This window comes from Pseudomonas sp. SJZ077, from assembly GCF_007993905.1.
Classification (GTDB): domain Bacteria; phylum Pseudomonadota; class Gammaproteobacteria; order Pseudomonadales; family Pseudomonadaceae; genus Aquipseudomonas; species Aquipseudomonas mandelii.
The window spans coordinates 128235-585002 of sequence record NZ_VIUJ01000001.1; the positions used below are offsets into that span (position 1 = coordinate 128235).

Below are 456768 nucleotides of genomic sequence, written 5' to 3' on the forward strand. Positions count from 1 at the left end.
ACGCCAAGGTGATCAGTGAGCTTCACGCGAAGATCCGAAGCCTTACGGGCGTTGCCCCCTTCACGCAATATCCGAAAAGCTGATTGCAAAGCCAGGGACTCAGACCATGTGCTGACGACTCACCCAGTACCAGGGCATTCATGACTTCGTTGCTGCGCTGAGCATGCCGAACTCGCTGATCAATAACGCGGGCGACCAACCGTTCGAGCGGTACAACGCCGCGCCCACCACTCAGCTGGCGATCTTCCATCAGGAAGGTGAATACCTGCACGCCGATATGGTTCGCTGGGGATGGCGGCCGCACTGGGCCAAGGACCGCGCGGCGCCGATCAACGCTCGAGTTGAGAAAGTCGCCCACGGTCCGTTCTTCCGCGCAATCTGGCCGCACCGGGCAATCATCGCGATTAACAACTGGTTTGAGTGGGTGGACGAAGGCGAACCGAAGAAGCAGCCTTACCTGATCCGCCGGCGGGACCGCTCGCCGATCCTGTGCCCCGCGATCGGTCAATACCCGAACGCAGAGCATGAGCCTAGCGAGCACGACGGCTTCGTCATTATCACCGCCGACAGCGCCGGCGGCATGGTGGATATCCATGACCGCCGCCCGGTAACGCTATCGCCCGAGCTGGCCCGCGAATGGCTGGACCCGGCCACGCCGAAGGAGCGCGCCGAACAAATGGTGCTGCATCAGGGCGAGCCCACCGAGGCGTTCGAGTGGTTCAAAGTCGACCGGGCGATCGGTAACGTGCGCAACCAAGGCCCGGACCTGATCAAGCCGATTGAGGAAGACGGCCTATTTTAAGTCGACGCCAGTGCTCGCAGACGTTCTTCGGTCGCCGCATCGAAGATCACATAAAGCCGATCAATCGTAGCTTCGGTCAATGCGCGCGCCGACTCTAAGCCGAGAACAAATCCCTCAGCCTTAGCGCCCGCCTTCGCCGCAATGATCATCGAGTCTGCCCGTGAGATTTGGGCGAGCAGCTTGTCGGCCGCACGCTCGATGTTCGGACTCAGTTCTACAACTTCCATGCCGCCTCCTGTTTATTCGAGATCAGCAACAGGATAGCGGCATCGACGCCTCAATGTGTGTTGGCGTTCAGCTGCCAAGCGGAGCAAGGATAGGATGGTGATGGGTTCAATTTACAAAGCTCGCCGCGACGCTAACAGCCACCTGCCCCGTGCTTCTATTCATGGTTACATCTTGCCATTAAGCCCCGAACCTAGTATTAGAGCATTCTAGCGTCTATTCAATGGACGATTGTACAAAACAATTGGAGAACGTTGTGAGTAAAAACATACGCTTGGACGGTCGTTGTCTGATCTCTACTTATGACTTAATGATACCCATTGGCGCGTCGTGCGAAGTAGATATTGTAATCAGCCAGGATTATACTGCTAAAGAGATAGTGCTCCCCTTGTCCATAGCGCATGAAAGCGGTAGCGGCGGACAATCTGTGTCATTCATACAAAGTAACGGCCGCTCTATTATGACATTAATTAATTGGTCCAACCCGTTAGGGACCGCGCTAAACGCGCCATACGAGCTGGCCGTTATAAAAGACGAGGGGTTTGTCGACTTATTGATGTGTAATTACACGGTGGGAAACATTAACCACTTAACTATGCAGCTATGGTGGCGGAAGCTGAAATAATATGTCAACTTCATACAGCTCTGACAAAATAATATTTGCCGCCCAGCCTGGTGAAGAACGAATTAAAATCAACCCTATTGGGATTTCACAAAATACAGACACGCATATCATAGGCATCACTGAAGACAAACTGCACCGGATATTGAAAGAACATCACCAGAGCATTCTTAAAAGCAGAGATTGGATTGTACCTTTAGGGATCTTGCTAACAACTTCAACTACTTTGTATACAAGTACATTTAAAGACTTTTTAATCAGCGGCGCTTCTTGGAATAATCTTTTTGTCGGAGGCACAGCTATCAGTGCTTACCTCACTGTGACTTCTGTTATACAACGCTGGAGAAACAGCCCCATGTCTGTAAAAGAACTAGTGGACACGATAGCGGGACGAAAGCCATTAAATATAGATTAGAAAATTTTGAGCTTTGTGCTGCAGGTCGCTTTTCGAGCTATGAGGCTTGCACGTGCGCCGCACTACAATGAAAAACACGACCGCATCTGATAATGCCGCGAGGCAAGAGTCAGGGCACATCCTTGAAAAACACGTGATGCCCGAGCTTGAGCGTCTGCTTTGCGCCTTTCGCCCACGTCGGTGGTCGCGGCATGGTCGTAGCGTAATAGTGCGTGGCACCGTTGGTTGGATCCGGCGCCTTGTTGTCGATCACGTGATCGGCGGCCATCCGCGCCCGGGCGAGCTCTCGCGCAGGGATCGGTTTGGCGCCGCTCAGGTAGGGATAGTTCAGATCGTTCTTGTTCCAGCAGCTGAACTGCCAGGGCTTCAAGCACACACCGGCATAGCCCTCGCCCCACCAGTCCGGCTTGCCGTCGTTGTGCAGGTCCATCTCCACCCGGTTGCGGATCGTCCAGGCCACAGCTATCTGGCCGATGAAGTCTTCGCCGCGCGCCTCGCCCCACAGCGTTCGCGCGAGGATGTCTCGGTCTTTTTCGGTGACGGTCATACTTTTCTCCGGGCAAAAAAAATCCCGCTCGATGGCGGGGTTTTTCATTCTTCGGTAACTGTTTCCGTGGGCACGGGAACGGGAACGGGCGGCTCTTCAAGCTTCGGCATCTCGAGCCGGACATCAATCCAACTATTTACGGGCACGTCAATTGGGTTGCCTTTGCCCAAAACCATTTCACCATCATCGGTCAACGACCAACGTTGCTTAAAAAGGAGAATGGTGATGACTCCATTTTCATCCTGGCTCGCTTCGGTCAAACCCAGTGTTCTACCGCCGTCAGGCGAGCATGGGTCTTGAATACGCCATCCTTGCAGAGCAAGGCCTAAGCTGCCGGTAACTCTGTATGTTCCGACTGCAAGCCGCTCAACTTGAACTCCCTTAGCTTCGAGGTTTACAGCCCCCCACAGGCCGGCAATTTCAAAACCTTCCTCTACAAGATCTTGTCGCTCGGTGTTGTCGATACTCGCAACCCTGAGGATGGGTGATGCTTGCGATAACACGCCCCCGGAACCGACGGTAGTATTACCGCTATGCCAAACTTTTCGCATAGGGGCCGAGGTATAATCGCCAGCCCTGAAAAAGAGGTTACCTGAAAACGAGGCCAGTATTTGCGCGCCGTAGTTGCCATCAGGCCAAGCCATGTTAAGCATGGTGCCTGACTGCACTTCAGGAGCGCCAACGGTCGAAATGTTATTCCAGAAGGCAAATGAGTTACCCCACATGTTGATGGATGTAGCAATGGCGGCAGGCCTGTCGCCAACAAGCTGAACCTGCCCATATGCACTTCCCGCGTTTCTATTAGCGGCGGTCCCTAAACTGTTGGTTCGAAGGTACAACTCATCGACGTTAGATTGCATCTTATTGAAGGCACTTCTGGTTGTATCGCCGCCAGCGCCCGTAGGCGTGGCGCCCAGATTGATTGTCTGCTTGGCCATGGTCATTCCTATTTGATTATTTAAACATCGCTCACTAGCGGGGAGAGTGTTGCAAAAACAGTCAAGTACCCAGCTTTGCAAATACCGCAGGAAGAAAGAACGAAAATGGATTGCCTAGTCCGACTGTTAAAGCGAACAAATTGCCACCTGAAAAATCCCACCAACAATACAACTGCCGACTTTGCACACCATCGTTCAGCATACTCATGCCGAAGGTGTTGATGAGCATGTGCTCGCCTGCCGGAAAATTAAATGGAACTCGATAGTAATTCCTTGGAACGGACTGTGTTGTGTAATCGGTTTTGATATATGTCCAATTTTGAAAGGACCGCGTAAAAATTGCATATGGGGTGTCTGAATCGAAAAGCAGCTTAGTGTCGCCGCCCCATAGTCGCATGCCGAATTTTGCTACAGGACTCGCGGCAAAGCCGCAAGCGAAGTAGGTCCCATTCGGCTGTAACGTGTTCACGTCATAGGCCCTCACGTAGAATCCGGTCCATGCCCCGGGCGAGCCGAACACCGTCATCAGGCATAAGCCGGCAATACCGACATTACCTGACGGTCGCACAAATACCAGAGGAGGCTCTTGGCTCGTGATCACCGATGGGAAATAGGTGACTGACCCAAGCCCCGACTCTTGAGTAGGCTGGTAAATACCTTTTGCAAGAACTACCAATCGGGTGAACTCGGAATCAATCGTTACGACGTTGTTGTTGTTTGTGTATTCAAGTCCGAAGCCCATTATGAAAACCTTATAACGATGAGTCGCATGGTGACGCCGGTTTTGTTGCTGTACTGCTCTCGCCCGCGAATGTAGCTGTAAACTCGCACAGCTCCGGCAATCACCTCTGTCTCCAGTTGCTTATCTTGCACCTGGTTGTAAGAGCCGATCGGAACAACAAATGCAGCACCGTTTTCAGGAGTCAGACCCGGGACGGGAACGGTTTGGTACGCGACTGTGTTGCTACCCGTGACCAAACCGCTGTAAACGACGCGCATGGTGAAAGAGTTTTCATCAAGTTGGAGCGCCCCCTCGGCGCTCCAAATCCTCACACCATGGCTCATGCGTCGAGATCTCCCAATTGCACGCGCTTAACGCCGTTCGCGTCATAGACCTTAATGGCTCTATTAGTCATCGTCAGTCGTCCACCACCTGGAGCGGGACCGTTGAATTCGAGATTGCCCGCCTTATCCAGCTGCCAACCTTGAACGCCGGCGACGTAATTATCCGAGCGCAGGTATTGTCCAATTTTCAGCATCCCGATTGAGCCATTACGAATAAAGGCGTCATCTAGAAATGCCTGGCCGTTCTGCACTGCAAAGGGCACAAAGATCGCTCCCCCTGCAAGGCTATTAACAATCGCAAACCGATCGGCGCTTACGAGGAATTGGCTCTGCAGACCCGCGCCGGTGTTCTCAATGCCAAGCCCGATGCCGGCCGCGACGTACTGTCCGTTTGCGGTCACCTGCATTTTCACGGACCACATAGCCGAGGCTTTGCCGTCAAGCGCTGCCACGGCCTGACTTGTGGTCTGGACGACTGCGGCTGTTTTCTGGATGGCGTCGCCAAGACCGCCCACGTCAGCCTGGACGGTGTCAATCCGCTTCCCTGTTGCAACGCCGTCCTCAATGCGCGCCGATTGCTCTGACCAAACCCCAACAAACAACTGGTCATTACCAGCGGAGCTTTGCTCGTCTCCGGCAAGTGAAGGATTCACCTGGGCGAAAACACCGTCGATCTTGGTCGACTGAGCGCTGACCTTTCCATCGATCGTGGTGACCTTAGTGTCAAGGCTGGTGATGGCCTGCGCCTGCGCTGCTATCCCCGTTTCTGCAGTGCCCAGCCGCGACGTAAGACCGGTTATTGCAGTGCCTTGCGCACTGATGGTGCCGCCCTGCTGCGTCACTGTTCCGCTTAAACTGTTCAGCGCGTCGACACTCGCCTTGCCGGTCAACGCGGTTTGCAAGCCCGCGATCTGCTGGGCATTGGCCGTCGTCTTACCGTCAACCGTTGTGATAGCGGCGGTGTTCTGCGTGACCTGGGCAGCAAGGCCGTTGGCAGTCCTGATTGACTGGCCGCTATTCACCCAGTAATTGGCATTCGGCGGTCCATTCGATCCGTCTGCCTTCGCTGGAACATCGACAATTGCAGTCCACAGGTTGTCGCCAACCCTGACAGTGTTGTCTCGCACGTAGGCGTCGGTCGGGACGTACACCAGAGCATCAACCAGATCACCGATCTCATCTTGCAGATCCTGCAGCCGCTCGTTTACCGAGCCAGGGCCACTGCCATCAATCAAGTCAATCCTGTCCAGAAGGTCCTGGCCAAGCTCTGTCTCTCCGATCTGGCCGGCGATCATTTCCAGAATTGCTGCGGCGTCCGAGCTCGACTGGCCCATTACGCCCAGCCCGACTGGATAGAAAGGACCGATGTTGCCGGTGCGATCCACCAGGCGCGCCCAGAAGAAGAACGTCACTCCCGCGCGTAACCCCAGCAGCGAGAAATCGCTTTGTGGGTACGACAAGTCCGTGAGCTTGGTGGCAGCCTCCAGACTGGTCGTCGGGCCGTACCAGATTTCCGTGCGCTGGGTGTCCTCGGCGCCAGCCGGGAAGCCCCACTTCAGATAGATGCCGAACAGCAAAGGTGTGGCCGTCAGGAATGACACCGCCGGCGGCAATCCCTCCTTGCCCTTGAGGTTGGTGAGCATCGAGCTGCGCCAGATCGACGAGATGTCGAAAGAGCTGACCGCGCGGACGCGGGCCAAGTAGTCGCCTGCATAGATGCCGACGACATCCACGCCGGTGGAACCTGTACGCGGCAGCTTGATCCAGTTGCCGCTGTCCTTACGCCACTCAACGTCATACGCAACTGCGCCGCTCACCGCCGGCCAGGTGATGGACATGGTGGCCACGGCGATGCCTTGGGATACTACCGAATTCGAGGTGACGGTGACGCTCGCGGGTGCCGGAACGACAGTGATCGGAATCACGCTGATTGGCCGTTCCTCCAGACGGGCGCCAGTGTCGATGTGAGCGAACTTGCTCGGGTCGTACTGGACGGCCGAGATCTCAAATACACCAGGCTCCGGCCGCGAAACTGCCGTAACCCGATAAAGCGGTACGGCCAAGTCATCGGCATCCAGCGCCCAGACAAGTTCGGGCTCCGGTACCGCAGAGAAGGCAACGGTCACGGTAACCACGCGTCCCGCCACGGATTGCACGGTACGGCCCTCACACTTACCGTTCGGCAGGTTCAGGATCAACCGGTCCCCGGCCTTGGCCTGGGTGTCCCGGTCCAGCGTGATAGCGCGGCCAGCAACCGCCGAGATGCGCCCGCCGATCGCGCGGCCGGCCAACAGTTCGTCAGCCACGGGAATGACGTAGCCAGGCAGCGGGATGCGACCATCAAGGCCAACACGGAAGTTGATCCCGCGATCTTTCGAGTTAGTTAGTAGCGCCCACTTCCCACGCCGCTGCGCTTCCGATTCGCGGGTGCAGCCGATTGCGCTGATCTCCAGCGGATTATCGCCGTAGCGCCGCTGAAGCTTGGCATCGGTCACCGCGGTGACGTCGGTGTCGTAGTTGTTGGCCGGGTTGTCGTAGCTGATCAGGGCTCGGCTGTAGCGAGTCCGCTCCGATGCGCTTGAGTAAGTGAACTTGCCGTCAATGACATTCGCCCGGGTGTAGGCAAAGTCGAAGTCGGTGGCGCGCGGCATGTCGGACAAGGTGAAGACTTGGCCTTGAGCCCAGTAAGTCATGCCGCGATAGATCGCCGAGATATCGCGCAGCAGTGCCCAGGCATCGGCTTTTCCCTGCAGGTTCAGGTTGCAGATGAAGCGCGGCTCTTGGCCGCCTTTACCATCCGGCACCAGTTGATCGCAGTACTGGGCGATCCGGTATAGCTCCCACTTGTCGACCTGCCACGGCTTGATGCGGCGCCCCAAGCCGAAACGGTCATTCACCGTGACGCCGTAGGTGACCCACGCCGGGTTATCAGTCCAGGCCTCCTTGAGAGTGCCGTCCCAAATCCCGGTGTAGCTTCGAGTTTCTGGGTTGTAGTTGCTCGGCACCAGCCACTTGCGGGCTTGGCATTCGATGGTCACCGCCGGGATGTTGCGAAACTGCTCGGCCGAGAATTCGATGTAGAGCAGCGCTGTGTTCGGATAGCGCAGCTTGGCGTCGATGACTTCGGTGAAGCCAGCAATCTGCATGGTGTCGGCGATTTTGTTGTTGTTCTGGTTCGGCGTAATGCGGGTGACGCGGATCAGCCAGCCACTGGTAGCGGCGGGCAAATCAATGCGGCGGGTTCGCTCATAGGTGCTGGTGGTTTTTCCGTCGACGGCTTCGCTCAGCACCTGCTGATAGGCACCGCCGTCAGTGGCCAGCTCAACCTTGTATTCAATCCGGTAACCATTCACGTTGCCGCTGGCATCAACCGATTGCAGCGCTGGCCAAGCGAAGCGCAGGCGCACTGCTGACAGCTCGGTATTGCTGATCGCTCGAACCCACGGCGTGCCGCTGCGCAATTCGATACCCAGAGAGGTTTCGTTCTCGATCGACGGGATACCCTGAATGTAACTCTGCTCGACCGAACCGCTGCGGAACTCCCACTTAACGTTCGGGAAATTCATGTTGCCTTGGGGATCTTGCAAGGGCGTGTTGTCGAGGAAGATGTCTTGCGCGGTCGGGTTGCCGGCGAATTCGCCCTCCCCGATCGCGATCAGAATCTTGGCCACGGCCACCGAGCGCAAGCTGTTCGGCGCCTCGGTCGGCGTCTTCGGTTTGTCCGATCCGCCCTTGGCGCCAAAGACGTCAATTTTCTCTGCTGCGCCCATGCTTTTCTCCAGGCAATAAAAAACCGCCTCATGGGCGGCTGTGTTGTCCAGCGATTTGGTTACATCTGGTCTTCTGCGTAGATCGCGGCACTGATGATCGCCCCGCCCCACCGACGCTTGCCGATGCAGAGTGGTACCGGATTTCCTGATGCCGTGGTGTTCTTCGCGCTGCCGAAGGCATAGCCCGGGGTGTTCTCGGGGGCTGCGCTCGTCTTCAAGCCGCTGGGCTGCGGGCTCAACATTTGGATAACACCACCGGCAACCAGCGCGATGCCCACGGGAAGCAGGGCCTGAAAGCCAGGGATAAATGAAGCGACGATCAGAATTGCACCAACAATAGTTTGGAGGATCCCCGCTCGTTTGCTGCCAGTGATCACAGGCGCAATGCGGATCTCGCCCGATCCACAGTATCCAAGCTCTTTTTCATCGATATTTTTTTTCCCGCGGAACACGGCAAATTCGATACCTCGAGATTTTGCGTTTGAAATGAAACGCTCAAAGCCGGGGATCTGAATGCACAGTGCCTTTATGGCTTCCGCCGGAGACCGCACCGAAAGCCTGAACGAACGACCGAATTGCCGGAGTTGCCCGTAAAGCAAGACAGTGGTCATGGGCTGATATTCGATCGCTTGCGCTGACATAGCTCTTTTCTCCAGACATAAAAAAACCGCCCGAAGGCGGCGTTCCGTAAGTGTTTAAAGACAGCTGTTAAAGGAGTTCTTCAAATCTGATCGCCCCAATTGCTGCCACGCAGCGCGCTGGTAAAGCTTCACGCTGCTACCTGTCGATACCTTTTTGATATCCAACACATCATCCGTCTGACCGTTCATTTCACTGCCGGCGACAATGCGATAGCCAGTGCTGGTTTCGCTCATGACGGAGCTTGATCGATAGTCCTGCCAAGATGGGTACACGCACAAAGCGTAAGCTTTCGGGTCCTTCTTCGATGTGCCGGAAAGCTCGGGAGAACCTTTCAACAAATCCGAAGGTGTAGTGCACCCCGCCAAAAGCATCACCGCCACAGCGCCTATCAAGATCCGCATGATTCTTCCTCGTCCTGAAAGGTGGTGACTGTAGCACCTGGTGTATTGAGATTAGAAAGCCCTGCGTGCTGCTACGCATCCTCTCGATCATTTAACCTATTTCGTAGGCAAAGCAGGCTGCCTTGACTGAATCCACTTATTTATGTCGTCAGGAAGTATCTTCACCGGGGTTGTTGGTCGAGTGCCAGCGCTCGACGGTTGCTCCGGTGCTCTTGGCGCGCTACCAGGCTTCAGAACATCTGGCTTAGGTGCAGCGGAGGCCTCCGGCTGTAGTCCAATTTGCGCACCGACCACCGCGTAACCGACGGAATCTTTTGGAAGTGTGAGCAGGTTTTTGAATTTCACTGTCACGGTATTTGATCTCCCAGAAGTCCGTTCAGCGGAAAGCTCTCCACCGACTCCGACGCCATCGCTGACGGCAGGTGCCGCCAAATCAACTTTCAGTTTTCCTCCATTCTTAGCGTCCGCCGAAATTTTGAAAGTGACTTCCGCAGATTCAGCGATTAGCCCAGTTCTGACGTCTCCCTGGGCTTCGCGCATAGCAGCCAATCCTTCACCAACCTCTCTCATTGCTTCGACGAGGGTTATTTCACTTGGCTTTGTAACCTGCTGCAGGCATCCCGATAGCGGAATCAAAAAAAACATCCAGATGAGGTTTCGCATTGCTAACGCTCCTTGTGGCGTGAGTGGCATAAAGCCACCGACAAGCCTAGCAGCGGCCTACAAAGTAACCACTCGGTGTACCTCGATGTACATATGTACGAATCCCCAGTAACACCACAGCAGGCGCTGTAGTAGCGTGATGCCTCACTCGCTGGAGACGGCTATGACTCAAAACGCAACCCTATCAGAGCTGGTCTCTGAATCGCTTAGAACGACCCCGATCGGCAAATCATTGATCATGAATTTCCGCGGGGAGCCTACTCCAGTAGAAGTGAAGTACACCTTTACTGGCGGATGGGTAGTCACACAGGTACTCCACCCTGGAGTTCCGCTAGAGCTGGTGAAAGGAGAAGACGGCCACCTTCTACAGGTTGATATCACGCTGCTCCCTTATGACGGCCTGAAGGTGACCGAGTAAACGGATTTCCCGGTCCTTTGCCTGCAAGCCCAAGGACTGGGGTTGCGCCAATTTCGGCGCGGATAGGACCGGGAGGTCAATGTGAGCGAAGACGGCGAAAATTGGGGATACGAGGCAGGGCCTAGCAATGCTATGAAGCAGGAAATCGGACAGATCGTTATCAATCATGCGCTCTGTGACGACCCGCTTCTTGAGTTATTTATGACTCTCTCCGGAACATCCCGGTCAACCGCGTACATACTTGTGCAATCGCTGAATTTAAAGGCTGGAGGAATGACGAAAGCCATTTTGGATCTCGCCAATACAAGATCCCCAGCGATCAACCCCGACCTCAATTCTCGCCTGACTTTGGCGATCAGTGATTATCGGAAGCTATCTCAATTACGCAACGAGGTAGCGCATTGGCAGTGGTACCCATCCGAACAAGGTGCAGAAACAGCCAATGCTTCCAACGTAATGAGGCGAAACAGCGACGATTCCCAAGTTATAAAAGAATTCACCCTTCACAATCTGAAGCAGTTGTCAGTGAGCCTTATCATCACCTACTCAGCCCTTAAACTGGTCTCAGGATTAATCCCTCTCACGTCGCCGTCTGCCGATCTAAAGCAAGTGCTCGCTAACCTCGATAGCATATCTCAGAAGGTAAAAGACGCGATGCTCACCCTTCCAGAGCCCGCGGCTGAAGAGCTGTCATGATTCGAAATACCTCTTCCAGGAGATTGGTAGAAATTGAGGGATCGTAGAGGCTGTAAACGTAATCCATTGCTGCCTCTGTCATCGCCCGGGTAACGATCACTTGTTCCAAGTCCTGAGGGGGTCTATTCGCGAAGCGAGCAAGGTTGGCAATGTTTTGCGTTTCCAGCCAATCAGACATCTCTCTCATGGCTGTCTCCAGCGGCCGTACCGCATCAGGTGGTTGACGGTGTATCTCTGTGCCTGAGAATCAGGCGTGTTCGGTCGAGCCAGGGGCCACCAAAGACGATGATCTCGCTCGGACGGCCGTACAGGTGGTGCAACAGGAAAGGGCCAGGGCCGAAGGTGTCAGCTTCTTCATCGGATAATTGTGGGTCAGCGCCAAGGTATATCCCGGCGTGGTTCGGATGAGCTGCGCGACCCACTGTCATGACGATCATGTCGCCGCGTTGCGGCCGGTCGACCCTCACGAAGCCGGCGGCCTCGTAATTTCTCTCATACAGGCTCTCGGATTCAGCATTCTCCCACCACCCGTCTGTGCGCTTGAAGGCCTCAAACTCAAGGCCCCACTCGCGCTTGTACCAGTCAGCACAGACCTGCCAGCAGTCCCAGGCGCCATGCACGAAGGGACGCTTGAGCAGCGGCACTTCACCGGAGGGCATCACCGTGCGCAGGTCACCTTCCGGCCAGCTCAGGATGTGCCAGGGCAAGGCTGTCGCCTCGCACATGGCCAGGTCATGCGGTGATGGCCGGCTGGTTGCGTCTGGGTGGGTGTGGAAGATGCCGATCACCTCCCCCACGTCTTCCGCCGCAGCGTAGTCCTCGGGATCAATTCGAAACTCTTCGGTCGGCTCAGTGGCGATGTTCCGACATGGGAAGTACTTCTGCTTCCTACCGATCGCCAGCAACAACCCGCAAGCCTCTTTCGGATACTGGGCTGTCGCGTGCGCTGCCATAGCGCTCAAGATGTGCTTGCGCATGGTCAACTCCGAGCGATCAGGGACACCGCGGGGAATCCGCCGTGAGGTAGTTGGTTGTTCTCGCCGAAACGCAATTTGCAGGACTTGAGCCCGCCCTTGCACTCGTCCTTGCTCGGGTCGTCCGTGGGGTTGTCGTCGTCATCAAACATCGCGCCGCCGGTGTAGCCGCAGTTCGGCCCGCGGTAGCCGCCGGTCATTGCCCAGTGACAGAAAGTCGTCATCTGGCGCCCGGGTAATCCGTGGTTGTCGATCTCACCAGGTGAGGACAACTCCCATTGCACTACCTCACCGTCTTCACTGGTCTTCTGATCGATGAACCAGATTTCCAGCGCTTCTTGGGTCGGGTCGGCGGTCGGGTTACCTTCGGGGAAGTTCGACGCATCCAGGTACTTGACCATCGTCTCGCACACGGTCAGCTGAAACTTCAACAGGTCATCGAACGCCAAGCACAGCGCCGTGATGCGTCCGTTGACGTTGGCCACCATGAACGTGGGCCGAGTGGCACTGCCATTGCTGTCGGCGCCGATGCCTTCGATCTGCACGGGCCAGGCCGCGTATTCGTTGCCCTGCCAAATGATCGACTTCGCCGGAAGCTCTTCAGCTGAACTCTCGTACGCCAGCAGTTCATCGGGCGTGTGCGGGATGGCGTGAGCGTGAAAGCGCAGAACGTCTGCGCCGTACTCCGTGCCATCAATTTCAAACAGCCGCACTTCCCCGCCGGGCTCCAGCTTCTGGATGTCCGTAATCAAAGCCATGCGGCGCTACCTCAGGGGTGAAAGGTTTGTTCGAAGGTGGCGGTCAGCGTGTAAACCGATCCGCCTTTGTGCGACGGCTGAAAGCCGTTGCATTTGTAGAGCCCGAGCTCGCCCAGGGGCGGCGTCCACAGGAAAGCCTTTGCCCCTTTGTGGCGGCGCAGGAACGTGATGATTTCCTTGATCCGGTCCGAGCTGCCCGTGTGAGTGACTGGCCAAGACTGCTGCTCGTTGTTGATGCCGTCCGAAACAGACTGGCTGTAGCCGTCACCGAAGCCCTTGGTGCGAACGCGCTGCTTGATGTCGCCCGTCGCACCCTTTTCCGTCTGCCAGGTGAATCGCTCAATTGCCATGGATCACCCCTTGATGGCCCTGTTGATTTTCCCGCCCTGCCTCAGGTCCTGGCTCACGAGCTTCTGATAACGCTGATCGACGAAGTCGGCCAAGTCTTTGCCGAACTGCTCGTAAGCAGGATCATCAGTTGTTGAGCTGGTCGATCCGTCGCCGGCCACCATGACCTGCACACTGATTGTGGTTCCGCCACCAGATCCGCCGCCAAGCGCCCGAACTCCCAGCGCGCCACCGGCCGTCCTGGTCAGCGGCATAATCGCCTCTGGTCCTGCCTCACCCATTACGCCAGTTTGTCCTCCGGCCATCCCGAAGGCGGTCGGTTTGGTCACGACGTTATTGGTGAAGGCGCCGCCATTTGCGAATAGCTGCACACCGGAGCCCCACGCCCCACCGTCCGCTTGTGGAAAGTAGGTGTTGGAATATCCTGCGGCGGTGGACCCTGCTGACGTAGGTGCCGCACCGGCCGCGCTCCCCGCGAAGTAGCTCGTGGCAGCACCCACCAAACTGCCGAGCAATGCTGAACTGGCCTGCCGTGTAGCAATGCGCGCCATGTCTGCGAGGATCGACTTGGCGAAGTCCGCGAACGACAGCTTCCCAGTCATGGCGAAGTTGACGATGGCGTCTTCCATCGAGCTGAAGGCGTTGCTGAACAGGCTTTTCGTCTGCCCGGCCACATCGCGAGCCGACTCCAGATAGTTCTGCCACGCCGACGATGCGCCGGCGCTCCAGTCACCCTGAGCAGCGGTCATTTCCTCGTAGTTGGATTGCACCGTGTCGTGCAGGTCTTGCTGTGTGGCTTTCAGCGCGGCCAGCTTCTGGGTGTACTCGTCGAGGCTCATGCCGCGCGAGCCATCGCCGTATTGGTTGGCCAGTTCCAGGCGTTGCTGATTGAAGCGATCATCAATGCCGTTTTGCTGATCCGTCAGCCCGCGCTGCCGATCACCTTGGCCCAGCCCAGAAGCCGCACGCAGGCCTTGCTGCTGAAGCGTATCGACCTGCTGCTTAAGCGCGCTTGTGTAGGTCTGGACGGCCAAGGTCTGCTTGTTTAAGCGGCCTTGCTCGTTGGTAGCGATGATCGACAACTCGCTTTCGCTGTCCTGCTGCGCCTTGACCATCGCTGAGCGTGCATCGGCGATCTTCTGATCGATCTGGATGACTTGTGCGGCAGTCGTGCCCTTTTTGGCCTTGGCCGCTTCGAGCGCGTCGATTTCTGACTGGTAGCTGTGAGCAACTTCTTCCGACTGCTGCTTCAGCAGACTGATGCGTTGCTCGGTGTAGCTGGCCTGGGATATCACCCCCGCCCGCTGAGACGCTTCCAATTCCTTGTCAGCGTTTTTGTAGTAGGCCAGGGTTTCAGCCAAGGCGTTCTTCGCGTTGTTGAATCCCGTAGTGTCGACGCTGCCGGCGGGAGCCTTAGAGTCTTTGAACTGATCGTTGATGTTCGCAATGTTCTTATCGATGGCCGCCTGGTTCAGCCGGGGATCCGTCGGAGCGACCTTGCGAATGTCGTCGAGCTCTTTCTTGTAATCCTTCAGTGCCTCGGTGCGCTTCTGCTCATTGCTCAGAGCGGATTTAGTCCGCGCATCGACTTTGCCCATGGCAATAACTGCATCGCCCTGGACTTTCGCTTGCTCCCCTTGCCACTTCGCAATATCGGCTTGGGCTGCTTTTTCATCTTCCAACATATTTAAGCGGTTGCGCCTGAACTCGATCAACGCATCCTTGGACTTCTGGCTCTGGAACAAGCCATCCATATTTTCTGCTTCACTGAGATCGTTTTGTGCGGTCTCAATTTCCGAGTTGATATCGCGGCGGCCAATGTTCTTCAGATTGTCAGCCGCGCGCGCAACAGCGTTGTAACCCTTCTCCCAAAAACTCAGGTTTTCGAGGATCTTCGGCGTGCGCTCGTTGATTGCGTCAGCGTATTGCTCGGTCGCCAGCTTGACTGCGCCGGCATGATCACCCTGCTTCTCCAGCGCGGCGATCTGCGAATAAACCGAGGCCGTCAGGTAGTGATACTGCTCATTCAGTGCAGCCGACGCCTTGACCGGGTCGTCGGCCAGCTTGGAGAACTCGGCTACCGTCTCGCTCACTGCCTTGCCGGTGGTTTCCTGCATCGACACGGCGGCTTGAGTGATCCCGGCGAAGCTCTCGCCGGCGATCTTCCCGTTGCCAGCCAGCAGAGCCAGGACCTCGGCAGCCTGCCCGGTGGTGCCGACAGTGGCGCTCACCTGGCGCGCCATATCGCCCAGTTGCCCGGCACTCACACCGGCGTAGCTGCCGGTGAGAATCAATGATTTGTTGTAGCTGTCCTGCTCCTCGCTTCCCTTATAGAAAGCGTATGCCAACCCGCCCACAGCAGCAGTGGCCAGCGCGAGCGGTGCGAGGATGGCGAGTAATCCCGCGGCACCCGCACCTGCGCCGGCCCCAAGCTGAGCCACGGCACGCACACCGCTCCCCCAATCGCCGGACGACAGCGCGTTACCGAGCTGCACGACGTTTTCCTGTGCCTGCCGGGTTCCGAGCTTCAGTCTGTCGAAACCAGTGGCGGTTTTCTCCAGCGCAGCATAGTTACCGTTGATTTTACCCAGGGCAGAGTTGTACTGGTCCTGACTGATGCGACCCGCATCGAGGTGCTTGCCCAGCTGCTCGACCTGAGTATCCAGCTTGACCATGGCGGCCCGGGCCGGATCAATTGCACCGAGCAGGCTGTTTAAAGCCTTCTGCTCATCCAGGGTCGATTTGGCCAGCGCCACTTGCTGCTTATCGAGCTGCGCGGTGATCTTGGTGAACTCAGCCTCACCATAGGCGCCGGTCTTGGTGAGTTTCGCCAGGCTTTCACGCTGTTTAGCCAGTTCTTGCGTGGTGGTCGCGCCTTTCGATAGTGACTTCTCCAGCGCTTCCATCTCTTTCATCAGGCCGACGGCGGATTGCTCGGCGCGATCGCCAGCCTTTGTCAGCTTGTCGAGATCGGTCGCAGCGTTGGCGGCATCAGCCGAATCGACCTTGATGCCGAGTTCTGCAATGTTCATCGACTCACCTTGAATAAGTGCCCGTTCTCACGGGCTGTTGTCGCGGGCTTCAGCCATCACCGCGATGGCTTCCGATTCCATTACGCGGATGTCCTGAAACACGCTGGGGCGATCCTTCGCCGGAATGCCGACGAGCTTCATCACCTCCGGCAGAACGCCGTAGTCGAGGCCGGTTGCGCCGCATGCGCCGGTGCGCCACTGAGTCCACATCGAATCCATGACGAGGAACGACTTCCAATTGTCCGGCCAGACTTCGAAGGTTTCGTCGTAGTCCTCCGGCGAGAAGCCGAACAAGGCCATCTGTTCGGCTGATCCTTCGGATTCGTACAGGGCGCGGGCAGCGGCGGTCAGTTTCCCAGGCGGGCTTTGCCGAAGGCTTCGCTGTACGCCCTCACAACGGCATCCGATACACCGATGCAGCTCTTCACCAGGGCCGTGATCGACTCATCATTGAGCTTTTCGCCGAACCCCCACGACACGACCAGGTCCTTGATTTGATCGACTCCCTGCTCCACCTCAGCTGCGGTGATTTCCGTAAGGGTTGGTTCGGCCCCCTTGAAACGCTCACCGATCGCTTCCGCTTTTGCCTTCCAGGTATCGAAAAGCTCGGCCAGTGCGGTGCGATCGCGATACTTGAATGTAAACGGCACCATGGCCGGCTTATCACCGACCTGCGGGATAGCCACATCGATGGTGAACGTCGGCTTGGGCGCAATCGAAAACTTTGCCATGGAAACCCCTTAGGCGTTGTAGCGAGTTGGGCGGGAGGCGAACGACAGAGTGATGGTCCGCGTCATGATGTTGTTGCGGCTCAGTGTCGGAGTCGCGGTGATCGACACGTACGCGTAGTAATAGATAGTCGCGCCGCCCGGAAGGTTTGCGCGCACCAGCCGCGGCTCTTTGTCTTCGTCCGCTGCTTCAACGAGTGCCACATACGCTTGGGCCGGATCATCGGCGACTGGCAACGTCATGCTGCTTGCCGATTTGTTGGTGGGCAGTTGACGATCATCGTCGTCCTCGAGGAAGCCGTAGGTGAGGAATTGCTGCTCGCCGCCGTTGGCCGCCGGCTCAGTGATCTGTGCGATCTGTGTCCAACCAGAGGCAGAGCGGACCTTGCCCGCACCTGAGCCCGCGGGGTAGTTCTTCACGCTGGTGGTGTCCAGCCCTTCAGCGGCGAACTCGCCGGCTTCAGAGTCGATGACACGAGCCGGCCGGCCGTTCAGCTTCGCCCAGGCGGAATCGATGACAATCACGTCACCGTCGGCCAGGCCGTGCGCAGCCGCAGTGAGCACCGCCGGTTTGGCGTTACTGATAGCGGTGAAAGGCTTCGCGAGGCTCAGCGTGGCCGCGATCTCAAACGTGGTGCCGTTGGGAATCTTGACGCCCATGTGTGTTTCCTCTGTACAGAAATGACAAAACCCGCTCATTGGCGGGTTCGGTTTAGAACATCAAGTGGTTGTCTTCAGGTTTTAACGAGGGTGTGATCCCGAAGATTGAATGTGAGCCTGTATCTACTCGTTTGTTTACAATGCGCGCCCCCCAATGAATCAAGGAAGAGCAATGTTTAAATTATTGTGTACCGCCATAGCCGTCTGCGCGGTTACTGCTTGTACGAGTGTCCCGCCCGCCCCTACGCGACTGGCCTCCCAGAATCCAGACATAGTCGTGAGTACCGCCCAAAATGGATGGCCGACATTGCAGGAAATGCGGTTTCGAGATACCAACAAAGCGTCTCTTGAGCAGATCCAATTCTGCATGGTTCAGCAAATAACAAATGACTCGATAGCGCCTGTTACCGATGCGTCCAAGCAACGGGTGGTCATGCCCGGCACGGGGAGCTATTACATAACAGTGATGGGAACCAGCTTGAGATCACTTACGAAATTCACCGTTGTCGCCAACAGGAAAGACTATGGAGTCGAGTATGTATTCCGCAATATTTTGGTTAACTCGGGTTACGGGTTCAACGAGCTGAACGCCTCTGAGGAGGCAACGATGCACGTTGAGGCGCTACATAGCTCCCTTAAATTAGTGGCCCAAAGAATCACTAATTGCTTGGCCGATTAAGTCCAGTTTTAGCTAACATCGGCTCGGTACATAAACGACACAGGCACGGTGAACGTGGTGTCGTCGGGCATGCCTGGGCCAGGGTCGACCGGGCTCATTGTCACCACCGTCAGCGCGCCCTTCGTGTTTCGTTCGTACAGCGGGAACAAGCTGGCGATCTGGTCTGCCAGCGCACCGGCTGCGCCTCGGTACTTGCCGGATGGCGTCACGATGCTGACCTGAAACACGCCGGTGTACAGCTTGTGGTCGCCGCCGAGCGTATCGCTCGCGGTGTCGGCCGGCAGTGTGAAGGCCTTCAGGTAGGTTGCACCGCTAACTGGCGCGTACGCCTCGTTCTCGACGACGACCTTCAGCGGTACCGGCAACGCTTTAGCCCAGTTGATCAGTTTGGCCTCGTAGATCGAGGCGATGATGTTGTGGCTCATATCTGGTTGTTCCTGATGGCCTCCTGCACGATCTGCTGGAAGCGGGCCACAGTGATGCGGACCATGCCGCCAGGCGCCTGGGTCGAATGCCCGAACTCGAGCGGAATTGCGTACGGCAGGTTGTTGATGAGGTACGCAGTCTGGCCGGCGGTGAAGTCGCTGACTGCGGAGACAAGTGCAGCAATCGTCTCCTGGCCGCTTGGGTCAACCTCGTCAAAGGTCACGTTCTCGACGACATCAATCGAAAGATGCCAGTTGGCTCGGAACCGCCCACCGACATAGCCTTCCGGTGCAACGATATCCATTCCATCGTTCAGCTTACGGCCTGGCTTGAGTCGGCCAGCCTTCGTCAGGTTGGCGGGATCACTGCGAAGCTCGGAGTTGTGATCGTCGACGGCTTTGTTGTACTGGCGAGCTACCACGTTCTGCGCCCAAATCTCGGGATTGCCTACGGGTGACATGCGAATGACGCTGCTGCCGACCTCGATGATGATCTCGCGCAGGTTGGCATCGATGGCTTTTGTGGCTTGGGCCGCGAACTCGGCGAGGCTCAGGGCGAAGCTGCCGGATTGATTTGAGTATTTTGAAGACACAACTCCCCCCGCACCATCCATATGAAAAAACCCGCTGAATGGCGGGTCTTTACTACGACGAGTAATTGATTGCGCGCATGGAAACCTATCAGGATCTCACGCTATTTCAGCTCAATACTCCTTGAGAGCCTTGTCAGCTTCAATATCCTGATCAGCGCAGGCTTTGACCATAGAAAATCCGTACTGGCGCATCTGTTTCATGCATCGCGCAACAGTTTTTTTGTACTCGTCAGGGATCTGGTTGATTTCAGCGACTGCACTTAGATCCTGATCAACGCAAGCTTTTACCATTGCTGACCCGTAACTCCCCATCTGAACCTTGCACCGATCAATGATCTCTTTTTTTACGTCGGTGTCCGCATGGGCTGCAGCTGAAAAAAAAGTTGCTATGCCGACCACGGTAAAGATGCCGCGAATATCCATATATTTTGCTCAATGCTGGAAAGTTAAGGCATAACGCTATTACGCCCTGAAATCTTTGTCCAGATCATGATCGGAGTTGCAGTTCGTAGAGGACTACCGTCCCGGCTGGGTTGATCTCCTTTAAGGGAGGGACGATTGACCAAGTGCGACCTTGGGAAATCACCTTGTTCAACAGATCAGGTGCCCATGCCAGCCCCTGCGCGGCAATCTTGAGCTTCTTGTCGCCCTGTTTGATGAGGCTGTTGTTTTGGAACTCCTGACCGGTGAAGTCGAGCAGAATACCCTGAGCAGTCTGGTCAGTGATGGTGTCAGGTCCAGCCGATCCCGTCTCAGGATCGTATTCGCCTGGCTCAAGCTTTCTGATGGTCACGGGCTGGCCGAACTCTGTGATCATCTCCAGAGCCATCACGGCCATTTCTTCGTAAATGGCCATGATGGACTCCGAAATCTTTATTAACTGAATGGGGGCGGAGAGCCTGTTAGCTCCTCATACTTCGCCTTGTAATGCTCAAGCAGTTCGTCCGCATTTTCTGCCGCTCTTGAAGCGGCGTAGCTCGTGGATACCGATCCGTCTTTACCAGCAATAACCCCTGCCAGTGCCTGTCCTGCAAAGTGCGCCCATGCTTCCATCTGAGTCATAGCGTTACTCCCGTTGTAAGAGCGAGTAACGCTAGCACTAAGCCCTAACGGCGAACAGACCCCGTTTCTGTAGGTAGTCAGCGAACTGCGCAGCGCTCGGCCGATCCGGTGCCGCTGGCAACAGTCGGCCGCTGGTGTTGGAAATCGTCGCGTACTCGCGAGTTACCGCCCCTTCAACACGCTCCAGGGTGATTGCGCCTTTGCGCTTTTCCACCGGGTCGATGTCGTCGGTATGGATCTCAGCGGCCAAGGCCATCTGGCCGTACTGGATGCGAGCCGGCAGGTAGTTATCGGGCTTGATCTGGCAGTCCAGTTCAACACCGCGGCGCGGCCAGGCCAAAGCCTGATCACTGTCCGTCTTACGTCCCTTCCAGGTCTTGCCATCCATCGCCAAGGCGGACCGGCGAAGCAGTGCTTCTCGCGCTGGCTCGTCCGCAGGGATGGTGACGCCGAACTTCACGGCGTACATGACCAGGTCCGCAGCGCTCGCGTAGCTTTCGGCGTCTGACTTGCCGGTGCCGTCCTCGATGATGAGTGTCATGGATCAACTCGCTGGATTGAGCTTTGAATGATTGGCCGTCGGCTTACCGTCAGCCAGCAGTATCACGCCTTGGACAGATCAGCGACGAGCTTTTCCAAGGATTCTTTGGAGGCGTTGGCCCGGTAGGGAACGCCAGCAGCTTCGAGCTTAGCCTTCATGGCCTCGACTTCCACGCCTTCGTCCGCCCTCAGTTCGGCGAGCTGGTTGCGCAGCGTCTCGTTTTCCGTTGCGAGATCGTCGCGCGCCCTGGACAAGTCAGCCATCTGCACGCGAATACCGTCGAGCGCCTGAAACAGGCGGATTGCGAGCTCGCCGGCTTCCGGCCTTTCAATCACGCCAGAGTCAAGCCCATCAATGACAGCGCGGACCATATCGCTTTCGATGCGCAGCTTGCCGATCAGCTCTTGGAGTTCAGCCTTGTTATCACCAGCCCCAACAACAAGCACCTGGCGCGACTCCGCTTCTATCGCGGTCACTTCGACGCCAATATTCTCGTAGGCTTCGACCACTTTCGGCCATTCACCAACCACAACAATACCGGTCACACCCGCTTCCGGACGGTCGAAGTGCTCCGGGTTACGGTAGCGCTTGTCTGGATCAAATCCAGAGCTTTGAGTGGAATAGATGAGGTCCATGGAAATCTCCGAAGCGGCCATCTCTGGCCGCTTTAAGGGGTGAGCGTTAAGGAGTGGTCGTCAGGGTGATCATCACGCCGGCGGTGACCTTGTCGCTGTCGGAGTGTTTGACCCAGTTGGCTGCCGAACCAACGGCCGCCAAAGTTGGGTTCGCGCCGCCGGCGGAGTCCTTCCAGCTGTAACCCAGCACGTCGATGTTGACGGTGCCCTCGGCGCGGTAGCCGATACCGAGGTTTTCCTCGTCGTCCACGTTGTACGAACGGAAACCCGGGGCCTGGGATTCGGTGATCACCACGGCATTCGGCAGCAGGCCGAAGATCACATCTGCCGGAGCGGTGTCGGTCACCAGTACCGGCTTGCCGAGGGTGCCCGGCAGGCCACCGTAGATCACGACGCCAGCTTCTTCGTAGACCTTGTTGGCAATGGCCTCATCGACGATGTCGAAGTAAGCGCTCGAGTGCATGACCCACAGGGCAATTCGACCAAACTTGTCGCCGAACTTGCGCATGCCGCGAGTCAGGGTCTTCTTGCCGTCGGTTTCGATGTTGGCGGTGACCACCATGCCGGCGTTGGAGCTGATAGCAGCCCGCAGCGCAGCAGTGGCATACTGGATGAAGCCTTCCAGGGTGGCGTCGGCCACATCGGCGCCAATGATCTGGGAGAACTCATCGACCGGACGACCGCGACGCTTGAACGCCTCTTCGGTGGTCTGGTACGGGCCGTACTTCCACGGCGCTTTGACGCCAACAGCTTCGCCGGCGCCGATCTTCTTGGCGGTTACCTTGCCTACGGAGTTGACGTCGCGGTGTTCCAGCGAGCCTCCGATCTTGTAGAAGGAGCGCTTGCGGAAGTCGCCTTCAATCAACTCGTTGTCGAGAACGATCGCGCCGTTGGACGATGCATTGAACACGTCGAGGTTGTCCTGGACGCGCTCCAGGTATGCGGTTTGCGCCTCATCGTTGTAGATAATCAGGTCGCTGTTAACAGTTGTAGCCATGGGTGAATCCCCTTACTTGGGCAATTGCAGATATGCGGTTTGGCCGTGCTTGCGCTGGTAATCGCGCTTTTGCTCGGAGGTCATTTCGGAGCGTTTGAATGCAGCCTGGCCGCCACCCCCGCCCGGGGCTTGTGTTCCTGAGGCCCTTGGCCACAGGTGAGACGCGCTTTCGCGCAGTGATTCCGCCCATTCGAGCGGAGTCAGTGGGGTTTTGCCGTCTTTGCCGAGGATGGTCTGGCCAGACTCATCGACGGCGACCGCTTCACCCTCGTCATTCAGTGAGAACACGCCCTTGGCGCGCAGGATGATGTCGTCGGTTGCTTCCGGGAGTGCGCCGGCTTTCAGCGCTGCGCCGCGCACCGAGTCGCCCAGGACTTTGCCCTGGAACTTGGCGGCGAAGGCTTCAGCCTTCTCGGCACGGCCGGTTACGGTCTTCAGTTGTTTGTCGTAATCGCCGCGCAGGCGTTCAGTGCGCCGGTTGAAAACTTCGTCTACCTTACCCTCGGTCAGCAGCTTGGTTTCTTCATCCTGCCCCGCCCGACTGAGCAGCCCTTTGACGGCGTCGATATCGATGCCTTCAAACTGAGTTTCGAACAGGGTCAGCTTGCCAGTAGTGTCTTTCAGCTTGCCCAGCAGCTCCGTGTTCTTGGTTTTCAAGCCAGAAACGGATGCTTCAACTGCAGTCGCGATAGCAGCCTTGATTGCCGGGTTATCCAGGTCGATTTCGTTTTCTTCTGCCACGTTGATGCACCCCTTGGGTATGTGTTGCCCGCTTTTCAGGCATAAAAAAACCCGCCGAAGCGGGTTAGATTCATGATCGTCAAATGTATAAGTCGAATCGGTTCAGAAGGATGTTATCCATCTCTCTCAAGCTTAATGGCCGCTCCAGGTAGTCCTCGTAAAGCTGGCGGGCTCGAAGGAAGTGATCCACGTAAACTCTGTAGTTTTTAGATTGTCCTGCCGTTGTATGTGCGAAAACCCAGTCTTGCTCGTCTGCCACCCATTTCAAAGCCGTACGAGCTCTCGAGTCCATCATCGGAAATAGCTTTGGGCGATGAAAATGGAGATATTTCGAAGAGAAGCTACTGCAATCTTTCTCGGTTATTTTGGTGACTGCATCGCATAGAAAAGCGTGGACCTTTACAACGTCGCCCACCAACATGGACGTGAGTTCCTGGTGCTCATCCAGCATATCGAGCAACTCAGCCACCATCGAGTCGGCAATAGTCTGTCCCAGCAGGTCATAGAAGTTTGCTGTACCAGTGACAGGGTCCACTTCGCTCGGTGTTCGCCGTTCTGCAGATGCAGAGAGACTTCGTCCAATGATCAATGCCTTAGACGCGATCTGCGCCTTGTCAGTATTGCTCGGGTTATCTCTCACAAACTGATAAAGCATTCGGTTAGCAGGGATGAAAATCCCACAACCTTCATCAGTGCCGATGATCTCGCTGGTCAAATATGGAATGTCTGGCTTGGTAAGGTGCATTTGTAACTCCCTGTCTATGTCGAAGACACCTTAACGAAGCCAATCACTATTTCAAGCCAAACCCGCCCTTTCAAATGCCAAGGGCTCCAAGCCTTTCATCTGCACCAACGTCAGCGGCGCGAAGTTCCGATCGAGTTGCAACTCCGTAAAACGCTCGACGCTCAGCCCGCCCTCGCGAAAAAGCTTTGCCCGCACCGGCCCGATTGCCACGTCCTGAAACGACGCCGGCTGCTGTTGGAGCCAGTGGTAATAGTCGAGGCTCGCACTGACCTGGCCCGCACCATCCACACCGACCGAAGCCCGCGTTGCACCCTTGGCGAACATCTCGCTGAGCTTTGTAAGCAGAATGAACGTTGTGCGGCAGTTTGGGTGGAACGGCGGCCTTGGCCCAGATGTGACCGGGAAGCGCCGCTTGTCCATCGAGCGACATTGCTGGCTGGTCTTGCTGTCGAGCGTGGCGACCATTTCAATCTCAGCCACGATATCCGTGTTCGCCTTGGCCACCTCCATGCGCGCCTGCGACGACACATGCTGAATCGCGGTGTGCACGACCGTGCTGGCATTGCGATTGGTCGTTGCCAGGATGCCGTCCTTGTACCCCGCCACCTTGGTGCCGCGAATGTTACGGATGACTTGGAAGTTCGTCTGCCCTTCGAAGAAGCCCTGCCGGATCGTGCCGGTGACACGCTCACGCTCGGCCGTACTCCAGCCCTTGATGAAAGACTTCAGCAGCTTGCCGCCACCGGTGCCCCGCACACTGAGTGGATTCGTCAGCACCGCCGCCCTGATGGCCGCCGCCGTAGGCGCTGCAACGTCGAGCGATACGCCGACCGGCGCAGACCTGGCCAGGCTTGTGGCTTCGAACTCAGCTTCATAGTTGGCAATGTCGATCAGGTCGATGTTCAGCTGCAAGCTGTATCGGTCGAAAATGCCCAGCAGCAGGCTGTCGACTTCCTTCAGCAGCGCTTCAAGCCGTTTGACGTTGTACTCGGTCAGGTCCGACTGGGTGAGCCGATCACGGATCGAGCGGTCGATCTCCTTGAGGAAAGGCGCGAACTTGCCGACCTCTCCCGCCTTGAGCTTTTCGAGAAAGACCGCGTGCCTGATCGTGGCGTCAAGGATTGCTTGGTTTGCCGCCATTTGGTGTTACCTCATCATCCAGGCCTAGGCCGTCGCCCTGCTCTTGAAGCTCGCCATCAATCTGCAAGTCCGTGCGCTCCGGGGCAATCAAGCCCAGTTTGCGTAGGTAAGTCCGCAGATCCGCTTTCGCGAAGCCACCGTTCTGCCACAGGCCAACCAAGGCCGTGATCATCTGCGGATCAGCCGTCAGCTCAACGAATTCCTGATTGACCTGGTATGCGACCTTGTCGGAAACACCCATGTACTGACCGCACCACATGATTGCCCGGGTATAGGCTTCGCTGACGTTAGCCACGCAGCCAGCCAGCACCGAAGTCGATGCAGACTGATCACCGCGGGACTCGGTAGCGGTTTTTGCCGCAAGTGAGGCGACAACCATTCGGGCGCCCAGCTCGATCATCATCTGGTTTTTGTCGTTCATTGCCTCCCTGACCAGAGTGTTCGGCAATGGCTGTGCATATCCGAACGCGCCACCACTAGGTAGCATCATCGGGGCGCGGGAGCCGACGTAAACACCGTTCTTCTCCATCCAGTCACGCCATTGCTCATCCAAGCCAGAAATCCACGGCTGAGCCTGGCCACACCAGAAGACGCTGTCTTCGTAGTCAGCACTGTTGCGGTAATGCCCCAGATTGATCATCGCAATGTCGTACAGCGGCGACTCGTCGATTGACGGATCGTTGTTTTGCGCGCCGACGAAGGTGAACGGGATTTCCTTGAGCCGCCCGGTGATTCCTTCAGGAGTGAATGTATCCGTGACCTCAAGCGGCCCACCACCTCTCGGACCGGACCGACGCCAAACTCGGCAAACAAAGCCATCAGTCTCAAGCGCAAGCTCACGGAACTGCTCGATCACCTTGAAGCCGAAACCGTCCTCAACCTCCAGCATCTCCCGTAGTACGACCAGCGTCAGAACGTTGTGACCATTCACCATGCCGGTGCGCCAGTTGATGATGTCTTCGGCGCAATACGACAGGATCACCGATCGACCACCAGCAGCATTGTCTTGGTGGTAATCGACGTACAAGCCGTGCCGACCAGCCTCCAGCACCTTTTCAAGCGTGCCTTGCGAGTGCTGGTAGATGCTCACTCCCGAGCCGTTGGCATTGTCCTGCAAATACTCCAGCTTCTTCGGTACATCGAGCGTCGGGTCTTTATGGAAGGCTAAGCCCAGCAAGCCGTTGCGTGTGTGCCCAGTAGCGTTCTTGAATACGGCGCGCTCGCGATATGCCTTATTCCGGTCAGCGTTCTCAGACGACTTGTCGTGAGCGTTGATGTACGGCAGCCGAGAAACCACCCGGTGCTGACCGGCACAGATATCGCGGACGGTAGCCCAACGCTCCAGCACTTCGATGTAATCCGCCCGCTTGAAGGAGACGTCGTTGCTCATCGGGCGAATCCCATTTTGATAGCGGTGACCGGCTTGATAATCGGGTACTCGCGGTGAATGAAGTAACCACCGCCGTCGTTGGCGTGGTCGTTGCCTTGGCTCTTGTCCGGCTCGCCGTTGGGCGCCCAGATCTGTTGCTCAAGGCCATCGGCATACGTCGGGCAGGTGAACGGGTTGACCAGGTAACGCCGCTCGCCCTGCGCGTTGCAGAACATGGCGTTCATAGCGTTGATCCGATCCTTGACCGGAGGGTTGGCCGCCGGCGCGATGACCGTGAAACCTGCCTGCTTGAGCATGGCGATATCGGTGACGCTGGCGTTGACCGACTTGCGCGAATCACCGGAGGCGTCCGGGTAGATCCGAATCTCGCAGGTCTTCTTGTAGTCGTTGCCGGTGTGCTCCCAGTAGCGTTCCTTGATGCGACGGATCATGTCCGGCGTGTCATAGCCATCCATCAGCTCATCCACTGCACGGGGCAGGCCCTGGTCGCGCTTGACGTGAGTCACAGCCGCCATCTTGCCGACGTTGAAGTCCATGCCGATGAACAGCGGCTCGCCCGGCTGCACAGTGTCGAAGCACTGGTTCAGCTTGCGGTCATAGGTGTGGTAGATCGATCCAGACGTCAGGTTGACGAACTGGCCGTTCAGGTACGCAAGGATCAACTGCGGCGGATACGACTCCATCAGCGACTCGATGTAGTCGCCTGGAAGGTTCAGCTCGTTATCGAACGTGCTCGCCTGCACGAGGCCGTACATCTCGTTCAGCTTCGGCTTGTCGCGGAGCTGCTTCACGAACTGCAAGAAGACGAACTTGAAGCCTTCCGGCGTCGTGGTGACGTCCACCCCGTTCTTCAGCCCGGGCAGGTTGTAACGCATCCGGGCAATGATCTTGCGCCAGGCTTGCTGCGCCTTGATCGACGTCAGCACGTCCAGCTCATCCACCAGCGCATGGCCAATCTTGAAGCCGACGATGGTCTGAGGCTTCTCCATCGACCGGCAAATCACAGTGCCGCGATACTGCCGACCGCTGTAAATGTGAACTTCATGGTTCGCCTGGTTGATCTTGGTCTTCAGCCCCCAGTCGTAGGCCACCTCTTCCACGGTCGGATAAAAGATGTCCCGGATCTGCGGGTATGTCGGTGCGAAGTAGCCAGCGTTGACACCCGGCCACTCCATGAAGTGCTTGCACAGCGCCGAGCATCCCACCCAAGTCTTGCCTGAGCCGAACCCTGCAACGAATGCGCGGAATTTGTGGGGCAGCGTGAGAAAGTGAGCCTGCGGAACGTTAAGGCTCGGCATTCGGCTTCCTCGCATCCACCACGTCTACTTGAATGCGGGTGGGGATTGCCGGCTCATCGCCAGGTTCATCCTTCCGGTTGCGGTTGACGTACATGTCGCCGGTTTCTTTCGCGGCCTGCTCCAAGATCTGCATGGCCAGGCCGATGTTCTTCATCGTCTCGGCTCTTTCCACGAATCGGTTCATGGCGCGGAGTCGGAATGCACGGTTCGCGATCGGGATCTCTGCCGTTTCTTCACGGAACCGCTTACGGGTGTCGTGAAACAGCGTCACCCACTTCTTCGCCAAGTCACGGCCTGCACGCTTAGTCGGGTCTTGGGCCTCGCACTGCTGGCGGGTGACCTCAATGCCGAATTCCTCTCGGACAGCAGCTGCAACCTGTGAAGGAGTGTCGAAGCACGCCAAGGCCTGAACCATGAAGCCTTTCACCTCATTGTTCAGGGCTGCCATAGGGTAATTTCCGTCTTAGGTCTGTCAGGGGTCAGGCCGATCTGAGCAGACAGGTTCCGCAGGCCCTCGATATGTTCAATTTCCCCACCTCAGCAGGACTGTTTGCAGCATCCACCAACGCTTGAACGTCAGGGCTTGCACCATAGCGGCGGACCACACCGACGAACTCTTCGACGTCATGGCCGCGCAGCTTCAGCTTTGGAGCGCCCTCTTCGGTGAAGGCTGGTTGGCCGTACTTATCAGTCGCCTGGGCAATGTGGTAGAGCTCGTGCTCGATGAGTGCGCAGAAGTCAGCGTCTGAGCACTGGGCGCAGTAATCGGCAGCCAAGGTGATGATGAAGCCCGGCACATCGCCGAACCAATCACGCATCTGTTGCTCCATTCGAGCCTTCTGCCATCTACCGGCGCGGAACGCTACCTGTTCGGCTTGGCCCAGGACTGTGCGGCCTTGCTTCTCGAAACTCGACGAGGCCCACATCACCCGGATGTCTGCATCCAGTAGATGGGCATGGTCTTCGTTGTGAATGCTGCCTTCTTCGGCAAGGATCTCGGTTTGGAGCCACTCCCACACATCGGGGGCTGGCGCAAGGCGGATGGCTAAGTCGGATAGTTCGGAGAACTCACTCAGTGAAGCTGGAGGATATGGCCGGCCCATGAGTCACCCTGAGCTTGTAATAATGGCGTGTTGCCGGTATTTGTGAGGATCAACTCATCGCAAGGAGGTAGATATGTCCAGCACTATTCACCAGTCGGTCAAAGACGCAGCGGATACCGACTACACCGCAGAGCGGCGACGCGGGCATGCAGTGGCAGTAGCCTTGGAGCTGATTGCCAGCAAAGCTTCGAGTGCGGAAGGAATGAGTCTCGTGAGAGAGCTTGATCACTTGTCCAGCTATGCAGATAAAATTCAGGAAGCGCTGAAGGTTAAGTGATCCATCCGTGCCGCACTTACCTGCGGCACACTGACCCAGCAAAGGACTCGCGATCTTGATGGACATACTGGTTGAAACGGTATTTCGCGCAATCTGTTTCCCTATCGGATGGCCCGTAATGCGGGTAGTCACGCTCGGGAAGTATCCGGCGAAAGGCTCATGGTTTTCCCAATCACCAGAATCCGAATGGACATCTGCGGTAGGGCTTGCTGTATTGGTGATCACCATGATGGCAATACTGGGCCAGTTCGTTCTTACCTGATCCGCTCAAGCCGTCAGTCATCAGCATCCAACAGCACCTCAATCAGCTTCTGCTCACCCAGGCGCATGGCACCCAGGCACTGTAGGTCGTCACACTTAGGCCCAAGCCCGAACACAGTGACCTCGCCTTTGGGGCCGATCAGAGTCAGGGCGCCTACAGAGCAATCAGGATGCACACCGGCATCGAGATCATCGGCAATCTTGCGCAGGGTTTTGGCGGCGTCGCGCCAGTCTTCCCGCTTGAACTCAACGACCTTCACGCTCATGTGGTCACTCGCTCTATCCACTCTGCAATGATTCGGCGAACCACAGGCTCGGTCAGGATGCTTGATGGCTTGCCACCCGAGACAACTTCGCGCACCAGGGCCAGAGGGATCACATGTACGCCGTCTTCGGCCGCAACCGTCAGGTGCGGTCTGTGATCGGCCAGGTCGTGAATCTCTGCGGCCATTCAGCTCACCATGATGTTCGTCTGCACCTGGGCGTGCCCGTGCAAGATTGATACGAGCAAGCCTTGAGGCAGGCCCGCAGCCTTGGCAGCGTCTACCGCTTTGGCGATGGCGCTATCCAGATCGTTGACGGCCTTGTTGATGTCCGGGCTCATCGATAGAGCGTGGCGCAGGCGGGTGACGTTGTTCATGCTCTCTCCAATGTCGCGACACAATTTGCTGATTGGCGAAACGTGTCGCGGCTTACCTGTTCTTCTGTGCGGCGCTGTATGCAGCCTCACACGCAAAGCCGGCTATTCGGCTTCGATCAAGCGCTGCTGCCAGGCTTCCCGCTGTTTCGTCAGCGCTTCTACGCAAGTCGGCGAGCAGAACGGTAAGGTCGGCTCTTGCCTTGCCTCCGCTGGCAACCTCGGCAGCACAGGACTTTCGGGTGGCAATGAGGTTGGTAATTTGCTGCTGCAAGCTGCGAGCGCGGCCGTCAGCAATAACAACGGCAGCCGTAACATGTTCAGCCTTGTCTTTCGCATCATCGGAGACTCGGTTGATGTCATCAGTGATTTGGCGTTGCAGGCGCAGCGTGTTGCCGAGTGACGTCACCCGGGCTTTGGCAGTGTCGAGCTCGGTCGCGATGAGTGCTCGGTCAGCCTTCACGGTATCCAGTCGCCATGAGAGGTAGCCGACGGATATCAGTGCAACAAGGACGACCCACAACCACGCCGGAACCAACCGAAGTAGCGTCATGGGCTTTTTCTCTCAGCTGCTTTGCCGATTTTGTCGCAGGCCATGCAGTGCTCGCAGTTCAGCGTGCGGCAGAGCCAGGCTTTCACTGGCTGCCAGAACGTGACCATGAAGATGTGGCGGGCGCCGGCCAGTGCCAGGGACACATGCAGCGTAAGTCCGGCGGTGGTTGGTCCGAAGAAGATGTTCTGACTTCGCACCATCACCACAAAACCGCTAATGGCGATCGTCGAGTAGATCAGCTTCCCAAGAATGCCGTCCCTCACCTTCCCGCTCAGTACGCACCAGGTGGCCCACAGCGAAATCAGGCCAACCGCGATGGAGTTGATCAGTTCGTAATTCATGGTGGATTGCCTCCCCCGAACCGCTGGCGGATGAATGCCCAGAGGTCAGCGGCTTTAATGGCGCGGGTAATTGCAGCAATCAGCGATCCGCCGAAGGTGCCAAGCAGGAAGCCGATACCGGCAACGCTGCGAGGCTCGACCACGCCGAGGTAGGTGCTGACCAACCCCGTCAGGTAGTGAGCGCAGGCAGCGCCCGAGAAGATGAAGATCACCCAGGCCTTCCGGTCGACCAGGTCGTCCCGGTGCCACCAGCTAGCGGCGATAGCCCCGAGCAGTCCAGCTGTGAACCATGTATCCAACCTGTCGAGCAGGCGGTAGAGAAGCTCCATGCGCTCGACTCCGTGGGCATGATTTAAGAAATAACACATATTTGTTGTATTACAACAAATGTGTTGTAGAATCGACTCATCCAAACAACGAGGCGAGGTGATGAAGTTCAGCGAGTTCAGACGATGGTTGAAGGCCCAAGGGGTGACCTTCGAAGCAGGCAAAGGAAGCCACTTCAAAGTCACCGCCCCAAACGGCAACAAGACCACCTTCGCGGATCACGGCAGCAAGGAAATGCCGGAACCGACCCGCAAGGCGATCATTAAACAACTGGGGCTCTGAGAGCCCCCACATCTGAATTGAACTCATCACCTCCAGAAGGAGTGACCATGTACGACTATGCAATCCGTTTTGAGCGGGATGACACACCTGGGCTCGCCGTGTTCTGCCGTGACTTGCCGCAATTTCACAGCTACGGCGATGACGAGCAGCACGCTGTGAGCGAAGCTGTAGACGGCATCGAGACAACTCTGTCGATCTATGTCGATGAACGTCGTGCAATTCCTGCGGCATCTGCGCCCGATGCTGACGAGCTCGTTGTTCACTTGCCGGCGGTTACCGTAGCAAAGATTGTTCTGTGGAATGCCATGATGGAGCGGGACATGCGCAAAGCTGATCTGTGCCGGTTGCTCGGCGTGCACCAGGCCCAAGGAGATCGCCTTGTGGACTTCCTGCACACATCGAAGATGGAGCAACTTGAAGCTGCTCTGCATACGCTGAACGTCAAGCTGCGATTGACTCAAGAGACGATCGTTGACCCGCTAGATATCTGGATAAACCTCCCAGAGTCGCGAACTTCTGCCCGGTTTGCGGTGCGACAGCTTGTCGAAGCCTTTGGAGAAAATCGTGAACTGGTGGTCGGTAAATCCAATGCCAACAGAGATGAAATCAAGGATTACAGCGTCGACTTCATCTTGCGTGACTTTGCGCACGCCGCCAGTCGCAACACTCGACAAGCTACCGTTCCAGTCATAGATGCCCTTGTCGCAACCGGTGTATTTCGTCGCTCCCGCATGGTCGACCCAGCAACAGCGCGAGAGGTCGATAGCCTGGCTCTCATCTAAGCGCGTGCCGATGGGCTGTGCCTATGCCCGCCAGCCCGTGCAATTGATTCCGCTCCAACAGCACTCCCAGCTCAGAGCGATGGGTGTGGTGGAGCCGAAAACGAAAAAGCCCCAGCAAATGCTGAGGCCATAAATAGGTGCAAGGTCTTTTTCGCCACCACTTAGCAACTCTCCTCGCCGACCTACTAGCTCGGCGTTTTAGCCTTCCCCATACCGATTCCGAGTGCTGGGCGAATGAATACGATGGCATTGAAAAAATAAAACGCTCCGACTAGCAGTGGCTTTTTGATACTATCCAGCCCCACCATAAAAGCTCGAAGATGAATCATGCATAGCGACGAACAAAGCAAAAAAAACTTCTTGGACGATGTCAAAACTTTTTTTGACGGAATTAAGCATCTCGGGATATGCGCAACGCTAGCGTTGGGTCTCCAGTATCTTCAGCAACCCATGATAGGTGCCAACTTTAATTCTGGATTCATAGTTTTTGTAAACTGGGTCGGGCTAGTAATGACTATTTTTCTGACCATAATCGCATTGATATGGATCCTGCAAAGTTTTAAAACAGAGCCTACATCACAGAAATTTCACATCTTTAGCTCGATTATCCTAGGCCTACTCACTGTTTTCATAATGTTCACAGTGATTTTCTACTCGTTAAATACCGTTCCACTCGGATTTTGATAAAAAATAAACCACAGTTAATTGCCCGTCACTGCAATGGGTTGGATGGACATATCCAACCCGTACCGTGCTTGGTATTACCGAGTAGCGGGCACCTCAGAGGCTAACTACCGGTGCGCTCTCCATGCGCACTCCTTCAACGTTAGGCTGCTCGGTCACTATCCCAAAAATGCAAAAAGCCCGACGCTTGGCCGGGCTTTCTCTATCAAAGTTTTTTGGATAACAGGAGTGAAGAACAGCAGTTAACCCCTAGCCCAGCTAAAACAAACAAACCAGACGAGATCAGACTTTTCATTATCATAATTGCTCCTGTGGCTACGGTCAGTACCGCCGTAATCGGCATTGCTATTAAGGTTGCTGAGAAATACAAGCCAACGGTTAAAAGGAATGCTAGGAGTAATTTTCCTGCTGCAGCGGATAGATTGCTCGTCCCCTGGTCCATAACGCGAGTTATCCAAAAATCTCTACACCCTGTCGGACCGCATCACACGCAAAAACGACAGGATGTATAAATACTCTCTCACTTTCTCACTCAATGCAATGGCTATTTGCTACGCCGCGAAACTTTCGATCAGGCCCTCTGAGTCCAGCAACTCCTGCGCCGCAGTCAGCGCCTCGTTCACTTGGTCGTCGAGCGCTTTGCGGATGTTGGCTCGCCACCGGTACCGGGTTGATTCCGGCTTGCCGTCGTTGTCCCAGTTGGTGATGTCGTACCAGGCAGCAGGCAGGACCGCGGCGGACCGCTTGCCCTCTGTACCGGCAACTTGCGGGATTGCCCAAGTCAGCACTGCGCATTCCCGGAAGCGTTGCGGTGCCGGTGACTGTGCAGTTTTGATCAGTTCTAGGATCGCCCCATGCTTGCGTTCGTCGTGGGTAGAGTACTTCGCCACCAAGGCCCGCCAGTGCGCAGCCGACAATGACTTGTGTAACCTGCCGAACACCCAGCAGTCAGTGAGGAATGCCGCCTCCTTGCCGAGGATCTCCCCCTTCTGCTTTGCGCACTGCACCTTTGGCTCGAAATCGCAGCCGCCGGCGGAGTTGATGGTTTCGGCGGCGAGCGCCCGGACTACTGCGGATACCACGTTGCGATAGGTCATGCTGCTCTCCCCTTCAGATCTTTTGTTTTTGCCCGGTAGTCGGCGGTCATTGCCTTCAGTTCTTCGACGGTGTACTTCTTCGGCTCATGCGGGCCTTCCAACCACTCGACCTGCTCGGCGCCGATTCTCTTAACCAACGCGATGCGATAATTCACGATGTTCCCGGACAGCTGGGTGTTGCACGGGGAACACTGGCGGTGGCAGTTCAGGGGCTCGAAGCGCAGTGCAGGGTTGCTGCCGACGGTTCGGTAATGCCCCGCGTCGTACTTGCCCTGGTGGTGCCGGCCGCAGCTGATGCATGGCAGCTCGGCATCCCGCTCACGCACCCAGGCGTTGAAGGCGATCTGCGTGTCCTTGAGATGTTCCGGCCTGCTCTTCAGCTTCTCCCTGCGGACCTTGATCTCGCGGCGCTCGACATCCGCCAGGGCTTTACGCGTGGTTGCCCGGCCCTTCTCTGACTGCCCGTGAGCGATGGCGCACTCGATCTCTCCGCACACAGCTTGGGAGTCGCGCGCAGGCGTGAACATCACGCGGCATGACGGGCAGCGCTTTCTGCGGTTGCCGCCCGAAGTGAGCGGAGTTTTGCGCTGAAGTGGAGTGCGCTTCATGCGGCTTCCTTGCTCAGCAAATCGGTGAAGACAACGCCCTGGCCGGTGAAGAACGCGGCGATGCGGTCGGTGTACTGGATGCCCTGGGCGCGATTGAACAGGCTGGTCACGGGGAAACCGTCAGGGCCGAACAAATGACATTCCCCCATCATGGCCAGTTTCGTTTCGTACGGGAGGTGGCGCATCACCCGGTACCACTCAAACTGAAAACCGGCGTCCTCGTTCAGCAGGATCTGCACGCCGAAGTGCAGCTTGCAGTAGCGCCGGGCGTCCGACGCATCGCCGATCTGGGTCATCTCGGCGATTCGCTTGTACATCCCAAACCACAACGAGTTCTGATCGAGCGTGCGGTCCTTGCCCGGGCGAAGGGAGACCACGACGAACTTCTTGTCCTTGTACATGGTGGTCAGGCTGGTGATGGCCTCGGTGAGCTTGGCCTGGCAGTTGACGGAGATTTTATCGGTCATGGCCGAGTTTCCCGTTTAATGGCGCAATCGATCTCTTGATCAAGCGCTTCGCGCATAAAAACTCGGACCATTCGATCTTGAGCGCTTCCGGATTCGCCCTCGCGCAACCATCGATACCGCTCGGCATCCTTGCGCAGCGCCTCGTTCTCGGCCAGCAGCTCCAGCGCCACTTCCTCGACGGTCTTCTCGCCGAGGAAGTCTTGCAGCGCTTCGGTGTTGCGCTTCCAGTCAGCGCAGTCGGCTCGATATGAGGCGGCTTCAGCCCAAAGCAGCGCCTTCAATTTCTCTTTGTCGATAGTCATCAAAAGCCCTCTTTGCCGCGCTGAGATTCCCACTCGAACGGAATGACGATCACGCCGCCCTCCCGCAGACGATCCGCACAGCGCTCACCGATGGCGGCAGGCAACGCCTTGGCATCCAGGTTCGAAACGATGACCGTCGGGCGCTGCTCCTCGTACCTGCCGTTGATGATTGCGAACAGCGTGGTCAGCTCGAAGTCGCTGGACTTTTCCTTGCTGACGCCGATCTCGTCGAGGATCAATAGCGACGGGCTGATGAGGCTCGCCAGAATCTGGCTTTCGCTCTGCTCGCTGGTCCGGTCGTAGGTGGCGCGAATGGCTTGCAGGACCGAGCCGACGGTGCGGTACGCGGCGGTAGCGCTCGACCGGGCCATGATGTCGTTCGCGATCGCCACGGACAGGTGCGTTTTGCCGGTGCCAGGCTTGCCCAGCAGCAACAGGCAGCGACCCGACTCGGCGATCTGCGAGAACTCAGCGGCGTACCGGCGGCAGGTGTTCAGCGCCTTTTGCTGCTCGGCGGTGGTGGCCACGTAGCTTTCGAAGGTTTTGCTAGCGAAGCGCTTCGGGATCAGCGCCGAGCCAAGCTTGCGCTCCATGGCCATGCGGAGCATCAGCGCCTTGCTCTGGCGCTCGGACTCATCCGTCGCTTCCTGGGCAATGCGGGAACACTCGGGGCAACCGGTCTTCAGCTCACGGCCGATGACCGAGAAGATCTTCTGCTCAAACTCGCCGTGGGTGTCACAGTCGGCAGGCTGGATGCGAGTTCCTGGTGGAAACTCAGGGGTCGTTTGTACTGACTCAGAACGCATAGCTACCGTCCTCCCGCTGGATTAGTCCGTCGGTGTAGTTGCGATCAGCGAAGCCAGTGTGACGGGACTGGGCGACCGGTGCCGGTGCCGACTCGGCCATGCGTTTGATCACCCAGGACGCCTTGAAGCCCTGCCACCCTGAAGTCAGCGCTTCGGTGATCGCATCGGATGCCGAGATTCCGGCTTCGACGCATTTGGCCAGCTCAGCGTTGACGGTTGACCAAACAGTGGCGGTGACAGCGGCGCGCTTGGCCTTGCGCTGGGTTAGCCAGTCGGCCAGCAGTTGCTCAGGGACGTTGTGCGGGTTGTCGGTCAGCAGCTGGGTCATGCCGAACGGAGCCTTGCGTTCAGGCTTCGGCAGTTCGGGCTGCTCTCGGGGCGGATTAATCTCTTTCGAAGAAAGAGTTAATAGGGGTTCTTTCTTTGTATAAAGAAGGCAAGTTGCCGTTTTGGTCTCACTCGCATCAGGTCTCAGTGAGACGATTTGGGCTGAGTGAGACGATTTGGTCTCAGTGAGATTGGCTGGTTTTTCTTCATAGAAGGACCACTCACGAATAGGGGAAATCCCGATATCGCCCCGGCTTCCCCCTACCCGAAAAATGATTCGACGCTCAAGGAGATGACTGATCGCTTTCGACGTGACGTCTCGGCGCATGTTGGTCTGCTTGCCGATATCGTCGGCAGTCAGGCGCTTGGTTTCGAGTTGATAGCCGATGGTCTGCCGTGCAATGGCCATGAGAACGCGCAGTTCGCGCGCTGGCAGGTCAACCGTAGCCAAAGCCTCCATCAGGCTGTTGTCCATACGGGTGAATCCCCTGCTGCTGTTCAGCTGGATGATGTTGTCGGGGGTCATTGCTTGACTCCCTGAGAACGAGACTTGAGGCGCGACACGTTTTCGGAATTAACAAAACGTGTCGCGACATGGTTCGGGGTATTGCTTGAAATGGGCTGGCTCTGCATAATCGACCTTATCAAGTGGTAATGAATTAGCCGGGGCGCAATCCCGGCTTTTTTGTGCCTGGGACTCAGGCGATGGATTTCAAATTCGGGCGATGCTTCACAAGCAGGGCTTCAGCCTTCCGCCCCAGTTCCCCTGCCCGCGCTTCAACTTGGCGGCATTGCGCGACGAACGCCGGTAGGTGCGGTAAATCGACTTCGCACATCACTTGGTCGTCGAATACTTCACTGCCGGTATCGATCACATCGCCAAGCGCACGGATCAGCGCGCCGAAGCTTTTATTCGCGCACTGGTCACTTGTCATCTGGCGAGCGCCGATCAGACCGTGCCTTCCGGCCAGCTCGTTGATGCAGTGATCGCGGAATTCAGGCTCAAGCGCGTTGACCCACGACTCCTCCAGCCAGGAAGGCATCTCCTGATCACCGGACAGCCAGCGCTGAACACGCTTGAGCCAGCGGCCGGTCGCCTTCACGAAATCGGCCACGTCGTTCTGCAAGGTCAGCGCGGCGAAGTCCGGGATCTCTTTAGCAATGGCCTTCTCCGGGCACGACAGATGCAGCTCGCGGCTCAGCGCCTGGGCGAAGTCGTCCTGGCTCAGGCTGGTGCGTGCGATCTGGTTTGCCGCGTGCGCCACCAGCACCTGGTCACGGGTTTGGGCGCTGTGTCTTTGACTGGACGTTTCCATGGGTGCTGCTCTCTTCTAATCTGGCTTTAATGGATCGGCGGACAGGGATGTCGCTTAGGCGGCCATCTCGGCCCAAGGAAACGACGGACATAGGGATTCTTTTTTGAAAGCACCTTCGGTCAACGTCTCCGCTCGCTTGGCAATCACCGGAGACATGCCGTGCTTTCCCCGAACCCAACCGGAAACGGTGCTTTGATCAACCTTGAGCTTTTCGGCGGTGGCCTCCTGAGTGCCGAAGTAGGCAACGAGGCCCTTATAAATAGCGTTCATGACGCCCCTCCATACGGGAATGCCCATATAGTAGGTTATGGGAATACCGATTTGCAAGGGTATGGGAGCGCCCGTAATACTCCACGGATGGAATTTAAAGAAAGACTCAAAGCCGCCCGCCGCCACGCTGGTTTAAATCAGACCGAGCTTGCCGAGCGCGCTGGCCTCACGCAGACCTCAATCTCCGACCTCGAGCGCGGAAAATCGAAGGCGACAGCTTTTGCTGCACAGATCGCGTCGGTATGCGGCGTTTCGCCTATGTGGCTTGCTGAAGGCGTTGGCGACATGCTTAAGGGTTCCGCAACACCCGATGAGCGCGTTCAGCCAAGCGTGGCTATGTCAGACATTCAGACATGGGATGACGAAACCCCGCTCGATGACGATGAGGTCTACGTGCCATTCCTTCAGGAAGTGGAATTGGCAGCAGGCTCGGGCCGATTTGCGATCGCAGAGAGCGACAGCGCCAGGCTGCGCTTCTTCAAGAAAGACCTTCGCCACAACAACGTGCAGTTCAGCAACGCGAAGTGCGTGGTCGTCAGCGGCAACAGTATGCTGCCGGTGCTGCGTGACGGCGCCACGGTAGGCGTGAACGTCGGGAAGAACTCGCTGGGCGATATCGTCGACGGCGACATGTATGCCATTAACCACAACGGCCAGCTCCGCGTGAAGCAGGTCTACCGCTTGCCCACTGGCATTCGCCTGCGCAGCTTCAACCGTGACGAGCACCCGGACGAGGACTACACCTTCCAGGAAATTCAGGACCAGCACATCGCGATTCTGGGTCACGTTTTCTGGTGGGCAATGTACTCCCGGTAACAAACGCACGGCTTCGCACCAAACACCAAAAGGAACGGACTCCATGAAAAAGCTGGTGATTGCTGGAATCGTCGCCCTAGTCGCGATAGTCATCTACACCCAGATAACTATTTTTGCCGTGCCACCGATCGGCGCAGTGCCTGAGGGTCGAACGGTGATCATGCTGAGACTTAACAAGACCAACTTTATCGACAGTGCCGACGCCATGTGCGAGCGACTGCAGGGCAGCGTTAGCCTGCTTTGCCGAGGGGTGACCATGGGGGCAGTGGTGAACAACACGAAAATTATCGCCCGCCTACCCTACTCAGAGTCGCTTTATCTCATCTCCACGGGTGGCAAGCGGTACGACCGATGATGCAGACGCACCTCTAGGAAGAACCATGTCTCTCACCAAGCCAAATCAAGACCTCAAGCGCGACCTGCAGGGCATCGCCTCCGACTTGAAGTGGTCGGCCGTCGAGCTGATGCGGGTCGCCGAGCGGCTGAGCCTGGCTGGTAACGAGGCGGACGCCCAGGCGCTGCTGAAGATGTGCACCGTGTTCCATGCGGACGAGGATCGGTTGACTGCTTACGTCGAAGAGATCAAAGCCGGAGCAATAACTAGGACGGTTGAATAGATGGCAGATCTAATACAAGGGCTCGACGGCCCCAGAACAGCCCAGCAGGAGCTGTTCTACGATCTTGAGGATTTAGCTTCGGTCATCCGCTGGTCAGTGATAGAGCTGACAGATCTGGCGAGTCGCGCCAAGACTCCGCCTGACGCGCTTGCATTGGCGAAGGTAAGCGCAATGCTGACTCTGGAGCAGGTAAAGCTCGGTCGCCACGCAGATGAGGTGAAGGCGGGAAGGATTGTGCGGGGTAAGGCTGAGTAATTAGCGCTTCTATGCATGGCTACCTGCTGGAACGCATTCGCGGAAGACGAGATATTTGGATCAAATAACACCCAGCCACTGGCGAAGCCAGCCTTGATGGATTATACCTAGGTCGATATAGTGTACGAACTGATTCCTCACGATGACGTGGAGCAAGACCTAGAACGATTGATGGGAGTTGACCCGGAAATCGTTTACCAGGTTTCAACCATCATCCAGCAGCTTATGGCGGATCCTCAATTACTAGATGATCTGCTTCGAGACGGTTACGGAGGGTCGCCTTGGCAGCCAGCACCTGGCGCAATTTTTAACGTAAGAGCCTGGGGTGCAGCTCAAAGAAAGAACATGAATCTTTGGGCAATCCGCGATTTCGAGCTGTCTCGAAAAGGTTTTGAATTCAGAATTGTGTACGCCGTATTCCCAAAAAATGAGCTGATTTACATCCTCGCAGTTATTGAAAGAGCATGGAACTATGATCTCGCCAGCCCTATTTCTAGAAGGGTCATCGCCACCTACACAGCCATCCAAGATGGCCTATGGTAATTCTGCACCTTCTGCTTCTGGGTATGCGCCGAAGGTCTACAGAATCAATACAGCGGCGGCGACGTCCCAGGCAGCGGCGAAGCAGACGAAATTTTCGGCTTTTATGGAGCGTCTTGAGCGTGACCCTGCTCATGCAAAAGGCCTCTCCGAAGCGAGGTCTTCCGTTGCCGATGCGCTCTACCCTGACGACGGCATAACCCTGAAAATCTTACGACTCAAAGCAGGTCTTACGCAGACTCAGTTAGCCGCAGCACTTGAAACCAGTCAGCCTCACATAGCTCGAATGGAGGCCGGACGCCAAGAGCCGGTTATGTCCACATGTCGCAAGCTGAGCAAGACCCTCGGGGTGTCCCTAGACATAATTAGTTCGGCTCTTGAGCGACAAGCTGAGATCAACGAAAGCAAGGCAAAAAAATGACTCGATATGCACACGCCACCTATTGCGATGACATTCGCCAAGAAGTTGGGGGCAAAATCACACTGGTAGGTATTTACTCTGGGCAGTGCTTGGTTCCAATGATCCCCTGCACCCTGCCAAAGTTATGTCTCGCCCTTTATGTATCCGCAAGTCGATCGAAGCCTGTTAGCTCGCTGAGCGTATCAGGAGTGTTCGCTGGTACTGAAGTTGTAAATATGGTGCTGGATAGCAATCATATCAACGAGATAATGGCTCCAAGCAATGCTCAGAATCCAGATGCTAAGCAGATGATGCTGGTGCTCATGGCAACGATGGCGCCGTTCAATGTAATTGTTCCCGGAAAGCTCACGCTGACGGTTACAGCTGATGGCGAGGATATCTTTTGCGAAGGGCTGAATATATCGACTGCCCCTGAAGGCACGATTTTCGGCATGTAACTATCGCTCAACCAGGCCCAGCGCGGGCTTTTCGTATCAACCTGTACCTTCGTCACACCTACCAAGCATACTGCAGTCAGCCAAAGGGATTTGGCCACGTGCATAAAGAGCCCGGCCTAGCGCCGGGCTTTTTCATATCTGCCCTACCCTGGCCCGCCCATGCACTCTGCTGTGCTGGCAAGCAATGCTCCAGCCTGCTGGACAAGCTTGCGCCACTCGTCGCTGGTGATTAGATCGGCCCGCTCCATTGCGTCAGCCCGCCTCAACAATCCGAAGTACTTTTCCTCTGCGCCTATTTGGTTTTCAGTCAGGACGTATAGCTCACGCCAGGCGGTCATGGCTAGTCTTCGCTGTGCCTCTCTCATTTGAGCCCCTAACGGTGATCTATGGGAGTAGATGTCAGGGTACAGGCAGTGCTCTGCATGATGTCCATCCGCGCGACCAATGGTGGCCTTGCGCCATAAAAGAATAAAAGAATAAAAGAATCTGAATAGAGGCCGCCAAGTGCGGGACTTTGTTGCGCCTATGAATATAGGCAACGATCTTTTTATGGGAATACCCGTTGACACAAAATATGGGATTGCCTATATTCACATCCAAGCCAAAGCAACAACGGCCCAGCAGCGAAAGCCGCGCCGCTCTTTAGCGATACAACCTCACCTTGCCGGATCACCACCGGCCCAGATTCAAAGGCAGCGATGAACCGGCCTCAACGGTTCAGAGGGTTGGCAACTGACCCGGGCGTGCAGCGTAAAACGCCAAGAACAGTTATCCAGCGGGAGAACAAGCCGAAAGGCCCGCGGCTGGAAGAACAATTAGGGATAGGCCAGTGACCGACGCCAGAAGCGGGTCACTGGAAAGCATCACCACTGCCCATTCAATGAGTGGGCACTGGGATGTAAGGCCTTCATCAAACGAAAGGCTCAACTGAGCAAAGGCGATATCAATGGAATGAGGAACAAACCATGACCGTAGACATCAGCAACTTCACCATCGCTACCCCGCTCCCAATTTCTGACACAAACCCAATCTCCCTTGACTTGATCGGCTGGCGAGCGCTGCTCGAATGCCCTGACGTCGTCTCGATGCTTCCTGACGGATCGCTGCAGATGACCGCACCAACCCTCGGCGCTTCCAGCAAAAGCGTCCATCGGACTCGTTGCGAATGGAAAGAGCCTGGCTACTGGCTGTTTTCGAGTGCCGCGGACCATTGGAGCCGCCAAGAAATGCGGCTGACAAAGGTCAACTCTCTGCAGAAGGTAGTGATCGGCCAGATTCATGTGCAGGGCTCAGAGCGGCCCCCGGTGAAGGTGTTCTGGAACAAGGGCAAGATCACCATGGGCTTCAGGTCGAGCTATCTACAGGACGACCCGGTCAACACGACCGTCTTGGAAAATGTGCCAATCGGCGCACTTTTCAAGATCAATATTCACGCCAACTCCAGCGGTGCTGTTTCGGTTTCAGCCAGCTGCAACGGCGCTAAATCTACCTCCGCAATCATGCGGCTCGACAACACCTGGGACACGAAAACTCTCGCCTTCCATGGTGGCGTGTACAACCAGATTGATTACTCCGAAACCACCGACCCGGAAGACGGTTCGGTCTGCATCATCGGCGACCTGTCGATTACTCATACCTGACATCGACACTCCGCTTTTGCAAACCCAGGCCGGCGTCAATAGCGGGCCTGGGCTACTCGCTCACACAGGTATTCCCGACACCACCCGCATGCACTCCCCTCCGCGCCCAACGGCAACCAGCGGAACGGATGAGTGCAGCCGAGTTTTGTTGGATCTACACCGCCGTTCTTGGAGGCGACCATGTCAACCAGCTATGCAGACAGTGCGCAGGCCCGAGAGTGGGACAGGCGTTACGACGCTTGGGGCCGTGAGAAGAAAGCGAAACCCGAGGAGTTTCACGATTACGAAGCGGAAGCACTCAAGCGCACTCAGGCACTGGCTGACCGTAAAGCTCGGCTGGTGGAGGAGCGCAAAAGCCTGAAGCGGCGCATTGGCGCAACCATGGTGCAAATGGAAATGGTGTGTCCGCCAAAAGGAGGCGCAACGTGAGCACTCAACAGCGCGACCACGATACGGCGGTCACCTGGATCGAGGGCGAGATCAGCAACATGATCCGCGACTTGGGCAAGCCAAACGCCAGTTCGGCGGCAACGTCGTGCATCACCCTCGCTTACATGCTGCGCGTCATCAACGACGGCGAACATCGTCACTACAGGGCACGCATCGACCAGATCTACGCCTCCTTCAACGCATCAAACAAGCAGGGAGCTGCAGCATGACCACACCACCAGTTAAATCACTGATCGACGAGCAACTCGACGAGATCGAATCGAAGCTGGTCCTGCTGGGTTTCGGTCTGCCATTCAACGAGGTGATTGGCAAATCTCGTGAAGCTCTTGTCGCCAGCTTACCGCGCCGTCTGGCGGCAACCATGAAAGGCGGCCGGATCGCGGTAAGGGTTCGGTCATGACCTCTTACCAGCGCGCCAAGCGCTTCTGGTTCTGGCGCGGCTCAGCCATCGCCTTGCTCTTCTTCACTGCCTGGATGCTGGCAAGCGCCTACTCCGGCCAGATCACTCAATAACCCCTCACACCTTTAAAGGCTGCGCACCGCGCGGCAAGGAACTGTCATGTCCGCAAATACCAAACAAGCAATCGCGCAAGACTCACTCGAAATCGGCGAAACCGAAGACGCACAAAACGTCGTTGTCCCTTCAGTTGCTGTCACCGACATCGCCGAATACCGGCCGCACGAAGAGCAGATCGTCCGTTTGGAAACCACCTACGCCAAGCTGGTCGTTGACTGCTCGAACAGCGAAGGATTGGCCAATGCGAAGGAAGTACGCATCGATATCCGCGACGTGCGCTATGCCCTGGCGAACACCACCAAAACGGCGCTCGTGCCTTATCAGCAGAAAGTCAAAGAAGCCCAGGCTCGCGTCAACCAGGTTAAGGAGTTCGGCGAGGCGCTGAAGGATCGCGTGTTGGCGATTGAGGCGCCTGTCGACGAAGCAATTAAGGCCGAGGAAAAACGCGTAGCTGACGCCAAAGCCGAACGCGAGCGTGTCGAGGCTGAACGCGTCGAAACCATCCGGGCAAAGATTACCCGCTTCAGCTCTGTCGCTGCCGCATATGCAAGCCGTAGCGCTGCCGATATCGCCGACATCCTGCAAGGCGTCAAGGTGTCGGTGATCCTGCCCGAAGAATATGCCGAGTTCGAAGCTGAGGGCACCATCGCTCGCGACAACGCTATTGAGCAGTTGGAAACACTGCACAAGTCTGCCGTTGAGCGAGAAGAAGCTGCCGCTAGGCTGCTGGCCCAGCAGAAAGAACTCGACGAGCTGCGCGAGAAGCAACGCATTGCCGACGCTGAAGCTGAGGAGCTGCGCAAGCAGCGCGCCGAGGAAGACCGCCTGCGTTTGAAGAAGCAGCAGGACGATCTGGACCAGCAGCGCCGCGACATGGAAGCTCAGCAACGCCAACAGCGTGCGCAGCAGGAAGAGCAACAGCGCCAGCAGCGCGAACGTGACGCACAGTATCAAAGTGACCAGGAAGAGCTAGCCCGCCTGCGCGCACAGGCTGCAGCACCGGCTCCAGTCACCCCAGTGGCTACCCCAGTGGTCGCAGAGAAAGTCGAAGTTACGCCTATCAGCACACATGCGGCGGCGGCTGAGTCCGACGACGTAACTACAACCGCCCCACCGGTCGACGACATTGTCGAGGTTGTAGCGCTGGGCTTCGACGTGGACCTCGCCACTGCTCGCGCCTGGCTTCAAGCCATCCGCTTCTAACCACCCTTTCCATCTAACGGCCGACCCACTCCTTGTCGGCCACGGAGAGCGCAATGACTGACTCAGACACTCAAGCACCAACTGGCCTCGCCACGTACCACGATCCATCGCACAACGCTGCAGCGCTCATTCTTGATCCAGGCACCATGAAGTCGATGAGCGACCTGGCGCTGATGATGTCGAAGGGCGTGACAACAGTCCCCAAGCATCTGAAAGGCAATCAGGCTGACTGCATGGCGGTTGTGCTGCAAGCAATGCAGTGGCAGATGAACCCTTTCGCTGTTGCGCAGAAGACGTTCATCGTCAACGGCGGTGCATTGAGCTATGAGGCGCAGCTCATCAACGCAGTGATCACCGCCAAGGCGCCCGTCAAAGGTCGCTTGAACTTCGAATGGTTCGGTACCTGGGAAAACGTTATCGGGAAGATGCGCGAAGTCACCAGCCGGACCAAGAAGGACGAGGACACTGGCGAGTTCAAGAAGTACCGCGTTCCCGGATGGAGCTTTGACGATGAGAAGGGCCTCGGCATCAAAGTTTGGGCAACCTTCAAGGGCGAAGACGAGCCGCGCGTTCTGGATCTTCTGCTTACCCAGGTCCGCACGCGAAACTCTACGCTTTGGGCGGAAGACCCCAAGCAACAGATTGCCTACCTGGTGACCAAAAAATGGGCGCGACTCTTCTGCCCCGACGTCATCCTCGGCGTGTATACGCCCGATGAGTTCGAGGACTCTTACGGCGGCGAAATTGACATCACCCCTGCAAAGCAGGCTTCAAACACCGCTGCCGCTGCTGGTGTGTCGTTCGGGCCGAAATCCCCCTCGCCGGAAATCGACGGAGTATTCGCAGACCTTTTGGTCGTCGCGAAGCGGCAGGACATCGAAGCCTATGCGGCAGCCTGGGCAGGTCTCAAGCCCAAGCAGCGTGCGGCTATCGGCCTTGAATGCCACGAAGCGCTCAAGGCCATGGCGGCAACCGTTGATGGCGACTTCACCGAAATCACTGGCAATCACGACGGCCTGTCTCAGTCAGAGGAAGCGGCGTAGTGAGAACGGAACTTCAGGGCAATGAAAAATGGCATGCGGACCGATCTGGCCGAGTGACAGCCAGTCGATTTAAAGACGTGTTGGCATGGGGGAAACCTGACAAAAACGGGAAGCGTGAGCCAACGGGGGCGCGCACATCGTATATGCGCGAACTGTGCTTTGAACGACTGGCAAAGAAGTCGAAGCACAACGTCAGCAGCGCTTCCTTGAAGTGGGGTCACACCGAAGAACAGAAGGCTCAGGACGCCTACGAGATGCTGACCGGCAACATCGTCGTGCCGTCAGGGTTCATCGTTCACCCGAAGTATGACTGGCTCGGTTGCTCGCCAGACGGATTGATCGGCGATAACGGCGGCACCGAGTCGAAGTGCCCCTTCAATGAGGCGATACACGTCAGAACATGGCTCGAAGGCATGCCCGAGGAACACATGCCTCAGGTCCAGGGCTGCATGTTCGTTACCGGGCGCAAGTGGTGGGATTTTCTGTCGTTCGATTCTCGCCAAGATGCAGAGTGCCAGCTCTACATCGAGACAATTCACCGCGACGAAGACTACATCGCCAACCTGCACAAAGAGCTGGTCCAGTTCAACCTGGAGCTGAATCGCATGGTTGATGAGGTCGCGGACAAAGCCAGGGCGCAAGCACATCGTTTAGGAGCCTGATCATGATCAGCAACCTGAAGTACGACATCGCGTTCCGGCGTGAGAAGGCGCTGGAGCTTTCCAGCCAGGTCGAACAACACCTGGCTGCGGGCGGGCGCTTTTCCAGATCCGAGCCCGCCAATATCAATCCGACGCCGGTTGAGCGCTCCAAAAATATCGACCCCGGAACCATCCTCAAGCGCCGCCGGCCCGCCATCAGTGCTGCTGAGCGCAAGGCACTGCGGAAACTCGCGGAGGCATTATGAGCAAGCGCAAACCGCACAACCTCAAGGCTCGCATCGACCGATCGTGTCGTTCGCTGTTGGCCACCAACCACGTCGCCGTGGTGAACATCGACCCCAGCGGTCACCAGGGCATGATCAATTACAAGTCGTTGAAGAACATCGCGCCCGGCAAGATTGGCCAGGCCGTGTGTGGCATTGCCCACCGTTGGACGATCTACCTCAGCGCTCTCTGTATTGATGCCCGCGGCGATCGCTACAGCAAGTCGATTGAGGTGGCGCCGGACGGCGTCTACCTCTCCGACCATCTGGAAGAGGTAATCGAGCATTGCTACAAGAAGCTGCGCGACTCAGCCAATCAAAGTCAGATGGTGGCGTCTGGTTGGATTGCTATTCCCGACTCTCTATCGCTCGACGAGGCTCAGGCAGCGCGGATTTTTGAAGCGGTCGGAGCTTGGAATCAGCAAAAGGTCGCTGCGTGAGGCGACTCACCAACCAGGTGCGCCAGCGCCGACGACAAACATGGCTGGATCTACCGGCCCACGGAATTAAAGAGGCAGGCCATGGCCGAGGAACAGCAGGAGCCGACGGCGGAAGCCATCAAGCAGCGCAGAAAGCGCGAGAAGAAAGCGGTGGCCGATGCGGCGAAGGGAATCGGGCGCTTCAACGTTGAGATCGCAGGCGTGTTCATACCCGACCTCAAACGCCTGATGAAAGAACACGGCTTCAACAACCAGCAGGAGGTGTATCAGAACCTGCTGCGCAATGTGATCGCCGCCGACTTCGATAACGCCGCCCAGATGCTCAAGTGTGTCACGACACCTTTTGTTGTTAGCGAAGAGGTGTCACGCGAATTCCGCAACGAAAGCCTGCGTGAGCTGCGCAAGACGCCGGGCGAGCCTGAAGACGAAATCGTCGAACCCGATAACACCAACACTCTGTCGCATTCGGTCACGGAAGACGGGCCTTAATAAGGAAACCAGAATCCCACTCAGCTCGCAGCCAGCTCTGCGTTAATCAGGTTCGAATAATAAGGGTGGATAGTCCCCAACCTTTCCGAAACTCTATTTCGAAGTTGCTCAACAGACTCAAAATCACCTAGCGAAATCTCAATGGACAAGCGGACCAAATCTGAAGCCGCCTTATCTGTCTCCTGCAAAGAGCTATTCAACCCACGAAGATGAGCCGCGTTCATATTCAAGAAATCTTGTGTCAGCTTTATCTGCTCAACCTCTTTGCTATACCGGTCATGCATACGCTCAAACATTGTAATTTGCTGGTCGAGTAACTGCAGCTGGTGAGATTTATAGTCTGAAAGCTTTGAAATCCCCGTCTGCTCTACTTGCGCATCATTCGAGTCACGCTGCAGCTTGCTTAAATCGTCAAATTCTTTCCGTTGAGTACTGAGCAACTGCTTCTGAAGATCAATGGTTTTTAATATGGCAAACAGTGTAACCAAAGAAATAACGGGACCAAAAACACCACCGAAAAAAGAACCGAAAGCCGACCAGTTATCTGGGGCCTTTGATAAACCATTATTAAATATACTCAAATAAACAACTACCGCTATAACCAGCAAACTGAATATAAGTATCAGGCCAATTTTTAAAGATCGATCTAGCAGGCGTGTGCCTGACTGGTCCTGTTTCATTTAGAGCGCCTCGATAAATTCACATTGGCTTTTCGCCACTATTTAGCAGGTTCCCCTATGTCCGCACAACAGGCTCAGTCATAGCCTCCCTTGATATTTCGGATGATCGGATGTGCGTCGCTTCGCCGATAAACTCGAAGTTTCAAGCCACTAGAACACGTTATCACTGAGTACTTTGCTGTAGGTGGTTGCTGTTCAGAAATCACGTCCGAACAGTCCCAACCGTAGGTATTCAGCGCATGCCATGCCAGATCTGCTTTTGAGAGATCGCGACTGCTATGAGCATGTGACAGATCATGGTTGAAATCCGAATCTTCAGCCTTGGTCAGCTCCTTCGCGGGTGATGCTTGAGCTGGCGCAGCCTGAATTTGAGCAATGCTGTAACTGGAAGAGTCTTTGGCGGATGGATTGTTGTGACTATCAATCATCCCTTTGCTGACAAGACCGGCGAGCCCAACGGCCAAAACAATCCCGATAGTCCTTCTCTCCACGACTGCCACTCCCTCTGCAAAGACTTTGATGATGTCAGCTTGTGCTGGCTTCAGTCCATCAACTCAAAAATTACCGCCCGGGCATGACCCGGCATAGGACGCCCCATGCCCACAGCAATCGATTTGTTCGCCGGTCTCGGCGGATGGTCAACCGGTGCCCGCAACGCCGGGATCAATGTTATCTGGGCCGCCAACCACTGGCCCGTGGCTGTTGAGTGGCACAGCGCCAACCACCCGGACGCGATTCACATTTGCCAAGACCTGCACCAGGCGGATTGGTCGAAGGTTCCAGCGCACGACATCATGCTGGCCTCGCCCTGCTGCCAAGGACATTCGAAAGCCCGAGGTAAGCAGTCCGGCAACGCCCAGCACGATGCATCGAGGTCTACAGCCTGGGCAGTTGTTTCGGCAGCCGAATTCCACCGGCCAGAAGTGGTGCTGGTCGAGAATGTCGAAGAGTTCACGGCATGGGCTTTGTACCCGGCGTGGTCACAGGCAATGGCGGCGCTCGGCTACATGATCGCGCCACATGTCGTCGATTGCGCCGATCTCGGCGTGCCTCAACACCGGGTGCGCCTATTTCTGGTGTGCACCCGAAGCAAGGCGCCTCTCAATCTGGAGCTGCACCAGCGCCGACATGTTCCAGCCTCATCCTTCATCGACTTCGACGCCGGCAAATGGAGCAAGGTCGTAAAGCCTGGTCGCGCCGAGTCGACGCTGCTCCGAGTGAAGAACGGCCGAGAACGCTTCGGTGACCGATTCATCATGCCCTATTACGGATCCGGCTCTGGCCTCACCGGCCGAAGCTTGGAACGACCGATCGGGACCATCACAACGCTCGACCGATGGGCTCTGGTGCGCGGCGATGAGATGCGGATGCTCTCAGCGAATGAAGCCCTTGCCGCCATGTCATTCCCGGCGGACACGAAGCGTCCGGACAATCACAGGCTGACCATGCACATGGCCGGTAACGCGGTACCGCCGTTGGCTGGACAACGAATCATCGAAGCATTGAAGGCGGCCGCGTAGCTCATAGCCACGGCACTGCCGACAGCCACTCCGCCAGGCGAATCAGCATCTGACTCAGCAGCTCGACAAGGATTTGGTACATCAGATCTGCGACGACTTGTTTCATACGATAGAGCTCCGGTCTGCTTGAAAGCCCAAGGATGTGGTTAGTCACTTCTTTGGACATGGCCATCAGCACTATCCGGACAGTAGGAAAAGGACTGTGGGTCTGCCGCCACAGATATTCCTACTGAAGCTGCTGTTCTTCCTCTTGGGTTTTTTCCACTCCCTCCACTCTCCACCGCCCGGGCATGACCCGGCATAGGACGCCCCATGCCCACAGAAAACAAAATCACTGAGCCGGCGCCGAGCTTGGCGACCGGCCACTACCTTGACGCCGCGACTTGGGCCGACTTCGTCCAGCGCCTGCGCTACGACTGCATCGGCCCGCGCACCAATGACCATTGCACCAGTGCCGCGCTGTTCAAGGTCGAGAACCACAAGATCATCTACGGCCTGGACATGGACTACACCGACAAGCTGGTCGTCTATTGCGATGACTGGAAGTGGTTCAGCCCACAGGAATACTGGAAGGACTGCGATCGCGGTACCAAAGCCAAGTTGAACAAGCTGATGCAGGAATGGGCCAGCTGTCAGTTCATGAAGGCAGAGCGCAGTGATCAATGGCACGTGCTCGGCGAGTTGCCTCAACACACCGTCACCGGATGGGAGGAGGAATGGGAGTACGTCAATTGCCATTTCACCTATGCCGCGGCCGAGGCGTTCATTAAGCGCAAGAAGCACGACTACCGCGAACTTCGGATTTACGTCGACTCGCAGTACTGGTGCTGGGAGTTCGAAACCATCAAGGCGGCGATCCTCGACGGCACGCTGACTTACACGCCGAAGGTGGCCGCATGAAGCGCATCTACCTCAGTGGGCCAATGACTGGCCTGCCCGGCCTCAACTTCCCCGCCTTCGCCGCAATGACCGCTCACCAGCGCCTCGCAGCCTGACCCTTCTTTCAAGATTTCGCTGAGCTGCGTTGAAACAGTTTGGAGTAAGCGAAATAGCCAATATTGATCTCTGCGACTGCCATCACTCCAATTACGGCGCCAAACATAAAAGATAAAAGGATAAAACCTGTCGCAATCACCCCTACAAACCATTGAAGGATTAGCAACGCCTTGGGATCAATCGACCGCATTCCATTCAGGACCACCGCTGAGGCAACTCCTATTAACAAACCGACAATAATGCCTAAAAACATGGGTCAACTCCCTTTGGTTAAAGCCCGGAAGTGTACTCCAAGCCACCCCCAAATCTCACCACCTTCAACCGCCCGGGCATGACCCGGCATAGGACGCCCCATGCCCACAGAAAACCGAAACTCCAAAAAAACGAAGGCCCAGCAGTTCGTCGAGGGAATGATCCGGAATCGCGGCATTGAGTTCGCCAAGCTGGGGATGATGGTCGAGGTGGACGGCGATCTCGGAACGATCGTAGGCATGAACGGTTCAGCCAATCTCGACGTCCAATTCGCCAACCAATTGCAGTTTGGGAAGCACACGCACAACTGCCACCCGACCTGGAACGTGAAGTACTTCGATGCTGCCGGTAAGGTCATTGCCCACTTTGACGAGTGCAAATGCGTGTTCCGGCCAGTCAAGGTGGCAGCATGAAGCGCATCTACCTCAGCGGGCCAATGACCGGCCTGCCCGAACTCAACTTTCCCGCCTTCGCCGCAATGACCGCCAACCTGCGCGACGCCGGCCATGCCGTAACCAATCCTGCCGAGCTGAACCCTGACGGCGGATCCTGGAACGACTGCATGCGCCGCGACATCGCCGCCCTGATGGACTGCGACACCGTGGCCACGCTCCCAGGTTGGGAGCATTCGAAAGGCGCCCGCCTCGAAGTGCTGATCGCCGAACGCCTCGGCATGACGGTCGTGAACGCCCATGATCTGGTATCGATGGAGATTGCGTGATGAGCGAAGTGATGCGTTGGAAATTGAAGGGATTCATCCCTGGCGTCGAGGGAGAGAGCAAAGCGGTATTTCAGCCGGTTGTGGTTCTTGCTGAGGATTACGACAGCGCGGTACGCCTCTTTCTGGATGCTGCCGAACGGTGCCTCGCTGCCGAACGCCGCGAGCAAGTCCTGCAGCTGCGCCTGAACGCGGCGGATCAGCGGATTGATGACATCGAGCGAGCGCTCGGAGGGATGCTGTTTGCATTTGATGACGGTGTCGGGCGCGACTGGTCAGCGAATCTGCTCGATTACGCCCGCAAGCTGACGAGCGCCGCGGAGTTCAACCCCGCCGAATCAGGAGCGGGCGAACGCAATCACGGAATCCCCGGCACATCGGGCATGCGCCTGAACATGCTGGCCAACCAGGGCGAATAGCTCGACAGGAGTACATCTGTACCCCTCCCGCAAAAACCTTACTCCCTCCCCCTTCAAAGTCAGCCGCTATAGCGGCAAAGGATTCCCATGTCTGAGATTAAGGAACGGTCGATCTTGTTCTCGGCCCCGATGGTGCGCGCCATCCTGGAAGGCCGGAAGACGGTCACGCGGCGGGCACTGAATGAGCAGGCGCTGAAGAACATCGGCTACGGCGTTCAGCTCGGCGAGTGCCACGAACTACCAACCGAGGGGCCGCTGCACCCGAACAGCGTCGGGTACTACAACGACTTCTGCCCATTCGGACAACCCGGCGACCAGCTGTGGGTGCGCGAGACATTCGCGCTGCTCGGCAACGAAGACGGTGTATGTGTCGACTGGAACGACAGATTGGTCAAGGGCATTGAGCGCGATGCCGCTCGGATCTTCAGGGCAAGCTGCACCGTCGGTGACTATGGTCTCTGGCAAGTTCCAGACAAAGCCGCGTGGAAACCTGACACCGACGAACTGCAGTACGAAGGCGCCTGGCGGCCAAGTATCCACATGCCTCGCTGGGCCAGCCGCATTGTGCTGGAGATCACCGAGGTGCGTGTCGAACGGTTGCAGGACATCACCTACGAGCAGGTCGCAGCCGAAGGTGTTCACCGAAGTCCGCTACGCGAGTGGTGCGCGAGCGACGAAGGTGGCGCATGCCACAAATACCCGGTGCCAGCATTCCGCGACTTGTGGCAATCCGTCGCGGGCAACTGGGAAGCCAACCCGTGGGTCTGGGTCGTCGAGTTCAAGCGCGTAAGTTGAAGGCTAAGAAATCAGATCGAGACCCGCTACGTAAGGGGCGAGCCCTCCTCGGTGGCGCTTCATAAAGTTTTTATAGTGGGTGTCAAATGGCTGCGTACCACGAACGCTCTCTAGCCATTCCCTAACCCCAGTAGAAATATCGTTAATAAACGAGGGTATATCAACGGCCAGAGCATCCATCAAAATCGAGTTGTGCACGGTGAGAGGACCTGGAGTTAGAAAAAGCACCCGGGAGTAACCCAAGTCTTTATGCATAGCCTTACCTTGGTGAAGCAACCCGCAACGATATGCGTAACAGACAGATCCGCTAATGGCGACGTTTCCATCACGGATCTGCGGATATTTGCTCGCTACCCACTTATCGAACCACGCTTTGTACTTAGCCCCCGTCGCTTTTCCATCTTCAGACTCAAGAGCTGCACAGATGTCCGGAATCGCAAGCGATGTAAAAAGTGCCACAGAGTAAAACCCCGCTCCAGCAACTGCCCTGAGTTCATTCAAAAGATCTTCCATGCCCAACCCCATTCAATAAAGCACTGATGCTAGCTGCAATCTTCAACGTCGCAGGAATTTCTGACCCCAATCCACCTACCAGCCTGCCGGTGAACGGCGGGCGAGGAACCGTTATGCCTGAAATCAAGTGCGAGTACGGGCACACCCTGCGAATCAGCACCGACGAATGGGTCAGCCAGCTTTCCCTGGAACAGCTTCGTTACGCTCGCCAGCAGATGGCCGAGAAGATCGATAAGGCCGAGCAAGGCCCGCGCCGGACAGTCTGGTTGGTCGATGACGGAATCAGTGTCGCTGGCTTTTATCGTGAAGACGCTTTCGCAGAAGCGGCCGACCACCTGCTCAGGATCTACAAAGACGTGTTTTTAAGAGAGGCGAAGGACTTCGGCGGCAGCCCCGGATCTGTACACGAGTTCAAGCAGTCGATCCCCCACATCGAGCCGCGGCGCGTGACTCAATTCGAATACGACACCGAGTGGTTCCCCACTAAATCCGAATAACCACCTTCTGCCGCCACGCGCGGCATGGAGCACTTATGTCTGCAGAACTGGCGCAGGCGCCCTCCCGGCCCCGGCGCGAAAGCATCCTCCCTCGCTTCATCCGTGCCGGCGCGGCACCCATCTACCTGGGTATGTGCCGCGCCGAATTCGACAAAACAGTCCGCCCCTATGTCAGCGAGTTTCCTATCGGCGAGCGCGGCGTCGGCTTCGACCGGCAGGAGCTGGATGACTGGGCAACGGCGTACGTCGAGGCCAAAGCAATTGATAAAAAACGCGCCCCGGAGCAACAATTGCCCCGCAGCGAGCGCCAGAAAGGAGATAAATCATGGCGCGAAAATCGATCACAGGCCTCTCTGAGAGGAAAGGTATCTGGCATATCGACAAGAAAATCAACGGAGAACGACTTTACGAAAGCACTGGAACTGGTGACCGGGAAGAAGCGGAGCGCTACCTGATCTACCGGCTGGAGCAGATCCGGCAACAGAAAGTGTACGGCGTAAAGAAGGTCAGGATCTGGCGGGAGGCGGCGACTCGCTTCCTGCTGGAGTTCAAGGATCAACCTTCAATCAAACTTTCGGCGCACCACCTTTCCCAGCTGGACCCGTTCATAGGCGACATGCCGCTGACCCACATCGATGATCAGGCCTTAGTGCCGTTCATCAAGGACAGGTTGGCGACCAAGAAGCTTGAGGGCGGCAAGGTGAAGAAAGGCGTCAGCAACAGGACGGTGAATATCTCGATCGAGCGTGTGGTTCGGGTTTTGTCGTTGTGTGCCAGGAAGTGGCGAGATGATGAGCGAAGGCCGTGGCTGGATAGCGTGCCGATGCTCACGAAGCTGGAAGAGAAGAAGTCGAGCCGCAAACCGTACCCGATGTCGTGGCCGGAGCAGTCGATTCTTTTCGGGCAATTGCCGGCTCACCTGCAAACGATGGCGCTGTTCAAGGTGAACACCGGCACGCGGGAGCAGGAAGTCTGCAAGTTGAGATGGGATTGGGAAATTTCGGTGCCGGAGCTAGGGACGAGCGTGTTCCTGATTCCGGCGGACTTTGGCGGCAGACACGAACGGTCTGGAGTGAAGAACGGTGATGAGCGACTGGTTGTGCTCAACAGCGTGGCCAAGTCGATCATCGAGCAGCAACGCGGCGTGAGTAAGGAATGGGTTTTCCCTTACAACGGCAATGCGATGCACCGGATGAACGACTCGGCTTGGAAGAAGGCTCGGGTGAGAGCGGCGAAACTCTGGCAGGAGGAAAACCTTCGCCCCGCTCACCCTGGCTATGCATCCATAAGGATCCATGACCTCAAGCACACATTTGGCCGCCGGCTGCGCGCAGCAGGCGTAACTGAGGAAGACCGCAAGGCTCTTCTTGGCCACAAGAACGGCAGCATCACCAGTCACTACTCGGGCGCTGAGCTCGGGCATCTGATTGAAGCTGCGAACATGGTATCAGCAACCGATTCGCGTGGACCGGTCCTGACAATTTTGAAGAGGAAGCAAGCGTGAAAAATCGAGGAGTCACGCAAATCTCACGCACATGAAAAAGGCCAGTGCTGTGAACACTGGCCAAAGTCATTGAATTATATGGTCGGGACGGAGTGATTCGAACACTCGACCCCTAGCACCCCATGCTAGTGCGCTACCGGACTGCGCTACGCCCCGACTAGGCGTGAAACTCGTTCCTCTTCTCGAAGAACGCTCAAGAATATATCGCAAGCTTTTGAAAACTGGAAGTATTCAAATGCAGGAAATTATTTCTTGAGGACAACCAACACATCTTCCAACTCAGCAATCATCTGCCGAATCATCTGTTTGTATTGGGTGGTGTCGTCTTTGGCTTCATCGCCGGACAAACGCAAGCGCGCGCCGCCGATGGTGAACCCTTGATCATAAAGAAGCGCGCGGATCTGCCGGATCATCAGCACGTCTTGTCGCTGATAATACCGGCGGTTTCCGCGGCGTTTGACGGGGTTGAGTTGAGGAAACTCCTGCTCCCAATAGCGCAGCACGTGCGGTTTTACGGCACACAGCTCGCTGACTTCACCAATGGTGAAGTAGCGTTTGCCTGGGATGACGGGTAGCTCGTCGTTATGACTTGGTTCCAGCATAAGCCTCAACTCGGGCCTTCAACTTCTGCCCTGGACGAAAGGTGACCACACGGCGAGCCGTGATCGGGATTTCTTCACCCGTTTTCGGATTGCGGCCAGGCCGCTGGCGTTTGTCCCGAAGGTCGAAATTGCCGAAACCGGACAATTTGACTTGTTCGTTGTCTTCAAGAGCGTGCCTGATTTCTTCAAAAAACAGTTCGACCAATTCCTTGGCCTCCCGTTTATTCAGGCCCAGCTCTTCATACAGACGTTCCGCCATCTCAGCTTTCGTCAGAGCCCCCATACGTCACTTCCTTAACGTGGCGTTCAACCTTTGTTCGAGCGAGGTGAGGATGTTTTGCGTAGTGGTATTCACCTCATCGTCATTAAGAGTGCGCGATGGATGCTGCCAGGTCAAGCCGACTGCAAGGCTTTTTCTATCAGGATCAATGCCTTTACCCTGATACACGTCAAATAGCCTGAGGTCTGTGAGCCATTCGCCTGCATTTTCACGGATTACATCCAGTACGGCACTGGCCGCAACGTCTGTGGACGCAATCAGTGCCAGGTCACGACGCACTTCAGGAAAGCGTGATAACTCCTGGAATTTTGGCATTTTTCCCAATGCCACTTCGGCCAGAACCAGCTCGAAGACGAAAACCGGACGGTCGAGACCGAGGGTTTTTGACAATTCAGGGTGGATAGCGCCGACGAACCCAACCAGGCGACCTTCTCGTTCGATGCGCGCGGTTTGACCCGGGTGCAACGCAGGGTGTTTGCCCGGCACGAAAGTGAACGAATCCAGCGCACCGGCAAAGCCCAGCACCGCTTCCACATCAGCTTTGACGTCGAAGAAATCCACGACATCGCGACCTTGCGCCCAGCCTTCCGGCAGGCGGCTACCGCAAACAACACCCGCAATCATCGGCTCTTGCTTCAGGCCTTCCAGCTGACCGACAAAACGCAGGCCGCTTTCGAACAGACGGACGCGATCCTGTTGACGGTTCAGGTTGTGCTGAAGTGCCTTGACCAGACCGGGCCACAAGGACGAGCGCATGGCCGCCATGTCGTTCGAGATCGGGTTGGCCAGCAGCAGCGGCTCGACACCCGGATTAAACAACTCGAATTGTTTCGGATCGATGAAACTGTAGGTGATCGCTTCCTGATAACCACGCGCCACCAGCAGGCGACGCAGTTCAGGCAGATCGCTACGCGCTTCGGCTTTGGCTTGCGGTGCCAGGCGAGCTTGCGGGTAGCGAACCGGCAGACGGTTGTAGCCGTACAGACGGGCCAGCTCTTCGATCAGATCGACTTCCAGGCTGATGTCGAAGCGGTGGCTTGGCACTTCAACGCGCCACTGCCCTGCTCCATCTGCAGCAATCTTCAGGCCCAGGCCGCTGAGCAGACGCTCGACTTCGGCCGACTCCATTTCCATGCCCAGCATCTGAGTGATGCGCTGCGCACGCAGGGTGACCGGAGCAATCTTCGGCAGGTGCTGTTCGCTGACGGTTTCGATGATCGGGCCAGCTTCGCCGCCAGTGATTTCCAACAGCAGGCCAGTGGCGCGCTCCATGGCTTCACGGGCCAATTGCCAATCCACGCCACGCTCGTAGCGGTGCGAAGCATCAGTGTGCAGGCCGTAAGAACGAGCCTTGCCAGCGACGGCAATCTGATCGAAGAACGCACTTTCCAGGAATACATCACGCGTGGTCGCGGTGTTGACGCCACTGTGCTCGCCCCCCATGACGCCGGCGATGGCCAAGGCGCGGGTATGGTCGGCAATCACCAGCGTATCGCTACGCAGGCTGACTTCCTGACCGTCGAGCAGTACCAGCTTCTCGCCTTCTTCGGCCATACGCACGCGGATGCCGCCATTGATTTCAGCGAGATCGAACGCGTGCAGCGGCTGACCCAGCTCAAGCATCACGTAGTTGGTGATGTCCACGGCAGCGTCGATGCTGCGCACGTCGCCACGACGCAAGCGCTCAACCATCCACAGCGGCGTAGGCTTGGACAGATCGACGTTACGGATCACACGACCCAGGTAACGCGGGCAAGCGACTGGCGCCAGTACTTCGATCGAGCGCACTTCGTCATGCACGGCGGGCACAACAGCCACCACCGGACGGGTGACTTCAGCGTCATACAGCGCGCCGACTTCACGGGCCAGACCGGCCAGGGACAGGCAATCGCCGCGGTTCGGAGTCAGGTCAACCTCGATGCTGGCATCGTCCAGGCTCAGGTACTCGCGAATATCCAGACCGACCGGCGCATCCGCCGGCAATTCCATCAGGCCATCGTTGCCTTCGCCGACTTGCAGCTCGGCTTGCGAGCACAGCATGCCGTTGGACTCAACGCCACGCAGCTTGGCTTTCTTGATTTTGAAGTCGCCTGGCAGTTCGGCACCGATCATGGCGAACGGGATCTTCAGGCCAGGGCGCACGTTTGGCGCTCCGCACACAACCTGGAAGGTTTCCGAGCCATTGCTGACCTGGCAAACGCGCAACTTGTCGGCGTCCGGGTGCTGCTCGGTGCTCAGCACCTCACCCACGACCACGCCACTGAATTCACCGGCGGCCAGCGTAACGCTATCGACCTCAAGACCGGCCATCGACAGACGGGCAACCAGCTCGTCGCGACTTACCTGCGGGCTTACCCAGCCACGCAGCCATTGTTCACTGAATTTCATCCTGCTCTCCCAAGAATTCGTTACGACTAGCGAAATTGCGCGAGGAACCGCAAGTCGTTGTCGAAGAACAGACGCAAGTCATTCACGCCGTAACGCAGCATGGCCAGACGCTCAACGCCCATGCCGAAGGCAAAGCCCGAAAACTCTTCCGGGTCGATTCCGGACATGCGCAGCACGTTCGGGTGAACCATCCCGCAGCCCATGACTTCCAGCCAGCCCGTCTGTTTGCAGACGCGGCAGCCTTTGCCGCTGCACATCACGCATTCCATGTCGACTTCAGCGGACGGCTCGGTGAACGGGAAGTACGAAGGACGGAAACGCACGGCCAGCTCTTTTTCGAAGAACACGCGCAGGAACTCTTCGATGGTCCCTTTGAGGTCGGCGAAGTTGATGTCGCGGTCGACCAGCAAGCCTTCGACCTGGTGGAACATCGGCGAGTGGGTGATATCGGAGTCGCTACGGTACACACGGCCTGGGCAGACGATGCGGATCGGTGGTTGTTTCGATTCCATGGTGCGGACCTGTACCGGCGAGGTATGGGTGCGCAGCAACATGTTGGCATTGAAATAGAAAGTGTCATGCATCGACCGGGCCGGGTGATGGCCTGGGATGTTGAGCGCTTCGAAGTTGTGGTAGTCGTCTTCGACCTCAGGACCTTCGGCGATGCCGTAGCCGATGTGGGTGAAGAACTGTTCGATACGTTCCAGAGTACGAGTAACCGGATGCAGACCACCCGAGGTCTGGCCGCGGCCAGGCAGGGTCACGTCAATGGACTCGGCAGACAGTTTGGCGGCCAGATCGGCCTCTTCAAACAGCGCCTTGCGGGCATTGAGAACCTCTGTGACACGCTCCTTGGCAACGTTGATCAGGGCGCCGACTTGCGGACGCTCTTCTGCCGGCAAATTCCCCAGGGTCTTCATCACCTGAGTCAATTCACCCTTCTTGCCAAGGTAGTGAACCCGGATTTGCTCCAGGGCATTGATATCTTCAGCGCTTTGCACAGCCTCTAGTGCTTGAGAGACGAGCGCGTCCAGGTTTTCCATGTACAGACTCCAGATACAAAATAGGGGAAGAGCTTGAAGGCTCTTCCCCTATTTATGACGTTTAACACCTGGCCCCACAGAGGTGAGACCGGGTGACTGTCGGGGGTACTTAAGCCAAGGTGGCTTTAGCTTTCTCGACAATCGCAGCAAACGCCGCTTTTTCGTTCACTGCCAGATCAGCCAGAACCTTACGGTCGATCTCGATGGACGCTTTTTTCAGGCCGGCGATGAAACGGCTGTAGGACAGACCGTTGATACGTGCACCAGCGTTGATACGAGCGATCCACAGAGCGCGGAACTGACGTTTTTTCTGACGACGGTCACGGTAGGCGTATTGGCCTGCCTTGATTACCGCTTGCTTGGCAACACGGAATACGCGCGAGCGAGCGCCGTAGTAGCCTTTAGCAAGTTTCAGAATTTTTTTGTGACGTTTACGGGCAATGACGCCACGCTTTACACGAGCCATGAGTTACTTCCTCTATTCTTGACTAAAATTAACGAAGGCGCAGCATGCGCTCGACTTTTGCCACGTCAGACGGATGCAGCAAGCTGCTACCGCGCAGTTGACGCTTACGCTTGGTCGACATTTTAGTCAGGATGTGGCTCTTGAAAGCGTGCTTGTGCTTGATACCGTTAGCAGTTTTCAGAAACCGCTTAGCAGCACCACTTTTCGTTTTCATTTTTGGCATGTTCGGATACTCCGCATTCAGTTGATAAACATAATCAGAAGGCCTGCCGTGCCCTGATGATTACTTCTTCTTTTTCGGGGCGATGACCATGATCAGCTGGCGTCCTTCCATCTTAGGATGCTGTTCGACCGAACCGTACTCGAGCAAGTCACCTTCAACTCGCTTGAGGAGTTCCATCCCCAGCTCCTGGTGGGCCATCTCACGGCCGCGGAATCGCAAGGATACCTTGGCCCTGTCCCCATCACTCAGGAAACGTACCAGGTTGCGCAGTTTTACCTGGTAATCCCCTTCCTCCGTCCCTGGACGAAACTTGATTTCTTTAACCTGAATCTGCTTCTGGTTTTTCTTGGCCGCGGCAATCTGCTTCTTCTTCTCGAAGATCGATTTGCCGTAGTCCATCAGTTTGCAAACAGGGGGTACTGCATCGGCGGAAATTTCCACCAAATCCAGTTTGGCCTCTTCAGCCTTAAGAAGCGCGTCTTCAATTGACACAATCCCAAGCTGTTCACCTTCAGCCCCAATTAACCGAACCTCGCGTGCCGAGATATTCTCGTTGATCGGGGCTTTCGGTGCAGCTCGTTTATCTTGTCTCATTTCACGCTTAATAGTAATTACTCCGAATCTGGGCGACCACGCCGGGAAACCGCTTGCGCGAGAAACTCAGCGAACTGGGCGACGGGCATCGAGCCCAGGTCAGCACCTTCACGAGTACGCACAGCGACAGTCTGCATCTCGACTTCCCGATCTCCGATAACCAAGAGATAAGGAACCTTGAGCAAAGTATGCTCGCGGATTTTAAAGCCGATCTTTTCATTTCTCAAGTCAGACTTGGCACGAAATCCGCTTTCGTTGAGGGTTTTTTCGACCTCGGCGGCAAAATCGGCCTGTTTGTCAGTGATATTCATGATCACTGCCTGGGTCGGAGCCAGCCACGCAGGGAATGCACCCTCGTAGTGCTCGATCAGGATTCCGACGAAACGTTCGAAGGATCCGAGGATCGCCCGGTGCAACATCACCGGGTGCTTTCGACTGTTGTCTTCGGAGACGTATTCGGCTCCCAGACGGACAGGCAGGTTAAAATCGAGCTGAAGGGTACCACACTGCCAGACACGGCCGAGGCAATCTTTCAGCGAGAACTCGATTTTCGGACCGTAGAACGCACCCTCGCCCGGCTGCAGATCGTACGGCAAGCCAGCGCTATCAAGGGCTGCAGCCAATGCGGCTTCGGCGCGATCCCACAGTTCGTCGGAACCAACACGTTTTTCCGGACGAGTGGACAGCTTCATTTCGACGTCTTTAAAGCCGAAGTCGGCATAAACGTCCATGGTCAGCTTGATGAAAGCGGCGGATTCGGCCTGCATCTGCTCTTCAGTGCAGAAGATATGGGCGTCGTCCTGAGTGAACGCACGCACACGCATGATGCCGTGCAGCGCACCCGATGGCTCGTTACGGTGGCAAGCACCGAATTCGGCCAGACGCATCGGCAACTCGCGGTAGCTCTTCAGGCCTTGATTGAACACCTGCACGTGGCACGGGCAGTTCATCGGCTTGATCGCGTAGTCGCGGTTTTCCGACTGCGTGGTGAACATGTTGTCGGCGTAGTTGGCCCAGTGCCCGGATTTCTCCCACAGGCTGCGGTCAACGACTTGTGGAGTTTTGATCTCCAGATAGCCGTTGTCGCGCTGAACCTTGCGCATGTACTGCTCGAGCACCTGGTACAGAGTCCAGCCGTTCGGGTGCCAGAACACCATGCCCGGCGACTCTTCCTGGGTATGAAACAGGCCCAGGCGCTTGCCGATCTTGCGGTGATCGCGCTTTTCAGCTTCTTCGATGCGCTGGATGTAAGCCGCCAGCTGCTTCTTGTCCGCCCAAGCGGTGCCGTAAACGCGCTGCAACTGCTCGTTCTTGGCATCGCCACGCCAGTAGGCGCCGGACAACTTGGTCAACTTGAAGGATTTCAGGAAGCGCGTATTCGGCACGTGCGGACCACGGCACATGTCGACGTATTCTTCGTGATAGTACAGGCCCATGGCCTGTTCGTTCGGCATGTCCTCGACCAGGCGCAGCTTGTAGTCTTCGCCGCGGGCCTTGAACACTTCGATCACTTCGGCGCGCGGAGTGACTTTCTTGATCACGTCGTAATCTTTCTCGATCAGCTGCTGCATGCGCTGTTCGATGGCTGCCAGGTCGTCCGGAGTGAAAGGACGTTCGAAGGCGATATCGTAATAGAAGCCTTCGTCGATGACCGGACCGATGACCATCTTGGCGGTCGGGTACAGCTGCTTGACCGCGTGGCCAACCAGGTGGGCGCAAGAGTGGCGAATGATCTCCAGCCCCTCTTCATCCTTTGGCGTAATGATTTGCAGCGTGGAATCGCTGTCGATGATGTCGCTGGCGTCGACCAGCTTGCCATTGACCTTGCCGGCCACGGTGGCCTTGGCCAGACCTGCACCAATGGATGCGGCGACCTCGGCTACGGAAACCGGGTGATCGAATGAACGTTGACTGCCGTCGGGAAGAGTAATAGTTGGCATGGCGCCTCCTCTCCTAGTGGTGACCCCTACCAAAGGTCACGTGGGTTGGGATGAGCCAGTACAAGATCCGATCCAGGCCATTCAATGACGAACGCCTGCCTTACAGCGGCAGGAGCCTTGCGGCCAACCGGAAAACCGAACCAGAGTGACTGGGATTCAAATCAGGGTTATTCGCGCCGTTGCCGCCACCGGGACTGAAGGTCATCCGGAGCCCGCAAAAGCCCGAGCGAGGCATGCTAGCACAGATGAACGGTCATCGATGCAACGAGGCTTATGCCGGGGCAAATCTCGCAATTTATGCCAGAGTGCTGAACTTGGACCCCACTTTACCCCTCAGATAACAAGACATTGACCCACAAGGAGCATCCCAGCATGCGTCTGAATCGTTTGTTCGCAGTCGTCGCCCCCATCGTTCTGTTGCTGCCATTGGCCGCCCATGCCGATTGGCCAAAGGGCGAGCGCGAAAAATACATGGCTCAGTGCACAGATGCGGCCACTCCGCAGATTGGTGCGGCCGCAGCGAAGGCCCACTGCGCTTGCGGTGCTGATGCGATCAAATCGTATCCGGCTGGCGATATCCAGGCATTGATGGACAATAAGGCCAGCCCGGAATTGCAGCAGAAAGCTCTGGGTCAGATAGCCAAATGCAAGGCCAATACACCGGCGAAGAAGTGACAAAAAAGTCCTTTTGACTCGGCTTATCGCTGATAAAAACCGCTGCATTTGAGCTTTTTCGTACAATTTATGCAGGTTTTACAGGTTTTTTTATCGTCTTTACTTTCGGCTGAAAGCCTTGTAAAACGGGGCTTTCAGCTACATCAAGCAGCAAACGGAACGCGACTGCACGGCAAACAGCACGTCCGGGGGGCTCCCAAAGCGAACATTTCGACTATGATACCCCGGTGTGCCCAGTTGGCCTGAGCAGCACAGCACTACTGAAAATATATGTTTCTTGGAGATACACCATGTCTAATCGCCAAACCGGCACCGTTAAATGGTTCAACGATGAAAAAGGCTTCGGCTTCATCACTCCTCAAGGTGGCGGTGACGACCTGTTCGTACACTTCAAAGCTATCGAAAGCGACGGTTTCAAAAGCCTGAAAGAAGGCCAAACCGTTTCCTTCGTGGCTGAGAAAGGCCAAAAGGGTATGCAAGCTGCACAAGTCCGCGCTGAGTAATTTTCAGCCGCACTAAAAAAACCCCGTCCATGTGACGGGGTTTTTTATGGGTGAAGCAAAAGCTGAAGCGATCAGCCGCAGTTGACGCGGGTGACCACCCGGCTGGCATCGGTGTTGAGGTTCAGACGATCGGAGCGGTATTCCAGCGTCACCATATCGCTAGGCGACAGGAACCGTGCGTTCTGTGCGCCTGCGCGGGTACGTGCCTGCTCCAACAGTGCGGGCGAAGCCGGTTTGCCGATGGCGAATTCGGCTGCCTTTGCCTCACAACGGCTGTGACCTGTGTCAGACGTCGCTACAGGGTCTGCCGCCGACTCGGAGGACGTGCTACTGCAACCAGCCAGCAAAGTGACGGCGAACAAAGTACCCAATGACGCGAGCTTCCAAGGCATGAAGCCTCCTTTTTTCCAATAGTTAAGCTGAGATCTTGCGACCGCCAATCCGGCATTTGGTTTCAAGGTGAGTGCCATCACTCTGCCCTGGAACCGCACGAGCGGCGAGTTTGCCTGAGCATCGCCGCGCCGTTCATCACTCAATCGTGACTGAATATGAACAGCCCTCAATAGACGTCGATGTAATCATACGGCGGGTTCGGCCAGTTCTCTTTCAGCGCATTGAAGATCTGCATGACCCAGACCTCATCGCTTGCTGCGACCAAGCCTACGTAACCGGAGCCCTTGGCCCACGTCTCCAGCCGAAACAATAGTCCGTTGATATCGGTGCCGCCCACAACACCCGATGAAATATAGGCAACGCCAGCCTTGGTCACCCGCAGTTGCGTATGCTCGTCATCACTGGCAGAAGCCAGTAACTGGTGCACCGCCTTGAGGGTCAAGCCGTCGGGCGTGTTCAAATCGATCTGCACAGCACGGTCCTTGAAAATTCGTCAAAGACCAAGTGTCGCATAGCCCTCCTCTCATGCCTAAGTCGGAGTGCCAAACGCCGCGCAAAATGGTTAACTCGACACTCAGACTTTCCCGACTTCACGAGCGCCATCATGTCCACCATAAGCATCGACGCCAACATCACCGTCAAGTGGCCGCAGGGTCACAGCTCTTACAGCCCGGGCAGCCCGGAAGAGTTCGCAATCATTGGCATCGATCTATTGGTCAAGGAACTGGGAACTGAAGCGGCCAGGAAATTCATCGCGCAAATATTCGAAAAATACCCCGCCGGCTATATGGGCTTGACAGAGAACGAGCGGGCGTAAAACCCGCAGGCTGGCACCTGCGGGTGTGAAAGTTACTTCAGACGAGCCAGACGCTGGGTCAGCAAGTCGAAGAATCCCTGGGCGTCGCCGCTTTCTACCCAGAATGCATTCTTCGGCGCTTTCAGGCCGTCATACCAGTCGACGATGGTTTGGCCGAAGGTCGGGCCTTCGCGGCTATCAACGACCACATTGACCGAGCGACCGGTGAACAATTCAGGCTTGAGCAGGTAGGCGATGACGGTGGCGTCATGCACCGGGCCACCTGGAATGCCGTAGTGTTCCATGTCACCTTTGACGTACTCATTGAGAATGTCGCCCACCAGCTTGCTGGCGTTGTTGTTGATCGCTGCGATCTGCTTCAGGCGCGCCTCACTGGTGAGGATCTTGTGGGTCACGTCCAGCGGCAGATAGGTCAGCTTCACGCCGCTCTTGAGCACCACTTCCGCAGCCTGCGGGTCGGCGAACAGGTTGAACTCGGCCACCGGGGTGATGTTGCCGCCGTTGAAATGCGCCCCCCCCATGATCACCACTTCCTTGATGCCCTGAACGATTTCAGGTTCCTGGATCAGCGCCAGGGCCAGGTTGGTCTGTGGACCGAGCATGGCGATGGTGATGCTGTGAGGCTTGGCGGCCTTCAAAGTGTCGATCAGGTACTCGACCGCATTGCCTTCGGCCAGGCCTTTCTTCGGCTCGTGCACGGTGACGCCCGACAAGCCCTCCTTGCCATGGATGTTCTCGGCATAAATCGGTGTGCGCATCAACGGTTTCGGTGCGCCTGCGTAGACCGGCACCTCCTCGCGCCCCGCCCACTCACGGGCCAGTCGCGCATTTCGCGAAGTCTTGTCCAGTCGCACGTTGCCCGCGACGGTGGTCAGCGCACGGATATTCAATTCTTCCGGCGACGCCAACGCAAACAGCAAAGCGACGACGTCGTCGGCACCCGGGTCGGTGTCGATGATCAAATCGATCTTTTCCGCAGCCTGGGCGCTTGTTGCAGTAATCAGGGACAAAAGCAGCAAACTCCGGAGCAGGTGGTGCAGTTTCTGAGCATAGCGGTGCATATCGCACTCCTTGTGCGTGGGGAAACAGATTGTGTACAGCGGGTCAGAAGGTCACCCCCGAGACCAGCACGATGTTGCAGTACGGCGCACATTCGCCGGTACGAACAATCGCTCGCGCCTGTCGACTGAGGACTTTGAATTGTTCATGGCTGAGCAGCTCACGCTGGCCCAGCGCGCCTTTGGCATTCAGCTCATCCAGAGAGCGCAAGGCGGGTGGTTGTTTGTCCAGAATTTCCTGGGCCAGCACATGGCGCTCAACCTGCATTTCGCTGAGCACGACGTTCAAGGTGCTGACGAAATCCGGAATACCTTGGGTCAGGGCCAGGTCGATCAGTTCGACGCCCGGCGGTACGGGCAGGCCGGCATCGCCGATCACGACCATGTCGCCGTGCCCCAAGGAAGCGATCAGCCGAGACAGCGCGACGTTGAGCAAAGGTGTCTTTTTCATGGTGCTTTGTACGCCTGGACTTCGGACAAGGTGGGAATCGAGGGTTGTGCGCCGGCACGGGTGACTGAAAGCGCCGCGGCTACCTGGCCGAAACGGATCGCTTCAGCTTCGGTTTTGCCGGACGCCAGCGCGGCAGCAAAACCGCCGACGAAGGTATCGCCGGCCGCCGTGGTATCGACAGCCTTCACCGTCGGTGCCGGGAAATGTTCGAAGCCTGTACCGTTGGCGAACATTGACCCTTGAGCACCCAGGGTGATGATGACCTTACCGGCACCCAGTGCGATCAATCGGGTTGCGGCGGTTTCGGCGGACGCAAGGGAGTCAACCGGTAAACCGCTCAGCGCCGAGGCCTCGCTTTCATTGGGAATCAGGTAATCGATGGACGCATACCAATCTGCTGGCAGCGGACGACTGGCCGGCGCCGGGTTGAGGATCACGATTTTGCCCAGCTCACGGCCGCGCTTGAGGGCGTGACCCACCGTGGCATCCGGCACTTCCAGCTGACAAATAATCACGTCCGCCGCCTGCAACACGGCATCGAACCGGTCGATCACCTGTGGCGTCAGCGCACCATTGGCACCGGCGACGATCACGATTGCGTTCTGGCTGTTGTCATCGACCACAATCAATGCCACGCCGCTGGAACCCTCGACAGTGCTGACGGCCTGGCAGTCGATCTGCTCGACCATCAGAGCCCCGCGCAGTTCTTCACCGTAAGCATCGCTGCCGACACAACCGACCATCGACACCTGCGCCCCCAGCCGCGCCGCGGCGACCGCCTGGTTAGCGCCCTTGCCGCCTGAAACCGTGGCAAACGACTGCCCGATCAGCGTCTCACCGCCACGGGGCAGCCGTGGAGCCCGGGTCACCAGGTCCATGTTCAGGCTGCCTATCACCACTACTTTTGCTGGCATACATCACTACTCGTCAATTCGGTTTCAGCGGTATTCGTCGAACACACCGGCAAGCGGCGCAGTCGATTCTCGCAGGACAATACTGGGCGTCACGATCCGCTGATCAGTGGCCATGTCGGGTGTTGCGATTCGTCGTAACAGAACCTCGGCCGCCATCTCACCGAGTTGCAGGATCGACTGGCCCACGGTGGTCAGCGCCGGGTAGACATAACGGCTCATCTGGATATCGTCGAAGCCGATCACCGACAGTTCTGTCGGCACACGCACATTGCGCTCGGCAGCCGCTCGCAACACGCCAATGCCAATCATGTCGTTGCCGGCGAAGATCGCGCTGGGCGGGTTCTTTTCCAGCAGAATCGCGGCGGCGTTGTAACCGCCAGTGCTGGTGAAGTCACTTTCCAGCATGCGCTCGCGATGTACTTCCACCCCCGCCTCTTTCAAGGCTCGGCAATAACCGGCCAGACGCATCTGCGCCACGCTGGTACCTGCCGGGCCACCGATGGTGGCGATGTCCCGGTGGCCCAGCTCCAGCAGATGCCGGGTAGCCAGGTAGGCACCGTATTCGTGATCGATACGCACCAGGTCGGCATTTACACCTTCCAGCCCGCGGTCGACGATGACCATCGGTGTGCGCACGCCGGCGAGACCTTCTGCCAGTCCCGCGTCGCCACCGGCCGAGGCCACGATCAACCCGTCGATGCGTTTTTCCAGCAGCACGCGCAGGTAGCTGCGCTGTTTGTCCGGGTTGTCGTCGGAGTTGCAGAGGATCACGCAATAGCCGTTACGCTCGCAGTAATCCTCAATGCCACGCGCCAGTTCAGCGAAGTACGGGTTGAGGCTGTTAGGCACCAGCAAACCGATGGTCGCCGTGGTCTTGGCTTTCAATGATCGGGCCACGGCGCTCGGCACGTAGTCCAGGGTCTTGATCGCCGCCTCGACTTTGATCCGTACCTCTTCGCTGACCGGCCGGGTCTTGTTCACCACATGGGACACCGTGGTGTAGGAAATCCCCGCGAGTGCCGCTACATCCTTGATCGTTGCCATGACTCAGGTCCGCCGGCTTGCGCGCTGACTGCGATAAGTATCAAGCACCACCGCCACCACGATCACTGCGCCGGTGATGATGCGTTTGGTCGGCTCGGTCGCGCCGATCTGCGCCAGGCCCGCCGCCAGTACGGAAATGATCAGAACCCCGAAGAAGGTGCTGATTACCGAACCACGCCCGCCCATCAGACTGGTGCCGCCGATCACCACCGCGGCGATCACTTGCAGCTCCAATCCGGAGCCGGCATTCGGGTCCGCCGCTTCCAGACGGGAAATCTGAAACAGCGCGGCAATACCGGCCAACAGCCCCATCAGACTGAATACCAGGATCTTGTAGGGTTTTGGATTGATCCCGGCCAGACGCACCGCTTCTTCGTTGGTGCCGATGCCGATCAGGTAGCGGCCGAACACGGTACGGGTCAGCACGGCCTGGGCGATGATGATGATCAGCAAGGCAATGATGAACGACGGCGAGATGCCAAAGGCAATCGGGTTGGATAGCCAGGCGAAGGCATCACCGATATAAGCCGTGCGCGAGCCGGTCATCTGATACGCCACGCCACGGGCCATTTCCAGCACGCCAAGGGACACGATGAACGACGGAATTCGCCACGCCACGGTGATCGATCCGGTGATGGTCCCGGCCAATGCCGCGATCGCCATGCCGAGCAGCGCTGCAGGCAGGACGCTCCAGCCCCAGCCAAGAATCGCCACGCTGACGGCCGACGCTGCGAGCGCCAACACCGAGCCGACCGACAGGTCGATACCGCCAATGATCAGCACGAACGTCATGCCGACCGCCAGCACCATCAAATCGGGAATCTGGTTGGCCAGGGTGCTGAAAGTGTCGTAGGACAGGAAGTGGCTGCTCAATACCGAGAACAGCGCGACCATCGCCAGCAAGGCACCGGCCAGGCCCAGATAGGTGCCCAGGCCGTAGAAATTGCCACTACGTTTGCCGGCAGAAGATGCAGTTTTCATGGAAGATCCCTAGGCGCTGCTTCGTTGAGCAACGCATCACGTTTTTGGTAGCCGGCGAACGCGGCAGCAAGCAAATCATCCTGGGTCCAGCTGTCGCGCTCGAAAGTGTCGATCAGGCGCCCCGCCGACAACACGCCGATCCGGTCGCAGATCAGCATCAGTTCACGCAGGTCGCTGGACACCACCACCAGCGCCTTGCCCTGCCGGGTCAGTTCACCGAGCAGCGCATAGATGTCGAACTTGGCGCCCACATCGATGCCACGGGTCGGTTCATCGAACAGCATTACCGAACAGTCACGCTCCAGCCAACGGCCGATCACGACCTTCTGCTGGTTGCCACCCGACAGCTCGGAAACCAGTTGCGTCGGACTCGAACTGCGGATGCGCATGGCGTCGACCTGACGTTGGGCCAGGGACATTTCGTCAGCGTTGTTGACGATGCCGCCACTGGAAATCACCGGCATGTTGCCCAGCGCGATGTTGGCGCTGATCGACTGGGTCAGCAGCAGGCCTTCGCCTTTGCGGTCCTCGGTGATCAGGGCGATACCGTGGCCGACCGCATCAGCCGGCGAACGGATGCTCACCACCCGAGCCGGCGAACCCAGCGCAACGGTGCCACTGTCCGCGGTGTCGGCACCGAAGATCAGACGCAGCAACTCGGTGCGCCCTGCCCCGATCAATCCGGAAATCCCGTAGATCTCACCGGCGCGGACTTCGAAGGACACGTCGCGAACTTTGTCCGAGCGAGTCAGCCCTCTGACCGTCAAGGCGGGAGCGCCAATGTTGCGCGGCCCCAGGTCGATGTGTTCGCCGAGTTCACGGCCGACCATCAACGTGACCAGTTGCTCGCTGTTGTAATTGGCCATCGGCTCGACGCAGACCAGGTTGCCGTCACGCAACACCGCAATGCGCTGGGCGACCCGCGCCAGTTCTTCGAGGCGATGGGAGATGTAGATGATCGACACGCCCCGAGCTTGCAGGCGGGTGATCTGCTCGAACAGCATCTCGACTTCACGGGCGGTCAACATGGCCGTCGGTTCGTCGAGGATCAGCACATGGCAATCGCCGATCAGATTGCGCGCGATCTCGACCATTTGTTGGTGGCCGATGCCGAGTTCGCCGACCAGGGTGTCCGGATCGATCGCGTCGAGCCCTACCTGGGCCATGGCCTCGATCGCGGCTTTGCGCAGTTGTTTGCGGCTGATCCAGCCGCCATTGCTGGGAAGGTTGTCGAGAAACAGATTTTCCGCCACTGACAGGGTCGGCAACAGATTGAGTTCTTGCATGACCATGCGGATGCCCAGGTCTTCGGCCTGGGTGCGGCTGCCAGGGCGGTATTCCTGCCCCTGAAATTGCATGTGGCCGGTGGTCGGCGTGACCAGCCCGCCAATGATTTTCGACAGCGTGCTCTTGCCGGCACCGTTCTCGCCGGTCAGCGCCAGCACTTCACCGCGCATCAGCGTCAGGTCGATGCCGGTCAGGACAGGTTGGGCGTAGGTCTTGCCGATGCCGCTGACCGAGAGGACAGCGTTCGGGGCGGAAACTGACATAAAACTCTCCATGCGCTCGCCCGATCGGGCGAGCACCGTTGTGCCGCCAGAAGGGTTACTTGGTGACCAGCTCTACCGGCGTTTCGATCACGCCGTTGGCGCCGCTGTCGACCTTCTCGCCCTTGATGATTTTCAGCGCAGTCTCGATACCGAACACGGCTTGCCTGGCGGCAAACTGGTCAGCGGTCGCCAGGACGCGGCCGTCTTTCAACATTGGCTTGATGGCGTTGATGTTGTCGTAACCAACCACTTGCACCTTGCCGGCCTTGCCTGCCGCACGCACGGCGGAAACGGCACCGACGGCCATGCTGTCGTTACCGGCCAGCAGCGCTTTGACGTCCGGGTATTCGCTGAGGATCGAGGCGGCAACCTTGTTGCCCTTGTCGATCTCCCAGTCACCGGATTGCAACGAGACGACCTTGATCTGCGCCGCTTCCATCGCGTCCTTGAAGCCTGCGGTGCGGGCCTGGGCGTTGGTGGTGGTGGACACGCCTTCGATGATGCCGACTTCGTCACCGGCCTTCAGCTGCTTGGCCAGATACTCGCCGACCAGACGAGCGCCTTTGCGGTTATCCGGGCCTACGAACGGGACGGTGATGTTCTTGCTTTTGACCACGGCCGGGTCGAGCTGGTTATCGATGTTGATCACGGTGATACCGGCATCGATGGCTTTCTTGATCACGGGAACCATGGCCTTGGAGTCAGCCGGCGCGATGACCAGCGCATTGACCTTGGCCAGAATCATTTGCTCGACGATGCGCGTCTGGCCCGCAGTATCCGTTTCGTCCTTGATGCCGTTGGAGATCAGCTCGAAATCGCCGGAATGGTCTTTCTGATAAGCCTTGGCACCGTCTTCCATGGTCAGGAAGAACTCGTTGGCCAGGGACTTCATGACCAGTGCGACTTTGGGTTTTTCAGGAGTCTCGGCGAAAGCCGAAGAGACAGGCAGCGCGGCAGATGCGGCGGCCAGCATAGCGACAGCAAGAAGACGTCCAGCGAATGGCAGCTTCATGGGTTCACTCCGATCTTATGATTATTGTGAGCAACGCTTGCGCTGGCGTAAGCTTCATGGCGTCCGCCAATGGACCGAGCCATCAAGAACAACGCGCAAACGTTTGCGTAGACCGAACTATGCGAACCCTGCTGTGATTTGTCAACGACCTGTTTTGTGTCTCGGTTGGCACCAGATCACGCCGTCGTGCTGACCAGACCACCCGCGCTGGAGTCTTTGGCCAGTTCTTTCACCAGATTCCCGGTGACTTGCGCCAGCGCACCATTGGTCTCGGCGATCTGCCCCTGGATCGACATGACGGCTGTGGCTTTGGCCTCCTCGGTTGGATAGGACGCTGCCTGAGCGGCCGCCAATTGCTGCTGTTGTTCGCGCAACTGCTGTTGCAGTTCCTGCATACGCTTGAGCAACACCTGAACCGCAATACTCTGGCTGCTTTTGCTCTCGGATTTGCTTTCGTCCTGAGCAGCCCCTCCGGTTCTGACCTGGTTTTCTTCTTTTCCAGTCAGCTGTGTCGACGCCTCTTCCGTCGCTTCGCTCAAGGCATTGATCGTCGACGGTGTCTTGCCACCAATGGTGATTGCGCCCGCATTTGGAAAACCGACAGAAAAAGACATGTGCACTCCCGAAAAAAAATCCCTTGAAGGGACATCGACCTGTGCGCGGGTTTCTTTAGCACTGATTTTCTATCTGGCAAGGCGAAGAGTTCACCAGAGGTCGTAGGCCTTTTCGGAGAGCCGAACGCGAAACCTCAACTAATTCGGAAACCCGGACACGAAGCTGTTTAAGGCCGGTAACCCACTGGGTAAATATTGATATAAATCATCCAGTTAAAAGTTTTTCTCATTCAACGTAGGGCTGGTACAGATCCTGCTCTTCACCTAGACCCCAAGCGTTCAGATCTGCCTGGGGCGTATCTAGATGAACTTGCATCAGCACCGTCTCACTACTAGAGAGAAAATAATGAAATCTGCCTTCAACACCTTTATTCCGGGCGCTTTGGCCCTCCTGCTGCTCCTGCCTACCGCTCTTCAGGCAAAAGAAGTCGAAACCCAACAGAAACTGGCCAACGTGGTGATCCTCGCCACCGGCGGCACCATTGCCGGTGCCGGCGCCAGCGCTGCTAACAGCGCCACCTACCAGGCAGCGAAAGTCGGCATCGAGCAACTGATCGCCGGGGTTCCGGAGCTCAGCCAGCTGGCCAACGTTCGCGGCGAACAGGTCATGCAGATCGCCTCGGAAAGCATCACCAACGACAACCTGCTGCAACTGGGTCGCCGCGTCGCCGAACTGGCCGACAGCAAAGACGTCGACGGGATCGTGATCACCCACGGCACCGACACCCTGGAAGAAACCGCGTACTTCCTGAACCTGGTGGAAAAAACCGACAAGCCAATCATCGTCGTCGGCTCCATGCGCCCAGGCACCGCAATGTCGGCTGACGGCATGCTGAACCTGTACAACGCCGTCGCCGTCGCCAGCAGCAAAGACGCCCGCGGCAAAGGCGTGCTGGTGACCATGAATGATGAGATCCAGTCGGGGCGCGACGTCAGCAAAATGATCAACATCAAAACCGAGGCATTCAAAAGTGCCTGGGGGCCGCTCGGCATGGTAGTTGAGGGCAAATCCTACTGGTTCCGTCTGCCGGCCAAGCGTCACACCATGGATTCGGAATTCGACATCAAAACCATCAAGAGCCTGCCTGACGTCGAAATCGCCTATTCCTACGGCAACGTCAGCGACACGGCCTACAAGGCACTGGCTCAATCCGGTGCCAAAGCGATCATCCATGCCGGCACCGGCAACGGTTCGGTCTCCTCGCGTGTGGTCCCAGCCCTGCAAGCCCTACGTAAGGACGGCGTGCAAATCATTCGTTCGTCCCACGTCAACGCCGGCGGTTTCGTCCTGCGTAATGCCGAACAGCCTGACGACAAGTACGACTGGGTCGTGGCGCATGACCTGAACCCGCAAAAAGCCCGCATCCTGGCCATGGTCGCGCTGACCAAGACCAACGACAGCAAAGAGCTGCAACGGATGTTCTGGGAATACTGATTCGCCCTCGCCCGACCGACTCCGGTCGGGCACTGCATTCACCACTCGCCAGCCTGGGCGAGTGGTTCATACCCCGCCTGATACTCCGATAAAAATTTTCCCTTCTTCCTACACCAAATGGAAAAAACTGCTGTCAGAGGATTTTCTTGAATTTTAAGCAGTTGCGAAAATGCCTACAGTTAAATACTGTATGCACGTACAGCTTAATAAGGATAATTCCGTGGCCTCCACCTCTGCTTCTCCTGATACCTATCAACGCATGGGCATACGCGTTCAGAAAATCATCAACTCCCCCACCGCTCAGAAAGCCAAAGCCGCACTGATCTTCCGTTTACCGGACGAGCCTGTGGATGAGTGGGAGCAATTGCTCGAAGAAATTGATGAGAACGACAACGTCACCCTCGCCTATCGCGACGATGGCGGTGTGCAGATTTTCTGGGTTGTGCCGAAGGAAGATTGAGTCAATGAGTGTCCGCTGGTTTGCTTTGCTGTTTCTGTTCATCACCCTTGGCGCCCAGGCTGGCGCCCCCCGCACCTTCAACGAAGCCAAGAAAGTCGCCTGGAAGCTTTACGCGCCGCAATCCACCGAGTTCTATTGCGGCTGTAAATACACCGGCAACAAGGTCAACCTCGCAGCCTGTGGGTATGTGCCGCGCAAGAACGCCAAGCGCGCCGCCCGCATTGAGTGGGAGCACATTGTTCCCGCTTGGCAAATCGGCCATCAGCGTCAGTGCTGGCAAGAGGGCGGACGCAAGAACTGCACGCGGTACGATCCGGTCTATCAAAAGGCCGAGGCTGATCTGCACAACCTGGTGCCGAGCATCGGCGAAGTGAATGGCGATCGCAGTAACTTCAGTTTCGGTTGGCTGCCGGTGCAATCGGGTCAGTACGGTTCGTGCCTGACCCAGGTCGATTTCAAGGCGAAGAAAGTCATGCCCCGCCCCTCCATTCGCGGCATGATCGCCCGGACGTATTTCTACATGAGCAAACAGTACGGTTTGCGCCTGTCGAAACAGGACCGGCAACTGTACGACGCGTGGAACAAGACCTATCCGGTTGAAGCCTGGGAACGTCAGCGCAACCAGAGCGTGGCGTGCGTGATGGGTCGCGGCAATGAGTTTGTCGGGCCCGTGGACATGAAAGCCTGCGGCTGATCGACCGCATAAAACCAAAAAGGCCTCGGGTATTCATGCCCGAGGCCTTTTTACGTTTCTATCCGCCGCTTTTGTTGTAGCGCCAGTAACCCATCAGATTGAGTGACTCCCGAGCGATGCCGCGCTCCTTGATCAAGTACTTGCGCAGGCTCATCACGGCCATCGTTTCCCCGGCGATCCAACCGTAGAAACCCTGACCGGTCGAGTCGGATGTTTCCCAGAGAATCTCTTGGTCGACATCGACCTCGGCCAGCTCCACTGTTGCGTGAGTCTGCGAGGAAGTAACCGGCAGCTCCGCCCCACGGACCGCTTCAACCATCAGCGAACCTGCTGCCCTACCGGCGGAATGATCCCGGACCAGCCACCGCACTGACAACCCAGGCCATTCAGGAACCGGCAATGCGTCTTCTGCGCTGGCCACCTCGAAAAATGCCTGAGTCGTCGGCGGCTCGGCCAAGGCAGCCATCTCGTCCAGAATGCCGAGAGCGGCGGGCAATGCCGTGGCATCAGCCACCAGCAACAGATGCTTGAGCGTGTGAGGCGGCTTCCATTCGAAACCTCCCGCGTCTTGCGCTGAAAACTGACGATCAGGCGCAACAATCTGGATTGGCTCGCCCACTCCCGACCGGATTGCCCAACGGGAGGCCGGACCGGTTTCACCGTGCAATACGAAGTCGATGTCCACTTCGCCTTGCTCGGCCCGCAGATGCCGGATGGTGTAAGTGCGCATTGCCGGACGCTGGTTGGCCGGCATTGAACGGTAGCGCGCATACCAATGCTGGTCATGAGCCAGTCTGGCAGGCGACCCGTCTTCGGCTGGAAAGAATAGTTTGACGCGCTGATCCGGTGCCCAGGTGGCCATTTCGGTGACCATCGGACCGGCCAGGGTCACGCGCATTAAATGTGGGCTGAGGGTCTTTTTGTGCGCCAGGACCGCGTCGAATATTTTGTAAGGGGTGGCGGAGGCCATGGAGAGCTCCTTCTGGGAATCGACAGTGACTACGCTTAGAGACGAGTCAATGTGGATCCCCTTTAAGGGGCTTCGACGGAAGGCCTGCGTGAAAAGGGCTGTTACTGGGCTACGGGACGCTCAAGCACCAGCACTTCGATGTTCTGTTTCTTGGCCCGGGTAAGCGCCGCAGCCACCTCGGCCTGCTTGGCTTCGGCCTCGGCTTTCGAATTGAATGGTCCGAGCAGAATGCGAGTCTTGCCGTTTTCCTTGACGATGCTGGACACAAAGCTGTGCTCGATCAGCCAACCGCTCAGGTCGCTGACAGCCTGGGGCGTTTCGCCTCTCACTTCGACATCCCATTGCGGCCCGGTGACTGCCGCGGGCGCGGAAACGACTGCCGGCTTCGGCTTTTGAGCGTCAACGCCCATACCTTGATCGCACCCAACCAGCGCCAGTACTGCGATTACCAAGACCATTTTGCGCACAACGTGTCCCTCTGAATGCTGAAAGCGGCGATTTTAGCATTCATGAATACTTCCCGAGTGCCGCAAAATGGGCGCAAAACAACGAGAATGATGGTTGCGGCCTCTGTATAGTTACGCCTTGGGAATTAATGCAGCATCTGCGCGTCAGAAAGAGGCACCCAAACTGTGAGACTTCGCACTAATCTATACATACCACCGACCTCTGCACTGTTCGAATCAGGTGCCCTACAAAGCAATCAAGGAGAAGACCATGCTGATACTCACCCGCAAAGTCGGTGAAAGCATAAATATCGGTGACGACATTACGATCACCATACTGGGCGTGAGCGGCCAGCAAGTCCGGATCGGGATCAACGCGCCGAAAGACGTCGCAGTGCATCGCGAAGAAATCTATCAACGCATTCAGGCTGGCCTGACCGCTCCAGACAAGCCGCAAACTCCCTGAATCCTGTTGCAGTCAGTAGCCAGCCCGTTCAGTCCCGGACAACGGCTGGCTAAAGATTCAAGCGTAGTATTGCCATCCGTTCGCCCCTGCCCGCCAAAACGTGAAGCCGATATTAACGACACGTCCCCTGCCCTGACTGTCAGACGTTTCTGATTATCCCCCAGGAAGAACGTGATCCGACTCGGCTAACCAAACGTTACGCCGCGCGCCATGCCCGTGGCCGCCACCACCATCAGCAACACCAGCAGCCCTTCGAGATGACTGATCCGCGCAAACAGCTTCGCGCGCCCGGTACCGATCGCCGCGCCACGACTCAGTGCTACCCGCCATTTGATCAGCGTGATCATCGGCGCCACTTCGAGCAGCAAGATCAGCACGAACAGCGTCATCTTGAGATGGAACAATGGCTGGTGAAGGTAGTAATCCGTACCTTTTTCGTACCCACCGAAGGCCCGCATCCCACCGGAGATCAAGAGGATCACGGCAGAGATCCCCCACAGATTATCGGCCATCAACACTCGGCGAGCCTCCCCCGACCCGGCCGCCAGACGGCTGAATGCGGTTCCCCGCGTCAGTACAGCCCAGAACCCCAAGGCGAAAGCCAGCAAGTGAATTGCCGCAAGCGACCAATGAACCAGCATCGATTGACTCCTATCAGACTGAGTTTGAGTTTGGCCAGTCAGTAGTAGTCCAAAAAACCGCGATTCGCCCGGGTTTGCACAGGAGGCGTTTCGCGCTTCTCCATAGAAGCGGCACGGCATACAGGCAACTTGTTCAGAGCGAAGGCAGGCGGTGGAGGTGTCCTTGCGATGTTCGAGCGAACCAAGACAAACCTCAGGCAAAAAAAAAATCCCAAGCAGCTGATGGACGCTTGGGACTTAAAAATGCATAAACCGTGGTGGTGAACGCGAAGCAATCTTACCTAAAACCGACACTTGTAACAATATATTTTGAGGACCGTTCGGTTAATTAATTTTATAAGTGCTTAAATATCCACACTATTTTTGTGGAGCTTGAACAATCCTATAACGGCCAGTGTCGTAACTGAGCATCTATTAGAGCGCCAAACAGAGAGCCCAGCACGATGGCTGGGCCCTGGTTATTTTCTGTTTTCCATCATCTTATCGGCGAGCGCTTTGGCCCTTTCAATCAACAGATTCTGCCTGTCTTCGTGAGTAGCCCCTCCGACAACGGGTGCCGTCAGATTGCTTTCCGCAATCAACGCAGCGCAGAAGTATTGATCCCAAACAGCCTTGCCCTCAGACGCCTGTTTGTTCATTTGGTCGGCGATCATATGCGGCTCCTTTTGGTGGGATAGCACCGCTATCTTACGCCTGAACCGCAAACAACCTCAGCCGCTGAAGACCAACGCAAACGCGCCGCCACACAAACTTTCCGACGCAAGACAGTTTCATTTCCAAGAACTCGTTAACCTTTTGCAAATTCTTGCCGATGTCTCAAGCTTAGGGCATAGGAGCAACACAGATGAGAAACAATCAACCCGTGACACAACGTGAGGTTGCCCTTGGACCTCAACAGAAACTCATCTCGACAACGGACTCACGAGGGGTCATCACTTACTGCAACGACGCCTTCGTAGACATCAGCGGTTTCAACAAGTCAGATCTGATAGGCGCGCCTCAAAACATCGTTCGTCATCCTGACGTGCCATCCGCCATATTCGCCCATATGTGGAGCGCCCTCAAACAAGGCAACCCGTGGATGGGCATCGTCAAGAACCGCTCCAGGAACGGCGACCACTACTGGGTCAATGCCTACGTCACGCCCATATTTGAAGGGAGCCAAGTCGTTGGTTATGAGTCGGTCCGGGTAAAGCCGAGCATCGAACAAATCCGCCGGGCCGAAGCCCTCTATAAACGAATCAACCGGGGCAAGTCTGCCGTGCCCGGCAGCGACAAATGGCAACCCGTCTTGATGGACTGGCTGCCGTTCCTGGCCATGGGCTTAGCGGGGACTTTGGGCGGTGTTTTCCTCAGTCCTCCCTTGGCCGCATTGGTAGCCGTAGGTGTATCGGCTCCGATGGGCCTGATTGCTTCGCGCCGGCAGAAGCGCGGTGCGCTGCATCTGCTGGAAATGGCAGAGGCTTCCACTTCCGACCAACTGATCGCGCAAATGTATAGCGACGAGCGAGGTCATCAGGCGCGTCTTGAAACGGCCTTCGTGAGCCAGGCATCACGCCTCAAGACTTGCCTGACACGCTTACAAGACACCGCAGAGCAACTCACCGGGCTGGCCGGGAGATCTGATGCTCTCGCCTCCGACAGTTCACGTGGACTTGATCGCCAACGAATCGAAACCGAGCAGGTATCGGCCGCCGTCAATCAGATGGCAGCGACCACGCAAGAGGTCGCAAGCCACGTCCAGCGCACTGCCGACGCCACCCAGGCAGCCAACGTGCTGACAGGCCGCGGACGTGACGTAGCCCGGGACACCCGCGACGCCATTCAGCGGCTCTCCAATGTGGTCGGCGAGACAGGCCAGACCGTCGCGCAACTGGCCAAAGACAGTAACGAAATAGGGACGGTCGTCGATGTGATCAAAGGCATTGCCGATCAAACCAACTTATTGGCGCTCAATGCCGCAATCGAAGCTGCACGCGCGGGAGAAATGGGCCGAGGTTTCGCGGTCGTCGCGGACGAAGTGCGCCAATTGGCACAGCGAACAACCGAGTCGACAACCCAGATTCACGGCCTGATTTCCAAGCTACAGGTCTCTTCAAACAACGCCGTGAAGACTATGGAAAGCGGCCAGCGCCAGGCCGAAGAAGGAGTTGCGTGGGTGCTGGAAGCCGATAAAGCCCTGATCGGCATCAGTGAAGCCGTCGCCAACATCACCGATATGACCACCCAGATCGCGGCCGCGACTGAAGAGCAGTCGGCCGTCGCAGAGGAAATCAGCCGCAACATCACCACCATCGCAACCCTCGCCGATCAGACGTCTGAGCAAGCCAGGCATTCCGCCGAGGTAACCAAGGAACTAACACAGACGGCTAAAACTCAGTATTCGCTGGTTGAGCGCTTTAACCGATAGCCCCTGCTCTTACTGATCAGGGATCTAAATAGAAAAAGCAGGATGATCAATCCTGCTGTTTAAGTCAGTTATCTGCTCGACGCTCAAGATTAGCTATGGCGTAAACGGCCGACGCTCACTTGTTCCTCTGCATCCAGCCGATCAACATAAAGGCGAGCCCTGGAATGAGCAGCCCGGGCGCCATGCCACTGAACGTTGCTTCGTTCAACAAGCCGGTCAAGCCAAAGCTGGATCCGCAAATGGCCAGCGGGATGCCGGTTAGAAACACGGGATTTCGAAATGCCTTATCCATAGCAGTATCTCCTTATAGAACTTCCGGACTGAACTATACCGTCTGTCGGTGAGCGGCTGGAATTGCTAAACGACAACAAAAAAGGGCCCACCTTTCGGTGAGCCCGCCCTAGTCGCCCAGGCCGGCATCTTCTTCATGGCGGTCGCGTAGTAGTGTGTCGCGCCACCGGTCGGATCCTGCACCTTGCCTTCAATCACATGGTCAGCGGCGATCCATGCTTGGGCCAGTTCGCGGAACGGGATCTGCTTCGCGCCGCTCAAATAGGCGAAGTTCGGGTCGTTCTTGTTCCAGCAACTGAACTGATACGGCTTCTGGCACACGCCGGCATACCCCCCCCACCATGACTTGGCCTTGCCGTCGTTCACACGGTTGCGGATTGTCCAGGCCACTGCGATCTGCCCAGCCAAGGTTTCGCCACGAGCCTCACCCCACAGTGTCCGTGCGAGGAGGTCACAGTCTTTTTCGTTTGCAGTCATTCATTTTTCTCCAGGCAAAAAAATACCCGCTCAATGGCGGGCGCCGTCTGACTTTTGGTGTAAAAATGCAAATCTCAGCCACTAATTTAGGAATACTCGCGGCATGACCTCGACACGCGCACCATTTCCCGCCGACTCCTTCAGGCTTCTCGCTGCCGAGGAAGCCAAACACTGGTGGTTCCGCGCTAGAAATCGAGTTCTTCTATGGGCTTTAAAAAACAAGATAGGCAACTTCAACAATTTTCTTGAAATAGGCTGTGGTACGGCTTTCGTTCTTGAGGGTGTTAGAAACAGCTATCCAAATGCAGACCTGTATGGATCTGAGTATTTTGAAGAAGGTTTGATCCATGCTAAAGAGCGAATTCCATCGGCGACTTTCGTTAAACTTGATGCAACTGCAATGTCAGATGAAGCTCGCTATGACGTCATTGGGGCATTCGATGTTATCGAGCATATTGAGCAAGACCAATTAGTTTTAGACAACTTGGCACGAGCCTTAAAGCAAGGTGGTTCTCTTATTATTTCAGTGCCTCAACATCGTTGGCTGTGGTCACATGTTGACGAATTCGCTTGTCACGTCCGTCGTTACACGCGAACAGAACTTATACAAAAAGTGAAAGCAGCAGGCCTTGAAGTGAAATACACCACTTCGTTCGTGAGCCTGCTTGTTCCTCTAATGTGGCTCTCTCGGGCGAAACCACAGGACGGCGAATATGATCCCATGACGGAATACAAAATCCCGCGCTTGCTCAATAAAATACTTGAACTGGTTATGAGTCTGGAATTGATCCTATTGAAGACAGGTATAAGGCTTCCTGTTGGCGGCTCTCTTCTCATGGTTGCTACGAAAAACTAACGCAGCAGCGAAGACTTCCAAGCGGTTTAGTTGTGACTTCCAATTGTTAGTAGGTCCATTCAGATTTAAGCGACTCTTGAAATTTCAAATACCTAGAGTCGCTATCCTCTACCTCACAGTGATTAGCCCATACTGCCTGATCTTGAGGTGATCCAAACACGGCTATCACGTTCACTTTTTCGGCGCTATCGAATTGCGACGCTTTCGCCGCATTCAACGCTGAGAACGATCCACACGGGATAAAGGTTGCGGGCCACATATTTGGATGTGAGGACGACCAAGCTGTCATTCAGGAGGCAGACCTAATCAGCCAAGCAAACTTGATCGCCTGCATCGCAATGTATGGCGGAGCATAGGGACGGTAACCGTGCCCAGCGCCGCAGTGATTTCGGACATCACTTCCACTTACATGCCAGCTGCAAGGGGGCAATGGCTTGCCGCAGGCCAGAAACAGGGAAGGTCACCATTACCGGTGATTCGTTGTAGGGCGTGATACGGACAACTACCTGCTGAGCGTCGAATAGGTGCTTAACAACGGGAATAGCGTATTGACCGCTCCATTGACCAAGAGCCTTGTTGTCCGTGGAGGACGAAAAACTGTACGTCCGGGCTTTTTGATTATCGACTCGGTAGGTCACTTGTCCGTACTCCTCTGAATCAGCTAGAAAATTCCCGGCCAAGACGAAATACAACGACGTTGCCCCTTCGGCACAGCGAATATAAAGGTCAGCGTGTAGTCTCGCTGACTACGCCTTTTTGCTTATTCCATTAGGTCCTCCTGAAAAAAAAAGATCAGAAGGTGTAAACCTTATTCAGGACGGGACACCCTGCAATTGCGCAAAGCCCGTGAAGACATCTTCGGCCTTGTGCAGATGCACGCAGGGGTATCGAGGGAGCGGGATCAGTTGCGGGCCGAACTGAACCGTGCGCTCGCCACTGCTTCAGATGCCAATAGAAGGGTCACGGACATCGAGACGAAGACAAATGGGGAGTTTATGGCAAACGCCAAGTTGATCAGCGAGCTTCACGCAAGACTGCGTGAGCTGACCGGTGTAGATCCCTTCACGCAAATCCTGCCACATTAAGTTGAATGCACAACAAACGGATTCACAGGTGATGCTGCCCTGTTTTTCAACCCGCCCAGAAGGCCGAACAGGAAGAATGCCAGGGCGCCAGCGCTCGGCACGATCAGGATATCCCAAGCCATTGCCATTGGGCCGAATGCCATTAAAACAGCAGTCCAAGCAAAGAATCGCTCCGCTGAATGCTCTGTAGCCTTTGTGCCGATGATGGCTGCCTTCAGATTGAGCAGGATCATGACCACGAACGGGACGAAAAAGATCAGCCCACCTTTCCATAGAAGCGTAAGGTAATAAACGTGAGTCGAACTGTTGGCTAGTAGAGCAGTAGATAGCCCTTCATTAGAATATCGTCCGTACCCAGAGAACCCGTTCCCAATGAGGGGACTAGCCATAAACTCTTTGGCGCCGGCAATAGCTAACTCAACGCGACCGGTTGCAAACTGGTCTGCCTGTTTCTCCCACTTTTCCTCCATCAACTCTTCTGGAGTAATCGGGTGCTCCTTTTCCTGTATCAGTTTTTCTAGAGCGATCGAGTGCTCCTTTTCCTCTATTAGTTTTTCTTGAGCGATCGGTTGCTCTAATGGCGCAGGTACGGACTCAGTCGGTACTGAATTGATAGCTTCAATAGAAGCGACCATGCGATTACTGCTCATTCCCCTTGCGTGATTTATAGCGAAGGAAATCAGGATAGATAGCAATGCCACTGCACACATCCGCCGAGCGTTCGCTTTACGTATGGCATACACAACAATGGAGCCTACGATCCACATCAACAGGATCTGCGCACTGCGCGAGTCGCTGCCGACGATTAGGAATGAGGCGCAGAACAGTGCTATCGCAAACAAGGTGAGTACGGGTTTGGTCGCTTTGCCGCCTATGAGCGAACCACACAGGACCATCGCCTGCAAGCACACCAAATGCGCAAGACTCAACACCCCGAATGTTGCAAAAACAGGCATGCCGAGGAATTCAGCATTCATCGCGGCCAAACCGTAAGGGCCAATGTAGATTCGCACTTCCTGTTCCAGGTAGAAAATACGGGCAGCAACAACAATTAAAAACACAGATGAAAATAAAGACAACCAGTAAAAAACCTTGCTGATATCGTTACTCTTTGAAACGTACTTCCCGAGAAACAAGAAAGACGGAGAAAACATGATTAACACTAACGAGAAAATATGTTTAACCAGTGCACCATCCGCTGATATTTTATTGGCCGCCAATATAGAAGCGAGCCCGCACACTGCGGCAACAATATAAGCAAGCCCGGTGCGACCGAAGCTCATTAGGAACGCTATCCCAATTAGCGGAGCCAGTAAAAATGCGGGGTTAATGTCATACCCCAAGAGTGAAAACATCACTATAGGTAAAGACATGGCTGCGCCAATAGCGGGAACAAGTATTCCACCGCCAGCATTTAAATAGTGCATCTTCTGCGCAACAAACATTCTAACCCTTCCTGGATAGATAAATTACTTGGTACAGAGCCATGAGGAGGAAGCCGGGCAGCCCTCCATCAGTTCTAAAAACCACTCTCAAAGTGCTACGTTAGGACGTAATTCTTGGCGGCATACTGCCAGCATTTCGCGGAGAATACACCCCACAATCGAATGTTTCACTAGGTTGCAATTCCCTGTCAGAGCTCTAAAGCGCCCTTCTACGGCGTCCTGCCGACCGAAAACAGTCTCTAATTTTGCAGCTCACGCACATAGGCCTGGCACGCCGCCAATGCAATCAGTCCTTGGTCGCCGTCGTCGGTGATTCCGATAACTCGTTGAGCATGCGCTGGGTCAAGTCTGACGCGCGCGCCTCCATGAACACGCCGACGGCTGCGGTACCGGCAAGCACTGGGTCGCCACTGCCTGGATCCTCGGCAAGGAGGACTGACAGCCGCAAATCAGAAGTGGCAAGGCGATCGCGCAGGCGAGCCTGATTGGTCTGTGCATCTTTCAGTTCCTTGTGGTGGGTTTCGTCGCTGGCCGACAGCCGCTGCTCGATCGCGAGTCGCTTGTCCTGGTTGGCGCGCATCTGGTCGGCGGCCGCGTTGCTGATGGCGGTCAGGTCGTCCTGATGCAGCCCGGCCTGTTCTGCGAGCTGCTTGCCGTAGCGCCAGTCCTGAACCTTCCAGGTGACGCCAGCGGTTGGCAGCACCAGCAATAGGATACCGACCAGTTTCCATGCCGCGGGACTCACGACACATCCTTGAAGAAAACGTGACCACCAAGCCTCCGCGTTTCTTTGGCTTTCACCGCCCAGTCCGGAGCCTTCTTCATGGTGATGGCGTAATAGTGCGTGGCACCGCCGGTTGGATCTGGCACCTTGCCATCGATCACCTGATCAGCAGCGATCCGCGCTTGGGCAAGCTCCCGGAACGGAATCGCTTTGGCCCCGATCAAGGACGGATAGTTCGGGTCGCTCTTATTCCAGCAGCTGAACTGATACGGCGCCTGGCAGACACCGGCATAGCCCTCGCCCCACCACGACTTGGTCTTGCCATCGTTCACACGGTTGCGAATCGTCCAGGCCACGGCAATCTGCCCAGCCAGGCTTTCACCACGAGCCTCGCCCCACAGCGTGCGGGCGAGGACATCGCGGTCTTTCTCGGTAACTGACATCGCTTTTCTCCAGGCGAAAAAAAACCGCTCAATGCGGCCCTGTCGATTCAATGCTGGGTGAAAGCCGGAATCTGGTTATGCAACCTTGACCCGGATGTTTGCGCGGCCGTCAGGCAGCACGTTCTGCACGATACCCACGGCTCGTCGGTATTGCTCAAACGTAAGTACAGAAGCAGGGACTGCGATCCCAATGATGGAATCACCATCCGCCTCAGGAACGATAAAGTCACCCGGATGCGCACCCAGCACATTGACCGGAACCTGTCCGGCGAATGCCATTCGATCCACCTTCATGCGCTCCAGCTCAAGACGCACTTGAAACGCCTCCATCTCGGCTTGGAACACTAGGTAAGGCGAGCCCTCATCACTGAGAGCTCCCCCTGCTTAACGAGCATGGCCAGTCGTGTGGCCATCAGAGCAAAGGCGAAAGGAATCTGCTTACTACCAAGCGTGCGAAGAGCTTTCGAAAGCTCCTCCACATTGGTACGGGCGTCGATCTTAAGCATTTGCCATCACCTATGCTTGCGGCGATCAACCTGCTCGGCTGGGGCTTTATCGCAACCCATGCAGTGTTCGCAGTTGAGGGTTCGGCAGAGCCAGCCTTTAACCGTCAGCCACCACGTAACCATGAAGATATGGCGAACACCGGCCAATGCCAGCGACACATGCAGTGTCAAACCCGCTGTAGTCGGGCTGAAGAAGATGTTCTGGGTTCGAGTCATCACAACGAAGCCACTGATGGCGATCGTTGAATAGATGATCTTCCCGACAATGCCGTCTCTCACCTTCCCGCTCAGCACGCACCAGGTAGCCCATAAGGCAATCAGGCCGCATGCAATCAATAGAGTTGATTAGTTCGAAGTTCATGGTGGATTACCCCCGCCGAACCGCTGACGGATGATCGCCCAGAGGTCCGCGGCTTTGATGGCGCGATTGATCGCCGCCAGAAGTGAGCCGCTGAAGGTGCCAAGTAAAAAGCCGATGCCGGCGACGATGCTCGGCTCTGTGACACCGAGATAAGCACTGACCATGCCTGTCAGGTACAGAGAACAAGCCACTCCAGTGACCAAGAAAATTGCCAAAGCTCGCCAATCAGTAAGGTCGTCCTTGTGCCACCAACTGGCAACAATTGCTCCAATCAAGCCCGCGATAAGCCATTCAGCTTTGTCGATCAGGCGATGCAGTAGATCCATGCGCTCGACTCCGACTCTGCATGACTTGATTTGAATCAGCTCCAGCAGCACTCCCAGCTCGGAGCAATGGGTGTGGTGGAGCTGAAAACGAAAAAGCCCCGGCGAATGCCGAGGCTCTGTGGACAGTAGAAAGCAAAAAGCCCAACTTCAGAGTCGGGCTTTGCTCGCGGAAAAACCGCAAAGTACCTGAAATCTATATTTAGCCCCCGGTCCTGTCAACTCCCTCGCGATGTAATATCATGTTGCCTGCATCCTGCGCCAACGACCGCGCCAACGGAGCCACACGCCATGTTCAAAAAAAGGAGTTTTAATTGAAAAGACTATTTATCTTCGCTCTCACATCTGCACTGTCCCTTTCCGCTCAAGCTACCCAATGGCGACAATTCACATCCACTATGTACGTTCTCGATCCAGCGGAGAACCAACAAGTAGTTGCTATGGCAAGCCTGTTCGAAGGAGAACAGATCGTCATGAACCTGGTGGATATGACGGGTTCGTTTTGTAGAGAAGGCCAAAACAGTGCCGTTATGCCAGCTGGCCCTTACAAGGTGAATGGCACGAACGTGAAGTTCGTTCAGGCCTGCATTAACGGAAAAAGAATCCTGTCACCGGAAACCGTTAAAGGAAAAGCATTCTTGGCTAAGGCAATCACTGCTGGCCCAGCAACCGTAGAGCTCGAGGGAAGCATTCTCCTTCATTTCTCTAGCGAAGATTTTCAGTCAGCCAAGAAGGCAATGGTTGATACAAATTCGGCACTCTGACCACCCGAAATACTTGGATGGCGCACAGCGGACTTATGCTGCGGCGCCTTCTCCCTAGCACATTTTTAAGCAGCCACTCGACGAATATCTAAAGCACCATCAATCCAAGCAATTCCTGCCTTCCAAAGCTGCCTGGTCTTCTCTTCACCGAAGCCCAGTTTCTTGCCTACATCCATCAGTGCCTTATCGCGAGAGGTGTAGTACCGCATGAGCACCTGACCACATTCCGGGTAGCGCTTCAGCAGACGGCCCATCAGACCGTCAATCATCAGTGCATCATCATCGGTGATCATCGGCGACAGGACCGTCTTCTCGCGAGAGGCGCAGCAGGATACACCCGAACCCAGCACGACCCAGCGGCCCCAATGCTCCAGCAGATCCTCGGCGGTACGCTCTTTAAATGTTGGTGTGAAAGCCATGACTCAATCCCCTGTGAAGTTCGAAGCGCCGGCACCGCGGCGGTTGTTCTGTTCGTATTGTTCCTGGGCACCGCCGATGACATGGCGAGCCTTGGCGATCTCGGTGAGCGCGTCCTTCAAGCGCGCATTGAGTACCGGCACAACGTAGCTCAACGGAAGAGTCTGGAGCGTATGGCAGCAAACCCATCCCGACCCCAGGCAGTGCTCGCACTCGAGAAGTGAAAGATCCCGAGCCGCATACCCTTGCCCAGGTAGATGTTGCATTCGACGATGAACTTCAGTTCGCGCTTCTGGAGTGATCCGTGGAGCTTCTTCATAGCTGACCAGCCATTGCCACAGAATCTTCCATGGCCAATCCGGCAGGCTCAGCCCCTTCCATGCCCTGATCAAATGCAAAGGCAACATATTTGATCGCACCACGGACAGCTTCCGAGAGCGAATCAACCACTGACTTGAGTTGGTCGCGCTCAGATCGAACCTGATCCAGCAGGCAGCCGGAAGTGTCGGTAAATGCATTCAGCCCATCGCAGACCTTTGCCAGCAGCTGGTCTGCCGTAAGTTCTGTAGCGTTGTAGCCTCCAGCACCTAACTGGCATGCAATTGCGCGCATACCTTCGTCGTATCGCTCCTTCTCGGCGATCAGGGCCACGATCAGTTCTGGTTTGCAGGCCGCCTCAAATTGCGCCCAGCGATTGAGCATCTCGACTGTCGTGCCTTTGCCATGGATCGCGTCGGCCAGGCGCTTCAGGTCGGCCAGGTCGGCTAAATCAGCTTGAATTCCCATTTTTAAACCTCGCCTATGGTTGATTCTTGAAGTGCCTCGCAGGCCTTATGTTCCGTGGCTTATGGGGCATTACCGGAATATCCCAATCTACTGCCGGGCAATCCGTGAATCAGGTCAAAACCACGCTGATCTAAATGCGCATGCCACTTCTCCAGGGCATCGCGCTTGCGACTCATCACGTCTGATTGGACGTACACCTTCACGTTGTGGCCCATGGAACGGTTGATCAGTAGTTCACTGATCAGATAGTCAATGCCGATGTCTGCCCAGCCGGTACGCGCCACCTTGCGAAGGTCGTGACTGGTCCACTCACCTTTGCCCAGCCGGGTGAACACGGCACTGGCCTGGCCTTCACTCAATGGCTTTACGAGCAGCAGAAATTCCCGACGGAATACATCCAGGCGCTACTGGGCCATGCGGACGAGAAGATGACGAAGCACTATCAGGAGGGGCACGACGAAAAGAAGATCGAGTACTTGGAGGTGAGCGCCGAGTTGGCGTTCTGAGGTGGGAGTTTTGCAAAAGTTTTGCAAATCGCAGAAAGCAAAAAGGGGTCACCGTTTCCGGTGACCCCTCTAGACCGCCCAGCAGAGCGGATTTTGTTTGGTAGGCGCGATTGGACTCGAACCAACGACCCCCACCATGTCAAGGTCTGCTAGGAGCAAGCTCCAAGCCCTGCTGCTCTTGGATTTCACAGAACGCCCATTCACATCATGAGGCGTCAAAAATGGCCAATATTCGCTTACTTCCATCCGGAAACTGGAACGCTCAGGTACGCGTAAAAGGTAAACCTCCCCACTCAAAAACCTTCAACACCAAAGCTGAAGCAGAGTCATGGGCAAACCAGCTTGAAGCCGTGACGATGGATCGCAAACATCACACTATCTATACGTTAGGTATGACGTACTGCGAAACCATGCTCAAGGGCAAAGGCAGCTACGACCATGCACTGCAAATCGTGGAGCATCTGGGCAGACACTTCACCCAGCCCATTCACGAAATCACGCCTCAGATGATTAACGACTTCAAGATCATGCGACTGAAGAAAGTGAAGCCGTCCACGTGCAGAACGCAGCTCGCATTTATGTCCCGCTTCTATAGGTTCGCCAAACGCGGATTACTGATCGACATTCACAACCCTGTGAGTGATATCGCCCTACCGAAGCCAGACCGATCTTCTGACAAGGTGATCCGTGCGAGCGAGCTTGAGCGACTATTGGGGAAGCTCTCACCCACCATGAAGCTCATCGTTGAACTGGCTTATGAGACTGCCATGAGACGATCCGAAATTCTGAAGCTGACAAAAGACTGCCTCCACCTCAAGGACCGTATCGCTGATGTTATCGACGGGAAGAATGGTACACGGTCAGTTCCCCTCACCCACCGTGCGGTTGAGATTCTTGAACTCGCCCAACTTTGGGCCATTGTGGCACGCCACCCAAACGGTCAAGTATTCACGGTTACACCGCACGCCGTAACTCAAGCCGTGCGCTTGGCACGTGTGAAGGCTGGCTTAGACAGCAGTGTCAGGCTACATCAACTCAGGCACACCAGAATCACCAACGTCGCGAAGAAAGGCTTCAACAATGCTCAGATCATGATTGTGTCAGGGCATAGAGATACACGATCCGTGGCGCGATACTCCCACCTCAATGTAAGGGACGTGCTGCACTTAATCGACTGATCAAAAACGGATAGGCAGCCATGATGAATTAGGAGTTGGCTGCCTCGCCCCATCCAAAGGATTCAGCAGGGACAAGACGAAATGCAGGAGTAAAAGATGCCCTAATCAAGCGTATCGCTGGTCACGAAAACTCTGCCGTCACCTTCGGCGTATACGGAAGCCGCATCCCTATTAAAGCAATGGCCGAAACAATCCGACACCTAAACTTTTAATTTGAAAATTAGTTAATAAAAAGTTGTTGACAAATGCTCAACGGTATTGACTTATTCTCTGTTTAAAGTGTATAATGGCACATATAGGAGAAGAAGTAACAATGCCTTCCGCAGCTCCCTCCCTGCCTATTACTGATACTCAGCCCTTCCTTCTGTTTTGTCAGTAATGTGTTATTTCTTCTCCGCAAAACTCTAGAGTCGTAATCCTTACAGGTTACGGCTTTTTTATTGTCGCAAAACAACACATTAAACAACTCTTTATCACCAACTCTAAATGGAGCGATTCCTTATGCATGTAGAAAAACAATGCGCAAGCTGTAACAAATCATTAGTCGGTAAACGCAGTCACGCCGTTACTTGCGGGTCAACCTGTAGAGGCGTTCAGTGGCGAGCAAGCAAAACACCAATGGTTCCTGTGAAGATTGCATTTAGTTCCACCAATTTCGCTGCGATCAAGAATGCTGCTGAATCTCAGGGCATGTCAATCAACAACTATATTCAGGATCGTCTGATCCGAACCATGGAGTGTGTATAAATGCGAGTGCAACTGAACGACCGTGCAGTGTTCCAACTTGAAGAACTCATGCGTCGTGCTGGCCACACAAGTTACCAGCACTGTCTTCAAGTTTTAATTACCACTGCAAGCAACAATGTTCGTCGTAATGATGCGAATAAAGCTTTAATCATCTAATACCCTATCAATCCTAAAATACTTTAACCAAGTCAGAGGATAAAACATAATCAAATAAGGAAAACCAATGCCTAACTACTTAGCCATCTACAAATCATCCCAGTTGATTCTGAACGTAATCACAACATCTCATACACCAACACCAGATGAACATCACGAGTTTCATCCTGTTTCAACCACAGTGTTGAATCGTTACTACAGGCTGGCAACCAAAGCACATCGCAATGGTGTACAGGTGACAGTCGGTGAGTTGATGACCGCTTGCCCTAGCTTCATGGAACAAATCAGTAAAGGTAAGCAGGGCAAGGTAAAACTTATTACTACTCGAATTCGTAAAGAGCTAACACCGGTGCCAGATGATCGTTTGTTCAGCATTCAACATTGGATCGCCAACAACCCAGATGTTAACCATCATGACCTTTCAGATGTATTCAACACGGGTGCTGTCGCTGCCAAAGCGTACCTAGACAAATACCGCTGAGAGCTTCTGCAAGGCGTTTACACCCTCAATAAACGCCACTTGATACCCTAGCCTAACTTGGCGTTTTTGCACCCCTTACACGCCTTGATTCATATGGATTCAAATGCAGTTTTTAACCATATGTCTGGTGCCTTTCTACACAACAAACCCCAAAGGATAAACAATGACTATCGACAATGATATTGATCTTAGTAAATACCTTGCAATCAAACAAATGGTTCACTTCATTCACTTGAAAAAATCAGCGATCGCAGTTGGTGACAAGGTTGGAGTTCGACGCGCTACTGACGTGATTGATCGTTTGACCACAGAATACGGATTGTCAGCTTTACATGAAGCTCAGGAGCAATACAAATGAGGAGTTCTGACCACATCAGTCGTGGACTCACAAGGGCTTTTGAGCGGCGACGTGCAATGCAACAACAAGCAAAGGAATGCACACAAACTACACAGCAGATTGATACCAGTGTTGTAAGTGCTACAGCTACCAAGCAGCCAGCCAAAAAACTTGATGAAGCATACAAAGAATCTCTGCTGAGCAAGATGAGAGTACGACTTGCACAAATGAAAGCAAATGATAACAGCCAATAAACCAACCATAAGGAATATACAATGACAAATACAGCTACCAATTCACAGGCCCGAATTTCAATCAAGGGTGTACCGCGCAAGTATGATGCTAACGAATTGCTAAAACGCCAGCAGGGCTTTCACGCTATGTATCGTTCAACTGACCAAAATTGTGAGATGGTAAGGGGAGAACTTCCATATCTCTTTCTTGCCAAGGTGATCGAGAAAAATACGCAAGGGTTCACCTTGACTGATCGATATCCGATGTCTATGAGTAACATGAACTATCATGCCCATATGGTTAAGCCTGAGCAACTACAGCAAGCTGATTTGGCAATCATTGATGAGCGTGTAAAAGCAGAGTACATCAGTGAACTTGAAGCTGAGCGAGAACATTACCGTCAACAGCTTACCCAGCAATTATTGCAGGCAGCCGAAACGAAAGAAGCCAAGAAGGTTGCAGACCAAAAGGCGAAACTTCTTGCTAGCATTCAGGCTGAAGTTGACAGCGTGTTCACTGATCTCGTAGTGCCTGAGTAACACAGCAACAGACGCTTCAAGAGACACCAGACAGAACCTCGTGTAACGCGATGCAGGCCGTTTCCCAATGCAACCCTACCCATCATCGCCCCGACAGCTTACCAAGGCTGTGCGGGGCTTTTTGTTTGTTGAGATTTACCACTACGGCTCCACCGTAAGCCCATTTTCCGCTCATCCATGACGCGACGAAGGCAAATCTTTAGATAAGTCGGCTTGTCAAGCTTTTCTTGACGATCGGTGCGAATTCCTGTATAAGTCTCCACTCAATCAGACACACTCAAAACCTCGATGTGATCATTAGTCGATCCCGGCTTAATGCATCATGCGAAGTTTTTACGCCTGTAATTTACCCAAATCCACTGGCAGCCACCCGAGAGGAAATTGCCTATGAATTGAACAAAGGAGACCAATCCATGCATCATGCCGTCCCGTGCCTGCACCACAACACTACTTCGCCACTTACGTTGGCAGAGCTTCGTCAAGTCCGCGATGAAAACCAATCTATTCGCTGCGGCGATTCGATAATTGATAAGAGAACCGGCGAGATTGTTGGTTGCTACACCCGCAAAAAGCTCCTACACGAGCCACACATTCACCTTACTAAAATAGGGAAGAAGGTTGCTCACAGGTCACGCTATACGATCAGTGATGACGGCTCGCCAGTTAGGGTTGGCTCGACGCCAGAGACTGCACCACAGGGCTCAGCAGAAATTATCGAGTTTCCGTCGCAATCGACCTCAAATAAATCCAATGCTGGGGTGAAGCCAAGTGTACTTACAAACCCAATTTCGGGATTCTTGCAGTTTTTCAGATTTGACGGCAATGCCACCCAGTGGATTGATGATTACATCACAGGGGCGTGCGGCTTACAGGTAGAGCATGAAGGTAGTGACTCGCTGACTACTGGTCGATTCAACGTGGCTCCTAGTGATGTCCGAAGGATTCTATACCTACCAAAAATTTCCACCGAAGCGGCTGCCGAGGTTCTTTGCAATCACAACTTAATGCCTATGAATGTTCGCCAGGTTGAACGTGTCGTACAGGCGGCAAGAATTGCACTTGGAGGTTTAATGTTTCACCTCGAAAGACATCCGAGCCTGCTAGAGCAGTTTGACTGCAAGATCGATTTTGACCAGTTCTGGTTTGAGCGCAAGGCGCAACTCTCAGGTATATCCCTTGAACAGATGGAGGGAATGAGCCTGTTCAAGCAAGACAAAACCATCTCGGTCCAAGATGTGGCTAGCCGGTTTGGAGTGCATAGAAATACGGCAAGCAAATGGAAGCAGGTTGCGATGCACAATTAACGACAGATATAATAAGAGTTCGAAGCGAACGACTGTTAAAGCGTAAGCTTTGAATAGAATATTCTCCGGTAGTTACCGGAGGCAAAGTGTTAGTGAGACAAGAAACAAGAGAGGGGATAAAACCCCTCAAAACAAAAAGCATGATCTTGAAGGAGAACTATCCTGTCGTAACGACAGAGAATATATTCTGAGTAAACTCAAAAGAAGATCAACAGCGGGTGGACTTCGTTATCCACCTCTTTAAAAGCATTCGCCTATCGGCTCACTTGCGCACACTGATTGTATTGGAGATTCACGCATCTCTAGAGTTTACTTCTGATTGACAATCAGAACATGTCAGCAGCTCCTGTGTGAGAGCACACAGAAAAAAGTTTGAACAATCATCAGGGAAACAGGATAGTTATCAGAACCAGTATCAGGAGTGACAAGCAGTCACAACAGCCTGATATGTATGCGGTAATGTCCCGCAACCCTGATTATACCTGAGTCTTCAACCATTCTCTGTCAAGCACACGTTTCACTTTCTCTCCAATATCCACACAGGGTGAAAGTAATACAGTTGAAAGCCAAACAAAACCCCTCCAGTCACGACGTCGAAGCCAGCTCTAGATGATCACCCATCACAAACCGCCGTACAAACCTACTGTGCTTACCGCTACAGGGTGTTGGCGTTAACCATGACCGGTATGTCGATCTCACCACAGATGCCACCACACCATCATTCAGTTGCATGTCAGCAACAGTTGAAAATTCACAACAGACGCCGACGGCGTCAGCAAGTCATGTCGAAGCCAAACCACTGTGTCATTACGGGTGTACATCAGGTGCTACAGAATAGCTGTACAAAAAGCAACCAGAACACCCCCTAAAAGATGGTGAACAAGTTAGTTGACACACCCTACGTGCCACAGCATTATGTGATACATCCTAAGTGATACACAGGGGCTCCACCATGTTTATTCGTGCTTACCTCCGTGCTTCAACTTCTGAGCAAGATGCATCGCGTGCAAAGGCAGCCCTTGTAGCGTTCGCTGCTGACAATGGTCATAAAATCGCAGCCTTCTACATAGAGAACGAATCCGGCACCCGCCTTGACCGTCCTGAGTTGTTCCGCCTGCTAGAAGACAGTCATGAAGGCGACGTGCTGCTGATTGAACAAGTCGACAGACTCTCCCGCTTGTCTCCTGATGATTGGGCGAGCCTGAAAGCTACTATCGCGACAAAGAAAGTCACGGTCGTGTCCATCGACTTGGCTACCAGTCACGCAGCCTTGAAGCCTACCCAAGGTATGGACGACTTCACGAAAGGAATGATTGCAGCCGTCAATGGTATGTTGCTCGATATGCTGGCTGTGGTGGCCCGCAAGGACTATGAAGACCGTCGCCGTCGTCAGGCTGAGGGTATTGAGAAAGCGAAGGTCGAGGGCGTGTACAAAGGTCGTCAGGTGGATACAGAGCTTCGCGAACGCATCACCACACTGCTGAATGACGGCAAGAGCATTCGCGGAGTAGCCGACCTACTGAAGTGCAGCACAACCACAGTCCAACGAGTTAAGGCTTCCCTTAATTCAGAGCTCTAACACCCAGCGTCGCGCAACGCTCATAGACCAACGATAAAGGCTGAGTGCTTATGCACTAGTATTCAGCTAAAACCTCGCATACGCGATCCTACGCACGCTCACAGCCATTCACGGATTCGACGATTCTTTAGGTCGGCCACGTTGTATATATCGGGTTCCAGTTAACCACACGTGACAAATATCCATACAGGATCATACGTACCGGATTCTCGCTACCATCGGCACGTGGTTGAACGCCAAAAGCCCGCTCGATTTTTAGGGGTTTTGAGAATCCACTGGAAAAGCACTTGGGACGTGACTTAACCACGAGAAGTCGGTACTTTTGATTTGTGGTCAGCTAAAGATTGGCTTTTTTTATAAAAAACTTGAGAAGAATACAAATGAAAGCTACGGACTTCGAGAGTGAATTTAATAATTTAATTCAAACAGAAAACGATTATCTATCTCTAATAATTAAGTGTCACTACCATATCGATAAAATGCTCGATATGGCGCTGTCTGAATCCCTCCCTCAATCCAATTCGATTGAATTCAAACGTGTCTCCCTTCTTCTAAAGGTTGATTTCTTAACTGCTATGGGTGACATCAAACCACAGACACGAATAATATTTGAGATGGCAAACACGATAAGAAATAAATTCGCTCACGATCCATATTCAGAGTTTGAAATAAAAGACTCTAAAAAATCTAAAAATTTACTATGCTCTCATAGTCCTTCGTTAGTTCCGGAGTCTTTCAAGCAGGAAAATATTGATCAGAACATATTGAAGACTCTTTTCACTGTATGTTTTTTGCAAGCGTTAATCGCATATGAAAATACATGCCGACAAAAGGTTTCGAACTCAATAGCTTATCAACTTGCACAAGAAGCTATTAGTCCTAACAGGAGAGCATCATGGGAAACAATATCCGTAAAAGATGACTTCAATTCTAGGTGTGAGCGTATGTTACATGAGCTCTATCCTGGAATTTCACCAATTTAACTCTGTTAAATAACTCAAGACTGTAGCAATGAATATTATTTAAAATTAGGAGTTTGCCTTAAAATGGATTTAGGACGCAACGACCCGTGCTGGTGTGGATCAAAACTTAAATTTAAGAAGTGCCATCTTGATCGGGATAAGCAACCCGCAGCAAGTCTTGCTGACGCTCACCAAATCTTGAAAAAGTTTAACACCTCAAAAACTTGCAGCGTGCCACCAGCATTACAATCAGAGTGCACCAACAAAATAATCAGAGCGCATACAGTATCCAAAAGTTCCTCTCTAAAAGAGATATCAGTCGACGGCCATGTTTTATCATTTTATTCTAATGCAAAGGAAAATATAAAAGCGGGAAAGCTTAGTCCAACAAAAATAGGGATAAATAAAGCTTCAACATTTTCTGGTTTTTGCTCTCATCACGACAAAACATTATTCGCTCCTATTGAAGACAATCCTTTTGGCGTTAATTCCGAGCATTGTTTTCTTGTGGCTTATCGTGCAACTTCAAGTGAGGTATATATTAAAAGTGCCGCTTCGAAGGTTTTCCATGATGTTAAAGGCTTTGATAAAGGGCTCCCACTAAATCAGCAAATAGCCTTCCAGCAATTTGCGGGAAGCGCCTACAACGGAAATGATCTGACAAAAAACGACCTTGCTTATATAAAAGGCAAGCTAGACATGATGTTTACAGAAGAGAATACTTCTCAACTAAAACATGTGGTGTTCGAACTGGAACGACCACCAGCCATAATGGGAAGCGCTATTGTAGCCCCAAAATTTGGCTTTGATGGAAAGTCGATACAGCGTTTCTCTCAAAATGTTAAGAATATACCAGATTATATAGTCATCAATTCTTTCTCGAATACAGAGAAAGGCTATATAGTTCTTTCGTGGTTACAAGAGCACGCCACTACCGCACATAAACTTATAAAACAATTTGCAGAAAAAAACCTTACATCAGATCACCTCGCGATCTTTATGATCAGCTTGATCGAAAATATATATATACATCCCGTCTGGTGGGAAAGTTTGGAAAGCGCGCTGCAAAAGTATGTTTGCGATGTGTTTTCTGAGGGGATTACTAGCGAACATACCGGTCGCTCATTAGCCAACGTACCCACCCTAAAAATTGCCAGAATCACGCATGTGGATAAATCGTTGATGCTCTGACCTGATTATCAACCTAACCTCGTGGACATCCCGTAAAATACGAGCACCTGGAATCGCTGCTGGAATTGAGGCTTGTGGCTCTATGGTACGCACGACATCAGCACGCGGTTGAACACCGATTGCCAACTCAGATTTTGGGGAAGTGACGTCGTTATCCAACATAATGATTTCTAATTAACTTATCTAAGGTGTACCTTTAGCTCCATTAATCTGACCTAAAATATTGATAAAACACCTGTTCACGAAGCCGGGTAAATCTACCTAACATCTCCGGAAAATAAATTTCCAGCGTAGTACAACGCATCGTAAGGGGCCGAGCTCTTATTCAACTTGGCAAACGCGAAACCTTCAACGGCCTTACACTCCCCGCCAATGGAAGCAAGCGTGTTTAAGGCCAATTGTTGCCGGAGTGGATAGGCAATATCCCGATCCATATAAATACCGCATATTGTAAAATCACCTAGCAACCCACGTATTGTCGAGAATACGACAGGCGTATCGCACTCGTTAGGCTTACCTATGAAGCGTCGTTTTATCTCACGTTCAAAAGTCAACTGCTCTTCGTACGGCATATCCAATATCAAGAGCCCTACCTCTAATAAAGCCGAGGACTTTCTTGTTCGCATCAAAGACAGAAGCGACTCGAAATATGATGAATTTCGCAACGCGCTATCCTTGGGGATTTTCAACTTACCATCTTGCCGCTTATATTCAGATAGCTGGTAGGACTCACCGAGAATCATCATAAAATCTTCGGATGCAAGTAGCCCGGCAAAGCCTGTTCGTAGGTAAATGGAAAACACATCCATTTCGTCCCCGAAAATTTGATTTCTATTGCAAACTGCGAAGCGGCGAGTCAAATAGTGCAACCGATGCAATTCATCCCTTAGCACTTCAAGAAGATTCGCCAGCTCGGAAAGTATAATGCATGGTGCTGGCTGCATATCCTCATCAATAATGTTTAGATCACGTAACATTTTTGGTGAGTTCATTAGCGGACCAACTTGCTCCAGTGAAACGCTAAACCGTGAAACCGTACGTATTTCATTTGGATCAAGAACTAATTGCAAGACCCCTTTGCCATCCACAATATTCACGGACTGCTTAGCGTATTTAAGATGATCGGATAAAGCAGCGCCCTGCTGAGTCGACTTCCCCCATGTTTTTTTAAGAAACTGCTGTGCGGCACCAGCCGCGCCCGACCTCATACGATCAGTTATAAGTGCACCTTTTGCTTCAAATATCAACAAATGTCGCGAGACCAACACTACAAGATCGGACTCAATTCGTTCTTCTTTGTTTCTAAACCAATACCCGGAGGATACGTGTTTAGCTGAGGGAAAAGCCTCATTAAGAATTCGTGCCGTTTCTCGCTCGGCGAACATACCTCGGATTTTTTCCATTTTAGTTTTCGCATCTGGATTGTTGTCCAGAATCGTCAACAATGAAGAAAATGGAAGACTCATCAAGGTCAAAAGGCAGTAGATTGAATAACCGTCGTCAGACTTGATAAAGGGACGATCAGCTATAGGGTTGAACCTACATAACCCGTTAAACCCCTCAAGTCCTTCTAGCCTAGACAGGCTCAGCTTGTCCAAGACAGCTATTGATAAATCGCAATCAAAATTTGAACTCTTAATCCAATCATGATCAAGCTTAAACATATTCTTTACTGCATGATCCTCAACAAGATTTCTAAGGTGGTTTCTAAGCGAAGTATTACTGACCGACTTCCAATCACTTATCGGCTCTTCGCATTCGATTAGCTGGGTATATCGTAAAATCTCACTTATTAGTCGCTTTCGACTATAGCCAAACATCTCAACCCAAAGACCGTAGAAGGATTGAAATCTTTCCCATATAGTTTTTCTAATGAAAACCAGTAGTTTGCCAGCAGTCGCAAAATGCCCAGTTCTCAAATAGCGACTATCATACTCGGAAGTTATTTCAACAAGCATCCTGTCAAAAAAATCGTCACCGTATGGGTTTCGATAATACGCAATATGGCTATCTGCAAGCACCTCAATAGGGGATTGATCTTTTCTCTTATTATTGTGCGACGCAGCATAGTTCTGCTTCATTAACTCCAACCAAAACTCGCTTATTTCATTACGAGGAAGCGGTTTCTTAGAAAGAACTCCTTCATAGCCAAGCAGTAGTGCCTGCAAGACCTCAAGATCAGCATGTTCAGGATAGCTGGACTTATGCCCGTCCTTTATGACAGCCTTTATAAAGGTATAGAGCGCAGTAAGACCTAGCGCATCGTGCAGCTCATAGCTTTTTATTTTTTCGAGAAACTCATTTGTTGTAGCTATTATTTCCGAATGCCTACCCTCCTTGAGAACTTCTTTTTGCCAGTCTGCAATCATATGCTCAGGAATGGAATCGGTGGTGAGGAATGTCAAATTTCCTGGCATGTGAAAAGCAATTTTTTCAGGCATCCCGCACCTCTGTTTATGTGATGAAATTTGATTTTCACTAACGCTAGCACCAAACACAACAGAGGCGCGATCAGGATCGGAATTTTTCGCACTTAACATGCTTGCAACGCGCGTGCTCATTTGGTCGAGCGGTGTAGCTATCCCTATAGAGTTTCCCAGCATCATCAGCACGCGGTTGAACACCGATTGCCAACTTGGTTTTTGGCGGGGTTGCGGGAATAGTTTCTTCCCCAAACGATCAGTCACCCACCGAAGCAGGGGCTTTTTCCATCAGAGTAATGCTGTATTCGCCATGAGTAAGCGTTTCATGCAGGTCGATTTCTGCCGTCGCAAGCCATTCATTCCAAATTTTATCGATGTCGTCGGAACATTGCCGCATGAAGTCGGTGGTAAGAAAAGCTTCCCACGCGCCTTTAAGATCAAAGTCGTCGTAGTCGGCGCCCGGCTGGAAATCTACCGCTTCATTTACCTCAACCTTGCTTGGCTTACCGTGTGCAATGATGTTGCGGAAGTCCTGCAATTGCTTGACGGAAGAGTACGGGCGTACCGAGTAGTTGGGCGCAAGATTCAGTGCCTTTTGTATATTTTTCAACTTCTCGGGGAAGCGATCTCTTTCAATCCAACCATCCACCTTTTTCTCACCAATGAAGTTGAGCCGCGATTCAAATGTGAATGCCAGCATCACGAGACAAGCAGTGATGTCTAACGCTATACCTTCGCGATTCCCGGCCCTTTCCATCTCCTCGATTCGTTTCTTGAGGTGGTTAGCTGTGTTGGAAATGTCGTTGTGAATGTGAATGTTTTTCTTGGCAGTCTTCTGCACCAGACGCTTTGTCATGTCGCCTCCTCTGCGGTAGTTCTTGGCTTCTGTGGAAAGCGATCTTGGTTATTCGTCCTCATCATCATCAGACACAGAGGCAGCGTTCTCTTCGACGTAGGACTCACACCCTTGGTTGAATGAGGGTGATGGCGTGCTGCATGACGATTCGTCGTCGACATCGTTTTGCTCAGCCCAGTCATACCCAGCCTGATGACCCGAGCAGTCGCCAAGGCATGTATTGCCGTCAAACGTAGCAGCGTTGACAGTTGTGATGCCCAGTGCCAATGCTAAAGGTATGATTGCAAACATGGTGTTCATAGTGCCTCCGTGCCTGTTTGGGATGTACCGACAGTAGGCCAACTTCTCACATTAAGCCCAGGTTTCGCCATCGTCACGGTTTAGACCTGCAATCAACGCTCTCTCTCATCGTGATCGCCGTAGGCATACAACATTTGCGATGTCTCCCGCTCCACCTCCCTTCGGTACAAGTCGCTCAGCGTCCATCGCTACCGCTAGTGTTGAACCTTCAACCAACACGCGATCGCTGCCGGGATTGAGGAGATTGCTTTATGGATTGAGGCACGCCGGCCTCTGGATATCCACAACAACATCGCCGACGGCAAGATGTGAACGCAAACGCCATCACCACCGCTATAGAAAAGCTTCGCAAAGCCCTTGGTTATGCAGCACAAAGGGAAAACTTCTCTACAAAAAATAGACCTAGGTTAGCTCTGGCAATGCTTCCGGCATTTGTGGCTATATGACATCTCTCAAACGATATCAACAAGGCAACGACGAGCATGCGGATACCACAGGAAATTCTGGATCAGGTGATGGACGATCCGCTAGCCGGAACCATCGAAGCATTGACTTTTGCACTTTCGTCGCTCGGCGAAGGCGGCGAATGGGAGGCCAGCGATGAGGAGATAATGCTTGAGGCTTTTGCCCTTGTATCCAGCCTGTCAGAGACAGGACGCATAAGCGTCACCGCACTCCCTCCCACCATAAACTCAGTTCTGAAAACAACGTGCTCCCAACTACAAAGATTCCTTATTGAAGTTAGGAGTCAGGTTGAGGCTAAGCTACGGATTGACACGAACCAGCGAAAGCTCGATCAGATGAAAAATCACTTCTCCGTCACCCTCAATAACGCGTTCGGCTATGAATTCACGGATGGCGACCTTAAGCGGATTCAACAGCTACTGAATGAGTTACGAGAAATGGTTTCAGCCAACACGGAGCTCGATGCAGATCATAAGCAGCGCCTTCTGAAGCGACTGGAAGAAATGCAGAGGGAAATGCACAAAAAGGTTTCCGACCTCAGCAGACTCTATGGCTTGATTGGTGACGCCGGAGTGATGCTCGGGAAGCTGGGAACAAACGCCAAACCGCTTGTTGATCGAATCAAAGAGCTGGCTGGAATTGCTTGGACTGCTCAGGCTCGGGCAGAAGAGCTACCAAGTGGCAGCGATCATCCAATGCTTGGCAATGATTCGGAGCCCCCTGCAATAGAGTGATACCACGCGCGTCAAGTAAGCCTCACGCCTCAGCTACCCCCTCCCCGAGAGTTGCCGCAGGCACAAGCAATCTTGCTTGCAGCACACCAAAAGCCCGCCCCAATCGTCGTTCACATTGCCCAGTGTGAACGAACCCGATATTTTGTGAACGTTCTGCATGAAATCCAAGACAACAAAAAAGGGCCCACCTTTCGGTGAGCCCTTCTAGACCGCCCAGCAGAGCGGATTTTGTTTGGTAGGCGCGATTGGACTCGAACCAACGACCCCCACCATGTCAAGGTGGTGCTCTAACCAACTGAGCTACGTGCCTGCTGTGAGGCGGCATTCTACGGAATTCCGGAGGGGTGTCAACACCTTTTTTCGAGCTAACCCTATGAATATGCAAAATATTTAATTTAGCGGCGGTTAAGAAGATTTTCCGGTGGCTGGCGGTCGATTTTTAACTCGGGTAGGATCGAGGCACTCGTAAAATATATTAAACAGAGGCAGCCGGATGGCGAACACCCCCTACCCCGAATCCTATTACGCCGCGTCGGCCAATTCGGTTCCGCCGCGCCCGGCCTTGCAGGATGACGTAGAGACTGATGTCTGTGTGATCGGTGCCGGTTACACCGGTCTGTCCTCTGCCCTGTTTTTGCTGGAGAACGGTTTCAAGGTCACGGTGCTGGAAGCCGCCAAGGTGGGTTTTGGTGCGTCGGGCCGTAACGGTGGACAGATCGTTAACAGTTATAGCCGTGACATTGATGTGATCGAACGCAGCGTCGGTCCCAAGCAGGCTCAGTTGCTGGGGCAAATGGCGTTTGAAGGCGGGCGGATCATTCGTGAGCGGGTCGCCAAATATAATATCCAGTGCGACTTGAAGGACGGTGGCGTGTTCGCTGCCATCACTGCCAAGCAGATGGGCCATCTGGAATCGCAGAAACGCCTGTGGGAACGTTTTGGTCATACGCAGCTTGAGTTGCTGGATCAAAAGCGCATACGTGAGGTGGTGGCCTGCGAGCAATACGTCGGCGGCATGCTCGACATGAGCGGCGGGCACATTCACCCACTCAACCTGGCATTGGGCGAAGCGGCGGCGGTCGAGTCGCTGGGCGGTACTATTTATGAGCAGTCGCCAGCGGTCCGCATTGAGCGCGGCGCAAATCCGGTGGTGCATACGCCGCAGGGCAAGGTCAGGGCCAAGTTCATTATCGTGGCCGGCAATGCCTATCTCGGCAATCTGGTGCCGGAACTCGCGGCCAAGTCGATGCCTTGCGGCACTCAGGTCATCACCACCGAGCCTTTGGGCGATGAATTGGCCAAGCGTCTGCTGCCGCAGGATTACTGCGTCGAGGACTGCAATTACCTGCTCGATTACTACCGCCTGACCGGCGACAAGCGCCTGGTCTTCGGGGGCGGTGTTGTCTATGGCGCGCGGGATCCGGCGAACATCGAAGCGATCATCCGGCCGAAGATGCTCAAGGCGTTCCCGCAACTCAAGGACGTGAAGATTGATTACGCCTGGACCGGCAATTTCCTGCTGACCCTCTCGCGCCTTCCCCAGGTCGGGCGGATCGGCGACAACATCTACTATTCCCAGGGCTGCAGCGGCCACGGCGTCACGTACACGCACCTGGCGGGCAAGGTGCTGGCCGAAGCGCTGCGTGGCCAGGCTGAGCGTTTCGACGCGTTCGCCGACCTGCCCCACTACCCGTTCCCCGGCGGGCAATTGCTGCGCACACCGTTTGCCGCGCTGGGTGCTTGGTACTACGGGCTGCGGGACAAGTTCGGGTACTAAGAATACTGAAATCCTTTGTAGGAGCGAGCCTGCTCGCGAAGGCGGCGAAACAGTCAACATGGATGTTGGATGTGCCGGGCTCTTCGCGAGCAGGCTCGCTCCCACAAGGGGAATGGTATTTAAAGTCGATCCCGTGCGATGCCGCTGCGGATTCGCAGGATGTCGGCGAGTACGGCGAGGGCAATTTCCGCAGGGGTTTTACTGCCCAGATTCAGGCCGATGGGCGCATGAATCCGCGCCAGCTCTGCGTCTCCCAACCCACCGATCCTGCGCAACCGCTCGAAGCGCTTCTGCGAGGTCTGCAGGGAGCCCATCACACCGATGTAAAACGCCTCGGTGCGCACGGCTTCCATCATCGCCAAATCGTCGATGCGCGGATCGTGAGTCAAGGCCACCACCGCAGTGTCGCTGTGGCAGCCGCCGTCAGCAATGAACACGGACGGCAATTGACGACAAATCTCAACGTTTTCCAGCACGACACCTTCCAGCACCTCGTCGCGTGGATCACAGAGAATCACCTCGAACCCGAGGCCAACCGCAAACTCCGCGCACGCCTGGGCGACGCTGGAATACCCCGCCAACAGCAAACGCTGAGCCGCACCGATCCGCACGCGCACCCGATCAATCTCCCGTTCGATGCGCACGCCCTGCTCACGATCAGTGAATAGGCTGCGTGCACCGCTGGCCAGATCGATCTCGCGGATCAGCCGCCGCTGGCCGAGCAACGCTGACTCCAGTTCCCGCAAATGAGCCTGAACCTCGCACCTGGATTCGAGCTTCTCCACCAGTACATCGAGCACACCACCGCAGGGCAGACTCACACGAGCATGCGGATCGTCGCCTTCGCCATAACGGACCACGCTGACCGCATCAACAAACGCGCCCTCGGCGACGCGTTCGAGAAAGTCTTCCTCGACGCAGCCGCCGGACAGCGAGCCGATCCATTGTCCGTCGGTGTTCACCGCCAGCAACGAGCCCGGCGCGCGCGGCGCCGAGCCATAGGTGGCGAGCACCGTGCACAGCCAGATGCGCTGGCCGGCCATCGACCATTCCAGCGCCCGGCGCACGACTTGCAGATCGAGATGCTGCATGTCAGTGCGCCTTGTGCTCGAGTGGCGGTGCATCGGCGCGCAACGTCTGCACGTCGCTCACGGCCAGATCACCTGTCTGACCACCCCACCCTTGACGCAGGTAGTTGAGCAGATCGGTGAGTTGCTCGTGACTGAGCTTCTCAGCGAACCCCGGCATCGGTTGCATGTGTTCGAACCCGGTGAATTTCTGCTCACCAATGCCGTCGTCGATCACCCGCACCAGGTTGCGCGGGTCTTCCAGGCGCAGCGTGGTGTTGCCGCGCATGGCCACGGCGATGTGCGGCTTGCCCTCGCCGCCGACCGCGTGGCAACCGGCGCAGACGTTCAGGTAATCCTGACGACCGCGCTGGGCGCTGGCGCCGAGCTTGTCCAGCGGCACGTCGGTCAGAACCTTCGCGGTCGGCGGTTGATCGCCGAGCAGGAAGGTCGCCATCGCTGCCAGGTCCGGGTCATTGAGGCCTTGGGTGCTGTTGTGAAACACCGGGAACATCTCGTTGAACATCGTGCCCTGGGCGCTCATGCCGTGTTTGAGGAACGTGCTCAGGTCCTGATGATTCCAGCCGCGAGCGGCCAGGTCGTTGGCCAGCAGGCTAGGCGCCAGATAGCCGTTGAGCACGCCGCCGGTCATGCGTTTGTCCTGCTGCATCGCGCCCGGCAAGCCGCGCGGGGTGTGGCATTCGCCGCAGTGACCGAGCACATCGACCATGTACTGGCCGCGCTTCCAGGCTTCGCTTTTGCCGTCGGCCGGTTCCAGCTTCACGTCCTTGCCGTAGAGCATGTTCCAGCCCGTCAAGCCCAGGCGCACGTTGAACGGAAAGCTCAGGCTCGTGACCGGCGCTGCCCGTTCGATCGGCTCGACGGTTTTCAGGTACGCGTGAATCGCATCGGAATCTGCGCGCGGCATCAAGTGATAGGAGGTGTACGGCATCGCCGGGTACAGGTTCGCGCCGTCGCGACGCTTGCCCTCGGTGAGCGCGGCGAAGAATTCGTCATCGTTGTACAAACCGATGCCGTGCTCTTTGCTCGGGGTGATGTTGGTGCCGTAGATCGTGCCGAACGGCGAGACGATCGGCAGCCCACCGGCATACGGCGCGCCACCCGGCGCGGTGTGGCAGGCCATGCAATCGGCGGCGCGGGCGAGATAGGCACCACGAACGACTTGATCATCCGCATGAGCCAGCAACACAGACGCAGCCAGACTCACCGCCAACGCCAGACGGGACAGTAAATGCTTCATGCTCAACCCTCCTTGACCAGGCCGAGATCGGTCAGCACGTTGCGCGTCGCGCTGTAATACCGCACGTAGCCGGTGCAGCGGCAGATATGGTGACCGAGGCTGTCCTCGATGACTTTTTCCAGCTGGCTTTTGACGATGGGCTGACGTTGCAGCTTCTCCACCAACACCGTCGCGGCATTTACAAAACCCGGTGCGCAGTAGCTGCACTGGAAGGCAAATTCATCGACGAAGCGCTGCTGGATCGGATTGAGTTCGGTGACCTGGCCCTGTTCATCGCGGGTCGCGTGGCCTTCAATGGTCCGCACTTTTTTGCCTTCGAAATAGTGCGCACCGGTGATGCAGGTGCGTACTTCTTCGCTGGTGCCGTCCGGGTTGTCGACGATCACTACGCAGGCGTGGCAGATGCCCTGGCCGCAGCCCAGGCGCGAGCCGGTGAGGTTTTTGTATTCGTGCAGGTAATCGATCATCGGCAGGTCATCAGGGATGTCCACCGGGCCGACGGATTGACCGTTGAGGGTCAGTTGAAGCGGACGGTTAGCCATTGAGGGCCTCCTTGATGCGGGCAGAAGTGATAGGCAGGTCGCGGACCCGTTTGCCGATGGCATGCGCCACAGCGTTACCGATGGCGCCGACCACCGGGATCATCACCACTTCGGCGATGCCCTTGGATGGATCGCTCGGCGACAGCGGCGGCAGGATCTCGGCCGTCTGCTTCCACACCGCTACGTGGCGCGCCATCGGCAAGCGGTAACGGTTGAAGTTCCAGTCACCCTCCCCCGGCCCGCCTTCATACAGCGGCATCTCCTCCATCAACGCATGGCCGATGCCCATGGCGATCCCGCCTTCGAGCTGGCCCTTGACCAGTTCTTCCACCAGCACCCGACCGCACTCGACCCACGAGTGGTGGTTGAGCACCTGCACTTCGGCGGAGCCCTTGTTCACTTTCAGTTCCACCAGCGTCGCCACCGGGCTGTAATACGTCACCGCCGCGTTGTTCAACTGCGTGTCCGGGTAATGCACGTTCTGGCGATCCAGCAAGTGAAAACCGGCGCTGTTCATCTGCGCCTTTTTCACGCTCGGCGCGCCATCACCGTACTTGACCGCCAAGCCGTCCAGCGGCAGACGTTCACGCACGCCTTCGATGCTGAACTCGGCCTCGGCCCAGCTCCAGCGGTTGAAACCGTGCACGGTCGCGCCGGTCACCAGGCCTTTTTCGTGGGCGTGCCTGGCCAGTTGCTCAAAGCTCAGCGGCTGCATGCCGTTGGCGGTGAGTCGGCCGTCGACCCAATGCGCATCTTCACGGCGCACCACATACGGGTTGGCCTGGCCGCCGTAAGGGCCCTGGCCCCAGATCTGCAACGCCGCCGGCCACAAACCGTGGTTGAACAACACGCGCGCCGCTTCACGGGTGGCGTGGCTGAAGTAATAGGCGGAATTGGTCGCCGATGAGGCCGAGGCGAGTTTGCCGACCCAGCGCGGATTGCGCAGCACAGTGTCCTGCTCGGCCTGGCTCATGAGGTACGGGTTGCCGCCGGTGATCAGCTGCAACTCTTTCCATTCGGTCTCGCCGGTCTTCACTTCAGTCGCCGGGACGCCAAGGAAATCCGCCACGACCAAGGCTTGCGAGGTGGACATGCCGGTGCCGATTTCGATACCGATGTGGCGCAGGGTGATGTGCCCATCAGCGGTGAATTCGATGCTGGCCATCGGCGCTTCGGAACCGGTGCCGAAGTCTTTCTGGCAGATGGCAAAACCGACGCCGTACCAGTTGTCCGGGTCCCGGGCTTCACGCTGCTTTTTGATCGCGTCGCGGTTTTTCCAGACTTCGTGGACAGCGGCTTTATCGAGAATTTCGTGCAGGCGCAACGCGCCTGCCGGCACCGCGCCCTGGGTGTTTTTCATGCCCGAGACCATGGCGTTTTTCTTGCGCAGATCAATGGCGTCAATGCCGAGGCGATCGGCAATCTCATCGACCATCATCTCGGTCGAGGCCATGCTTTGCAGGGTGCCGTATCCACGCATCGACCCCGCTTCAACGGCGCGGGAATGGTAGGCGGTGACCTGCAAATCGTTCTGCGGCATGTAGTAGATCGACTGCGCCGCCGTGGCGCCAACCGCCGCGACAGAGGGGCTGTAGTTGATCCGTCCACCGCCGTCGACGTTCATCTCGGCGCGGAAAATCTTGAAGCTGTGATCGGTCTTGTCCACCGCCAGTTGGTAGCGGATGTCGAACGGGTGACGCTTGATGCCGCTCTGGAACTGCTCGTAGCGATCGTTGGCCAGACGCACCGGCACACCGGCGCCGTACAACGCCGCAAGCGCCGCGTAGTACACGAAAATGTTGTGATCTTTGGAGCCATAACCGACGGTGTAGCCCGGGTGCATGTTCAGGTTGGCCAGGCCGAAACGCGACGGTGCGATCATCTTCGCGGTTTCGGTCGCGGTCTCCAGCGGGCACTGAGTGGCGACGACAAAATGCAGGGTTTTGGTCGCTGGGTCGTACCAGCCGTTGCCGTTGTCTGGCTCCATCGCGGCCGGTTCGATTGACGGGGTTTTGTAGCGCTCGTCGAACACCAGCCAGTTGTCTGGCGGCGTGTCGATTTGCTGCTTCATGCGCTCGGCGTAGAACAAGCCGCGCTCGGTCAGGTTGCCGTGCAGGTTCGGTTGGGAATTCCACACCGGACGACGGTTGCGCAGCATCGGGAACAGGATCGAATCCTTCAGGCTGGCGAATTCGTCTTCATCCGCCGAGGTCGCCCCACCGACGCGCACGTAGCGGAAACTGCCGTAGGGATCGCCTTCGTAGAACGGCACTTTGTCGCCGTAACGAATCGCTTTGTCATTGAATTTGAGTTTGGCCTTGGCCTGGCGGAAGCGTTCGAAGTCGTTCCAGATCAGGATCGCCACGGGATGGCCGATGAACATCGGCACCTTGCCCTCCGGCAGCAGCGGATCCGGCGCGTGCTCTTCCGGGAAGGCGATGCCGTCCTTGTCCAGGTCGGAGGCGGTGACGATGCGGTCCGGCTGCAAGTCAGCGCCGAGCCACGTCAGGTCGTAACCGGCATAAATGCGGTCGGCCTTGGTGGTCTTCAGCAGCATGGCGTGGCCTTGTTGCTGCGGCCAGCCCGGCATGTCCTTGGCGCGGATGTCGCGGGCAAACACTTTGCTGCCGCAGACCTTGGACAAGGCATCGTTACGCGAGCGCGCCTTGCCGTTGTTGCCGAGCCATTGCTCGGAAGGCACGGTCACGCTGTTTTCCATCAAGGCCGCCAGCGCCTGACTGCTGAGCGGCGTGAGCGTCACGCTCACACCCGCCACCAGCCCGCCCTGAAGGAACGAGCGCCGGGATATTTCACGGTTGGACATGGATCATCCTCTGGGCGGTTATGGGTCCGCCCTTCTGGTTATGTTCTGGGGATCTCGAGTCTTGCAGAAGCCCTTTTTGACGAGGCAAAGGGCTGTGTTGACAGTGCAAAGCTGACCGAAAGGTTAACTTTATAGATATATCGGCTTGTAGAAAACAACTGGCAACAAAAATCTGACCAAATAATCAGAAAACCGCCGCTTTCCGGCGAAGCAAATCGATGAACAAACCCAACTCCCGGCTGATGTGTTCGCCCCTGCGCAGCAGCAATCCGAATGGCGCCAGTTGCACATCCAGCTCCACCGGCAGCGCCACCACCAGACCCATTTTCAGGTAGTCGCGCAACGCGGTTTCCGAGAGCACCATGATGGCGTCGGTCAGTTGAATCAGTTGCTGCATCGAGTACACCGAGCTGCATTCGATGATGTCGGCGGGTGTCGGCAAGGCCAGGCGCTGCAAGGCCTGATCCAGCCCGATGCGCGCCGGGCTGGTTTCCGGCTGCAGGATCCACGGCCAGCCGCTGACCAGTTCCGAGAGTTCGAGCGTTTCCCGTTGCACCAGGGGATGACCGGCGTGAACGACAACCAGCAACCGTTCGTTGCCCAGCTGTTCGAACTCGTAATGTTCGCTGTCGGTGGCAGCGTTTCGACGGGCAATGGCGAGGTCGATGCGGCCCTGCTCCAGCAACTGGATCACCTGATCGCTGGTGTCGCCCATGATGCGAATGCGCAACTGCGGATTGAGCGCCTTGATCTCGGCAATCGAATCCATCACCAGGTCGGGCGCGGCGCCCATGATGGTGCCGATGGACAGATAACCGTAACCGCCCTGCTGCCGCGCGATCAGGTCTTCGGCGCAGCGGTCGAGGCCGCTGAGGGCGGATTCGGCGAAACGAATCAACTCGCTGCCCAGCGCTGTTGGCCGCATTCCGCGTGGCAGGCGCTCGAACAGGTCGCAGCCGAACATGTCTTCAATCTCATGGAGCATGCGGGTCGCCGCCGGTTGCGACATGTTCAGGCTTTGCGAGGCGCGGTGCAGGTTCTGACTGCTGCTGAGCGTCACCAGCATGTGCAAATGCTTGTAGCGCAGGCGGTTGAGCAGGCTGCGGGAGATGATCGGCGTGGTCATGGCGGGCCTTTGTTATCGATACCTTGAAGGTATCAGTTGTGAGCTAGATTCGATTTGTAACGTATCGATCCGCGGCCGTACAGTCTTTCCCATAAGAACAAATGCCCTACCAAAGGAAAACTGCGATGAAGACTCTACCTGCGCCTCTGCTCGCCAAAATTTCCTGGCGGCTGCTCCCTTTCCTGCTACTGATGTACATCATGGCCTTCCTCGACCGCGCCAACGTCGGGTTCGCCAAGCAAGCCTTTCAAGCCGACACCAACATCAGCGACGCTGCCTTCGCCTTCGGCGCCGGGGTGTTTTTCGTGGGTTACGCGCTGCTTGAAGTGCCGAGCAATCTGATCCTGCACCGTGTCGGCGCCCGCCTGTGGATGTGCCGGATCATGGTGACCTGGGGCCTGGTCTCCGCCGCCATGGTCTTTGCTCACACCGAAACCAGTTTCTACGTCCTGCGCTTCTTGCTGGGCGTGGCCGAGGCCGGCTTCTTCCCCGGCGTGATCCTTTACCTCACCTACTGGTTCCCCAGCGCCGCGCGCGGCAAAGCCATGGGCTTTTTCTACTTCGGTGCACCGCTGGCGTTCATCTTTGGCAGTCCGTTGTCTGGCTTGCTGCTGGAGCTGGACGGATTTGCCGGCGTCCACGGCTGGCAATGGCTGTTCGCGGTTGAAGGCTTGATGGCCACGGCGGTGGGCGTCTGGGCTTATTGGTATCTGGACAATCGCCCGGCCGACGCGAAGTGGCTGACGGTTGAAGAACGCCAGCAAGTGCAAGGCATCCTCGATCAAGAAGACAGCCACAAACAGAATCATGGCCGCAGCCTGCTCAATGTTCTGTGCCAACCCTCAGTCCTGTACTTGTGCCTGATTTATCTGCTGATTCAGGCCAGCGTCTACGGCGTGGTGTTCTATCTGCCGACCCAGGTCGGCGGGCTGCTGGGCACCAAGGTCGGGCTGATGGTCGGACTGGTCACGGCGATCCCATGGATCTGCGCGATAGTCGCGGCGTACCTGATCCCCGGCTACAGCGACCGCACCGGCGAACGTCGCCGCACCGCCTGCCTGACGTTGCTGATGTCCGCGGCTGGAATCGCCTGCTCGGTGACCTTCGCCAGCCCGTTCCTCGGCATCGTCGCCCTGTGTTTCGCCGCTTCCGGTTTCATCGCGGTGCAACCGGTGTTCTGGACCTTTCCTTCCAGCTATCTCGCCGGCAGCGCCGCTGCAGCCGGGATTGCCCTGATCAACTCGTTCGGCGCCCTCGGCGACTTCATCGCCCCGGTCCTGAAGAACTGGGCCGAAGGCGCCTTCCATTCACCGGCCGCAGGCTTGTACGTGCTGGCCGGCACCACCGTCATCGCCGCGTTGCTGGTCCTGGGCATCCGCTCACCCGTCCACAAGCCTTCCAACACACCGGCCACCGTTTAACCTGAGGAGTCACACCATGGGCATTCCAACCATCAAACACGTCCGCGCCTTCACGTTGAGAGGCGGCGGCGCGGATTATCACGATCAGGCGGACGGTCACTGGATCGACGATCACATTGCCACGCCGATGAGCAAATACCCCGAGTATCGCCAGAGCCGCCGCACCTTCGGCATCAACGTGCTCGGCACGCTGGTGGTCGAGATCGAAGCCAGCGACGGCACGGTCGGTTTCGCCGTCACCACCGGTGGCGAGCCTGCCGCGTACATTGTCGAAAAACACTTGGCGCGTTTCCTCGAAGGCGCACGGGTCACCGACATCGAAAAAATCTGGGACCAGATGTACCAATCGACCCTGTATTACGGTCGCAAAGGCATCGTCATCAACACGATCTCCGGGGTTGATCTGGCGTTGTGGGACTTGCTCGGCAAGATCCGCAAAGAGCCGGTGCATCAGTTGCTCGGCGGTGCGGTGCGCGACGAATTGCAGTTCTACGCCACCGGCGCCCGTCCGGACCTGGCGCAGAAAATGGGCTTCATTGGCGGCAAGATGCCGTTGCATCACGGCCCGGCCGAAGGCGAGGAAGGCCTGCGCAAGAACCTCGAAGAACTGGCGACCATGCGCGAGCGGGTGGGCCCGGACTTCTGGCTGATGCTCGATTGCTGGATGAGCCTGGACCTCAACTACGCCACCAAGCTGGCGGTCGGCGCCCACGAGTACGGTTTGAAGTGGATCGAAGAGGCTCTGCCGCCGGACGATTACTGGGGCTACGCGGCCCTGCGCAACAACGTGCCCAAAGGCATGTTGGTGACCACCGGCGAACACGAAGCCACCCGCTGGGGTTTCCGCATGCTTCTGGAAATGGGCTGCTGCGACATCATCCAGCCGGACGTCGGCTGGTGCGGCGGGATCACCGAACTGGTGAAGATTTCCGCCCTGGCCGATGCCCACAACGCGCTGGTGATTCCTCACGGCTCTTCGGTTTACAGCTACCACTTCGTCGCCACCCGGCATAACAGCCCGTTCGCCGAGTTTCTGATGATGGCGCCGAAGGCTGACGAAGTGGTGCCGATGTTCCACCCGCAATTGCTCGGCGAACCGGTGCCGGTGAACGGCCGCATGCGCCTCTCGGCACTCGACCAGCCAGGTTTCGGCGTGACCCTGAACCCGGAATGCCAACTGCATCGGCCGTACAACCGCTGAGAAAGGACCCCGCTATGAACATGCCTCACAACGCTTTCAAGGCCGCGCTGAAAAACCCGGCGACCCAGTACGGAATCTGGGCCGGTTTCGCCACCGGCTACGCCGCCGAAATCGTCGCCACCACCGGTTACGACTGGATGCTGATCGACGGTGAACACGCGCCAAACACCGTGCCCGGCGTACTCGCGCAATTGCAGGCGGTGGCGCCCTACTCCACTGCGCCCGTGGTGCGTGCGGTGACGGGCGATGCCAACCTGATCAAGCAACTGCTGGATATCGGTGCGCAGACGCTGATGATTCCGATGGTGGAAACCGCCGAGCAAGCGGCCGCCCTGGTGCGCGCCATGCGCTATCCGCCGCATGGCATTCGTGGCGTCGGCGGCGGCCTGACTCGCGCCACGCGCTGGGACGGCGTGCCGGATTACCTCAACACCGCCCATGAGCAGTTGTGCCTGATCGTTCAGGTGGAATCGCGGATTGGCGTGGAAAACGTCGAAGCGATCGCCGCCGTCGAAGGCGTCGACGCGGTGTTTATCGGCCCGGCGGATTTGTCCATCGGCCTCGGTCATGCCGGCAACCCTGGCCATCCTGACGTTCAGGAACGCATCCAGCACGCAGTGAAAGCAACGCTCGCAGCCGGCAAGGCTTGCGGCATCCTCGCGCCGAACGAAGAAGACGCGCGCCGCTATCAAAGCTGGGGGTGTCAGTTCATTGCCGTGGCCATCGACATCAGCCTGCTGCGCCAAAGCGCCACGGCCACCCTCGCCCGTTACCGCGCACCGGCCACCGAACACGCGCCGTCGCGCACTTACTGATCAGCCAAGGAGTCGCCCTAATGTCGTCCGTGCCCGTGTACGAAAACTTCATCAACGGCCAGTTCGTGGCCAGCACTGCCCATCTCGATGTGATCAACCCGGCCACGGGTGTCGTGCTGTCGAAAGTCCCGGCCTCGACGGCCGAAGACGTCGACCACGCCCTTGCCGCCGCGCGCGCCGCGCAAAAAGACTGGTCGCGCAAACCGGCGATTGAACGCGCCGGGCATCTACGCCGGATCGCCGCCAAGCTGCGGGAGAACGTCCAGCACTTGGCCCGCACCATCACCCTCGAACAAGGCAAGGTCAGCGGCCTGGCGGAAGTGGAAGTCAATTTCACCGCCGACTACCTCGACTACATGGCCGAGTGGGCCCGGCGCATCGAAGGCGAAATCATCACCAGCGACCGGCAGAACGAAAACATCTTTCTGTTTCGCAAACCACTGGGCGTGGTCGCCGGGATTCTGCCGTGGAATTTCCCGTTTTTCCTGATCGCCCGCAAGATGGCGCCGGCCCTGCTGACCGGCAATACCATCGTGATCAAACCCAGTGAAGAAACCCCGAACAACTGCTTCGAATTCGCCCGGCTGGTGGCCGAAACCGATCTGCCGGCGGGCGTGTTCAACGTGGTTTGCGGCGATGGTCGAGTGGGCGCGGCGCTCAGTGCGCACAAGGGCGTGGACATGATCAGCTTCACCGGCAGCGTCGACACCGGTTCGCGAATCATGCCCGCCGCCGCACCGAACATCACCAAACTCAACCTGGAACTGGGCGGCAAGGCGCCGGCCATTGTGCTGGCGGATGCCGACCTTGATCTGGCAGTAAAAGCCATTCGCGATTCGCGGATCATCAACAGCGGTCAGGTGTGCAATTGCGCCGAGCGGGTGTACGTCGAACGCAAGGTCGCCGACTCGTTTATCGAACGCATCGCAGCGGCGATGAGCGCCACCCGTTATGGCGATCCGATTGCCCGGCCAGAGGTGGAAATGGGCCCGCTGATCAACCGTCAGGGCCTGGACAGCGTCAACCGCAAAGTGCGCACGGCCTTGAGCCAGGGCGCGAGTCTGATCAGCGGTGGGCAGATTGCCGATTTGCCGAACGGCTTTCACTTCCAGCCCACGGTATTGGCCGGGTGCAGCGCCGACATGGAGATCATGCGCGAAGAGATTTTCGGCCCGGTGCTGCCGATCCAGATTATCGACGACCTCGACGAAGCCATCGCCCTGGCCAACGACTGCGACTATGGCCTGACTTCGTCGATCTACACCCGCGACCTCAGTAAAACCATGCACGCAATGCGCGAGCTGGATTTTGGTGAGACTTACGTCAACCGCGAGAACTTCGAGGCCATGCAGGGCTTCCATGCCGGGGTGCGTAAATCCGGGATTGGCGGCGCGGATGGCAAGCATGGGCTTTACGAGTACACCCATACCCATGCGGTTTACTTGCAAGGCTGAGTCTTGCGGCGTTGCTGATGCCGCTATCGCGAGCAGGCTCGCTCCCACAGGGGATTGGTGTTGTTGATTAAATCTATGCAACAACACAAAACCAGTGTGGGAGCGAGCCTGCTCGCGATGGCGTCGGGTCAGTCAACGCGATGCCGTCAGAAGTCGACGGTCGCCGAAAGCAGATAGGTCCGCGGTGTCGACAGCGTCAACCCTGGCTCACTGTCATCCGACGCCCCGGCCGAACTCCAGTAGCGCTTGTCGGCCACGTTCTCGATGTTGGCGCGCAATGTGATGTTCTTTTCCTCGACCTTGAACGCGTAGCGTGCGCCCACGTCGAAACGCTCCCACGAGTCGATCTCCTTGTTGTTGGACTGGTCCAGATACTGCGAACTGGAATAGATGCCCCGGCTGGTGAGGGTCAGGCCCTGCACGGTGGGCACGTCCCACTCGGCGCCCAGGTTGACGTTGTATTTCGGAGTGGCCGGCGCCCGGTTGCCGTCGAAGGTGCCATTGGCGGTGTTGGTCAACTCGCTGTCGATATACATGACGCCGCCGAGCAGGCGGAAACCCTCGAGCGGCTCACCGAACACACTCAGTTCCACACCCGTGTTTTCACGCTTGCCGTTCGGGCCGAAAACCCGCGTGGTGGCGTTGGTCTCATAGGCCGGCTGCTTGATCCGGAACACCGCAGCGGTCATGGCAAACGCGCCAGCGTCATACTTGGCGCCGACCTCGACCTGGCGGCTGATGAATGGCGGGAAAATCTCGTCTTCGTTGATCGAGGTCGATGGCGCGATCTTGCCTTGGCTCAGGCCTTCCATGTAGTTCGCGTACAGCGACAGCTTATCGGTGGCCTTGAACAGGATGCCGCCCGACGGCGAAACCTTTTCCTCGTCGTAGGCGGTGTCGCCTTTTACGTTATCCGACCAGTCCTCGACCTTCACCCGCTGCCAGCGGGCGCCCAGGGTCAGCAGCAGCCGGTCATCGAAGAATCCCAGGGTGTCGGACAAGGCCACGCCGCTGAAGCGGTTCTCGGTATAGACCTTCGGATCCTGGCGCGTCGGCCTGACCGGCGTCGGTGTTTCCACAGGGTTGTAGAGGTTGCTGGGGGCCGCCGCGTAACGTGTGCCGCCATTTTCGAAGTCCATGTAGAAATAACTGGCCGCCAGATTGACCTCGTGGCTCACCGGGCCGGTATGAAACCAGTTGCGCACCCCAGCCGTGGCCGTCCGGACATTTTCGTCGCGGGTGAAATCACGGGGTTGAACGCTGAAATCGCCCTTGTCGTTGGTGACCGCGACGGCATGCCGGAGAAAATCATGATTGCTTTTGCGCGCACCCACGCCGCCGTAGAGCATCACGGAATCGTTGACGTCGAATTCGGCGTTCACCGTGCCGAAAGTGTCGTTGGTACTCGCCTTGCTCCAGGGTTGCGCATAGTTGTGACGCACATCGCTGGCATGTGGAACCCGCGCGTTGGCGTTGACCTGCACCCGCTCCTGCGGCGCGTCGGTATCACGCTCGGTACGGCCGACGTCCGTCGAGAGACGCAGGCGTTCACCGCGAAAATCCAGGCCCAGCACGGCCATCTCGCGGTCGACATTCTGCTGATCCCATTCGGTGTCGCCGGACTGCTTGACGCCATTGAAACGAATGCCGAACTTGTTGTCTTCACCAAAGCGCCGGCCAACATCCACTGCGCCGCCGACCTGGCTGTCGGAAGCGTACATACCGGTAAACGAAGTAATGGGCTTGTCGGTGGCGCGCTTGGCCACCACGTTGATTCCGCCACCCACGCTGCCCCGCGGCGAGATGCCGTTGATCAGTTGGCTCGGACCTTTGATCACATCGACACGATCGGCCATCTCCATATCAATCGTATAAGTCGGCAACACGCCGTAGAGACCGTTGTAGGCAACATCACTGTTGAACAGGCTCAACCCTCTAATGGTGAACTGCTCATAGCGCCCACCCGCCGGGTTCGTGGCACGAACCGATGGATCGTTGGCGATCAGGTCGCCCAAGGTCCGCGCCTGCTGGTTCTTGACCACCTCGCTGGTGTAGGTGGTCATGCTGAACGGCGTTTCCATGAAATCTTTGGAGCCCAGCAAGCCTTGCGAACCGCGACGCGCAACCTGGCCGCCGGCATACGGATCACCGTCCACCGGGTCGATGGAACCGAGAATCGAGGTGGCGCCGAGTTGCAGACCGCTGCCTTCGGGCGCCGGGGTCAGGATGTAGGCCTGCTCGCCCACCGGTTGCAGTTGCAGACCGGAACCCTGCAACAGCCGCGCAAAACCCTCCTCCACGGCGAACTCGCCGGACAGACCGGGGCTGTTGCGACCGCTCACCAGCGCCGGGTCCACAGACAGATTGACCCCGGCCAGACCCGCGAAACGGGTCAGCGCTGCACCAAGGCTGCCTGCCGGCACCTGATAACTGCGTCGAGGCGCGTCTTCGGCCCAACCGGCGGTGATAAACAACGGACAGGCACTGAGGCTCAGCAACAGGCTCAAGTGCATTAACGGGCGCAGGCGGGATGAAGCCAAACGCGGACTCGACGGGAACACTGCGGGCATTGAAGAAGCTCTCTTGATTCGTTCACTTGCCTTGAATGACAAGCGACGCGAAAAAAGGGGACACCCTTCAAACACTATTTTTGCGCGGCAGCAGCGTGACCCAATAACGCGTACGCGAATGCACCTCCAGCGGCAAGCTGGCCGCTAACAGCGTGAGGATACGATCAGTGTCTTCCAGGCGAAAACTGCCGGTGACACGCAGGGATTCCAGTTCCGGCTCCCAGCGCAGCACACCCGGGCGATAGGTGCTGAGTTCACGCAGGAAATCCCCCAGAGGCTGGTTCTGTGCCATCAACACACCGTCTCGCCAGCCTGGAGCAAGCACGTCGAAGGGCTCCACAGCGCCGGCACCTGCCGCCTGAAGGCTGACTTGCTGGCCTGCGCGCAATGAAAAGACCGGTCCGCGCAAAGGCTCCAACTGCACCGCGCCGTTGAGCACCGACACCCGGCAACCCGTCGGCCACTGGCGAACACACACTTCGCTCTGACTGACGACTACCTGGCCGAAGTGAGTCTGGATCGTCAGCGGCGACGAACCGGGGACTTTCAGGGCTATTTCGCCCTCCACGAGCTTCAGTAGCCGAGTGTTCAGATCGATATCGACGGCGCTCGCGGTGTTCAATTGCAGCGAGCTGCCATCGGTCAACCGGACTTTCTTGCCCTCGCCGGTCGCCGTGCGCAGGTCGGCACCCCAGACATCCAAAGGCAACTGCCGACTGATCAGCCAGGCAGTCGGCACCAACGCCACCGCTCCCACGGCGCGCTTGAGCACCGCACGCCGGCTCGGCTGCGGCCTATCCAGACTGGCCATCGCCAATGCTGAAGGCAGGTCGCTAAAACGTTGACGCAAGCGTTGCGCTTTCTGCCAGGCCTGTTCGTGACTGGAATGGCTGTCACGCCAGGTCTGCAACTCCGCACGGTCCTGCTCATCGGCAGTGCCCGATTCCATCAGCGCCAGCCACTGCGCGGCAGCCCGCATGACGTGGCGGGCGTCGGCCGAAGGGGCTGAACCGATCACAGGTCCACCAGCAGGCAGTGTTCGTAGGCTTGGGCCATGTAGCGCTTGATCGTGCGTTCGGAGACTTGCAGGCGCTCGGCGATTTGCTGGTAACCCAGACCTTCCAGTTGGCTCCAGAGAAATGCCCGTCGTACCGGGGTCGGCAATCCATCGAGCAATTCGTCGAGGGCTTGCAGGGTTTCCAGCAGAATCCAGCGCTGCTCAGGGGATGGCACGCAGTCTTCGGGCAGCAGCGCCAGGGCGTTGAGGTAAGCCTGTTCGAGGCTGCGGCGCTTGTAGAAGTTGGTCAGCAGCCGTTTGCCCACGGTCGCCAGGTAGGCGCGGGGCTCTTGCAGGTCAGCAATGTGCTGGGAGCTGGCGAGCACACGCACGAACGTATCCTGGCTCAGGTCCGCCGCATCATGACCATTGCTCATGCGCCGCCTCAACCAGTTTTCGAGCCAGCCGCGATGGTCGCGGTACAAGTCATGGAAGGTTTGCTCCTCCGGCATCGCTGCATCGCTCATTTCAAGAAGCCCTGTGCCAAGGAGTTATCGTAAATGAGAGTGATTCTAATTAATGTCAGGCGTGCGAAGGAAGCCCTTTATGCATCGACTGAGCAGAAAGGTTCATTGGGGAGGGTATGGATGAGAGAAAAGCCAAATCGCAGACACAAAAAACCCCGGTCTTTCGACCAGGGTCTTTGCTATCGACTCGAAGATTGCCAGCGGCTTTCTTCGTAGCTCCAAGGCGTTCAGCGGGCCTTGAGGCAGATATGGCGCAGCGGACGGGACTCGAACCCGCGACCCCCGGCGTGACAGGCCGGTATTCTAACCGACTGAACTACCGCTGCGTATCGCTTTGAGCTGACGCTCAATTAACTCGTCTGACTGAAAGCTCCGAGACTTTTCAATCTCTCTTTCAATCTCGAATCAGGTCAAGCCTGACTCGGAAAATATGGCGCAGCGGACGGGACTCGAACCCGCGACCCCCGGCGTGACAGGCCGGTATTCTAACCGACTGAACTACCGCTGCGCGTCGGTGGAGGCTTTTAACAGCTTCCATCTTGCTCTCGCAAGACTCTCGGATTTGGTGGGTGATGACGGGATCGAACCGCCGACATTCTGCTTGTAAGGCAGACGCTCTCCCAGCTGAGCTAATCACCCGTTTGCATCTCCGAGGCCGCGAAATTTACGCAGGTAGCGAACCTAAGTCAATAGCAGGATTGAAGTTTTTTCAAAACAGCTCCAAGTACAAGCTTCAAGCGGCAAGTAAAAGCAGGATCGCGTATTCAGGGCTTGCACGGGCTCGCATTTACTTGCCGCTTGTAGCTTGAGACTTGCAGCTTCTACTTGTAGACCATCTTCTTGGTCATGCCGCCATCGACCACAAATTCCTGGCCGGTGACGAACCCGGCATTCTTCGACAACAGCCACGCCACCATCGCCGCGACGTCTTCGACAGTCCCGACCCTGCCCGCCGGATGCTGGGCATGGTCGGCATCGGTCAGGGGGGCGGCACGTCGTGCCGCCGGGTCTCGCGCGTCGATCCAGCCAGGGCTGACCGCGTTGACGCGTATTTCCGGCCCAAGGCTGATGGCCAACGCGTGAGTCAGGGCCAGCAGGCCGCCCTTGCTCGCCGCGTAAGCCTCTGTATCAGGCTCTGATTGCCCGGCACGGGTCGAGGCCAGGTTGACGATCGCACCGCTGTGAGCGCGCAGATACGGCGCACAGTGTTTGGCCAACAGCATTGGCCCACTGAGATTGACCGCCAGCACCCGGTTCCAGTAAGCCAGGTCGAGGCTTTCCAGGGTGATGTTGTGCGGGTCGGCCACCGCCGCGTTGCACACCAGCGCATCCAGACGCCCGAATTGACCCAGCACCTCGGCAACGCCCAGCGCCACTTGCCCCTCGTTCGAGACGTCCATGGCGACGAACCAGGCGTTTGCGCCCAGCACTTTTGTCACTTTCGAACCACGCTCTCGATCAAGATCGGTCAGCACCACCTGCCAGCCTTCGCTGATCAGCCAGGCCGCGATCCCCAACCCGATGCCGCGTGCAGCACCGGTGACCAGTGCAACGCGGCCATGGGTGCCGGTACCCGGCGTCGCCAACTCGATCACAAGGCCGCCAACCCGCGCGCCAGATCGGCTTGCAGGTCTGCCACGTCTTCCAGACCGACCGCGATGCGGATCAGGCTGTCACGAATGCCCGCCGCTTCACGCTCTTGCGGCGCCAGACGGCCGTGGGAGGTGGTGCTCGGGTGCGTGATCGTGGTTTTGCTGTCGCCCAGGTTGGCGGTGATCGAAATCAGACGGGTCGCATCGATAAAGCGCCAGGCGCCCTCTTTGCCGCCCTTGACCTCGAAACTCACCACGGCGCCGAAACCTTTCTGCTGGCGCAGCGCCAGTTCGTGCTGCGGATGGCTCTTGAGGCCGGCGTAATGGACTTTCTCGATGCCGTCCTGCTGCTCCAGCCACTCGGCCAGTTGCTGGGCGTTGGCGCAATGCGCCTTCATGCGCAGGCTCAGGGTTTCCAGACCCTTGAGGAAGATCCAGGCGTTAAACGGGCTCAGGGTCGGCCCGGCGGTGCGCAGGAAACCCACCACTTCTTTCATCTGCTCGCTGCGACCGGCGACAACGCCGCCCATGCAACGGCCCTGGCCATCGATGAACTTGGTCGCCGAGTGCACGACGATGTCCGCGCCCATCTTCAGCGGTTGTTGCAACGCAGGGGTGCAGAAGCAGTTGTCGACCACCAGCATCGCGCCTTTGGCATGAGCGATTTTCGCCAGCTCGGCAATGTCTACCAGCTCTGCCAATGGATTGGACGGCGACTCGACGAACAGCAATTTGGTGTTGGCCTTGATGGCTGCGTCCCAACCGGACAGGTCCGCCAAAGGCACGTAGTCGACTTCGATGCCGAAGCGCTTGAAGTACTTTTCGAAGAGACTGATGGTCGAGCCGAACACGCTGCGCGACACCAGCACGTGATCACCAGCGCTGCACAGGCTCATGACCACCGCCATGATCGCTGCCATGCCGGTGGCCGTGGCGACCGCTTGCTCGGCGCTTTCCAGCGCGGCAATGCGCTCTTCGAACGCGCGAACGGTCGGGTTGGTATAACGCGAGTAAACGTTGCCCGGCACTTCACCGGCAAAGCGCGCCGCCGCATCGGCAGCGGTACGGAATACGTAGCTTGAAGTGAAGAACATCGGATCACCGTGTTCGCCTTCCGGCGTGCGGTGCTGACCGGCGCGTACGGCCAGGGTATCGAACGCTACGCCTTCGAGGTCGCTGTCCAGCCGACCGGCATCCCAATCCTGACTCATGCTGTCACTCCTTGCCTTGTTCTTTATCAGTAGATACAAAACCGGCCCCTCAGGGCCGGTAGTTACTCAGTTGTTGTACAGATCAATGATCGCGCTGACGGCCTGTGTCTTGACCTTGGAGGCATCGTTACGTGCCTGCTCGATCTTGTTCAGGTAAGCCTCGTCGACGTCACCGGTGACGTACTGGCCGTCGAACACCGCACAATCGAACTTCTCGATCTTGATCTTGCCGCCACCGACCGCTTCGATCAAGTCAGGCAAGTCCTGATAGATCAGCCAGTCGGCGCCGATCAGGTCGGCAACGTCCTGGGTCGAACGATTGTGGGCGATCAGCTCGTGAGCGCTCGGCATGTCGATACCGTAGACGTTCGGGTAGCGAACGGCCGGTGCTGCGGAGCAGAAGTAGACGTTTTTCGCGCCGGCTTCACGGGCCATCTGGATGATCTGCTTGCACGTGGTGCCACGAACGATCGAGTCGTCCACCAGCATCACGTTCTTGCCGCGGAATTCCAGTTCGATGGCGTTGAGCTTCTGGCGTACGGATTTTTTCCGTGCGGCCTGGCCCGGCATGATGAAGGTACGGCCGATGTAGCGGTTTTTCACGAAGCCTTCGCGGAACTTGACGCCCAGGTGGTTCGCCAGCTCCAGGGCCGCAGTGCGGCTGGTGTCCGGGATCGGGATGACCACGTCGATGTCGTGTTCAGGACGTTCGCGCAGGATCTTCTCGGCGAGCTTCTCGCCCATGCGCAGACGGGCCTTGTACACCGACACGCCGTCGATGATCGAGTCCGGACGCGCCAGGTAGACGTGTTCGAAGATGCACGGGGTCAGGGACGGGTTGGTCGCGCACTGACGGGTGTGCAGCTTGCCATCTTCAGTGATGTAGACCGCTTCGCCTGGTGCCAGGTCGCGAATAAGGGTGAAGCCGAGCACGTCCAGGGAGACGCTTTCGGAGGCGATCATGTACTCGACGCCTTCGTCGGTGTGACGCTGACCGAAGACGATCGGGCGGATGCCGTGCGGGTCGCGGAAACCGACGATGCCGTAACCGGTCACCATTGCCACGACCGCATAACCACCGACGCAACGGTTATGCACGTCGGTTACAGCGGCGAATACGTCTTCTTCGGTAGGCTGCAACTTGCCGCGCTGGGCCAGTTCGTGCGCGAACACGTTGAGCAGCACTTCCGAATCGGAGTTGGTGTTGACGTGGCGCAGGTCAGATTCGTAAATCTCCTTGGCCAGCTGTTCAACGTTGGTCAGGTTACCGTTGTGCGCCAGGGTGATGCCGTAAGGCGAGTTGACGTAAAACGGTTGAGCTTCGGCCGAGGTCGAGCTGCCCGCGGTCGGGTAACGCACATGGCCAATGCCCATGTGACCGACCAGGCGCTGCATGTGACGCTGATGGAACACGTCACGCACCAGGCCATTGTCCTTGCGCAGGAATAACCGGCCGTCATGGCTGGTCACGATACCGGCAGCGTCCTGGCCGCGGTGCTGGAGGACGGTTAGCGCGTCATACAGCGCCTGATTGACGTTCGACTTACCGACGATACCGACGATGCCACACATGCGACGCAACCCCTACTTAATGGATCTGAACTGAACACAACTCACTGAGGCGTTTTGGCCGTCGGCAAGAGGTGCTCCTTGAACGGTATCTCAGCGGGTACGCTGATACCGCTGGCAAGCCACTGACTGCTCCACCCGAGGATCAGGTTTTTGGACCAGTCTGCGACCAATAGAAATTTTGGCACGAGCTGTGACTGTTGCCACCACCCGTCCTGCTGTACCGGCCCCAGGCTCAACAGCCCGACCGCCACGACCACCAGCAACACGCCACGCGCGGCGCCGAAGGCCATGCCGAGGAATCGATCGGTCCCGGATAGCCCGGTGACGCGTACCAACTCGCCGATAAGATAATTGATCATTGCGCCTACGATTAACGTGGCGATAAACATGATGGCGCAGCCCGTGATCACACGAGCTGATGGCGTTTCGATGTATCCGGCGAGGTGCTCGGACAATGCACCACCGAACATCCAGGCGACGACTCCTGCGATGATCCAGGTCACCAGCGATAATGCTTCTTTGACGAAGCCGCGGCTCAGACTGATCAATGCGGAGATGGCGACGATTGCAACGATCGCCCAGTCAACCCAGGTAAATGGCACAGTGCAGCCTACAGACGGATAAGGCGGCGCATTTTAGCAGAGCGCATGGCTATCGGTAAGCTGCGATTGTCAGTGCATTTCAAATCGGGGCGATAGTTTTAGTTGCGCTCAGGCTGGAAACGCACCACAAACCCCTTGAGGTTCTTCTGGCGGCCCAACAAGTCGCGCAGGCGATCCGCTTCGGCGCGCTCGATCAGCGGCCCGACAAACACCCGATTCTTGCCATCGGCCGTGCGGATATAGGCGTTATAGCCCTGACTGCGCAGGTCTTTTTGCAAACTTTCTGCGCTTGCACGGCTCGACAGACTGGCCAGTTGCACCGACCAGCTGACCGACAGGCCATTGGCATCGACGCGGCTTTGAGTCGTGTCTGGCTTGCCCGGCGCGGCCGTAATCGGCTGGGCAGGCGGCGTGGTCGGCGCAGCAGGCTTGACCACAGGCGCGGGAGCGACCGGTTTGGTAGCAGGCGCAGCCGCGGCTGGCGCACTCGGGGTGATCGGCGCCACGGGGGCTTCTTGCTGAGCGATCTCGTCATCGCTTGGCACAGGCTCCTGAGGCAGCGCTTGTGGCTCGGGCACCACCACTGGCTCGACCTGCACTGGCGGCACCGAGGGTGCTTGCGGCGCAGCCGGGGCTTCGACCGTCACTTGACGCTGCTCATCCTGGCGGGAAAACAGCATCGGCAGAAAAATAACCGCCAGCGCCACCAGAACCAGGGCGCCAACCATGCGCTGTTTGTATGCCTTATCCAGCAATGCCATTTGCCGCTTCCTCCGTGGAGCGCCGGGCCAGCCATTCGAGGGCCTCGGCGACACAATAAAATGATCCGAACAACAGAATCTCGTCGTCGCTCGTTGCCAGTGCGCACTGCCCTTCCAGGGCGGCGGCCACACTGTCATAAGACGTTACCGCAGCGCCAAGGTTCTGCAACGCCGCCTGCAAATCGGCCACCGGGCGCGCACGCGGCGAATCCAGCGGCGCGACAGCCCATTGCTGGACACTAGCATTCAATTCACTGACAACACCATCCAGATCCTTGTCCGCCAACAAGCCAAACACCGCCAGACGCTTGCCGACCGGCGGACGAACGGCCAGACGGCGCGCCAGATACTCGGCCGCATGCGGGTTATGCCCCACATCCAGCAACAGGTTCAGACGCTTGCCCTGCCAGTCGATTTGACGGCGGTCAAGACGACCTGCCACCCGCGTCGCTGTCAGCGCATTGATTACTTGCGAATCTACCCACGGCAAACCGAGCAACAGGTAAGCCTGCAAGGCCAGTGCGGCGTTTTCCATCGGCAGATCGAGCAACGGCAGATCATGCAACTCGACCACTCGCCCTTGAGCGTCAAGACCGCGCCATTGCCAATTGTGATCGGTCACACCGAGGTCGAAATCGCGCCCACGCAGGAAAAACGGGCAATTGAGCTCGCGGGCTTTATCCAGCAGAGGTTGCGGAGGATTCAGGTCACCACAGAGCGCAGGCGCGCCCTGGCGGAAGATGCCGGCTTTCTCAAAAGCCACGGATTCGCGGGTATCGCCCAGGTAATCGGCGTGGTCGACGCCAATACTGGTGACCAGCGCCATGTCGGCATCGACCACGTTGACCGTGTCCAGACGCCCGCCCAAGCCGACTTCCAGCACCACGGCATCAAGCCCTGCCTGTTGAAACAGCCAGAACGCCGCCAGGGTGCCCATCTCGAAGTACGTCAGGGAAGTGTCGCCACGGCCCGCCTCGACCGCAGCAAAGGCTTCGCACAACTCGGCGTCCGTCGCTTCGACGCCGTTGACCTGCACCCGCTCGTTGTAACGCAGCAGGTGCGGAGAATTGTAGACACCAACGCTCAGGCCTTGAGCCCGCAGCAACGAGGCCACGAATGCACAGGTGGACCCCTTGCCATTGGTGCCGGTGACCGTGATCACCCGAGGCGCCGGCTTGCCCAGTCCCATGCGGGACGCTACCTGTTGCGAGCGCTCCAGACCCATGTCGATGGCCGAAGGGTGCAACTGCTCTAGGTAGGCGAGCCACTCGCCAAGGGTACGTTCGGTCATAGGTTGGCAGGTACCGGTGGAACCACGATCGGCTCAATGGGTGCGGCAACGAATTTTGGCGTCGGCAGGCCCATCATTTGTGCCAGCAGGTTGCCCAGGCGCGGACGCAGTTCCTGACGGTGAATGATCATGTCGATTGCACCGTGCTCCAGCAGGAACTCGCTGCGCTGGAAACCTTCCGGCAGTTTTTCACGCACGGTCTGTTCGATCACGCGTGGACCGGCGAAGCCGATCAGGGCTTTCGGCTCACCGACAATCACGTCGCCCAGCATCGCCAGACTGGCCGAAACGCCGCCGTAGACCGGATCGGTCAGCACGGAGATGAACGGAATGCCTTCTTCACGCAGACGCGCCAGGACCGCAGAGGTCTTGGCCATTTGCATCAGGGAGATCAGGGCTTCCTGCATCCGCGCACCACCGGAAGCGGCGAAACAGATCATCGGGCAACGGTTTTCCAGCGCGTAGTTGGCAGCGCGGACAAAACGCTCACCCACGATGGCGCCCATCGACCCCCCCATGAAGGAGAACTCGAAGGCCGAAACCACCACCGGCATGCCCAGCAGGGTGCCGCTCATGGAGATCAGTGCGTCTTTCTCGCCGGTCTGCTTTTGCGCAGCGGTCAGGCGGTCCTTGTACTTCTTGCCATCGCGGAATTTCAGACGGTCAACCGGCTCCAGGTCCGCGCCCAATTCTGCACGGCCTTCGGCGTCGAGGAAGATGTCGATGCGCGCGCGGGCGCCGATACGCATGTGGTGGTTGCACTTGGGGCAAACGTCCAGGGTCTTTTCCAGCTCCGGACGATACAGCACAGCCTCGCAAGACGGGCATTTGTGCCACAGACCTTCAGGCACCGAGCTCTTCTTGACCTCGGAACGCATGATCGAAGGGATCAGTTTGTCTACTAACCAGTTGCTCATGCTTTCTTTCTCCAGTACCGGCGGCCCGAACGCTCTGGTTCGCAGCCCCGCGTATGCCCTTGAGCTAAATTCATGTGTGTGGCGATGATCGGTGGATGGCCGGGTCAGCGAAACGTGACCTGCGTACAATCCAAAAATCCTCAGCCGTGCCTGCTTTGTGCAGCGCAGTGCATTTTGGGACGGCGGCAGTCTGCCAGCCGTCACATCAACTACGTGCTACTACGTACCGCCTTGATGAATGCCTGAATCTTTGCGTGATCCTTGATGCCCTTGCTCGCTTCTACCCCGCCGCTGACGTCCACCGCATAAGGCCGGACCCGGGCGATTGCCTCAGCCACGTTATCCGGCGTCAGGCCACCAGCGAGGATGATCGGCTTGCTCAAGCCCTGCGGTATCAGAGACCAGTCGAACGCCTCACCGGTTCCACCGGGAACACCTTCGACATAGGCATCAAGCAGGATACCGCTGGCACTTGGAAACGCATCGCAGGCCGCCGCGATGTCGTCGCCGGCCTTGACCCGCAACGCCTTAATGTACGGGCGGTGCCAGCCTTCACATTCGGCTGCGGTTTCGTCGCCATGGAACTGCAACAGGTCCAGCGGTACGGCGTCGAGCAGCTCGCCCAACTCGCAGCGGCTGCTGTTGACGAACAACCCCACGGTGGTCACGAACGGCGGCAGCAACTTGATAATGTCGCGCGCCTGCTGGAACGTGACGGCCCGCGGACTCTTGGCGTAAAACACAAACCCGATGGCATCCGCCCCGGCCTCGACCGCCGCCAACGCATCTTCTATGCGGGTAATCCCACAAATCTTGCTGCGAACGGCTGACATGTCGATAAAACCTCAGGGCAAATCCGAGAAAGTCCCGGATGGTAACAAATGCGTTCGAGGGCGTCAGCCGTCAAGTTCAGAGAAGCCGGTGAGGAAGTGTGGGCCGATGTAACGCTCAGGCAATTGGAACTCGTCGCGATACTCGACCTGTACCAGATACAGGCCAAACGGATGCGCCGTCACCCCGCCAGAACGACGGATCCGGCTCTCCAGCACTTCCTTCATCCACTCCACCGGCCGCTCGCCGGCACCGATGGTCATCAAGACACCGGCGATGTTGCGCACCATGTGGTGCAGGAAGGCGCTGGCGCGGATATCCAGGACGATCATCTTGCCGTGGCGCGTGACACGCAGGTGATGCAGTTCCTTGATCGGCGATTTGGCCTGGCACTGACCGGCGCGGAATGCGCTGAAATCATGGGTACCGACCAGGTACTGGGCGGCCTCGGCCATGCGCTCGACATCGAGCGGACGGTGGTTCCAGGTGATTTCTTCGTTGAGGTGCGCCGGGCGGATCTGATCGTTGTAGATCACATACCGATAACGGCGGGCGATGGCCTTGAAGCGCGCATGAAAATGCGCCGGCATGACCTTGGCCCAGCTGACACTGACGTCGTGGGGCAAGTTGATGTTGGCGCCCATGACCCAGGCCTTCATCGAACGCTCGACCTGCGTATCGAAATGCACCACTTGGCCGCACGCATGCACGCCCGCGTCAGTGCGCCCGGCGCAGAGCAGCGACACCGGTGAGTCGGCGACTTTGGACAAGGCCTTTTCGAGGGTTTCCTGCACAGTGAGCACACCGGAGGCCTGGCGCTGCCAGCCGCGATAACGCGAGCCTTTGTATTCAACGCCCAACGCGATCCGGAAAAAGCCGTCGGCCGCCATTTCGGCAGCCGGGTTATCTATATTTGCCAAGGAGTCACAGCCTGCTGATGTGCGCAAAGGCGGGCATTATAAAGCTGTCCGGCGGGGATACCAGCACAACAGAAAGTACGATATTGAATGTTGCAGCCCTTTCGCGGGCAAGCCCGCCCCCACAGTGTTTCGGGGGTGTTCTCAGGTTATGTGACCGCCACAAAACCTTGTGGGAGCGAACCTGCTCGCGATGCCGGCCTGACAGACGCCGTCGGACCACCACTGAAACAAAAACGGCAGCCTCAATGGGCTGCCGTTCTGTTTATTGCCTACCGATCACTCAAGCCAGATGCGAAAGCATCTCCTTGGCCTCGCTCTTCTGGCCAGCATTCCCCTCGGCCACAACCTCATTGAGGATGTCCCGAGCGCCGTCGTTGTCACCCATGTCGATGTAGGCCTGGGCCAGATCGAGTTTGGTGGCGACTTCATCGGTGCCGGAGAGGAAGTCGAAGTCCGGCTCGTCCGCCGCAGAAGCCATAGCGTCTTCTGCAGTAAAGGTCGGCTCACTCATGCTCTGGGACAAACGATCCAGCTCGGCGTTGACGTCATCCAGCTCAGCGGCAAAGGCGTCCTTGACCTCAGGCTCGGCCGGGGCGGTATCCATTTCATCAGCCAGCGACAGGTCGAAATCGGCCGGCAGCTCCAGATCGTCCTGAGGCACTTCAGGTTTTACAGGCTCCGCAGGCAGGTCCTTCACGCCTTCGTCCAGATCCAGCAGGAAGTCATCTTCAGCGAGCATGGCCGGCGATGTATCACCGCCCAGATCCATGTCCAGATCGAAGTCCGACAGGTCGTCGAGGTTTTCCTTGATTTCGGTCTGTTCCTTCAATACCGATTCAAAGCTCAGGTCATCGTCAAGCGGAAACTCGTCAAGGTCAGCCGCAGCTTCCGGCTCTGGCGTGACCACTGCGGGTGACGCGGCTTCCAGGTCATCCAGGCTCAGGTCGAAGGCACTGTCCAGGTCATCGGCCGGTGCTTGCGGCTCGTCCAGCAACAGGTCCTTGACGTACTGCGCGTCCAGCTCGGCAGCGAGGGCGGCGGCAGCAAGACCACCGGCAGCCGCGATAGCCATTGCCGGGAAGCGGCTTTTAAGCTGCTCGACCTGGGCGAAGTTGTCACCGTTGGCGACCAACTGACGCTCCTGGGCAACAAATGCATCGCGATCGCCCTGCTGACCGTAGACTTCCATCAGTTTCAGACGCAGGTCGCTGCGCTGTGGCTCTTGCTTGATGCCGTCTTCGAGCAACGCAGCGGCCTGGTTCAGACGACCGGCGGCAATGTGCGACTGAGCCTTGGTCAGTACGTCGTCATTGCGCTCGGCCGCTGGCGACACCAGCGGCGCGGCGATCGGCGTCGTCATTACATCTGGGGCTGGAGCTGGAGCTGGAGCTGGAGCAGGCGCTGGCGCAGGTGGTGGCGTTGGAATCGGCGCGGTAGCGAGTTTCACGCTCGGCGGCGGAACTTCCAAACCTTCGAAGCTGCTTTCTGGCAGGTCCTGCTCGGCAGAGAACTCCCTCTCTTCTTCCAGGGCACGCGCCATGCGCAGGTGTTTCTCGGCTTCTTGCTGCGCCTTGCGGCGACGCGCCAGCAACAGCAGCAGAAGCAGCAGAACCACCGCCCCACCGCCTACCAGACCCAGCAGGACCGGATTGGTCAGCAGTTCGTTGAATTTCTGCTCGTCGGAAGCTTCCGGTGTCGGCTCGATTGGCAGCTCGGCAGACACGGGTGCAGGAGCAGTCTCAGGCGCAGACGTTTCCGGAGCAGGAACCACTTCAGTCGGTGCTGCCGCAGGGTTCGCGGCCAGTTCAGCAGACATTGCCGGTGGGGTCGTCGCTGGAGTTGAAGCCGACGCTCCCGCTGCGCCTTCAGCCTGCAACTTGGCCAGTTGATTGTTCTTCAACTCGATCAGGCGCTGCAGCTTATCCAGCTGACTTTGCAGATCGGTCATGCGGCTTTTCAGTTCAGCGTTGTCACGACGGGTCGTGTCGAGGCTTTCCTGGGTCACCGCCAGTTTGTTGTTCAAGGCTTTGGCATCACCTGCAGCGCCTTTGCCCTTGCCGGTTTCGGCAGAAACCAGGCTCAGGTTGTCTTTCGCCGTTTGCGATGGAGCTGCGTCAGCGCGGCCACGCTTGGTGGCATCGAGTTGCTGCTGCCCGGTGCCGGGCTTCGCCACATAACGACGACCCTGGCGCCATGCAGTGTTCTGGGCAGCGACTTCAGCGATTGCCTTGGGTTGCGGCAGGCTGGTGCTCTGCGCCTGATCCGGCAAGCGCAGCACCTGACCGGTTTTCAGCCGGTTGATGTTGCCGTCGATGAAGGCATCCGGGTTCAGCGCCTGGATGGCCAGCATGGTTTGCTGGACCGAACCGCCATTACGCGCCTTCGCGGCGATTTCCCACAGGGTATCGCGCGGCGTGGTGGTGTATTGGGACGGCTGGGTGGCACCGGTCACCGGCGCAGTGACCGTTTCGGTCGGCGCAGGCTGCGCAGCCGCTTCAGCGGTCTGCGGGGAGAATTTGGAAGGATCGAGCAGCACGCTGTAATCGCGCAGCAAACGACCGTTGGGCCACATCACCTGAACCAGGAATTTCACCATGGGTTCGGACAGTGGTTTGCTGGACGTTACACGCAGGATACTTTTGCCGCTGGCATTGAGCACGGGCGTGAAGGTCAGGTCGTTGAGAAACGCCTGGCGATCGACACCGGCCTTGGCGAAATCTTCGGGTGACGCCAGGCTCGGCACCACTTCTGCGGCGGTGAGGTCCTTGACGTCGAGCAGCTCGATTTCCGCCACCAGAGGTTGGTTCAGCGTCGACTTCAGGGTCAATTCCCCGAGCCCGAGGGCATGCGCCATACCGGAGGACAGCGCCGAGGCGGCCGCTATTGCTAACACCAGTTTGCGAACTTGAACCATAGCCTCATCCTTTGTTTGAACATTCCTCGGCCAGCGAGAAGGTGTTGATAGCCGCTGCCGTAAGGCATTGCGCGCGGCGACGAAGGGTCGTCACGCGCGATCATTTCATAAATGCCCCGGAAAGCCCCGAAGAGTGGCTCGCCATCAGCAATCCGGCCAAGCATAGCGCTCGACTGGACTCATTCGAAAAATTGTTGCCAAGTATCTTTTACAGCAGGTCTTTTATCAACAATTCAGCCACCTGCACAGCATTGAGCGCAGCGCCTTTACGCACGTTATCTGACGTCAGCCACAAATTAAGTTCCGACGGGTCGTCGATTCCGGCGCGAACCCGACCAACGTAGACCACGTCCTGCCCTACTGCATCGCCTACTGCCGTCGGGTAATCGCCGGCTTCCACCAGTTCGATACCCGGTGCGTCTTCCAGCGCCGCGTTGACTTTCGCCAGGTCCACAGCGCTCGCTGACTGCAAGGTCACGCTAAAGCTATCGCCAAAAAACACCGGGGCTTGAATGCAAGTGACAGAAATCTTTAATAAAGGCAGCGCCATGACCTGACGCAGCTCACGCACCAGGCGTTTTTCCAGCAGCGTATGACCCTGCTCATCAGGCTTGCCGACCTGAGCCAACAGGTTGAAAGCCATCTGCCGATCAAAGAAAGTCGGCTCCAGCGGACGCACATTGAGAAGCTCGGCGGTCTGCCGGGCCAGCTCGGTCACGGCTTCGCGCCCCTGGGCGGAAACGGCCAGGCAGGCGGTCAGGTTGATGCGCTGCAGGTCGAGCAAACCGAGCAACGGCGCCAAAACCACAGCCAGCGTGGTGGCCGACGGGCTTGGACTGCTGACCTGGAACGGCTTTTTCAAACCGGCCAAGACGTCGGCGTTGGCTTCCGGCACCACTTGCGGCGCCTGATTGGTCGGCAGAGCGCCGGACAGGTCGATCAGCGAACAACCGGCAGCGGTCGCGCGCGAGGCAAAACTCAGGGTCACTGCCGGACCGGCAGCGAAAAACACCAGCTGAACCTTGCTGAAATCGAATTCGTCGACTTCACGCACCCGCACGTTCTTGCCGCGAAACGGCACCGAATGCCCGGCGGATTCGCTGCTGGCCAGCAAATGGAGGTTGCCGACCGGGAAGTCGCGTTCTTCGAGAATCTGCACGAGCGTTTCGCCGACAGTACCGGTGGCGCCGATCACGGCAATATCAAAGGACTGGCTCATGGTTCTACCTCTGGCGAAACGGGGGGAGCGGCACTTTACCGGGTGGGTGGCGCGCAGGCAATTCGGCTGGGGTTTTGTGGTGTATGCGCCGGCTTCTTCGCGAGCAAGCCTCGCTTCTACGGGTTGTGTCTCGGTCGCGAAATCTTGAAACAACCGCGATACCTGTAGGAGCGAGGCTTGCCCGCGAAGAGGCCCTTCCTGACGACATACCGTCCCAAAAAAAACCCGCACCTCTTTCAAGGCGCGGGTTCTTTGATTACTTCAATCGATCAACGCTCAAGCAGGATCCGCAGCATGCGACGCAGCGGTTCGGCCGCGCCCCACAGCAGTTGGTCGCCGACGGTAAACGCGCCGACGTACTGCGTGCCCATGTTCAGCTTGCGCAGACGGCCAACCGGCACGTTCAGGGTGCCGGTGACTTTCGTCGGGCTCAGTTCCTGAATGCTGGCTTCGCGATTGTTCGGCACCAGTTTGACCCAAGGGTTGTGCTGGCTGATCAGCCCTTCGATGTCGGCGATCGGCACGTCTTTGTTCAGCTTGATGGTCAGCGCCTGGCTGTGGCAGCGCATGGCGCCGATGCGCACGCAGATGCCATCCACCGGGATCGGGCTCTTGAAGCGACCGAGGATCTTGTTGGTCTCGGCCTGGGCCTTCCATTCTTCGCGGCTCTGACCGTTCGGCAGCTCCTTGTCGATCCACGGGATCAGGCTGCCGGCCAGCGGAACGCCGAAGTTTTCGGTCGGGTACGCGTCGCTGCGCATGGCTTCGGCCACACGGCGGTCGATGTCGAGGATGGCGCTGGCCGGGTCGGCCAGTTGATCGGCGACAGCGGCGTGGGTCGCGCCCATTTGCTTGATCAGTTCACGCATGTTCTGCGCGCCGGCACCGGAGGCCGCCTGATAAGTCATGGCGCTCATCCACTCGACCAGACCGGCTTCGAACAGGCCGCCCAGGCCCATCAGCATCAGGCTGACGGTGCAGTTGCCGCCGATGTAGTTCTTGGTGCCCGCGTCGAGCTGCTGGTCGATGACCTTGCGGTTCACCGGGTCCAGCACGATCACCGCGTCATCCTGCATGCGCAGGCTGGAAGCAGCGTCGATCCAGTAACCCTGCCAGCCGGCTTCGCGCAGCTTCGGGAATACTTCGCTGGTGTAGTCGCCACCCTGGCAGGTCAGAATCACGTCGAGGGTTTTCAGCTCTTCAATGCTGTAAGCGTCCTTGAGCGGAGCAATGTCCTTGCCCACGGACGGGCCTTGGCCACCGACATTGGAAGTGGTGAAAAACACCGGCTCAATAAGATCGAAATCCTGCTCTTCCAGCATCCGCTGCATGAGCACGGAACCGACCATACCGCGCCAACCGATCAGACCTACACGTTTCATCGCAACTACACCTTCTTTAAAAAGTGGGCCGCTGCTTTCAAGAGTGAAAGTGGCAGCGGGCCCGAGAGATTACAGATTCCGCAGCGCGGCGACTACTGCGTCGCCCATTTCCTGCGTACCGACTTTAGTGCAACCGGCCGACCAGATGTCGCCCGTGCGCAGCCCCTGATCCAATACCAGACTGACGGCTTTCTCGATGGCATCGGCCGCGTCCTGCAGATTGAAGCTGTAACGCAGCATCATCGACACCGACAGAATGGTCGCCAACGGGTTGGCAATGCCTTTGCCAGCGATGTCTGGCGCCGAACCGTGGCAAGGCTCGTACATGCCCTTGTTGTTGGTATCCAGGGATGCCGACGGCAGCATGCCGATGGAACCGGTGAGCATCGATGCCTGGTCAGACAGAATGTCGCCGAACATATTCTCGGTAACGATCACGTCGAATTGCTTCGGCGCACGCACCAGCTGCATGGCGGCGTTGTCGACGTACATGTGGCTCAGTTCGACTTCCGGGTAATCCTTGGCCACTTGCTCGACGATTTCGCGCCACAGTTGGCTCGAAGCCAGCACGTTGGCCTTGTCCACCGAGCACAGCTTCTTGCCGCGCACCATGGCCATGTCGAAACCGACACGGGCGATGCGGCGGATTTCGCTTTCGCTGTACGGCAGCGTGTCGTAAGCCTGACGCTCGCCGTTGTCCAGGGTGCGGGTGCCGCGTGGCGCGCCGAAATAGATGCCGCCGGTCAGTTCACGGACGATCAGGATGTCCAGGCCCGAAACGATTTCAGGCTTCAGGCTCGATGCCTCGGCCAGTTGCGGGTAGAGGATCGCCGGGCGCAGGTTGCCAAACAGGCCCAGTTGCGCACGAATCTTCAGCAGGCCGCGCTCAGGGCGGATGTCACGCTCGATGGTGTCCCATTTCGGGCCGCCCACGGCGCCCAGCAGCACAGCGTCGGCTGCGCGTGCACGGTCGAGGGTTTCGTCGGCCAATGGCACGCCGTGCTTGTCGATGGCGGCGCCGCCGATCAGGTCGTGGCTCAGCTCGAAGCCCAGGCTGTACTTGTCGTTGGCCAGCTCCAGCACCTTGACCGCTTCGGCCATGATTTCCGGGCCAATACCATCACCTGGGAGAATCAGAATCTGCTTGCTCATGCTTTCCTCATGTCATCAGTCGGTGCGCCCTTGAGCACACCCGGAAAAATTCTATCGTTCGGCCATCAGCACCAGCACATCGGTACTGAACGAACCATCGGCCTCAATCTCAAAATATTCGCGCACTTCATTGCCCATCGACTGCTGCAACTCGCGGATCGCCGCGCGCATCACTTCTGGCGTGCGCATGCGTTCGACCCAGGAGTTGTACTCCAGCCGCAACCGTTGACGCGCAGTGCTACGGGTATGCAACCCCGCTTCGCTGACCTGACGCAACCACTCGCCGGCGGAATAATCGCGCACATGGCTGGTGTCGCGCAGCACTTCGACGCTTTGCAGGTAAGTGTCAAACAACGGACTGCCCGGTGACAACACGTCGATGAACGCCGCCACCCCACCCGGCTTCAGCACCCGCCGGACTTCGCGCAGGGCCAGGCCGAGGTCGCTCCAATGGTGCGCCGAGTAACGACTGAAGACGAAGTCGAACTCACCATCGGCAAACGGCAGGCGCTCGGCGGCACCGTTGACCGTGGTCACATTGCTCAAACCACGGTCCACAGCGGCGACGGTAACCACGTCGAGCATCTGCTGGGACAAATCGTAGGCCACCACTTCCTTGACCAGCGACGCCACGTGAAAACTGACGTGACCAGCGCCACACCCCAGGTCCAGCACCCGAGCATCGCCCTGCCCGGCCAGTTCGGCCTGTAGCAGCGCAAATTCGGTGCCTTGAGCGTGTACGGCGCTGCTCAGATAGGCCGAGGCCTGTTCACCGAATTGCTTTTGGACTACCTGGTTGTGCTGGGCGGTGCGGGTCATGGGGGACTTCCTTTTGGGGTTTAGCCTTGTGTTGTCTGGGCGGGCCTCTTCGCGGGCGAGCCTCGCTCCTACAGGGAGACGTATTTCAGCCGTAAGAGCGAGGCTTGCCCGCGAAGGCGTCATCACGCCTTACGCAAACTTACGCGTCGCGAAACAACCAAGGCTGGCTCGCCCGGTGCTTGGCTTCAAACGTCGCAATCGCTTCATGGTCCATCAACGTCAGACCGATATCGTCCAGACCGTTGAGCAGGCAATGCTTACGGAAGGCGTCAATTTCAAAGCTCAACACCTTGCCATCCGGACGGGTAACGGTCTGGGCCTGCAAATCGACCTGCAACTGATAACCCGGGGTCACTTCCACCTGCTGGAACAGCTCATCCACTTCAGCGTCGCTCAAGATGATCGGCAGCAAGCCGTTCTTGAAGCTGTTGTTGAAGAAGATGTCGGCGTAGCTCGGCGCGATGATGCTGCGGAAACCGTATTCCTCCAGCGCCCACGGCGCATGTTCACGACTGGAACCGCAACCGAAGTTTTCGCGGGCCAGCAACACGCTGGCGCCTTGATAACGCTCGGCGTTGAGGACGAAGTCCTTGTTCAACGGGCGCTTGGAGTTGTCCTGATAAGGCTGCCCGACATCCAGGTAGCGCCACTCATCGAACAGGTTTGGGCCGAAACCCGTGCGCTTGATCGACTTCAAGAATTGCTTCGGGATGATCTGGTCGGTGTCGACGTTGGCACGATCCAGAGGCGCGACAAGACCAGTGTGCTGGGTAAAAGCTTTCATGCTGCGCTCCTTTAGATCAATTCACGGACGTCGACGAAACGACCGTTCACCGCGGCGGCGGCGGCCATGGCCGGGCTCACGAGGTGGGTACGGCCACCGGCGCCCTGACGGCCTTCGAAATTGCGGTTGGAGGTCGAGGCGCAATGCTCGCCCGACTCCAAACGGTCCGGGTTCATCGCCAGGCACATCGAGCAACCCGGCTCACGCCATTCGAAACCGGCGTCGAGGAAAATCTTGTCCAGGCCTTCCGATTCAGCCTGGGCCTTCACCAGACCCGAGCCCGGCACCACGATGGCCTGCTTGATGGTCGAAGCGACTTTGCGACCTTTGGCGATAACGGCGGCAGCACGCAAATCTTCGATCCGCGAGTTGGTGCAGGAACCGATGAACACGCGGTCCAGCTGAATGTCGGTAATTGCCTGATTGGCAGTCAAACCCATGTATTTCAAGGCGCGTTCGATGGAGCCGCGCTTGACCAGGTCCATTTCCTTCGCAGGGTCCGGCACGTTCTGATCCACGGCCAACACCATCTCAGGCGAAGTGCCCCAGCTGACTTGTGGCTTGATCTGGGTGGCGTCGAGCTCGACGACGGTGTCGAACGTGGCGTCTTCATCAGTCACCAGGTCTTTCCACGCTTCGACGGCCAAGTCCCATTCCGCGCCTTTCGGAGCGAATGGACGGCCCTTCACGTAGGCGACGGTTTTTTCGTCAGCGGCGACCAGTCCTACGCGAGCGCCAGCCTCGATGGACATGTTGCAAATGGTCATGCGGCCTTCGACCGACAGATCACGAATCGCACTACCGGCGAACTCGATGGCATGGCCGTTACCGCCGGCAGTGCCGATCTTGCCAATGACCGCGAGAACGATGTCCTTGGCGGTCACGCCGAACGGCAATTTCCCTTCGACCGACACCCGCATATTCTTCATTTTCTTGGCGACCAGGCACTGGGTGGCGAGCACGTGCTCGACCTCGGACGTGCCGATACCGTGAGCCAACGCGCCAAACGCGCCGTGGGTCGAGGTGTGGGAGTCGCCGCAAACAACGGTCATGCCCGGCAAGGTTGCGCCCTGTTCCGGGCCGATGACGTGGACGATGCCTTGGCGCACGTCGTTCATCTTGAACTCGACGATGCCGTATTCGTCACAGTTGTCATCGAGGGTCTGGACCTGCAAACGCGAGACCTGGTCGGCAATGGCTTCGATGCCGCCCTTGCGTTCCGGGGTGGTCGGTACGTTGTGGTCCGGGGTCGCGATGTTGGCATCGATGCGCCAAGGCTTGCGCCCGGCCAGACGCAGGCCTTCAAAGGCTTGCGGCGAGGTCACTTCGTGAATGATGTGACGATCAATGTAGATCAAGGCAGAGCCATCGTCGCGCTGCTTGACCAAATGCGAATCCCAGAGCTTGTCGTAGAGCGTTTTGCCGGCCATCAGACGGTTTCCTCATCAGCTTGTTTCTATGCCCCGGGCCGTTTGTATAACCCTTTGGCTTGTGAGGTCGATCCTAGGGGGTTACATTAAATAACTCAAATTCATATTTTTCATGCTTTGGATAACCAACTGGAATACCGCAATGGACCTGGCTAATCTCAATGCTTTCATCGCCATTGCCGAGACCGGAAGCTTCTCCGGCGCGGGAGAACGGCTGCACCTGACGCAACCGGCGATCAGCAAGCGCATCGCCGGGCTGGAGCAGCAATTGAAGGTGCGGCTTTTCGATCGACTGGGTCGTGAAGTCGGCCTGACCGAGGCCGGTCGCGCCCTGTTGCCGCGGGCCTATCAGATTCTCAATGTGCTGGACGACACCCGCCGCGCCCTGACCAACCTGACCGGCGAAGTGACCGGGCGCCTGACGCTGGCCACCAGTCACCACATTGGCTTGCACCGCTTACCGCCCTTATTAAGGGAGTTCACCCGACGCTACCCACAAGTGGCGCTGGATATTCAGTTTCTCGATTCGGAAGTGGCCTACGAGGAAATCCTCCATGGCCGCGCGGAACTGGCGGTGATCACCCTCGCCCCGGAACCTCATACCTTGGTCAAAGCCACGCCGGTGTGGGACGACCCCCTGGATTTCGTGGTCGCCCCGGAGCATTCGCTGATCAGCAACGGCCCAGTCAGCCTGGCGGACATTGCCCTGCATCCGGCGGTGTTTCCCGGCGGCAACACGTTCACCCATCACATTGTCCAGCGCCTTTTCGAGGCTCAGGGACTGACGCCGAACATCGCCATGAGCACCAATTATCTGGAAACCATCAAGATGATGGTCTCGATCGGCCTGGCCTGGAGCGTTTTGCCGCGAACAATGCTCGACGATCAAGTTGCGCGAATACCTTTGCCGGGCATACAACTGACTCGCCAGCTAGGCTATATCCTGCACACCGAACGGACGCTGTCGAATGCGGCAAGGGCCTTCATGGCCTTGCTGGATGCACAAATCGATCTGCCAGGGATTCAAGGCTAACGTGTGCTACTGCCATAGAGCCGCGAACCCCTGCGCCTAACGCCCAATTCAGCCCAAGGCCTGCCAATGCCGAAATCTGTTGACCGTATTCCGCCGATGCCACGTATACAGGCGCTTGACCCGAAACGGTCCGAGCAGAGCTGGGAAAGCGCACCACAGTTGCTGGCCGCCCTCAACGGCGCGCGCCTGGGCGCCTGGTATTGGGACATCGAGCGCGGACAGATCAGCTGGTCACGGGGCACCCAGGCGTTGTTCGGCTTCGATCCCCGACAGCCGTTGCCGACCGATCTGGAATACCTCGACTTGCTGCCTCCGGAGGATCGGGCAAAAACCATTCGCGCCTTTCATGCCGTGATCGCCGGCGCCCCGCTGGAGCAGGCGATGCACCACCGCATCCGCTGGCCCGACGGCAGCCTGCACTGGCTGGAGATCAACGGCAGCTTGCTGCCGGACAAAGACGGTCGGCCACGGATGATTGGGGTCATTCGCGAAATCACCCATCAGCGCCAGCGCGAACAGGCCCTGAGCAGCTCGGAAAAACGCTTTGCCACGCTGTTTCACCTGTGCCCGAACATGGTGCTGCTGACCCGCCAGGAAGATGGCCTGATTACCGAAGCCAATCAGTATTTCGAAAGCCTCTTCGGCTGGCCGGTGCAGGACGCCATTGGCCGAACCACCGTCGAACTGGGCCTCTGGGTGCACCCGGAACAACGGGACGTGCTGGTCAAGGCGACCAAGGCCAAGGGCGAACTGACCAGCATGGAGGTGCAGTTTCGCGCCAGCAATGGCCAGATCCACGACGGCATCCTCAGCGCACAGAAAGTCGAACTCGAAGGCCAGCCCTACCTGCTGAGCACTTTCCTCGATACCACGGAACGCAAGGCCGCCGAACTCGCGCTGAAAGACAGCCAGGAACGCCTCGACCTGGCCCTGGATTCGGCGCAACTCGGCACCTGGGACTGGCACATTCCCAGCGGCATGTTGTACGGCTCGGCGCGGGCCGCGCAGTTGCACGGGCTGGAGGCCATACCCTTCCATGAGTCCTTCGACGCGTTTTTCGAAGGTGTGCCCGACGAAGAACGCGGCAGCATGCGCGACGCTTATCGCAGCCTGCGCGAGGGACCGGCCGGCAATTATCAGCTGACTTATCGCGTGCAGTTGCCGGACGGCAGTTCACGCTACCTGGAAAGTCGTGCCCGCCTCTACCGCGATGAAAACGGCGCACCGCTGCGCATGGCCGGCACCTTGCTGGACATCACCGATCAAGTGGAGCGCGAACAACGGCTGGTGGCCTCCGAAGAGAAATTCGCCACGCTGTTTCAAGTCAGCCCGGACCCGATCTGCGTCACGCGCCAGGACACTGGCCAGTTCATCGAGATCAACTCCAGCTTTACCCAGACCTTCGGCTGGAGCGCCGCCGAAGTGATTGACCGCAGGGCCGACGAAATCGGCCTGTGGGACGCGTCAGCGAAAAGCCTGCAACGAATTGAACAAGTCATCCGCGAACAGGGGCTGAACAATGTCGCGATCATCGCCCAACACAAAGACGGGCAAGCCCTGACCTGCGTGATTTCCAGCCGGCAGATCAGCGTGGGCGACCAGCCGTGCATCGTCACGACCCTGCGCGACATTACCCAGCAACAGCGTTCCGAAGCGGCACTCAAGGCGAGCGAAGAGAAGTTTGCCAAGGCGTTTCACTCAAGCCCGGACGCGATCACCATCACCGAACGCGATACCGGGCGCTACCTGGAGGTCAACGATGGTTTTTGTCGCCTGACCGGTTACCGCGCCGACGAAGTGGTCGGCCGCACGGTGTATCAAGTCGGCATCTGGGCAGAAGAGAAACAGCGCTCGGCGCTGCTGGCCGAGTTGCAGCTTAAGGGCCGTGTGCATCACCAGGAAATGCTGGGCCGCAATAAGCGCGGCGAACTGCTGACCGTCGAAGTCTCGGTGGAGCCAATCACCCTCAACGAAACCGCATGCCTGTTGCTGACTGGCCGAGACGTCAGCCTGTTGAAAAATGCCGAAGCGCAGATTCGCCATCTGGCCTACCACGACCCGCTGACCAACCTTCCGAACCGCGCCCTGTTGATGGATCGCCTGAGCCAGCAGATCGCCCTGCTCAAGCGCCACAACCTGCGCGGTGCGCTGCTGTTCCTGGACCTCGATCATTTCAAGCACATCAACGATTCCCTGGGTCACCCGGTGGGCGACACGGTGCTGAAAATCATCACGGCTCGGCTTGAAGCCAGCGTGCGCATGGAAGACACCGTGGCACGCCTGGGTGGCGATGAATTTGTGGTGCTGCTCAGCGGCCTTGAGGGCTCGCGCAATGAAGTCAGCGCCCAGGTTCGGGAGTTGGCGGACACGTTGCGTGAACTGTTGTCGGAGCCGATGTTCCTCGACGGCCAGCGCCTGCAAGTGACACCGAGCATCGGCATCGCGTTGATCCCCGACCACGGCTCGACCCCGACCGACCTGCTCAAACGTGCCGACATTGCGCTTTACCGCGCCAAAGACTCGGGCCGCAACATGGCGCAGATGTATCACAACACCATGCAGAAGGCGGCCAGTGAACGCCTGCGCATGGAAACCGACTTGCGCCTGGCCCTTTCCCGGGGCGAGTTTCATGTGCATTACCAACCCCAGGTCGACGCTCGGGGCAACCGTATTGTCGGCGCCGAAGCGCTGGTGCGCTGGGACCACCCGGAACTCGGCCCGCAATCGCCCACCGAATTCATCAAGGTGCTGGAGGACAGCGGGCTGATTCTGGAAGTGGGCACGTGGATCATCGACGAAGCCTGTGGGGCCTTCAAAAAGCTGGTTGCCAAAGGCCTGGTGAACCCGCTCAGCTTCAGCCTGTGCGTGAACATCAGCCCGAGGCAATTTCGTCAAAACGACTTCGTCGAACGCATCGAATACAGCCTCAGCAGCCACGGCCTGCCCTGCTCGTTGCTGAAACTGGAAATCACCGAAGGGATCGTCATCCAGAACCTGGAAGACACCATCAACAAAATGCGCCGCCTGAAAAAACTCGGCGTGAGCTTTGCAATGGACGACTTCGGCACCGGCTACTCCTCGCTGACCTACCTCAAGCGCCTGCCGGTCGACACGCTGAAAATCGATCAGTCGTTCATCCGCGATGCCACCACCGACCCCAACGACGCCGAAATCATCCGCGCCATCGTGGCCATGGCCCGCAGCCTGGAATTGAAAGTGATCGCCGAAGGGGTGGAAACGGCGGAGCAGCTGGAATTTTTGCAGGGGCTGGGGTGCCATTTTTATCAGGGGTATTTGCACAGTCGGCCGCTGCCGGTGGAGGAGTTCCAGAAACTCCTTAAATAACGGGCACAAAAAAGGGCGCCGAATGGCGCCCTTCTCATTGCTCTGACTCGTTACTGCAGAGCGGGTTTTTGCGTCCCGTTGATCGGGATGCGTTTGGCTTTTGCCTCTTCCGGTATCACCCGCAACAGGTCGATGCTCAACAAACCGTTGCTCAGGCCGGCAGCCTTGATTTCGATATGGTCCGCCAGACGGAAGGACAGTTTGAAGGCGCGCTGAGCGATGCCTTGGTACAGATAGGTGACGTCTTCATTCGCGTCACGCTTGCCACCACTGATGGTCAGCACCCCTTTTTCCACTTGCAGATCCAGGTCTTCTTCCTGGAACCCGGCGGCCGCCACGACGATGCGGTATTGGTCATCACCGTGCTTTTCAACGTTGTAAGGTGGGTAGGTGCTGCCTGGCTCGTTGCGCAGGGCGGTTTCGAACAAGTCATTGAAGCGGTCGAAGCCCACCGAGGAACGGAACAGGGGTGCCATCGAAAATGCAGTACTCATGATTCAAATCTCCTGAAAACAGATCAGCAAGTTTTTTTGTCTCCGCGACCCGAATTCGGCATCGCGTAATCCCTACATAGGGATCTCCGATTGCTTTTCAAGAGATTATTTTCAGATTTTTTTTGCGTTTTTTCAGGCCGCTTCCGACACCTGTAGCCCCAACAAACGCGAGACTTGATCCAGTTCGGTCTCTCGACGCAACACGGTAAACAGCTCCACCGCCTCAGGATAATTGCGGGTCAACATCGCCAGCCATTGCTTCAAGCGACCCGGCGACTGGCGGGCAGTCATCTGCGCCTTGGCTTGCAGCCAGAAGTCCTGGATCAGAGGCAGCAACTCGGCCCACGTCATCTCGACCACGGCTTCACCGGCCCGCGCCGCTGCGATTTGCCGGGCCAGGTCCGGGCGCGACACCAGGCCGCGACCGAGCATGATGTCTTCCACGCCGCTGATTTCGCGGCAACGGCGCCAATCTTCAACGCTCCAGATGTCGCCATTGGCGAACACTGGAACCTTGACCACGTCCTGCACGCGGGGGATCCATTCCCAATGCGCAGGCGGCTTGTAACCGTCAGTTTTGGTCCGCGCGTGCACCACGATGTGCGCCGCGCCGCCTTCGGCCAGCGCTGTTGCGCAGACCAGCGAACCGTCCGGGCTGTCGAAGCCCAGGCGCATTTTCGCGGTAACCGGAATGTGCGCCGGCACAGCGCGGCGGACGTGTTCAACGATTTGGTTGAGCAGTTCAGGTTCTTTCAGCAGGACGGCGCCGCCACGGGACTTGTTGACAGTCTTGGCCGGGCAGCCGAAGTTCAGGTCGATCACCTCGGAACCCAGCTCGCAGGCCAGCGCGGCGTTTTCAGCCAGACACACCGGATCGGAACCGAGCAACTGCACCCGTAGCGGCACGCCGGACGCGGTGCGGGCGCCGGTCAATAATTCCGGGCCGAACTTGTGGTAATAGGCGGGCGTGAGCAGTTGATCGTTGATCCGAATAAACTCGGTCACGCACCAATCGATACCGCCCACACGGGTCAGCACGTCCCGCAGGATGTTGTCGACCAACCCCTCCATGGGCGCCAAAGCAATTTGCATGAAAAACACACTCAACGAAAAACGTGCGGCAGTTTACTGGATTCTCTGTCGAAAGACTTGCATCTGCCTCTGTGGCGAGGGAGCTTGCTCCCGTTAGAGTGCGTAGCACTCTCCATTGCAAGGGACCGCTTCGCGCTCCAGCGGGAGCAAGCGCCCTCGCCACAGGATCGCGTCAACCTGGAACTTGCAACGCCGGGCCGTAGCCTTCGATGAACTCGGCCGGCATCCGCTTGGGCTTGCCGGTGGACAGTTCGATGCAGACGAAAGTGGTTTGCGCGCGCAGCAACGTGGTGTTATCGCTGGGGCGCTTCAACTGGAAGTGGCGGGTCATTTTCAGGCGCTGATCCCAATCGACAATCCAGGTCGCCAATTGCAACTCATCGCCCTCATAGGCGGCGGCCAGGTAATCGATCTCGTGCCGCACCACCGCCATCGCCCGATCCAGCCGACGATACTCGACCAGGTCCAGCCCCAGCCGCTGCGAGTGACGCCAGGCGCAGCGTTCGAGCCAGGTCACGTACACCGCGTTGTTCGCGTGCCCCAGCCCGTCGATGTCCTCGGCGCCGACTTCCAGATCAATGATAAATGGCGTTGCCCGATCCCAGCCCATGCCCCACTCCCGGTCAGATGATGTCGACCGGGGCAGTGTAACGGATGCTCAGGCCGATTGGCGCGATTGCAGGCTGCGGCCAGCCAGCAGTGATAACACGCCATCAATCACCCGAGGATCGGCCAGCACGCGTTGATGCCCGCCCTCCTCCAGGCGTAACAGCCGGCTGTCGAACCACGCCTCATTGATCAACTGGGACTCCTTGACCGGAACAAAGCAATCATCTTCGGCGTGGACGATCAGCCCCGGCATATCGAGCTGATAGTGCGCAACATCCAGCGTTGCAGCGCGCATGCCGACGTCTTTCTCGACCTGGCGAATAAACGCCGAACGCGCTTTGGGCGGCAGCCGCACGTAACGGGCAAAACCGCGCAACACCCCGAGAATCCGCGCCGGTGCGGCGATGGTGACCAGGGTTTCGGTGCGCAAACCCAACTGCACGGCGAGCATCGCACTGGCGCCGCCCATGGAGTGGCCAATGACGGCTCGCAGCGGCGGCAACTCGGCGGCCGCTTCGAGCATGGCCCGGGCAAACAGCACCACGTTGGCTTCACTGCCCGGTGAGCGACCATGAGCAGGACCGTCGAGCGCTACGACGGTGTAGCCAGCATCGACCAGCGCCGTGATGAGACTCGCAAACTGTGTCGGCCGCCCTTCCCAACCGTGCATCAGCAACACGGCCGGACCTTGCCCCCAGCGCAGCGCCGAGAGGCCGAAGCGCAAGGTGATCCGTTCGGATTTCGCCAGCAGCGGCAATTCCCAGTCACGCGGTGGCAACTCTCGCGGCGTCATGAACGCCAGTCGCATTTTGCTCGCGACCAGTTTCGGTGCAAACCAGCCCAAGGTGCCATTAACGCCACGAACCCACTTCAACGTGCTCATCGCTCTCACTCCTCAGGCCAATGCCTTCAGGTCATAGCACCGCCGACTTGGCGGCGCGCAGCAATCGATCGGACAACTCTCCTGGCCCCAGCGCCCTAGCCAGAGCCAGACCCCCGACCATCAAGGCCATGTCGGCCAGGGCTTTGTCGGTGTCTTCCGGGCTGGCCGCCAACTGCGCGACCATCATTTCCACATGCTCATTCAGCGCCACGCGAAACGCGTCCGGCAGGCGACCCAACTCACCGACAGACGCCGGGATCGGGCACGCGGAATCCGAGGAATCACGGTGTTTGCGCGACAGGTAAAACGCAGCCACCAACGCGCGACGCTCTTCGCCGGTCAATTCGGCGTCCATGTCAGCGATCAAGCCACGGCGGTGACCGAGCAGTTGCTTGAATGCTTCCAGCATCATGGCGTCCTTGCTTTCGAAGTGCGCATAGAAGCCGCCAACCGTCAGGCCGGCTGCGCCCATCACTTCGCCCACGCTCGGTTCGGCCGGGCCGCGCTGAATCAGCGCTGCGCTGGCGGCCTTGAGAATGCGTTCGCGGGTTTGAGCTTTTTTATCGTTCATCGTTGCCTCCGAATATTACGACTAGAATATTATTCTCATAATAATTTTCCGCAAGTCGTGGATGTGACCGCTGGTCTGAAGAACAGTTTGAAAGAAATGGGGGATTTGGCCAAACGCCAGACAAACAAAAGGGCCATTCAATAATTGAATGACCCTTATAAAATCCCGCAGAGCGGGTAATCGTGGCGTCCCCTAGGGGACTCGAACCCCTGTTACCGCCGTGAAAGGGCGGTGTCCTAGGCCACTAGACGAAGGGGACGCAAAACCTTCTATACAACTGATCAGTGCTTAGAGCTGATCGATTCAAGGCCGGTGTGGCCAGACCTTGAACTGTAAAATTGGTGGAGCTAAGCGGGATCGAACCGCTGACCTCCTGCATGCCATGCAGGCGCTCTCCCAGCTGAGCTATAGCCCCGGATTTTTCGCCTCGCGGCGGAGCGACATCTTGCAACATCGCTTCTGTAAAACTGGCGTCCCCTAGGGGACTCGAACCCCTGTTACCGCCGTGAAAGGGCGGTGTCCTAGGCCACTAGACGAAGGGGACGCAAACCCTTCTATACAACAGATCAACGCTGAGTGTTGATCGCTTCAAGGCCGGTGTGGCCAGACCTTGAAGTGTAAATTGGTGGAGCTAGACGGGATCGAACCGTCGACCTCTTGCATGCCATGCAAGCGCTCTCCCAGCTGAGCTATAGCCCCTCATCGCTGAGGACGGGGCGAATCTTAATGGCGCTTCGGAAAGCTGTCAAACTTATTTTTAACAATTTTCAAAATTTTTTGTCGCCATAACAATCACTTACCGCCCTCCCCCCGGAAAAACGGGGGCGGCGCCGAAGATCACGATCAAATGATCGCCACCTCCGGCAGCCCCTACGAGGTCAAACGTCCTCAGGCGATGTTGCCCAGGAGTTTTTCCCACTCCTTGTTTTCCTTCTTCGACACGCCGCCCAGCAGGTCGATGGCCTGGCGCAGACGGAAACGGGTCAGGTCCGGGCCAAGGATTTCCATCGCATCAAGCACCGACACCGAACTGGCCTGGCCAGTGATCGCGGCGAACATCAGCGGCATGGCGTCACGCAGCTTCAGCTCCAGGGATTCGACCACCGCCTGAATCGTCGCGGTGATGCTGTCCTTCTCCCACTGACGCAGGCTTTCCAGCTTCCACAGAATCAGCTGCATCAACTGACGAACCTGGTCGCCCGAGAGCTTCTTCGATTCGAACAGCTTGGCATCCGGGTTCACACCACCGGCGAAGAAGAAACCGGCCAGCGGTGCAACCTGACTGAAGGTCTCGACGCGCCCCTGCACGTGCGGCGCGATCTTCATCATGTATTCCGGGTTCAGCGCCCAGGTTTGCAGGCGCGAAGCGAACTCTTCCACCGGCAAGTCACGCAGCCATTGGCCGTTGAGCCACGACAGCTTCTCGATGTCGAAAATCGGCCCGCCGAGGGACACGCGGCTCAGGTCGAAATTGTCGACCATTTCCTGCAGCGAGAATTTTTCGCGCTCGTCCGGCATCGACCAGCCCATGCGGCCGAGGTAGTTGAGCATCGCTTCCGGCATGAAGCCCATGCGCTCGTAGAACGTCACCGAGGTCGGGTTCTTGCGCTTGGACAGCTTGCTCTTGTCCGGGTTACGCAGCAGCGGCATGTAGCACAGCTCCGGTTGTTCCCAGCCGAAGTATTCATAAAGCAGGATCAGCTTCGGCGCCGATGGCAGCCACTCTTCACCGCGCAGAACGTGGGTAATGCCCATCAAGTGGTCGTCGACCACATTGGCCAGGAAGTACGTCGGCAGGCCGTCAGTCTTCATCAGCACTTGCATGTCCATGCGATCCCACGGGATCTCGACGTCGCCACGCAGCATGTCCGGTACCACGCAAACGCCTTCGCTCGGCACTTTCATGCGGATCACATGAGGCTCGCCCGCGGCCAGGCGCCGGGCGACTTCTTCTTTCGAGAGCAACAGCGCACGGCCGTCGTAACGCGGGGTTTCGCCACGGGCCATTTGTTCGGCGCGCATCTGGTCCAGCTCTTCGGCGGTGCAGAAGCACGGGAAGGCGTGGCCCATCTCGACCAACTGCTGGCAGTACTTCTGATAGATGTCGCCGCGTTCGCTTTGACGATACGGACCGTGCGGGCCGCCAACGTCCGGACCTTCGCTCCAGTCGATGCCCAACCAGCGCAAGGCGTCGAAAATCTGCTGTTCGGACTCCCGGGTCGAGCGCAACTGGTCGGTGTCTTCGATCCGCAGGATGAACTCACCGCCATGCTGCTTGGCAAAGCAGTAGTTGAACAAAGCGATGTAAGCGGTACCTACGTGGGGGTCCCCGGTAGGCGATGGCGCGATGCGCGTGCGGACGGTGGTCATGGCAAGTCTCGAAATGAAGATAAAACAAAGGGCGAATGGTAACAGGCGATACCCGCCCGGCTCCAGTCAGCAGGGCATTTAAGCCAAGGTTGCGTCTACAACGGGCCTGAGCCGCGATGAATGACAGATTATCAGCCGATGGCATTTACCCACTATCGACTGTATGCAAGATTCACCTGCTGATAACTTTCCTTACAATTTCTCGACTACAGTCTGCCCCATGCCTGCCCAACTCAAGCGACGCCTGTTTATTTTCCTGCTGATCGTCCTGCTGATTGCCGGGGGCTTCTTCGCCCAATGGTTCTTCAAGGGGCGGTTTTATGAAAGCACCGACAACGCCTATGTCCAGGGCGAGATCACCCGTGTCTCAAGCCAATTGGGCGCGCGCATCGATCAGGTGCTGGTGCAGGACAATCAGCACGTTGAGAAAGGCCAGTTGCTGATCAAGCTCGAAGGCGATGACTTCCACCTCGCCGTCGACCGCGCCAATGCCACCCTCGCTACCCGACAAGCCGAACGTTTGCAGGCGCAAAGCAAACTGACCCAGCAAGCCAGCCTGATCGCCGCCAGCGAGGCGCAAGTCGCCTCCAGCCAGGCCAGCCTTGGTCGTTCGCAAATCGACTTGTCCCGCGCGCAAACCCTGCGCAAACCCGGTTATGTGTCGGAAGAACGAGTGACCACCCTCTCCGCCGACAACCACATCGCCCGTTCGCAAGTGACCAAGGCCCAGGCCGACGCACAAAGCCAACGCCAGCAAGTCAATTCTCTGAGCGCCGAGATCAAGCGCCTCGACGCGATGATCGCCAACGCCAAAACCGACCTCGCCCAGGCCGAACTGAACCTGACCCGCAGCGAAATCCACGCGCCGATCAGCGGCCTGATCGGCCAACGCGCGGCTCGACAAGGCCAATACGTGCAAGCCGGCGCCTATCTTTTGTCGATCGTCCCGGACCAGGACATCTGGATTCAGGCCAACTTCAAGGAAACCCAGATCGGCCACATGCAGCCCGGCCAGAAAGCCACGCTGACCTTCGACGCCTACAGCGACACACCGATAGACGCACGGGTCGACAGCCTGTTCGCCGCCTCGGGCGCACAGTTCAGCCTGTTGCCGCCGGACAATGCCACGGGCAATTTCACCAAAGTCGTACAACGGATCCCGGTAAAACTGACGTTCGCTTCGGACAATCCGCTGCACGGCAAGATTCGCCCGGGGATGTCGGTCACCGCCAAAGTGAACATCAAAGACGCCCCTGACGATGGCCGGTGATCAACTGATCCGCCCGGCCGGCGAACCGACCCGGCGGGACTGGATTGCGGTGATGAGCGTGATGCTCGGCGCCTTCATGGCCGTGCTGGATATCCAGATCACCAACTCGTCGCTCAAGGACATTCAGGGCGCGCTGTCGGCCACCCTGGAAGAAGGCTCGTGGATTTCCACGTCCTATCTGGTGGCGGAAATCATCATGATCCCGCTGACCGCGTGGCTGGTGCAGCTGCTGTCGGCGCGACGCCTGGCAGTCTGGGTTTCATTGGGATTTCTCGCCGCCTCGCTGCTTTGCTCCATGGCCTGGAGCCTGGAGAGCATGATCATCTTTCGGGCGTTACAGGGCTTCACCGGCGGCGCCCTGATTCCGCTGGCATTCACCCTCACGCTGATCAAACTCCCGGAACACCACCGCGCCAAAGGTATGGCCATGTTCGCCATGACCGCGACGTTCGCGCCCTCCATTGGCCCAACCCTTGGCGGCTGGCTGACGGAAAACTGGGGCTGGGAGTACATTTTCTACATCAACATACCGCCCGGCCTGATCATGATCGCCGGCCTGATGTACGGCCTGGAGAAGAAAGAGGCGCACTGGGAACTGCTCAAAAGCACCGACTACATGGGCATCCTCACGCTTGGCGTCGGCCTCGGCTGTTTGCAGGTGTTTCTGGAAGAAGGCCATCGCAAGGACTGGCTCGAGTCGAACCTGATCGTGACCCTGGGCAGCATCGCGCTGGTGAGCCTGATCACTTTTGTAATCGTGCAGTTTTCCAAGCCCAATCCGCTGATCAACCTCGGCATCCTGGGTAATCGAAACTTCGGTTTGTCGAGTATTTCCAGCCTAGGAATGGGCGTCGGCTTGTACGGCTCGATCTTCCTGTTACCGCTGTACCTGGCGCAGATCCAGAACTACAACGCCCTGCAGATCGGCGAAGTGATCATGTGGATGGGGGTGCCGCAGCTGTTTCTGATTCCGCTGGTGCCCAAGCTGATGAAATACGTGTCGCCCAAATGGCTGTGCGCAATAGGCTTCGGGCTGTTCGGGTTGGCGAGCTTTTCGTCGGGGGTGCTGAACCCGGACTTTGCCGGGCCGCAGTTCAATCAGATCCAGATCATCCGGGCGCTGGGCCAGCCGCTGATCATGGTGACCATCTCGCTGATCGCCACCGCTTACATCCTGCCGCAGGACGCGGGATCGGCGTCGAGCCTGTTCAATATCCTGCGCAACCTCGGCGGCGCGATTGGCATCGCCCTCCTCGCGACCTTGCTGGACGCGCGAACCAAGACCTACTTTGATTACTTGCGTGAATCCATCGTGCCGAGCAATCCGCAAGTGGCGGAGCGAATGGCGTCGATGACGGACCGGTTTGGCAGTGAGACGGCAGCGCTGGGCAAGCTGAGCGAGATTGCGCATCAGCAGGCGTCGATCATGGCGTACAACGATGCGTTTCACTTTGTCGGGATTGCGCTGGGGATCAGCATGATTGCGGTGTTGTTGACCAAAGCGTTGCCGGTGGGGCTCAAGGCTGGCGAGGCGCACTAACCCCGATTGCGGTGGTGACCTTTCGGACGCCTTCGCGGGCGAGCCTCGCTCCTACAAGGTTTGTGGCGCGCCAGCGAGATGTGAACGGCACAAAATCAGAAGGCGCGAGGCTCGTCCGCGAAGGCGCCCGCCCATTCACCGCAAATCTCAGACAGTAATCAATCGATCCCGCAACTTGCCAATCTCATCGCGCATCTGCGCCGCCGCTTCAAACTCCAGATCCCGCGCCAACGCGTACATCTTCTCTTCCAAGGCTTTGATGCGCTTGGCGATCTCGCCCGGCGAGCGCAATTCGGCCTCGTACTTGGCGCTTTCCTCGGCAGCCTTGGCCATGCCTTTGCGCTTCTTGCTGCGCGAACCGGGCACGGTGGCGCCTTCCATGATGTCGGCCACGTCCTTGAACACACCCTTCGGCGTGATGCCATTGGCGAGGTTGAAGGCGATCTGCTTATCGCGACGCCGTTCGGTCTCGCCGATCGCCCGCTCCATGGAACCGGTGATGCGATCCGCATACAGAATCGCCCGGCCATTGAGGTTACGCGCGGCCCGGCCAATGGTCTGGATCAACGAACGCTCGGAACGCAGGAAACCTTCCTTGTCTGCATCGAGAATCGCCACCAGCGACACTTCCGGCATGTCCAGGCCTTCACGCAGCAGGTTGATCCCCACCAGCACATCGAACGTGCCCAGACGCAGATCGCGGATGATTTCGACCCGCTCCACGGTGTCGATGTCCGAGTGCAGGTAACGCACCCGCACGCCATGGTCGGCCAGGTAATCGGTCAAGTCTTCAGACATGCGTTTGGTCAGCGTAGTCACCAGCACCCGCTCCTCCAGCGCCACACGTTTACCGATTTCCGAGAGCAGATCGTCAACCTGGGTCAACGCCGGGCGGATTTCGATTTGCGGGTCCACCAGGCCGGTTGGGCGAACCAGTTGTTCGACCACGCGACCGGCGTGTTCCGCTTCGTAATTGCCCGGCGTGGCCGAGACGAAAATCGTCTGCGGGCTGATGCTTTCAAATTCGTCGAAACGCATCGGCCGGTTATCCAGCGCTGACGGCAAGCGGAAGCCGTATTCCACCAGCGTCTCTTTACGGGAACGGTCGCCCTTATACATGGCACCGACCTGCGGCACGCTGACGTGGGATTCGTCGATCACCAGCAAGGCGTCGGCCGGCAGGTAGTCGAAGAGAGTCGGTGGCGCCTGGCCGGATTCACGGCCCGACAGGTAGCGCGAGTAGTTTTCGATACCGTTGCAGTAACCCAGTTCGAGGATCATCTCCAGGTCGAAACGGGTGCGCTGCTCCAGGCGCTGGGCTTCCACCAGTTTGTTGTTGGTTCGCAGGTAATCCAGGCGCTCCTGCAATTCGACCTTGATCCCTTCGACGGCACCCAGCAGGGTTTCCCGTGGCGTCACGTAGTGGCTTTTCGGGTAGAAAGTGAATCGCGGCAACTTGCGGATTACTTCGCCGGTCAGCGGATCGAAAGCCGACAGGCTCTCGACTTCGTCATCGAACAGCTCGATGCGGATCGCTTCGAAGTCGGATTCCGCCGGGTGGATATCAATCACATCACCGCGCACCCGGAACGTCGCCCGGGCGAACTCCATGTCATTGCGGGTGTATTGCAAGTCTGCCAGGCGACGCAGCAACGCACGTTGATCGAGCTTGTCGCCGCGATCCACGTGCAGCACCATTTTCAAATAGGTTTCCGGACTGCCCAAACCATAGATGCACGACACCGTGGTGACGATGATCGCGTCCTTGCGTTCCAGCAGCGCCTTGGTCGCGGACAGCCGCATCTGCTCGATGTGGTCGTTGATCGAGGCGTCTTTCTCGATGAAGGTGTCCGATGACGGCACATAGGCTTCTGGCTGGTAGTAGTCGTAGTAGGAAACGAAGTACTCGACGGCATTGTTCGGGAAGAACGCCTTGAACTCACCATACAACTGCGCGGCCAGGGTCTTGTTCGGCGCCAGCACCAAGGTCGGACGCTGTACCTGGGCGATCACGTTGGCGATGCTGAAGGTCTTGCCCGAGCCGGTCACACCAAGCAACGTCTGGTGCGCCAGCCCGGCTTCGATGCCCTCGACCATCAGGCGGATGGCTTCCGGCTGATCGCCGGCGGGCTCGAAGCGGGTGACTAGCTGGAATTCAGACATGTATACCTCTGATATCGCGCCAGCGCGGTCAAACCGGCAGCAACGAGAAAGACCGCAAACGACTCACGCCGCCCGAAAAAAAACAGGATTGTGCTCAATGTGGAGCCGATTGCCTGCGCTTTCAAGGCAAACGTCCTACATCCCTTGAAGTCTTTGATGCCGGCATTCGACTAACGGTCGAAAAATAATCGAAAAAACTTACCTGAAAAGCTGATTCGTCTGTCGCCATCAATCGCAGATGGCCTCTATACTAGCTCCCCGTTTGTGCACCGCTCTAGTGCATTCGGCTGGAGCGCGACACGTCCCTCCACACTCCATTCAGAGCCGCCGCAAAAATGAGCCTGTTCTCCGCTGTCGAAATGGCACCACGCGATCCAATCCTGGGCCTCAACGAAGCATTCAACGCCGATACCCGTACCAACAAGGTCAACCTGGGAGTCGGTGTTTACTGCAACGAGGAGGGGAAAATTCCACTCCTGCGCGCCGTTGTCGAAGCCGAGACGATTCGCGTCGCTCAACACGCGTCCCGTGGCTATTTGCCAATCGACGGCATCGCCGCCTACGACCAGGCGGTGCAGAAACTGCTGTTCGGCAATGACTCGCCACTGATCGCCGCTGGCCGCGTCATCACCACCCAGGCCGTTGGCGGCACGGGCGCCCTGAAAATCGGCGCCGACTTCCTCAAGCAACTGCTGCCGAACGCCGTCGTGGCGATCAGCGACCCGAGCTGGGAAAACCACCGAGCCCTGTTCGAAACCGCCGGTTTCCCGGTGCAGAACTACCGTTACTACGACGCCGCGACCCATGACGTTAATCGTACCGGTCTGCTTGAAGACCTGAACGCCTTGCCTTCCGGCTCGATCGTTGTGCTGCACGCCTGCTGCCACAACCCGACCGGCGTGGACCTGAGCCCGGCGGACTGGAAAAACGTTCTGGACGTGGTGAAAGCCAAAGGTCACGTGCCGTTCCTCGACATGGCCTACCAGGGTTTTGGCGATGGCATCGACGAAGACGCCGCTGCCGTGCGCCTGTTTGCTGAATCGGGCCTGACCTTCTTCGTCTCCAGCTCGTTCTCCAAATCCTTCTCGCTGTACGGCGAGCGCGTTGGCGCCCTGTCGATCGTCAGCGAATCGAAAGAAGAAAGCGCGCGCGTGCTGTCGCAAGTCAAACGCGTGATCCGCACCAACTACTCCAACCCGCCGACCCACGGTGCCAGCATCGTCGCCGCGGTCCTGAACAGCCCGAAACTGCGCGCCCAGTGGGAAGAAGAACTGGCCGAAATGCGCCTGCGGATTCGTGGCATGCGCACCCAGATGGTCGACCTGCTGGCGAAAAACGCGCCACAGCGTGATTTCAGCTTCGTCGGTCGTCAGCGCGGCATGTTCTCCTACTCCGGCCTGACGGTTGAGCAAGTCACCCGCCTGCGCAGCGAGTTCGGCATCTACGCCCTGGACACCGGCCGCATCTGTGTGGCGGCGTTGAATCAGAGCAACATTGATGCAGTGACCAAGGCCATCGTTGCGGTGATCTGAGTCTCGCGCAGTACGGAAAACGGGAAGCCTTGGGGCTTCCCGTTTTTTATTCGTCGCAGATAAGTGTCAAAGCGCTATCGGCGCCCTCTAAACTCCACACAACGATGCACCTGCAGGATCGCCGCACCGCTCGCTCCTACAGGTTTTGTGTACACCTGAGAATTCTTACGAGAACCCACATGAAAAACGATGACCTACGCGCCGACCGTGACGAACTGGACCATTTTGTCCCTCGCACACCGGCCAAACGCGGTAACAACCTGGTGCTGCAAGTGGCCGCTGGCGTATTTCTCGGCGGCCTGGCCTTGTGGCTGGTGCAACTGGCCGCCACGATGCTGTACGCCAAGCTGATGCTCGCCACGGTCACCTTCGGCGGTTAAGCCAGTTCGGTCGCACGCTGACTGGCGGCATCGTCATAGGCGACGTAGAGCGATTCGGCGACCTGACTCTTGATCGCTTTGGCGCTTTCCAGACCGAGGACGAAGCCCTCAGCCTTGCCGCCCGCGCGGTTCAGATCGTCAGCGGTGCTGGCTTGGGTGATCGCGTCAAACAGCTTCTCGGCATGCGGGCCGACACCTTTGGGCAGGCTGATCTGAGCGATGCTCATGCGAACACCCCGTTGTCTTGAGGGGTGAGGATTGGGTGATTCATGGCACGTACCTTTTCGGCGAATGGCCGGCAGCGCGTGTAACCACTTCCGGGCGGCCATGGTAGACCTCTGAGGCGATTCTGGTAACCGCCCACTGCCGATAAACCACCGTCCGTCTCCATGAATCCATCAAGTTGCTAACAGATGCTTGACTTCTCTTTCTGAATCAGTAACATACGCGCCATTCCGCGATAGCTCAGTTGGTAGAGCAAGTGACTGTTAATCACTGGGTCCCTGGTTCGAGTCCAGGTCGTGGAGCCAGACAGCAATATCGAAAAGCCCCTGAATCGAAAGGTTCAGGGGCTTTTTTGTGGCCGCTGGAAAAGCAAAAGGCCGATCTGTCTATTCAACAGATCGGCCTGTTTAGCAGGTGCCGCCGTCAGACATGCTCACTGCTTTTAGCATGAGACGCTCGATGCTCGCTCGATTCATGGGCCGCTTCCACCACCGGAATCTCGTTCCCGTCGCAGTCACGCAGTTTACCGTCGCTGAAGTAATCCCCTTCACGCAACGCCGCCAGATCCTGATATCGAAGAACCCGCTCGGTACCGGCCGCGAACACCGATTGCTGATCCGAGTTACCGGCAGTGAGGTGGTTGAAGGCCAGGTTGAGCACGATGGCCATGATCGCCGAGGAGCTGATGCCCGAGTGGAAGATGGTCGCGAACCAACTTGGGAAGTGGTCGTAGAAATTCGGCGCGGCGATCGGGATCATGCCGAAGCCGATGGAGGTGGCGACGATGATCAGGTTGACGTTGTTGCGGTAATCAACCTTGGACAGCGTGCGAATGCCACTGGCCGCCACGGTGCCGAACAGCACGATGCCAGCGCCACCCAGTACCGAGGTCGGTACTGCGGCGATGACCCGGCCCATGAACGGCAGCAGACCGAGTATCACCAGGAACAAGCCGCCGGTGGCGACCACGAAACGACTCTTGATGCCGGTCACGGCCACCAGCCCGACGTTCTGGGCGAAGGCGCTTTGGGTGAAGGAGCCGAAGATCGGCGCGATCATGCTCGACAGCATGTCGGCGCGCAGGCCGTTCCCCAGGCGTTTGGAGTCGACCTTGGTGTCGATGATTTCACCGACAGCAAGGATGTCCGCCGAGGTTTCCACCAGGGTCACCATGACCACGATGCACATCGACAGGATCGCGGCAAAATGGAAGGTTGGCATGCCGAAGTGGAACGGGGTCGGGAAGCCGAACATCGGGCCTTGAGTGACCGACGAAAAGTCCGCCATGCCAAGGAACACCGCGAGGATCGTGCCGATGACCATCGCCAGCAGGATCGACAAACGGGAGATGGTCGCGCTGCCAATCTTGCTCAGCAGCAGCACCAACACCAGCGTCACCGCCGCCAGACCGATGTTGGCCATGCTGCCGAAGTCCGGGGCATGGCTATTGCCGCCCATGGCCCAGCGTGCAGCCACCGGCATGAGCGTCAAGCCGATGGTGGTGATCACGATGCCCGTCACCAGCGGCGGGAAGAACTTGGTGATTCGCGAGAACACCGGCGTGATCAGTAATCCGATCAACGACGCGGCAATTACCGCCCCGAGAATTGACTGAAAGCCGCCCTCCCCGCCGCTGCTGACAATCGCCACCATCGTCGCGACACCGGAGAAGGACACGCCCTGTACCAGCGGCAACTGACACCCGAAAAACGGTAAACCGAGGGTCTGCAGCAATGTCGCCAAGCCCCCCGCAAACAATGAAGCAGCAATCAACAAACCGATGTCCGCCGGCGAAAGCCCGGCCGCCTGGCCGATGATCAAAGGCACCGCGACGATGCCGCCGTACATGGTCAGAACATGTTGCAGGCCGTAAGCCATATTCGCGCCGACCCCGAGGTTTTCGTCCTCAGGCCGTTGGTGTGAAACATGGGGCGTTTTCATGGTTGGGGGGTTCCCTGGTTTTTTGTTATGCGCACACTGTATGCAAGAGTCAGGACAAATGTCTATAGAGTTGTATACAACTCACCAGTCAGATAATGGACACATGTCCATGTCGCCCTTTAGCTGCGCGCCTTTCCCCTCCAAAAATCTTGAAATACATCCTTCATCTGCCTGCTCCCCTGCCCGCTAGTCTTTTGCATTCCAAGCGACCTCCGGCACGGACGCCCCCTCGCTTATACATATAAAGTATGCATAATGAAGTCATTCGAAATTCAGTATCACAAGGCAAAAAACGCAGCCAACAAATTAAAGCATCGCGGCATCAGCCTCGCCGAAACAGAACCGGTGTTTTACGACGAACGAGCACTGACGATTCGGGACAACCATCACGATGAACAACGGTGGATCGTCATGGGCATGGATGCCAAAGCTCGCTTGCTGGTCGTTGCGTACACCTATCGCGATCCGAATTTCGTACGAATCATTTCCGCGCGCCTCGCCAGCAAAAACGAGCGCCGTCGTTATTTGGAGAATTGAACGATGAAAGACGAATACGACTTCAGCAACGCCAAGCGTGGAGCAGTTGCCTCCAGCAAAGGCAAAACCCGAATTACCATCATGCTCGATGATGTCGTCATCGAAGCAGCACGCGCCATGGCGGAGAGCGAGGGGTATGGCTACCAAACAGTGATCAACAACACGCTGCGCCAGGCGCTGCTCAACACCAAGGAAAAAACCACCGCGCACGATCAGTACGCCACGGTGGCGAATGGCGGGCATTTCAGGGAAGGCGTTACTGCATCTGAACTGAAGAGCCTGGAGAAAAAACTCTCAGAGGTCTTGAGCGAGATCCATCGTGTGATTGAGCCTTGAGGGTGTGCCGTTTCAAGACCCAAGGGGGGAACGGAGCCTGCCCCACGCAAAGAAAAAGGGCAGATGTTTTGAATCTGCCCTCTCGGGACGATGGCTATGTCACCTGAATCAACCGCCCAAGCACCTGCCGCAACCCCGCATGCTCCGGCACGCGAATCCCGAACTCCCCCTCCAGCAACCCGATCAACTCCTCCACATCTGCAACCTGCCGCCGTTCGCTCTCGGCGCCCACCCGATGAATCGCAAAACTGCCGTTGTTCAACGTGCGCCTCCAGCCATCCCCGGTGCGCGCGACCAACAGTTGCTTGGTAAACGACGATTCCGGATGGGTCGAGACGTACCAGTTACCGAGGACGTAGTCGATGTCTTCCTGGCGTTGCAGATCGAAAATGTACATCGGCCGCCACTCGCCGCCGACGTTGGCGCGCAGGGTGTAGCCGTCTGCATGGCGCTCGATGCGATACGGATCGTGGGGCGTGAGTTGTGCCGCATCGTTGTCGAGCAGGAGCGGTGCGGTCGGCACCATGCCGCCGAAGCCGACGTCGGCGATGTAGCGCACGCCGTCCAGCGTGACCAGGCTCAAGCGGTGCGTGCGGGCAGTCCAGACACCTTCGGGCTGACCCATGACGACTCGGCCGGTAATGCCGCATGCGTCAAAACCCAACTCCTGAAGCAAGGCTAGAAACGCGTAGTTGAGCTCGTAGCAGTAACCGCCGCGCCCCTCATGCAGGATTTTCCGCTCGATGGATGGCAGGTCGATGCATACCGGCTCGCCGGACAGCGTGGTGAGGTTTTCAAACGGGAAGGCCCCGGTGTGGCGCAACTGGAGTTGGCGCAAGGTGTCCAGGGTCGGCGCCGGGGGCGCGTCGTAACCCAGGCGCTGCAGGTATGCCGCACGGTTCGTCAGGCGTGGTTCGCTCATTGCTCGGTCCTTATGCAGGGGCCGCGGATCTCTCCGCCGATGGGCGCCATGTATAAGGGAAAAAGCGGTTCGACTGACAATTGATTTAGCCAATCGCCCACCCTCTGAACATCAACGTTGTTTGCGCGAACTCAAGCGAATCCACGTCGGCGCATGGTCGCTGGCGTGCGGTTCGTTGCGCACCCAGGCATCGACCCCGGCCTCGTGCAGATAGGGGCTCAGCGCCGGGTTGAGTAGCAAGTGATCGATGCGCAACCCCGAGTTCTTCTGCCAGTGCTGGCGGAAATAATCCCAGAAGGTGTAGAGCCGATCCTCCGGGTACAGATGACGCAGGGAATCGGTCCAGCCCTGATCCAGCAAACGCTGGTAACACTCGCGACTTTCCGGTTGCAGCAACGCGTCCTTGAGCCACGAGCGCGGGTTGTAGATGTCCAGGTCGGTGGGCACCACGTTGTAGTCGCCGGCCAGCACCACCGGATGCTCGCTGCTTTGCAGGTCCTTGGCATAGGCGATCAGCCGTTCGAACCACGCCAGTTTGTAGTCGAACTTCGGCCCGGGTTGCGGATTGCCGTTGGGCAAATACAGGCAGCCCACCAGAATCCCGTGCACCGCAGCTTCCAGGTAGCGACTGTGCGTATCGGTGTCATCTCCCGGCAGACCGCGCCGACTCTCCAAAGGCTGCGCATCACGGGCCAGAATCGCCACCCCGTTCCACGACGACTGGCCTTGCCAGATAGCGCCGTAGCCAATGGCCTCAAGCTCGGCGGCCGGGAATGCGCTGTCGACCGACTTGAGCTCCTGCAAACAGGCAATGTCCGGTTTTTCTCGCTCAAGCCAGGCCAGCAAATTCGGCAGCCGGGCACGCATGCCGTTGACGTTGAAAGTGGCAATTTTCAGGTTTTTCATAGGCCGGGGCTCGCAACGGATGGACGATATCCAGTTGTGACCGGAGTGCGCCATGGCAGTTGCGACGACAACTGAAGCAGGCGACTAAAGGTCCCCCTCACAAAGGATGCTCATCACGCGATGCCTTGAGCAATGGCAGCAGCGCCTGGTTTTCCATCGGCCGGCTGAGGTAGAAACCCTGCACCTCATGGCACTCGTCCGAGATAAGGAAGTCCAGTTGTTCCAGGGTCTCGACGCCCTCTGCGGTCACCGTCAGCCCCATGGCCTTGCCCAGGTTGATGATCGCCTGCACCACCGCACGGTCGTTACCGGTGCCGCTCATGGACGAGATGAAGCGCTTGTCGATCTTGATCCCGTCGAACGGATACGTGCGCAGATAACCCAGCGACGAATAACCGGTGCCGAAGTCGTCCATGTTCAGTCGCACACCCAGCTCCTTCAGCGAGTTCATGGTCGCGAGCGCGCCGTCGACATCGTTGAGCATCACGTTTTCGGTGATCTCCAGCTCCAGTCGACTGGCCGGCAAACGACTCTGGATCAACGCCTCCCTGACATCCTCCACCACGTCACTGCGAACAAACTGCACGGGCGACAGGTTGACCGATACCATCAGCTCACCCGGCCAGGTCAGTGCCGTCTCGCACGCCTCACGTAAAACCCAGCGCCCCAAGGGCACGATCAGATCGGTCTGTTCGGCCAATGGAATAAACGAGTCGGGCCCCAGCAACCCCTGCACAGGATGCTGCCAGCGCAGCAACGCTTCGACCGAGACGATCTGCTTGCCATCGACGTGATAACGAGGCTGATAGTGCATCACGAACTCATTGTTCTTGATCGCCTGACGCAGGTCGTTTTCGAGTTTGCGGCGATGCTGGATCTGGTCGTTCATGTGCGGCGCAAAGTAGCACCAGGTTTTCTTGCCGTCGGATTTGGCCTGATACAGCGCGATGTCGGCACATCGAATCAACTCCTCCGGCATGTGCCCCTGACGCCGGCTCAAGGCGATACCGATGCTCGCACCGATGTGCAGCGTGTGATGGTCATAGTGGATCGGCTGGTGCAGGCTTTGGAGGATACGTTCGCATATGCGGTCGATTTCCGTGTGGATGTCCATTCCATTGAGTACCAGCACAAACTCGTCGCCGCCCAGTCGGGCGACCAGGTCAATGTCCCGCGTGCACTCACGCAAACGGGTAGCCACCTCCAGCAACACCGCATCGCCGGCCGGGTGGCCGAGGGAATCATTGATCGGCTTGAAGTTGTCCAGGTCGATCATCAACAACGTCAGCGGCGCCGAATGCTCCTTCAGCACCAAAGCGTCTTCGAGGTAGCGCGCCAGCTTGTTGCGATTGGGCAGGCCAGTCAGCGCGTCGTGCAACGACAGATGCTGGATCTGCGCATGGGCGGCGACTTCATCGGTGATGTCACTGGCCGTGCCGCGGTAACCCACCACCGCGCCTTTGCTGAGGATCGGTCGCGCCGATACCCGACTGATCCGTTGCTGCCCCGACTGTTCGCGATAGGAGCAACGCAGGTGACTGACGCTGTGCTCTTCGTCGAGCTTGTTCAGCCACAGCGACAAGGGCGTAGTGTCGCAATACAACAACTGCTCGATGCCCTGCCCCAGCCATTGCTGATCGGAAAACCCGGTGACGGCGCCAAAACGCCCCGACAGATACGTGATGCGATGCTGGTCATCGATTTCCCATATCCAGTCAGACGCGGCCTCGGCCACTGCACGAAAACGTTCTTCACTGGCCTCCAGCGCCTGGTTCGACAAATCGAGTTTGATGTAACTGGCATCCACGTGCCCGGACGTGCGCAACACGTAACGAAAGAAGTAAGCCGTCAACAACGCGAGAATCAACAGCGCGCCGCCCAGTGGCGGCAGCAGTGACCAAAGCAGCTGATGGCCTGGCTGCTCGAGCTGCGAGACCAAACTATAACCGGTGCCCGTGAGTCCGACCGCAGGCTGACCGGGAGCAAGGGTGTTGTCAGGTGCGAGGCTCAAGTCATGCAAACCATAGTCGGCACTCAAGGCGCTGAGCTTCTGCGAACTCAATTGATCGACGAACACCAGCACCGACGTGCTTTGGGGATCGACCGCCGGCCTTTCGTCATTGGGCACGATCGCCGCCGCCGTCAATAGCGCGGGCTGCCCCTCGAAGAGCGTGAACCGGCTGATGGGGGCAAGCAGGCTTTCCTGGCCCTGCACCTCCTCGATCAGTGCTGCCATCGCTATCGACAGCCAGGCCGCCGCGTCGTCCTGGACCTGAAGGCCGCGCACCACGGCGTATTTGGTTCGCTGAGGGTCGACCACAAAAACGCCGTCGTAATGATCCAGGGTGAACAGGGTTTTGCCCATGTTCTGCTCAACGTAAGCCCACTGCGCGTCAACTTCGCCATTCAAATGATCGTAGGCCGTGGTCCAGTTTGCATAACTGGCAACGTAGTTTTTCGAGGCTGAGATGCGGTTTTCCAGCGCGCGCTGGGTGTAGAACGTGGTCTTGGCCAAGTCCTGGGCATCGAGCCGGCCGGCAATGTTGAACAACGCAACCAGAGCAATCAGCACCCCCAATACAAATACCAGCCCGACAGACCAGACCAGGTTCCGTGTGATCGGTGTATGGCGCGCTGGTGCGGCGGCGGTCGTGGCGGTCAATTCCATGCATGGGATCCTGTCAATCGATTGCCTGCGTCCATTGACCATAGCAGCCAGGGTCCAACATCGCGCCACGACTATTGCCAATCGGCAGCCGCTACCCTGTGATGGCGCGCGTCGTCAACCTGCAACAGGAGGGCACCGTGCGCCACGAACGGATCATGCCGGATGGACGAACACGCACTCGCTACGGTCCAGCATCATTGATGAGAAATGGCCGTTGGTGCGGGAGAGTCTTGAGAAGAAGCTGAACGGATACAGCCCTCTCTGACACCTGCAAAACGACTGTGGGTACGAGCCAGTTCGCGAAGACGGTGATCACGCTCGTCGATCGGCCCCACCACTCGTCATCCAACCGGCACCAACCGCCCCACCCTTCACACCAACATCAGGTAACGACTCATCTTTGGAGACGTACCCTGATGAACCTCAAAATGACTTCGATTTTTCTGGCCGGATTGCTGAGCGTCGCTTCGGCGGCCACCTTTGCGGCCTCCGGCGATGGTGTTGATGCGACCGGTACGAAATCCGGCGCTACCAGCGGTTCGACCATGCCGCCCGATAACACCCCCGGCTCGCCCTCCTCCGGAAACAGTACGGATTCGGGTGGTGGTTCCGGTACCGGCACCAGCGGTGGGGCCAGCGGTTCAGGTTCCGGCGCGGGCGGCGGCACCGGTGCTGCCGGCGGTGGTACCGGTGGGGCTGGAGGTGGAACAGGCAGCTGAACGCATAAAAGCAGGCCGTGATGAACATCGCGGCCTGCTTTCATACGACACCTTCATAGCCGCTTGACGGGGGGTGGCTCCCACTTACCGTTAAGCGCCTCGGGCTTGGGTCCGTACAAGCGCATCGTCAAGTTGAACGGACCTTTTGGCGCGGGCAGCCAATTGGCTTCAAGTTCCTTTCCGGGACTTTCGTTCTGGAAGTAAATATCCAACGATTGATCCGCATTGGTCTTGAACGGCATCCAACTGCTGACCGCAAAACGGTTGAGTTCGTTGCCGACCTGGAACCCTTCAGAGTCGTACAGGGTGATCGACCAGAAAGCACTCACGGGCGGCACCTCTCCCTTGTCGAAATGCAGCACGTACTTGTTAGAACCGTCGAGCGGCCTGCCTTTGTCATCGCCGATATTTAACGGATAAATCGCATCCTCGGGCAGGTTGGCGCCGAGCCCGACTTGCGCAACGATGGCGCGTTTAAGGTAGTAGTTACCATAGACGCCCATGGTGTCGGTATTCATCGACCAACCGTTGACCACGCGCGCGAGGGTTGCAACCTTCCACTTCATCAGCGCCTGAGCTTCCTGGGGCACGGTTTGAAGTGCCGCCTGGACATCGGGATCGATTGCATCGAAATCAAACGGCTTGCCGGCCTCGATACCAATGCGCTGCATTTGCGCCAGTATCGGCTGATCGGTGATGTGGGGCGGATGCACTTTGAGCAGCGCGGCGGCGTAGACGAAGTAATCGGCCGCTGACATCGTATCGATCTGAATTTTTGGCGGCGTCTTCATGTCCACCGCCGGGTCGATGTGCACCTTGATCGGTTCAACCTTTTCGCCTAGCCGCGACAACGGCGTCACGGTATAGCCCGCCTGAATCTTATGCACCGCAGCGTAGTCCGCAACTCCGTCGGTCTTGGTGCGACCAATGACCCAGACAAAAGGTGTGGGGGCGGGTAAATGATTCAATCCGGGCGGCACCGTTCCGGTCCATCCCGGCGGCGTCACCAGAAACTGACTGGCCTCTGTACCTGTCGTGCGCCAACCTGGCGAGGCAAAGACATCGCTCCACATATCAAGCATCGGCAACAAGTAAAATCGCCCGGCGGTGTCCGGTGCACTAATCACCAGCGGCTCCTGGGTCAAGTCGAGCCAGGCGATGGAGTACAGGGTGTCGAAGTTCGACCGCACCACTCCCTTGAAATCTGCGGGCGGGTACTGCGGCACACTCACAAACATGTTCATCGGGCCCTTGCCAAACTCTTTGCCGGGTTCGATGTTGGTGAACTGCTTGCGGGTAAGATCCATGGTCAACAGCGGGTAAAAATACAGGTAGGCATCCACGCCGATGGCGTGAGCTTCTTGCTGCGTGATTTTCGATTGAGCCTGGCTGGCCAGCGGAAAGACAGCACAGGCTGCCAGGGTTAGAGCAACGGCTGTCAATGCTTGAGGTATCAACATTTCGGCGATCGTCCGTGCAATGGGGAGGTCTGCCGGGCTCGGCAGAGCTACGGACACTCTAGACGATCAAAACAATTGGATCTGACAGGGAGACCGACGGACGAGCGACTGTTGCACAGCTGAAACAACTGCAACCAATTCTTAACGATCGGAGCGCATCAACGCCTCCACGCCGCCCTCCAGCGACAACACGGATGCACGGTTTCGACCCGAATGCTTGGCCTGATAAAGCGCAGCATCCGCTCGTTCGATGAACAGTTCGATGCTGTCTCGCCCGGTCGGCACGAACGCGTAACAGCCAAGACTGACCGTCACATATCCCGTGGGTGAACCGTTGTGGGTGATGTTCTTGTCCATGACGCTGCGGCGGATCTGTTCGGCAATCACCAACGCACCGTGAATGTCGGTGTCAGGCAGCAGCACCGCAAACTCCTCGCCGCCATAACGCACCGCCAGGTCTGCTTTGCGGTGGCAGCAACCCTTGACCGCACGCGCCACTTCCGCCAGGCAGTGGTCCCCTGCGACGTGGCCGTAAGCATCGTTGTAGCGTTTGAAGTAATCGATATCGAGCATGATCAGGCTCAGCGAACTCGACTGCCGGGCGCCTCGGCCAAACTCGATGTCCAGCGCCTGCTCGAACAGTCGGCGATTGGCCAGGCCCGTCAGGCTGTCATGAGTCGCGATCAGCTTCAGTGCTTCCTTGGCCTTGCGCAAATCGGCCTCGACCCGCACACCGACGCGCACCTGGCGAACGAACACCCAACCGAACAGACCGACACCCAGCACCACCAAGGCAACGATGACGCAGGATTGAAATGCGGTGTCGTACCAATCCTTGAGAATCGAATCCCTGGACGATGCCGCCGAGACCACCAGCGGATAGGCGTCGAGTTGACGGTAGCCATACAAACGTACAACGCCATCGACCACCGAGCTGATCATCGCGTTGCCGGCGGGCGCGTTGGGCAAGAGTTTATGAAAGATTTCTCCCTTGGCCAGGGATGTGCCGATCTGTGATTCCACAAATGGCCTTCGCGCCAGCAACGTGCCGTCGGTCAGCGCCAAAAACATCGAGCCGTTGTCATCGATGCTGAAGCTTTTGAAGAACTGATCGAAATAGGCCATTTTGATTCCGGCCAACACCACGCCCTGGAAGTTGCCGTTCTTGTCGTTCACCCGCTTGGAGAGCGGAATGATCCACTCTCCATTTTCCCGACTGCGAACCGCCGGCCCTATGTGCGCGAGGGTGGATGCGTTCTGCTGGTGGAACGTGAAGTACTCTCGATCCGACACGCCCGGACCGCGGGTCAAATCATCGAACGACGTCACGACCCACTGCCCTTGCTTGTCGAACAGAAATATCCCGTGCAATTGGTCGAGCGCCTGCGCCCGCCGGGCAAAGGTTTTCTGCAACCGTGGCTTTTGTGCCGCGCCGTAGCCATCGACCTGAATCCAGTCCACCAGACTGGTCAACACCAGGTCGGCTTTCATGAAGGTGTCTTCGGCCTGCTGCGCCATGGCGCGAGCCAGGTTCGAAGACGCGACTTGCGCCACGTCCAGCGCGTGGCGCCGCGATTGCTCCAGTTGCAGATAAAGCAGACCACAGAGACACAGGCACACCGTCGCGATAAACAGCACCGCTGCCTTGAGCAGAGATAACCGTTTCAAAGCGCCGCCAGGAGTTTGCTGCGGGTCTTGAGTGAGGATAGGCAAAAGCTCGTCCTGTAAGGGCAAGGCATGGGCAAAGGCCCAAAGCCCTTAATTTTTGTGAGCTTAGTCTACCCGCTAGTGTGGGGCAATTGTCCTTTGGCCAGCCGCCGCATCGCACTGTGCAAATGCGCCCGAGCACTTTCGGCATCGCCCAGGCGCATTTGCTCGTAGGCCCGCCGGGCAATGTCGTGGGGTACCGGTTTGAGTTCGCGCTGGGTCGCCATGGCTATCAGTTGCACTTGCGCGGCACGCTCCAGGTAGTACAAATCATCCCAGGCTTCGGCGATGGTCGGCCCGGCGACAATCACCCCGTGGTTCTTGAGGAACAGGATGTCAGCGTTGCCCATGACACTGGCGATCCGGTCGCCTTCGGATTCATCGAGGGCCAGGCCGTTGTAGTTTTCGTCCACCGCCGTGCGGCCGTAAAATTTCAGCGCCGTCTGGCCCAGCCACAAAAGCGGCGGACCTTGCAGCAAGCACAACGCCGTGGCGTGAGGCATGTGAGTGTGGAACGACACTTTCACCCTCGGCAGCTGTTTGTGCAGTCGGGCATGGATGTAAAACGCGGTCGCCTCGGGCTGTCCTTCGCCGTCCACGACATTGCCGTGGAAGTCGCACACCAGCAGATTCTGCGCCGTCACCTCGGCGAATGCGTACCCGTAGGAATTCACAAAAAACAGATCATCCCGGCCCGGCACCATCGCCGAAAAATGGTTACAGATGCCCTCCTCCAGGCCATGCAGCGCGGCCAGTTGAAAACACGCAGCCAACTCGGTGCGGGCGGTGATGACGGCATGTGAATCGAGGTTGAGATCGGCATAACGCGCGGAACGCGAACCGCCTGCAAGGGTGTGTGCCATGACGAGGTCTCCGTGTTTTGTTACCAGCCGAGGGATGTGAATAAAGGCACGACCTGATCCAGCGTGCTCAATATCTCATCGGGTCGGTAATCCGGCAGCAATTGCCGACCGGTGCCACGGTCAATCCATACACAACGAAAGTGCATGTCTCGGGCGGCGGTGTGATCCAGTGTCGGGCTGGCGCAGATGTGCACTACTTGAGCTCGACTGACACCGAGCTGCTCATGAGCGTAGTCAAACAGGCGCGGATTCGGCTTGTACGCCCCGGCCTGTTGCGCAGTGATGACTCTATCGATATGCCCCCCGAGTTGCGCGACGTTGCCGGCGATGATGTCGTCGTCGGTGTTGGAGACGATGCACAGTTTGAAACCCATTGCCTTGAGTTTCGCGAGGGTCTCGATCACCTCAGGGAACGGCGGCATCCGCGGAATCGCGCCGGCCAACCGCTGACTGTCTTCGGGCCGACTCGTCAGCCCCAACTCCTCCAGGGCGAGCTGCAACCCGAGCGTGCTCAGTTGGCGAAACGAGCGATGCGGTGGAGTCTGCTCCAGCCGATGTTCATGCCGGTCGTAGACCTCGATGAGGCGATCGGCTTCAACGCTGTGGTCGCCCTTGTCGTGCAGGATGTCGGCGACCACGGCCTTGAGGCCTTCATCCCACTGGATCAACGTGCCGTAACAATCGAAGGTTAGCCATTCGGGACGCGGGGTATTTTCGAGTGTCATGTTTGTATCCTCTGAAGGGTGATCTTCAGATTACGAGCCGCTAGTGATAGTGTGAAATTAAATTAATGTCGATTAGTCAGTAGAAAATCAAATATCAAGGAGATCGCCATGCTTGATCTTGAATTGCTCAAGACCTTCGTCTGCGTGGTCGATGAAGGCAGCTTCACCCGCGCTGCCGAACGCGTGCACCGAACCCAATCCACGGTGAGCCAACAGGTTCGCAAGCTGGAAGTTTTGGTCGGTCATTCCCTGCTCCTGCGTGACCGAACTGGCCAGAACGTCACCGTCACCGAGCATGGCGAACTGCTGATTCACTATGCCCGACGCTTGTTGGCCCTGTCCTCTGAAGCCGTTGAAGCCTTGGCCAGCGACCTGGATCTGGAGATCCTGCGCATCGGCGTACCGGAGGACTTTGATGCGCGGCGTATGGCGCTGATCCTTGCCGGTTTCAATCGCGCCCGCCCGCACGCCCGGCTGGAAACCGTCAGCGGCATGAGCACGGATCTGAAGCAGAAACTCGCATCGGGTGAGATCGACATCGCCTTGGTCAAACGCGAACCGGACAGCGGACCGTGCTGGGCGGCGTGGCCGGAAGTGCTGGTGTGGGTCAAAGGCGCGGGGGTCGACTCGGCCAACGGCGTGTTGCCATTGGCGTTGTTTCCGCAAGGGTGCATTTATCGGCAGCGGGCAATCCGCTTGCTGGACGTGGCACAGCGCCCCTGGCGCGTGGCGTTTGGCAGCCATAGCTTGACCGGTATCCAGGCGGCAGTCGCTTCGGGGCTGGGGGTGTCCGTGCTGCCGGCTTCGGCGGTGTTGCCGGAGCACAGCGTGTGCACCGATTTGCCGGAGTTGCCACCGACGGAGCTGGCGTTGATCAGCCGCGAGGGCGCGTTGACCGGGTTGCAGCGGGATTTGGTGGAGTTTTTGCGGGAGGAGTTGGCGGTCTTGGGCAATTGAGTGTGAATAGAAATGATTTGTCACGCTTGTGTCGCTGACATGACGCAGGGCAAAGCGCGGATAGCAGTGAAGGAGCTACGATTACTCTTACATCACGACAGGGAATCGAAATGAGTAAGGCAGACGAACTCGCGGCGAAGTTGAAACAGACCCGGTCTACCAGCGCAGATCAGATGATCGACAGTTGGCCCGGCCAAGTCTACGAGTTGTATGAGCAGATAGAGGCGTGGCTGAAGCCGCTGACTGAGGTAGGCCTGATTCTGCGACGCAATCCGACACATGTCTTCGAGTGCGATTCAGAGGGTGCGACTTTCGATTACGCGATCGACCAGCTTCTGATCGAAGGCAATGAGCACGGCATCACCTTCGACCCTGTTGCGCGCTTCACTGAAGATGGCGCTGGGCGTGTCGAGATTCACTCGACGGGCAAAGAACTCGCGCTGTTACGCACAGCGGACGCGGATGGCGAGACACATTGGTGGTTGCAGGTGATTGAGCAGGCCGGACAGCAACTGGATGCGGTTGCGTTGACGGAGAACAATTTACTTTCGGTGGTGCAGGAAGGTCTGCAGCTTTAACACCCAGACGAACAACGAAGACAGATCACCCACACCGGAAAGGGGACGGACTTACTATCAAGTCCAATCCCCTACTGCCGCGCCGGTCCCGCCGCCACCACCGATCCCACCGCCGAATGCAAATCCAGCACTGGCATCGGCGACGGCCGATTCAGCGCCCGCAACACCGGCGCATCGTAGCCATACACATCAGGCTTGAACGCCACTCGCCCGTCGCTGCCCAAATCCACGGTCCAGTACGCCAGCAACACCGGCACTTTCACCGGAAGCCGAATGTTCTCGGTCTTGCCGCTGGCCAACTGCTTTTGAATACCTTCGCTGTTCCACCGGACCGGGTCGTTGAACAACAATTCCACAAGCTGCAGCGGATTCTCTACCCGAATGCAGCCCGAGCTGGTCGCGCGGATGGTTTTGGCAAACAACTCGCGGTGCGGTGTGTCGTGGAGGTAAATCGCATAGTCGTTGGGAAAGCGGATCACCACCCGGCCCAGCGAACTGTCAGGCCCGGCGTCCTGGCGCAACGTGAGGCCGCGTGGATTGGTCCAGTCCACACTCGATGGATCGAGCACATTGCCTTCGCGATCAAGCACTCGAATGCGATTGGCGGCGAGGTAGCCGGGGTTGCTCTGGATCTTCGGCAACACGTCCTCCTTGAGGATCGTCGGTGGCACTGTCCAGGTCGGGTTAAACGTGATGTAGGTAATCTGCGCCTGGAAGACTGGCGTATTGCGCGCCGCTTTACCGACCTGCACCCGGGATCGCCAGATCGGCACGCCATCGCGGTACATCGCCACCTTGTAGCCGGCGATATCGACGATGACGAATGTGCCCTGGAGTTTGTAGAGCAGCCAACGTGCACGCTCCATGTTCACGCGGACCTGGTCGATGCGCGCATCAACGGGCACGTTCAGCGCTGCCAGTGTTGTCGCCCCTGCCATGCCGTCCGCACTCAGGTATTGCTCGTTCTGATACTTTTTCACCGCGGCGGTGACGGCGCCGTCGTACTGGGTGCCGTGGATCAATCGCGGATCGAGAAAACCGGCCGCGACCATCCTCGCGCGCAATTGCGCGACCGCCGGTTCGTCCATGCCGGGTTTGAGCGAATGGTCGACAATCACCTTCGGCCAGCCGCCCCGGTCCCGAATGCCGCGCAATTGCGCCAGGGCCTGACGCAAACCGACGTACACCGCTTCTTGCGGCGGTGCCTGGGCAAAAGCCTTGGCCACGTCGTGATTGTCGAGTGCGGCGAAGAAAGCATTGAAGTCGTCACGTGGATCGACGCCATTCGAATCAAAATTCCAGTGAATGTCGAGCCGCGAAGGGTCGACCTTGCCCCGCCGCAACTGCAGCAGCGCGGTGATAAACGTATGCGTGGTCGCCAAATCGAAAGCCGCCCGCTGCTCGGGCGTCACCGGTGTCGTCCGCATCGTGGTTTGCGACCGGACCAATTCATCGATATGAAAGTCCGCCGGGGTCAAGCCGTCGGACTCAGTCGCGTTCAGGCTGGCGATCAATTGCGCGACATCGCTGTCATTGGTCCACGCCGCGCGATAGGCACGATGGGTATAAAAATCCATGACCAGACGGCTGACATCCACGCGACGATTGCGTGGTGCGGTCAGCAGCGGAGGAAAAGCGCTTTTCAGCGGTTCAAGCGCGGCCTGAATCGCTTGACCGACGTTATCATCCGCTCCAGCCTCGATAATGGAGGTAGGCGCATTTAGTGGCTCAATCGACGACGTTTGCCCAAGTGCTGTGCCGCTTATCAGAAAGCCCATAAAAAATACGCGGCTTATGACGAATAACCTTGTTAAAAGCACCATGAATAATCCTTAATCCCCCGCATTCAACGCCCGGCTGGCAACGCACTGCTAGACTCGAACTTAACATGATGAGACATCTGTATGGCGCCACTACGTTTTGGCTATCTATTCTCGGCCCTGCTACTGACTGCAATGTCCGTACCGTCAGCCTACGCCGATTCGCTCGCGGCCGCCCTCATCAAAGCGGCCCCGAAAGCTAACGCCAACGTCATCAACCTCGCCGTTCGCGCCTCGCAATGCAGCATCGCTCAAGGCAAAGCGCCTGTCCAAAGACTTGCGGTTATTGATTATTCGCTGCCTTCGACCGAGCAACGTCTATGGGTGTTCGATTTAAAGAAGCGCAAGTTGCTGTTTCATGAACTGGTCGCCCATGGACGCAATAGCGGCGAAAACATGGCCGTCAACTTCTCCAACCAGAATGAAAGCTTCGCCACCAGCCTCGGGTTGTATCGCACCCAGCAGAGCTATGTCGGACAGAACGGTTACTCGCTACGCATGGAAGGCCTGGAGCCGGGTTTCAACGACAACGCGTTTGACCGGGCCATCGTGATTCATGGCGCGCCTTATGTGAGTCCGGTCCTGGCCCGTGCGAATGGACGTATTGGCAGAAGCCTCGGCTGCCCGGCGGTCAGACCCGCGGTTGCTCGTCGGCTGATTGATTCGATGAAGGGAGGCCAACTGTTGTTTTCCTACTATCCGGATCAGCGTTGGTTGAAGTCTTCTTCGTATATCAATTGTGGCAGCGGCACGGTGGCTGATACATCCGCGCCAAAAAAACACCTTTAAGAATAGGCGCCCGTCCAGTGGCGCCTCCCTCCTGCTTCACCGCGCCTACATCGGTGAAACTGTCAAAACTGTAATCTCAGCCTCAGCCTTCTGAAAGGCACCGCTCGTTAGCCTCATCGTCAAGCTAGCTCCAAGCTGACGGACAGGGAACACAACGGCATGCATTCCAACACTACAAGACGCACCTTCGTGAAAGGGCTGGCCGCAGGCGGACTGCTGGGCGGCCTCGGCTTATGGCGCACGCCGGTCTGGGCAATCACCAGCCCTGGCGAACCTCAGGTGTTGACGGGCACCGACTTCGATCTGTCGATCGGCGAAACCCCGGTCAACATCACCGGCAACCCGCGCACCGCCATGGCCATCAACGGCGGCATTCCCGGCCCGCTGCTGCGCTGGCGCGAAGGCGACACGGTGACGTTGCGGGTGAGGAACAAGCTCAAAGTTGACACGTCCATTCACTGGCACGGCATCCTGCTGCCGGCCAACATGGACGGCGTACCGGGCCTGAGTTTTCACGGCATCGAACCGGGCGGCCTGTACGTCTACCAATTCACAGTCCGGCAGAACGGCACCTACTGGTATCACAGCCATTCGGGCTTTCAGGAACAGTCCGGCGTTTACGGCCCGCTGGTCATCGATGCCAAGGAGCCAGAGCCATTCCAGTACGACCGCGATTACGTGGTGATGCTGACCGACTGGACCGACGAAACCGCCGTCAGCCTGATGAAGACGCTGAAAAAGCAGTCGGATTACTACAACTACAACAAGCGCACCGTGGGTGATTTCATCCATGACGTCAGCGAAAAAGGTTGGGGAGCCACCGTCGCGGATCGAACGATGTGGGCCGAGATGAAGATGAACCCCACGGACATCGCCGACGTCAGCGGCGCCACTTACACCTACCTGATGAACGGCCAGGCGCCGGACATGAACTGGACCGGTGTATTCCGCACCGGCGAAAAGCTGCGGCTGCGGTTTATCAATGGCTCCGCCATGAGCTACTTCGACGTGCGCATCCCCGGGTTGAAAATGACGGTAGTCGCAGCCGACGGTTTGCACATCAAACCGGTGAGCGTCGACGAGTTTCGCATCGCAGTGGCAGAGACGTTTGACGTGATTGTCGAGCCGACCGAAGCGGCTTACACGCTGTTCGCGCAATCGATGGATCGCACGGGTTTTGCACGGGGTACGCTGGCAACGAAGCCAGGTTTGTTGGCGCCGATCCCGGCCCTGGACCCTCGACCGTTAGTGACCATGGATGACATGGGCATGGGCGGCATGGACCACAGCAGCATGGGCGATATGGCAGGCATGGATCACAGCAGCATGGCCGGCATGCAGTCTCATCCAGAGACGGAAAAGGACAACCCGCTGGTGGACATGCAAGCCATGTCCACCTCGCCCAAGCTCGACGATCCCGGACTGGGCCTGCGCAACAACGGACGCCGAGTCCTGACCTATTCCGACCTGCGCAGCACCTTCGAAGACCCGGACGGCCGCGAACCCGGCCGCACCATTGAGCTGCACCTCACCGGCCACATGGAGAAATTCGCCTGGTCGTTCAACGGCGTGAAATTCGCGGACGCCGAGCCGCTGCGCCTCAAGTACGGCGAGCGCGTCCGGATTGTACTGGTCAACGACACGATGATGACCCACCCCATTCACCTGCACGGCATGTGGAGCGACCTCGAAGACGAGAATGGCGAGTTCATGGTGCGCAAACACACCATCGACATGCCGCCCGGCTCCCGGCGCAGCTATCGGGTCACCGCCGATGCGCTCGGCCGGTGGGCCTATCACTGCCATCTCCTGTACCACATGGAAATGGGCATGTTCCGTGAAGTTCGCGTGGAAGAATGAGGCGCATCCCATGACCCGATTGACTCCAATATCTTTAGTACTCGTGACCGCGGGCCTGACGCTCTCTTCGGCAATGGCCGCCACTGACGACATGCAGGGCATGGACCATAGCCAGATGACCGGCATGGACCACAGCCAGATGCAAAGCATGGATGACGGCCAGATGCAGCCCGCCGCGCCGACTGAAAGCCGCACGCCGATCCCGACGCTGACCGACGCCGACCGCGCCGCCGTGTATGCCAGCCCGACCGGCCACGGCGTGCATGACACCGCACTCAACTATTATTTCCTTGCCGACAAACTCGAATGGCAGGACGCGGACAACGGCAGCGTCCTGGCCTGGGATCTGTCAGGCTGGATCGGCGGCGACATCGACCGTCTGTGGCTGCGCTCCGAAGGCGAACGCACCAACGGCAAGACCGAAGACGCCGAAATCCAGGCCCTGTGGGGCCATGCGATCTCCCCATGGTGGGACGTGGTGAGTGGCGTGCGCCAGGATTTCAAACCCGGTGCCCCACAAACCTGGGCCGCCTTCGGTGTGCAAGGCATGGCGCTTTACAACTTTGAAACCGAAGCCACGGCCTTCATCGGTGAGGGCGGCCAAACCGCTGCACGACTGGAAGGCGACTACGACATCCTGTTGACCAATCGGCTGATTCTGCAGCCGACCGCCGAACTCAACTTCTACGGCAAAAACGATCCACAACGGGGTATCGGCTCCGGTTTATCCAACACCGAGGCCGGCCTGCGGCTGCGCTACGAAATCCGCCGGGAGTTCGCGCCCTATATTGGCGTGACCTGGAACCGCACTTACGGCAAAACCGCCGATTACGCCAACGATGAAGGTGAGGATCGCAGCGAAGCGCGCCTGGTCCTCGGCGTTCGGCTGTGGTTTTAAACGCTTCAACTCAAAAAACCAAAAACCAACCGTTGAAAACGGTAAGAGGCCTCGCATGCGCATGATCAAAACCACCGTTGTTGCCTTGGGACTGCTGCTGAGCACATTCGCTCAAGCCCATCCGAAATTACTGTCCTCCACCCCCGCTGAAGGTGCAGTAGGCGCAGCACCCGCCAAAATCGAACTGCACTTTTCCGAAAATCTCATGACCCAGTTTTCCGGCGCGAAACTGGTCATGACCGAAATGCCCGGCATGGCCCACGCCCCCATGCCGATGAAAGCCAAAGTCTCCGGCGGCGGCGACCCGAAAACCATGGTCATCACCCCGCTTTCGCCACTGCCCATCGGCACCTACAAAGTCGAATGGCGCGCGGTGTCTTCGGACACTCACCCGATTACCGGCAATGTTACGTTCAAAGTGAAGTGATGAATGAGCGACTCGATCGGCATTGCCCTGCGATTTGGCTTGTATGTGGATTTGATGCTGCTGTCGGGCTTGCCGCTGTTTGGGTTGTACAGCCTTAAAGGGCGGGAACGCGTGTCAGGCGCGGTGTTACCGTTTCGGTTGATGCTGGCGGGGACGGCGGCGCTTGGGTTGCTGTTGTCTATCGCGAGCATGGTAGTGATGGCGAGCGCCATGAGCGGTGAAACGGCCTTTGCCGAGTTACGTCCACACGTCGAGATGATGGTGTTGGAAACGGACATGGGCCTGGCCTGGGTCGTGCGTATCGTCGCACTGGTTGTTGGTGGATTGGCGGTGATGCTCAATCATCGTGCCCCTGGCGTTGGCTTGCTGGTTGCGACGATTGCTGGCGGTATCGCCCTCGCCTCTCTCGCCTGGAACGGACATGGCGCGATGGATGAAGGCATCCGCCGTGTCTGGCATTTCACCACCGACATCCTGCACTTGCTGGCCGCAGGAGTGTGGCTGGGAGCGCTAGTGGCGCTTGCGTTGATTGCGAAAGCCAATGTTCTGCAAACCGAAGAGCGCATCCGGCTGCTGGCCCGCGCAGTGACAAGGTTTGAACTGGTGGGCGCGTTGATTGTGGTCGTCATCACCGTCACGGGTGTTGTGAACTACCTCTTCATCGTTGGGCTGGAGCTTGATGACTTATTTCTAAGCACCTACGGGATTTTGCTGTTTATCAAAGTCACCTTGTTTGCAGGGATGCTGGTGCTCGCCGCGTTGAACCGGTTTCACCTTGGACCGTTTTTGCAGAGGTCGTTGCGCAACGGGCAGTATTGGGTAGCGGCGAATGCACTGCGGCGCAGTGTGGTGATGGAGTTGGCTGCGGCCGTTCTGATTGTTGGGCTGGTGGCCTGGCTGGGGACGTTGAGTCCAGAGATGGAAATGGCCGCGGAGTAACGTAAAGGGCGCCACTTGATATAGATCAACGACAGCCCCCTACACAGGGCTACGCTCAAAATAACCCTCAGATCGGATACCAGACATGCACGGGCTCCGCACCCATCTACCGCTGCTGATCCGCCAAGTGCTCGCACTGTGGCTGTTAGCCTTTGCGGTAGCGGCGAGCCAGGGTTGTCTTAGCCTGCCCCCCCATGATCTGAACGCCGCCCATGAAATCACCAGCAGCGCTGGCCATGACAATAGTCATGAGCAGCATGCCAGCGGCTGCCTGCAATACTGCGAACACAGCGCCACAGCACTGCCCCCCGCACAGACCTTGCCCACCTTCGAACACGCCCTTTGGGCCGTCCTGTTTCTGCTGCCTGCGCTGATTCTGAGTGTCCGCTCCCAGACTCCGTTCGCGTTTCTCACCTTACACCGACCGGCGCCACCCCGGCCGCCAGCGCGCCTGCGCTTCGTTCGCTTCAACGATTAAAACCACTCTCCGAGCGTCCGGAGTTCCGGCCGCCCCTCCTTTGGCTTCGCCTCTTTAGCGCGGCTCAATAGTTCCTGTACGTCCCTGACTCACTGGAGATTGCCATGCATACGCACTTCAAAGCACTCGTCGCCGCACTGCTCATCAGTAGCCCACTGGTTGCCATGGCCGTCGAGGAGCATCAACCCGACACACCGCCAACCACACCGGCCACCGCCACCGCCGCCACCACCACGCAAAACAAGGCCATGAGCGAACAGATGGAAAAAATGCAGGCGGCCCACGAAAAAATGATCGCCGCCAAAACCCCGGCCGAACGCCAGGCCGCCATGCAAGAAGGCATGGCCACGATGAAGGACAGCATGGGCATGATGCACAACCATTGCCAAGGCATGGGCATGGGCATGGGTATGGGTATGGGCAAAGGCATGTCCGGCGACAAGAACCACGCAGAACAGATGATGGACATGATGATGAAAATGATGGAACAGCAGTCGAGCATGATGAAGATGCCGATGGCGCAGTAACCGCCTGAAAGAAGCACTTGACCTTGCCATCGTGGCAAGGTCAACCATCGAACCCTGTCATCACACCACCGCCACTCATGGCGAAAGAGGTTTACGCAATGAACGGTACAGAATTGCAAGTCGAAGGCATGAGCTGCGGCAGTTGCATCAAACACGTCAACGCGGCGTTGCTGCCACTGGCCGGGGTTGGTGAAGTGACTGTCGACCTGGCGTCTGGCCGGGTCAAAGTGACCGGGGACATCGACAGCGATGTCCTGTTATCGGCACTGAATGAGGCAGGGTATCCAGCAAGCGTGTTGAAGGGTGAACGCCCCCAAAGCGTCGAGAAAAAGTCGGGGTGCGGCGGCTCCAGTTGCTGTTGTCACTGAGTCCGAACGGCCAGGATGACATCGAGGCCAGACCGCATTTTGCAAACACAACAATGGGCGCTCCCACAATGAGCGCCCTTTTTCGTCGTGGATAGCAGACGGGAAACTGTTTCACTACACTCCACTTTTTCTAACCCACCCGGATAAAAGCCCGCCAAAAATGAAAACCATAAAATGCACAATGATGCTCGGTGGCCTGCTCGCTCTATCCTTCGGCGCTCAGGCACAGGACGGCCCTTCGCATCTGGACAGCATCATCCAGCAAAACCAACTGCGCGTGTGTACGACGGGCGACTACAAACCCTATACCTCCAAAGCCGAGAACGGCGAGTACTCGGGGATCGACATCGCCATGGCCCGCACATTGGCCGACAGCCTCGGCGTCAAGGTTGAGTGGGTGCAGACCACGTGGAAAACGCTGATGCCCGACATGCTGGCCGGCAAGTGCGACATCGGCGTCGGTGGCATCTCGGTCACCCTGGAACGCCAGAAAAAAGCCTTCTTCAGCACCACACTGGATGTCGACGGCAAAATCCCGTTAGTGCGCTGCGAAGATCAGGCCCTGTACCAGACCGTCGAACAAATCAACCAGCCTTCGGTTCGCTTGGTTGAACCGGCCGGTGGCACCAACGAAGCGTTTGTCCACGCGTTTCTGCCCAAGGCGCAATTGAGCCTTCACGACAACGTGACGATCTTCCAGGAGCTGCTGGATAAGAGGGCTGACGTGATGATTACCGATGCGTCGGAAGCGTTGTATCAGCAGAAACTTAAACCCGGGTTGTGCGCGGTTAACCCGAGCCAGTTCATGCAGTACGGCGAGAAGGCTTACTTGCTGCCCCGCGATGACATGACCTGGAAGTTATACGTCGACCAATGGCTGCACCTGGCCAAGGTGACCGGTAACTATCAGAAAGTCCTGAGCGAGTGGATAGCAACGCCCGCCCCCAAATAACCGCCACCCATCGTCCCACGCAAGCGCTGGCGAAGCCGCGTCCAGCTGAGAAACAGTCCCTCATTCAGCACTCGCGGTACATCAGGTAACAACGCGCCCCGACGGAAACATCTTCCGTCGGGGGCATTACGCCTTAGTCGTCGCGGAGCAACCCTGAGCTGTACTCGCTGAAATTGCTACCGATAGCGCTTCCGCCAAGGTTCAACTTGTTGGCGCCATGGCCATCGAACGATCGGCAGCCATCTGAAAAACAGGTGCTGGTGCTGACGCCTGAGCAGGCGCTTAACAGCAAGGCACTCGTGATCATCAGGACTTTGAAGAGATTTGAGATCATTTTTCAGGTTCCTGGGGGGACTGGAAGCGTGGCAGTTCGACTACGCCTCATCCTAGGACGCCAATTCGTCAGACATTATGAAACTTGGCTGGGCGACAGGATTGGTTCAGCCAAGGCGGTTTCCTGAGGCAAAAAAGGCGCTCTGTTCTGCTGCAACGCCAACCCGGTAAGACTCGTCTCCACCTCAAAAGCCCATTCCTGATAAACTCCCCCACCTCCCAGCCCCATCGATTCCAGACCCCCAATGCCCCCAATCACCGCCACACCCGCCCCGCTCTCCCGCCGATTCTCCGTGGCGCCGATGATGGATTGGACTGACCGCCACTGCCGTTTTTTCCTACGTTTACTATCGAAAAACGCCCTCCTCTACACCGAAATGGTCACCACCGGCGCGCTCCTCAATGGCGATCACGAACGCTTCCTCCGTCACAACGAAGCCGAACACCCGTTGGCCCTGCAACTCGGCGGCAGCGTCCCTCTCGACTTGGCCGCCTGCGCCCGTATGGCTCAGGACCACGGTTACGACGAGGTGAATCTGAATGTCGGCTGCCCGAGTGATCGGGTGCAGAACAATATGATCGGCGCGTGCCTGATGGGGCATCCGCAGCTGGTGGCGGATTGTGTGAAGGCGATGCGCGATGCGGTGTCGATTCCGGTGACGGTGAAACATCGGATCGGGATTAATGGGCGGGACAGTTACGAGGAATTGGTTGATTTTGTTGGCACGGTTCGGGATGCAGGGTGCACGAGTTTTACGGTACATGCGCGGATTGCGATTCTGGAGGGCTTATCGCCGAAAGAGAACCGTGACATTCCGCCCCTGCGTTATGACGTGGCGGCGCGGTTGAAGGCGGACTTTCCGGAGTTGGAGATTGTTCTTAACGGCGGGATCAAGACGCTGGAAGCCTGTCACGCGCATTTGCAAACGTTTGACGGTGTGATGTTGGGCCGCGAGGCGTATCACAACCCTTATGTGATGTCTGAGGTGGATCAGCAGTTGTTCGGCAGTACGGCACCGGTGATTAGCCGGGCGGAGGCGCTGGCGAAGTTGCGGCCTTATATAGCGGCGCATATTGATGCGGGCGGTTCGATGCACCATATCACCCGGCACGTGCTGGGGCTGGGCACCGGGTTCCCGGGGGCACGCAAGTTTCGGCAGTTGTTGTCGGTGGATATCCACAAGGCTAAAGAGCCTTTGGCGTTGCTGGATCAGGCAGCTGAGTTGCTTGAAGGGCGTTAATCCGTTTTATCTTTTAAATACCAGGCTGGTGGGTCCGCAGCCTGGTTCACGTGTCAGAGCGCTGCTGCTTCAGTCCAGTTAACCCAACCGAATGCCCATGTGGCCAGGATCACCAGACCGAATGCAATTCGGTAACAGGCGAACGCGGCGTAGCTGTGGCTGGCGATAAACTTGAGCAAGCCGCGCACGGCGATCATGGCGAAAAAGAACGCGGTGACGAAGCCCAAGGTGAAGACTGGCAGGTCGCCAGCCTGGAACAGATCCCGATATTTGTAGCCTGAGTAGACGGCGGCACCGACCATGGTTGGCATGGCCAGGAAGAACGAGAACTCGGTGGCTGCCTTGCGCGACAGTCCAAATAGCAACCCACCGATAATGGTCGATCCTGAGCGTGAGGTGCCCGGTATCATCGCCAGGCATTGAGCGAACCCGACCTTTAACGCGTCGGTCCAGCGCATGTCGTCAACATGGTCGACATACACCCTATGTTCCCGCCGCTCAGCCCACAACATAACGATACCGCCCACTACCAATGCCACCGCCACGGTGATTGGATTGAACAGATATTCGTGAATCTTATCGGCGAACAATACACCTAATACAACGGCAGGCATAAAGCTGATCAATAAGTTCAAGGTAAACCGTTGCGCATTACGTTGGGTTGGCAAGCCTGTGACGATCTCGAGGATCTTTCGCCGAAACTCCCAGACCACGGCCAGGATGGCCCCAAGTTGAATGATGATATTGAAAGCCATGGCACGCTCACCGCCGAAGCCGAGCAGGTCCGCGACAATGATTTGGTGCCCTGTACTTGATATGGGTAAAAACTCTGTCAGCCCTTCCACCACGCCTAAAATCAATACCGTTACGGTAGTCCAAAAATCCATTAACCCCCCTCATCTACAAAAGCAAAACTGCTGACGAACTGACGATTTTATCGCCAACGAGTCAGTAAAACGCATTCAGCCCTGCATTAAAACTCAACGTTAATAATTGTCCATGAATATCAACATCAACCCAAACGTTACATAACAAGAAAAATCAGCTAGTTCCAAACAAAACACATACTAAAACCAGCACTTAAAGCAGCCTAGTTCTGGTAACTCATTAGGCCTCCATAAAAATCCAACTAAGGCAGCTTCAACCGCCCACCCAGGCTTATTGAACTGGAAAAGCGGGACATTGCGCGAAAAGATGGCACAATGATGCCTATTTGCCACTGTGCATACCAAGCATCAGGGGCACAAAGGATCTCGCCAGATTGCTCAACAATGTTAAAAAAATTGTGACACCTGCTTGAAAACCCGGGAAATGTTACCAATTGTCAGTCACAAATGAGAATTGGTGCTTTAACATCCAAATGTCAGCACCCAGCCGAGTCAAAGCATGATGCTTACAGGGAAATTAACGAATACCAGCCACAGCCACACAAAGGAGGTGACGGGTATTCTCACCATTGGGCGGACCGATAGTTTAGCTGAGGGTTTCAGGACATTAGTTGCAAGCTATGTAGCGCATGATATACCCGTTGACACTATGTGCTTCAACAACTTGTTTAGAAAAAATAAGGATTCCCATTCATACCGTGCAGTATTCATTGTCATTGACAGCCCTCAGGCGTTTGATGAAAGCATCGCCTTGGTGGAAAATATGCGTGCCGATAACCAGGCCCTTATTATCTTTGTAGCCATCACCGGCAAAGGCACCTACAACAAGATGAGATACTATCTTGCCGGCGCAGACCACTGCATTAAATTCAGTACGCTTCCTGAAGATAACCCGGACGTACTTTCCGAGTTTTTTAATAGCGCAGAATGGCACAAGCAACACAGTTTACTCTTGGACCCCACGCGTATGTGCCTGATTGGAGACTATAAAAAACTGGATGTTTCGTTTCCGGAAATGAAAATCCTGGAAGCCTTTGCCGAAACAAGAAATCAAATACTGAGCCATGATGAAATCGCCAGAATCATGGGTCTGAATATAACGTTTTATGACCCAAGGGCCTTGGAAAAATCTATCAGTCGCCTGCGCGGCAAGATAAAAGGCATGTATGGCACCAACGCCATTCAAAGTATTCGTGGGCATGGATATCGTCTCGTCAGGGGTCTCATCTCGACCGCCTGATGATTAATATGCAGGGAGTTATTGCATTATGAACGCAACGATGAGCGCGTCACACATCTATCGTGCGAGTCATTATCTGTCTCGACAATTGATCCTCACTCGTGATGACTGCCCATTTGGCAGCGAGATCAGAATACAGTTTGACGACAGTCCGGCTCAGCCAGCCCATGCATCTTTTGCGGCATCCATGCAGCAGATGAGCGGCATCTACAGTGAAGTGCTCATGCAGACCCGGTTGATTGCCTTTTCGCTGAAAGACCATAATATATCCAGCAAAAACAAATACTTAAGTCGTAGATTTGTCTGCGTCGGACAATCAGACCTCGCCGATTCAGCACTCGCGGAAGAGTTGATACAGTCCAGCGACGCCCTGCACAACTTTGGTCAGACGCTGGTTATCGCTTTCAATGAACTGCCTCTTTCGGCGGTCAGTTTCAGTGAAAAAAAGAAGATTCTCAACAATGTGTATCTGTTGAAAGACCACGGCATAGAAATCGCGTTCGATGGTTACAACATCGACAATGAAAGTATCGAGATCTTTACAACCCTGAATCTTTTCGACTATATCAAGATCCCTCTTTCAACCCTAGACTTAAGCCTTAAACTCACGGGCAACCCCGAATTATTCAATCGTCTCCACGAACGCATGACCATGCTGACCCACACCACTAAAGTCGCCTTCATAGCTGACAGAGTGGAGCATGCCGCGAGCCATATACTGGCGCGCGCGCTGCCGTTTGAATACTTTCAAGGGAGCCATTACTCCCCTGCCGACAACCTTTTGAATTAAAAACTGAGTATGCCCTTCAGGAGAGAGACATGGAAAGCAGTACACCCCTCCCCAGAAAATATTTTGTCGTCGTTACTCACAGCCCGGCATTACAACTAGAGCTTGAGGCATTATTATCGAGCGAGCGATATAACTCATTTGGTACGTCGCAGGCAAAGATGTTTGTCGAGGGTGTTGCCCTACCCTCATCCGCCCCTAAACTAATGGAATTTATTTCCCCTCACCTGGACAGAATTGTCCCTCCCGTTATCAGACATGATACACAGCGCATTCTCTCTTCATTCGAATCCGAGTGGCGAGCGGCCCAGTCCGATACGCGGTTCAGCAACATATCCTCACGGGCAGATGAAGACCGGGAAAACACCCAGGATTCACTCCTCAATGAGGCGGTAAAACCGCATTATCCCTATACAGAAGCCTGGCGATTGAGTCATGGCAATGGTGCGTTGATCAAAGATGACGTAGAGGTTGTCTTGACCGGGCTAGAAGCCACACTGGTCAAGAAAATGCTGCACCATGATGAGCGAGTCGTAAGTAAAGATGATCTTATTCGGAGCATCGGCAGAGAACCCGAGCATTATCGAGGCCTGGAAATGTGCTTGAGCAGGCTACAGGAAAAGTTCAAGAGTGCCAGCAATGGTGAACGTTTGTTCCGGGCCGTGAGGAATCGTGGCTATTGCCTGATTCAAAAAATAGTACGGGGGAAAAGTCTCACCTGAATCAATAAGATTGATCGCTATGGTAGTGCATACAAAAACAAAAAAGCACCCCACCATTTCACCCTCCGGCCCCTCCCCTCTCCGCAGACAATCTCGCTTGCCCCTTCCTGAAATCAACTTTCATTATCGACTATTTCTAACACTTCGCCGCCTCAATATAACCAGCACACCAACTTACCACTCGTTAAAAGTCGTCAGACAGCTTTCTGCCCAATAAATTAATCTATTCACTGACGAGCACGCCGCACAGTGGCATTTCGACCGTCAATGTTTTGCCCTCTTATAAAAATAATAATGCTTACCACATCAACTTGGCTCTTGTCTGTCGACACGCGAATGGACGTATTTTGGGGATATCGCATGGTTAACAATCTTCGTATCAATCGAAATACCCACCTCAAAGGATTGACCTTCTGGGGACAATGGGCACTGGGTCAGGGCTTTGTTGTAGCCCTGTTGTTTCTATTGGTTTATTACCACACCGGGACGGTGGAGTTCTATTACCGAGTGTGCGCAATTCTAACGGTACTTGCCTCGGTGCCCGCCTATACCTGGTGTGGCGTCTATGCAAAGAAAGATAATTACCTGGAGGGATTGGGGCGTTTGTTGGTGGGCTGGACAATGACCCTGGCGGCATTGGCCTGTGTGGCGTTCATCTGCAAGGCCGATGGACTGTTTTCCCGTCAACTGATCCTGATATGGGCAGCCTGCGGTTATCTCGGGCAGGCACTGTTGTACGTGCCGCTGCACGGATTCTCGCAATACTATCAACGGTCACTTCAAAGCGAGCATAAAACCCTGATCGTCGGTACGGGCGAGTTGGCGCTGGGTCTCGCCCGGAAGCTGCGTAGCCTTGAACACTTCCCGCTGGTGGGGTTGGTCAGCACCGACACAACGCTCCCGCTGGCGATGGGCTCACCGCCGATCGTAGGCCCGCAAGAGCATCTGCTGGCGCTGATCAAAACCCATGACATCCGCCGTTTGTACATCACGCTACCCCTGAGTGAAGCGGCAAACATTGAAGCCATGTATATCGATTTGCTGGGGGCCAACGTCGATGTGGTCTGGGTGCCGGACTTGAACAGCCTGATGCTGCTCAATCACTCGGTAAGGGTCGTGGACGGCTTGCCGGCGATCTACTTGAATGAAAGCCCGTTGACCAGCCAGCCAACCGCCGCACTGAGTAAAAGCCTGTTGGAAAAGAGCGTGGCGCTGTTGGCCCTGGTTCTTCTAAGTCCGTTGCTGTTACTGATTGCCCTGGCCGTTAAACTCAACTCTCCCGGCCCGGTGTTCTTCAAGCAGGACCGCCACGGCTGGAATGGCAAGGTGATCCAGGTCTGGAAGTTTCGCTCGATGCGCGTGCACGATGACCTTGAGGTCAAGCAGGCCAGCCGTAACGATTCTCGGATCACTCCGGTGGGACGCTTTATCCGCCGTACTTCGCTCGACGAACTGCCGCAGTTGATCAATGTGCTGCAAGGCCATATGGCCCTGGTCGGACCACGTCCCCACGCCGTTGCGCACAACGATTACTACTCCGGGAAGATTCTCGCCTACATGGCTCGCCACCGAATCAAACCGGGGATTACCGGGTTGGCTCAAATCAACGGTTGCCGTGGCGAGACCGACACCATCGACAAGATGCAAAAGCGTGTGGAGATCGATCTCAAATACATCAATAACTGGTCGTTGTGGCTGGATTTGAAGATCCTGGTGAAGACGCCTTTTACCTTGCTGTCAAAAGACATCTATTGATCACTTGAATACCAGGCACCGCAAAATGACAAGGGGACGCAAGTCCCCTTTTTCATGGGCGTCTATCAGGCGCTGAGTCGCACTTACGCCCCTGCCACACCAGGCCCCCTGACACACGGCAACACTTGTTCAAGCCGGGAGCTGAGTCAGCCCCCGGCTTATCATTGCAAGTGTGTCGTTTTAACGCAGAGAACCCTGCGCAAGATGGCGCCGCTTATTAAATGACCTTCCAGGTTGTCCCCTTTCGGTCGACCGCGATGCGATCTACAGCGCTAATCGCCCTGCAGATCGCCCGCTTTCACTCAGTGATCTTGTCGAAGTTACGGTAGAACAAGTCGCTGTCACGGCTATCGGTCATCGAGTGCAGCCAGTAGCTGCGATTGAGCCGTGCACCGCCGTCCCGGGTCAGCGGCGACCAGACGATATTGGCCCGACGCATGGTCGACATGCTCATCAGTTCATCGAACGGAATGGAGATGTAGATGCCCTTGTCGAAACTGCCTTCACCGTATTCCGCTGTCGTCGCAGTGGTCAGCGTGGCCCAAGCACCGAATCGCACGCCATTGCGGAACTCCCGTGACAGATCGACTGTGGCGCCCCAATCCCGCGCCAGGTAGCGGCCGACACTGACGGCGGCCTGGGTATCGAAAGGCAAGTCGGTATAACCGGTGATATGGCCGGTCACGGTCGAGTAATCGCGCAAGCCAAAACCCTGGTTGAACTCGCGCTGACGCACGTAGTTCAGGTCTGCACCCACCGACCAACGCTGGCCTGCCGGACGGAACAGTACCTCACCGCCCACACCGGCAAACATCGACTCCAGATAGCCGCCGTAGACCATGCCATACAGGTCTTTATCCAGTTGCTCGGCGTGGCTGAACTGGAACGTGGGCATGGTGACGTCAGAGGTCGTCAGGTACTTGCGCAGGTCGGTCCGCACCCGGGGCAAACCACTTGGTGCGTCGTAGGTAAAGTTGTCGTAGTTGTTCACCAGGTTGGCGCTCAGCAGACCGCTCCACCAGGTATTGCGCGTGAAACGATACTCCGCGTCCGCATCGGCACTCAGCTGATAGAGCAAACCATCAGGGCCGCCGACGTTCTGTTTGTAGCCCAGCCCGACACCATAGCTGAAGGGATCGCGCGCGGCAGTATAGAGCGTGGTCTCGGTATGCGGCATCGCCCCGTTGACCTCAGTGGTTCGGTGCAAGGTTTGCAGCGGCTCCTCATTGTTGACCACTTCGCGGAAGGTCTCGCGCGGCACGCTGGTTTCTTCCAGCGGCATGTCGTAGCGCTTGTTCACCAGGGTGAACCAGTCGATATCGTCGTTGACGCTGTTGTCCAGAATCCGGCTGGCGCGGCCGACGGCTTTGGCCGAATGGAAATAGTTCGTCTGCTCGCCGTACACAAACAACTCGGGGCCGCGCTGAGTGATGCGCTCGACTTTGTAGCCGGCATTTTTCTGCAAACGTTGGGACACGTTGGCCCAGTTAACCTGATCCGGTGGTGTGGCAGGAGCCTGTGTCGGCAGACGCTCCGCGGGCGGATCGTAAGTCTTGGCCGGCGCCTTGCGGCTGACGAAGTTGGTGTGCAGGGTGATGCCGAACATCGCAGTATTGCCGCGCTCCCAACCCGCGCTGAGATCGACCGAATCGGTCAGCTTGAACACGGCGCCGATGTTGATGGGCGAATCTTGCTTGATGGCATTGTCTTTCGGCTCGTTTTTGTAGTCGTTGCCTTCGTACTCAAGCTTCAGGCTGAGCGGCTCCCAGGGTGTCTGGTAGGTCACGCCGCCAAACAATGAAGGTCGCCCACGAAAATAGGCATTGGTGTTGACGTCACCGGTGCCCTCGCCGTCGGGCCGGGTATTGAAGCGATCAGCCGCCCAACCCAACGGGTTGTCGAAATCGCCTCGATTGCCGATGTATCCCCAGGCAACACCCGCGCTGAAATCAAAATCGTCATAGCGTTTGTTGGCGACCAGAAATTCGCTGGAGAACAGTCCGGTCCCCCCGACGTCGCGAAAGCCCAGGGCCAGTTCAGGCGCCCAGTGGCTTTCTTGCCACAGGCGGACCTTGAGGTCCACGGCCTTGTCCTTGTAACTCTGGTCGCCGCTCAACGATTCGGGGCCATACCGGCGGTTGGTGATCGCGGTGTAGCGAAACGAGCCTTCCAGCCATTCAAATGGCTGCAATGAAACGCTGTAACGGGTATAGGGCTCTGTTCGACTGGCATTCACACTCAACTCGCCGGCCGGTGCCATTCGAGCCGTCGGCGTTTGCATCAAGCCCACGCCGCCGAAATCGTTTTGAGTCAATCGCGGCTCTGCATGAGCCAAACCACACGGCAACAACAGCACTGCAGCAAAACGTAAATTCAAGGAACCACCTCAGCCAGTTGCGTGGCAAGAAATTCGGCCAACTGCTGATTCAGTTCAGGTATAGGCGGATTAAGATCATCGGTTTTGACAGGGACCAGGATTTTGCTGCCGGCGGCAGGCACCTGCCCACTTTCACGATTCCACGGCGCAATGCCGACACGGCGGGTGACCCCGTCGGGCTGAACGATCCAGAGGTAATCGGCTTCGGCATCGGTCAGCGATGAACACCCTTGCAGGTAATCCCGCGCCTCTTGCAGCGGGCGAAAGGCGAGCCGGCACGATTCGGCGACAGCGCCCAGCACTTCAACCACATCGGAACGCTTCGGGTAGATCAGGCTGTCGCCGTCATCGAGGCGGAAGTTGCGAGCGAAGCCGACCTCCACCGCGATCGGATCAAGGACCGCCACCTGGCGCCCGGTAACCGGCATGCGGCTGACTTGCTCGTACAACTGCAACGCCAATGCCGCCCGGCTGGGCCGATTGAAGAGCAATGCGGTGCGTTGCAGCACCTTCAAGTCAAACAGGACCCCGGTCTTGAGTCGGGTCTGCTCCTCAAGCAATGGTTGTCGCAGCCAGGCGGCCGCCAGCCAGTAGCTTTCAGGATTGGGTTGCGCCAAACGCATCACGTCCAGCACGCGCCCCCAGGGTTGCAGCTCGACCGGCCCCGGATTGCGCACATCACCGCTGACGTTGACTGCCGCATTCACGCCACCGCAGATCAACAACAGGCACGTCCATAACACCTTGGGAAACTTCAACGGACAGCCCCGCGCTCAGAGGTCAACTGCACGATCTTCACCCTGAGTTGCCCTGTCAGTTGCTGTTCACTCTGGAGGATGAAACCGTTATCCGGATCGACCCAATAATGATTGGTCGCGCGCAGGCCAATAGCCGGTGCCTCTATCTGCTCATCGACACGCAGCACGGCGTATTCCTTGTCCAGAATCCTGAGGGTTTCCATGGGTTTTCGGGTAAAGCGGCTGCTCACGGCAACACCCACTTCGTAACCTCGATAGAGATCGATCCAGCGCTGGCTGGTGTATCCATCGGGCAATCGGTGAAGACCTTGCTTGAACGGCGATTGCGCTTCGATACGGGTCCCGTCCAGGTCACCTTCAAACCCAAGGCCGACAGTGCGAACCGCCAGGCCGTCGCGCAGCAACAACACCTGCTTGCCGGACGCGACCCAGTACTGCAAGTCACCTCGCTCACGCACCATCGCCAACACCCCTTCGCCGGAAGGGGTGGTCAGCTTGAGTTGCGGATACTGAACCTCGGCCACTTGCGCCGGAGTCAATTCCAGGTCCTCAGGCCCGGTGGCCACGGCTTTGAAGTTCGCCAGCGTGGCCTTCATCAGCGGATTACATCCACACAACAGCAATGCCGCCATCAAGCAGACGCTAACGTTCAACGTTCTCACAGTGGGACCAGACCTTATCTGCTGTTGGCTTCACTTAAGTTGTTTTGTGCCGCCGCGCCCATACCGAGAATCGAGGCCGATGGCACCAATTGACTGATGAAGCGGTTCCAGCGGGTAACGTTGGCAGGGCCTACATAAACAATGTCCTGAGGGCGGACATCGAAGTGAGTGGCGAGCGCCATGGCGGACGGCGACTCGGCTTGTAATTGATAGATTTTGGCGGGTTCGACATCGAGGTTTTCTACACCGCGAATGACGTACACGGCGTTGCCGTTCGAGGTGGTCTGGTTCAACCCTCCTACCGAACCAATGACGTCGGAAAGATTCATGGTGCGGGTCTTGAACGTCAATGCACGCGGCTGATTGACCTCGCCCATCACGTAGATCTTCTTGCTGTCGTTGTAGGGCAAATACAACTGATCGCCGCCTCTGAGGTAGACCTTCTGCAACTCGGCATTCTGTTGATTAAGCGCGTCTAGATTCAGCGGATAAACCCGCCCGTTTCGCGTCAACAGCAACCCGGACAAGTCCGCATTCAGCGGATCGACACCGGCCGAACCCAAGGCTTCAACCACATTGAGCGGATTGGTGGAAATCGCTTGAGGGCCTGCTTTCAATACAGCGCCCGACACCACCACTTTCTGACTGGCAAAGCGCAACACGGCGACATCCACTTGCGGGTCCGAGATGAAGGTCGACAACTTCTCGGCAATATCGGATCGCAATTGCTGGATGGTCTTTCCGGCAGCCTGGACTTCTTTGATGTAGGGGTAATACAGCGTGCCATCGGACCGAACAAGACGGCCGTTTGCATCGATCTGCTGTTGCGCGCCAGAAGGTGCAGTCAGCTCGGGGTGATCCCATACCGTGATGTACAAGACATCGTTGTTACCGATGCGGTATTCGTCGGGCGTGGTCAACAATTCCGGGGGTAATGACTCATGTACCTGAGTGGCCCTGTCCATGGCGATAAGCTTGGGGGTAATCGGAATAAGCTCGACCCGACTGTTTTCGCTTGAGCCTTCGCGAGTGATATCGCTGGTGCTCATATGTTGGCCCGGCGAAAACATACAACCTTGCAAAGCAATACTTGCCAGCATTAAAAAAGGAACGCTACGAATCATAATGGCACTACGCTATTCAAGGGCAAACCCAAAACAAGATCACCCAGTGTTAGCCGGGCAATCTTGGATGACACCTGCGGTATTTATCAGTGTGTGCCGGTGGTACCGGTAGTGCCTGTAGTCCCGGTACTTCCGGTTGTTCCGCCGTTGGAACTTCCGCCGCTGCTGGAGGCAGCCACTGCGCCTGAAACAATCGCAGTGCTGGCCAATGCAGCTTGTGCCGCCGTTACATCACCCAGCACTTTTGTATCCAGCGAAAGAGGTACTTCTACTGCGAAAGCCCCGCTGCTCATCATGGACAATACGGCAATCACCATCATCTTTTTCATATCAAACTCCTTCCTGCGTGTTCTTTATATCTACGGACTTGCGGGACGTGTTTCCAGTCAATTTTCCCGACCATAATTAACATTGCGTCCTGATATAACAGTTCAGCAGAAAAACCAGGGGCTGACGGCCTGTTTCAAGCCCTACTCGACGTAACCCCTGGGATGATTCGATTGCCAACGCCAGGTGTCTGTCATCATCTCCTGTAGATTTCGCGTGGCCTTCCAGCCGAGCTCCTTCGCCGCTTTGGAAGGATCGGCCCAACACTCGGCGATGTCGCCCGAGCGTCGTGGCATCACGCGATAAGGCACTGGACGCCCCGACGCCTGCTCGAACGCCCGCACTACCTCCAGAACGCTGTAACCATCGCCCGTGCCCAGGTTCCAGATATTGATTCCGGTACGCGTCGAGATCGTCTGTAATGCCTTGAGATGTCCGTCCGCCAGATCCACCACGTGGATGTAGTCGCGCACGCCGGTGCCATCGACGGTGGGGTAATCGTCACCAAATATCGACAACTCCTTGAGACTGCCGACGGCCACCTGGCTGATGTAAGGCACCAGGTTATTGGGAATCCCGCTGGGGTCTTCCCCCATGTGGCCACTGGCATGAGCGCCGATCGGGTTGAAGTAACGCAACAGCGCAATACTCCAGCGCGGCTCTGCCGCACACAGATCCTGCAGCACGTTTTCGATGAACAGCTTGGATTGCCCGTAAGGATTGGTTGGCGTGCCGGTGGGGAAATCTTCCCGGATCGGCATCTGCTCAGGCGCGCCGTACACCGTGGCCGATGAACTGAACACCAACCGGAACACGCCCGCCGCCGACATCGCCTGGCACAGCGTAATGCTCCCGCAAACATTGGCCTCGTAATAATCAAGCGGCTTGCGCACGCTCTCGCCTACGGCCTTGAGCCCGGCAAAATGCAGGACAGCATCAATGGAATGCTCCTGAAAAATCCGGTCCAGCAATGCCCGGTCGCACACATCCCCGCGAATCATCGATGCGGACTTGCCGCAGATGGCTTCAATGGCGTGCAGGGACGCGTCAGAGCTGTTGCAAAGGTTGTCCAGCACAACCACATCGAAGCCCGCCTCAAGCAGCGCAAGTGTAGTGTGAGAACCGATATAACCGGTTCCACCCGTTACCAGAATCTTCATAGAGCGGTCCATAGTGGGGTATTGAAGTGCTCAATTACAGGCAATGTTAAATATGCACATCACCCATTGACGCCAAACCTTATTAGCACTTCAGAACAACCAACACTATTAACAGACCCCGACTAAAATTAACTAAAAGGCATCAGCCCCGACAACTAATAACATTTACCCCACTCTACACCTGCTAATAATTGCCAATAAAGCCTCACTCAGGTATTAAAGTACAACCTCAGTAATACTTCAAAACTCACAGCCACACTCGATATTGTTTCTGCGTGGATGTGAATAATGACTTTCCAGGATATATCTATGATTCGTAAATGCTTGTTCCCCGCCGCCGGTTATGGCACGCGCTTCTTGCCTGCTACTAAAGCCATGCCGAAGGAAATGCTGCCGATCGTCAACAAGCCTTTAATCCAGTACGCCGTTGAAGAGGCACGGGACGCCGGTCTGCAGCACATGGCAATTGTGACCGGCCGGGGCAAGCGTGCGCTGGAAGACCATTTCGATATCAGCTATGAACTGGAACACCAGATTCGCGGCACCGAAAAGGAAAAATTTCTGGCCGGCACTCGGGAGCTGATTGAAACCTGCACGTTCGCCTACACCCGTCAGGTCGAAATGAAAGGCCTGGGGCACGCGATTCTCAGCGGTCGTCCCTTGATCGGTGACGAACCGTTCGCCGTGGTGCTGGCGGATGACCTGTGCCTGAACCTGCAAGGTGACGGCGTACTGGCGCAGATGATCCAGCTCTACAAAAAATTCCGCTGCTCGATCGTGGCCATTCAAGAAGTGCCTCGAGATCAGACTCATAAATATGGCGTGATCGCCGGCGAGTTGATTTCCGAAGGGATCTACCGGGTCAACAGCATGGTCGAGAAGCCGGCACCCGAGGACGCACCGTCCAACCTGGCGATCATTGGCCGCTACATTCTGACCCCCGATATTTTTGATTTGATCGCCGACACCCAGCCGGGCAAGGGTGGCGAAATCCAGATCACCGACGCACTGATGAAGCAGGCCCAAAACGGCTGCGTGCTGGCCTACAAGTTCGAAGGCCTGCGCTTTGATTGTGGCGGTGCAGAAGGCTATATCGACGCCACCAACTTTTGCTATGAGCATCTGTATCTCAACGGTCTTTGACCCACTCACTCATCCAGGCAAGCCACTATGACCACTGCAAAACGCTCGGTAGACATCGAACAGAAAGCGGGCAACGTCGGGGTGATGGCCTGGCTGTCAAAAACCCCGTCGTTATCCTCCACTTCGGCGGCCTGGTTTGGCACAGCCTTGTTGGTTGAACGCATCGGGGTGTTCCCCTCTTCGGGCGATATCCATCGCCCGGTCAGGGACCCTTTTGCACTCTTGAACCATCTGAAAAATCTGTACGCCCACCAGGCCCTGGATATCGATGAAAGCGACGGGCTTAAAGTGATTTTCAATGATTGGCGATTCCGGGTTCGCGTGCGCTATAGCGATCCGGCAATTGTTATCAATATTGAAACGCGATGTGATCCTGACTTGATGCCTGTGAAAACCGCAGAGCTGCTGAGCCATCTGGAACGCTTTGAACGGTGAATGATTATTTCAAAGCGGAACCACACTGGCCCGGCGACTCACCGCCCCCTCTGACAATCAGGCGATACACGTAATCGGCAATAAGCCGACCGCCCGAACCCGGGATAGGGTGGATTTTGTCCGGACCGATCATGGGCGTCGGCCCGTCATTGGCGTAGCGCTTGAAGTCGGGACCGAACGTGCACTGCAAACTCGAATACACGATGTGCTCCGAACGCGCCCAAGGCTCAAGCACCTGGGCGTACTCCGACATCGGATACGCACTGGAGCGCGTTGTGTCCTGACGCAAGATCACGTTGATGCTCGCCGCCGGATGAACTTCGCGAATCATCCGCACCAACCCTTTCATGTTCTCCAGATAGTCGTTGGGCTTGACGCCAAACCCCTGGTCATTACCGCCTAACATGATCAGGTAAACGTCCGCCGGTATCTTGGAAACGACGGCCTTCCATTGGGTTTGCCATGGACGGTCGCTTTTATAAAAGTCACCTGAGGCGCCACCGGAAGCGGCGAGTTTGGAGACCCTGACACCGCCCTGATTATTGGTCAGCCACAGACCAAACAACGTCGGCGCACCTTTCACTACTTCGAGCTTTAACGACCATTCAGCATTGGCGGGGATACTGAGTTGCACTTCCTGAACCCCGGAACCGGCCAACGTCAAAGGCTGCCAGGTGCCTGAAGGTGTCCACCGATAGCGCATCTCACTGGTTTTTCCATTGCCCAGGTAAAGCAACTTGGCGTCGGTAATGGCTGTGTTGATGGATGCCGTTTCTTTGGAATCCACTTCAAGAAAAGCGCCCGTTTGCCCGGTCACGGTGCGGCTGTCCGGACTCGCCTGGCCAAGACTGGAAACGTCCCAATCTCCACCGAAGTACTTCTTGCTGCTGCGGGTGTATTTGAAATTCGTACCGCCGAGCGCGGCACCGTGATTGAACCCGACATAACCAGGCCCGGCAAAACCAAAATCTTTCGCCAAGTGCTGAGTGAGGGCATTGAGATAAAAATCCTGCCCCGCGCTGTAACTGTCGCCAATTACCGAGATGGCCAGCACCTCCCCCGCTTTACCCTTGGTCATTGCAGCAAGCCGATCGCGTGAACTTCTCACTTCGACAACCTGAGCAGGAACGGGGCGCACATCATCGACATCTACCACTGGCTCATTCCTCTATCAGTAAGCCGGCTGAATGGGCACTCAGGATTGAGGCACCTTCAACCCGACCGCTGGAGTCTTTTTGCGGGTAACTCGCTCGCCCAGGAACAGAACGGAAGTCAGGGTGAAGCGGCTGAAAATGTTCGACAACAGCACGGGCCCCAACAATCCGCACAGCACGCCGCCTGCGACCAGAACGCTGTCGTCCGTGACGCCCAAACGACCCAAGACAAACCGCGAACTGGCAGCAAACAGCACGTGAAAAAGGAAAATGGCGTAAGAATATCCACCCAGCCAGATCAGGGCTTTAGAGCGCATGTCAGTCGACAGTAGCGCGACACAGGACATACAGCCAACGAGCAAACCGACAACGCTTCTACGATCGACAATGAGTTCGCGATCCACGGCGGCGACATACAGCAGCACAGCCGATATCAAGACGAACACGACCGGCCCGATCACTTTCAGCGATTGCTTCAAGGCACTGACCTTTTCGTGGCAAATCATCCCTGTCACGAAAAACGGCAGCAAATAGACCGCGCCATTGATGCCAAACGCGTCAACCGAAAAAGGCGGCAACAAGAACACCAGCGCCGAAAACAAGAACAGCAGATACAGCCGCGTCGCCGTCTGCAACAGACCGCGCCACTGCAGAAAACCGACAAACACAAAGATGATGAAGACGGCCTGCAAAAACCAGAAATGGTTAACCGGTATGTAGAACGACAACAAGGCGTCGATTAACCCGACCTCCTTGTTAACGCCAGGCCCTACAACCTGCAGCACCGAAAATGGAATACCGACAAAAAACAACGGCACGATCAACCGTCTCACCTTGCCAACGCAGTAAGCGGAGAAGTCATTGCCTCTGATCTTGTATATCGAATAGATGTAGCCCGATATGAAGGTGAACAGCGGCATCCTGACGTACACCATCGAATCCGCCAACACCCGAAAAGGTGACCCCAGGTCGATTTTCAGTCCGCCGCCCAGCGGACCTATCACGTGATAGAGCACCAGCAGCAGGCATGCCAGACCTCTGAGCGTTTCTATTTCCAACGATTTTTTCTTGCTTTGCATAGACCACAAACCTCAGCGCTGAACGCTTGATTCAACCGACTCGGGTTTCTTTGAGCGCAGCTGCAATCCCAGCCCCAGAAACAGCACCGGAACCACCATGGAGAAATGTCGGGCAAACGAGCCGAAGTCAGGCTCGAACAACCCCTGCACCAATAAAAAGGACAGAGGGATCGCAATCAGCTCTTTGACTTTCGGCTCGATGGTTGAGCCCTTGTAGTGACTCGACGTCATCATTTTGAACATCAGCAACGAGGTCATCATCATCAGGACGACGAATATGATCTGCCCCAGGCCGGAGAGCAGGATCAACTCCACCGGGAAAGACAGCCTGAAAAAGATGCTCATCGAGTCCACTGCCTGGGACACGAAGTCTCCGCCGTTAATCCATGAAACGATCAATGACTTCGAGCCTTCTTCACCCAAAGTCCGCTGTTCATTGTTACTGGCGCGAATGGATGAAACCGAATAGCCGACCAGCAACTGAATGGCCGTCGCGATCACCAGGTAGAACATGAACAACATCACGAAAAAGCTGAAACGCGATACATGCTTCTTCATCACGCACACACCGACCCAGACCAGCGAAAACAATATCCAGTAGGGCCGGATCAGCACACCGTAAAACAGCGCAGAGAGGAAAAAGCCCGCGCGGTAGCGTTTCGAAAAGGAGAAAAACAGAATGGCGATCACCGCCACCGAGACAATGATTTCCTTGGTCAGGTTATCTAGAAAAAACGACCTGACTACTCCCCACAGGCACAAGGTCAGGAAGATCGTTATCGGTATTCTTTTGAAGATGAAGATCGGGATAGAGGTCAGAAACAGGTTGCACAACATCCCGTAGGCCCACGCATTGGTCAGGTTGATCCCGGTGGGACGCAGCAGGTAAGCGGAGCACTCATAAGAGGACCGATCTGGTGAAAACGGATTCCAGAAATTGCAGTTGTCTGAACGAACGTATGACGTCCACAAGGTCATCGCATCCGGGCCAGGATCGCGGTGCATCAGCAGCGGCATCGCAATAGACAGAAAAAGACCACACAGCAGAATCAGGAATGAAATGGGTGAATCGAGTTTTCTTCCGCGAAACTCTATGGACGGTAGCGAGATGGCCATTACAAGGCCCCCTTTGACCGGGCAAACCTGGTCAACAAAGCAATGACCGCCAACTGCACCGTGATCGAAAAGACATTGCCCCACGCCGCGCCATAAATTGAATAGTGCTTGATGAGCACATAGCTGACGGGCAGTGAAACCGCCAAACAGATCGCTGCACTGGCTAACGAAACCCGACTGTTCTTCGAGGCAATAAGACCGCCCCAGACGATATCGCCGACGGCGCGCAGGGCAAAAGAGAAAATCAGAATCGCTAAAATCCGGTTATCCGGACGCGGGACTGCTGCGTCCACATAATCGAGCAAGATATTGAAGAAAGCATAAATCAGCACAGCCACCGCGCAGGAAACCATCAGGGAGCGCAGCACCCATTGATTAACGAACAATTGCCGGACCGTCAGCGCCTGCTGGCTATTTTTATAACGCTTGGCGAGCACGGGAATGCCCACCACTGCAACAACAGCGTAGGACAGTGCTTGCAACGTGTTGGCGGCAGACCAGGAGTAAACGTATTTGCCGAGGCTGGCATACGGTTCAATGTCCAGAATCAGAAAACGTTCAGCGTACTGACTTAATGCGATCAGCCCGCCTCCCAGATAAAAGGGCAACCCTGCTCTCCAGACCGAAACCGTGGTGACGGCACTGACGCCCCGGCCCTTATGTACGTCAACCACAATGAAGTAACCGGCCACGATGACCAACAGGTTGGTGGCCACCCATAACCAAAGCACACTGGCGATGGTGGACACTACGCCGGTCATCAGTCCGCCCACGGCAAGGAGCGCCCAGAGGCCGGTCTTGATGAAAAACAACAACGCGCCCCAGTTGGCCTTTTGTGCGGAAAAGACAAACGAGTTTATTTCGAAGGACAGATGCTCGGTGAGCAGCAACAGCGTGACGCACGCGATCAACGCGGCACTCGCCTCAACATCACTGAACAGTGAGTAGAGCGCGACCGTGACCACCGATAACAGCAAACCAACGGCCAGGTACAGAATCAGTACCTTATCAACGACAAGCTTCGAACTGCCCCCCACGCTGATCAGCCGGTTGATTTCAGAACTGAACCCGACGCTGTAAAACTTGGAAGCGATCAATGAAGCGGCCACCACCACCCCGTAGAAACCCAAAGCCTCATAACCCAGGTAATGCGTGATGGCCAACACCAGCAAGAACTTTGCGCCTAAAGCACCTCCGCGTAGCAACAGCCGAAATATCATCGAACAATCCCTTTGATGATCGTGTCCATCAGCTCCGTTTTGGCTTCGATTTCTTTGCAGGTGTCCGTCAGTTTTTTACCGAATCTGGACAACGCATTCGGCGCGTAAACAGTGTCGATGATGGTGTCGACATTGATGTCCCCGCCGTTGATCACCCAATCTTCCACGCCCATATCCTGATAGGCGCCAAAACCTTTGCGTTCATAGCTGATATGAAACGCAGGCACGCCGGCGAGCAGAGACTCGATGGCTCCGTGCAGCCTTACGGAAATGACCAGGTCGGGCTGATACTTGGACAGGGTCGCCTTCAAGGGCAAGAGATCCTCGGTAATGCCAAGTTCCCGATAGAACGCCCCGTCATCGTTGCCACGAACGGCGCTTTGAACAGCGCAGACCACTTTGCTTTTCGCCCTTAGTCTCTTCAAAAGAAGCTTCAAGTTGGCAACGTAGGCGATCTTTTTCTCTTTGCTCCATTCCGGCGGCTTGCGTAAAACCACGCAGACCACGGCCGGCGATGACGCACAGCGGGTGAACTTGGGTTGCACCAGAATCTTTTTCGCCAACGCCTGGACCGCCAGGTCTGGCGCTCGATAGACATTTTCATTGGATTGGAAAATAGCCGACGACCTGTTGTCACGGACAAACACCGCATCGGCACTGGCGTAGTGTTTTACGATCGCGCTGCTTTCACCGTGGAACGGGCCGATACTTTGCGGCAGGTAAACCGACGGCACCTTACTCAAGATCGCCGTTTCGAGCTGTTTGGCATGGCCCAGTTTCAGCTTGATGTGTTCAAAGGCGCTCTTTGACCGCATGTACCCACCGCCCACCCCGACGATCAGATCGCTGGTGCTCAAGAGGTCGGCGAGTGGCGCGTAAGACTGTTTAAGGAAAACCGCTTCCTTCACGCGTCCCAATCCTTTAGCCGCCATGACCGGCGCGTCATACCGCTTATAGGGAAGGTAACTAAATGATTGGGGGTCTGACGCAACGACATTGATTAACGTGTCAGCACCAAAGTTTCGCAGCACCAAGGCGATTGCCAAATCCACCAGGAGGCCATCACCGGAATTGGATGCACTGTAGCCATGCAAAATAGTTACGTTCATATCTTGATATCTACTTAATAAGTTTGAGCGGAATACACGTCATAGGTTTTCTGGATCATCAGCGTTGCGCTGAACCGTTCGCGCACTCGCTTGCGGCTTTCGGTGCCGAGTTCCAGCAACTTCTGTTTCTTGATGTTCACTAAGATGTTACTGAGCGCCTGGTGATCGCCCGTCGAAAATATGTAGCCCGTGACGTTGTGCGTGACCAGTTCAGGGAGCGAAGTGCAGTCACTGGCAATAACGGGCACGCCCATGGCCATGCCCTCAAGGGGAACCATGGCAAAACCTTCCCAGCGGCTGGGGACAATCAGGGCATCGGCGGTTTTATAGAGGGCATTGACTTCGGCCGGGGTCACCCAAGGCAGGTATTCAACAGCGTCAATGACGGGGCACTCTACCGGTTCCTCATTCACCGCACTGCCAACCACAGTCAGTTTCAAGTCGGTGCGCTCAACTTCCGTGAATGCCTTGAGCAAGACATCAAAGCCCTTCTGATAGTCCAGTCGACCCACAAATAAAAGTTGAATATCCGTGCACTGGCTGGACAGGCTCTCATCGTTCTTATAATGAATGCCGTTGTAGATCAGTTTCATACGGCGGCGGTCGATACCAAACGAGGCCGCTTTATCCAGTTCATACTGGCTGACACAGATAATGACATCCGTGACTTTTTGCAAAAGCCGCTCAATCAGAGAATACACTTTCTGTTTGGCGGGAGAACTTTCCATCAAGAACGAAAACGCATGCGGGCAGTAGATGATTTTCGGAGACCGCCAAGGCCGCAAGATTAAACACACACATCGGCCAATGACCCCGGAAAACGTGCTGTGCAAGTGCACGACATCCGGTTTTTCCTTGAAGATCACTCGAATGAGTTGCCAGGCAAAGCGCAGCAGGGAGACGACATCTCTCTTGTTTCGGGAGAAGGTCCTGATGTCTTTTTCATCAATGCCATGCAGTTCTTTCTTCTGGTCGAACGGAATCAAATACACCAGTTCATACTGCTGGGCGTCGCCCTTGGGAGGGGTTGATATCGTCCGGATGACCGTCGCAACGCCACCTTTAATCGTTTCCGCCACATGTAGTATTTTTTTCACAGTTCATCCAACTCCATTATCGTAGTCGCAAGGCGACAGGGACCGGAGAATGGTGAGTGCACTCTCAGTCCATGACCTGGCAAATAGAACCCGCATTTACGACTTGTCAGAGGCGTACTCGTAGTTGTAATAGCCATAACTGCCATTACCGTAATAGCTGGACGCTCGCTTCTCGACACCGTTAAAAATCGCGCCTTTCAATTCGATGCCGTTTTGAGCAAACCGACGAATCGTCAATTCGATCTCTTTGGCCGGATTGACGCCGAAGCGCGTCACGATCAGATTAATGGCGGCTTCACGTCCAACGATGGCCGCATCTGTCACGGCCAGAAGAGGTGGCGTGTCGATGATTACCACGTCGTAGAGTTCACTCAGTTCAGCGAGGAGTTCTCTGAAGTTGGCATGCATCAACAGTTCGGACGGGTTGGGCGGTACTTGTCCCCGACTGATGAAATGCAGGTTATCGACTTCGAGTTTATTGATCGCTTGCTCGATACTGCAGCGCTTGGCCAACAGATCGGACAAGCCATTGCTGATCGGAGTCGCCAAGGTCTTGTGCAGATGACCTTTGCGCATATCGGCATCGATCAGTACGACCTTCTGCCCACTTTGAGCGATGACCGCGGCCAGGTTGGAAGAGACAAACGTCTTGCCTACCTGGGGGCTCGGACCGGAGATCATGATCCGGTTGTTGGTCGCATCCAGCCCTGCAAAATGCAGACAGGTCCGCAAGCTGCGGATCGATTCGATGGACAGGTCCGTGGGGTTACGCAGGGCCAATAGGAAAGACTGGCTGTTGGCTCCGTCGCCCTGTCTGACTTTTTTAGTATCTTCTTCCTGTTGCAGGGTGCTGTAAGGAATGGAGGCATAAACCGGCAGCCCCAGTTGCTCGATGGCTTCCGGCCCTTCGAGTCCTCTGCTCAGCGATTTACGCACTAACACCAGCGCTACACCGACAAAGCCACCCAGCAACGTCGCAATCAATACGATCAGGGCTTTGCGCGGTTTGACCGGGGTGGTGATGTCGACGTCCGCCGTATCAATCAGCCGCGCATTGCCGACCGCCCCGGCCCTGACAATGTCCAGCTCCTGGGATTTGTTCAGCAACTGGGTATAAATCTGTGTCGCCACTTCCACATCACGGGTCAGGTTCAACAGTTCCTGTTGTGTCGCCGGAAGTCCTTGGACTTTCTTTTCCAACCCTTGTCGCTGTTTGTTCAAATCCCCCATCTGCGCCATCAATGCGCGGTAGGCCGGATGCTCCCGGGTGAACTTTCGGTCCATGTCGGCTTGCTGGAGTTTGAGATCCGAGATGCGCGTATCCAGCACCACCATCTGTTCCAGCACAGACTTGGTTTCGAGGGAGATGTTGACTGTATTTCCGTGGGTCTGATAGCTGTTCAGCGCGTTGCTGGCCTTGACCAGATCTTCTTTGACTTGCGGGAGTTGCGCCTGCAGGAACTCAAGGCTCTGGGCCGCCTCGGCAGAGGTGCGTTGCACATTCTGCTGCACATAAAGCCTTGAAATCTTGTTGAGAATCTTCACCGCCAAGGTGTAGTCGGTGCTGGCCAGGGCCAGACTTATAATGCCCGACTCTTTACCTTGCTCGGATACATCGAGGGCGTCCTGGTAATTCTGAATGGTGACAATGCGTGGATTGCGCACGACTTCGAATTTAGTGCCCGGATTCGCGGCCATGCTCGCGATAAGGACTTCGACACCCTCCTGTGCGATGGCTTCGCCTGTGGCACCTTCGGCCAACAAACCGCCGTTGTCATCGTAGAGCTTGAATCGATTGCGCTCTTCGGCGACCAACATCAATTTCTTGCCCAACAGTTCAGCCGGCAGATCGAGCTGTTCGATATAAAGGCGCTCGCCGCCCCAGGCATAACTGTTCATGCCAAAGCGCGGTGGCGAGACACTTTCCGCAGGGCTGCTTTTATAGCGCCGAGCAAGAAAGCCGCCGATAATGGGAAAGGTGTTGGGCGTAATCACAATATCGAGATGCAGATCATCGACCGTTTTACCGATAACCGCACGAGACTTGATAATGCCGATCTCGGTAGCCGCCGGTGATTGTCCACCGAGCATGCTGCTGATATCCGAGAACCCCAGCATGTCGTTCTTTTTCGGCTCGACCTGGACCAAGGCGTTCGCCAGATACACGGGCGGCGATAAAATCGAATACGCGGCACCGGTCACCATGAACGCCCCGGTGATGGCACCTATTAACCATTTATGGTCAATCAATGTGCCTAATAAACCGAGCAGATCAATCTCGTCTCTGTCTTTATCCCGGGTGCTGACTACTGACGGTAACTGCATAAGGTCTATTCTTTTACCATTATTACTAATCTGAAAATCATCCATCAACGTCCGAGGCGCTGCGCCCATGAGCAAACGGCATCTTCAATCAATGCATGGGCATGGACAAACGCAGCTTTTCCTTGACGATACGGGTCCTTTATTTCGCGTTCACTCTGCCACTTCCCCAGAAGAAACACTTTGCCCCTGGCGTGTGATGCAATCTTTAGTACGCCCTGTACATGCTCTTTTTCCATGACTAGGATGAGGTCTGATTCATTGACAATGGCAGGCGTAATCTGCCGCGCTTTAAACCCTTGGTCTTCGTGACCCTGTTGTTCAAGAACCCGAAGTGCATCGGGCTCCATAGACTCACCCACCCGCGCGTTCAATCCCGCGGAGGTCACTGAGATACCTGAAGGTTGCAGCGCATGGCGAAGCAACAGTTCAGCGGTCGGGCTTCGGCATATATTGCCGACGCAGACCACAAGAATCTTTCTGAACAAGGCTACTCTTCCCGTGTAGTGTCGATTCGGCCCACGTATAACGAGGCTATAAGTGAGCCAACAAGACCGTCCCGCATTCAGAGTGGGATCCATCATGAAAATACTTTCGTATTAAATACCACGACACACAAAAAACGCCCAACCAGAAAACCGGACCATAAATAACACTCACGATAGGAAAGTTATTTATCCGACCAATATTAACAATGGACGTCTGGGCGGGAAGATTAATGGTATCGCTGTATTAACTGACTAATGCTATGTTCCCCTGCCCTCTACTCTGGACGACTACAGGAACTGCCCGTTATGCCCTCCATGTTTTTTCGACTGATTGCCACTTCAACGCTATTTATACTTGGCGCCTTCAGCCCTGTTTACGCCAGTCAGGCTTTTTCAGCGCTGGCCCAGGACAACAAGACAATAGGCGTTCAGGTGAAGATCCAGAATTTCTCGACCGCCGACGCCCATGAGATCAAGGCGTCAGGGTTTGGGTTCGTGCGCTTTGGCGTATGGACGAACAGCCTGGGTAACCCGGCGTATCAACAACAGATCAGTGAAGCCTTCGCAGCGGCCAAATCCGCCGACCTGCCAGTATTGATGACCGTTCGCTCCACCAAAGCGTTAACCCACAACACGCAAAGCAGTGGGATAGATCTCGCCGCTGCGGGAGATTCATTCGCCAACTCGGTGATCGGTCTGGAAAACGCCTTCAGTACGCAGCTTGTCGCCATTGAAATCTGGAATGAACCGGACTTGCCAAAATACTGGCCTACCCGGGATTTTGAAGTAACGTTTGTGCCGTTCATGAGCGCAGTGTGCAACGCGTTACAAAAGCGGGATCACTCAACACCCCTGATCGGCTTTGGATTCGCGAAGGCGCCCACCAAAGACTCCAAGGCGACCGTCGCACTGACTGAGATTCTGAGGGAACACCCACGGTGCCTCAGCGCTGTTTCTTATCACCCGTATGGCATGTCGGGCACCGAAATCAGCCGTACTCAAGCGTTTATCCTTGATAACTTCCATGTGCCGGGGGTCATTACCGAATGGGGAGTGCCATCGCTCAGTTCCATCGGAGGCACCGCCGGACAAGCATCACGCCTTACAAGATTTATCTCGGACGTCAAAAAACTGAATATACCGCTGACGTCCCTTTACGAATGGAAAAACAGCGACTCTGGCAGCAATGATCGCGAGCGAAGTTTTGGATTAAAGTCGTCCGATGGAACATCAAAACCTGCGGAAGCTGCCGTCAAAATGTTATTGAAGTAACCCTGATAAATGACCGCACCCACCATCAACCGGCGCTTTTATTAATCCACTCTGCATAACTTGCGGCGTCCATGGCCAGCGACTCTTCCACCAGCACCTCGAACAATACGGCTTGCGCTTCAAACCGCAGGTCATGTTTGGACTTCTGTGAGTCGCTCATTTGTTCCAGCAACACGCGAGTGACTTGGCTGGGCATGCTGTGTTTCACTCGATTGAGCCAACCGGGAATTTTCTTTGCGGCTTTCACCCTTCCCATTTCAACCAGACCCGTCATATTGTCCGGATGGTTCTTCTTTGATGCAGCCATCAGCGCTTCAAATACTTCGGTCAATTTTTTCAAGACATAACCGAGAATAATGTCATCAAAGGCCTCCACAATTGCAGACACCCGCTCACCTTGTGAAGTCATTTCCCCATCCAATACCTACATTTATCCGCGCCACATTACACGCCATCCGAGTGGCACTAATTGACATCTTATAACGGCTGAACCTGACCCTTTTTAACACCCGTTGGCGTGCGAATGCAGGCATGCCAGCTCAGGCGCCAGAGTTGCCATAGAGCCGTCAACGGTCAGTTGCTTTGAACCTGCGCGCGGTTTTGGCATCGTATTTACCGAGACCCGCGCCCCACCTTTCAAACATCCGTTCTCCGGTTGTTGCCAACGGGGCCACCGATACGTACATGCGCCCTTGAGTGGCTGTCAGCGCTCGGGTAATGTCATTAGACCCATAGGACAGAGCACGCCCATGACTTCCAAGCTGGAACAACTCAAACAAATGACCACCGTAGTTGCCGACACCGGCGACTTCGAAGCTATCGCTCGCGTAAAACCCGTCGACGCTACCACCAACCCTTCCCTGCTGCTGAAAGCGGCGGCCATTCCCGGTTATGCCGAGTTGCTGAACGCCTGCGTCCACGACTGCAAGGGCGATGTGGGCCTGGCCAGCGACCGCTTCGGCGTGGCGGTAGGCCAGGAAATCCTGAAGGTTGTACCGGGCCGCATTTCCACTGAAGTGGATGCACGCCTTTCGTTCGACACTGACGCCGTATTGAAGCGTGCGCACCGTCTGATCGAGCTGTACGACAAGGCCGGCATCGGCCGTGACCGCGTGCTGATCAAAATCGCCTCCACCTGGGAAGGCATTCGCGCCGCCGAGAAGCTTGAAAAGGAAGGCATTCAGACCAACCTGACGCTGCTGTTCTCGTTTGCTCAGGCGGCGGCATGTGCTGACGCCGGGGTGTTCCTGATTTCGCCATTCGTAGGCCGCATCTACGACTGGTACAAGAAAGCCAACGGCAACGACTACACCGGCGCGGATGATCCGGGTGTGCAGTCGGTGACGCGTATCTACAACTACTACAAGGCCAATGACTACAAGACCGTGGTCATGGGTGCGAGCTTCCGCAATCTGAATCAGATTGAGCAGTTGGCCGGGTGTGATCGCCTGACCATCAGCCCGGACCTGTTGGAAAAGCTGGCGGCAGACACTGGCAAGCTGGAGCGCAAGTTGGCCCCGGGGCATGCGGGTGAAGGGCGCTTGAGCCTGAATGAAGCGCAGTTCCGCTGGTTGTCCAACGAGGACGCGATGGCGACCGAGAAACTGGCTGAGGGGATTCGTCAGTTCGCTCGCGACCAGGAAAAACTCGAAGCACTGCTGCAAGCCAAGCTGTGATCTAGTCCAGCGCAATGCAAAAAGGGCGACCCCTTACAGGTTCGCCCTTTTTCATGCTTTGGATTCGGGGATTCGCGATGGAGCCCGCCTTCCCTACATCCCCCTCAGGGGATCAATGACGCTCTAAAGCATTCACCAGGTCATGGAAGGCTTCACGATTGGAGTCGTTCAGGCCCATGAGGATTTTGTGTGCCTCGAGCACTTTGATCCGCACGACTTCCTCGGACTGATCCTGGTCTGGCAGGTCGGTCAGGCATTCAGGGCACGGGATCGGGCGGTCAACGATGTTGAACACTTGCTCGAAGCCCATGGACTGCAGCAGACGGGTGATGTCTTCGTGGGTGGTGACGACGGTCGGCAGCAGGCCGACCTTTTGCCGCGACAGGATCGACAGTTTGGCCAGCAGGCCCAGGGTGGTGCTGTCGATGCTGCGGGTTTCGGTCAGGTCGATCACGATCGCGTTGAAGTTCAACGCGGTGAAGATCCGCTCAATAGTCGCATCCAACGCCGAACACAGGGTCAGGCGAACTTCACCGACGAACTTCAGGACGAAGGTGCCATCCTGCTCGGCGAACTGGATTCTACCGGTACTCATTAAAGATTCCTGCTCAACACCAACAGGGCGATATCATCCGGCATCTCCCCTAGCGTGGCCAATCCAAAAACCTGCCGCAGACCATCCAGGCTGCCGCCCGCTGCCTTGACCCGTTGGGGCAAAGCCGCTTCTTTTTCTTTGAGTGTAGGTTCTGGCAAAAGGTCCAGAATGCCATCGGACATCAGCGTCAGGCTGAACGTCGGCGGCAGCTCCAGCACGTGGTCTTCATAGGTGGCTTCATTGAAGAGGCCCACCGGCAGACCACGACCTTCCAGATAACGAACACTGTCTGGCGTGTACAACACAGGCAACGGCAAATGACCACCGATGCTATAGGTCAACAAACCTGTCTCCTCGTCGATGACACCACCGACCATTGTGACGTGTTTACCCAGCTTACAACTGATCAGGCCTCGGTTGATATGACCAAGGACCTCTGAAGGCTTGAATTCTGGCAATGTGCCGCTGCGCTTGGATTCGAACAGCAAGCGCGTGGTCATGAACTTCAGCAGCACGGTGACGAAGGCTGAAGAGGCGCCATGGCCGGAAACGTCGGCCAGGTAGAAGGCTACGCGACGCTCGTCGACCCGAAAGTAGTCAACGAAATCACCCGACAGGTACAACGACGGGATGATCTGGTGGGCGAACTGGAACTCGTCGATGGTCCAGGGGCTGACCGGCAGCATGTTCATCTGCACCTGGCGACCGGCGTTCTGGTCTTCCTGGAGCAGGTTCAAGCTGGCGGCGAGCTCGCGGTTGGCCTTTTCCAGCTTCTCGCGGTAGCGCTGGTTCTCCAGCAGCAGGCGCGCACGATCCAGGGCACGGCGCACAGAGTGCTCGAGCACAGCCAGATCTTCGAGAGGCTTGATCAGGTAATCCGCCGCACCCAGGCGCAAGGCCTCGACCGCGTCGTTCATCACGCCGGCACCCGAAACCACGATCACCGGGGTTTGCGGCGACAGCTCGGTGACCTGGCGAATGAGTTCGAGTCCGCCCATCTGCGGCATGCGCAGATCGCAGATGACCAAGTCAGGCTTGTCTTGCTCGAATACCTGAAGACCCTGCTGGCCATTGCTGGCTTGCAGGACACTGAAACCACTGTCTTCCAAGTAGGCCGCGAGGCTCGCGCGCACTACTTCGTCATCATCGATTATCAGCAGCGTGGCACTGGTTTTTGGCATGTGGGCAAACGGCGCCAGAATTAGGTTGGCGTAGCAGGCACGGGGTTTAGCCCGGCTCACACTACTGGATTCGCTTTCTAGCCTCTCTGTCGCACCGTTATCGGGCATTTGCCCTACACACAGGTACACCAGAGGTGCCCTTCTAAGGCGCAGACGGTACTCCCATCCGCGGGGCGTTTCAAGCTCACGCCGATGGTCGCTTGACGTCTTTACTTGTCAAATCACCGGGAGTTATAAGAACAGGCAAAACCGTAACCCAATGGAAGGATGAAGCCCATGAGTCAAACCGATCGGGACTACAGCGAAAAGCGCGATTTCATCCGCATGCGGGTCGATGCCGATGTGTCGCTGATTCACGAAGGCGATGAGGTGCCAGCCGTCTGCATCGACCTTTCCAGCAGTGGCATGCAGGTCGAGGCACCCCGCCTTTTCAAGGTCGGAGACCGGCTCAGCGTGCGCATTGATTCCGATCACGTAGCGCTCAAAGGCCTTGAAGCCGACACCGAAGTGGTCTGGGTGAAGGAACAGGACGGTGGCAGTCAGAAACTCGGGCTTACAATCTTGAAGATGAAATAAGCCTTGATCCAAACGAAAGAAGGCGGCCAATCGGCCGCCTTCTTCATTTCACGGGTAGAGATCAAAAATCGTCTTCGACCTGGCCGTCTTTGACCTTGAACTCGCGGTTCTGCAAATACGCATTGCGAATGAACGTGTATTTGTCGCCAGTGATCAACTTCTCGCTCGACAGCAAGCTGGCGCGGGTGTCGACGATGTTCAGGCCGAAGATCGAGTTACGCACGGGCACGTCGTTGATATAGCGATACGGGCCGGTGTAGCCGTCGACGTACTTGGATGGCGCATCACGCAACGTGCTTGGGCCCAACAGCGGCAACATCACATACGGGCCGCTGCCCAAGCCCCAGTAGCCGAGCGTCTGGCCGAAGTCTTCGTCGCTACGATTCAGGCCCATTTTGGTGCCGACGTCGAAGAAGCCCAGCAGGCCGAAGGTAGTGTTGAAGATCAGACGCGCAGTATCGACGCCAGCCGCGGCCGGCTTAGCCTGCAAGACGTTGTTGGCAAGGTTGGTGACATCACCGACGTTGCGGAAAATGTTGTGAATGCCGTCTTCCAGAAACTGCGGCGTCACGAACTGGTAGCCTTGAGCGATTGGCTTGAGTGCATAGGTGTCGACGAAGTCGTTGAACTGGAAGATTGGACGGTTGACGCTTTCCCAAGGGTCTTCTTCCGTGGCAGCCTGGGCTGCGAACGGAACCAGCAACACGCTGGCACACACACAAAGCTGAGCTAGACGATTGCTCCAGCGCATAGAAAACTCCTTGGATTGTACTGGCATGGGCACTTGGCCCAGGCGATAAGCTGGCTAGTATAAGACGGAAAGGCCGGTTTAGGGCAGCCTCGCGCGTGAGGACTTACAGATGATTCGTCCTGATTGAGCGCGCTTCACATCAGTGTCATGCAACTGTCACCGGCAACACATAGCCTTGTCGTTATTTCAGGGACGTTGATATGCCGCACGCCGAAGCCTTGCCCGTTGCCGCACCCAGCCTGACCGCCGTACTGTTCGGGCTCAGCGGTTGCCTGGTGGATTTCGGCGCCCGGATGCGCCAGCACGATACTCACACACCAGCGCATGCCGAGGTCACCCCCGGCGCGCTGGACAGTCTGAACAGCTTGCAGCGCCAGCAGATTCCTTGCGCCTGGCTCGACGAGTTGCCCCCCGCCCTCACCCATTCGCTGGCCGGCGCCCTGCCTGCGTGGATCAAACCTTCGCAACACCCCGCAACACTCAATCCATGGCCGGCGCCGAACGCTTGCTGGCAAGCCTTGATGGCATTGAATGTCGAACGACTCGATGGTTGCGTGCTGGTCAGTGGCGAACCGCGACTGCTTCAATCGGGACTGAATGCCGGGTTATGGACGATCGGCCTGGCGTCCTGCGGTTCGCTCTGCGGGTTGGCGCCCAACGAATGGCAGGCCTTGAGCCAAAAGGAGCGCGAACACCTGCGTGGTAAAGCGACCGTGCAGTTGTTCAGCCTGGGTGTGCATTCGGTGATCGATCACCTCGGCGAGCTCGACACCTGCCTGGCGGACATCAGCCTGCGTCGGCTCAAGGGCGAAAAGCCCTGATCGAGATCATGCAGGTTGCGCGGGAGTGGATTAATCTAAAGGCAAGCCATAGACCTTTGGCACGCTGCTGCGGTCTATGCCAGTGCCTATCGATAAAAGGAAGAACGCCATGCCTGCCCGCGAACTGCAACAACAGCTCAATACTCTGCGCGAGCAATTGGAACAGAATCCGCCGCTGACGGAAGCCGAGCGCGAAGACCTGCACGCGCTGATGCAACAGATCGAACTGGAGCTTGAGCTCGAAACCAAAACCCAGGACTCCAGCCTCGCCGACAACGTAAACCTTGCCGTCGAGCGCTTCGAAATGGAACACCCTACCCTTGCCGGCACCTTGCGCAACATCGTGCAAGCCTTGGCCAACATGGGGATCTGAATACGCCAGATGCAAAAAAGCCCCGCCAGTGATGGCGGGGCTTTTTCATACCCGGGAAGTGCACTGCAATCCCTTGTAGGAGCGAGCCTGCTCGCGATGACGGCAGCACATTCAACATCGATGGTGCCAGACACTCCGCCATCGCGAGCAGGCTCGCTCCTACAGGAGTATTTTACTGACGGACCAGACGATGGTTCGGCAGCTGCACTTCTTCAGTGCTGCGATACGGGTTGATGTCCAACCCACCACGCCGTACATACCGCGCATACACCGTCAACCTCTCCGGTTTCAACAACCGCTGCAAGTCGAGAAAAATCCGCTCCACGCACTGCTCATGAAAGTCCGAGTGCTGACGGAAGCTCACGATGTACTCCAGCAAACTCGCGTGATCCAGGGCCGCGCCACGGTATTCAACCGCCACGCTGCCCCAGTCCGGCTGGCTGGTGACCGGGCAGTTGGATTTGAGCAGATGACTGTGCACGCTCTCTTCGACAATGCGCGAATCATCGCAACGCAGCAGCTCCGGGCGCGGATGTTCGTAGTTGCTGACGCTGATCTCCAGATCATCGATACACACACCCGGCAACGCCACGACGCCTTCGGCTTGGACATCCTTGAGGCTGCGAATCCGCACGCCAACCGGCTTGCCGGCAGCGGCCGACAGGTCTTTGACCAGCGTCGCTTCAAGGGTCGCGCTATCGGCAAACGGTGTCTGGTTCAACGAGTTCAGGTACAGCTTGAACGACTTCGACTCGATGATGTTCGGCGAATCCGCCGGGATGCTGAATTCGCCAATCGCCACCACCGGCTTACCGGACGGCAACAGCCACGACAGCTCGAAGCAGTTCCAGAAGTCCACACCCTTGTAAGGCAGGGTTTGCGCCGTCAGGCCCAACTCGGCCCATTTCGCGGTGCGCGGGATCGGGAACAGCAAGGACGGCGTATAAGTGGCGATGTATTCGCTGGATTTGCCCAGCGGCGAGTGTTCGGCTGCGGGATGCATGGCGGAAACCTGACTGAAGAATCAGCGGATTCTACCAGCCTTTGCGCCCGCCTTTGAGTGCTTACTGACTGACAGTCAGTTTGCCGACCATGCCCGCCTGGTAATGGCCGGGAATGTTGCAGGCAAATTCCAGGTTGGTGGCCTTCGTGAAGGTCCAGGTCAGCTCGGCCGTTTTTCCCGGCTCGACGAGGACACTGTTCGGGTCATCGTGCTTCATCATCCCGTGATCCATGCCTGCCATCGAACCGTGGTCCATTTCCTTCATGCCTGTAGGCGTGAGCATGCCGCTCTGCTGCATCTTCATCATTTCCTGCTGATGACGGGCATGCATCGCCGCATCGCCGAGGTTGAATTCGTGCAACAACTGGCCTTTATTCACCAGCACAAAACGAATCGTCTCACCCGCTTTGATATCGATCGCCTTGGGCGTGAACGACATGTCACCCATCACTACCTCGACACTGCGGGTAGCCTTGGCCGCCGGGGCTGGTTGACCGAAATCGTAGGTCTGCGCCGGCGATGCAAATACCGGCGAGTTCAGCACCAACAAGCAGGCGGCCAGCAACAGAGGTTTGCGCAAAAACATAGTCGTACTCCAACAAGATAAGGTTCAGCCTGTGGAAAACTCTAAACTGTAGCCACTGCCCGCGACCTGACAGCCAAATTACAACTTTGTCAGGTTGGCCTGTATCAACGCTGCCCACGGTATAAAGCCTTCGTTCCACTTGCCTCGAGTTACCCATGAAGCTGCTGATCGTCGAAGACCAACCGAAAACCGGCCACTACCTGCGCCAGGGCCTGACTGAGGCCGGTTTCAACACCGAACTGGCAGCCGACGGCATCACCGGCCAACAACTGGCATTGAGTGGTGATTACGCGTTGTTGATCCTTGATGTGATGCTACCCGGTCGCGATGGCTGGCAAATCCTGCAGGCGGTGCGTGGCGCCGGTCTCGATACACCAGTCCTTTTTCTGACGGCGCGAGATGCGGTTGAGGACAGGGTCCACGGCCTCGAACTCGGCGCAGACGATTACCTGGTCAAGCCGTTCGCCTTTTCCGAATTGCTGGCTCGGGTCCGCAGCCTGTTGCGACGCGGCAGCACTTCGCCTCAGGAAACCAGCCTGCAACTGGCCGACCTGCGGCTGGATTTGATCCGCCGCCGGGTGGAGCGCGGCGGTCAACGCATCGACCTGACCGCCAAGGAGTTCGCCCTGCTGGAAATGCTCCTGCGGCGCCAGGGTGAGGTGCTGCCCAAATCACTGATTGCCTCCCAGGTCTGGGACATGAATTTCGACAGCGACACCAATGTCATCGAGGTCGCGATCCGCCGTTTGCGCCTGAAGATCGACGATGAATTCCCCAACAAGCTGATTCATACCGTGCGCGGCATGGGTTATGTCCTTGAAGAGCGACCTGCCTGATGCGTCGACTCTCGCTGAGCAGTCGCCTGGCGTTGCTGTTTGCGGCCTGTACCGCCGTGGTTTCATTGTTTGCCGGAGTGTTGTTCAGTCGCGCCAGCGAGGCGCACTTCGTCGAACTCGATCAGCAGTTGCTGGACGGCAAATTGATGGGTTTGCGCCGCGCGCTGCATGACGTTCAGCCGAGTGAAAGCGAAGTCAGACTGACGGATGAACTGAGTCGGCAGGCCGACCTGTCGCTGCGAATCACTGGCAGCGATGGCCAGCGCTGGTATGACAGTTCGCCGCACTTGCCCCGGGAATTACCTACCCAGGCGGGTTTGTCCACGGTGAGTAGCGAAAGTACCGACTACCGCGTCCTCAATGCTCCGTTGTATCTCGACAAACCTGACTCACCGCAACTGACCTTGCTGCTGGACATCACCCATCACCAGCACTTTCTGCAACGCATGCAGCGCCTGATCTGGATGACCGTCGGCTTGTCGGCGCTGGCCACCGCGTTGCTCGGTGCGTGGGCGGCACGCAGTGGTTTGCGCCCGTTGCGACGCATGAGCGCGATCGCCAGCGGCGTTTCAGCGCAATCGCTCAATGCCCGGCTGCCCGACGAGAATATGCCGTCGGAGCTCGAGGAATTGGCCCACAGCTTCAACGCCATGCTCGGACGCCTGGACGACTCTTTTCAACGGCTCTCGGCGTTTTCCGCTGACATCGCCCATGAGCTGCGCACGCCGTTGTCGAACCTGCTGACCCACACCCAGGTCACCCTCACCCGCCCTCGGCCTATCGAGGACTACCGCGAAGCGCTGCACAGCAACCTCGAAGAACTGCAATGGATGGCGCAACTGGTCAACGACATGTTGTATCTGGCCAAGGCTGACCATGGGTTGTTGATGCCCAAGCGCGAACCGCTGGAGCTGGCGGGAGAAGTGGATCTGTTGCTGGAGTTTTTTGCGCCGTTGGCGGAGGACGCGCAGGTCAGGTTGAGTCGTGAAGGCAGTGCGCGCATGGAGGGAGATCGCAGCATGTTGCGTCGGGCACTTTCCAATCTGCTGGACAACGCGTTGCGGTTTACACCAGCCGAAGGCGAGGTTCGGGTGCGGATTGTCGATCAGGTCAAAGCCTTGAGTTTGACGGTCGAGAACAGTGGGGACGGGATTGACGGGGCGTTGCTGCCGCGATTGTTTGACCGGTTTTATCGGACCGATCCGGCGCGTCAGGAAGGTAGTAGTGAACATGCGGGATTGGGATTAGCGATCACTCAGTCAATCATCCGCGCCCATGGCGGACAGATTCATTGCGAATCGAATGATGGGTGGACGCGGTTTGTGATTGAGTTGCCAAAGGGAGATTAAGGCCAGCAGAGCCGGCCCCATCGCGAGCAGGCTCGCTCCCACCGTGACCGAGTTGAATCAGATCCAATGGGCGCGAGCCTGCTCGTGACGGCGGTGTAACGACTTACGAATACCGCAACGCGTGTGCTGGCTCGATCTTCGCCGCACGCCAAGCCGGGTAGACCGTCGCCAGGAAGCTCAGGACGAACCCCGCCGAGCAGATCAACAACACATCCCCACCCTGCAACTCCGACGGCAAGTTACTGACGAAATACACGTCAGAACTGAAGATGTGCTGGCCACTGACCCGCTCCATCCACCCCACCAGTTCGCTGACGTTCAGCGCCGCTATCACGCCCAGAACGCCACCGATCAAGGTGCCGACAACCCCGATCACCGTGCCCTGCACCATGAAGATCGCCATGATCTGCCGCGGTGTGGCGCCAATGGTGCGCAGGATCGCGATGTCCGCGCCCTTGTCGTTCACCACCATGATCAACGTAGCGATGATGTTGAACGCCGCCACGGCGACGATCATCAGCAACAGCAGGCCGATCATGGTTTTTTCCATCTTCATCGCACTGAACAGACTGCCCTGGGTGTGGGTCCAGTCATCAGCCTTGTAAGCGGTGCCCAGCCCGCCCGCGATATCGCTGGAGACCTTCGGCGCCGCGTACAAATCCTTCACCGCCAAACGCACGCTCTGCACCTGGTTCGGTTCCCAGTGCTGCATCTGCGCGGCATCGGCGACGTGGATCAGCGCCATCGAGCCATCCAGCTCGGCACCGACCTTGAACACGCCCACCACGTTCAGCCGCTGCATGCGCGGGGTAATGCCGCCCGGTGCGTTGCTGACTTCCGGCACGATCAGGGTGATCTTGTCGCCGACATTCAAGCGGAAACGCCGCGCGGTGATTTCGCCGATCACCACGCCGAACTCGCCCGGTTTCAACGCATCGAGACGGCCCTGAACGATGTGCTGGGCAACGATCGACACCTTGCCTTCCAGCGCGGGATCTACACCGCTGACCTGAATTGGCTGCATCGTGCCTTTATAGGAGAGCATGCCTTCCATCTCGGTGAACGGCACGGCGGCAGTGACTTCCGGGTTTTTCATCGCGGCGGCGGCCACGGGCTGCCAATCGTCGATCGGGTTCACGCCGACGATGGTCGCGTGCGGCACCATACCGAGGATGCGCGAGCTCATTTCGCGCTGGAAGCCGTTCATCACCGACAGCACCACGATCATCGCCAGCACGCCGAGGGCGAGGCCGATCATCGAGGTCATCGAGATGAAGGAAACAAAGCGATTGCGGCGCTTGGCGCGGGTATAGCGCGTGCCGATAAAGATCGATAACGGTCTGAACATTCGCTGGGGCACCGTATAAAAATAAAAGACCCGACGTACTGTTCAGCACGCCGGGTTTCGGCCAATCAGATGGGCGTCAGGCAACCTTCCTGCAAATGCAGGACGCGATCCATCTGGCGAGCCAGGTTCATGTCGTGAGTCACCACCAGGAACGCCGTGCGCATCGAGGTGCTGAGTTCCAGCATCAAATCCTGAATGCCCTGGGCGGTGTGGGAGTCCAGGTTGCCGGTCGGCTCGTCGAGCATCACCAGGCCTGGCTTGTTCACCAGGGCGCGGGCGATGGCAACGCGCTGACGTTCGCCGCCGGACAGTTCAGACGGTTTGTGCTCCAGGCGATGGCCAAGCCCTACCCGCTCCAGCAACGCAGTCGCACGCTGGCGCGCTTCCGGAATCGCAGTCTTGCCGATCAGCAGCGGCATGCAGACGTTTTCCAGCGCGGTGAACTCAGGCAGCAAATGGTGGAACTGGTAGACGAAACCCAGCGACCGGTTGCGCAGCAGGCCGCGATTCTTCTCGCTCAGGGCCGACAGCTCTTCGCCATCGAGCCAGACGCTGCCCTTGGTCGGCGTGTCGAGACCGCCCAACAGGTTGAGCAAGGTACTTTTGCCCGAACCCGAGGTGCCGACAATCGCCACGCGCTCACCCGGATGCAACTCCAGTTGCAGACCGGCCAGCACTTCTACCGACTCCGGGCCTTCCTCGTAGGACTTGCCCAGGTTGCGGCAGCTCAAGATTGCTTTATCACTCATACCCAACTCACTCATAACGTAGCGCCTCCGCAGGCTGGGTGCGCGCGGCACGCCAGGCTGGATACAGGGTGGCGAGGAAACTCAGGACCAACGCGGCGGCGCAGACCATCAACACGTCCTGGCTCTGCACTTGCGACGGCAGGTAATCGATGAAATACACGTCGGCGTTCAGGAATTTGTGGCCGATCAACCCTTCGAGGGCCGAGATCGCAGCGCTGACGTTCAACGCGGCGAAGATCCCGACCACGGCGCCGATCAGCGTGCCGATCACGCCAATGACCGTGCCCTGGACCATGAAGATCGCCATGATCTGCCCCGGCGTTGAGCCCAGGGTTCGCAGAATCGCGATGTCACCCTTCTTGTCGTTCACCACCATCACCAGCGTGGAAATGATGTTGAAGGCCGCGACGGCGACGATCAGCAGCAACAGCAGGCCGATCATGGCTTTTTCCATGCGGATCGCCTGATACAGATTGCCGTGGGTACGGGTCCAGTCGCGGGCGTAGAAATGGTCCTCACCGAGTTGCTGGGCGATATTCCACGCCGTGCGCGGGGCCTGGAACAGGTCATCGAACTTCAGGCGGATGCCCTGGACCTGATCCGGCTTCCAGCGATGCATTTTCGCCAGATCCTGCAGGTTGGTGACACCCAGGTACCCGTCGATCTCACCGGCGCCGACATGGAAAATGCCGACCACGGTAAAGCGTTTCATGCGCGGGAACATCCCGGCCGGGGTCACCGTGACTTCCGGTGCCACGAATGTCAGCTTGTCGCCAACCGCGGCGCCAAGCTTGGCGGCCGCCTTGTCACCGATGACAATGCCGAAGCTGCCCGGCGTGAGGTCGTCGAGTTTGCCCTGCTGCATGAAGTTATCAATGATCGAGACCTGGCGTTCCAGCGCAGGGTCGATGGCATTGAGCAGGACTTTGGAGACCTTGCCGTTGTTGGTCAGCAAACCCTGCATCTGGGTGAACGGCGCAACGGCCGTCACCTGCGGGTTCTGCTTGACCTTGGCGGCCAGGCTTTGCCAGTCGCTGATCGGTTCACCGGACTCGATGGTCGCGTGGGGCACCATGCCCAGCACGCGGGTGCGCATCTCATGATCGAAGCCGTTCATGACCGAAAGCACGACGATCATCACGACCACGCCGAGGGCGAGTCCGATCATCGAGGTCAGGGAAATGAATGACACAAAATGATTGCGGCGCTTTGCACGGGTATAACGCGTGCCAATAAATACGAAGAGAGGTCTGAACATGTCGGGGCTTGTTCGGAGGGAAAAGGAACGTCCTTGTGGCGGGGGTCGATAACCAGCTTTACACTCAGACCACCGCCGCTACCATGGGTTCGCCATGTCGACATTAGATGAAGAAGATCGCCGCGAATACTACCGTATCGAGGACACGATCGCACTGGAAATTCGGCCCCTGTCCGCTCCCGAAGCCGCAGGCCAGGAAGTGTTGCAGGATGCTTCCCCACTGTTCAACTTGCTCAGCGAACTGCACCTGAGCGAATTCGAGTCGCAACACCTGCTGCGCCAGATCAGTGAGCGCGACCGCAACCTCGCTGCCTTCCTGAAATCCCAGAACAAACGCATCGATCTGCTGAGCCAGGTGATCGCCATCACCGTACTCGGGCAGATCGGCGAGCCGCAGCCGGTGATCATTTCCGAAGGCGGTATCGACTTCCAGCACCCGACGCCCATCGCCGTGGGCGCGCACCTGTCGGTCAAACTGGTGCTGATGCCGCAAGCCCTCGGCCTGTTGCTGCGGGCCAAGGTCACGCATTGCGATCGCAAGGCTGGCGCCTACGACGTTGGCACCGAGTTCGAATACCCGACCGACGCCCAGCGCCAATTGCTGGCCCGCTACATTTTGCAGAAGCAGGCCCAGGAACGACGTCTGGCCCGCGAAAACGAATCAGGCATTTAATTTAAGGAAGAACCGTGACCCTCATCTACGGCCATCGCGGCGCCAAGGGCGAAGCACCGGAAAACACGCTGACCAGTTTCCAGCAATGCCTCAAGCATGGCGTGCGCCGCTGTGAACTGGACCTGCACCTGTCCATGGACAACGAGTTGATGGTCATCCACGACCCGACACTCAAGCGCACCACCGACCGACGCGGCAAGGTCGTCGAGCACACGGCGGCCGAGCTGGTGACCTACGACGCACGCAAGGGCGGGCCGGGCTGGATCAAGCCTTGCCCGATCCCCACGCTGGAAGAGTTGTTCGAGAAATGCGATTTCGAGCATTGGCAGCTGGAAGTCAAAAGTGCATCTCGCACCCGTGCCGCGACGACCGTACTGGCGATACGCGAAATGGCTCAGCGTTTCGGCCTGCTCGACAAGGTCACGATCACATCGAGTTCACGCGAAGTGCTGAAAGCCGCGCTGGACCTGGTGCCGGACGTGTCTCGTGGATTGGTGGCTGAATATGCATGGCTCGACCCGTTGAAAGTCGCCCAGAGTTACGGCTGTGAGATTCTGGCGCTGAACTGGACCCTGTGTACGCCGGAACGCCTGCAGAAGGCGCAGCGTCAGGGGCTGCATGTGTCGGTATGGACAGTCAACGAGCCCGCGCTGATGCGCAGACTCGCCGACTTCGGCGTTGACAGCCTGATTACAGACTTTCCCGGTTTGGCCAGCGCCACCCTCGAGAATTGCTGAAATCGGTCTCCCCGGCCGGCTCAGGCCACCGGCCGGAGCCACTCAAAAAAGCCGGTTGAGGCCATCGTAAGCCGCTACCCGATAGGCTTCGGCCATGGTCGGGTAGTTGAACGTCGTGTTGACGAAGTACTTCAGGGTGTTCAGTTCGCCCGGCTGGCTCATGATCGCCTGACCGATGTGAACGATCTCCGAGGCCTGATAACCGAAGCAGTGAACGCCCAGCACTTCCAGGGTCTCGCGGTGGAACAGGATTTTCAGCATGCCCTGGGGCTCGCCGGCAATCTGTGCACGCGCCATGCCCTTGAAGAACGCCTTGCCCACTTCGTAGGGCACCTTGGCCTGAGTCAGCTCCTGCTCGTTCTTGCCGATCGAGCTGATCTCCGGAATGGTGTAGATACCGGTCGGCACGTCGTTGACGAAGCGCCAGCTGTTGTTATCGACGATGCTGCCAGCGGCCGAACGACCCTGGTCGTGGGCGGCACTGGCCAGGCTCGGCCAGCCGATCACGTCACCGGCACCGTAAATGTTCGGTACGCAGGTGCGATAGGCTTCGTCGACTTCGATCTGGCCACGGCTGTTGACCTTCACACCGATGTTTTCCAGACCCAGCTGGTCGGTGTTGCCGGTACGACCGTTGCACCAGAGCAAGGCATCGGCCTTGATCTTCTTGCCGGACTTGAGGTGCAGGATCACGCCGCTGTCCACGCCTTCGACGCGGTCGTAGTCTTCGTTGTGGCGAACCGTGATGTTGTTGTTGCTGAAGTGGTAGCTCAGGGCCTGGGAAATTTCCGAGTCCAGGAAACTCAGCAACTGACCGCGGTTGTCCACCAGTTCAACCAGCACACCCAGGCCACTGAAGATCGACGCGTATTCGCAACCGATCACGCCAGCGCCGTAAACGATGAGTTTGCGCGGGGTGTGGCCGAGGCTGAGGATGGTGTCGCTATCGTAGATGCGCGGGTGATGGAAATCGATGTCCGCCGGGCGATAGGGACGCGAGCCGGTGGCGATGATGATGTGCTTGGCCACCAGTTTTTCGACCACACCGTTGGCGCAGACCACTTCGATGGTTTGCTCGTCGGCGAAGCTGCCGGTGCCAAAGAACACGTCGACGCGATTACGGGCGTAGTAGCCGGTGCGCGAGGCGACTTGTTTGGAAATGACTTTTTCGGCGCTTTTCAGCACGTCCGGAAACGAGAACCAGCGCGGCTCACCAATGGCCCGGAACATCGGGTTGGTGTTGAACTGCATGATCTGCCGGACCGAGTGACGCAGTGCCTTGGACGGGATGGTACCCAGGTGGGTGCAGTTGCCGCCGACCTGGCGACGGCTATCGACCATCGCCACCTTGCGCCCTGCTTTGGCGGCGTTCATTGCCGCGCCTTCTCCCGCCGGGCCGGAACCCAGTACCACCACGTCGTAGTTGTAGACAGCCATGCGTACTCCTCAGAACAGGCCGCAGTGCCCTCGGCACCTGCGGCTAAATCACGCCGATCTGTGGCGTGAAGGAACAATTTGGGGCCAATGCAGAACCCGGACACAGTCTATAGAAGCGTCAACGCCGGGCACATTAACCCTTGGTCGCGTCGTAGGCTAGTTTTGCCTGCACTACAACGCCAGTCTTCGATGCGCGAACCGTCGCAATCATTCAGTTTTGCCGCCACTGAGGCGCTCAAAAGCCTGATTGGTTCGTGTGACGAAACCTGTATCGGCACGGATCACAAAAAATGCGCCGATATCGTGTTTTTCTGCGTAGTCCCAACCGCGCTCCGGTCCGAGAATCAGCAACAGCGTCGATAAGCCATCGGCCATTAACGCTGAAGGATTAATCACTGTGACCGACGCCAGGGTGTGTGAGACCGGCGCACCGGTGCGGGCATCGAAGGTGTGGGAATAGCGCCGACCGTCCTGCTCGAAATAGTTACGGTAGTCGCCGGAAGTGGACACTCCGTAGCCGTCGACAACAATCACACGTTCGGCCACTTGCCGATCATCCCGAGGCTCTTCCAGAGCGATGCGCCATGGCGAGCCGTCGTGTTTCTTGCCGGCCGCCTTGAGTTCGCCGGTGACCTCGACCAGGTAGCTGCGGATGCCCATCGCTTCGAGTTTTTCGGCAATGGTATCGACGGCGTAACCGGCGGCGATGCTGTTGAAGTCGACTTCGACGGCGGCGTCCTTGCACAGCTGATCGCGATCGATGCGCAGGTGTTGGTAGCCAACCCTCTGCCTTACTTCGGCGAGCGACTGGGCGGTGGGGACTTTTTCCTCACGGGCTTGCGGGCCGAACCCCCAGAGATTGAGCAGCGGTTCCACAGTCAGGTCGTAGGAGCCTTCGCTTTGTTCCGACAGCAGCTGAGCAACGCGGATCAGTTTGAGGATCGGCGCGGGCATTTTCTGACAGCGATTGGCAGGGAGATCGTTGAAGCGCTCGACGTCCGAATCGCTGCGGTAGGTCGAGAATTGTCGATCCACTTCAGCGAGGATATTTTCTACTTCAGCCTGCACCGCTTTCGGCGCGAGCGTGTAGGAATGCCTCACGTATTGAATGGAATAACGACTGCCCATGGCTGGGCCGTCGAAGCGTTCCAGACTGTCGCCGTTGCCACAACCGGACAAAACACCGACCAGCATCACAATCCCAGTCCACCGTCCAGTTAACAAATCTTCATCCCCCCCAAAACCGCGCCCGCCATTATGGGCTTCAGAGCGCATGGGAGCCAGACCTGCCTCATCTGCCTGTCAGACGCAAAACCTGTGGGAGCCTCACTTCGCCACACAGGCTCGTGCAAGTGCAGCGCGTTCAAACAAGACGTACCAGAGTGAGTATCTACAAATGTCCTCCAACACGAGCAAAGGCAAGGCGATTTTTCGCGTTGTCAGCGGTAACTTTCTCGAAATGTTCGACTTTATGGTCTACGGCTTTTACGCCACGGCCATCGCGAAAACGTTCTTTCCTGCCGACAGCGCTTTCGCCTCCCTGATGTTGTCGCTGGCCACTTTCGGTGCTGGATTCCTGATGCGCCCGCTGGGCGCGATTTTCCTCGGCGCCTACATCGACCGTCATGGCCGCCGCAAAGGCCTGATCATCACCCTCGCAATGATGGCTGCCGGCACGGTGCTGATTGCCTGCGTGCCGGGTTACGCCACCCTTGGCGTGGCCGCGCCGCTGCTCGTGCTGTTCGGCCGCCTGCTGCAAGGCTTCTCGGCCGGCGTGGAACTGGGCGGCGTGTCGGTGTACCTGGCAGAGATTTCCACGCCGGGTCGCAAGGGCTTCTTTGTCAGTTGGCAATCCGCCAGTCAGCAAGCCGCGGTGGTGTTCGCCGGTCTGCTGGGAGTCGGTTTGAACCATTGGCTCAGCCCCGAAGAAATGGGTGACTGGGGCTGGCGTGTTCCATTCCTGATCGGCTGCATGATTGTGCCGGTGATTTTCGTGATTCGTCGTTCGCTTGAAGAAACCCCGGAATTCCAGGCGCGCAAACACCGCCCTACCCTGCGGGACGTCGTCCGCTCGATCAGTCAGAACTTTGGCATCGTCATCGCCGGCATGGCATTGGTGGTGATGACCACCGTGTCGTTCTACCTGATCACCGCCTACACCCCGACCTTCGGCAAAGCCGAATTGCATCTGTCGGATCTGGATACGTTGCTGGTGACGGTCTGTATCGGTCTGTCGAATTTTTTCTGGCTGCCTGTCATGGGTGCCGTGTCCGACAAGATCGGGCGCAAACCCCTACTCCTGGCGGCGACCATTCTGGCGATCCTTACGGCCTACCCTGCCCTGTCATGGCTGGTGGCGAACCCGAGCTTCAGCCATTTGCTGATCGTCGAGTTGTGGCTGTCGTTCCTGTACGGCTCGTACAACGGCGCCATGGTAGTGGCGCTGACCGAGATCATGCCGGTGGAAGTTCGTACCACCGGCTTCTCCCTGGCCTACAGCCTGGCGACTGCAACGTTCGGCGGGTTTACACCCGCGGCGTGTACGTACTTGATCCATGTGCTGGACAACAAGGCAGCGCCGGGGATCTGGCTCACTGGCGCGGCGGTGCTGGGGTTGATTGCGACGCTGGTGTTGTTCAAAGGCAATCGGCATGAACTGCGGACTGCGCAAGCCGCGGTGGTCGGCGGCGCCTGACAAATCGCTTTCGCGGGCAAGCCTCGCTCCTACAGGTCATTTGCCAGTTTTGAGCGGGCGCATGCCCGCGTAAAGGCCGGCACAAACCACACCTCTGGAAACTGACAAATTGCACAAACAAAAACGCCCCGACCAAAGTCGGGGCGTTTTCATGTGCAGCTAAGGCTTAGCGCGGGAATGCTGGCGGGTTTACACCGGCCATGTCTTCCATCACGCGAACCACCTGGCAGCTGTAACCGAACTCGTTGTCGTACCAGACGTACAGAACAACGCGGTTGTCTTGGGTGATGGTCGCTTCAGCATCCACAACGCCTGCGTGGCGCGAGCCAACGAAGTCAGTGGACACCACTTCCTGCGAATTGACGTAGTCAATTTGCTTATGCAGATCGGAGTGCATGGCCATCTGGCGCAGGTACTCGTTGATCTCTTCACGAGTGGTGGCTTTCTCAAGGTTCAGGTTGAGAATGGCCATCGACACGTTTGGCGTCGGAACGCGGATCGCGTTACCGGTCAGCTTGCCGGCCAGCTCAGGCAGTGCCTTGGCAGCAGCAGTGGCAGCACCGGTCTCGGTGATCACCATGTTCAGCGCGGCACTACGGCCACGGCGATCGCCTTTGTGGAAGTTGTCGATCAGGTTCTGGTCGTTGGTGTACGAGTGAACGGTTTCAACGTGACCATTTACGATGCCGAACTTGTCGTTCACAGCTTTGAGCACCGGCACGATGGCGTTGGTGGTGCAGGAAGCGGCGGAAACGATCTTGTCGTCAGCAGTGATATCACCGTGGTTGATGCCGTGAACGATGTTCTTCAGCTTGCCTTTACCCGGCGCGGTCAGAACAACGCGGTCGATACCTGGGCAAGCCAGGTGTTGACCCAGGCCCTCGGCGTCACGCCAAACACCGGTGTTGTCCACCAGCAGGGCGTCTTTGATGCCGTACTGGGTGTAATCCACTTCAGTCGGATTTTTCGCGTAGATCACCTGGATCAGGTTGCCGTTGGCGGTGATGGTGTTGTTGGCTTCATCAATAGTGATGGTGCCATCGAACGGACCATGAACCGAGTCACGACGCAGCAGGCTTGCACGCTTGACCAGATCGTTCTCGGCGCCCTTGCGGACAACGATGGCGCGCAGACGCAGGCCGTCGCCACCACCGGTTTTCTCGATCAGGATGCGCGCCAGCAGACGGCCGATACGACCGAAGCCGTACAGGACAACGTCGGTGCCTTTGCGAGCGGAAACGTTCTGCTGACCAACGACATCAGCCAGTTCTTCGCGGACGAACTGCTCGGCAGTGCGGCCATTGCCTTCGGCTTTGAACTTGACCGCAAGCTTGCCCAGGTCAACCGAAGCGGCGCCGAGCTTGAGCTCGCTCATCGCCTTGAGCAGCGGGAATGTTTCGTGGACGGACAATTCGCTGTCATCGGACTGACGATGACGAGCAAAGCGGTGAGCTTTGAGAATCGCAATGACTGAACGATTGATCAGGCTGCGGCCATAGATCGAGCTCACCACGTTGTTATTGCGGTAGAGCTGACCGATAAGCGGAATCATCGCTTCTGCGAGTGCTTCACGGTCGATCCATTCACCAAGACACTGGTCGGGCTTCTGAGTCACGGGAACCTTCCACATGTAGGGGCAGAAAAAAGGGGCTACATTATGCCGCCGAGTGCCTCCCGTAGCAATGCGCGCCTGTCGTGCGATCCGTAACAAAATCGAGTTCAAAAAAATCACGCAGCGACGCAGCCCAGTAAAACCGGGGCTTTCAGCGCAGTCAATTTTTTGGAGATACCGCTGTCTTATCCGTAACCCTCCGTAACACCCGGTCGTTTTGCCACTACATAATCATCAATTTCTGGTAAAAAACCGGCGAATTTTGTCTTTACCACTACATTTCGCCAAACCTGCGTAATAGACACAGTCTGCAACTGACAGGCGGCACCCGGGGCCGCTACAATTACCGACTTTGTCGCAACGCTTGGAGCTCAACCTTCCGTGCCCGTTCTGCGTCTACCGCTTCTCCCTGCCGCGGCAGGTAAACAGCACTGGGGCAATCTGCCCGGTGCCGCCCTTAGCCTGGCCATCGCCGAGGCTGCCAGCGCTGCCAAGCGCTTTACCCTGCTGCTGACCGCCGACAGCCAAAGTGCCGAACGGCTGGAACAGGAGCTGAGTTTCTTCGCCCCGGATTTGCCTGTGCTGCATTTCCCGGACTGGGAAACCCTGCCTTACGATCTGTTTTCACCCCACCAGGACATCATTTCCCAGCGCATCGCGGCCTTATATAGGTTGCCGGAGCTGAGCCATGGCGTATTGGTCGTGCCGATCACCACCGCGCTGCACCGCCTCGCGCCGACCAAATTCCTGCTAGGCAGCAGCCTGGTGCTGGACGTTGGCCAGAAGCTCGACGTCGAGCAAATGCGCACCCGACTTGAAGCCAGTGGCTATCGCTACGTCGACACGGTGTACGAGCACGGCGAGTTCACGGTGCGCGGCTCGCTGATCGACCTGTTCCCGATGGGCAGCAAACTGCCCTTCCGTATCGACTTGTTCGACGACGAAATCGAAACGCTGCGTACCTTCGACCCGGAAAACCAGCGCTCCATCGATAAAGTCGACACCGTTCGCCTGCTGCCCGCGCGGGAATTCCCGCTGCAGAAAGATGCGGTCACCCGCTTCAAGGCACGCTTTCGCGAGCGTTTCGATGTCGACTTCCGTCGCTGCCCGATCTTTCAAGACCTGAGCAGCGGGATTACACCGGCCGGTATCGAGTACTACCTGCCGCTGTTCTTCGACGAAACCTCGACGCTGTTCGATTACCTGCCCCAGGACACACAAGTGTTTTCTCTGCCGGGCATCGAGCAGGCAGCGGAAAACTTCTGGAACGACGTGCGCAATCGCTACGAAGAACGCCGCGTCGATCCGTCCCGTCCTTTATTACCTCCGGCCGAACTGTTCCTGCCGGTGGAAGACTGCTTTGCGCGCCTGAAGAACTGGCCGCGGGTAGTGGCCAGTCAACAGGACGTGGAAACCGGCGTCGGTCGCGAGCGCTTCCCGGCGCGCGAACTGCCGAACCTGGCCATCGAAGCCAAGGCCACCCAGCCGTTGGCGGCGCTGGCCGGTTTCCTCGACGAGTTCCCCGGGCGCGTGCTGTTTACCGCCGAGTCCGCGGGTCGTCGTGAAGTGCTGCTGGAATTGCTCGAACGCCTGAAGCTGCGACCGAAAACCGTCGACAGCTGGCCGGACTTTGTCGCAAGCAAGGAGCGATTGGCGATCACCATCGCGCCGCTCGACGAAGGCCTGGTACTCGACGACCCGGCCCTGGCGCTGGTGGCCGAAAGCCCGTTGTTCGGTCAGCGGGTGATGCAACGTCGTCGCCGCGAAAAACGCGCCGATGCCAACAACGATGCAGTCATCAAGAACCTTACCGAGTTGCGCGAAGGCGCGCCGGTGGTGCATATCGATCACGGCGTCGGTCGCTACCTGGGTCTGGCGACCCTGGAAATCGACGATCAGGCTGCCGAGTTCTTGACCCTGCAATACGCAGAGGGCGCCAAGCTCTACGTGCCAGTGGCCAACCTGCACCTGATTGCTCGCTACACCGGTAGCGACGATGCCCTGGCCCCGCTGCACCGCCTCGGCTCGGAAACCTGGCAGAAAGCCAAACGCAAAGCCGCCGAGCAAGTGCGCGACGTCGCGGCCGAGCTGCTCGACATCTATGCCCGTCGCGCCGCTCGCGAAGGTTATGCCTTCGAAGACCCGAAAGCCGACTACGCAACCTTCAGTGCCGGTTTCCCGTTCGAAGAAACCCCGGATCAGCAAACCACCATCGACGCCGTCCGCGCCGACATGCTGGCACCGAAGCCGATGGACCGCCTGGTCTGCGGCGACGTGGGCTTCGGCAAGACCGAAGTGGCGATGCGCGCGGCGTTCATTGCGGTGCATGGCGGTCGCCAGGTGGCGATCCTGGTGCCGACTACCCTGCTCGCCCAGCAGCATTACAACAGCTTCCGCGACCGCTTCGCCGACTGGCCGGTGAGCGTGGAAGTGATGAGCCGCTTCAAGTCGACCAAGGAAGTCAACGCTGCAGTGGCGGACCTCGCCGAAGGCAAGATCGACATCGTCATCGGCACGCACAAGTTGCTGCAGGACGACGTGAAAATCAAAAACCTCGGGTTGGTCATCATCGACGAAGAGCATCGTTTTGGTGTCCGTCAAAAAGAACAGCTCAAGGCCCTGCGCAGTGAAGTCGACATTCTTACCCTGACCGCCACGCCGATTCCGCGCACGCTGAACATGGCGGTGTCGGGCATGCGCGACCTGTCGATCATTGCCACGCCGCCAGCCCGTCGCCTGTCGGTGCGGACCTTCGTCATGGAGCAGAACAAGAGCACGGTCAAAGAGGCCCTGCTGCGTGAGTTGCTGCGCGGCGGTCAGGTCTATTACCTGCACAACGATGTGAAGACCATCGAGAAGTGCGCCGCCGACCTCGCCGAACTGGTGCCGGAAGCGCGGATCGGCATCGGCCACGGGCAGATGCGCGAACGCGATCTCGAACAGGTGATGAGCGACTTTTACCACAAGCGCTTCAACGTGCTGATTGCCTCGACCATCATCGAGACCGGCATCGACGTGCCGAGCGCCAACACCATCATCATCGAGCGTGCCGACAAATTTGGCCTGGCGCAGCTGCACCAATTGCGCGGTCGCGTCGGTCGCAGTCACCACCAGGCTTACGCTTATTTGCTGACCCCGCCACGCCAGCAGATCACTCCCGACGCCGAAAAACGTCTGGAAGCGATCGCCAACACCCAGGACCTCGGCGCAGGCTTCGTGCTCGCCACCAACGACCTGGAGATCCGTGGCGCCGGCGAACTGCTGGGCGACGGTCAGAGCGGTCAGATCCAAGCGGTCGGTTTCACCCTGTACATGGAAATGCTCGAACGCGCGGTGAAGTCGATCCGCAAGGGCGAACAACCGAACCTTGATCAACCGCTGGGCGGTGGTCCGGAAGTCAATCTGCGCGTCCCGGCGTTGATTCCCGAAGCCTACTTGCCGGACGTGCATGCCCGACTGATTCTCTACAAACGCATTGCCTCGGCCACCGATGAGGAAGGCCTCAAAGACCTGCAAGTGGAGATGATCGACCGTTTCGGCCTGCTGCCGGAACCGACGAAGAACCTGATGCGCATCACGGCGTTGAAGTTGCAGGCCGAACTGCTGGGCATCAAGAAAATCGACGGCGGCCCGCAGGGCGGCCGGATCGAGTTCGCCGCGCAGACGCCGGTCGACCCGCTGACCCTGATCAAACTGATCCAGGGCCAGCCCAAACGCTACAAATTCGAAGGTGCCACGATGTTTAAATTCATGGTCCCGATGGAGCGCCCGGAAGAGCGCTTTAATACTGTAGAGGCGCTGCTTGAGTGCCTCATTCCGAAAACTGCTTGAAGGACGCCGCATGCGCCTGTTTTGTTTACTGACCTTGCTGACCACCCTGGTCGCTCCTACGGCGTTTGCCGATGACCTGTACCAGGTTGAAATGATTCTGGTGCGGCAAAACGCCGTGCCAGCCATTGTCAGCAAAGCCGCACCGGAAGACTGGGCTGCCGGTGCAAAAAATATCAGCAAGGACAACCTGCGCACGCCGAGCCTGAATAATGAAGTGCAAAAACTCAGCGCCAGCAGCGATTTCACGGTGTTACTGCACAAGGCCTGGCAACAGAATCTGGGCGAAGATGCCCGCAAGATCGCCATCAGTGAGGGCAAGGAACAGTTCGGCCAGTTCCCGATAGAGGGCACGTTGAGCTTGAAACTGGGACGTTTTACCGACGTCGACGCGGATTTCTGGGTCAACCAGATCGACGCCAATGGTTTGGTCACCGCCAGCGAACGCCTGAAGCAGGAAAGCCACACCAAAAACGGCCAGCTGAACTTCCTCGACAACGGCCACCTCGGCCTGCTGATCAAGATCACCTCGCTCACCGCCCCTGCGCCTCGGCCAGTCCCCGATGAAATTCCGGACTGATTGAGTCCCTATGTCAGCGACCCTGAGCAAACCCCTGGCACCTTCCTGGGTCAGCCGATTCAAGGAACAGAGCCTGGAGCGTGGCCGTCGCTACGCGCTGGAGAACCGCGTCAGGATCGTCGAGGCTGGCGATGCCACGATCGTCGCCGCTTGCGAAGGCTCTGGCGGTAACGTGTACCGCCAGACCATTCGCCTGCGCGAGTCGGCCAAAGCGACCTTGCTGATGGTCGACGCCACGTGCACGTGCCCGGTTCACGTCAACTGCAAACATTGCGCGGCGGTGCTGCTGAAGGTGCAGGAAACCCTCGCCTACCCCGCCGCCGCACAAGACGCCGAACTGCTGGAGAAACTTCAGGCGGTATTGGAAAACCGCAGCCCAAAGGCGCCACCCCAAGTCCTTGTGGACAACGTGCAACCGATACCGCGCCTGTGGCTGGCGAGCATCGAGTTCAGCGCCTTCGAACCACGCAACGGCAAGATGCAGCGCTACATCCAGCATCGGGCGGCGCTGTCGTTCAGCTATCTGGATGAGTACGTTTCCGGGCAGAAGAACGCCGATGTACTGATTCGCCAGGAAACCCAGACGCTACGGATAAAACGCCACCCGGAAGTCGAACAGGCCTACCGGGAGCAGCTGCGAATTCTCGGTTTCAAGATCGCCACCCGACAAAGCAAGGCCTTGCCGGAAAGCGCTGGCGAACTCTATGAAATGGTCAACGACAGCGCCTGGCTGACCTTCACCCTCAATGAATTGCCGAAACTGCGCACTCAAGGTTGGGAGCTGCAGATCGATGAAGATTTCGGCTTCGACCTGACCGCCGTGGACGATTGGTACGCCACCGTCGAGCAGGCACCGGAGCGCGACTGGTTTGATCTGGAGCTGGGGATCATCGTCAACGGCGAGCGCTTGAGCTTGCTGCCGATCCTGCTGAACCTGATGCGCTCCCACACCGAAATCCTCAATCCGGAACGCCTCGCCCGCCGACGCGACGACGAACTGATTCTGGTGAACATTCCCAACCGCCCGAATTCCGAGCACGGCCCCTTGCAGGTCGCCCTGCCCTTCGGCCGCTTGAAACCGGTACTGGCGACGCTTGGCGAGTTCTACCTGCAAGAGCCCGGCGAAACCACGCTACGCCTGAGCAAGGCCGACGCCACGCGCCTGAATCCGCTGGAAGGCATGCCGCTGCTTTGGGAAGGTGGCGAGCAGATCCGCACGTTTGCCCAGCGCCTGCGGGACATCAAGGATTACACCGCAACAGCCCCCGAAGGCTTGAACGCGACCTTGCGCCCATATCAACTGGAAGGCTTGAGCTGGATGCAGTCGCTGCGGCAACTGGAAGTCGGCGGAATTCTCGCGGACGACATGGGGCTGGGTAAAACCCTACAGACGCTGGCGCATATTCTTAGTGAGAAGAACGCCGGACGCCTCGACCGGCCGTGCATGGTGGTGATGCCCACCAGCCTGATCCCGAACTGGCTCGATGAAGCCGCGCACTTCACGCCACAGCTCAAAGTGCTGGCGCTGTACGGCGCCAGTCGCAAAAAACACTTTGATCACCTGGTCGATTACGACCTGATCCTCACCACCTATGCACTGCTGCCAAAGGACGTCGAACGCCTGGCCGCGCAGCCGCTGCACGTGCTGGTACTGGACGAAGCGCAATACATCAAGAACCCCAACAGCAAGGCCGCCCACGCCGCCCGCGAGCTGAATGCGCGCCAGCGCCTGTGCCTGAGTGGCACGCCGCTGGAAAACCACCTCGGCGAGCTGTGGTCGCTGTTCCACTTCCTCTTGCCTGGCTGGCTTGGCGACGTGAAAAGCTTCAACCGCGATTACCGCGTACCGATTGAAAAACGCGCCAGTGAAGTCAGACTTCAGCACCTCAACGGTCGGATCAAACCGTTCCTGCTGCGCAGGACCAAGGAGCAGGTCGCGACGGAATTGCCGCCGAAGACCGAGATCATCCATTGGGTCGAACTCAACGAAGCCCAGCGCGATGTGTATGAAACCATGCGCCTGGCGATGGACAAGAAAGTCCGCGACGAGATCACTCGCAAAGGCGTGGCGCGCAGCCAAATCATCATTCTTGAAGCGCTGCTGAAACTGCGCCAGGTGTGCTGCGACTTGCGCCTGGTCAACGATGCCGTGCCGCCGACTCGCGGCAGTACCTCGGGCAAGCTCGACAGCCTGATGGAAATGCTGGATGAGCTGTTTGAGGAAGGTCGGCGAATTTTGCTGTTTTCGCAATTCACCTCGATGCTGGCGTTGATCGAGGTCGAACTGAAGAAACGCGGTGTTGAATACGCGTTGCTGACGGGACAGACCCGTGACCGCCGCGCCCCCGTGAAGGACTTTCAGAGCGGCAAGCGTCAGATCTTTCTGATCAGCTTGAAGGCAGGCGGTGTCGGTTTGAACCTGACGGAAGCGGATACGGTGATCCACTACGATCCTTGGTGGAACCCGGCGACGGAAAATCAGGCGACAGATCGGGCGTATCGCATCGGCCAGGAGAAGCCGGTGTTCGTCTACAAGATGATTGCCCGCGGCACGGTGGAAGAGAAGATTCAGCACCTGCAAAAGGAAAAATCCGACCTGGCGGCCGGTGTGCTGGATGGGCGCAAGACTGGCGACTGGAAGTTGCAGAGCGATGATATTGAAGCGTTGTTTGCGCCGTTGCCGGATAAGCTCGAGAAGCGCTGAGGTCTGCGGCGCCCGGCAGATCGATTTCACGGGCAAGCCACGCGCCCACAGGTTCAGCGATCATCCTGTGGAAGCGTGTCTTGCCCGCGATAGGGTCAATTCGTTTTCAGTCAAGAGATCGGAAATCAGGACTTGAGATTTGGCAACGGCGCAAACAGCGCTTCAATGTCACTCTGCTCAAGCTTCCAGCCACCCGTCGCTCCACCTTCAAGCACCGCCCCGGCCAGCGCGGCCTTCTCCAACTGCAATGCCTGAATTTTTTCTTCTACGGTGCCACGGGCTATCAGCTTGTAGACGAACACAGGTTTGTTTTGCCCGATCCTGTAGGCCCGATCAGTCGCCTGGTTTTCGACCGCAGGGTTCCACCAGGGATCAAAATGGATGACTGTATCCGCAGCTGTCAGGTTCAGACCTGTGCCGCCAGCCTTCAAACTGATCAGAAACAGCGGCACTTTACCGCTCTGAAAGTCCTTGACCGGTGTGCGCCGATCCGTTGTCTCACCCGTCAACAACGAGTAACCCTGACCACGTTGCTGCAACTCGTCCTCAATCAAGGCGAGCATCGAAGTGAACTGTGAAAACAGCAGCACCTTGCGGCCTTCGCTGAGCAACTCCTCCAGCATCTCCATCAGGCTGACCAGTTTCCCGCTGCCAGAACGAAGGGCTTTGGCGGTGAGCGGCGTTTTGATCAACCGCAGATCGCAGCACACCTGACGCAGCTTGAGCAATGCATCGAGGATGATGATTTGACTGCGCCCGACACCACTGCGGGCAATTTCGTCACGCACCTTCTTATCCATTGCTACGCGCACGGTTTCATACACATCCCGCTGCCCATCGCTGAGATCAACCCAATGCACAATCTCGGTTTTCGGTGGTAATTCGGTTGCCACCTGATCTTTCTTGCGACGTAGCAAAAAGGGCTTTATCCGGGCCGTCAGATGTTGCATCCGTTCGTTATTGCCGTGCTTCTCGATCGGCGTGCGGTAGTCGCGATTGAAGGTTTTGCTGTCGCCAAGCCAGCCAGGCAGCAAAAAGTGAAATTGCGACCACAACTCGCCGAGATGATTTTCCAGCGGGGTGCCGGACAGACACAATCGCTGGCGGGCCTGCAGGTCTCGGGCTGCTTGAGCCGCTTTGCTGACCGGATTCTTGATGTTCTGCGCCTCATCGAGAATCAGCACACTCCAGACCTGAGGCTGTAAAACCTCCAGATCGCGCGGCAACAGCGCGTAGGTGGTCAATACCAAGTCGTATTCGGCAAGACTGGCAAAGTCTTTTTGCCGCGCCGCACCATGCAGTGCCAAGACCTTCAACTGCGGGGTAAAGCGCTGCGATTCGTCGAGCCAGTTGGGGATCAGACTGGTGGGCATCACAGCCAGTGCCGGACGATCAAGCCGCCCGGCCTGTTTTTCTGTCAGCAGATGAGCCAGGGTTTGCAGGGTTTTCCCCAGGCCCATGTCGTCGCCGAGAATACCGCCGACCTCCAGTTCTCGAAGGGTTTGCATCCAGTTCAGCCCTTCCAGCTGATAAGGTCGTAGCGTCGCGTTCAGGCCCTCGGGCGCCGGGACATGAGCATGGATCGACTCCCGTAAACGCTTTGCAAAACTGCGCAGTCGTTCACCGCCCTGCCAGACCAGCGGAATGCCTTCCAGCGCACTCAGCCGCGCCGCATCCGGAGCACTCAAACGCAACGAGTCGCCCAGATGTTTACCCAGGTACAACTCGCCAAGGGTCGCCATCAGCGGTTTTATCCGGCCAAAAGGGAGTGCGACTTTGCCATGGGATTTACCACCGAAACGCCCATCGCCAAGTTCAATCAGTAGCTGTTCGTCATCATTGCGCTGGGCCAAGCTCGCAGGTTCCATCAACTGTGGCTGGCTACGTAGCAAATGCAGCAGGATGGGCAACAGGCTATGACGCTCGCCGTTGACGACGATGCCCAGCTGCAAATCGAACCACTGGCGCCCCGACTCCTCCTCGACTTCTGCATACCACTGTTCGACGGGGTGCACGTTGAAGTCAAAGTTATCGCTGATATCGATCAGCCAGTTTTTCTCCCGCAGCGCCGGGATGCCATGGTGCACAAAAGCAAGCCAGGCCGCGTCATCCGGCAGGGCGAACATTTCGCCTGGACGATCCAGGTTGCTTTTGCGTGTGGCCTTTTTAAAGCCATGTTTTTGCAGGGCTTGGCGCAAGGCTTTTTCGGCGACAGGGTTGCGCTGGATGCGCTGGATTTCGGTACCCGAAAGGATCAGCACCTCCGGGTTTCGGTCCGACGTCGGATGGCCGTTGTAGGTAAACGCCAATGCAGCCCGGTGCTCTGGCTCGTACTGCCAGCGGACGTAACGCTTGCCGCTGGCGAGCGTCAGGCGAGCCTGAGGAAAAATGCCTTCGACGACCCGTTCCGTCAGGGCGTACGGAGGTGGTGCTGCCCGGGTCGCAGCGGTCATCCGCTGGCTGAACTGCATCGCCTGACCTGCAGGAATATCGGGAGCCAATGACAAGTGACGGGCCAGCTTTTCGTCCAGCTCGCTGAACAGCGGTCCGACTTGCAGCCGCTCGCGATCCAGATAATACAAGGGTTCCAGGGCCAGGATCGTTTCCACTGGCGCTTCGTCGCTGCTCCATTGAGGGCGAAAACTGCCATTGGATTGTTCGGCCCAGGAAAATTGACCTGTTCTTCTCATTCCCGGCGTCAGGGGTTGTGGCTGATCGAGGTCAAGGAAAAAGCGCGAGGTTCGCAACAGCATTTCGATAAGTTCCACCCCACTGCTGCCTTCCAAGGGGTAGCCGGCGTAATGGGCGTGGTGGGAGTGAACGGCGACCAACAATCTGGCGATCCGCAGATCCAGTTCGGTCAGGTAACCGGGTTGCCGAATCAGCGTATCCGACAGCGAGTACACCGGCTTGATGTCTTGCAGGCGGCCGTCCTTGAGCTGATGGGCCTTGAAAATTTCCAGCGTCCATTTCCCGGCAGAGGATGTTGCCCTGAGTTTGTAAAACAGGCGCGTGCCTGCTCCCTGCGCCGACTCGTCAGGGGGATTGCTTGCAGAAGGAATACCGTCGATCCAGCGTTCCAGTTCACGATTCATGTGAACCTGGACGGCACTTTCAGGCGCGTTAACGGGCTGTTCTTGCAGGTGATAGATGACTGCGGCGCAGTGCTTGCAATTGAACACGACAGGACAGGAGCAAACGCATTGGAGCTGCGCTTGCCCACGCCGATCTTCAGTGAGCTCAATGACCTGCTCGTATGCCTGCGTCTGGGAGCCGATGCACGTAGCGATAACCATAAGGTCATCAATTTGACGGATCGTTATCCGATCCTCATCCGCGTACCTGCGAGCTTTTTCCAGAGCACGATGGCTGAACACCTCCGCCCAGGGTAGCGCATGAAGTTGCTCAGTTATTGTGGTCACGACATCAACACCGCTTGAAACTCATTGAATCGTAAAGCAGCCAGGCAACTAATCCGACCGCTGATACTCAACCCGCCAACACCCGCGCCAACGTGGACTTGACCTTGCCCATCCCGTCCTGCAACGCCTGCTCGATCTCGGCCATGGTGATCACCGCCGTGGACTTGCCGGCTGCCGGGTTCACCACCAGCGCCAGACACGCATAATCCAGTTCCAGCTCACGGGCCAACGCCGCTTCCGGCATGCCGGTCATGCCGACGATGTCGCAGCCGTCGCGTTCCAGTTTTGCGATTTCAGCGACGGTCTCCAGACGTGGGCCCTGGGTGCAGGCGTAGACGCCCTGACTGCTGTAATCGACGCCTTCAGCCGCCAATGCCGCGATCAATTGCTGGCGCAGTGGTTCGCTGTAGGGATAGCTGAAATCGATGTGGGTGACGTGATCCAGGTCGCCAGCGAAATAGGTGTGCTCGCGACCGCTGGTGTAGTCGATCAACTGATGAGGCACACAAAAGTGCCCAGTACCCATTGCAGCATGAATTCCGCCCACGGCGTTGACCGCGAGGATCGCCTCGGCACCCGCCTGTTTCAGCGCCCAAAGGTTGGCGCGGTAATTCACCTGATGCGGCGGAAAACGGTGCGGGTGACCGTGGCGGGCGAGGAACAGCACTTCCTTGCCGGCGTATTCACCAATCTGCACGTCGGCCGAAGGCGCGCCATAGGGCGTGTCCACCGCCAGCGACTGACGAATGTTCAGGCCTTCGAGTTGGGTCAGGCCGGTGCCACCGATAATCGCGTAAACCGTCATAACGAAAAGTCCTTATTCAATCAGTTGAGCTTCTTTAAGCGCGCCTATGGCAGTCAGCCAGCGCGGGTTCTGACGGTATTCAGTGTTGGCATACGACTGGCCACGCATCCGCGCAATGCGCTCGGATGGCTTGACCTTCAAGCGCTGGGCAGCGCTCAAGGCCAGCTCCGCTGCAGCGCGGTCGTTACACACCAGGCCCATGTCGCAGCCAGCGGTCAGCGCGGCCTCGATACGGCTGGCGGCATCGCCTACCACGTGAGCACCGGCCATGGACAGGTCGTCACTGAAGATCACACCATCGAATTGCAGCTCACCGCGCAAAATGTCCTGCAACCAGCGGCGGGAAAACCCGGCCGGCTGGGAATCGACTTGCGGGTAAATAACGTGGGCTGGCATGACGGCGGCCAGTTGTTTGCTCAATCTGGCGAACGGCACCAGGTCGTTGGCGCGGATTTCATCGAGGCTGCGTTCGTCGTTCGGGATCGCGACGTGGGAATCCGCCTCGGCCCAGCCGTGACCGGGAAAATGCTTGCCGGTGGCAGCCATACCGGCGCTGTTCATGCCGCGAATGAATGCACCCGCCAGCAGCGCTGCGCGCTCCGGGTCACCTTCAAACGAACGGGTGCCGACGACGGCGCTGCGCTGGTAATCCAGGTCCAGCACCGGGGCGAAACTCAGATCGAGGCCAACGGCCAGCACTTCGGTGGCCATGATCCAGCCGCACTGCTCGGCCAGGTATTCGGCGTTCGGATTGTCGGCGATGGCGCGCATGGCCGGCAGCCGCACGAAGCCTTGGCGCAGACGCTGAACGCGACCGCCTTCCTGATCCACCGCCAGCAGCAGGTCGGGACGAATGGCGCGGATCGCAGCGCTCAACTCGCGCACCTGACGCGGATTTTCGATGTTACGGGCGAAAATGATCAGGCCACCCACTTCGGGCTGACGCAACAATTGGCGATCTTCGGCCGTCAGCCAGGTACCGGCGACGTCCACCATCAACGAGCCTTGCAGGCCAGCAGTCATAGAGATTCCTTGATAACGAAAAACCCGGCGCGCACGCGCTCGCCGCCTTGGGCTGTGCCCGGCAGGTCGGCGACATCAATGGGAAGCGGGTTCAGAACGAGAGTCGGCATGGGCGGCTAGCTTAGCGGATGTCAGTCGCCGCGCCCACCCGTGCGCGGCTAAACCTTGGCGGCAGCCGGGGCCGACTTGCTGCGCGGACGCAGTTGTGCGGTGGCCATGGCCACATCGGTGACGCCGGTTTCGGCACGCATGCCTGCGGCCAGGAACGGCACCATCAGACGCATCACTTGCTCAATGGAGGTGTTAACGCCGAAATCGGTCTCGGCAATGGCGCGCAACGCCTTGATACCGGACATGCTGAACGCCGCAGCGCCGAGCATGAAGTGCACGCGCCAGAACAGTTCGATCGGCGGAATACGCGGCGCGGCTTCGTTGACCAGCATCATGTAGCGGCGGAACACCTTGCCGTACATGTCTTCCAGATAACGACGCAGGTGGCCCTGGCTTTGACTGAACGCCAACCCCAGCAAGCGCATGAAGATAGACAGATCGTTGCCGCTGCGCGGCTGCACGACGAGGGCTTGCTCAACGAGAATCTCGAGCAACTCTTCGAGTGTCGGCTTGTTTTCAGGCTTGGACTGACGCCGCTCCAGCTCTTTATCAAGGCTCAGGCAAAACGGCCCGAGAAAGCGCGAGAAGACAGCCTGGATCAGCGCCTTCTTCGAACCGAAGTGATAATTCACCGCCGCCAGATTGACACCGGCTTTGCTGGTGATCAGACGCAACGAGGTTTCGGCGAAACCTTTTTCCGCGAACAACTGCTCGGCAGCATCAAGAATGCGTTCAACGGTTTCCGACTGGGCCATGGCTACTCCGCCTGACAAACACTTGTTTGAAACATACGTTTCAGCCTGTGCATTGTCAAGCCTGCCGGTTCGTTTTGGGAATGGTCGGTCAGCTATTTAACCATACAACGGCGAGGCTTTAATCAGCTGGCTGATCGACCGTCCAGCGGCCGGCGAAAAAAGGGGCATTGCCAAGACCGTTCCACTGTATATAATCCCAGTCACTGTATAAAAAGACAGAGCGATCAATATGCTAAAGCTGACGCCACGCCAAGCAGAGATTCTGGCCTTCATCAAACGCTGCCTCGAAGACAACGGCTACCCGCCGACCCGTGCGGAAATCGCTCAGGAACTGGGTTTCAAGTCGCCTAACGCGGCGGAAGAACACCTCAAGGCGCTGGCCCGCAAGGGTGCAATCGAGATGACCCCGGGCGCTTCCCGTGGCATCCGCATTCCGGGCTTCGAAGCCAAGGCCGACGACTCTACTCTGCCGATCATTGGCCGAGTGGCTGCCGGTGCGCCGATTCTGGCCCAGCAGCACATCGAGGAGTCCTGCAACATCAACCCTGCCTTCTTCCATCCGCGTGCTGACTATCTGCTGCGCGTTCATGGCATGAGCATGAAGGACGTCGGCATTTTCGACGGCGACCTGTTGGCCGTCCACACCACCCGGGAAGCCCGCAATGGCCAGATCGTCGTGGCGCGGATCGGTGACGAAGTGACCGTCAAGCGCTTCAAGCGAGATGGCAGCAAGGTCTGGTTAATTGCCGAAAACCCTGAATTCGCCCCTATCGAAGTCAACCTGAAAGATCAGGAACTGGTGATTGAAGGCTTGAGTGTCGGCGTCATTCGCCGCTAAAGGAGGCTTTATGCAGTTCCCACACACATCGCAGCAAGCACAACTGCCGTTGTTCGAGGCATTCATGGTGCAGCCGTTGGCCCCGATCCTGAAAGACGTGGTCGAGTCGCCCTGGAACGCCGAACCCGAAGTCTTCAGCGAGCTTTCACTACGTGGTGCGGCCGGGAATTGCTTGAACCTTTTGGCGCCGATTCTTCGTGAATTGAGTCAGGAACAAGACGCGCGGTGGCTGACACTGATCGCCCCGCCCGCCAGCCTGACTCAGACGTGGTTGCGGGACGCCGGTCTTAACCGCGAACGCATCCTGCTGCTGCAACCTCGCGGTACTCAGAGCGCTCAGCAGTTGACCTGCGAAGCCTTGCGCCTGGGCCGCAGCCATACGGTTGTCAGTTGGCTCAACCCATTGAACGCAAACTCACGGCAACAGTTGATCAGCGCAGCCCGTACCGGAGATGCGCAGAGCCTGAATATTCGCTTGGGTTAATGTATCAATAATGCGCGCAACGCAAAGCGCGGGGCTTCTCAAAGGATAGAGAAGCCGGTTCGTAACCGTATTAGCAGAAAGCGACGAATGGGATCAGTGGAGGACCCGCGAACTCTCATCCGTATTAAATTCGCCTTCAACCAGGCGTCCTGCCATCTGAACACCCACGCTCAACATCGCCTTGGCGACTTCCACGTGTTGGCCCTGCAGGAAGGCCTTGGCATCCTCGGAGAAATCCAAAGTAACCAGAGAACCCTCGTCCTCGGCCCTGCGCAGCTCAATCCGGCCGTCTGGTAACTCGACAATTTCTAGAAAGGACGTTGGCATAAAGGTCTGTTCTCCACGAAAGGCGGGGATTATATAGGCATCGGCCAGGCTTCGCTCGGTAACTTGACCAGCAGCGCTTTTAATCGCGCCGCCAGCTCTCAGTCGATCAGCACTCGTTCAAACCTTCGCGAAACCGGATCGCCAGCCCTTTGAGGTTCTGACGCCAGCTCTCCAGCTCTTCGCGACTCAATTCCTCAGGCGCGTCTTCCTCATCCAGGTTAACGGCCAGGATGAGCGGCTGAGTCACGTCGCCCTTGGGCTTATGCGGAGCGCGAGGCGGTTGAAACATCGCCGCGTGAGCCGCCAGCAGCTTCGCCAGCCAGGTTTCCGGATTCTGGGCCAGCTCGAACATCTCAGCCATCTCGGGAATGGCGATGGCTTCCAGCACTTCGCGGGTCAGCAACATTTCTGCCCGAGGTGCATTGGCCTGAGGCAAGCGGTAGAAGCCAGCGATTTCATGGCACAGCCCCAGCAACGCACCGTACAGGTGAAACAACGTCGACTCGCGCCCAGCCTGAATCAGCGCCAGGGAGTTCATCGCCCGCCCCTCTTCAGCCTTGGCTAGCGCTTCCAGCGACAGGCCGGCGAAATAAATCTTCTGGTTGGTACGGGTATAGAGTTCGTGGGCCATGACGGCAGCCTCCACAACGAAATAATTGCTTCACGCAGGTCAGACAGTGTCGTGGATCCGCCGATCCTACCGCAAGCACAAAACAAAAAGGCCGCATGAAAACCAGTAGGTTGTCATGCGGCCTTTTCAGTACAGCACCTGTTAAGCCTTAGCGACCTTCGCTGGACGCTTGTCTTCGACCGTCCATTTGCCGCCGTCGTAGTACGCCTTCCAGCCAGTCGGCTTACCGTCGACTTCAGTCTGCACGTACTGCTCTTTGGTCTTGCGGCTGTAGCGGATCACCGCAGGCAGGCCGTCCGGATCTTTCTTCGGTGCTTCGCAGAGGAAGTGGTACTTCGGATCGATCTCATCCTTGTGCGGCACAATTTCCATGACCAGCGGAGCACGTGTCTCGCGGTTTTTCGGGAATTGACTGGCCGCCAGGAACAGGCCGGAAGCACCGTCGCGCAGGATGTAGGTGTCGTTGACCTTTTCGCATTTCAGCTCGGGCATCTTCACCGGATCCATCTTCGGCGGCGCCGCATCACCGCTTTTCAGCAGTTTGCGGGTGTTCTTGCACGTCGCGTTGGTGCAACCGAAGAACTTGCCGAAACGGCCGGTCTTGAGCTGCATCTCGCTGCCGCACTTGTCGCATTCCAGGCTCGGACCTTCGTAGCCCTTGATGCGATAGGTGCCCTCTTCGATTTCATAACCAGCGCAATCCGGGTTGTTACCGCAGATGTGCAGCTTGCGCTTCTCATCCAGCAGGTAGGCGTCCATCGCCGTGCTGCAGATCGGGCAACGGTGCTTGCCGCGCAGTACCAGGGATTCCGATTCACCCTCGTCGTCCGCCGCGATTTCATCGCCCGGTACCAGGTTGACGGTGGCCTTGCAGCGCTCTTTCGGCGGCAGGCTGTAACCCGAGCAACCCAGGAACACGCCGGTCGATGCGGTACGAATCTGCATCGGACGCCCGCACAACACGCACGGGATATCAGTCATCACCGGCTGGTTGGCGCGCATGCCGCCTTCGGCGCTTTCGGCTACTTCGAGTTTCTTCTTGAAGTCGCCGTAGAATTCGTCGAGCACGTTTTTCCAGTCGCGTTCGCCCTGGGCCACGTCATCGAGGTTCTCTTCCATGCCGGCGGTGAAGCCGTAGTCCATGAGATTGGAGAAGCTCTCGGCCAGACGCTCGGTCACGATGTCGCCCATCTTTTCCGAGTAGAAACGACGGTTGTGCAGCGCAACGTAGCCACGGTCCTGGATGGTGGAAATGATCGCGGCGTAGGTCGAAGGACGACCGATGCCGCGTTTTTCCATCTCCTTGACCAGGCTCGCTTCCGAGTAACGCGCCGGCGGCTTGGTGAAGTGCTGGGTCGGATCAAGCTTGATCAGCTTCATCGCGTCGCCCTGGGCCATGTCCGGCAGCACGTCGTCATCGCCAGGCTTGGCAATCTGCGGCATGACCCGGGTGTAACCGTCGAACTTCAGGATACGGCCCTTGGCGCGCAGCTCGAAATCGCCGGCACCGACGGTGACCGTGGTTGACAGGTATTGGGCTGGCAGCATCTGGCACGCGAGGAACTGGCGCCAGATCAGCTCGTAGAGCCGCTCTGCATCACGCTCCATGCCCGACAGCTTGCTTGGCTCGGTATTGGCGTCAGACGGACGAATCGCTTCGTGAGCCTCTTGTGCGCCTTCCTTGCTGCTGTAGACATTCGGGTTTTCCGGCAGGTACTTCTTGCCGAACTCGCCTTCAATATAGGTGCGCGCCATCGTCACGGCATCGGCCGAGAGGTTGGTGGAGTCGGTACGCATATACGTGATGTAGCCGGCTTCATACAGACGCTGGGCCATCATCATGGTTTTCTTCACGCCGAAGCCCAGGCGGTTACTCGCAGCCTGTTGCAGGGTGGACGTGATAAACGGCGCCGACGGCTTGCTGCTGGTCGGCTTGTCTTCGCGCTTGACGATGCTGTAGCTGGAAGCCTTGAGCTTCTCCAGCGCGGCCATGGCCTGGGCTTCGTTGAGCGGCTTGAAGGCTTCGCCTTTCTCGCGAGCCACGTCGAAGCGCACAGTGGCGCCCTTGGCGGTGCCGAGGTCGGCGTGGACTTCCCAGTATTCTTCGGGGTTGAACGCGCGGATTTCACGCTCACGCTCGACCACCAGCTTCACGGCAACCGATTGCACGCGACCGGCGGACAGGCCACGGGCGACCTTGGCCCACAGCAGTGGCGAAACCATGTAACCCACCACGCGGTCGAGGAAACGACGCGCCTGTTGTGCGTTGACACGGTCAATGTCCAGCTCGCCCGGTTTGGAGAAGGCTTCCTGAATCGCTTTCTTGGTGATTTCGTTGAACACCACGCGCTTGTAGCGGCTGTCGTCACCACCGATGGCTTCGCGCAGGTGCCAGGCAATGGCTTCCCCCTCGCGATCCAAGTCGGTTGCGAGATAGATGGTGTCAGCATCTTTGGCGAGCCGGCGCAGCTCTTCGATGACCTTTTCCTTGCCCGGGAGGATCTCGTACTTGGCTTTCCAGCCATGATCGGGATCGACACCCATGCGCGAGACCAGCTGCTTGCGCGCCTTCTCTTTCGGCGTGAGCACCGGACCTTCACCCGCGGCGGCCTTGCCGCGCTTGGCGGCAGGCTCTTTGCTGGCGCTAGCCGAACCGCTGGTGGGCAGGTCTCGGATATGGCCGATACTCGACTTCACCACGTATTGGTTACCCAGATACTTGTTGATGGTCTTGGCCTTAGCCGGGGATTCCACAATGACCAGCGATTTGCCCATGGATCAGAAAATTCCTGAATTCTAGAAGTGAAAGGCGGTTGGCGCCTGACGCGGCACCGCTATATATAGTGGCTACAAGGTGAGGTCAAGCGCAGGGTCCTGCGCGCACTCAGCTTATGCCTTCGAAAAAAGGCTCGGTTCGGCTTGCACCAAAGCAAAGCGTGGCACCTGTTCGCCGTCAACCTCGACCGACTCCAGGAACATGCTCAAGGGACGCACCCAAAAGCCGTAATCGCCATACAGGGCTTGGTAGAAGACCACTTCTTCCTCGGTTTCCGAATGCCGCGCGATGCTGAATACGCGGTACTGCGGACCTTTGTAATGCTGGTAGAGCCCAGGTTGTATCGGCATGGTTTGGCCCTCACTCAAATCTTTTAAAAATAAAAACAAAAAATAAATTCAGAAAAACAAAAACCGGGGCACTTGGCCCCGGCTTCCGTCAACGAAACGTTTAAACGCGTTCGAAGACGGTGGAGATGCCTTGGCCGAGACCAATGCACATGGTGGCAACCCCGAAGGTGCCGCCATTCTGCTTCATCACGTTCAGCAGGGTGCCGGAAATACGGGCACCGGAGCAACCGAACGGGTGACCCAGGGCGATCGCGCCGCCGTGCAGGTTAACCTTCTCGTTCATCTTGTCGAGCACTTTCAGATCTTTCAGCACTGGCAGGGCCTGTGCAGCGAAAGCTTCGTTGAGCTCGAAGAAGTCGATATCGTTAATGCCAAGGCCCGCACGTTTCAGTGCTTTCTGAGTGGCCGGTACTGGACCATAGCCCATGATCGCCGGATCCACACCTGCCACCGCCATCGAGCGGATAACCGCCAGCGGCTGGATGCCCAGGTCCTGTGCACGCTGTGCCGACATTACGATCATGCACGAAGCACCATCGGTGATCTGCGACGAAGTACCGGCTGTCACGGTACCGCCCTTGGGGTTAAACGCTGGCTTCAGAGCCGCCAGGCTTTCCAGGGTAGTTTCCGGACGAATGGTTTCGTCGTAGTCGAACAGTTTCAGGAAACCGTTCTCGTCGTAGCCTTGCATCGGGATGATTTCGTCTTTGAACTTGCCTTCCAGGGTCGCCTTGTGAGCGAGCTGGTGGGAGCGCACGCCGAAAGCGTCCTGTTGTTCGCGAGTGATGCCGTGCATTTTACCCAGCATTTCAGCGGTCAGACCCATCATGCCCGAGGCTTTTGCCGCGTACAGCGACATGTGCGGGTTCGGATCGACACCGTGCATCATGCTCACGTGGCCCATGTGCTCGACGCCGCCGACGACGAACACGTCACCGTTGCCAGTCATGATCGCTTGTGCGGCAGTGTGCAGCGCGCTCATCGAAGAACCACACAGACGGCTGACGGTCTGGCCGGCAGCAGTGTGCGGGATCTGCGTCATCAGGGACGCCATGCGAGCGATGTTCCAGCCCTGCTCCAGGGTCTGGTTTACGCAGCCCCAGATCACGTCTTCGACTTCGTTCGGATCAACCTTGACGTTGCGTTCCAGCAATTTGCTGATCAGGTGCGCCGACATGTCTTCGGCGCGGGTGTTGCGGTGCATGCCGCCCTTGGAGCGGCCCATCGGAGTACGACCGAAGTCGACAATCACGACGTCTCTTGGATTCAAGCTCATAAAATTTCACTCTCGCTCAAGTGTTGGGACGCTTAACCGAAGAACCGTTGGCCGGTTTTGGCCATTTCACGCAGTTTTGCGGTCGGGTGGTACAGCGCGCCCAAATCAGCGTACTGGTCAGCCAGGGCAACGAACTCGGCAACACCGATCGAATCGATGTAGCGCAGCGCACCGCCACGGAATGGAGGGAAACCAATACCGTAGACCAGGCCCATGTCGGCTTCGGCGGCGGTTTCGACAATGCCGTCTTCCAGGCAACGCACGGTTTCCAGGCACAGCGGGATCATCATCCAGTTGATGATGTCTTCGTCAGTGACTTCGCGCTGCTCGTAAACGATCGGCTTGAGCACTTCCAGCACCGACGGATCGGCCACTTTCTTTTGCTTGCCTTTCTTGTCGGTCTCGTAAGCGTAGAAACCCTTGCCATTCTTCTGGCCCAGGCGCTTGGCTTCGTAGAGCACATCGACAGCCGAGCGACGGTCGTCTTTCATGCGGTCCGGGAAACCTTCAGCCATCACGTCACGACCGTGGTGGCCGGTGTCGATGCCGACCACGTCCATCAGGTACGCCGGGCCCATTGGCCAGCCGAATTTTTCCATGATCTTGTCGATACGGACGAAGTCCACACCGGCGCTGACCAGCTTGGCGAAACCGCCGAAATACGGGAACAGGACACGGTTGACCAGGAAGCCCGGGCAGTCATTGACGACGATCGGGTTCTTGCCCATTTTCTTGGCGTAGGCAACGGTGGTGGCCACGGCCAGCTCGCTGGACTTCTCGCCACGAATCACTTCAACCAGCGGCATCATGTGCACCGGGTTGAAGAAGTGCATGCCGACGAAGTTTTCCGGACGCTTGAGGGCTTTAGCCAGCAAGGTGATGGAAATGGTCGAGGTGTTGGACGCGAGGATGGTGTCCTCTTTGACCTTGTCTTCGACTTCGGCCAGAACGGCTTGCTTGACCTTCGGGTTTTCGACGACTGCCTCGACGACCAGGTCAACGTGACCGAAATCACCGTAGGACAGGGTCGGACGGATGCCGTTGAGCACTTCAGCCATTTTCGCCGGGGTCATGCGACCTTTATCAACGCGGCCGACCAGCAGCTTGGCGGCTTCAGCCAGGCCTTGCTCGATACCGTGCTCGTTGATGTCCTTCATCAGGATCGGCGTACCTTTGGAGGCCGACTGATAAGCGATACCGCCACCCATGATGCCGGCGCCCAATACGGCGGCCTGCTTCACATCCTTGGCGATTTCATCGTAGGCCTTGGCCTTTTTCTTCAGCTCCTGATCATTCAGGAACAGACCGATCAAGCTCTGCGCAGCAGAGGTCTTGGCCAGTTTGACGAAACCGGCGGCTTCGATTTCCAGCGCCTTGTCACGACCGAAGTTCGCGGCTTTCTGGATGGTCTTGATCGCTTCGACCGGTGCCGGGTAGTTCGGACCGGCTTGACCGGCCACGAAACCCTTGGCGGTTTCGAAGGCCATCATTTGTTCGATAGCGTTCAACTTCAGCTTTTCCAGCTTCGGCTGACGCTTGGCCTTGTAGTCAAACTCGCCAGAGATGGCGCGCTTGATCAGCTCCAGGGCCGCTTCCTGCAATTTCTCAGGGGCAACCACGGCATCGACGGCGCCTACTTTCAGCGCGTCTTCAGGACGGTTTTCCTTGCCGGCGGCAATCCACTCGATAGCGTTGTCGGCACCGATCAGGCGCGGCAGACGCACGGTACCGCCGAAGCCCGGGTAGATGCCCAGCTTGACTTCCGGCAGACCGATCTTGGCCTTGGTGGACATGACGCGGTAGTCCGCCGCCAGGCACATTTCCAGACCGCCACCCAGAGCGATGCCGTTGATCGCGGCGACAGTCGGGACGTTGAGGTCTTCGAAATCGCTGAAAATCTTGTTGGCTTCCAGGTTGCCAGCAACAAGCTCTGCATCAGGCAGCTTGAAGTTCTCGACAAATTCGGTGATGTCGGCGCCGACGATGAAGACGTCCTTGCCACTGCTGACGACCACACCCTTGATCGAAGCATCTGCCTTGATGGTGTCTACGGCCTGACGCAGTTCGTTCAGGGTTAGACGGTTGAACTTGTTGACGGACTCACCCTTGAGGTCGAATTTCAATTCGACGATGCCACTTTCAAGAGCCTTAACCGTGATGGCTTTACCTTCGTAAATCATCAACTGATCTCCACGATATGGAAGCTGAACAGTACACGTCGGACGCAGGCAAATGGCTTGGCAGGGACGCTTAACGTCAATGCTACGCCCATCTGCCCGGCACACCCGCCAACGCGATAGTCGGGATTCTGTAGGAGCGATGTTAAATACAAACGCTCAATTCATACGCCCGTTTGATTTGGGTACGCCACCTTCACGGAATTTCCGGCAATTGTCAATCGCCCAAAATGCGGGTTCAAACGCGACTTTGCGGTCACTTCCGTACTACGAAGATCTTCAACACGCCCCTGCATGTGAAGCCATTCATAGAATCAATAGTTAGAAAAGTCGCCCTAATTCGCTGCAGCCTTTGTTTAACAGACTACGCTGGCGGGACCTTGAGAAAAAAAATTGAACACTTTTGGCGAACGCCAAGCGTAAGATCGGCGGCACAAAGAATTACCGGCCTGCCTGGCCAACCCCAGCCCGATGATGATGTCGGGCTTTTTATTGCCTGTCTGTCGGAGGTTTCGCGCCATTGCAGCGCGAAATGTCCGTGAGTCACGCCAGTGCTTTCAGCACCGCATCGATGTCTTGCAAAACCGTCGCTTCGCCCTTCTCGCCCCAATACAGAGTGATCATCTGTTTGTCCGCTTCAACCTTGTAGACGTTGGCTGGCAATTTTTCGAAATGATTGAGCAGCGCTCGATCTTCGCAAATCTCCTGCCACTGGTTCACCCACACACCCGGCGACTTTTGCCAGTAACTCCAGCACGCCGGTTGATTGCCACGACGTGGCCGATGGTACTGGGCGCAAGGGCTCGGCGGCTCCTGGCTCAGCCAGTGCGGCCACTCCTGGGGCGCAAGCTGCATGGCGAGGCCGATACGCCGCGCTTCCATGCGCAGAGCCATGCGCCCACTCTGTCCACGGGACGGTCGCAACCATGCCAGCGGACTCAGCACCACCAGCAGGATTGACACCACTATCCAGACCGTCATATCTGTACTCCCGATTCTTGATGAGCGCTTTGAGTCACTTTGGAACCATTGCGCTTGAAACCAGCCATACTTACCAATATTGCAATCCTCAGGAGGAGCACCTCATGCCCTACCACCATATTCTGGTCGCTGTAGATCTAACCGAAGAGTGCGACCCTGTAATCCACCGTGCTCGCGAGCTTTCAGTGAGCAATGGCGCGAAACTGTCCCTGGTCCATATCGTCGAACCGATGGCCATGGCCTTTGGCGGCGACGTCCCCATGGACCTGTCACAACTGCAACAGCAGCAGTTCGATCAGGCCAAGGAACGCCTGGACCGACTGATCGTGAAGTATCCGGAACTCTCCAAAGAATACAGCCACCTGACCTACGGCCAGCCACGCCAGGAGATTCACCACCTGGCCAAGGAACAGACCTGCGACCTGATCGTGGTGGGCAGCCATGGCCGACACGGCCTGGCATTGCTGCTGGGCTCGACGGCCAACGACGTGCTGCACGGCGCTCCGTGTGATGTGCTCGCGGTGCGCCTGATCAAAAGCTGAAAACCCGTACCCTGCGGGAGCGACCCTGCTCGCTCCTACAGGGATCTATAGCAACGTGTAGATCGCATTCCATACGAAAAGCCCGGCGCTCATCACTGAACGCCGGGCTTTTTTTGTTACAGCATCAATCAGGCATCCAGCTCAGCCCAACGCTCGACCATCACGTCGAGTTCAGCCTGCAACTGCTCAAGCTGAGCGATCACGGCAGCGGTCTCGACCGCAGGACGCTGATAGAAACCGGCATCGGCCATCTGGGCCTCGACGGCAGCGATCTGCTGTTCCATGGCTTCGATCTGGGCCGGCAACATTTCCAGCTCACGCTGCAATTTATAGCTGAGCTTCTTCTTCGCCACCGGAGCTTCGACTGCCGCAGCAACCGGTGCCGCTTCCGCCGTCACGACCGCAGAGGTCAGGTCGGCCTTGCCGGATTTGCTCTCGGTCACGCCCAGCAGGCGCGGCGAGCCGCCCTGACGTAGCCAGTCCTGATAACCGCCGACGTACTCGCGCACCTTGCCTTCACCTTCGAAGACCAGGGTGCTGGTGACCACGTTGTCGAGGAATGCCCGGTCGTGGCTGACCATCAGCACGGTGCCGTTGAAGGTCAGCAAGACCTCTTCGAGCAGCTCGAGGGTTTCGACGTCGAGGTCGTTGGTCGGTTCGTCGAGAACCAGCAGGTTCGCCGGTTTGCTGAACAGTTTCGCCAGCAACAGACGCGCACGTTCACCACCCGACAGCGCCTTGACTGGCGTGCGGGCACGCTGAGGGCTGAACAGGAAGTCGCCGAGGTAGCTCAGCACGTGACGGCTCTGGCCATCGATATCGATGAAGTCGCGACCTTCGGCCACGTTGTCGATCACGGTCTTTTCCAGGTCCAGCTGATGGCGCAACTGGTCGAAGTAGGCCACGTCGATGCGCGTCCCCTCTTCCACTGTGCCGCTGGTTGGTTGCAGACCGCTGAGCATCAGCTTCAGCAGCGTGGTTTTGCCGGTACCGTTGGCGCCGAGCAGACCGATACGGTCGCCCCGCGTCAGGACCATCGAGAAATCCTTGATCAGGAACGGACCGCCCGGGTGAGCAAAGCTCACGTTCTCGAGGACCATCACCTGTTTGCCGGACTTGTCAGCGGTGTCCAACTGAATGTTGGCCTTGCCGGTGCGCTCACGACGCTCACTACGCTCGACACGCAGGGCTTTCAATGCGCGGACGCGGCCTTCGTTACGGGTACGACGGGCCTTGATGCCCTGGCGGATCCAGACTTCTTCCTGGGCCAGCTTCTTGTCGAACAGCGCGTTAGCGGTTTCTTCAGCGGCCAGGGAGGCTTCTTTGTGCACCAGGAAACTGGCGTAGTCGCCGTTCCAGTCGATCAGGCCGCCGCGATCCAGTTCCAGAATGCGGGTCGCGAGGTTTTGCAGGAATGAACGGTCGTGCGTGATGAACAGCACGGCGCCCTGGAAATCCTTCAGCGCTTCTTCGAGCCAGGCGATTGCACCGATGTCCAGGTGGTTGGTCGGTTCGTCGAGCAGCAGCAGGTCCGGTTCGGAAACCAGGGCCTGGGCCAGCAGGACGCGACGACGCCAGCCGCCGGACAATTCGGCGAGAGTCTTGTCGGCCGGCAACTGCAGACGGCTCAAGGTGCTGTCGACCAGTTGCTGCAAACGCCAGCCATCGCGGGCTTCGAGGTCGTGCTGGACGTGCATCAGCTTGTCCAGGTCGGCGTCGGTGACGATGTTCTGGCTCAGGTGGTGATACTGCGCGAGCAGCTCGCCGACACCGTCCAGGCCTTCAGCCACTACGTCGAACACGGTCCGCTCGTCGGCTACCGGCAGTTCTTGCGGCAATTCGCCAATCTTGAGGCCGGGCGCGCGCCAAACGGAGCCTTCGTCGGGCTTCTGGTCGCCCTTGACGAGCTTCATCATGCTGGACTTGCCAGTGCCGTTGCGGCCGATGATGCACACCCGCTCACCACGGGCGATCTGCCAGGACACCTTGTCCAACAACGGCATAGCGCCGAAAGCAAGGGACACATCGCTGAATTTGAGCAGGGTCATGAGCTTCTCCAAAAACCGGGCGCGCATTCTACCTGACTTGAGGCTTCAGAAGGCCGGCAATTTCAATGTCGAAGCACTCTGCATGACAATTGTTGCGAACTTGTGCCGAGAGGCCCGCAAAGCTTTCGCCCGTTGCTGGCAAAAGGCTAAGCTACAGATAATTCGGTGCAGGTTAAGTCTGCACTTGTCGTGATTTCTATGCCCGGACGTCTCATGCGCAGCCGCCTCTTCAGTTTTTTATCTTGCTTGCTTCTTTCTGCCGCTGCCGCTCAAACCGCCCAGGCGGTGGACCTGTCCACCCAGCGCCAATATTACGATGAGGCCAAGCGAGCCTTGGCCAAGGGCGATACCGGCCCATATTTTCGCTACAGCCAGGCCCTTCGTGATTATCCACTGGAGCCGTACCTGGCCTACGACGAACTGACCGCTCGGCTGAAAACGGCCAGCAATGCCGAAATCGAAAAATTCCTCGCCGAACACGGTGACCTGCCCCAGGCCAACTGGATGAAATTGCGCTGGTTGCGCTGGCTGGCCGAACGCGGCGACTGGGCGACCTTCGTCAAATACTACGACCCCAAGCTCAATTTCACCGAACTGGACTGCCTGAACGCGCAGTACCAGATTGGTCACAACCAGAAAGTCGAAGGCTACGCCAACGCCAATAAACTCTGGCTGACCGGCAAATCCCAACCCGCCGCCTGCGACGCGCTGTTCGGGCAATGGGCCGCCGAAGGTCAACTGACCGAACAGAAACGCTGGGAGCGCACGAAGCTCGCCGCCCAGGCGCGCAACTATCCGCTGGCCAACAGCCTGGTCAATGGCCTGACCACCCTCGCCCCTCGCGGTCGTTTGCTGGTGGATGTGGCGCAAAAACCTGAACTGCTGAATCAGCCGTCGCGCTTCACCCCGGCCGACGAACCGATGTCCGACGTGGTCAGTCTCGGTCTGCGCCGCCTGGCCCGCCAGGACCCGGACAAAGCCATGAACCTGCTCGACGGCTATGCCAGCAGCATGCACTTCTCCCGCGACGAAAAAGTGGCGATCGCCCGTGAAATCGGGTTGACCCTCGCCAAACGTTTCGACCCTCGCGCACTGGAGATGATGACCAGGTACGACCCGGAACTGCGCGACAACACCGTGTCCGAATGGCGCATGCGCCTGCTGTTGCGTCTGGCCCGCTGGGACGATGCCTATCAGCTGACTCGGCGCTTGCCGCAGGACCTGGCGACCACCAACCGCTGGCGCTACTGGCAGGCCCGCAGCCTGGAACTGGCGCAGCCGCAGAACCCGGAAGTACAAAACCTGTACAAGAACCTGGCCCGTGAGCGCGACTTCTACGGCTTCCTTGCCGCTGACCGTTCACAATCGCCCTACTCGCTAAACAACAAACCGCTGGTACTGAGCCAGGCGCTGATCAACAAGGTGCGCAACACGCCAGGCATTCGTCGCGCCCTCGAGTTCCACGCCCGTGGGCAGATCGTCGACGGTCGTCGCGAGTGGTACCACGTCAGCCGTCACTTAAACCGTGACGAAATGGTCGCCCAGGCAAAACTGGCCTACGACCTGAAATGGTATTTCCCGGCGATTCGCACCATCAGTCAGGCGCAATACTGGGACGATCTGGACATCCGCTTCCCGATGGCCCACCGCGAAACCCTGGTGCGTGAAGCCAAGGTCCGTGGCTTGCACTCGAGCTGGGTGTTCGCCATTACCCGCCAGGAAAGCGCCTTCATGGCCGACGCCCGTTCCGGCGTCGGCGCCAGCGGCCTGATGCAGCTGATGCCCGGCACCGCCAAGGAAACCGCACGCAAGTTCAGCATTCCGCTGGCCTCGCCGCAGCAAGTGCTCGACCCGGACAAGAACATCCAGCTCGGCGCCGCGTACCTGAGCCAGGTCCACAGCCAGTTCAACGGCAACCGCGTCCTCGCCTCCGCCGCCTACAACGCCGGCCCCGGCCGTGTACGCCAGTGGCTGCGCGGTGCGGATCACCTGAGCTTCGACGTGTGGGTGGAAAGCATCCCGTTCGACGAAACCCGCCAGTATGTGCAAAACGTATTGTCGTACTCGGTGATCTACGGCCAGAAACTCAACTCGCCACAGCCGCTGGTGGATTGGCATGAGCGGTACTTTGACGATCAGTGATCCTGATGTTGAAGTCCGAATAAAAATGCCCGCATCGATTGATGCGGGCATTTTTTTTGGCGTATCCAGAAGGCCTATGCAGACTTGAATCGTGCGGCAGTCTGTTTGCCATGCCGGGTCAGACGATATTTTTGAGCCGGACTGCTTGGTGTCTCGGGGCTGGTCATTTCAATCAAATCGGCAGCCAATGCGGGCCTGAGGTAGTTAGCCCGAAAGGTCGCCTTGTGAGCCAAACCGACCTCAGCCATCAAGTCGCTGATTTTAAGCGGACCATTAACCTGGAGTGCTGAAAGCAATCTCCCTACTGGGTCGGTTACTGGGTCGATTACTGGGTCGATTATTGATTCGGTATTGCCTGCCTCCTCAAGCGCAATACTCAACGCTTGCAGCATGAACTCGACAAAAGGCGTCGACTCAGCCAACTGGTCCGCAGCCGACAACGCCGCGTAATAAGCGTCTTGCTGCTCTCGAATCACCGCTTCGACTGGCAGATAAGCCAACACCGGCCGCCACTGACTGAGTATCAAGGTTTGCCAGAGTCGCCCCATCCGCCCATTTCCATCGGCGAAAGGATGAATAAACTCGAACTCGTAGTGGAAGACGCAGCTGACGATCAATGGGTGCCAATCCGATTGACTGAGCCACGCCAGCAAATCGTCCATCAAATGCCCAACACGACTCGGCGGCGGTGCCATGTGGACTAATTTTTCACCACGATAAATACCGACACCGGCTTGGCGAAACCGCCCACAGTCGTCAATCAATCCGCCCATCAGCAACTCATGCGCCCGCAGCAGGTCGGCCCGGTTGCTCGACCGCCACTCAGGCATGGCTTCATACGCCGCAAAAGCGTTACGCACTTCCTGGATTTCTCGCGGCAGGCCAAGTACTCGTCGCCCAGCCAGGACTGCGGTCACCTGCTCGATGCTGAGCGTGTTGTTCTCGATCGCCAAGGAAGCCTGAATCGTGCGAATTCGATTACTACGACGCAGTTGAGGCGTCTGCAGGCGTTCGTCCACAGCCGTCAGCTGACCGATTTGTTCGCTGATCCCGGCGATCAACGCCAGCATTCTGGTGGTCAGGGTCAACGGTGGTTGATAACGGCTCATATCCTCATCCAGGCTCGCAACTGAGGCCGACATAATGCCCGAACCTCGCAGTGTTCAGCAGCTCTCATTCATGCCGCGTCGTGCCCGTCACTGAATTGCAACGCCGCCAACCGCGCATACAGCGCATTGCTCGCGATCAATTCCTGATGCGTCCCTATTGCCACCAGTTTCCCATGATCCATCACCGCGATCCGGTCGGCATTTTTTACCGTGGCCAAGCGGTGGGCGATGACCAGGGTGGTGCGGTTTTTCATCAAGCTCGGCAGGGCTTGCTGGATCAGGTGTTCGCTTTGGGCGTCGAGGGCGCTGGTAGCTTCGTCCAGCAACAGGATCGGCGCGTCCACCAGCAGCGCCCGTGCGATGGCCAGGCGTTGGCGCTGACCGCCGGACAACCCGAGGCCACCGTCGCCAAGGTGGGTCTGATAGCCGTTAGGCATCTGCTCGATAAAGTCGTGGGCGTAGGCGATTTTCGCCGCTTCCTGAACCTGGGCCAGGGTCGCCGACGGGTTGCCGTAGCGGATGTTCTCTTCGATGCTGCCGAAGAACAGGGCCGGGTTTTGCGAGACCAGGGCGAAGCAGCGACGCAGGTCGAGCGGATCGAGTTGGGTCAGTGGCACGCCATCCAGCAGGATCTGCCCCGAGGCAGGATCATAAAAACGCAGCAGCAGGTCATACACAGTGGATTTCCCGGCACCGGACGGGCCGACCAGGGCGAGGGTTTCGCCTGCATTGATGGTCAGATTCAAGCCATCGACGGCATAACTTTCTGGACGTGAAGGGTAGGAAAAGCGCACGTCTTGCAGCGCCAGATTGCCCTTCACCCGATCAGGCAAGGTCACCAGCCCTGTGGTGGGCGGCTGGATGATGTTCTCGGAGCGCAGCAATTCGGCAATCCGCTCGGCCGCACCCGCCGCTCGCTGCAATTCGCCGATCACCTCACTCAAGGTGCCAAAGGCGCTGCCGACGATCAGGCTGTAGAAGACGAAGGCTGCCAGTTCGCCAGCCGAGATCCGTCCGGCGATCACGTCCATGCCGCCGACCCACAGCATCACGCCCACCGCGCCCAGCACGAGCACGATCACCAGCGTAATCAGCCAGGCGCGCTGAAAAATGCGTTTGCGCGCCGTGTCGAACGCCTCCTCCACGGTCACGGCGAAGCGTTGCTCGTCCTGGACCTGATGGTTGTAGGCCTGCACGGTTTTGATCTGGCCGAGGGTTTCGGAGACGTAGCTGCCGATGTCGGCAATCCGGTCCTGACTCAGGCGCGACAGACTGCGTACCCGACGGCCGAAAACAAGGATCGGCGCGATCACCAGCGGCAACGCCACGACCACGATGCTGGTGAGTTTGGGGTTGGTGATAAACAGCAAGACGATCCCGCCGATGACCATCAGCAAATTGCGCAAGAACAGCGACAACGAAGAGCCGATCACTGATTGCAGCAACGTGGTGTCGGCGGTCAGCCGTGACTGGATCTCGGAGCTGCGATTGTCTTCATAGAAACCCGGATGCAGATAAACCAGGTGGTTGAATACTTGCTTGCGGATGTCCGCGACCACACGTTCGCCGATCCACGACACCAGATAGAAGCGCGCAAAGGTGCCGATCGCCAGCCCGACCACCAGCACCATGAACAAGCCGATGGTCTGGTTGAGCAAATGCGCCGATTGGGTCATGAACCCTTGATCCACCAGCAAGCGAATGCCCTGCCCCATCGACAAGGTGATGCCGGCGGTGATGATCAGCGCGAGCAATGCGCCAAGGGCCGGCCAGCGATAAGGTGCAAGAAAACGGCTGGTCAGGCGAATCGCGCGGCGGTGACGGGCAGAGAGCATCGGGTTATCCAGTACGCAAATGATGGGACCAGCTATATCGCTTAAATGGGGTGGAACTCTGTAAATCACAATGAGTCAGGTTAATTATGACCACAAAGACTAGCCGCTAGACGCTATTGGTCTAATGTCCGGGTGGCAACACTGCGGTATTTCTGGTGGACTGATGTTGCCGCCTTGGAGAGATCGCAGGGAGTTGTCACAGCCTGGTCACCTGGCGGTTTTAAAGTAGGCACACAACCTGATGAGGAGACAGGCCATGTCCTTGCAAAACAGCAGCGAAGACAAGATTCAAGTGATCCGCACACAACCAGACCAGTCTCTGGGTTGCTCAATTATTGATAAGGATGGGCGCGAAGTACCGATCACTGAAGACATGATCCAGCAAGCCTGCAGCGAACTGGAAAAGCGATTGGTCAAGCCTGCCGAACAAGAGTGATATAGCCACCGTCTTCTTGACCCGGCCCTGATGGCCGGGTTTTTTGTGGGTGCTTATCCGGGAAATGCGGTGCAGCGATTCGCGGGCAAGCCTCGCTCCTACAGATTTTGCGTCGTCAACCTACTTAGCGAACACCCAAATCCTGTAGTAGCGAGGCTTGCCCGCGAAAGGGTCAACCCGGTCTCTAGACCGCCGTTGCGCCCAGTGCCGCCACTATCTTCAGCAACTCAGGCGAATCCCCCTCAATCCGCACCTGCAACCCGTCAATCTCCCTGCGCGCAGGATAGTTCTTGCGCAACGCATCAAACGCCGCACGCTGCTCGCTCACATTGCCTACAAGGCTGCGACGGAAATCCGCATCGTCACGACGCGGGTCGTACACGCCGCGGCACAGCATCGCCAGCGCCCAGGCCGGATCGCTCTTCGCGTGAAGGGTCACGTGCGACAACCACGGCGCCGGCAGCAGATCGCTCAAGCTGACCTGGGCCGGTTGCCCGATGAATTCGCAATACGCCTGATAGATCTGCGCCGTCCCCCGTTGTTTGCCATCCAGGCTATAACCGGCAATGTGCGGCGTCGCCAGCACGCAGAGTTCGGCCAGCGCCACATCGACTTCAGGTTCGCCTTCCCACACGTCGAGCACTGCTTGCAGGTCTTCGCGCTGCAACAACACCTGGCGCAGGGCGGCGTTGTCCACCACCGGGCCACGGCTGGCGTTGATCAGCCAGGTGCCAGGCTTGAGTTGGTTCAGGCGTTGTTTATCGAACAGATGCCAGGTCGACTGTGAGCCGTGTTTCTTCAAAGGGGTGTGCAGACTGATGACATCGCACTGCTCGATGATCTGCTCGAGGCTGACGTAATCGCCACCTTCGGCCGCTTGCCGTGGCGGATCACACACCCGCACGTTCCAGCCCAGCCCCTTCAAGACCTTGACCAGGCGACCGCCCACTTCGCCGGCACCCACGATGCCGTAAGTGCGCTGAGTCAGGTCGACGCCTTCGATTTCGGCCAGGGTCAGCAAACTGCCGAGCACGTAGTCGACCACGCCCCGAGCATTGCAGCCGGGCGCGCTCGACCAGGTGATGCCGGCCTGCTGAAAATAATCCAGATCCAGGTGATCCGTGCCGATGGTGCAAGTGCCGACAAAGCGCACCTTGCTGCCTTCGAGCAACGCGCGATTGACGTTGGTCACCGAACGCACCAGCAGCACATCGGCCTGCTCGACGGTGGCGCGGTCGATGGAACGTCCCGGCACCCGGCGAATTTCGCCGAAACTTTCGAAGAAGGCATCGAGCAGCGGGATATTTTCGTCGGCAACAATCAACATGGCAGGCTCCTTTGGCGGGTGGGCAGTGTAGGCGGAGATGACTGTAGTGGGCCAGCGGGCATTAAGGTCACTCCATACCCTGTGGCGAGGGAGCTTGCTCACGCTGGGTCGCGCAGCGGCCCCAACCCTAGCGATCCGGTTTTGACAGGCTTATCACTTGCGAGGCTATGGGACTGCTGCGCAGTCCAGCGGGAGCAAGCTCCCTCGCCACACAGTGTTCAGCATTAACCCGGATCGGTGATTACAAATAGCTAACACAGGATTTTTCCTGACCACTGCGTCAGGGCGTAGAATGCGCCGCCTTGCGCATCAACATCTCTGGACGTTTCGCCCTTGAATTCCGTGACTGACCGCCCCGCCGCTACTTCCCTCACCCGCCCGGCCAGGGTTCGCCTGGAGCTGAAAAACCTGCTTGGCCTGGCGCTGCCGATCATGATCGCGCAACTGGCGACCACCGCCATGGGCTTCGTCGATGCGGTGATGGCGGGACGGGTCGGCCCGCGCGACTTGGCGGCCGTGGCGCTCGGCAACTCAATCTGGGTTCCAGTGTTTCTGTTGATGACTGGCACCTTGCTGGCCACTACTCCGAAAGTCGCCCAGCGCTTCGGTGCCGGCACCCACAGCGAAATCGGCCCGATTGTGCGTCAGGCACTGTGGCTGGCCTTGGTGGTGGGTTTGATGGCGACCGGCATGCTGCTCAGCGCCGAACCGATCCTGCACATGATGAAGGTCGATCCCGAGCTGATCGGCCCGTGCATGCAGTATCTGCACGGCATCGCCAGCGGTCTGCCCGCCGTCGCCTTCTATCATGTGTTGCGTTGCTTCAGTGACGGCCTGGGACGCACACGTCCAGCGATGGTGCTGGGCCTCTGCGGATTGGCGTTGAATATTCCGCTGAACTACATCTTCATCTATGGCCACTTCGGCGTGCCGGCCATGGGCGGGGTCGGGTGCGGCTGGGCCACGGCGATCGTGATGTGGGTGATGGCGCTGGGCATGGCCGGTTGGGAGCGTTGGGCACTGGCGTACCAGTCGAGTCAGTTGTTCAGCCGTTTCGACTGGCCGCAATGGTCGGTAATCAAACGCCTGCTCGGTATCGGCCTGCCGATCGGCATCGCAGTGTTCGCCGAGTCGAGCATCTTCGCCGTAATCGCCCTGCTGATCGGCAGCCTCGGCGCCACCGTGGTGGCCGGACATCAGATCGCCCTGAACTTCAGCTCGCTGGTGTTCATGATCCCTTACTCCCTCGGCATGGCCGTCACGGTGCGAGTCGGCCAGGCGCTCGGCCGCCAGGAGCCGCGCGAAGCACGCTTCGCTGCCGGGGTCGGCATGGGCACCGCGCTGGCGTATGCCTGTGTTTCGGCGAGCATGATGCTGTTGCTGCGCGAGCACATCGCAACGATTTATACCGCCGACCCGACGGTCATACGCGTGGCAGCGATGCTGATTGTGTATTCGGCGCTGTTCCAGTTCTCCGACGCAATCCAGGTCACGGCGGCCGGCGCACTGCGCGGTTACCAGGACACTCGGGTGACGATGATCCTGACCTTGTTCGCCTATTGGGGCATCGGTTTGCCGGTGGGTTACGCCTTGGGCCTGACCGACTGGTTGGGCACGCCGAGCGGCCCGAGCGGGCTGTGGCAGGGTTTGATCGTGGGCTTGAGTTGCGCGGCGCTGATGCTGTCGATCCGCCTGACGCGCAGTGCACGCAAGCGAATCCGCATCAGTCATTCGGCGGGTTAAGCGAGTTTCTTGCGGATCCAGTAGAGGTAGGTGCCTGCCTCTTCGTGCTGCGCGACCAGTTCGTGGTCGAGGAATACGCAGAACTTGGGAATATCGCGACGGGTCGAGGGATCGGTCGCGATTACCTTGAGCAGGCCACCGGGCACCAGGTCACGGATGTGCTGGTGCAGCATCATCACCGGTTCCGGGCAGTTGAGGCCGGTGGCGTCGAGGGTGCCGTCTACCGGCGTATCAATCATTTCACTCATGATTCACTCCTGAAGCTGGCCGGCATTGTCGCGCATTGCCGGGGGTTCGGTCATCTGTGTCGTACACCGCCCGTCTGTAGGAGCGAGGCTTGCCCGCGAAGGGGCCCTTGAGGACGCCAAAAGCTTCGCGGGCAAGCCTCGCTCCTACAAGGGGGGGCGGTGTGTATCAGCGGGGGTGCGGTGTGTATCAGCGGGATTTCGGTTTCTTCACGTCGATCCGGCGCAAGTGGCACGTCACCTCTTCACGGTCGTGATACAGCTGCTTGCAGCCGATCTCGACCCGGATGCCGCGCTCCTTGAAGCCCTCGGCAATGCGTTCCAGCAGGCGTTTCACTTCGGCGTAACGCTGTTTCATCGGCAACTTCAGGTTGACCACCGCTTCGCGGCAATGTCCCTCGCCAATCCATTCTTCCAGCATCGCGGCGTTGCGCGCCGGTTTCTCGACGATGTCGCAGACCATCCAGTCCACCGGTTGCTTGGGCTTGAAGGTGAAACCGTCGGCCATCAGGTGCTGCACTAAACCAGTGTCCATCAAGCTTTCGGCCATCGGACCGTTGTCAATCGCCGTCACCAGCATGCCGCGGTTGACCAGTTGCCAGGTCCAGCCGCCGGGGGCGGCACCGAGGTCGACGCCGGTCATGTCGCTGTGCAGGCGCTCATCCCACTGATCGCGGGGGATAAAGTGGTGCCACGCCTCTTCCAGCTTCAACGTCGAACGGCTCGGCGCCTCACGAGGAAACTTCAGGCGCGGAATGCCCATCGGCCACATCGCCGAGTTGTTGGACTCGGCCAGCCCCATAAACACTTCGCGGCCGCTTTTGAAGGTCAGCAGCAGACGCGGCTTGTGCGCATCCTCGACCAACTTGCCGGCCGCCATCAGCGCCTTGCGCAGGTGCCCTTCGAATTTCTTGCAGAAGTTCGACAGTTCCTTGCCATCGTTGGTGTCGACCATTTCCAGCCACAGGCTGCCGCACAGCGGGAAGTCCGCCATGTGCGCAAGGATCACGCTGATGCGGTCGGTTTCCGGCAGGTCGATGAAAATTCCGCGCGCCCATTGGCGGGGGAAGATCAGCTCGGCGAAACGCTGGCCACGCATCAGGCGCTCGGCGCCGTCTTCTTCGGTGCAGATGAATTCAGCGCAGGCGCTGGCGGTCTTGGCTTTGGCATAACCGGCCACGTTCAGCCGCGCGGCGTGTTCGGAAATCTCGGAACAGACTTCGCCTTCGAAGCCCGGCCGGCAATGCATAAAGAGGGTGTTCATTCTTACTCCTGGGCAGTTGGCGAAGAATTCAGCCACTGCGCGATGCCCAGGCTTGCGTTGAAGCAAAGCCTGTCACGAAAACCGGCGCATGATAGCCGAGTTCGGAACCTTGGACTTGGCCATAGAGTCCAGTTATTAGCTTTAACATTCAAACAGGGCTAGGTTGAAAGCTCTGTCCGTCCCCTCAGTCCGTAGCCGTGCGGACTCAAAGGAGTGATCGCAATGCCGTCCCTCGATAGCCTGAACACCCTTAAAACCCTGCAAGTCGACGACAAGACCTATCACTATTTCAGCTTGCCCGATGCCGCCAAAAGTCTGGGCGACCTGGACAAGCTGCCGATGTCGTTGAAAGTGCTGCTGGAAAACCTGCTGCGCTGGGAAGATGAAAAAACCGTCACCGGCGCCGACCTCCGGGCGATTGCCGCCTGGCTCAAGGAGCGTCGCTCCGACCGAGAAATTCAATACCGCCCCGCACGAGTATTGATGCAGGACTTTACCGGCGTGCCTGCCGTGGTCGACCTGGCCGCCATGCGCGCCGCCATGGCCAAGGCCGGTGGCGACCCGCAGCGGATCAATCCGCTCTCCCCTGTGGATCTGGTGATCGACCACTCGGTGATGGTCGACAAATTCGGCAGTTCCAGCGCCTTCGAACAGAACGTCGACATCGAAATGCAGCGCAACGGTGAACGTTACGCGTTCCTGCGCTGGGGCCAGAGCGCCTTCGACAACTTCAGCGTGGTGCCACCGGGCACGGGCATTTGCCACCAGGTCAACCTGGAATACCTCGGTCGCACGGTCTGGACCAAAGACGAGGATGGCCGCACCTACGCCTTCCCCGACACCCTGGTCGGCACCGACTCCCACACCACCATGATCAACGGTCTCGGCGTACTCGGCTGGGGCGTCGGCGGGATCGAAGCGGAAGCGGCGATGCTCGGCCAGCCGGTATCGATGCTGATTCCGGAAGTGATCGGCTTCAAACTCACCGGCAAGCTCAAGGAAGGCATCACCGCCACCGACCTGGTGCTGACCGTCACGCAGATGCTGCGCAAGAAAGGCGTCGTCGGCAAGTTCGTCGAATTCTATGGCGACGGCCTAGCCGACCTGCCGCTGGCCGACCGCGCGACCATCGCCAACATGGCCCCGGAATACGGCGCCACCTGCGGCTTCTTCCCGGTCGACGACATCACGCTGGAGTATCTGCGGCTCTCGGGTCGCCCACTGGCCACCGTGAAACTGGTCGAGGCCTACAGCAAAGCCCAGGGTTTGTGGCGACTGCCGGGCCAGGAACCGGTGTTCACCGACACCCTGGCACTGGACATGGCCAGCGTCGAAGCCAGCCTGGCCGGGCCGAAACGCCCACAGGACAGGGTTTCGCTGCCAAATGTCGCGCAAGCGTTCAGTGATTTCATCGACCTGCAATTCAAACCCACCAGCAAGGAAGTCGGTCGCCTCGAAAGTGAAGGCGGCGGTGGCGTCGCGGTGGGCAATGCCGATCTGGCGGGCGAAGCCGACTACGAATACGACGGCCAGACCTATAGGTTGAAAAACGGCGCGGTGGTGATCGCCGCGATCACCTCTTGCACCAACACCTCCAACCCGAGCGTGATGATGGCCGCCGGTCTGGTGGCGAAAAAAGCCGTGGAAAAAGGCCTCAAGCGCAAACCGTGGGTCAAGAGTTCGTTGGCCCCTGGCTCGAAAGTGGTCACCGACTACTACAAGGCTGCCGGCCTGACCCCGTATCTGGATGAGCTGGGTTTTGACTTGGTCGGCTATGGCTGCACCACTTGCATCGGCAACTCCGGCCCCTTGCCGGAGCCGATTGAAAAAGCCATCCAGGCCGCCGACCTGACCGTTGCCTCGGTGCTGTCGGGCAACCGCAACTTCGAAGGCCGCGTGCATCCGCTGGTGAAAACCAACTGGCTGGCCTCTCCGCCGCTGGTCGTCGCCTATGCGTTGGCCGGCACGGTGCGGACCGACATCAGCAGCGAACCGCTGGGTAACGACAAGGATGGCAATCCGGTGTACCTGCGGGACATCTGGCCGAGCACCCAAGAGATTGCCGACGCCGTGAGTCAGGTCAACACCGCCATGTTCCACAAGGAATACGCCGAGGTGTTTGCCGGCGACGAGCAATGGCAAGCGATTGAAGTGCCGCAGGCGGCGACGTATGTCTGGCAGGACGATTCGACTTACATTCAGCATCCACCGTTCTTCGATGACATCGGCGGTCCACCGCCGGTGGTCAAGGACGTTTCCGGCGCCAGGGTCCTTGCGCTGCTGGGCGACTCGGTGACCACCGACCACATCTCCCCCGCCGGCAACATCAAGGCGGACAGCCCGGCCGGTCAATACCTGCGCGACAAAGGCGTGGAGCCGCGGGACTTCAACTCCTATGGTTCCCGTCGCGGCAATCACGAAGTGATGATGCGCGGCACTTTCGCCAACATCCGCATTCGCAACGAAATGCTCAGCGGTGAAGAAGGCGGCAACACGATCTACATCCCCACAGGGGAAAGGATGCCGATCTACGACGCGGCCATGCGCTATCAAGCGTCGGGCACGCCGCTGGTGGTGATCGCCGGTCAGGAATACGGCACCGGTTCGAGCCGCGACTGGGCGGCCAAGGGCACTAATCTGCTGGGCGTGAAAGCGGTCATCGCCGAAAGCTTCGAGCGGATTCACCGTTCCAACCTGGTGGGCATGGGCGTGCTGCCGTTGCAGTTCAAGCTGGATCAGAACCGCAAGAGCCTGAACCTGACCGGCAAGGAGACGCTGGATATCCTTGGGTTGACCGGCGTCGAGTTGACGCCGCGGATGAACCTGACACTCATCATCACCCGCGAGAACGGCAGCCGCGAGAAAGTCGAGGTGCTGTGCCGGATCGATACGCTCAATGAAGTGGAATACTTCAAGTCAGGGGGGATTTTGCATTACGTGTTGCGGCAGTTGATTGCGTCGTAACCGCCTGCCGACACAGACACCGCCTTCGGGCGGTGTTTTTGTTTGGGCCTGTTTATAATCGCGCCCCGCAAACAGTGCACACTTTGTGGCGAGGGAGCTTGCTCCCGCTCGACTGCGAAGCAGTCGTAAAACAGCCGATGCGATCTGATTGAAGTTTCGGGTCACCGGGTTTGGGGCTGCTTCGCACCCCAGCGGGAGCAAGCTCCCTCGCCACAAAAGCTCTTCAGCCTCAAAGGACTAATTTATGCTCGCCCTGCCATGGACATACCTGGCCCTTCTCTCCCTCGGCTACGCCCTCGCACTGACCTACGGCCACCTCGGCTGGCTGGCCGGCATCTCCGTCGCATTGCTGCTCGTCGCTGGTTTCGCGGTCCGTCAGCAAAAAATCCCCATCGCTCGCTTCCTCGGTCACGGCGTGTTCATCATCCTCGCCGTGGCCCTGGCGATGCATTGGCTGCCCGGTTTCTACAACGGTCGTGGCATCGACCCGCATCGCATCACCGACGATGCCGCGCCGTTTACCATGTACCTGAATCAGGACAAGCCCCTGATCGGCTTTTGGCTGTTACTGGTGTGTCCGTGGATTGTCGGCCGGCGCTCTTTGCGCCTTTCGGTTTATGCGACCGCACTCGCCCTGCCCCTGAGCGCCATCCTGGCTTTGGGTGGCGCACTCTTGCTGGGGATGATCAGTTGGGCGCCGAAGTGGCCGGACCAAGCCGGGCTGTGGGTGTTGAACAATCTGCTGCTGGTGACGCTGGTGGAGGAAGCGCTGTTTCGCGGTTACGTCCAGGGTGGGCTGAGCCGGCATTTCAAACACCTGCCCTACGGTGAAAACCTGGCATTGCTGCTCGCCTCACTGTTGTTCGGCGTGGCGCATGCGGGCGCGGGTTGGCAATGGGTGCTGCTGGCGGGTCTGGCAGGTGTCGGCTATGGTCTGGCCTACCGTTTCGGCGGATTGGGGGCAGCCATCGCCACCCATTTCGGCTTGAACCTGCTGCATTTCGCACTGTTCACGTACCCGATGCTCGCCGGCTGATGCAATGGCCGTTTTGCGACGCGCCACTGATTATTGAAAAATATTTTCAATAAATTCCTGACGCCGCCGACAACCTCTCAAAGCCTTGCGGATTTAAAAAGCCATGCGTAACAACCAGCCCACCACACAACGCGAACGGACCTTTCCGGCTCAGCAACGGTTGATTTCCACCACCGATGCCAAGGGCGTGATCACCTACTGCAACGACGCCTTCGTCGAAATCAGCGGATTTTCTCGTGAAGAACTGATCCGTGCGCCGCATAACCTGGTCCGTCACCCCGACGTTCCGGCGGCGGTGTTCGCGCACATGTGGGGCACACTGAAACAAGGCTTGCCATGGATGGGCATTGTCAAGAATCGCTGCAAGACCGGTGACCACTACTGGGTTAACGCCTATGTCACACCGGTGTTCGAAGGCAATCAGGTGATCGGCTACGAATCGGTGCGGATCAAACCCACCGCCGAGCAGATCCGCCGTGCCGAAGCGCTCTACTAACGCATCAACCAAGGCAAGTCGGCCATTCCTTCGACAGACAAATGGCTGCCGGTCCTTCAGGACTGGGTGCCGTTCATTCTGGTCAGTCAACTGAGCTTCATGATCGGTGCGTCGCTCAACTCCCACTGGGGTTTCGCCCTGGCCGCCGGCCTGTCGGTGCCGCTGGGCTTGCTGGGCTTGAGCTGGCAACAGCGCGGCCTCAAGCGCTTGCTGGTGCTGGCGGGGCAAACCACCTCCGACCCGTTGATCGCGCAGATGTACACCGACAGCCGTGGCGCCCAGGCACGTCTGGAGATGTCGATTCTCAGCCAGGAAGCACGTCTGAAAACCTGCCTGACCCGCCTGCAGGACACCGCCGAGCACCTGACCGAACAAGCTAGGCAGTCCGACACCCTGGCCCACAACAGTTCCACGGGCCTGGAACGTCAACGCGTCGAAACCGAGCAAGTGGCCACCGCTGTCAATCAGATGGCCGCCACCACGCAGGAAGTCGCCAGCCACGTGCAGCGCACCGCCGATGCGACTCAGGAAGCCAATCGCCTGACCGGTCGCGGTCGCGACATCGCCGGGGAAACCCGCGAAGCCATCCAGCGCTTGTCGGTGGTGGTCGGTGAAACCGGGATGACCGTAACCCAGCTGGCCAAGGACAGCGACGAAATCGGTGGCGTGGTCGATGTCATCAAGGGCATCGCCGACCAGACCAACCTGCTGGCCCTGAACGCCGCCATCGAAGCGGCCCGTGCCGGCGAGATGGGCCGTGGTTTTGCCGTGGTGGCTGACGAAGTGCGTCAACTGGCGCAACGCACCAGCGAATCCACCGGACAGATTCACGCCCTGATCGCCAAGCTGCAACAAACCGCCAGCACCGCAGTGCAAACCATGGAAGCCGGGCATCGTCAGGCTGAAGAAGGCGTGGCGCGGGTACTGGAAGCGGATCAGGCGCTGGTAGGGATCAGCGAAGCGGTGGCCAACATCACCGACATGACCACCCAGATTGCGGCGGCGACCGAAGAGCAAAGTGCGGTGGCTGAAGAGATCAGCCGCAACATCAGCAACATCTCGCAGCTGGCTGACCAGACGTCGGAACAGGCACAGCACTCGGCGCTGTTGAGTGAAGAGCTGACCAAGACGGCGAATACCCAGTATTCGTTGGTGGAGCGGTTTAACCGCTGACAGTCACTGGAAAGACAAAAACCCGGACGGTGAAAACCTCCGGGTTTTTTTATTTTTGCAAATCGTGAAATGTTTTCAAGGAGGCACCTGTCAGTTCTGACAGTAGTCGAAAAAACCCAGGAGGCTTATCAAGGAGACGGTCGCTTTGTCCATCGGACAATGGCTACCGAACTCTTACCAGCAAAAGGATTTCATCATGACAACCCACGCGACCTTTATCCCTAAAAAATGCGCAACGTTCGCAAACGAAAACATCTTTCAGTGGAAATACGGAACCATCAAGAAAACTGCAGAATTCAGTGATTTTTACCAAGGTGAATTTTTCGGTGAGTTTTATTGGTCTATTGGTGGAGGAATGGGTACGGCTGCGGAGGAAAACACGTTTGTTTTCAGTATGACGCTACCCTACAACGGTGACGATGCACTGCCAGGTGTCTATACGCTAGATAACGGGCTGAGCTTTCTCCATGGCCACTGGATTCCAGCGCCTCCCGGCTTCAATGGCTTTCGAACGGTGGATGCAGACTCTGCCACGCTGAACATTATCAACTACAATCCCGTGACAGACATCGTCGAAGGCACATTCGAAGCCCTGTTCAAAAGCCATGGTTATCGTCTGAATCCAAAAGGCACATTCACCATGAAAAGACTGCGGCCTTCAACGCAAATGCCAGACGCACAACGGAAAAGCACTCCGTGACTTTTAAACACTCAAAATAATCAGACACAACCCCGCCCCCCATAAGTTTTCGGTGTTGAAGATCTCACTCACAACACAATAAAAAGTGGGGAGCGGGTTTGCCCGCGAAGCGGTCCAAACGGGCACCACATCTTTCACTGAAGAAATGCAGCCACCCGACTCGCCGCCGAAGCCAAATGCTGCTCATGGGTAAACCCGGAAGCCTTCAACGGCTTCAAGTCATGATCCCCTGCCACCAGCCAGAACACCTCGATGCCCGGCGCCAACGCATAACCTTCGACCGCCTCGCGATTGCCCAGGGCATCGCGCTCGCCCTGTACGATCAACGTCCGGGTCTTGAGCCCGGCCAAATGCTCGACCCGAGGTTTCTCCGGTTTACCCACCGCATAAAACGGATAACCCAGGCACACCAACGCATCCGCCCCCAACTCATCCGCCAAAAGACTGCCCATCCGCCCGCCCATGGACTTGCCGCCAATCGCCAGACGCCCAGCGGCATGGCGTCGCACCTCGGCGTACACCTCACGCCAGCACTCCAGCAGTTTCGGCGCCGGATTCGGTGGGCGCTTGCCCCCGTCGACACGCCGCTGCGCCATGTACGGAAACTCGAAGCGCAACACGTTGACGCCTTGATCGGCGAGGCGTGCAGCCATGTCGTTCATCCAGACGCTGTCCATTGGCGCACCGGCGCCATGGGCGAGAATCAGCGTCACAGGATCCGCCGAAGCCTTTGAAGCCGCTTCATTCCACAACCATCCATGTTCCCGCACACACCGCGCCCATTGATCCCCGTCAATACTGGCCTTGTGCTCTTTGTCCATGCTTGCCTCGCTTTTAGTCTGCCTATAACTCCAGGCGAAGGGAGCGTTGCCTTGCGCAAACGCCTTCACTTCGGCTGAACCGTGGATGGGGAACCATGAACACTTCTATCAGTACCGCCTACAACTACAAGGTGGTCCGCCAATTCGCCATTATGACGGTGGTGTGGGGCATCGTCGGCATGGGGCTCGGGGTTTTTCTCGCAGCCCAATTGGTCTGGCCTGAACTCAACTTCGATTTGCCGTGGACCAGTTTCGGCCGGTTGCGCCCTCTGCACACCAACGCGGTGATCTTCGCCTTCGGCGGTTGCGCCCTGTTCGCCAGTTCGTTCTATTCGGTGCAACGCACCTGCCAGACCCAGTTGTTCGCGCCGAAAATCGCCGCGTTCTGCTTCTGGGGCTGGCAACTGGTGATCCTGCTGGCGGCCATCAGCCTGCCGCTGGGTTACACCAGCTCCAAGGAATACGCCGAGCTGGAATGGCCGATCGACATCCTGATCACCATCGTCTGGGTCGCCTACGCCATTGTGTTCTTCGGTACGCTGGCCAAGCGCAAGACCAAGCACATCTACGTCGGCAACTGGTTCTTCGGTGCGTTCATCATCACCGTGGCGATTCTGCACATCGTCAACAACGTTGAGCTGCCGGTGAGTTTCACCAAGTCCTACTCGGTCTATGCCGGTGCTACCGATGCCATGGTCCAGTGGTGGTACGGCCACAACGCCGTGGGCTTTTTCCTCACCGCCGGTTTCCTCGGGATGATGTACTACTTCGTGCCGAAACAGGCTGAGCGCCCGGTGTACTCCTATCGCTTGTCGATCGTGCACTTCTGGGCGCTGATCACCCTGTACATCTGGGCCGGTCCGCACCACTTGCACTACACCGCGCTGCCAGACTGGGCACAGTCGCTGGGCATGGTGATGTCGCTGATCCTGCTGGCACCAAGCTGGGGCGGGATGATCAACGGGATGATGACGCTCTCGGGCGCCTGGCATAAATTGCGCAGCGACCCGATCCTGCGCTTCCTTGTCGTGTCCCTGGCGTTCTACGGCATGTCGACCTTTGAAGGGCCGATGATGGCCATCAAAACGGTCAACGCGCTCTCCCACTACACCGACTGGACCATCGGCCACGTTCACGCCGGCGCCCTCGGTTGGGTGGCGATGATTTCCATCGGCGCGCTGTACCACATGATCCCGAAAATCTTCGGTCGCCCGCAGATGTACAGCATCGGCCTGATCAATGCGCACTTCTGGCTCGCGACCATCGGCACCGTGCTCTACATCGCTTCGATGTGGGTCAACGGCATCGCCCAGGGCCTCATGTGGCGCGCAGTCAACGAAGACGGCACGCTGACCTACTCCTTCGTCGAAACCCTGGTGGCCAGCCACCCAGGCTTCGTCGTGCGACTGGTGGGCGGTGCGATCTTCCTCAGCGGGATGTTCCTGATGGCTTACAACACCTGGCGCACCGTGCGGGCCTCGCAGCCTGCCGAAGTCGCCGCTGCCGCGCAGATGGCCTGAGGAGTCCGCCATGAAACACGAAACAATCGAGAAAAACGTCGGCCTGCTGATGCTGCTGATGGTTCTGGCGGTGAGCATCGGCGGTCTGACCCAGATCGTCCCGCTGTTCTTCCAGGACGTGACCAACAAACCGGTGGAAGGCATGAAGCCCTACACCGCCCTGCAACTGGAAGGTCGCGACATTTACATCCGCGAAGGCTGTGTCGGTTGCCACTCGCAGATGATCCGGCCGTTCCGTGCCGAGACCGAACGCTACGGGCACTACTCGGTGGCAGGGGAAAGCGTGTGGGATCACCCGTTCCTCTGGGGTTCCAAGCGTACCGGTCCGGACCTGGCCCGGGTCGGCGCACGTTACTCCGATGACTGGCACCGTGCGCACTTGTACAACCCGCGCAACGTGGTGCCGGAGTCGAAAATGCCTGGCTACCCATGGCTGGTCACGCAAGCGGTCGACAGCAGCCACACCGAAACCAAGATCCGCACCATGCGCACCCTTGGCGTGCCATACAGCGATGACGACATCAGCGGCGCGGTCGCCAGCCTCAAGGGCAAGACCGAAATGGACGCACTCGTTTCTTATCTGCAAGTGCTCGGCACTGCCATCAAGAGCAAGAGGTGAGCCATGACCATGCCCTTCGAAATAGTGAGCGAGATAAGCAGTGGAATGATCCGCGGCCTGGGCACGGTCGTGGTGTTCGTGGCCTTCGTCGGCCTGACGCTATGGGTGTTCAACAGCAAGCGCAACCCGGAATTCGCCGAAGCGCGTTTGCTGCCGTTCGCCGATGAACCCCTGGCCGACGACGCCACCCAAGAACCTGAAACAAGGAGTACCCGGCCATGACCACCTTCTTGAGTACGTGGATCTGCGTACTGACTATCGGCAGCCTGATCGGCCTGACCTGGCTGCTGGTCGGCACCCGCAAGGGTGAAACCAAGGGCAGTGTCGACCAGACCATGGGCCACAGCTTCGACGGCATCGAGGAGTACGACAATCCGCTGCCGCAGTGGTGGTTCATGCTGTTCGCCGGCACGCTGGTGTTTGCCGTGGGCTACCTGATTCTTTATCCGGGCCTGGGCAACTGGAAAGGCGTCCTGCCGGGTTACGAGGACGGCTGGACCGGCGTCCACGAATGGGAAAAGGAGATGAACAAGGCAGACGCCAAGTTTGGGCCGATCTTCGCCAAATTCGCGGCCATGCCCGTTGAAGAAGTGGCGAAGGACCCGCAAGCGCTGAAAATGGGCGGTCGTCTGTTCGCGTCCAACTGCTCGGTGTGCCACGGCTCGGATGCCAAGGGCGCTTTCGGCTTCCCGAACCTGGCCGACAGCACCTGGCGCTGGGGCGGTGACGCCGAGATGATCAAGACCACGATCATGGGCGGTCGCATGGCGGCAATGCCGGCCTGGGGGGAAATCCTCGGTGAGGCCGGTGTGAAGAACGTGGCCGCGTATGTACGTCATGAACTGGCGGGCCTGCCATTGCCGGCTGGCGACACCGCCGACCTGCAAGCCGGACAGCAAGCGTTCAGCACCACGTGCGTAGCCTGTCATGGTGCAAACGGCAAAGGTACTGAAGCCATGGGCGCGCCGAACCTGACGCAACCGGCCGGGTTCATCTACGGTACAAGCCTGGCGCAACTTCAGCAGACCATCCGCCATGGCCGCCAGGGACATATGCCGGCGCAGAACGAACTGCTCGGCAACGACAAGGTGCAACTGTTGGCCGCTTACGTTTACAGCCTGTCCCACGGTCTGAGCACCGAGCGTTTGCAAGCAGAAGGCAAACGCGAATAAATCTCGACCGCTCTACTGCCGCATTCGCCCGGATGCGGCAGTTCCCTGCCTCTTTGCGACCAAGTGTCGCACCCCTCCGTTGGTCCTCCTTTCGGTTCACCAGATTCGGGTCTAAGCTTGCTCCGATGCGGACTGGCATGAGCCGGTTCCAGGTCGACCTTGCCCGATGTGTTCAACGAATCTGCTCGATGACAGGCCGCAAAGGCTGGTAGATACCGGCTGTCGTGCCAATTGCCGTCGGTCACCCGATCGTTGTGTTTGAACACACCCCGTAACAACTGACCTGACCCCCTCACCCTTTTCGTTCGCTGCGACATTTTGTCCGAGGTCAATTTTGTCCTTACGCGGCGCATGGAAAGGCCGCAGAATCAGCTTTTGAAAGCATTGACCCAAGTCATGGCGCGTTGCAATGACCCCCCGCTTTCTACATACTTGCGGCCGATTTTTACTCCTAATAAAACACCCAAACCGTGGAACCTTAGAATGAGCACAGCAATCAGTCCGACTGCTTATAACTATAAGGTAGTCCGCCAGTTCGCCATCATGACGGTGGTCTGGGGGATCCTTGGCATGGGGCTTGGTGTCTTCATCGCCTCACAGCTTGTATGGCCGGAATTGAACTTCGGTCTGCCGTGGACGACTTTTGGACGCTTACGCCCGTTGCACACCAACCTGGTGATTTTCGCCTTCGGTGGTTGTGCTCTGTTTGCCACTTCTTATTACGTCGTGCAGCGAACCTGCCAAACGCGACTGATTTCCGACAGCCTCGCGGCCTTCACCTTCTGGGGTTGGCAAGCGGTGATCGTCGGCGCGATCATTACCTTGCCGCTGGGTTACACCACCACCAAGGAATACGCGGAACTGGAATGGCCCCTGGCTATTCTGCTGGCCATCGTCTGGGTGTCCTACGGTCTGGTGTTCTTCGGCACCATCACCAAGCGCAATACCAAGCACATCTATGTGGGTAACTGGTTCTACGGTGCCTTCATCGTCGTGACGGCGATGCTGCACATCGTCAACCACGCGTCCCTGCCGGTCAGTTTCTTCAAGTCCTACTCGGCCTACGCCGGTGCGACTGACGCAATGATCCAGTGGTGGTACGGCCACAACGCGGTCGGTTTCTTCCTGACCACCGGCTTCCTGGGGATGATGTACTACTTCGTTCCGAAGCAGGCCGAGCGTCCGATCTACTCCTATCGCCTGTCGATCGTGCACTTCTGGGCGCTGATCACCCTGTACATCTGGGCCGGTCCGCACCACCTGCACTACACCGCGCTGCCGGACTGGGCTCAGTCGCTGGGCATGGCGATGTCGATCATCCTGCTGGCGCCAAGCTGGGGCGGCATGATCAACGGCATGATGACCCTCTCGGGCGCCTGGCATAAGCTGCGCACCGACCCGATCCTGCGCTTCCTGGTGGTGTCGCTGGCCTTTTACGGCATGTCGACCTTTGAAGGCCCGATGATGGCCATCAAGACCGTGAACTCGCTGTCGCACTACACCGACTGGACCATCGGCCACGTACACGCCGGTGCCTTGGGCTGGGTTGCGATGATCTCGATCGGCGCCATCTACCACATGATCCCGAAACTGTTCGGTCGCGCGCAGATGCACAGCATTGGCCTGATCAACACGCATTTCTGGCTCGCGACCATCGGTACCGTTCTGTACATCGCTTCGATGTGGGTCAACGGCATCACCCAAGGTCTGATGTGGCGTGCAATCAACGACGACGGCACCCTCACCTACTCGTTCGTCGAAGCCCTGCAAGCCAGCCATCCTGGTTTCATCGTTCGCGCCCTGGGCGGTGCGTTCTTCGCCAGCGGCATGCTGTTCATGGCCTACAACGTATGGCGTACCGTACGTGCCTCGAACCCGGCTGAAGCCAAAGCTGCTGAACAGATTGCTGTAGTTGGAGCTCACTGATGAAGCATGAAGCAGTCGAGAAGAATATTGGCCTGCTGGCCTTCTTCATGGTTATCGCCGTCAGCGTCGGCGGCCTGACCCAGATCGTTCCGCTGTTTTTCCAGGACGTCACCAACAAGCCGGTCGAAGGCATGAAGCCTCGCACCGCCCTTGAACTGGAAGGCCGCGATATTTACATCGCCAACGGTTGTGTCGGCTGCCACTCGCAGATGATCCGCCCGTTCCGTGCTGAAACCGAACGTTACGGCCACTACTCGGTTGCCGGTGAAAGCGTCTGGGACCACCCGTTCCTGTGGGGTTCCAAGCGTACCGGTCCGGACCTGGCCCGTGTCGGCGGTCGTTACTCCGATGACTGGCAGCGTGCGCATTTGTACAACCCGCGCAACGTAGTGCCCGAGTCGAAAATGCCGGCCTACCCGTTCCTCGTGGAAAACAAGCTTGACGGCAAAGACACCGCCAAGAAAATGGAAGTCTTGCGCACGCTCGGCGTCCCTTACACCGACGAAGACATCGCCGGCGCCAAGGATGCTGTGAAGGGCAAAACCGAAATGGACGCGCTGGTGGCCTATCTGCAAGGCCTGGGCACCATCATCAAAAGCAAACGGTGATTTAGATGGATATCGGGATGATTCGTGGCCTGGGCACCGTTGTTGTGATGGTGGCCTTCATCGGTCTGGCGTTGTGGGTATTCAGCCCCAAGCGCAAGTCGGAGTTTGAAGACGCGACCTTGCTGCCCTTCGCGGATGATCCCGAAGCCATCAAGCACGTCGAGCAAGCTTCTAGGAGTAACAAAGAATGACTACGTTCTGGAGTCTGTACGTCACAGTCCTCAGTCTCGGCACGATCTTCGCCCTGACCTGGCTGCTGCTGTCCACCCGCAAGGGCCAGCGCAGCGAAGCCACCGAAGAAACGGTTGGCCACTCCTTCGACGGGATCGAGGAGTACGACAACCCACTGCCGAAATGGTGGTTCATGCTGTTCGTGGGCACCATCATCTTCGCCCTGGGCTATCTGGTGCTGTACCCGGGCCTGGGTAACTGGAAAGGCCTGTTGCCGGGTTACAACTACCTGGATAACGAGAAGCAGACCGCGTTCGCCAACGGCCAGACCGGCTGGACCGGCGTTCACGAGTGGGAAAAGGAAATGGCCAAGTCGGACGCCAAGTTCGGCCCGATCTTCGCCAAGTTCGCTTCGATGCCGATTGAAGAAGTCGCCAAGGACCCGCAAGCCCTGAAGATGGGTGGCCGCCTGTTCGCCTCCAACTGCTCGGTCTGCCACGGCTCCGACGCCAAGGGCGCTTATGGCTTCCCTAACCTGACCGACGCCGACTGGCGCTGGGGCGGTGAGGCAGAAACCATCAAGACCACCATCATGGGTGGCCGCCACGCGGTCATGCCGGCATGGGCTGACGTGATCGGCGAGCAAGGCGTTGCGGACGTTGCTTCGTTCGTACTGATCAACCTCGATGGCCGCAAGCTGCCGGAAGGCACCAAGGCCGATCCGGTTGCCGGTCAGAAGCTGTTCGCCGCCAACTGCGCGGTGTGCCACGGTCCGGAAGGCAAAGGTACGCCAGCCATGGGCGCGCCGAACCTGACTCACCCGGCTGCGTTCATCTACGGTTCGAGCTTCGCTCAACTGCAGCAGACCATCCGTTACGGCCGTCAGGGCCAGATGCCTGCGCAAGAACAGCTGCAAGGCAACGACAAGGTTCACCTGCTGGCCGCTTACGTCTACAGCCTTTCTCACGGTGAGAAAGCGCCGGCGGAAGACGCTCAGTAAGGCCAACGCCTGACGCAACAAACAAGGCCCCGCCAGTGATCTGGCGGGGCCTTTTTCATGGGCGACTGGCCCAGATCGATTTTACCGGTACCGTATCCAACAGCTTTCGGCTCTGCCATTGGTTGTCCGTCACCAGGTTGATCTGCAACTGCTTGCGATCCTCCGAGAAACTGGCAACCAGGTAGGTTTGCTGAGAAGTGGCACCGCTCAGGTACATCGGCACGCCATTCACTTCATAGGCATCACCACCTTGATCATGCAGATGGCCGGCGAAGATGGCAGTGACCTCATACTTCCTGATCATCTGATAAAAGCGCCACTCTTGCTCACTATTACCCATCATTTCGAGTGGCTTGTGCATGTTGATAATGATGGCGTAACCCTGAGTCCGAGCGACTCTCAAATCGTTTTCAAGCCAATCCAGGGTACTGGTGATGTCGAACGTCGTCGGGTTTAACGCATGAGCAATCCTGGTGGCATAGGTCGGCTCATTATTGAGTTGCACCATATGGACGTCCCCTATGTTCTTGGAATAGGCGAGACTGCCGGAATACAGCCGACTCAGAAAATTGCCGGTAATTTTCAAATCAAAATTATCAACCTTATTTTCATGATGCTCTTTAAACTCCACGATACTGCCGGCCGCACAGTTATTGCTGAAGCAATCATCCACGTTGTTCTCATAGTCGTGGTTACCCAGGCCATACAAGAAATCGCCATTGAAGTATTTTTTCAACATGGAGTTCATGTAAGAGCGCTGCCAGCCGTGGCCGAAAGCGGTGATGTCGCCATTGATCATCAGCGGCACGTGGGATTGCGCATGGTTCTTGCGGAAGTCGGCAATACTCGCAAACTGAGTCTCCACCAGCCATTTTGAACGTGTCTTGAAATCCGCATCGGACTCGGGTTCCCTGCGGTCGAGTTTGTCCGTCCACGGGTACTGCGTATCCGAAGCGAAGATCATATGACGTGGGGCACCTTCGATTGAATAGGCCAAAGGCGCCATAGACAGCAGGCACACGCCCAGCACAAACCGCTTAACTTTCTTAGAAATCATAGAATTCCGTTTCCATTAGTATTAGATAAAGTGTGCAACTAACAAACCGCACCCAATCAACTTATTGGAAACAGACAAAAACTTCAAACAACTCATAAAGACCAATTAAATAAATATATTTCCGCTGCACGTCGTAAAACAACAACTTACCCAACCTCAAGTTGGTTAGTTCAACGCATTGCAAGTTTCAAAACGGCGCCTGAAATGACGGCGACCATGGCGTAAAGTGCTGCGGCAGGCTTGTGGCATGACTGAGGTCAGCAGTTCTGCTCCCGTCGGCCACGCACCGGCCAGGAATCGCCCCTTCCTCTGACTCTACATCACGAAAAACCGTCCATAATCCACAAGTCAATTGATTCAAGTCACTACACCATCAATTGAATTTGCCCAACGCGACCAAAGGTCGCACCCTTGAGCCAGAGCGACAGGCGTATCATTGCGCCACTGCAACACCTCTTTTTGACCGCGGTCGGCATGTACTGACCGAGGCATTTTTCCACTGCCGTGGGATGCAATGATGAGCAATCAGATTCCGGTACACGACGTCACACCGCCTGCCAAAGACGCAAACAACAGCGTCGATCTTTACGCCTCTCGAGAAAAAATCTACACCCGTGCCTTCACCGGCCTGTTCCGCAACCTGCGGATGATGGGCGGTGCCGGGTTGTTTCTGCTGTATTTCGGTACGGTCTGGCTGAACTGGGGCGGTCATCAAGCCGTCTGGTGGAACCTGCCGGAACGCAAATTCTTCATCTTCGGCGCGACCTTCTGGCCCCAGGATTTCATCCTGCTCTCCGGGATCCTGATCGTCAGCGCCTTCGGCCTGTTCTTCATTACCGTGTACGCCGGTCGGGTGTGGTGCGGTTATACCTGCCCGCAAAGCGTCTGGACGTGGATTTTCATGTGGTGCGAAAAGGTCACCGAAGGCGACCGCAACCAGCGCATCAAGCTCGACAAGGCGCCGATGAGCGCCAACAAATTCCTGCGCAAACTCAGCAAGCACTCGATGTGGCTGTTGATCGGCTTCGTCACCGGCATGACCTTCGTCGGGTACTTCTCGCCCATTCGCGAACTGACCATCGACTTCTTCACCGGCGAAGCGGATGGCTGGTCGTATTTCTGGGTCGGTTTCTTCACCCTCGCCACCTACGGCAACGCCGGCTGGTTGCGTGAGCAAGTGTGCATTTACATGTGCCCGTATGCGCGCTTCCAGAGCGTGATGTTCGACAAGGACACGCTGATCGTGTCCTACGATCCTCGCCGTGGTGAAAGCCGCGGCCCGCGCAAGAAAGGCGTCGACTACAAGGCTATGGGCCTGGGCGATTGCATCGATTGCACCATGTGCGTCCAGGTCTGCCCGACCGGCATCGACATTCGCGACGGTCTGCAGATCGAATGCATCGGCTGCGCGGCGTGCATCGATGCCTGCGACAGCATCATGGACAAGATGGACTACCCGCGCGGGTTGATCAGCTACACCACCGAGCACAACCTGTCCGGGCAAAAAACCCATAAACTGCGCCCGCGGCTGATTGGCTATGCCCTGGTGTTGCTGGCCATGATGGGCTTGCTGGCGGGCGCGTTCTTCATGCGTTCACTGGTCGGTTTCGACGTCAGCAAGGACCGCGTGCTGTATCGCGAGAACGCCGAAGGCCGGATCGAGAACGTCTACAGCCTGAAGATCATGAACAAAGACCAGCGCGACCATACCTACGTACTGGAAGCCTCCGGTCTGCCGGACCTCAAGCTGCAAGGCAAGCGCGAGATCAAAGTCGCCGCCGGGGAGATTTTCAGCCAGCCAGTGGAACTGTCCATGGCACCGGAAAAACTGCCGTCGAGCACCAACGAGGTGAAATTCATCCTCAAGGATGCCGACGACGACAGCATCCACGTTGAAGCCAAGAGCCGATTCATCGGCCCACAAATTCGTTGAGAGAAGTAATCATGCCCGCAGCAAACGCCGCAAGCCCTTGGTACAAGCATCTTTGGCCATGGATCATCATCGCCATCCTGGCTTGTTCCGTGACGTTGACCCTGTCCATGGTGACCATCGCGGTGAACAACCCGGACAACCTGGTCAACGACAACTACTACGAGGCCGGCAAAGGCATCAACCGCTCCCTTGATCGTGAGCTGCTGGCCCAGACCCTGCTGCTGCGGGCCAGCGTTCACCTGGATGACGTAACCGGCGAAGTCGACCTGCGCCTGAGCGGCAACAGCCAACCTGAAACCCTTGAGCTGAACCTGATCTCGCCGACCCAGCCGGAAAAGGATCGCAAGATCACCCTGGCCCGCAGTGAAACAGAGCAGGGTCGCTACATCGGTCAATTGAGCGACAAGATTGAAGGCCGTCGTTTTGTCGAATTGCTGGGCACTCAGGACGACCACATCTGGCGCATGTTCGAAGAAGAGCTGGTCAGCCATGATAAGGACCTGCTGCTCGGGGATGAGCCGCTGCAAGGCGCGGAAGACCTGAAGAAGTAAGTTCCAGTGAACACGGTCAACTGTGGCGAGGGAGCTTGCTCCCGCTGGGTGCGAAGCGCCCCCTGAAACCAGCAAACCGATTCTTTCAGTCATAGCGCGTTCGCAGGTTTACGACTGCTGCGCAGCCGAGCGGGAGCAAGCTCCCTCGCCACAATGGTTTCCATGGCAGCACAGATGACCACGCCAACCCCCTGCTACCACTGCGCCCTGCCCGTCCCGGCCGGCAGCCGCTTCACCGCTGCGGTCCTCGGTGAAACCCGCGAGTTCTGCTGCCCGGGGTGCCAGGCCGTGGCTGAGGCGATCGTGGCCGGCGGGCTGGAAAGCTATTACCAGCACCGCAGCGAGTCATCGGCCAACCCCGAAGCCTTGCCGGTGCAGTTGGTGGATGAGTTGGCGCTCTACGACCGCGCCGATGTGCAGAAGCCTTTCGTGCGCCACGACGGCGAACTCGCCGAAACCACCCTGTTGATGGAAGGCATCAGCTGCGCCGCCTGCGGCTGGCTGATCGAAAAACACCTGCGCGCCTTGCCGGCGGTGGCAGAAGCGCGACTGAACCTGTCCAACCATCGTCTTCACGTGCGCTGGGCCGACGCGCAATTGCCATTGAGTCAGGTGCTCAGCGAACTGCGCCACATCGGCTACGCCGCGCACCCGTACCAAGCCGACCGCGCCAGCGAACAACTGGCCAGCGAAAACCGCCTGGCCTTGCGCCAACTGGGCGTCGCCGGGTTGCTGTGGTTCCAGGCGATGATGGCGACCATGGCCACTTGGCCGGAATTCAACATCGACTTGAGTCCCGAGCTGCACACCATCCTGCGCTGGGTCGCACTGTTCCTCACCACGCCGATTGTGTTCTACAGCTGTGCGCCGTTCTTCAAAGGGGCGATGCGCGATTTGCGCACCCGACATCTGACCATGGACGTGTCGGTGTCGCTCGCCATCGGCAGTGCCTACATCGCCGGAATCTGGACCTCGATCACCGGCGTCGGCGAGTTGTATTTCGATGCGGTGGGGATGTTCGCGCTGTTTCTGCTGGCCGGTCGATACCTCGAACGCCGCGCCCGGGAGCGCACCGCCGCCGCCACCGCACAGCTCGTCAACCTGTTGCCGGCCTCGTGCCTGCGCCTGAGTGCCGACGGCCAGAGCGAACGAATCCTGCTCAGCGAACTGCGTGTCGGCGATCAGGTGCTGGTGCATCCGGGCGCCATTCTGCCGGCCGACGGCAAGATCCTCGATGGCCAGTCGAGCATCGACGAATCGCTGCTGACCGGCGAATACCTGCCGCAACCGCGCACCCAAGGCGACGCGGTCACCGCCGGCACCCTGAACGTCGAAGGCGCGTTGACCGTGCAAGTGCTGGCACTGGGTCAGGACACGCGGCTGTCAGCCATCGTCCGCCTGCTGGACCGCGCCCAGGCCGAAAAGCCGCGACTGGCGGAAATCGCTGACCGCGCTGCGCAATGGTTCCTGTTGCTGTCATTGATCGCAGCAGCGGCAATCGGCCTGTTGTGGTGGGAGCTGGATTCGTCGCGAGCCTTCTGGATTGTCCTGGCGATGCTGGTTGCTACGTGCCCGTGCGCCTTGTCGCTGGCCACGCCGACCGCCCTCACGGCCGCCACCGGCACGTTGCACAAACTCGGTTTACTGCTGACCCGTGGCCATGTGCTGGAAGGCCTGAACCAGATCGACACGGTGATTTTCGACAAGACCGGCACGTTGACCGAGGGTCGATTGGCCTTGCGTTCGATCCGCCCGCTCGGCGCGCTCGACAGCGATCAATGCCTGAGTCTCGCCGCCGCCCTGGAAAACCGTTCCGAACACCCGATTGCCCGGGCATTTGGCCGAGCGCCGCTGGCGGCCGAAGAAGTCCTCAGCACGCCGGGGCTTGGCCTCGAGGGCCTGGTCGGCACGCAACGCCTGCGCATCGGCCAGCCGGGTTTTGTCTGCGAACTCAGTGGCGCGGCGACACCGGTCATGCCCGATGAAGCCGGGCAGTGGCTGCTACTCGGCGACAGCCAGGGGCCGCTGGCGTGGTTTGTCCTCGATGACCGTTTGCGTGCCGACGCCCCGGCACTATTGGAAGCCTGCAAGGCCCGTGGCTGGCGCACCTTGCTGCTGTCGGGCGATACCTCACCGATGGTTGCCAGCGTGGCCGCCGAACTGGGCATCGACGAAGCCCGGGGCGGTTTGCGTCCGGATGACAAATTGCAGGTCCTGCAACAGTTGCACAAGGAAGGCCGCAAGGTGTTGATGCTCGGTGACGGCGTCAATGACGTGCCAGTGCTGGCCGCAGCCGACATCAGCGTGGCGATGGGTTCAGCCACCGACCTGGCGAAAACCAGCGCCGATGCGGTGTTGCTGTCCAACCGCCTCGATGCGCTGGTGCAGGCCTTCAGCCTCGCGCGGCGCACCCGTCGGGTAATCATCGAGAACCTGCTGTGGGCCGGGCTGTACAATGGCCTCATGTTGCCGTTCGCCGCCCTCGGCTGGATCACACCGGTATGGGCCGCGGTCGGCATGTCCATCAGTTCGTTGACCGTGGTGCTGAACGCCCTGCGCCTGACTCGCCTGCCGAGCGCGCCTGGCGTCCGGCCCACGCCAGAAACCCGCCCGCTGCCGGCCTGAGCCGCGCGGGCATGGAGTCCAGATGCCAGCTCTCTACGTGATGATCCCGGCCGCGCTGCTGATCGTGGCCATCGCTATCTATATCTTCTTCTGGGCGGTCGACAGCGGTCAGTACGATGACCTCGACGGCCCGGCCCACAGCATTCTGTTCGACGACCAGGATCCGAACCACCAAGCCGCAGTCGACGAAGCCAGCGGCCATCCGGCCAAACCGGACGACAAGGCGCCTCCGCATGCTTGAGTTGGCGCCACTGCTGGTGTCTGCGGTGATTCTCGGCCTGCTCGGCGGTGGGCATTGCCTGGGCATGTGCGGCGGCTTGATGGGCGCGCTCACCCTGGCGATTCCCAAGGAACAGCGCAGCCGCCGTTTTCGCCTGCTGCTGGCTTACAACCTGGGGCGAATTCTCAGCTATGCAACGGCCGGTCTTTTGATCGGCCTGGCGGGTTGGGCAGTGGCCAACAGCCCGGCCGCCATGTTCATGCGCGTGATCGCCGGATTGTTGCTGATCGCCATGGGGCTGTACCTCGCCGGCTGGTGGAGCGGCCTGACCCGCATCGAGAGCCTTGGCCGCGGCCTGTGGCGGCATATCCAGCCGGTTGCCAACAAACTGCTGCCGGTGTCGAGCCTGCCCCGCGCCTTATTGCTGGGCGCGCTGTGGGGCTGGTTGCCGTGCGGGTTGGTTTACAGCACGTTGCTGTGGGCGGCGAGCCAGGGCAATGCGCTGGACAGTGCACTGCTGATGCTCGCGTTCGGACTCGGCACCTGGCCGGTGCTGCTGGCCACGGGGTTGGCGGCTGAGCGGGTCACGGCGTTGTTGCGCAAGCGCAGTGTGCGCATGACCGGTGGGTTGCTGGTGATCCTGTTTGGCATCTGGACTTTGCCGGGGCCGCATCAGCATTGGCTCATGGGGCATTAGATCGGTGGTGCGGCCTTCGCGGGCAAGCCTCGCTCCTACATTGAAATGCATTCCCCTGCTCGCGAAGAGGCCCTGACTGGCCACACATATCCTGACCGTTGATGCAAATCAAGATGCCCCGGCGTCGCCCCCCATAGACTTGCGAACACTGCCAGCCTATCCGGGGGAATGCCCGCATGATGCTCGACGCCATTCGTTGGGATACCGATCTGATCCGCCGTTACGACCTGGCGGGGCCGCGCTACACCTCTTACCCCACTGCCGTGCAATTCGACGGGCAGGTCGGCACGTTTGACCTGTTCCACGCCCTGCGCGACAGCCGTAAGGCCCAGCGCCCATTGTCGCTGTACGTGCATGTGCCGTTCTGCGCGAACATTTGTTACTACTGCGCGTGCAACAAAGTCATCACCAAGGACCGAGGCCGCGCCCTGCCCTATTTGCAGCGTCTTGAGCAGGAAATCCAGCTGATCGCCTGCCACCTCGACCCGGCGCAAAAAGTCGAACAACTGCACTTTGGCGGCGGCACCCCGACCTTTCTCAGCCACGACGAACTGCGCCAGTTGATGGCTCAATTACGCAAGCACTTCAACCTGCTGGACGACGATTCCGGCGACTATGGCATCGAGATTGACCCTCGCGAAGCCGACTGGTCGACCATGGGACTGCTGCGTGAACTGGGTTTCAACCGGGTCAGCATTGGCCTGCAAGACCTCGACCCGGCGGTGCAACGGGCGGTCAATCGCCTGCAAAGCCTGGAAGAAACCCGCGCCGTGATCGACGCCGCCCGGACCCTGCAATTCCGCTCGATCAACATCGACCTGATCTACGGCTTGCCGAAGCAGACCCCGGAAAACTTCGCGCGCACGGTCGACGAAGTCATTGCGCTGCAACCGGATCGGCTTTCGGTGTTCAACTACGCGCACCTGCCGGAACGCTTCATGCCGCAGCGGCGAATCAACAGCAACGAGTTGCCGACGCCGGCGCAGAAGCTGGAAATGCTGCAGCGCACCATCGAACAACTGACCGCTGCCGGTTACCGCTACATCGGCATGGACCACTTCGCCTTGCCCGACGATGAGCTGGCGATTGCCCAGGAAGAATCGACCCTGCAGCGTAACTTTCAGGGCTACACCACTCACGGTCATTGCGACCTGATCGGGCTGGGGGTCTCGGCCATCAGTCAGATCGGCGACCTCTACTGCCAGAACAACAGCGATTTGAACCAGTACCAGAACACCTTGGCCACCGCGCAACTGGCAACCAGCCGGGGCCTGATATGCAATGCTGATGACCGTGTGCGACGGGCGGTAATTCAGCAGTTGATCTGCACGTTCAATCTGGAGTTCGCGCAGATCGAACAGGCCTTCAACATCGATTTTCGCGGTTACTTCGGTGACCTGTGGCCTCAGCTACAGACCATGGCCGAGGACGGCTTGATCAGCCTCGATAATGAGCGGATCAGCGTACTGCCCGCCGGTCGCTTGCTGGTGCGCTCGGTGTGCATGGTGTTCGATGCCTACTTGCAACAGCACAATCACCAGCGATTTTCGCGAGTGATTTAGTCATCCGTTCACTTGTCGGTTAACAAAATGCTGGCTTTATGACCCTGCGGCAAAATCGCCGCGTGCCTGAATGTCCTCCCGTGAGTTACCCTTACGGCTTATGTGTGTTTTCCCACAAGGATTGAAGAAATGTCCGAGCCAGTAAAACTGCGCGCTAACGGCCAGGCCCATTGCAAGGATTGCAGCCTGGCCCCCCTCTGCTTGCCACTTTCTCTGAATCTGGAAGACATGGAAGCGTTGGACGAGATCGTCAAACGGGGTCGCCCGTTGAAAAAAGGCGAGTTCCTGTTCCGCCAAGGCGATACTTTCGATTCCGTTTATGCCGTGCGCTCCGGCGCCCTCAAGACCTTCAGCCTCAGCGATGGCGGTGAAGAACAGCTCACCGGCTTCCACTTGCCGAGCGAACTGGTTGGCCTGTCGGGCATGGACACTGAAAAGCACCCGGTTTCGGCGCAAGCCCTGGAAACTACTTCGGTGTGCGAAATCCCCTTCGAACGCCTCGACGAACTGGCCCTGCAACTGCCACAACTGCGCCGTCAGTTGATGCGGGTGATGAGCCGCGAGATTCGCGACGATCAGCAAATGATGTTGCTGCTGTCGAAAAAAACCGCCGACGAGCGCATCGCCACGTTCCTGGTCAACCTCTCGGCACGTTTCCGCGCCCGGGGCTTCTCGGCCAACCAATTCCGCCTGAGCATGTCGCGTAACGAAATCGGCAATTACCTGGGCCTGGCGGTGGAAACCGTGTCCCGGGTGTTCACACGCTTCCAGCAAAACGAACTGATCGCCGCCGAGGGCAAGGAAATCCACATCCTCGACTCGATCCAGCTCTGCGCCCTGGCCGGTGGCTCGCTCGAAGGCTGACGGAGATAATTGCGGCTGAGCGAAACGGTTCAGCCGCCGTTATACTGCGACGTTTGCAGCCTGCCAGGACACCTCGACGATGCTCATCGAATCCTTCGACATCAAATCCCTGATCCGCCCCGTGATCGACTTCCCCAAGCCGGGCGTGATCTTTCGTGACATCACCCCGTTGTTCCAGTCGCCTACGGCCCTGCGCCTGGTGATGGACAGCTTTGCCCACCGTTATGTCGAGGCGGACTTCACGCACATCGGTGCGATGGATGCGCGCGGCTTCCTGATCGGCTCGGTCCTGGCCTATCAGCTGAACAAGCCGTTGGTGCTGTTCCGCAAGCAAGGCAAACTGCCGGCCGACGTGTTGGCCGAAGGTTATGCGACCGAATACGGCGAAGCCTTTCTCGAAGTGCACGCCGACAGCTTGTGCGAAGGCGACTCGGTGGTGATGTTTGATGATTTGATCGCCACCGGCGGTACGCTGATTGCGGCGGCGAACCTGATTCGGCGCATGGGCGCGCGGATTCATGAAGCGGCGGCAATCATTGATCTGCCGGAGCTGGGTGGGTCGCAGCGGCTGGAAGAGCAGGGAATTCCTACGTTTTGCCTGACGCAGTTTGCGTTGAGCGAGAAGTAAGGCGGCGTTCTCACTGACGCCTTCGCGGGCAAGCCTCGCTCCTACATTGGATTTGCGGCGTTCACAAGTCCCCTGTGGGAGCGAGCCTGCTCGCGATGGCGTCAGCCGCTACATCGCCGATTAAAGCCCCATCTGCTTGCTGATGATCTCGTTCATCACTTCCCGCGTCCCGCCGCCGATCGACAGAATCCGGTTATCCCGATACAGCCGCTCCACCAGGCTCTCGCGCATATACCCCAAACCACCCAAAATCTGCACCGCATCCGTGGTAATCCGGTCTGCCGTGTCGGTCGCGAAGTTCTTGGCCATGGAAATCTCCTTGATCACGCTCTGCCCCGCTGCCATCTTCGCCGCCTGACGGTAAGTGAACTCGCGCGACACCTCCAACGCCGTGGCCATTTCCGCAAGGCGATGCTTGAGTACCTGGAACTTGCCGATGGGTTTGCCAAAGGCTTCGCGCTGACGCGCCCATTTCAGGCTTTCCTCCAGCGCCAGCTGCGCCGTCATGTTGGCCATCAGCGCCAAGGCCAGGCGTTCGCTCTGGAAGTTGCCCATGATGCAGGCGAAGCCCATGTTCTCGGCGCCAATCAGATTTCCCACAGGCACCCGGCAATCATCGAAGAACAATTCGGCCGTGTCCGACGCCCACCAGCCCATCTTCTTCAACTGCCGGCCGACGGTGAAACCGGGTGTACCTTTTTCGATCAGCAGCAGACTGATGCCACCAAAACCCGGCTCACCGGTGCGCACCGCCACGGTGTAGAAATCCGCGCGCACACCACTGGTGATAAAGGTTTTGCTGCCGCTGACCCGGTAAAAGTCGCCGTCACGCACAGCGCGGGTTTGCAGGTTGGCCACATCGGAGCCGCCGCTGGGCTCGGTGACCGCCAGCGCGCTGATCTTCTCGCCGGCCAGCACTTGCGGCACCACACGATCACGAATTTCGGGGCGGGCCCACTTGAGAATCGGCGGCAGTCCGATGTCCAGCGAACCGAGGCCGGCCACCAGACCGCCGGAGCCACAACGCATCAACTCTTCGCTGGCCGCGACCTTGGCAAACAGATCGCCTTCGTGACTGCCGCCCAGGGAGTCGGGATAGCCGATCCCGAGGATGCCCGCCGCACCGGCCTTGAGATAGAGCTCGCGGGGAAAGCTTTCCGCTTCTTCCCACTGATCGATGTCCGGAAGAATCTCGCGCTCGACGAAACGTCTGACGCTGTCGCGGACCAATTGGTGGCTGGGATCGAAGTATTCCTGAAAGGCAGGCATCGGCGAACTCCACTGAAGGTTCAGCGAAGTTAACCGAGCGCTTGCTTGGTTTTCAACAGGATTGTTGTGAATCTGATGGACCGAGGCGCTTGGCTTGCTGGCGATGGCGTCGGTTCAAATACTACAAGGCTATCGGCTTACGCCCGGCAAACGAATGCGCCAACGTCCCGCCATCCACCAGTTCCAGCTCGCCACCCAACGGCACGCCATGGGCAATACGCGAAGCGACCAGGCCTTTGTTACTCAACAACTGCGCGATGTAATGCGCCGTCGCCTCACCTTCCACGGTCGGGTTGGTGGCCAGGATGACTTCAGTAAAGGAGCCCGCCTCTTCAATCCGCGCCAACAGCTGCGGAATGCCAATGGCCTCCGGCCCCAGGCCGTCGAGCGGCGAGAGATGGCCCTTGAGCACAAAGTAGCGACCCCGGAACCCGGTCTGCTCCACGGCGTAGACGTCCATCGGCCCCTCCACCACGCAGAGCAAGGTGTCGTCGCGGCGCGTATCGGCACATTGCGGGCACAGGTCGTCTTCGGTCAGCGTGCGGCATAACCGGCAATGCCCCACCCCTTCCATGGCCTGGCTCAGTGCCGACGCCAGTCGCGAACCCCCGCTGCGATCACGCTCAAGCAGTTGCAGCGCCATACGCTGGGCGGTTTTCTGACCGACACCCGGCAAAATGCGCAGGGCGTCGATCAGTTGGCGAATCAAAGGGCTGAAGCTCATGGGGAAACGTCCGACAAAACAACGAGACGCGGTTTATACCCGCGCCTCTGATTAGCGTCAATTATTCAGTCCTGGGCAACCCGCACCACCAGTTTGCCGAAGTTGCGGCCTTCCAGCAGACCGATGAAGGCCTCAGGCGCATTCTCAAGGCCATCGACCACGTCTTCGCGGAACTTGACCTTGCCGTCACGCACCCACGGCGCCATGGCACTGACGAACTCCGGCTGACGATCACCGTAGTCGTCGAACACGATAAAGCCATGAATGCGCACGCGCTTGGTCAGCAAGGTGCGTTGCAATTGCGGCAGGCGATCCGGGCCGGTCGGCGCTTCGTGGGCGTTGTAGGAAGCGATGAGGCCGCACAGTGGAATCCGCGCCTTGGCATTGAGCAACGGCACCACCGCGTCGAACACCTTGCCACCGACGTTCTCGTAGTAAATATCGATGCCCTCGGGGCACGCCTGGGCCAGTTCATCGGCGAAGTTCGGGCTCTTGTGGTCAACGCAAGCGTCGAACCCCAATTCCTCCACCACGTAGCGGCATTTTTCCGCACCGCCCGCCACGCCCACGACGCGCAGGCCTTTGATCTTCGCCACTTGGCCGACCACCGACCCCACCGCGCCCGAGGCAGCCGCGACCACCAGGGTTTCGCCGGCCTTGGGCTGACCGATGTCCATCAGGCCCATGTACGCAGTCATGCCCGGCATGCCCAGCACACCCAGGGCCATGGACGGGGACGGCAAACCGCTTGGCACCGGAATGATGTTGCGACCGTCGCTGATGCTGTGGCTCTGCCAACCGGTGGCGCCCACCACCAGATCGCCTTCGTGGAATTTCGGATTCAGCGAGCGCTCGACGCGGCTGACAGCGCCTCCGGTCATGACCTCGCCGATTTCCACCGGTGCGGCGTAGGAAGGCGCGTCACTCATGCGGCCGCGCATGTAGGGGTCCAGCGAGAGGTATTGAGTCTTGAGCAGGACCTGGCCTTCGGCAAGTTCCGGCAGTGCTTCCCGTTCCAGGCGGAAATTCTCCGGTGTCGGCGCGCCTACGGGGCGGGACGCCAGGACGATACGTTGGTTGAGGGTCAATGCGTCTGGCATGTGAGCGTCTCCTGTGATCGATGAATTTCGGCGGTATAGGGAGCAGACCGTTGTGGAGGTGTGGCGTTCGATGTTTCGTCCGTTGGACCGAGGTGACTTCTTCGCGGCACCTAAAAGGTCAGCGATGCTTCTGTAGGAGCGAGGCTTGCCCGCGAAGGCTGCCTCACAGGCACCGCGTTTCCAACGGGCAGAAACAAAAATGCCAGGCGCGATGCCTGGCATTTTTTTGTAGCTCATCCGACGCGCTTTGGCGAATCAGAACGGCAGTTTCATACCCGGTGGCAGTTGCATGCCAGCGGTCATGCTGCCCATTTTGTCCTGGCTGTTGGCTTCGATCTTGCGCACGGCGTCGTTGACGGCGGCGGCGAACACGGCTTCGAGCATCTCTTTGTCGTCTTCGCTCAGGCCTTCAACCAGGCTCGGGTCGATGGTCACGCGCTTGACGTCGTGACGACCGGTCATCACCACGGTGACCATATCGCCGCCGGCTTTACCGGTGACTTCAGCGTTGGCCAGTTCTTCCTGCATCTTGGCCATTTTTTCCTGCATCTGCTGTGCCTGCTTCATCAGGCCGGCCATGCCACCTTTCATCATGGGAATCACCTCAAAAGTACTTGGATTTAAACAGCGCCCGGCCCTTGGGGCCAAACGCCTTCAGTTATTAGCCCTGACTGACCAGGGCTTCGACAGGTTCAATAGTATCGTTGCGAACCACCGCACCGAACTGCTGCATCATTTGCTGGATGAACGGATCACCGTGAATCGACTCCTCGGCCTCGCGCTGACGGTTCGCACGACGACGGGAAGCGGCCTGGGCCGGGGTTTCCTGCTCCGGCTTGATCAGCTCCATGCTCAGGGTCAGGGTGCGCCCGTGAAACTGGTTCAACGCATCGTTGAGACGCCGTTGCTGGGTCGCGTTGAACAAGGCGCTGTGGGCCGGGTCCAGGTGCATCAGCCAGTGGTCACCATCGACGGCGATCAGCGTGCAGTTGGCGGCGATGCTGCCGGTCATACCAGAGATCGGCAGTTTCGGGAACAGCTCCAGCCATTGCAGGGCCAGGCCGGTGGCGGGCATGGCGGCCGGCTCAGGCTCGGGTTCCGGTGCTGGCTCGGCAGCATGTTCACTGGCCAGTTCATCGAGGTAGCTGTAGGCCGAATCCATGTCCGGCTCGATGTAGTCTTCGTCCAGCGGCGGCTCGTCATCCAGGTCCACGCCCGGGGTGGCGGCATCGACGTCGGCCACCGACGGTTCCGGGATCGGCGCTGCGGCCCACTCCGGCGCGTCCGGCACCACGCTGTCCGGCGTCGGCAACGGCATGGGCGGCAGATCAGGTTGTTCGCTGGCGGTTTCCAGGACCGGCTCGACGGCGGGTTGCTGGACGGGTTCCGGCTCGACCGGGTCATTCCACGGCAAGTCGACCGCCGCCTCGACCGCGACCGGCTCAACCACAGGCTCGGCCACCACAACGGGCGCCACCGGTTCAGGCGCTGGGGCAGGAATCGCCGCCGCGACGGGCTCAGGCGCCGGCGCAACGGGTGCAACTGCCGCAGCGACTACCGGTGCCACCACCGGCGCGGCAGCCACTGAATTTGCGGAATCAACTGTGGCCTGGCTGATCCCCACTGGCTTTAGCGGTTGCCTCGGGGCGTCCGCGGTGTCCGCCGGTCGGAACGCGAGCATTCGCAGCAGGACCATTTCGAAGCCACCACGAGGGTCCGGCGCCAGCGGCAAGTCGCGGCGGCCGATCAGACCCATCTGGTAATAGAACTGCACGTCTTCGGCCGGCAAGGCCTGGGCCAGTGCCAGAACCCGATCGCGGTCGCCATGACCGTTGTCGACGCCTTCAGGCAACGCCTGGGCGATGGCGACACGGTGCAGAACGTTGAGAATTTCCGAGAGCACGCCATTCCAGTCCGGGCCTTGTTCCGCCAGATGGCGGACACCTTCGAGCAAGGCCTTGGCGTCGCCTTCGATCAGCGCATGCAGAACGTCGTAGACCTGACCATGATCGAGCGTGCCCAGCATCGCCCGCACGTCGGCAGCCATGACCTTGCCTTCACCGAAGGCGATAGCCTGGTCGGTCAGACTCATGGCGTCACGCATCGAGCCGTCGGCGGCGCGGCCCAGCAGCCACAGTGCGTCGTCTTCGAACGGCACGTTCTCGACGCCCAGGACGTGGGTCAAATGCTCGACCACACGCTCCGGGGTCATGTTCTTGAGAGAGAACTGCAGGCACCGCGACAGAATGGTTGCAGGAAGTTTCTGCGGGTCGGTCGTCGCCAGGATGAACTTGACGTAGGGTGGCGGCTCTTCAAGGGTTTTCAACAGCGCATTGAAGGAATGGCTGGAGAGCATGTGCACTTCGTCGATCAGGTAGACCTTGAAGCGGCCACGGCTCGGCGCGTATTGCACGTTATCGAGCAACTCGCGGGTGTCCTCGACCTTGGTCCGGCTCGCGGCGTCGATCTCGATCAGGTCGACAAAGCGGCCCTCATCGATTTCGCGGCACACCGAACACTCGCCGCACGGCGTCGAAGTGATACCTGTTTCACAGTTCAGGCATTTGGCGATGATCCGTGCGATGGTGGTCTTGCCGACCCCGCGCGTACCGGTGAACAGGTAGGCGTGGTGCAGCCGCTGGCTGTCCAAGGCATTGATCAGAGCCTTGAGCACATGGGTCTGGCCGACCATTTCGCGGAACGAGCGCGGACGCCATTTACGTGCAAGAACCTGATAACTCATCGAAAACCGTCGCAACGAAGGAACAGAAGCGGCTAATGCTAGCGGAGCAAGGCCAAAATTGCATCCGGTGCGCTCGTCTAATCTGGCTAAGATGCACTTTGGGGGGCTTTTATCGGCTCAGGTTTGCGACGTACCGGAGCGTTTATGCGTTTTGCCTTGGGGGCACTGCTGTGGATAAGTGTGAGCGTCGCCGCCGCCGAAGCGCCGCTGCGTTTTGTGGTGCCCGACAGTTGGGCGATGCCGATGGTGCAACTGGAACGCGGGCAAGTGACCCAGGGCATCCTGTATGACGTGATGCTCAGCCTGGCGACCCAGGTCGGTTTGCCGGCCGAATTTCATGTGTTGCCCCGGGCGCGGGTGCAAAGCGCCATGGAACACGGCGAGGTCGATATCCGCTGCTATGCCGCGCAGTCCTGGCTGCCGAATCAGTCCGGCGACTACCTCTGGAGCATTCCCCTCTGGTTTCAGCGCGACATGCTGATCAGCCGGCAGGATCCGCTGCCTTTGGTGGTGCCTGCGAACTTGTCGCGGCAAGCCATCGGTACCGTGCTCGGCTACTCCTACCCCACCTTGCAACCGCTGTTCAATGCCGACCGTTTGCGCCGCGAAGACGCGCGCAACCAGGAACAAGTGCTGGAAAAACTCCACGCCGGGCGCTATCGCTATGCCGTGAGCAATCAATGGACACTGGACTGGTTCAATCAGCGCCTGTTACCCGACAAGCAACTCAAAGGCGTGGCGGTGCTGGAGGAACAGAGCGTCGGCTGCTACGTGCGCAACGACCCCAAGGTGCCGGTGCAACGCATACTGCGCACGTTGCTGCGGATGAAAATGTCGGGGGAGATTGATGACATTATCCGACTTTATATCGGTTCGGGGCCTGGCACACTTTAAGCAAATCCTCTGATCAACACGAAACCTGTGGGAGCGAGCCTGCTCGCGATAGCGGTTTGCCATTCAACACTGATGGCGACTGCCAGATTGCTATCGCGAGCAGGCTCGCTCCTACAGGGGATAAGTGTCGATTACAGAACTTCAGCCAACCTGATCCAGCGCTTGCCATTGCGGCGGCGCGACGAACCCCGCGACCCAACCCGGCACGTCGGCGGGGGGCATTGGCTGGGCGATGAAATAGCCTTGGGCCACTTCACACCCCAGTCGCAACAGCAACTCACCGTGCTCGATACTTTGCAGTCCTTCAGCAATCACCTGCCGGCCAAACGCCCGGGCCAGACCGATCACCGCCGTGGCCAGCGCCAGATCATCGCGATCGTCCAGAATGTCACGCACAAACGACTTATCGATCTTGATGGTTTGGGTGCGCAATCGCTTGAGGTAGCTCAGCGACGAATAGCCAGTGCCGAAGTCGCCCAGTGAAAACTGCACCCCCAGCGCCTGACAGGCCTGCAAACAGTCGCTCACGTGCTGGATATTCTCGACCGCCACCGACTCGACGATTTCCAGGTCGAGCATCTGCGGCGCAATGTCAGCATGCCGGGCGAGGACGTGCCTGAGCCGGTCGACGAAATCCGCGCGCTGAAAATGCCGTGCCGCGATATTAATGCTGATCGGCCAGCCCTGCCCCGCCTGCTGCCAGTGGTGCAACTGCGTCAGCACCTGATCCATCACCCATTCACCGATGTCGACGATCAGGTCCGTCTCTTCCACAAACGGCAAAAACTCCCTGGCCGGCACCATGCCGTTTTGCGGGTGTTCCCAGCGCAATAGCGCCTCGAAGCCGACCACCACGCCAAGGCGCATGTTGACCTTGGGCTGGAAATGCAGACGCAACTCATCGGCGGCCAGCGCCTGGCGCACGCGTTCGACCGTCTGGTGAGTGGCCTTGACCTCCTGATCCCTGGACACGTCGAACAGATGGAATCGGTTGCGCCCGCGCTGCTTGGCCACGTACATGGCTTGATCGGCGTGACGCAGCAGGGTTTCAGCATCTTCATGGTCGAGTGGGAACAGCGTAACGCCGATGCTGGCGAACACATTGATGTCCTTGCCGTGCAAGGTATACGGCGCCGAAATCGCCCCCAGCACCCGGTTCAGCGCCGCGCGCAACTCCGGCAGATCCCGCACGTAACGCAACACCAGCACGAACTCGTCGCCGGCCAGCCGCGCCACGACATCTTCGCCACGCACGATGTGGCGCAAACGCTTGGCCACTTCAACCAATAATTGATCGCCACTGGCGTGACCGTAGCCGTCGTTGACCGCCTTGAACCCGTCAAGGTCGAGCATGCACACGGCGAGCGGGATGTTTTCCTTTCGGGAGAACTCCAGCGCCTGATCCAGCAGATCCGAGAGGAACGCGCGATTGGGCAGCCCGGTCAGCACGTCGTGCCCGACCCGCCATTGCAGGGAATGCAACAACTGGCGTTTTTCGCTGATATCAAAACGAATCGACAGGTATCGGTCGACCCGTCCGGTGTCGTCATTGAGCACGGGCACCATGGTGCTTTCGACCCAGTACAGACTGCCATCCTTGGCGCGATTGCAGATTTCGCCCTTCCAGACGTTGCCCAGCGCGATGGTGCGCCACATACCGGCGAAGAAATCAGCGGTGTGCACGCCGGAGTTGAGGAGACGGTGGTTCTGCCCGAGCAACTCGTCGCGGCTATAACCGGACACGGCGCAGAACTGATCATTGACGTGGGTGATCCGGCCGCTCAGGTCCGTCTCGGAAAAAATGGCGGCGGCATCCACGGCCCTGCGGTATTTCTCATCCATGAATCAGGCTCGCTGTCGCTAGCGGTGGGACTGCGCAAACACGTGTTCACTCCATGACCCGCATTTGATGACCGCGCAGAACCGAAGATCGGCTAGTCTCAAAAACCTCGTGCAAGGCCGGCAAAGGAGCGCAATGCTGGCGGTTTGGCGTTGCCCATTTTCTGGAAACAGATCACCAATCACCCCTTATTGGCGGCGATTCTACGAAACGCATCACATTTTGCAAAGCAAGGTGATGGATCATGCGGTTGTCTAATGCGAAAATCTATCGTTAAGTTCTTGATTCTAAATGGGAATTGAGCGATGCAAATTTCAAGTTTGGGTCCGGCCATCCGACGCTACCGCAAGGTCGCGGGGCTTACTCAGGCTGAACTCGGCGAAAAAACCGGTTTTGACCCCAAAACCATCAGCCGCTTTGAAACCGGAACCTATACCCCCAGCGTCGAAGCCTTGTTCTTGCTTGCCGACGTGCTGGACGTAAAGCTGAAAGCCTTTTTCGCCGATATGGGTGATGAAGATGAACAGCGGGCGTATCTGTTCGGTGTCATCCATAAAGCCACCCCGAAGGATCTGGGAAAGCTGATCGCAGCGGTTGACCAGGCCTTGTCCAAGCCTTAGTGGCGGAAATGAAAAAGGAGGCCGACGTGTCTGATACGACACATCGGCCTCCTTTTTTATATTCATTCTAAAAATCAGGAACGACAAAAAACCGCCTGGATCAAGGGCCATGGCAGCAACACACACTAAGTATTTTCAGACAGAAAACGCGAGAGAGGGCTCGCGGTGCGTTATGGAGGCAACCCCACCAGCCACACCCCGGCACACAATGTTCCCGCTGTGGCTGCTTCCTTCCGGATCTGACCAGGTTCACGGGTAATCGTTGCGGGGGGACCGATGGGGTCACCATAACGACGCTCACCTGACGGCGAGCCGCGCCATTGTACCTATCTGGGACGAAGTTACAACCGTTCGGGGGGATTAAAAAATATGTGCTGGTTCAAGGACATGCAAAGTCTGCAGAACACCGTAGTCATGTAGCAGCTGTCGAGCTTGCGAGGCTGCTGCAAGTGAATGCAGGCGGCTACAGGTCTTGCAACACCTCATCCGCCCTGCCGCCCTCCTGCTGGATCACCAGATGGATGAAGTGCAGTTTGGCGATAACCGCGGGTGGCAGGACGAACGGATAGAAATCCGGCTGCCCCATGCTCCGCGACAGCTCGTTGAGCATGCCGGCCAGTTCGATCCATGCGTTGACGAACGACAGGAACGCCGCGCCGCCGGGATGCTGTGGATCGTAGAGCGTGTCGAGCGGGAATGGCTGGTAGTCGAAATCCATCTCGCGCGCGCTCATGCCAAACCCCAGCGCCGTGTCCACCGCGTCCATCATGTGCAGGTAATGCGCCCAGGTTTCCGCCCAGTCTTCCCATGGATGCATGGTGGCGTAGGCACTGACACAGTGCTGCTGCCAGTCGAGCGGTGCGCCTTGCTGGTAATGGCGTTCGAGGGCGTCGGCGTAGCTGAGACGCTCGTCGCCGAACAGGTTGCGGAACGGTTCCAGCCAATGACTGTTGGCGATCAGCCGGTCCCAGTAGTAATGCCCGACTTCATGACGAAAATGCCCGAGCAGCGTGCGATAAGGCTCGTGCATTTGCACCCGGACCTTTTCGCGGTGGGCGTCGTCAGCCTCTTTGATATCCAGGGTGATCAGGCCATTGGCGTGCCCCGTGGTCGGCGGTTTGCCTTCCAGGTCGACACCGATGAAATCGAAGGCGAGACCGGTCTGTTCGTCGACAGTTTTGGGAATCACCTGCAATCCCAGGCTGATCAACTGCGCGACCAGACGCCGCTTGGCGGTTTCGACCTGACGCCAGCGTTCGTGGTTTTCGGCAATTGAGAGGTCAGGGATGGTGCGATTCAGGCTACAGGCGATGCACAGCGCATCATGGTCATTGGCGGCCAGCAGCCAATTACACGCCGCCGGGGAATCGAGGTTGGCGCAGCGCCGGAACAGGCCGGCTTCGGGGTCGGCGTCAAGCAACCAGGTATCCGCCAGCACACCCGGCTGCAGCGAGGACAGGCGACTCTGCTCCGGCTGATAGCCCAAGGCTGCCGAACAGGCCAGGCACTGGCTGTTGCGAAAGAAAAGCGACTGCCCGCAGCGGCACTGCCAGACCTTGCTGTTGCGCGAACTTCCACCCATGAAGGGCGCGGCGATGCGTGAGCTGAGCTGTTCGAAGAAGCGGTACATGGCGATCTCTCCCTGGGGCTTGCCAAGACTAGATCATTCCCCAGCGAGGATCGTTCCGTTTTCTGTGGCGAGGGAGCTTGCTCCCGCTCGGCTGCGAAGCGGTCCCCGAAGTCTTGGCGACTGCTGCGCAGTCGAACGGGAGCAAGCTCCCTCGCCACAGGATGAGTGTCAGATCGGTATACCGTGTTTTTTCAGGAAATCGACAAACGCCTCTTCATCGAGCACTTTCAGTCCCAATTCATTGGCCTTGGCCAACTTCGAACCGGCACCCGGCCCGGCCACCACGCAATGGGTCTTGGCCGACACTGAACCGGCCACCTTGGCCCCGAGGCTTTCGAGTTTGTCCTTGGCAATATCACGGCTCATCAATTCCAGCGAACCGGTCAGCACCCAGGTCTGCCCAGCCAGCGGCAGGCCTTCGACGACTTTTTTCTCGCTCTTCCAATGCATGCCGAAATCACGCAACTGCTGTTCAGCCGCCTCAGCTATCTGACGGTTTTCAGCAACCGCGAAAAACGCTCGAACCGAATTCGCCTGCTTCTCCGGCAAGGCCTGGCGCATGTCCAGCCAATCGGCGTTCATGACCGATTCCAGCGAACCAAACTTGTCCGCCAGCTTCTGCGCCCCGCCCGGCCCGACCGACGGAATGTTCAGCTTGTCGAGGAAACCGCCCAGCGTCGTGCTGGCGGCAAATTCGGCCCCCAGCTCGCCCTGATCCTGAATCTGCAGGCCGTGCTCGAGCAACTTCGCAATAACCTGCTGGTTATGCGCATCTTCAAAGAAGCTGTGAATCTCGTGAGCCACTTCCAGGCCGACATCCGGCAAGTACGTGAGCACTTGCGGCAACGCCTGCTGAACCCGCTCCAGCGAGCCGAGAGAGCGCGCCAGGACCTTGGCCGTCTCTTCGCCGACGTCAGGAATCCCGAGGGCATAGATGAACCGTGCCAGGCTCGGTGTCTTGCTGTCCTTGATCGCGGCGAGCAGTTTATTGCTCGACAGCTCGGCAAAGCCTTCGAGATCGACAATGTCCTCGAACTTCAAGGCATACAGATCGGCGGGAGAACTCACCAGCCCCTCATCGACCAATTGCTCGACGCTCTTGTCGCCCAGGCCTTCAATGTCCATCGCACGACGGGAGACGAAGTGAATGATCGCCTGCTTGAGTTGCGCACCGCAGGCCAGACGACCGACACAGCGGTAAACCGCCCCTTCGCTGACGGTCTCGCGACCCTTGCTGCGCTTGACCAGTTGCGTGCGCTCGACATGCGAGCCGCACACCGGGCACTGCTGCGGAATCTGTACCGGACGCGCGTCGTCCGGGCGGCGATCCATGATCACTTGCACCACTTGCGGAATCACGTCGCCCGCGCGGCGGATGATCACGGTGTCGCCGATCATCAGGCCCAGGCGAGCCACTTCGTCCATGTTGTGCAACGTCGCATTGGCCACGGTGACACCGGCGACCTTGACCGGCCTCAAGCGCGCCACGGGCGTCACGGCACCGGTGCGGCCGACCTGGAATTCGACGTCGAGCAGTTCGGTGAGCTCTTCCATGGCCGGGAATTTGTGGGCAATTGCCCAACGCGGTTCGCGCGCGCGAAAACCGAGCTCACGCTGGGACGCGATGCTGTTGACCTTGAACACCACGCCATCGATTTCATAGGCCAGGCCGTTGCGACGCTCACCGATGTCGCGGTAGTAATCCAGGCATTCATCAATGCCGTGCGCCAGTTTCAGCTCGCGACTGATCGGCAGGCCCCAGGTCTGCAGCTGCTTGAGATTACCGATGTGCGTATCGGCGATGTCCGCCGAAATCTGGCCGATACCGTAGCAGCAGAACTCCAGCGGACGGTTGGCGGTGATCTTCGAATCCAGCTGCCGCAAGCTGCCCGCCGCCGCGTTGCGCGGGTTGGCGAAGGTCTTGCCGCCGACCTCCAGCTGCGTGGCGTTCAGGCGCTCGAAACCGGCCTTGGACATGAACACTTCGCCGCGCACTTCCAGGGTCGCCGGCCAGCCGGTTCCCTGCAGCTTCAGCGGGATGTTGCGCACGGTGCGCACGTTGACGCTGATGTCTTCGCCGGTGGTACCGTCGCCGCGCGTCGCACCGCGCACCAACATACCATCCTGATAAAGCAGGCTGACCGCCAGGCCATCGAGCTTGGGTTCGCAGCTGTATTCCACCGCCGCGCCGCCGCCAAACAGGTCGCCGGCCGGCAAGTCGAGACCTTCCGTAACCCGGCGATCGAACTCGCGCATGTCGCTTTCTTCGAAGGCGTTGCCGAGGCTGAGCATCGGCACTTCGTGGCGTACCTGGGTGAACGCCGACAGCGCCGCGCTGCCGACGCGCTGGGTCGGCGAGTCGCTGGTGACCAGCTCGGGATGGGCGGCTTCAAGGGCCTTGAGTTCATGGAACAAACGATCGTATTCGACGTCCGGAACGCTTGGCTCGTCTAGTACGTGGTAACGGTAGTTGTGCTGATCCAGCTCAGCGCGCAGCTCGAGAATGCGGGTTTTGGCGGCGGTCATGGGTGTTCTCTCATAAAGCAAAAGAACAGCCGAGGCTGCTCAATCTATTTTGCTGATCGTCCCGCGCACGGCGCGGGGACAACCTTTTGAATCAACGCTTCTGAGTCAGGGCGCGACGTTCGAATTCGACGATGCGCTGACGGTAATGCTCGATCGTCTGGGCGGTCAGCACGCTGCGCTGGTCGTCTTTCAGTTCGCCGTTCAGCTCCTGGGACAATTTGCGCGCCGCGGCCACCATCACGTCGAAGGCTTGCTTCGGATGACGCGGGCCTGGCAGGCCGAGGAAGAAGCTCACCGCCGGCGTGCTGAAGTGGTCGATGTCGTCCAGATCGAAGACGCCCGGCTTGACCGCATTGGCCATGGAGAACAACACCTCGCCGTTGCCGGCCATGCTCTCGTGACGGTGGAAAATATCCATTTCGCCGAAACGCAGACCGCTCTCCAGAATGTTCTGCAACAACGCCGGGCCCTTGAAGCCGGCAGCGTCACGGCAGATCACGCTGATCACCAGCACTTCTTCGGCTTGCGGTTGTTCCTTGTCGCTGACCGACGGCGAGGACTTGGTGTCATCCGGGAAGTCGTCGTCACGGCTGCTGAAGCTCGGGCCGCCGTCCAGGTCCAGGCTGAGGTTCATGTCGCCCTGGGAAGGCTCGCCATGGCCACGCTTGCCGCGCTTGGAACCCGATTCACGCGGTTCACGGGCAGGCATGCTCACCGACGGCAGATCATGCTCGTCCAGTTGCGGTTCCTTATGCGTGTCCAGCACGCGGGGCGGGCCCAACAGCTCGGCGCTGGTGTCCTCGTCCGGCAGGTTGGACAAACTTCGGTCAAGACGGAATTTCAGTTTTCCCTTGCCGCCGCGCATGCGACGCCAGCCATCGAAAAGAATACCGGCAATGACAATAATGCCGATGACGATCAGCCACTCGCGCAGACCGATTTCCATGTAATCCCGTGCCTCTATAAAAAATGCTGAAAAATAAGGGGTTTACAACTCGTAAACCGCTTTAAAACGTGGCGCCAACTCTATGTTCTGACAGGCGTTTTGCCCACGCATACGAAAAATTGACATTAAACTAGCACGACCAAAGGCAACTTTACACCGTCTGTCACAATGGCTCGCGCGAATATGTCGATTGGCCAGCAAGTCAAGACAGGTAAAAAAGTCCTACAGACCAAAAATACTTGCCCTACAAGCACCGGCTCAGGCCTCCACCATCGCCATCGCCTCCTCGACATCCACTGCCACCAGACGCGAACAACCCGGTTCGTGCATCGTTACACCCATCAGTTGATCGGCCATTTCCATGGCGATCTTGTTGTGGGTGATGTAGATGAACTGAACCGTCTGCGACATCTCTTTGACCAACCGTGCGTAGCGTCCAACGTTCGCGTCGTCCAGCGGCGCGTCAACTTCATCGAGCATGCAGAACGGTGCCGGATTCAACTTGAAGATCGCAAAAACCAGGGCCAATGCGGTCAGGGCTTTTTCGCCACCGGAGAGCAAATGGATGGTGCTGTTCTTCTTTCCTGGCGGCTGCGCCATGATCGTTACCCCTGTATCGAGTAGATCTTCGCCCGTCAGTTCCAAATACGCGCGCCCTCCACCGAAAACTTTTGGGAAAAGGGCCTGTAATCCGCCATTGATCTGATCAAAGGTATCTTTGAAGCGGTTTCGGGTTTCCTTGTCGATCTTGCGAATCACGTTTTCCAGAGTGTCCAGCGCTTCCACCAGATCGTCGTTCTGCGCATCCAGATAACGTTTACGCTCGGATTGTTGCTGGTATTCGTCGATGGCCGCCAGGTTGATCGCACCGAGGCGCTGAATGCGCGCGGCAATGCGTTCGAGTTCTTCTTCAGCGTCTTTCTCGCTGGCCTCGGCGGTCAGCGTGGCGAGCACGCCATGCAGGTCGTAGCCATCCTCAAGCAACTGATCTTCGAGGGTCTTGCGTCGCACAGTCAGGGCTTGCCATTCCATGCGCTGGGTTTCCATCTGACCACGGATCAACTGCGATTGCTGCTCGGCCTGGTTGCGTCGTTTTTCCGCATCACGCAATTCACGGTCAGCGTCTTCCAGAGCGATCTGAGCCGACTTCATTTCTTCGTCGACCGTCATGCGCTTATCGAGCAACTCTTCGAGTTTCAGGCGCAGCTCTTCCAGCGGTGCCTCGCCCTCCTCCAGATTGAGGCTCAGCTGTTCGCGTTTCTCGGTCAGGCGCCCGGACTGCATCTCCAGGCGTTCCAGCGCCTGACGCGTCGAGTCATGTTGCGCCTTGAGCGAGCCGAGGCGTACCGCCAACTGATGGGCGTGATCCTTGTGTTGCCGGGCTTCCTGACGCACGCGATCGAGTCGCTCGCGCAAGCTGTCGCGCTGGGCCAGCAGCAACTCGCGCTGCTCGGTGTCCAGCGCCATGGCGTCGAGGGCTTCCTGCAATTGCAGGCGCGCTTCGCCGATGTTTTCGTGCTCCAGCGCCCGTTGCTCGGCCAGCTCGGTGAGTTCTTCATTGAGGCGGGTTCGACGCAACGTCAGCTGCTCAACCTTGGCCTTGCCGGCCGACAACTGAGCTTTCAATTCGCCTTGCTGACGCGCTTCGTCTTGCAGCAAACGGCGCAAATGTTCGCGACCGTTTTCCTGCTGGCGCTGCTGCGCCCTGAGCGTCTGAAGTTGGGTTTCCAGGGTTTCGACCGTGGCCTCGCGCTCTTCGCGCTCGATGCTCAGACGCTGGATTTCCTGCCCACGGGCGAGCACGCCGCTTTCCGCTTCGCTGGCCCGGCGAACACGTAGAAAGTGTCGGCCAACCCAATAGCCGTCGCGACTGATCAAGCTCTGGCCGACACTTAGCTGACTGCGCAGGGCCAACGCTTGCTCAAGATTCTCAACCGGCTTGACCTGTCCCAGCCAGGGCGACAGATCGATCTGCGCTTCAACCTTGTCAAGCAGGCTGCCCGGTACGCGCACGCCATCACTGGCCGGGCTGAGCAAACGCAAATCGCCTTGGGCAAAACCGGCCAGATCGAAATCGCCGAAGTCGTCCACCAGCACCGCTTGCAGGTCGGCACCGAGCACGGTTTCCACCGCCATCTCCCAACCCGCCTCCACTTTCAGTCCTTCGGCCAGACGCGGGCGGTCCGCCAGGTGCTGTTCGCGCAGCCATTGCGCGGTGCCGGTGCCCGGATCGAGCGCGGCTTGCTGCAAGGCTTCAAGGGACGCAAGGCGACCGTTGAGGCGCTGCAAATCACCCTGAGCCTGCTGCTGATTTTGCAGCGCTAATTGCAATTCCTGACGCAGTTGCTCAAGGCGTTCGACCTGGGCCTCTTCGCTGGCCTGTAAATCTTCAAGCGTCGCTTCGCTCGCGGCCAGTTGCTCACTGAGCTCCATGATCGCCGCATCTTCCGGGTCCGCCGAGAGCAACGCGCGCTCTTCGCCAAGTCGCTTCTGGCGATCGGCCAGACGCTCCATGCTGGTTTCGAGTTGCTGAATGCGTGACTGCTGGACCTCGGACTGGCGACGCGGCTCGGCGGCCGTGAGGTTGAAGGTGTCCCACTGCTCCTGCCAGCCGTGCATGGTGGTTTCGGATTCTTCCAGCGCAGCGGCGGCTTCTTCGGCGGCGGCGCTGGTGACTTCCTGCTCCGGCGTGAGCATGTCCAGCTCTTCACCGAGGGTCAGCAGCAAGGTGCGGTCGTGGCCGAGGTGAGATTCGGTTTCCAGTCGCGCACGCTCGGCTTCTTTAAGATCATCCTGCAACTGCCGCAAACGCTGCTGACCGTGCTGGATGCTCTGCTCGACCCGGGCGATGTCGCCGCCGACCGAATAGAAGCGTCCCTGCACCAGATTGAAGCGCTCGGACAGATCATGGTGCCCGTCACGCAAGCGCTCGATGGCCGCATCGGCGTTGCGCTGTTCAGCGACCAACGCTTCGAACGTGACTTCCTGATTGCCAATGACTGCTTCGCGCTGCCCGACCTGTTCGTTCAAAGCCTGCCAGCGCAGGGCCGACAGCTGGGCCTTGAGCTGACGCTCCTCGCCTTTGTATTCCTGATACTTCTTGGCGGCCTCGGCCTGGCGATGCAAACGCTCAAGCTGACGCTCGAGTTCTTCACGCAAATCGGTCAGGCGGGCCAGGTTTTCATGGGTGCGACGGATACGGTTTTCGGTCTCGCGCCGACGCTCCTTGTACTTGGAGATGCCCGCCGCTTCTTCGATGAAGTTGCGCAGGTCTTCGGGCTTGGACTCGATCAGCTTGGAGATCATCCCCTGCTCGATGATCGAATAGCTGCGCGGGCCCAGGCCTGTGCCCAGAAAGATGTCGGTGATATCGCGACGACGGCATTTGGTGCCGTTGAGGTAGTAGGTGGTCTGGCTGTCGCGGGTCACTTTGCGGCGAATGGAAATTTCCGCATAGGCGGCGTATTCGCCAAGCAGCGTGCCGTCGGAGTTATCGAACACCAGCTCGATACTCGCCTGACTCACGGGCTTACGGCTGGTCGAACCGTTGAAGATGACGTCGGTCATCGACTCGCCACGGAGGTTCTTCGCCGAACTTTCGCCCATCACCCAGCGAACGGCGTCGATGATGTTCGACTTGCCGCAGCCATTGGGCCCTACCACGGCCGCCATGTTGCTGGGGAAGTTCACGGTGGTCGGGTCGACGAAGGATTTGAACCCGGCCAGTTTTATGCACTTGAGCCGCACGCTTAAGCGTCCGTCAGGGCAGAAACCACCAGATCGCAACTGCGCTGGGCATAGGCCGTCAGCACTTCGCGGATCAGCGGAAAGTCACGGGCCAGCACGGCGGCCAGCAAACGTTCGAACAACTCCAGGAACTCGCTCATCGACGCCTTGCGCTGCTCCAGGGCGAGGAAATATGCACGGCTCATCGCCGGTTGCAGGTTCTCGACGGTTTCCTGCAAGTACGGATTGTTGGCAAACGGGTACGCGGCGCGCATCACATTGAAGCTGTCGTCGACGAAGGTGCGGATGTCCTGACGCTCATAGCTGGCGGCCAGGCGCTGCTGGATCTGCACGAACGGCGCCATGTCAGACTGGACCTGCCAGCCTTTGGCGACGGCGTTGCCGAGCAAGATGTACAGCTCGCTCATCAGTGTGCACAGGCTCTGCACCTTGTGTGCGGTGAGTTCGGTAACGTGGGCACCGCGGCGCGGCAGGATCGCGATCAGGTGGCGGCGCTCGAGGATCAGCAAGGCTTCGCGGACCGAACCGCGGCTGACATTGAGGGCCAGCGTGACCTTCTGTTCCTGGATGCGCTCCCCGGGCTTCATTTCGCCACGAATGATGCGTTCGGCGAGGTGGTGAGCAATTTGCTCGGCGAGGCTGTCCGGCGCCTTGAACGTCATGGTTGTCCTTCAAACTCTTCGATCTGCACAAGCGGCGCAGTGTAGCGCACATGAAGGGTCATGGCGGAGTGCCCACTCAGCGGTTTTTGGCACGAATCAAGCAAAAAGCAGGCTAACCCGCGAGGGTCAATAATGAAGGAACGAGTCGTTGATCGACAAAATGGCGTTTCCTGACCTTTAAGTCAGAAAATCATTGACCGCAAAGTCAGACCTGATAAATTCGGTCCAAGTCGGTTAACAACAATAATGAGTCTGCGAGGCCTTCCGTGATCCAGTTTTTACTTAACCAGGAACTCCGTAGCGAGCACGCCCTGGACCCAAACCTGACCGTGCTCAATTATCTGCGCGACCATGTGGGCAAACCCGGCACCAAAGAAGGCTGCGCCAGCGGTGACTGCGGCGCCTGTACCGTGGTGGTCGGCGAGCTGCAAACGGATGACGATGGCCGCGAATACATTCGCTATCGCAGCCTCAACTCGTGCCTGACGTTCGTGTCGTCATTGCACGGTAAACAACTGATCAGCGTCGAAGACCTCAAGCACCAGGGCGAGCTGCACAGCGTGCAGAAAGCCATGGTCGAGTGCCATGGCTCGCAATGCGGCTTCTGCACCCCGGGCTTCGTGATGTCGCTGTTCGCGCTGCAAAAGAACAGCGATCAGCCCGACGCCCACAAGGCCCACGAAGCGCTGGCCGGCAACCTCTGCCGCTGCACCGGCTATCGGCCGATTCTGGCCGCCGCCGAACAATCCTGCTGCGGCAAGCAAGCGGATCAGTTCGATGCGCGCGAAGCCGATACCATCGCCCGCCTTAAAGCCATCGCCCCTACCGACATCGGCGAACTCAATAGTGGCGACAAGCGCTGCCTGGTGCCGCTGACCGTGGCCGATCTGGCCGACCTCTACGATGCTTATCCACAGGCCCGGCTGCTGGCCGGCGGTACGGATCTGGCATTGGAAGTCACCCAATTCCATCGCACGTTGCCAGTGATGATCTACGTCGGCAACGTCGCCGAAATGAAGCGCATCGAGCGCTTCGATGATCGTCTGGAAATCGGCGCCGCCACCGCCCTCTCCGATTGCTACGAAGCCTTGAAAGCCGAATACCCGGACTTCGGCGAATTGCTGCAACGCTTCGCCTCCTTACAGATCCGCAACCAGGGCACCCTCGGCGGCAACATCGGCAACGCCTCGCCGATTGGAGACTCGCCACCGCTGCTGATTGCCTTGGGCGCGCAGATCGTTTTGTGCAAAGGCGAAACCCGTCGCACCCTGGCGCTGGAAGATTACTTCATCGATTACCGCGTCACCGCGCGCCAGGAAAGCGAGTTCATCGAGAAGATCATCGTGCCGCGTGCCAGCGCCGAACAATTGTTCCGCGCCTACAAAGTGTCGAAACGTCTGGACGATGATATTTCCGCTGTTTGCGCCGCGTTCAACCTGCGCATCGACAACGGCGTGATCGCCGACGCCCGCGTGGCGTTCGGCGGCATGGCCGCGATTCCGAAACGTGCGAATAACTGCGAAACCGTGTTGCTCGGCGCGCCGTTCAATCACGCCACCGTCGAACGCGCCTGCGCCGCACTGGCCGAAGATTTCACGCCGCTCTCGGACTTCCGCGCCAGCAAGGAATATCGCCTGCTCAGCGCGCAGAACCTGCTGCGCAAATACTTCATCGAACTGCAAACACCGCACATCGAGACTCGGGTGACCGCTTATGTCTAACCATCACGCCGTAGAGAAGACCCAGGCCGAACTGGCTGAACTGTTCGCCAAGGACCTGACCACCGGTGTCGGCCGCAGCGTCAAGCACGACAGCGCCGCCAAACATGTGTCCGGGGAAGCGCAGTACATCGACGACCGTCTGGAATTTCCGAACCAGCTGCACGTTTACGCACGCCTCTCGGACCGCGCCCACGCGAAAATCATCAGCATCGACACCACGCCCTGCTACGCCTTCGAAGGCGTGCGCATCGCCATCACCCACAAAGACGTGCCAGGCCTGAAAGACATCGGCCCATTGCTGCCGGGCGATCCATTGCTGGCCATCGACGATGTGCAATTCGTCGGTCAACCCGTACTGGCCGTTGCCGCAAAAGACCTGGAAACCGCACGCAAAGCCGCCATGGCGGCGATCATCGAATACGAAGATCTCGAGCCGGTGCTGGACGTGGTCGAAGCCCTGCGCAAACGCCACTTTGTGCTCGACAGCCACACCCATCAGCGCGGCGATTCGGCCGGCGCATTGGCGACTGCCGAACACCGCATTCAAGGCACGCTGCACATAGGCGGCCAGGAACACTTCTACCTCGAAACCCAGATCTCGTCGGTGATGCCGACCGAAGACGGCGGGATGATCGTCTACTGCTCGACCCAGAACCCCACCGAAGTGCAGAAACTGGTGGCTGAAGTGCTGGACGTGTCGATGAACAAAATCGTCGTCGACATGCGCCGCATGGGCGGTGGTTTCGGCGGCAAGGAAACCCAGGCTGCGAGCCCGGCGTGCCTGTGCGCAGTCATCGCCCACCTCACCGGCCAGCCGACCAAGATGCGCCTGCCGCGGGTCGAAGACATGTTGATGACCGGCAAGCGTCACCCGTTCTACGTCGAGTACGACGTCGGCTTCGACAGCACCGGTCGCCTGCACGGCATCGCCCTGGAACTGGCCGGCAACTGCGGTTGCTCGCCGGACCTCTCGGCGTCGATTGTCGACCGCGCGATGTTCCATGCCGACAACTCGTACTACCTGGGCGATGCGACCATCAACGGTCACCGCTGCAAGACCAACACCGCGTCGAACACCGCATACCGTGGCTTCGGTGGCCCGCAAGGCATGGTCGCCATCGAAGAAGTGATGGACGCGATTGCCCGCCATCTGGGCCTCGATCCGCTGGCGGTGCGCAAGGCCAACTACTACGGCAAGACTGAGCGCAACGTCACCCATTACTACCAGACCGTCGAGCACAACATGCTCGAGGAAATGACCGCCGAACTGGAAGAAAGCAGCCAGTACGCCGAACGCCGCGAAGCGATTCGTCGCTACAACGCCAACAGCCCGATCCTGAAAAAAGGCCTGGCGCTGACCCCGGTGAAATTCGGCATTTCCTTCACCGCCAGCTTCCTCAACCAGGCCGGTGCGCTGATCCACGTCTACACCGATGGCAGCATCCACCTGAACCATGGCGGCACGGAAATGGGCCAGGGTTTGAACACCAAGGTGGCGCAAGTCGTAGCCGAAGTGTTCCAGGTGGAAATGGACCGCGTGCAGATCACCGCGACCAACACCGACAAGGTGCCGAACACCTCGCCGACCGCTGCCTCCAGCGGTGCCGACCTCAACGGTAAAGCCGCACAGAACGCCGCGGAAATCATCAAGAAACGCCTGATCGAATTTGCCGCCCGGCAGTACAAGGTCAGCGAAGAAGACGTGGAGTTCCATAACGGTCACGTACGGATTCGCGATCACATCCTGACCTTCGAAGCGCTGATCCAGCAGGCGTATTTCGCCCAGGTGTCGCTGTCGAGCACCGGCTTCTACAAGACCCCGAAAATCTTCTACGACCGCAGTCAGGCCCGTGGTCGACCGTTCTATTACTACGCCTTCGGTGCAGCCTGTTGCGAGGTGATCATCGACACCCTGACCGGCGAGTACAAAATGCTGCGCACCGACATCCTCCACGACGTCGGCGACTCGCTGAACCCGGCCATCGACATCGGCCAGGTCGAGGGCGGTTTCATCCAGGGCATGGGCTGGCTGACCATGGAAGAACTGGTGTGGAACAACAAAGGCAAACTGATGACCAACGGCCCGGCCAGCTACAAGATCCCGGCCGTGGCGGACATGCCGCTGGACCTTCGGGTGAAGCTGGTGGAAAACCGCAAGAACCCGGAAGACACGGTGTTCCATTCCAAGGCTGTGGGTGAGCCGCCGTTCATGTTGGGTATCGCATCGTGGTGTGCGATCAAGGACGCCGTGGCCAGTCTGGGCGACTACAAGCATCAACCGAAAATCGACGCACCGGCGACTCCGGAGCGGGTGTTGTGGGGCTGTGAACAGATGCGGCAGTTGATGGCGGCGAAGGCCGTCGAGGCAGAGCCGGAGTTGGCTTCGCTCTAGACCGAGGCGCGCCCTTCGCGAGCAGGCTCGCTCCCACAGTTGATCGCATTCCCCTGTGGGAGCGGGCTTGCCCGCGAAGAGTCCCGAACAGACAACAAAGATGTCGAGGTGAAACATGTACAACTGGATCGACGCCCTCGCCGACCTGCAATCCCAGGGTGAACCCTGCGTGCTGGTGACCATCATCGAAGAGCTCGGCTCGACGCCGCGCAATGCCGGATCGAAAATGGTGATCAGCGCCACCCAGGCCTACGACACCATCGGTGGCGGGCACTTGGAATACAAGGCCATGCAGATCGGCCGCGAGATGCTGGCCAGCGGCAAGCAGGACACGCACCTGGAGCGCTTCAGCCTCGGCGCCAGCCTCGGCCAGTGCTGCGGCGGCGTGACCGTGCTGCTGTTCGAACCGATGGGCCAGGTCCAGGCGCAAATCGCTGTGTTCGGCGCCGGCCATGTCGGCCGGGCGCTGGTGCCGCTGCTCGCCAGCCTGCCCTGCCGGGTGCGCTGGATCGATTCGCGGGAAGCGGAATTCCCCGAGCAGATCCCCCACGGCGTGCGCAAAATCGTCGCCGAAGAACCGGTGGATGAAATCGACAATCTGCCCGCCGGCAGCTACTGCATCGTCATGACCCACAACCACCAGCTCGATCTCGAACTCACCGCCGCAATCCTCAAGCGCAACGACTTCGCCTACTTCGGCCTGATCGGTTCGAAGACCAAACGGGTGAAGTTCGAACACCGCCTGCGGGACCGTGGTTTCGACAGCGCCGTGCTGCAACGCATGCGCTGCCCGATGGGCATCGGCGAAGTCAAAGGCAAGTTGCCTGTGGAAATCGCCATCTCCATCGCCGGCGAAATCATCGCCACCTATAACGCCAGTTTCGGCCAGCAAACTGCCCGCGCCGGATCATCGATCGCCAAACTGCTGCCTGCATCACGCCGCAGCCAAGCCTCCCACTGAGAAAGCTCATGCCTCTGACTCGCAAAGCCTACCGCGCCGCCATCCTGCACAGCATCGCCGACCCCGCCGAAGTGGGCATCGAAGCCTCGTATGAGTATTTCGAAGACGGCCTGCTGGTGGTCGATAACGGCCAGATAAGTGCCCTTGGTCACGCCAGCGACTTGCTGCCGACCCTGCCCGCCGATATCGAGATCACTCATTACCAGGACGCGCTGATCACCCCGGGTTTCATCGACACTCACATTCATTTACCGCAAACCGGCATGGTCGGCGCTTACGGCGAGCAGCTGCTGGACTGGCTCAACACTTACACCTTCCCGTGTGAAAGCCAGTTCGCTGACAAGACTCACGCTGATGAAGTCGCGGACATTTTCATCAAGGAACTGCTGCGTAACGGCACCACCACGGCGCTGGTGTTCGGTAGCGTCCACCCGCAATCGGTGAACTCGTTTTTTGAAGCCGCCGAGCAGCTGGACCTGCGGATGATCGCCGGCAAGGTGATGATGGACCGCAACGCCCCGGACTACCTGACCGATACCGCCGAATCCAGCTACGTGGAAAGCAAGGCGCTGATTGAGCGCTGGCACGGCAAGGGCCGCCTGCATTACGCGGTGACCCCGCGCTTCGCCCCCACCAGCACCCCGGAACAACTGACCCTCGCCGGCCAGTTGCTCAGCGAGTACCCCGACCTGTACATGCAGACCCACATCAGCGAAAACCTCAAGGAAATCGAGTGGGTCAAGGAACTGTTCCCCGAGCGCAAGGGCTACCTCGACGTTTACGACCACTACCAATTGCTCGGCGAGCGCTCGGTATTCGCCCACGGCGTGCACCTGTGCGATGACGAGTGCGCGCGGCTGGCGCAGACGGGTTCGGCGATTGCTTTCTGCCCGACCTCGAACTTCTTCCTCGGCAGCGGCCTGTTCAATTTGCCGATGGCCGAGAAGCACAAACTCAATGTCGGCCTGGGCACCGACGTGGGCGGCGGTACCAGTTTCTCGCTGCTGCAAACGTTGAACGAAGCCTACAAGGTCATGCAGCTGCAAGGTGCGCGCCTGAGTCCGTTCAAATCGCTGTACCTGGCGACCCTGGGCGGTGCGCGTGCGCTGCGCCTGGAAGACAAGATCGGCACGCTGAATCCGGGCACCGACGCGGACTTCCTGGTGCTGGACTACAACGCCACGCCGCTGCTGAGCTATCGCTTGAAGCAGGCCAATAACATTGCCGAGACGTTGTTTGTATTGATGACGCTGGGGGATGACCGGACTGTGCTGCAGACCTATGCGGCGGGGAATCAGGTGCATCAGCGCTAAGCTATTCCGGGCATAAAAAATCCCCCGCAATCGATGGTTGCGAGGGATTTTTTTTGCTTTTGAAGCCGCCTTCGCGGGCAAGCCTCGCTCCTACAAGGGCTTCGCGTTAAACCTGTAGGAGCGAGGCTTGCCCGCGAAGGCCGCACCTCGATCTTTCAAAGCTTGACCGCTGGCCGCCCTGGCTTTTTGGTCTGCAATAAATGCGAGAACACCGCATGCAAATCATCCGACGCGCTTTCCTCGTCGAGGTTGAGTTTGCTGTCGATGTGATCCATGTGATGCATCATCAGGTTCACCGCCAACTCACCGTTGCGCGCTTCGATGGCGTCGATCAGTTGGGTGTGCTCGTCGTAGGAACAGTGGGAGCGGTTGCCGCTTTCGTACTGGGCGATGATCAACGACGTCTGGGACACCAGGCTGCGCTGAAAGCTGATCAGCGGCGCATTCTTCGCCGCTTCCGCCAGCTTCAGGTGGAATTCGCCCGACAGGCGGATGCCGGCACCGCGATCGCCACGGGAGAAGCTGTCGCGCTCATCGTTGACCATTTGCCGCAACTCGGCAATCTGCTCGGCAGTCGCGTGTTGAACCGCCAGTTCAGTGATCGCCCGCTCCACCAGACGCCGCGCCAGGAACACCTGACGGGCCTCTTCAACACTGGGGCTGGCAACCACGGCGCCACGGTTCGGACGCAGCAGCACGACGCCTTCATGAGCCAGGCGCGACAGTGCACGGCGAATGATGGTGCGACTGACCCCGAAAATTTCCCCCAGCGCTTCTTCGCTCAACTTGGTGCCGGGCGCCAGACGCTGTTCGAGGATGGCCTCGAAGATATGCGCGTAGACAATATCGTCCTGGGTACCGCTGCGGCCGGCTTTGCCTGCTCGCGGTTGTTTCTTTAGGGGCTGCAACTGTTCGTTCATGGGCACTCGAGTCGGGAGAACTGCGGCGAATTGACCGTGACTGTAATACGGCACAGTGGGTCGCTGGCAAGTATCGCGTAATAAACAGCGCGATTGTACACAATGGATGGTGGCAACACGACTGTACGGCTGTTTGTCGCTTCTGCTGTATCGCAACGGTTGGTTACTTTTGAGTTTAGGCTTGATCCCGGAATTCGCCGCTTCCACATAATCCCTTGTAGGAGCGAGGCTTGCCCGCGAAGGCGTCCTATCATTCAACTTTGATGTCGACCGGTACGACGCCTTCGCGGGCAAGCCTCGCTCCTGCACGGGGGTCGGCGGCGCTTCGCGCATTTTTACCAGAACAAGGAACACCGCTGTCATGAACGACGCCACGCACACGCAGCTTCGCCCCTTGGCCGATACGTCACCGTCGGCGATTGTCGCCGGCTTCATCGCGATGATGACCGGCTACACCAGCTCCCTGGTCCTGATGTTTCAAGCCGGACAAGCGGCGGGCCTGACCAGCGGGCAGATTTCGTCGTGGATCTGGGCGATCTCGATTGGCATGGCGGTGTGCTCGATCGGCCTGTCCCTGCGTTATCGCACGCCGATCACCATCGCCTGGTCGACCCCCGGCGCGGCGTTGCTGATCACCAGCCTGGGCGGCGTGAGTTACGGCGAAGCCATCGGTGCCTACATCACTTGCGCGGTGCTGGTGACGATTTGCGGCCTGACCGGCAGCTTCGAACGGCTGGTGAGAAAGATTCCGGCATCATTGGCCGCCGCCCTGCTGGCGGGGATTCTGTTCAAGATTGGCAGTGAAATCTTCGTCGCCGCGCAGCATCGCACCGGGCTGGTGCTGGGAATGTTCTTCACTTATCTGCTGGTCAAGCGCCTGTCGCCTCGCTACGCGGTGCTCGCAGCGTTGCTGATCGGCACGGCGCTGTCCGGGTTCATGGGGCTGCTGGACTTCAGCGGTTTCCATCTGGAAGTGGCAACGCCGGTCTGGACCACGCCGCACTTCTCCTTGGCCGCGACCATCAGCATCGGTATTCCGTTGTTTGTGGTGGCGATGACTTCGCAAAACATGCCCGGCATCGCGGTATTGCGCGCCGACGGCTACACCGTGCCCGCCTCGCCATTGATCACCACCACCGGCATCGCCTCGCTGCTGCTGGCGCCGTTCGGCTCCCACGGGATCAACCTGGCAGCCATCAGCGCGGCGATCTGCACCGGGCCGCATGCCCATGAGGATCGCAACAAGCGCTACACGGCGGCGGTCTGGTGCGGGATTTTCTACGGGATTGCCGGGGTGTTCGGCGCAACGCTGGCAGCGTTGTTCGCGGCGCTGCCTAAAGAGCTGGTGCTGTCGATTGCGGCGCTGGCACTGTTCGGCTCGATCATCAATGGCCTGAGCATTGCCATGACCGAAGTGAAAGAGCGGGAGGCGGCGTTGATTACCTTTATGGTCACGGCGTCGGGGCTGACGCTGTTTTCCATTGGGTCGGCGTTCTGGGGGATTGTCGCGGGGGTGCTGACGCTGGTAATTCTGAATTGGCGCAAGGGCTGAGGGACCCGACATCGACATCGCAGGCCAAGCCATGCACCTGCAAAAAGCAGGCATAAAAAAACGGCGACCCTTGGGTCGCCGTTTTTCATGACATCAAGCTACCGGATTGATCGGCTTTTCCGGGTACCAGACGTCGATCAGCGGGCTGACGGTTGCTTCGGTCAGTTCGCTGCGGCCCTTGAGCCAGGCTTCAACAGCAGCGCGCTGCTCTTCGGACACCGAGCCACGCTTCTGCAGGCAAACCAGACCGAAGTCGTCGCCGCCAACATAACCCAGACCGTTGGCTTCCATGGCTTCTTTCAGGAACGCGTCGAGGAAAGCATCAATGGCTTCATCAGCCAAATCTTCTTTGAAATCCAGGTTCAGTTCGAAACCCAGCTCTTGAAATTCATCGACGCACAGTTTTTTGCGCAGACGCTGGGAACGGTTAGTCGCCATTGGAACAATCCTCATAAGTAATAACGGGCGGCACTTTAGCAGTTTAAGCCGCTAATTGCCCGACTCTCTGGGGCGCGTCGCTGACCGTCGGTAAAAAAATTGCGGATTAGAAGGCCACGGCAAGGCACAAGCCATTGCACCTTGGGGCATAATGCCGACACTTTCATGACCACTGAGGGAATTTATCTTCATGCCCTCGCCTTTTTTCCCCTCGAATGCAGGGTTCAATTTCACATGATCAAATCTTTGCGTCCCTTGTTACTGGCCGGCTTCCTTCTTCCTCTGGCCTTCTCCGTTTCCGCCGCCACCATCAACACCGGTCTGTCACCCAACGTAGAAAAGGCCCTGAAGGCCAGCAAGCTTCCGGACAACGCCCTGTCGCTGGTGATGATCCCGCTGAACGGCCCGGGTACACCGACCATTTACAACGCTGACGTTTCGGTCAACCCGGCCTCGACCATGAAGCTGGTAACCACCTATGCGGCGCTGGAAATGCTCGGTCCGAACCATCAGTGGAAAACCGAGTTCTACACCGACGGCACCCTCAGCGGCGGCATCCTCAACGGCAACCTCTACCTCAAGGGTGGCGGCGATCCGAAACTGAACATGGAAAAGCTCTGGCTGCTGATGCGTGATTTGCGCGCCAACGGCGTGACGCAAATCACCGGCGACCTGGTGTTGGATCGTGGCTTCTTCGTGCAACCGCAACTGCCGGAGTTCAACGACGATGGCAATGACGACAACAAGCCGTTCCTGGTCAAGCCTGATTCGCTGATGGTCAACCTCAAGGCCTTGCGCTTCGTGGCACGCAACGACAATGGCCGGGTCCTGGTGTCGGTGGAACCGCCGATTGCCAGCATCAAAGTTGAAAACCAGGTCAAAGCAGTCAATTCCAAGCAATGTACCGGTGGCGTGCGTTACAACCCGGTGACCCAGGCCGATGGCAGCGTGACTGTGACGGTCGGCGGTCAGTTGGGCGAAGGCTGCAGCTCGCAGACTTATCTGTCGCTGCTTGACCACGCCACCTATACCGCGGGTGCCGTGCGGGCGATCTGGAAAGAACTGGGTGGCAGCATCCAGGGCAGGGATCGTCTGGCGCCAACGCCGAGCAACGCCAAGGTGCTGGCCCGGGCCTACTCGCCGGATCTGGCGGAAATCATTCGCGACATCAACAAATACAGCAACAACACCATGGCTCAGCAGTTGTTCCTGAGCCTGGGCCAGAAATTCCGCACCGACGCCGACGGTGACGACGCCAGGGCTGCCCAGCGTGTGGTGCGTCAGTGGCTGGCGAAGAAAGGCATCACCGCGCCGCACCTGGTGATGGAGAACGGCTCCGGCCTGTCTCGCGCCGAACGCGTGAGCGCTCGTGAAATGGCGGCGATGCTGCAAGCTGCGTGGCGCAGTCCCTACTCCGCCGAGTTCATCAGCTCGATGCCGATTGCTGGCACCGACGGCACCATGCGTAAACGCCTGAAAACCACGGCGATGCGCGGCGAAGCTCACGTCAAGACCGGCACCCTGAACACCGTGCGCGCGATCTCCGGTTACAGCCGTGACGTCAACGGCAACACCTGGGCGGTGGTGGCGATCCTCAACGACAAGGCCCCGTTTGGCGCATCGTCGGTGCTGGATCAGGTGCTGCTGGACCTGTATCGCCAGCCGAAAGTGCCGGAAACGGCTTCGGTGCTCTGACCCGATCTACGCGACACCACAGATCCAATGCAGGAACGAGCCTGCTCGCGATGACGGCGGCACATCCAGCAATGATGTGACTGACAGACCGCCATCGCGAGCAGGCTCACGCCCACAGGGGTCAGCATGAAGGCTTAGTTCATCTCTGCTTCAACGCGATCCCGTCCCGCCTGCTTCGCCGCATAAACCCCAGAATCCGCCCGCAGCAACAGCGCATCCGCGCCCTCCCCGACTCGCCAACTGGCGATCCCGAAACTCGCGGTCACGACCCCGACGCCTTCGATCGGTGAACTGCGCAAGGCTTGCCACAGTTGCAAGGCCAGCACGTGAGCCTGTTCGCCGCCGATGTCCGGGCACAGCACCATAAATTCTTCGCCACCCAGGCGGCAGAACACGTCGGTACGTCGCAGACGATGGCCGATGCGCTCGCACACGGCCTGCAACACCCGATCACCCACGGCGTGGCCATGCTGGTCATTGATGCGCTTGAAGTGGTCGATGTCGAGCATGATCACCGACAACTCGCCACCCCCGCGCTCGACCCGAGCCATTTCGGTGGTCAGGCGCTCTTGAAAGTAACGGCGGTTGTGAATTCCGGTCAGGGAGTCGGTGATCGACAGCGCCCGCAGTTCTTCTTCCACCCGTTTCAGGTCGGAAATGTCCGAGATATAGCCATGCCAGAGCACGCCGCCGCCCGGCAGTTCCTCCGGGGTCGCCTCGCCGCGAACCCAGCGCAGACCGCGCTGCGGCAGTTGTACCCGGTACTCCTCGCGCCACGGGCTGAGCGTATTCGCCGATGCGCGTATCGAGTCGCGAACGCGGGTTGTGTCCTGGGGATGAATCCGCGTGAAAATCGCTTCGGCGTTGAGCAGCAAAACGTCCGGCTCGAGTTCATAGATCTCGCGAATCCCGTCGCTGGCGTAGATCACACTGAATCGGCCGTCGAACTCCATCTTGAATTGATAAATGCCACCGGGCACATGGGCGCTGAGCTTTTTCAGCAACAGGTCTCGGGCGGCCAGGGCCTCGTGGACACGCTTGCGTTCGGTGATGTCGATGCAGATCGCCAGATGCCCGACCCACAGGCCTTGCTCGTCGAGCACCGGGGTCGCGAGCATGTTCACGGTCAAATGGCTGCCGTCCTGACGGACCAGCGTCCACTCCCGCGCTTCATGACCGCCCTCTTCTCCACCTTCGACCAACATCGCCTGGCAGGTCGGAATTGGCTTGCCATAGCGCGCACTCAATTCCGCCGAGCGTGCGACCAGCTCTCGGGGAAAGTGAAGGTTTTCCAGGGTCATGCGCCCCACCACTTCAGCGCTGGAGTAACCCAGCATTTGCTCGGCCCCGGCGTTGAAGGTGTTGATGACACCTCGCAGGTCGGTGGCGATGATCGCCACTTGCGTCGCAGCATCCAGCACGCCGCGCAACTGGCCGTGAGTGCCGCGCAATTCCTGCTCGCGGGCGTGCAGCTCCTGGGTGCGCTGCTCGACCATTTTCAGTGCGCGCTGGCGTTGGCTGACCAGCACGTAGAGCAACGCACTGAGCAGCACACTGAGCAAGCCACCGAGCACCACCAGGCTGGTCACCGAGGAATGGTTGGCTTTCAGAAAGGCTTCGCTGGGCAGGATATCGACTTGATAATCGTGGTCGGCCATACGCAACAGGCGTGTCGCGGACAATTCACTGGGTGCAGGCGGGTTAGAGGACTCGTAAAGCACTTCATGCTGATCGTCGGTGGACAGATCGAGGATGCGTACCGAGAGATAGTCATAACTGGCCTCCGGCAACCCGTCCGCCAGCAACTGGCGCATGCTGATCACGGCCATGACATATCCGTAGGGTTTCATGTCCGCCGTCGCCGCATCACGCTGACGCTTCACCGGCGCCACCAGCAGCACGCCACGCGCATACGCCGGCTCGATGCCGACCAGATGCATCGGCTGCGAGACGGCCATGCTGCCCAGTTTGTCCGCCCGATCAAGGGTGGCGCGGCGTAACGGCTGGGCAAACAAGTCGTACCCCAGCGGCGAGCCGAGTCGGCTTCGGGTCTGGCTGTAGAGCACCGCTACGTATTCATCCCGCTCGGCAGCCAATTGCAGCTGGCCCTCGGCATTGAGCTCACGCAGAGTGAAGTTGCTCAAACCTTCTTCTTCACGCACCTTGCGCTCGAACGCCGCCCGCTCGGCACGGGTGACCCGCGCCGCGAATGAATACGCCTGCGTGCGGTGCAGCAGCGGTTGGGTGTAACCGTCGAACTCCGCGCGGGAGACTGACTCGGAATTGGCGAAGAACCGGCGCAGGCCGTCGAGGCGCTGCTCCTGATCTTCGAAACGTTCTTCGATGCGGCTGTAACGTTCGCTGGCGAGCAGCTGGAAACGTTGCCGTAATTGATGGTGATACAGATTCAGCGTCGACCAGGCCAGCAATCCAGTGAGAACCCCACCGACGAGCAATACCAGCAGCGCGACCAACCAGGCCGAGACATCTTCACTGATAAAACCCAGGATCTTGGGGCGCACGGCGTGCAACGACATAAACGCAACTCAAAACGCCAGGTGCGGGAAAGCCCATTGGCCATGCGTTGAGTTATAGCTATTAGCCATCAATTTGACCAGCACAGAAAGAAGCCAAGAGCCTTTAAAATCAAGGCTCTGTGGATCCAATCCCTGCAAGTGTCAACGAGCCGTGATTTTCCAGGCACGGTGGATCTTGCCATTACGGGCGAAATCCGGATCGATGGTCTGGGCGGTGATTTCTTCAACGGCATAACGCGCGCTGAGGTTTTCCTCGAGCGTGAACTTGCGGAAGTTGTTGGAGAAGTACAACACGCCGCCCGGCGCCAGGCGCGCCATGGCCAGGTCGATCAACTGCACCTGGTCGCGCTGCACGTCGAAGATCCCTTCCATGCGCTTGGAGTTGGAGAACGTTGGCGGGTCGATGAAGATCAGGTCGTACTCGTCTCGGCAGGCATCGAGCCACGCCATCACGTCACCCTGCTCCAGACGGTTCTTGTCGGAGAAACCGTTCAGTGACAGGTTGCGACGCGCCCAGTCCAGGTAGGTTTTCGACAGGTCGACACTGGTAGTGCTGCGCGCGCCGCCCTTGGCCGCGTGAACGCTGGCGGTCGCGGTGTAGCAATACAGGTTGAGGAAGCGCTTGCCGGCCGCCTCTTTCTGGATGCGCATACGCATTGGGCGGTGGTCGAGGAACAGTCCGGTGTCGAGGTAGTCGGTGAGGTTGACCAGCAGCTTCACGCCGCCTTCGTTAACCTCGACAAACTTGCCCTGGGCCGCTTGGCGTTCGTATTGCTTGGTGCCGCTCTGACGCTCGCGGCGCTTGACCACCACGCGGCTCTTGTCGATGTTCAAGGCCTGCGGAATCGCCGCCAGGGCATCGAACATGCGCGCCGAGGCTTTTTCCGGGTCGATGGACTTCGGCGCGGCGTATTCCTGGACGTGGACCCAATCGTGATACAGGTCGATGGCCATGGAATATTCCGGCATGTCGGCATCGTAGACGCGGTAGCAATCAATGCCCTCGCGCTTGACCCACTTGCCCAACGCCTTGAGGTTCTTTTGCAGGCGGTTGGCGAACATCTGCCCGCCTTCGCTCAAGCGCGGTTGCTCGATCACTACCGGGGCCGGTTTGATCGGGTTGCCGTTCTTGTTGTACTTCTCGTATTTGCCCGGTGCTACGTCGTTGTCGGCGACTTCGACTTCGGCTTGAACTTGTTCGCGCTCGACCTGACGCTGTTCCGGGGTGCGACGCTCGCCGGTAACGAACTGGTCCGGCGTGACTTTGATCAGCAGCAATTTGCACGGCAAGGCGCCGTTCCAGAACGAATACTGTTTGTGGCTGCGGATGCCCATGCGCTTGCCCAGGTCCGGCGCGCCGGTGAACACCGCCGCTTCCCAGTTCAGGCAGGCCTGACGCAGACGCTCGCCAAGGTTCTGGTAGAGGTAGAGCAGGCTCGCCTCGTCGCCCAGACGCTCGCCATATGGTGGGTTGCAGATCACCAGACCTTTCTGGTTCTGGTCCGGACGTGGCTCGAACGTGCCGACTTCGCCCTGGTAGATCTTGATCCACTCGCTCAGGCCCGCACGTTCGACGTTGTTGCGGCCCGGTTGAATCAGGCGCGGATCGGCTTCGTAACCGCGAATCCACAGCGGTGGTTTGGCCAGGCCGGCGGCGGCGCGTTCGGTGGCTTCTTCGTGGAGCTTTTTCCACAGCGCCGGCACGTGGCCGAGCCAGGCGGTGAAGCCCCACTGTTCGCGACGCAGGTTCGGCGCCATGTCGGCGGCGATCATCGCCGCTTCGACGAGGAACGTACCGACACCGCACATCGGGTCAGCCAGTGCGCCGCCTTCGGCCGCAATGCGTGGCCAGCCGGAACGGATCAGGATCGCGGCCGCGAGGTTTTCCTTCAACGGCGCCGCGCCCTGCTGCAAACGATAACCGCGCTGGTGCAGGCTGTGACCGGAGAGGTCGAGGGAGAGAATCGCTTCGCCACGGTCCAGGCGCAGGTGAATGCGCAGGTCCGGGTTGAGCTTGTCGATGGACGGACGATCGCCCTGCGGAGTGCGCAGTTTGTCGACGATGGCGTCTTTGACTTTCAGGGCGCCGAAGTGCGTATTGTCGATGCCCGAGCCGTGGCCGCTGAACTCGACGGCCAGGGTGCCGTCATTGAGCATGTGGTCTTGCCACTCGATGTCGAGTACGCCGTGGTACAGGTCTTCGGCGTCCTTCATCGGGAAACGCTTGAGCACCAGCAGCACCCGGTTCGCCAGACGCGACCACAGGCACAGGCGATAAGCGGTTTCCATGGTGGCCATGCCGCGCACAGCAGAGGTGTGCTCACGTGCTTCTTCAAGGCCAAGCCCGACGGCTTCCTCGATCAGCAGGCCTTCAAGGCCTTTGGGACAAGTGAGGAAGATTTCGAATTGATCGGACATTGGAATCTCAGAGCCTTTAGCTAAGTGAACCGGCAACGCATTGCCGGCCCGGTTTTCAATCAGGCGCTTTTCTAAAAGAGCGCCCGCGTGGCACGAAGGTGTGCCGTCCCACCTGTGCTGCTCAGGTTAGAAGAGCTTAGATGCACAGGCAGATAAAAAAGTTGATGCAACAAAATGTCATAAGTCGACCCTTCGTCGAATAATCGTCCTGCTTAACAGGAGCCATTCTCACAAAGGATTAACTCCATCATTCTGTGGGGGGCCGATCATACAGGGCTTTAACCAAGAAACACGGGACAAACATCGAGTTACTTATGGCCTTAGCATCTTTATGGTTACGTTCTTATGACAAAACGATCATTCCCTCGATGTGACGCATTGGTTAGAACTCAACACAGGTTGACGCCGCAACGACGTCAACACCTTGGCTCGCGACGCCGGCAGCGAGCCCCAACGGCAGGAGTTTTTTTCTGCCAGACCTCAATTGAGGTCGACGCGATAAATACAGTCAACAAGTGAGGGCAACACCCTATGAGAAGACTTAAGCGTGATCCGTTGGAAAGAGCATTTTTGCGCGGATATCAATATGGCGTTGGTGGCAAATCCCGTGAGCTTTGCCCATTTACTCTACCGTCGGTACGCCAAGCCTGGATTAACGGCTGGCGAGAAGGACGCGGCGACAACTGGGACGGTATGACCGGCACTGCGGGAATCCACAGACTCAACGAACTTCACGCCGTCGGCTAACACAGGGCACAACACTCCGACACGACAATCTGATTACGTAACGACTTACCACGCACGCCCCATCCGGGCGGCGGGCTCCGGCCCAGGGGCTCCTTCGAGGAGCCCTTTTTTATGCCCGCCAATTACTGGAATCTGAACACTGCTTTTGTGGCGAGGGAGCTTGCTCCCGCTGGGCTGCGAAGCGGCCCCAGAACCAGTCACAACTCGGAGTGTCAGGTAAAACGCGGTTGCGGGGTTTACGACTGCTTCGCAGCCGAGCGGGAGCAAGCTCCCTCGCCACAGAAAACCTCAGCGCCAGGACCTGCTCAGCCCTTCAGCGCAGCGCCGCGATGGCGTCGACGGACTCGCGAATCAGCGCCGGGCCTTTGTAGATGAAGCCGGAATAGAGCTGCACCAGGCTAGCACCCGCAGTGATTTTCTCAGCCGCATGCTTGCCTTCGGTGATGCCGCCCACGGCGATGATTGGCAAGCGACCCGCCAGTTCCGCCGCCAGCACCTTCACGGTATGGGTGCTCTTGTCGCGAACCGGTGCGCCGGACAGACCGCCCGCCTCATCACCATGCTCCATGCCTTCAACGCCCACACGGCTCAGGGTGGTGTTGGTGGCAATCACTGCGTCCATCCCGGTTTCGATCAGCGCTTGCGCGACCTGAGCGGTTTCTTCATCGGTCATGTCCGGCGCGATCTTGATCGCCAGCGGTACATGTTTGCCGTGGCGCAGGGCCAGTTCCGCGCGACGGGTCGCCAGATCAGCCAGCAATTGCTTGAGCGAATCGCCGAATTGCAGGCTGCGCAGGCCCGGGGTGTTCGGCGAGCTGACGTTGACCGTCACGTAGCTGGCGTGGGCATAGACCTTGTCCAGGCAGATCAGGTAATCGTCGACCGCGCGCTCAACCGGCGTATCGAAGTTCTTGCCGATGTTGATGCCCAGCACGCCCTTGTACTTGGCCGCCGCCACGCGTGCCAACAGATGATCGACGCCGAGGTTGTTGAACCCCATGCGGTTGATGATCGCCTCGGCCTCCGGCAGACGGAAAATCCGTGGCTTGGGGTTACCCGGCTGCGGACGCGGGGTGATGGTGCCGATTTCGACAAATCCGAAACCCAGCTGGGCAAACCCGTCGATGGCCGCACCGTTCTTGTCCAGACCGGCCGCCAAACCTACGGGGTTCGGAAACTCCAGGCCCATGACGTTCACCGGCATTTTCGCCGGCGCCTTGCACAGCAGACTGTTGAGGCCCAAACGCCCGCCCGCGCCGATCAGGTCCAGGGACAGATCGTGGGAGGTTTCCGGGGAAAGTTTGAACAACAGCTGACGGGCCAGGGTGTACATGGGCGGTTTTGACTCGAATGGCGGCGAAATGAGGCGGCGATTATAGCCGGGCATCGGTGCCGCAAGCGAGGCGCGCAACAAAATCAGCGGACGATGGCATATGCCTTGCACCCTCACTGACATCAGCACTCATGCCAACGGCGGGATGAGTCGAAAGACAAAGGCGTCGTCACTTGGCCTTGCCCTGGCAAGCAGCCCGGTACGACGCTTTTTTTTGGAAGGTGTTTAACCATGAATGAAACCACAGCGGGCCCACTGGCCTGGGTCAATGGCAGCGATGCCCCGGAAAAGACTGAGATCAACCTCGGCTTCATGGCCCTGAGTGACTGCGCCTCGGTGGTGGTCGCGGCCACGCAGGGTTTCGCGCAGCCTTACGGCCTGACCCTGAACCTCAAGCGCCAGTCGTCCTGGGCCAACCTGCGGGACAAACTGGTCAGCGGCGAACTCGACGCCGCCCACAGCCTGTACGGCCTGATCTACGCCGTGCACCTGGGCATCGGCGGCGTGGCGCCGACCGACATGGCGGTGCTCATGGGCCTGAACCAGAACGGCCAGAGCATCAACCTTTCTCATGGCTTGCAGGCCTTGGGGGTGACCAGTCCTGAAGCACTGGACCGGCACGTGCACCAAAGTCGCCCAAAACTGACCTTCGCCCAGACATTTCCGACAGGCACCCACGCCATGTGGCTGTATTACTGGCTCGCGAGTCAGGGCATTCATCCGTTGCAGGACGTCGACAGCGTGGTGGTGCCACCGCCACAGATGGTCGCGCACCTGCAAGCCGGACGCATCGACGGCTTCTGCGTCGGCGAACCGTGGTCCGCCAGCGCGGTGAAGCAGAATCTGGGGTTCACCATGGCAACGACCCAGACCATCTGGCCCGATCACCCGGAAAAAGTCCTCGGCTGCACTCGCGCCTTTGTCGAGCAGTACCCCAACACCGCCCGGGCGTTGGTGATGGCGATCCTCGAAGCCAGCCGTTTCATCGAAGACGGCAGCGAAAACCGCCGCAGCACCGCGAAGCTGTTGAGCGCGCCCGAATACCTTGATGCACCGCTCGATTGCATCGAACCGCGCTTGCTTGGCGACTACGCCGATGGCCTCGGCAATCGCTGGCAGGACCCGCACGCGCTGCGTTTCCATGCGGGCGGTGAGGTCAACGTGCCGTACTTGTCCGATGGCATGTGGTTCATGACCCAGTTCCGCCGCTGGGGCTTGTTGCGCGACGACCCGGATTACCTCGGCGTGGCCCGTGAGGTCCAGCAACTAGACTTGTATCGTGAGGCCGCCAGCGCAGTCGGTGTTGCCGCCGAGGGTGAGGACATGCGCAGCAGCCAATTGATCGACGGCAAAGTCTGGGATGGCTCCGACCCGACCGGCTATGCCCGCAGTTTCAAGCTGCACGCCATGAGCGAAAGCTCGCACCGAATCGCCAGCCGCTGACAGGAGACTGCGAATATGTTGCGTATCCTGCTGATCAACGACACCGCGAAGAAAGTCGGTCGCCTGAAAGCAGCCCTGACCGAAGCCGGGTTCGAGGTGATCGACGAATCCGGCCTGACCATCGACCTGCCCGCGCGCGTCGAAACGGTGCGTCCGGATGTGATTTTGATCGATACCGAGTCACCCAGCCGCGATGTGATGGAGCAAGTGGTGCTCGTGAGCCGCGACCAACCGCGACCGATTGTGATGTTTACCGATGAACATGACCCCGATGTGATGCGTCAGGCAATCAAGTCCGGGGTCAGTGCCTACATCGTCGAAGGCATTCACGCACAACGCTTGCAGCCGATTCTCGACGTGGCCATGGCGCGCTTTGAAAGCGACCAGGCCCTGCGCGCCCAGCTCAACGCCCGCGACCAGCAACTGGCCGAGCGCAAGCGCATCGAGCTGGCCAAGGGGCTGTTGATGAAGATGAAGGACTGCAACGAGGAAGAGGCTTACACCCTCATGCGCCGCCAGGCCATGAGCCGGCAGCAGAAACTGATTCAGGTGGCGGAGCAGATTATTGCCATGAGTGAATTGCTCGGCTGAAGCCTTGCGAAGTCTGTGAAGACGCCTTCGCGGGCAAGCCTCGCTCCTACAGGTTGCCCACGACATCTGAACTCATCACAAAACCTGTAGGAGCGAGGCTTGCCCGTGAATGGCCGCAACGCGTCATCAAGGTGTTGGCACAGATCTGGCTAAGTAATCCATACAGGTAACCAACGGCGGTTGCCCCACCTACGACAAAGACGTCGCTCACCTCATTTGCCCACGGCGAATCGGGTGGCGGCGTTTTTTCGTTTTGGCCCCAGAGATCGGGGCCGGTGGTGCGGCCGAGGCGGCGCCCCACCTGCAAGCTTCTGACTCCTTCTCGAGACTCCCTACAGCTGAGGTGCGCGATGAATTCAAGCTTCTGGAAATCTGGCCATACCCCGACATTGTTCGCGGCGTTCCTCTATTTCGACCTGAGTTTCATGGTCTGGTACCTGCTCGGCCCACTGGCGGTGCAGATCGCCACCGACCTGCAACTGACCACCCAGCAACGCGGGCTGGTGGTGGCCACGCCGATTCTGGCCGGGGCCATACTGCGCTTTTTGATGGGCTTGCTGGCTGATCGCCTGTCGCCCAAGACCGCTGGCCTGATCGGCCAGGTGATCGTCATCTGCGCCCTGTTCGTCGCCTGGAAACACGGCATCCACAGTTACGAACAAGCGCTGCTATTGGGCTTGTTTCTCGGTGTGGCCGGCGCATCCTTCGCCGTCGCCTTGCCGCTGGCCTCGCAATGGTATCCGCCGCAACACCAAGGCAAGGCCATGGGCATCGCCGGGGCCGGCAACTCGGGCACCGTGCTTGCCGCATTGATCGCCCCGGTGCTGGCGGCCGCCTTCGGCTGGAGCAACGTGTTCGGCTTCGCCCTGATCCCGCTGATCCTGACCATCATCGTGTTCGCCTGGCTGGCCAAAAACGCCCCTGAACGGCCGAAAGCCAAGTCCATGTCCGACTACTTCAAGGCCTTGGGCGACCGCGACAGTTGGTGGTTCATGTTTTTCTACAGCGTGACCTTCGGTGGCTTCATCGGCCTGGCCAGCGCCCTGCCCGGCTATTTCAACGACCAATACGGCCTGAGCCCGGTCACTGCCGGCTACTACACCGCAGCCTGCGTGTTCGGTGGCAGCCTGATGCGCCCATTAGGCGGCGCGCTGGCCGACCGATTCGGCGGGATTCGCACGTTGCTGGGGATGTACACAGTCGCAGCGATCTGCATCGCGGCGGTGGGTTTCAACCTGCCGAGTTCCTATGCAGCGCTGGCACTTTTCGTCTGCACCATGCTCGGTTTGGGTGCGGGTAACGGCGCGGTCTTCCAATTGGTCCCGCAACGTTTTCGTCGGGAAATCGGTGTAATGACCGGCTTGATCGGCATGGCCGGCGGCATCGGCGGTTTCGCACTGGCAGCGGGCATGGGCGCGATCAAGCAAAGCACTGGCAGTTATCAAATGGCCCTGTGGTTGTTCGCCAGCCTTGGCGTGCTCGCCTGGTTCGGCCTGCACGGGGTGAAACGTCGCTGGAGAACCACCTGGGGTTCGGCCGCTGTGACCGCTGCCCGGGTCTGAGACCGCAATGAGCCTGCAATTGAGTTTTGCCGAAGCGAGCGCCATCGGCCCTCGCGAGGAAAACCAGGACGCCCTGCGCCTGGTCACTCCGGCCCCGGCGCTGGCGGCAAGCAAGGGTTACCTGTTCGCCATCGCCGACGGGGTCAGCCAGTGCGCCGACGGCGGTCTCGCCGCCCGTTCGACCTTGCAGGCCCTGGCGCTGGACTATTACGCCACCCCGGAAACCTGGGGTGTCGCGCAAGCGCTGGATCGCCTGCTGCTGGCGCAAAATCGCTGGTTGCAGGCCAATGGCGGTGGGCAACCATTGCTCACGACTGTCAGTGCTTTGGTCATGCGCGGCAGGCGTTTTACCTTGGCCCATGTCGGCGATTGCCGGGTGTATCGCTGGCACGCCGACACCTTGCAACGGGTCAGCGAAGATCACGTCTGGGACCAGCCGGGCATGCAGCATGTGCTCAAGCGAGCGCTGGGGCTCGATCAGCATCTGGTCCTGGATTTTCTTGACGGTGAACTTCGCCTCGATGAGAGCTTTGTGCTGCTCAGCGACGGCATCTGGGCGGTGCTGGGCGACACCGCCATTGCGGCGATTCTGCGCGACCAACCGGACCTGCACAGCGCGGCGCAAACCCTGGTCAGCGCAGCGCACCTGGCGGGCAGTCAGGACAATGCCAGCGCCCTGTTGGTGCGGGTCGATGCCCTCGGTGAGACGAGCATTGGCGATGCGCTGATTCATCTGCAGCAATGGCCACTGCCACCCGCACTGAAACCGGGCCAGATGTTCGAGGGCTGGCAGGTCGAAGGGATGCTCGGCCAGAGCCAGCAGTCGCTGCTTTATCGGGTTCGCGACAGCCAACAACACCCCTGGCTGCTGAAAACCTTGCCCGCCGCACTGCGCGACGATCACCTCGCCGGTCAGGCTTTGCTGTCGGAGGAATGGTTTCTCAAGCGCGTGGCCGGACGGCATTTCCCTGAAGTTCATGCCGCCAGTCAGCGTCAGCATTTGTATTACGTGATGCGCGAGTATTCCGGTTCCACTCTGGCGCAGTTGCACGAACGGGTTGCCGCGCTGCCGCTGGCGCAATGGCAGGATCTGGCCGAGCGTCTGCTCAAGGCCGTCGGCATGCTGCATCGCCGGCAGATTCTTCATCGCGACATCAAACCGGAGAACCTGTTGCTGGGCGACGACGGTGAATTGCGCTTGCTGGATTTCGGCCTCGCCTACTGCCCCGGCCTGTCAGAAGATCAACCCACGACCCTGCCCGGCACGCCGAGCTATATCGCGCCGGAAGCCTTTGCCGGTGAGGCACCGACACCGCAACAGGATCTGTACGCAGTCGGTGTCACCCTGTATTTCCTGCTGACCGGGCATTATCCCTACGGCGAAATCGAAGCCTTCCAGCGTCCACGCTTTGGCGTGCCCGTCAGCCCCAGCCGTTACCGCCCCGACCTGCCGGACTGGATCGCGCAAAGCCTGGAGCGCGCGGTCGCGGCGGATCCGGGTCAACGGTTTGAAACGGCGGAAGAATGGTTGCTGTTGCTGGAGCAGGGAGAGCGACGCAGTTTGAGTGTGCGGCCCAGACCGCTGCTGGAGCGCGAGCCGTTGAAGGTCTGGCGGACACTGGCGCTGGTGATGTTGGTGGTGAATCTGGTGCTGCTGGTTTTGCTGTTTCATGGCTGATTCCGCGTCGCGCCCATCGCGAGCAGGCTCGCTCCCACAGGGGATCTCCAGTGTCCGGGAGACCATTGTGGGAGCGAGCCTGCTCGCGATGGCGGACTGACAGCCCCGCCTGCCCCATCAGCAACTCGCTCCATTAATGGGCAACGCGCTTTGATTCGGTGCAATAAATCGGACGCTTTGACTCAAAACTGTTATTTCCCGCTCTAAACCCGGGTTCTGACGACTTGGCACAACCACTGCATTACCTCTCCCAACAGACATAAAGCCCAGCCTTCAACGATGAAGGGTGTGCTTCCCGAGAGAACGGGACCAGGACAAAGGCGTCCTCGCTAGGCAACTAGCGGGACGCCTTTTTTTGTTTGCGCAAAATATGTCGAGCAAGACCTGACAGCCCTGATGAGGCGGGTCCGAGCTCCCCGGAGAACCTGATGAAAAAACTAAAACTGGTGATGATCGGCAACGGCATGGCCGGGGTTCGTACCCTGGAAGAACTGCTCAAGTTGAGCAACGAGCTGTACGACATCACGGTCTTCGGCGCCGAACCCCATACCAACTACAACCGCATCCTGCTGTCCCCGGTACTGGCCGGTGAACAGACCTTCGACGAGATCGTACTGAACGATCTCGACTGGTACCTGGACAACAACATCAAGTTGCTGCTCAACCGCAAAGTAGTGGAGATCGACCGGATCAAACGCCGCGTGATCGCCGACGACGGCACCGAAGCGGAATACGATCGCCTGCTGATCGCGACCGGCTCTACCCCGTTCATCCTGCCGATCCCCGGCAACGCTTTGCAGGGTGTGATTGGCTATCGCGACATCGCCGACACCCAGGCCATGATCAACACCGCGAAAACCCACAAGCACGCCGTGGTGATCGGTGGCGGCCTGCTCGGCCTGGAAGCTGCAAACGGTCTGATGCTGCGCGGCATGCACGTCACCGTGGTGCACATCGGCGAGTGGCTGCTGGAGCGGCAGCTGGACAAAACCAGTGGCCAACTCCTGCAAACCGCCCTGGAAGCCCGCGGCCTGCATTTCCGTCTGAGCGAACAGACCCAGGCCCTGCACGATGCCGGCAACGGCCGGGTCGGCTCGGTTGAATTCAAGAATGGCGACATCATCCCCGCCGACCTGGTGGTCATGGCTGCCGGCATCCGCCCAAGCACCGAACTGGCGGAAAAATCCGGCATCCCCTGCCATCGCGGGATTCTGGTCAATGACACCCTGCAAACCTATGACCCACGGATCTACGCCATCGGCGAATGCGCCAGCCACCGCGGAACCGCCTACGGCCTGGTCGCGCCGCTGTTCGAGCAAGCCAAGGTCTGCGCCAACCACCTCGCGCAACTGGGCTTCGCCACCTACAAAGGCTCGGTAACCTCGACCAAATTGAAAGTCACAGGCATCGACCTGTTCTCCGCCGGCGACTTCATGGGCGGCGAAGGTACCGAAACCATCACCCTCTCCGACCCGATCAGTGGGGTCTACAAAAAACTGGTGATCAAGGATGACGTGCTGGTCGGCGCCTGTCTGTACGGCGACACGGCCGATGGCGGGTGGTATTTCCGACAGATTCGTGAAAATCACGACATCGACGAGATCCGCGATCACCTGATGTTCGGCGACGCTTCGTTCATGGAGCAGGCCATCGGCGACGCAGGACACTCAGGCAGGGAAGCAAGCTGATGAACCAGATTACCGCTTCCACCTGTTGCTACTGTGGGGTCGGCTGCGGCGTGCTGATCGAGCATGACGGCGAGCGCATTCTCGGCGTCAGCGGCGATCCGAGCCACCCGGCGAACTTCGGCAAGCTGTGCAGCAAGGGTTCGACCTTGCACCTGACGGGCGACTTGACCGCGCGAGCGTTGTACCCCGAACTGCGCCTGGGCAAAGGCCTGGCCCGCAGCCGCACCGACTGGGACACCGCCCTCGACCACGCGGCCAATGTCTTTGCCCGAACCATCGCCGAACACGGCCCGGACAGCGTGGCGTTCTACATTTCCGGGCAGTTGCTGACCGAGGACTATTACGCCTTCAACAAACTGGCGCGAGCGCTGGTGGGCACCAACAACATCGACAGCAATTCGCGGCTGTGCATGTCATCCGCAGTGGTCGGCTATAAGCGCAGCCTCGGGGCCGATGCGCCGCCATGCAGCTACGAAGACCTGGAACTGAGCGACTGCGTGATGATCGTCGGCAGCAACATGGCCTACGCCCACCCGGTACTGTTTCGTCGCCTGGAAGAAGCCCGGTCCCGCCGCCCGCAGATGAAAGTCATCGTCATTGACCCCCGTCGTACCGACACCTGCGATTTGGCCGACCTGCACCTGGCGATTCTTCCCGGGACCGATGTCGCCTTGTTCCATGGGATTTTGCACCTGCTGCTGTGCGAAGACTGGGTCGATCGCGATTTCATCCAGGCTCATACCGAAGGTTTGGCCGAACTGACCAATCTTGTACGCGATTACACGCCGTCAATGGTGTCGCAGCTGTGTGGGATCGAGGTCGAGCAATTACAGGAATGCGCCAGATGGGTCGGCACCTCCACGAGTTTTCTGTCGCTGTGGTGCATGGGATTGAACCAGTCCACCGCCGGTAGCGCCAAAAACAGCGCGCTGATCAATCTGCACCTGGCCACCGGGCAAATCGGCCGTCCCGGCGCAGGACCGTTCTCCCTGACCGGTCAGCCAAATGCCATGGGTGGACGGGAAACCGGCAGCCTGTCGAACCTGCTGCCGGGCCATCGCGAAGCGGCCAATGCCGAGCATCGCGCGGAAGTGGCGGCCTATTGGGGCGTTGATCAACTTCCGGAAAATGCCGGGCTTACCGCGATCGAGTTGTTTGAACAGGTTCGCAGCGGAAAAATCAAAGCCCTGTGGATCGCCTGCACCAACCCGGCCCAATCGTTGCCGGACCAGACCGCCGTGCGCGCTGCCCTGGAAGCCTGCCCGTTCGTGGTGTTGCAGGAAGCCTTTCGCACCACCGAAACCGCCGCGTTCGCCGACCTGCTGTTGCCTGCCGCCAGTTGGGGCGAAAAGGACGGTACGGTGACCAACTCCGAACGGCGCATTTCCCACGTTCGCCGGGCCATCGTCGCACCGGGTGAAGCGCGTTCCGACTGGGCGATCACGGTGGATTTCGCACAACGCCTGGAAAAACAGCTGCGCCCCGGGCAAAACAGCCTGTTTGCCTTTGAAACGCCGGCGCAGGTTTTCGACGAATACAAACACCTGACCCGCGGGCGTGATCTGGACCTGTCCGGCATCAGTCATGCGCTGATCGACCGCCTCGGCCCACAGCAATGGCCCTTCCCCACTGGCGCCAGCGAAGGCACTGCACGCCTGTATCTCGACGGTATTTTCCCGACCGCCAGCGGACGTGCTCAGTTTGTGGCCGATCCGTATCGCGCGGCCAGGGAACAACGCGACGCACACTTCCCGCTGACGCTGATCACCGGTCGCTTGCGCGATCAATGGCACGGCATGAGCCGCACCGGCACCGCCGCGCAGCTGTTCGGGCATGTCAGCGAGGCCGTGTTGAGCCTGCATCCGGATGAAATGCGTCGGCATCGTCTGCAACCCGGCGATCTGATCAGCCTGAAAAGTCGGCGCGGCGCGGTAATCGTGCCGGTCGCCAGCGACGACAGCGTGCAGCCTGGCCAGGCCTTTCTGCCCATGCATTTTGGTGACCGTTTCCTCAAGGGCGGCGTGAACTCCCTCACCCTGCCCGCTTTTGATCCGCTGTCAAAACAACCGGAACTCAAACACAGCGGCGTGCGACTTGAGCCGGTGCAGTTGCCGTGGCAGCTGTTCGCCCTGGTCGAAGGCAATGTTCAACAACATTTTGAGACGCTACGACCGCTCTGTGAGGCGTTTTCCTACGCCAGCCTCAGCCTGGTCGGCCGTGAACGCCCTGCGCTGCTGATACGCGCTGCCAGCGCCACCGCGCCTGATCCGCAACTGCTGCGTGACATCGATCAGTGCCTGGCGCTCAACGACGGTCCCGTACTGGCCTACGACGACCCACGACGCTCCATCGGCAAACGCGTGCGGATCGAGAACGGTCGGATTACCGCGATTCGCTTGGCCGGCGAAACACTCGCCCAACACTGGCTGCAAAACCTCTGGCTTGAGGGACGCGTCGACGAACAACTGCGGCGCTGGCTGCTGGCACCGCTGAGCGCGCAGCCGGGTAACGCGGGCACGGCGGCAGCGGGCACCAAAACCCTTTGCAACTGCAAGAACGTCAGTCAACGCGCGGTCTGCGCCGGCATCAGCCGTGGCCTGGACTTGCAGGGCCTGAAACAAGAATTGGGCTGCGGCACGCAATGCGGCTCCTGTGTACCTGAAATCAAGCGTCTGCTGGCTGCCACTGCGCAGCCGATCGCCGTTATCGCGTGAGGAAAATACGATGAGCGCAAAAGTCTGGCTGGTGGGTGCAGGTCCCGGCGACCCTGAATTGCTGACCCTCAAGGCTGTTCGGGCGTTGAGAGAAGCAGATGTGGTGCTGATCGACGATCTGGTCAATGACGCGGTGCTGGAGCATTGCCCCGGCGCGCGGATCATTTCTGTGGGCAAACGCGGCGGCTGTCGTTCCACGCCTCAAGCCTTCATTCATCGCCTGATGCTGCGTTATGCCCGCCACGGCAAATGCGTGGTACGGCTCAAGGGCGGCGATCCGTGCATCTTCGGTCGCGGCGGTGAAGAGGCACAGTGGTTGCGCGAGCACGGCGTTGAAGTCGAACTGGTCAACGGCATCACTGCCGGGCTGGCGGGTGCGACGCAATGCGATATTCCGCTGACCCTCAGAGGCGTTGCCCGCGGTGTGACGCTGGTCACCGCCCACACTCAGGACGGCAGCAGTTTGAACTGGCAGGCCCTGGCCCAGGGCGGCACGACGCTGGTGATTTATATGGGCGTGGCGAAGCTGAGCGAGATCCGCGAGCAGCTGCTGGCCGGGGGGATGGCGGCGGATATGCCGGTAGCGATGATTGAAAACGCGTCCCTGGCGCACCAACGGGAATGTCGGAGCAATTTGACGGCCATGGAACAGGATGCCTCAGCATTCGAATTGAAAAGCCCGGCGATCCTGGTCATTGGCGCGGTAGCAGCCCGCTCTGCGCTTTACTGTGGGAACGAGTCTGCTAGCGAAGCGGACTTGTCCGTCGACATCAATGCTGGATATCAACGCGCCTGACGGCTCGCCCCTCACCAAATCGCAGACAAAGAAAAGCCCGGCCTAAGCCGGGCTTTTCTCAGAGCTGCGGGCTAATTACTTAGCTTGAGCTTCAACCTGCGCTTCTACGCGACGGTTTACAGCGCGGCCAGCTTCAGTTTTGTTGTCAGCAACTGGGCGGGATTCGCCGTAGCCAACAGACTGAACGCGGGACGATTCAACACCGTACTGGTTGGTCAGAACTTGCTTAACGGCGTTTGCACGACGCTCGGACAGTTTCTGGTTGTAAGCGTCAGGACCGACGGAGTCAGTGTGACCTTCAACAGTGGTGCTGGTGGATGGGTACTGTTTCATGAAATCAGCGAGGTTTTTGATGTCGCCGTAGCTGTTAGGCTTGACTACCGACTTGTCGAAGTCGAATTTCACGTCCAGTTCAACACGAACAACTTCAGCAACTGCTGGGCAGCCATCAGCGTCAACAGTTACGTTGGCTGGGGTGTCCGGGCACTTGTCAACGTTGTCGCACACGCCATCGTTGTCGCTGTCGGAGCAGACTTCAGCTGGTGCTGGAACTGGAGCAGCAGCAGGCTTGGAGCCGCCACCGAAGTTCACACCGATACCGACGCTTGGAGCCCACTCGGTGTCGCCTTGGTCGATGTTGTACTGAGCTTCAACGCCAGCACGGGCATAGAAGTTGTCAGTGAAGTACAGCTTGGCACCGCCGCCAACGTTGGCGAAGGTGGAACGGTTGCGGCCGTTGCTGCCATTCTGGTCGATGCTCTGGTCCGAGAAACCGGCAGAGACGTAAGGACGCAGCATGTCACCTGGGTTGTTGAAGTGGTACAGAGCGTCCAGAGCGGTGTTAGCGCCCTTGATGTTCTTGCCGTCGTCGGAACGAACGTTGTGCACTTCGTCGTAGCCCAGACGCAGTTCAACGTCGTCGGTCAAGAAGTAACCGATCGAGCCGCCGAACAGGTTGCCGTTGTTCTTGAAGTTACGAGCGCTGTCGAATTGTTCTTTCTTAGCGAAGCCTTCGATTTCAACTGCGCCTTGGCCTTGTGCCAGAGCGCCGAACGAAGTGGCGGCAATCAAAGAACCAATGGCCAAGCCCAAGGTGTTTTTCAGTTTCATCCGTTAAATCCCCATCTGGTGATTGTGAAGCAGTCCCGCAAACCGGGGGACAACTCGGCGGCAAGTCTATCAGAACTTGCCTACACGTAAGAGATATTTGCGCCGAACTAAGTTTCAGCAATACCTGCAAATTTCTCACGCAATTTGTCTAGAGCGCGTTTGTACCGCATTTTTGTTGCACTCAAACCCATGTGCATGATGTCTGCGATCTCCTGAAACTCCAGCTCTGCGACAAAACGTAGCACCAGAATTTCACGGTCAATCGGGTTCACATACACCAGCCAGCGATCAAGTCCACCCTTATCCTCGGGTTTCGGCGTCTTTTCTTCAGACGCTTCCTCGAGGGGGTCCAGACTCAAAGCGTCCATCAAGCGACGCTTTCGCCGTTCCTTCCGATACTGTGTGATGCATTCGTTGTACGTGATGCTGTAGAGCCACGTTTTGAACTTCGATTTTCCCTCGAAGTTCTTCAGGCCATACAACACCTTCAACATCACTTCCTGACAGACATCGTCCGCGTCGCGATCGTTCCCCAGATATCGTGCACAGACGTTAAATAATGTTCGTTGGTAACGCCGCATCAGTTCTTCATAGGCGCGTGTTACGTGAAACAGCTCGGTATGCGAGCGCGCGACCAACTCCTCATCAGAGAGCTCGCGGGGGTCGTAGCGCGTGGAGAGCGATTGAGCTTTATTCAAAACAAGTCGGGCCGACAGTCAGGTCAATGTCCGCCGCAGCCCTTACAGGGCACTTTGCGGCGGCATACATTAGCAGGGTTTGCCGGGTTAGCGGCTACTCACATGCTGCTCCAGGAGGATCCGATTGGAGAGAGAGACCAGCTCACCCTCATCGGTCAGCAATGTGGTTTTAACCGTGCCGATCTCTTCGATCTGACCTTCGACCTCGCCAACACGCACTTGTTGCCCAACCTGATACAACTCACGCACATAGATTCCCGCAAGAATCTGACCGGCAATTTCCCGGCTTCCCAACCCCATGGCCAGCGCAACCGCCAGACCAACGGTAATCAAAACGATCACAATCACGTGGTTGAGCAGGTCAGTCTTGACCTCCAACTGGCTGATCGCGACCGAAATACTGATGATAATTACCAGCCCCTGGGCAATTCGCCCCAGGCCCGCAGCGTAATCCAGCCCTACGCCCTCTGCGGCACCACGCACCAGCCCATTGGCCAGTTGCGCCAGCAACACACCCACCAGCAGCACCAGCGCGGCGCCAAATACTTTCGGCAAATACAGCGCAAGCATGTCAAGCGTAGCCGAAACTCGCTCAAGTCCAAGGGACTCTGCGGCAGAAACCAGAAAAATCAGCAGAACGAACCAATAGACAATCTTTCCGATCAGGGTCGAGATCGGCACTTGCAAGCCGGCCCGGGACAGCAATTTAGTCAGACCGGTGCCGCCCATCAGGCGATCAAGGCCCAGCTTGGCGAGCAACTTTGACAGCAAAGTATCCAAAAGTTTCGCAACGACGAAACCCAACAGCAGCACAACCAGCGCGCCGAACAGGTTCGGGATGAAATTGGCCACCTTGGTCCATAACGCAGTCATTGCAGTGACGAGGCTCTGTGTCCAGAGATCAAGTTCCATATTCAATCAGCCTTATCAGCGGTGCGAACGGTAGGTTTACGGTGGCGGGATACCGGCGAGACGTGGGCCGAGCCGTTATTGAGGGCAATCATCAGCGCGGGCAACCAGCGGCCCAGCAGGCTGAACAGATCGCCAGCGCCGACCTGGCGGTTGGCGGTTTTCAGGACACGCCCAAGGCACGCATCGTCGTCACGGGTGGACGGCGAGGCGTTCAGCATGTCGCGCAAAGACTGTTCAAACGGATCGTGCATACGCACCTCTCGTGATGTCTGTGAAAGACGCGGTCAAATTTGCCCGGGTCACATGGCTCATCGTCACACCCAGCGCAAACGTCTAAATAACCACCACTGTCCGAGCGCTACCGAAACCATCATCAGGCACGCGATCAGGAACCCATAAGGGCTGGCGGAGAATGGAATTCCACCGACGTTGATGCCCAGAAGACCGGTCAGAAAACTCATCGGCAAAAAGATCCCGGTGATGATCCCGAAGCGGTACATCGTGCGATTCATGCGCACGCTCAAACGTCGGTCTTCAGCCTCGAGGACCAGCCCCACCCGCTCCCGGGTCAATTCCAACTCCTCAAGATATCGGGTCAGGCTGTTGTTCAATTCGTTCCAGTAATCGCCATCGTCTTCGACGAACCAGGGCAGTTTTATCCGCGTCAGCTGTCCGAAAATTTCCCGCTGCGGAGCAAGGAAACGTTTCAGTGCAGCAGCCCGTCGACGGATCTGCAAAATGGCGCCGTGCTCGGGTGTATACCGTTCGTCGGCATCCAGTTTTTCTTCTTCCTCATCGACCACTTCCGAGAGGCAACTGACCAGATCCTGCACCTTATGGGTGAGGTACTGAGCCATATAAAGGATGAGTTCGGAGGCGGTTTTCGGACCTTTGCCTTCGGCCAGCGTCACCAGCAACTCATCAGTGGCGCGCAATGGACGCAGGCGAAGGGAAATCACACGCTGGGCTGAGGCGAAGATACGCACCGAGACCATGTCTTCCGGTTCTGCGCCCGGGTTCAGATTGACCCCGCGCAGAAACAGCAGGAGTTCGGAGTCCGGCAGCGGCAGAAGGCGCGGACGGGTGTTCTCTTCGAGCAGCAGGTCACAGCTGAATTCACTCAGACCGCTGGATTTGCGCAGCCAGGTCTGGGTTTGCGGGTGACTGCGATCCCAGTGCAGCCACAGGCTTTCATGGGCCTGTAGCTGCAAATCATCGAGTTCAGTCCGGGCTATCGAACGCGCACCGCCTTTACCATCCAGCACCAGGGCATGCACCAGCCCCCACTGCGCGTTTTCTTCCTCGAACATCCGCACCCCTTTGTTGGTCTTGCGCTTTATTCAGGCATCTTCAGCGGGCTTGGCGAGATGATCACGCCGTTGTTGTCCGCGTAGATGTAATGGCCTGGATGGAAGGTCACGCCCGCAAAGGTCACCGCCACATTGAGATCGCCGATACCACGCTTGTCGGTCTTCATGGGATGGCTCGCCAGTGCCTGAACCCCCAGGTCGGTTTGCGCAATGACGTCGACGTCACGGATGCAACCATAGATCACCAGCCCTTCCCAGCCGTTGTTCGCGGCTTTCTCGGCAATCATGTCGCCCAGCAGGGCACGACGCAGGGAACCGCCACCGTCGACCACCAGCACCTTGCCATTGCCCTTGAGCTCGGCTTGTTCCTTGACCAGCGAGTTGTCTTCGAAGCACTTGATGGTCACGATTTCGCCGCCGAAAGAATCACGGCCGCCGAAATTGCTGAACATCGGTTCCAGCACCTGCACCAGCTCCGGGTAGGCGTCGCACAGGTCAGGCGTGAGGTAATGGTTCATCGAGAAACTCCTGTAGAGAGGAAGACAATCGAGTGTGTCGCAAAGTGACCGGAACAGCTCAATGCGTCATATCTTAGCCTCAAGCCGAACAGAGCGAAATGCCCTTGTTAGAGCATCAGGCTCAGATTGCCGTGGCCAAATCCGGCTTTTCTCCCAGTAAAGGCGCTTGCTGATCGGCCAGCCAGCGCGCCACCAACGGCCAGACTTCGGTTTGGGCGGCTTTGCTGACGAGCATTTCCACGTGACCGAAATTATCGCCAAAGCCCTGCTCGCGGCCGAGGTTGATGAATTGCTTGTGTTCGGAACCCATTTGATCGAACAACTTGCGGCACGCCCATGCCGGATCCTGGTGATCGCCAGCGGCACTCACGGCCAGCACCGGTATTTGAACGTCGGCCAATCCCGCCCACCAGTCCTTCTGCGCATCGCCGAAGCGCCCGAACAGGCCATACCAGCGCATGCTTTCCAGGGCCAGGCCAATCGGCTCGTCCTCCGGGCCACGCTTGAGCCGCGAACCGGACAGTTGGGCGAAACGCTTGAGAATGAAGCGCCCGCTCCACTCCACCGGTGGAATTTTCAACGGCCAGTAGGTGCGACTGACCTGCGTGCCGAAGAACGCCGCCGACGCCACGACAGGTTCGCCAATGTATTCCCCACCCAGTGCCGCCGCCAATGTGATGCCGCCCAGCGAGTGACCGATCCAGTGCGGGACCTGACCGCTCTGCTCGCGCACGAACGCGCCAATGGCCGGCAGATCGTAACGGGCGTAGTCGGCAACACGGTTCTTGCGGTAGTTCTGATTACGCTGGGACAGGCCGTGACCGCGCATTTCGGGAATCCAGACATCGAATCCCAGGCGCGTCAGGTAGGCGCCCAGCCCAAGTCCTTTCGGCGAGAACCAGAACCGGCGATTGGAAAAGCTGCCGTGCAACAAAATCACCGGCACGCCACGCACGGACGATTCATCAGCCATGCCAAGACGCGTCACAGCCAGTTCGACGGTGCCGTCAGGGCTGTTGCCAGGTTTCAAACGATAGACATCTTCGCTCAGATCGCCGCGACGCTCGGCGCTGATCAGGGCGACAGGAAATAGGTTGCTGCTGCTTTGCATAATGCTCTTGCACAAAAAAGGGCGGCTTCCAGAGGAGCCCGCCCTACTTGAATCTTAAAGCCCCAGCCACTAAAGCGGCCGGGGCTTCACTCACACCATCAAGCCGAAGCCTGACCTTCAGCCAGGAAGAACCAGGTTTCCAGTACGGAATCGGGGTTCAGCGAAACGCTTTCGATGCCCTGCTCCATCAGCCACTTGGCCAGATCAGGGTGGTCCGAAGGGCCCTGACCGCAAATGCCGATGTACTTGCCAGCTTTGTTGCAGGCCTGAATCGCGTTGGCCAGCAGCTTCTTGACCGCCGGATTACGCTCGTCGAACAGGTGCGCGATGATCCCGGAGTCACGGTCCAGGCCCAGGGTCAGCTGGGTCAGGTCGTTGGAGCCGATGGAGAAGCCATCGAAGAACTCGAGGAACTCTTCAGCGAGGATGGCGTTGGACGGCAGCTCGCACATCATGATGATGCGCAGACCATTTTCGCCACGCTTCAGACCGTTCTCCGCCAACAGATCGATAACCTGGCTGGCTTCGCCGAGGGTACGGACGAAGGGCACCATGATTTCGACGTTGGTCAGGCCCATCTCGTTGCGCACGCGCTTGAGGGCACGGCATTCGAGTTCGAAGCAGTCGCGGAACGATTCGCTTATGTAACGCGAGGCGCCACGGAAACCCAGCATCGGGTTTTCTTCTTCCGGCTCGTAGAGCTTGCCGCCGATCAGGTTGGCGTATTCGTTGGACTTGAAGTCCGACAGACGCACGATGACCTTTTTCGGCGTGAACGCAGCGGCCAGGGTGCTGATGCCTTCAACCAGCTTCTCGACATAGAAACCGACCGGATCGTCGTAGCCGGCAATGCGCTTGTCGACGCTGTCCTTGATCTCCTGCGGCAGCCCGGCGTAGTTCAGCAGCGCCTTGGGGTGCACGCCGATCATGCGGTTGATGATGAATTCCAGACGGGCCAGACCCACACCGGCGTTCGGCAGTTGCGCGAAGTCGAATGCACGGTCCGGGTTACCGACGTTCATCATGATCTTGAACGGCAGATCAGGCATGGCATCGACGGAGTTTTTCTTGATGTCGAAGCCCAGTTCGCCTTCGAAGATGTAACCGGTGTCGCCTTCAGCGCAGGAAACAGTCACGCCCTGGCCGTCTTGCAACAGCTGGGTGGCGTTGCCGCAACCGACCACGGCCGGGATGCCCAGCTCGCGAGCGATGATCGCCGCGTGGCAAGTACGGCCGCCACGATTGGTGACGATGGCGCTGGCGCGCTTCATGACCGGTTCCCAGTCCGGGTCGGTCATGTCGGACACCAGAACGTCGCCTGGCTGGACCTTGTCCATCTCGGACACGTCCTTGATGATGCGGACCTTGCCGGCGCCGATGCGCTGGCCGATGGCGCGACCTTCAACCAGCACGGTGCCGGTTTCTTTCAACAGGTAACGCTCCATGACGTTGGCCTGGGTGCGGCTCTTCACGGTTTCAGGACGGGCCTGAACGATGTAGAGCTTGCCGTCGTCGCCGTCTTTGGCCCATTCGATGTCCATCGGGCACTTGTAGTGCTTCTCGATGATCATGGCTTGCTTGGCCAGTTCGCTGACTTCAGCGTCGGTCAGGCAGAAACGGGCGCGATCGGCCTTGTCCACGTCGATGGTCTTGACCGACTTGCCGGCCGTGGCGACTTCGCCGTAGATCATCTTGATGGCCTTGCTGCCCAGATTGCGACGCAGGATGGCCGGACGACCGGCGGCCAGCGTGCCTTTGTGGACATAGAACTCATCCGGGTTCACCGCGCCTTGTACGACGGTTTCACCCAGGCCGTAGGCGCCGGTGATGAACACCACGTCACGGAAGCCCGATTCGGTATCGAGGGTGAACATCACGCCGGCGGTGCCGGTTTCGGAGCGGACCATGCGCTGCACGCCAGCCGACAGGGCAACCAGCTTGTGGTCGAAGCCCTGGTGGACGCGGTAGGAAATCGCGCGGTCGTTGAACAGGGAGGCGAACACCTCTTTGGCGGCGCGAATAACGTTTTCGACACCACGGATGTTCAGGAAGGTTTCCTGCTGACCGGCGAAGGAAGCGTCCGGCAGGTCTTCGGCGGTAGCGGAAGAACGCACGGCCACAGCCATGTCAGGGTTGCCGGCCGACAGCGTGGCGAACGCAGTGCGGATCTCGGCGTTGAGTTTCTCGGGGAATTCGGCTTCCATGATCCATTGACGGATCTGGGCGCCAGTCTTGGCCAGGGCGTTGACATCGTCGACGTCCAGGGCGTCGAGGGCGGCGTGGATCTGATCGTTCAGGCCGCTCAGTTCCAGAAAATCACGATAAGCCTGAGCTGTCGTGGCGAAGCCACCGGGCACCGATACACCGGCACCTGCGAGGTTACTGATCATCTCGCCCAGGGATGCGTTCTTGCCCCCTACGTGCTCTACATCATGGACGCCGAGCTTATCGAGGGAAACTACGTACTCTACCAAGGTGATCTCTCCACTAACTGTGTTGGAAAAGCTCAGAAGCCGGGCGCTCGGGGGAGCGTTTGCCAGCTGTATGGCCTGGACCTGGAAAATAAGTGAGAATGCGGGCCACTGGCGGCCGGCAAATCGCGCCTATCATATCCAAGATTCGTCACTAGCTTAAGGCCCAAGGTGCAAATGAAACGATCTGCTTTCTTTATTTCCGACGGCACCGGCATCACAGCCGAAACCCTCGGCCAAAGCCTCCTGGCGCAGTTCGAAAACATTACCTTCAGCAAATTCACGCGTCCGTACATCGACAACGTGGATAAAGCGCGGGCCATGGTACAACAAATCAACAAAGCCGCCGAAACCGACGGTTTTCGGCCGATTATCTTTGACACCATCGTCAATCAGGACATCCGTGAGATCCTCGCCACGTCCAATGGTTTCATGATCGACATTTTCTCGACCTTCCTGGCGCCGCTTGAACAGGAACTGACCGAGCATTCTTCCTACACCGTCGGCAAATCCCACTCCATCGGCACCAACTCCAATTACATGGAGCGGATCGAGGCGGTGAACTTCGCCCTCGACAATGACGACGGCGCGCGCACGCATTATTACGACAAGGCCGACCTCATCCTAGTGGGCGTGTCGCGTTGTGGTAAGACACCGACGTGCCTGTACATGGCGATGCAATTCGGCATCCGCGCGGCCAACTACCCGCTGACCGAAGACGACATGGAACGCCTGCAACTGCCCACCGCCCTGCGCGCCCACCAGCACAAGCTGTTCGGCCTGACCATCGACCCGGATCGTCTCACCGCGATCCGCAACGAGCGCAAGCCCAACAGCCGTTATTCGAGCTACGCACAGTGCGAGTTTGAAGTGCGCGAGGTGGAGAACCTGTTCCGCCGGGAGAACATTCCGAACATCAACTCCACGCATTTTTCGGTGGAAGAGATTTCGGCGAAAATCCTGGTGGAGAAAGGGGTGGAGCGGCGGTTCAAATAGTTCTGCGGCGCCCGTTATAGCGCTTTCGCGAGCAGGCTCGCTCCCACAGTTGATCTCCAGTTGACACAAAGTTTGTGTACGACAGAGATCCACTGTGGGAGCGAGCCTGCTCGCGAAGGACGATTACACGGTCTCCGCCAATGCCCTAGCCAATGCTTCAAACCCCTGCAGCAACAATCGATCATCCCCCGCCGAATGACACACACTCGCCCGAATGAATTGCGGCACTGCGGCATGCCCGACCGCAAACGCTTCCGCGGTGGCCACCAGGTAATTGTTCTGCTTGAGCTCCGCCGCAATCTGCGATGCTCGCCACGGCTCGGGCACTTCGATCCAGAAGTGTGGGCTGTGGGGATGAGTCTTGTACCCGACCTCTTCTAACATGGGGCTGACCAAACGCTTGCGGCGACTGATTTCAGCAATCTGCTGCCCCAGCAACTGCTCGGCGATACCGTTTTCGATCCACGCCGTCGCCAGCTCCATCGACAGCGGACTCGCCATCCAGCACGTCCCGCGCACCGCCGCGCTCAAACGTCCGATCAACGGTTGCGGCGCATGCAGATAACCCGCCCGTAAACCCGCCGAAACCGCTTTGCTCAGACTGCCGATCAACACCGAACGCTCCGGGGCAAAGTGGCTTAAGGGCAACGGACGCTGCTGCGCGAGCACGGCGTGGGCTTCGTCCTCGATGATCAGCAGATTATGTTGGCAACAGACCTCGGCAATCGCCTCACGTCGTGGGACGGACATCACCGCCGCCGTAGGATTCTGGAGAGTCGGCGTGCAGTACACCGCCGATACCCGATGATGCTGGCAAACCTCCGACAAAGACTCGGGCAACAATCCTTCGTCATCCATCCCGACACCGATCAGCTTGATGCCGAGCATGCGGGCGACACTGATCAGCCCGGGGTAAGTCAACTGCTCGGTGACCAGAGTGTCGCCGGTCTTGAGCAGCGCCATCAGCACACAGAGCAAGCCGTGCTGGCCGCCATTGACGCAAATAACCTGCTCGGCGCTCGGTACGAAGGCCTGATGCCGCAGCCAATGGGCACCTGCCGCACGATGGCGCGGTAACCCGGCATCGGCCGTATAACCGCTAAGCAGTTGCAAGGTGTATGGATCGCTGGCCAAGGCCTGCAGGCTTTGACTCAGAAAAGCGCCTTCCTGCCCCGGAATCGGCTGATTCCGACTCATATCGAAGTAAGGCTGTGGGTCGTCGCTGACATTGCGAAAGCCGCCATCCCGCACCCGCTCCATCCCGCGCTGACGCACATAGGTGCCATCTCCTACACGAGCCACGACCAACCCTACCCGTTCCAGTTCGCCATAGGCACGGCTGATGGTGCCGATGGTCACTCCCAGGCTGTCTGCTAACAGACGATGGGGTGGCAGCTTGCTGCCGGGTTCGATCAAACCTTCGCCGATACTCTTTTCCAGGGCTTCGGCGAGGCGCTTGTACTTCACGCCGCGCCCCTGAGCCAGGCCTTCGCGCAAGATTGACACCGTGGCAATACTTACTTTGACAGTCATTTCCATCCCGAATAGCGTGCTGAAAACAGGTTCAATCAGGGATAGACCTATTTGGTAACGGGGTCAATTTCGACGACGAAGGAGCACGATCATGTCCACGGCCCTCAGCGCCTTTTCCAGTATCCGAAAACCGTGGCTAGCCGGAGGGGTCACCAGCGTGCTGTTCCTGATCGTTTGCCTGAGTTGGGGCACGACGTGGCTGGGCATCAAGATTGCCGTCGAAAGTGTGCCCCCGCTGACCGCCGCCGGGCTGCGTTTTCTGATTGCCTTTCCGCTGTTTTTGAGCTTCGCCCTGCTGCGTCGCGAGCCGCTGCTGTTTCCCCGGCAAAGCCGCTGGTTTTTCGTGTTCGTCACCCTGTCGTATTTCAGCCTGCCGTATTACTTGCTCAACTACGGCGAGATGCACGTGTCGTCCGGCCTGACCGCGCTGCTGTTCAGCTGCATGCCGGTGTTCATCCTGCTGTTTTCCGCCGTGTTTCTGCGGCAGAAAATCTACCCTTCGCAAGTGATTGGCATCGCCATCGGTTTTGGCAGTCTGTTCATGATTATCCGCAGCCAGGGGCTGCACCTGGACCATGCCGAATTGTTCGGGGTACTGGCGATTCTGGCGGCGGCGGTCATGCATGCGCTGTGTTACGTCATCACCAAGAAGCAAGGCAGTGCGATCAGTGTGATTACTTACAACACGCTGCCCATCGGCCTGGCCGGTTTGATGCTGTTTGTGGCGGGACTGAGCGTTGAGGCTCCGGTGTTCGAAGACATCACTGCGCGCTCGTGGGGCGCCTTGCTGTATCTGGGACTTGTGGCCTCGGTGGGCGGGTTTATCGTTTACTTTTTGCTGCTCAAACGCTTGAGCCCGATCATTCTGTCGTTCGTGTTTATTATTTTTCCGGTGTTCGCGGTGGTGATTGGCGCGTGGTATGAAGGGCACAGTCTGACCCGGGAGTTGATGGGGTATTCGGCGGTGCTGCTGACCGGGTTTGCCATCACCAAATTACCCGTCGAAAAATGGCTCAAGGGTTGACGCCGGCCGCCCCTGCAGGAGCCAGGCTGCCGGCGAAGGCGTCTGCAAATACGCCGTCGCCGGCAAGTCGGATCGCCGCCCCCCTGTCTTTTGCAGGAATTCGTGTCAGATCACGAACTGGTCGACGAAGCGATTGACCGGGGTTGCCTCCAGCACAGCCTGATCCTTGCACAACGCAAAAATCTCCGCACTGCGCTGGGCGGTGAAGCGCGTCGCCAGGTTGGCCTTGAACTTGTCCTCCAGCAACGGAATGCCATCGGTGCGGCGACGGCGATGCCCGATCGGATATTCCACCACGACCTTCTCGGTGCTGGAGCCGTCCTTGAAAAACACCTGGATCGCGTTGGCGATGGAACGCTTGTCCGCCTCCAGGTACTCGCGGGTGTACTGCGGGTCTTCGACGATGACCATTTTCTCGCGCAATACATCAATGATCGGGTGCGCCGCGTGGAAGCTGTCTTCGTACTGCTCGGCGACCAGATTGCCGAATGCCAGCGGCACCGCCGTCATGTACTGAATGCAGTGGTCGCGGTCGGCAGCGTTGGCCAGCGGGCCCACCTTGGAAATGATCCGGATCGCCGACTCGTGGGTGGTGATGACGATTTTGTCGATCTCATGCAGACGATTTCTAACCTGTGGATGAAGCGTCACTGCCGCTTCGCAGGCGGTTTGTGCGTGGAATTCAGCGGGGAAACTGATTTTGAACAGCACGTTTTCCATCACGTAGGTGCCGTATGGGCGGGAGAAGCTGAAGGCGCGTTTGTCTTCGGGCTTGAGCGCCAGATCGTTGTTGGTGTGGCTGAACAATACATCGTAAAAGCCCCACTGCTTCGCCGTCAGCACGCCGGGAATGCCCATCTCGCCACGCATCGCCATGTCCGCCAGGCGCACACCGCGACTGGACGCATCGCCCGCCGCCCAGGACTTGCGCGACCCGGCGTTCGGCGCATGCCGATACGTGCGCAACGCCTGGCCGTCGGCGAAGGCGTGGGACAACGCTGACAGCAACTGCTCGCGATTGGCGCCCATGAGTTTGGCGGTGACGGCGGTCGAGGCGACTTTCACCAGGATGACGTGATCGAGTCCTACCCGATTGAAGGAGTTTTCCAGTGCGATCACGCCTTGAATCTCGTGGGCCATGATCATGGCTTCGAGCACTGCGCGAACGGTCAGCGGCGCATCGCCATTGGCCAGGCGCTTTTGCGACAGGTGATCGGCCACTGCAAGAATACCGCCGAGGTTATCGGACGGATGGCCCCATTCAGCGGCGAGCCAGGTGTCGTTGTAGTCGAGCCAGCGCACGATGCAGCCGATGTCCCAGGCCGCCTTGACGGGATCGAGCCGGAATGGGGTGCCTGGCACGCGTGCACCGAACGGGACGATGGTGCCTTCCACGATAGGGCCCAGGTGTTTGGTGCATTCGGGGAAGCGCAGGGCCAGCAGGCCGCAGCCGAGGGTGTCGATCAGGCAGTTGCGGGCAGTGTCGAGCGCTTCGGCGGACTCGATCTTGAAGTTGAGGACGTAATCGGCAATGTCCTGCAGGACGGTGTCGTAGTCGGGGCGGTTGTTCAGGTCGACGTTGGCGCTCATGTTCGATTCACTCTTGAAGTGGTTCGTTGATGGGACCTCGGTTCAGGGATCAATCTCGATGGGTTACAACATTCTTATTGTTGAAATCGGACCTGTAGGAGCCAGGCTTGCCGGCGAAGGCGATCTTGAGGGCGCCTTCGCCGGCAAGCCTGGCTCCTACAGGCGTTAGGTGTTGTTAGAAGGAATCACCCGGCACGCGGACGTAACCTTCCATCAACACCCGCGCACTGCGGCTCATGATGGCCTTGTTCACTTTCCATTCACCGTTCACCAGGCTAGCTTCAGCGCCCACACGCAAGGTGCCGGACGGATGCCCGAAGCGCACGGCATTGCGTTCGATTCCACCCGCCGCGAGGTTGACCAAGGTGCCGGTAATCGCCGCCGCCGTGCCGATGGCAACGGCCGCCGTGCCCATCATCGCGTGGTGCAATTTACCCATCGACAACGCACGTACCAGCAGGTCGACATCCCCTGCCGCAATGGCTTTGCCGCTGGACGACACGTAGTCCGCCGGCTTTGCCACAAAGGCCACCTTAGGTGTGTGCTGACGCTTGGCCGCTTCGTCCAGGTCCTTGATCAAGCCCATGCGCAACGCGCCATAAGCACGGATCGTCTCGAACATCAGCAGCGCTTTCGGATCGCCATTGATCGCCCCCTGCAACTCGGTGCCGGTGTAGCCAATGTCTTCGGCATTGACGAAAATCGTCGGGATGCCGGCATTGATCATGGTTGCCTTGAAGGTCCCGACGCCGGGCACTTCCAGGTCATCCACCAGATTGCCGGTGGGGAACATTGAACCGCCGCCACCCTCTTCTTCCGCGGCAGGGTCCATGAATTCGACCTGCACTTCAGCGGCGGGAAAGGTCACGCCGTCGAGTTCGAAATCGCCGGTTTCCTGCACTTCACCGTTAGTGATCGGCACGTGGGCGATGATGGTCTTGCCGATGTTGGCCTGCCATACACGCACCACGGCGATGCCGTTCTGCGGAATGCGGCTGGCGTCCACCAAACCATTGCTGATGGCGAACGAACCGACCGCTGCCGACAGGTTGCCGCAATTACCGCTCCAGTCGACGAAAGGCTTGTCGATCGAGACCTGACCGAACAGGTAATCGACGTCGTGATCAGCCTTGGTGCTTTTCGACAGGATCACGGTTTTGCTGGTGCTGGACGTCGCGCCGCCCATACCGTCGATTTGCTTGTCGTAGGGGTCGGGGCTGCCGATCACGCGCAGCAACAAGGCATCGCGCGCCGGGCCGGGAATCTGTGCCGCTTCGGGCAGGTCTTTGAGGCTGAAAAACACGCCTTTGCTGGTGCCGCCGCGCATGTAGGTGGCGGGGATTTTGATCTGAGGTGCGTGAGCCATGATGGTCCTTTTAGGATCGAGCGGGACCGCAGGGGCCCGCCCGAACTCATCGTGTTAAACGGCAACCGCCGATTCTTCGAGGAAGTCCTGAGCGAAACGCTGCAACACGCCGCCGGCCTCGTAGATCGACACTTCTTCAGCGGTGTCGAGGCGGCAGGTCACCGGCACTTCGACGCGTTCGCCGTTCTTGCGGTTGATCACCAGCGTCAGTTCGGCACGCGGCGTGCGCTCACCGATCACGTCGTAGGTTTCGCTACCGTCGATGGCCAGGGTATGACGGTCGGTGCCCGGTTTGAACTCCAGCGGCAACACGCCCATGCCCACCAGGTTGGTGCGGTGGATGCGCTCGAAACCTTCAGCGGCAATCGCCTCGACACCCGCCAGACGCACGCCCTTGGCCGCCCAGTCGCGGGACGAACCCTGACCGTAATCGGCACCGGCAATGATGATCAGCGGCTGCTTGCGCTCCATGTAGGTTTCGATGGCTTCCCACATGCGCATCACTTTGCCTTCCGGCTCGACGCGAGCGAGAGAACCCTGCTTGACCTTGCCGTTTTCCTGAACCATTTCATTGAACAGTTTCGGGTTGGCGAAGGTGGCGCGTTGCGCGGTCAGGTGGTCGCCACGGTGAGTCGCGTAAGAGTTGAAGTCCTCTTCCGGCAAGCCCATTTTCGCCAGGTATTCACCCGCCGCGCTGTCCAGCATGATCGCGTTCGACGGCGACAGGTGATCGGTGGTGATGTTATCCGGCAGCACCGCCAATGGGCGCATGCCCTTGAGCGGACGTGCGCCGGCCAGCGCGCCTTCCCAGTACGGCGGACGGCGGATGTAAGTGCTCATCTCGCGCCAGTCGTACAGCGGCGTGACTTTCGGGCCGGTGTCTTCATGGATGGCGAACATTGGAATGTAGACCTGACGGAACTGCTCCGGCTTGACCGACGCCTTGACCACGGCGTCGATTTCTTCGTCGCTCGGCCAGATGTCTTTCAGGCGGATTTCCTTGCCTTCGGCGTCCAGGCCCAGCACATCTTTTTCGATGTCGAAACGGATGGTGCCGGCGATGGCGTAAGCGACCACCAACGGCGGCGAAGCAAGGAACGCGTTCTTGGCGTACGGGTGAATCCGGCCGTCGAAGTTGCGGTTACCGGAGAGCACGGCGGTGGCGTACAGGTCGCGGTCGATGATCTCTTGCTGGATCACCGGATCCAGCGCACCGGACATGCCGTTACACGTGGTGCAAGCGAACGCCACCACGCCGAAACCAAGTTGCTCCAGCTCAGTCGTCAGGCCGGCTTCGTCCAGGTACAGCGCCACGGTTTTGGAACCCGGCGCCAGGGACGATTTGACCCACGGCTTGCGGGTCAGGCCGAGCTTGTTGGCGTTGCGCGCCAGCAGGCCGGCGGCAATCACGTTGCGCGGGTTACTGGTGTTGGTGCAGCTGGTGATGGCGGCAATGATCACCGCGCCATCCGGCATCTGGCCAGGAACGTCGTCCCACTGACCGGAGATGCCTTGGGCGGCGAGATCCGAGGTGGCGACGCGGGCGTGCGGGTTGCTCGGGCCGGCCATGTTACGCACGACGGTGGTCAAGTCGAACGTCAGGCCGCGCTCGTATTGCGCGCCTTTCAGGCTGTCAGCCCACAGGCCGGTTTGCTTGGCGTAGTTCTCAACCAACTGCACCTGCTCGTCTTCACGGCCGGTGAGTTTGAGGTAGTCGATGGTTTGCTGGTCGATGTAGAACATCGCCGCCGTGGCGCCGTATTCCGGGGCCATGTTGGAGATGGTTGCGCGGTCGCCGAGGGTCAGCGCGGCGGCGCCTTCACCGAAGAATTCCAGCCATGCGCCGACCACTTTTTGCTTGCGCAGGAACTCGGTCAACGCCAGCACCATGTCGGTGGCGGTGATGCCCGGTTGCAGCTTGCCGGTCAGTTCAACGCCGACGCTTTCCGGCAGACGCATCCACGACGCACGGCCGAGCATCACGCTCTCGGCTTCCAGACCACCGACACCAATGGCGATCACACCCAGTGCATCGACGTGCGGGGTGTGGCTGTCGGTGCCGACGCAAGTGTCGGGGAACGCCACGCCGTCACGTACCTGGATCACCGGAGACATTTTCTCCAGGTTGATCTGGTGCATGATGCCGTTGCCCGGTGGAATCACATCAACGTTCTTGAAGGCCTTTTTGGTCCAGTTGATGAAGTGGAAACGGTCTTCGTTGCGACGGTCTTCGATGGCGCGGTTCTTCTCGAACGCCTCCGGGTCGAAGCCTCCGCGCTCGACGGCCAGGGAGTGGTCGACGATCAACTGCGTCGGCACCACCGGGTTCACTTGCGCCGGGTCACCACCTTGCAGGGCGATGGCGTCACGCAGGCCGGCGAGGTCGACCAGCGCGGTCTGGCCGAGGATGTCGTGGCACACCACGCGAGCCGGGAACCACGGGAAGTCGAGGTCGCGTTTGCGCTCGATGAATTGCTTCAGGGATTCGGTGAGCGTGGCCGGGTCGCAGCGACGTACCAGGTTTTCCGCCAGCACGCGTGAGGTGTACGGCAGAGTGTCGTAGGCGCCAGGCTGGATGGCCTCGACAGCCGCGCGGACGTCGAAGTAATCCAGATGGCTGCCGGGCAGCGGTTTACGGAATTCAGTGTTCATCGTCAGGACTCGGTCACGGTAGTTTCAAAAGGTGCGGCCTGGCACAGCACCTGAAATGCACACAATCCACTGTGGGAGCGAGCCTGCTCGCGATAGCGGTCAATCAGTCGACATCGATGTTGAATGTCAGTCCGTCATCGCGAGCAGGCTCGCTCCTACAGGGATCTGCGTAGAGTTCAGATCCCGGTGCAGGCCTTCACCATTCAGCGTTGTTCGATTGGCACGAACTTGCGCTGTTCGACGCCGACATACTCGGCGCTCGGGCGGATGATGCGGTTGTTGGCACGCTGTTCGAACACGTGCGCCGCCCAGCCGGTCAGGCGCGAGCAGACGAAGATCGGTGTGAACAACTTGGTCGGGATGCCCATGAAGTGGTACGTCGACGCATGGTAGAAGTCGGCGTTCGGGAACAGTTTCTTCTGTTCCCACATGGTCGCGTCGATGGCTTCGGAAACTTGGAACAGCACGGTGTCGCCCACTTCTTCAGCGAGTTTTTTCGACCAGCCCTTGATCACTTCGTTACGCGGATCGTTGTCTTTATAGATCGCGTGGCCGAAGCCCATGATCTTGTCCTTGCGCGCCAGCATGCCGAGGGTGCCCTCGACGGCCTCTTCAGGCGACGAGAAGCGTTCGATCATTTCCATCGCCGCTTCGTTGGCGCCGCCGTGCAGAGGGCCGCGCAACGAACCGATGGCCGCGGTGACGCAGGAATACATGTCCGACAGCGTCGAGGCGCACACCCGTGCGGTGAACGTCGAGGCGTTGAACTCGTGTTCCGCGTAGAGGATCAGCGAAACGTTCATCACTTTGACGTGCAAATCGCTCGGTTTCTTGCCGTGCAGCAAGTGCAGGAAGTGGCCGCCGATGGATTGTTCGTCGCTCACGCAGCTGATGCGCTTGCCGTCATGGCTGAAGCGATACCAGTAGCACATGATCGCCGGGAACGCGGCGAGCAGGCGGTCGGTCACGTCGTGTTGCTCGGAGAAGTCTTTCTCCGGCTCGATGTTGCCCAGGAACGAGCAACCGGTGCGCATCACGTCCATCGGGTGAGCGTCGGCAGGAATGCGTTCCAGCACTTCTTTGAGCGCTTGCGGCAGGTCGCGCAGCTTGCCCAGTTTGCTGATGTAAGCGGCGAGTTGTGCCTTGGTCGGCAATTCACCGTAAAGCAGCAGATAAGCCACTTCTTCGAATTGCGCGTCGGCCGCCAGTTCGCGAACGTCGTAGCCGCGATAGGTCAGGCCGGCGCCCGACTGGCCCACGGTGGACAGAGCGGTTTGCCCGGCAACCTGGCCACGGAGCCCGGCGCCACTGAGTACTTTTGCTTCGGCCATTGCTGTCTCCAGTTTTTCTTGAATTTGTCAGGGAAACTTGTAGGAACGATGCTTGCTCGCGAAAGCGCTGTATCAGACGACATTAATGTGAATGTCAGTGCGTCTTCGTCGGATCGCCGCCCAGAGCAAGCTTCGCTCCTACAGGGCTTTCGTTACTTCTTCGCGGCAAACAACGCATCAAGCTTCTGCTCGAAGGTGTGGTAGTCGATGCGATCGTAAAGCTCCATGCGGGTCTGCATGGTGTCGATCACGTTCTGTTGCGTGCCGTCGCGACGGATTGCGGTGTAGACGTTTTCCGCCGCTTTGTTCATCGCGCGGAAAGCGGACAGCGGGTACAGCACCAGCGACACATCGGCAGCGGCAAGTTGCTCGGTGGTGTACAGCGGCGTCGCGCCGAATTCGGTGATATTGGCCAGGATCGGCGCTTTCACGCGGTTGGCGAACAGCTTGTACATGTCCAGTTCGGTGATGGCTTCCGGGAAGATCATGTCGGCGCCGGCTTCGATGCAGGCGGCGGCGCGATCCAGCGCGGATTCCAGACCTTCCACTGCCAGGGCGTCGGTGCGAGCCATGATCACGAAGCTGTCATCGGTGCGCGCATCGACGGCGGCCTTGATCCGGTCGACCATTTCCTGCAGCGACACGATCTCTTTATTCGGACGGTGACCGCAGCGCTTGGCGCCGACCTGGTCTTCAATATGGATCGCCGCCGCGCCGAACTTGATCATCGACTTGACGGTGCGCGCGACGTTGAACGCCGAGGAACCGAAACCGGTGTCCACGTCCACCAGCAGCGGCAGGTCGCACACGTCGGTAATGCGACGCACGTCGGTCAGCACGTCATCCAGGCCGGTGATGCCCAGGTCCGGCACGCCGAGGGAGCCGGCAGCCACCCCGCCACCCGACAGGTAAATGGCCTTGAAACCGGCGCGCTTGGCCAGCAGCGCGTGGTTGGCGTTGATCGCGCCGACCACTTGCAGCGGATGTTCGCTGGCGACCGCATCGCGGAAACGCTGGCCTGGAGTGCTCTTGTTGGAACTCATGACTCACCTCGTTCAGTGGCTGTCTGGTTAGCGCCGTCCTGGTAGTGACGGGCGATATTGCGTTTGGAGGCGCCGATGTGACGGCGCATCAACAACTCGGCGAGCTCACCGTCACGGTCGGCGATGGCGTCGAGAATTCGGTGGTGCTCGGCAAAGGCCTGGTGCGGGCGATTGGGCGTGGTGGAAAACTGGATGCGGTACATGCGCACCAGTTGGTAGAGCTCGCCGCACAGCATCTGCGTCAGGGTGCGGTTGCCGCTGCCCTGGATGATCCGGTAGTGGAAATCGAAGTCGCCTTCCTGCTGGTAATAGCCAACGCCGGCCTGAAACGCCTCATCGCGCTCGTGGGTTTCGAGGACCCGGCGCAGTTCGTCGATTTCTTCGACGGTCATGCGTTCGGCCGCCAGCCGACAGGCCATGCCTTCGAGGGATTCGCGAATCTCGTAGAGCTCCAGCAGCTCGGCATGGCTCAGCGAAACCACCCGCGCCCCGACGTGCGGTACGCGGACCAGCAGGCGCTGGCCTTCCAGTCGATGGATCGCCTCGCGCAACGGCCCGCGGCTGATGCCGTAGGTGCGCGCCAGCTCCGGCTCGGAGATCTTGCTGCCCGGGGCGATCTCGCCTTTGACGATGGCCGCCTGAATGCGGCGGAAGACGTTTTCGGAAAGCGTCTCCGACTCGTCTTGCGTAACCACCGGGGGATCGAGTTGATCCAGCATATTGTCGACACCTTGAAAGCCAATGCCGCAAAAACTAGCGAAAACAGCCGCAACAGTCAAAGGATAAATAGGTATTGTCGACAATCGTCTAATAACCGACTGCACCACAACAAAGCAGCCCTTCTGTTTATAGCCCCCCGCCAGCGCTGGCGCCATAAACCCACCGTGCTAGAATGCCGCCCGCATTTGTCTGTGACATCTGCACGGCTTGTCATAAATAGTTGATAGGCATACGAGGGAGCTTGCGCAGCGATGCCAGGGCCTTGAATTGAAGTACGGACCGCTGCGCACCAGGATTTATGAGACTCAAGCCCCTCCCGACATTCCTTTATCTTCTTTGCCTGCCCGGTTTCGCCGTGGCGGGGGAAAAGACCGTGTACGGCCTCAACGAGTATGCTTCCCTGGACGGCATCAACCTGGAAGTCGCCGCCAAACTCGACACCGGGGCGAAAACAGCGTCCCTGAGTGCCCGCGACATCAAACGTTTCAAACGCAATGGCGAGTCCTGGGTGCGCTTCTATCTGGCCATCGACGCAGCGCATTCGCACCCCATCGAACGGCCACTGGCCCGCGTCAGCAAGATCAAGCGTCGTGCCGGCGACTACGACCCGGAAGAGGGCAAGAAGTACACCGCCCGTCCGGTGATCGAACTGGATATCTGCATGGGTTCGGCTTTACGCAGTATCGAAGTGAACCTAACCGACCGTAGCGCCTTCCAATACCCGCTCTTGATCGGCTCCGAAGCGCTGAAACGCTTCGATGCGCTGGTCGACCCCAGTCTTAAATACGCTGCTGGCAAACCCGCCTGCGCCACCGACGCACATACCGCAGAGTAATTCCAATGCGCGCTCTTACCCTCCATCTGAAACTGCTGATCGCCATCCTGGTGGTGCTGGGCATTTCAGTTACGGCCTATCAGATTTTCGTGCTCGGCATTCCCGTGACCGAGGACGCCACCGACGACTTGTGGAACATCGACGCCAAGGTCGAGTTCGTCGCCAGTGCCAAAGACCCGGTCAAGATCCAGATGTTCGTGCCGCCGCTGAGCCGCGACTACGTCAGCCTCAATGAGAGTTTCATTTCCAATAACTACGGCGTGGCCGTAAACCGTGTCGACGGCAACCGCAAGGTGACCTGGTCGGCGCGCCGGGCCAAGGGCAACCAGACCCTTTATTACCGCCTGGTGCTGACCAAGCGCTACACCGGCGAAAAATCCAAGGTCAAGGGCCCGACCTTCCGCGACAGCATCGCCGTCGAAGGTGCGGAAAAAATCGCCGCCGAAGCCCTGCTCGCGCCGATCCGCCAACACTCGGCCGACGTCGAAACCTTCATCGGCGAAGCCATCAAGCGTGTCAACAATCTCAACGATGACAACGTGAAGCTGTTGCTGGGCGGCGATACGTCCCCCGGGCACAAGGCGAAAATCGTCGAGCTGGTCCTGTCCATCGCCCACGTGCCGGTGGAAAAGGTCCACACCATCCGTCTAGTGGCCGATCAGCCGCAAACGCCGGAACTCTGGCTGCGCAGCTTCAACGGCACCGACTGGCTGTACTTCAACCCGGAAACCGGCGAACAAGGCCTGCCGTCCGACCGCCTGCAGTGGTGGACCGGCGACGAAAACCTGATCACCGTCGATGGCGGCAAGAAAGCCAACGTGACGTTCAGCCTGAACAACAGCGAAATGAACGCGATTCGACTGGCCAAGCTGACCGACGAAAACACCGACGCCAACTTCCTCGAATACTCGCTGTACGGTTTGCCCCTGCAAACCCAGCAGACCTTCATGATCATGGTGATGATCCCGATCGGCGTGCTGGTGATCCTGATCCTGCGCAACCTGATCGGCCTGCAGACCCTCGGCACCTTTACCCCGGTGCTGATCGCCCTCGCCTTCCGCGAAACCCAGCTTGGCTTCGGCATCGTTCTGTTTACGGTCATCACGGCGCTCGGGCTGTCACTGCGCTCCTACCTTGAACACTTGAAGTTGCAGATGCTGCCGAGGCTGTCGGTGGTGCTGACCTTCGTGGTGGTGCTGATCGCGGCGATCAGCCTGTTCAGCCATAAACTCGGCCTGGAACGCGGGCTGTCGGTGGCGCTGTTCCCGATGGTGATTCTGACCATGACCATCGAACGCCTGTCGATTACCTGGGAAGAACGCGGTTCCGGGCATGCGATGAAAGTGGCGATCGGTACGCTGTTTGCCGCCTCCCTGGCGCACCTGATCATGAGCGTGCCGGAGCTGGTGTACTTCGTGTTCACCTTCCCGGCGATCCTGCTGATCCTGGTGGGTTTCATGCTGGCGATGGGGCGTTATCGCGGTTACCGCCTGACTGAACTGGTGCGCTTCAAGGCTTTCCTCAAGAAGGCTGACTCTTGATGTTCGGCTTCTGGAAGACCTGGAAGGCCCTGGAAGCCCGGGGCATCATGGGGATCAATCGGCGTAACGCGGACTACGTGCTCAAGTACAACAAGCGCAGCCTGTACCCGATTGTCGATGACAAGATCATCACCAAGGAACGCGCGATCGCCGCCGGTATTCATGTGCCGGAACTGTACGGCGTGATCTCCACTGAGAAGGAAATCGATAACCTCGACAAGATCATCGGCGGGCGCACCGACTTCGTGATCAAACCGGCCCAGGGCGCGGGCGGCGACGGCATCATTGTGGTTGCCGACCGTTTCGAGGGCCGCTATCGCACGGTGTCCGGCAAGATCATCAGTCATGAGGAGATCGAGCACCATGTCTCCAGCATCCTCACCGGCCTGTATTCCCTGGGCGGTCACCGTGACCGCGCACTGATCGAATACCGCGTGATCCCGGACCAGATCTTCAAAAGCATCAGCTACGAAGGCGTCCCGGACATTCGCATCATCGTGTTGATGGGCTATCCGGTGATGGCGATGTTGCGCCTGCCGACGCGCCAGTCCGGCGGCAAGGCCAACCTGCACCAGGGCGCTATCGGCGTCGGCGTCGACCTCGCAACCGGGCAGACGCTGCGCGGCACCTGGCTGAACAACATCATCACCAAACATCCGGACACCACCAACGCGGTGGACGGCGTGCAACTGCCCTACTGGGACGGTTTCATGAAACTCGCTGCCGGCTGTTATGAGCTGTGCGGGCTGGGCTACATCGGTGTCGACATGGTGCTCGACCAGGAAAAAGGCCCGCTGATTCTTGAGCTCAATGCCCGGCCCGGGCTGAACATCCAGATTGCCAACGATTGCGGCCTGACGCTGCGCACCCATGCGGTTGAAGCGCGGCTGGAAGAGCTGAAAGCGCGCGGGGTTGTTGAGTCGGTTCAGGAGCGGGTCGAGTTTGTTCAGGGGATGTTTGGGCATATTCCTGCCGTCGAAGGCTGATCCGAAACCGAGTCGCTGCCTTCGCGGGCAAGCCTCGCTCCTACAGATCTAGCGTCGTTCACATTCTCGGCGAACGGCACAAACCCGTAGGAGCGAGGCTTGCCCGCGAAGACTGACTAACAGTCACCAAACCTCGCAATCCTGTCCCCAATCTGCCAATCCCCGACATCCCCTCTAGGAGCAAATCCTGCAGAGGACTACAATCGCACCCCCGCCTCGATGGCTGATCTGCCCCGCCCATGTTGACCTGTTCCGTACACCCGCTGCCCTATCGCGCCAACCCCGCCGAGTACTTCGCGGCGATTCGCCATGCCCCCGGTGCCGTGCTGCTCGACAGCGGCCGGCCCACCGCTGATCGCGGGCGTTATGACCTGCTCAGCGCCTGGCCGCTGCAGCAAATAGCAGTATTGCCTGACGAAAGTGGCAGCGATTTCCTGCAACGCCTTCGCGACCATCTGGCACGACTGGGTGAAGCGGCAGTCTCCGATGAACTGCCATTCGCCGGCGGGCTGATCGGTTATCTGAGTTATGACTTCGGACGGCATCTTGAACACCTGCCGAGCCAGGCGCAGGACGACCTGCAATTGCCGGACGCGCGTTTCGGGCTGTACGACTGGGCATTGATCAGCGATCACCAGTTGGCTACCAGTCAACTGGTGTTCCACCCGACACTGATCGACAGCGAGCGCCAGCGCTTGATCGCCTTGTTCAGTCAGCCTGCGGTTGAGCCGATCGAGCCGTTCAGTTTGAAAGCCCCGATGAAGGCCGACCTGAGCGCTGACGAGTATCGCCACGCACTTGAGCGCATTCAGCAGTACATCCAGGCGGGCGATTGTTATCAGGTGAACTTCGCCCAGCGCTTTCGTGCGCAATGTGCGGGTGATCCGTGGGCCGCGTATGTCGCGCTGCGGGCCGCGTGCCCGACACCGTTTTCCGGTTTCCAGAGCCTGCCCGACGGCGGCGCGGTGTTGAGTCTGTCGCCTGAGCGCTTCGTCAAAGTCAGTGAACGTCATGTGGAAACCCGCCCGATCAAAGGCACCCGTCCGCGTGGCCTGACGGCTGCCGAAGACGCCGCGAACGCTGCCGAACTGCTGGCCAGTCCCAAGGACCGTGCCGAGAACCTGATGATCGTCGACCTGCTGCGCAACGACCTCGGTCGCACTTGCCGCATCGGCTCGGTGCGGGTGCCGGAGTTGTTCAGCCTGGAAAGCTATCCGAATGTGCATCACCTGGTGAGCAGCGTGACCGGCGAACTGGCGGATGACCGGGATGCGCTGGATCTGATCGCTGGCAGTTTTCCGGGCGGATCGATAACCGGTGCGCCGAAGATTCGTGCCATGCAGATCATCGACGAGCTGGAGCCAACCCGACGTGGGTTGTACTGCGGCTCGTTGCTGTACCTGGACGTGCGCGGCGAGATGGACAGCTCCATCGCCATTCGCAGCTTGCTGGTCAAGGATGGACAGGTGTGCTGCTGGGGCGGTGGCGGGATTGTCGCGGACTCGGAATGGCAGGCGGAGTATCAGGAATCAATTACCAAGGTGAAGGTTCTGCTCGACACCCTGCAAAACCTTTGATTCCGGGCTTTTGTGGCGAAGGAGCTTGCTCCCTCGCCACAGGTTGTGTTTACAGACTTAGGGCCCGATTCGAAGCCTTGATGAACTCCTGCTTCAAGTCCTCAAAGGTATGCACCGCCGGGAACTGCGGAAACTCGCGAATCACATTATCCGGCGCATGAAACAGAATCCCCGCATCCGCCTCACCCAGCATGGTGGTGTCGTTGTAGGAATCCCCTGCCGCAATGACCCGATAGTAAAGACTCTTGAACGACAGAACCGACTGCCGCTTCGGATCTTTCTGACGCAACTGATAGCTCGTCACCCGTCCCGAATCGTCGGTGATCAAGCGATGGCACAGCAAGGTCGGGAAGCCCAGTTGACGCATCAGCGGCTGGGAAAACTCGTAGAACGTGTCCGACAGAATCACCACCTGGAACCGCTCACGCAGCCAGTTGACGAACTCGATGGCGCCGTCCAGCGGCTTCAGCGTGGCGATCACTTCCTGGATGTCAGTGAGCTTCAAGCCGTGCTCGTCGAGAATCCGCAGGCGCTGCTTCATCAGCACGTCGTAGTCGGGAATGTCCCGGGTGGTCGCCCTCAGGGACTCAATACCGGTTTTTTCAGCGAACGCGATCCAGATTTCCGGGACCAGCACACCTTCGAGATCCAGACAGGCAATTTCCACAAGACACTCCCATTTGTATTGATTATTGAGTCGAGCGAGTAAAAGACTGCCGAACTCTAGCGACTCAGGCTGCCCCGCGCAACGCACAGGGCGCGCCCGCCGCCGCAGGATTTTGTTACCATCAGCCCCATATAGAGCGCCCAGCGCCACCGACCTGTAGGAAGCCGCCCTGATGAGCCCATCGTTCGATGTTGTGGAACTCGCCACGACCTATGCCAACAAATCCGCCCAGGACATCCTGAAACTCGCGTTTGCCGAGTTTGGCGATGACCTGTGGATATCTTTCAGCGGCGCCGAAGACGTGGTGCTCGTGGACATGGCCTGGAAGCTGAACAAGAACGTCAAAGTGTTCAGCCTCGACACCGGCCGCTTGCACCCGGAGACCTACCGCTTCATCGATCAGGTGCGCGAGCACTACAAGATCGACATTGAGCTGGTGTCCCCGGACTACACGAAACTGGAGCCGTTCGTGAAGGAAAAAGGCCTGTTCAGTTTCTACAAGGACGGCCATGGCGAGTGCTGCGGCATCCGCAAGATCGAACCGCTGCGTCGCAAACTGTCGGGCGTGAGCGCCTGGGCCACCGGCCAGCGTCGGGACCAGAGCCCGGGTACCCGCAGCGCCGTCGCGGTGATGGAAATCGACACCGCGTTTTCCACCCCGGATCGCACCCTCTACAAATTCAACCCGCTGGCGCAGATGACCAGCGAAGAGATCTGGGGTTACATCCGCATGCTCGAACTGCCGTACAACAGCCTGCACGAACGCGGCTTCATCAGCATTGGCTGCGAACCCTGCACCCGCCCGGTGCTGCCGAACCAGCATGAACGTGAAGGCCGTTGGTGGTGGGAAGAAGCGACGCAGAAAGAATGCGGGCTGCATGCGGGGAATATCATCAGCAAGTCCAAGGCCTGAGCCCGAGCCGGGTGAATTCCCCTGTGGGAGCGAGCCTGCTCGGGATAGCGGTGTAACAGTCAACAATACTGTTGAATGCCCCGGCAAGCCGGTCTCACTCCCACAGGCTTAGTATTCTGTTTTATAAATGTGTACACACGAATGTCACCATAGGTGCCATTTATGTGTGCACTTTTGTTTTCTGCGCCCCAAAAAGTTACACCCTCTTTTCCTGACTTCCCCAGTCGAGTTTTCCCACCTCCTCCGACGAAAAATAAATACCTGTTCAACCGGTCAATTTATATCGCCTTTTTTTCAGTTACTTATCGTGATTCATCAACAAAACGAAATGAGAACCTATTTTTATAGATCGGTAGCTGGCATGGATCTGGCTTAAGTGCATACATGTTTTGTATACAATCAATACAAAACATACACACACTTAGATCCGCAAGCCTGAAGCCCCCTATCCCGTACAGGCTGCAGATGCCCCGTAACCAATGATGCTTATTGCCCGCGACGAAGATTTGTCGAGCTCACGCTCATGCACAGTCATCGCGACGCCAAGCTCGGAGCCTGCCGGAATGCGTACTAGCCTCTCCAATAACAACATCGCACTGGATCTGCCCTCCTTTCCACCCACCGCTCAAGATCAAACTGTTCAAGAACCCGTGGTGCTCAGCCCGCGCCTGCACAACAAGGACCTGGCGCCGACCAAGGCCGAAGGCCGACGCTGGGGCCGCTACAGCATCTTCGCCCTGTGGACCAACGACGTTCACAACATCGCCAACTATTCCTTCGCCATTGGCCTGTATGCGCTGGGTCTGGGTGGCTGGCAGATTCTGTTGTCCCTGGGGATCGGCGCGGCGCTGGTGTATGGCTTCATGAACCTTTCCGGCTACATGGGACAAAAGACCGGCGTGCCGTTTCCTGTCATCAGCCGGATCAGTTTCGGTATCCACGGGGCGCAAATTCCTGCGTTGATCCGCGCCATTATCGCCATCGCCTGGTTCGGCATTCAGACGTACCTGGCGTCCGTAGTGTTTCGCGTGCTGCTGACGGCGGTGCATCCCGGCTTCGCCGACTACGACCACAACTCGATCCTTGGTCTGTCGAGCCTGGGCTGGGTATGTTTCGTGGCGATCTGGCTGGTGCAACTGGGCATCCTCGCCTACGGCATGGAAATGGTACGGCGCTATGAAGCGTTCGCCGGGCCGGTGATTCTGCTGACCGTCGCCGCGCTCGCCGCCTGGATGTACACCCAAGCCGACGCAACCATCGCCTGGTCGATCCGCGAGCCGCTGACCGGTGGCGAGATGTGGCGCAATATTTTTGCCGGCGGCGCATTGTGGCTGGCGATCTACGGGACGTTGATCCTCAACTTCTGCGACTTCGCCCGTTCATCGCCGTGCCGCAAAACCATCAAGGTCGGAAATTTCTGGGGCTTGCCGGTGAATATTCTGGTGTTCGCGGCCATCACCGTCCTGCTTTGTGGTGCGCAATTTCAGATCAATGGCCGGATCATCGAAAGCCCGACTGAAATCATCGCCTCGATCCCCAACACCTTCTTCCTGGTGCTCGGCTGCCTGGCGTTCCTGATCGTCACCGTAGCGGTGAACATCATGGCCAACTTCGTCGCCCCGGCGTTCGTGCTCAGTAACCTGGCGCCTAAATACCTGACCTTCCGCCGCGCCGGGCTGATCAGCGCAACCATCGCGGTGCTGATCCTGCCGTGGAACCTCTACAACAGCCCACTGGTGATCGTGTATTTCCTGTCCGGCCTCGGCGCCCTGCTAGGCCCGTTGTACGGCGTGATCATGGTCGACTACTGGCTTGTACGAAAAGGCCAGGTCAACGTGCCGCAGTTGTACAGCGAAGACCCCAATGGCGCTTATTACTACAGCCGTGGAGTCAATTTACGCGCCGTAGCGGCGTTCATTCCTGCCGCATTGATTGCCATCGTCCTGGCGCTGGTGCCGGGCTTCCACCTCGTTTCACCGTTCTCGTGGCTGATCGGCGCCGGGATTGGCGCAATGCTCTACCTGATCATCGCCAAGCGACAGCCCCATTACGCCGACGTCAGCGGTGAAAGCATCGCAGTCGACAACGTCTGCCACTAATCCACTCGCGGCCCGCCAGCGCCGGGCCGCAGAACCGCCCTGCAATAAGGACTACTCATGCGAATTCTCGTGGTCAACGTCAACACCACCGAATCCATCACCCAGGCCATCGCCCGATCCGCCCAGGCGGTGGCCGCGCCGGGAACGGAAATCGTCGGCCTGACGCCCTACTTCGGCGCCGACTCCATCGAAGGCAATTTCGAAAGTTACCTGGCCGCCATCGCCGTAATGGACCGGGTCATGGCCTACGACCAGCCCTTCGATGCTGTGGTCCAGGCCGGCTACGGCGAACACGGTCGCGAAGGCTTACAGGAATTGCTCAACGTGCCGGTGGTGGACATCACCGATGCAGCGGCCAGTACGGCGATGTTCCTCGGCCATGCCTATTCGGTGGTCACCACCCTGGACCGCACCGTGCCCCTGATCGAGGACCGGCTAAAACTGTCGGGGCTGTGGGACCGCTGCGCGTCGGTGCGGGCCAGTGGTCTGGCGGTGCTGGAACTGGAATCCGATCCGCAACGGGCGCTGGAGGCGATTGTCCGTCAGGCGGAACTGGCGGTGCAGGAAGACAAGGCCGAAGTGATTTGCCTGGGATGCGGCGGCATGGCCGGGCTGGATGAACAGATTCGCCAGCGCACCGGGGTTCCGGTGGTGGATGGCGTGACGGCGGCGGTGACCATTGCCGAATCGCTGGTGCGATTAGGGTTGTCCACTTCCAAGGTCCGGACGTATGCGACGCCACGGCCGAAGAACATTATTGGTTGGCCGGGGCGGTTCGGGCGGTAGACCGCGTTATCGTTCATCGCGAGCAGGCTCGCATTGGATCTGTGTCATTCACAAATCCCCTGCTCGCGAAAGCAGCGACTCGGTCTCAAGCCAGGCTCAAACCGCACTGAACCGCTGCACCCACCCCCGCTCCGCAAACTGCTCAATAATGAAATCCACAAACGCCCGGGTCTTGCCCGGCAGCAGTTTGTGTTCCGCGTAATAGATAGAAATGTTGCCGTCGTCGACATACCAGTCCGGCAACACCCGTTGTAACGTCCCGGCTTCCAGATACCCCACAGCAAACGGCATGCTCACCAACGCAATGCCCAACCCCTGCGCCGCCGTCGCACACGCCGCTTCCGAATCGCTCATGGTCATGCGCGCCTTCAGCGCCAGCGGGTTGTGTTGCTGAGTACGACTGGTCAATTGCCAGGAACGCACCCGGCCGGTCTGTGGGGAGCGGATCAGGATGCCGTCGTGGTCCTTGAGTTGATCGGGCTCGACGATCACAGGCCGCGCCGCCAGATACTCCGCCGACGCCACCAGCACCCGATGCGCCGGCGTCAGCTTGCGCGCCACCACGCCTTGAGGCAGCTCAAATCCCCCACCAATCGCCGCATCGAAGCCCTGAGCGATCAGATCGACCTGACGGTTGTCGAAATGCCAATCCGGGTTGATCGCCGGAAATCGCCGCAGAAACTCGCCCAGTAAGGGCACCACATATAAACGCCCGAACACCGTGCCCATGCTGACTTTCAATGTTCCCGCTGGCCGACCCTCAGCGCTGGCGAGGTTGGCCACCGCATTCTGGATCGTGTGAAGGCTGGAACTGACTTCGCCGAGAAACAGGTGACCTGCCTCGGTCAGCGTCAGGCTTCGCGTGCTGCGCTGGAACAGCCGCACACCCAGCCGGGCCTCAAGCTTGGCAACACTTTTGCCCACCGCCGCCGGAGTCAGGCTCAAGCGTCGCGCGGCTTCGGCGAAGCTGCCAACCTCGGCGCTGCGCACGAAGCATTCGATACTGCTGAAGGTTTCCATAGGCGCCACTATAAACTTCTGGTTTACACAGACTATCGCAATTGCCGTCTACACAGCGTGTAATCCGCAATCAATACTAGGCTCCATCAACCGAGGCATCTCGCCTCGGGACTTCGGAGATCGTTATGACTACTCAGAACCTCAGCGGCAAAGTGGCTTTGATTCAAGGCGGGTCCCGCGGCATCGGCGCCGCCATTGTCAAACGCCTGGCCGCTGAAGGCGCAACCGTTGCCTTCACCTATGTCAGCTCCACGGCCAAAGCCGAAGCCTTGCAAGACAGCATCACCGGCAATGGCGGCAAAGCCCTCGCCATCAAGGCCGACAGCGCTGACGCCGAGGCCATTCGCCGCGCCGTGACCACCACCGTAGACACCTTTGGCCGCCTCGACATCCTCGTCAACAACGCCGGAGTGCTGGCCGTTGCGCCACTGGAGGATTTCAAACTCGAAGATTTCGACCAGACCCTGGCCATCAACGTGCGCAGCGTGTTCATCGCCACCCAGGCCGCCGCCAAACACATGACTGAAGGCGGTCGCATCATCAACATCGGCAGCACCAACGCCGACCGCATGCCCTTCGCCGGTGGCGGCCCTTACGCCATGAGCAAATCAGCGCTGGTAGGTCTGACCAAAGGCCTGGCCCGCGACCTCGGCCCACGTGGCATCACCATCAACAACGTGCAACCGGGCCCGGTCGACACCGACATGAACCCGGCCGACGGTGACTTCGCTGACAGCCTGATCCCGCTGATGGCGGTGGGCCGTTACGGCACTTCCGAGGAAATCGCCAGCTTTGTGGCCTATCTGGTCGGGCCGGAAGCCGGTTACATCACAGGGGCGAGCCTGACCATCGACGGTGGTTTTGGCGCCTGATGCGCTAGACGCAATCACAATGTGGGGGCGAGCCTGCTCGCGAAGACGGTGCGTCAGGCGACATTGATGTCGTCTGACCTTCCGCTTTCGCGAGCAGGCTCGCTCCCAAACTTTTTACTTCAAGCCCATTCGAGGGCTGGCAAACCACAAGCACTCGGCTTGAACGCCTTCAACGAACGAAGAATGCCATCGGCATGCGCATACTTTTCGTCAGCCATCGCCGCGTCGGGAATCGCAATCGCCGTCATCCCGGCCGCTTTCGCCGCCGTGACACCGAACGGCGAGTCTTCGAACACCAGGCAGTCTTCGGGCGCAACGCCCAGGCGCCGCGCCGCCGTGAGGAAGATGTCCGGCGCCGGTTTGGCCGCGCCCACTTCAGGGTCATCGGCCGTCACGACAAAGTCGAACAACGCAAACCAATCGCGGTGCAAGGTGGTTTTCTGGCCGAACGACTGACGCGAAGAACTGGTGCCGACCGCGATCGGAATGTTGTTGGCTTTCAAGTGCCTGACCAGTTCCTCGGCGCCAGGCATCGCCAGCGCTTGCGGAAAACGCTCGCGCATCAGCGGTTCGCGGATCACCAGAAACTCTTCGGCGGTGATCGGCAGGTCGAGAGCCTCGACCACGTACCGCGCCAGATCACCCGCGCCACGGCCGATGATGTTCTGTTTGATGCTCCAGTCGAAGACCCGACCGTAGCGCTCGGCAATCATGGACGTGACCTCGGTATAAATGCCCTCGGTGTCCAGCAGCAAGCCGTCCATATCAAAAATCACGGCCTTGATCGGGCCGTATTCATTCAGCGGTGCATTCATCGCATCTGATCCGTTTTCTAATGACATCCCAGAGGCGGCTCAGGTGCGGCCGGGTCCGTGATCGATTAAAGGATTCAGCAGCATAGCGAGCGCGGCGGCCATCGAGCAACGGGCAATCCCTGACAGATACAAAAAGTGCTCGTCGTCATTTAGCGATTTTCCCTACATAAAACGCCTCCTTTCCCGACTTCTTTACCCGTTGATCCCAAGCAAAGTCCCGCGCTCAAACTTGATCTGCGCGAGGGACTGCGAATGTTCGTACCTGACAAGGTACTGGCCTTGAATAACGCCATCGGCCTGCTGGTGGTTGCCGCCATGGACCCCGAGCGGCCGGATGTCGAAGCGCTGTTCGCTGACTTCCGGCTTTGCCTCAATGACTACGACGCCTGGGCCGAAAGTTTCTGGACCGGCAAGGCGCTGGATATCGAGCAGGTGTTCAAGGTGGGGCGCGACGTTCGCCTGGTCGCGCCGAAAAACTCCACCACCCCTGTCAGCTCGACCGTCGCCGCATGCTCGGCAGCGGGTCCCCTGACCCTCGTGCACATGTTCGACGCTGCGCGGTTCGTGCCGATCGGCAACACCCCGGTGATGCTTGAGCCTTTGAACGCTGACGGTACGTTCGGCAAACCGGTTTATGACGAGATCGGCCCTAGCGGCATCCTCGAAATCCGCGAGTGCGAACGCAGCCTGCGTTATCGCATCACCTTCTTCCCGAATGTTTCCGCTGAGCATGTCAAAGCGCTTTATGCCTCCTATCAAGGCGTCATCAGCGGTCTGGAAGGCTGGCTGCGTAACGAGTGGACGACCGAATTCGAACCCTCATGGGCCGAGTTCGCCGAGGCCGGTTTCATCAAGCGTTACGGCCAGCTGCAACAGGCCGACTGGCGCGGTTTCGAGAATTCGCTGAACGGGTTGTGGGATGACGTGAAGCAGATCTACGCGCTGATCGCGGACCTGCGAGCCAACAGTGAAAAACTCCTTGAATACCTGACCGAAACCGAACTTGAAACGCTGCTGGAGGCTTCAGCGGAATCCATCGCCAACCTGCTGCTGGTGTTGAGTGATGAGCCGCTGATGTTCATTCATCTGGCGGCGATCACCAGTTGGCTGAGGATGTTGCCGCCGCAGTTCATCGCCGAAGTCGTGGCGCAGATTCGCACAGGCATATTGATCGGCTTCCTGCTGGCGCGCTTCACAGGCCCTGCCGGGTTGAAGCTCGGCATCAGCGCCAAGGTGCTGGACAAGGTCAAATCCGAGCGCGCGCGCAAATGGCTGGCTGCCGCGAGCCTGAGGTTGGCCGAGCTCGGCACCCAGTCCGACCTGACGACCCACGCGGGCGTACTCAAACCCCTTGCGGTCAATGTCCGAAATGCTCCGCTAAACCCCGCACCCGCCGTGCCGTTGCAGATCAACCTGAGCACTGCGCCGGTTTTGACAGTGCAGAATCCAGTCGCCATCGCTCGCGACAAATCCGCAGCCATGACCCGATTGGGTCGGCAGGAGCACCGTGACGACGTTCCCGATCAAGCGAAAAATCCCAACGGCGATAGTGCCGATTGCGGGCCGCTGACCTGCACCAACGGTTGCCCGGTGTCGATGGTCACCGGCGAAGAATTGCTGACACTGGACGATGGATCGCTTAACGGTTTGCTGCCTTTCGCGTTTACCCGGTTGTACCGAACCAGCGCCGTGGAAATGGATTGCGGGCTGGGTTGGGGTTGGAGTCATTCGCTGGCGCATCGCCTGGAGCTGGACGCAGAACAGGTCGTCTGGACCGACCATGAAAACCGTCGCACGACGTTTCCACTGCCCGGTCTTTCGCGTCCGGCGATTCATAACAGCCTGTCCCGCTCGGCCATTTATCTCGGAAACAAACCCGAGGAGCTGATTGTTGCGCTGGCGGGTGAGTCTCCACGGTTCTATCACTTTGAAAATGGTCGCCTGACGTCCATCAGTGATGCCTACAACAACCGGCTGCATATCACCCGCGACCGTCAGGATCGCATTCAACGCGTCGATAACGGCGCGGGACGTTCACTGCTGTTGCGTTACGAGCGCCGGCACATCGTTACGGTCGAGTATCAGTCGTTTCACCCCGCCGACGGGTTGGTGGACGCCTGGCGTACAGAGCAAACGCTGATTGCCTACCGCTACGACGCCCGTCACCGCCTGATCGAAGTGACCAATGCTGCCGGCGAAAGCGAGCGGTACGACTACGACGACCAACATGTGATTCTCCAGCGGCAACTGGCCGGTGGGGCCAGTTTCTTCTGGGAGTGGGAAAGGTCTGGCAAGGCGGCCAGATGTGTCAGGCATTGGGCGACTTTTTCGCAGATGGATACGCGATATGCCTGGGATGACGACGGCGCAGTGCTGGTTAAAAACGCCGATGGCAGCGAAGAAGTTTACGTCCATGACGATAAGGCGCGATTGGTGCGCCGGGTTGAGCCGGATGGCGCAGAGCATCTCAACACCTACGACGACCACGGCCGATTGACAACCGAGCGCAGTCCGTCAGGGGCGATCACCCAGTATCGCTACGACGAGATCGGGCGGCTGATCGCGCTGATTCCACCGGAAGACGAGCCAACGTCCTACGAATATCGCTACGGTTTCCTGCATGCGCGATATCGCGGTAAAGCGGTGTGGAAATACCGGCGCAATGCTCAGGGGGATGTCACCGAGGCCATCGATCCCGACGGCCACATCACTCACTACCACTACGATGCTCAAGGCCGGCTGCTGTCTATCCGTTACCCGGACACCAGCCGTCATGTGTTCGTGTGGGATGCCATCGGGCAACTGGTCGAAGAGACGTTGCCAGACGGCAGTCAGCGGCGATTTTCCTACGATGTATCGGGTCGTCAGATTGCCCGTCAGGACGAACATGGTGCCGTCACTCAATACCAATGGGACGCCGTTGGCCGACTGATCCAGACGGTTCTTCCCACAGGCGCCAGCCGCGCCTTCAGTTACAACGCCTACGGCAAAATCACCGCCGAACGCGATGAACTGGGGCGCGTCACCCGTTTTGAATACGACGATGACCTGCATCTGGTCAGCCGCCGAATCAATCCCGACGGCACGCAGCTGCGTTATCGCTACGACAACGCCCGGCTGCTACTGACGGAAATCGAAAACGAATCCGGCGAACGCTATCGACTGGACTACACACCTGGCGGGCTGATCCGACAGGAAACCGGCTTTGACGGCCGTCGCACAGCGTATGCCTACGACCTCAACGGCCATCTGCTGGAAAAAACCGAATTCGGTGATGACGGCTCGCAGCTGTTTACGAGTTACCAACGGGATACGGCCGGACGCCTGCTGGTCAAAAACCTGCCCGATGGCGTCAACGTCGAATATCGCTATGACAGCCTCGGTCGATTGGTCAGCGTCGATAACGGCCACGACCATCCGCTGGAGTTCGCGTACGACAAGCAAAACCGCCTGATCACCGAACATCAAGGTTGGGGCACGCTGCGCTACGGCTACGACGCTTGCGGCAAGCTCAACCATCTGCGTCTGCCGGACAACAGCCAACTCGACTATCACCACGCCAAGGGCGGTGCGCTGACAGCCATCGACCTTAACGGCACTCGACTTACAAGCCACACGTATAAAGCCGACCGCGAACTGCAACGTCAGCAAGGCATGTTGTCGAGCCGGTACGACTACGATGAACAGGGTCGCCTGAAAGCTCACGCTATCAGCCAACCCCAGCATCCGATGTATCGGCGCGACTATACCTACAGCGTCAACGGCAATCTCGAACACATCGCCGACACCCGTCATGGCCAACGCAGCTATCAATACGATCCGCTTGACCGCCTGATCCGCGTCCGCCACTCCCGCGACCAGCAGCCCGAAAGTTTCGCCCATGACCCCGCCGGCAACCTGTTGATGCAGGACCGGCCAGGCCCAGCCACCCTCAAAGGCAATCGCCTGCTGATGCAGGGCGATCGCCATTTCGACTACGACGCCTTCGGCAACCTGATCCGCGAGCGCCGCGGCGCCGCCCAAAAACTCGTCACCGAGTACCGCTACGACTGCCAGCATCGATTAATCGGCGTCACCCTGCCGAACGGCAACACCGCCAGCTACCGCTACGATGCCTTCGGCCGCCGCATCTGTAAAACCGTCGACAACCACATCACCGAGTACTTCTGGCAGGGCGACAACCTCGTTGCCGAAAGTGGCCGCGAACATTACCGCAGCTATGTCTACGAACCCGGCACCTTCCGCCCGCTGGCCATGCTCGACGGCAAAGGCCCGCACCAGGCCTGCCCGTTCTACTACCAACTCGACCACCTCGGCACACCACAAGAACTCACCGACTACAGCGGCGACATTATCTGGGCCGCCCAATACACAGCCTATGGCCGCCTGACTCGCCTGAATCGCGATACCCATCAGGTTCTGGATCAACCATTGAGGTTCCAAGGGCAGTATTACGATGCGGAGACGGGACTGCATTACAACCGGCACCGGTACTACAACCCGGATCTGGGACGGTATCTGACGCCGGATCCGAGTAAGTTGGCGGGTGGGTTAAACGGATATCAGTACACTCGAAACCCGACGGGGTGGGTTGATCCGTTGGGGTTGAATGATTGTCCTGGAGGGGACGGGTGCAAGAGGCCTTCGTTTGGGGATGAGGATCCGGCGGGGAAGGTGAAGGTTGAAGAGGGGGAGGCTACTCTTCCGACTCCGAAAGCAGAAATCGATTATCTTTACCGTGGTGATCTTCGTCGTCCCGATGAAATCTTTGACACTGGTTTTTTAAGCTTAGGCAAAAGTACCGATCTATTGCTCCATATATGGGACAACCGAAATCCACCAAGCAATTTCGTAAGTACATCGACTGATCGGGAAGTAGGCATCGATTTCGGCACAAGATACAGAACTACCAAGGGTTACTTGTACACCCTGAAAAAAATCTATGGCCACGACGTGAACAAAGAATTACATCCTGATGACATCCCCTATAGTTATGAGTCTGAAATTGCAATACCTAACGGAATAGAAAGCAAAAATATTCTCGGTGCCACGCCCCTGAAAAAAGATGGTAGCTATGTTGGGTATTCCATTCCGAATCCATCAAGGAATCTGAAAAATGACAATTAAGAAAATACCTATAGTGGTGGGTGGAAAACCCGAAACTGCGACCTTGGATTATGACGAGCGGATACCTGTGATCCGTTTGACACTTGAAAATGGTTGGAGCGAAGAATTCAAAGGCTTAGACATCTATGAGTGCCTGGGAAAAATAATTAAATCACTCCCTGAAATTAAATTTCTTTGTAAAGGAGCGAAGATAAACGTTAGACCATCTAGCATGTCGTCGCAGATGACATCCGGAATAATGGCATACGAGCACAAAATAGGCGTCCGCGCCACAAGAAAAGATATCGTCAACATCTTCGATTATGATGACAAAGAAATAATCAACGAACCAAGACTACAGACCGAATTCTTTCATCGCTGGTTAGAATCCATAAAAAAAGTTAAAGACTAGGGCGCATACAGAACAGCGATTTTTTAAAACCCAGCCACCCCTAACATCTCTGTTATTTAAAAAAGCACCTGAACAGCCCAGTTTGTACTGGGCTCATCTTCTGGAATACTCGGATTAACCATCCGAACCGCCACCTCCTCCCGCACTCCCCAAACTCCCACCGCGACTCATCCCTGAACCACCAGAACTACCGGATCCTCCATTCCCACTCCCAGCCCCATTCCCGATCGGTTTAAGGGGACGGGCTCAGGGGACAGATTTATTTAGGGCGGATGGCAGCTGCAAGGGCTACTCAACTCCCAACCCACGCAGGAAGTGTTCGTGAACAAAACAATAGAAATATCCATAAACTCCTGCGGAGTCACCGAGAAAGTTTCAATCGAATGCGACCGAAAAAATCTGACATTGGTTTTCACAACAAAAAACGGCTTGAGAAAAACCTACACGGCTTGTGATCTTTACGAATGCTTTGGGCTGTTGCGAGCCGATTTTCAGGAAATGAATTTTCTATGCAAAGGCGCAAAACTCAACGTATATCCCTCGCGTATGGCCTCGCAAATGGCCGGAGGCATAGTGGCGTATGAGCTCCATATGGGACGCGCAACTGAAACTGAAGACGTGGTTAATATCTTCGATTTTGAAGACAAAGACATCACAACTGATATTCAACAACAAAGGGACTTCTATAACCGTTGGCTGCAACAGTTCATGCACTAACCACGAATGTTAACAATCATATTTAGACAAAGCACTTTATAAGCAAAAAAGCCCAGTTCGGACTGGGCTTATCCTCCAAGAAGAACCTGGATTAACCGCCGGAACCACTCGTCCCCCCACCAGCACCACCCGTCCCTCCTCCCGCACTTCCCGAACTCCCACCACTCCCACCACCGCTCATCCCGGAACCACCAGAGCTACCGGATCCTCCAGACCCACTCCCAGAACCACTCCCCATCGAACTTCCACCACTCATCGACCCGCTTCCCGATCCCGGGCTGGTGCTACTCCCGCTCGCATCACCCGCATTCCCACCACCAATGGAGCCAGGCGGCAACGCCTTCCCGTCTCCAGAACCCGCGTTCATTTCAGTAGACGGCGGCATCCCGCCCTTATCGACCGGAGCATCGTTGCCGGAAGACTGAGCAAACGCCGCCATTGAACTGATCGACAACACGCTGCTCACCGTCAGGACCATCAATGTTGACCTGATCATGGTGCATCTCCTCTAAAAAGGTGCGTACCTGATTTCTGGCAGCGTTGGCTTTTTAAAGGTGCCGCTCAATCGACGAATGGCTTTTCAGCTGGGCTCACCGGAGCCATCGTTACCGGCAATGTCCGGGTCTTCGGGGGTGGCCTCAACATCGCCACGTTTCACATCATCAGTCGGCACCTGCTCAACCGCAGTGTCGTCGTCAGGCGGACGTTGATCGCGACTCAGGGAATCGGTGGGCGAAGGCAGCGGGTATTCAGGGGTGTCGTCGTCATCGTCGACTTTCGGATCAGCATTCATAAAGCACCTCTCGAAGGGCCTGAAAAGCAGGCCCTGAAATTTCGAGGGCTGGGCAATGCTTGCGTTCGATCAGTGAGACGATCGGTCGATAGCACATCAACGCCGGTCAATCGTCGTCTTCTTCCTCTTCTTCGTACTCGGCGTTTCCCACATCCCCAGCGTCATCGGAGTCGTTGAGCGGGACCGTTGCGTCATCCATCAAAGAACCCGGATCTTCGTTGCCGGGGTCATTGATGAACGGAAGCCCACTTGGGCCTTTTTCTTCCTTGCCTTCGGTTTCAGGAGTCATGGCAGTCCTCGCGACGTTGGGGGTGTATGACGTTCGAGGCGGCTTGCGACCAAACGTTCCGGGGACTACCAGGCAGATACGAAAAAACCCGGCCTGGGCCGGGTTTCTGATATCACTCGATGTCGAATCAGTGATGTTTATTCTTGTGCTTGTTTTTGTGCTTATTCTTATGACCGCCTCCGGAATGGGAGCCGCCGTTGTCGTTGCCAAGGTTGTTGCCGACCGCACCACCCGCTGCGCCACCCAGGCCTGCGCCAATGGTCGAACCGGTAGAACCGCCGAGGCTATTGCCGATCACGGAGCCGCCTGCCGAGCCTAATCCACCACCAATTGCGGCCTCTGTGCGACTGCCCTTGTTCGCGCCAACAGCGCTGCCCGCAGCACCGCCAACACCGGCGCCAATCGCTGCGCCTGTGCTGCCGCCCATTTGCTGACCCACTACGTTACCCAGTGCGCCGCCAAGACCGCCACCAACTGCAGCAGTGCCATCACCGGCAGCCATTGCACCTTGAGCGACCAAAAGTCCCAGAAACAACGTGGACAATGTCAAACGCATGATATGAACCTCAAATTCCGCATCGGGGGTAAGAGTACGCATTGCGGATGGGCGTGAGTCTAACACCTGCACTCACTGAATCCGGCCAGCGATGAAGGTTGGACATCCGCAAATTCAAAGTCTGTGAAAAACGAAACATCCAGATACGAAAAGCCCGGCATTTAGCCGGGCTTTTCGAGGTTATCGCTCAGGATCAGTGACGCTTGTGACCTTTGGCCAGATTGCTGCCCACGCCGCCGCCCAATGCGCCGCCCAAGCCTGCACCAATGGTCGAACCAGTCTTGCCGCCCAGGCTGTTGCCGATCACCGAACCACCGGCCGCACCGACGCCGCCACCAATGGCCGCTTTGGTGCGGCTGCCTTTACGTGCTGCCACGGCACTGCCGGCTGCGCCCGCAACACCCGCGCCGATTGCCGCGCCGGTGCTGCCGCCCATGCTCTGGCCGACCACGTTACCCAACGCACCACCCAGACCACCACCGATCGCAGCAGTGCCATCACCGGCAGCCATCGCACCTTGAGTCACCAGAAGTCCCAGAACCAGAGCAGGCAGTGTTAAACGCATGACGAAAAACCTCAAAAATAGGGAATACCGAAAAGCCGGGGATTGAATGCTTTCGAGGAGTAAACGTCCACACAAAAGCCGCCGCTCCTCGCAATTGGCGACGTTTGGACAGCTTTTATGGAAAAGGTTTTATGACAGGCAAAAAAAAGCCCGCTGGGGAACGGGCTAGGGTACTGCTTTCTAACGGATGAGCTGAGACTACATACTTGGGTGTGAAAACTTTGTGAAAAAACATCAACAGAAAATTCTCGCTTGTCGGTCGACCATTTTTTGGGGTGTCGAGCCCCTGTAAAAATAAAAAACCCCACTCATTGGCGGGGTTTGTCCGGTTGACCATTACTTCCTGGATGTCACTCTTTTTGGCAAAAACTTCGACCTGAGCACCTTGGTTGCTGCGGATCTGACTTTGCTGGTCTCGACCTGATCTTCACCGAAGCTCGCCACATACTCCGTCTGGCCACACTGCACGCAATTGTTGATTGGAAATTCTGCCCCGTCGTCTTCGATATACGGATCAGTCATAGCGCTTCCCCTCTCAAAGCGGGATCGATACCGGCAAGCCCTATTGCCTGAAAAATATCGACCACCAAGGCTTTTGAGACTAGCCGGTCATTACCGGACTTGTAGTTCAGATCTCCGCATGCCCGACGAATGGACCCCGCCGTTTCCTACAAAATCAGCTGGCGATCAAACAGATTCATTCCGTCACTCACCTCAGCTTGACCGCCGTCCCGGTCACAAACACCACGACCATCCCACCCTTGCCGGCCGGCATGCTGATCTCAAAATCGAGCCCCACCACTGCATCCGCCTGAAGCGCCCGCGCCCGCTCCCTGATCTCCTCGGTCGCCTGAATCCGTGCCTCCTTCAACGCCCGCTCCAGCGTCTGGGAACGCCCACCGAAGAAATCCCGCATGCCGGCGAACACGTCGCGAATAACGTTGACGCCCTGCACCGATTCGGCGCTGACGATGTCCAGATAGGCGGTGATTTGGCGGCCTTCGATGGCGTGGGTTGTGGTGGTGATCATGGGGATTCCTTCTTCATAGAGGCGCGCATTATTCCTCTGCGGCCAATCGTTGAAAACAAAAAGCCCAGCAACGGCTGGGCTTCGATAATCAGGTATCACAGTTCTTCAGGCATATTTACAGAGTCAAAGAAGCTTGCCGTCGGAAGCCCCCATCCGCTTGGCGCTCCTGCGTTACTTCCCACACGCCTTTCACTATTCCTACACCATTTTCAGAAGCGACTTCGCTTATTCGCTTGAGCCAACAACGGTGCCATGATTCAAATACTAACGCCAGAAACCACAAAACCCCTGATTTCTCTCGAAATCAGGGGTTCTGGTTACATCGAATTTGGCGGTGAAGGAGAGATTCGAACTCTCGATACAATTTCTTGTATACACACTTTCCAGGCGTGCTCCTTAAGCCACTCGGACACTTCACCGTATCTCTTCAAACATGTTCTGTCTGTCGAGGCGCGCTAATGTAGTCGAAAGCTTTTCTGATGGCAAACTTTTTTTGCAGAATTTTCATGCGCTTAGCGTTTCAGTCGTTCCTGTCGGTTCCGGGCGATGGCAAACCTGCCAATCTCCGGCTTCGCGCCCTCTTCTATAAGCAGAGGAATGCGCGGCGGGAGTGGCGAGCTACGCTTGCCCGGCGGGGAAAGGGTGACTGGCGGGTCAGTCACGGCGCTTTACCTGGCCTGCGGCGGTGGGTAACGTCTGCCCAACTTTCATACAAGGAATAGCGTCATGAGTGAGTTGATTTCCTACCATCTCGAAGACGGTATCGCGACCCTGACTTTGAGCAATGGCAAGGTCAATGCCATTTCCCCGGACGTGATTGCTGCGTTTAATGCTGCGCTGGATCAGGCGGTGACTGATCGTGCAGTGGTGATCATTACCGGTACGCCGGGGATTCTGTCCGGCGGTTATGACTTGAAGGTAATGACGTCCGGCCCGAAAGAAGCGGTCGCGCTGGTGACGGCCGGCTCGACGCTGGCCCGTCGTCTGTTATCGCATCCATTCCCGGTGATTGTGGCGTGCCCTGGGCATGCGGTGGCCAAGGGCGCGTTCCTGCTGTTGTCGGCGGACTACCGCATTGGTGTCGACGGCCCGTTCAGCATTGGCCTGAACGAAGTGCAGATCGGCATGACCATGCACCATGCCGGTATCGAGATCGCGCGTGATCGTCTGCGCAAATCGGCGTTCCACCGCTCCGTCATCAACGGTGAGATGTTTAATCCACAGAGCGCCGTGGATGCCGGCTTCCTCGACCTGGTGGTGTCGGCCGAAGAGCTGCAAAGTGCTGCGCTGGCGGCGGCGCGTCAGTTGAAGAAGATCAACATGACCGCGCACAAAAACACCAAGCTGAAAGTGCGCAAGGCGCTGCTGGATACACTGGACAACGCGATCATCCTGGATCAGGAACACATGGGTTAAGCCCGGACAGGCTGCACAGAAAAGCCCGACCGTCGTGTCGGGCTTTTTCATACACGCGCTGTTGAAAAATCCACAACCGCTCTAGCACGCATCTGACCCACAAGTCGGAAACATGCGCACAAACATCGCCTATCTCCTTCCTCTATAGCGGCAATTGCCGAAAACAGTGCACATCCGTACACTGCGCCACCTTTTGTCCCGGTGGGGCCTGTAAATGCTGTTTGCGTTTCGTATGTTATTGATGGGCCTGCACTTTATTCTGGCCGGTGTGCTTGGGGTGATTCTGGGCCTGTGCCGCCCGTTCAACCCGGACAACAGCCGGTTGTGCGCGCGCCTGTATGCGTGGCCGGCGATGTGTATTTTGCGTTTGCGGGTGAAGGCCGATGTCGGGCCGTTGATGGATAAGCCCGACAGCTGCGTGATCATCGCCAACCACCAGTCCAACTACGATCTGTTTGTGTTCGGCAACGTGGTGCCCCGCCGCACCGTATGCATCGGCAAAAAGAGCCTGAAGTGGGTGCCGCTGTTCGGGCAGTTGTTCTGGCTGGCCGGCAATGTGTTGATCGACCGCGGCAATGCGCACAAGGCGCGCCAGTCGATGTTGACCACCACGCACACCTTGCAGCATCAAGACACATCGATCTGGGTTTTCCCCGAAGGTACGCGCAACCTCGGGGAAGAGTTGTTGCCGTTCAAGAAAGGCGCGTTCCAGATGGCGATCGCCGCGGGCGTGCCGATCGTGCCGGTGTGTGTCAGCAGTTACGTCAAACACATGCGATTGAACCGCTGGCGCAGTGGGAAAATTCTGATCCGCTCGCTGCCAGCAATTCCTACGGCGGGATTGAGCCTGGATGACATGCCCCGGCTGATGGCACAGTGCGGCGAGCAGATGCGCGAATGCATCGAGTCGATGGACCGGCAACTCCAAGCCGTTTGACAATAAAACCCGCCTAGTGCGGGTTTTTTTCGCCTGTGAACTTCTGCCGGCGAACTCGGCAGATTTCATTGACTCTCAAGCAGCAGACAAGGCTAAGCTGAGCACGGCTCGCCACTGGGTCTTTGTTAATCAAAAGCGCTAATAAGAAGTGAACCAAAATCATGGGTAGAGTTGTTGCTGCTGCGGTTTATAGCGCCGGTAAAAAAGTCACCAATATCACCCTCGACGAAGGCGCGGCCTGGGCAGCAAAGCCTGGCCACTTTGTCTGGATCGGCCTTGAAGAGCCGAACGCGCAGGAACTGACCAACCTGCAACGCCAGTTCAACCTGCACGAGCTGGCCATCGAAGACGCCTTGGAAAAACACAGCCGACCGAAACTCGAAACCTTCGGCGATGCCTTGTTTATCGTCACGTATTCACCGGTCCGGCATGAAGGCAAACTGGAGTTCATCGAGACTCATATCTTTGCCGGCAACGGTTACATCATTACCGCGCGCAACGGTCATTCGGCGTCCTACGCCCTTGTCCGCCAGCGTTGTGAGGCGCGTCCGCTGTTGTTGGAGCACGGGGAAGATTTCGTCCTCTATGCCATCCTCGATTTCGTGATTGAAAACTACCAGCCGGTGGGCGAAGCGATCCATGCCGAGATCGATGAGCTGGAGCGCAATGTGTTGTGCAGCGCGCTGAATGAACATGACATCCAGAAGCTGCACGGCCTGCGCCGGGACGTCTTGCGCTTGCGGCGTTATGCGGCGCCGATGGTGGAGATCGGTGAGGAACTGCAGAAGCTGAGCTTTCCGTTTATCGACAAGAACATGCGCCCGTACTTTCGCGATGTGCAGATTCACGTCACACGGCAGATGGAAGACCTGACGACCCTGGCGGACATTGCCAGCCAGACCATCGAGGTCGGGGTGTTGCTGGAGGCTTCACGGCAGAGCGTTGTGCAGCGCAAGTTTGCGGCGTGGGCGGCGATCCTGGCGTTTCCGACGGCAGTGGCGGGGATTTACGGGATGAACTTCCAGAACATGCCGGAGTTGACCTGGCATTACGGGTATTTCGCGGTGCTGGGGTTTATTGCGGTGGGATGTGTGAGTTTGTGGGCGAGTTTCAAAAAGTCCGGGTGGCTTTGAAACGCTTGTGTGGCGAGGGCGCCTGCTCCCTCGCCGCACATTCGCTGCAATGTTTTAAACCGCTTTAGCTTCTGGCTTATGCGCCACAAACCGCATCATCCACTCCGCAACGGTCGTGCCGTGATGCTCTTGCTCAAGGCTCGCCACACCTTTCGTATAAACCTGCTGACCCAGTGCCTCCTGTCGAATCTCCAACAGCGCACGGGAATAATCGTGAATGAACTCCGGGTGCCCCTGGAAGCACAGCACCTGATCGTTGATGTGGTACGCGGCGAAAGGACAGAAATCGCTCGAGGCGATAACCGTGGCGTTTTCCGGTAGCGACGTCACCTGGTCCTGGTGGCTGATCAACAAGGTCAGTTCTTCACGCACCGGACTCATCCATGGCGCCTTGGCAGCGAGTTTGTATTTGTGAGTGCCGACGCCCCAACCTTGGGTCGCTCGTTCGCTCTTGCCGCCCAGCAGCAGCGCCAACAACTGATGGCCGAAGCACACGCCCAGCAACTTGTCGCCGCGTTCATAACGCTTCAGCAAGTAGGCCCGCAGGGTTTCGATCCACGGATCGGTGCCGAAGGAATCGGCCTTGCTGCCGGTAACGAGGTAGGCATCGAAGGTCAGATCGTCACTGGGGTACTCGCCCTGCATCACGTTGTACACGGTGAACTCGGCAGCGATGGGTTGCTGCGAAAACAGATTCTGGAACATCTGCCCGTAACCCTGATATTGATCGACCAGTTCCGGACGCAGGATGTCGGTTTCCAGAATGCAGATGCGTAACGACATAAAAAATACCTGACACGTGATGGGAATAATGCACACCCCAGAGCCTGCCTCGAAACACGGTGACAAGGCAAGCCCCGGAAGGCGTCATACGTCCCTTAGAACGCCTCCCCTTTGGCCGCTTTCTCCAGCAATAACGCAGGCGGCGCGAAACGCTCGCCATACTGCTGAGCCAGGTACTGGGCGCGGGCGACGAAGTCTTTCACCCCGTACTGGTTGATGAACTGCAGCGCGCCGCCGGTCCAGGCCGCGAAGCCGATACCGAAGATCGAGCCGACGTTGGCGTCCGCCGTCGAGGTCAGCACACCCTCCTCCACACAACGCACGGTTTCGATGGCTTGCACGAACAGCAGGCGATCGCGCACATCCTTTGGCGAAATCTGCCCGTCGGCTTTCTCGAAACGGCTTTTCAGCTCAGGCCACAGATGTTTCTGGCCACCGACCGGGTACTCGTAGAACCCGCCCCCTGCGGCTTTACCGGGCCGCTTGTATTCGTTGAGCAGCAAGTCAATCACGGCGAACGCGGGGTGCTCAATCAGCGGTTTCCCTTCTGCTTGCAGGTCTTTGGCGGTTTGCTGGCGGATATGACTCATGAGGCTGAGGGAAACTTCGTCGGAGATCGCCAGAGGCCCGACAGGCATACCGGCCTTGCGCGCTTCCGTCTCGATCATCGGTGCACTCACGCCTTCGCCGAGCATGGCGATGCCTTCGTTGGTGAAGGTGCCAAACACCCGGGAAGTGAAGAAACCACGGCTGTCGTTGACCACAATCGGCGTCTTCTTGATTTGCAGGACGAAATCGAACCCGCGCGCCAGGGTTTCGTCGCTGGTGTTGGCGCCCTTGATGATTTCCACCAGCGGCATTTTCTCCACCGGGCTGAAGAAATGCAGACCGATGAACTTCGTTTGATCCGGCACGGCGGTGGCCAGGCCGCTGATCGGCAAGGTCGAGGTGTTGGAGGCGATCACTGCGGCCGGGCCGACGACCTTTTGTGCCGCCGAGGAGACTTTGGCTTTCAGCTCGCGATCTTCGAATACCGCTTCAATGATCAGGTCGCAACCGGCCAGGTCGGCATCGTTTTCGGTGGTGTGGATCCGCGCCAGGATTGCCTCTCGCTGTTGCGGGAGCATCTGGGCGCGTGCGACTTTCTTGTCCAGCAGCGCCGCCGAGTGGGCCTTGCCCTTCTCCGCTGCTGCGAGGTTGATGTCCTTGAGCACCACTTCAATGCCGGCCGAAGCGCTGACAAAGGCGATGCCCGCGCCCATCATCCCGGCGCCCAGCACGCCGACTTTTTGCGTGACACAAGGTGCAAACCCCTTGGGCCGCGAGCCGCCGGCGTTGATCTCGTTGAGCTGGAACCAGAAGGTGCCGATCAGGTTTTTCGAAATTTGCCCGGTGGTCAGTTCCGTGAAATAGCGGGTTTCGATCAGGTGCGCGGTGTCGAAATCCACTTGAGCGCCTTCGACAGCGGCACAGAGAATCTTCTCCGGCGCGGGCATGCAGCCCTGGGTTTTGCTGCGCAGGATCGACGGTGCGATGGCGAGCATTTGCGCGACTTTAGGGTTCGACGGCGTGCCGCCGGGTATCTGATAACCCTTCACGTCCCACCGCTGTGCGGCGGCCGGATTGGCAATAATCCAGGCGCGCGCCTTGCTCAGCAATTCATCGCGATCTGCGGCCAGTTCATCGATCAAACCCGCTTGCAAGGCCTGTTGCGGCCGGACTTTCTTGCCTTCGAGCAGGTACGGCAAGGCTTTTTCAATGCCCAGCATGCGCACCATACGGACTACCCCGCCACCGCCCGGCAGCAAGCCAAGGGTGACTTCCGGCAGGCCGAGTTGCACGGATGGATTGTCCAGCGCGACGCGGTGATGGCAGGCGAGGCAGATTTCCCAGCCACCGCCCAACGCAGCGCCATTGATCGCGGCCACCACCGGTTTGCCGAGGGTTTCCAGGGTACGCAACTGGCCTTTGAGCGTCAGGACCATGTCGTAAAAGGCCTTGGCCTCGGGTTTGCCGACCTTGATCAGTTCATTGAGGTCGCCGCCAGCAAAGAAGGTTTTCTTGCCCGAGGTGATGATGACCCCGGCAATGCTGTCCTTTTCGGCCACCAGGCGGGCGACGCAGGCGGCCATGGCCTCGCGATAGACCGCGTTCATGGTGTTGGCGCTCTGGCCCGGCATGTCGATGGTCAGGACGACGATCTGGTCCTGACCTTTTTCGTAACGAATGGCTTCAGTCATGTCACTTGTTCCTTAAGGTCGGGGCTCAGAGGCGTTCGATGATGGTGGCAATGCCCATGCCGCCGCCGACACACAGGGTCGCGAGGCCATAGCGCAGACGCCGGGTTTCCAGTTCATCGAGCAGCGTGCCGAGAATGGCGCAGCCAGTGGCGCCCAGCGGATGGCCCATGGCGATGGAACCGCCGTTGACGTTGACCTTGTCCGGGTCGATGGCCATGTCATTGATGAATTTCAGTACCACCGAGGCGAAGGCTTCGTTGACCTCGAACAGATCGATGTCTTCAACCCGCAGCCCGGCCTTGGCCAGTGCTTTGCGGGTGGCCGGCGCCGGGCCGGTGAGCATGATGGTCGGGTCGGTGCTGGTGACTGCGGTGGCGACAATCCGCGCCCGAGGCTGCAGACCCAGCGCACGGCCCTTGGCTTCGGAGCCAATCAGCATCAGGGCGGCGCCATCGACGATCCCGGAGCTGTTGCCCGGTGTGTGAACGTGGTTGATCCGCTCCACCTGGCTGTAAACGCGCAGCGCGGTGGCGTCAAAGCCCATCAGCCCCATCATCTCGAAGCTGGGCTTGAGTTTGCCCAGTCCTTCCAGGGTGGATTCGGCGCGGATGAACTCATCGTGATCGAGCAGGATGATGCCGTTCTGATCCTGCACCGGCACCAGTGATTTGTTGAACGAACCGTTGGCCCGCGCCCGCGCTGCCTTTTGCTGGGAATGCAGCGCGTAGGCATCGACGTCCTGGCGGCTGAAACCTTCAATCGTGGCGATCAGGTCGGCACCGACGCCTTGCGGGGTGAAATGGCTGTGCAGATTGGTTTCCGGGTCCAGCGCCCAAGCGCCGCCGTCGCTGCCCATGGGCACACGGGACATGGATTCGACGCCGCCGACCACCACCAGGTCTTCGAAACCGGAACGGACCTTCATCGCACCCAGGTTCACGGCTTCAAGCCCCGAGGCGCAGAAGCGATTGATCTGCACGCCAGACACGCTGACGTCCCAATCGGCGACTTGTGCCGCCGTCTTGGCGATATCGGAGCCCTGATCGCCAATTGGCGTGACGCAACCGAGCACCACATCATCGACCTGACGGGTGTCCAGCGACGTGCGCTGCTGCAACGCCGTGAGCAACCCGGCCACCAGATTTACTGGTTTGACGCTGTGCAAGGCGCCATCGGCCTTGCCTTTGCCACGGGGCGTGCGTAACGCGTCGAAAATCAAAGCTTGGGTCATGACGTCCTCGAACCTGGGCGGTGAGTAAATACTGAGCTTCCACCTTAGGCCGAGCCGCCATGGATTCAATGACCGCAATGCTCACTGGCGTTGACGGACACGCTCAGACGGACGGTCACTCGGATGCGGATTAACCGATTAACGTCACCAAGCTGTCTAGCAAACGGGCGCCCAAGTAGCTGGCAATAGGCCTCATGCCTTTTTAAAAGCTTTAAGCAAGCAAACCATACGAAATGGATCTAAACCAAGCGTGACGCGGGCTCTAAGGTGAACATGTACGAAGTTGTCGTCGGGTTTTGCCGAGGCACTCGTCTTACAGGAAGTTCAGCGCTCTGCCGTCATGGAGATATGCAGGCAGGCATCAGGAAATAACAAAAAGGGCGGTCAAGCCATGTTCAAGCATTCGAAAGTACGTCAAGCCGGGCTCATTCTTTTCGCCACTACGCTGTTGTTGATTTTGCCGAACTTGACCAAGGTGATCGGTTAAGCGGTCTTCAAATAATACGGCGCCAGGTTTTTACATCGCCCTCTTAAAAATGTGACTGGCTCGCTACCCGGGCCAGCGTGGGTGTGCCAACCTTTGCGGCACTTGCACGACATGGACGGCGATCATTTGAAAACGCTCATTCTCTTTGGGGCCTTGATGCTCAGCACGCCCTCGTATGCCGCACAGCTAAGCCTTGAGCTGGGCGCGAGCAGTCGCACCTGGCAGACCGAGGAATTGCTCAAGCATCCTCAGGTCCAGACCATCACTATCAGCGACGACGTTTCCTACAAGCGGGACATGAGTTATCGCGCAGTTCCGTTGGCGGCGTTGTTGACCGGCATCAAGCCTGAAGACCATCTGCAAGCCGTGGCGCTGGACGGATTTGCCGCTGAACTGTCGGCGGCGCCGTTGCTGAACGCCAAGGGCGCGCGCGCGTGGCTGGCGATTGAAGACCCGGCGCAACCGTGGCCGGCGTTATCTGAAGGGAAACCGGGTGCCGGGCCGTTTTATCTGGTGTGGGTCGATCCGCAAGCCGGCAACATCAGCCCGGAGCAATGGCCGTTTCAAGTGGCGAGTATCAAGCGCATGGCGCCCGTGGCCGAGCGCTTTCCTGCGCTGCTGCCGGATCCGGCCTTGAAGGCGGATGATCCGGTGAACAAAGGCTTTGCGCTGTTTCAGAAGAATTGCCTGGCGTGTCATCGATTGAACGGTGCAGGGGATGCGCAGTTCGGGCCGGATCTGAATATTCCGTTTAGCCCGACCGAGTACTTCGGGGCGGATTTTCTGAAGCGCTACATTCGAGATCCGCAGAGTTTGCGCCAGTGGCCTCAGGCGAAGATGCCGGGTTTTGCGCCGACGGTGTTGCCGGAGGGGGATCTGGAAATGCTGGTGGGGTATTTGAAGCATATGGCTGGGCGCAAAGCTAAGCCCTGATCCATTCCCTGTAGGAGCGAGGCTTGCCCGCGAAGGCGTAGTGTCAGTCGACATCAATGTGAATGACAGTACGCCTTCGCGGGCAAGCCTCGCTCCTGCAAGGGGGCCGTGGTGTTCCTGTTATTGCTGCTGAACGGAGATAATCGGCGCTGGCATCGGCGTCGGCGAAACAAACACCTTCGCGTGCATTTGCTCACACCCACCGCCCCGGCGCATCCTGCGTACAGGGCAGGCATCCAGGTAATCCAGGCCCACCGCCAGTTTCAAATGCCGTTCCGGCCGGGCCAATTCATTGGTCACATCGAAGCTGTACCAAGCGTCATCGAGCCAGGCTTCGGCCCAGGCGTGACTGGCCAGGTGTTCGCTATTCTCGCTGTACAAATACCCCGACACATAACGTGACGGAATGCCCAGGCTGCGGGCGCACGCGAGAAACGCGTGCGTGTGGTCCTGACAGACACCGGAACGCCCGGCGAAGGCCTGGGCGGCGCTGGTATCCACTTCGGTGGAGCCCGGCGTGTAGGTCATGTGCGAATTGAGGCCATGCATCAAGTCGATCAACGCCGTGCGATCCCGGCGTTTTTTACATTCCTTTTCCGCGAACGCACGCAGGGCTTCGTCGGCTTCGGTCAGGCGCGTGAAGCGCAGGAACGGCAGTGCCGACTGGCTTTCATGTTCGGCTTCGCGCAGCTCGTCGATGTCCACCTGGCCACGGGCGCCGATGATGATCGCCTCGTGGGGCTCGTCCATGGTCAGCACATGCAGGATGTTGCCGAACGGATCGAGTTGCGCGCGTACCGGGCGCGGCAGGTCGAGTTGCCAGCTGAGCACATGCTGACGCTCGCTGTCGTGGGGTGTCAGTCGCAAGTACTGGATGCTCGCCCGCACCTGATCTTCGTAGTGATAGGTGGTTTCGTGGCTAATGGAAAGTCTCATGCAGCCTCCAGGTAGGAACTGTGAATGGCGTTACCCAACTGGCGCACCAGCGGGATGAATTCGGTCAGCCAGGCGTGCAGGCCTTCGTCGAGAATTTCGTTGATGCCGGTGTAGCGCAGACGCGCGTCCATCTCCGCCGCCAGACGTTGCGCGGGACGGCCATTGGCCCCCGGCAACTGGGCAAGGATCTGGTCGATTTCTTCGGTGCAGGCACGCAGGGAACGTGGCACATCGGCGCGCAGCAACAGCAACTCGGCCACATGCCGGGCACCGGGTGCATCGCGATAGATCTCGGTGTAGGCCTCGAACGACGACAACGCCCGCAACAACGCGCTCCACTGGTAATACGCGTGAGCAGTGCCGTCGCTGACCGCTTCGGCCTGATCGCCGGCCATTTCGTAGCGGGCGTCGAGCAGGCGCAACGTGTTGTCGGCCCGTTCGATAAACGTCCCCAGGCGAATGAAGCGGAACGCATCGTTACGCATGATCGTGCCGTAGGACGCGCCACGGAACAGGTGGGAACGTTCCTTGATCCACTCGCAAAAACGGCTCATGCCGTAGCGACTCAGGCCTTGCTCGGCGATCCCGCGAATTTCCAGCCAGGTGGCGTTGATGTTTTCCCACATGTCGGCGGTGATTCGCCCACGCACCGCATGGGCACTGGCCCGCGCCGCGCCCAGGCAGCTGTAGATGCTCGCCGGGTTGGCCGCGTCCAGTGCGAAGAAATGCAGCAGCCGCTCGGCGTGCAAATCACCGTGGCGCTCCAGGTAATCGTCCAGGGTGCCGGTAATCAGCAGCGGCATGGCCAGTTCGTGCAGACCGTCACCGCGACCGTCCTGCGGCATCAGCGACAGCGAATAACTGATGTCGAGCATCCGTGCGAGGTTTTCCGCCCGCTCCAGGTAACGCGACATCCAATACAAATCCGAGGCAGTTCTACTTAACATGGCAGGCTTCCTTCAATCCTCGACCACCCAGGTGTCCTTGGTTCCGCCGCCCTGGGAAGAATTCACCACCAGAGAGCCTTCACGCAGGGCGACACGGGTCAAACCGCCGGGCACAACCCGGGTTTCGCGGCCAGACAATACAAACGGACGCAGGTCGATATGGCGTGGTGCAATGCCGTTTTCGACAAAGGTCGGACAGGTCGATAGGGACAACGTCGGTTGCGCGATATACGCATGAGGCTTGGCTTTGATCCGCGCGCGGAACGACTCGATTTCCGCTGCGGTCGCCGCCGGCCCCACCAGCATTCCGTAACCGCCGGAGCCCTGGGTTTCCTTGACCACCAGGTCTGGAAGATTGGCCAGCACGTGGGACAGTTCAGAGGGATTGCGACACTGGAACGTCGGCACGTTCTTCAGGATCGGCTCTTCGTCCAGGTAGAAACGGATCATGTCCGTGACAAACGGATACACCGATTTGTCGTCCGCGACCCCGGTGCCGATGGCATTCGCCAGCACCACGTTGCCGGTTCGGTAGGACGACAGCAGCCCTGGAACGCCGAGCATCGAATCCGGGTTGAACGCCAGCGGGTCGAGGAATGCATCGTCGAGGCGACGGTAAATCACGTCGACCGCCTTCGGCCCGTCCGTGGTGCGCATGAACACCTTGTCGTCGCGCACAAACAGGTCCGCGCCTTCCACCAGCTCCACGCCCATCTCTCGCGCCAAAAAGGCGTGCTCGAAAAACGCGCTGTTGAAGCGACCCGGCGTCAGCACCACCACGCTCGGATTATCGATCGGGCTGGAGCTTTTCAGAGTGTCGAGCAGCAGGTTCGGATAGTGGTCGATCGGCGCGATGCGCTGGGCCGAGAACAACTCGGGAAACAGTCGCATCATCATCTTGCGGTCTTCGAGCATGTAGCTCACGCCGCTGGGTGTACGCAGGTTGTCTTCGAGCACGTAGTACGTGCCGTCGCCATCGCGTACCAGATCGACACCGGAAATGTGCGAATAGATATCGCGGTGCAGATCGAGCCCTTGCATCGCCAGCTGGTATTGCTCGTTGGCCAGCACCTGCTCGGCCGGAATGATGCCGGCCTTGATGATGCGCTGCTCGTGGTAGAGGTCGGCGAGGAACATGTTCAACGCCTTGACCCGCTGGATACAGCCGCGCTCGACGATCCGCCATTCACTGGCGGGGATGCTGCGCGGGATGGTATCGAAGGGAATCAGGCGCTCTGTCCCCTGCTCATCACCGTAGAGCGTGAAGGTAATCCCGGCGCGATGAAATAACAGATCGGCCTCGCGTCGCCGTTGTGCCAAGAGCTCGTCAGGCGTCTCGGCCAGCCAACGGGCAAACTCCCGATAATGCGGGCGGACCTGGCCGCCGGCATCGTACATCTCATCAAAATAGGTGCGGATCATGCCGTACTCCTTGTCACCCGGACATCTAGGCATCGCAAGGCCCGTGCCATCGGCAGAAACGCTTTGTTATCAATCAGTTGGAGAATCACGCCGTTTGCACCGCACCAATCCTGTGCAGCAAACGCCCCACGCTGATCGCCCCCGCTTCATTGCAAGGCGACGTTGTCACCTATCACCAGCATAGTCAGAGTTGATTTCACTGCCCGGCCGGCGGTGCGGATAATCCGCGCATCCGCTGCAAAACCTGACCGAACTTCCCTTTAGCCGCCTGCTCAGGCGGTTTTTTTTGCCTCGGGATTCTTGTTTCAGGGTTTTGCCAAGGGGCGGATGCCACAAACGAAAACGGCCAACCCGAAGGTCAGCCGTTGCTGAGCGTTGTCACTGTTCATAACGTTATGCGAGACGCCCTCGTATTTCCTGCTTGACGCCCCACCCTTCGAGGATGCCGCCCAGAGGCTCAACCACCGCCTCGAAACCCTGTTCGAAATCGCCGATATCATCGTAGGTGGCGTACATGACTTTGCTCAGTTCGAGCGCCCATGCGCCGTCATCGCGCACACTGATTTGCGCGTTCAAGGATTCACCTTTGTATTGCCCTGCCGCCCTGCGTGCCCGCTCCTCGTCCGGGAAAATGGCGTAGAACTCGATGGGATGGAACCGTGAAAAATCGAAACCGCCTTCTTTCATGCGGCGCAACACGCTGCTGCTGATGTCTTCTTGATAGGCTGTGCTCATGAAACGTCCCCCTCAATCATGATGGATAGACTTTCCGTATTCCCGGCACGCGCAACCGATTGGTGCGAGCGATGCGGCAACCAGGTCGCCGGTGGGAAGCAAGCATGTAGCTGACAAGTCCAGACCTTAGCGATCCGTTCGCTGATCTCGATTGCAGAGTAGCCCCAAGACGGAGGCGCTGCCAAGGCCTGGATAAGAATGAGACAGGTGTTGTTCAGATTGGCGTGATAACGAGGATTTGAATGCTGTTCTGCGCTTTGAGACTTTTTACGCCGGCATCAGCGGTGCGCCCTTCCAGATCATTCAGATCCAGCTCAGCGGCGACAGGAAGGAGCCGGCCTTTGATGAGTTTCGCGGCTTGCTCATTATCCGGGCACTTGTCGCACTCAAAGACTTCATCGACTCTTTCACCGTGATCATCCACGAAAGTGATTTTCCACTTTTGCATCAGTGCCTCCTCGAACAAACCCGCAAATGGGCTTACAAGCATCTGGACGTTTGGCCTGAGTGATCGTTCAAACGGATTACCGCATGCAGGTATGAAAAACATACAGGAACCTGCAGGAGCGAAGCTTTCGCGAGCAAGCTTCGCTCCTGCAAGGGGGCTATGCGTACATCTTCAGTTTAGTCGTTGCTTGGCTTGTTGATCGCTTGCAGCACGTATTGCGGCAAAGCGAAGGCGCCGATGTGGATTTCCGGGTTGTAGTAGCGGGTGATGATGCCGCTGCCGGCGAAACGCTGTTGCAGGGTTTCGCGGGACAACTTGCGATAAGCGGTGTTGGTCGCCCCCCAGGCAAAGGTCATCGAGCCGCCGATGTAGGTCGGCACCGCGGCCTGATAGAAGTGCCAGTCCGGGAACAGACTGCGCAGGCGACCCGCGGTGGTTTTGACTTCTTCGATCTGCATGAACGGCGTGCCGTTCTGCGTGACCAGGATGCCGCCCTCGTTCAGGCAGCGACGGCAGGCCTGGTAGAAGTTTTCGGAGAACAGCACTTCACCCGGACCGATCGGGTCAGTGGAATCGGAAATGATCACGTCGAATTTTTCGGTGGTGGTGGCGACGAAACGCATGCCGTCATCGATTACCAGATTCAGGCGGGGATCATCGAACGCACCCTTGGAGTGGTTCGGCAGGAATTCCTTGCACATGTCGACCACGGTGCCGTCGATCTCGACCATGGTGATGTGCTCGATGCTGCGGTGCTTGGCCACTTCACGCAGCATGCCGCCGTCGCCACCACCGATGATCAGTACACGTCTGGCGGCGCCATGCGCCAGGATCGGCACGTGGGTGAGCATCTCGTGGTAGATGAATTCGTCGGCCTCGGTGGTCTGGATCACGCCGTCCAGCGCCATGACCCGGCCCATGCGCGGGTTCTCGAAAATCACCAGGTGCTGGTGTTCGGTGCGCACTTCGTGCAGCAGTTTTTCCATGCGAAAACGCTGGCCGTAGCCTTCGTAGAGGGTTTCCAGGTATTCGCTGGTGGTGATGTTGCTCATGGGAAGTGCTCCGATGAATGCGGTGGCAACGGACGGTTACCCGCCCATGATGGCCAATCGATCGGCTCGATTAACCGGGAAAGGCGCGCATTCTACGTTGCGGAAGATGACAGGTCGAACCTTCTGACACCCACATACCTGTAGGAGCGAGGCTTGCCCGCGAAGAACGATAACTCGGTCTCTCTGTTAAACCGTTTAATCGTTTTTCGCGGGCAAGCCTCGCTGCTACAGGGGGGCGGTGTTGGGGTCAGATCCGCACATTGCCCCGGGGCCCGGCGATAGCCCAGATGATCAGGCCCAGGACAGGCAGCAGCAGAATCAGCAGCACCCAGATGATTTTCATCCCTGTGTCAGCGCCACTTTTGAGCACGTTGATGATTGCCCAAATGTCCAGGACAAGAATAATCAGGCCGATCAGGCCATTGAACGTGGAACCCATGGTGTCGCTCCCTAAGAGTGGTGTGCACTCTTAGGATAGCCGGGCCTTGCGAGGGTTCCGTATTTTAAACGTGGACCGCTATTTTCAGGGCTTCGAGCGATGGCGCGGCGGTGATACCCACTTGCGCGCACAACTCGAGCACGCGCGGTACGTCGTTGCCGTAGACCAACACCACTTGCAGTTCGTCGTCGAGCAACTGGCTGAAGTTCATCAGCGTGTAACCGCCGTTTTCCTTGTTCATGCTGCCCATCTGCACCTGAATGCGGTTGAGCGCTATCAGGGCTTCGGTCTTGGCCAGTTGCTTGGGTTTGATGTTGAAATCAACGCCGGGGCCGAACGAGGCGACGATCTGGGCGAACAGGTCGACGTAGGTGTCGGCCTGGAACAGCACGGTTTCCGGCAGACTGCCCACTACAACCCACTCGCCCAGTGGAATCGGGAAGGAGTCGTCGTAGTTGATATCCGGATTGGCCGTCAGAAAAGCCTCGGGATCGGCGTAGGCCTGAGCCGCTTCGTCAGCGACTTTCAGGATTTCGTCATCGCTCATGCACCCGGAGCTGATTTTAGTGATGAGTTCGACGAGTGCGGCTTTCATGGGGCGGATCCTGTAGCGAGTGAATTTTGAGGGCACGAAGGATAGCGCATTCGGAGAGAGTTACCGAGCAGACCAAAACTGCGTGGCGAGGGCGCTTGCTCCCGCTCGGCGGCAAAGCAGTCGTCAATCAGGTGAAAGCGGTCGACCTGATCTACTGCGGTGAATGGTTTTTCCGCTTCGCAGCCCCGCGGGAGCAAGCTCCCTCTCCACAAAAGCCTCGACACCACAGGGGAGCGTGCGTACTCACGCCAGCAGTTTTTGCAACTGCGCGGTGGTATCGACCGCGCCCATGGTTTTCGCGGCGTCCAGCGCGGTGACGCCATTGGCATCCTTGGCTTTCGGATCGGCGCCTTTGCTGATCAGGTAATCGACGATTTCAACGCGGTTGAACATCGCCGCCATCATCAGCGCGGTGCGGCCGTCGAAGGATGAGCCTTCCACTTGTGCGCCACCCTCGACCAACGCCTTGACCACCGCCAGGTCGCCCTTGAACGCGGCGCCGGCAATCGGGCTCTGGCCATTGTCGTTGCGGATTTCCGGGTCGGCCTTGTGTTCCAGCAGCACTTTCACCGTCTCCACGTGGCCGTGGTAGGCGGCGAGCATCAGCAAGGTGTCGCCCTTGTGGTTGCGCAGGTTCGGCGGCAGGCCTTTGGTCAGCAACGCAGCCATCATGGCCGCATCGCCCTCGCGTGCCTTGTTGAATACCTGTTCGGCAAATTCAGCGGCTTCTTCGGGGGTCATCTGGCGGCTTTGGTCTGACATCGGGGACTCCACTGTCTGTCATTCGGAAAGCCGACAGTTTCCCGAGCAGCCCCAAGGCTGTCACTTCTTTTTTCTCAAGAGCCGCCATAGCCACATTCAATAGCGGTACTTGCCGCCGCGAATATCCGCCAGGATCTGGTCGGTGACTTGCACGTAAGTCTGGGTGCCGGGCAGCCAGGCGTAGATCGGGTCATCGCCGGTTTTGCCGGGGTCGAAGGCTTCGTCCTTGAGCCGGGTTTTCTGGTATTTGAAGGTCCCGGTGGTTTCCATTTTCACTTTCACCCGCAGGAAAAGCGGCACCGCATACGCGGGCATTTGCTCGCGGGCAAACGCCAGTAACTCGCTGAAATCCAGGGTTGCCAAGGATTCGGCTGGCGTGATCGCGGCCATGCCGGCACGTCCGTTGGTGTTCAGGATTTCCACGCCATACGCCACGGCTTCTGAAATATTCGGGTGTTGCAGCAAGATGTTCTCGACCTCGGTCGTCGAGACGTTCTCACCCTTCCAGCGATAGGTGTCCCCCAACCGATCAACAAACTGCGCATGGCCAAAACCGATATTGCGCAGCAGATCGCCCGTATTGAAGTAACGGTCGCCCCGGGTGAACACGTCGTGGAGCACGACTTTTTCAGTCTTCTGCGGATCGGTGTAACCGTCCAGCGGCGCCTTGTCGTCGATTCTCGCCAACAACAGACCCTGCTCGCCTTTGGCAACTTTGCGCATGAAGCCCTTGGCGTCACGAATCGGCAGGCCGCTGTCGTGGTCGTAGGCCACCAGCTCCCAGGCCATCAGGGAAAAACCGATGGTGTTGTCGAAGTTGAGGATGTTGGTGAAGCCGATATTGCCGTCGCTGGCGGCGTATAGCTCACAAATGTGCTCAACCGCAAAGCGCGTCTTGAACTCGCGCCAGGCGCCGGGCCGCAGGCCATTGCCGATCATCTTGCTCACGCGGTGTTTGCTGTCCTCGGCCGTGGGTGGTTGATCCACCAGGTAGCGGCATAATTCGCCGACGTAACCAAGGGTGGTCGCCTGGTATTTGCGCACGTCGTTCCAGAACTGGCTGGCGCTGAATTTGCGGCGGATGGCAAATCCTGCGGCGCCGCTGATCGCCGCCCCCCAACACACGCAGAGCCCGGTGGCGTGATACAGCGGCAAGGTGCAATAGACGACATCCTCAGGCTGCATATTCAGGGCGATCTGGCCGAAGCTCGCCGAGCTGCGCATCCAGCGACCGTGTTTGAACACGCCCGCCTTGGGCAACCCGGTGGTGCCTGAGGTGTAGATATAGAAACAAGGATCGTCGAAGAAAACCTGCTGGCTGCTGGCCGGATTTTCACTGGACGCCTGGGCGCTGGCGCTCATCAGGTTGATGAAACCGTCGGGGGCATGGCCGGGATGTCGATAGGTGTCTTGATCGGCGACGAACCAGGTGCGCGTCGGCTCGATCGACACCCGCTCGCGGACGGCACTGAAAGCCGGGACCAGTTCTTCGCCCACAATGATCGCCGCAGGCGCCACGAGGTTCAGGCTGTGGGCCAGGGTGTCGCGGGTTTGCGAGGTATTGAGCAAGGCACTGATCGCGCCGACCTTGGCCACTGCCAGAATCGTCACCAGCAGTTCTGGACGGTTCTCGAGAAAAACCGCCACCACATCACCCTTGCGGATGCCTTGGGTAATCAAGTGATGGGCGATGCGATTGGCCCACTGATTGACCTGTGCATAACTCAGCGTCACGTCGCCTTGCAGCAACGCGGGCCCATCGGGATTGCGCAAGGTCGCTTGCTCGAACGTCCAGCCGAGGCCACACGCTTGGGTCGGATCCTTGACGTTGGCAACCTTCATGCCCTTCACCACCCGAGGAATGGCTTTGGCAATGGAAGGCAGTTTGCGGAGCATCATGCTCCAGGTAATCGTGTCGCTCATGCTTGCTCCCGTTCGATCTTTTTATTGTCGGGCGGCGGTCTATGAGTCCGAAAATACGTCAGCGGTTCTTGAGCTGTACACGCGGTTTTTGAAATGTTTTGTATCCGCGCCCCGAGCGTTCGAGATCGCGAACCTCAGCGCGGGTGATTGGTTCCATCCAATCGAGGCCGACCCCGCAAAATGCAGGATGCACGATGGCCATTCATGCAGATTGCACGAAACCGAAAATCCACCAAAAATATAAATCATTGATTTATAACGATTTTAAAAATATCAGGTGCTGGCACAATCACTGCAACTACCTCTCCATGCTTGCCAATCAAGTGCTAACGGAGCTGATAGACATGAGCCTGATCCAAGAAAAATTTACCTCCCTGTTCTCCAACTTCGAAGTGAACACCCAACCACGTCCGGATGGTGGCATTCTGCTGACCCTGCGCAGCACCGAAGGCAAAGTGTTCAAGCGTTCGATTTCGTACCAGCAATTGCATGCCGGCGATCAGTTGTCGTGGGTGATCAGTGCAATTCGCCGTGATCTGGCCGAACAGGCCAGCGAACTGCCGCAGATCTCCATGCTGCAAAGCCAGCAGCGGTTTGCCCTGCCGACCTATCACTCGGCGTGAACCTTGCGGTTGTGTAGATAAACGCGCTGTAAAAAAACAGGCCGTGAGAGCTTTCGCTCCACGGCCTGTTTTGTTTTTGAAGCTGCACTGAGCCTTTGTAGGAGCGAAGCTTGCTCGCGAAGGCGATGGAGCAGATGTCAATAATGTTGACGGACACGCCGCCTTCGCGAGCAAGCTTCGCTCCTACAGGTAAGTCGTTTCGACGTTAAAAGGCGGAAAGATCAATCCGGGCAAAACTGTCGACGGTGACATGCCCTGCCAGCGCCCCGCCTTCCCGGGCCAGTCCGCAAGTGGCCATGCCAGCGGCGCGCGCCGCGTCCAGTTCCTCGACGATATCGGACAGAAACACAATCTGCGCAGCCTCCAGCCCGATCGCCTGGGTGATGCGCTCGTAAGAGTGTGCTTCACGCTTGGGCCCCGACGTGGTGTCGAAATAGCCGCTGAACAAGGGCGACAAGTCCCCCGCCTCCGAGCAACCGAAGATCAGCTTTTGTGCCTGGATCGAGCCCGAGGAATACACAAACAGTTTAAAACCGTCCTGATGCCAGCGCTTGAGCGCTTCAACGGCGTCCGGGTAAACGTGACCTTTCAACTGTCCGGCCTGATAGCCCTGCTCCCAGACCATGCCTTGCAATGCTTTCAGCGGCGTGGCCTTGCGGTCTTCGGCAATCCAGCCCAGCAGGATTTCGATCACCCGCTCAACGTCGGCGTCCGGTTCGTTGCTGTCACGGCGCACGGCGGCCAGTTGCTCGGCCACATCTGCGCGCCCGGCGTGTTGGCGAACAAATTCCGGCAGGTGTTTGGCGGCATACGGAAACAGCACGTCGAACACAAAACTCACCGCGCTGGTGGTGCCTTCGATGTCGGTGAGAATCGCTTTGATCGGCATCGGCTCAGTCCTCAAGACGCGGGAAGCGGCTGGCGATGTCTTCGCCGGTGAAGTTGGCAACCCAGCCTTCAGGGTTGTTGAACAGTCGGATCGCGACGAAGTGCGGATGCTCGCCCATGTCGAACCAGTGCGGCGTGCCGGCCGGTACGGAGATCAGGTCGTTCTTCTCGCAGAGCACCGCGTAAACGTAATCGTCGATGTGCAGGGTGAACAGCCCACGGCCGGCGACGAAAAATCGGACTTCGTCTTCGCCATGGCGGTGTTCGTCGAGGAACTTGGCGCGCAGTTCGGCTTTTTGCGGGTGATCGCTGTTCAGGCTGATCACGTCGACGGTGACGTAACCGCGCTCGGTCATCAGTTTGTCGATCTGTTCCTGGTACGCCGCGATCACTTCTTCCTGACTGGCGCCCGGCTGGATTTTCGCGGTAGCTTGCCAGCGGTCGAAACGCACGCCCTGCTCGGCCAGGGTCGAGGCGATGTCTTCGAAATGGGTCAGCACCTTGTTCGGAAGATCAGGGTTTGAGACGTGGTAAACGGACAGGCTGCTCATCAGGGCAACTCCTTAACGGTTCATGCGTTGCGGTTCATGCTTGACGGTTCAAAACCGCGCGCATCTTCAACTCGCATTCGAACAAAAATTCAAACGCTTCGATCTGCCGCAGGGCGTCGCTCATGCGCGCGCCCCAGGTGTAGAGGCCGTGGCCGCGAATCAGGTAGCCGACGCAATCGGGATGGGCTTCTAGCCAAGGCTGCACCTTGGCGGCGAGGCGCGCAATGTCCTGGTCGTTGTCGAAAATCGGCACGCGCACCCGGGACTCGTGGGTCGAGACGCCGCTGAAAGCTTTTTGCAGTTCGTAATCTTCGAACTCGATGAAGTCTTCTGGCGTCAGGCGCGACAGCACCGTGGCGTTCACCGAATGGGTGTGCAGCACCGCGCCGATCTCCGGGCGCCAGCTGTAGAGCTGGGTGTGCAGCAGGGTTTCGGCGGACGGTTTTTTGCCCGGTTCCAGGCTGTTGCCCGACAGGTCGGTGACCAGCACATCATCCACACCCAGCTGGCCTTTGTGCTTGCCGGACACGGTCAGCAGCGCTTCGGTCGGCGACAGGCGGGTCGAGTAGTTGCTGCTGGTGGCCGGCGACCAGCCGCGACCGTACAGAAAACGCCCGGCGTCGATGATTTCCTGGGCGAGGTGTTCACGGGTAAGGCTCATGGCCTGTCCTCTTGCATGCGTGTGGCAATGATAACGGCAGCGGCGAAGGCTGCGAGACTGGCAATACTAAAGGTGAACGTGGCCCCGAGGGCGTTCCAGCTGTAGCCGGAATACAACGCGCCCAATGCGCCGCCAGTGCCGGCGAGCGCGGCGTAAAGCGCCTGGCCCTGACCTTGCTGACGCGCACCGAAGCTACGTTGCACGAACTGGATGGCAGCGGCGTGAAAGCTGCCGAATGTTGCAGCGTGCAGCACTTGGGCAAACAGCAGCACCCAAAGGAATTCGGCCAGCGAGCCCAGCAGCAACCAGCGCACGGCCGCCAGCAGGAAACTCACCAGCAGCACCCGACGCACCGAGAAGCGCGCGAGGATTTTGCTCATGGCCAGAAACATCAGGACTTCGGCAACCACGCCGACCGCCCAGAGCATGCCGATCACGCCTCGACTGTAACCGAGCCGTTCGAGGTGCAGCGTCAAAAAGGTGTAATAAGGCCCGTGGCTCACCTGCATCAGCGCCACGCAAGCGTAAAACGCCAACACGCCGGGATTGCGCAATTGCCTGAGAAAACCGTCTCCGGCAATGCGTTCGCCCTGAACCGGTTGAGCGTTGGGCACCCACAGGCTGCTGACGACGATGCCGGCCATGATCAGCACCAGCGCCACCGGGTAAATGTCGAGGCTCAGCCATTCGAACATCCGGCCGAGCGCGACCACGGTGATGATGAAACCGATGGACCCCCAGAGGCGGATCTGACTGTAGCGCGACGTCTGCCCTTTCAAGTGCGCCAGGGTGATGACTTCGAACTGCGGCAACACTGCGTGCCAGAAGAACGCATGCAACGCCATGACCATCGCCAGCCAGGCGTAGGTCTGGCTGACGAAAATCAGCGAAAACGTCAGCAGGGTGCAGACGGCGCCAAAGCGCACGATGGCCAGGCGCCGGCCGGTGTAGTCACCCAGCCAACCCCAGATGTTCGGTGCCACGCAACGCATCAGCATCGGGATCGCCACCAGTTCGCCGATGCGCGCGCTGGAAAAGCCCAGGTGATCGAAGTACAGCGCCAGAAACGGCGCTGTCGAACCGAGCAAGGCGAAATAGAACAGATAGAAACTGGAGAGCCGCCAGTATGGGAGCGCCGCCACGTCGTCAGACCGCAGCGGCGTTGAGGTCAGCCATTAAAGCTGACCCAGCACCGGCGTGCTCACGCGCACGTCGGCATTCTGCCCGCGATGACGCAACAGGTGATCCATCAGCACGATAGCCATCATCGCTTCGGCGATCGGCGTGGCGCGGATGCCGACGCAGGGGTCATGACGGCCCTTGGTGATGACGTCCACCGGGTTGCCATGAACGTCGATCGAGCGGCCCGGCGTGGTGATGCTCGAGGTCGGCTTGAGGGCCAGGTGCGCAACGATCGGCTGACCGGAGGAGATCCCGCCCAAAATGCCGCCCGCGTTGTTGCTGAGGAAGCCTTCCGGAGTCATTTCGTCGCGGTGTTCAGTACCGCGCTGGGCGACGCTGGCGAAACCGGCACCGATTTCCACGCCTTTCACGGCGTTGATGCTCATCAGCGCATGGGCCAGTTCGGCGTCGAGGCGGTCGAAGATCGGCTCGCCGAGGCCTGGCATCACGCCTTCGGCGACGACGGTGATCTTGGCGCCGACCGAATCCTGATCGCGGCGCAGCTGGTCCATGTAGGCTTCCAGCTCCGGCACCTTGTCCGGGTCCGGGCTGAAGAACGCGTTCTCTTCCACCGAATCCCAGGTCTTGAACGGGATCTCGATCGGGCCGAGCTGGCTCATGTAGCCGCGAATGACGATGCCCTGGCTGGCCAGGTATTTCTTGGCAATCGCACCAGCGGCTACACGCATGGCGGTTTCGCGGGCGGAACTGCGTCCGCCACCGCGGTAATCGCGCTCGCCGTATTTGTGGTGATAGGTGTAGTCGGCGTGGGCCGGGCGGAACAGATCCTTGATCGCCGAGTAGTCCTTGGACTTCTGGTCGGTATTGCGGATCAACAGGCCGATGGCGCAACCGGTGGTGCGACCTTCGAACACGCCGGAGAGGATTTCGACTTCGTCGGCTTCCTGGCGCTGCGTGGTGTGGCGGCTGGTGCCGGGTTTGCGGCGATCCAGATCGCGCTGCAGATCCTCAACGGAAATCTCCAGCCCCGGCGGGCAGCCGTCGACAATGGCGACCAACGCCGGACCATGGCTTTCGCCCGCGGTGGTGACAGTGAACAGCTTGCCGTAGGTATTGCCGGACATGCAGGACGCTCCGTGAAATGAACCTGAATACGTAATGCGCGCCAGTATACGCAGGCTACCCAAGTAGTTCATCCTCGAACCTTATGGGTGCCCGCGAGTCCAACCGGCACCTTTGTGAATGATGGCGTGATGATGCTGCGAGTTCTAGCCTTGAGCCTTACCCTGTTTACCGGCTTTGCCCAGGCCACTGTCCTGCAACGCCCGATCACTTTGGATACCGGCACCGGGGAGCTTTTCGGCTCGCTGTTGCTGCCTAAATCCGACACCCCCGTGCCCGTTGTCCTGATCATTTCCGGCTCCGGTCCTACGGATCGTGACGGAAACAACCCCGACGGCGGCCGTAACGACAGCCTCAAGCGGCTGGCCTGGGTGCTGGCCAAACACAACATCGCCAGCGTGCGTTACGACAAGCGCGGCGTGGCGGCGAGCCTCGCAGCGACGCCGGACGAGCGCAATCTGTCGGTGGAAGCTTATGTCGCCGACGCCGAGGCCTGGGGCCGCAAGCTCAAAACCGACCCGCGCTTTGGCCAGCTGATTCTGCTGGGCCACAGCGAAGGCGCCTTGATCGCCAGCCTTGCGGCGCCCAGCGTCGATACCGCCGCGGTCATCTCCATGTCGGGCAGCGCCCGGCCGATCGACCAGGTGTTGCGTCAGCAATTGAGCAATCGCCTGCCACCGCCGTTGATGCTGCGCAGCAATGAACTGCTCGACAGCCTCAAGGCCGGCAAAACCGACGACAACGTGCCGCCGCAGTTACAGGTGATTTTCCGCCCGAGCGTGCAGCCGTATCTGATTTCGCTGTTCCGTCAGGACCCGGAGGCAGCGTTCGCCAAATTGAAAATGCCGGCGTTGATCATCCAGGGCAGCAACGACATTCAGGTCGGCGTCGGTGACGCCAGGATGCTCAAGGCGGCCAAACCGGACGCCGAACTGGCGCTGATCGAAGGCATGAACCACGTCATGCGCATCGTGCCCAACGACGTGAAACGACAAATGGCCTCTTACAAGGACCCGCAATTGCCGTTGGCCGCCGAACTCGGCGCGCGAATCCTCGAGTTTATTGACGGACTTCGCACCAGTTAGCCACTACTCACCCTCCAGTCCTGAAAAAAACGGCCGATAAGCCTTTGTCGCCAGCGCTATGACTGACGACAAGCAGAGCTTGGACAGGATCTCGCCGTTATGACTGATACCCAGACTTCACCCGACACGACCGCTGAAAAAGACACACCGCCAGCGGTCGAGCTGCCGTGGGCGGACGTTCACGTCGAGCACCACAAGATGCTCCGCCTGGCGCCGCTGCAAACCGACCGCAATACCGGTGGGCGGCCATTGCGCTTTGTCGAATTCGGTTACGCCGACCGCCACAGCAAGGACCACAGCCTGATGCGCATGAGCATCAAGCTGCCCGGCCAGCGCGTGCGCAAAGAGCAGAACCATCTGGACGTGTGGGTCGATCACACCGCCAAGCGTGTGCATTTCGAGCCTGAAAGCGGTTTGCAGATTGAACCGATGAACCGTGGCATCGGCCGGTTCATGGCCGCCCAGGGCATCACTTGGGCGAAGAAACGTTGGCCTGGCTACACCGTCGACGGCACGGATTTGAACAATAAAGATGCGTTGAACGAAGACACGCGCCTGCGCCGCGATCACTTTCTCAAGGCCCATGGTTTTGAAGTGGTCTACGCCGACGCCCAGCATTTGAAAGGCAGCGTCAAAGAAGTAAAGGTCGAAGACCTGCTGGGTGACTGGAACAGCGAAAAGCTGCAAGTGGTGGAAATACTCGAAGCCGCGCAGATGCTTCAACAGGCCGAGCAGAATCTGGCCGAGCAGGAAGTGAAGCTGAAGAAACACGAAGAGAAGGTCAGCAAGTACAAGCGTGAAGACGCCGGTCTGCGCTTTACCATTACGTGCCTGGTGGCGTTTGCGGTGTTTCAGGCGGGGTTACTGATCTGGATTGCTACGCACCGGTAACGATCCGAGACCGCGGCGCGGTCTTCGCGGGCAAGCCACGTTCCCACCGATTTTGCGTCGTGCCCAAATGATGCGGCACACACAAGACCTGTAGGAACGAGGCCTGCCTGCGAAAGCGCCCTATAGTCAGACGCGGGAAGCGAACAGGGCCTGATGATCGCGGCACTGCTCCGCACTCAACATGAACACACCATGCCCACCGCGCTCGAAATCGAGCCAGGCGAAGTCGACTTCCGGGTACAGCGCCTCAACGTGAATCTGGCTGTTGCCCACTTCAACTATCAGCAAGCCCTTCTCGGTCAAATGATCCGCTGCTTCAGCGAGCATCCGTCGCACCAGGTTCAAACCATCATCACCGCAGGCCAGGCCCAGTTCAGGTTCATGCTGATATTCGTCCGGCATGTCGGCGAAATCTTCCGCGTCAACGTAAGGCGGGTTCGACACGATCAGGTCGAAACGCTGACCCGGCAAGCCGTCAAACCCATCACCCTGAACGGTGTACACCCGCTCATCAACGCCATGGCGCTCGATGTTCTGGTTGGCCACTTCCAGCGCTTCGAACGACAGATCAGCCAGCACGACTTCGGCGTTCTGGAATTCGTAGGCGCAGGCGATACCGATGCAACCGGAACCGGTGCACAGGTCGAGAATCCGCGCCGGCTCGGCCCCCAGCCACGGCTCGAAACGCTTTTCGATCAGCTCGCCAATCGGCGAGCGCGGGATCAGCACACGTTCGTCGACAATGAACGACATCCCGCAAAACCACGCTTCGCCCAGCAGGTAGGCGGTCGGAATGCGGTCTTCGATGCGGCGTTTGAGCAAGCGTTGCAGATTGACCAGTTCGTCATCTTCCAAGGCGCAGTCGAGGTAGCTGTCGGCGATTTCCCACGGCAAGTGCAAGGCACCCAACACCAGTTGACGGGCTTCGTCCCAGGCGTTGTCGGTCCCATGGCCGAAAAACAGATCCTCCCCATGGAAGCGGCTGACGGCCCAACGGATATGGTCACGCAGGGTACGAAGGCGGGAAGTGATCACGGGGGTAAACTCCAGAAAAAACGACTGGCGATTCTAACAGCCAAAACGCGCCACGACGACGCGGGAAAACAGCAGATCAGATGTAGGACATGTCCATTTTCACTGTTGGCTATTGAACAAAACCTGCATCTTGACAAGGCTGCACGCCAGCAACGACGGCGCCTGCGATAGTAGCGATTCACAGAACCGCTCAGCCAGAGGACAATGTCGCAAAAGCCCCACTCCAAGGAGCCCCAGAATGTCCGTTCCAAAAACGATGTTTCAACTCAGCGGCCGCGGTTACGCAGCAGCCAATCTGGGTCATGCGACCCTTGTCATCATCGATGCCCAGAAAGAATACCTCAGCGGCCCGCTGGCCCTGACCGGCATGGATGCTGCCGTCGCGAACATCAAGCAACTGGTGGCCGCTGCCCGTGCCGCCGGTCGTCCGATCGTGCATGTGCGCCATCTCGGCACCGTGGGCGGGCTGTTCGATCCACAGGGCGAGCGCGGTGAGTTTATCCCGGGCCTGGAGCCGCTGGCGGACGAAACCATTATCGGCAAACTGCTGCCGAGTGCGTTTCACGGCACCCCATTGTACGATCGACTGCAAGAACTCGGCTCTCTGGACCTGATCGTGTGCGGCTTCATGAGTCACTCCAGCGTCAGCACCACCGTGCGTGCGGCAAAGAACCTGGGCTTTCGCTGCACCCTGGTTGAAGACGCCTGCGCGACTCGCGATCTGCCCTACAAAGGTGGCGTACTCACAGCCGAGCATGTTCAGCACACCGAAATGGCGATCATGGCGGACAACTTCGCCACCCTCGCGCTTACTCATGAACTGATCTGATCGGCCTCGAAGAGCGGTCAATACCGCCGCTCATCCGCAAAAGCCTCTCATTTGCTGCAATTGACTTAGCCTCAGGAACAACCCGGACAACTCCCGGTCGAAGGGCCGATACCCATTGAGGAAGGTCGGAATGAAGTTATCCGATGGTTTTGACGCACGCCGCTTGCGGCCCAAGGGCCAACGCAACTGGCGTTTTCGATTCGGCGCAGCCTTTGCTGCCTTGCTGGCGACGTGCGGTGTGTTGCTGGCAATGGCCGGCGCCGCCAGCCTGCTCGGCCGCCCTCCGGCCCTGGGCGAATTGAATGCCAGCCCGCTGGGCTCGGCGATCATTCTGGCGGTTGGCCTGTTTGTGCTTTATATCGGTGTGTGGCTGTGGCGTCGTTGCCGGCGTCGTTCGCGCCAATCGCGAGAGCTGAACATGTCCCCGCACCTGATGAAAAAACACGATTGAATCGAAGGCCCGGCTTTTAGGCGGGCCTCAATTGTTATGGATAGTGCCTCGACTTGGGTAAACTGGCCGCCCTTCGCGGAGGCTGACATGCAAGACGACGATTTTTCCCTGTTCAAAAGTGCGATCCAAGGCGTCAAGCCGATCAAGCACGATCGCGCCGAAACCGGCAAACCCAAGGCCGACCGCGCGCAAATCGCCAAGTTGCGTCAGGCCGCGACCGTTCGCACCGATGCCACCACCGTTGATGGTCTGTCCGATCAGTTCGTGATCGACGTCGGCCCGGAAGACGAGTTGATGTGGGCCCGTGACGGCGTTCAGGAAAGCCAGATACGCAAGCTCAAGATCGGACAGATTCCGTTCGAAGGCAGCCTCGACCTGCATGGCATGACGGTGGAAAAGGCCCGGGAAACCCTCTGGGCGTTCCTGGCTGAAGCAACCAAATTCGAAATCCGCTGTGTGCGTGTCACCCACGGCAAAGCCGTGCGTCTGGACGGCAAGCGGCCGATGATCAAAAGCCACGTCAACACGTGGTTGCGTCAGCATTCCCAAGTACTCGGCTTCACCTCTTGCCAACCGAAACATGGCGGTGCCGGCGCGGTGTATGTGATGCTCAAACGGACCATGATGGAAGGTCGCGACGAATAAAGCCCTGGGGGCTGCTCAACGACACCGGGGATACTTTGGAATATTCGGCTCACTGCACGGGCCGCTGGCAGCTGCGGTACCAATTAGATCGCCGCACAGCTGACAATACAAAGATTAAAAAATGACGAGAGCGAAATGACTTTACCTTTTTACACACAGATGTGCGTGTTCTACTTGTTTAGTTTCGCAGCTGTTTATGCGATTTTGCGCTTCATACCTGCAGCCCCAGTCATCGCGGAGCAATGGGGGAAGAAACTGCTGATCAAGGCATTCCCGCCTGTATCCGACAACGAACATTACAAATTTTCAATTTTGCGGGCGCTGTTTGGACTGATCCTGCTACTCAGAGCAACTAACATACAATTACTGCTGCTGCCTGAAGAACGCTTAGGCTTGATTGGCCTGTTTAGTGCACTAGACATCATTGCCTCTTTCATGTTGATGGTTGGACTGTTCACCCAGGTTGCGTTGGCATTTTCCATATTTGTAATGTGGCAAGTCGGAGAAAGCGTCCTCGGCACCAGCACACTGGGCAATGATATTGCTGCAATCCTGAGTGTTCTTTTATTACTAACCAGCGCCGGCAAGTATCTCTCAGTGGATGCACTGATTATAAAACGCTGGAATGTGAGCCCAGCGGTGCTGCTTTACACCAAGGCACCACCAGACAAGATTACCATTGCACTGGCAAAATTCGCCGCCTTATTCTCCTACTGGCTGGTGTGTGTGTATTCGCTTTCCATGCACATTAACGAACCCGCTTGGACGACCGGAATCGCCGGTCCGTTGTTGTTGAGCAATAATTTCATGTCTCAATGGCATGCCGGGTTCGAAGCAATTTTCGTGTCCCATAACTTAGCGACCTTGATCGCCAAATATACACTTTGGCTCATGATGGCCTGGTATGCCACCATCCTGCCGTTTACGCTACTGGGCGGCCTGTGGCGTAAGTATGTAATTGTCTGGGCATTGATGTTCTTTTCCCTGTCGATGTTCGTCCTGAACCTTGGATCGCTAGGAGAAATCGAATTTGTATTGTGGGCAGCCATTTTCTGGCCATCGCTTGGCGTTAGTTCAAAACCAAAACTTTTGCTGTTCTATGATGACAAGTGCAACATGTGCGACAAAACGGTTCAAGTCCTCACTTATCTGGACGTCTTCAACCGTATACGTCTTATGCCCGTATCAAAGAGTGCCGACCAGCTTCTAAAATACAATATAAGCAATGAAGAAGCCTTGACGGATCTTTATGGAGTCAATGAAGAAACCGGGAAAACGTTCGGCGGTTATGATCTTTACTGCAAACTAGCCATTCACCTGGTTCTGCTGTGGCCTGTCAGCCCGCTGCTTTGGCTCGGCCGGTTATTCGGCACCGGTGCAGGTATCTACCGAATCATTGCAGTAAGACGGCGAGAGCTATTTGGTGTTTGCACGCTGGCAAGGCCCAAAGTCAATCACGACACCCAGTCTACTCCTGTCAATCGACCGTCTCGCCTCTCAATTGCTGTCGTTGCACATGTAATGCTGCTAGGCACCATTTATTTTTTCTCTATACCAGCACCCTATATTGGAATCACTGGATCAAGTAGTGCTGGCACAAGTGCTGCTCATTTTTATGGCATAGCCCCCATAAATGTTTTCAATAAAACCGACCTTCGAATGTCCGAAAACTGGTTCACTCTGACTGACGTCGAGTCAAATACACTCCTTCCTTATTTCAATGAGAACGGCGAGCGTCTCCCCTATCATAAATCCGACAGGGTCTATTTCGGGTACACCTTAAGGTTCAGGCGCGGAGAGATCGACAGTACGGACTGTGCTTTCGACCGCCAACAAGTATCCATTGACTACCTGACTCGTACTTGGCTGATTCGATCATCTACCCATCATCAGCCCCGTCAATTTACCTACACCCAATATTATCAGCCGATAGCCGACAATGGATCCTTGCTCGAAAACCTCTACACGCCGGGCAAGCGGGTCGTTCGCTGCACGCAAACTTATGAGGTATCCATTCAATAACGCAGGCCAACGGCACCGCCGATCACTTCGATGCAGCACGGGTCGAATTTGAGATCAGGGCCGGGTGGCAATACAACTGCCGGCATACCTACGCTACTATGTGCCCAGTGGCAGGCATGAACCTCGGGTTCATTGCGCATCAGTTCGGAGATAGCGTGCAAATGCTATTGTCGACCTCCGCTCGGTGCATCCCCCAGTGAAGACTGGCGCGAACCCGGGAAGCTGGAACAAAGCCTGACTGGTACAAAATTGGTACAGACAGAAACCGTACCCCTCTAGAACCCATACGGAATAAAGCTCTGTGACATTGGAACAGAATTACACCGCGATTCTCGGCCAACTGGGCGAGGACGTCTCCCGCGAGGGCCTGCTCGACACGCCAAAGCGTGCCGCCAAAGCCATGCAGTACCTTTGCCGCGGCTATGAACAGACACTGGAAGAAGTCACCAACGGTGCCTTGTTCAGCTCCGACAACAGCGAAATGGTGCTGGTCAAGGACATCGAGCTTTACTCGTTGTGCGAACACCACCTGTTGCCGTTCATCGGCAAGGCTCACGTCGCCTACATCCCCAGCGGCAAAGTATTGGGCCTGTCGAAAGTCGCGCGGATCGTCGATATGTACGCTCGCCGCCTGCAGATCCAGGAAAACCTCAGCCGCCAGATCGCCGATGCGGTCCAGCAAGTCACCGGTGCCCTGGGCGTTGCGGTGGTGATCGAGGCCAAGCACATGTGCATGATGATGCGCGGTGTGGAAAAGCAGAATTCGTCGATGATCACGTCGGTGATGCTGGGTGAGTTCCGCGAAAACGCCGCGACACGCAGCGAGTTTCTCAGCCTGATCAAGTAATTCGTTACACGAAGAAAACCGGCATTCATCGCCGGTTTTTTTTCGTCTGTGAAAAATCAGGTAAGCTGCGCGCCTTCCGTTCGCCCTGTGAGGCTTATTCCGTGTTCGTAAAAGCGCTTCGTGTCGGCCTTGGCCAACTGATCATCTTCATCGACTTCATTACTCGCCCAGGCAAGAAGCAGCGCCCCGCCGCCGCTCAGGCTCAGGTCGAAACAGCGGCCAAGGACCTGACGCTGTATCAGTTCCACGCCTGCCCGTTCTGTGTGAAAACCCGTCGCACCCTGCGTCGTCTGAATGTGCCGGTAACGTTGCGCGATGCGAAGAACAACGAACAGGATCGCCAGACCCTGCTGGAGCAAGGCGGCAAGATCAAGGTGCCGTGCCTGCGCATTGAAGAAAATGGGCAGACCACCTGGATGTATGAGTCCAAGGTGATTATTGATTATCTGGATAAGCGGTTCGCAGCTGCCTGACACGGCGGATCTCGAACAAAAATAAACCGGCCCATTGGCCGGTTTATTCGTTTCTACCCTCCCCCCAGTCGTTTCCCCGCTTGCTTGTGATGCGAGCCGGGCTCGGTCAGCGGTACGACGAAGGCCTCCCTCCCGGCGATATATCCCTATTGCCAAACTTTTCGTCTACAAAATCAAAAACATTATTTGCTTTATTTGTATACAAAAGCATAATCCACTTCGTGCGAGTTTCTGACCAGCCGGTCAACAAATTCGCAAGTGCCTCAAAGGGCCGCTGCCACCCTCATGGGTCCGGCCCTGGAAATAACAATAAAACTCTTGAGGAGTATTCGCTGTGGAAAGCCGCAAATCCGAAGCCCCGACGCTGGAACTCTCGCCGCCGTTACGCAATGGCTTGCTTGAGCGCATTTTCAAACTCAGCTTGCACGGCACCACGGTGAAGACCGAGCTGATTGCCGGTCTGACAACCTTCATCACCATGGCCTACATCATCTTCGTCAACCCCAACATCATGGCCGACGCCGGGATCGATCACGGTGCCGCGTTCGTCGCGACCTGTATCGCTGCTGCGCTCGGTTGCCTGTTAATGGGCCTGTATGCCAACTGGCCGGTCGGCCTGGCACCGGGCATGGGGCTGAACGCCTTCTTCACTTACACCGTGGTCGGCACCATGGGCTACAACTGGGAAACCGCCCTTGGAGCGGTGTTTGTTTCCGGTGTGTTGTTCATGTTCCTGACCTTTTCGCGGATTCGCGAATGGTTGCTCAACAGCATTCCTGTGAGTCTGCGCTACGCCATGGGCGCCGGCGTGGGGCTGTTTCTTGGGTTGATCGGCCTGAAAACCGCCGGCATTGTCGTTGATAGCCCGGCCACCCTGATTAAGCTCGGCTCCCTGCGCGAGCCCGGCCCGTTGCTGGCCGCCATCTGCTTCCTGATGATCGCCGTGCTCAGCTACCACAAAGTGTTCGGTGCGATCCTCATCAGCATCATCACCGTGACTCTCGCGGGCTGGGGCCTGGGCCTCGTCCACTACGAAGGCATCATGTCTGCCCCGCCAAGCCTGGCGCCCACCTGGATGGCCATGAATGTTGCCGGCGTGTTCAACGTCAGCATGATCAGCGTGGTGCTGGCCTTCCTCTTCGTGCACATGTTCGACACTGCCGGCACCCTGATGGGCGTCGCCCAGCGCGCCAACCTGGTTAACGCGGACGGCCGGATTGAAAACCTTTCTCGCGCCATGAAAGCTGACAGTGCTTCCAGCGTGTTTGGCGCTGTAGTCGGCGTCCCACCCGTCACAAGCTATGTGGAAAGTGCCGCTGGCGTAGCGGCGGGTGGTCGGACTGGTCTTACCGCTGTGACCGTGGGTGTGTTATTTATTGCAGCCATGTTCTTCGCTCCACTGGCGGGCATGATCCCTGCTTATGCAACAGCGGGTGCGCTGATTTATGTGGCGATGCTGATGATGGGCGGCATGGCGCACATCGAATGGGACGAAGCGACCGACAGCATTCCCGCGATCGTCACTGCGATCATGATGCCGCTGACGTTCTCGGTTGCCGATGGCATCGCGCTGGGCTTTATCACCTACGTGGTCCTGAAAGCCTTCACCGGCAAGCACAAGGAAATTTCTGTCAGTCTGTGGGTGTTGTGCGCGATCTTTATCGCCAAGTTTATTTTCTTGTAAACGTTACGGCGTCAGTGTTTCAAATCAGCCTCACCCCGTCGGGTGGGGCTTTTGCACAAATGGAGGAAAGTGATGAGTCTGGAAACCTGGCTGCTGTTCAGCGGCGCTGCGCTGGTGGTGATCCTGATCCCGGGGCCCCTGTCTTTGCTGATGATCAGCAACAGTCTGAATTACGGTTTGCGCCGCTCTTACCCGGCGTTCCTGGGGGGCGTTATTGCCTCGATCTGCCTGCTCAGTGCCTCGGCGCTGGGCCTGGGCGCCCTGTTGCTGGCATCGGAACAGTTGTTCAGCGCGCTGAAAATCGTTGGTGCGCTGTACCTGTTCTACCTCGCCTGGCAGAGCTGGCAGCAATCGCGTCAGCCATCGGTTGGCGCTGAAGTGCCCCAGGCTGCACCGGTGCCACGTTTTCGTGCGCTCTTCGGACGCGCATTCGTGTTGGGCGCGAGCAATCCGAAGGATATTTTGTTCTTTGCTGCTTTCCTGCCGCAGTTTCTGAGCGCCGAACAACCGTTCCTGCCGCAGTTGCTGATGATGATTGCGACCTGGACTGTGCTGGATCTGCTGTGCAAATTAGCTTATGGGCTGGGCGCTCATGGTGCGGCCAGGTATTTACGCAGTGGCAAAGGACAAAGTTGGTTTAACCGGGTGAGCGCAGGACTCTTCAGTGGAGCGGGCGCAGCCTCCTTACTAAGCAATCACTGATCGTATTGCCCTATTACTTGAACTCTTGATTTCATTAGACGTTATCAACGTCAACGCACTAAGAAGTGTTTGCCAAGGATGGCAACACTTCACACCCGCCCCGCAACAAACCGCAACACGCGATATAAATATATATAGTTGTCTTTTCAGAACTCCCCCTACCATGGCGCTGCGATTTTGCACACGACGCCAGGAAAAGGAAGTTCCTATGGCAATGGTTTTCCAAACGCCCGATCCCGATCACTACAATGCCGTCGAAGTGACGGATATTGAACTGCAAGCCAATGAGTACTCCCCAACCACTATTGATTTCGATAAAGAAAGCATCGCCTCCGCCCCGCAACAAACAAATGCCAATAAAAGCCAGCTACGCGTTATTGATGAGCTGTTCGGCCCTATAAAAATAGGCACCCACTCGATTACCCGGTGTGCACTGGATGCACTGGGCGCGACATCAAATGGTCAGGGATTGAACGCTCAAAACACGTTCTTTCGACACCCCAAGCGGTCTTTTATCAACGCCTTGCAATTTGACCCTTTATTTATTGAAGCGCGTATGCGATTCACCGGCACCCGGGATGATTACGCACTGCCTTCCTTGCTGTTTGAAATGGCGTCGCAACGCCCACTAACGGCTCCGCCCCTGCTAAGAGAATTACCTGATCCCGCTGCCGATCCTGAACAGTACCGCCACAAACTGGACAAATTGCTGAACGCGGCGCAGAGGCTTGATATACGCCACGCGCACTTGTCCAAAACCACACCTCCCTGGGTGAATCGGGTCAAAAGTAGCAGCATGGTCAGCATGGGGACCGGGCTTCAGGCCTTCGGTATTTACAGCGGGCTGCGCGGCCTGCAAGACGCCATTGCAAGAAAAGATCACGGCGAAGTTGTATTCAACAGCCTCAGCACTTCAGCGGAAGTCACTTCATTAGCCGTCGAAGTGGCGGTCACCAAGCAAGCAAAATACATGATCGAAGCCGGGCAAAAAGCCTACAGGGATTTTGCCAAAACCAGCTTCGGCGTTCGACTGGGGCGTGGCGCGGGGCTGATCGCGAGCGCACTGACGTTGCCCTTCGATGTCATGTCCGCCGTCAAATCCTTTAATAGCGCAGCGGCAACCACAGGCAAAGAAGCCACGGATCACTATGTCGCTGCTGGCTTGAGTGTGACCAGCGCGGCCATGACATTGATTCTGGGTGCCGCCGCACTGGCAGGTTTCTCCTTTATCGGCCCGGTGGGGCTGACGGCCGGACTTCTGCTGGTGGCAGGTTCTCAGGTCTATGCGGCGGTACGCGTTGTCGACGATATCGATGATTACATCGAACTCACTACCCATGAGCGCCTGCGCACGGGCTGGTTCGCCTTTTGGGGAATCCTCCCCGACGACGACATACAAACCCGCCACGCGATTGCCAAATCAACGGTTGAACATTCGAGATTGTTACAAGCGACCGCCCGAAAATTACTGGAAGGAAAATTAAAAGACAGTACAGAAGTCATTGTAAACGGCAAGTTCAAGGTCGAGCTAAAGCCGACACAGGTGCCTAGCTTCGATTGGGAGGCGCAACAGTACCTATATAAAACCATACAAAAACCGCACGTCATTGATAGTAACGACACGATTGATGCTCGGAACGGTGTGACTGACGACATGCCCGGCGCGGAGTTCGGAACGCCAGGAGAGAACAAAGGTGCGGTGTGGTTTATGGGTGGCGGCGACGACACCATCGTGGGTGTTGAAAAAAAGCCAAACAGATTCTATTACGGCGCAGGTATCAAGCATCTGACCGGGGGAGAGAAAGACGATGAATTCATCTTCGAAGGCGCCGCCGAACTTCTCAAAAACGGTCCAAAAGACCCTCTACCCACTCTTCTGAAAGGTGGTTTGGGCAGCGATACGCTAGTGGTTACCGGGAGCTATCCTGAGGGCAACCGCCAAAGATTCGGGTATTTCATCGATCTGAACGAAGGACGACTGTCCATCATCACCCGTGACCAGACCAATGAGGGCCGTTTCAACTATCGGCACACGCTTCTGGAGAGCATTGAGAACGTCGAAACCCTGGCCGGTGCGCAAAACAAGGTCATCGGTACGGGCGGCCCGAATGTCATCAAGTCGCGCGGTCGCGACACCATTGAGGCGGGCGCCGGGGATGACAAAATCTATCTCCTGAACAATGAAGGTACAGCCGCCGGAGGTCCCGGAAAGGATCACTACGCGGTGGCCCATAAACCCGGCAACGTATTCATTACTGAAGATGGCGTGGAGGAGAGCGTCATTGCACTTGACTGGAGAATGGAGCTGATAAAGAGCTGGAAAATCGACAATCACGAACTGGTCATCACCTCAGGCTTTGATCTCGACGATCTTAAAGAGCGGGATGTCTACATCAAGGGCGTCTATAAAACAGCCAACGATCGACGGCAACTGCAGAACAGGAAACTGACTTTCGTTACAAAGGACGGGTTTCATTTGATGCCTGAACTTCCTGAAACCATAGAGGCTGCCGGCTCCCTCGAGATTAAAACAGTCATTACTGAACAGGGAAAAACCCAAAACCCGGTCATCCTTTACAACCGTGAATACACGATCGCACACGACAAAAACACGAGTTATTTTGTTTCGCGACTCAATAAACATACGATCCTTACAGTAAAACAACGAAGCACAAACACGCTGGCAACCCTTTATCTGGAATATGCCAGCCATGAACTGACGCGGGTCGAGGCTTACTTCAAGGTAGACCTGATGCGCCAACGTGACTTTGATCGCATCATGTATAAAGAATGTGGTCTGACCTTTCACTTTGACAGTCAGCGATTGACTATCAACAACCTGGCCAGCTCTATCTGGGGCGGCGACCAGAGAATCACAAGCCGGCTGACGCGCCCCACCAACGTGTTGAACCAAGCTGTTCTTCTGATCATGAATGACGGTGTTTCTTATAGAGTCGATCCACCCTCCTTGCCCGATTCAGCTTTTTCCAACGATCAGTTCGAAATAAACGGTCCAATGGAGCGCACCCGCCAAGTGCCTCTGCCACTCGTGGCCAGAGATGGAGCGCCTGTTTTTTGTCAGCCCTTGGACAACGAGGCCCATCACCTGGGCAACCGGGAGAAGTGCGTCCAACTGGTCGCTTACCCTGAACAAACAACCATCGAACATCTGGAGGGTGACGGCTCGACGTACCTTGTCCACCTCAGCTCCGAAATGACGCTAGGCATTTCAACGCCAGGCGCTCGAGCGAACGCCCTACTCAAATCGCCATCGGCGTCTACCTGGGAATTCGATGCAACGAGCCTCGCCTACACCAGAATCAAACGGGTGGACGACTGTCTGCTGATCGGACATACCGTCATTCACCTTCCGCACTACGACGACCCACAAGATTTGATCGATCAGATACGGGTCATCACGCCAGACGGCGTTGTCTATAAAGTCGATCTGGATTTCGACGAAGTCTATATCGACTCACTGGATGGCCGGTATTTCAAAGGCGATGTTCTGAACGAGGGCGCCCTATTGGCAGAACTGAGAGCCTTGGAAATGGAGGACCTCGCCGTTCGAAACATAGCCCTGAGAGACGGTACTGTCGGCAGTCTGTCTTACAACCTGTCGGACCGTCGTTGGATACTTGATACAGACACGTCCCGCACGGTCCTTTACGCCGACCTGGTGCCTTTACACCGGTGCGCCCACCAACTCGAACACTGTTATGAGTTGATGGCGTTTGGCACTCGTTCCACCCCTCCGGTAAGCGCCGCCGATCTGCGGATACTTTTAGACACCTGCAAACTTCTATAGCGCCTACGCAAGACTTCAAACCTCAGGATAGGCAGACGTCTTTTGTAGCAAATACCGCCACACCCTATACATATCTATCGCCTCTCGACGGCTGATCCAATCAAAACTAACCACCGTGTTTTCCAGGGCCGTGCTTCTTCACGAGCCCTGCTTTTCACCCAACTAATTTTTCGTCTGTATCAGCGGCCAGTCCTGATTCAGACCTTCACCAGATTATTATCGGATCTACGGCCATGGCTAAACCACCCAAGAAAATTCCAAACCCTAATACGCCTGGCACTTCATCATCCTCCACCAGACTCTCTTCTGAGGATGACGTGCCCAGGGTCGGCCCGTCCGGCCGTAATGACACGCCCGTGCAGGGAGAACTCACTCCCCCTGTTCCTGCCTCAAATACGTTGCCAGGCGACACTTCCCAGCACCAGCCCGTGGTTGTCACCCACATGCCTGCTCGCACTCCTCACCCCTTTTTGCAACCGGAGAATAGGGTGTCCTGGCCTCTTGAGCAGGTTGATCAACTGATACGCATCGGTGACACCGGGCTCTTCATGAGCAAAGAGCAAAGGTTATATGCCCACATTGAATACGCAGGCATTGGCAGAGTGGAACCGAACGCCAACGGAGACTACCAAGTCTATTTCCCTTTCGCCCCTGACCATGCCGGACCGGTGCTGAAGAAGGTTGAAGGCAAGCCGCTGTGGTCCATTTTTCCGTCAACTCCAGGCGAACAAAAAGTGGGTTCGCGCGTGACCGCTTCGACCTTCGCGGCCCCCGTCCATCTGATCAACAATCCACTGGTGATCAGAAAACTACCCGCCGCTGACGGGCTTGGAATTCGTTGGCACAACCTGCGAAGTTATGTCGAGTTGCTCGACGAAGGCATTGTTCAAGTCGTCAGAAACGCGAATGGCGATTATCAGGCGACCTTCGGCCAGGAATGGACACCGTCCGGCCCCGTACTCGAGAGGGTTGGACTGACACGATTCTGGCGCCGTAAAGCTCCGACGCAAACCACTGATCAACTGACGGCTCGTCAACCGTCCTCCACCGTCGAAGAAGCCGGTCCGAGCAAGCGCCAGCGCCTTGAGGAACATGAACAGCAGCCAGGCCCCCGTGGACCCGAGCAACAGGTTATTCCTCTCTACCCCGCCCACCCGACCAATGAAAACCCCTACCTGTGGGCATCCTGGGGAAAGGTCAACAAGCCGTATTCAACGGAATCCATACAGATCGGTGAACTGCATTATGAAACGGTACCCAAGGTCAAAAACGTACCAAAAGTCTTGAATTACCTCCAGCATCCCCAATTCCAGCCTTCTCGTTTCGACTTGTTTGAACAGATGTTGCACGCGAAACCCTGGTTGCAGCCCGTACCGGTAGTCCTGAACAGCGATGGCAAGTGGATTGTGAATAGCACCCGCCGATTGTTTGAAAAACCGATGACAGAGTCTGTTTCAACTACCTTCCCGGACTTTTCACCGGTCACCTCGCGCGCTGTCGCAAAGCGACTATTCGAATATTCGGGGGGATCCGAGGTAATCGCCCGCGACGGCTTGTACACCACCATATTGACGCTGGATCACTGGAAGGAACGGGCGGGCATCTTTGATGCAAAGTTCGAAAATCCGATTGATTTATTGCCTGTCGCTTCACGCATGGATGATGAGGGGACAATCATTTCCATGGTGCCTCCGGAATTTGGCGAACCCTTGCGCAGGCTGGACTTCCTCCCCAGGCATTTCCAGATGGAATGGGACAGCTTTGTCGCGGATCGCTCTGACTACAACCTCAAACGGTTAGTCAGCACCGCATTGATCCGCAACGGGTATGACGTGTTTCCTTTATTGAATGAACATCGCAATCCCAAGTTGATATTCAAACGCGAGGGTCATGACAAGGTTTACTTCCTGAAACTCGGTATCGTCGAGAAAAATGCGATTGGACTAAAACCGTCTCTTGCGCCCGAACTTGCCTACCAGGCGTTAGCTTCACAGGTGGGGAATGAAGCCCGGCAAGCTCTCATTACCGCCGACCAACAAAACAACATTGTCTGGTTATTAGGCGGCGCTCAAACAACGCCGTCTGGATGGCAGTCTGTTTTTATTATCAGAGAGCGCTGATACCGCCTTTCTTCAGTGATAGCCGCACATCATTAAACGCCCCTTATCGGGCCTCAGAAACTTATTGTTTAAATATTACCCACTTATATAAACATCCAGGAATACGACCGATGGCCAAACCACCAAAAAGAGTTTCAACTTCCAATACACCTGATACCTCGACAACACTTCCAAGGTCTTCGTCAGAAGACAGCCGGGTACGAGGCGGCCATCAGGCCGCAACGGTTGGCACATCGCGGGGAGACGCCAATCCCGTTTCAGACGCCAATGTGCCAGGTTCATCGCAAAGTACCTTGCCTCGTCAGCCTGTCGTCGTTAGCGACATGTCGGCTAACCCTACAAGCGATGCCGAGATGGCTACCCGCATGATTTCCTGGCCTCGGAACAAGGTCGACGAACTATTCAGCATCGCCGACACCGGGCTTTTCATGAGCCGCCAGCAGCAGCTTTACGCCGATATTGGAGAGGAAGGCATTTTTCTGATCAGGGCAAACGCGAGAGGCGACTACCAGGTGCCTCTTCCGTTTGCCCCGGGCCAACCCGGGCCGATCCTCACGAAGGTGCCTGGCCAGGCGCAGTGGAAAATCACTCGCGAGGGCATGGTCCTTCCCATCGCAAGCGTTCCCGTGAGGCAGGAAACGCTGGAGATCATTCCTCGGCACTTGGCCGACAAACTGACGTCACCCGATGCCAACGGTCTTCGTTACGACAAGCTGAAGAGAACCTATGTCGACGTGACGGAAGAAGGCACGGTCATGGTCCGCAAAAATACGGACGGCCACTATCAGGCCTCCTCGACGAGCGAATTGATCCCTTCGGGCCCGTTACTCGAAAACATTGAAGGGATGACACTTTGGCAACGCAAGGCAACCAACACACCGGCCTCAGACGCTGAAGATTCAGGACCCACCCCAGGCAAGCGCCCTCGTCTGGACGAACAGGTCGAGGCGGCCAACCCCGTGGCCGATAACAACCCTCCTGCTGCCACCCTGAATGACAACCCGTATTTATGGGCCTCCTGGGGGAAAATAACCAAGCCTGATTCGGTGGAGTCCATCATGATCGGCCAACTCCATTATCCGATCGTGCCAAAGGGGCCAATGGCCGATCAGCTCCCCCTCGTGTTCATTCAACACCCGGAATTTGCGCCCTCACGCTTCGAGGCTTTCGAGCGCATGTTGCAAGAGGCACCTTCGTTGCAACCCGTCGCCACCAGCCACCACGCCGCAACAAATACCCGGAAAGTCGACGGCGCTGCTCGGCTCTTTGAGAAAACACTGACGCAACAGGTCGCGGATGTTTACAAGGGTTTCACCGAGCCGACATCCCGCGCCGTCGCCAAGCGACTATTTGAGCTATCCAACGAGTCGGCGGAGTTCAACGGCAGCGGTTTGGCCCGAATGAAGCAAACCTTTCGCTACTGGGAGGGCAAATCGAACCTGGGCGTGCCACGGCTCGGCGACCCATTGGACATGTTGCCTGTTGCGTCCAGTAATGATGGCGCCAGACGAATCGTCGAATTACACGCTCCGGATTCCGTGACGCCCTTGCAGCAGTTGAACTTCAACCCCGAGAGCACTCATGCCTGGCAGTTCTACGCCGAGTTGCCCAACGCGCCGGGACGACTTTCGTTGTTGCTCGCGTCGATACTGGGCCACAGCGGTTACAAGGTCTTCCTTCCCGCAAACGTAGAGAATGTTCAGCTCACGCCTCCAACGCTGGTATTTAAAAGGCCTAATCACGACAAGGTGTACTTTTTGAAAGTGGGACGTGTGGAGACCGATGCGATTGAAATTCTGCCGCCGTCCATGGCAGAGCTTGACGACCCTCATCTGAAGACGCGAATCGGCGACGAAGCGCACCAGTCACTGGTTGCCGCCGATGCGAAGGGTGATGTGGTATGGCTGATGGGCGGCGTCCAGCACCCGCTCGCTGGAAGCCCTTCGGTGTTCATCATCAAGGAACGCTAATAGCGAAACGTGCGCACCTCGCCATCCATCAGCGGGGTGCAATCCAAGGTATCCGTGCCAAACACAAGACAAAAAAAAGCCCGCAGTGTGAGCGGGCGAAAGACCAAAGAAGCTATATGCGCAGTCGCTTCCAGGTTCAGGCAGCTGCTTGGGGGATCAGCTGCCGCGGTACGTGGAATAGCTGTAAGGCGAAATCAGCAATGGCACATGGTAGTGATCCTGTTCCGCAGAGATGCCGAACCGCAGCACCACCACGTCCAGGAACGCCGGTTCCGGCAACTGAACACCACGGGCGCGGTAGTAATCGCCCGCATGAAACTGAACCTGATAGACCCCGGAACGGTAGTCATCGCCTTGCAGCAACGGTGCGTCGACACGGCCGTCGCTGTTGGTGATCGCGCTGGCGACCAATTCCAGCTGCGAGCCTTCAACGCGGTACAACTCGACCTTGATCGAGCTGCCCGGGCAACCGTGTGCAGCGTCCAAAACGTGTGTAGTCAAACGTCCCATTGATTCTGCGCGCCTGCCTGCATGGAGCAGTCAGACCTCGCGCCTCCCGAAGTCAGTTGAAAGGAGACCGCACCGGTTCGGAGCACGAAACGCTGCGGCGAGCGACTGATTAAGACACTTTTCAAAAAAATTGTACACAATAAAAACGACATTTTTCCAACCAGTGCCGCCATCCAGGATTTCATAACAAATCTGACGCCAAACCATGCGCTAAAAGGTCCTTCCATCCATTAGCTGACCATTCGGGCAGGTTTCTTGCAATAACATGCAAAGATGACAGCTCATCAAAAATGCAAAAAATCAGGCTTACAAAGTGAACATAAAGTTGTATACAATCAGCCCATCACTGTGACGCCAGCCTGTCATCTCACCGCCAGGCCGCCACACAACCTGTCAACGAACAAGAAGGAAGACTGCAGTGAGCGCTGACTACCCACGCGACCTGATCGGTTACGGCAGTAACCCTCCTCACCCACACTGGCCCGGCAATGCCCGCATCGCCCTGTCGTTCGTGCTCAATTACGAGGAAGGTGGCGAGCGCAATATCCTGCACGGCGATAAAGAATCCGAAGCCTTCCTCTCGGAAATGGTCTCGGCGCAGCCGCTGCAAGGCGCGCGCAACATGAGCATGGAATCCCTTTACGAGTATGGCAGCCGCGCCGGCGTCTGGCGGATTCTGAAACTGTTCAAGGAATTCGACATTCCGCTGACCATCTTCGCCGTGGCCATGGCCGCCCAGCGTCACCCGGACGTGATTCGCGCGATGGTCGATGCCGGCCACGAGATCTGCAGCCACGGCTACCGCTGGATCGACTATCAGTACATGGATGAGGCGCAGGAACGCGAGCACATGCTCGAAGCGATCCGCGTCCTCACCGAAATCACTGGCGAACGCCCGCTGGGCTGGTACACCGGCCGCACCGGCCCGAACACCCGTCGCCTGGTGATGGAAGAAGGCGGTTTCCTCTACGACTGCGACACCTACGACGACGACCTGCCCTACTGGGAACCGAACAACCCGACCGGCAAGCCGCACCTGGTGATTCCGTACACCCTGGACACCAACGACATGCGTTTCACCCAGGTCCAGGGTTTCAACAAGGGCGACGATTTCTTTGAATACCTCAAAGACGCGTTCGACGTGCTGTATGCCGAAGGCGCCGAAGCACCGAAGATGCTGTCGATCGGCCTGCACTGCCGCCTGATCGGCCGCCCGGCGCGCCTGGCCTCGCTCAAGCGCTTTATCGAATACGCTAAAAGTCATGAACAGGTGTGGTTCAGCCGTCGCGTCGACATCGCTCGCCACTGGCACGAAACCCACCCGTACCAAGGGGCTGCCCAATGAGCACCTTCCAGACCGTCAAACCTTCGAGCCTGAGCCGCGACGCGTTTGTCGCCGCGTTCGCCGATATCTACGAACATTCGCCATGGGTGGCCGAGAAGGCCTTTGACCTGGGGCAGGACGCCTCGATCGATGAGATCGAAACCCTGCACCAGCGCATGAGCGACATCCTGTTGAGCGCCGATCATCAAAGCCAACTGGCCCTGATCAACGCTCACCCGGACCTGGCCGGCAAAGCCGCTGTCCAGGGCCAGCTTACCGCGGCCAGTACTGAAGAACAGTCGGGCGCGGGGATTCACCAATGCACGGCCGAAGAGTTTCAACGCTTCACCGAGCTGAACGACGCCTACAAGGCCAAGTTCAAGTTTCCCTTCATCATGGCGGTAAAAGGCAGCAACCGGCATCAGATCCTCGCGGCGTTCGAAACGCGCATTCACAATTCGGCGGATACCGAATTCAAATGCGCGCTGGCGGAGATTAACAAGATCGCCCTGTTCCGTTTACTGACTCTCTAGCAAGCTTGGCCCGAGAGACCTCTAGAACGCTTGCGTTTCCCAGGGCCCTGCAAGCATCCCAAGCCAACTTATTAAAGGCAGACAAGAAGAATGAAAGCTTACGCCGTACCTTTCGAGAAGTTCGTCAACCTGGCCGACGCCCGCCTGGGCACCAAAATCATCTCGGTCACCGATGACTGGTTCGCAGACGCCAACCGTCTGTTCCAACCGACCCCGGCCGTATGGAAGGAGGGCGTGTTCGATGACAACGGCAAGTGGATGGACGGCTGGGAGTCGCGCCGCAAGCGCTTCGAAGGCTACGACAGCGCCGTCATCCGCCTGGGCGTTCCGGGATCGATTAAAGGCGTGGACATCGACACTTCATTCTTCACCGGCAACTTCCCGCCGTCGGCCTCCCTGGAAGCCTGCTTCCTGGCCTCGGGCGAACCGGACGACAACACCCAGTGGACTGAAGTGCTGTCCGCCGTCGAGCTGCAAGGCAACAGCCACCATTACCACGAAATCAGCAATGACCAGGCCTTCAGCCACTTGCGTTTCAACATCTACCCGGATGGTGGCGTGGCCCGTCTGCGTGTCTACGGTATTCCGTTCCGCGACTGGTCCGCTGTCGGCGACAACGAACAGGTTGACCTGGCAGCAGCCCTCAACGGTGGCCGCGCCCTCGCCTGCTCCGACGAACACTTCGGCCGCATGAGCAACATCCTCAACCCGGGCCGTGGCATCAACATGGGCGACGGCTGGGAAACTGCACGTCGTCGCACGCCGGGTAACGACTGGGTCATCGTCGCGCTGGGTCATGCCGGCGAGATCGAAAAAGTCATCGTCGACACCCTGCACTTCAAGGGCAACTACCCGGACACGTGCTCGATCCAGGGCGCGTTCGTGAAGGGCGGCACCGACAGCCAGATCGAAACCCAATCGCTGTTCTGGCGTGAACTGCTGCCGGCGCAGAAACTGGAAATGCACGCCGAACACACCTTCGCCGAACAGATCAAGGCCCTGGGCCCGATCACCCACATCCGCCTGAACGTGTTCCCGGATGGGGGCGTGAGCCGCCTGCGGGTATTGGGCAAGGTCGCTAAATAAGCGGCGCGCCCTTCGCGGGCAAGCCTCGCGCCTACGGGCATCACCGACCGTAGGAGCGAGGCTTGCCCGCGAAGACGCCAGAACAAACAACATTGAATTCGGAAAAGAAGACCAGCATGCGCACATTGACGATTGAACCGCTGACCAAAGAAGCCTTCGCCCCTTTCGGTGACGTGATCGAAACCGACGGCAGCGATCACTTCATGATCAACAACGGTTCGACCATGCGCTTTCACAAACTGGCGACGGTGCAAACCGCCACGCCAGAGGACAACGCGATCATCAGCATTTTCCGCGCCGACGCGCAGGACATGCCGCTGACCGTCAGCATGCTGGAGCGTCACCCGCTGGGCAGTCAGGCGTTCATTCCGCTGCTCGGCAACCCCTTTCTGATCGTGGTCGCGCCACTTGGCGATGAACCTGTATCAGGCTTGGTCCGCGCCTTCGTCACCAACGGCAGGCAGGGCATTAATTACCATCGCGGCGTTTGGCACCATCCGGTGCTGACGATCGAAAAGCGGGATGACTTCCTGGTGGTTGATCGCAGTGGCACAGGCAATAACTGCGATGAGCATTTTTTCAAAGAGGATGAGCGTTTGATCCTTGCCCCCCACCAATAAGAGAAGGTCTGATCACTCGACAACAGAGTGACAGGCGAGAGGTAAAGACTGTGGAAGCACATCTGTTGGAATGGCTGAACCTGAGCGTGCGCTGGGTTCACATGATTACTGGCGTGGCCTGGATCGGTGCGTCGTTCTATTTCGTCTGGCTGGAAAACAACCTCAATCGGGTCAACCCGAAAAGTGGTCTGGCGGGCGATCTGTGGGCGATCCACGGCGGCGGTATCTACCACCTGGAAAAATACAAATTGGCCCCGCCGACCATGCCGGACAACCTGCACTGGTTCAAATGGGAAGCCTACTTCACCTGGTTGTCGGGGATCGCGCTGCTGTGCGTGGTGTTCTACTCCAACCCGACGCTGTACCTGCTGGCACCGGGCAGCAGCCTGACCGGCCCTGAAGGGGTCGCACTGGGCATCGCCTCGTTGTTCGTCGGCTGGTTCATCTACTCCTTCCTCTGCGACTCGGCCCTGGGCAAACGCCCTGCCCTGCTAGGCTTCATCCTGTTCGTGCTGATCATTGGCGCCGCTTACGGCTTCAGCAAAGTGTTCAGCGGTCGTGGTGCGTACCTGCACGTCGGCGCGATCATCGGCACCATCATGGTCGGCAACGTGTTCCGCATCATCATGCCGGCGCAACGAGCATTGGTGGCGGCGATTGCCGAAAACCGCACGCCGGACCCGGCACTGCCGGCCAAAGGCTTGCTGCGTTCGCGTCACAACAACTACTTCACCTTGCCGGTGCTGTTCATCATGATCAGCAACCACTTCCCGAGCACCTACGGCAGCCAATACAACTGGCTGATCCTGGCCGGGATCGCAGTGCTGGCGGTGTTGGTGCGTCACTACTTCAACACCCGTCATGACAGCCACAAGTTTGCCTGGACTCTGCCTGTCGCGGCTGTTGGCATGATCTGCCTGGCTTACGTTACCGGCCCGGCGCAAATGCCGAGCGCACCTGAAGTGGCCAAGGCGCCTGGCACCATCGAGTACCAGCCGCTGCCGGAAACCGCCATCGGTGGTGGTGCCAAACCTGCCGCTGCGAAGCCTGCTGAAGCACCGGTCCAGGCGTCCAACGCCGGCCCGAGTTTCGACAAGGTGCACAGCGTGATCCAGGAACGTTGCTCGGTGTGCCATTCGGCCAAACCGACCAGCCCATTGTTCAGCGCGGCTCCGGCCGGTGTGATGTTCGACACCCCCGAGCAGATCCGCCAGAACGCAGCGCGCATCCAGGCTCAGGCCGTTACCAGCCAGATCATGCCACTGGGCAACATCACCCAGATGACCCAGCAGGAACGTGACCTGATCGGGGCGTGGATTGTTCAGGGCGCTCCGACCAACTAACCGTTGAAAAGCTTCGCGGGCAAGTCGGATCGCCACACCGCTCGCTCCTACGGATATGCAGTGTCCCTGTAGGAGCGAGCGGTGCGGCGATCCGACTTGCCCGCGAATGGCCGCGCCGCGGTCAATCCTGATGCACAAAATCACAAGAATAAAAAAGATCCGAGGTGTTGCATGTCCGAGCTATCCGAAGCACGCATCCCCGACGCACCCGCAATTCAGCGTTTGCCCCTTTTGCAACTGATCCTGGTCGGCCTGCAACACGTTCTGCTGATGTACGGCGGCGCCATCGCGGTGCCGCTGATCATCGGGCAGGCCGCCGGCCTGAGTCGTGAAGAAATCGCCTTCCTGATCAACGCCGACCTGCTGGTGGCCGGGATCGCGACCATCGTGCAATCGCTGGGCATCGGCCCGATGGGCATCCGTATGCCGGTGATGATGGGCGCCAGTTTCGCCGCCGTCGGCAGCATGGTCGCCATGGCCGGCATGCCCGGGATCGGCCTGCAAGGAATCTTCGGTGCAACCATCGCCGCCGGTTTCTTCGGCATGATCATCGCGCCGTTCATGTCCAAGGTCGTGCGCTTCTTCCCGCCGCTGGTGACCGGCACGGTCATCACCTCGATCGGTTTGTCGCTGTTCCCCGTGGCCGTCAATTGGGCGGGCGGCGGTGCCGGCGCCACTCAATTCGGCTCACCGATTTACCTGGCCATTGCCGCGCTGGTGCTGGCCACCATTCTGCTGGTCCACCGCTTCATGCGCGGGTTCTGGGTCAACATTTCCGTGTTGATCGGCATGTGCCTGGGCTACGTAATCTGCGGGCTGATCGGCATGGTCGACCTCAGCGGCATGGCGGATGCGCCCTGGGTGCAGATTGTCACCCCGCTGCACTTCGGCATGCCCACGTTTGAACTCGCACCCATCCTGTCCATGTGCCTGGTGGTGGTGATCATCTTCGTCGAGTCCACCGGGATGTTCCTCGCGCTGGGCAAAATCACCGGCCAGGAAGTCTGCCCACGGATGCTGCGCCGCGGCTTGCTGTGTGATGCCGGCGCCTCGTTCTTCGCCGGTTTCTTCAACACCTTCACCCACTCTTCGTTCGCGCAAAACATCGGCCTGGTGCAGATGACCGGCGTGCGTTGCCGCTCGGTGACCATCGTTGCCGGCGGTTTGCTGGTGGTGTTGAGCCTGTTGCCGAAAGCGGCGTTTCTGGTGGCCTCGATTCCACCGGCGGTACTGGGCGGCGCAGCGATTGCGATGTTCGGCATGGTGGCCGCCACCGGGATCAAGATTCTTCAGGAAGCCGACATCGGTGACCGTCGCAACCAGTTGCTGGTGGCGGTGAGCATCGGCATGGGACTGATTCCCGTGGTGCGTCCGGAGTTCTTCGCGCACTTGCCGTTGTGGATGAGTCCGATCACCCACAGCGGCATTGCGATGGCGACGTTGAGTGCGCTGTCGCTGAACCTGCTGTTCAACATTCTTGGCGGCAAAGAACGCGCCGCGATCAACGACTGTCACGCCCACTCGCATTAAGTCAGCAACGCACGAACCCTGTAGGAGCCGGTTTGCTGGCGAAGGCGGCGTGTCAGACGACATCAAAATTGGATGTTCTGACCTCATCGCCAGCAAGCCAACTCCCACAAGGTCGGGGACTGCCTGCGCCTTGCAAAAATAAAAACAAGAGGGAGCAACAGATGATTCGGACACAGAAAAAACTGCTGTTGGGCGGTGGCCTTCTGGCCGCAAGCCAGGCCATGGCTGGCGATTTACTGCTGTGGCAGACCAACAGTCTGAGCTATTTGTACGGCAAGGATTTTGCGGTCAACCCGTCGATCCAGCAGACGATAACCTTTGAGCATGCCGACCGCTGGAAGTACGGCGACAACTTTCTGTTCGTCGACAGCACTTACTACAACGGCGAGAAAGACCGGAACAAAGGCGTTCACGCCTATTACGGCGAGTTCAGCCCGCGCCTCTCCTTCGGCAAAATCCTCGACCGCCGTTTCGAGTTCGGCCCGATCAAGGACGTGTTGCTGGCCATGACCTACGAGAATGGCGAAGACGATACCGAGGCCTACCTGATCGGCCCCGGTTTCGACCTCGCGATTCCCGGCTTCAACTTTTTCACCTTGAACTTCTACTATCGCCAGACCGAAGGCTCGCGTCCCGGCGACGATGTCTGGCAGATCACGCCGGCCTGGTCTTACACCCTGCCATTGGGCAACTCGAACCTGTTGATCGACGGCTACATCGACTGGGTGGTGGATAACGACCAGAACTCACAGGGCACCTACCACGCCAACTTGCACGTCAACCCGCAGATCAAGTACGACCTTGGCAAAGCGTTTGGCTGGCGGGAGAAACAGGTGTACGTCGGCGTCGAGTACAGCTATTGGAAAGACAAGTACGGCATCGAAAACAACGGCAACTTCGACACCAATGAAAACACCACCAGCCTGCTGGTGAAGGTGCACTTTTAAGATGGCCCGCAACAGTGCTCCAAACCTGTCGTCGGTGCGCTGTTGCGGGGCACTTGAGACCTGGCCAAGGAGTCAGTATTCTCCGCGGCCGCCTGAATCCGCTTTAAAAAAAAGCCCGGATTTAATTCCTGACCAGAAAGCCAACTTATCCCGGCTCTGCACGGTTCCAAGGCACTCCAAAACCCCTCTCAATCGACTGCTCTTGAGCAGCCGAGCGGGAGTTTTTTGGCTTTTCGAACGCCTTGGCTCAGCTCTTGCTATCAGCACTGAAGCTGACCGACTGGATGATTTTTTACCGCTACAGAAAAAGGCGCCACACCAGAGCGTCGACCTTAGAAAAATAACGTGGAACCACCTACTTTTTGGGAGCAACCGAATGAAACGTACGTGCACCAGCCTGATGCTCGCGGGATCGTTACTGGCCGGGGGCCAGGCAATGGCCGGCGACTTGCTGCAATGGCAGGACAACAGCCTGACTTATCTGTATGGCAAGGACTTCCAGGTCAACCCGCGCATTCAGCAGACGGTGACCTTCGAACACGCCGACGGCTGGAAATATGGCGACAACTTCTTCTTCATCGACAAGATCTTCTACAACGGCAAGGAAGACGCCTTCGCCGGTGAGAACACCTACTACGGCGAATTCAGCCCGCGTCTGTCGTTCAATAAGATCTTCGACCAGAAGCTCACGTTTGGCCCGGTCAAAGACGTGCTGCTGGCCATGACTTACGAGTTCGGGGAAAACGATACCGAGTCCTACCTGATCGGTCCCGGTTTCGACCTGGCGATCCCTGGGTTCGACTACTTCCAGCTGAACTTCTACAACCGCCATACCGAAGGCGACCGTCCGGGTGACAACATCTGGCAGGTCACCCCGGTCTGGTCCTACACCATTCCGGTCGGCGACTCGAACATCCTGATCGATGGCTTCATGGACTGGGTGGTCGACAACGACGTCAACAAAAAAGGCGAATATCACGCCAACCTGCACTTCAATCCGCAGGTCAAATACGACCTGGGCAAGGCACTGAACCTGGGCGAAAAGCAGTTGTACGTCGGCGTCGAGTATGACTACTGGAAAAACAAGTACGGCATCGAAGACAGCCAGGGTTTCAAGACTGATCAGAGCGTGACCAGCTTCCTGGTCAAGGTTCACTTCTGATCCGGCGGCGTCTCTAAGGACGCCATCGCTAGCAGGCTAGCTCCCACAGTTGATCTTCGTCGCGCTGAAGATCCCCTGTGGGAGCTAGCCTGCTAGCGATAGCAACACCGCCGATCTCAGGCCGTAACCACAGGCTCCGCCAACCCGAGAAACCGGCACAACTCCCCGCGCTTGGCCAACGCATCCCGTCGCCCCAGATCAATCAGCTCGCTGCAATACCCCGCCTCGAACAGCAGATAACTCAACACCCCCGCCCCGCTCGTCTTGGTCGCCCCCGGCCCGCGCAGAAACAGGCGCAACGCCGCCGGCAATTCCTGTCGATGCCGCGCGGCAATTTCATCGATCGGCTGACTCGGCGAAATCACCAACACGTCCACTGGCGCCACGCCCAACGCGCGCATCGGCGTGCCGTCGGGCAGCAAGTGACTGAACTGATTCAGACGCTGCAGCAACTCGATGTCACTTTCCAGACTGTCAATGAACGTGCTGTTGAGCATGTGCCCGCCGATCTGCGCGAGGGTCGGCTGCTGACCGGTGTAGGCGCGTTGCAGCGGTTGCTCCGGGTCGACCCCGCGCGGGTTGCCGCTGACGCCCACCACCAGCACGCGGCTGGCGCCCAGGTGCAGGGCCGGGCTGATCGGTGCCGATTGGCGCACCGCGCCATCGCCGAAATACTCTTCGCCGATTTTTACCGGTGCGAACAACAAGGGAATCGCTGAACTGGCCAGCAAGTGATCGACGGTCAATTGCGTGGGCACGCCGATCCGCCGATGGCGCAACCATGCATCGATGGTGCCGCCCCCCTGATAGAACGTGACGGCCTGCCCGGACTCGTAACCGAATGCCGTGACCGCCACCGCCTGCAACTGCTTCTGGGCGATGGCCTCGGCGATGCCGTTCATGTGCAATTTGTCGTTGAGCAACCCGCGCAGCGGCGAACTGTTGAGCAAGGCCACCGGAACCTGAGCGCCGATGCCGAGCAAACTGTGGCTGACGAAGCGGCTGGCCTGATGGATCACGCCCGGCCAGTCGCTGCGCAGCACCAAGTGACTGCGAAAACCCTGCCAGAACGCAGTCAGGCGCTCGATCGCGCCACGAAAGTCCATCGCCCCGCTGGCCAGGCTCACTGCATTGATCGCCCCGGCCGAGGTACCGACAATCACCGGAAACGGATTCGCCGCGCCCACTGGCAGCAACTCCGCAATCGCCGCCAGCACGCCCACCTGATACGCCGCCCGAGCCCCGCCGCCGGAAAGAATCAACCCTGTAACCGGTTCAGCAGGACTCATCGCAACACTCCATGGTGCAAAAAAGGGATCAGCCGCGTTTCTTGTACAGCTTCGGCTCGCCCGGTGGACGGCTCTTGAAGCGCCGATGGGCCCAGAGGTATTGCTCGGGGCACTCACGCAGAGCGCCTTCGACCCACTGATTGATGCGCAGGCAATCGGCCTCTTCGGTCTCGCCAGGGAAACCTTCGAGCGGTGGGTGGATCATCAACCGATAGCCGCTGCCGTCCGCCAGACGCTCCTGAGTGAACGGAACCACCAGCGCCTTGCCAAGCCGGGCGAATTTGCTGGTGGCCGTGACCGTCGCGGCCTGAATCCCGAACAGCGGCACAAAGATGCTCTGCTTGGCGCCGTAGTCCTGATCCGGTGCGTACCAGATCGCCCGACCGGCCCGCAGCAATTTGAGCATGCCGCGCACGTCGTCGCGCTCCACGGCCAGCGAATCGAGATTGTGCCGCTCGCGGCCCCGGCGCTGGATGTAGTCGAACAAAGGATTCTTGTGTTCGCGGTACATGCCGTCGATGGTGTGCTGCTGCCCCAACAGCGCCGCGCCGATTTCCAGCGTGGTGAAATGCACCGCCATCAGGATCACGCCCTTGCCTTCGCGCTGGGCCTTTTTCAGATGCTCCAGGCCTTCGACATGGGCCAGCTTCGCCAGACGCTGACGCGACCACCACCAGCTCATGGCCATTTCAAAGAAAGCGATGCCGGTGGAGGCGAAGTTTTCCTTGAGCAGGCGCTTGCGCTCGTCGGCGGACTTTTCAGGGAAACACAGTTCCAGATTGCGTTTGGCAATGCGCCGTCGGTCGCCGGCCAGCCGATACATCAAGGCGCCCAACAAGCGACCGATGAACAGCAGCGCCGGATATGGCAACTGAACAATCAGCCACAACAGCCCCAAGCCACACCACAGTGGCCAGAAACGCGGCATAAGAAATGTTTTTCGAAAACGCGGGCGATCCATTAAAGGTTCCGGAAAGACAATGGCCGCGCATTCTACATCGTTCGACCCGGCTTGCGGCTTGCGGGCGTTCTCGTTATAAGTCTCGGCACTTTTAGTGACAAGCCGTTGTATGCCGACCATGAGCCAAACCGAACCGCAAGACCAGGATCCCGTGTTCCAGTTGAAGGGCAGCATGCTCGCCATTACGGTGCTGGAACTGGCCCGCAACGACCTCGAGAACCTTGATCGGCAACTGGCCGCCAAGGTCGCCCAGGCGCCTAATTTCTTCAGCAATGCGCCGCTGGTGCTGGCCCTGGACAAACTCCCGGCCAGCGAAGGCGCGGTCGATCTGCCGGGCCTGATGCGCGTGTGCCGCCAGCATGGCCTGCGCACCCTGGCGATCCGTGCCAGCCGCATCGAAGACATCGCCGCCGCCATCGCGGTGGATTTGCCGGTGCTGCCGCCGTCCGGCGCCCGTGAGCGTCCCCTCGACCCGCTCGAAGGCCAGGTGAAGAAAAAGCCGGAAAAACCGCCCGAGCCGACCATCAAACCGACGAAAATCATCACGTCGCCAGTACGCGGTGGCCAGCAGATTTATGCCCAGGGCTGCGACCTGGTGGTGATCTCCTCGGTCAGCCCGGGTGCGGAACTTCTCGCCGATGGGAACATCCATGTATACGGTCCGATGCGCGGTCGCGTGCTGGCCGGGGTCAAAGGCGACACGAAAGCCAGGATTTTCTGTCAGCAGATGAGCGCTGAACTGGTCTCCATCGCCGGCCACTACAAGGTTTCCGAGGATTTGCGCCGTGACCCTTTGTGGGGCGCGGGCGTGCAAGTCAGCCTGTCAGGCGACGTGTTGAACATCATTCGGCTTTAACGGATACTGCCGCATTTTCCAAGCATCTCTAAAACGTAGCGAAAACGGCTCAAACGAAGTAGGAAAAAGGCCAAAAACAGTGTTTATCGCTGTTCTGGACCGGATTCCAGCCAAGGCTGTCCGACTGCAGTAGTTTTTCAAGAGATGTTTTTCAGGGGCTAAAAGTCCTTTTTCCTTAGGGGTGAAACACCTTGGCCAAGATTCTAGTGGTTACATCCGGCAAGGGTGGTGTGGGTAAGACCACCACCAGCGCCGCTATCGGTACCGGCCTCGCACTGCGCGGCCACAAAACAGTGATCGTCGACTTCGACGTCGGTTTGCGTAACCTCGACCTGATCATGGGTTGCGAGCGCCGTGTGGTGTATGACTTCGTCAACGTTGTGAACGGCGAAGCCAACCTGCAACAAGCCCTGATTAAAGACAAACGCCTGGAAAACCTCTACGTCCTGGCCGCCAGTCAGACCCGCGACAAAGACGCGCTGACCGTGGAAGGCGTGGAAAAAGTCCTGATGGCGTTGAAAGAAGACTTCGAATACGTGGTCTGCGACTCCCCGGCCGGCATCGAGAAAGGCGCCCACCTGGCCATGTACTTCGCTGATGAAGCGATTATCGTGACCAACCCGGAAGTGTCCTCGGTACGTGACTCGGATCGCATGCTGGGCCTGTTGGCCAGCAAATCCCGTCGCGCCGAAAACGGCGAAGACCCGATCAAGGAACACTTGCTGCTGACCCGCTACAACCCGCAGCGCGTCAGTGACGGCGAAATGCTGGGTGTCGAAGACGTCAAGGAAATCCTTGCGGTTGCCCTGCTGGGTGTCATCCCGGAATCCCAAGCGGTACTCAAGGCTTCCAACTCGGGCGTGCCCGTGATTCTCGACGACCAGAGCGACGCCGGTCAGGCGTACAGCGATGCAGTCGATCGTCTGCTGGGCAAGGAAAAGCCGCATCGATTTATCGATATCACGAAGAAGGGCTTCTTCGAGCGCCTGTTTGGAGGTAGATAATGAATCTTTTTGACTTCTTTCGTGCCAGCAAAAAGGTCAGCACCGCGTCGGTAGCGAAAGAGCGTCTACAGATCATCGTGGCGCATGAACGCGGCCAGCGCAGTACGCCGGACTACTTGCCAGCCTTGCAGAAGGAACTGGTGGAAGTGATCCGCAAGTACGTCAATATCGGGTCCGACGACGTGCATGTCGCGCTGGAAAACCAGGGCAGCTGCTCGATCCTGGAACTCAATATCACCCTGCCGGATCGCTAGTCGGTCCAGCGGGAGCCACGGCGACTCAGGCCCTTACGCTTTTGTAGGAGCGGAACTTGCTCGCGAAGCAGGCAACTCGGTGTATCTGATAGACCGAGATGATGTGTTCGCGAGCAGGCTTCGCTCCTACGGATGCGGGGGCCTGAGTCGCCGTTGGCGTTTGTTACGAGGCTGTTTTAATGCCGTTGTCCAACATCCGCATCATCCATCAGGACGCCGCCGTACTGGTGGTGGATAAACCGACCCTGCTGCTCTCTGTCCCTGGCCGGGCCGATGACAACAAGGACTGCCTGATCACCCGCCTGCAAGAAAACGGCTACCCGGAAGCGCGAATCGTCCATCGCCTGGACTGGGAAACGTCCGGCATCATCCTGTTGGCCCGTGACCCGGACACTCATCGCGAGTTGTCTCGGCAATTTCACGACCGCGAAACCGAAAAAGCCTACACCGCCCTGTGCTGGGGACAACCGGAACTGGACAGCGGCAGCATCGACCTGCCCTTGCGCTACGATCCGCCGACCAAGCCTCGCCACGTGGTGGACCACGAGTTCGGCAAACACGCACTGACCTTCTGGCGAGTGCTGGAACGTTGTGGCGACTGGTGCCGCGTCGAACTGACGCCGATCACCGGCCGTTCCCACCAGCTACGCGTACACATGCTTTCCATCGGCCACCCGCTGCTGGGTGACGGGCTCTACGCCCACGAACAGGCCCTGGCCGCCTGGCCACGCCTGTGCCTGCACGCCAGCATGCTCAGCTTCACCCATCCACAGACCGGCGAACGCTTGCGTTTCGAATGCCCGGCACCGTTTTAAGCACTGCCTGACACGCAGTCGCCTGCTTTAGCAAAAGGATCCCCATCCCGATGAGCTTTACCGAATTCCCGGCAACACCCGTCAAGAAAACCCGACACCAACTGCTCTACCTGATCTACGGCAACCAGGACGTTTACCGACGCGAAGCCAAATTCAGTATTTTGACTGCGCTGTCCCACGCGAAAAGCGGCAAGCTCCCGAGCATTCGAGTCCTCACGGATCGTCCTCAGGATTACGCCGGCTGGCCGGTCGAAACGGTCATGCTGACCCAGGAAACCCTGACCCTGTGGCAAGGCGAAAACGGCTATCACCATCGTCGCAAGGCCTGCGCGATTGCCGCCGGCTTGCAACTGGCTGAAAAAACCCTGTTCGTCGACACCGACACGCTGTTCACCAGCGACCCGAACCTGCTCTTCAACCAGATTCAGCCGCAGCACTACTTGATGGATCGCTTCGAGTACGACTGGCAGGACGTGTGTGAACGTCCCGACTATGTGAAGCTCGGCGGTTGCCTGCAGGCTCACGGCGTCAGCGCGGACAATGGTTTCAAGCTGTACAACAGCGGATTGTGCGGCGTGACCGACGGAGATGGCGCCTTGTTCGAAGAGTCGATCACGCTCATCGACGAATGGACCCGGGACGGCTTCGACATCCACACCATCGAGCAGATCGCCCTGTCGTTCGCCATGCGCGACAAACCGGTTCATGAAGCGAAAAAATACATCTATCACTACTTCGCGGAAAAACGCTTTTTCCATGCGATGCAAGCGTATTTCTTTTCTCAGCATGGCGAGCGGTTCAGCCAGGAGCTGGTCGAACTGTGCCAGGACGTGCCGCGGGTCAAACCCTTCCCATCGGCCTGGCAGCGCCTGAAAATCAAATGGAAGCTGCGTAACCAGAGTGGCGCCCTGCGCAAAGTCGGCCGCGATCTGCTTTACGGCAGCGCGGCACCCGATCATCCGTACCACACGGCCTGCCGCCACGAATGGTGGGAATGTGCCTCGCGGGAGATCCTTCGATGGGACAAGGCTCAACAGAAAAAGCTGCTGGAGACTCATCAGAACGCCTGGCCCCCGCAATTGCCCAAGCCAGAAAAGCCCGAAGATGAGCGGATTATCATGAAGTACCTGAAAAAGCGGGTAGAGGCTGCCAGCTGACGTGACCGGTTCACGTCATGCCCAAAGGCCTCGGCCAATACGTTAAACTCCCGCCCACTGCTGTCTGGAGCTTCTTATGCGCGAAGAGTTGAACCAAGGCCTGATCGACTTCCTCAAGGCCTCCCCTACCCCGTTCCATGCCACTGCCAGCCTCGTTCAGCGTCTGGAAGCGGCGGGTTTTGTGCGCCTTGACGAGCGCGAGCCCTGGACCACTGAAGCCAACGGTCGTTACTACGTCACCCGGAATGACTCGTCGATCGTCGCGATCAAGATGGGACGGCATTCGCCGCTGCATGGCGGCATTCGCCTGGTCGGTGCCCACACCGACAGCCCGTGCCTGCGGGTCAAACCCCAGCCGGAATTGCAACGCCAGGGTTTCTGGCAACTGGGCGTCGAAGTCTACGGCGGTGCGCTGCTGGCGCCGTGGTTTGACCGCGACTTGTCCCTGGCCGGCCGCGTGACGTTCCGCCGCGACGGCAAGGTCGAGAGCCAACTGATCGACTTCAAGGCGCCGATCGCCACCATCCCGAACCTGGCAATCCACCTCAACCGTGAAGCCAATATGGGCTGGGCCATCAACGCCCAGACCGAACTGCCCCCGATCCTCGCGCAATTTGCCGGTGACGAGCGCGTGGACTTCCGCGCCGTGCTCACCAATCAGCTGGCGCTGGAACATGGCCTGAATGCCGACGTGGTGCTCGACTACGAGCTGAGCTTCTACGACACTCAGAGCGCCGCCATTATCGGTTTGCATGGCGACTTCATCGCGGGCGCGCGCCTGGACAACTTGCTGTCGTGCTATGCCGGCCTGCAAGCCTTGCTGACCGCGGAAACCGACGAAACCTGCGTGCTGGTGTGCAACGACCACGAAGAAGTCGGTTCCTGCTCGGCGTGCGGGGCCGATGGTCCGATGCTCGAGCAAACCTTGCGTCGCCTGCTGCCTGAAGGTGACGAATTCGTGCGCACCATTCAGAAATCCTTGCTGGTCTCGGCCGACAATGCCCACGGCGTGCATCCCAACTATGCGGAAAAGCACGACGCCAACCACGGCCCGAAACTCAACGCCGGCCCGGTGATCAAGGTCAACAGCAACCAGCGCTACGCCACCAACAGCGAAACCGCCGGGTTCTTCCGCCATCTGTGCATGGCCGAAGAAGTGCCGGTGCAAAGCTTCGTGGTGCGCAGCGACATGGGCTGCGGCTCGACTATCGGCCCGATCACCGCCAGCCACCTGGGCGTGCGCACCGTGGACATCGGCCTGCCGACGTTCGCCATGCACTCGATCCGTGAACTGTGCGGCAGCCACGACCTGGCCCACCTGGTCAAAGTGCTGAGCGCGTTCTACGCCTGCCAGGAATTGCCGTAATTTCGCGCCAATGAATGGCCGGAATGCTATCTGTGGCGAGGGAGCTTGCTCCCGCTCGACTGCGCAGCAGTCGCAACCCCCGGTGAATGCGTGCTGTCTGAAAGATCGCGATAGCTGGGTTTGGGGTTGCTTCGCAACCCAGCGGGAGCAAGCTGCCTCGCCACAATGATCGCGCCGCATTCATGATTGATCTCTGACCACCGGTCGCCCAAAAGCCACCTAGACTTAAGCTATCCCCTTCGACAAGGCAGTCACCCATGATCTCGATGTCTTCATTCCATGCCATGCTGATCCCCATTCTCGCCGGGATGATCTTGCTGGCAATCGGCTTCAACTTCCGCGACAAAAACGCCGGCGTGTTCGCCATGTGGATCGGCATGCTGACGATCCTTGCCACCGTGGTGTTCAAGATCCTCGCCAAACTCAACGAATAAATCCTGCCCCTGGCTCGCATTGATTTTGACGGGCTCGTACACTCGGCCGATCCGTCCCCCCCGAGGTTGACCGCCTAGTGTTCGCTCGTCTTTTCGCCCTGCCGTGTTTCTTCCTTGTCTGCCTGATGACGCTGCTGCCGATGGCGCCTGCCCAGGCGGTCGGTTTGCCGGGCTTGCTCAACAGTTCGGCAAAGGCCCAGCCAGAAGCGCAAGAACCGCTGGGCCAATCACTGGACGAAGTCATCAAGTCGCTGGAGAACGATCAGCAGCGGAGCAAACTGCTGGCGGACCTGAAAAAGCTGCGCGACGTCACCAAAAAAGCTCAGCCGGCCGCCGAAGAAGGCGTGCTCGGCCTGATCGGCGGCACACTGGCCACCTTCGAAAAACAGTTTTCCGGTGCCGACAGCCCGCTCACGCGCTGGTCCGAAGAATTTGACCTGGCCAAAGACGAACTGACCGCGCTGATGCTGCCGGCCAACGAGTGGCTGCCGATCATCTTTGCCTTCGCCATGATTCTGATGGTCTGGAGCCTGCTGGCCGCTGCGCTGATCTGGGTCAGTCACCGGGTGCGCATGCGCTTCGGCCTCACCGAAGAACTGCCGCAACACCCCAAGGCCCTGGACATGTTGCGCTTCGCCCTGCGCAAACTCGGGCCGTGGCTGATTGCCTTGGTCATCACGGTCTACATGAGCTATGCCCTGCCCTCATCCTTGGGCAAAAGCCTGGCCATGGTGCTGGCCTACGCGCTGGTGGTCGGCACCTGTTTTTCGGCGATCTGCGTGATCGCGTTTTCCTTGCTCGACGGCCCGCATCGTCATCGGGCCTTGTACATCCTGCGCCATCAAGCCTTTCGACCGTTGTGGCTGATCGGCAGTTTCGCCGCATTCGGTGAAGCACTGAGCGATCCGCGCCTGGTCGCCAGCCTGGGCAGTCACCTGGCCCACTCCGCCGCCACCGTCGCCAACGTCCTGGCGGCGCTGTCCACCGGGCTGTTCATCCTGCGTTTCCGCCGCCCCATCGCCCACCTGATCCGCAACCAGCCGTTGTCCCGACGTCTGACGCGCCGCGCGCTCAGCGACACCATCGAGATTCTCGGCACCTTCTGGTACGTGCCCGCGCTGGTGCTGGTGGGCATCTCGCTGTTCGCCACCTTCGTCTCGGCCGGCGACACCAGCACCGCATTGCGCCAGGCGCTGATCTGCACCGTGCTGCTGGTGTTGTGCATGGTCATCAACGGCCTGGTTCGTCGTCATTCGCTTAAACCGCAAAAGGGTGTGAAGCGTCATGCGCTGTATTCAGAGCGCCTGAAAAGTTTCTTCTACACCCTCGCCCACCTCGTGGTCTGGCTGGTGTTCATCGAACTGGGCCTGCGGGTCTGGGGCATGTCGCTGATTGCCTTCACCGAAGGCGAAGGCCATGAAGTCAGCGTCAAACTGTTCAGCCTCGCCGGTACGCTGATTTTTGCCTGGCTGATCTGGATCCTCAGCGACACCGCGGTGCACCACGCCCTCACCCGCTCGCGCAAAGGCCTGGCCAACGCCCGCGCGCAGACAATGATGCCGCTGATCCGCAACGTGCTGTTCGTGGCGATTTTCATCATTGCGCTGATCGTCGCGCTGGCGAACATGGGCATGAACGTCACGCCACTGCTGGCCGGTGCCGGCGTGATCGGCCTGGCCATCGGTTTCGGTGCGCAATCGCTGGTCGCGGATTTGATCACCGGCCTGTTCATCATCATCGAAGATTCCCTGGCTATCGATGACTACGTGGATGTCGGCGGCCACCTCGGCACTGTCGAAGGCCTGACCATCCGCACCGTTCGCCTGCGGGACATCGACGGCATCGTCCATACCATTCCGTTCAGCGAAATCAAAAGCATCAAGAACTACTCCCGGGAATTCGGCTACGCGATCTTCCGGGTGGCGGTGCCCGCCAGCATGGACATCGACGAGGCGATCAAACTGATGCGCGAAGTCGGCCAGAAAATGCGCGCCGACCCGCTGCAACGGCGCAATATCTGGTCGCCACTGGAGATCCAGGGTGTCGAAAGTTTCGAGTCGGGCAACGCGATTCTTCGGGCGCGGTTCAAGACTGCACCGATCAAGCAGTGGGAGGTTTCACGGGCGTTCAATCTGTCGCTGAAGCGGCATCTGGATGAGGCCGGGATGGACCTGGCGATGCCGCGAATGAGTGTGCAGGTGCTGACGGCCGGCGGTGGGCCGCAGAAGGATGTATCTGCTACTTGATTGATAGGGTGGCTGTGAGGACGCCATCGCGAGCAGGCTCACTCCCACATTTGAAATGCATTCCAATGTAGGAGTGAGCCTGCTCGCGATGGGAGCGACGCGGTCTCCCTGGCTAAACCACATCCACCCCGACATGAATCGCATCATGGCGCCAAAACTCCAGGTCGCAATCGATCAACCGCTCGTGCTGATCGTAGTTGACCCGAGCAATCCGCAACCCCGGGCTCCCCACCGACACCCGTAACGCTGCCGCCGCATCCACCGACAACGCCGTCGGCACGATCTCGAAACGCACCCGACCATAGTGCAAGTCGTAATGCCTGGCGTACAACTCGGTGATCGACTGATTCAGATCGAAATCCAGAATCCCCGGAAAGTACTGCGGATTCAGGTAGTGCTCCACATAGAGCACCAGCCGCTCATCAATGCGCCGCGCCCGGCAGATCTGAATCACACTGGACAGCGCCGGCAACTGCAACCACGCACACACCGCCGCCGACGCCGGTTGCAACCGCGCCGAAATCACCTCGGTGGACGGCACCCGCCCCTGCGCGCTGACCATCGCGTGAAAGTGACTGCGCTGCATCAAGTTGTAAGCCAGACGCGGTGGCGACACGAACCAGCCACGGCGTTCCTCCCGATAAATCTGCCCTTGGGCTTCCAGTTGCAACAAGGCTTCACGCACGGTGATACGCGTGGTGCCGAACAACTCACTGAGCTTGCGCTCGGCCGGCAGTTTGCTCCCGGGCGCCAACAGGCCATGGTCGAGCTGTTCTTGCAGAACCTGCCCGATGGCTGTCACCGCTTTGGTTGTCTCGATGCGCATCAACGTTACCTATCTGGACTAGACCAGCACTGTTTCGGGGCAGAACCGTGATTCAAATTGGCTCCATCAACTCCCTGCAAGCCTAGGCACTGCTTGTGACTGGCAGATGACAAAGCCGCCGAACGGTTGCGCCAGACACCTGCAAATTCACGGCCAAGTCCTTTTGTATCAGCCCTTTAGCCATGGTCTACGCTTACTCGCAAGCCTGAGCATCACCGCTCGAAAAATGTAGGCCGACCGATCGTCGACATCAAAATGTCATCAGCGGCGCCTAAATTGGCTCAGGTATTGCTGACCTAGACCAACACAACCGCAATCGCAGCGTTGAAAACGCCCAAAGGAGCTTCGGATGAAAAAGCTTTTCCTGGCATCACTGTTAGGCTCGACCATTGCCATGTGCAGCGCCGCCATGGCCGCTGATGATATGAAAACCCTGGAAGCCGCTGCGAAAGCGGAAGGTGCGGTCAATAGCGTCGGCATGCCCGATGACTGGGCCAACTGGAAAGGCACCTGGGCAGACCTGGCCACGAAATACGGCTTGAAACACATCGACACCGACATGAGCTCGGCGCAGGAGATCGCCAAGTTCGCCGCCGAGAAAGACAACGCCAGTGCCGACATCGGCGACGTCGGCGCAGCCTTCGGCCCGATCGCGGTCAAACAAGGCGTGGTGCAACCCTACAAGCCAAGCACCTGGGACCAGATCCCGGACTGGGCCAAGGACAAGGACGGCAACTGGGCACTGGCGTACACCGGCACCATCGCGTTCATCATCAACAAGAAGCTGCTGCACGGTTCCGAAGCTCCGACCAAGTGGGCGGATCTGAAAACCGGTAAATACAAGGTGTCGATCGGTGACGTGAGCACCGCCGCCCAGGCCGCCAACGGTGTACTGGCCGCCGCACTGGCCAACGGTGGCGACGAAAAGAACCTGCAGCCAGCGTTGTTGCTGTTCGCAGATATCGCCAAGCAGGGCCGCCTTTCCATGGCCAACCCGACCATCGCCACGATGGAAAAGGGTGAAATCGAAGTCGGCGTGGTCTGGGATTTCAACGGCCTGAGCTACAAGGCCAAGATGGCGAACCCCGATGACTACGTGGTGCTGATCCCTTCCGACGGTTCGGTGATTTCCGGCTACACCACCATCATCAACAAATACGCGAAGAACCCGAACGCCGCCAAGCTGACCCGCGAATACATCTTCAGCGATGCCGGTCAGATCAACCTGGCGAAAGGTAATGCCCGTCCAATCCGCGCCGAGCACATCAAGCTGCCGGCTGACGTCCAGGCCAAGCTGCTGCCAAACGAGCAGTACAAAAAGGTCACGCCGATCAAAGACGCGGATGCGTGGGAAAAGACTTCCAAGGCTTTGCCGCAGAAGTGGAACGAAGAAGTCCTTGTTGAAATGAAATAACCCTGTAGCCCGACTTCTGTCGGGCTGATGGAGATCCAAATGCAGGAGCGAGCCTGCTCGCGAAAAGCGGACTGACATTCAACACCTGTGTTGACTGACTCGACGCCTTCGCGAGCAGGCTCGCTCCCACAATGGACCGTGGTGAATTCAAGTTTTATGAATGTCTGTTTCGCGGAGTTTTTGCCCCTATGAAGCACAACGTCATCCTTGTCGTGCTCGACGGCCTCAACTATGAAGTCGCGCGCCACGCCTTGGGGCACCTGCAGGCTTACGTCGGCGCAGGACGCGCGGCACTCTATAAACTGGAGTGCGAACTGCCGGCCCTGTCCCGACCGCTTTACGAATGCATCCTCACCGGCGTCCCGCCCATCGAGAGCGGCATCGTCCACAACAACGTCGCGCGCCTGTCCAACCAGCGCAGCATTTATCACTACGCCACGGATGCCGGCCTGACTACCGCCGCCGCGGCCTATCACTGGGTCAGCGAGTTGTATAACCGCTCGCCGTTCGAGGCCGCCCGGGATCGTCACACCGACAACCCCGACCTGCCGATCCAGCACGGTCACTTCTACTGGAACGATCACTACCCGGATTCGCACCTGTTCGCAGACGCTGAAAACCTGCGTCTGCGCCACGCGCCCAACTTTTTGTTGATCCACCCCATGAACATCGACGACGCCGGGCACAAGCACGGCCTCGACACCCCGCAATACCGCAACAGTGCCCGCTCGGTGGACATTATCCTGGCCGACTACCTGCAAACCTGGCTCGACGCCGGCTACCAAGTGCTGGTGACCGCCGACCACGGCATGAACAACGACCGCTCGCACAACGGCCTGCTGGCGGAAGAACGGGAAGTGCCGCTGTTTGTCCTGGGCGATGCCTTCAGCTTCAACGCCAGCGCCGCGCCCAAACAGACTGACATCTGCGGCACGGTCTGCGAACTGCTGGGCGTGGCCCACGACAAACCTGTCTGCCGGGAGCTGCTCAAGTGAATGCCATGACCCGTGGTAAATGGCTGGCAGCGTTGTGCCTGGTGCCTTTCGCTCTGTTTTTTATCGTGTTCGAGATCGCACCGCTGGTCTGGGTAATGATCAACAGCCTGCAATCGGAAGAGTTCGGCTGGGGCCTGGCCAACTTCACCAAGATCTTCAATTCGAAGTTCTATCTGCAAGCGATCCAGTACAGCCTCGAGATCAGTTTCTGGTCCAGCGTATTCGGGATCATCATCGCGGTGCTCGGCGCCTATTCCCTGCGCCGGGTCGACTCGAAACTGCGTAACTTCGTGAATGCTTTCGCCAACATGACCAGCAACTTCGCCGGCGTGCCCCTGGCCTTTGCCTTCATCATTTTGCTGGGGTTCAACGGCAGCTTCACCATCATGCTCAAGCAGGCCGGGATCATTCAGGACTTCAACCTGTATTCGAAAACCGGGCTGATCATTCTCTACACCTACTTCCAGATTCCATTGGGCGTGCTGCTGCTTTATCCGGCGTTCGATGCCTTGCGCGAAGACTGGCGTGAGTCCGCCGAACTGCTTGGCGCCAACGGCTGGCAGTTCTGGCGCCACATCGGTTTGCCGGTGCTGACCCCTGCGCTGCTCGGCACTTTCGTGATTTTGCTGGCCAACGCGCTTGGCGCCTACGCCACGGTTTACGCGCTGACCACCGGCAACTTCAACGTACTGCCGATCCGCATCGCGGCGATGGTGTCCGGCGACATTTCCCTGGATCCGAACCTGGCCAGCGCGCTGGCCGTGGTACTCGTGGCGTTGATGACCCTGGTGACCATCGTGCATCAGCTGCTGTTGAAGAGGAGCTACCATGTCTCGCGCTGAACTGGGCCCCGCCGGTGTCTATCACCGGGTGGTGGTGTACGTGCTGTTTGCCATTCTGTTGTTGCCGCTGGCCGGGACGTTGATCTACTCGATCGCCAGCAGTTGGTCGGCGACCATTCTGCCCAGTGGCTTTACCTTCAAGTGGTACATCCAGCTGTGGAGCGATCCGCGCTTTCTGCATGCCTTCGGGCAGTCGCTGCTGGTGTGCGTCGGCGCGTTGATTCTGTCGGTGGTGCTGATTCTGCCGCTGCTGTTCGTGGTGCATTACCACTTCCCCAAACTCGATGCGCTGATGAACATCCTGATCCTGCTGCCCTTCGCGGTACCGCCAGTAGTGTCCTCGGTAGGGCTGTTGCAGCTCTACGGTTCCGGGCCGTTTGCGATGGTTGGTACGCCGTGGATTCTGATCGGCTGCTACTTCACCATCGCGCTGCCGTTCATGTACCGGGCGATCACCAACAACCTGCAAGCGATCAACCTGCGCGACCTGATGGACGCCGCACAACTGCTCGGTGCCAGCACCTGGCAAGCCGCGTTCCTGGTGGTGCTGCCGAACCTGCGCAAGGGGTTGATGGTGGCATTGCTGCTGTCGTTCTCGTTCCTGTTCGGTGAATTCGTGTTCGCCAACATCCTGGTCGGCACCCGCTACGAAACCTTGCAGGTCTACCTCAACAACATGCGTAACAGCAGCGGCCACTTCACCAGTGCGCTGGTGATTTCCTACTTCTTCTTTGTGCTGGTTCTGACCTGGGCGGCCAATATCTTGAACAAGGACAAAAGCGAATGAGCTATGTCAGCGTCCAACATCTTCAAAAAAATTACGCGGGCACCACCGTCTTCAGCGACATCAACTGCGAAATCCAGAAAGGTGAGTTCGTCACCCTCCTCGGCCCGTCCGGTTGCGGCAAGTCCACGCTGTTGCGTTGCATCGCCGGCCTGACGTCGGTGGATGGCGGCAAGATTCTGCTGGAGGGCGTCGATCTGGTTCCGATGAGCCCACAGAAACGCGGGATTGGTATGGTGTTCCAGAGTTATGCACTGTTCCCCAACATGACCGTGGAGCAGAACATCGCCTTCGGTCTGCGCATGCAAAAGGTCAACGCCGACGACAGCCAGAAGCGTGTCGCCGAAGTGCTGAAACTGGTGGAGCTCAATGACTTCGCCGCGCGCTACCCGCATCAATTGTCGGGCGGCCAGTGCCAGCGCGTGGCCCTCGCCCGCTCACTGGTTACCCGTCCGCGGCTGTTGTTGCTGGACGAACCACTGTCGGCCCTCGATGCGCGGATTCGCAAGCATCTGCGCGAACAGATCCGTCAGATCCAGCGTGAACTCGGTCTGACCACGATCTTCGTCACGCACGATCAGGAAGAAGCCCTGACCATGTCTGACCGGATTTTCCTGATGAATCAGGGAAAGATCGTACAGAGCGGCGACGCCGAAACCCTCTACACCGCACCCGTGGATGTGTTTGCCGCCGGTTTCATCGGCAACTACAACCTGCTGGACGCCGACAGCGCCTCGAAACTGCTGCAACGGCCGATCAACCACCGCATCGCGATTCGCCCGGAAGCCATCGAGCTGAGCCTCAATGGCGAGCTTGATGCGCAAGTACGCAGCCACAGTTTGCTGGGCAACGTGATTCGCTATCGGGTCGAAGCCCGGGGCGTGGAATTGGTGGTGGATGTGCTGAACCGCTCGGCGGCCGATCTGCACCCCGATGGTCAGCGCCTGGCACTTTCCATCGATCCGACTGCCCTGTGTGAAGTAGCTTGAAAACAGCTGCAAGCTGCAAGCTGCGAGCGACAAGTTGTAAACTGCTCACCACCTCAATCACTTCTTGCGGCTTGAAACTTGCCGCTTGAAGCTGTTCTCGGAGAGAACCGCACTAATGGCCTTGGCAATTTTTGATCTGGACGAAACCCTGATCCACGGCGACTGCGCCACCCTCTGGAGCGCGCAAATGGGCCGCCTGGGCTGGGTCGATCCCGAGTCGTTCATGCGTCAGAACAACGAACTGATGGACGCTTACAGCCACGGCAAACTGCGCATGGAGGAGTACATGACCTTCAGCCTGGAGCCGATGATCGGGCGCACACCGGAAGAGGTCGAGCATTTGGTCGGGCCTTGGGTGGAAGACTTCATCGAGCCGATCATCTTCAGTGACGCTACTAAAGCCATCGCCGCCCATCGCAAGGCCGGTGACCGGATTCTGGTGATCTCGGCCTCGGGCACGCACCTGGTCAAGCCGATTGCCGACCGGTTGGGCATCGACGAGATTCTCGCCATCGAACTGGAAGTGACGCATGGCGTTTATAGCGGTCAAACCGTCGGCACCCTGACCTACCGCGAAGGCAAGATCGTCCGGTTGCTGGAGTGGCTGGATGCGGAAGAGGAGAATCTGGAAGGTGCGAGTTTCTATTCCGACTCGCGTAACGATTTACCGCTGCTGTTGAAGGTGGATTTCCCACACGTGGTGAACCCGGATCCGGTGTTGCTTGAGCACGCCGAAAAAGCCGGCTGGCCAATCCATATCTGGAAGTAACCGATACCCCTGTAGGAGCGCCGCCCGCTCGCTCCTACAGGTTAAGTGTGTCCTTCAGGTCAGGCTTGGGTCGATTATCAGGACCAGCTTCCCCGCCACCTTATTACTCGCCAACTCCGCAAACGCCGCTTCGGCGTCCTTGATCGGGTAGGTCTTCGCCAACTGGGGACTCAACCGCCCTTCAGCAAACAACGGCCACACATGCTGGCTCAAATCACTGAACAAATCCGCCTTGAACTGCTCATCACGACTGCGCAACGTCGAGCCCAGCAGTTGCACGCGCTTGGCCAGAACCTGCGCCAGATCCAGGTTCGCATCACGACCGCCCATCAAGCCGATCAGCACCCAGCGACCATCCAGAGCCAGCATTTTCAGGTTCAGCGCGGCGTAGTTGCCGCCGACCGGATCGAGAATCACATCGAACGGTCCCAGGTCGCGCAAGCTGTCCAGGTCGCCCGTGCGCACCACCCCCCCCTGCGCACCCAGCGCTTCGCAATAAGCCAGACGCTCGGCGGAACCGACGCTGACCCAGCACGGGTTGCCAAAGGCCTTGCATAGCTGAATGGCCGCTGAACCGATTCCACTTGCTCCGGCGTGCAGAAGAACTTTCTCACCCGGTTTGAGCGCAGCGAGTTGAAACAAATTCAGCCAGACGGTCGCGTACACCTCCGGCAACGCCGCCGCCTCGGCCAGGGACAAACCTTCGGGGACCGGCAGCACATGCCGTCCGTCGACAACTACCTCTTCGGCCATCCCGCCCCCGGCCAGCAAGGCGCAGACCCGATCGCCGACCTGCCAGGACGAGCCCGGGCCGACTTCGCTGATCACCCCCGAACACTCAAGACCCAGTACCTGACTGGCTCCCGGCGGTGGCGGATAAAGCCCTGCTTTCTGTAACAAATCGGCGCGATTGAGGCCTGCTGCCGCCACTCGAATCCGAACTTGTCCTACATCGCATGTAGGACTGGGCTCTTCAACCCACTCCACTTGACCTTCCACGCCTTGCAATGCTTTCACAGTGCCTCCATAGTGAGTCTGGACTGAGCCCGTAGCTGTAGCGCCGGGCTTTCTTGCATTATGTGACCGGCCCTTTGTGGAACCGGCGACTTCAAAGACGGCCTAATATGCGTGATCAATTGTCTCCGCGTCGAATCAGCATGAAGCATTTTTTCCCCAGCACCGCCCTAGCCCTATTCATTGGTATCGGCCTGTTGCCGATGTCGAGCAATACATTCGCAGCCAATAGCTGGGACAAGCTTCAGCCTGATCGTGACGAAGTGATCGCCAGCCTGAACGTCGTCGAACTGCTCAAGCGCCATCACTACAGCAAGCCGCCGCTCGATGACGCGCGCTCCGTGATCATCTATGACAGCTACCTCAAGCTGCTGGATCCGTCGCGCAGCTACTTCATGGCCAGCGACATTGCCGAATTCGACAAGTGGAAGACCCAGTTCGACGACTTCCTGAAAAGCGGCGATCTCAACGCCGGGTTCACCATCTACAAGCGCTACCTGGACCGCGTCAAAGCGCGTCTGGACTTTGCCCTTGCCGAGCTGAACAAGGGCGTCGACAAAATCGACTTCAATACCAAGGAAACCTTGCTGATCGATCGCAAGGACGCCCCTTGGCTCAAGTCCACCGCAGAACTCGACGACCTGTGGCGCAAACGCGTCAAGGACGAAGTCTTGCGGCAGAAGATCGCGGGCAAGGATTCCAAGCAGATTCAGGAAACCTTGACCAAGCGCTACAAAAACCAGTTGGCGCGCCTGGACCAGACCCGTGCGGAAGATATCTTCCAGGCGTACATCAACACCTTCGCCATGTCCTACGACCCGCACACCAACTATCTGTCGCCGGATAACGCGGAAAACTTCGACATCAACATGAGCCTGTCCCTCGAGGGCATCGGCGCCGTGTTGCAGAGCGATAACGACCAGGTGAAAGTCGTGCGCCTGGTGCCTGCCGGCCCGGCCGACAAGACCAAACAGGTTGCACCGGCCGACAAGATCATCGGCGTTGCCCAAGGCAACAAAGAGATGGTCGACGTGGTCGGCTGGCGCCTGGACGAAGTGGTCAAGCTGATCCGTGGTCCGAAAGGCACCGTGGTGCGCCTGGAAGTGATTCCGGCCAGCAATGCGCCAAACGACCAGACCAGCAAGATCGTGCCGATCACCCGCGAAGCGGTGAAGCTTGAAGACCAGGCAGTGAAGAAGTCAGTGCTCAACCTGAAACAGGATGGCAAGGACTACAAGCTCGGCGTCATCGAGATCCCGGCCTTCTACCTCGACTTCAAGGCGTTCCGTGCTGGCGATCCGGATTACAAGAGCACCACTCGCGACGTCAAGAAACTGCTGACCGAGCTGCAGAAAGAGAAAGTCGACGGCGTGGTCATCGACTTGCGCAACAACGGCGGCGGCTCTCTGCAGGAAGCCACCGAGCTGACCAGTCTGTTCATCGACAAAGGTCCGACCGTGCTGGTGCGTAATGCCGACGGCCGTGTCGATGTGCTGGAAGATGAAAACCCGGGCGCATTCTACAAAGGCCCGATGGCGTTGCTGGTCAACCGCTTGTCCGCCTCGGCTTCGGAGATTTTTGCCGGCGCCATGCAGGACTACCACCGTGCACTGATTATCGGTGGCCAGACCTTCGGTAAAGGCACCGTGCAGACCATTCAGCCGTTGAACCATGGCGAGCTGAAACTGACCCTGGCCAAGTTCTACCGGGTTTCCGGCCAGAGCACCCAGCATCAGGGCGTACTGCCGGACATCGATTACCCGTCGATCATCGACACCAAGGAAATCGGCGAAAGCGCCCTGCCGGAAGCCATGCCGTGGGACACCATCCGCGCGGCCATCAAGCCGGCGGCCGACCCTTTCAAACCGTACATCACGCAGCTCAAATCCGAGCATGACGTGCGCACGGCCAAAGACGCCGAATTCGTGTTCATTCGCGACAAGCTGGCCTTGGCCCAGAAGCTGATGACGGAGAAAACCGTCAGCCTCAATGAAGCCGATCGCCGTGCGCAACACGCCGATATCGAAGCCAAGCAACTGGTGATGGAAAACATCCGTCGCAAGGCCAAGGGCGAAGAGCCGCTCAAAGAGCTGAAGAAAGAAGACGAAGACGCCATCGCGGCCGAGCCGGACAAGACCAAGCCAGAAGACGATGCCTACTTGAGCGAGACCGGGCGGATTCTGTTGGACTACCTGAAACTCAACACCGCGGTCGCCAAGCACTAAAATGATGGCAATTTAATGCTGACGCTCCCCGGAGCGTCATCAAACAGTCATCATTCTGTCGTGAAATAAAGGACTGGGAGCTCATGGCTCCCAGTCCTTTTTTTATCGCCAGAGATCGCCATGACCACCACTGAACAGCTGAGTGCATTGAGTTCCATTCTGGCTCAAAGCGGTTTGCACAGCCTGTTCCAGCCGATCATTTCCGTCTCTGAGCGACGCATTGTCGGCTTCGAAGCCCTCACTCGCGGCCCCTCGAACAGTCCGCTGCACTCCCCCATCGCATTGTTCGCGGTTGCCCGCCAGGCCGGTCGCTTGAGCGAGCTGGAAATCGCCTGCCGTGAAAGTGCCTGCCGACGCTTCAATGAACAACAGCTGCCGGGCAAACTGTTTCTCAACGTCTCTCCGGAATCCCTGTTGGAAGCCGCTCACCAACCGGGTCGCACCCTGCAATTGCTGCAGGACTTCGGCATCCCGCCGAGCCAGGTGGTGATCGAACTCACCGAACAGACCCCGACCGACGACTTCCAGTTGCTGCAAAATGCCCTGCATCACTACCGGGCGATGGGTTTTTCCATTGCGCTCGATGATCTGGGGGCCGGTTATTCGAGTTTGCGGCTCTGGTCCGAGCTGCGGCCGGATTACGTGAAAATCGACCGGCACTTTATCGACGGCATTCACCAGGATGCCCTCAAACGTGAATTCGTCGGCTCGATCCTGCAAATCGCCAAAGCCTCACGGGCACAAGTGATCGCCGAAGGCATCGAATTGCCGGAAGAGCTCGCGGTGTTGACCGAGATGGGCGTCGATCTGGTGCAAGGCTACTTGCTGTGTCGGCCTCAAGAGCATCCACCTCGCGACGCCCGAGTCTTGATGCCAAAACGGGAAAGCACAGCAGTGGCTTTGAATGATGACGCCAGTGACCTCAGCGCCTTGCTCAACGACCAACCGGCCGTGGCCCGGGACACACCGACGGCCACGGTGCTGGAAGCCTTCCGCCGCCAGGCCAACCTGAACTCACTGGCGGTGCTTGACGAGCAAGGCCATCCCTGCGGCATCGTCCATCGGCATTCGCTCTCGGACGCACTGCTCAAGCCCTTTGCTACCGACCTGTTCGCACGCAAGCCCATCAGCCGCTTGATGAACGACGACTTCCTCGCCGTGGAGATGAGCCAGTCACTGCAACAAGTCAGTCGCTTGATCACCAGCCGCGCGCGCCAGCGCATCGAGGAGGACTTCATCATCACCCTCAACGGCGGCTATCTGGGCCTGGGCCGGGTGATCGATGTGCTCAAGCTGATTACCGAACTGAAAATCCAGCAGGCCCGCTACGCCAACCCGCTGACCCTGTTGCCAGGCAACGTGCCCATCCAGCAATGCCTGACGCGGCTGCTGCAACAGGAGCGGGAATCGGTGATCTGTTACGTCGACATCGACAGTTTCAAACCCTTCAACGACATCTATGGCTACGGCCGTGGGGACGAAGTCCTGCTGTGTCTGGCGCAATGCCTGAACGATCGGGTGGACCCGGCCCGCGACTTCGTTGGCCATATCGGCGGGGATGACTTCCTGCTGGTGCTCGGCCCGGAAGACTGGCGCAAACGTCTGAACCAGTTGCTGGACGACTTCCACAGCCAGTGCCGACGCTTCTACCGCAGCGAACACCTGGAAGCCGGCTGCTTTATCGCACCGAATCGCCAGGGCATGCGCCAGGAGTTTCCACTGCTGTCATTGTCGATCGGCGTCGTGCATTTACACCCACAGGCCTGTGGACAACTCGATGCGAGCCAGTTGGCAGAGATGGCTTCGCAGGCCAAGCATCACGCGAAGAATGTGGCGGGGTATAGCGTGTATGTGATTGATAGTTTGGTGGTGCCGGTGCAAAACGAGGATTTGATCATCGGGCAGCGGTGATTGAACGGACGCCTTCGCGGGCAAGCCTCGCTCCTACAGGGTTTTTTGTCGTTCGCAACTATTGTGGACTACCCATCTCCCGTAGGAGCGAGGCTTGCCCGCGAAGAGGCCAGACCACACAACAAAAATCTCTGGATTCAATCCGAACCGCCGCCTAACCACATCACAGCCCTCATGCAACGGAATGGCGCAAAGCAACGCGAAGTCGCTGAGAGTCATCGAGCGCCATGAAGCGGTTTTTTGGATGGGAAATCGGCTTTTCGTAGGGTGGATCAGGATGAAGCGTAGGCATTTGCTTTGCGGACGTGGCGAGAGGTTTCCCTCACGCCACGTCCCATACACCCTCGCTCTTTCAGTCGCGCGGTGATTGCACCAAAAACTCCGCAATCAGCGACGCAACCTGCTCCTGAATCACCTCCCGAGCCCTCCCTCCCTCAGCATCCCCACAAATAATCCCATCTCCCGGCACGTCTTCCTCAAGAAGCGCTACCGCTCCAGGTTTGCACACCGCCATAAAACTAAAGTGGCTAGCGTCTTTAATCTCGACATAGCGCGTCGACGCTTGGGGCAGACGTTTAGCCAAGTCAGCTGACTCCAACTGCGCGGGTAGCTCCTCAGAAGGCACGCCCGCCGCAATCACTAGCGTCGGCACTGGCAGCCCCGCAAGGCTGTCATCAGTCATCCCGCGTGACAGTCCCAGGTCCAGTGAAACAACTGCGGTGACACGTTTATCGCTCAAATCGGCGGCCAGCCGGGCCTTCGATACCGAAGTGCTGGCGGGGTTCATCTGTCGGTAGACGTTGCAACTGGCCAACTTCGTGTGGGTTTTGCAGTCCAGGGCAAAGCGGTCGGGGTCGAAACGGGCGCCGGCGGTTTCCATGACGGTCCAGCCGCCGAGGGAATGGCCCACGGCGGCGATTCGATGCTTGGCGACCGCGCCGAATTGTTGCGGCTGAGCCGTGACCGCGTCGATGGCCCGGCTGAGGTCGGCGGGCCGCCGCCATAACTGCGCCGCAGCTTGAGGGGTGCGGTCTTTGCTGGTGCTGCCGGGGTGGTTGACTGCCGCCACGATGTAACCTTTGTGGGCGAGTGCGCTGGCCAGCCATGTCTGGTTGATCCAATTACCCCCGAAACCGTGGGAGAGCACCACCAATGGATGCTCGCCGGCGGTCGGTGGCGCGTTGGGCACGGCGAGGGCCCCGACAAACGCTGGGTTGTCGCCGAACAATTGAGGGGTGGCGGTGGTTGCGGTGGGGTACCAGACGACCATTTCCAGTGGGCGGTCGTTTTGCGTGTCTGGCAACGTAGAGGCCTGGAAACCGATAGCGTTATCGCCAGCGAATACACTCGTGGTCAGGCAGACCAGAAACAGGGCGCCGAAAGCTGTTTTCAATGTTTTATCTTCCTTGATCAGATTCAACTCTTAACACCTGACATCCGCAGTCAGGCGCATCAATTACTGCGCAGTATCGCCACTCTCCAACCCTTTCAACTTGATCTCCGCCAGCGGATGCCCAGCCTGCACCGCAATCCGCCAGAACCGCGCCGCTTCCACCGGATCCGGCGCCTTGCTCGGCGTCCCCGCCAAACTGATCACTCCCACCTGATACGCCGCTTTGCCATCCCCCGCCAAAGCCGCCAGGCGCAGCAATCGCACACCCTCCTCGCGAGCCCCAAGGCCAACGCCACGAAAGGTCAGGATGTGGCCATAGAAGCTTTGCGCGCCGACATCACCCAGATTGGCCATCCGTGCGAACTGGCCTTCGAGCCAACTCCAGCCGCGGGGCTGTCGCACGAACCACGACCAGTGAAACAACCGGCGGGCCAGCCAGTAACTGGCCCGTGCCTTGAGGCGTAAAAACACTCAGGCCTCCGCCGATTCCGGGTATTCGTATTCGAACACGCGCACCACTTCCGAAGCGTGCCATGAGGCGGCGGCGACACCGTCGGACGGTCCCGAGAAACGCCCCAGACGCTCGACACATTCGAAGAAACCGGTGCGTGGCAGGCGACTGGCGCCCTGGCTGATCACCAGCGAGCTGCGCAGCGGCTGCTCGGCCTTGGCGTCCAGCGCAGCCAGATGCTCCAGCGCAGCGGTGAGGGTTTGCATGGCCGGCGTGGGCAACTGCAAACGTTCAAGCAAGGCTCGATAAGTCAGCAGATGCCGTTGGCGGCGGGCCTGATCCAGCTCACCCAACAACCCGTCCCAATGTTGACGACTGATGCGGACGCTCACGATTCATCCCTCCACCCTGGCACCGTCAGTTCCCAGGCCAGACTGCGGCGAATCGCAGCGTCGGGTAGACGCTCGCCACTTTCGATCAGGGCCAGATAAGACGGGCTGATGCCTACCGTGCGGGCCAGCGCCTCGATGGCGATGCCCTTCCCTTCGCGCAAACTGCGTAGTTGATCCAGACCTGGAAGAATCGGGTCTGATGATGTGGCTTGACGCGCCGGCGTGTCGGGCGCCGGTTGTTGGTTGATGCCTGCTGCTTTCAGTAGAGCCTGGTACTGAGCCCACGGCAAAACCGCGTATTCGGGCTCGCCTTCGCGTGTGATTATCTGAATATCCATGACTTCCCCGTAGGACAACGACACTTAGCGAGTCGGCACTTTTCCCTAGAAGTGTAATCCTAACAGCGGCCACGGTCGCGGGGGGTATGAATATAAGGACCATCCTCAATCGAATCAGGTTTTTTTCGGGCCTTGAAGCTGAAGTTGCTCAGGTGTATCGGGGAGCCGCTCCACCACCGCAAGCTTCTCCGGCAACTGACGTTTGCGCCAGGCACGGAACGCATTGAGTTCATCGTCGAGGACTTTCATCAACCAGGCCAGCACGGCAATGTCATCCAGCATGCCGAATACCGGGATGAAGTCGGGGATCGCATCCACCGGACTGAGGAAGTACATCAGGCCGGCCACCACCGAGATCAGCGCCTTCGGGCTGATGGCGCGGTACTCCCCACGCCAGTAGGCCAGGCACAGTGCCTGCATCAGGCGCAGATCGTCTTTGAGTTTGCCCAATCGGTTGCCCTGACTGGCCCCTTTGCTGGCGACGGCGAACAGCAGGGTCGGCAAACGTCCACGGGCAAGCAGGCGTCCGGCGAGTGGCAGGAAACGAGCGAAATTCCAAGGTGCTTTCATCATTCCTCCCGCTGAAATGTTATCCACACAAATTGTGGATAACCTTGTGAACAGAGCTATATTTCACGGCTGAAAGCCCCGTTTCATAAGGGCTCAACTCAGATCGGGCGTTTTTTACTCACATAAAAAAACCCAAGATTTCATTGACTTGGCGCGCCGGCGCGGCTAGCACGGCGTCCTCAATGGCTATGACTGCACCGTACAGCATCCGTTCGCTTTGTTTACCCTCGCTGAACGCCAGATGCAACAACGCCCCGCATAAAGCGAGGCGTTGTTTTTAAAGCAGACGCTGATTACTTGGCGGCGTCTTCTTTTGCTGGATCCTTGATCGCCAGCAGTTCCAGGTCGAATACCAGCACCGAGTTGGCTGGAATCGCCGGGCTTGGGCTTTGGGCGCCGTAGGCCAGCTCGCTAGGAATGTACAGCTTGTACTTCTCGCCAACGTGCATCAGTTGCAGGCCTTCGACCCAACCCGGAATCACGCCGCTGACCGGCAGATCGATCGGGCTGCCACGGTCGACGGAGCTGTCAAAGGTAGTGCCGTCGGTCAGCTTGCCGGTGTAGTGAACAGTCACTACGTCGGTCGGCTTTGGCTGTGCGCCATCAGCTTTCTTGACCACTTCGTATTGCAGGCCCGAAGCAGTGGTGGTGACACCCGCTTTCTTGGCGTTTTCTTCGAGGAATTTCTTGCCGGCGGCTGCCGACTCTTCGCTCATTTTGGCCATACGCTCTTCAGCACGCTTCTGCAGTGCTGCGAAGGCTTCGACCAGTTCTTCGTCCTTCAGCTTCTGTTCTTTCTTGCCGACGGCGTCTTCGATGCCTTGGGCTACGGCTTTGGAGTCCAGGTCATCCATGCCTTCCTGAGCCAGGCTCTTGCCCATGTTCAGGCCAATCCCGTAGGAAGCTTTTTGCGCCGGGGTTTTCAGCTCTACGCTGGTCTGCGAGTCACAACCCGCAAGTACCAGGCTAACCAGGGCCACCGCCGCCGCCAACCGATGCTGTTTCATGCTATTTCCTTGTTCATGCGCCTAAAGGGCAATCGAGTAAAGCCGCGAGCTTATCAGGCGGCCACGACCAATGGCTACCGGCATGAGAGCAGGAAACTTCTGATAAGTTCAGGTGTTTTAACGCATTTCGGGATTGCAGCGATGAAGCTTCTGTCATCTTGGGCCCCACAGAGACGAATACCGGATCCCACAGCATCTGGCGTAATGGCCACTTGCCGCACCTCAAGCGCTGAGGCATAAGAGAGCTACAAAATCGACAAGGATGTTTATCTTGCGCCTCTTATTCCGCCTGCTGGTGTTGTTCGCTGTGCTGCTGGGGCTGGGCCTCGCCGTGGTGCTGTACTACGTCGCCAACCCGAAATTGCCGACCTGGTCCCCCGCACAACAGGTGCATTACCTGGAACAGTGGAGCGCCGCCGACCGCCAGACTTACTACTTCACCCCCCAGGGCACTCAGGTCAAAGGCTTGCGCTATGACTGGTTCAAGGAACTCGAACTGCCCTTCTCGGAACATCGCTTCGCCGCCCCGGAATACCTCGCACGCTTTGGTTTCCTGATCGACCCCGAGCAGAAACCCACACCGAACAACCCTGCCAACTTGCCCGTGGGGTTTGCCCGCCATCAAAACCCCGGCAGCCAGGACGAGTTCCTCGACATCACCTGCGCCGCCTGCCACACCGGTGAACTGCGTTTCAATGGCCAGGCCGTGCGGATCGACGGCGGTTCGGCGCAGCATGTCCTGCCTTCCAGTGTTCCTACACTACGCGGTGGCAGTTTCGGACAAGCACTTGTCGCCAGTCTGGTCTCGACTTATTACAACCCGTGGAAATTCGAACGTTTCGCCCGCAACGTGCTGGGCGAGGACTACGACACCCGCCGCCAACAGTTGCGCCAGGACTTCAAAGCCTCCCTCAATACGTTCGTGAAAGTGGCCTGGAACGATACCCATCGCGGGCTCTATCCGACCGAGGAAGGCCCCGGCCGCACCGACGCTTTCGGGCGCATTGCCAATGCCAGCTTCGGCGATGCGATTTCACCTGATAATTACCGCGTGGCGAATGCGCCGGTGGACTACCCGCAATTGTGGGACATGTGGACCTTTGACTGGGTGCAATGGAACGGTTCGGCGCAGCAACCGATGGCCCGCAACATCGGCGAAGCGCTGGGCGTCGGTGCCACCCTGGATTTCTTCGACGCCAATGGCCAGCCGCTCAAAGGTGACGAGCGCTATCCGTCGAGTGTCCGCTTGCGCGACTTGCACCAGATCGAACAAACCCTGCAACGGCTCAAACCACCGGCCTGGCCCGAAGCGCTGCTCGGCGCTGTCGATAAGCCTCTGGCCGTCAAAGGTCGCGAATTGTTCAGCGAAAACTGCGCCGGTTGCCACGTGCCTCGATCGGTCCAGACCAACGGGCGTTGGGTGCAACACCTGAAAATGCTGCCGGTGGATTACATCGGCACAGACCCGGGCGCGGCCAATAACATCGCCGACCATCGTTTCGACCTCAGCGCCTTGCAATGGGACCCGGCGGAGCTGGCGAAACTGGATGTGCAGTTGCAGCCGCCGCCCGCCGAACCGCTGGACATGAGCAAACTCTCGTCAGCCAAAGGCCTGGCCTACGTCACCGCTTTCGTAGGAAACCGTGCTTATCGCGAGGCGAAAATCCCCGAGGCCGAGCGTCCGGAGATGGATGGCTTCGGCCTGCCGATTGGCGTGCGTGAATTGCGCGCCTACAAGGCCCGTCCGTTGGCCGGCGTCTGGGCGACGGCGCCGTTTCTGCACAACGGTTCGGTGCCAAGCCTCTATCAACTGCTCTCGCCCCAGGATGAACGCGCAACGACCTTCTTCAAAGGCACGTTCGAGTACGACCCCAGGCACCTGGGCTATCGCACCGAGGCCTTTACCAATGGCTTCAAGTTCGACACGCGCATCACCGGCAATCACAACAGTGGCCACGAATTCCGTGCTGGCAAGTTGGGTAACGGCGTCATCGGTCGCCTGCTGCAACCGCAGGAGCGCTGGGCGCTGCTGGAGTATCTGAAAGTGTTGGGCGGCCCGTTGGAGGCACAATTGCCATGAGCAGACTGTGGATGTGGTTGGGCGCCTTTCTCGGCAAAACCCTGTTGTGGGTACTGGGCCTGGGAGTGCTCGGCTGGGCGCTGGCCACGGCGTGGTTTGCCTGGCAGCACAGTGGACCGGTATCCGCTGAAGAACTGATCCCGAATGGCGAAGCGGCGATGACTCAGGACATCATCCAGACGGCCGTGCGCATCGTCGATCAGCACCGGGAAAGCACCCGCTACCTGCGTGATGCGCACGCCAAGGCCCATGGCTGCGTGAAGGCCGAAGTCCAGGTCCTGCCGGATCTGACGCAAGCACTGCGTCAGGGCGTATTCAGCGAACCCGGCAAAACCTGGCAAGCGACGATGCGGCTGTCCAACGGCAATGCCTATCCACAGTTCGACAGTATCCGCGATGCCCGGGGCATGGCGATCAAGTTGCACGACGTGCCCGGCAAACAACTGCTCACCGATCAACAAAGCCGTGGCGAACAGGACTTTGTGATGTTCAGCCACCCGAATTTCTTCGTCAGCGATGTCGCCGAATACCGTCAGAATGTGGCCGCCCAGG

443 protein-coding genes, 11 tRNA genes, 1 other RNA gene and 7 pseudogenes (2 of these 462 running past the window's edge) are annotated in these 456768 nt (G+C 58.2%); 206 read left to right on the forward strand and 256 right to left on the reverse strand.

Translation table 11 applies throughout. The features are described 5' to 3' along the window. Together FBY01_RS00600 and FBY01_RS00605 are read left to right on the forward strand one after the other, a co-directional pair. Positions 1 to 83, forward strand: partial view of a hypothetical protein gene (locus FBY01_RS00600; protein WP_145306239.1) — the end only. The gene continues 292 nt to the left of window position 1, outside the view; 83 of the gene's 375 nt are visible here — the last part of the coding sequence; the start codon falls outside the window, past its left edge; its stop codon occupies positions 81 to 83. 80 nt (positions 84 to 163) lie between these two features. Beyond that, entirely contained in the window at positions 164 to 802 is a 639-nt protein-coding gene (locus FBY01_RS00605; RefSeq protein WP_256664393.1) for an SOS response-associated peptidase family protein, read from the forward strand. On the opposite strand, the gene FBY01_RS00610 is transcribed toward FBY01_RS00605, so the two are convergent. After that, positions 799 to 1029 (reverse strand): hypothetical protein, encoded by a 231-nt coding sequence (locus tag FBY01_RS00610; RefSeq protein ID WP_145306237.1) that lies wholly within the window; start codon positions 1027 to 1029, stop codon positions 799 to 801. The two genes, FBY01_RS00605 and FBY01_RS00610, sit on opposite strands and share 4 nt — an antisense overlap. Positions 1030 to 1653: 624 nt before the next feature. Here FBY01_RS00610 and FBY01_RS00615 point away from each other — a divergent pair. Then, positions 1654 to 2064 carry a hypothetical protein gene (locus FBY01_RS00615; RefSeq protein WP_145306235.1) on the forward strand — a complete coding sequence of 137 codons (411 nt, stop codon included), beginning with the start codon at positions 1654 to 1656 and terminating at the stop codon, positions 2062 to 2064. A gap of 109 nt (positions 2065 to 2173) precedes the next feature. On the opposite strand, the gene FBY01_RS00620 is transcribed toward FBY01_RS00615, so the two are convergent. The 8 genes from FBY01_RS00620 to FBY01_RS00655 all read right to left on the reverse strand — a co-directional run bounded on the left by FBY01_RS00620 (position 2174) and on the right by FBY01_RS00655 (position 10090). Then, complete coding sequence (locus FBY01_RS00620; RefSeq protein ID WP_145306233.1) at positions 2174 to 2611, reverse strand: cell wall hydrolase; 438 nt, start codon at positions 2609 to 2611, stop codon at positions 2174 to 2176. A gap of 44 nt (positions 2612 to 2655) precedes the next feature. Further along, positions 2656 to 3549, reverse strand: coding sequence for a hypothetical protein (locus FBY01_RS00625; protein ID WP_145306231.1), 894 nt, complete (start codon positions 3547 to 3549; stop codon positions 2656 to 2658). Positions 3550 to 3610: 61 nt separating this feature from the next. Further along, positions 3611 to 4291, reverse strand: a complete 681-nt coding sequence (locus FBY01_RS00630) for a hypothetical protein (protein ID WP_145306229.1) — start codon at positions 4289 to 4291, stop codon at positions 3611 to 3613. Beyond that, positions 4291 to 4614, reverse strand: a complete 324-nt coding sequence (locus FBY01_RS00635) for a hypothetical protein (protein WP_256664392.1) — start codon at positions 4612 to 4614, stop codon at positions 4291 to 4293. Before FBY01_RS00635 ends, FBY01_RS00630 begins: the two co-directional genes overlap by 1 nt. Then, entirely contained in the window at positions 4611 to 8384 is a 3774-nt protein-coding gene (locus FBY01_RS00640) for a phage tail protein (RefSeq protein WP_145306227.1), read from the reverse strand. Before FBY01_RS00640 ends, FBY01_RS00635 begins: the two co-directional genes overlap by 4 nt. A gap of 59 nt (positions 8385 to 8443) precedes the next feature. Then, complete coding sequence (locus FBY01_RS00645; RefSeq protein ID WP_145306225.1) at positions 8444 to 9025, reverse strand: tail assembly protein; 582 nt, start codon at positions 9023 to 9025, stop codon at positions 8444 to 8446. A gap of 54 nt (positions 9026 to 9079) precedes the next feature. After that, positions 9080 to 9427, reverse strand: a complete 348-nt coding sequence (locus FBY01_RS00650; RefSeq protein WP_145306223.1) for a hypothetical protein — start codon at positions 9425 to 9427, stop codon at positions 9080 to 9082. A gap of 96 nt (positions 9428 to 9523) precedes the next feature. After that, positions 9524 to 10090 carry a hypothetical protein gene (locus FBY01_RS00655; RefSeq protein WP_145306221.1) on the reverse strand — a complete coding sequence of 189 codons (567 nt, stop codon included), beginning with the start codon at positions 10088 to 10090 and terminating at the stop codon, positions 9524 to 9526. Between the two features lie 163 nt (positions 10091 to 10253). On the opposite strand from FBY01_RS00655, the gene FBY01_RS00660 reads away from it, so the two are divergent. After that, the gene (locus FBY01_RS00660; RefSeq protein WP_145306219.1) at positions 10254 to 10508 is read left to right on the forward strand and encodes a hypothetical protein; all 255 of its coding nucleotides are present in this window, start codon (positions 10254 to 10256) and stop codon (positions 10506 to 10508) included. An 81-nt stretch (positions 10509 to 10589) separates the two neighbouring features. After that, positions 10590 to 11204, forward strand: coding sequence for a hypothetical protein (locus FBY01_RS00665; RefSeq protein ID WP_145306217.1), 615 nt, complete (start codon positions 10590 to 10592; stop codon positions 11202 to 11204). A gap of 212 nt (positions 11205 to 11416) precedes the next feature. On the opposite strand, the gene FBY01_RS00670 is transcribed toward FBY01_RS00665, so the two are convergent. The 22 genes from FBY01_RS00670 to FBY01_RS00775 all read right to left on the reverse strand — a co-directional run bounded on the left by FBY01_RS00670 (position 11417) and on the right by FBY01_RS00775 (position 29053). Further along, positions 11417 to 12181 carry a C40 family peptidase gene (locus FBY01_RS00670; protein ID WP_145306215.1) on the reverse strand — a complete coding sequence of 255 codons (765 nt, stop codon included), beginning with the start codon at positions 12179 to 12181 and terminating at the stop codon, positions 11417 to 11419. 2 nt (positions 12182 to 12183) lie between these two features. After that, positions 12184 to 12936, reverse strand: coding sequence for a phage minor tail protein L (locus FBY01_RS00675; RefSeq protein ID WP_145306213.1), 753 nt, complete (start codon positions 12934 to 12936; stop codon positions 12184 to 12186). Between the two features lie 11 nt (positions 12937 to 12947). Next, a complete protein-coding gene (locus FBY01_RS00680) occupies positions 12948 to 13286 on the reverse strand; it encodes a phage tail protein (RefSeq protein ID WP_145306211.1) in 339 nt (112 codons plus the stop codon). 3 nt (positions 13287 to 13289) lie between these two features. Beyond that, on the reverse strand, positions 13290 to 16316 hold the full coding sequence (locus FBY01_RS00685; protein WP_145306209.1) for a phage tail tape measure protein: 3027 nt from the start codon (positions 16314 to 16316) through the stop codon (positions 13290 to 13292). A 27-nt stretch (positions 16317 to 16343) separates the two neighbouring features. Then, on the reverse strand, positions 16344 to 16616 hold the full coding sequence (locus FBY01_RS00690; RefSeq protein WP_145306207.1) for a DUF1799 domain-containing protein: 273 nt from the start codon (positions 16614 to 16616) through the stop codon (positions 16344 to 16346). A 47-nt stretch (positions 16617 to 16663) separates the two neighbouring features. Beyond that, positions 16664 to 17047, reverse strand: a complete 384-nt coding sequence (locus FBY01_RS00695; protein ID WP_145306205.1) for a phage tail assembly chaperone — start codon at positions 17045 to 17047, stop codon at positions 16664 to 16666. Positions 17048 to 17056: 9 nt separating this feature from the next. After that, a complete protein-coding gene (locus tag FBY01_RS00700; protein WP_145306203.1) occupies positions 17057 to 17704 on the reverse strand; it encodes a phage tail protein in 648 nt (215 codons plus the stop codon). Between the two features lie 687 nt (positions 17705 to 18391). Then, the gene (locus tag FBY01_RS00705; protein WP_145306201.1) at positions 18392 to 18808 is read right to left on the reverse strand and encodes a phage tail terminator-like protein; all 417 of its coding nucleotides are present in this window, start codon (positions 18806 to 18808) and stop codon (positions 18392 to 18394) included. Then, on the reverse strand, positions 18805 to 19422 hold the full coding sequence (locus FBY01_RS00710) for a hypothetical protein (protein ID WP_145306199.1): 618 nt from the start codon (positions 19420 to 19422) through the stop codon (positions 18805 to 18807). Before FBY01_RS00710 ends, FBY01_RS00705 begins: the two co-directional genes overlap by 4 nt. A 90-nt stretch (positions 19423 to 19512) precedes the next feature. Next, positions 19513 to 19824 (reverse strand): hypothetical protein, encoded by a 312-nt coding sequence (locus tag FBY01_RS00715; protein ID WP_145306197.1) that lies wholly within the window; start codon positions 19822 to 19824, stop codon positions 19513 to 19515. A gap of 64 nt (positions 19825 to 19888) precedes the next feature. Beyond that, complete coding sequence (locus FBY01_RS00720; RefSeq protein WP_145306196.1) at positions 19889 to 20257, reverse strand: hypothetical protein; 369 nt, start codon at positions 20255 to 20257, stop codon at positions 19889 to 19891. 20 nt (positions 20258 to 20277) lie between these two features. Beyond that, positions 20278 to 20463, reverse strand: coding sequence for a hypothetical protein (locus tag FBY01_RS00725; RefSeq protein WP_145306194.1), 186 nt, complete (start codon positions 20461 to 20463; stop codon positions 20278 to 20280). A gap of 37 nt (positions 20464 to 20500) precedes the next feature. Further along, on the reverse strand, positions 20501 to 21004 hold the full coding sequence (locus tag FBY01_RS00730) for a DnaT-like ssDNA-binding protein (RefSeq protein WP_145306192.1): 504 nt from the start codon (positions 21002 to 21004) through the stop codon (positions 20501 to 20503). Between the two features lie 62 nt (positions 21005 to 21066). Beyond that, the gene (locus FBY01_RS00735) at positions 21067 to 21639 is read right to left on the reverse strand and encodes a hypothetical protein (protein ID WP_145306190.1); all 573 of its coding nucleotides are present in this window, start codon (positions 21637 to 21639) and stop codon (positions 21067 to 21069) included. A gap of 46 nt (positions 21640 to 21685) precedes the next feature. Beyond that, positions 21686 to 22636, reverse strand: a complete 951-nt coding sequence (locus tag FBY01_RS00740; RefSeq protein ID WP_145306188.1) for a major capsid protein — start codon at positions 22634 to 22636, stop codon at positions 21686 to 21688. Positions 22637 to 22648: 12 nt separating this feature from the next. After that, positions 22649 to 23377, reverse strand: a complete 729-nt coding sequence (locus FBY01_RS00745) for a hypothetical protein (RefSeq protein ID WP_145306186.1) — start codon at positions 23375 to 23377, stop codon at positions 22649 to 22651. A gap of 79 nt (positions 23378 to 23456) precedes the next feature. Continuing rightward, entirely contained in the window at positions 23457 to 24122 is a 666-nt protein-coding gene (locus FBY01_RS00750) for a hypothetical protein (RefSeq protein WP_145306184.1), read from the reverse strand. A 51-nt stretch (positions 24123 to 24173) separates the two neighbouring features. Continuing rightward, positions 24174 to 25262 (reverse strand): minor capsid protein, encoded by a 1089-nt coding sequence (locus FBY01_RS00755; protein ID WP_145306182.1) that lies wholly within the window; start codon positions 25260 to 25262, stop codon positions 24174 to 24176. Further along, positions 25237 to 26652 carry a DUF4055 domain-containing protein gene (locus FBY01_RS00760; protein WP_145306180.1) on the reverse strand — a complete coding sequence of 472 codons (1416 nt, stop codon included), beginning with the start codon at positions 26650 to 26652 and terminating at the stop codon, positions 25237 to 25239. The genes FBY01_RS00755 and FBY01_RS00760 overlap by 26 nt, the downstream gene beginning before the upstream one ends. After that, a complete protein-coding gene (locus tag FBY01_RS00765) occupies positions 26649 to 27950 on the reverse strand; it encodes a terminase large subunit domain-containing protein (RefSeq protein ID WP_145306178.1) in 1302 nt (433 codons plus the stop codon). Before FBY01_RS00765 ends, FBY01_RS00760 begins: the two co-directional genes overlap by 4 nt. Further along, positions 27937 to 28398 (reverse strand): DUF2280 domain-containing protein, encoded by a 462-nt coding sequence (locus FBY01_RS00770; protein ID WP_145306176.1) that lies wholly within the window; start codon positions 28396 to 28398, stop codon positions 27937 to 27939. Before FBY01_RS00770 ends, FBY01_RS00765 begins: the two co-directional genes overlap by 14 nt. Before the next feature lie 31 nt (positions 28399 to 28429). Then, positions 28430 to 29053 (reverse strand): putative metallopeptidase, encoded by a 624-nt coding sequence (locus FBY01_RS00775; protein ID WP_145306174.1) that lies wholly within the window; start codon positions 29051 to 29053, stop codon positions 28430 to 28432. Positions 29054 to 29126: 73 nt separating this feature from the next. Here FBY01_RS00775 and FBY01_RS00780 point away from each other — a divergent pair, with 73 nt between their 5' ends. Continuing rightward, complete coding sequence (locus FBY01_RS00780) at positions 29127 to 29330, forward strand: hypothetical protein (protein WP_145306172.1); 204 nt, start codon at positions 29127 to 29129, stop codon at positions 29328 to 29330. A gap of 275 nt (positions 29331 to 29605) precedes the next feature. Here FBY01_RS00780 and FBY01_RS00790 read toward each other — a convergent pair whose 3' ends face one another. Genes FBY01_RS00790 through FBY01_RS00815 form a run of 6 tightly spaced genes read right to left on the reverse strand, consistent with a single transcriptional unit; the run spans position 29606 to position 31451 of the window. Continuing rightward, positions 29606 to 29857, reverse strand: coding sequence for a hypothetical protein (locus tag FBY01_RS00790; protein ID WP_145306169.1), 252 nt, complete (start codon positions 29855 to 29857; stop codon positions 29606 to 29608). After that, positions 29854 to 30042, reverse strand: a complete 189-nt coding sequence (locus tag FBY01_RS00795) for a hypothetical protein (RefSeq protein ID WP_145306167.1) — start codon at positions 30040 to 30042, stop codon at positions 29854 to 29856. Before FBY01_RS00795 ends, FBY01_RS00790 begins: the two co-directional genes overlap by 4 nt. Further along, complete coding sequence (locus FBY01_RS00800; RefSeq protein ID WP_145306165.1) at positions 30043 to 30231, reverse strand: hypothetical protein; 189 nt, start codon at positions 30229 to 30231, stop codon at positions 30043 to 30045. A gap of 52 nt (positions 30232 to 30283) precedes the next feature. Beyond that, complete coding sequence (locus FBY01_RS00805) at positions 30284 to 30781, reverse strand: DUF2514 family protein (protein WP_145306163.1); 498 nt, start codon at positions 30779 to 30781, stop codon at positions 30284 to 30286. Next, on the reverse strand, positions 30778 to 31122 hold the full coding sequence (locus FBY01_RS00810; protein WP_145306161.1) for a hypothetical protein: 345 nt from the start codon (positions 31120 to 31122) through the stop codon (positions 30778 to 30780). The genes FBY01_RS00805 and FBY01_RS00810 overlap by 4 nt, the downstream gene beginning before the upstream one ends. Continuing rightward, positions 31119 to 31451, reverse strand: a complete 333-nt coding sequence (locus FBY01_RS00815; RefSeq protein WP_008075793.1) for a hypothetical protein — start codon at positions 31449 to 31451, stop codon at positions 31119 to 31121. The genes FBY01_RS00810 and FBY01_RS00815 overlap by 4 nt, the downstream gene beginning before the upstream one ends. A gap of 100 nt (positions 31452 to 31551) precedes the next feature. Between FBY01_RS00815 and FBY01_RS00820 the strand changes: the two genes are divergently transcribed. Then, positions 31552 to 31731: a type II toxin-antitoxin system HicA family toxin gene (locus tag FBY01_RS00820; RefSeq protein ID WP_072458260.1), complete on the forward strand. Its 180-nt coding sequence runs from the start codon at positions 31552 to 31554 to the stop codon at positions 31729 to 31731. Between the two features lie 47 nt (positions 31732 to 31778). Continuing rightward, positions 31779 to 32513 carry a type II toxin-antitoxin system HicB family antitoxin gene (locus tag FBY01_RS31740; protein WP_256664391.1) on the forward strand — a complete coding sequence of 245 codons (735 nt, stop codon included), beginning with the start codon at positions 31779 to 31781 and terminating at the stop codon, positions 32511 to 32513. Between the two features lie 1235 nt (positions 32514 to 33748). Here FBY01_RS31740 and FBY01_RS00830 read toward each other — a convergent pair. From FBY01_RS00830 to FBY01_RS00865, 8 genes are all read right to left on the reverse strand, one after another. Next, positions 33749 to 34294 (reverse strand): hypothetical protein, encoded by a 546-nt coding sequence (locus FBY01_RS00830; protein ID WP_145306159.1) that lies wholly within the window; start codon positions 34292 to 34294, stop codon positions 33749 to 33751. Continuing rightward, positions 34291 to 34902, reverse strand: a complete 612-nt coding sequence (locus tag FBY01_RS00835) for a recombination protein NinG (RefSeq protein ID WP_145306157.1) — start codon at positions 34900 to 34902, stop codon at positions 34291 to 34293. The genes FBY01_RS00830 and FBY01_RS00835 overlap by 4 nt, the downstream gene beginning before the upstream one ends. Further along, on the reverse strand, positions 34899 to 35369 hold the full coding sequence (locus FBY01_RS00840) for a hypothetical protein (RefSeq protein WP_145306155.1): 471 nt from the start codon (positions 35367 to 35369) through the stop codon (positions 34899 to 34901). Before FBY01_RS00840 ends, FBY01_RS00835 begins: the two co-directional genes overlap by 4 nt. Continuing rightward, positions 35366 to 35671 (reverse strand): hypothetical protein, encoded by a 306-nt coding sequence (locus tag FBY01_RS31475; RefSeq protein WP_178113205.1) that lies wholly within the window; start codon positions 35669 to 35671, stop codon positions 35366 to 35368. Before FBY01_RS31475 ends, FBY01_RS00840 begins: the two co-directional genes overlap by 4 nt. Next, positions 35671 to 36477 (reverse strand): ATP-binding protein, encoded by an 807-nt coding sequence (locus FBY01_RS00850; protein WP_145306153.1) that lies wholly within the window; start codon positions 36475 to 36477, stop codon positions 35671 to 35673. The genes FBY01_RS31475 and FBY01_RS00850 overlap by 1 nt, the downstream gene beginning before the upstream one ends. After that, the gene (locus FBY01_RS00855) at positions 36467 to 37330 is read right to left on the reverse strand and encodes a replication protein (RefSeq protein WP_145306151.1); all 864 of its coding nucleotides are present in this window, start codon (positions 37328 to 37330) and stop codon (positions 36467 to 36469) included. The genes FBY01_RS00850 and FBY01_RS00855 overlap by 11 nt, the downstream gene beginning before the upstream one ends. Before the next feature lie 172 nt (positions 37331 to 37502). Further along, positions 37503 to 38120, reverse strand: a complete 618-nt coding sequence (locus tag FBY01_RS00860; RefSeq protein WP_145306149.1) for a hypothetical protein — start codon at positions 38118 to 38120, stop codon at positions 37503 to 37505. A 54-nt stretch (positions 38121 to 38174) separates the two neighbouring features. Next, a complete protein-coding gene (locus FBY01_RS00865; RefSeq protein ID WP_145306147.1) occupies positions 38175 to 38390 on the reverse strand; it encodes a YdaS family helix-turn-helix protein in 216 nt (71 codons plus the stop codon). A gap of 87 nt (positions 38391 to 38477) precedes the next feature. On the opposite strand from FBY01_RS00865, the gene FBY01_RS00870 reads away from it, so the two are divergent. From FBY01_RS00870 to FBY01_RS00955, 17 genes are all read left to right on the forward strand, one after another. Next, positions 38478 to 39206: a helix-turn-helix transcriptional regulator gene (locus FBY01_RS00870; protein WP_145306146.1), complete on the forward strand. Its 729-nt coding sequence runs from the start codon at positions 38478 to 38480 to the stop codon at positions 39204 to 39206. Positions 39207 to 39249: 43 nt separating this feature from the next. Next, complete coding sequence (locus FBY01_RS00875) at positions 39250 to 39561, forward strand: hypothetical protein (RefSeq protein WP_145306144.1); 312 nt, start codon at positions 39250 to 39252, stop codon at positions 39559 to 39561. 25 nt (positions 39562 to 39586) lie between these two features. Next, complete coding sequence (locus FBY01_RS00880) at positions 39587 to 39823, forward strand: hypothetical protein (protein ID WP_145306142.1); 237 nt, start codon at positions 39587 to 39589, stop codon at positions 39821 to 39823. Continuing rightward, a complete protein-coding gene (locus tag FBY01_RS00885) occupies positions 39824 to 40078 on the forward strand; it encodes a hypothetical protein (protein WP_145306140.1) in 255 nt (84 codons plus the stop codon). Positions 40079 to 40198: 120 nt separating this feature from the next. After that, entirely contained in the window at positions 40199 to 40621 is a 423-nt protein-coding gene (locus FBY01_RS00890) for a hypothetical protein (RefSeq protein WP_145306137.1), read from the forward strand. Beyond that, the gene (locus FBY01_RS00895) at positions 40608 to 41039 is read left to right on the forward strand and encodes a helix-turn-helix transcriptional regulator (protein ID WP_178113204.1); all 432 of its coding nucleotides are present in this window, start codon (positions 40608 to 40610) and stop codon (positions 41037 to 41039) included. Before FBY01_RS00890 ends, FBY01_RS00895 begins: the two co-directional genes overlap by 14 nt. Next, positions 41036 to 41476: a hypothetical protein gene (locus tag FBY01_RS00900; protein ID WP_145306133.1), complete on the forward strand. Its 441-nt coding sequence runs from the start codon at positions 41036 to 41038 to the stop codon at positions 41474 to 41476. The genes FBY01_RS00895 and FBY01_RS00900 overlap by 4 nt, the downstream gene beginning before the upstream one ends. Positions 41477 to 42441: 965 nt before the next feature. After that, positions 42442 to 43116, forward strand: coding sequence for a polysaccharide lyase family 7 protein (locus FBY01_RS00910; RefSeq protein ID WP_145306128.1), 675 nt, complete (start codon positions 42442 to 42444; stop codon positions 43114 to 43116). 180 nt (positions 43117 to 43296) lie between these two features. Further along, a complete protein-coding gene (locus tag FBY01_RS00915; protein ID WP_145306126.1) occupies positions 43297 to 43545 on the forward strand; it encodes a hypothetical protein in 249 nt (82 codons plus the stop codon). Further along, positions 43542 to 43775, forward strand: coding sequence for a hypothetical protein (locus FBY01_RS00920; RefSeq protein ID WP_145306124.1), 234 nt, complete (start codon positions 43542 to 43544; stop codon positions 43773 to 43775). The genes FBY01_RS00915 and FBY01_RS00920 overlap by 4 nt, the downstream gene beginning before the upstream one ends. Then, positions 43772 to 43966, forward strand: a complete 195-nt coding sequence (locus FBY01_RS00925; RefSeq protein WP_145306122.1) for a hypothetical protein — start codon at positions 43772 to 43774, stop codon at positions 43964 to 43966. Before FBY01_RS00920 ends, FBY01_RS00925 begins: the two co-directional genes overlap by 4 nt. A 159-nt stretch (positions 43967 to 44125) precedes the next feature. Then, the gene (locus FBY01_RS00930; protein ID WP_256664390.1) at positions 44126 to 45286 is read left to right on the forward strand and encodes a hypothetical protein; all 1161 of its coding nucleotides are present in this window, start codon (positions 44126 to 44128) and stop codon (positions 45284 to 45286) included. Between the two features lie 53 nt (positions 45287 to 45339). After that, positions 45340 to 46329, forward strand: a complete 990-nt coding sequence (locus tag FBY01_RS00935) for a RecT family recombinase (protein WP_145306120.1) — start codon at positions 45340 to 45342, stop codon at positions 46327 to 46329. Continuing rightward, positions 46329 to 46991 carry a lambda exonuclease family protein gene (locus tag FBY01_RS00940; protein ID WP_145306118.1) on the forward strand — a complete coding sequence of 221 codons (663 nt, stop codon included), beginning with the start codon at positions 46329 to 46331 and terminating at the stop codon, positions 46989 to 46991. Before FBY01_RS00935 ends, FBY01_RS00940 begins: the two co-directional genes overlap by 1 nt. A 2-nt stretch (positions 46992 to 46993) precedes the next feature. After that, complete coding sequence (locus tag FBY01_RS00945; RefSeq protein ID WP_145306116.1) at positions 46994 to 47236, forward strand: hypothetical protein; 243 nt, start codon at positions 46994 to 46996, stop codon at positions 47234 to 47236. Then, entirely contained in the window at positions 47233 to 47694 is a 462-nt protein-coding gene (locus tag FBY01_RS00950; protein WP_145306113.1) for a hypothetical protein, read from the forward strand. Before FBY01_RS00945 ends, FBY01_RS00950 begins: the two co-directional genes overlap by 4 nt. A gap of 81 nt (positions 47695 to 47775) precedes the next feature. Continuing rightward, positions 47776 to 48183 (forward strand): hypothetical protein, encoded by a 408-nt coding sequence (locus FBY01_RS00955; RefSeq protein WP_145306111.1) that lies wholly within the window; start codon positions 47776 to 47778, stop codon positions 48181 to 48183. Between the two features lie 20 nt (positions 48184 to 48203). Here the strand turns inward: FBY01_RS00955 and FBY01_RS00960 are convergent, their stop codons facing one another. Together FBY01_RS00960 and FBY01_RS00965 are read right to left on the reverse strand one after the other, a co-directional pair. Further along, on the reverse strand, positions 48204 to 48863 hold the full coding sequence (locus FBY01_RS00960; RefSeq protein ID WP_145306109.1) for a hypothetical protein: 660 nt from the start codon (positions 48861 to 48863) through the stop codon (positions 48204 to 48206). Between the two features lie 74 nt (positions 48864 to 48937). Next, a complete protein-coding gene (locus tag FBY01_RS00965) occupies positions 48938 to 49354 on the reverse strand; it encodes a hypothetical protein (RefSeq protein ID WP_145306107.1) in 417 nt (138 codons plus the stop codon). Between the two features lie 105 nt (positions 49355 to 49459). Here FBY01_RS00965 and FBY01_RS00970 point away from each other — a divergent pair, with 105 nt between their 5' ends. From FBY01_RS00970 to FBY01_RS31655, 3 genes are all read left to right on the forward strand, one after another. After that, positions 49460 to 50383: a DNA cytosine methyltransferase gene (locus tag FBY01_RS00970; RefSeq protein WP_145306105.1), complete on the forward strand. Its 924-nt coding sequence runs from the start codon at positions 49460 to 49462 to the stop codon at positions 50381 to 50383. 312 nt (positions 50384 to 50695) lie between these two features. Further along, positions 50696 to 51283: a hypothetical protein gene (locus tag FBY01_RS00975; protein WP_145306104.1), complete on the forward strand. Its 588-nt coding sequence runs from the start codon at positions 50696 to 50698 to the stop codon at positions 51281 to 51283. After that, positions 51280 to 51378 carry a DUF4406 domain-containing protein gene (locus FBY01_RS31655; RefSeq protein WP_256664389.1) on the forward strand — a complete coding sequence of 33 codons (99 nt, stop codon included), beginning with the start codon at positions 51280 to 51282 and terminating at the stop codon, positions 51376 to 51378. Before FBY01_RS00975 ends, FBY01_RS31655 begins: the two co-directional genes overlap by 4 nt. Positions 51379 to 51386: 8 nt before the next feature. On the opposite strand, the gene FBY01_RS00985 is transcribed toward FBY01_RS31655, so the two are convergent. Then, entirely contained in the window at positions 51387 to 51632 is a 246-nt protein-coding gene (locus tag FBY01_RS00985; RefSeq protein WP_145306102.1) for a hypothetical protein, read from the reverse strand. A gap of 100 nt (positions 51633 to 51732) precedes the next feature. Here FBY01_RS00985 and FBY01_RS00990 point away from each other — a divergent pair, with 100 nt between their 5' ends. The 4 genes from FBY01_RS00990 to FBY01_RS01005 all read left to right on the forward strand — a co-directional run bounded on the left by FBY01_RS00990 (position 51733) and on the right by FBY01_RS01005 (position 53563). Next, on the forward strand, positions 51733 to 52044 hold the full coding sequence (locus FBY01_RS00990; RefSeq protein WP_145306100.1) for a hypothetical protein: 312 nt from the start codon (positions 51733 to 51735) through the stop codon (positions 52042 to 52044). Beyond that, positions 52041 to 52352 carry a DUF4406 domain-containing protein gene (locus FBY01_RS00995; protein ID WP_145306098.1) on the forward strand — a complete coding sequence of 104 codons (312 nt, stop codon included), beginning with the start codon at positions 52041 to 52043 and terminating at the stop codon, positions 52350 to 52352. The genes FBY01_RS00990 and FBY01_RS00995 overlap by 4 nt, the downstream gene beginning before the upstream one ends. Next, on the forward strand, positions 52352 to 52768 hold the full coding sequence (locus FBY01_RS01000; RefSeq protein ID WP_145306096.1) for a hypothetical protein: 417 nt from the start codon (positions 52352 to 52354) through the stop codon (positions 52766 to 52768). Before FBY01_RS00995 ends, FBY01_RS01000 begins: the two co-directional genes overlap by 1 nt. Positions 52769 to 52855: 87 nt before the next feature. Beyond that, positions 52856 to 53563: a morphogenetic protein gene (locus FBY01_RS01005; protein ID WP_145306095.1), complete on the forward strand. Its 708-nt coding sequence runs from the start codon at positions 52856 to 52858 to the stop codon at positions 53561 to 53563. A gap of 3 nt (positions 53564 to 53566) precedes the next feature. Here the strand turns inward: FBY01_RS01005 and FBY01_RS01010 are convergent, their stop codons facing one another. Further along, positions 53567 to 54076, reverse strand: coding sequence for a hypothetical protein (locus tag FBY01_RS01010; protein WP_145306093.1), 510 nt, complete (start codon positions 54074 to 54076; stop codon positions 53567 to 53569). Between the two features lie 113 nt (positions 54077 to 54189). Here FBY01_RS01010 and FBY01_RS01015 point away from each other — a divergent pair, with 113 nt between their 5' ends. The 3 genes from FBY01_RS01015 to FBY01_RS01020 are packed head-to-tail and all read left to right on the forward strand — an operon-like array spanning position 54190 to position 56077. Further along, positions 54190 to 54573 (forward strand): hypothetical protein, encoded by a 384-nt coding sequence (locus FBY01_RS01015; RefSeq protein ID WP_256664388.1) that lies wholly within the window; start codon positions 54190 to 54192, stop codon positions 54571 to 54573. Positions 54574 to 54608: 35 nt separating this feature from the next. Next, positions 54609 to 55028: a hypothetical protein gene (locus tag FBY01_RS31745; RefSeq protein ID WP_256664387.1), complete on the forward strand. Its 420-nt coding sequence runs from the start codon at positions 54609 to 54611 to the stop codon at positions 55026 to 55028. Next, a complete protein-coding gene (locus tag FBY01_RS01020) occupies positions 54914 to 56077 on the forward strand; it encodes a tyrosine-type recombinase/integrase (RefSeq protein WP_256664395.1) in 1164 nt (387 codons plus the stop codon). Before FBY01_RS31745 ends, FBY01_RS01020 begins: the two co-directional genes overlap by 115 nt. A gap of 79 nt (positions 56078 to 56156) precedes the next feature. Here the strand turns inward: FBY01_RS01020 and FBY01_RS01025 are convergent. The 9 genes from FBY01_RS01025 to thrS form a co-directional block, all read right to left on the reverse strand. Continuing rightward, positions 56157 to 56233, reverse strand: a tRNA-Pro gene (locus tag FBY01_RS01025). 89 nt (positions 56234 to 56322) lie between these two features. Further along, positions 56323 to 56679, reverse strand: a complete 357-nt coding sequence (locus FBY01_RS01030; protein ID WP_003179985.1) for a MerR family transcriptional regulator — start codon at positions 56677 to 56679, stop codon at positions 56323 to 56325. Further along, positions 56660 to 56962: an integration host factor subunit alpha gene (gene ihfA / locus FBY01_RS01035; RefSeq protein ID WP_002553164.1), complete on the reverse strand. Its 303-nt coding sequence runs from the start codon at positions 56960 to 56962 to the stop codon at positions 56660 to 56662. Before ihfA ends, FBY01_RS01030 begins: the two co-directional genes overlap by 20 nt. A gap of 3 nt (positions 56963 to 56965) precedes the next feature. Next, entirely contained in the window at positions 56966 to 59347 is a 2382-nt protein-coding gene (gene pheT, locus FBY01_RS01040) for a phenylalanine--tRNA ligase subunit beta (RefSeq protein ID WP_145306088.1), read from the reverse strand. Between the two features lie 26 nt (positions 59348 to 59373). Further along, positions 59374 to 60390: a phenylalanine--tRNA ligase subunit alpha gene (pheS, locus tag FBY01_RS01045; protein ID WP_007905876.1), complete on the reverse strand. Its 1017-nt coding sequence runs from the start codon at positions 60388 to 60390 to the stop codon at positions 59374 to 59376. 109 nt (positions 60391 to 60499) lie between these two features. Further along, on the reverse strand, positions 60500 to 60856 hold the full coding sequence (rplT, locus tag FBY01_RS01050; RefSeq protein WP_007905879.1) for a 50S ribosomal protein L20: 357 nt from the start codon (positions 60854 to 60856) through the stop codon (positions 60500 to 60502). Positions 60857 to 60884: 28 nt separating this feature from the next. Further along, positions 60885 to 61079 (reverse strand): 50S ribosomal protein L35, encoded by a 195-nt coding sequence (rpmI, locus tag FBY01_RS01055; RefSeq protein WP_002553160.1) that lies wholly within the window; start codon positions 61077 to 61079, stop codon positions 60885 to 60887. 60 nt (positions 61080 to 61139) lie between these two features. Then, the gene (gene infC, locus FBY01_RS01060) at positions 61140 to 61691 is read right to left on the reverse strand and encodes a translation initiation factor IF-3 (RefSeq protein WP_169857083.1); all 552 of its coding nucleotides are present in this window, start codon (positions 61689 to 61691) and stop codon (positions 61140 to 61142) included. Beyond that, a complete protein-coding gene (thrS, locus tag FBY01_RS01065; protein WP_010455934.1) occupies positions 61691 to 63613 on the reverse strand; it encodes a threonine--tRNA ligase in 1923 nt (640 codons plus the stop codon). The genes infC and thrS overlap by 1 nt, the downstream gene beginning before the upstream one ends. Positions 63614 to 63985: 372 nt before the next feature. On the opposite strand from thrS, the gene FBY01_RS01070 reads away from it, so the two are divergent. Together FBY01_RS01070 and FBY01_RS01075 are read left to right on the forward strand one after the other, a co-directional pair. Continuing rightward, positions 63986 to 64288 carry a hypothetical protein gene (locus tag FBY01_RS01070; protein ID WP_077748044.1) on the forward strand — a complete coding sequence of 101 codons (303 nt, stop codon included), beginning with the start codon at positions 63986 to 63988 and terminating at the stop codon, positions 64286 to 64288. 290 nt (positions 64289 to 64578) lie between these two features. Continuing rightward, positions 64579 to 64791, forward strand: a complete 213-nt coding sequence (locus FBY01_RS01075) for a cold-shock protein (protein ID WP_007905882.1) — start codon at positions 64579 to 64581, stop codon at positions 64789 to 64791. 71 nt (positions 64792 to 64862) lie between these two features. Here FBY01_RS01075 and FBY01_RS01080 read toward each other — a convergent pair whose 3' ends face one another. After that, entirely contained in the window at positions 64863 to 65183 is a 321-nt protein-coding gene (locus FBY01_RS01080; protein WP_010455938.1) for an I78 family peptidase inhibitor, read from the reverse strand. Between the two features lie 167 nt (positions 65184 to 65350). Further along, on the reverse strand, positions 65351 to 65656 hold the full coding sequence (locus FBY01_RS01085) for a hypothetical protein (RefSeq protein WP_010455941.1): 306 nt from the start codon (positions 65654 to 65656) through the stop codon (positions 65351 to 65353). A 132-nt stretch (positions 65657 to 65788) separates the two neighbouring features. On the opposite strand from FBY01_RS01085, the gene FBY01_RS01090 reads away from it, so the two are divergent. Beyond that, entirely contained in the window at positions 65789 to 66001 is a 213-nt protein-coding gene (locus FBY01_RS01090) for a hypothetical protein (RefSeq protein ID WP_010455943.1), read from the forward strand. A gap of 32 nt (positions 66002 to 66033) precedes the next feature. On the opposite strand, the gene FBY01_RS01095 is transcribed toward FBY01_RS01090, so the two are convergent. The 8 genes from FBY01_RS01095 to FBY01_RS01130 all read right to left on the reverse strand — a co-directional run bounded on the left by FBY01_RS01095 (position 66034) and on the right by FBY01_RS01130 (position 73625). Then, on the reverse strand, positions 66034 to 67062 hold the full coding sequence (locus tag FBY01_RS01095; RefSeq protein WP_010455945.1) for a nucleoside hydrolase: 1029 nt from the start codon (positions 67060 to 67062) through the stop codon (positions 66034 to 66036). A 43-nt stretch (positions 67063 to 67105) separates the two neighbouring features. Continuing rightward, positions 67106 to 67510, reverse strand: a complete 405-nt coding sequence (gene rbsD / locus FBY01_RS01100; protein WP_010455947.1) for a D-ribose pyranase — start codon at positions 67508 to 67510, stop codon at positions 67106 to 67108. Beyond that, positions 67507 to 68424, reverse strand: a complete 918-nt coding sequence (gene rbsK, locus FBY01_RS01105; RefSeq protein WP_010455949.1) for a ribokinase — start codon at positions 68422 to 68424, stop codon at positions 67507 to 67509. The genes rbsD and rbsK overlap by 4 nt, the downstream gene beginning before the upstream one ends. Before the next feature lie 24 nt (positions 68425 to 68448). Then, positions 68449 to 69468 (reverse strand): LacI family DNA-binding transcriptional regulator, encoded by a 1020-nt coding sequence (locus tag FBY01_RS01110; protein WP_010455951.1) that lies wholly within the window; start codon positions 69466 to 69468, stop codon positions 68449 to 68451. A gap of 3 nt (positions 69469 to 69471) precedes the next feature. Next, complete coding sequence (locus tag FBY01_RS01115; protein ID WP_010455954.1) at positions 69472 to 70449, reverse strand: ABC transporter permease; 978 nt, start codon at positions 70447 to 70449, stop codon at positions 69472 to 69474. Next, positions 70446 to 71999, reverse strand: coding sequence for a sugar ABC transporter ATP-binding protein (locus FBY01_RS01120; protein ID WP_102595444.1), 1554 nt, complete (start codon positions 71997 to 71999; stop codon positions 70446 to 70448). Before FBY01_RS01120 ends, FBY01_RS01115 begins: the two co-directional genes overlap by 4 nt. A gap of 55 nt (positions 72000 to 72054) precedes the next feature. After that, positions 72055 to 73011 carry a sugar ABC transporter substrate-binding protein gene (locus FBY01_RS01125; protein WP_010455958.1) on the reverse strand — a complete coding sequence of 319 codons (957 nt, stop codon included), beginning with the start codon at positions 73009 to 73011 and terminating at the stop codon, positions 72055 to 72057. Between the two features lie 176 nt (positions 73012 to 73187). Next, positions 73188 to 73625 (reverse strand): hypothetical protein, encoded by a 438-nt coding sequence (locus FBY01_RS01130; RefSeq protein ID WP_077748038.1) that lies wholly within the window; start codon positions 73623 to 73625, stop codon positions 73188 to 73190. Between the two features lie 346 nt (positions 73626 to 73971). Here FBY01_RS01130 and FBY01_RS01135 point away from each other — a divergent pair, with 346 nt between their 5' ends. From FBY01_RS01135 to FBY01_RS01145, 3 genes are all read left to right on the forward strand, one after another. Next, entirely contained in the window at positions 73972 to 75060 is a 1089-nt protein-coding gene (locus tag FBY01_RS01135; protein ID WP_010455963.1) for an asparaginase, read from the forward strand. A 169-nt stretch (positions 75061 to 75229) separates the two neighbouring features. Beyond that, a complete protein-coding gene (locus FBY01_RS01140; protein WP_145306085.1) occupies positions 75230 to 75520 on the forward strand; it encodes a DUF1654 domain-containing protein in 291 nt (96 codons plus the stop codon). 4 nt (positions 75521 to 75524) lie between these two features. Further along, positions 75525 to 76214, forward strand: a complete 690-nt coding sequence (locus FBY01_RS01145; RefSeq protein WP_010455967.1) for an endonuclease — start codon at positions 75525 to 75527, stop codon at positions 76212 to 76214. Between the two features lie 58 nt (positions 76215 to 76272). Here FBY01_RS01145 and FBY01_RS01150 read toward each other — a convergent pair whose 3' ends face one another. Both FBY01_RS01150 and FBY01_RS01155 read right to left on the reverse strand, forming a co-directional pair. Then, positions 76273 to 77184, reverse strand: a complete 912-nt coding sequence (locus FBY01_RS01150) for a siderophore-interacting protein (RefSeq protein WP_145306083.1) — start codon at positions 77182 to 77184, stop codon at positions 76273 to 76275. A 101-nt stretch (positions 77185 to 77285) separates the two neighbouring features. Beyond that, positions 77286 to 77651 carry an SPOR domain-containing protein gene (locus FBY01_RS01155; RefSeq protein WP_145306081.1) on the reverse strand — a complete coding sequence of 122 codons (366 nt, stop codon included), beginning with the start codon at positions 77649 to 77651 and terminating at the stop codon, positions 77286 to 77288. A 250-nt stretch (positions 77652 to 77901) separates the two neighbouring features. Between FBY01_RS01155 and csrA the strand changes: the two genes are divergently transcribed. Beyond that, the gene (gene csrA / locus FBY01_RS01160; protein ID WP_007938114.1) at positions 77902 to 78096 is read left to right on the forward strand and encodes a carbon storage regulator CsrA; all 195 of its coding nucleotides are present in this window, start codon (positions 77902 to 77904) and stop codon (positions 78094 to 78096) included. 185 nt (positions 78097 to 78281) lie between these two features. Here the strand turns inward: csrA and FBY01_RS01165 are convergent, their stop codons facing one another. Both FBY01_RS01165 and FBY01_RS01170 read right to left on the reverse strand, forming a co-directional pair. Continuing rightward, positions 78282 to 78737, reverse strand: coding sequence for a DUF2214 family protein (locus tag FBY01_RS01165; protein WP_145306079.1), 456 nt, complete (start codon positions 78735 to 78737; stop codon positions 78282 to 78284). 458 nt (positions 78738 to 79195) lie between these two features. After that, positions 79196 to 79390 (reverse strand): hypothetical protein, encoded by a 195-nt coding sequence (locus tag FBY01_RS01170; RefSeq protein WP_010455982.1) that lies wholly within the window; start codon positions 79388 to 79390, stop codon positions 79196 to 79198. A 191-nt stretch (positions 79391 to 79581) separates the two neighbouring features. Between FBY01_RS01170 and FBY01_RS01175 the strand changes: the two genes are divergently transcribed. Further along, positions 79582 to 81147 (forward strand): PAS domain-containing methyl-accepting chemotaxis protein, encoded by a 1566-nt coding sequence (locus FBY01_RS01175; RefSeq protein ID WP_083376297.1) that lies wholly within the window; start codon positions 79582 to 79584, stop codon positions 81145 to 81147. 115 nt (positions 81148 to 81262) lie between these two features. Here FBY01_RS01175 and FBY01_RS31480 read toward each other — a convergent pair whose 3' ends face one another. Both FBY01_RS31480 and FBY01_RS01180 read right to left on the reverse strand, forming a co-directional pair. Continuing rightward, positions 81263 to 81439, reverse strand: a complete 177-nt coding sequence (locus FBY01_RS31480; RefSeq protein WP_178113202.1) for a hypothetical protein — start codon at positions 81437 to 81439, stop codon at positions 81263 to 81265. 65 nt (positions 81440 to 81504) lie between these two features. After that, positions 81505 to 81915 carry a cell wall hydrolase gene (locus FBY01_RS01180; protein WP_145306077.1) on the reverse strand — a complete coding sequence of 137 codons (411 nt, stop codon included), beginning with the start codon at positions 81913 to 81915 and terminating at the stop codon, positions 81505 to 81507. A gap of 103 nt (positions 81916 to 82018) precedes the next feature. On the opposite strand from FBY01_RS01180, the gene FBY01_RS01185 reads away from it, so the two are divergent. After that, positions 82019 to 82771, forward strand: coding sequence for a trans-aconitate 2-methyltransferase (locus tag FBY01_RS01185; RefSeq protein WP_145306075.1), 753 nt, complete (start codon positions 82019 to 82021; stop codon positions 82769 to 82771). Positions 82772 to 83166: 395 nt separating this feature from the next. On the opposite strand, the pseudogene FBY01_RS01190 reads toward FBY01_RS01185, so the two are convergent. Next, positions 83167 to 83493 (reverse strand): annotated as a pseudogene (locus FBY01_RS01190) (type VI secretion system-associated protein TagO); the annotation flags it as partial. A gap of 111 nt (positions 83494 to 83604) precedes the next feature. On the opposite strand from FBY01_RS01190, the gene FBY01_RS01195 reads away from it, so the two are divergent. Beyond that, positions 83605 to 83856 (forward strand): hypothetical protein, encoded by a 252-nt coding sequence (locus FBY01_RS01195; RefSeq protein ID WP_145306071.1) that lies wholly within the window; start codon positions 83605 to 83607, stop codon positions 83854 to 83856. On the opposite strand, the gene FBY01_RS01200 is transcribed toward FBY01_RS01195, so the two are convergent. The 6 genes and pseudogenes from FBY01_RS01200 to FBY01_RS01225 all read right to left on the reverse strand — a co-directional run bounded on the left by FBY01_RS01200 (position 83853) and on the right by FBY01_RS01225 (position 87661). After that, a complete protein-coding gene (locus FBY01_RS01200; protein WP_145306069.1) occupies positions 83853 to 85301 on the reverse strand; it encodes an O-antigen ligase family protein in 1449 nt (482 codons plus the stop codon). The genes FBY01_RS01195 and FBY01_RS01200 overlap by 4 nt on opposite strands. Positions 85302 to 85540: 239 nt before the next feature. After that, a pseudogene (locus FBY01_RS01205) lies at positions 85541 to 86046 on the reverse strand (lysis protein). Continuing rightward, on the reverse strand, positions 86043 to 86468 hold the full coding sequence (locus FBY01_RS01210) for a cell wall hydrolase (RefSeq protein WP_083376294.1): 426 nt from the start codon (positions 86466 to 86468) through the stop codon (positions 86043 to 86045). The pseudogene FBY01_RS01205 and the gene FBY01_RS01210 overlap by 4 nt, the downstream one beginning before the upstream one ends. A 75-nt stretch (positions 86469 to 86543) precedes the next feature. Then, the gene (locus tag FBY01_RS01215) at positions 86544 to 86783 is read right to left on the reverse strand and encodes a hypothetical protein (RefSeq protein WP_144443411.1); all 240 of its coding nucleotides are present in this window, start codon (positions 86781 to 86783) and stop codon (positions 86544 to 86546) included. 197 nt (positions 86784 to 86980) lie between these two features. Beyond that, a pseudogene (locus tag FBY01_RS01220) lies at positions 86981 to 87335 on the reverse strand (hypothetical protein). Continuing rightward, a complete protein-coding gene (locus FBY01_RS01225) occupies positions 87332 to 87661 on the reverse strand; it encodes an MFS transporter (RefSeq protein ID WP_145306067.1) in 330 nt (109 codons plus the stop codon). The pseudogene FBY01_RS01220 and the gene FBY01_RS01225 overlap by 4 nt, the downstream one beginning before the upstream one ends. Before the next feature lie 311 nt (positions 87662 to 87972). On the opposite strand from FBY01_RS01225, the gene FBY01_RS01230 reads away from it, so the two are divergent. Beyond that, positions 87973 to 88422 carry a hypothetical protein gene (locus FBY01_RS01230; protein WP_145306065.1) on the forward strand — a complete coding sequence of 150 codons (450 nt, stop codon included), beginning with the start codon at positions 87973 to 87975 and terminating at the stop codon, positions 88420 to 88422. 65 nt (positions 88423 to 88487) lie between these two features. Here the strand turns inward: FBY01_RS01230 and FBY01_RS01235 are convergent, their stop codons facing one another. The 4 genes and pseudogenes from FBY01_RS01235 to FBY01_RS01245 form a co-directional block, all read right to left on the reverse strand. Beyond that, positions 88488 to 88841, reverse strand: a complete 354-nt coding sequence (locus FBY01_RS01235) for an antiterminator Q family protein (RefSeq protein ID WP_145306063.1) — start codon at positions 88839 to 88841, stop codon at positions 88488 to 88490. Between the two features lie 3 nt (positions 88842 to 88844). After that, positions 88845 to 88994, reverse strand: coding sequence for a hypothetical protein (locus FBY01_RS31485; protein WP_178113198.1), 150 nt, complete (start codon positions 88992 to 88994; stop codon positions 88845 to 88847). Between the two features lie 160 nt (positions 88995 to 89154). Beyond that, positions 89155 to 89625, reverse strand: a complete 471-nt coding sequence (locus FBY01_RS01240) for a hypothetical protein (RefSeq protein ID WP_083376290.1) — start codon at positions 89623 to 89625, stop codon at positions 89155 to 89157. Between the two features lie 59 nt (positions 89626 to 89684). Next, positions 89685 to 89990 (reverse strand): annotated as a pseudogene (locus tag FBY01_RS01245) (site-specific integrase); the annotation flags it as partial. Here FBY01_RS01245 and FBY01_RS01250 point away from each other — a divergent pair. The 12 genes and pseudogenes from FBY01_RS01250 (at position 89922) to FBY01_RS01295 (ending at position 98839) form a co-directional block, all read left to right on the forward strand. Beyond that, complete coding sequence (locus FBY01_RS01250; protein WP_083376289.1) at positions 89922 to 90131, forward strand: hypothetical protein; 210 nt, start codon at positions 89922 to 89924, stop codon at positions 90129 to 90131. The pseudogene FBY01_RS01245 and the gene FBY01_RS01250 sit on opposite strands and share 69 nt — an antisense overlap. Before the next feature lie 221 nt (positions 90132 to 90352). Continuing rightward, the gene (locus FBY01_RS01255; RefSeq protein ID WP_145306061.1) at positions 90353 to 91309 is read left to right on the forward strand and encodes a site-specific integrase; all 957 of its coding nucleotides are present in this window, start codon (positions 90353 to 90355) and stop codon (positions 91307 to 91309) included. A gap of 77 nt (positions 91310 to 91386) precedes the next feature. Beyond that, positions 91387 to 91521: pseudogene (locus tag FBY01_RS31750) on the forward strand (integrase); the annotation flags it as partial. Positions 91522 to 92056: 535 nt separating this feature from the next. Then, entirely contained in the window at positions 92057 to 92212 is a 156-nt protein-coding gene (locus tag FBY01_RS31490; protein WP_178113196.1) for a hypothetical protein, read from the forward strand. A 67-nt stretch (positions 92213 to 92279) separates the two neighbouring features. Continuing rightward, positions 92280 to 92693 carry a hypothetical protein gene (locus tag FBY01_RS01265; protein WP_145306060.1) on the forward strand — a complete coding sequence of 138 codons (414 nt, stop codon included), beginning with the start codon at positions 92280 to 92282 and terminating at the stop codon, positions 92691 to 92693. Between the two features lie 163 nt (positions 92694 to 92856). After that, positions 92857 to 93051 carry a hypothetical protein gene (locus FBY01_RS01270; protein WP_145306059.1) on the forward strand — a complete coding sequence of 65 codons (195 nt, stop codon included), beginning with the start codon at positions 92857 to 92859 and terminating at the stop codon, positions 93049 to 93051. Positions 93052 to 93107: 56 nt separating this feature from the next. After that, complete coding sequence (locus FBY01_RS31495; RefSeq protein WP_178113194.1) at positions 93108 to 93284, forward strand: hypothetical protein; 177 nt, start codon at positions 93108 to 93110, stop codon at positions 93282 to 93284. Between the two features lie 21 nt (positions 93285 to 93305). Further along, complete coding sequence (locus FBY01_RS01275; protein ID WP_145306058.1) at positions 93306 to 93803, forward strand: hypothetical protein; 498 nt, start codon at positions 93306 to 93308, stop codon at positions 93801 to 93803. Between the two features lie 413 nt (positions 93804 to 94216). Continuing rightward, the gene (locus tag FBY01_RS01280; RefSeq protein WP_145306057.1) at positions 94217 to 95107 is read left to right on the forward strand and encodes a hypothetical protein; all 891 of its coding nucleotides are present in this window, start codon (positions 94217 to 94219) and stop codon (positions 95105 to 95107) included. A 952-nt stretch (positions 95108 to 96059) separates the two neighbouring features. After that, positions 96060 to 96686, forward strand: a complete 627-nt coding sequence (locus FBY01_RS01285; protein WP_145306056.1) for a recombinase family protein — start codon at positions 96060 to 96062, stop codon at positions 96684 to 96686. Between the two features lie 380 nt (positions 96687 to 97066). Continuing rightward, a complete protein-coding gene (locus tag FBY01_RS01290; RefSeq protein WP_145306055.1) occupies positions 97067 to 97669 on the forward strand; it encodes a hypothetical protein in 603 nt (200 codons plus the stop codon). A 63-nt stretch (positions 97670 to 97732) separates the two neighbouring features. Next, complete coding sequence (locus tag FBY01_RS01295; protein WP_145306054.1) at positions 97733 to 98839, forward strand: SEC-C domain-containing protein; 1107 nt, start codon at positions 97733 to 97735, stop codon at positions 98837 to 98839. 257 nt (positions 98840 to 99096) lie between these two features. On the opposite strand, the gene FBY01_RS01300 is transcribed toward FBY01_RS01295, so the two are convergent. The 3 genes from FBY01_RS01300 to FBY01_RS01310 form a co-directional block, all read right to left on the reverse strand. Beyond that, the gene (locus FBY01_RS01300) at positions 99097 to 101451 is read right to left on the reverse strand and encodes a hypothetical protein (protein WP_145306053.1); all 2355 of its coding nucleotides are present in this window, start codon (positions 101449 to 101451) and stop codon (positions 99097 to 99099) included. A gap of 67 nt (positions 101452 to 101518) precedes the next feature. After that, on the reverse strand, positions 101519 to 102118 hold the full coding sequence (locus FBY01_RS01305) for a hypothetical protein (protein WP_145306052.1): 600 nt from the start codon (positions 102116 to 102118) through the stop codon (positions 101519 to 101521). A 48-nt stretch (positions 102119 to 102166) separates the two neighbouring features. Then, complete coding sequence (locus FBY01_RS01310) at positions 102167 to 102418, reverse strand: hypothetical protein (RefSeq protein ID WP_256664386.1); 252 nt, start codon at positions 102416 to 102418, stop codon at positions 102167 to 102169. Between the two features lie 515 nt (positions 102419 to 102933). On the opposite strand from FBY01_RS01310, the gene FBY01_RS01315 reads away from it, so the two are divergent. After that, positions 102934 to 103617 (forward strand): hypothetical protein, encoded by a 684-nt coding sequence (locus FBY01_RS01315; protein ID WP_145306051.1) that lies wholly within the window; start codon positions 102934 to 102936, stop codon positions 103615 to 103617. Positions 103618 to 103850: 233 nt separating this feature from the next. Here FBY01_RS01315 and FBY01_RS01320 read toward each other — a convergent pair. Continuing rightward, positions 103851 to 103927: transfer RNA gene (locus FBY01_RS01320), tRNA-Val, on the reverse strand. 183 nt (positions 103928 to 104110) lie between these two features. Between FBY01_RS01320 and FBY01_RS01325 the strand changes: the two genes are divergently transcribed. Continuing rightward, a complete protein-coding gene (locus FBY01_RS01325; protein WP_145306050.1) occupies positions 104111 to 105394 on the forward strand; it encodes an FAD-binding oxidoreductase in 1284 nt (427 codons plus the stop codon). Between the two features lie 119 nt (positions 105395 to 105513). On the opposite strand, the gene FBY01_RS01330 is transcribed toward FBY01_RS01325, so the two are convergent. The 5 genes from FBY01_RS01330 to FBY01_RS01350 all read right to left on the reverse strand — a co-directional run bounded on the left by FBY01_RS01330 (position 105514) and on the right by FBY01_RS01350 (position 112214). Next, positions 105514 to 106485: an XdhC family protein gene (locus FBY01_RS01330; RefSeq protein WP_145306049.1), complete on the reverse strand. Its 972-nt coding sequence runs from the start codon at positions 106483 to 106485 to the stop codon at positions 105514 to 105516. A gap of 1 nt (position 106486) precedes the next feature. After that, on the reverse strand, positions 106487 to 107722 hold the full coding sequence (locus FBY01_RS01335) for a cytochrome c (RefSeq protein WP_145306048.1): 1236 nt from the start codon (positions 107720 to 107722) through the stop codon (positions 106487 to 106489). A 2-nt stretch (positions 107723 to 107724) separates the two neighbouring features. Next, positions 107725 to 108264 (reverse strand): (2Fe-2S)-binding protein, encoded by a 540-nt coding sequence (locus FBY01_RS01340; protein ID WP_010455997.1) that lies wholly within the window; start codon positions 108262 to 108264, stop codon positions 107725 to 107727. Then, the gene (locus FBY01_RS01345) at positions 108257 to 111088 is read right to left on the reverse strand and encodes a xanthine dehydrogenase family protein molybdopterin-binding subunit (protein ID WP_145306047.1); all 2832 of its coding nucleotides are present in this window, start codon (positions 111086 to 111088) and stop codon (positions 108257 to 108259) included. Before FBY01_RS01345 ends, FBY01_RS01340 begins: the two co-directional genes overlap by 8 nt. 184 nt (positions 111089 to 111272) lie before the next feature. Then, on the reverse strand, positions 111273 to 112214 hold the full coding sequence (locus FBY01_RS01350) for a LysR family transcriptional regulator (RefSeq protein ID WP_145306046.1): 942 nt from the start codon (positions 112212 to 112214) through the stop codon (positions 111273 to 111275). A 125-nt stretch (positions 112215 to 112339) separates the two neighbouring features. On the opposite strand from FBY01_RS01350, the gene FBY01_RS01355 reads away from it, so the two are divergent. The 4 genes from FBY01_RS01355 to aldA are packed head-to-tail and all read left to right on the forward strand — an operon-like array spanning position 112340 to position 117105. Continuing rightward, positions 112340 to 113635 carry an MFS transporter gene (locus tag FBY01_RS01355; protein ID WP_145306044.1) on the forward strand — a complete coding sequence of 432 codons (1296 nt, stop codon included), beginning with the start codon at positions 112340 to 112342 and terminating at the stop codon, positions 113633 to 113635. A gap of 16 nt (positions 113636 to 113651) precedes the next feature. Then, positions 113652 to 114836, forward strand: coding sequence for an L-rhamnonate dehydratase (rhmD, locus tag FBY01_RS01360; protein ID WP_077750338.1), 1185 nt, complete (start codon positions 113652 to 113654; stop codon positions 114834 to 114836). Positions 114837 to 114850: 14 nt separating this feature from the next. Then, entirely contained in the window at positions 114851 to 115651 is an 801-nt protein-coding gene (locus FBY01_RS01365; protein ID WP_145306042.1) for an aldolase/citrate lyase family protein, read from the forward strand. Positions 115652 to 115671: 20 nt separating this feature from the next. Next, positions 115672 to 117105, forward strand: coding sequence for an aldehyde dehydrogenase (gene aldA, locus FBY01_RS01370; protein ID WP_145306040.1), 1434 nt, complete (start codon positions 115672 to 115674; stop codon positions 117103 to 117105). 146 nt (positions 117106 to 117251) lie between these two features. Here the strand turns inward: aldA and FBY01_RS01375 are convergent, their stop codons facing one another. The 22 genes from FBY01_RS01375 to leuC all read right to left on the reverse strand — a co-directional run bounded on the left by FBY01_RS01375 (position 117252) and on the right by leuC (position 140596). Continuing rightward, complete coding sequence (locus tag FBY01_RS01375; RefSeq protein WP_145306038.1) at positions 117252 to 119675, reverse strand: TonB-dependent receptor; 2424 nt, start codon at positions 119673 to 119675, stop codon at positions 117252 to 117254. Between the two features lie 67 nt (positions 119676 to 119742). After that, complete coding sequence (locus FBY01_RS01380) at positions 119743 to 120693, reverse strand: FecR domain-containing protein (RefSeq protein ID WP_145306036.1); 951 nt, start codon at positions 120691 to 120693, stop codon at positions 119743 to 119745. Further along, a complete protein-coding gene (locus FBY01_RS01385; protein WP_042932721.1) occupies positions 120690 to 121199 on the reverse strand; it encodes a sigma-70 family RNA polymerase sigma factor in 510 nt (169 codons plus the stop codon). The genes FBY01_RS01380 and FBY01_RS01385 overlap by 4 nt, the downstream gene beginning before the upstream one ends. A gap of 249 nt (positions 121200 to 121448) precedes the next feature. After that, positions 121449 to 121525, reverse strand: a tRNA-Asp gene (locus tag FBY01_RS01395). A 105-nt stretch (positions 121526 to 121630) separates the two neighbouring features. Further along, a tRNA-Asp gene (locus FBY01_RS01400) sits at positions 121631 to 121707 on the reverse strand. A 55-nt stretch (positions 121708 to 121762) separates the two neighbouring features. Next, positions 121763 to 121838: transfer RNA gene (locus FBY01_RS01405), tRNA-Val, on the reverse strand. A 182-nt stretch (positions 121839 to 122020) separates the two neighbouring features. Further along, a complete protein-coding gene (locus FBY01_RS01410) occupies positions 122021 to 122794 on the reverse strand; it encodes an SDR family oxidoreductase (protein ID WP_010456018.1) in 774 nt (257 codons plus the stop codon). Further along, on the reverse strand, positions 122791 to 124002 hold the full coding sequence (locus FBY01_RS01415; protein WP_010456020.1) for an O-succinylhomoserine sulfhydrylase: 1212 nt from the start codon (positions 124000 to 124002) through the stop codon (positions 122791 to 122793). Before FBY01_RS01415 ends, FBY01_RS01410 begins: the two co-directional genes overlap by 4 nt. 66 nt (positions 124003 to 124068) lie before the next feature. Beyond that, a complete protein-coding gene (purF, locus tag FBY01_RS01420) occupies positions 124069 to 125574 on the reverse strand; it encodes an amidophosphoribosyltransferase (protein WP_010456022.1) in 1506 nt (501 codons plus the stop codon). A gap of 41 nt (positions 125575 to 125615) precedes the next feature. Beyond that, positions 125616 to 126176, reverse strand: coding sequence for a CvpA family protein (locus tag FBY01_RS01425; RefSeq protein ID WP_010456024.1), 561 nt, complete (start codon positions 126174 to 126176; stop codon positions 125616 to 125618). A gap of 98 nt (positions 126177 to 126274) precedes the next feature. Further along, complete coding sequence (locus tag FBY01_RS01430) at positions 126275 to 126937, reverse strand: SPOR domain-containing protein (protein WP_010456026.1); 663 nt, start codon at positions 126935 to 126937, stop codon at positions 126275 to 126277. Further along, the gene (gene folC, locus FBY01_RS01435; RefSeq protein WP_145306032.1) at positions 126921 to 128228 is read right to left on the reverse strand and encodes a bifunctional tetrahydrofolate synthase/dihydrofolate synthase; all 1308 of its coding nucleotides are present in this window, start codon (positions 128226 to 128228) and stop codon (positions 126921 to 126923) included. Before folC ends, FBY01_RS01430 begins: the two co-directional genes overlap by 17 nt. Continuing rightward, positions 128225 to 129145, reverse strand: a complete 921-nt coding sequence (gene accD, locus FBY01_RS01440) for an acetyl-CoA carboxylase, carboxyltransferase subunit beta (protein WP_010456031.1) — start codon at positions 129143 to 129145, stop codon at positions 128225 to 128227. The genes folC and accD overlap by 4 nt, the downstream gene beginning before the upstream one ends. 209 nt (positions 129146 to 129354) lie before the next feature. After that, entirely contained in the window at positions 129355 to 129978 is a 624-nt protein-coding gene (locus FBY01_RS01445; RefSeq protein ID WP_010456034.1) for a phosphoribosylanthranilate isomerase, read from the reverse strand. 63 nt (positions 129979 to 130041) lie between these two features. Further along, positions 130042 to 130866, reverse strand: coding sequence for a tRNA pseudouridine(38-40) synthase TruA (gene truA / locus FBY01_RS01450; RefSeq protein WP_010456035.1), 825 nt, complete (start codon positions 130864 to 130866; stop codon positions 130042 to 130044). 310 nt (positions 130867 to 131176) lie between these two features. After that, positions 131177 to 133810, reverse strand: coding sequence for a FimV/HubP family polar landmark protein (locus FBY01_RS01455; protein WP_145306030.1), 2634 nt, complete (start codon positions 133808 to 133810; stop codon positions 131177 to 131179). A 208-nt stretch (positions 133811 to 134018) separates the two neighbouring features. Beyond that, positions 134019 to 135029: an aspartate-semialdehyde dehydrogenase gene (locus tag FBY01_RS01460; RefSeq protein ID WP_145306028.1), complete on the reverse strand. Its 1011-nt coding sequence runs from the start codon at positions 135027 to 135029 to the stop codon at positions 134019 to 134021. A 269-nt stretch (positions 135030 to 135298) separates the two neighbouring features. Beyond that, a complete protein-coding gene (gene asd / locus FBY01_RS01465; protein ID WP_054052925.1) occupies positions 135299 to 136411 on the reverse strand; it encodes an aspartate-semialdehyde dehydrogenase in 1113 nt (370 codons plus the stop codon). A 69-nt stretch (positions 136412 to 136480) separates the two neighbouring features. Further along, complete coding sequence (leuB, locus tag FBY01_RS01470) at positions 136481 to 137563, reverse strand: 3-isopropylmalate dehydrogenase (protein ID WP_077750383.1); 1083 nt, start codon at positions 137561 to 137563, stop codon at positions 136481 to 136483. A gap of 51 nt (positions 137564 to 137614) precedes the next feature. Further along, on the reverse strand, positions 137615 to 138382 hold the full coding sequence (locus tag FBY01_RS01475; protein ID WP_145306026.1) for a class I SAM-dependent methyltransferase: 768 nt from the start codon (positions 138380 to 138382) through the stop codon (positions 137615 to 137617). 139 nt (positions 138383 to 138521) lie between these two features. Further along, a complete protein-coding gene (leuD, locus tag FBY01_RS01480; protein ID WP_010456042.1) occupies positions 138522 to 139166 on the reverse strand; it encodes a 3-isopropylmalate dehydratase small subunit in 645 nt (214 codons plus the stop codon). Positions 139167 to 139177: 11 nt separating this feature from the next. After that, positions 139178 to 140596: a 3-isopropylmalate dehydratase large subunit gene (leuC, locus tag FBY01_RS01485; RefSeq protein WP_010456043.1), complete on the reverse strand. Its 1419-nt coding sequence runs from the start codon at positions 140594 to 140596 to the stop codon at positions 139178 to 139180. Positions 140597 to 140738: 142 nt separating this feature from the next. On the opposite strand from leuC, the gene FBY01_RS01490 reads away from it, so the two are divergent. Together FBY01_RS01490 and FBY01_RS01495 are read left to right on the forward strand one after the other, a co-directional pair. Continuing rightward, positions 140739 to 141629, forward strand: coding sequence for a LysR family transcriptional regulator (locus tag FBY01_RS01490; RefSeq protein ID WP_010456044.1), 891 nt, complete (start codon positions 140739 to 140741; stop codon positions 141627 to 141629). Positions 141630 to 141695: 66 nt separating this feature from the next. Then, the gene (locus tag FBY01_RS01495) at positions 141696 to 144974 is read left to right on the forward strand and encodes a PAS domain S-box protein (RefSeq protein ID WP_077750381.1); all 3279 of its coding nucleotides are present in this window, start codon (positions 141696 to 141698) and stop codon (positions 144972 to 144974) included. 50 nt (positions 144975 to 145024) lie between these two features. On the opposite strand, the gene FBY01_RS01500 is transcribed toward FBY01_RS01495, so the two are convergent. The 10 genes from FBY01_RS01500 to gltX form a co-directional block, all read right to left on the reverse strand. Next, the gene (locus FBY01_RS01500) at positions 145025 to 145468 is read right to left on the reverse strand and encodes an Hsp20 family protein (RefSeq protein WP_010456046.1); all 444 of its coding nucleotides are present in this window, start codon (positions 145466 to 145468) and stop codon (positions 145025 to 145027) included. Positions 145469 to 145600: 132 nt separating this feature from the next. Next, positions 145601 to 146560 (reverse strand): tRNA-dihydrouridine synthase, encoded by a 960-nt coding sequence (locus FBY01_RS01505; protein ID WP_010456047.1) that lies wholly within the window; start codon positions 146558 to 146560, stop codon positions 145601 to 145603. 172 nt (positions 146561 to 146732) lie between these two features. Then, positions 146733 to 147170, reverse strand: coding sequence for a thioesterase family protein (locus tag FBY01_RS01510; protein WP_010456048.1), 438 nt, complete (start codon positions 147168 to 147170; stop codon positions 146733 to 146735). Positions 147171 to 147218: 48 nt separating this feature from the next. Next, positions 147219 to 148052 carry an alpha/beta fold hydrolase gene (locus tag FBY01_RS01515; protein WP_010456049.1) on the reverse strand — a complete coding sequence of 278 codons (834 nt, stop codon included), beginning with the start codon at positions 148050 to 148052 and terminating at the stop codon, positions 147219 to 147221. 31 nt (positions 148053 to 148083) lie between these two features. After that, a complete protein-coding gene (locus FBY01_RS01520; RefSeq protein WP_008151286.1) occupies positions 148084 to 148623 on the reverse strand; it encodes a TetR/AcrR family transcriptional regulator in 540 nt (179 codons plus the stop codon). Between the two features lie 183 nt (positions 148624 to 148806). Further along, a tRNA-Glu gene (locus FBY01_RS01525) sits at positions 148807 to 148882 on the reverse strand. A gap of 80 nt (positions 148883 to 148962) precedes the next feature. Beyond that, a tRNA-Ala gene (locus tag FBY01_RS01530) sits at positions 148963 to 149038 on the reverse strand. Positions 149039 to 149091: 53 nt separating this feature from the next. Then, positions 149092 to 149167, reverse strand: a tRNA-Glu gene (locus tag FBY01_RS01535). Positions 149168 to 149246: 79 nt separating this feature from the next. Beyond that, positions 149247 to 149322: transfer RNA gene (locus FBY01_RS01540), tRNA-Ala, on the reverse strand. Between the two features lie 189 nt (positions 149323 to 149511). After that, positions 149512 to 150993 carry a glutamate--tRNA ligase gene (gene gltX, locus FBY01_RS01545; protein ID WP_008037650.1) on the reverse strand — a complete coding sequence of 494 codons (1482 nt, stop codon included), beginning with the start codon at positions 150991 to 150993 and terminating at the stop codon, positions 149512 to 149514. Positions 150994 to 151213: 220 nt separating this feature from the next. Between gltX and FBY01_RS01550 the strand changes: the two genes are divergently transcribed. Together FBY01_RS01550 and FBY01_RS01555 are read left to right on the forward strand one after the other, a co-directional pair. After that, positions 151214 to 152263, forward strand: a complete 1050-nt coding sequence (locus FBY01_RS01550) for an HlyD family secretion protein (RefSeq protein ID WP_077750244.1) — start codon at positions 151214 to 151216, stop codon at positions 152261 to 152263. A 49-nt stretch (positions 152264 to 152312) separates the two neighbouring features. Beyond that, positions 152313 to 153803, forward strand: a complete 1491-nt coding sequence (locus FBY01_RS01555; RefSeq protein WP_172962157.1) for an MDR family MFS transporter — start codon at positions 152313 to 152315, stop codon at positions 153801 to 153803. Between the two features lie 147 nt (positions 153804 to 153950). Here FBY01_RS01555 and uvrB read toward each other — a convergent pair whose 3' ends face one another. Continuing rightward, entirely contained in the window at positions 153951 to 155966 is a 2016-nt protein-coding gene (gene uvrB, locus FBY01_RS01560; RefSeq protein WP_010456056.1) for an excinuclease ABC subunit UvrB, read from the reverse strand. Between the two features lie 335 nt (positions 155967 to 156301). On the opposite strand from uvrB, the gene FBY01_RS01565 reads away from it, so the two are divergent. Both FBY01_RS01565 and FBY01_RS01570 read left to right on the forward strand, forming a co-directional pair. Next, a complete protein-coding gene (locus FBY01_RS01565; RefSeq protein ID WP_010456058.1) occupies positions 156302 to 157498 on the forward strand; it encodes an amino acid aminotransferase in 1197 nt (398 codons plus the stop codon). A gap of 179 nt (positions 157499 to 157677) precedes the next feature. Then, the gene (locus FBY01_RS01570; protein WP_010456060.1) at positions 157678 to 157878 is read left to right on the forward strand and encodes a hypothetical protein; all 201 of its coding nucleotides are present in this window, start codon (positions 157678 to 157680) and stop codon (positions 157876 to 157878) included. Here the strand turns inward: FBY01_RS01570 and FBY01_RS01575 are convergent. Then, positions 157875 to 158105, reverse strand: a complete 231-nt coding sequence (locus tag FBY01_RS01575) for a hypothetical protein (protein ID WP_010456061.1) — start codon at positions 158103 to 158105, stop codon at positions 157875 to 157877. The genes FBY01_RS01570 and FBY01_RS01575 overlap by 4 nt on opposite strands. A 227-nt stretch (positions 158106 to 158332) precedes the next feature. Between FBY01_RS01575 and FBY01_RS01580 the strand changes: the two genes are divergently transcribed. Beyond that, positions 158333 to 158408, forward strand: a tRNA-Asn gene (locus tag FBY01_RS01580). Between the two features lie 118 nt (positions 158409 to 158526). On the opposite strand, the gene FBY01_RS01585 is transcribed toward FBY01_RS01580, so the two are convergent. Beyond that, positions 158527 to 160044, reverse strand: coding sequence for a nucleobase:cation symporter-2 family protein (locus FBY01_RS01585; protein WP_145306022.1), 1518 nt, complete (start codon positions 160042 to 160044; stop codon positions 158527 to 158529). Between the two features lie 255 nt (positions 160045 to 160299). Between FBY01_RS01585 and FBY01_RS01590 the strand changes: the two genes are divergently transcribed. Together FBY01_RS01590 and FBY01_RS01595 are read left to right on the forward strand one after the other, a co-directional pair. Continuing rightward, the gene (locus FBY01_RS01590) at positions 160300 to 160581 is read left to right on the forward strand and encodes a BrnT family toxin (RefSeq protein ID WP_010456077.1); all 282 of its coding nucleotides are present in this window, start codon (positions 160300 to 160302) and stop codon (positions 160579 to 160581) included. Between the two features lie 3 nt (positions 160582 to 160584). Beyond that, a complete protein-coding gene (locus FBY01_RS01595) occupies positions 160585 to 160917 on the forward strand; it encodes a BrnA antitoxin family protein (protein WP_010456079.1) in 333 nt (110 codons plus the stop codon). 94 nt (positions 160918 to 161011) lie between these two features. Here FBY01_RS01595 and FBY01_RS01600 read toward each other — a convergent pair whose 3' ends face one another. From FBY01_RS01600 to FBY01_RS01610, 3 genes are all read right to left on the reverse strand, one after another. Then, the gene (locus tag FBY01_RS01600) at positions 161012 to 161839 is read right to left on the reverse strand and encodes an arylamine N-acetyltransferase (RefSeq protein ID WP_145306020.1); all 828 of its coding nucleotides are present in this window, start codon (positions 161837 to 161839) and stop codon (positions 161012 to 161014) included. A gap of 111 nt (positions 161840 to 161950) precedes the next feature. Next, positions 161951 to 162745 carry an exodeoxyribonuclease III gene (locus tag FBY01_RS01605; protein ID WP_010456084.1) on the reverse strand — a complete coding sequence of 265 codons (795 nt, stop codon included), beginning with the start codon at positions 162743 to 162745 and terminating at the stop codon, positions 161951 to 161953. A 97-nt stretch (positions 162746 to 162842) separates the two neighbouring features. After that, positions 162843 to 165413 carry an EAL domain-containing protein gene (locus tag FBY01_RS01610; RefSeq protein ID WP_145306018.1) on the reverse strand — a complete coding sequence of 857 codons (2571 nt, stop codon included), beginning with the start codon at positions 165411 to 165413 and terminating at the stop codon, positions 162843 to 162845. A gap of 122 nt (positions 165414 to 165535) precedes the next feature. Between FBY01_RS01610 and FBY01_RS31755 the strand changes: the two are divergent. After that, positions 165536 to 165678: pseudogene (locus tag FBY01_RS31755) on the forward strand (GNAT family N-acetyltransferase); the annotation flags it as partial. Between the two features lie 151 nt (positions 165679 to 165829). Then, positions 165830 to 166132 carry a hypothetical protein gene (locus tag FBY01_RS01620; protein ID WP_372241855.1) on the forward strand — a complete coding sequence of 101 codons (303 nt, stop codon included), beginning with the start codon at positions 165830 to 165832 and terminating at the stop codon, positions 166130 to 166132. A 53-nt stretch (positions 166133 to 166185) separates the two neighbouring features. Here the strand turns inward: FBY01_RS01620 and FBY01_RS01625 are convergent, their stop codons facing one another. The 4 genes from FBY01_RS01625 to FBY01_RS01640 form a co-directional block, all read right to left on the reverse strand. Next, entirely contained in the window at positions 166186 to 167592 is a 1407-nt protein-coding gene (locus FBY01_RS01625) for a DUF1254 domain-containing protein (RefSeq protein WP_145306016.1), read from the reverse strand. A gap of 141 nt (positions 167593 to 167733) precedes the next feature. Further along, positions 167734 to 169305, reverse strand: coding sequence for a GGDEF domain-containing protein (locus FBY01_RS01630; protein WP_145306014.1), 1572 nt, complete (start codon positions 169303 to 169305; stop codon positions 167734 to 167736). A gap of 65 nt (positions 169306 to 169370) precedes the next feature. After that, positions 169371 to 170162, reverse strand: coding sequence for an aldolase (locus FBY01_RS01635; protein WP_145306012.1), 792 nt, complete (start codon positions 170160 to 170162; stop codon positions 169371 to 169373). Positions 170163 to 170182: 20 nt separating this feature from the next. Beyond that, entirely contained in the window at positions 170183 to 170887 is a 705-nt protein-coding gene (locus FBY01_RS01640) for a haloacid dehalogenase type II (protein WP_145306010.1), read from the reverse strand. 108 nt (positions 170888 to 170995) lie between these two features. Between FBY01_RS01640 and FBY01_RS01645 the strand changes: the two genes are divergently transcribed. Further along, positions 170996 to 171844: a LysR substrate-binding domain-containing protein gene (locus FBY01_RS01645; protein WP_145306008.1), complete on the forward strand. Its 849-nt coding sequence runs from the start codon at positions 170996 to 170998 to the stop codon at positions 171842 to 171844. Between the two features lie 110 nt (positions 171845 to 171954). Beyond that, positions 171955 to 172422: a hypothetical protein gene (locus FBY01_RS01650; RefSeq protein ID WP_010456100.1), complete on the forward strand. Its 468-nt coding sequence runs from the start codon at positions 171955 to 171957 to the stop codon at positions 172420 to 172422. A 71-nt stretch (positions 172423 to 172493) separates the two neighbouring features. On the opposite strand, the gene FBY01_RS01655 is transcribed toward FBY01_RS01650, so the two are convergent. Further along, positions 172494 to 174245 carry a murein L,D-transpeptidase gene (locus FBY01_RS01655; RefSeq protein ID WP_145306006.1) on the reverse strand — a complete coding sequence of 584 codons (1752 nt, stop codon included), beginning with the start codon at positions 174243 to 174245 and terminating at the stop codon, positions 172494 to 172496. 81 nt (positions 174246 to 174326) lie between these two features. Here FBY01_RS01655 and FBY01_RS01660 point away from each other — a divergent pair, with 81 nt between their 5' ends. The 9 genes from FBY01_RS01660 to FBY01_RS01700 all read left to right on the forward strand — a co-directional run bounded on the left by FBY01_RS01660 (position 174327) and on the right by FBY01_RS01700 (position 181480). Beyond that, a complete protein-coding gene (locus FBY01_RS01660) occupies positions 174327 to 175031 on the forward strand; it encodes a murein L,D-transpeptidase catalytic domain family protein (protein ID WP_010456104.1) in 705 nt (234 codons plus the stop codon). A 159-nt stretch (positions 175032 to 175190) separates the two neighbouring features. After that, the gene (locus tag FBY01_RS01665) at positions 175191 to 176891 is read left to right on the forward strand and encodes a copper resistance system multicopper oxidase (protein ID WP_145306004.1); all 1701 of its coding nucleotides are present in this window, start codon (positions 175191 to 175193) and stop codon (positions 176889 to 176891) included. A 10-nt stretch (positions 176892 to 176901) separates the two neighbouring features. Further along, positions 176902 to 177789, forward strand: a complete 888-nt coding sequence (locus FBY01_RS01670) for a copper resistance protein B (protein ID WP_145306002.1) — start codon at positions 176902 to 176904, stop codon at positions 177787 to 177789. A gap of 55 nt (positions 177790 to 177844) precedes the next feature. Beyond that, positions 177845 to 178216: a copper homeostasis periplasmic binding protein CopC gene (gene copC / locus FBY01_RS01675; RefSeq protein ID WP_010456110.1), complete on the forward strand. Its 372-nt coding sequence runs from the start codon at positions 177845 to 177847 to the stop codon at positions 178214 to 178216. A gap of 3 nt (positions 178217 to 178219) precedes the next feature. Further along, positions 178220 to 179155 carry a copper homeostasis membrane protein CopD gene (copD, locus tag FBY01_RS01680; RefSeq protein ID WP_145306000.1) on the forward strand — a complete coding sequence of 312 codons (936 nt, stop codon included), beginning with the start codon at positions 178220 to 178222 and terminating at the stop codon, positions 179153 to 179155. Between the two features lie 85 nt (positions 179156 to 179240). Next, a complete protein-coding gene (locus FBY01_RS01685; protein WP_102594041.1) occupies positions 179241 to 179633 on the forward strand; it encodes a hypothetical protein in 393 nt (130 codons plus the stop codon). Positions 179634 to 179737: 104 nt separating this feature from the next. After that, positions 179738 to 180160, forward strand: a complete 423-nt coding sequence (locus FBY01_RS01690) for a hypothetical protein (protein ID WP_077750261.1) — start codon at positions 179738 to 179740, stop codon at positions 180158 to 180160. A 98-nt stretch (positions 180161 to 180258) separates the two neighbouring features. Beyond that, positions 180259 to 180528: a heavy-metal-associated domain-containing protein gene (locus FBY01_RS01695; RefSeq protein WP_145305998.1), complete on the forward strand. Its 270-nt coding sequence runs from the start codon at positions 180259 to 180261 to the stop codon at positions 180526 to 180528. Positions 180529 to 180688: 160 nt separating this feature from the next. Beyond that, a complete protein-coding gene (locus FBY01_RS01700) occupies positions 180689 to 181480 on the forward strand; it encodes a transporter substrate-binding domain-containing protein (RefSeq protein ID WP_042932713.1) in 792 nt (263 codons plus the stop codon). A gap of 133 nt (positions 181481 to 181613) precedes the next feature. Here the strand turns inward: FBY01_RS01700 and FBY01_RS31760 are convergent, their stop codons facing one another. Then, positions 181614 to 181814, reverse strand: coding sequence for a hypothetical protein (locus FBY01_RS31760; RefSeq protein WP_145305996.1), 201 nt, complete (start codon positions 181812 to 181814; stop codon positions 181614 to 181616). 244 nt (positions 181815 to 182058) lie between these two features. Between FBY01_RS31760 and dusA the strand changes: the two genes are divergently transcribed. Then, positions 182059 to 183054 (forward strand): tRNA dihydrouridine(20/20a) synthase DusA, encoded by a 996-nt coding sequence (gene dusA / locus FBY01_RS01710; RefSeq protein WP_145305994.1) that lies wholly within the window; start codon positions 182059 to 182061, stop codon positions 183052 to 183054. 53 nt (positions 183055 to 183107) lie between these two features. Here the strand turns inward: dusA and FBY01_RS01715 are convergent, their stop codons facing one another. Beyond that, entirely contained in the window at positions 183108 to 183941 is an 834-nt protein-coding gene (locus FBY01_RS01715; RefSeq protein WP_077748253.1) for an undecaprenyl-diphosphate phosphatase, read from the reverse strand. Between the two features lie 499 nt (positions 183942 to 184440). Between FBY01_RS01715 and FBY01_RS01720 the strand changes: the two genes are divergently transcribed. From FBY01_RS01720 to FBY01_RS01735, 4 genes are all read left to right on the forward strand, one after another. Then, entirely contained in the window at positions 184441 to 185181 is a 741-nt protein-coding gene (locus FBY01_RS01720; RefSeq protein WP_145305992.1) for a winged helix-turn-helix domain-containing protein, read from the forward strand. A 28-nt stretch (positions 185182 to 185209) separates the two neighbouring features. Then, positions 185210 to 185971, forward strand: coding sequence for an EAL domain-containing protein (locus tag FBY01_RS01725; protein ID WP_010456245.1), 762 nt, complete (start codon positions 185210 to 185212; stop codon positions 185969 to 185971). 29 nt (positions 185972 to 186000) lie between these two features. Further along, a complete protein-coding gene (locus FBY01_RS01730) occupies positions 186001 to 186690 on the forward strand; it encodes a helix-turn-helix domain-containing protein (RefSeq protein WP_010456247.1) in 690 nt (229 codons plus the stop codon). Between the two features lie 360 nt (positions 186691 to 187050). Then, positions 187051 to 188445: an undecaprenyl-phosphate glucose phosphotransferase gene (locus FBY01_RS01735; RefSeq protein ID WP_042932702.1), complete on the forward strand. Its 1395-nt coding sequence runs from the start codon at positions 187051 to 187053 to the stop codon at positions 188443 to 188445. A 298-nt stretch (positions 188446 to 188743) separates the two neighbouring features. Here the strand turns inward: FBY01_RS01735 and FBY01_RS01740 are convergent, their stop codons facing one another. The 6 genes from FBY01_RS01740 to galE form a co-directional block, all read right to left on the reverse strand. Next, positions 188744 to 190822: a YjbH domain-containing protein gene (locus FBY01_RS01740; RefSeq protein WP_145305990.1), complete on the reverse strand. Its 2079-nt coding sequence runs from the start codon at positions 190820 to 190822 to the stop codon at positions 188744 to 188746. Next, entirely contained in the window at positions 190819 to 191580 is a 762-nt protein-coding gene (locus FBY01_RS01745) for a capsule biosynthesis GfcC family protein (protein ID WP_145305988.1), read from the reverse strand. Before FBY01_RS01745 ends, FBY01_RS01740 begins: the two co-directional genes overlap by 4 nt. Continuing rightward, entirely contained in the window at positions 191577 to 192242 is a 666-nt protein-coding gene (locus FBY01_RS01750) for a YjbF family lipoprotein (protein ID WP_145305986.1), read from the reverse strand. The genes FBY01_RS01745 and FBY01_RS01750 overlap by 4 nt, the downstream gene beginning before the upstream one ends. 14 nt (positions 192243 to 192256) lie before the next feature. Next, positions 192257 to 193312, reverse strand: a complete 1056-nt coding sequence (locus tag FBY01_RS01755) for a polysaccharide biosynthesis/export family protein (protein ID WP_081853998.1) — start codon at positions 193310 to 193312, stop codon at positions 192257 to 192259. A 140-nt stretch (positions 193313 to 193452) separates the two neighbouring features. Continuing rightward, complete coding sequence (locus FBY01_RS01760; protein WP_083376201.1) at positions 193453 to 193695, reverse strand: hypothetical protein; 243 nt, start codon at positions 193693 to 193695, stop codon at positions 193453 to 193455. Positions 193696 to 193836: 141 nt separating this feature from the next. Beyond that, positions 193837 to 194853, reverse strand: a complete 1017-nt coding sequence (gene galE, locus FBY01_RS01765) for a UDP-glucose 4-epimerase GalE (RefSeq protein WP_145305984.1) — start codon at positions 194851 to 194853, stop codon at positions 193837 to 193839. A gap of 309 nt (positions 194854 to 195162) precedes the next feature. On the opposite strand from galE, the gene galU reads away from it, so the two are divergent. Together galU and FBY01_RS01775 are read left to right on the forward strand one after the other, a co-directional pair. Beyond that, the gene (galU, locus tag FBY01_RS01770) at positions 195163 to 195996 is read left to right on the forward strand and encodes a UTP--glucose-1-phosphate uridylyltransferase GalU (protein ID WP_010456264.1); all 834 of its coding nucleotides are present in this window, start codon (positions 195163 to 195165) and stop codon (positions 195994 to 195996) included. Between the two features lie 27 nt (positions 195997 to 196023). Beyond that, positions 196024 to 196431, forward strand: a complete 408-nt coding sequence (locus FBY01_RS01775) for a mannose-1-phosphate guanylyltransferase (protein ID WP_145305982.1) — start codon at positions 196024 to 196026, stop codon at positions 196429 to 196431. Between the two features lie 4 nt (positions 196432 to 196435). Here the strand turns inward: FBY01_RS01775 and FBY01_RS01780 are convergent, their stop codons facing one another. From FBY01_RS01780 to FBY01_RS01815, 8 genes are all read right to left on the reverse strand, one after another. Beyond that, positions 196436 to 197587, reverse strand: a complete 1152-nt coding sequence (locus FBY01_RS01780) for an SGNH/GDSL hydrolase family protein (RefSeq protein WP_145305979.1) — start codon at positions 197585 to 197587, stop codon at positions 196436 to 196438. A 39-nt stretch (positions 197588 to 197626) separates the two neighbouring features. Beyond that, positions 197627 to 198664, reverse strand: coding sequence for an acyltransferase family protein (locus tag FBY01_RS01785; RefSeq protein ID WP_145305977.1), 1038 nt, complete (start codon positions 198662 to 198664; stop codon positions 197627 to 197629). 12 nt (positions 198665 to 198676) lie between these two features. After that, a complete protein-coding gene (locus tag FBY01_RS01790; RefSeq protein WP_010456273.1) occupies positions 198677 to 199780 on the reverse strand; it encodes a hypothetical protein in 1104 nt (367 codons plus the stop codon). Continuing rightward, positions 199780 to 201000 carry a polysaccharide biosynthesis C-terminal domain-containing protein gene (locus FBY01_RS01795; RefSeq protein ID WP_077748241.1) on the reverse strand — a complete coding sequence of 407 codons (1221 nt, stop codon included), beginning with the start codon at positions 200998 to 201000 and terminating at the stop codon, positions 199780 to 199782. Before FBY01_RS01795 ends, FBY01_RS01790 begins: the two co-directional genes overlap by 1 nt. Beyond that, on the reverse strand, positions 200997 to 202109 hold the full coding sequence (locus FBY01_RS01800) for a polysaccharide pyruvyl transferase family protein (protein WP_042932696.1): 1113 nt from the start codon (positions 202107 to 202109) through the stop codon (positions 200997 to 200999). Before FBY01_RS01800 ends, FBY01_RS01795 begins: the two co-directional genes overlap by 4 nt. A 14-nt stretch (positions 202110 to 202123) precedes the next feature. Continuing rightward, positions 202124 to 203206, reverse strand: coding sequence for a glycosyltransferase (locus FBY01_RS01805; RefSeq protein ID WP_010456278.1), 1083 nt, complete (start codon positions 203204 to 203206; stop codon positions 202124 to 202126). 96 nt (positions 203207 to 203302) lie between these two features. After that, positions 203303 to 205531, reverse strand: coding sequence for a polysaccharide biosynthesis tyrosine autokinase (locus FBY01_RS01810; RefSeq protein ID WP_145305975.1), 2229 nt, complete (start codon positions 205529 to 205531; stop codon positions 203303 to 203305). Between the two features lie 44 nt (positions 205532 to 205575). Then, positions 205576 to 206016: a low molecular weight protein-tyrosine-phosphatase gene (locus tag FBY01_RS01815; RefSeq protein ID WP_077748239.1), complete on the reverse strand. Its 441-nt coding sequence runs from the start codon at positions 206014 to 206016 to the stop codon at positions 205576 to 205578. A gap of 306 nt (positions 206017 to 206322) precedes the next feature. Between FBY01_RS01815 and FBY01_RS01820 the strand changes: the two genes are divergently transcribed. Next, on the forward strand, positions 206323 to 207288 hold the full coding sequence (locus tag FBY01_RS01820) for a glycosyl hydrolase family 5 (RefSeq protein WP_145305973.1): 966 nt from the start codon (positions 206323 to 206325) through the stop codon (positions 207286 to 207288). Positions 207289 to 207313: 25 nt separating this feature from the next. Here the strand turns inward: FBY01_RS01820 and FBY01_RS01825 are convergent, their stop codons facing one another. Continuing rightward, the gene (locus FBY01_RS01825) at positions 207314 to 207697 is read right to left on the reverse strand and encodes a hypothetical protein (protein ID WP_102594408.1); all 384 of its coding nucleotides are present in this window, start codon (positions 207695 to 207697) and stop codon (positions 207314 to 207316) included. Between the two features lie 340 nt (positions 207698 to 208037). Between FBY01_RS01825 and tal the strand changes: the two genes are divergently transcribed. After that, complete coding sequence (gene tal, locus FBY01_RS01830) at positions 208038 to 208964, forward strand: transaldolase (protein WP_010456288.1); 927 nt, start codon at positions 208038 to 208040, stop codon at positions 208962 to 208964. Between the two features lie 112 nt (positions 208965 to 209076). On the opposite strand, the gene rssC is transcribed toward tal, so the two are convergent. Together rssC and rssB are read right to left on the reverse strand one after the other, a co-directional pair. Beyond that, positions 209077 to 209559 carry an anti-sigma factor antagonist RssC gene (gene rssC / locus FBY01_RS01835; protein WP_007935262.1) on the reverse strand — a complete coding sequence of 161 codons (483 nt, stop codon included), beginning with the start codon at positions 209557 to 209559 and terminating at the stop codon, positions 209077 to 209079. Further along, complete coding sequence (rssB, locus tag FBY01_RS01840; RefSeq protein ID WP_010456296.1) at positions 209559 to 210740, reverse strand: two-component system response regulator RssB; 1182 nt, start codon at positions 210738 to 210740, stop codon at positions 209559 to 209561. Before rssB ends, rssC begins: the two co-directional genes overlap by 1 nt. Before the next feature lie 276 nt (positions 210741 to 211016). Between rssB and FBY01_RS01845 the strand changes: the two genes are divergently transcribed. Further along, positions 211017 to 211316, forward strand: coding sequence for a PilZ domain-containing protein (locus FBY01_RS01845; RefSeq protein WP_077748235.1), 300 nt, complete (start codon positions 211017 to 211019; stop codon positions 211314 to 211316). 61 nt (positions 211317 to 211377) lie between these two features. Here FBY01_RS01845 and FBY01_RS01850 read toward each other — a convergent pair whose 3' ends face one another. After that, on the reverse strand, positions 211378 to 212067 hold the full coding sequence (locus tag FBY01_RS01850) for a VacJ family lipoprotein (protein WP_145305971.1): 690 nt from the start codon (positions 212065 to 212067) through the stop codon (positions 211378 to 211380). A 200-nt stretch (positions 212068 to 212267) separates the two neighbouring features. Between FBY01_RS01850 and FBY01_RS01855 the strand changes: the two genes are divergently transcribed. Continuing rightward, complete coding sequence (locus tag FBY01_RS01855; RefSeq protein ID WP_077748234.1) at positions 212268 to 212888, forward strand: phosphatase; 621 nt, start codon at positions 212268 to 212270, stop codon at positions 212886 to 212888. Positions 212889 to 212997: 109 nt separating this feature from the next. Continuing rightward, positions 212998 to 213261, forward strand: a complete 264-nt coding sequence (locus FBY01_RS01860; RefSeq protein WP_145305969.1) for a DUF4404 family protein — start codon at positions 212998 to 213000, stop codon at positions 213259 to 213261. A 172-nt stretch (positions 213262 to 213433) separates the two neighbouring features. Here FBY01_RS01860 and queF read toward each other — a convergent pair whose 3' ends face one another. Both queF and FBY01_RS01875 read right to left on the reverse strand, forming a co-directional pair. After that, a complete protein-coding gene (gene queF, locus FBY01_RS01870; RefSeq protein WP_145305967.1) occupies positions 213434 to 214264 on the reverse strand; it encodes an NADPH-dependent 7-cyano-7-deazaguanine reductase QueF in 831 nt (276 codons plus the stop codon). A 61-nt stretch (positions 214265 to 214325) separates the two neighbouring features. Further along, positions 214326 to 214850 (reverse strand): plastocyanin/azurin family copper-binding protein, encoded by a 525-nt coding sequence (locus FBY01_RS01875; RefSeq protein ID WP_145305965.1) that lies wholly within the window; start codon positions 214848 to 214850, stop codon positions 214326 to 214328. Between the two features lie 155 nt (positions 214851 to 215005). Between FBY01_RS01875 and FBY01_RS01880 the strand changes: the two genes are divergently transcribed. After that, the gene (locus FBY01_RS01880) at positions 215006 to 215686 is read left to right on the forward strand and encodes a heavy metal response regulator transcription factor (RefSeq protein ID WP_145305963.1); all 681 of its coding nucleotides are present in this window, start codon (positions 215006 to 215008) and stop codon (positions 215684 to 215686) included. Continuing rightward, positions 215686 to 217035: a heavy metal sensor histidine kinase gene (locus FBY01_RS01885; protein WP_145305961.1), complete on the forward strand. Its 1350-nt coding sequence runs from the start codon at positions 215686 to 215688 to the stop codon at positions 217033 to 217035. The genes FBY01_RS01880 and FBY01_RS01885 overlap by 1 nt, the downstream gene beginning before the upstream one ends. 103 nt (positions 217036 to 217138) lie before the next feature. Here the strand turns inward: FBY01_RS01885 and FBY01_RS01890 are convergent, their stop codons facing one another. From FBY01_RS01890 to FBY01_RS01900, 3 genes are all read right to left on the reverse strand, one after another. Beyond that, positions 217139 to 218383, reverse strand: a complete 1245-nt coding sequence (locus FBY01_RS01890; protein WP_145305959.1) for a lipoprotein-releasing ABC transporter permease subunit — start codon at positions 218381 to 218383, stop codon at positions 217139 to 217141. Between the two features lie 65 nt (positions 218384 to 218448). After that, complete coding sequence (gene lolD / locus FBY01_RS01895; RefSeq protein ID WP_167360488.1) at positions 218449 to 219132, reverse strand: lipoprotein-releasing ABC transporter ATP-binding protein LolD; 684 nt, start codon at positions 219130 to 219132, stop codon at positions 218449 to 218451. Between the two features lie 7 nt (positions 219133 to 219139). Further along, positions 219140 to 220390: a lipoprotein-releasing ABC transporter permease subunit gene (locus FBY01_RS01900; protein ID WP_010456317.1), complete on the reverse strand. Its 1251-nt coding sequence runs from the start codon at positions 220388 to 220390 to the stop codon at positions 219140 to 219142. A gap of 94 nt (positions 220391 to 220484) precedes the next feature. Here FBY01_RS01900 and FBY01_RS01905 point away from each other — a divergent pair, with 94 nt between their 5' ends. Next, positions 220485 to 221063: a PilZ domain-containing protein gene (locus FBY01_RS01905; RefSeq protein ID WP_010456319.1), complete on the forward strand. Its 579-nt coding sequence runs from the start codon at positions 220485 to 220487 to the stop codon at positions 221061 to 221063. A gap of 14 nt (positions 221064 to 221077) precedes the next feature. Next, entirely contained in the window at positions 221078 to 221800 is a 723-nt protein-coding gene (locus tag FBY01_RS01910; protein WP_010456321.1) for a glycerophosphodiester phosphodiesterase family protein, read from the forward strand. 42 nt (positions 221801 to 221842) lie between these two features. Here the strand turns inward: FBY01_RS01910 and sthA are convergent, their stop codons facing one another. Both sthA and FBY01_RS01920 read right to left on the reverse strand, forming a co-directional pair. Further along, complete coding sequence (gene sthA, locus FBY01_RS01915; RefSeq protein WP_010456323.1) at positions 221843 to 223237, reverse strand: Si-specific NAD(P)(+) transhydrogenase; 1395 nt, start codon at positions 223235 to 223237, stop codon at positions 221843 to 221845. A gap of 207 nt (positions 223238 to 223444) precedes the next feature. Continuing rightward, positions 223445 to 224431: an FAD:protein FMN transferase gene (locus FBY01_RS01920; protein WP_145305957.1), complete on the reverse strand. Its 987-nt coding sequence runs from the start codon at positions 224429 to 224431 to the stop codon at positions 223445 to 223447. A 202-nt stretch (positions 224432 to 224633) separates the two neighbouring features. Between FBY01_RS01920 and FBY01_RS01925 the strand changes: the two genes are divergently transcribed. Next, on the forward strand, positions 224634 to 225932 hold the full coding sequence (locus tag FBY01_RS01925; RefSeq protein WP_145305955.1) for an MFS transporter: 1299 nt from the start codon (positions 224634 to 224636) through the stop codon (positions 225930 to 225932). A gap of 166 nt (positions 225933 to 226098) precedes the next feature. On the opposite strand, the gene FBY01_RS01930 is transcribed toward FBY01_RS01925, so the two are convergent. After that, positions 226099 to 227562: a glyceraldehyde-3-phosphate dehydrogenase gene (locus tag FBY01_RS01930; RefSeq protein ID WP_042932690.1), complete on the reverse strand. Its 1464-nt coding sequence runs from the start codon at positions 227560 to 227562 to the stop codon at positions 226099 to 226101. Between the two features lie 363 nt (positions 227563 to 227925). Here FBY01_RS01930 and mfd point away from each other — a divergent pair, with 363 nt between their 5' ends. From mfd to FBY01_RS01945, 3 genes are read left to right on the forward strand one after another with little or no spacing between them, the layout of a single operon-like run. Next, complete coding sequence (mfd, locus tag FBY01_RS01935; RefSeq protein WP_145305953.1) at positions 227926 to 231375, forward strand: transcription-repair coupling factor; 3450 nt, start codon at positions 227926 to 227928, stop codon at positions 231373 to 231375. A gap of 10 nt (positions 231376 to 231385) precedes the next feature. Further along, entirely contained in the window at positions 231386 to 231952 is a 567-nt protein-coding gene (locus FBY01_RS01940) for a CsiV family protein (protein ID WP_145305951.1), read from the forward strand. A gap of 10 nt (positions 231953 to 231962) precedes the next feature. Next, on the forward strand, positions 231963 to 234656 hold the full coding sequence (locus tag FBY01_RS01945) for a DEAD/DEAH box helicase (protein WP_145305949.1): 2694 nt from the start codon (positions 231963 to 231965) through the stop codon (positions 234654 to 234656). 125 nt (positions 234657 to 234781) lie between these two features. Here the strand turns inward: FBY01_RS01945 and FBY01_RS01950 are convergent, their stop codons facing one another. From FBY01_RS01950 to FBY01_RS01965, 4 genes are all read right to left on the reverse strand, one after another. After that, the gene (locus tag FBY01_RS01950) at positions 234782 to 237751 is read right to left on the reverse strand and encodes a DEAD/DEAH box helicase (protein WP_372241856.1); all 2970 of its coding nucleotides are present in this window, start codon (positions 237749 to 237751) and stop codon (positions 234782 to 234784) included. A 394-nt stretch (positions 237752 to 238145) separates the two neighbouring features. Next, the gene (locus FBY01_RS01955; RefSeq protein ID WP_077748226.1) at positions 238146 to 238883 is read right to left on the reverse strand and encodes an S-methyl-5'-thioinosine phosphorylase; all 738 of its coding nucleotides are present in this window, start codon (positions 238881 to 238883) and stop codon (positions 238146 to 238148) included. Positions 238884 to 238895: 12 nt separating this feature from the next. Next, positions 238896 to 239894, reverse strand: a complete 999-nt coding sequence (gene nagZ / locus FBY01_RS01960) for a beta-N-acetylhexosaminidase (protein ID WP_169857079.1) — start codon at positions 239892 to 239894, stop codon at positions 238896 to 238898. Positions 239895 to 240064: 170 nt separating this feature from the next. Continuing rightward, positions 240065 to 240772, reverse strand: a complete 708-nt coding sequence (locus FBY01_RS01965) for a TetR/AcrR family transcriptional regulator (RefSeq protein WP_010456345.1) — start codon at positions 240770 to 240772, stop codon at positions 240065 to 240067. Positions 240773 to 241001: 229 nt separating this feature from the next. On the opposite strand from FBY01_RS01965, the gene lexA reads away from it, so the two are divergent. Together lexA and sulA are read left to right on the forward strand one after the other, a co-directional pair. After that, positions 241002 to 241610, forward strand: coding sequence for a transcriptional repressor LexA (gene lexA / locus FBY01_RS01970; RefSeq protein ID WP_046026989.1), 609 nt, complete (start codon positions 241002 to 241004; stop codon positions 241608 to 241610). A 10-nt stretch (positions 241611 to 241620) separates the two neighbouring features. Further along, entirely contained in the window at positions 241621 to 242094 is a 474-nt protein-coding gene (sulA, locus tag FBY01_RS01975) for an SOS-induced cell division inhibitor SulA (protein WP_145305945.1), read from the forward strand. Between the two features lie 93 nt (positions 242095 to 242187). Here sulA and FBY01_RS01980 read toward each other — a convergent pair whose 3' ends face one another. The 7 genes from FBY01_RS01980 to FBY01_RS02010 all read right to left on the reverse strand — a co-directional run bounded on the left by FBY01_RS01980 (position 242188) and on the right by FBY01_RS02010 (position 250612). Next, positions 242188 to 242421: a hypothetical protein gene (locus FBY01_RS01980; RefSeq protein ID WP_010456352.1), complete on the reverse strand. Its 234-nt coding sequence runs from the start codon at positions 242419 to 242421 to the stop codon at positions 242188 to 242190. 106 nt (positions 242422 to 242527) lie between these two features. Then, entirely contained in the window at positions 242528 to 243052 is a 525-nt protein-coding gene (locus FBY01_RS01985; protein ID WP_010456354.1) for a DUF6586 family protein, read from the reverse strand. Between the two features lie 141 nt (positions 243053 to 243193). Then, entirely contained in the window at positions 243194 to 245827 is a 2634-nt protein-coding gene (gene topA / locus FBY01_RS01990; protein ID WP_010456356.1) for a type I DNA topoisomerase, read from the reverse strand. A gap of 114 nt (positions 245828 to 245941) precedes the next feature. After that, positions 245942 to 246178 carry a DUF1653 domain-containing protein gene (locus FBY01_RS01995; protein ID WP_017337558.1) on the reverse strand — a complete coding sequence of 79 codons (237 nt, stop codon included), beginning with the start codon at positions 246176 to 246178 and terminating at the stop codon, positions 245942 to 245944. 100 nt (positions 246179 to 246278) lie between these two features. Next, a complete protein-coding gene (gene fadA, locus FBY01_RS02000) occupies positions 246279 to 247454 on the reverse strand; it encodes an acetyl-CoA C-acyltransferase FadA (protein ID WP_010456360.1) in 1176 nt (391 codons plus the stop codon). Between the two features lie 32 nt (positions 247455 to 247486). Continuing rightward, the gene (fadB, locus tag FBY01_RS02005) at positions 247487 to 249634 is read right to left on the reverse strand and encodes a fatty acid oxidation complex subunit alpha FadB (RefSeq protein ID WP_077748225.1); all 2148 of its coding nucleotides are present in this window, start codon (positions 249632 to 249634) and stop codon (positions 247487 to 247489) included. A gap of 540 nt (positions 249635 to 250174) precedes the next feature. Next, entirely contained in the window at positions 250175 to 250612 is a 438-nt protein-coding gene (locus FBY01_RS02010; RefSeq protein WP_010456364.1) for a hypothetical protein, read from the reverse strand. A 104-nt stretch (positions 250613 to 250716) separates the two neighbouring features. Here FBY01_RS02010 and FBY01_RS02015 point away from each other — a divergent pair, with 104 nt between their 5' ends. Then, positions 250717 to 251154 carry a universal stress protein gene (locus FBY01_RS02015; protein WP_010456367.1) on the forward strand — a complete coding sequence of 146 codons (438 nt, stop codon included), beginning with the start codon at positions 250717 to 250719 and terminating at the stop codon, positions 251152 to 251154. Positions 251155 to 251282: 128 nt separating this feature from the next. Here FBY01_RS02015 and FBY01_RS02020 read toward each other — a convergent pair whose 3' ends face one another. Next, positions 251283 to 253202, reverse strand: a complete 1920-nt coding sequence (locus FBY01_RS02020) for an ATP-binding cassette domain-containing protein (protein WP_010456369.1) — start codon at positions 253200 to 253202, stop codon at positions 251283 to 251285. Between the two features lie 213 nt (positions 253203 to 253415). On the opposite strand from FBY01_RS02020, the gene FBY01_RS02030 reads away from it, so the two are divergent. Continuing rightward, positions 253416 to 255344 (forward strand): transglycosylase SLT domain-containing protein, encoded by a 1929-nt coding sequence (locus FBY01_RS02030; RefSeq protein ID WP_145305943.1) that lies wholly within the window; start codon positions 253416 to 253418, stop codon positions 255342 to 255344. Positions 255345 to 255418: 74 nt separating this feature from the next. Here FBY01_RS02030 and FBY01_RS02035 read toward each other — a convergent pair whose 3' ends face one another. Continuing rightward, positions 255419 to 256453 carry a Fic family protein gene (locus FBY01_RS02035; protein ID WP_145305941.1) on the reverse strand — a complete coding sequence of 345 codons (1035 nt, stop codon included), beginning with the start codon at positions 256451 to 256453 and terminating at the stop codon, positions 255419 to 255421. Positions 256454 to 256521: 68 nt separating this feature from the next. Next, complete coding sequence (locus tag FBY01_RS02040) at positions 256522 to 258288, reverse strand: ABC transporter transmembrane domain-containing protein (RefSeq protein WP_083376179.1); 1767 nt, start codon at positions 258286 to 258288, stop codon at positions 256522 to 256524. A 256-nt stretch (positions 258289 to 258544) separates the two neighbouring features. Here FBY01_RS02040 and FBY01_RS02045 point away from each other — a divergent pair, with 256 nt between their 5' ends. Next, a complete protein-coding gene (locus FBY01_RS02045) occupies positions 258545 to 258724 on the forward strand; it encodes a PA1571 family protein (RefSeq protein ID WP_010456379.1) in 180 nt (59 codons plus the stop codon). A 184-nt stretch (positions 258725 to 258908) separates the two neighbouring features. Here FBY01_RS02045 and pdxB read toward each other — a convergent pair whose 3' ends face one another. Then, a complete protein-coding gene (gene pdxB / locus FBY01_RS02050) occupies positions 258909 to 260051 on the reverse strand; it encodes a 4-phosphoerythronate dehydrogenase PdxB (protein ID WP_102594823.1) in 1143 nt (380 codons plus the stop codon). Between the two features lie 333 nt (positions 260052 to 260384). On the opposite strand from pdxB, the gene FBY01_RS02055 reads away from it, so the two are divergent. Next, on the forward strand, positions 260385 to 261794 hold the full coding sequence (locus FBY01_RS02055; protein WP_145305939.1) for an MATE family efflux transporter: 1410 nt from the start codon (positions 260385 to 260387) through the stop codon (positions 261792 to 261794). On the opposite strand, the gene tusA is transcribed toward FBY01_RS02055, so the two are convergent. Both tusA and rlmM read right to left on the reverse strand, forming a co-directional pair. After that, positions 261791 to 262042 carry a sulfurtransferase TusA gene (gene tusA / locus FBY01_RS02060; protein WP_007907805.1) on the reverse strand — a complete coding sequence of 84 codons (252 nt, stop codon included), beginning with the start codon at positions 262040 to 262042 and terminating at the stop codon, positions 261791 to 261793. The genes FBY01_RS02055 and tusA overlap by 4 nt on opposite strands. A 187-nt stretch (positions 262043 to 262229) precedes the next feature. Further along, positions 262230 to 263303, reverse strand: coding sequence for a 23S rRNA (cytidine(2498)-2'-O)-methyltransferase RlmM (gene rlmM, locus FBY01_RS02065; protein ID WP_010456393.1), 1074 nt, complete (start codon positions 263301 to 263303; stop codon positions 262230 to 262232). A gap of 222 nt (positions 263304 to 263525) precedes the next feature. Between rlmM and acnA the strand changes: the two genes are divergently transcribed. From acnA to FBY01_RS02085, 5 genes are all read left to right on the forward strand, one after another. Further along, positions 263526 to 266267: an aconitate hydratase AcnA gene (gene acnA, locus FBY01_RS02070; RefSeq protein WP_077748217.1), complete on the forward strand. Its 2742-nt coding sequence runs from the start codon at positions 263526 to 263528 to the stop codon at positions 266265 to 266267. 244 nt (positions 266268 to 266511) lie between these two features. Beyond that, positions 266512 to 267303, forward strand: a complete 792-nt coding sequence (locus tag FBY01_RS02075; protein WP_145305937.1) for a CPBP family intramembrane glutamic endopeptidase — start codon at positions 266512 to 266514, stop codon at positions 267301 to 267303. 103 nt (positions 267304 to 267406) lie between these two features. Continuing rightward, on the forward strand, positions 267407 to 267799 hold the full coding sequence (locus tag FBY01_RS32185) for a PAS domain-containing protein (protein WP_372241858.1): 393 nt from the start codon (positions 267407 to 267409) through the stop codon (positions 267797 to 267799). A gap of 621 nt (positions 267800 to 268420) precedes the next feature. Then, a complete protein-coding gene (locus FBY01_RS32190) occupies positions 268421 to 268972 on the forward strand; it encodes a methyl-accepting chemotaxis protein (RefSeq protein WP_372241860.1) in 552 nt (183 codons plus the stop codon). 196 nt (positions 268973 to 269168) lie between these two features. After that, positions 269169 to 269672, forward strand: coding sequence for a hypothetical protein (locus FBY01_RS02085; RefSeq protein ID WP_256664382.1), 504 nt, complete (start codon positions 269169 to 269171; stop codon positions 269670 to 269672). Between the two features lie 134 nt (positions 269673 to 269806). Here FBY01_RS02085 and FBY01_RS02090 read toward each other — a convergent pair whose 3' ends face one another. After that, the gene (locus FBY01_RS02090) at positions 269807 to 270493 is read right to left on the reverse strand and encodes an alpha/beta family hydrolase (RefSeq protein WP_145305932.1); all 687 of its coding nucleotides are present in this window, start codon (positions 270491 to 270493) and stop codon (positions 269807 to 269809) included. 95 nt (positions 270494 to 270588) lie between these two features. Here FBY01_RS02090 and ccoN (FBY01_RS02095) point away from each other — a divergent pair, with 95 nt between their 5' ends. The 8 genes from ccoN (FBY01_RS02095) (at position 270589) to ccoP (FBY01_RS02130) (ending at position 277509) form a co-directional block, all read left to right on the forward strand. Then, entirely contained in the window at positions 270589 to 272013 is a 1425-nt protein-coding gene (gene ccoN / locus FBY01_RS02095; protein ID WP_010456403.1) for a cytochrome-c oxidase, cbb3-type subunit I, read from the forward strand. 10 nt (positions 272014 to 272023) lie between these two features. Beyond that, the gene (gene ccoO / locus FBY01_RS02100; protein ID WP_010456405.1) at positions 272024 to 272632 is read left to right on the forward strand and encodes a cytochrome-c oxidase, cbb3-type subunit II; all 609 of its coding nucleotides are present in this window, start codon (positions 272024 to 272026) and stop codon (positions 272630 to 272632) included. 21 nt (positions 272633 to 272653) lie between these two features. Continuing rightward, complete coding sequence (locus FBY01_RS02105; RefSeq protein WP_102594714.1) at positions 272654 to 272854, forward strand: cbb3-type cytochrome c oxidase subunit 3; 201 nt, start codon at positions 272654 to 272656, stop codon at positions 272852 to 272854. Next, entirely contained in the window at positions 272851 to 273804 is a 954-nt protein-coding gene (gene ccoP, locus FBY01_RS02110; protein WP_145305930.1) for a cytochrome-c oxidase, cbb3-type subunit III, read from the forward strand. The genes FBY01_RS02105 and ccoP (FBY01_RS02110) overlap by 4 nt, the downstream gene beginning before the upstream one ends. A 483-nt stretch (positions 273805 to 274287) precedes the next feature. Then, the gene (gene ccoN / locus FBY01_RS02115) at positions 274288 to 275730 is read left to right on the forward strand and encodes a cytochrome-c oxidase, cbb3-type subunit I (RefSeq protein WP_010456410.1); all 1443 of its coding nucleotides are present in this window, start codon (positions 274288 to 274290) and stop codon (positions 275728 to 275730) included. Next, positions 275730 to 276338, forward strand: coding sequence for a cytochrome-c oxidase, cbb3-type subunit II (ccoO, locus tag FBY01_RS02120; RefSeq protein WP_010456412.1), 609 nt, complete (start codon positions 275730 to 275732; stop codon positions 276336 to 276338). Before ccoN (FBY01_RS02115) ends, ccoO (FBY01_RS02120) begins: the two co-directional genes overlap by 1 nt. Before the next feature lie 5 nt (positions 276339 to 276343). Next, positions 276344 to 276529, forward strand: a complete 186-nt coding sequence (locus FBY01_RS02125) for a CcoQ/FixQ family Cbb3-type cytochrome c oxidase assembly chaperone (RefSeq protein ID WP_003175465.1) — start codon at positions 276344 to 276346, stop codon at positions 276527 to 276529. Then, positions 276526 to 277509 (forward strand): cytochrome-c oxidase, cbb3-type subunit III, encoded by a 984-nt coding sequence (gene ccoP, locus FBY01_RS02130; protein WP_010456414.1) that lies wholly within the window; start codon positions 276526 to 276528, stop codon positions 277507 to 277509. Before FBY01_RS02125 ends, ccoP (FBY01_RS02130) begins: the two co-directional genes overlap by 4 nt. 55 nt (positions 277510 to 277564) lie before the next feature. On the opposite strand, the gene FBY01_RS02135 is transcribed toward ccoP (FBY01_RS02130), so the two are convergent. Next, positions 277565 to 278566 carry a metallophosphoesterase gene (locus FBY01_RS02135; RefSeq protein ID WP_010456416.1) on the reverse strand — a complete coding sequence of 334 codons (1002 nt, stop codon included), beginning with the start codon at positions 278564 to 278566 and terminating at the stop codon, positions 277565 to 277567. A gap of 517 nt (positions 278567 to 279083) precedes the next feature. On the opposite strand from FBY01_RS02135, the gene ccoG reads away from it, so the two are divergent. The 8 genes from ccoG (at position 279084) to FBY01_RS02175 (ending at position 287646) form a co-directional block, all read left to right on the forward strand. Then, positions 279084 to 280499 carry a cytochrome c oxidase accessory protein CcoG gene (gene ccoG / locus FBY01_RS02140; protein ID WP_010456417.1) on the forward strand — a complete coding sequence of 472 codons (1416 nt, stop codon included), beginning with the start codon at positions 279084 to 279086 and terminating at the stop codon, positions 280497 to 280499. 11 nt (positions 280500 to 280510) lie between these two features. Continuing rightward, positions 280511 to 281050: a FixH family protein gene (locus tag FBY01_RS02145; protein ID WP_010456420.1), complete on the forward strand. Its 540-nt coding sequence runs from the start codon at positions 280511 to 280513 to the stop codon at positions 281048 to 281050. A gap of 174 nt (positions 281051 to 281224) precedes the next feature. Beyond that, positions 281225 to 283675 carry a heavy metal translocating P-type ATPase gene (locus FBY01_RS02150; protein ID WP_042932686.1) on the forward strand — a complete coding sequence of 817 codons (2451 nt, stop codon included), beginning with the start codon at positions 281225 to 281227 and terminating at the stop codon, positions 283673 to 283675. A gap of 22 nt (positions 283676 to 283697) precedes the next feature. Then, positions 283698 to 283916: a cbb3-type cytochrome oxidase assembly protein CcoS gene (gene ccoS / locus FBY01_RS02155; protein WP_042932684.1), complete on the forward strand. Its 219-nt coding sequence runs from the start codon at positions 283698 to 283700 to the stop codon at positions 283914 to 283916. Beyond that, positions 283909 to 284592 carry a sulfite exporter TauE/SafE family protein gene (locus tag FBY01_RS02160; RefSeq protein ID WP_042932683.1) on the forward strand — a complete coding sequence of 228 codons (684 nt, stop codon included), beginning with the start codon at positions 283909 to 283911 and terminating at the stop codon, positions 284590 to 284592. The genes ccoS and FBY01_RS02160 overlap by 8 nt, the downstream gene beginning before the upstream one ends. A 179-nt stretch (positions 284593 to 284771) precedes the next feature. Continuing rightward, positions 284772 to 286154 (forward strand): oxygen-independent coproporphyrinogen III oxidase, encoded by a 1383-nt coding sequence (gene hemN, locus FBY01_RS02165; RefSeq protein WP_010456429.1) that lies wholly within the window; start codon positions 284772 to 284774, stop codon positions 286152 to 286154. A gap of 129 nt (positions 286155 to 286283) precedes the next feature. Next, a complete protein-coding gene (gene fnr, locus FBY01_RS02170) occupies positions 286284 to 287018 on the forward strand; it encodes a fumarate/nitrate reduction transcriptional regulator Fnr (protein WP_145305928.1) in 735 nt (244 codons plus the stop codon). Between the two features lie 79 nt (positions 287019 to 287097). Next, positions 287098 to 287646 carry an adenine phosphoribosyltransferase gene (locus tag FBY01_RS02175; RefSeq protein WP_077748211.1) on the forward strand — a complete coding sequence of 183 codons (549 nt, stop codon included), beginning with the start codon at positions 287098 to 287100 and terminating at the stop codon, positions 287644 to 287646. A gap of 120 nt (positions 287647 to 287766) precedes the next feature. On the opposite strand, the gene FBY01_RS02180 is transcribed toward FBY01_RS02175, so the two are convergent. The 5 genes from FBY01_RS02180 to dnaX form a co-directional block, all read right to left on the reverse strand. Beyond that, a complete protein-coding gene (locus FBY01_RS02180) occupies positions 287767 to 288915 on the reverse strand; it encodes an acyl-CoA dehydrogenase family protein (protein ID WP_010456435.1) in 1149 nt (382 codons plus the stop codon). A gap of 121 nt (positions 288916 to 289036) precedes the next feature. Then, the gene (gene recR, locus FBY01_RS02185; protein WP_010456436.1) at positions 289037 to 289639 is read right to left on the reverse strand and encodes a recombination mediator RecR; all 603 of its coding nucleotides are present in this window, start codon (positions 289637 to 289639) and stop codon (positions 289037 to 289039) included. A 65-nt stretch (positions 289640 to 289704) separates the two neighbouring features. After that, entirely contained in the window at positions 289705 to 290739 is a 1035-nt protein-coding gene (locus tag FBY01_RS02190) for an NADP-dependent oxidoreductase (protein WP_145305926.1), read from the reverse strand. 255 nt (positions 290740 to 290994) lie between these two features. Beyond that, a complete protein-coding gene (locus FBY01_RS02195; RefSeq protein ID WP_007933349.1) occupies positions 290995 to 291333 on the reverse strand; it encodes a YbaB/EbfC family nucleoid-associated protein in 339 nt (112 codons plus the stop codon). Positions 291334 to 291400: 67 nt separating this feature from the next. Beyond that, the gene (dnaX, locus tag FBY01_RS02200) at positions 291401 to 293482 is read right to left on the reverse strand and encodes a DNA polymerase III subunit gamma/tau (protein WP_077748209.1); all 2082 of its coding nucleotides are present in this window, start codon (positions 293480 to 293482) and stop codon (positions 291401 to 291403) included. Positions 293483 to 293626: 144 nt separating this feature from the next. Here dnaX and FBY01_RS02205 point away from each other — a divergent pair, with 144 nt between their 5' ends. Beyond that, entirely contained in the window at positions 293627 to 294376 is a 750-nt protein-coding gene (locus tag FBY01_RS02205) for an ABC transporter substrate-binding protein (protein WP_145305924.1), read from the forward strand. A gap of 141 nt (positions 294377 to 294517) precedes the next feature. Here the strand turns inward: FBY01_RS02205 and FBY01_RS02210 are convergent, their stop codons facing one another. After that, a complete protein-coding gene (locus tag FBY01_RS02210; RefSeq protein ID WP_145305922.1) occupies positions 294518 to 296218 on the reverse strand; it encodes a bifunctional diguanylate cyclase/phosphodiesterase in 1701 nt (566 codons plus the stop codon). Between the two features lie 303 nt (positions 296219 to 296521). Between FBY01_RS02210 and FBY01_RS02215 the strand changes: the two genes are divergently transcribed. After that, the gene (locus FBY01_RS02215; protein ID WP_010456454.1) at positions 296522 to 296836 is read left to right on the forward strand and encodes a helix-turn-helix domain-containing protein; all 315 of its coding nucleotides are present in this window, start codon (positions 296522 to 296524) and stop codon (positions 296834 to 296836) included. Positions 296837 to 297018: 182 nt separating this feature from the next. On the opposite strand, the gene ffs is transcribed toward FBY01_RS02215, so the two are convergent. The 6 genes from ffs to FBY01_RS02245 form a co-directional block, all read right to left on the reverse strand. Next, an RNA gene (ffs, locus tag FBY01_RS02220) (signal recognition particle sRNA small type) lies at positions 297019 to 297115 on the reverse strand. A gap of 184 nt (positions 297116 to 297299) precedes the next feature. After that, the gene (locus FBY01_RS02225; RefSeq protein WP_145305920.1) at positions 297300 to 298466 is read right to left on the reverse strand and encodes a putative zinc-binding metallopeptidase; all 1167 of its coding nucleotides are present in this window, start codon (positions 298464 to 298466) and stop codon (positions 297300 to 297302) included. A 168-nt stretch (positions 298467 to 298634) separates the two neighbouring features. Continuing rightward, complete coding sequence (ligA, locus tag FBY01_RS02230) at positions 298635 to 300992, reverse strand: NAD-dependent DNA ligase LigA (RefSeq protein ID WP_145305918.1); 2358 nt, start codon at positions 300990 to 300992, stop codon at positions 298635 to 298637. 91 nt (positions 300993 to 301083) lie between these two features. After that, positions 301084 to 301938, reverse strand: a complete 855-nt coding sequence (zipA, locus tag FBY01_RS02235; RefSeq protein WP_010456461.1) for a cell division protein ZipA — start codon at positions 301936 to 301938, stop codon at positions 301084 to 301086. A gap of 258 nt (positions 301939 to 302196) precedes the next feature. Then, entirely contained in the window at positions 302197 to 305685 is a 3489-nt protein-coding gene (smc, locus tag FBY01_RS02240) for a chromosome segregation protein SMC (RefSeq protein WP_145305916.1), read from the reverse strand. A 2-nt stretch (positions 305686 to 305687) separates the two neighbouring features. Beyond that, a complete protein-coding gene (locus FBY01_RS02245) occupies positions 305688 to 306347 on the reverse strand; it encodes a GntR family transcriptional regulator (RefSeq protein ID WP_145305914.1) in 660 nt (219 codons plus the stop codon). Between the two features lie 266 nt (positions 306348 to 306613). Here FBY01_RS02245 and xdhA point away from each other — a divergent pair, with 266 nt between their 5' ends. The 4 genes from xdhA (at position 306614) to guaD (ending at position 312734) form a co-directional block, all read left to right on the forward strand. Next, complete coding sequence (gene xdhA / locus FBY01_RS02250; RefSeq protein WP_010456467.1) at positions 306614 to 308068, forward strand: xanthine dehydrogenase small subunit; 1455 nt, start codon at positions 306614 to 306616, stop codon at positions 308066 to 308068. Then, the gene (xdhB, locus tag FBY01_RS02255; RefSeq protein WP_145305912.1) at positions 308061 to 310460 is read left to right on the forward strand and encodes a xanthine dehydrogenase molybdopterin binding subunit; all 2400 of its coding nucleotides are present in this window, start codon (positions 308061 to 308063) and stop codon (positions 310458 to 310460) included. Before xdhA ends, xdhB begins: the two co-directional genes overlap by 8 nt. Before the next feature lie 115 nt (positions 310461 to 310575). Beyond that, positions 310576 to 311421 carry a xanthine dehydrogenase accessory protein XdhC gene (xdhC, locus tag FBY01_RS02260; RefSeq protein WP_010456471.1) on the forward strand — a complete coding sequence of 282 codons (846 nt, stop codon included), beginning with the start codon at positions 310576 to 310578 and terminating at the stop codon, positions 311419 to 311421. Between the two features lie 8 nt (positions 311422 to 311429). Further along, positions 311430 to 312734 carry a guanine deaminase gene (guaD, locus tag FBY01_RS02265; protein WP_010456473.1) on the forward strand — a complete coding sequence of 435 codons (1305 nt, stop codon included), beginning with the start codon at positions 311430 to 311432 and terminating at the stop codon, positions 312732 to 312734. Positions 312735 to 312889: 155 nt separating this feature from the next. Here guaD and FBY01_RS02270 read toward each other — a convergent pair whose 3' ends face one another. Beyond that, the gene (locus FBY01_RS02270) at positions 312890 to 313654 is read right to left on the reverse strand and encodes a GntR family transcriptional regulator (RefSeq protein WP_010456474.1); all 765 of its coding nucleotides are present in this window, start codon (positions 313652 to 313654) and stop codon (positions 312890 to 312892) included. A gap of 361 nt (positions 313655 to 314015) precedes the next feature. Here FBY01_RS02270 and FBY01_RS02275 point away from each other — a divergent pair, with 361 nt between their 5' ends. Next, positions 314016 to 315206: a benzoate/H(+) symporter BenE family transporter gene (locus tag FBY01_RS02275; RefSeq protein ID WP_077748202.1), complete on the forward strand. Its 1191-nt coding sequence runs from the start codon at positions 314016 to 314018 to the stop codon at positions 315204 to 315206. A gap of 93 nt (positions 315207 to 315299) precedes the next feature. Here the strand turns inward: FBY01_RS02275 and FBY01_RS02280 are convergent, their stop codons facing one another. Continuing rightward, complete coding sequence (locus FBY01_RS02280) at positions 315300 to 315644, reverse strand: YggL family protein (RefSeq protein WP_007896965.1); 345 nt, start codon at positions 315642 to 315644, stop codon at positions 315300 to 315302. A gap of 234 nt (positions 315645 to 315878) precedes the next feature. On the opposite strand from FBY01_RS02280, the gene dacB reads away from it, so the two are divergent. Next, the gene (gene dacB / locus FBY01_RS02285; protein WP_010456483.1) at positions 315879 to 317339 is read left to right on the forward strand and encodes a D-alanyl-D-alanine carboxypeptidase/D-alanyl-D-alanine-endopeptidase; all 1461 of its coding nucleotides are present in this window, start codon (positions 315879 to 315881) and stop codon (positions 317337 to 317339) included. A gap of 134 nt (positions 317340 to 317473) precedes the next feature. On the opposite strand, the gene FBY01_RS02290 is transcribed toward dacB, so the two are convergent. Together FBY01_RS02290 and rlmKL are read right to left on the reverse strand one after the other, a co-directional pair. Next, complete coding sequence (locus FBY01_RS02290) at positions 317474 to 319876, reverse strand: diguanylate cyclase (protein WP_145305910.1); 2403 nt, start codon at positions 319874 to 319876, stop codon at positions 317474 to 317476. Positions 319877 to 320017: 141 nt separating this feature from the next. Then, positions 320018 to 322294, reverse strand: a complete 2277-nt coding sequence (gene rlmKL, locus FBY01_RS02295) for a bifunctional 23S rRNA (guanine(2069)-N(7))-methyltransferase RlmK/23S rRNA (guanine(2445)-N(2))-methyltransferase RlmL (RefSeq protein WP_010456487.1) — start codon at positions 322292 to 322294, stop codon at positions 320018 to 320020. Between the two features lie 531 nt (positions 322295 to 322825). On the opposite strand from rlmKL, the gene rmf reads away from it, so the two are divergent. Next, entirely contained in the window at positions 322826 to 323041 is a 216-nt protein-coding gene (gene rmf, locus FBY01_RS02300) for a ribosome modulation factor (RefSeq protein ID WP_003223300.1), read from the forward strand. Positions 323042 to 323354: 313 nt separating this feature from the next. Here rmf and FBY01_RS02310 read toward each other — a convergent pair whose 3' ends face one another. After that, on the reverse strand, positions 323355 to 324374 hold the full coding sequence (locus tag FBY01_RS02310; RefSeq protein ID WP_145305908.1) for a quinone-dependent dihydroorotate dehydrogenase: 1020 nt from the start codon (positions 324372 to 324374) through the stop codon (positions 323355 to 323357). A gap of 231 nt (positions 324375 to 324605) precedes the next feature. Between FBY01_RS02310 and FBY01_RS02315 the strand changes: the two genes are divergently transcribed. From FBY01_RS02315 to cobA, 7 genes and pseudogenes are all read left to right on the forward strand, one after another. Beyond that, complete coding sequence (locus FBY01_RS02315; RefSeq protein WP_010456499.1) at positions 324606 to 325817, forward strand: CmpA/NrtA family ABC transporter substrate-binding protein; 1212 nt, start codon at positions 324606 to 324608, stop codon at positions 325815 to 325817. Positions 325818 to 325832: 15 nt separating this feature from the next. After that, positions 325833 to 326408, forward strand: a complete 576-nt coding sequence (locus tag FBY01_RS02320) for an ANTAR domain-containing response regulator (protein WP_008146285.1) — start codon at positions 325833 to 325835, stop codon at positions 326406 to 326408. Between the two features lie 350 nt (positions 326409 to 326758). Then, complete coding sequence (locus tag FBY01_RS02330; protein WP_077748200.1) at positions 326759 to 327970, forward strand: NarK/NasA family nitrate transporter; 1212 nt, start codon at positions 326759 to 326761, stop codon at positions 327968 to 327970. Positions 327971 to 327977: 7 nt separating this feature from the next. After that, positions 327978 to 329648 carry a bifunctional protein-serine/threonine kinase/phosphatase gene (locus FBY01_RS02335; protein ID WP_145305906.1) on the forward strand — a complete coding sequence of 557 codons (1671 nt, stop codon included), beginning with the start codon at positions 327978 to 327980 and terminating at the stop codon, positions 329646 to 329648. 428 nt (positions 329649 to 330076) lie between these two features. Continuing rightward, positions 330077 to 331333, forward strand: a pseudogene (locus tag FBY01_RS02340) (NAD(P)/FAD-dependent oxidoreductase); the annotation flags it as partial. 2 nt (positions 331334 to 331335) lie between these two features. After that, a complete protein-coding gene (locus tag FBY01_RS02345; RefSeq protein ID WP_372241859.1) occupies positions 331336 to 334050 on the forward strand; it encodes a molybdopterin-dependent oxidoreductase in 2715 nt (904 codons plus the stop codon). Between the two features lie 10 nt (positions 334051 to 334060). Further along, complete coding sequence (cobA, locus tag FBY01_RS02350) at positions 334061 to 334846, forward strand: uroporphyrinogen-III C-methyltransferase (RefSeq protein WP_145305902.1); 786 nt, start codon at positions 334061 to 334063, stop codon at positions 334844 to 334846. 75 nt (positions 334847 to 334921) lie between these two features. On the opposite strand, the gene FBY01_RS02355 is transcribed toward cobA, so the two are convergent. The 8 genes from FBY01_RS02355 to ppsA all read right to left on the reverse strand — a co-directional run bounded on the left by FBY01_RS02355 (position 334922) and on the right by ppsA (position 342979). Continuing rightward, on the reverse strand, positions 334922 to 335956 hold the full coding sequence (locus FBY01_RS02355) for an OmpA family protein (RefSeq protein WP_145305900.1): 1035 nt from the start codon (positions 335954 to 335956) through the stop codon (positions 334922 to 334924). A 107-nt stretch (positions 335957 to 336063) separates the two neighbouring features. Continuing rightward, positions 336064 to 336654, reverse strand: coding sequence for an RNA polymerase sigma factor SigX (gene sigX, locus FBY01_RS02360; protein ID WP_010456518.1), 591 nt, complete (start codon positions 336652 to 336654; stop codon positions 336064 to 336066). A gap of 87 nt (positions 336655 to 336741) precedes the next feature. Then, positions 336742 to 337566 carry a mechanosensitive ion channel domain-containing protein gene (locus FBY01_RS02365; RefSeq protein WP_008027407.1) on the reverse strand — a complete coding sequence of 275 codons (825 nt, stop codon included), beginning with the start codon at positions 337564 to 337566 and terminating at the stop codon, positions 336742 to 336744. A gap of 2 nt (positions 337567 to 337568) precedes the next feature. Continuing rightward, positions 337569 to 337817: a hypothetical protein gene (locus FBY01_RS02370; RefSeq protein ID WP_007944521.1), complete on the reverse strand. Its 249-nt coding sequence runs from the start codon at positions 337815 to 337817 to the stop codon at positions 337569 to 337571. Positions 337818 to 337880: 63 nt separating this feature from the next. Further along, positions 337881 to 338876, reverse strand: a complete 996-nt coding sequence (locus FBY01_RS02375; RefSeq protein WP_083376059.1) for a zinc transporter ZntB — start codon at positions 338874 to 338876, stop codon at positions 337881 to 337883. Positions 338877 to 338902: 26 nt separating this feature from the next. Next, positions 338903 to 339394 (reverse strand): ribonuclease E activity regulator RraA, encoded by a 492-nt coding sequence (rraA, locus tag FBY01_RS02380; protein WP_010456528.1) that lies wholly within the window; start codon positions 339392 to 339394, stop codon positions 338903 to 338905. A 121-nt stretch (positions 339395 to 339515) separates the two neighbouring features. Further along, positions 339516 to 340505, reverse strand: a complete 990-nt coding sequence (locus FBY01_RS02385) for an alpha/beta fold hydrolase (RefSeq protein WP_145305898.1) — start codon at positions 340503 to 340505, stop codon at positions 339516 to 339518. Positions 340506 to 340603: 98 nt separating this feature from the next. Continuing rightward, positions 340604 to 342979: a phosphoenolpyruvate synthase gene (ppsA, locus tag FBY01_RS02390; protein ID WP_145305896.1), complete on the reverse strand. Its 2376-nt coding sequence runs from the start codon at positions 342977 to 342979 to the stop codon at positions 340604 to 340606. 174 nt (positions 342980 to 343153) lie between these two features. Between ppsA and FBY01_RS02395 the strand changes: the two genes are divergently transcribed. Continuing rightward, positions 343154 to 343972, forward strand: coding sequence for a pyruvate, water dikinase regulatory protein (locus tag FBY01_RS02395; protein ID WP_077748193.1), 819 nt, complete (start codon positions 343154 to 343156; stop codon positions 343970 to 343972). Positions 343973 to 344095: 123 nt separating this feature from the next. Here FBY01_RS02395 and FBY01_RS02400 read toward each other — a convergent pair whose 3' ends face one another. After that, entirely contained in the window at positions 344096 to 345505 is a 1410-nt protein-coding gene (locus FBY01_RS02400) for a PLP-dependent aminotransferase family protein (RefSeq protein WP_145305894.1), read from the reverse strand. Positions 345506 to 345596: 91 nt separating this feature from the next. On the opposite strand from FBY01_RS02400, the gene FBY01_RS02405 reads away from it, so the two are divergent. Then, positions 345597 to 346529: a DMT family transporter gene (locus FBY01_RS02405; protein WP_145305892.1), complete on the forward strand. Its 933-nt coding sequence runs from the start codon at positions 345597 to 345599 to the stop codon at positions 346527 to 346529. A 105-nt stretch (positions 346530 to 346634) separates the two neighbouring features. On the opposite strand, the gene prpD is transcribed toward FBY01_RS02405, so the two are convergent. From prpD to FBY01_RS02435, 6 genes are all read right to left on the reverse strand, one after another. Continuing rightward, positions 346635 to 348119 (reverse strand): 2-methylcitrate dehydratase, encoded by a 1485-nt coding sequence (prpD, locus tag FBY01_RS02410; protein ID WP_145305890.1) that lies wholly within the window; start codon positions 348117 to 348119, stop codon positions 346635 to 346637. 175 nt (positions 348120 to 348294) lie between these two features. Further along, complete coding sequence (gene prpF / locus FBY01_RS02415; RefSeq protein WP_010456542.1) at positions 348295 to 349485, reverse strand: 2-methylaconitate cis-trans isomerase PrpF; 1191 nt, start codon at positions 349483 to 349485, stop codon at positions 348295 to 348297. Positions 349486 to 349539: 54 nt separating this feature from the next. Further along, the gene (acnD, locus tag FBY01_RS02420; protein WP_145305888.1) at positions 349540 to 352137 is read right to left on the reverse strand and encodes a Fe/S-dependent 2-methylisocitrate dehydratase AcnD; all 2598 of its coding nucleotides are present in this window, start codon (positions 352135 to 352137) and stop codon (positions 349540 to 349542) included. A 203-nt stretch (positions 352138 to 352340) separates the two neighbouring features. Beyond that, positions 352341 to 353468, reverse strand: coding sequence for a 2-methylcitrate synthase (gene prpC, locus FBY01_RS02425; RefSeq protein WP_102595490.1), 1128 nt, complete (start codon positions 353466 to 353468; stop codon positions 352341 to 352343). A 152-nt stretch (positions 353469 to 353620) separates the two neighbouring features. After that, the gene (prpB, locus tag FBY01_RS02430) at positions 353621 to 354511 is read right to left on the reverse strand and encodes a methylisocitrate lyase (RefSeq protein ID WP_010456549.1); all 891 of its coding nucleotides are present in this window, start codon (positions 354509 to 354511) and stop codon (positions 353621 to 353623) included. Further along, entirely contained in the window at positions 354508 to 355230 is a 723-nt protein-coding gene (locus tag FBY01_RS02435) for a GntR family transcriptional regulator (RefSeq protein ID WP_010456551.1), read from the reverse strand. Before FBY01_RS02435 ends, prpB begins: the two co-directional genes overlap by 4 nt. Positions 355231 to 355529: 299 nt before the next feature. Between FBY01_RS02435 and FBY01_RS02440 the strand changes: the two genes are divergently transcribed. The 4 genes from FBY01_RS02440 to pabB all read left to right on the forward strand — a co-directional run bounded on the left by FBY01_RS02440 (position 355530) and on the right by pabB (position 360170). Then, positions 355530 to 356066: an ATP-dependent zinc protease gene (locus tag FBY01_RS02440; RefSeq protein WP_010456553.1), complete on the forward strand. Its 537-nt coding sequence runs from the start codon at positions 355530 to 355532 to the stop codon at positions 356064 to 356066. 5 nt (positions 356067 to 356071) lie between these two features. Next, positions 356072 to 357607 carry an inactive transglutaminase family protein gene (locus FBY01_RS02445; protein WP_145305886.1) on the forward strand — a complete coding sequence of 512 codons (1536 nt, stop codon included), beginning with the start codon at positions 356072 to 356074 and terminating at the stop codon, positions 357605 to 357607. Further along, positions 357607 to 358593 carry an alpha-L-glutamate ligase-like protein gene (locus FBY01_RS02450; RefSeq protein WP_145305884.1) on the forward strand — a complete coding sequence of 329 codons (987 nt, stop codon included), beginning with the start codon at positions 357607 to 357609 and terminating at the stop codon, positions 358591 to 358593. Before FBY01_RS02445 ends, FBY01_RS02450 begins: the two co-directional genes overlap by 1 nt. Before the next feature lie 239 nt (positions 358594 to 358832). Then, positions 358833 to 360170: an aminodeoxychorismate synthase component I gene (gene pabB, locus FBY01_RS02455; RefSeq protein WP_145305882.1), complete on the forward strand. Its 1338-nt coding sequence runs from the start codon at positions 358833 to 358835 to the stop codon at positions 360168 to 360170. Positions 360171 to 360219: 49 nt separating this feature from the next. On the opposite strand, the gene thrH is transcribed toward pabB, so the two are convergent. Beyond that, positions 360220 to 360837: a bifunctional phosphoserine phosphatase/homoserine phosphotransferase ThrH gene (gene thrH, locus FBY01_RS02460; protein ID WP_010456561.1), complete on the reverse strand. Its 618-nt coding sequence runs from the start codon at positions 360835 to 360837 to the stop codon at positions 360220 to 360222. Between the two features lie 172 nt (positions 360838 to 361009). Here thrH and FBY01_RS02465 point away from each other — a divergent pair, with 172 nt between their 5' ends. From FBY01_RS02465 to FBY01_RS02475, 3 genes are all read left to right on the forward strand, one after another. Further along, positions 361010 to 361750 (forward strand): phosphoadenylyl-sulfate reductase, encoded by a 741-nt coding sequence (locus FBY01_RS02465; protein WP_145305880.1) that lies wholly within the window; start codon positions 361010 to 361012, stop codon positions 361748 to 361750. Positions 361751 to 362313: 563 nt separating this feature from the next. Beyond that, entirely contained in the window at positions 362314 to 363849 is a 1536-nt protein-coding gene (locus FBY01_RS02470; RefSeq protein WP_077748186.1) for an NCS1 family nucleobase:cation symporter-1, read from the forward strand. Positions 363850 to 363906: 57 nt separating this feature from the next. Beyond that, positions 363907 to 364635, forward strand: a complete 729-nt coding sequence (locus FBY01_RS02475) for an aspartate/glutamate racemase family protein (protein WP_145305878.1) — start codon at positions 363907 to 363909, stop codon at positions 364633 to 364635. Between the two features lie 96 nt (positions 364636 to 364731). On the opposite strand, the gene FBY01_RS02480 is transcribed toward FBY01_RS02475, so the two are convergent. Continuing rightward, positions 364732 to 365655 (reverse strand): LysR family transcriptional regulator, encoded by a 924-nt coding sequence (locus FBY01_RS02480; protein ID WP_010456568.1) that lies wholly within the window; start codon positions 365653 to 365655, stop codon positions 364732 to 364734. Between the two features lie 125 nt (positions 365656 to 365780). Here FBY01_RS02480 and FBY01_RS02485 point away from each other — a divergent pair, with 125 nt between their 5' ends. Beyond that, complete coding sequence (locus FBY01_RS02485; protein WP_010456571.1) at positions 365781 to 366527, forward strand: 3-oxoacyl-ACP reductase family protein; 747 nt, start codon at positions 365781 to 365783, stop codon at positions 366525 to 366527. Positions 366528 to 366646: 119 nt separating this feature from the next. Here FBY01_RS02485 and FBY01_RS02490 read toward each other — a convergent pair whose 3' ends face one another. Next, a complete protein-coding gene (locus FBY01_RS02490) occupies positions 366647 to 367342 on the reverse strand; it encodes an HAD-IA family hydrolase (RefSeq protein WP_010456572.1) in 696 nt (231 codons plus the stop codon). Positions 367343 to 367594: 252 nt separating this feature from the next. Here FBY01_RS02490 and FBY01_RS02495 point away from each other — a divergent pair, with 252 nt between their 5' ends. The 3 genes from FBY01_RS02495 (at position 367595) to FBY01_RS02505 (ending at position 373577) form a co-directional block, all read left to right on the forward strand. Further along, positions 367595 to 372469 carry an RHS repeat-associated core domain-containing protein gene (locus tag FBY01_RS02495; RefSeq protein WP_145305876.1) on the forward strand — a complete coding sequence of 1625 codons (4875 nt, stop codon included), beginning with the start codon at positions 367595 to 367597 and terminating at the stop codon, positions 372467 to 372469. Continuing rightward, positions 372459 to 372860 carry a hypothetical protein gene (locus tag FBY01_RS02500; protein WP_145305874.1) on the forward strand — a complete coding sequence of 134 codons (402 nt, stop codon included), beginning with the start codon at positions 372459 to 372461 and terminating at the stop codon, positions 372858 to 372860. The genes FBY01_RS02495 and FBY01_RS02500 overlap by 11 nt, the downstream gene beginning before the upstream one ends. Before the next feature lie 321 nt (positions 372861 to 373181). Continuing rightward, positions 373182 to 373577, forward strand: a complete 396-nt coding sequence (locus FBY01_RS02505; protein WP_145305872.1) for a hypothetical protein — start codon at positions 373182 to 373184, stop codon at positions 373575 to 373577. A gap of 580 nt (positions 373578 to 374157) precedes the next feature. Here FBY01_RS02505 and FBY01_RS02515 read toward each other — a convergent pair. The 7 genes from FBY01_RS02515 to FBY01_RS02545 form a co-directional block, all read right to left on the reverse strand. Beyond that, on the reverse strand, positions 374158 to 374370 hold the full coding sequence (locus FBY01_RS02515) for a hypothetical protein (RefSeq protein ID WP_010456577.1): 213 nt from the start codon (positions 374368 to 374370) through the stop codon (positions 374158 to 374160). 106 nt (positions 374371 to 374476) lie between these two features. Next, positions 374477 to 374659, reverse strand: coding sequence for a hypothetical protein (locus tag FBY01_RS02520; protein WP_145305867.1), 183 nt, complete (start codon positions 374657 to 374659; stop codon positions 374477 to 374479). 127 nt (positions 374660 to 374786) lie between these two features. Then, positions 374787 to 375215, reverse strand: coding sequence for a glycine zipper domain-containing protein (locus FBY01_RS02525; protein ID WP_010456581.1), 429 nt, complete (start codon positions 375213 to 375215; stop codon positions 374787 to 374789). Positions 375216 to 375408: 193 nt separating this feature from the next. Next, entirely contained in the window at positions 375409 to 375780 is a 372-nt protein-coding gene (locus tag FBY01_RS02530) for a hypothetical protein (protein WP_010456583.1), read from the reverse strand. Between the two features lie 336 nt (positions 375781 to 376116). Then, entirely contained in the window at positions 376117 to 376302 is a 186-nt protein-coding gene (locus tag FBY01_RS31765) for a hypothetical protein (RefSeq protein WP_010456584.1), read from the reverse strand. Between the two features lie 187 nt (positions 376303 to 376489). Next, complete coding sequence (locus FBY01_RS02540) at positions 376490 to 376810, reverse strand: YbjQ family protein (RefSeq protein WP_145305865.1); 321 nt, start codon at positions 376808 to 376810, stop codon at positions 376490 to 376492. A 329-nt stretch (positions 376811 to 377139) separates the two neighbouring features. Beyond that, positions 377140 to 377229: transfer RNA gene (locus FBY01_RS02545), tRNA-Ser, on the reverse strand. A gap of 307 nt (positions 377230 to 377536) precedes the next feature. Between FBY01_RS02545 and FBY01_RS02550 the strand changes: the two genes are divergently transcribed. The 3 genes from FBY01_RS02550 (at position 377537) to FBY01_RS02560 (ending at position 380296) form a co-directional block, all read left to right on the forward strand. After that, positions 377537 to 378226, forward strand: a complete 690-nt coding sequence (locus FBY01_RS02550; protein ID WP_010456588.1) for a crotonase/enoyl-CoA hydratase family protein — start codon at positions 377537 to 377539, stop codon at positions 378224 to 378226. 214 nt (positions 378227 to 378440) lie between these two features. Further along, positions 378441 to 379163 (forward strand): 1-acyl-sn-glycerol-3-phosphate acyltransferase, encoded by a 723-nt coding sequence (locus FBY01_RS02555; protein WP_145305863.1) that lies wholly within the window; start codon positions 378441 to 378443, stop codon positions 379161 to 379163. A gap of 161 nt (positions 379164 to 379324) precedes the next feature. Beyond that, positions 379325 to 380296 (forward strand): magnesium and cobalt transport protein CorA, encoded by a 972-nt coding sequence (locus FBY01_RS02560; RefSeq protein WP_145305861.1) that lies wholly within the window; start codon positions 379325 to 379327, stop codon positions 380294 to 380296. A gap of 54 nt (positions 380297 to 380350) precedes the next feature. On the opposite strand, the gene FBY01_RS02565 is transcribed toward FBY01_RS02560, so the two are convergent. From FBY01_RS02565 to FBY01_RS02575, 3 genes are all read right to left on the reverse strand, one after another. Next, positions 380351 to 381079 (reverse strand): amidotransferase, encoded by a 729-nt coding sequence (locus FBY01_RS02565; protein ID WP_010456594.1) that lies wholly within the window; start codon positions 381077 to 381079, stop codon positions 380351 to 380353. 95 nt (positions 381080 to 381174) lie between these two features. Continuing rightward, a complete protein-coding gene (locus tag FBY01_RS02570; protein WP_077748177.1) occupies positions 381175 to 383319 on the reverse strand; it encodes a 3-hydroxyacyl-CoA dehydrogenase NAD-binding domain-containing protein in 2145 nt (714 codons plus the stop codon). Positions 383320 to 383344: 25 nt separating this feature from the next. Continuing rightward, entirely contained in the window at positions 383345 to 384550 is a 1206-nt protein-coding gene (locus FBY01_RS02575; RefSeq protein ID WP_145305859.1) for an acetyl-CoA C-acetyltransferase, read from the reverse strand. 598 nt (positions 384551 to 385148) lie between these two features. Here FBY01_RS02575 and FBY01_RS02580 point away from each other — a divergent pair. Further along, positions 385149 to 385970 (forward strand): cytochrome c, encoded by an 822-nt coding sequence (locus FBY01_RS02580; protein ID WP_145306348.1) that lies wholly within the window; start codon positions 385149 to 385151, stop codon positions 385968 to 385970. 120 nt (positions 385971 to 386090) lie between these two features. On the opposite strand, the gene FBY01_RS02585 is transcribed toward FBY01_RS02580, so the two are convergent. The 10 genes from FBY01_RS02585 to FBY01_RS02630 all read right to left on the reverse strand — a co-directional run bounded on the left by FBY01_RS02585 (position 386091) and on the right by FBY01_RS02630 (position 395229). Beyond that, on the reverse strand, positions 386091 to 386906 hold the full coding sequence (locus FBY01_RS02585; RefSeq protein WP_145305858.1) for a transglutaminase family protein: 816 nt from the start codon (positions 386904 to 386906) through the stop codon (positions 386091 to 386093). Further along, positions 386903 to 387853 carry an alpha-E domain-containing protein gene (locus FBY01_RS02590; RefSeq protein WP_010456611.1) on the reverse strand — a complete coding sequence of 317 codons (951 nt, stop codon included), beginning with the start codon at positions 387851 to 387853 and terminating at the stop codon, positions 386903 to 386905. Before FBY01_RS02590 ends, FBY01_RS02585 begins: the two co-directional genes overlap by 4 nt. Before the next feature lie 12 nt (positions 387854 to 387865). Beyond that, positions 387866 to 389275 carry a circularly permuted type 2 ATP-grasp protein gene (locus FBY01_RS02595; RefSeq protein ID WP_010456613.1) on the reverse strand — a complete coding sequence of 470 codons (1410 nt, stop codon included), beginning with the start codon at positions 389273 to 389275 and terminating at the stop codon, positions 387866 to 387868. A gap of 393 nt (positions 389276 to 389668) precedes the next feature. Continuing rightward, complete coding sequence (locus FBY01_RS02600) at positions 389669 to 390010, reverse strand: ribonuclease E inhibitor RraB (RefSeq protein ID WP_010456615.1); 342 nt, start codon at positions 390008 to 390010, stop codon at positions 389669 to 389671. A 214-nt stretch (positions 390011 to 390224) separates the two neighbouring features. Next, the gene (locus FBY01_RS02605) at positions 390225 to 390458 is read right to left on the reverse strand and encodes a hypothetical protein (protein ID WP_145305856.1); all 234 of its coding nucleotides are present in this window, start codon (positions 390456 to 390458) and stop codon (positions 390225 to 390227) included. A 176-nt stretch (positions 390459 to 390634) separates the two neighbouring features. Then, on the reverse strand, positions 390635 to 391510 hold the full coding sequence (gene speE, locus FBY01_RS02610; RefSeq protein ID WP_010456619.1) for a polyamine aminopropyltransferase: 876 nt from the start codon (positions 391508 to 391510) through the stop codon (positions 390635 to 390637). Between the two features lie 247 nt (positions 391511 to 391757). After that, positions 391758 to 391949: a PLDc N-terminal domain-containing protein gene (locus FBY01_RS02615; protein ID WP_010456621.1), complete on the reverse strand. Its 192-nt coding sequence runs from the start codon at positions 391947 to 391949 to the stop codon at positions 391758 to 391760. A 64-nt stretch (positions 391950 to 392013) separates the two neighbouring features. After that, complete coding sequence (locus tag FBY01_RS02620; protein WP_145305854.1) at positions 392014 to 392544, reverse strand: hypothetical protein; 531 nt, start codon at positions 392542 to 392544, stop codon at positions 392014 to 392016. A 243-nt stretch (positions 392545 to 392787) separates the two neighbouring features. After that, positions 392788 to 393306, reverse strand: coding sequence for an ankyrin repeat domain-containing protein (locus tag FBY01_RS02625; RefSeq protein ID WP_010456625.1), 519 nt, complete (start codon positions 393304 to 393306; stop codon positions 392788 to 392790). 96 nt (positions 393307 to 393402) lie between these two features. Further along, positions 393403 to 395229, reverse strand: coding sequence for a long-chain-acyl-CoA synthetase (locus FBY01_RS02630; RefSeq protein ID WP_145305852.1), 1827 nt, complete (start codon positions 395227 to 395229; stop codon positions 393403 to 393405). Positions 395230 to 395573: 344 nt separating this feature from the next. On the opposite strand from FBY01_RS02630, the gene FBY01_RS02635 reads away from it, so the two are divergent. Continuing rightward, positions 395574 to 395852: a DUF3509 domain-containing protein gene (locus tag FBY01_RS02635; protein WP_010456630.1), complete on the forward strand. Its 279-nt coding sequence runs from the start codon at positions 395574 to 395576 to the stop codon at positions 395850 to 395852. A 205-nt stretch (positions 395853 to 396057) separates the two neighbouring features. Here FBY01_RS02635 and mtnC read toward each other — a convergent pair whose 3' ends face one another. From mtnC to aroC, 5 genes are read right to left on the reverse strand one after another with little or no spacing between them, the layout of a single operon-like run. Then, a complete protein-coding gene (gene mtnC, locus FBY01_RS02640; protein ID WP_145305850.1) occupies positions 396058 to 396741 on the reverse strand; it encodes an acireductone synthase in 684 nt (227 codons plus the stop codon). Positions 396742 to 396745: 4 nt separating this feature from the next. Further along, positions 396746 to 397291 (reverse strand): acireductone dioxygenase, encoded by a 546-nt coding sequence (locus tag FBY01_RS02645; RefSeq protein WP_102595319.1) that lies wholly within the window; start codon positions 397289 to 397291, stop codon positions 396746 to 396748. Positions 397292 to 397325: 34 nt separating this feature from the next. After that, positions 397326 to 397952, reverse strand: coding sequence for a methylthioribulose 1-phosphate dehydratase (locus FBY01_RS02650; protein WP_010456636.1), 627 nt, complete (start codon positions 397950 to 397952; stop codon positions 397326 to 397328). After that, a complete protein-coding gene (locus tag FBY01_RS02655) occupies positions 397949 to 399094 on the reverse strand; it encodes an MFS transporter (RefSeq protein WP_010456638.1) in 1146 nt (381 codons plus the stop codon). The genes FBY01_RS02650 and FBY01_RS02655 overlap by 4 nt, the downstream gene beginning before the upstream one ends. 33 nt (positions 399095 to 399127) lie before the next feature. Next, positions 399128 to 400219 (reverse strand): chorismate synthase, encoded by a 1092-nt coding sequence (gene aroC, locus FBY01_RS02660; protein ID WP_010456640.1) that lies wholly within the window; start codon positions 400217 to 400219, stop codon positions 399128 to 399130. A gap of 129 nt (positions 400220 to 400348) precedes the next feature. Between aroC and FBY01_RS02665 the strand changes: the two genes are divergently transcribed. Both FBY01_RS02665 and FBY01_RS02670 read left to right on the forward strand, forming a co-directional pair. Next, the gene (locus FBY01_RS02665; protein WP_145305848.1) at positions 400349 to 401302 is read left to right on the forward strand and encodes an alpha/beta hydrolase; all 954 of its coding nucleotides are present in this window, start codon (positions 400349 to 400351) and stop codon (positions 401300 to 401302) included. Between the two features lie 99 nt (positions 401303 to 401401). Next, positions 401402 to 402193, forward strand: coding sequence for a hypothetical protein (locus FBY01_RS02670; protein WP_145305846.1), 792 nt, complete (start codon positions 401402 to 401404; stop codon positions 402191 to 402193). 126 nt (positions 402194 to 402319) lie between these two features. Here the strand turns inward: FBY01_RS02670 and prmB are convergent, their stop codons facing one another. Further along, on the reverse strand, positions 402320 to 403228 hold the full coding sequence (gene prmB / locus FBY01_RS02675) for a 50S ribosomal protein L3 N(5)-glutamine methyltransferase (protein WP_145305843.1): 909 nt from the start codon (positions 403226 to 403228) through the stop codon (positions 402320 to 402322). 238 nt (positions 403229 to 403466) lie between these two features. On the opposite strand from prmB, the gene FBY01_RS02680 reads away from it, so the two are divergent. The 11 genes from FBY01_RS02680 to FBY01_RS02735 all read left to right on the forward strand — a co-directional run bounded on the left by FBY01_RS02680 (position 403467) and on the right by FBY01_RS02735 (position 418779). Then, positions 403467 to 404057 (forward strand): cysteine hydrolase family protein, encoded by a 591-nt coding sequence (locus tag FBY01_RS02680; RefSeq protein ID WP_010456648.1) that lies wholly within the window; start codon positions 403467 to 403469, stop codon positions 404055 to 404057. Positions 404058 to 404187: 130 nt separating this feature from the next. Beyond that, positions 404188 to 404508 (forward strand): hypothetical protein, encoded by a 321-nt coding sequence (locus FBY01_RS02685; RefSeq protein ID WP_010456650.1) that lies wholly within the window; start codon positions 404188 to 404190, stop codon positions 404506 to 404508. 87 nt (positions 404509 to 404595) lie between these two features. Next, positions 404596 to 405153, forward strand: coding sequence for a Smr/MutS family protein (locus FBY01_RS02690; RefSeq protein WP_010456652.1), 558 nt, complete (start codon positions 404596 to 404598; stop codon positions 405151 to 405153). A 135-nt stretch (positions 405154 to 405288) separates the two neighbouring features. After that, the gene (locus FBY01_RS02695; protein ID WP_145305841.1) at positions 405289 to 407175 is read left to right on the forward strand and encodes a DCC1-like thiol-disulfide oxidoreductase family protein; all 1887 of its coding nucleotides are present in this window, start codon (positions 405289 to 405291) and stop codon (positions 407173 to 407175) included. A gap of 301 nt (positions 407176 to 407476) precedes the next feature. Then, positions 407477 to 408022 (forward strand): GTP cyclohydrolase I FolE, encoded by a 546-nt coding sequence (gene folE / locus FBY01_RS02705; protein WP_010456659.1) that lies wholly within the window; start codon positions 407477 to 407479, stop codon positions 408020 to 408022. A gap of 101 nt (positions 408023 to 408123) precedes the next feature. After that, on the forward strand, positions 408124 to 408495 hold the full coding sequence (locus tag FBY01_RS02710; RefSeq protein WP_010456661.1) for a glutathione S-transferase N-terminal domain-containing protein: 372 nt from the start codon (positions 408124 to 408126) through the stop codon (positions 408493 to 408495). Positions 408496 to 408829: 334 nt separating this feature from the next. Beyond that, positions 408830 to 410179, forward strand: a complete 1350-nt coding sequence (locus FBY01_RS02715) for an NCS2 family permease (protein ID WP_042932677.1) — start codon at positions 408830 to 408832, stop codon at positions 410177 to 410179. Between the two features lie 72 nt (positions 410180 to 410251). After that, on the forward strand, positions 410252 to 410881 hold the full coding sequence (locus tag FBY01_RS02720; protein ID WP_010456665.1) for a LysE family translocator: 630 nt from the start codon (positions 410252 to 410254) through the stop codon (positions 410879 to 410881). Between the two features lie 208 nt (positions 410882 to 411089). Next, entirely contained in the window at positions 411090 to 414689 is a 3600-nt protein-coding gene (locus tag FBY01_RS02725) for a calcium-binding protein (protein ID WP_145305839.1), read from the forward strand. Positions 414690 to 414922: 233 nt separating this feature from the next. Beyond that, complete coding sequence (locus FBY01_RS02730; protein ID WP_256664380.1) at positions 414923 to 416809, forward strand: hypothetical protein; 1887 nt, start codon at positions 414923 to 414925, stop codon at positions 416807 to 416809. A 110-nt stretch (positions 416810 to 416919) separates the two neighbouring features. Continuing rightward, positions 416920 to 418779: a hypothetical protein gene (locus tag FBY01_RS02735; protein ID WP_256664379.1), complete on the forward strand. Its 1860-nt coding sequence runs from the start codon at positions 416920 to 416922 to the stop codon at positions 418777 to 418779. A 156-nt stretch (positions 418780 to 418935) separates the two neighbouring features. Here FBY01_RS02735 and uraH read toward each other — a convergent pair whose 3' ends face one another. Then, positions 418936 to 419289 carry a hydroxyisourate hydrolase gene (gene uraH, locus FBY01_RS02740; protein ID WP_010456673.1) on the reverse strand — a complete coding sequence of 118 codons (354 nt, stop codon included), beginning with the start codon at positions 419287 to 419289 and terminating at the stop codon, positions 418936 to 418938. A gap of 418 nt (positions 419290 to 419707) precedes the next feature. Here uraH and puuE point away from each other — a divergent pair, with 418 nt between their 5' ends. From puuE to FBY01_RS02780, 8 genes are all read left to right on the forward strand, one after another. Beyond that, positions 419708 to 420634: an allantoinase PuuE gene (gene puuE, locus FBY01_RS02745; RefSeq protein ID WP_008031461.1), complete on the forward strand. Its 927-nt coding sequence runs from the start codon at positions 419708 to 419710 to the stop codon at positions 420632 to 420634. Further along, positions 420631 to 421146: a 2-oxo-4-hydroxy-4-carboxy-5-ureidoimidazoline decarboxylase gene (gene uraD / locus FBY01_RS02750; protein WP_010456677.1), complete on the forward strand. Its 516-nt coding sequence runs from the start codon at positions 420631 to 420633 to the stop codon at positions 421144 to 421146. The genes puuE and uraD overlap by 4 nt, the downstream gene beginning before the upstream one ends. 90 nt (positions 421147 to 421236) lie before the next feature. Beyond that, positions 421237 to 422232: an allantoicase gene (alc, locus tag FBY01_RS02755; RefSeq protein ID WP_059404692.1), complete on the forward strand. Its 996-nt coding sequence runs from the start codon at positions 421237 to 421239 to the stop codon at positions 422230 to 422232. A 116-nt stretch (positions 422233 to 422348) separates the two neighbouring features. Beyond that, positions 422349 to 422852, forward strand: coding sequence for an ureidoglycolate lyase (locus FBY01_RS02760; protein WP_010456681.1), 504 nt, complete (start codon positions 422349 to 422351; stop codon positions 422850 to 422852). Positions 422853 to 422902: 50 nt separating this feature from the next. Further along, entirely contained in the window at positions 422903 to 424195 is a 1293-nt protein-coding gene (locus FBY01_RS02765) for a urate hydroxylase PuuD (RefSeq protein ID WP_010456683.1), read from the forward strand. Between the two features lie 171 nt (positions 424196 to 424366). Further along, positions 424367 to 425725 (forward strand): nucleobase:cation symporter-2 family protein, encoded by a 1359-nt coding sequence (locus tag FBY01_RS02770; RefSeq protein WP_010456685.1) that lies wholly within the window; start codon positions 424367 to 424369, stop codon positions 425723 to 425725. A gap of 161 nt (positions 425726 to 425886) precedes the next feature. After that, on the forward strand, positions 425887 to 426672 hold the full coding sequence (locus FBY01_RS02775; RefSeq protein WP_077748166.1) for an outer membrane protein OmpK: 786 nt from the start codon (positions 425887 to 425889) through the stop codon (positions 426670 to 426672). A gap of 376 nt (positions 426673 to 427048) precedes the next feature. Then, entirely contained in the window at positions 427049 to 427834 is a 786-nt protein-coding gene (locus FBY01_RS02780; RefSeq protein ID WP_010456690.1) for an outer membrane protein OmpK, read from the forward strand. A 116-nt stretch (positions 427835 to 427950) separates the two neighbouring features. On the opposite strand, the gene FBY01_RS02785 is transcribed toward FBY01_RS02780, so the two are convergent. Both FBY01_RS02785 and FBY01_RS02790 read right to left on the reverse strand, forming a co-directional pair. Further along, positions 427951 to 429123: a patatin-like phospholipase family protein gene (locus FBY01_RS02785; protein WP_010456692.1), complete on the reverse strand. Its 1173-nt coding sequence runs from the start codon at positions 429121 to 429123 to the stop codon at positions 427951 to 427953. Between the two features lie 28 nt (positions 429124 to 429151). Then, the gene (locus FBY01_RS02790; protein ID WP_010456694.1) at positions 429152 to 430084 is read right to left on the reverse strand and encodes a lipid A biosynthesis lauroyl acyltransferase; all 933 of its coding nucleotides are present in this window, start codon (positions 430082 to 430084) and stop codon (positions 429152 to 429154) included. 118 nt (positions 430085 to 430202) lie between these two features. Between FBY01_RS02790 and minC the strand changes: the two genes are divergently transcribed. The 8 genes from minC to FBY01_RS02825 all read left to right on the forward strand — a co-directional run bounded on the left by minC (position 430203) and on the right by FBY01_RS02825 (position 438216). Then, the gene (gene minC / locus FBY01_RS02795) at positions 430203 to 430940 is read left to right on the forward strand and encodes a septum site-determining protein MinC (RefSeq protein WP_010456696.1); all 738 of its coding nucleotides are present in this window, start codon (positions 430203 to 430205) and stop codon (positions 430938 to 430940) included. 191 nt (positions 430941 to 431131) lie between these two features. Then, on the forward strand, positions 431132 to 431944 hold the full coding sequence (gene minD / locus FBY01_RS02800; RefSeq protein ID WP_010456697.1) for a septum site-determining protein MinD: 813 nt from the start codon (positions 431132 to 431134) through the stop codon (positions 431942 to 431944). Next, positions 431944 to 432198: a cell division topological specificity factor MinE gene (gene minE, locus FBY01_RS02805; protein WP_007898843.1), complete on the forward strand. Its 255-nt coding sequence runs from the start codon at positions 431944 to 431946 to the stop codon at positions 432196 to 432198. The genes minD and minE overlap by 1 nt, the downstream gene beginning before the upstream one ends. A gap of 179 nt (positions 432199 to 432377) precedes the next feature. Continuing rightward, positions 432378 to 433013, forward strand: a complete 636-nt coding sequence (locus FBY01_RS02810) for an RluA family pseudouridine synthase (protein ID WP_030131660.1) — start codon at positions 432378 to 432380, stop codon at positions 433011 to 433013. Positions 433014 to 433063: 50 nt separating this feature from the next. Further along, positions 433064 to 434170 (forward strand): hypothetical protein, encoded by a 1107-nt coding sequence (locus tag FBY01_RS02815; RefSeq protein WP_145305837.1) that lies wholly within the window; start codon positions 433064 to 433066, stop codon positions 434168 to 434170. A 76-nt stretch (positions 434171 to 434246) separates the two neighbouring features. Beyond that, positions 434247 to 435536, forward strand: coding sequence for a M18 family aminopeptidase (locus tag FBY01_RS02820; RefSeq protein WP_027922480.1), 1290 nt, complete (start codon positions 434247 to 434249; stop codon positions 435534 to 435536). Positions 435537 to 435793: 257 nt separating this feature from the next. After that, positions 435794 to 435970 carry a hypothetical protein gene (locus tag FBY01_RS31500; RefSeq protein WP_008031437.1) on the forward strand — a complete coding sequence of 59 codons (177 nt, stop codon included), beginning with the start codon at positions 435794 to 435796 and terminating at the stop codon, positions 435968 to 435970. 77 nt (positions 435971 to 436047) lie between these two features. Continuing rightward, the gene (locus FBY01_RS02825; protein ID WP_010456714.1) at positions 436048 to 438216 is read left to right on the forward strand and encodes a mechanosensitive ion channel family protein; all 2169 of its coding nucleotides are present in this window, start codon (positions 436048 to 436050) and stop codon (positions 438214 to 438216) included. Positions 438217 to 438328: 112 nt separating this feature from the next. Here FBY01_RS02825 and FBY01_RS02830 read toward each other — a convergent pair whose 3' ends face one another. Next, positions 438329 to 439042: a UTRA domain-containing protein gene (locus FBY01_RS02830; protein WP_010456716.1), complete on the reverse strand. Its 714-nt coding sequence runs from the start codon at positions 439040 to 439042 to the stop codon at positions 438329 to 438331. Positions 439043 to 439391: 349 nt separating this feature from the next. Here FBY01_RS02830 and FBY01_RS02835 point away from each other — a divergent pair, with 349 nt between their 5' ends. The 6 genes from FBY01_RS02835 to FBY01_RS02860 all read left to right on the forward strand — a co-directional run bounded on the left by FBY01_RS02835 (position 439392) and on the right by FBY01_RS02860 (position 444835). Beyond that, entirely contained in the window at positions 439392 to 440456 is a 1065-nt protein-coding gene (locus FBY01_RS02835) for an ABC transporter substrate-binding protein (RefSeq protein WP_077748162.1), read from the forward strand. 188 nt (positions 440457 to 440644) lie between these two features. Beyond that, positions 440645 to 441451 carry an alkaline phosphatase family protein gene (locus FBY01_RS02840; RefSeq protein ID WP_077748161.1) on the forward strand — a complete coding sequence of 269 codons (807 nt, stop codon included), beginning with the start codon at positions 440645 to 440647 and terminating at the stop codon, positions 441449 to 441451. A 5-nt stretch (positions 441452 to 441456) separates the two neighbouring features. Next, positions 441457 to 442293: an ABC transporter permease subunit gene (locus FBY01_RS02845; protein ID WP_154501365.1), complete on the forward strand. Its 837-nt coding sequence runs from the start codon at positions 441457 to 441459 to the stop codon at positions 442291 to 442293. Further along, positions 442280 to 443080: an ABC transporter permease gene (locus tag FBY01_RS02850; protein WP_010456724.1), complete on the forward strand. Its 801-nt coding sequence runs from the start codon at positions 442280 to 442282 to the stop codon at positions 443078 to 443080. The genes FBY01_RS02845 and FBY01_RS02850 overlap by 14 nt, the downstream gene beginning before the upstream one ends. Continuing rightward, positions 443077 to 444066, forward strand: coding sequence for an ABC transporter ATP-binding protein (locus FBY01_RS02855; RefSeq protein ID WP_010456726.1), 990 nt, complete (start codon positions 443077 to 443079; stop codon positions 444064 to 444066). Before FBY01_RS02850 ends, FBY01_RS02855 begins: the two co-directional genes overlap by 4 nt. Positions 444067 to 444181: 115 nt before the next feature. Then, on the forward strand, positions 444182 to 444835 hold the full coding sequence (locus tag FBY01_RS02860) for an HAD family phosphatase (protein ID WP_083376031.1): 654 nt from the start codon (positions 444182 to 444184) through the stop codon (positions 444833 to 444835). 54 nt (positions 444836 to 444889) lie between these two features. Here the strand turns inward: FBY01_RS02860 and FBY01_RS02865 are convergent, their stop codons facing one another. After that, entirely contained in the window at positions 444890 to 445852 is a 963-nt protein-coding gene (locus FBY01_RS02865; RefSeq protein WP_077748159.1) for a zinc-binding dehydrogenase, read from the reverse strand. A gap of 140 nt (positions 445853 to 445992) precedes the next feature. Here FBY01_RS02865 and FBY01_RS02870 point away from each other — a divergent pair, with 140 nt between their 5' ends. Continuing rightward, positions 445993 to 448074 carry a carboxy terminal-processing peptidase gene (locus FBY01_RS02870; RefSeq protein WP_010456732.1) on the forward strand — a complete coding sequence of 694 codons (2082 nt, stop codon included), beginning with the start codon at positions 445993 to 445995 and terminating at the stop codon, positions 448072 to 448074. 120 nt (positions 448075 to 448194) lie between these two features. After that, positions 448195 to 449985 (forward strand): bifunctional diguanylate cyclase/phosphodiesterase, encoded by a 1791-nt coding sequence (locus FBY01_RS02875; protein WP_102595825.1) that lies wholly within the window; start codon positions 448195 to 448197, stop codon positions 449983 to 449985. Positions 449986 to 450337: 352 nt separating this feature from the next. On the opposite strand, the gene FBY01_RS02880 is transcribed toward FBY01_RS02875, so the two are convergent. The 6 genes from FBY01_RS02880 to FBY01_RS02905 all read right to left on the reverse strand — a co-directional run bounded on the left by FBY01_RS02880 (position 450338) and on the right by FBY01_RS02905 (position 454136). After that, positions 450338 to 451378: an alpha/beta fold hydrolase gene (locus FBY01_RS02880; RefSeq protein ID WP_102599433.1), complete on the reverse strand. Its 1041-nt coding sequence runs from the start codon at positions 451376 to 451378 to the stop codon at positions 450338 to 450340. Positions 451379 to 451441: 63 nt separating this feature from the next. Then, positions 451442 to 451849 carry a sel1 repeat family protein gene (locus tag FBY01_RS02885; protein ID WP_083376029.1) on the reverse strand — a complete coding sequence of 136 codons (408 nt, stop codon included), beginning with the start codon at positions 451847 to 451849 and terminating at the stop codon, positions 451442 to 451444. Beyond that, entirely contained in the window at positions 451850 to 452221 is a 372-nt protein-coding gene (locus FBY01_RS02890) for a hypothetical protein (protein ID WP_003223109.1), read from the reverse strand. Further along, positions 452218 to 452559: a helix-turn-helix transcriptional regulator gene (locus tag FBY01_RS02895; RefSeq protein WP_077748155.1), complete on the reverse strand. Its 342-nt coding sequence runs from the start codon at positions 452557 to 452559 to the stop codon at positions 452218 to 452220. The genes FBY01_RS02890 and FBY01_RS02895 overlap by 4 nt, the downstream gene beginning before the upstream one ends. 114 nt (positions 452560 to 452673) lie before the next feature. Next, positions 452674 to 453129, reverse strand: coding sequence for a YkvA family protein (locus FBY01_RS02900; protein WP_010456751.1), 456 nt, complete (start codon positions 453127 to 453129; stop codon positions 452674 to 452676). A 293-nt stretch (positions 453130 to 453422) separates the two neighbouring features. Beyond that, positions 453423 to 454136 carry an FKBP-type peptidyl-prolyl cis-trans isomerase gene (locus tag FBY01_RS02905; protein ID WP_010456752.1) on the reverse strand — a complete coding sequence of 238 codons (714 nt, stop codon included), beginning with the start codon at positions 454134 to 454136 and terminating at the stop codon, positions 453423 to 453425. A gap of 271 nt (positions 454137 to 454407) precedes the next feature. Here FBY01_RS02905 and FBY01_RS02910 point away from each other — a divergent pair, with 271 nt between their 5' ends. Next, entirely contained in the window at positions 454408 to 456216 is a 1809-nt protein-coding gene (locus FBY01_RS02910) for a di-heme-cytochrome C peroxidase (protein ID WP_145305835.1), read from the forward strand. After that, on the forward strand, positions 456213 to 456768 hold the 5' end (the start) of the coding sequence (locus FBY01_RS02915) for a catalase family protein (RefSeq protein ID WP_145305833.1). It continues 578 nt past the right edge of the window; the window shows 556 of its 1134 coding nt (coding positions 1-556); its start codon is at positions 456213 to 456215; the stop codon falls past the right edge of the window. Before FBY01_RS02910 ends, FBY01_RS02915 begins: the two co-directional genes overlap by 4 nt.

Excerpts from the sequence above, each read along its gene's own strand:
- FBY01_RS00880 (WP_145306142.1), top strand. The coding sequence starts at position 39,587 with ATGTCTCTCACCAAGCCAAATCAAGACCTCAAGCGCGACCTGCAGGGC.
- FBY01_RS01930 (WP_042932690.1), bottom strand. The coding sequence starts at position 227,562 with ATGTGGAAGGTTCCCGTGACTCAGAAGCCCGACCAGTGTCTTGGTGAA.
- FBY01_RS01170 (WP_010455982.1), bottom strand. The coding sequence starts at position 79,390 with ATGATCGCCGACCAAATGAACAAACAGGCGTCTGAGGGCAAGGCTGTT.
- FBY01_RS01755 (WP_081853998.1), bottom strand. The coding sequence starts at position 193,312 with ATGTTTTCGCCGGGCCAACATATGAGCACCAGCGATATCACTCGCGAA.
- FBY01_RS01510 (WP_010456048.1), bottom strand. The coding sequence starts at position 147,170 with ATGGGCTGGGATCGGGCAACGCCATTTATCATTGATCTGGAAGTCGGC.
- FBY01_RS01455 (WP_145306030.1), bottom strand. The coding sequence starts at position 133,810 with ATGGTTCAAGTTCGCAAACTGGTGTTAGCAATAGCGGCCGCCTCGGCG.
- copC (WP_010456110.1), top strand. The coding sequence starts at position 177,845 with ATGCGCATGATCAAAACCACCGTTGTTGCCTTGGGACTGCTGCTGAGC.
- FBY01_RS01270 (WP_145306059.1), top strand. The coding sequence starts at position 92,857 with ATGACTATCGACAATGATATTGATCTTAGTAAATACCTTGCAATCAAA.
- FBY01_RS00770 (WP_145306176.1), bottom strand. The coding sequence starts at position 28,398 with ATGGCAGCCCTGAACAATGAGGTGAAAGGCTTCATGGTTCAGGCCTTG.
- FBY01_RS01610 (WP_145306018.1), bottom strand. The coding sequence starts at position 165,413 with ATGGAATTGACCGCCACGACCGCCGCCGCACCAGCGCGCCATACACCG.
- FBY01_RS02045 (WP_010456379.1), top strand. The coding sequence starts at position 258,545 with ATGTCCTTGCAAAACAGCAGCGAAGACAAGATTCAAGTGATCCGCACA.
- FBY01_RS00820 (WP_072458260.1), top strand. The coding sequence starts at position 31,552 with ATGAAGTTCAGCGAGTTCAGACGATGGTTGAAGGCCCAAGGGGTGACC.
- FBY01_RS02400 (WP_145305894.1), bottom strand. The coding sequence starts at position 345,505 with ATGACTGTCAAAGTAAGTATTGCCACGGTGTCAATCTTGCGCGAAGGC.
- FBY01_RS01135 (WP_010455963.1), top strand. The coding sequence starts at position 73,972 with ATGAAATCTGCCTTCAACACCTTTATTCCGGGCGCTTTGGCCCTCCTG.
- FBY01_RS01240 (WP_083376290.1), bottom strand. The coding sequence starts at position 89,625 with ATGGGAATTCAAGCTGATTTAGCCGACCTGGCCGACCTGAAGCGCCTG.
- FBY01_RS01225 (WP_145306067.1), bottom strand. The coding sequence starts at position 87,661 with ATGGATCTACTGCATCGCCTGATCGACAAAGCTGAATGGCTTATCGCG.
- FBY01_RS01775 (WP_145305982.1), top strand. The coding sequence starts at position 196,024 with ATGACCACTGCAAAACGCTCGGTAGACATCGAACAGAAAGCGGGCAAC.
- FBY01_RS02815 (WP_145305837.1), top strand. The coding sequence starts at position 433,064 with ATGAGCTTTACCGAATTCCCGGCAACACCCGTCAAGAAAACCCGACAC.
- FBY01_RS01515 (WP_010456049.1), bottom strand. The coding sequence starts at position 148,052 with ATGAGCACGTTGAAGTGGGTTCGTGGCGTTAATGGCACCTTGGGCTGG.
- FBY01_RS01595 (WP_010456079.1), top strand. The coding sequence starts at position 160,585 with ATGAAAGACGAATACGACTTCAGCAACGCCAAGCGTGGAGCAGTTGCC.
- truA (WP_010456035.1), bottom strand. The coding sequence starts at position 130,866 with ATGGCGGCCGACGGCTTTTTCCGGATCGCGTTGGGCGTTGAATACAAA.
- sthA (WP_010456323.1), bottom strand. The coding sequence starts at position 223,237 with ATGGCTGTCTACAACTACGACGTGGTGGTACTGGGTTCCGGCCCGGCG.
- FBY01_RS00995 (WP_145306098.1), top strand. The coding sequence starts at position 52,041 with ATGAAGCGCATCTACCTCAGCGGGCCAATGACCGGCCTGCCCGAACTC.
- FBY01_RS02520 (WP_145305867.1), bottom strand. The coding sequence starts at position 374,659 with ATGACTCCTGAAACCGAAGGCAAGGAAGAAAAAGGCCCAAGTGGGCTT.
- FBY01_RS02570 (WP_077748177.1), bottom strand. The coding sequence starts at position 383,319 with ATGACTGAAGCCATTCGTTACGAAAAAGGTCAGGACCAGATCGTCGTC.
- FBY01_RS01905 (WP_010456319.1), top strand. The coding sequence starts at position 220,485 with ATGTCGACATTAGATGAAGAAGATCGCCGCGAATACTACCGTATCGAG.
- FBY01_RS01700 (WP_042932713.1), top strand. The coding sequence starts at position 180,689 with ATGAAAACCATAAAATGCACAATGATGCTCGGTGGCCTGCTCGCTCTA.
- FBY01_RS00935 (WP_145306120.1), top strand. The coding sequence starts at position 45,340 with ATGACTGACTCAGACACTCAAGCACCAACTGGCCTCGCCACGTACCAC.
- FBY01_RS00915 (WP_145306126.1), top strand. The coding sequence starts at position 43,297 with ATGTCAACCAGCTATGCAGACAGTGCGCAGGCCCGAGAGTGGGACAGG.
- FBY01_RS00645 (WP_145306225.1), bottom strand. The coding sequence starts at position 9,025 with ATGTCAGCGCAAGCGATCGAATATCAGCCCATGACCACTGTCTTGCTT.
- leuC (WP_010456043.1), bottom strand. The coding sequence starts at position 140,596 with ATGGCCGGCAAAACGCTCTACGACAAGCTCTGGGATTCGCATTTGGTC.
- FBY01_RS02770 (WP_010456685.1), top strand. The coding sequence starts at position 424,367 with ATGTCCGAGCTATCCGAAGCACGCATCCCCGACGCACCCGCAATTCAG.
- FBY01_RS01475 (WP_145306026.1), bottom strand. The coding sequence starts at position 138,382 with ATGACCCGCACCGCCCAGCACAACCAGGTAGTCCAAAAGCAATTCGGT.
- FBY01_RS01565 (WP_010456058.1), top strand. The coding sequence starts at position 156,302 with ATGAGCCTGTTCTCCGCTGTCGAAATGGCACCACGCGATCCAATCCTG.
- FBY01_RS00700 (WP_145306203.1), bottom strand. The coding sequence starts at position 17,704 with ATGGGCGTCAAGATTCCCAACGGCACCACGTTTGAGATCGCGGCCACG.
- FBY01_RS01145 (WP_010455967.1), top strand. The coding sequence starts at position 75,525 with ATGAGTGTCCGCTGGTTTGCTTTGCTGTTTCTGTTCATCACCCTTGGC.
- hemN (WP_010456429.1), top strand. The coding sequence starts at position 284,772 with ATGCTCGACGCCATTCGTTGGGATACCGATCTGATCCGCCGTTACGAC.
- tal (WP_010456288.1), top strand. The coding sequence starts at position 208,038 with ATGACTTCCAAGCTGGAACAACTCAAACAAATGACCACCGTAGTTGCC.
- FBY01_RS01645 (WP_145306008.1), top strand. The coding sequence starts at position 170,996 with ATGCTTGATCTTGAATTGCTCAAGACCTTCGTCTGCGTGGTCGATGAA.
- FBY01_RS00885 (WP_145306140.1), top strand. The coding sequence starts at position 39,824 with ATGGCAGATCTAATACAAGGGCTCGACGGCCCCAGAACAGCCCAGCAG.
- lolD (WP_167360488.1), bottom strand. The coding sequence starts at position 219,132 with ATGAGTGATAAAGCAATCTTGAGCTGCCGCAACCTGGGCAAGTCCTAC.
- FBY01_RS01075 (WP_007905882.1), top strand. The coding sequence starts at position 64,579 with ATGTCTAATCGCCAAACCGGCACCGTTAAATGGTTCAACGATGAAAAA.
- FBY01_RS01335 (WP_145306048.1), bottom strand. The coding sequence starts at position 107,722 with ATGAAGCATTTACTGTCCCGTCTGGCGTTGGCGGTGAGTCTGGCTGCG.
- FBY01_RS01125 (WP_010455958.1), bottom strand. The coding sequence starts at position 73,011 with ATGAAGCTGCCATTCGCTGGACGTCTTCTTGCTGTCGCTATGCTGGCC.
- FBY01_RS01880 (WP_145305963.1), top strand. The coding sequence starts at position 215,006 with ATGAAGCTGCTGATCGTCGAAGACCAACCGAAAACCGGCCACTACCTG.
- FBY01_RS00685 (WP_145306209.1), bottom strand. The coding sequence starts at position 16,316 with ATGAACATTGCAGAACTCGGCATCAAGGTCGATTCGGCTGATGCCGCC.
- FBY01_RS00790 (WP_145306169.1), bottom strand. The coding sequence starts at position 29,857 with ATGAGCGTGAAGGTCGTTGAGTTCAAGCGGGAAGACTGGCGCGACGCC.
- FBY01_RS02620 (WP_145305854.1), bottom strand. The coding sequence starts at position 392,544 with ATGAAAGCCGCACTCGTCGAACTCATCACTAAAATCAGCTCCGGGTGC.
- csrA (WP_007938114.1), top strand. The coding sequence starts at position 77,902 with ATGCTGATACTCACCCGCAAAGTCGGTGAAAGCATAAATATCGGTGAC.
- FBY01_RS02685 (WP_010456650.1), top strand. The coding sequence starts at position 404,188 with ATGAAGTTATCCGATGGTTTTGACGCACGCCGCTTGCGGCCCAAGGGC.
- FBY01_RS01180 (WP_145306077.1), bottom strand. The coding sequence starts at position 81,915 with ATGACTGCAAACGAAAAAGACTGTGACCTCCTCGCACGGACACTGTGG.
- queF (WP_145305967.1), bottom strand. The coding sequence starts at position 214,264 with ATGCATCCCGCAGCCGAACACTCGCCGCTGGGCAAATCCAGCGAATAC.
- FBY01_RS02725 (WP_145305839.1), top strand. The coding sequence starts at position 411,090 with ATGGCAATGGTTTTCCAAACGCCCGATCCCGATCACTACAATGCCGTC.
- FBY01_RS00950 (WP_145306113.1), top strand. The coding sequence starts at position 47,233 with ATGAGCAAGCGCAAACCGCACAACCTCAAGGCTCGCATCGACCGATCG.
- FBY01_RS01090 (WP_010455943.1), top strand. The coding sequence starts at position 65,789 with ATGTCCACCATAAGCATCGACGCCAACATCACCGTCAAGTGGCCGCAG.
- FBY01_RS01490 (WP_010456044.1), top strand. The coding sequence starts at position 140,739 with ATGGACCTGGCTAATCTCAATGCTTTCATCGCCATTGCCGAGACCGGA.
- rssB (WP_010456296.1), bottom strand. The coding sequence starts at position 210,740 with ATGCCAAAAACCAGTGCCACGCTGCTGATAATCGATGATGACGAAGTA.
- FBY01_RS02860 (WP_083376031.1), top strand. The coding sequence starts at position 444,182 with ATGGCCTTGGCAATTTTTGATCTGGACGAAACCCTGATCCACGGCGAC.
- FBY01_RS01115 (WP_010455954.1), bottom strand. The coding sequence starts at position 70,449 with ATGAAAACTGCATCTTCTGCCGGCAAACGTAGTGGCAATTTCTACGGC.
- FBY01_RS32190 (WP_372241860.1), top strand. The coding sequence starts at position 268,421 with ATGACCGTAACCCAGCTGGCCAAGGACAGCGACGAAATCGGTGGCGTG.
- FBY01_RS01850 (WP_145305971.1), bottom strand. The coding sequence starts at position 212,067 with ATGCGCTGGAGCAATCGTCTAGCTCAGCTTTGTGTGTGTGCCAGCGTG.
- FBY01_RS02720 (WP_010456665.1), top strand. The coding sequence starts at position 410,252 with ATGAGTCTGGAAACCTGGCTGCTGTTCAGCGGCGCTGCGCTGGTGGTG.
- FBY01_RS02450 (WP_145305884.1), top strand. The coding sequence starts at position 357,607 with ATGTTCGGCTTCTGGAAGACCTGGAAGGCCCTGGAAGCCCGGGGCATC.
- acnA (WP_077748217.1), top strand. The coding sequence starts at position 263,526 with ATGCCGTCCCTCGATAGCCTGAACACCCTTAAAACCCTGCAAGTCGAC.
- gltX (WP_008037650.1), bottom strand. The coding sequence starts at position 150,993 with ATGACCACCGTCCGCACGCGCATCGCGCCATCGCCTACCGGGGACCCC.
- FBY01_RS01785 (WP_145305977.1), bottom strand. The coding sequence starts at position 198,664 with ATGCAAAGCAAGAAAAAATCGTTGGAAATAGAAACGCTCAGAGGTCTG.
- lexA (WP_046026989.1), top strand. The coding sequence starts at position 241,002 with ATGCTAAAGCTGACGCCACGCCAAGCAGAGATTCTGGCCTTCATCAAA.
- FBY01_RS00870 (WP_145306146.1), top strand. The coding sequence starts at position 38,478 with ATGGAATTTAAAGAAAGACTCAAAGCCGCCCGCCGCCACGCTGGTTTA.
- fnr (WP_145305928.1), top strand. The coding sequence starts at position 286,284 with ATGTCCGAGCCAGTAAAACTGCGCGCTAACGGCCAGGCCCATTGCAAG.
- FBY01_RS31740 (WP_256664391.1), top strand. The coding sequence starts at position 31,779 with ATGTACGACTATGCAATCCGTTTTGAGCGGGATGACACACCTGGGCTC.
- accD (WP_010456031.1), bottom strand. The coding sequence starts at position 129,145 with ATGAGCAACTGGTTAGTAGACAAACTGATCCCTTCGATCATGCGTTCC.
- FBY01_RS00720 (WP_145306196.1), bottom strand. The coding sequence starts at position 20,257 with ATGGCCATTTACGAAGAAATGGCCGTGATGGCTCTGGAGATGATCACA.
- FBY01_RS01175 (WP_083376297.1), top strand. The coding sequence starts at position 79,582 with ATGAGAAACAATCAACCCGTGACACAACGTGAGGTTGCCCTTGGACCT.
- FBY01_RS01010 (WP_145306093.1), bottom strand. The coding sequence starts at position 54,076 with ATGGAAGATCTTTTGAATGAACTCAGGGCAGTTGCTGGAGCGGGGTTT.
- FBY01_RS01945 (WP_145305949.1), top strand. The coding sequence starts at position 231,963 with ATGTCAGCGACCCTGAGCAAACCCCTGGCACCTTCCTGGGTCAGCCGA.
- FBY01_RS31495 (WP_178113194.1), top strand. The coding sequence starts at position 93,108 with ATGCAACAACAAGCAAAGGAATGCACACAAACTACACAGCAGATTGAT.
- FBY01_RS01120 (WP_102595444.1), bottom strand. The coding sequence starts at position 71,999 with ATGTCAGTTTCCGCCCCGAACGCTGTCCTCTCGGTCAGCGGCATCGGC.
- FBY01_RS00680 (WP_145306211.1), bottom strand. The coding sequence starts at position 13,286 with ATGGCAATTGAGCGATTCACCTGGCAGACGGAAAAGGGTGCGACGGGC.
- FBY01_RS01460 (WP_145306028.1), bottom strand. The coding sequence starts at position 135,029 with ATGAGCCAGTCCTTTGATATTGCCGTGATCGGCGCCACCGGTACTGTC.
- FBY01_RS00985 (WP_145306102.1), bottom strand. The coding sequence starts at position 51,632 with ATGTTTTTAGGCATTATTGTCGGTTTGTTAATAGGAGTTGCCTCAGCG.
- FBY01_RS01150 (WP_145306083.1), bottom strand. The coding sequence starts at position 77,184 with ATGGCCTCCGCCACCCCTTACAAAATATTCGACGCGGTCCTGGCGCAC.
- FBY01_RS01080 (WP_010455938.1), bottom strand. The coding sequence starts at position 65,183 with ATGCCTTGGAAGCTCGCGTCATTGGGTACTTTGTTCGCCGTCACTTTG.
- FBY01_RS00865 (WP_145306147.1), bottom strand. The coding sequence starts at position 38,390 with ATGAACGCTATTTATAAGGGCCTCGTTGCCTACTTCGGCACTCAGGAG.
- FBY01_RS01005 (WP_145306095.1), top strand. The coding sequence starts at position 52,856 with ATGTCTGAGATTAAGGAACGGTCGATCTTGTTCTCGGCCCCGATGGTG.
- prpD (WP_145305890.1), bottom strand. The coding sequence starts at position 348,119 with ATGAGCGCCAACGTCGACCTGAACAACCGCCCCGACTACGACACCGTC.
- FBY01_RS01715 (WP_077748253.1), bottom strand. The coding sequence starts at position 183,941 with ATGGATTTTTGGACTACCGTAACGGTATTGATTTTAGGCGTGGTGGAA.
- FBY01_RS01165 (WP_145306079.1), bottom strand. The coding sequence starts at position 78,737 with ATGCTGGTTCATTGGTCGCTTGCGGCAATTCACTTGCTGGCTTTCGCC.
- pdxB (WP_102594823.1), bottom strand. The coding sequence starts at position 260,051 with ATGTTGATTGTTGCCGACGAAAATATCCCGCTGCTCGATGCCTTCTTC.
- ccoO (WP_010456412.1), top strand. The coding sequence starts at position 275,730 with ATGAAGCATGAAGCAGTCGAGAAGAATATTGGCCTGCTGGCCTTCTTC.
- FBY01_RS02445 (WP_145305886.1), top strand. The coding sequence starts at position 356,072 with ATGCGCGCTCTTACCCTCCATCTGAAACTGCTGATCGCCATCCTGGTG.
- prpB (WP_010456549.1), bottom strand. The coding sequence starts at position 354,511 with ATGAGTTCCAACAAGAGCACTCCAGGCCAGCGTTTCCGCGATGCGGTC.
- FBY01_RS02630 (WP_145305852.1), bottom strand. The coding sequence starts at position 395,229 with ATGAGCGACACGATTACCTGGAGCATGATGCTCCGCAAACTGCCTTCC.
- FBY01_RS00620 (WP_145306233.1), bottom strand. The coding sequence starts at position 2,611 with ATGACCGTCACCGAAAAAGACCGAGACATCCTCGCGCGAACGCTGTGG.
- FBY01_RS02310 (WP_145305908.1), bottom strand. The coding sequence starts at position 324,374 with ATGTACACCCTGGCCCGTCAGCTGTTGTTCAAACTTTCCCCGGAAACC.
- ccoP (WP_010456414.1), top strand. The coding sequence starts at position 276,526 with ATGACTACGTTCTGGAGTCTGTACGTCACAGTCCTCAGTCTCGGCACG.
- FBY01_RS01415 (WP_010456020.1), bottom strand. The coding sequence starts at position 124,002 with ATGAGTCAGGATTGGGATGCCGGTCGGCTGGACAGCGACCTCGAAGGC.
- tusA (WP_007907805.1), bottom strand. The coding sequence starts at position 262,042 with ATGAGTGAAATGATTGATACGCCGGTAGACGGCACCCTCGACGCCACC.
- FBY01_RS02515 (WP_010456577.1), bottom strand. The coding sequence starts at position 374,370 with ATGAATGCTGATCCGAAAGTCGACGATGACGACGACACCCCTGAATAC.
- FBY01_RS00660 (WP_145306219.1), top strand. The coding sequence starts at position 10,254 with ATGACTCAAAACGCAACCCTATCAGAGCTGGTCTCTGAATCGCTTAGA.
- FBY01_RS01825 (WP_102594408.1), bottom strand. The coding sequence starts at position 207,697 with ATGACTTCACAAGGTGAGCGGGTGTCTGCAATTGTGGAGGCCTTTGAT.
- copD (WP_145306000.1), top strand. The coding sequence starts at position 178,220 with ATGAGCGACTCGATCGGCATTGCCCTGCGATTTGGCTTGTATGTGGAT.
- dusA (WP_145305994.1), top strand. The coding sequence starts at position 182,059 with ATGCCCCCAATCACCGCCACACCCGCCCCGCTCTCCCGCCGATTCTCC.
- FBY01_RS02290 (WP_145305910.1), bottom strand. The coding sequence starts at position 319,876 with ATGTCGTTGCACGCCGTGCGCCCCAAGATCCTGGGTTTTATCAGTGAA.
- FBY01_RS01875 (WP_145305965.1), bottom strand. The coding sequence starts at position 214,850 with ATGTTTTTGCGCAAACCTCTGTTGCTGGCCGCCTGCTTGTTGGTGCTG.
- rplT (WP_007905879.1), bottom strand. The coding sequence starts at position 60,856 with ATGGCTCGTGTAAAGCGTGGCGTCATTGCCCGTAAACGTCACAAAAAA.
- dnaX (WP_077748209.1), bottom strand. The coding sequence starts at position 293,482 with ATGAGTTATCAGGTTCTTGCACGTAAATGGCGTCCGCGCTCGTTCCGC.
- ccoS (WP_042932684.1), top strand. The coding sequence starts at position 283,698 with ATGCCAGCTCTCTACGTGATGATCCCGGCCGCGCTGCTGATCGTGGCC.
- FBY01_RS01315 (WP_145306051.1), top strand. The coding sequence starts at position 102,934 with ATGGACGATCCGCTAGCCGGAACCATCGAAGCATTGACTTTTGCACTT.
- rpmI (WP_002553160.1), bottom strand. The coding sequence starts at position 61,079 with ATGCCAAAAATGAAAACGAAAAGTGGTGCTGCTAAGCGGTTTCTGAAA.
- FBY01_RS00605 (WP_256664393.1), top strand. The coding sequence starts at position 164 with ATGCCGAACTCGCTGATCAATAACGCGGGCGACCAACCGTTCGAGCGG.
- uraH (WP_010456673.1), bottom strand. The coding sequence starts at position 419,289 with ATGGGACGTTTGACTACACACGTTTTGGACGCTGCACACGGTTGCCCG.
- FBY01_RS02090 (WP_145305932.1), bottom strand. The coding sequence starts at position 270,493 with ATGGACAAAGAGCACAAGGCCAGTATTGACGGGGATCAATGGGCGCGG.
- pabB (WP_145305882.1), top strand. The coding sequence starts at position 358,833 with ATGTTGACCTGTTCCGTACACCCGCTGCCCTATCGCGCCAACCCCGCC.
- FBY01_RS01500 (WP_010456046.1), bottom strand. The coding sequence starts at position 145,468 with ATGAGTACTGCATTTTCGATGGCACCCCTGTTCCGTTCCTCGGTGGGC.
- FBY01_RS01655 (WP_145306006.1), bottom strand. The coding sequence starts at position 174,245 with ATGGTGCTTTTAACAAGGTTATTCGTCATAAGCCGCGTATTTTTTATG.
- FBY01_RS00760 (WP_145306180.1), bottom strand. The coding sequence starts at position 26,652 with ATGAGCAACGACGTCTCCTTCAAGCGGGCGGATTACATCGAAGTGCTG.
- FBY01_RS02650 (WP_010456636.1), bottom strand. The coding sequence starts at position 397,952 with ATGAGCCTTACCCGTGAACACCTCGCCCAGGAAATCATCGACGCCGGG.
- FBY01_RS01940 (WP_145305951.1), top strand. The coding sequence starts at position 231,386 with ATGCGCCTGTTTTGTTTACTGACCTTGCTGACCACCCTGGTCGCTCCT.
- FBY01_RS02585 (WP_145305858.1), bottom strand. The coding sequence starts at position 386,906 with ATGAGACTTTCCATTAGCCACGAAACCACCTATCACTACGAAGATCAG.
- FBY01_RS31475 (WP_178113205.1), bottom strand. The coding sequence starts at position 35,671 with ATGACTATCGACAAAGAGAAATTGAAGGCGCTGCTTTGGGCTGAAGCC.
- FBY01_RS01445 (WP_010456034.1), bottom strand. The coding sequence starts at position 129,978 with ATGTCAGCCGTTCGCAGCAAGATTTGTGGGATTACCCGCATAGAAGAT.
- FBY01_RS01330 (WP_145306049.1), bottom strand. The coding sequence starts at position 106,485 with ATGCAGCATCTCGATCTGCAAGTCGTGCGCCGGGCGCTGGAATGGTCG.
- FBY01_RS01665 (WP_145306004.1), top strand. The coding sequence starts at position 175,191 with ATGCATTCCAACACTACAAGACGCACCTTCGTGAAAGGGCTGGCCGCA.
- FBY01_RS01290 (WP_145306055.1), top strand. The coding sequence starts at position 97,067 with ATGAAAGCTACGGACTTCGAGAGTGAATTTAATAATTTAATTCAAACA.
- FBY01_RS02555 (WP_145305863.1), top strand. The coding sequence starts at position 378,441 with ATGCTGTTTGCGTTTCGTATGTTATTGATGGGCCTGCACTTTATTCTG.
- FBY01_RS02665 (WP_145305848.1), top strand. The coding sequence starts at position 400,349 with ATGATGCTGCGAGTTCTAGCCTTGAGCCTTACCCTGTTTACCGGCTTT.
- FBY01_RS01635 (WP_145306012.1), bottom strand. The coding sequence starts at position 170,162 with ATGGCACACACCCTTGCAGGCGGTTCGCGTTCCGCGCGTTATGCCGAT.
- FBY01_RS00780 (WP_145306172.1), top strand. The coding sequence starts at position 29,127 with ATGTCCAGCACTATTCACCAGTCGGTCAAAGACGCAGCGGATACCGAC.
- minC (WP_010456696.1), top strand. The coding sequence starts at position 430,203 with ATGAGCCAAACCGAACCGCAAGACCAGGATCCCGTGTTCCAGTTGAAG.
- xdhC (WP_010456471.1), top strand. The coding sequence starts at position 310,576 with ATGTACAACTGGATCGACGCCCTCGCCGACCTGCAATCCCAGGGTGAA.
- FBY01_RS00930 (WP_256664390.1), top strand. The coding sequence starts at position 44,126 with ATGTCCGCAAATACCAAACAAGCAATCGCGCAAGACTCACTCGAAATC.
- uraD (WP_010456677.1), top strand. The coding sequence starts at position 420,631 with ATGAGCACCTTCCAGACCGTCAAACCTTCGAGCCTGAGCCGCGACGCG.
- FBY01_RS01605 (WP_010456084.1), bottom strand. The coding sequence starts at position 162,745 with ATGAAAAACCTGAAAATTGCCACTTTCAACGTCAACGGCATGCGTGCC.
- FBY01_RS00675 (WP_145306213.1), bottom strand. The coding sequence starts at position 12,936 with ATGGCTTTGATTACGGACATCCAGAAGCTGGAGCCCGGCGGGGAAGTG.
- FBY01_RS02905 (WP_010456752.1), bottom strand. The coding sequence starts at position 454,136 with ATGAAACAGCATCGGTTGGCGGCGGCGGTGGCCCTGGTTAGCCTGGTA.
- FBY01_RS01070 (WP_077748044.1), top strand. The coding sequence starts at position 63,986 with ATGCGTCTGAATCGTTTGTTCGCAGTCGTCGCCCCCATCGTTCTGTTG.
- cobA (WP_145305902.1), top strand. The coding sequence starts at position 334,061 with ATGAGCGCAAAAGTCTGGCTGGTGGGTGCAGGTCCCGGCGACCCTGAA.
- FBY01_RS02040 (WP_083376179.1), bottom strand. The coding sequence starts at position 258,288 with ATGCTCTCTGCCCGTCACCGCCGCGCGATTCGCCTGACCAGCCGTTTT.
- FBY01_RS02840 (WP_077748161.1), top strand. The coding sequence starts at position 440,645 with ATGAAGCACAACGTCATCCTTGTCGTGCTCGACGGCCTCAACTATGAA.
- FBY01_RS00975 (WP_145306104.1), top strand. The coding sequence starts at position 50,696 with ATGCCCACAGAAAACAAAATCACTGAGCCGGCGCCGAGCTTGGCGACC.
- FBY01_RS00630 (WP_145306229.1), bottom strand. The coding sequence starts at position 4,291 with ATGGGCTTCGGACTTGAATACACAAACAACAACAACGTCGTAACGATT.
- FBY01_RS02180 (WP_010456435.1), bottom strand. The coding sequence starts at position 288,915 with ATGCCTGCCTTTCAGGAATACTTCGATCCCAGCCACCAATTGGTCCGC.
- FBY01_RS02205 (WP_145305924.1), top strand. The coding sequence starts at position 293,627 with ATGCGTTTTGCCTTGGGGGCACTGCTGTGGATAAGTGTGAGCGTCGCC.
- FBY01_RS00610 (WP_145306237.1), bottom strand. The coding sequence starts at position 1,029 with ATGGAAGTTGTAGAACTGAGTCCGAACATCGAGCGTGCGGCCGACAAG.
- FBY01_RS01980 (WP_010456352.1), bottom strand. The coding sequence starts at position 242,421 with ATGCCAACGTCCTTTCTAGAAATTGTCGAGTTACCAGACGGCCGGATT.
- FBY01_RS00750 (WP_145306184.1), bottom strand. The coding sequence starts at position 24,122 with ATGCACCTTACCAAGCCAGACATTCCATATTTGACCAGCGAGATCATC.
- pheT (WP_145306088.1), bottom strand. The coding sequence starts at position 59,347 with ATGAAATTCAGTGAACAATGGCTGCGTGGCTGGGTAAGCCCGCAGGTA.
- FBY01_RS00775 (WP_145306174.1), bottom strand. The coding sequence starts at position 29,053 with ATGGGCCGGCCATATCCTCCAGCTTCACTGAGTGAGTTCTCCGAACTA.
- FBY01_RS00900 (WP_145306133.1), top strand. The coding sequence starts at position 41,036 with ATGACTCGATATGCACACGCCACCTATTGCGATGACATTCGCCAAGAA.
- FBY01_RS31765 (WP_010456584.1), bottom strand. The coding sequence starts at position 376,302 with ATGACTGATCCGTATATCGAAGACGACGGGGCAGAATTTCCAATCAAC.
- FBY01_RS00875 (WP_145306144.1), top strand. The coding sequence starts at position 39,250 with ATGAAAAAGCTGGTGATTGCTGGAATCGTCGCCCTAGTCGCGATAGTC.
- FBY01_RS01385 (WP_042932721.1), bottom strand. The coding sequence starts at position 121,199 with ATGAGCGATGCAGCGATGCCGGAGGAGCAAACCTTCCATGACTTGTAC.
- FBY01_RS02525 (WP_010456581.1), bottom strand. The coding sequence starts at position 375,215 with ATGCGTTTGACATTGTCCACGTTGTTTCTGGGACTTTTGGTCGCTCAA.
- FBY01_RS00945 (WP_145306116.1), top strand. The coding sequence starts at position 46,994 with ATGATCAGCAACCTGAAGTACGACATCGCGTTCCGGCGTGAGAAGGCG.
- FBY01_RS01900 (WP_010456317.1), bottom strand. The coding sequence starts at position 220,390 with ATGTTCAGACCTCTCTTCGTATTTATTGGCACGCGTTATACCCGTGCA.
- FBY01_RS02490 (WP_010456572.1), bottom strand. The coding sequence starts at position 367,342 with ATGAATGCACCGCTGAATGAATACGGCCCGATCAAGGCCGTGATTTTT.
- FBY01_RS02895 (WP_077748155.1), bottom strand. The coding sequence starts at position 452,559 with ATGGATATTCAGATAATCACACGCGAAGGCGAGCCCGAATACGCGGTT.
- FBY01_RS02900 (WP_010456751.1), bottom strand. The coding sequence starts at position 453,129 with ATGAAAGCACCTTGGAATTTCGCTCGTTTCCTGCCACTCGCCGGACGC.
- FBY01_RS02330 (WP_077748200.1), top strand. The coding sequence starts at position 326,759 with ATGAATTCAAGCTTCTGGAAATCTGGCCATACCCCGACATTGTTCGCG.
- FBY01_RS01285 (WP_145306056.1), top strand. The coding sequence starts at position 96,060 with ATGTTTATTCGTGCTTACCTCCGTGCTTCAACTTCTGAGCAAGATGCA.
- FBY01_RS00730 (WP_145306192.1), bottom strand. The coding sequence starts at position 21,004 with ATGACACTCATCATCGAGGACGGCACCGGCAAGTCAGACGCCGAAAGC.
- FBY01_RS02150 (WP_042932686.1), top strand. The coding sequence starts at position 281,225 with ATGACCACGCCAACCCCCTGCTACCACTGCGCCCTGCCCGTCCCGGCC.
- uvrB (WP_010456056.1), bottom strand. The coding sequence starts at position 155,966 with ATGTCTGAATTCCAGCTAGTCACCCGCTTCGAGCCCGCCGGCGATCAG.
- FBY01_RS02605 (WP_145305856.1), bottom strand. The coding sequence starts at position 390,458 with ATGCAAAAGTGGAAAATCACTTTCGTGGATGATCACGGTGAAAGAGTC.
- FBY01_RS00740 (WP_145306188.1), bottom strand. The coding sequence starts at position 22,636 with ATGGCTACAACTGTTAACAGCGACCTGATTATCTACAACGATGAGGCG.
- FBY01_RS01345 (WP_145306047.1), bottom strand. The coding sequence starts at position 111,088 with ATGTCCAACCGTGAAATATCCCGGCGCTCGTTCCTTCAGGGCGGGCTG.
- FBY01_RS02160 (WP_042932683.1), top strand. The coding sequence starts at position 283,909 with ATGCTTGAGTTGGCGCCACTGCTGGTGTCTGCGGTGATTCTCGGCCTG.
- galU (WP_010456264.1), top strand. The coding sequence starts at position 195,163 with ATGATTCGTAAATGCTTGTTCCCCGCCGCCGGTTATGGCACGCGCTTC.
- FBY01_RS00850 (WP_145306153.1), bottom strand. The coding sequence starts at position 36,477 with ATGCGTTCTGAGTCAGTACAAACGACCCCTGAGTTTCCACCAGGAACT.
- FBY01_RS02480 (WP_010456568.1), bottom strand. The coding sequence starts at position 365,655 with ATGGAAACCTTCAGCAGTATCGAATGCTTCGTGCGCAGCGCCGAGGTT.
- FBY01_RS01430 (WP_010456026.1), bottom strand. The coding sequence starts at position 126,937 with ATGGCATTGCTGGATAAGGCATACAAACAGCGCATGGTTGGCGCCCTG.
- FBY01_RS00715 (WP_145306197.1), bottom strand. The coding sequence starts at position 19,824 with ATGGATATTCGCGGCATCTTTACCGTGGTCGGCATAGCAACTTTTTTT.
- FBY01_RS01235 (WP_145306063.1), bottom strand. The coding sequence starts at position 88,841 with ATGGCTTTCACACCAACATTTAAAGAGCGTACCGCCGAGGATCTGCTG.
- FBY01_RS02530 (WP_010456583.1), bottom strand. The coding sequence starts at position 375,780 with ATGCGTTTAACACTGCCTGCTCTGGTTCTGGGACTTCTGGTGACTCAA.
- FBY01_RS31760 (WP_145305996.1), bottom strand. The coding sequence starts at position 181,814 with ATGATCTCAAATCTCTTCAAAGTCCTGATGATCACGAGTGCCTTGCTG.
- aldA (WP_145306040.1), top strand. The coding sequence starts at position 115,672 with ATGTCGTCCGTGCCCGTGTACGAAAACTTCATCAACGGCCAGTTCGTG.
- FBY01_RS02270 (WP_010456474.1), bottom strand. The coding sequence starts at position 313,654 with ATGAACGAACAGTTGCAGCCCCTAAAGAAACAACCGCGAGCAGGCAAA.
- FBY01_RS02015 (WP_010456367.1), top strand. The coding sequence starts at position 250,717 with ATGCCCTACCACCATATTCTGGTCGCTGTAGATCTAACCGAAGAGTGC.
- FBY01_RS01890 (WP_145305959.1), bottom strand. The coding sequence starts at position 218,383 with ATGTTCAGACCGTTATCGATCTTTATCGGCACGCGCTATACCCGCGCC.
- FBY01_RS02320 (WP_008146285.1), top strand. The coding sequence starts at position 325,833 with ATGTTGCGTATCCTGCTGATCAACGACACCGCGAAGAAAGTCGGTCGC.
- FBY01_RS02870 (WP_010456732.1), top strand. The coding sequence starts at position 445,993 with ATGAAGCATTTTTTCCCCAGCACCGCCCTAGCCCTATTCATTGGTATC.
- FBY01_RS02495 (WP_145305876.1), top strand. The coding sequence starts at position 367,595 with ATGTTCGTACCTGACAAGGTACTGGCCTTGAATAACGCCATCGGCCTG.
- recR (WP_010456436.1), bottom strand. The coding sequence starts at position 289,639 with ATGAGCTTCAGCCCTTTGATTCGCCAACTGATCGACGCCCTGCGCATT.
- FBY01_RS32185 (WP_372241858.1), top strand. The coding sequence starts at position 267,407 with ATGCGTAACAACCAGCCCACCACACAACGCGAACGGACCTTTCCGGCT.
- FBY01_RS01140 (WP_145306085.1), top strand. The coding sequence starts at position 75,230 with ATGCCTACAGTTAAATACTGTATGCACGTACAGCTTAATAAGGATAAT.
- FBY01_RS01720 (WP_145305992.1), top strand. The coding sequence starts at position 184,441 with ATGATGCTTACAGGGAAATTAACGAATACCAGCCACAGCCACACAAAG.
- FBY01_RS01800 (WP_042932696.1), bottom strand. The coding sequence starts at position 202,109 with ATGAACGTAACTATTTTGCATGGCTACAGTGCATCCAATTCCGGTGAT.
- xdhB (WP_145305912.1), top strand. The coding sequence starts at position 308,061 with ATGTCTAACCATCACGCCGTAGAGAAGACCCAGGCCGAACTGGCTGAA.
- FBY01_RS02850 (WP_010456724.1), top strand. The coding sequence starts at position 442,280 with ATGTCTCGCGCTGAACTGGGCCCCGCCGGTGTCTATCACCGGGTGGTG.
- prpC (WP_102595490.1), bottom strand. The coding sequence starts at position 353,468 with ATGGCCGAAGCAAAAGTACTCAGTGGCGCCGGGCTCCGTGGCCAGGTT.
- FBY01_RS02550 (WP_010456588.1), top strand. The coding sequence starts at position 377,537 with ATGAGTGAGTTGATTTCCTACCATCTCGAAGACGGTATCGCGACCCTG.
- FBY01_RS02565 (WP_010456594.1), bottom strand. The coding sequence starts at position 381,079 with ATGTCGTTACGCATCTGCATTCTGGAAACCGACATCCTGCGTCCGGAA.
- FBY01_RS02670 (WP_145305846.1), top strand. The coding sequence starts at position 401,402 with ATGACTGATACCCAGACTTCACCCGACACGACCGCTGAAAAAGACACA.
- FBY01_RS01350 (WP_145306046.1), bottom strand. The coding sequence starts at position 112,214 with ATGACCACGCCGATCATCTCCCGCAGCCTGCTCAACCGCCTGCGCTAC.
- minE (WP_007898843.1), top strand. The coding sequence starts at position 431,944 with ATGAATCTTTTTGACTTCTTTCGTGCCAGCAAAAAGGTCAGCACCGCG.
- FBY01_RS31480 (WP_178113202.1), bottom strand. The coding sequence starts at position 81,439 with ATGGATAAGGCATTTCGAAATCCCGTGTTTCTAACCGGCATCCCGCTG.
- FBY01_RS02760 (WP_010456681.1), top strand. The coding sequence starts at position 422,349 with ATGCGCACATTGACGATTGAACCGCTGACCAAAGAAGCCTTCGCCCCT.
- FBY01_RS00615 (WP_145306235.1), top strand. The coding sequence starts at position 1,654 with ATGTCAACTTCATACAGCTCTGACAAAATAATATTTGCCGCCCAGCCT.
- FBY01_RS02225 (WP_145305920.1), bottom strand. The coding sequence starts at position 298,466 with ATGTACCGCTTCTTCGAACAGCTCAGCTCACGCATCGCCGCGCCCTTC.
- fadA (WP_010456360.1), bottom strand. The coding sequence starts at position 247,454 with ATGAGCTTGAATCCAAGAGACGTCGTGATTGTCGACTTCGGTCGTACT.
- FBY01_RS01550 (WP_077750244.1), top strand. The coding sequence starts at position 151,214 with ATGCCTGCCCAACTCAAGCGACGCCTGTTTATTTTCCTGCTGATCGTC.
- FBY01_RS31745 (WP_256664387.1), top strand. The coding sequence starts at position 54,609 with ATGTCTGCAGAACTGGCGCAGGCGCCCTCCCGGCCCCGGCGCGAAAGC.
- FBY01_RS00655 (WP_145306221.1), bottom strand. The coding sequence starts at position 10,090 with ATGCGAAACCTCATCTGGATGTTTTTTTTGATTCCGCTATCGGGATGC.
- FBY01_RS02845 (WP_154501365.1), top strand. The coding sequence starts at position 441,457 with ATGACCCGTGGTAAATGGCTGGCAGCGTTGTGCCTGGTGCCTTTCGCT.
- FBY01_RS02590 (WP_010456611.1), bottom strand. The coding sequence starts at position 387,853 with ATGTTAAGTAGAACTGCCTCGGATTTGTATTGGATGTCGCGTTACCTG.
- FBY01_RS00670 (WP_145306215.1), bottom strand. The coding sequence starts at position 12,181 with ATGCGCAAGCACATCTTGAGCGCTATGGCAGCGCACGCGACAGCCCAG.
- FBY01_RS02190 (WP_145305926.1), bottom strand. The coding sequence starts at position 290,739 with ATGCCAGACGCATTGACCCTCAACCAACGTATCGTCCTGGCGTCCCGC.
- FBY01_RS02375 (WP_083376059.1), bottom strand. The coding sequence starts at position 338,876 with ATGTTCGAGGAAGAAAACGCGCAGTGGGGGCTGGTGCATGCCCTGGTG.
- FBY01_RS00800 (WP_145306165.1), bottom strand. The coding sequence starts at position 30,231 with ATGAACAACGTCACCCGCCTGCGCCACGCTCTATCGATGAGCCCGGAC.
- FBY01_RS01310 (WP_256664386.1), bottom strand. The coding sequence starts at position 102,418 with ATGAACACCATGTTTGCAATCATACCTTTAGCATTGGCACTGGGCATC.
- FBY01_RS02485 (WP_010456571.1), top strand. The coding sequence starts at position 365,781 with ATGACTACTCAGAACCTCAGCGGCAAAGTGGCTTTGATTCAAGGCGGG.
- FBY01_RS01725 (WP_010456245.1), top strand. The coding sequence starts at position 185,210 with ATGAACGCAACGATGAGCGCGTCACACATCTATCGTGCGAGTCATTAT.
- rlmKL (WP_010456487.1), bottom strand. The coding sequence starts at position 322,294 with ATGTCCGATCAATTCGAAATCTTCCTCACTTGTCCCAAAGGCCTTGAA.
- mtnC (WP_145305850.1), bottom strand. The coding sequence starts at position 396,741 with ATGCCGATCAAAGCGATTCTCACCGACATCGAAGGCACCACCAGCGCG.
- ccoG (WP_010456417.1), top strand. The coding sequence starts at position 279,084 with ATGAGCAATCAGATTCCGGTACACGACGTCACACCGCCTGCCAAAGAC.
- FBY01_RS01210 (WP_083376294.1), bottom strand. The coding sequence starts at position 86,468 with ATGTCAGTTACCGAGAAAGACCGCGATGTCCTCGCCCGCACGCTGTGG.
- FBY01_RS00810 (WP_145306161.1), bottom strand. The coding sequence starts at position 31,122 with ATGAATTACGAACTGATCAACTCCATCGCGGTTGGCCTGATTTCGCTG.
- FBY01_RS02010 (WP_010456364.1), bottom strand. The coding sequence starts at position 250,612 with ATGACGGTCTGGATAGTGGTGTCAATCCTGCTGGTGGTGCTGAGTCCG.
- FBY01_RS02175 (WP_077748211.1), top strand. The coding sequence starts at position 287,098 with ATGCTCATCGAATCCTTCGACATCAAATCCCTGATCCGCCCCGTGATC.
- thrS (WP_010455934.1), bottom strand. The coding sequence starts at position 63,613 with ATGCCAACTATTACTCTTCCCGACGGCAGTCAACGTTCATTCGATCAC.
- FBY01_RS00725 (WP_145306194.1), bottom strand. The coding sequence starts at position 20,463 with ATGACTCAGATGGAAGCATGGGCGCACTTTGCAGGACAGGCACTGGCA.
- FBY01_RS00795 (WP_145306167.1), bottom strand. The coding sequence starts at position 30,042 with ATGGCCGCAGAGATTCACGACCTGGCCGATCACAGACCGCACCTGACG.
- FBY01_RS02470 (WP_077748186.1), top strand. The coding sequence starts at position 362,314 with ATGCGTACTAGCCTCTCCAATAACAACATCGCACTGGATCTGCCCTCC.
- FBY01_RS02465 (WP_145305880.1), top strand. The coding sequence starts at position 361,010 with ATGAGCCCATCGTTCGATGTTGTGGAACTCGCCACGACCTATGCCAAC.
- FBY01_RS02395 (WP_077748193.1), top strand. The coding sequence starts at position 343,154 with ATGAAACGATCTGCTTTCTTTATTTCCGACGGCACCGGCATCACAGCC.
- FBY01_RS02280 (WP_007896965.1), bottom strand. The coding sequence starts at position 315,644 with ATGGCGACTAACCGTTCCCAGCGTCTGCGCAAAAAACTGTGCGTCGAT.
- FBY01_RS02085 (WP_256664382.1), top strand. The coding sequence starts at position 269,169 with ATGACAACCCACGCGACCTTTATCCCTAAAAAATGCGCAACGTTCGCA.
- FBY01_RS01845 (WP_077748235.1), top strand. The coding sequence starts at position 211,017 with ATGAGTCAAACCGATCGGGACTACAGCGAAAAGCGCGATTTCATCCGC.
- FBY01_RS00895 (WP_178113204.1), top strand. The coding sequence starts at position 40,608 with ATGGCCTATGGTAATTCTGCACCTTCTGCTTCTGGGTATGCGCCGAAG.
- FBY01_RS01015 (WP_256664388.1), top strand. The coding sequence starts at position 54,190 with ATGCCTGAAATCAAGTGCGAGTACGGGCACACCCTGCGAATCAGCACC.
- FBY01_RS02335 (WP_145305906.1), top strand. The coding sequence starts at position 327,978 with ATGAGCCTGCAATTGAGTTTTGCCGAAGCGAGCGCCATCGGCCCTCGC.
- leuD (WP_010456042.1), bottom strand. The coding sequence starts at position 139,166 with ATGAAAGCTTTTACCCAGCACACTGGTCTTGTCGCGCCTCTGGATCGT.
- speE (WP_010456619.1), bottom strand. The coding sequence starts at position 391,510 with ATGAGCAACATCACCACCAGCGAATACCTGGAAACCCTCTACGAAGGC.
- FBY01_RS01255 (WP_145306061.1), top strand. The coding sequence starts at position 90,353 with ATGGCCAATATTCGCTTACTTCCATCCGGAAACTGGAACGCTCAGGTA.
- FBY01_RS01570 (WP_010456060.1), top strand. The coding sequence starts at position 157,678 with ATGAAAAACGATGACCTACGCGCCGACCGTGACGAACTGGACCATTTT.
- FBY01_RS00705 (WP_145306201.1), bottom strand. The coding sequence starts at position 18,808 with ATGAGCCACAACATCATCGCCTCGATCTACGAGGCCAAACTGATCAAC.
- FBY01_RS02600 (WP_010456615.1), bottom strand. The coding sequence starts at position 390,010 with ATGAGCACAGCCTATCAAGAAGACATCAGCAGCAGCGTGTTGCGCCGC.
- zipA (WP_010456461.1), bottom strand. The coding sequence starts at position 301,938 with ATGGAAATCGGTCTGCGCGAGTGGCTGATCGTCATCGGCATTATTGTC.
- FBY01_RS01670 (WP_145306002.1), top strand. The coding sequence starts at position 176,902 with ATGACCCGATTGACTCCAATATCTTTAGTACTCGTGACCGCGGGCCTG.
- FBY01_RS01495 (WP_077750381.1), top strand. The coding sequence starts at position 141,696 with ATGCCGAAATCTGTTGACCGTATTCCGCCGATGCCACGTATACAGGCG.
- rssC (WP_007935262.1), bottom strand. The coding sequence starts at position 209,559 with ATGAGTACCGGTAGAATCCAGTTCGCCGAGCAGGATGGCACCTTCGTC.
- FBY01_RS02345 (WP_372241859.1), top strand. The coding sequence starts at position 331,336 with ATGAACCAGATTACCGCTTCCACCTGTTGCTACTGTGGGGTCGGCTGC.
- FBY01_RS02355 (WP_145305900.1), bottom strand. The coding sequence starts at position 335,956 with ATGAAACTGAAAAACACCTTGGGCTTGGCCATTGGTTCTTTGATTGCC.
- FBY01_RS00710 (WP_145306199.1), bottom strand. The coding sequence starts at position 19,422 with ATGGATGGTGCGGGGGGAGTTGTGTCTTCAAAATACTCAAATCAATCC.
- FBY01_RS01585 (WP_145306022.1), bottom strand. The coding sequence starts at position 160,044 with ATGAAAACGCCCCATGTTTCACACCAACGGCCTGAGGACGAAAACCTC.
- purF (WP_010456022.1), bottom strand. The coding sequence starts at position 125,574 with ATGTGTGGCATCGTCGGTATCGTCGGTAAGTCGAACGTCAATCAGGCG.
- FBY01_RS00625 (WP_145306231.1), bottom strand. The coding sequence starts at position 3,549 with ATGGCCAAGCAGACAATCAATCTGGGCGCCACGCCTACGGGCGCTGGC.
- FBY01_RS01590 (WP_010456077.1), top strand. The coding sequence starts at position 160,300 with ATGAAGTCATTCGAAATTCAGTATCACAAGGCAAAAAACGCAGCCAAC.
- FBY01_RS02575 (WP_145305859.1), bottom strand. The coding sequence starts at position 384,550 with ATGACCCAAGCTTTGATTTTCGACGCGTTACGCACGCCCCGTGGCAAA.
- FBY01_RS02735 (WP_256664379.1), top strand. The coding sequence starts at position 416,920 with ATGGCCAAACCACCAAAAAGAGTTTCAACTTCCAATACACCTGATACC.
- ccoP (WP_145305930.1), top strand. The coding sequence starts at position 272,851 with ATGACCACCTTCTTGAGTACGTGGATCTGCGTACTGACTATCGGCAGC.
- FBY01_RS02370 (WP_007944521.1), bottom strand. The coding sequence starts at position 337,817 with ATGCACGATCCGTTTGAACAGTCTTTGCGCGACATGCTGAACGCCTCG.
- FBY01_RS00765 (WP_145306178.1), bottom strand. The coding sequence starts at position 27,950 with ATGCCGAGCCTTAACGTTCCGCAGGCTCACTTTCTCACGCTGCCCCAC.
- FBY01_RS01760 (WP_083376201.1), bottom strand. The coding sequence starts at position 193,695 with ATGAAAAAGATGATGGTGATTGCCGTATTGTCCATGATGAGCAGCGGG.
- FBY01_RS02145 (WP_010456420.1), top strand. The coding sequence starts at position 280,511 with ATGCCCGCAGCAAACGCCGCAAGCCCTTGGTACAAGCATCTTTGGCCA.
- FBY01_RS01920 (WP_145305957.1), bottom strand. The coding sequence starts at position 224,431 with ATGCTGGTCGGTGTTTTGTCCGGTTGTGGCAACGGCGACAGTCTGGAA.
- ccoO (WP_010456405.1), top strand. The coding sequence starts at position 272,024 with ATGAAACACGAAACAATCGAGAAAAACGTCGGCCTGCTGATGCTGCTG.
- FBY01_RS01000 (WP_145306096.1), top strand. The coding sequence starts at position 52,352 with ATGAGCGAAGTGATGCGTTGGAAATTGAAGGGATTCATCCCTGGCGTC.
- FBY01_RS00960 (WP_145306109.1), bottom strand. The coding sequence starts at position 48,863 with ATGAAACAGGACCAGTCAGGCACACGCCTGCTAGATCGATCTTTAAAA.
- FBY01_RS31655 (WP_256664389.1), top strand. The coding sequence starts at position 51,280 with ATGAAGCGCATCTACCTCAGTGGGCCAATGACTGGCCTGCCCGGCCTC.
- folC (WP_145306032.1), bottom strand. The coding sequence starts at position 128,228 with ATGACCGAACGTACCCTTGGCGAGTGGCTCGCCTACCTAGAGCAGTTG.
- FBY01_RS01640 (WP_145306010.1), bottom strand. The coding sequence starts at position 170,887 with ATGACACTCGAAAATACCCCGCGTCCCGAATGGCTAACCTTCGATTGT.
- FBY01_RS00840 (WP_145306155.1), bottom strand. The coding sequence starts at position 35,369 with ATGACCGATAAAATCTCCGTCAACTGCCAGGCCAAGCTCACCGAGGCC.
- FBY01_RS01965 (WP_010456345.1), bottom strand. The coding sequence starts at position 240,772 with ATGGCCCAGTCGGAAACCGTTGAACGCATTCTTGATGCTGCCGAGCAG.
- FBY01_RS01820 (WP_145305973.1), top strand. The coding sequence starts at position 206,323 with ATGCCCTCCATGTTTTTTCGACTGATTGCCACTTCAACGCTATTTATA.
- FBY01_RS01340 (WP_010455997.1), bottom strand. The coding sequence starts at position 108,264 with ATGGCTAACCGTCCGCTTCAACTGACCCTCAACGGTCAATCCGTCGGC.
- FBY01_RS01505 (WP_010456047.1), bottom strand. The coding sequence starts at position 146,560 with ATGCAAATTGCTTTGGCGCCCATGGAGGGGTTGGTCGACAACATCCTG.
- FBY01_RS02030 (WP_145305943.1), top strand. The coding sequence starts at position 253,416 with ATGCGCAGCCGCCTCTTCAGTTTTTTATCTTGCTTGCTTCTTTCTGCC.
- rraA (WP_010456528.1), bottom strand. The coding sequence starts at position 339,394 with ATGAACCATTACCTCACGCCTGACCTGTGCGACGCCTACCCGGAGCTG.
- FBY01_RS01735 (WP_042932702.1), top strand. The coding sequence starts at position 187,051 with ATGGTTAACAATCTTCGTATCAATCGAAATACCCACCTCAAAGGATTG.
- FBY01_RS02690 (WP_010456652.1), top strand. The coding sequence starts at position 404,596 with ATGCAAGACGACGATTTTTCCCTGTTCAAAAGTGCGATCCAAGGCGTC.
- FBY01_RS00830 (WP_145306159.1), bottom strand. The coding sequence starts at position 34,294 with ATGACCTATCGCAACGTGGTATCCGCAGTAGTCCGGGCGCTCGCCGCC.
- FBY01_RS01690 (WP_077750261.1), top strand. The coding sequence starts at position 179,738 with ATGCATACGCACTTCAAAGCACTCGTCGCCGCACTGCTCATCAGTAGC.
- FBY01_RS01855 (WP_077748234.1), top strand. The coding sequence starts at position 212,268 with ATGCCGCACGCCGAAGCCTTGCCCGTTGCCGCACCCAGCCTGACCGCC.
- FBY01_RS02595 (WP_010456613.1), bottom strand. The coding sequence starts at position 389,275 with ATGATCCGCACCTATTTTGATGAGATGTACGATGCCGGCGGCCAGGTC.
- FBY01_RS01295 (WP_145306054.1), top strand. The coding sequence starts at position 97,733 with ATGGATTTAGGACGCAACGACCCGTGCTGGTGTGGATCAAAACTTAAA.
- FBY01_RS01095 (WP_010455945.1), bottom strand. The coding sequence starts at position 67,062 with ATGCACCGCTATGCTCAGAAACTGCACCACCTGCTCCGGAGTTTGCTG.
- rhmD (WP_077750338.1), top strand. The coding sequence starts at position 113,652 with ATGGGCATTCCAACCATCAAACACGTCCGCGCCTTCACGTTGAGAGGC.
- FBY01_RS01110 (WP_010455951.1), bottom strand. The coding sequence starts at position 69,468 with ATGGCAACGATCAAGGATGTAGCGGCACTCGCGGGGATTTCCTACACC.
- FBY01_RS01885 (WP_145305961.1), top strand. The coding sequence starts at position 215,686 with ATGCGTCGACTCTCGCTGAGCAGTCGCCTGGCGTTGCTGTTTGCGGCC.
- FBY01_RS01685 (WP_102594041.1), top strand. The coding sequence starts at position 179,241 with ATGCACGGGCTCCGCACCCATCTACCGCTGCTGATCCGCCAAGTGCTC.
- FBY01_RS02635 (WP_010456630.1), top strand. The coding sequence starts at position 395,574 with ATGAGCCTGATCCAAGAAAAATTTACCTCCCTGTTCTCCAACTTCGAA.
- FBY01_RS01355 (WP_145306044.1), top strand. The coding sequence starts at position 112,340 with ATGAAGACTCTACCTGCGCCTCTGCTCGCCAAAATTTCCTGGCGGCTG.
- alc (WP_059404692.1), top strand. The coding sequence starts at position 421,237 with ATGAAAGCTTACGCCGTACCTTTCGAGAAGTTCGTCAACCTGGCCGAC.
- FBY01_RS02035 (WP_145305941.1), bottom strand. The coding sequence starts at position 256,453 with ATGAGCCGTTATCAACCACCGTTGACCCTGACCACCAGAATGCTGGCG.
- FBY01_RS02195 (WP_007933349.1), bottom strand. The coding sequence starts at position 291,333 with ATGATGAAAGGTGGCATGGCCGGCCTGATGAAGCAGGCACAGCAGATG.
- guaD (WP_010456473.1), top strand. The coding sequence starts at position 311,430 with ATGCCTCTGACTCGCAAAGCCTACCGCGCCGCCATCCTGCACAGCATC.
- FBY01_RS01275 (WP_145306058.1), top strand. The coding sequence starts at position 93,306 with ATGACAAATACAGCTACCAATTCACAGGCCCGAATTTCAATCAAGGGT.
- FBY01_RS01325 (WP_145306050.1), top strand. The coding sequence starts at position 104,111 with ATGGCGAACACCCCCTACCCCGAATCCTATTACGCCGCGTCGGCCAAT.
- FBY01_RS01650 (WP_010456100.1), top strand. The coding sequence starts at position 171,955 with ATGAGTAAGGCAGACGAACTCGCGGCGAAGTTGAAACAGACCCGGTCT.
- FBY01_RS00925 (WP_145306122.1), top strand. The coding sequence starts at position 43,772 with ATGACCACACCACCAGTTAAATCACTGATCGACGAGCAACTCGACGAG.
- FBY01_RS01955 (WP_077748226.1), bottom strand. The coding sequence starts at position 238,883 with ATGACGGTTTACGCGATTATCGGTGGCACCGGCCTGACCCAACTCGAA.
- FBY01_RS02125 (WP_003175465.1), top strand. The coding sequence starts at position 276,344 with ATGGATATCGGGATGATTCGTGGCCTGGGCACCGTTGTTGTGATGGTG.
- FBY01_RS02695 (WP_145305841.1), top strand. The coding sequence starts at position 405,289 with ATGACTTTACCTTTTTACACACAGATGTGCGTGTTCTACTTGTTTAGT.
- FBY01_RS31500 (WP_008031437.1), top strand. The coding sequence starts at position 435,794 with ATGATCTCGATGTCTTCATTCCATGCCATGCTGATCCCCATTCTCGCC.
- FBY01_RS00970 (WP_145306105.1), top strand. The coding sequence starts at position 49,460 with ATGCCCACAGCAATCGATTTGTTCGCCGGTCTCGGCGGATGGTCAACC.
- leuB (WP_077750383.1), bottom strand. The coding sequence starts at position 137,563 with ATGAGCAAGCAGATTCTGATTCTCCCAGGTGATGGTATTGGCCCGGAA.
- FBY01_RS02275 (WP_077748202.1), top strand. The coding sequence starts at position 314,016 with ATGAACGACGCCACGCACACGCAGCTTCGCCCCTTGGCCGATACGTCA.
- rbsK (WP_010455949.1), bottom strand. The coding sequence starts at position 68,424 with ATGCCAGCAAAAGTAGTGGTGATAGGCAGCCTGAACATGGACCTGGTG.
- FBY01_RS01660 (WP_010456104.1), top strand. The coding sequence starts at position 174,327 with ATGGCGCCACTACGTTTTGGCTATCTATTCTCGGCCCTGCTACTGACT.
- ligA (WP_145305918.1), bottom strand. The coding sequence starts at position 300,992 with ATGACCGCCGCCAAAACCCGCATTCTCGAGCTGCGCGCTGAGCTGGAT.
- FBY01_RS02835 (WP_077748162.1), top strand. The coding sequence starts at position 439,392 with ATGAAAAAGCTTTTCCTGGCATCACTGTTAGGCTCGACCATTGCCATG.
- FBY01_RS02245 (WP_145305914.1), bottom strand. The coding sequence starts at position 306,347 with ATGACGTTCAAGGCGCCGGACAGCCTCGCCGAGCAAATTGCTCACCAC.
- FBY01_RS02540 (WP_145305865.1), bottom strand. The coding sequence starts at position 376,810 with ATGATCACCACCACAACCCACGCCATCGAAGGCCGCCAAATCACCGCC.
- FBY01_RS02645 (WP_102595319.1), bottom strand. The coding sequence starts at position 397,291 with ATGAGCAGCCTGTCCGTTTACCACGTCTCAAACCCTGATCTTCCGAAC.
- sulA (WP_145305945.1), top strand. The coding sequence starts at position 241,621 with ATGCAGTTCCCACACACATCGCAGCAAGCACAACTGCCGTTGTTCGAG.
- FBY01_RS01200 (WP_145306069.1), bottom strand. The coding sequence starts at position 85,301 with ATGTTTGTTGCGCAGAAGATGCACTATTTAAATGCTGGCGGTGGAATA.
- FBY01_RS02135 (WP_010456416.1), bottom strand. The coding sequence starts at position 278,566 with ATGATTTCTAAGAAAGTTAAGCGGTTTGTGCTGGGCGTGTGCCTGCTG.
- FBY01_RS02020 (WP_010456369.1), bottom strand. The coding sequence starts at position 253,202 with ATGACCCTGCTCAAATTCAGCGATGTGTCCCTTGCTTTCGGCGCTATG.
- FBY01_RS00910 (WP_145306128.1), top strand. The coding sequence starts at position 42,442 with ATGACCGTAGACATCAGCAACTTCACCATCGCTACCCCGCTCCCAATT.
- FBY01_RS01365 (WP_145306042.1), top strand. The coding sequence starts at position 114,851 with ATGAACATGCCTCACAACGCTTTCAAGGCCGCGCTGAAAAACCCGGCG.
- FBY01_RS02775 (WP_077748166.1), top strand. The coding sequence starts at position 425,887 with ATGATTCGGACACAGAAAAAACTGCTGTTGGGCGGTGGCCTTCTGGCC.
- FBY01_RS01375 (WP_145306038.1), bottom strand. The coding sequence starts at position 119,675 with ATGCCCGCAGTGTTCCCGTCGAGTCCGCGTTTGGCTTCATCCCGCCTG.
- FBY01_RS02560 (WP_145305861.1), top strand. The coding sequence starts at position 379,325 with ATGGGTAGAGTTGTTGCTGCTGCGGTTTATAGCGCCGGTAAAAAAGTC.
- FBY01_RS02790 (WP_010456694.1), bottom strand. The coding sequence starts at position 430,084 with ATGGATCGCCCGCGTTTTCGAAAAACATTTCTTATGCCGCGTTTCTGG.
- FBY01_RS01625 (WP_145306016.1), bottom strand. The coding sequence starts at position 167,592 with ATGTTGATACCTCAAGCATTGACAGCCGTTGCTCTAACCCTGGCAGCC.
- FBY01_RS02680 (WP_010456648.1), top strand. The coding sequence starts at position 403,467 with ATGTCCGTTCCAAAAACGATGTTTCAACTCAGCGGCCGCGGTTACGCA.
- FBY01_RS00690 (WP_145306207.1), bottom strand. The coding sequence starts at position 16,616 with ATGGCCTTGTTCGGCTTCTCGCCGGAGGACTACGACGAAACCTTCGAA.
- FBY01_RS01995 (WP_017337558.1), bottom strand. The coding sequence starts at position 246,178 with ATGCCGATACAACCTGGGCTCTACCAGCATTACAAAGGTCCGCAGTAC.
- FBY01_RS01280 (WP_145306057.1), top strand. The coding sequence starts at position 94,217 with ATGCATCATGCCGTCCCGTGCCTGCACCACAACACTACTTCGCCACTT.
- FBY01_RS02820 (WP_027922480.1), top strand. The coding sequence starts at position 434,247 with ATGCGCGAAGAGTTGAACCAAGGCCTGATCGACTTCCTCAAGGCCTCC.
- FBY01_RS01790 (WP_010456273.1), bottom strand. The coding sequence starts at position 199,780 with ATGGCCATCTCGCTACCGTCCATAGAGTTTCGCGGAAGAAAACTCGAT.
- FBY01_RS00640 (WP_145306227.1), bottom strand. The coding sequence starts at position 8,384 with ATGGGCGCAGCAGAGAAAATTGACGTCTTTGGCGCCAAGGGCGGATCG.
- FBY01_RS01860 (WP_145305969.1), top strand. The coding sequence starts at position 212,998 with ATGCCTGCCCGCGAACTGCAACAACAGCTCAATACTCTGCGCGAGCAA.
- dacB (WP_010456483.1), top strand. The coding sequence starts at position 315,879 with ATGATCAAATCTTTGCGTCCCTTGTTACTGGCCGGCTTCCTTCTTCCT.
- FBY01_RS02580 (WP_145306348.1), top strand. The coding sequence starts at position 385,149 with ATGGACGGCGATCATTTGAAAACGCTCATTCTCTTTGGGGCCTTGATG.
- FBY01_RS00735 (WP_145306190.1), bottom strand. The coding sequence starts at position 21,639 with ATGGACCTCATCTATTCCACTCAAAGCTCTGGATTTGATCCAGACAAG.
- FBY01_RS01520 (WP_008151286.1), bottom strand. The coding sequence starts at position 148,623 with ATGAACGATAAAAAAGCTCAAACCCGCGAACGCATTCTCAAGGCCGCC.
- FBY01_RS01265 (WP_145306060.1), top strand. The coding sequence starts at position 92,280 with ATGCCTAACTACTTAGCCATCTACAAATCATCCCAGTTGATTCTGAAC.
- FBY01_RS00815 (WP_008075793.1), bottom strand. The coding sequence starts at position 31,451 with ATGGAGCTTCTCTACCGCCTGCTCGACAGGTTGGATACATGGTTCACA.
- FBY01_RS00755 (WP_145306182.1), bottom strand. The coding sequence starts at position 25,262 with ATGGCGGCAAACCAAGCAATCCTTGACGCCACGATCAGGCACGCGGTC.
- FBY01_RS01575 (WP_010456061.1), bottom strand. The coding sequence starts at position 158,105 with ATGAGCATCGCTCAGATCAGCCTGCCCAAAGGTGTCGGCCCGCATGCC.
- FBY01_RS02810 (WP_030131660.1), top strand. The coding sequence starts at position 432,378 with ATGCCGTTGTCCAACATCCGCATCATCCATCAGGACGCCGCCGTACTG.
- FBY01_RS02730 (WP_256664380.1), top strand. The coding sequence starts at position 414,923 with ATGGCTAAACCACCCAAGAAAATTCCAAACCCTAATACGCCTGGCACT.
- FBY01_RS02500 (WP_145305874.1), top strand. The coding sequence starts at position 372,459 with ATGACAATTAAGAAAATACCTATAGTGGTGGGTGGAAAACCCGAAACT.
- FBY01_RS01925 (WP_145305955.1), top strand. The coding sequence starts at position 224,634 with ATGTCCTCCAACACGAGCAAAGGCAAGGCGATTTTTCGCGTTGTCAGC.
- FBY01_RS00635 (WP_256664392.1), bottom strand. The coding sequence starts at position 4,614 with ATGAGCCATGGTGTGAGGATTTGGAGCGCCGAGGGGGCGCTCCAACTT.
- FBY01_RS01185 (WP_145306075.1), top strand. The coding sequence starts at position 82,019 with ATGACCTCGACACGCGCACCATTTCCCGCCGACTCCTTCAGGCTTCTC.
- FBY01_RS02385 (WP_145305898.1), bottom strand. The coding sequence starts at position 340,505 with ATGCAAAGCAGCAGCAACCTATTTCCTGTCGCCCTGATCAGCGCCGAG.
- FBY01_RS02875 (WP_102595825.1), top strand. The coding sequence starts at position 448,195 with ATGACCACCACTGAACAGCTGAGTGCATTGAGTTCCATTCTGGCTCAA.
- FBY01_RS02855 (WP_010456726.1), top strand. The coding sequence starts at position 443,077 with ATGAGCTATGTCAGCGTCCAACATCTTCAAAAAAATTACGCGGGCACC.
- FBY01_RS00955 (WP_145306111.1), top strand. The coding sequence starts at position 47,776 with ATGGCCGAGGAACAGCAGGAGCCGACGGCGGAAGCCATCAAGCAGCGC.
- FBY01_RS00650 (WP_145306223.1), bottom strand. The coding sequence starts at position 9,427 with ATGCGGATCTTGATAGGCGCTGTGGCGGTGATGCTTTTGGCGGGGTGC.
- FBY01_RS02785 (WP_010456692.1), bottom strand. The coding sequence starts at position 429,123 with ATGAGTCCTGCTGAACCGGTTACAGGGTTGATTCTTTCCGGCGGCGGG.
- FBY01_RS02315 (WP_010456499.1), top strand. The coding sequence starts at position 324,606 with ATGAATGAAACCACAGCGGGCCCACTGGCCTGGGTCAATGGCAGCGAT.
- FBY01_RS01695 (WP_145305998.1), top strand. The coding sequence starts at position 180,259 with ATGAACGGTACAGAATTGCAAGTCGAAGGCATGAGCTGCGGCAGTTGC.
- FBY01_RS00805 (WP_145306163.1), bottom strand. The coding sequence starts at position 30,781 with ATGACGCTACTTCGGTTGGTTCCGGCGTGGTTGTGGGTCGTCCTTGTT.
- FBY01_RS02405 (WP_145305892.1), top strand. The coding sequence starts at position 345,597 with ATGTCCACGGCCCTCAGCGCCTTTTCCAGTATCCGAAAACCGTGGCTA.
- FBY01_RS00860 (WP_145306149.1), bottom strand. The coding sequence starts at position 38,120 with ATGGAAACGTCCAGTCAAAGACACAGCGCCCAAACCCGTGACCAGGTG.
- pheS (WP_007905876.1), bottom strand. The coding sequence starts at position 60,390 with ATGGAAAACCTGGACGCGCTCGTCTCTCAAGCACTAGAGGCTGTGCAA.
- ccoN (WP_010456403.1), top strand. The coding sequence starts at position 270,589 with ATGAACACTTCTATCAGTACCGCCTACAACTACAAGGTGGTCCGCCAA.
- aroC (WP_010456640.1), bottom strand. The coding sequence starts at position 400,219 with ATGTCCGGCAATACCTACGGCAAGCTGTTCACTGTCACCACCGCGGGC.
- FBY01_RS02075 (WP_145305937.1), top strand. The coding sequence starts at position 266,512 with ATGCTCGCCCTGCCATGGACATACCTGGCCCTTCTCTCCCTCGGCTAC.
- rbsD (WP_010455947.1), bottom strand. The coding sequence starts at position 67,510 with ATGAAAAAGACACCTTTGCTCAACGTCGCGCTGTCTCGGCTGATCGCT.
- FBY01_RS01810 (WP_145305975.1), bottom strand. The coding sequence starts at position 205,531 with ATGCAGTTACCGTCAGTAGTCAGCACCCGGGATAAAGACAGAGACGAG.
- FBY01_RS00990 (WP_145306100.1), top strand. The coding sequence starts at position 51,733 with ATGCCCACAGAAAACCGAAACTCCAAAAAAACGAAGGCCCAGCAGTTC.
- prpF (WP_010456542.1), bottom strand. The coding sequence starts at position 349,485 with ATGGCTCACGCACCTCAGATCAAAATCCCCGCCACCTACATGCGCGGC.
- fadB (WP_077748225.1), bottom strand. The coding sequence starts at position 249,634 with ATGATTTACGAAGGTAAAGCCATCACGGTTAAGGCTCTTGAAAGTGGC.
- FBY01_RS02365 (WP_008027407.1), bottom strand. The coding sequence starts at position 337,566 with ATGGAACTTGATCTCTGGACACAGAGCCTCGTCACTGCAATGACTGCG.
- FBY01_RS01985 (WP_010456354.1), bottom strand. The coding sequence starts at position 243,052 with ATGGCCCACGAACTCTATACCCGTACCAACCAGAAGATTTATTTCGCC.
- FBY01_RS00835 (WP_145306157.1), bottom strand. The coding sequence starts at position 34,902 with ATGAAGCGCACTCCACTTCAGCGCAAAACTCCGCTCACTTCGGGCGGC.
- FBY01_RS00695 (WP_145306205.1), bottom strand. The coding sequence starts at position 17,047 with ATGGCAAAGTTTTCGATTGCGCCCAAGCCGACGTTCACCATCGATGTG.
- ccoN (WP_010456410.1), top strand. The coding sequence starts at position 274,288 with ATGAGCACAGCAATCAGTCCGACTGCTTATAACTATAAGGTAGTCCGC.
- asd (WP_054052925.1), bottom strand. The coding sequence starts at position 136,411 with ATGAAACGTGTAGGTCTGATCGGTTGGCGCGGTATGGTCGGTTCCGTG.
- ihfA (WP_002553164.1), bottom strand. The coding sequence starts at position 56,962 with ATGGGGGCTCTGACGAAAGCTGAGATGGCGGAACGTCTGTATGAAGAG.
- FBY01_RS01730 (WP_010456247.1), top strand. The coding sequence starts at position 186,001 with ATGGAAAGCAGTACACCCCTCCCCAGAAAATATTTTGTCGTCGTTACT.
- FBY01_RS02830 (WP_010456716.1), bottom strand. The coding sequence starts at position 439,042 with ATGCGCATCGAGACAACCAAAGCGGTGACAGCCATCGGGCAGGTTCTG.
- FBY01_RS01950 (WP_372241856.1), bottom strand. The coding sequence starts at position 237,751 with ATGAATCGTGAACTGGAACGCTGGATCGACGGTATTCCTTCTGCAAGC.
- galE (WP_145305984.1), bottom strand. The coding sequence starts at position 194,853 with ATGAAGATTCTGGTAACGGGTGGAACCGGTTATATCGGTTCTCACACT.
- topA (WP_010456356.1), bottom strand. The coding sequence starts at position 245,827 with ATGGGCAAATCGCTGGTCATTGTGGAATCCCCGGCTAAGGCCAAGACC.
- FBY01_RS02615 (WP_010456621.1), bottom strand. The coding sequence starts at position 391,949 with ATGGGTTCCACGTTCAATGGCCTGATCGGCCTGATTATTCTTGTCCTG.
- FBY01_RS02215 (WP_010456454.1), top strand. The coding sequence starts at position 296,522 with ATGCAAATTTCAAGTTTGGGTCCGGCCATCCGACGCTACCGCAAGGTC.
- FBY01_RS31490 (WP_178113196.1), top strand. The coding sequence starts at position 92,057 with ATGCGAGTGCAACTGAACGACCGTGCAGTGTTCCAACTTGAAGAACTC.
- FBY01_RS02780 (WP_010456690.1), top strand. The coding sequence starts at position 427,049 with ATGAAACGTACGTGCACCAGCCTGATGCTCGCGGGATCGTTACTGGCC.
- acnD (WP_145305888.1), bottom strand. The coding sequence starts at position 352,137 with ATGAACACTGAATTCCGTAAACCGCTGCCCGGCAGCCATCTGGATTAC.
- rlmM (WP_010456393.1), bottom strand. The coding sequence starts at position 263,303 with ATGAACACCCTCTTTATGCATTGCCGGCCGGGCTTCGAAGGCGAAGTC.
- FBY01_RS02625 (WP_010456625.1), bottom strand. The coding sequence starts at position 393,306 with ATGTCAGACCAAAGCCGCCAGATGACCCCCGAAGAAGCCGCTGAATTT.
- FBY01_RS00855 (WP_145306151.1), bottom strand. The coding sequence starts at position 37,330 with ATGACCCCCGACAACATCATCCAGCTGAACAGCAGCAGGGGATTCACC.
- FBY01_RS02475 (WP_145305878.1), top strand. The coding sequence starts at position 363,907 with ATGCGAATTCTCGTGGTCAACGTCAACACCACCGAATCCATCACCCAG.
- FBY01_RS01305 (WP_145306052.1), bottom strand. The coding sequence starts at position 102,118 with ATGACAAAGCGTCTGGTGCAGAAGACTGCCAAGAAAAACATTCACATT.
- FBY01_RS01795 (WP_077748241.1), bottom strand. The coding sequence starts at position 201,000 with ATGATATTTCGGCTGTTGCTACGCGGAGGTGCTTTAGGCGCAAAGTTC.
- FBY01_RS01600 (WP_145306020.1), bottom strand. The coding sequence starts at position 161,839 with ATGAGCGAACCACGCCTGACGAACCGTGCGGCATACCTGCAGCGCCTG.
- FBY01_RS01030 (WP_003179985.1), bottom strand. The coding sequence starts at position 56,679 with ATGCTGGAACCAAGTCATAACGACGAGCTACCCGTCATCCCAGGCAAA.
- rmf (WP_003223300.1), top strand. The coding sequence starts at position 322,826 with ATGAGAAGACTTAAGCGTGATCCGTTGGAAAGAGCATTTTTGCGCGGA.
- FBY01_RS01620 (WP_372241855.1), top strand. The coding sequence starts at position 165,830 with ATGAACCTCAAAATGACTTCGATTTTTCTGGCCGGATTGCTGAGCGTC.
- FBY01_RS02440 (WP_010456553.1), top strand. The coding sequence starts at position 355,530 with ATGAGACTCAAGCCCCTCCCGACATTCCTTTATCTTCTTTGCCTGCCC.
- FBY01_RS02210 (WP_145305922.1), bottom strand. The coding sequence starts at position 296,218 with ATGGATGAGAAATACCGCAGGGCCGTGGATGCCGCCGCCATTTTTTCC.
- FBY01_RS02435 (WP_010456551.1), bottom strand. The coding sequence starts at position 355,230 with ATGCTGGATCAACTCGATCCCCCGGTGGTTACGCAAGACGAGTCGGAG.
- FBY01_RS01130 (WP_077748038.1), bottom strand. The coding sequence starts at position 73,625 with ATGTCTTTTTCTGTCGGTTTTCCAAATGCGGGCGCAATCACCATTGGT.